Below are 461,373 nucleotides of genomic sequence, written 5' to 3' on the forward strand. Positions count from 1 at the left end.
AGAGATTGGGGGCAACTCTTGGTCCCTGTGTGGATTAATTTTCTGAAAAAAGCTTTGGAAAACCAGAAGTTACGCTGATTGTTTTTTGATCTAACGGCTACAGCCCCCTATTTCCCTGGGCTGCAGCAATGGGCAAACATGTTATCCACAGAAGCGCCAACAGGGATTGTGGGTAAACAGGGTCAAACCTTGTTAAAACACGACCGCCCCGCCTCGATATCTAGGTTTAACTCAAAGTCGTCGAATGCACGCCACCCGAGCAAGATCGATGGCACGTAGCGCCCAAGCAGCATGGACGCAGGAATGGTGAACCCCGGATAGTATTTGTAGGTGAGCGCCAAGGTGTTGCCCGGCAACTTCAACACGCCTTTGAAGGTCTGGTAATGCTGATCGGTAGCGTTGGCCGGTGAGTTGCCCGGGGTCATCGACGTGACGACATTGACCTGAGGCCCCGGAGCAGCCGAGGTCAGGTAATCGACATTGCCGGTATCGACAATCGCGAACGTCGCCCGGTTGTCCAGCCGCGCAGGGATGGTCAGCCGCTGATTGATATCCAGGCGGGTGTAGGTAATCGGCGAATCGCACCGCACGGCGCGCGCGGGGTTGAGCTCCAGGGTTTTCCTGCTGATTTTCAACGGCCCGAGCTTGCTGATCAGATCGAGCCCCAGCAAGTTGTCGCGATCACTGACAAACACCAGGACGTTCCTGAACTCACTGGCGCCGATGCTCAAGGCGTCAAGGACGCCAAGTTTGGCAGCCAGGTCGCTCTCGCCGTAAAACGTGCTGTAGGCGTAGTGGGAGTCGGTCAGTAACCTGATCCCCATCAGCTTGGCGGTGGCGTAGTTGATCCGGGTTTGCGGGGCGCCGGTATCGACAATGAATCGTACTGAGTGACCGTTTGCCGCTTTGACGTCGATGAACGGCAGTACCTCGTCGGAGACGAAATGTTCGCTGGAGTACGGGTGAATCGTCAGCACTTCACGCTGCCGGCTTCTTCTCACCGAGAAATCGCCGGTCGTTCTCAGCGTCGACAGCGATTCATCGCCGAACATGGAAAACAGCATTTTCAACTCGGCATTGGCTTCGATTGCTCGGGCGTGTTTGCGCTGGGTCGCCACGAAGTAGTCGGGAAGCTGATTGGCCGCTTTGAGCTCGAACATCCGGGCAACCACGGATACGGAGCAATTGAGGTTGTTGGCCGCATCCAGTACTTGCTCACAGCGCTGGCGTATCTGCGCCAGCGAGGCTTTCTGCCCCGCCTCTGACGCCAGCCACCGATCAAAATCCTGCTCAGGCGCTTCCGTCCGGGGAGCAGACATCAATCCCGAAGACGCGCACATGGCGCATGCAAAGAGCAGCAAAGACCGACAGACAGCCTTCATATTCAACCCATTCATAAACCTGAGTTTTATGAGCAAGCGCTGAATGTCTGAGATCCCGGAACCGTGCTGCACCCTTAAACAGCGCACAGAAAACTGTAGCTCACCGACAGGCGAGCCGAGAGATTGTGGATAACGTTGCCTGTGCAATGCCTGAAACGGGATCAGGGCCTGTGCATAAGATAGGCGTCACCCGTGACGCGGATCATTGGATGAGGTGCGACCTGGCAAGTCTTGATGATTGCAAAGCCGTGTCGCTCATAGAAGCGCCGGGCACCGGTATTGGCGGCATAGTCGATCAGGCTCAAGCCCTGGAGCCCGAGCTCGTTGGCGCGTTCCTGGGCATGGGCGAGAAATTGCACGCCAAGGCCCCGATTGCGCCAGCCTTCGTGCAGCGCGAGGCTGGAGATGTAGAGCGTGTCGGGCACTTCCATGTCGGCGTACGGCGCCAGCACCGGGTCGGTGGTTGGCACGGCCTCAGGATCGTGGCGCATGGCGTAGCTGTGCAGCATGCCGATGACTTGGCCGTCGGCCTCCGCAATCAGGCAGTTCTGGTAGGAGAAATCCACGTCGTCACGGGAGTAACGAATGGTACCTACGTCCAGCAAATCCTGGCCAGGCTCGGCCAACTGGCTCCAGATGTAGTCTGAAGCACCTTCTGATGAGATCTGGAACAGACGCGCAATCTCACGCGCATCAGTGCGGACCGCCGAACGAAATTCAACTGCCATTGTTTCCTCATGAATTCTGGTAACCGACGATCAAAACTGTAGGAGCGAGCCTGCTCGCGAAAAACCTGAGGCCCCCAAGGTCATTCAGGCATCCCGCGTCATCGTTGACGACCATCGCGAGCAGGCTCGCTCCTACAGGGGATTTGTGCTGAAACTGAGTTAGCGAACCACGCCTTCTTCAATCAGCAATTTGAGGATGGCTTCGGCACCGGCCTGGGGGGTTACGCCTTTGAGTACTTGTCCGCCACCACCACTGGCTTTTGCCGTTGCGGCTTTCATCCGATCGGCGCCGCTCTTGGCCTTGATCACCTTCAAGCGTTTTGGCCGTGGCTTGGCGGGTTGCAATGTCGCAACCGCCAGCAGTTCATCGTCGACGACTTCTACGTCATTGGCCTGCAGAAGGCCGCGCCGGGCCGGGCCGTAAGCACTCTGCCGAGGCTTCGGTGCGGCGTTATCCACAGTCGCCAGAAACGGCAGCCGCACTTTCAAACGACGACGCTGACCACGGGGCAAGGCTTGCAGCACCAGCGCCGAACCACCGTCGATGGACTCGACCTGCGCCAGCCCCACCACCAGCGGCCAACCGAGGCTTTCCGCCAGAAGAAACGGCAACATGCCCGAGCCTTCACCGGTTTCCGCCTGACTGCCGGTCAGCACCACTTGTGCCCCAGCGTCACGCAAATACGCGGTCAAAGCCGGCAGCGCGTCGGCGCCTTGCGGTTGCTCCAGCACGTGGAGTTGCTCAAGGCCCATGCCCAGATACGCGCGCAACGCAGGCTCGGCGACGTCGCCGGCATGCAGCACCTGCAAGTTATCCCCAGCCAGTTGCAGACCCAGTTCCACCGCCCGCGCATCCTGCTCCGCGCGACGTGGTCGACCGGAAGTCGGGTGGGCGCCGATGGACACCAGGCTGATGATTTTCGTGCTCATAACCCTTTCCTTCCCTTAAGCCGCATCGCGCTTGGCGTCGTTGCGGTAAGCCTCTACCGCCGCGATCAAGGCTCGAAGAATCTCGGCGCTCTCGCCGATCACCGACAGGTCGGCACGTTTGATCATGTCGCAGCCAGGATCGAGGTTGATCGCCACCACCTTGTCGCAGGCACCGATGCCTTGCAGGTGCTGGATCGCCCCGGAAATCCCCACCGCCACGTAGACCCGTGCGGTGACCCAGGTGCCCGACGCACCAACCTGACGGTCGCGGGCCATGAAGCCATCGTCCACCGCCACCCGGGATGCACCTTCGGTGGCGCCGAGGGCCGCGGCCGTCTGGTGGAACAAATCCCAATCCTTGACCCCGTTGCCACCGGAGAAGATGAACTCGGCTTCAGCCATCGGAATCGCCGCCGGATCCACCGCCACTGCGCCCAGATCCTCGATGCGCGAGAGACTGCGCGCCACGGCTGTGGATAACTCCACCGGCAATGCTTCGTGACGGGTTTCACTGACCGGCTCGGCACATTCCACGGCGGCCAGAATCAAGCGCGCAACTGGTCGAGCCAGGTCTTGCAGACCCGCACCGGCGCGGCCAATGCATTCCTGATCCTTGACCTGCCAGACCCGCGTGGCCGGGCGTTCGCCCAGTGCTGCAGCGAAGCGCCGGCCCAGTTCGCCGCCACCGCTGCGGCTGTCGGGCAGCAACCAATGACGCGGGCTGAACTGATTATCCACAGCCCGCAAGCCCTGAACACGCTGCTCCGGTGCATAACCGCTGAATTCTTCGCCTTCGAGCACCAGCAAGCGGTCGACGCCGGCCGTGGCGAATGCACTTTCCTTGTGTTCGCCGAAGACCACGGCCAGTACCGCACCGTCCTTGCCGGCCAGCTGATGAGCCAGGCCCAGCAGGTCGCGGTCGTGGCTGCCCAAGCGGCCACCGACCATGTCCGGCACCACGCAAATGTAAAACGCCGGTGCCGGCACTTGATGCAGCGGCAATTGCACTTCAACGGCGGCGGTACGCTTGGTGGCCCCGCCCTGTTGGGCGCCACTGCGGTCAATGCGCTTGATGCCGTTGGGGCCGATAAAACCGATGCCGTGCAGATTCTTGCGGATGACGCCGTTCGGCCCCATCCAGCTGTGTTGTGCCGGCTGCATGGCCGCGTGCAGCGGATGCAAGCGGTTACGGGCGATCCATTCGGCGCGGGGGTCGCGGCGGATAATGTCGCTCATCAATGCACCTCCGCAGGTTCACGTTTGGCCGGTGTAGACGGCTTGGGCATTTCGTCTTCAAGCAATGCGTCCGCCACCAGTTCAGCAATGTCCTTGATCAGCGGCCGAGGTTCGACCACGCCTTCAAGCATCGCGGTGCATTGCGGGCAACCCACGGCCACCAGTTCGGCGCCGGTCTCGCGGATGTCTTCCATGCGCATGTCGGGAATCCGCTGCTTGCCGGGAATGTCGGTGATCGGCGCGCCGCCACCACCGCCGCAGCAGCGCGATCGGAAACCGGAACGTTGCATCTCTTTGACTTCAATCCCCAGCGCGCGCAAGACCTGACGCGGCGCCTCGTATTCGCCGTTGTAGCGGCCGAGGTAGCACGGATCGTGATAGGTCACGCTGTCGCCTTTGTGCTGGCCGAGGTTCAGCGCACCGGCCTCGATAATTTCGGCCATGTAGGTGCTGTGGTGCTGCACGAGGTAGTTGCCGTCGAAGGCGCCATATTCGTTTTTCAGCACGTGGAAACTGTGTGGATCGCAAGTGACGATGCGGTTGAAGCTGTATTTGGCCAGGGTCTGGATGTTGCGTTTGGCCAACAGCTGGAAGGTCGCTTCGTCACCCAGGCGTCGGGCCACGTCACCGCTGTCGCGCTCTTCCAGGCCGAGTACGGCGAAGTCGATTTTCGCTGCTTTCAAAACTTTGACGAATGCGCGCAAGGTGCGCTGGTTGCGCATGTCGAAGGCGCCGTCGCCGACCCAGAACAATACGTCGGTGGATTTCTTTTCGCTCAACAGATTGAGGTTCAAATCCGCCGCCCAGTTCATCCGCCCGCCCGGCGCAAAGCCGCCCGGGTTGTCGGTGGCGATCAGGTTTTCCAGGACTTCGGCACCCTTGTTCGGGGTCGCGCCTTTTTCCAGGGTCAGATGGCGACGCATGTCGACGATGGCATCGACGTGTTCGATCATCATCGGGCATTCCTCGACGCAGGCGCGGCAAGTAGTGCATGACCACAGGGTTTCGGCATCGACCAGACCGTTGACGATCGGTTGATGCGGATTGCCGGCGTGTTCGCCGATGGCCTTGCCTGGATAGGGGCTGCCAGCGAACTTGGCATCGGTGCCGCCCGCGAGGCCAACGACCATGTCCTGAATCAGTTTTTTCGGGTTCAGCGGCTGGCCGGCGGCGAATGCCGGGCACGCGGCTTCGCATTTACCGCACTGCACGCAGGCGTCAAAACCGAGCAACTGGTTCCAGGTGAAATCCTTGGGTTTTTCCACGCCCAGCGGCGCGCTCGGGTCGTTGAGGTCCAGCGGTTTCAAACCGGTGGAGCGACCGCCGCCAAAGCGTTCGGCGCGACGGTGCCAGGCCAGGTGCAGCGCACCGGCGAAGGCGTGCTTCATCGGCCCGCCCCAGGTCATGCCGAAGAACAGTTCCGACACGCCCCACAACACGCCAACCCCAAGAATCGCAGCCAACAGCCAGCCACCGAAGTTTTCCGGCAGGATCCCGGCCACCGGCAGGGTCAGCAGGAAGAACGACGCCGAGAACGCCAGCAGGCTTTTCGGCAGGCGCATCCACGGTCCTTTCGACAGCCGTGAAGGTGGGTTACGTCGACGCAGGTAGACGAAGATCGCACCGACGAACATCACCGCCGACATCAACAACAGTGCATAACCGAGGATGCGGTTATGCAGGCCGAAACCATGCACCAGAATCGCCAGCACGATGGACGCCACCGCGCCGCCAGCCGTGGCGACGTGGGTGTTGGCGATGTATTTGTCCCGCGCCACCACGTGGTGCAGATCGACCATGTAACGCTTGGGCATGGCGAACAGGCCGCCGATCAGGTCGACTTTCGAAGCCCGGCCCTGGCGCCACATGGCTACCCGCCGCAACGCGCCCAGAACCGCAAGGCCCAGGGCAGCGAACAACAGGATTGGAAGAAGGGTGTTCAACATGGTGAAGCTCCCAAAGACCGCAGGGTCTTGCAGGTCGAGATGCCTTACTCGGTTCCTGTGGGAGCGGGCTTGCTCGCGAAAGCGGTGGGTCAGTCAATTCATGTGCGACTGACAGAATGCATTCGCGAGCAAGCCCGCTCCCACAGGGTCATGTGCAAACCTTTAGAAGTCTTTGCACAACCGCAGCGCGTCATAGATCGCCGCATGCACGTTGCGCTGCGCCACGCAGTCGCCGATGCGGAACAGCAGGTAGCCGTCGCCGCTCTGCTCCAGGCAAGGTTGCGGCTTGATCGCGAACAAGGCTTCGACGTCGATCTGGCCTTTGTTGCGCGAGCCTTCCTTCAGCGCGTAGTAGATTTCCTCATCCGGGCGCACGCCGTTTTCGATGACCACCTGGTCCACCACCCGCTCCTCTTTGGCGCCGGTGTATTCGTTCTCCAGCACCGCCACCAGCTTGTCGCCTTCGCGGTAGACCTTCTCCAGCATCATGTCGCCGGTCATGATCACTTCTTTCGGGTACATGCTGCGGTAGTAAGTCGGGAACGACGTACCACCGATGGCTACACCCGGCTTGATGTCGTCGGTGACGATCTCGACCTGGCTGCCCTTGTCCGCGATGAAGTCGGCGGTTGACATGCCGGTGAATTCGCAAATGGTGTCGTACACCAGCACGTTCTTGCCCGGCGCCACCTTGCCGTCGAGCACGTCCCAGCTGCTGACCACCAGGCCTTCAGCCGCGCCCCAGTGTTCGTTCTGCTCGATGAACGGATGACCACCGACGGCCAGCACCACCACATCCGGACGCAGGTCCATGATGGTCGGCGCATCCGCCGCGGTGCCCAGGCGCAGGTCGACTTTCAGCCGCGCCAGTTCCAGCTGATACCAGCGGGTGATACCGGCGATCTGGTCCCGTTGCGGCGCTTTCGAGGCCGTGGTGATTTGCCCGCCGATGAATTCTTTTTTCTCGAACAGGGTCACGTCGTGGCCACGTTCGGCGGCAACGCGGGCGGCTTCCATCCCCGCAGGACCGGCGCCGACAACCACAACCTTGCGTTTCACGCCGGTGGTTTTTTCGATGATGTGCGGCAGGCCCATGTATTCACGGGAAGTCGCCGCGTTCTGGATGCACAACACATCCAGGCCTTGATACTGACGGTCGATGCAATAGTTGGCGCCGACGCACTGCTTGATCTGGTCGATCTGGCCCATCTTGATCTTGGCGATCAGGTGCGGGTCGGCGATGTGTGCGCGGGTCATGCCGACCATGTCGACGTAACCGCCTTCCAGAATGCGGGTGGCCTGGTTCGGGTCCTTGATGTTCTGCGCGTGCAGCACAGGAACCTTCACCACTTCCTTGATCCCGGCCGCCAGGTGCAGGAACGGCTCCGGTGGATAACTCATGTTCGGGATCACGTTGGCCAGGGTGTTGTGGGTGTCGCAACCCGAACCCACGACGCCGAGGAAATCGAGCATGCCGGTGTCGTCGTAATACTTGGCGATCTGCTTCATGTCCTCGTGGGACAGACCGTCCGGGTGGAACTCGTCACCGCAGATGCGCATGCCCACGCAGAAATCGTCACCGACTTCGGCGCGCACGGCTTTCAAGACTTCCAGACCGAACTTCATGCGGCCTTCAAAAGTGCCGCCCCATTCGTCGGTACGCTTGTTGACCCGCGGGCTCCAGAACTGGTCGATCATGTGCTGGTGCACGGCCGACAGTTCCACACCGTCCAGGCCACCGGCCTTGGCGCGGCGCGCAGCTTGCGCGTAGTTGCCGATCACCCGCCAGATTTCTTCCGGCTCGATGGTCTTGCAGGTCGCACGGTGCACCGGCTCACGCACGCCGGACGGCGACATCAGCGTCGGCCAGTTGAAACCGTCCCAACGCGAGCGACGGCCCATGTGGGTAATCTGGATCATGATCTTGGCGCCGTGCTTGTGCATGGCGTCGGCCAGATTCTGGAAATGCGGAATGATGCGGTCGGTGGACAGGTTCACCGAACTCCACCATTCCTGCGGGCTGTCGATCGCCACGACGGACGAACCGCCGCAGATCGCCAGGCCGATCCCGCCCTTGGCCTTCTCTTCGTAATACTTGACGTACCGGTCGGTGGTCATGCCGCCGTCGGTCGCATAGACCTCGGCGTGCGCGGTGCTGAGCACGCGGTTGCGGATGGTCAGTTTGCCGATCTGGATCGGCTGGAACATTGCTTCGAAAGCCATGGCGGGTTCCTCGACTTACAACGGCTTGACGATGAACAAGCCGTCTTCGTGGCCCTCTTCGGAGCCACCGTAGACTTGCTCGGCCACGGTGCGGATCTTGCTGCCGCGAGCGGCGAGAATCTGATCCATTGCGCCGGCAAACCAACCAGTGAACATGTAGTCGACCTTGCGCCCGACCTTGCCGTACACGTAGACGAATGCCGAGTGTTCGAGCTTGACGCTGGCGGTGCCTTTGTCGAGGTCGATGTCCTGGATCTTGAACAGGCCCCAGCCGCGCTGCGACAGGCGCTTCATGTAGTGTTCAAACACCGCGACGCCTTCCAGGCCGTGGCATTCGGCTTCTTTTTCACACCAGTGCCAGGCAGATTTGTAGCCGGCCTTGTAGAGGATCTCGGCGTAGGCGTCGGCGCCCAGCACTTCCTCGATGCCCATGTGGTTGTTGACGAAGAAATGGCGCGGTACGTACAGCATCGGCAGGGCGTCGGAAGTCCAGACACCGGTTTCGCTGTCGACTTCGATAGGCAATTGCGGGGCGATCTTGGCCATGGAAACTTAACTCCAGAAAATTCGTTGTGTTGCCTGCGGCGCGGACGGCCGCAGGAAAGGATTCAGAAGTGCGGCGGCTTATTCGCCCCAGACATCTTTCAGGACGTTCACCCAGTTCTCGCCCATGATCTTGCGCACCACGCGCTCGGAGTGGCCGCGCTTGAGCAAGGTTTCAGTCAGGTTCGGGAACTCGCCGACGGTGCGGATGCCCAGCGGGTTGATGATCTTGCCGAAGCTGGTCAGGCGGCGGGCGTAGCCTTTGTCGTGGGTCAGGTATTCGAAGAAGTCCTGGCCGTGACCCTGGGTGAAGTCGGTACCGATGCCGATCGAGTCTTCGCCGACGATGTTCAGGGTGTATTCGATGGCTTCGGCGTAGTCGTCGATGGTCGAATCGATGCCCTTGGCCAGGAACGGCGCGAACATGGTCACACCGACGAAACCGCCGTGGTCGGCGATGAACTTCAGTTCTTCATCGGACTTGTTGCGCGGGTGCTCTTTGAGACCTGACGGCAGGCAGTGGGAGTAGCACACCGGTTTTTTCGATTCGAGGATGACTTCTTCGGAAGTCTTGGAGCCGACGTGGGACAGGTCGCACATCACGCCAACGCGGTTCATCTCGGCAACGATTTCGCGACCGAAGCCCGACAGGCCGCCGTCACGCTCGTAGCAACCGGTGCCGACCAGGTTCTGGGTGTTGTAGCACATCTGCACGATACCGACGCCGAGCTGCTTGAAGACTTCGACATAGCCGATCTGGTCTTCAAAGGCGTGGGCATTCTGGAAGCCGAAGAGGATGCCGGTCTTGCCCTGCTCCTTGGCTTTACGGATGTCGGCGGTGGTGCGCACCGGAATCACCAGGTCGCTGTTCTCGCGGATCAGCTTCTGGCTGGCAGCGATGTTGTTGACGGTGGCCTGAAAGCCCTCCCACACCGACACGGTGCAGTTGGCCGCGGTCAAACCGCCCTTGCGCATGTCTTCGAACAGCTCGCGGTTCCATTTGGCAATGATCAGACCGTCGATAACGATGCTGTCGGCGTGTAATTCGGCTGGGCTCATCAGGCGTCCCCTTATTGGCGATTCATGCGCCGAATCGTCTGCCGGCGCTTTGGGGCCAGCATATGCCTCGGTGCAGGGGCAGCCGGGTGCAAAAACGACAGGGGAATTGCCGAAAGCGTCAATCCGCGACAAAGGGTCGTCGCCAGGCACTATTGGCGACCTGTTCAAGGCCGTCCGCTTGGGCCAGAATTCGCCCCATCACTGGAATAGAGCGGCGACCTGAATGAAATCCATCCTTCTGGCTTTGGCACTGATTGCGACCGGCGTACACGCAGCGGAGGAGTCCGACGACAACCCCTGCGACAAAGTCGAAAACGACGTCCAGACCCTGGAATGCTCGGCCTTCAGCAAAACCACCGCCGAAGACCTGCTGAGCGAAAACCTCAAAAGCCTCAACGAGCGCATGCAGTCGCTCTACGGCAAGAACCCGACGCAATTGGCCGACATCAGCGCCAAAATCAAAACCGCCCAAGCCCAATGGCTGAAAACCCGCGACGCCGACTGCGCCGTGGAAGCCTTCCCGGCTACAACCGGCAGCAAGGCGTTCACCATGGCGCAAAACGATTGCGTGGCGCGGATGAGTGATGAGCGGTCGGAGTTTTTGGAGTCGATTGGGCAGGAGTAATGCAATGGTCAGTCAACTTGAGCTGTAAGCTGCACGCCATCAGCCAGTCAAGGGATTCAACATGAAAGTCTGCGGCATCGAAATCAAAGGCAGTGAAGCGATCATCGCCGTAGCGTCCCTCGACGGTACGGCCCTGAGTCACGTCGCCCTCAACACCAAGAAAATCGCCCTCGACGATGATGACGAGGCGGCCAACGTCAAGCTGTTTGCCGCGCAGGTGGCGTCGTTCGTGCGTGAAAACTCCATCGACCGCATAGCGATCAAGAAGCGTGGCAAGAAAGGTGAATTCGCCGGCGGGCCGACCACGTTCAAGATCGAGGGTGTGTTCCAGTTGCTGGAGAATTGCGAGGTGACGTTGTTGTCGCCGCAGACGATCACGGCGCAGTGCAAGAAATTCAGTGTCGAGCTGCCGGAGACGCTGAACAAGTATCAGCATGAGGCGTACAAGGCGGCGTGTTCGGCGTTGGTGAAGAAGTAATCGATCTTCCTGAAATACCAAATTAACTGTGGGAGCCAGCCTGCTGGCGATGGCGGTGCATCAGTCGACATTTATGTGTCTGACAGACCGCTATCGCCAGCAGGCTGGCTCCCACAGGGTTTTCGGGTGTTCATGCTTTTGCGGTACGCCGGTCCTCTCGCGGACAACGCTCATACTTCGCCCTATAACTGCGGGTGAAATACGACGGCGATTCAAACCCGCACGCGATGCTCACTTCCAGCACGCTCATATCCGTCTGCCTCAGCAATTGCCGAGCCTTTTCCAGCCTTAATCGCAGATAGAAATTGCTCGGTGTGTCGTTCAGGTGCAACCGGAACAGGCGCTCCAGTTGCCGACGCGTCACCTTGATCGATTCCGCCAGTTCCAGCGTGCTCAGCGGCGGCTCGCTGTGCTGCTCCATTTCCCCGATCACATGAACAAGCTTCTTGTTGCTGATGCCATAGCGCGTGGCAACTTCCATGCGTTGGTGGTCTTTGCGCGGGCGGATGCGGCCGAGCACGAATTGTTCGCTGACCTGGATCGCCAGCTCAGGACCGTGGGCCTGGGCGATCAGATCCAGCATCAAATCGATGGAAGCGGTGCCGCCGGCGGAGGTGATGCGCCGACGGTCGATCTCGAACAGTTCCTGGGTAACGCTGAGCTGCGGATAGGATTCCTTGAAGGCATCGATAGCCTCCCAATGCAGGGTCAGGCGATGACCGTCGAGCAGGCCTGCTTCGGCGAGGATGAAGCTGCCGGTGTCGATGGCGCCGAGGGTCACGCCTTCGTTGTCCAGTCGGCGCAGCCAGTGTTCCAGTGCCGGAGTGGCGAACTTCAGCGGCTCGAAGCCGGCGACCACCAACAGCGTCGCGCCTTTTTTCAGCGGCTCAAGCGCCGCATCGGCGTTGACCGACATACCATTGCTGGCCAGCACCGCCCCGCCATCCGCGCTCAATACATGCCAGCGATACAACTCGCCGCGAAAGCGATTGGCGACCCGCAACGGCTCGATGGCCGAGATAAATCCAATGGCCGAGAAACCCGGCATCAACAAGAAATAGAAATCCTGGGACATGGAGCGCACTCGCTTAGCAGGTAACAAGAGGCCGAGTAACGAGAGGACGGGTAGCGTGAGGATGTAGATACGCCACTTGCAACAGGCATTCAAGAGGTCAGGTCGCTGCAGTGCAAGAGCTGGTCGCCGCAGTGCGCTTTTACGGGGACACAGCTGCGTAACTTGGCATCACCGGCGCACAAAGATGTCCGGACCCACAATAATGAAACTGCCGAGGAACCTGAGAATGAAACGACTGATCAGCAGCTGTGTTCTTGCACTCAGTGGTACCGCTTTGCTGAGCGCCAGCGTCATGGCCGCCGAACCCGCCTCTTGCCAGAATGTGCGCATGGGCGTGGTGAACTGGACCGACGTAATCGCTACCAGCGCGATGACCCAGGTATTGCTCGACGGCCTCGGCTATAGCACCAAACAAACCAGCGCCTCCCAGCAAATCATCTTCGCCGGGATCCGCGATCAGCGCCTGGATCTGTTCCTGGGTTACTGGAACCCGCTGATGACCCAGACCATCACCCCGTTCGTCGACGCCAACCAGGTCAAGGTGCTTGAAGCGCCAAGCCTGAAAGATGCCCGCGCCACCCTGGCCGTGCCGACCTACCTCGCCGACAAAGGCCTGAAGACTTTCGCCGACATCGCCAAATTCGAAAAAGAACTGGGCGGCAAGATCTACGGCATCGAGCCTGGCTCGGGCGCCAACACTCAGATCAAGGCGATGATCGCCAAGAACCAGTTCGGCCTCGGCAAGTTCCAGCTGGTCGAATCCAGCGAAGCCGGCATGCTCGCCGCCGTCGATCGCGCCGTGCGCCGCAAGGAAGCCGTGGTGTTCTTCGGCTGGGCGCCGCACCCGATGAACGTCAACGTGCAGATGACCTACCTCACCGGCAGCGACGACGCCCTCGGCCCGAACGAAGGCATGGCGACTGTCTGGACCGTCACCGCACCGAAGTACGCCGATCAATGCCCGAACATCGGTCGCCTGCTGAGCAACCTGACGTTCACCGCCGAAGACGAGAGCCGGATGATGCAGCCGTTGCTGGATCACAAGGACGCTTTCGAATCGGCCAAGCAATGGCTCAAGGATCACCCGCAAGACAAGCAGCGCTGGCTTGAAGGTGTGACCACTTTCGACGGCAAACCGGCTGCTGAAAACCTGAAACTGACCAGTAAGTAATCCGCTCTTTTTTCTGAACCGAACCACCGATTCGCAGCCCGACAGGGCTGCGGACGGGACCACCACGCCTGAAGGAAACCGCCTCATGAACCACGACGTCATCATCACCTGCGCACTCACCGGTGCTGGCGACACGACCGCCAGGAGCCCACACGTTCCGGTCACCCCGAAACAAATCGCCGCTGCCGCCGTGGAAGCCGCCAAGGCCGGTGCCACCGTGGTTCACTGCCACGTTCGCGACCCGCAAACCGGCAAGTTCAGCCGTGACGTGGCGCTGTACCGCGAAGTGATGGAGCGCATCCGCGAAGCGGACGTCGACATCATCGTCAACCTCACCGCCGGCATGGGTGGCGATCTGGAAATCGGCGCCGGTGAGAACCCGATGGAGTTCGGCCCGAACACCGACCTGGTCGGCCCGCTGACCCGTCTGGCCCACGTCGAAGAGCTGCTGCCGGAAATCTGCACCCTCGATTGCGGCACCCTGAACTTCGGCGATGGCGACACCATTTACGTGTCCACCCCGGCCCAGCTGCGTGCTGGCGCCAAACGCATTCAAGAACTGGGCGTGAAGGCCGAGCTGGAAATTTTCGACACCGGTCACCTGTGGTTCGCCAAGCAGATGATCAAGGAAGGCCTGCTCGACAACCCGCTGTTCCAGCTGTGCCTGGGCATCCCGTGGGGCGCCCCGGCTGACACCACCACCATGAAAGCCATGGTCGACAACCTGCCGGCCGATGCTGTGTGGGCTGGCTTCGGCATCGGTCGCATGCAGATGCCGATGGCTGCGCAAGCGGTGCTGCTGGGCGGCAACGTGCGGGTCGGTCTGGAAGACAACCTGTGGCTGGACAAGGGCGTTCTGGCGACCAACGGCCAACTGGTCGAGCGCGCCAGCGAAATCCTCAGCCGCCTCGGTGCCCGCGTGCTGACCCCGGCGGAAGGTCGGGCAAAAATGGGCCTGACCAAGCGCGGTTAATCCAAACCTGCACCTCACCTGTAGGAGCCGAGCTTGCTCGCGATAGCGGTACTTCGACCGCAAAAGATGTGCCGGATGTACTGACGCCATCGCGAGCAAGCTCAGCTCCTACAGGGATCATCGAACTCTTTAGGAAGTCACCATGAGCTTTATCACCGAAATCAAAACCTTCGCCGCACTGGGCAGCGGTGTCATCGGCAGCGGCTGGGTGTCCCGTGCCCTCGCCCATGGCCTCGACGTGGTGGCCTGGGACCCGGCGCCCGGCGCCGAAGCCGCGCTGCGCAAACGCGTCGCCAATGCCTGGGGCGCACTGGAGAAACAAGGCCTGGCACCCGGTGCCTCGCAGGATCGTTTGCGCTTCGTCGCCACCATCGAAGAATGCGTTCGCGATGCTGACTTCATCCAGGAAAGTGCTCCGGAACGCCTTGAGCTGAAACTGGAACTGCACAGCAAAATCAGCGCGGCGGCCAAGCCCAATGCCCTGATCGGCTCCAGCACGTCCGGCCTGTTGCCGAGCGAGTTCTACGAGAGCTCGACCCACCCGGAACGCTGCGTGGTCGGTCACCCGTTCAACCCGGTTTACCTGCTGCCTTTGGTGGAAGTGGTTGGCGGTAAAAACACCGCGCCAGAAGCTGTGCAAGCAGCGATGAAAGTCTACGAATCCCTCGGCATGCGCCCGCTGCACGTGCGCAAGGAAGTACCGGGATTCATCGCTGACCGCTTGCTTGAAGCGCTGTGGCGTGAGGCGTTGCACCTGGTCAACGACGGCGTGGCAACCACTGGTGAAATCGACGACGCGATCCGTTTTGGCGCCGGTCTGCGCTGGTCGTTCATGGGCACATTCCTGACCTACACTCTGGCCGGCGGCGATGCCGGTATGCGCCACTTCATGGCGCAGTTTGGCCCGGCATTGCAGTTGCCGTGGACCTACCTGCCGGCGCCGGAACTGACCGAAAAACTGATCGACGATGTCGTGGACGGCACCAGCGATCAACTGGGCAAACACAGCATTTCGGCGCTGGAACGCTATCGTGATGACTGCCTGCTGGCGGTGCTTGAGGCAGTGAAGACCACCAAAGAGAAGCACGGGATGGCGTTCAGCGAGTAATCCGTCAACAGGGCCGGCCCCATTGCGAGCAGGCTCGCTCCTACATTGGAATGCGTTCCCCTGTAGGAGTGAGCCTGCTCGCGATAGCCGCAGTCCAGTCACCACTTTTGTTGGAACCAAAACCATGCCCACCCTCACCACCTACCAAACCAGAATCATCCCCGACTGGGTCGACTACAACGGCCACCTGCGCGACGCCTTCTACCTGCTGATTTTCAGCTACGCCACCGACGCCCTGATGGATCGCCTCGGCATGGACAGCAACAACCGCGAAGCCAGCGGCAATTCGCTGTTCACCCTCGAACTGCACCTGAATTACCTGCACGAAGTGAAGCTCGACGCCGACGTCGAGGTGCACACACAAATCATCGCCCACGACAGCAAGCGCCTGCACCTCTATCACAGCCTGCATCTGGTCGGTGACGACAAGGAGCTGGCAGGCAACGAACAAATGTTGCTGCACGTGGATCTGGCCGGTCCTCGTTCCGCACCGTTCAGTGAAGAAACCCTGGGCAAACTGCAAGCCATCGTCGCCGAACAAACCGACCTGCCAACCCCCGAATACATCGGCCGAGTGATCGCGTTACCACCAAAAAAATAACAAGGAGATCGCCATGAACACCGCCGCCGCTTTTGCCGACTTCCGTACTTATCCGTTGATCAGCGCGCTGACAGGCGTGCAGGCCTTGGCGGATCGTGTTCTGGTGAAGTGGGCCGATACCCGCGTCAGCCCTTTCCACCATCAATGGCTGCGGGACAACTGCCCGTGCCCGCAATGTGTCTACACGGTGACCCGCGAACAGGTGCTGGAAATCGTCGACGTGCCTGAAAACCTGCTGCCCGCCGAAACCAGTGTCGACGCTGAGGGTTGCCTGTGCGTTCAATGGCAGGACGGCCACCTCAGTCGCTTCGATCCAGGTTGGTTGAGGGCCCACGCCTATGACGACGAGTCCCGCGCCGAGCGCCTGGCAGGCAAACCCAAAGCCCGGCTTTGGCACAGTGATTTGCAGTTGCCGGTATTCGAATATCACGCACTGATGAACGACAACGACGCCTTGCTGCAATGGCTGCTGGCCGTGCGCGATACCGGTTTGACTCAGGTCCGTGGTGTGCCCACCGAGCCCGGCTCGTTGAAGCTGATCGCCCAGCGGATTTCCTTCATCCGCGAGAGCAATTTCGGTGTCCTGTTCAACGTGCAATCCAAGGCCGACGCCGACAGCAACGCCTACACCGCTTTTAACCTGCCATTGCACAGCGACCTGCCGACTCGGGAGTTGCAACCGGGGCTGCAATTCCTGCATTGCCTGGTGAACGACGCCGAGGGTGGCGAGAGTATTTTTGTCGACGGTTTCGCGATTGCCGATGCGTTGCGTCGGGAAGATCCGGAGTCGTTCAATAGCCTCTGCGAGATCCCCGTGGAGTTCCGCAACAAGGACCGCCACAGCGACTATCGCTGCCTCGCGCCGATCATCGCTCTGAACGCCTTGGGGCAAGTGTCAGAAATCCGCATGGCGAACTTTCTGCGCGGTCCGTTCGATGCGTCGGTGGAGCAGATGCCCAAGCTTTATCGCGCCTATCGCCGCTTTATAGCGATGACTCGCGAGCCTCGGTTCAGGCTGATGCAGCGGCTCAATCCCGGTGAGCTGTGGTGCTTCGACAACCGCCGCACCTTGCATGCGCGCAATGCGTTCGATCCCGCCACGGGGGCACGGCATTTCCAGGGTTGCTATGTCGACCGGGATGAGTTGCTGTCGCGGATTCTCGTGTTGCAGCGCTAAACCGCGTCATCGTTCATCGCTGGCAGGCCAGCTCCCACAGGGGTTTTGTGCACGACGCAGATCAAATGTGGGAGCGAGCCTGCTCGCGATGGCGTCAGTTCAAACACCCTCCTACCCCCTGAATCACAGACAAAAAAAACCCCGATCAAGCCGTGACAGGATCGAGGCAGAGGGTACTGTTGAGGAGCTGCCGTGCGAGGGTGACCAAACCTTCGTGAAGCGAGCTGGGTCCAGTGTGCCCACTCCTCTTCGCGGCAAGTTAGCCGAAAACGACCTGTTCATAGCCATTGCGGCCATTGCGACAAATCGCCCTTGCCGACACCCGACACCCCCACCAGAATCGAGTCACGACACCGTTCCCTGAAGAAGGATTGCGTCATGATGTACGCCGATTTGATAGACCAGGAAGACCTGTTGGGCCAGCTCAAGGCATTGGGGTTTCAAGTGCCCAGTGGCGCGACCGCCGAACAGGCGTGCGAGTGCGCCGTAAGGGGCCTGGACGATGCCCGGGCGTATGAACTGCGCAAGATGGTCAAGGAGATGTACACCAGCAGCGCGACGATCCTGCCGGCCGTGCGCCAGGCCATCGACAAACAGTTGCTGCCGGCGTTGGCGGAGTATCAACAGAGCCGTAGCGCCTGATCTGTGGCGAGGGAGCTTGCTCCCGCTGGGCTGCGAAGCGGTCCCAAAACCAGTAAATGCTTTCCTTCAGATAGATAGCATTCGCTGGTTTTGCGACCGCTTCGCGCTCGAACGGGAGCAAGCTCCCTCGCCACAACGGTTTAAAGCCTTACGCTGGCGAACGTCGACTCATTACGCGCCTGACTCAGCGCCGACAACGGCCCGGACAACGGCGACAGCACCAACGCTTGCGGCAGCGGCATCATCGCCACTTGCTGGGTGGTGTTGGAGCCAACGCGCTCGTCACGCGGCGGAATGCCGAAGTATTCGCGGTAGCACTTGGAGAAGTGCGGCGTGGACACGAAGCCACACACCGACGCCACTTCGATGATCGACATCGGCGTTTGCTTGAGCAACTGCCGCGCACGGATCAGGCGCAGCTTCAGGTAGTAACGCGACGGCGAACAATGCAGGTACTTCTGGAACAGCCGCTCGAGCTGACGACGGGACACGGCGACATACACCGCCAGCTCGTCGAGATCGATCGGCTCTTCCAGGTTGGCTTCCATCAGCGCAACGATTTCCTGCAGCTTCGGCTGGTTGGTACCAAGCATGTGCTTGAGCGGCACGCGCTGGTGATCCTGCTCGTTGCGGATGCGCTCGTAGACGAACATTTCCGAGATCGCGGCGGACAGTTCGCGACCGTGATCACGGCTGATCAAGTGCAGCATCATGTCCAGCGGCGCGGTGCCACCGGAGCTGGTGAACCGGTTACGGTCGAGGGTGAACAGGCGCGTGCTCATGGCCACACGCGGAAACGCTTCCTGCATCGCCGCCAGACATTCCCAGTGCACGCTGCAATCGAAACCGTCCAGCAGGCCGGCGCAGGCCAGGGCCCAGCTGCCGGTGCAGACCGCGCCGAGGCGTCGGGACTGACGCGCCTGGCTTTGCAGCCATGACACGTGTTCGCGGGTAACGGTGCGTTGAATACCGATACCGCCGCAGACAATCACGGTGTCCAGAGGCGGCGCTTTGTGCATGGAGGCGTCAGGGGTGATCTGCAGACCATCACTGGCCCAGACTTGACCGCCATCGACGGTGAGGGTGGTCCAGCGATACAGCTCACGACCGGACAACTGGTTGGCCATGCGCAGTGGTTCCACTGCGGACGCCAGGGAAATCAGCGTGAAATTGTCCAGCAGCAGAAAGCCGATGGATTGAGGCGCACGGTTCTGGGGTTGGGCCCCGGAGTTGAACGACGTCATCGCGGTATCTCCTCACACAAAGCGGGTGATGGCCTCAGGCGGAGGCTCTTGTTATTGCCATCGTTCTCGCGTGGGAGACGGGCTTTAGTAATGACAGAGCAATTGCCATGCCTAAATTTGAATGCGCGTTCAATAACTCCTAAAAACGACGTCGGAATGTGTCTGTATATGACACGCAGGGAGTAAGGATTTAAATGGCCATCAGGACTGGCAAGTGCCCGGCCCACAAGCGGTGAGCAAATCGGTAGCACTTGTGGGAACAGGGCTGCGAGCAGCCGGGGAAGAGTGTCACCGCAAGCACGGGTGACGGATGGTCGGACTCCGGTTGAGAGCCGACCACCGGGTGAGACGAGTTATCTGTTAGCGACGCGCCAAAAGGTGGCGCGGTTTAAACCGGGTGTTCACTTAGCGCGCAGTTTTGACTGGTCTTCGTCGCAAACAGGCCTGCGATAATCAGGACCGCCGCAACATACCTACTACCTGCTCTGAGGCAACCTCCAGCCGCTCTTTAAATGCTTGAACCTCCTTCATCCCGACTACCGCCGTATCGGGAAGATCAGTCATCGCTTTTCGAAAAGAAAGGTGAATATCCAACAAGTGCTGGGTGGTCAAAGAAGAAACCGAACTGCCACCTGAAATAGACTCAATTAATGCAAGATCATCACTCAGCCGGGTATTGCCGTTACCCAGACAGTCAGGCTCTGCAACGCGAAATTCGTTCATATGAGCACTCCGAAACACCTGGCCCGTGCTTACCTCTACATTTGCGCTACCCAGGGCAGTAAATGCACCAAACAACTCATCGCGAACCTGTGTTTTTGATGAGCCTGCACCGAGTTCACTTGGAATCAACTGGCGGACAGCTTTGATATCCATACGCAATGATGACTTCGCAGCATCGTTCGCTGGCATCTTGCCAAGAATCAGTTCGATATCTTCTGCTGAAATGATTTCGCTCCCGGCGATTACCGTTCCTAAATCATTGAGACTATTAAGTACATCAGCAACGGCTGCGGCAGTTAACCCACCCCGGAACTCAAGATGATAATGGGCCTGCATGCGACCATTTTCCGCAAAAGGAACTCCCAGCGTATGGTAACGATCATAATCGTCAGGGTTACCACTTCGGGGAATATTGCGATCCTCATGAACCAAACCATCACCGATCAAATGGTTTTCGTGAATTGTAATTAACGGTGGTCCGGCGTCGTTCCTTGCCATAACTTGATTCAGTGCGGCCACGGTAGAGGTCACTGCACGCTCAACCTCACGCTTGCTCTCTTGGCTGAGCGCACCGGTGGCAAAGTCCTTCGACGCATTCAAGTTCAACAGGCCACGCTTGGTATGAACTTCAACACTATGTAGCAACGTCGCTGGAGAACAATCGTGTTTCACCCATGCCGATTTGCTGCTACTGGCAAGATGAAGCGAGCCCGGATTGTTTGCTGCCGAAACCAATTGTTTGTGTACCAACGTTGTTTTCGCACGAAAGCCCGGATCCAGAAGCACTCCACCAAGATTGGGAACAGAACTGGATAGCGTTGTCGTTAACATAAGTCCTCGATGTCGGGAAATTGAGCGCCAGCATTCTAGAGAACACTACTCCTGCAAAGGATTTACACCTGTATCCAAGTGATTCTGACATTACACATCAACACTCAACCGCACTAACCGCCAACCCACCCCGCGATGTCTCTTTATATTTGTCATGCATATCGGCCCCCGTATCGCGCATCGTGCGAATCACCCGATCCAGCGAAATGAAGTGCTGCCCATCACCGCGCAAAGCCATCTGCGCCGCGTTGATCGCTTTCACTGCCGCAATGGCGTTGCGCTCGATGCACGGCACCTGCACCAGACCGCCCACCGGGTCGCACGTCAGGCCGAGGTTGTGTTCCAGACCGATTTCCGCCGCGTTGCATAACTGCTCCGGCGAAGCACCGAGGATTTCCGCCAGCCCCGCCGCTGCCATCGCGCAGGCCGAGCCGACTTCGCCTTGGCAACCGACTTCGGCACCGGAGATCGAAGCGTTCTTCTTGCACAAGATCCCGACTGAAGCAGCACCCAGGAAGTAGTCGACGACATTGGCGTCGGTTACGTCTTCGCTGAATTTCATAAAGTAGTGCAACACCGCCGGAATGATCCCCGCCGCACCATTGGTCGGTGCCGTGACCATGCGCCCGCCGGCCGCGTTTTCCTCGTTGACCGCCAGAGCGAACAGGTTGACCCACTCCATGGCGCTCAACGTTGAGCCGATCACGTTGGGCTTGTTCAGCTCCTGCAAACTGCGATGCAGCTTGGCCGCGCGCCGGCGCACATTCAGGCCACCGGGCAGGATGCCTTCGTGCTTGAGGCCTTGCTCGACGCAATCCTGCATGGCGCGCCAGAGCGTCATCAGACCGCTGCGGATTTCTTCTTCGCTGCGCCAGACCTTCTCGTTGGCCAGCATCAGTTCAGCAACGCGCAAGTTGTGCTTTTTACACAGCGCCAGCAGCTCCGCCGCGCTGGAGAAATCGTACGGCAACACCGTGCGATCAAGATCGACCACGCCGCTGGAGGCTTGCGACTCATCGACGACAAAACCGCCGCCGACCGAATAGTAGGTATCGCGATGAAGTTCGCCGTCATCGCCTTCGACAATCAGGGTCATGGCATTCGGATGGAACGGCAGGTTTTCGTCGATCAGACGCATGTCCCTGTTCCAAACGAACGGCACCGACAAGCGACCATCGAGCAGCAGCGTGTGGGTTTCGCGCAGGGTGGCGATGCGGATGCCGATTTGCGACGGATCGATCGCATCCGGCCACTCGCCCATCAGGCCCATGATCACCGCGTTGTCGCTGCCGTGACCGATGCCGGTGGCCGACAACGAACCATAGAGCTGTACTTCGACGCGCCGTACTTGCTCAAGCAATCCGCGATCACGCAGACCCTGCACGAACAGCGCCGCCGCCCGCATGGGCCCCACGGTGTGCGAACTGGAAGGGCCGATGCCGATTTTGAACAGGTCGAAAACACTGATAGCCATTACTGCCGAACTCCTGGATGAGCCAACTCCAGACGCAAAAGCGCCCGGTGGCGGAGCTGCTACGCTCAAGCTGCAATCCGCCGAGATGGCCGCATCATCAGCCTTTTGTCATGTCGTTCGACGTCTCACACCGACGCACTCATGCCCAGTAACGCCGTGTGCGTTTTGCGCCATGTTTTCGCCGTTTTTTTGCGGCGCAGAGGGGAAAAAGGGACTGAAAAAATCTGTAAACGACGTCACTGACACTGGATGCGACCATCCCTGTACTGGTTACGACGCCCCCTGTAGGCGTCAGATTTTCACTGGTACATGATCATATCGACTCGATTGCAAGGCGCCGTGGTAGAGCTGTCTCCAAAACGCCATCCAACCGCAACCTATAAGTGCGGTGGTCCAGTCGGAACACTGCCAAAAAAAACACCAAGGAGTCCATCCATGAAAGGTTCCCCGTCGTTGTTGTTGGCCGCCCTGCTTAGCCTGCCGGTTCTGGCGCAAGCCGCCGAACCGGCCCAATGCAACACCGTAAACTTCTCCGATGTCGGCTGGACCGATATCACCGCGACTACCGCGACCACCAGCGTTGTCCTCAACGCCCTCGGCTACAAGACCAAGACCACCATGATTTCCGTTCCCGTGACCTACAAGTCCCTGGCCGACGGCAAGAACATGGACGTGTTCCTGGGTAACTGGATGCCGACCATGGAAAACGACATCAAGGCGTATCGCGATGCCGGCACCGTGGAAACCGTACGCACCAATCTGAAGGGTGCCAAGTACACCCTCGCCGTGCCACAAGCGCTGTACGACAAGGGGCTGCATGACTTCGCCGACATCGCCAAATTCAAGAAAGAACTCGACGGCAAGATCTATGGCATCGAGCCTGGCAACGACGGTAATCGCCTGATCCAGAGTATGATCGACAAGAACGCCTTCGGCCTTAAAGACGCCGGTTTCAAAGTGGTCGAGTCCAGCGAAGCCGGCATGCTGTCGCAGGTCGACCGCGCCCAGAAACGCGACACCGCCGTGGTCTTCCTCGGCTGGGCCCCCCACCCGATGAACAAGCGCTTCAAGATTCAGTACTTGACCGGTGGTGACGATTTCTTCGGCCCGGACTTCGGTGCCGCCACCGTGGCGACCAACACCCGCAAGGGTTACGCCGAGGAGTGCAGCAACGTCGGCCAGTTGCTGAAGAACCTGGAGTTCACCGTCGACATGGAAAGTGAACTGATGGGCAACATCCTGGACGACAAAATGAAGCCTGACGCGGCCGCCAAGGCCTGGCTGAAAAAGAATCCACAGGTGCTCGATACCTGGCTCGCTGGCGTGACCACCATTGACGGTAAACCAGGCCTGGAGGCCGTGAAAGCCAAACTGACGCCTTGAATTAGGGAGCATCGCTTATGCCGGACGGCTCACGCCGTCCGGGCTGTTTATTTCCTTGCATGCGGACGTTCACTACCATGCTGATTGATCAGAAAATACCTTTAGGCCAGTACATCGCAGGCTTCGTTGAATGGTTGACGCAACACGGCGCCAACACCTTCGACGCAATTGCCGTGTCACTGGAAACGATGATCCACGGCGTGACGTTTGCGCTGACCTGGTTCAACCCGCTGGTCTTGATCGGCCTGATCGCAATACTGGCGCACTTCATCCAGCGCAAATGGGGCCTGACCGCCTTCGTCATCGCTTCCTTTCTGCTGATCCTCAACCTGGGGTACTGGCAGGAAACCATGGAAACCCTCGCCCAGGTGTTGTTCGCCACCCTGGTCTGCGTGGTCATCGGCGTACCGTTGGGTATCGTCGCCGCGCACAAACCGATGTTCTACACCATGATGCGTCCGGTGCTCGATCTGATGCAGACCGTACCGACCTTCGTGTACCTCATTCCTACCCTGACCCTCTTCGGTCTCGGTGTGGTCCCGGGTCTGATCTCGACGGTGGTGTTCGCGATTGCCGCGCCCATCCGCCTGACCTACCTGGGCATCCGCGATGTTCCGCAAGAACTGATGGACGCCGGCAAGGCCTTCGGCTGCTCGCGCCGTCAGCTGCTCTCACGCATCGAACTGCCCCACGCCATGCCAAGCATCGCGGCGGGCATCACCCAGTGCATCATGCTGTCGTTGTCGATGGTGGTGATCGCGGCACTGGTAGGCGCCGATGGACTTGGCAAACCGGTGGTCAACGCACTGAACACTGCTGATATCGCCCTGGGCTTCGAAGCGGGCCTGGCGATCGTACTGCTGGCGATCATGCTCGACCGTATCTGCAAACAACCCGACGCCAAAGTAGGGGGTGACGCATGAGCATAATTCGCTTTGAAGACGTCGACGTAATCTTCACCAAGGATCCGCGCGAAGCCCTGAAGCTTCTCGATCAAGGTTTGACCCGCAGCGAGATCCTGAAAAAGACCGGACAGATCGTTGGCGTGGAAAAGGCCAGCCTGGATGTCGAGAAAGGTGAAATCTGCGTACTGATGGGCTTGTCCGGCTCGGGCAAATCCAGCCTGCTGCGCTGCATCAACGGCCTCAACACCGTCAGCCGCGGCAAGCTGTTCGTCGAGCACGAAGGCAAGCAGATCAACATTGCTTCCTGTACCCCGGCCGAACTGAAAATGATGCGCACCAAGCGCATCGCCATGGTGTTCCAGAAGTTCGCCCTGATGCCTTGGCTGACGGTGCGCGAGAACATCAGTTTCGGTCTGGAAATGCAGGGTCGTCCGGAGAAGGAACGCAAGAAACTGGTCGATGAAAAACTCGAACTGGTGGGCCTGACCCAATGGCGCAACAAGAAACCCGATGAGCTGTCCGGTGGTATGCAACAGCGTGTGGGCCTGGCCCGAGCGCTGGCGATGGACGCCGACATTCTGCTGATGGACGAACCGTTCTCGGCGCTCGACCCGCTGATCCGCCAAGGACTGCAGGACGAACTGCTGGAGCTGCAACGCAAGCTGAGCAAAACCATCGTGTTCGTGAGCCACGACCTCGATGAAGCCCTGAAGCTCGGCAGTCGCATTGCGATCATGAAAGACGGTCGGATCATCCAGTACAGCAAGCCGGAAGAAATCGTGCTCAACCCGGCGGACGACTATGTGCGGACCTTCGTCGCTCACACCAACCCGCTGAACGTACTCTGCGGTCGCAGCCTGATGCGCACCCTGGACAACTGCAAACGCATCAACGGTTCGGTATGTCTCGATCCGGGTGGCGATTCGTGGCTGGACCTGGCGGAAGGCAACACCATCAAGGGCGCTCGTCAGAACGGCTCTGCCCTGGACTTGCAGAACTGGGTACCGGGTCAGGCCGTTGAAGGCCTGGGTCGCAAACCGACACTGGTGGATTCAAACATCGGCATGCGCGACGCGTTGCAGATTCGTTACCAGACCGGCAACAAGCTAGTGCTGCATGACAACAACCATGTGGTGGGGATTCTCGGCGACAGCGAGCTGTATCACGCGCTGCTCGGCAAGAACCTGGGGTAAAAGGCAACAGACACAAAAACGCCGCGAGAGGATCGCGGCGTTTTTGTTTATCGGGATATCGGGTAAAGCGGCTTCGATGCTTATGACCCCATCGCGAGCAAGCTCGGCTCCTACAGGATTTGCGAAGCTCTTGTAGGAGCAAGGCTTGCCCGCGATGAAGCCGACGCGGTGCTTCAGACTGAAACACCGCGCCACTCACACCTCAGCTATACACCCGGCCAAGGAGCTGCCGATGGCTTTCAAACTGATCGAGCACATCCCGCGTGATCTGATCCTGAGTGAAGCCCATCAGGTCGTAATCCTGGCTGCCGTTGTGCAGGTACACCTCGGCACGGTAGTAGCGCTGACGCGCTTCATCGGACTGCGCCGACTCGGTTGGCGTGGCCAGATAACCGTCCAGGCTGACTTCGTAGACAAACGGGTTGCCCTCTTCCATCTCGACCCGCACGCCCATGCAACGCTTGGACTTGCCCAGCAGCGTCTGCACTTCCAGGCCTTGAGCACGCATTTGCGTCGTCGCGTCCTGCAATGCCGGGCTCACATGCTTGTCCATGAAACGCTGGACCACAGACTGGCTCGGTTGCAGGTCCAGTTGCGTCAAACGCTCACTGAAACCACGACGACCGCGCGCCGCCAACTCCGCTTGCTCCTGTTCGATCTGCACGTCCTGGCGCATGGCCTTGTGCAAGCCGAACATGAAGAACACCAGCACCACCGAGAACGGCAGGCCGGCCAGCACCACCATGGTTTGCATGGCTTCGAAGTTACCGGCGAACAGCAGGCCGATGGTCACCAGGGTGATCACCGCCGACCAGAAAATCCGCAGCCAGTGCGGGGCGTCTTCGTCGACGTTGCCGCCCTTGCAGGAAAGATTGGCCATCATCACCGCGCCGGAATCCGCCGGGGTCAGGAACAGCACGAAACCAACGAAAATCGACACGCCGATCACAACCTTCGACGCCGGGTAATGCTCAAGCAACTGGTAGATCGCCATGGACGGCTGTTCCAGCGCCGTTTTCCCAAGCTCCACCGCCCCGTGGTTCATCACCAGGTCCAGGGCCGAGTTACCGAAGATCGACAGCCACGCCAGGGTGAAGCCCAGCGGGATCAGCAGCACGCCGGCCACCAGTTCACGCACCGTACGGCCACGGGAAATACGCGCGATGAACATGCCTACGAATGGCGCCCAGGAAATCCACCAGGCCCAGTAGAACAGCGTCCACAGGCCCAACCAGCGGTCAGACTTCTCACTGTCGCCTTCGTACACATAGAGGTCGAAAGTCTTCAGCACCACGCCGTTCAGGTAGTCACCGACGTTCTGCACGAAGCCGTTGAGCAAGTGCAGGGTCGGGCCGAACAGCAGCACGAAAATCAGCAGGCCGCTGAACAGCACGATGTTCAGGTTGGACAGACGGCGAATGCCGTTTTCCACGCCCGACACGGCAGCGATGGTCGCCACGGTGCTCATCACGATGATCACGATCAGCAGGTTGGTGTTGCTGTGTTCCATGCCGAACAGGTTTTCAAGGCCCGACGACACTTGCAGCGAACCAATCCCCAGGTTGGTCACCAGACCCAGCAGGGTCACGAACATGCCAAAGCCGTCTACCGCATGACCGGCCGCGCCTTTGACCCAGCGCTCGCCCACCAGCGGATACAGCGCCGAACGCAACGCCAGCGGCTGGTTATGACGGTAAGCAAAGTAGGCAACGGCCAGACCGACCAATGCGTAGATCGCCCAGCCGTGCAGGCCCCAGTGCAGGAATGTCAGCTGCACCGCCTGACGGGCGGCAAGATTGCTGCCGGCCACGCCTTCCGGCGGATTGAAGTAGTGGTCCAGCGGTTCAGAAGCACCGAAGTACAGCAACGAAATGCCGATACCCGACGAAAACAGCATCCCCGCCCAGGCGCCGTAGCTGAAGTCCGGGGTGTCGTCCTTGCTGCCCAGTTTCAGTTTGCCGTAAGACGAAAACGCCAGCCCGACCACGAAAATCAGATAGGCGGCAATCACCACCATGTAGTACCAGCCGAAGCTGCGGGACAACCAGGCCTGAGCCGTACCCAGCATTCTGCCGGCCTCTTGCGGGGCGATGATCAGAATGGCGGTCAACAACAGAATCAACGCGGTAGAGGTGTAGAACACCCAACCGTTGACCGTCACCTTCTCGGGTGGGGTCTTTATTAGCGAGGCAGAACTCATGGCACAGATGCTCCGGGCAGTGCGAGAGAAGAACGCAAGACAAACGTGTTACCCGACCAATCGGTTAGTGGGCAGCCGACCAGCGGGTGATATAAAGACACCCCGAAAAAAGCCCGAAAGCCTGAAGCGCCGTGGCGCGTAGGTTTCGAGCATTTTCGGAAGTCGATTTTTTCGCCGCAACCTGTAGGAAAAATCTGTTGATAGCGACGATTTGTCGCAGATCTTATTCTTTGTTGATTGAACGTTCAATCAAAACAAAATAGACTGGCCCACAAGCCGATAGACGTTCTACGTCTGCCGGAAGGCCTAAGGAGATGTGCAAGATGCCCAAGGTCGGTATGCAACCCATCCGCCGCCAGCAATTGATCGAAGCCACTTTGCAGGCCGTCGATCAGGTCGGAATGGGGGACGCCAGCATTGCGCTGATCGCCCGTTTGGCCGGTGTCTCGAACGGCATCATCAGTCACTATTTTCAGGACAAGAACGGCCTGATTGCCGCCACCATGGGGTACTTGATGACTGTGCTGAGCGAGAACGTCACCGCGCGCCGACTGGCGCTGACAGATGACAGCCCGCGGGCGCATCTGCAGGTGATCATCGAAGGCAACTTCGACGCCAGCCAGGTCAACGGCCCGGCAATGAAAACCTGGCTGGCCTTCTGGGCCACCAGCATGCACCAGCCGTCTTTGCACAGGTTGCAGCGGATCAACGATCACCGTCTGTATTCCAACCTGTGCTGCCAGTTCCGCCGTGTGCTGCCGCTCGATGATGCGCGCAGCGCCGCCCGGGGCCTGGCAGCGTTGATTGACGGTTTGTGGTTGCGCGGCGCGCTGTCGGGAGATGCTTTCGACACTGAGCAAGCGCAACAGATCGCTTACGAATACATGGATTTCCAACTGGCCAAGCGGGTGAGTTAGAGCACACACAGAACGCTCAACCACCGGACCGTGCCAACCACTTATGCTCTTGCGAGGACTTTATGGCCCGTTTCGAATTGCAAAAACTCTACATCGATGGTGCTTACAGCGACGCCAGCAGCGACGCCACTTTCGAAGCCATCAACCCGGCTAACGGTGAAGTCCTCGCAAAAGTACAACGCGCAACCTTCGACGACGTCGAGCGCGCCGTCGTCAGCGCCGAAAAGGGCCAGAAAATCTGGGCCGCCATGACCGCCATGGAGCGTTCGCGCATCCTGCGTCGCGCCGTGGAAATCCTGCGCGAGCGCAACGACGAACTGGCCGCCCTGGAAACCCTGGACACCGGTAAATCGTTCTCCGAAACCAAGTACGTCGACATCGTTACCGGCGCTGACGTGCTGGAATACTACGCAGGCCTGGTGCCGGCCATCGAAGGCGAGCAGATTCCGCTGCGCACCACGTCGTTCGTCTACACCCGTCGCGAGCCGCTGGGCGTCGTGGCCGGTATCGGCGCGTGGAACTATCCGATCCAGATCGCCCTGTGGAAATCCGCACCGGCCCTGGCGGCCGGTAACGCGATGATCTTCAAGCCAAGCGAAGTCACCTCGCTGACCACCCTGAAGCTGGCCGAGATCTACACCGAAGCCGGCCTGCCAAACGGCGTGTTCAACGTCCTGACCGGCAGCGGCCGCGAAGTCGGCACTTGGCTGACCGAGCACCCGCGCATCGAGAAGATCTCGTTCACCGGCGGCACCGACACCGGCAAGAAAGTCATGGCCAGCGCTTCGGCTTCGTCGCTCAAAGACGTGACCATGGAACTGGGCGGCAAATCCCCGCTGATCATCTGCGACGACGCCGACCTCGATCGCGCCGCCGACACCGCGATGATGGCCAACTTCTACAGCTCCGGCCAGGTCTGCACCAACGGCACTCGCGTGTTCGTACCGGCTCACCTGAAAGCCGCTTTCGAAGCAAAGATCGCTGAGCGCGTTGCTCGCATCCGCATCGGTAACCCGGAAGACGAAAACACCAACTTCGGTCCGCTGGTCAGCTTCGCACACATGGAAAGCGTGCTGGGCTACATCGCCAAGGGCAAGGAAGAAGGCGCACGCGTTCTGTGCGGCGGCGAGCGTCTGACCGACGGCGAATTCGGCAAAGGCGCCTTCGTCGCGCCGACCGTGTTCACCGATTGCACCGACGACATGACCATCGTCCGTGAAGAAATCTTTGGCCCGGTGATGGCAATCCTGTCGTACGAAACCGAGGAAGAAGTGATCCGCCGCGCCAACGACACCGACTTCGGCCTGGCCGCCGGTATCGTCACCAAGGATCTGAACCGCGCGCACCGCGTGATTCATCAGCTGGAAGCCGGTATCTGCTGGATCAACGCCTGGGGCGAGTCCGACGCCAAGATGCCGGTCGGCGGCTACAAGCAGTCGGGTGTCGGCCGTGAGAACGGCATCAGCTCGCTGAACAACTTCACCCGCATCAAATCGGTACAGGTCGAACTGGGCGATTACGTCTCGGTGTTCTGATCTGACGCAGAACCTGAGGTTTGGGGGCCTTTTGTGGCGAGGGAGCTTGCTCCCGCTGGGCTGCGAAGCGGCCCCAATCCCAGGTTCCGCTTTCATTCAGACAGAACTCGGTCGCTGATTTGCGACTGCTGCGCAGCCGAGCGGGAGCAAGCTCCCTCGCCACAGTGAGTGACAGCTCGGCGACCGCGACCTGAACCAACTTCAAAGAGGGTGCATTCAATGTCCCAAGTATTCGATTACATCATCATCGGTGCCGGCTCGGCCGGTAACACCCTGGCGACCCGTCTGACTGAAGACGCAGGCGTCACCGTCCTGCTGCTCGAAGCGGGCGGCCCGGACTACCGTTTCGACTTCCGCACGCAAATGCCTGCGGCGCTGGCATTCCCGCTGCAAGGCCGTCGCTACAATTGGGCCTACGAAACCGATGCCGAGCCACACATGGACGGTCGTCGCATGGAGTGCGGTCGCGGCAAGGGCCTCGGTGGTTCCTCGCTGATCAACGGCATGTGCTACATCCGCGGCAACGCCATGGACTACGACGGCTGGGCGAAACTGCCAGGCCTGGAAGACTGGTCGTACCTCGATTGCCTGCCGTATTTCCGCAAAGCGGAAACCCGCGACATCGGCCCGAACGATTACCACGGTGGCGAAGGCCCGGTCAGCGTAACCACGCCGAAAGCCGGCAACAATCCGCTGTTCCACGCCATGGTTGAAGCCGGCGTGCAGGCCGGTTACCCGCGCACCGAAGACTTGAACGGCTACCAGCAGGAAGGCTTCGGCCCGATGGACCGCACCGTAACGCCGAAAGGTCGTCGTGCCTCCACCGCCCGTGGTTACCTGGACGTCGCCAAGAAACGTTCGACCCTGACCATCGTCACCCACGCCCTGACCGACAAGATCCTGTTCGACGGCAAGCGTGCGGTCGGCGTGCGTTACCTGGTTGGCGACGCTGAAGAGCGTGTCGAAGTCAAAGCGCGCAAGGAAGTGCTGTTGTGCTCCGGCGCCATCGCTTCGCCGCAGATCCTGCAACGCTCCGGCGTCGGCCCGGCCGAATTGCTGAACAAGCTCGACATTCCGGTGGTCCACGACCTACCGGGCGTCGGTGAAAACCTGCAGGATCACCTTGAGCTGTACCTGCAATACGCGTGCACCCAACCGGTCTCGCTGTACCCGTCGCTGCTCTGGTACAACCAGCCGGCCATCGGCGCCGAGTGGCTGTTCAACGGCACCGGCATCGGCGCCAGCAACCAGTTCGAAGCCGGCGGCTTCATCCGTACCCGTCCGGAATTCGAATGGCCGAACATCCAGTACCACTTCCTGCCGGTAGCGATTAACTACAACGGCAGTAACGGTGTGAAAGAGCACGGCTTCCAGGCGCACATGGGTTCCATGCGTTCGCCAAGCCGCGGGCGCATCCAGGCCAAGTCGAAAGACCCGCGCCAGCACCCGAGCATCCTGTTCAACTACATGGCCACCGAGCAGGACTGGCAGGAATTCCGCGACGGCATCCGCCTGACCCGTGAAATCATGCAGCAACCTGCACTGGACGCCTTCCGTGGTCGCGAGATAAGCCCGGGCATCGACGTGCAATCCGATGAGCAGTTGGACAAGTTCATCCGCGAACACGCCGAAACCGCGTTCCACCCGTCCTGCTCGTGCAAGATGGGCACCGACGAGATGGCCGTGGTCGATGGCGAAGGTCGCGTGCACGGCATGCAAGGCCTGCGCGTGGTCGATGCCTCGATCATGCCGATCATCACCACCGGCAACCTGAATGCACCGACGATCATGATGGCCGAGAAAATCGCCGACAAGATCCGTGGCCGCCAGCCGTTGCCGCGCAGCAAGGCCGACTACTACGTAGCAGGCGATGCGCCGGTGAAGGGCAAGCCGATGCGGGAAGTGGGTCTGACTGCTCACTAATAATCAGCGCCCTTGCTTCAATCAAAACCGCCAACCTTTATGGGTTGGCGGTTTTTTTTGGCTAACACAAACTCCGCACACCGAACAACAATCCTCACACCCAGTAACTAAAATCAAACAATACACTTAAACAAAACTCGTAACACTTGTATCCCCACGAACTTGATGACCTCCATTAATATCCGCGCCGCGCTTCAGCCAGATAAAAATAATTTCAATGGAGACCCAAAATGCCTGACATGAACTTCACTAAGGAAGTGAGTCATTTCCGAGAAAAAATATCCCAAGAAAAATCCATCATTCTGGATTTTAGTTACTTGGCCGGCGTTATTGAGTCCTGGTGGAAAAAAAACAACCTTCAAGAAACGCATATCTTGAAAACGCAATTGGTTAATCTATTTCTAACGTACCTACGCACCGAAGACACCTTCTATTTTGACAAAGTCGGACTAGCAAATGGGTGCGCGGCAGTCTGCATCAAAAACATATTCAGCTTTGATTCACCAAAACTGGCGCTAACCGTGCACGAGGCTTTGGCTGACCTGTTTCATCTCACTGACATAAAATACGATTACGAAGAACACAAAGCGCTGTATCTAAAACCTTCTGCAGAGAAATATCGGGAATGGGGCAATGGTCACGGCGATATCACACCACACTCCGATGACTTGTATGAAAACCTGAGCGTTGACTACCTGGCGCTGACCGTTTGCCGCGACGTTACAAAAACTCCCACCGCCTATTATTTCCCAAGTGATTTACTGTGCGACTTAAGCGACGAGGAAGTGCACGAATTATTAACGATGCAAGCAACGTTTATTTCCGGCAAAAACGTCAGCGGCTTAAAAGAAAGGGTTCGTCACGTCGTTGAGTATTCCGAACTCTGCGGCTTTCAGTTTTCGCTGGATTTCCGAATTGATTCGGAGAACGGTGAGCGGATGCGCGCAAAAAATGGCGGCCAGCATGTGCTGGACAAAATCCGCGTTGGCCTGCCGAATGCAAGACACCATGTTTCAACAGCCGAAACCGGCACGTTCCTGATCGTAGCCAACCACAAGATACTGCATGCCCGTCCAATGCTGAACATCGATGCCAACGAGGCTCGCGATCAAGCGCACAACTCGACTTTCAACACAACGCCGCGACTACTGTTCCGGAGCAAGGGTCCTAGAAAACAATACTTCCCGCTGGATGAAACAACCTATACGCAGGACGCAAGTTGATGGCGATTCCAAATACCTCCACCCGATCCACGTCTGCCCAAGTTTTTAATGAAGGCGCGCGCGATTCAATAACGTTTGGCGCCGCGTTCATTTTTCTGTACTTATCCATAGGTATTTTAAGCGCAACACAATCCTTATCATTATCTCAATCGTTAGCAACGACTTTATTAATATTCTCCACCCCACTACAGTTTTTGCTAATACAAAGCCATAGCGACGGATGGATACTGCTCCCAATAATCGTGGCGCTCAATGCTCGCTTCGTATTAATGTCCGCGACACTTGCTCCCTACATAAGAAATACTTCCACCAGCAAAACCATGGCCTCCTTGATTCTGATCACACCCTCGATATTTACGGGCTGCCTCACTCGCTTCAAACGGAAAGCGGATCATCCGTTCACTTACATGATTGGCCTCGGCCTTCCAATATTTGGCGTATCGATAATCTGCACCTACATCGGCTTCATCGCCGGAGCAGCGCTCACCTCACCGGTCATCTATGCAGCAATGACACTTCTATTGCCCTTACAATTCACCGCTTTGGCCGGTAAGCATTGGCCCCACTATTCAGAAGTATCGAGTTATTGGCTAGGCTTTATCGGAGCGCCACTACTCGTCTACCTATTCAAGGACTACAGCTTGCTCTGCACGCCATTTATAATCGGTGGATTAATTGTGCTAATTGAAAATAATTACAAAAAACGACGTGGTGTAGCGCCATGACGATCTGGCTTCTTATTGCATTTTCCGCCATTACCGCCCTTGCATTTCGTGCTCTTCCATTTGCCTTCAAAAACAGCAACGCACTGACGCAAACCCAAGGTTCCTTTTATCGATTCATCAGCTACAGCGCACAAGCAATGTTGGGAGTCATCATTTACGACACTGCATTCAACAAAAGAGATGTTCTGACCCTGATTGAGCAATTTGACACGCTGGATGCACTGAAGCTGTTCTTGCTGGTCGGCACCTTCCTCGCGGTCGCAAAAACTAGAAAAATTCTGCCTGCTTTTTTTGCAAGCCTATTCATTTATGTTGCAGCTTTCATTTATTTGAACGGCTGAAAGCAGTCCTTTGCCAGACAGTGGGATTGTTCGCGAGCTAGCCGCAATGGCTATTCGCGAACTAAATCATCAGCCAAGTCGTCACGCGCCGGCTGCAGCTCTTAATCCTTCCCGAGTCCGATCCAAACTTGATCCTCCCCCCGCGCAGGCCTACTCTAGCGCCACGCAATCGTTTCACCCCTCCCCTCGCAACACCGCTTCACCGTCACTCCATACCAAGGAGGTTCCCGAATGTTCGATTTCCACCCCCAGCTCAAGCAGCGCTTTGCTGCGTTGCGCACGGGCGCTGAATTCTTTTCCCTGCGTTATGTGCGCGAGTCCGGCCAGTACCTGTCGGTGCGCAAGAACGTCGCCGAACCGCCAAGCCTGAGCCGTGATGAAGGGGCAATGCTGACCGTGCGGGTCAACGGCGTCGAAGCCTATGCCGCGACCAACGATCTGTCGCAACAAGGCCTGCAAGCGGCGCTGGAGCGAGCCGAGCAACAAGCCCGTCGACTCAAGCCCCACGCCCTGCTGGACCTGCGCGAACAAGCCGTTTCGAGTGACCGCGCCGATTATTTTTCGCCGAACCTCGACCAGCCATTCCCGTCCCTGAGCGATTGCTACCAATTGCTCGGTACGGAATCCGCCGCTGTTCCAAAGGACGAGCGCCTGGTGAACTGGCAGGTGAGCATCGGCATCACCCACGTCGAGCAGATTTACCTCAACAGCGCCGGTGCCGAACTGCGCCAAGCCCAGCATTTCGTCTATCCCGGGCTGGAGGTCACTGCCTACGACGGTAGCGACAGCCAGACCCGCACTCTCGGCCGGGAAAACTTCGGCCAACAGGGTGGCTTTGATGTCATCAGCCGCTGCGGATTGATCGGTGCCGGAGTAAAAATCGCCGATCAGGCGTTGCAATTGCTGCTTGCGCCGAATACACCGCAAGGTCCGCGCGACCTGCTGCTGATGCCCGACCAGATGATGCTGCAAATCCACGAGTCCATCGGCCACCCGCTGGAACTGGACCGCATCCTCGGCGACGAACGCAATTACGCCGGCACCAGTTTCGTCAAAGCCGAAGACTTCGGCCACCTGCAATACGGTTCGAAACTGCTGAACGTGACCTTCGATCCGGATATCCCCGAACAGCTCGCCAGCTACGGCCATGACGACGACGGCACAGCCGCCAGCAAACAATTCCTGATTCGCGAAGGCCTGTTGTTGCGGCCATTGGGCGGAGCGCTGTCGCAATTCCGCGCCGGCATGGATGGCGTCGCCAATAGCCGCGCGTGTGGCTGGAATCGTCCGCCGATCGACCGCATGGCCAACCTGAACATCGAGCCGGGCGATCAACCGCTGGAACAGCTGATCGGCAACATCGAGCACGGCATCCTGATGAGCACCAACCGTTCGTGGTCAATCGACGATGCGCGCAACAAGTTCCAGTTCGGCTGCGAATGGGGCCAGTTGATCGAAAACGGCGAACTCAAGGGCGTGGTGAAAAACCCGAACTACCGGGCGATTTCCGCGCAGTTCTGGAAGAGCCTCAGCGCCGTCGGCGATGCCAACACCTTCAAGGTTCTCGGCACGCCGAACTGCGGCAAGGGCGAGCCGAATCAGGTCATTCGTGTCGGCCACGCGTCGCCAGCGTGCGTGTTCAGCAACGTTGATGTATTTGGGGGAGACGCCTGATGAGCACTTCAAAATCTCAGGCCGAGTCGTTCAAGGCCTTGGTCGCCGGATTGCGCGCAGCACTGCACGAACCGGAGCAATTCACCCTCAGTTATGCCGCCGAATCGTCAGCCTTCGTGCGTTTCAATCACGCCAAGGTGCGGCAGGCCGGGCAGGTGCAGCAGGCGAGCATCGGCCTGAAACTGATCAACGATGGTCGCCACGCCGATCTGCAGATCACCTTGGCGGGCGACCCTGAAGTCGACCTTCAGCGTCTGGCCGAAGGTCTGCAACAGCTGCGCGAAACCTTGCCGTTGCTGCCAAAGGACCCGTACCTGCTGCTCAACCACAACGGCTGGAAAAGCAAGAACGTGCAGGAACACCCGCTGCCGGACACTGAGCAAGCAGTCGCCGAAATCACCCAGGCCGCTGAAGGGCTGGACATGGTCGGCTTTTATGCTGCCGGCCCGATCAGCCGTGGTTTCGCCAGTTCCGCCGGAGCGTTCGGCTGGCATCAGGCCAACAGCTTCAATTTCGACTTCAGCCTGTTCCACGAAAACGGTCAGGCGGTGAAAGCCAGCTATGCCGGACATGACTGGAGCAGCGAAGGCTTTGCCAAGCGCTTCCAACAGGCCCGTGAGCAGCTTGAGTTTCTGGGGCGGCCGCTACGCACCCTGCCGCCGGGCCAATACCGCGCCTACCTCGCGCCGGCCGCACTGGAAGAAATCATGGGCATGCTGTGCTGGGGCGGGTTTTCCGCGCAGTCGATTGCCAGCAAGAGCAGTCCGCTGCAGAAGCTCTACGCGGGCGATCAACACTTCAGCCCGCTGATCTCGCTGGATGAAAAAGTCAGTGGTTCGCTGAGCCCGGCATTCTCTGACGAAGGCTATCCACGCAGCGATCTGAAGTTGATTGCCGAGGGTCAGGCCGGTGCTCAACTGGTCGGCTCACGAAGCGCCGCCGAATACGGCTTGACCGCCAATGGTGCCAGCGGCGGCGAATCGCCGAGTGCGTTGAACTTGAAGGCCGGGGAATTGGCTGAGGCGGACATCCTCAAACAACTGGGCACCGGTTTGTACATCAGCAACCTGTGGTACCTGAACTTCTCGGATCAACCGGCGGCGCGCCTGACCGGCATGACACGGTTTGCGACTTTCTGGGTCGAGAACGGCGAGATACAAGCGCCGGTCAGCACCATGCGTTTCGATGACAGCGCGTTCAGCCTGCTGGGTTCGCAGTTGGAAGCGTTGACCGAGGAGCGCGAAATGTTGCTGTCGGCGAGTACCTACAGCCAGCGGGCGACGGCTTCTGCGTTGTTGCCTGGGGCGCTCGTTAGCCGATTGACTCTGACGCTGTAAACACAACACGCCTGTGGCGAGGGAGCTTGCTCCCGCTGGGCTGCGAAGCAGCCCCAAAACCCGCAAGTCCGGTTCACCTGGAAGACCACACAAACCGGATTTACGACTGCTGCGCAGCCGAGCGGGAGCAAGCTCCCTCGCCACAGGGGCCGAGCACTATTTGACTCAGAGGTCCCATGCCCAACCGCCCGCCTCTCGATCCTGTCACCGCCCGCTGGGTGCCGTGGGTCGTCGCCATCGCGTTTTTCATGCAGTCCCTCGACGGGACGATCCTCAACACCGCCCTGCCCGCCATGGCCAGCGACCTGGCCGAAGACCCACTGCGCATGCAAGGGGTGATCATCGCCTACATGCTCACCGTCGCCTTGCTGATCCCCGCCTCAGGCTGGATCGCGGATCGCTTCGGCACCAAGAAAATCTTCTTCAGCGCGATTCTGCTATTCAGCTTCGGCTCGTTGCTCTGCGCATTGTCGACCACCCTCACCCAGTTGATCGGCGCCAGGATAATCCAGGGCCTGGGCGGTGCGCTGATGCTACCGGTCGGGCGATTGGTGGTACTGCGTGCCTACCCGCGTTCGGAACTGGTGCGGATCATGGGCTTCATCACCATTCCCGGCCTGCTCGGCCCGCTGATCGGCCCGACCATGGGCGGCTGGATGGTGCAATACCTGACGTGGCACTGGATCTTCCTGATCAATCTGCCGGTCGGCGTGATTGGCTGTTACGCCGTGTGGAAATTCATCCCCGACCTGCGCGGCTCCGAACGCACTCGCTTCGATAGCCTGGGTTTCGTGCTGTTCGGCGCGGCGATGATCCTGATCACCGTCGCCATGGAAGGCCTCGGCGAACTGCACTTGCCGCACCTGCGGGTGATGCTGCTGTTGTTCGGCGGGATGGCGTGTCTGGCAGCGTACTGGCTGCGCGCCGGGCACATCGACAATCCGCTGTTCGCGCCGTCGCTGTTCAAGACCCGGACTTTTGCCGTGGGCATTCTCGGAAATCTGTTCGCCCGCCTCGGCAGCGGCGCCCTGCCGTTCCTGGTGCCATTGCTGCTGCAAGTGGCGCTGGGGTATTCGCCGTCTCAAGCGGGGATGAGCATGCTGCCGCTGGCGGCGGCGGCGATGATCGCCAAGTGGGTGGCGCGGCCGCTGATCGAACGCTTGGGCTACCGCATCGTGTTGACCGGCAACACCCTGGCGCTGGGGATCATGCTGGCGAGCATGGGCTTGGTCAGTGAGCAGACGCCGTACTGGCTGCTGTTGTGTCTGCTGGCGATCCTGGGCGCGATCAACTCCTTGCAGTTCACCGCGATGAACACCGTGACCCTGATCGACCTCGACGATGCCAGCGCCAGCAGCGGCAACAGTCTGCTGTCGGTGGTCGCACAACTGTCGTTGAGCCTTGGCGTTGCGTGCGCCGGTGCATTGCTGGGCGGGTTCACGGCGGAGATTGGAAACGACGGTGTAGACACGGTTCTGGGTGCCTTCCAGCTGACATTCGTGACGGTAGGCATCATGGCGATGCTGGCCGCGACGATCTTTTCCCAGCTCTCAAAGGAAGACGGACGGCGCGTCAAACGTCCGGAACAGCACATCGAACCTTAGGGCGAATGGCCATCGGACTGGTACACTGCGCGACATTTTGTTTTGCAGGCCAGTCCCGTGACCACCATCGCCACCGAATTTAATACTTTGCCGCTGTCCGCCGCCATGCTGGCTAACCTCGACTCCCTCGGTTATGCCCAGATGACGCCGATCCAGGCGCAAAGCTTGCCGGTGATCCTCAAGGGGATGGACCTGATCGCCCAGGCCAAGACCGGCAGCGGCAAGACCGCCGCGTTCGGCATCGGCCTGTTGAACCCGATCAATCCGCGCTACTTCGGTTGCCAGGCCCTCATCCTCTGCCCGACCCGCGAGCTGGCTGACCAGGTCGCCAAGGAAATCCGTCGTCTGGCCCGTGCCGAAGACAACATCAAGGTCCTGACCCTGTGCGGCGGCGTGTCCCTCGGCCCGCAGATTGCTTCGCTGGAACACGGTGCGCACATCATCGTCGGCACGCCGGGGCGCATTCAGCAGCACTTGCGCAAGGGCTCGCTGGTCCTTCACGGCCTGAACACGCTGATCCTCGACGAAGCCGACCGCATGCTCGACATGGGCTTCTACGATTCCATCGAAGAAATCATCATGCAGTCCCCGGAGCGTCGCCAGACGTTGCTGTTCTCGGCCACGTACCCGGTGGGCATCAAGCAACTGGCCTCGAAGTTCATGCGCAACCCGCAGCAAGTGAAGGCCGAAGCGTTCCACGACGACACGCAGATCGAGCAGCGCTTCTACGAGATTTCCCCGGAAGAGCGCATGAGCGCAGTAACCAAGATCCTCGGCCACTTCCGCCCGGCGTCCTGCGTGGCGTTCTGCTACACCAAGCAGCAGGTCCAGGAAACCGTCGACCACCTGACCGCCAAAGGCATCTCCGCCGTCGGCCTGCACGGCGATCTGGAACAGCGTGACCGCGACCAGGTGCTGGCGATGTTCGCCAACCGCAGCACTTCGGTACTGGTCGCCACCGACGTCGCCGCCCGTGGTCTGGACATCGATTCGCTGGACATGGTGATCAACGTCGAGCTGGCCCGTGACTCGGAAATCCACATCCACCGCGTCGGCCGTACCGGTCGTGCCGGTGAGAAAGGCCTGGCGATCAGCCTGGTCGCGCCGTCCGAAGCGCAGCGCGCTCAAGCCATCGAACAATTGCAGAAGTCGCCATTGACCTGGGATCAGGTGGACAATCTCGTCTCTCAGGGTGGCGGTCCGCTGCTGCCGCAGATGAGCACCCTGTGCATCGGCGCCGGCCGCAAAGACAAGGTTCGTCCGGGCGACATCCTTGGCGCTCTGACGGGTGATGCCGGCATTCCGGGCGCCCAGGTCGGCAAGATCGCAATTTTCGACTTCCAGGCCTACGTGGCAGTGGATCGCGGCGTTGCCAAGCAGGCCTTGCAGCGCTTGAACGACGGCAAGATCAAGGGCCGTTCGTTGCGCGTGCGTATTTTGTAAGCGATCTTCGACCCAACGAAGATCCCCTGTGGGAGCGGGCTTGCTCGCGAATGCAATCTGTCAGTTAGCCTATTGGTTGACTGACACACCGCTTTCGCGAGCAAGCCCGCTCCCACAGTTTGTTTTGTGGTGAAACACTGTGAGGACACCGTTTTGCGCTCTACCGAAGTCGTGATCATTGGCGCTGGCGCCGCAGGGTTGATGTGTGCGCTGACCGCCGCCGGGCGCGGGCGCAAGGTGCTGTTGCTCGACCATGCCAACAAGGCCGGCAAGAAAATCCTGATGTCGGGCGGCGGCCGCTGCAACTTCACCAACATGTATACCGAGCCGAGCAATTTCCTCTCGCAAAACGCGCACTTCTGCAAATCGGCCTTGGCCCGCTATACCCAGTGGGATTTCATCGGCATGGTCGCCAAGCACGATGTGCCCTACCACGAGAAAAAACTCGGCCAGTTGTTTTGCGATAACAAATCCAGCGACATCCTCGAAATGCTGTTGAACGAGTGCGATCAGGTCGGCGTCAGCCTGCACCTGGACACGTCGATCCAGACCATCGAGAAGCTTGAGAAAGGTTATTTGCTCGACACGACGCTCGGGCAGGTGACGTGCGAATCGCTGGTGATCGCCACCGGCGGCCTGTCGATCCCGACCCTCGGCGCCACCGGTTTCGGCTATCAGGTGGCCAAGCAATTCGGCCACGACCTGCTGCCGACCCGCGCCGGTCTGGTGCCGTTCACCATCACCGATCAGCTCAAGGAATTGTGCACCGAGCTGTCCGGCACCTCGGTGGATTGCCTGGTGAGCTGCAATGACCAAAGCTTCCGCGAGAACATCCTGTTCACCCACCGCGGCCTCAGCGGCCCGGCGATTTTGCAGATTTCTTCGTTCTGGGAATCCGGTGACACGGTCGAGATCAACCTGATGCCGGATCATGACGTACCGAGCTGGCTGCAACAGCAACAAGCCGAGCGTCCCAACAGCGAGCTGAAAACCCTGCTTGGGGAAATCTTCACCAAGAAGATGGCCAATCTGCTGGCGGACAACTGGTTTGTCTCCAAGCCGATGAAGCAATACACCCACGCAGAAATTGCCGAGATCGCCGAAAAACTGGCGAGCTGGAAAGTCGTGCCGGCGGGCACGGAAGGCTACCGGACTGCGGAAGTGACACTGGGCGGCGTGGACACCAACGAGGTGTCATCCAAGACCATGGAATCGCTGAAAAGCCCGGGGCTGTACTTCATCGGTGAAGTGCTGGACGTGACCGGGCATCTGGGTGGTTTCAACTTCCAGTGGGCATGGGCTTCGGGGTACGCGGCTGCGCAGTACGTCTGACCAACTGGCGTACACAAAACAACTGTGGGAGCGGGCTTGCTCGCGAAAGCGTCGGATCAGTCAACATTGATGTTGAATGACACACCGCCTTCGCGAGCAAGCCCGCTCCCACATTGGGTCTGTGATGATTTGCAGAGTGTATTCGCACAAGGAAGGAACAAATTTTGCTGCCCAATGTGATCGGCGCCATTGCGTCGGCGTCATTAGTGGCTCAATTTAGCGTCATCGCCTCGGAAGGCCTTCGCATTTCATGTCATCGACTTCGTTTCGTCAGTCTCTGCGTCGCCTTTGGGCGCTGGATAAGTTCAGCTACAGCGTGCGGGTATTCATCGCCCTGACCGGCACCATGGCGCTGTGTTGGTATCAGGATGAAATGGGGCTGCTGATCCCGTTGTTCCTCGGGATTATCGCCAGTGCCCTGGCCGAGACCGACGACAGTTGGCAGGGCCGCCTCAATGCGCTTGCAGTGACGCTGGTGTGTTTCGCCGTCGCCGCCCTGTCCGTCGAACTGCTGTTCCCCTATCCCATTCTTTTCATCATTGCCTTCGCCCTCGCCGCGTTCTGCCTGACCATGCTCGGCGCCCTCGGCGAACGCTATGGCGCGATTGCCTCGGCGACCCTGATCCTGTCGGTCTACACCATGATCGGCGTGGACCAGCGCGGTGGTGCGGTCACCGATTTCTGGCACGAACCGGTGCTGCTGGTGGCCGGTGCGGCCTGGTACGGCTTGCTCTCGGTGTTGTGGCAGGCGCTGTTTTCCAATCAACCGGTGCAGCAAAGCCTGGCACGGTTGTTCCGGGAGTTGGGTTTTTACCTGAAATTGAAATCGTCGCTGTTCGAGCCGATCCGGCAGATGGACGTGGAAGCACGCCGACTGGAACTGGCGCAACAGAACGGTCGCGTGGTCGCGGCACTGAACGCCGCCAAGGAAATCATCCTGCACCGAGTCGGCAACGGTCGGCCGGGATCGAAAGTCAGCCGTTACCTGAAGCTGTACTTCCTCGCCCAGGACATCCACGAGCGCGCCAGTTCTTCGCACTACCCTTACAACGCGCTGGCCGATGCGTTCTTCCACAGCGACGTGCTGTTCCGCTGTCAGCGCTTGCTGCGCCAGCAAGGCAAGGCCTGCCGGGCGCTGGCCGAGTCGATCCAGTTGCGCCAGCCGTTCATCTATGACGCCAGCTTCGCCGAAGCCCTGGGCGACCTGCACGCCTCCCTCGAACACCTGCGCATCCAGAGCAATCCAGCCTGGCGCGGTTTGCTGCGTTCGTTGCGAGCGCTGGCGGCGAACCTTGGCACCCTCGACCGTTTGCTCAGCGACGCCAGCAACCCCGACGCCCTCGCCGACGCCACCGACAGCAGCCTGCTCGACCGTTCGCCGCGCAACCTCAAGGACGTCTGGATACGCTTGCGTACGCAGCTGACGCCGACATCGCTGCTGTTCCGTCATGCCCTGCGCTTGCCCCTGGCCTTGAGCATCGGCTACGCGATGGTGCATTTGATCCACCCGTCCCAAGGTTACTGGATCATCCTCACCACGCTGTTTGTCTGCCAACCGAACTACGGCGCCACCCGGCGCAAGCTCGGTCAGCGGATCATCGGCACCGCCATCGGCCTGACCCTGGCGTGGGCGCTGTTCGATCTGTTCCCCAATCCGCTGATCCAGTCCTGCTTCGCCATCGCCGCCGGGATCGTATTCTTTACCAACCGCACCACCCGCTACACCCTGGCGACGGCGGCAATCACCTTGATGATTCTGTTCTGCTTCAACCAGGTCGGTGACGGCTACGGGCTGTTCCTGCCGCGGTTGTTCGATACCTTGCTCGGCAGCCTGATCGCGGGGCTCGCGGTGTTCCTGTTCCTGCCGGACTGGCAGGGTCGGCGCCTGAACAAAGTGCTGGCCAACACCCTGACCTGCAACAGCATTTACCTGCGTCAGATCATGCAGCAATACGCCGCCGGCAAAAGCGACGACCTGGCCTATCGCCTGGCCCGCCGCAACGCGCACAACGCCGACGCGGCGCTGTCGACCACTTTGGCCAACATGCTGATGGAGCCGGGGCATTTCCGTAAGGAAGCGGATGTAGGGTTCCGTTTTCTGGTGCTGTCGCACACCTTGCTCAGTTACTTGTCAGGCCTCGGCGCGCATCGGGAAACCCAGTTACCGCAGGATGTGCGCGAACACTTGATCGAAGGAGCCGGTGTGAAACTGGCCAGCAGCATCGACGAAATCGCCCAGGGGCTGGCGAGCAAATCCGTCATTGCCATTCAGAGTGATGAAGAGGAAGCGCTGGCCAATACGCTTGAGCAGATGCCTGACGAAATCGATGAAGGCCAACGATTGGTACAGACACAACTGGCCTTGATCTGCCGGCAGTTGGGGCCGCTGCGCACACTGGCGGCGCATTTGATCAAGGATACGAGTGAGGACTGATGGCTGCGGTGTGGTGGTGGACGTCATCGCTGGCAAGCCAGCTCCCACAGGGAGTTGTGTTAGACCCAAATCCTATGTAAACCACCAGACACTGTGGGAGCTGGCTTGCCAGCGATGAGGCCAGCCGCTCAACCTCACATCCCATGCTGCTTCATCAACCGCGCATAACTCCCATCCGCCTTCATCGCCGCAATCTCGCGGTCGAAACCGGCGACGATCTGCTCATGCTGGGGGTTCTTCAGGCTGACCAGAATGTGCAGGCTGTTCTCGCTCAACGGCTTGGGCAGAAACTCCACGGCATTGCGCACCTTGGCAGGCTCGCGGGCCAGGTAATAACGCGCGACGTATTCGTCCTCCAGCGTCAGCTTGACCCTGTCGGCAGCCACCATGCGCACAGCCATCGCAAAACTGTGCACCGGGATTTTCTGCAGTGATTCGTCCTCGTCAAAGGCCGGTGAATAGGCGTAGCCGCGCACCACGGCAATCGGGTACGTGTGCAGTTGCTGCAGATTGTTGAATTCGATCGGTGCGTCTTTGCGCTTGAGAAAGCGCACGCGATTGACCAGGTACTCACCGGAAAACTGCCCGAGCTTGGTGCGTTCATCGGTGTACCAGGCGTTCACCAATACGTCGTAGCGGCCCTCGCCCACTCCCAGCAAGGCCCGCGCCCAAGGCACCTGTTCAAAATCACTGGCAAAGCCGGCCCGCGCCAGCGCGGTGCTGACAATATCCGTGGCCAACCCGCCATTGACCAGCGTGGCGTCGGTAAAAGGCGGCCAGGCATCAGCCACCAGACGCAGCTTTTCTGCTGCAGCGTGTTGAGTCAGCAACAGCAATCCAATCAAAGCAAAGGCTTGATGCAATCGCGGCATGCTAGAAAATCCTTAGCGGGCGGGCTGCCCGACGTGTTTTCAGCCAAAACTCCAAGCCCCGTACCGGCACACCCAGGCACTAAACGTTAGCTCATTGAAGCCACTGCACATCGCTTGATTCCAGATTACACAAAGAAGGCAGCGGCGCGCGAAATGAATGATGGCATTTTGGTCTTTATCACAGATTTCTCCGCCATAAAGACATCCAGCGTCAGGACGCTTAGTATCGGAGGGACGTTTTCAGGGAATCAAAACATGACAATCGAATGGGTCTGCAAACACCACAGCGATCTGGGCAAAGAACAGCTGTACGCCATTTTGCAGTTGCGTGACGAGGTGTTCGTCGTCGAGCAGAAGTGCATTTATCAGGATATCGATGGCCAGGATCTGGCAGGTGATACCTGCCATTTGATGGGTTGGGACGGGGATCGACTGGTAGCGTACCTGCGCTTGCTTGATCCCGAGCTACAGGGCGGTGATGTGGTCATCGGCCGGGTTGTGACCGCGCCGCTGGGCCGGGGCAAAGGGTTGGGCCACATAATGATGGAGAAGGCGCTGGTGCAGGCTGAAAAACGCTGGCCTGAGACGCCGATCTATCTCTCGGCCCAGGCGCATTTGCAGGGGTATTACGGGCGATACGGGTTTGTGGTGGCGGGCGAGGAGTTTGTCGAGGATGGCATTCCGCATATCGGGATGCGTCGTTCCTGAGGGCCCCATCGCGGGCAAGCCCGCTCCCACAGGTTTTATAACTTACTCAAAATCTGTATTCACTGGAGATCCCTGTGGGAGTGAGCCTGCTCGCGATGACGTCAGCAGCCGCGCCACCAATCTCAGGGATACTCCAGCACTGCCTTGACCTGCCGCAGATTACGCTCGATCCACCCCCGATCAATCGCCCCCCACTCGCGAATCCGATAGCGTCCGGCATGGTTGCGTGCGCCTTCTTCCTGCTCGAACTCGCAGATGATATCCAGATCCGCAAGCGCAGCGATGGTGTCCTGGGCGGTGCGGCGCGGCATGCCGGTGACTTCGGTCAGCGCCGGGACGCTGCTGGCCAGACCGCTGTCGATCAGGTACGCCACGTACAAGCGGCGGTAGAAGCTGCTCTTGGTCTTGCTTACGTCAGTCACGTTCGCTCCTTTCTGGAAGATCAAATCGCAGTCTGCAAATCCCGCCACGTCAGGTACACCCGCACATCGAACTCCACCTGGTGATAGCCCGGCTGCATGTGTTCGCACAGCTTGTAGAACGCCTTGTTGTGATCCGACTCTTTGAAATGCGCCAGCTCGTGCACCACGATCATTTTCAGAAACTCCGACGGCGCTTCCTTGAACAACGAAGCAACGCGGATTTCTTTCTTCGCCTTGAGTTTGCCGCCCTGCACCCGAGAGATCGTGGTGTGCAGGCCGAGGGCGCGGTGGGTCAGGTCGAGGCGGTTATCGAACAGCACTTTGTCGATGGTCGGAGCGTTACGCAAATACGCCTGCTTGAGGTCCAGCGCGTAGGTGTACAGCGCCTTGTCGCTCTGCACGCTGTGCTGTTCTGGGTAACGCTTGCTCAAGTATTCGCCAAGCCGACCGTCAGCGATCAACTGACGCACCTGATCCTGCAACGAAGCGGGATAAGCCTGGAGGTATTTCAACGCGGTCATCGCAGCGGCAACACAAATAACGAAAAGGTCGCCAGTGTAGCGAATTCAGCGGGTGAGCGCGCTCCAGTCGAAGGGCTGCACAAAGTGCCCGGTGTCTTCGGCCATCATCGGCCGCGCCACCAGAAACCCCTGCACATACTCACAACCATTGGCTTGCAACCACTCGTATTGCGCCACGGTTTCCACGCCTTCGGCGATCACCAGCATGTCGTACTGTTTGCACAGCTCAATCACATTGCGCACCAGCGCTGCGTCCCGCGACGACTCGGGCAGTCGCGCGATCAAATGGCGGTCGAGTTTGAGCGTATCCAGTTCCAGGTCGCGCAAATGCGCCAGCGAGCATGGCCCGGTACCGAAATCATCCAGCGCCACCCTGACGCCCAATCCGCGCAGCAAACGCAGCTGCTTGCGGGTCTCTTCCGGGTTGTGCATCAAGGCGTCTTCCGTCACCTCGACTTCCAGATGACGCGGTTGCAAACCATGACGCTCCAGCACCTGACGCAACTCGGTGACCAGATTCGGCATGGCGAACTGACTGCCGCTCAAACTGACGCCCAGCACCAGGTCCTCGGCAAACAGCGCTTCCCAGGCTTTGCGTTGCCCGGCGCCGCGCTGGTAAATCCAGCTGCCCAGGCGACTGATCAACCGCGCTTCTTCCAGCAACGGTAAAAACAGCCCCGGCGGCACGTCGCCGACGCTCGGATGCTGCCAACGCAGCAGGGCTTCAAACCCGCGAATCTGCCCGCCGACAATGGCTACCTGCGGCTGATAAACGAGGTTGAAGTCACGGTTCTCGATAGCGTCGCGCACGCTTTCTTCGAGCATCAGCCGCGAGCGGGCCCGGCCGTTCATTTCGTGATCGTAGAAGCGATATTGCTGGCGACCGGCGCGTTTGGCTTCGTACATCGCGATGTCTGAAGCCCGCAGCAAACCGTCCAGATTCGCTCCGCAATCGGGGAACGTGGCAATGCCGATGCTCGCGCCCAAGGCGATATCCAGACCGTCGATCTGCTGACAGATCGACACGCGCTCAATCAGTTTCTCGGCAATCTTCGCCGCTTGTTCGGGGAACTCCAGATCCAGCAATGCGGTGAATTCGTCACCGCCCATGCGCGCCAGAATGTCGAAGGGCCGCAGGCAAGCTTTCAACTGCTCGGACACCCAGCGCAGCACCCGATCGCCGGCATCGTGACCGAGAGAATCATTGACCCGTTTGAAGCCATCGAGGTCCAGGTACATCAGGACCCAGGTGCTGTCGGTGCGTTCGCCACGCAGCAACAGGTTTTCCACGGTCTGGTAAAAGCCTCGGCGGTTGAGCAACCCGGTCAGCGGATCAGTGACGGCCTGGAATTCGAGTTGCTTGTGCAGGTGTCGCACCACCGACATGTCCAGCACCGTCACCACCATGGCGTGCTGCTCGGCGGGTAACGGCGCACACGACAGCGCCACCGGCACCTGCTGGCCGGGCGCGGTACGCAGCAACGCATCGTGCAAACGAAATGTCTCGCCGCGCTTGTACCCGGCCAGCAGGTCGGATTCGGCCCACACCGGGATATGCGGCTTTTGCAGGAAATCCAGAAACTCCTTGCCTTGCAGCTCCTGCACCGTGGCATTGAGCAGGCGCGACATCGCCGGATTGGCGAAGCGGATCAGACCGTCCTCGCTCACCACCAGGATGCCTTCGGCGGCGTTCTCCAGCACCGAGGCATTGAAGGCGCGAGCGACCTCCAGGTCATGGCTCAGGCGCTGCAAGGCCCGACGATTGCGCTGATGCTCCAGCAGCGCCTGGACCTTGGGCTTGAGAATCTGCGGATCGAACGGTTTGAACAGGTAATCCACCGCGCCACTGGCATAGCCCTTGATCACGGCGTCCTGGGATTGCTCGTTGGCGGTCAGGAAAATGATCGGCGTGAGGCGGGTCCGTTGGCTGCCGCGCATCAGGCGCGCCACTTCAAAACCGTCCATGCCCGGCATCTGCACGTCCAGCAGCACCAGGTCGACATCGTGTTCGAGCAACAGACTGAGGGCCTCGAAACCCGAGGCAGCCGTAATGACCTGCCAGTCCTGGCGCTGCAACAACGCGCGCATGCTGATCAGATTCTCAGGGTAATCATCGACTATTAATAACGTTGAGTTGCCGTCAGTTGGCCGGGGCTGCGCGCATTCCATGCTGCTTCTCTATGTTCGGGACAGGCCGGCTTCTCGTGAAAACCGGACAAATACTAACCACCACTCTAGACCTGGATCCACAAAAGCAGAAGCTATCAGTACGCCACCATCTAACTAAAGGGTTAATTCGCCGACTAACGGTCGTCCCCACAGCCCGCTAAAACCGGGAAAGATGGCCTTTTAACAGGATTTTGACGTCATCCATCTGTCAGTCCGTCATTAACAAAACGGCCGCCTACGCTTATAAAGACCGCCCTCCAAGGCGCGTGCTAGAGCTTCTGGCACGTGCGTGCAGCACAATTCGTGGAAGCTATTTTTATGATCGACCTCGCAACCTGGAACCTCAGTGTTCCCGTCGGCAGCCCGCCGTACACCGTTGAAACGTCAAAATTGGTGGACGGCTTCAAGGATCAATACTTCCACTCCGACACCGGCACGCTGTTTTTCTGGTCCCCGGTAACCGGCTCAAAGACTGAAAACGCCATCTATCCACGCACCGAACTGCGCGAAACCTACAGCAACGGCACGCTGCGCAACTGGTACTACCCGGATGCCGACAACCTGCTGCATGCCACGCTGGCGGTGAATCAGGTGCCGAGCTCGGGCAAAATCGTCATCGGGCAGATCCATGCCTATAACAGCCAGAAGCCGCTGGTGAAGGTCGAATACCAATACAAGACCAAAACAGAGACCGGCAACATTGTCGCCAAGGTGCGCATGCGCCCGGATGATGACGAAGGCCGGGTCATCACCATCGCCACCGGCGTGAAACTCGACCGCGAGTTTTCCTACCTTATTCACCTCAGCCCTGGCGGTGCGCTGGGCATCAGTGCCGCGGGCTATCAGTGGGACACCAACATCAGTGCGACCTGGCGCGACAAGCCGCTGTACTTCAAGGCTGGGGTGTATGTGCAAGACAACACCGGGTACACCAGTGAGGGCGGGAAAGTGACGTTCAGCAAGCTGGATATTGATCACGACAAGTAGCCGAAACGCGCCCACAAAAAACCCGCCTCTCGGCGGGTTTTTCATACGAATTAAACGCGGCGGGTCTTAGTTGACCTTGGCGTTCAACTCACCTTTCAGGTAACGCTGATACATCGCTTCCAGGGAGATCGGCTTGATCTTCGAAGCGTTGCCGGCGGTGCCGAAGGCTTCGTAACGGGCGATGCACACGTCGCGCATGGCGGTTACGGTGGCGCCGAAGAATTTACGCGGGTCGAACTCGCTCGGGTTGGTGGCCATCAGGCGACGCATCGCGCCGGTGGACGCCAGGCGCAGGTCGGTGTCGATGTTGACCTTGCGCACGCCGTACTTGATGCCTTCGACGATTTCTTCAACCGGTACGCCGTAGGTTTCTTTGATGTCGCCGCCGTACTGGTTGATGATCGCCAGCCACTCTTGCGGAACCGAAGACGAACCGTGCATCACCAGGTGAGTGTTCGGGATGCGCTTGTGGATCTCTTTGATACGGTCGATCGCCAACACGTCGCCGGTAGGTGGCTTGGTGAACTTGTAAGCGCCGTGGCTGGTGCCGATGGCGATGGCCAAGGCATCGACCTGAGTGCGTTTGACGAAGTCAGCGGCTTCTTCCGGGTCGGTCAGCATCTGGCTGTGATCCAGAACGCCTTCGGCGCCGATGCCGTCTTCTTCACCGGCCATGCCGGTTTCCAGCGAACCCAGGCAACCCAGCTCGCCCTCTACCGAAACGCCGCAGGCGTGAGCCATGGCTACGGTTTGCTGGGTAACGCGGACGTTGTAGTCGTAGTCGGTCGGGGTCTTGCCGTCTTCGCCCAGGGAACCGTCCATCATTACCGAGCTGAAGCCCAGTTGAATGGAGCGCTGGCAAACGTCAGGGCTGGTGCCGTGGTCCTGGTGCATGCACACCGGGATGTGCGGGAATTCTTCGATGGCTGCCAGGATCAGGTGACGCAGGAACGGTGCGCCGGCGTATTTGCGAGCACCGGCCGAAGCCTGGACGATCACCGGGGAGTCAGTCTTGTCAGCGGCTTCCATGATGGCGCGCATCTGCTCAAGGTTGTTGACGTTGAAGGCTGGAACGCCGTAGCCGAACTCGGCTGCGTGGTCCAGCATCTGGCGCATGCTGATAAGTGCCATTGTGTGTGTCTCTCCCGGTTGAGGGTCGTTAATCGTGCCAGCCTGCCGGAGCGGCGGCGGCTATTCAAGTTATTGCAGATCGGGGGTTAGGGCCGGGCTGCGAATTCGGTGTTGCAAAAGTCCTGAGAAACATCGATTTCCTGTAGGAGCCGAGCTTGCTCGCGATGGCGGTCTGACTGCTAGCACATACGTCGAATGTGCTGACGCTATCGCGAGCAAGCTCGGCTCCTACAGGATTACGCGTCGTCCCGTGTTATTCAGCCTTACAGCCACGGCCAATCAAATCATTGGTGGCGACCCAGTAAACCAGGCCTTCCTCACCTTTCATGTGAAACGCCAGCATGTTGTCGCTGTACAGCGAACCCGAAGCGCCCGGCTCTTCCTTCAGGCGATAGACCTGATCGGCGCCGCCCAGGCGTACGTCGACTTGCTTGCGGCTGTCGTCGGTGTAGCGCCACAGCACCTTGGCCTGACTGTCGCAGGTCCAGGTGGTCCAGTTGTCAGCCGGGGCCGACGATTGGAACGGGTTCAAATTGGCGCACCCTGCCAGCAGTGCCAGCGCCGTAATGGCGATAAAACCTTTCATCCGTGTTCCTCGACTGACGGCGCACGCCACCAGCCCTGAGTAAAGAGTCAGACCCGTCAAGGACAACCATGTTCCTTGGCGGGCGTCTGGGTCTCGTATTTGTCCAGGCCTTCAGGCCCGGAACGCTTGTTGAGCACCGGATTGGTTTCCGCCTGCCAGTCGGCCTGGTAGCAACCTTTTTCCGGCGCCGATGGCGCAGGCTCCGGAGTGGCTTTCGGGTTACTCCCGCAAGCCACCAGCGAACCGGCGACGATCAACAGCGCTAACGTCTTGACCATTTCAACACTCCCTCGCCTGGTCAAACGGGCGACTCTCAGGCCTTGGCCCGGCTTTCCAGGACTTCAACGGCTGGCAGTACTTTGCCTTCGACGAATTCGAGGAATGCGCCACCGCCGGTAGAAATGTAGGAGATTTGGTCGGCAACGCCATATTTGTCGATGGCCGCCAGCGTATCGCCACCGCCCGCGATCGAGAACGCCGAGCTTTCAGCAATGGCCTGGGCCAGCACTTTGGTGCCGTTACCGAACTGGTCGAATTCGAACACGCCGACCGGACCGTTCCACAGGATGGTTTTCGACGATTTCAGCAGCTCGGCGAAGTTGGCCGCGGTCTGCGGGCCGATGTCCAGAATCATGTCGTCGGCAGCAACGTCAGCGATCAGCTTGACGGTGGCCGCAGCGCTTTCAGCGAATTCCTTGGCAACCACAACATCAACCGGCAACGGCACGCTGACTTTGGCGGCGATGGCACGGGCGGTGTCCAGCAGGTCAGGCTCGTACAGCGACTTGCCGACCGGGTGACCGGCTGCGGCCAGGAACGTGTTGGCGATGCCGCCGCCGACGATCAGTTGATTGCAGATCTGGCTCAGGCTGTTCAGTACGTCGAGTTTGGTCGACACCTTGGAGCCGGCAACGATGGCTGCCATTGGCTGGGCTGGAGCGCCCAGGGCTTTGCCCAGTGCATCCAGTTCTGCGGCCAGCAACGGGCCGGCAGCAGCGATTTTGGCGAACTTGGCCACGCCGTGGGTCGAACCCTCAGCACGGTGCGCGGTGCCGAAAGCGTCCATCACGAACACGTCGCACAGGGCGGCGTATTGCTGGGCCAGTTCATCGGCGTTCTTTTTCTCGCCCTTGTTGAAGCGCACGTTTTCGAACAGCACGATGTCGCCCGCTTTCACGTCGACGCCGCCCAGGTAATCAGCCACCAGCGGCACTTCGCGGCCCAGGGCCTTGCTCAGGTAGTCGGCGACTGGCTTGAGGCTGTTCTCGGCCGAGAATTCACCTTCGGTCGGACGGCCAAGGTGCGAGCAAACCATTACGGCCGCGCCTTTTTCCAGGGCCAGCTTGATGGTCGGCAGCGAAGCCAGGATTCGCGCATCGCTGGTGACAACACCGTCCTTGACTGGGACGTTGAGGTCTTCGCGGATCAGTACGCGCTTACCTTGCAGATCGAGGTCGGACATCTTCAACACGGTCATGGGTCGCATTTCCTGGGTAGCTATTTAGAGAGCAGGTTTTTTGGATGAAGCTATTTGCAGATAGTGTTCCGCAACGTCGAGCATTCGGTTGGCAAAACCCCATTCGTTGTCGAACCAGGCCAGGATGTTCACCAGCCGTGGGCCGGAAACGCGGGTCTGACTGGCATCGACGATCGCCGAATGTGGGTCATGGTTGAAATCACAACTGGCGTGAGGCAACTCGGTGTAAGCCAGAAGGCCTTTGAGCGGGCCGCTGGTGGCAGCCTCGCGCAGGATCCGGTTGACCTCGGTGGCGTCGGTGTCGCTAACCGTTTGCATCGTAATGTCGAGGCAAGACACGTTCACCGTCGGCACACGTACGGCTTTGGCCTGAATTCGTCCGGCAAGTTCCGGCAACAGGCGCTCGATGCCGCGCGCCAGACCAGTGGACACCGGAATCACCGACTGGAACGCCGAACGGGTGCGGCGCAGGTCTTCGTGGTGATAGGCATCGATCACCGGCTGATCGTTCATCGCCGAGTGAATCGTGGTGATCGACACGTATTCCAGGCCAATGGCCTGGTCCAGCAGACGCAACAAAGGCACGCCGCAGTTGGTGGTGCAGGAGGCGTTGGACACCAGCAGTTCGTCGCCGGTCAGGCAATCCTGGTTCACGCCGTAGACGATGGTGGCGTCGACATCCGCCTCGCTGGCCATCGGCTGGGAAAACAGCACACGCGGCGCGCCGGCGTCGAGGAAACGCTGGCCGTCTTCACGGGTGTGGTAAGCGCCGGAGCACTCCAGCACCAGATCGACGCCCAACGACGCCCAATCGATGCCTTCAGGGGTGGCACTGCGCAGGACCTTCACGCAGTCGCCATTAATATGCAGACAATCGCCGTCGACCTTCACATCACCGGGAAAACGCCCGTGAGTGGAGTCGAAGCGTGTCAGGTATTCGATGCTGGCCATGTCGGCCAGATCGTTGATCGCGACAATTTCAAACCCGGCTTTCTCGCCTCGCTCGAACAACGCACGCAAGACGCAACGACCAATCCGGCCGTAGCCGTTGAGTGCAACTTTGTAGGGACGCGGTTGAGGCATGGGGTTCTCGATAGTATTCGCTAACAACACAATCCCGTGTAGGAGCTGTCGAGTGAAACGAGGCTGCGATCTTTTGATCTTGGTTTTGAAGATCAAGATCAAAAGATCGCAGCCTGCGGCAGCTCCTACAGGGAGCGGCGGTGGTCGTGAGACCACCGCACGGAGCTTAGTCTTCCAGCAGCTCTTCAGCCTGACCCAGAATGTTTTCCAGGGTGAAGCCGAACTCTTCGAACAAGGCAGGCGCAGGCGCCGACTCGCCGTAGGTGGTCATGCCGATCACGCGACCTTCCAGGCCCACGTACTTGTACCAGTAGTCCGCGTGAGCAGCTTCGATGGCGATACGGGCGCTGACCTGCAACGGCAGAACCGATTGCTTGTAACCGGCGTCCTGGGCATCGAACACGCTGGTGCAAGGCATGGAAACCACGCGCACCTTGCGGCCTTGCTCGGTCAGTTTGTCGTAGGCCTGAACGGTCAGACCCACTTCCGAACCGGTAGCGATCAGGATCAGCTCAGGCTCGCCTGCGCAGTCTTTCAGCACATAACCACCACGGCTGATGTCGGCGATCTGGCCATCATCACGGGTTTGATGCTGCAGGTTCTGACGCGAGAAGATCAGGGCCGAAGGACCGTCCTTGCGCTCCAGAGCGTTTTTCCAGGCCACAGCCGATTCAACGGCATCGGCCGGACGCCAGGTGTCGAGGTTCGGCGTGCAGCGCAGGCTGGCCAGTTGCTCGATTGGCTGGTGAGTCGGACCGTCTTCGCCCAGACCGATGGAGTCGTGGGTGTAGACGTGGATCACACGCTGCTTCATCAGGGCCGACATGCGCACGGCGTTGCGGGCGTATTCCATGAACATCAGGAAGGTCGCGCCGTAAGGCACCAGGCCGCCGTGCAGGGCAACGCCGTTCATGATCGCGGTCATGCCGAATTCGCGCACGCCGTAGTACATGTAGTTGCCGCTGGCGTCTTCGGCGGTAACGCCTTTGCAACCTTTCCACAGGGTCAGGTTGGAACCGGCCAGGTCAGCCGAACCGCCGAGGAACTCAGGCAGCAGCGGGCCGAACGCGTTCAAGGCGTTCTGGCTGGCTTTACGGCTGGCGATGGTTTCGCCTTTGGCAGCCACTTCAGCGATGTAGGCTTCGGCCTTCTCGGAGAAGTCCGCTGGCAACTCGCCGCTCAGGCGACGCACCAGTTCGTTGGCTTCGGTCGGGAACGCAGCGGAGTAAGCAGCGAAACGCTGATCCCACTCGGCTTCAACTGCACGACCGGCTTCCTTGGCATCCCACTCGGCATAGATGTCGGCCGGGATTTCGAACGGGCCGTGGTTCCACTTCAGCGCCGCGCGGGTCAGGGCGATTTCCGCGTCACCCAGTGGGGCGCCGTGGCAGTCTTCCTTGCCTTGCTTGTTCGGCGAACCGAAGCCGATGGTGGTCTTGCAGCAGATCAGGGTCGGCTGGGCGCTTTTGCGTGCAGTCTCGATCGCAGTCTTGATCTCTTCCGGGTCGTGACCGTCGACATTGCGGATCACTTGCCAGTTGTAGGCCTCGAAACGCTTCGGCGTGTCATCGGTGAACCAGCCTTCGACTTCGCCGTCGATGGAGATGCCGTTGTCATCGTAGAAAGCGATCAGCTTGCCCAGGCCCAAGGTGCCGGCCAGCGAAGCGACTTCGTGGGAAATGCCTTCCATCATGCAGCCATCACCCAGGAACACGTAGGTGTGGTGATCGACGATGTCGTGGCCAGGACGATTGAACTGCGCCGCCAGGACTTTTTCAGCCAGGGCAAAACCCACGGCATTGGCCAGACCCTGGCCCAGTGGACCGGTGGTGGTCTCGACGCCCGGGGTGTAGCCGAGCTCCGGGTGGCCCGGGGTGCGGCTGTGCAGTTGGCGGAACTGCTTGAGGTCTTCGATCGACAGGTCGTAGCCGGTCAGGTGCAGCAGCGAGTAGATCAACATCGAGCCGTGGCCGTTGGACAGCACGAAGCGGTCACGGTCGGCGAACGATGGATTGCTCGGGTTGTGCTTGAGGTAGTCGCGCCAAAGCACTTCGGCGATATCTGCCATACCCATAGGGGCACCGGGATGGCCGCTGTTGGCTTTTTGCACGGCATCCATGCTGAGGGCACGAATGGCGTTGGCACGCTCACGACGGCTAGGCATCGCTGATCTCCTGGGGTTCTGTAACAAGGGTGAATAATCGAAACGGAAAAAAGGCGAGCATTTTCCCTCACCCAGACGCCTCGGGGCAATGACAGATAGTCATCTGGAGGCGTTTTTCCAATGGATAACGGCGGTTTGGGCTGGTGAAACCTTTCCGCCATTCGTTTGTTGACTGAAGCTAACGTTAAGAAGTGCCATCTATCGAGCAATATCAAAACTTTTTGATATTGCTCTTGCGATGCTATCAGTGCGTGACTAGACTGCCGGCCTTATGAATTTACGCGTGCCTTCCATTCGCCATGACGATTGCGATGAGCTGGCGGCCCTGTGCAAGGCCGGCGGCGATCCTCTGCGGTTGAATGTTTTGCGCGCACTGGCCAACGACTCGTTCGGCGTACTGGAACTGGCGCAGATCTTCGGCATCGGCCAGTCCGGCATGAGCCATCACCTCAAGGTTCTGGCCCAGGCCGACCTGGTGGCGACCCGCCGTGAAGGCAACGCGATTTTCTATCGTCGCGCCCTGCCCCACACCGATCTGCTGGGCGGCAAGCTGCATGCGGCCCTGCTCGAAGAAGTGGACGACCTGACCTTGCCTGCCGATGTGCAGTCGCGGATCACTCAGGTCCATGCACAACGGGCGGCGGCCAGTCAGGACTTTTTCTCACGGGTCGCGGAGAAGTTTCGCGCCCAGCAAGATTTGATCGCCGGCCTGCCGCAGTACCGCGAAAGCGTGGTGGCCTTGCTCGACAAGCTGAGTTTCAGCGCAGACGCTACCGCCATTGAAGTCGGCCCCGGAGACGGTGCTTTTCTGCCGGAACTGGCGCGCCGCTTCACCCAGGTCACGGCGCTGGACAATAGCCAGGCGATGCTCGAACTGGCGCGCGAAGTGTGCGAACGGCAAATGCTGACTAACGTCAGCCTGCAATTGGCCGATGCCTTGAACGGCGTGAGCCTCAAGGCCGATTGCGTTGTACTGAACATGGTGCTGCATCATTTCGCCGCGCCGGCCGATGCACTCAAGCACATGGCAAATTTGCTGCAACCAGGCGGTAGCCTGTTAGTGACAGAGTTATGTAGCCACAACCAGAGTTGGGCCAGGGAAGCCTGCGGTGATCTCTGGTTGGGGTTTGAACAGGACGATCTGGCCCGTTGGGCCACCGCTGCGGGACTCGTTCCCGGGGAAAGCCTCTATGTAGGCTTACGTAATGGTTTCCAGATTCAGGTCCGCCACTTTCAGCGACCGACTGGCGACACTCACCATCGGTAATTTCAGGAAAACATCGAGATGAGCGAATACTCCCTTTTCACCTCCGAGTCCGTGTCTGAAGGGCATCCGGACAAAATCGCCGACCAGATTTCTGATGCGGTGCTGGACGCAATCATTGCTGAAGACAAGTTCGCCCGTGTGGCGTGCGAGACTCTGGTGAAAACGGGCGTGGCGATCATCGCCGGCGAAGTCACCACCTCGGCCTGGGTTGACCTGGAGCAGATCGTTCGTGACGTGATCACCGACATCGGCTACACCAGCTCCAACGTTGGTTTCGACGGTGCGACCTGCGGCGTGATGAACATCATCGGCAAGCAGTCCCCTGACATCAACCAGGGTGTCGACCGTGCCAAGCCTGAAGATCAGGGCGCCGGCGACCAGGGCCTGATGTTCGGCTACGCCAGCAACGAAACCGACGTGCTGATGCCGGCACCGATCACGTTCTCGCACCAACTGGTTCAGCGCCAGGCCGAAGCCCGTAAATCCGGTCTGCTGCCTTGGCTGCGTCCGGACGCCAAGTCGCAAGTGACCTGCCGCTACGAAAACGGCAAGGTTGTCGGTATCGACGCGGTTGTCCTGTCGACCCAGCACAACCCGGAAGTGTCGTACAACGACCTGCGCGAAGGCGTGATGGAGCTGATCGTCAAGCACGTGCTGCCTGCCGACCTGCTGACCAAGGACACCCAGTTCCACATCAACCCGACCGGCCAGTTCATCATCGGTGGCCCGGTAGGTGACTGCGGTCTGACCGGTCGCAAGATCATCGTCGACAGCTACGGCGGCATGGCCCGTCACGGCGGCGGCGCGTTCTCCGGCAAGGATCCATCGAAGGTTGACCGTTCCGCTGCCTACGCCGGTCGTTACGTGGCGAAGAACATCGTCGCTGCCGGCCTGGCCGAGCGTTGCGAGATCCAGGTTTCCTACGCAATCGGCGTCGCTCAACCGACTTCGATCTCGTTGAACACCTTCGGCACCGGCAAGATCAGCGATGACAAAATCGTCAAACTGGTCCGCGAAGTGTTCGACCTGCGTCCATACGCGATCACCAAGATGCTCGACCTGCTGCACCCGATGTACCAGGAAACCGCAGCGTACGGCCACTTCGGTCGTACCCCGGCGACCAAGACTGTTGGCGAAGACACCTTCACCACCTTCACCTGGGAAAAAACCGACCGCGCCGACGACCTTCGTTCCGCTGCCGGCCTGTAAGACTTCCCCGGTTGTACCAAAAGCCCCGCACGGTTCGCCGTGCGGGGCTTTTTGTTGTTTTGCGTGCAGCCGCGTCGCCACCGGTAATACCCGGCAAAACACCTTCTCTACTACCCACGCAATCCTGACTAGCCTTCAAGAGCCCTCAACGAGCAAGGAAGCTCACAATGCCCGTGCTGATCGCTTTTCTTCTGACATTCCTCTGTCTGGGAACCAACGCCGCCGAATGCCCCGGCTGGCCACCCGAACGCGCCTCGAATGAAATCACTGCACTGCAAAACCAAATCGATCTCTGGGACGATAACTATCACCGCCAGGGCCGTTCACTGGTCGCCGACGAACTCTACGATCAGTCCCGCGCGCGCCTGAGCGAATGGCGCCTTTGCTTCAACCTGAGTACATCCGCAGAACCGTTACGCACTGCACGCGGCACACTCGCGCACCCCGTCGCCCATACCGGTCTGGACAAATTGCGCGATGGGCAAGCGGTCGAAAACTGGCTGCGTGACCGTACAGATATCTGGGTCCAACCCAAGGTCGACGGTGTTGCCGTGACCCTGATTTATCGGCAAGGCTTGTTCATTCAAGCCATCAGTCGCGGTGACGGTACGCACGGCCAGGACTGGACAGCTTCGGCGCGCCAGATCGCCGCCATTCCCCAGCGACTGTCACAGCCGCTGGACCTGCTGGTGCAAGGCGAACTCTACTGGCGCCTGACCGATCATATTCAGGCCCAGGCCGGCAGCCTGAATGCCCGCTCCACGGTTGCAGGTTTAATGGCCCGCAAGAATTTGAGCGCCGAGCAGGCGACCGGGATTGGCCTGTTTATCTGGGACTGGCCCGAAGGTCCGGCTAGTGTGTCGGAGCGCATCGAAAGGCTGGAGGAACTGGGTTTTCCGCCAACCACGCCGTACAGCCACTCCATCAATAAATTTGCCGATGCCGAGCAGTGGCGCAATCACTGGTATCGCTCGCCCCTGCCATTCGCCAGCGACGGTATCGTTCTGCGGCAAAACCAGCGCCCACCCGCCGAACGCTGGCATGCCAAACCACCATTTTGGAGCGTTGCCTGGAAGTACCCCTTCGCCCAGGCACTGACTGAAGTGCGCAAGGTCCAGTTCAAGATCGGCAGGACCGGGCGAATCACCCCGGTACTGGAACTGACGCCGGTGATGCTCGATGACCGACTAATCAAACGCGTCAGTGTGAGTTCCCTGCAACGCTGGCAAACGCTGGACATTCGACCGGGCGACCAGGTCGCCATCAGTCTGGCCGGCCTGACCATTCCCAGACTGGACTCGGTGGTGGTGCGCAGCATCGAGCGTGCGGAATTGAGTGTGCCGCTGGCGACGGATTTTCATGCGCTGAGTTGTTGGCAGCCGACAGCGGGATGCGAAGGTCAGTTTCTCGCCCGCCTGACCTGGCTCAGTGGCAAGCAGGGTCTGGCCTTGCCCCACGTCGGCCCCGGCACTTGGGAAAAACTTTTTGTAACAGGCCGTCTGAACGGTCTGCTGGATTGGTTGACCCTCGATGCTCAAGAGCTTGCTACCATTGATGGTTTCGGCGAACGCAGTGCTGCGCGTCTTTTGAGCAGTTTCGAGAGTGCCCGGCAGCGCCCCTTCGCCCGCTGGCTCAAAGCGCTGGGCATGCCGCCGACCGGCCAGGCACGCCTCGCGGATTCCTGGCAGGCGCTCGCACAACGAAGCACCGAACACTGGCAGGCCGAACCTGGTATCGGCCCCGGACGCGCGACGCAACTGAGCGCATTTTTCCGCGACCCACAGGTCCTGGCCTTGAGTGAAACATTACGTGAGGCAGGGATTGACGGCTTTTAGCCACCGACAATGCCTTCCCACCCGGGAACCCAATAGTACTGATGGGCTCAAACAAGCCATCGCCGCTTCGACCCGATTGCCTTTTCAAATGGAGCTTTTATGAAATTTCTTTCACCGCTGGCCCTGTTGACCCTTTGCAGCGTAATGGCCGCTCCATTGATGGCCGCCGAAGACGCCCCGGGCCTGACCGGCTGCGCCGCCAAGAAGCAAGGCATCATCAACCAGATCGAACTGGCCAAATCCCATGGCAATGCCGACCAGCAGGCAGGCCTGGAAAAAGCCTTGAGCGAAGTCACCGCCAACTGCACCGACGCCTCGCTGAAGAAAGAACGGGAAAACAAGGTGCTCGACGCCAAGCACGAAGTCAGCAAGCGTCAGGCTGATCTCGACAAGGCCATGAAAAAAGGCGACCCCGAGAAGATCAACAAGCGCAAAGACAAACTCGCCGAATCCCGCAAGGAGTTGCAGGAAGCGGTGGATGAGCTGGATAAGTAAGACGCTCTGGTTTTATGGGGTGAAGCGCATTTCGTGGCGAGGGAGCTTGCTCCCGCTGGGTTGCGAAGCGACCCCAAGACCAGCCACTGCGGTTAGCCGGACAGACCGCGTTGACCGGTTTACGACTGCTTTGCAGCCGAGCGGGAGCAAGCTCCCTCGCCACAATTGTGCCAATCAATGATCCCGAAACTGCTTATGGCACGCACTACAGGCATCTTCGACCTTCTGCATCGCCGGCCCCAGGTTGCTGGCTTTGTAGGGTTGAACCTGACTGGCGATCACCAATTCACCGGTGGCGGCTTCAAGGGTGCGGGCCATTTCCTGGAAACGTGCCTGCTTGTCCCAGACATCGCTTGTGGCGCTGGTGTGGTCTTCTTCACGCACCTGAGGAAAATGCTTCCATGGCTCATGGGACAGCGCGTCGAGTTTCACCGCGCCGTCAGCGAACTTCGGACCATCGAACGGAATACGGCCACGCAACATGCCGCCCAGGTCTTCGCCGGTCTTGAGCATTTGCTTGAAAATGGCCTTGCGCTGACCGAGTGGAGAATTGGGATCGATAGCACCGCAAGCGGACAAGGTCAAACAGGCCAGCAATACAACAGAAAGTCTTTTGAGAGTCATGGTGGCTTCAGGTCACGGGAAACGGCGGCCAGTATCCCCGTGTCATCGGCAAACACCAATAGCCCTATTATCAATACGGGTTGCCTGAGCGCATGGAGCACCCAGGCAACCGGCAAAGGAATTACTCCATGAACAGCCGTTTCAAGGCGTGGCGTCACAGCCTGGCCTGGACCCTGCCGATGGTGGCCCTGCTCGCAGGCTGCACCGGTGGCGACAAGCAACAACCGAAAACCCATGCCTTGGCCACTTACTCCAGTGCTACATGGGAAGCGCTGCCGGCAGTATCGGACACCGATCTCGTCGCCGGTTTCGGTTCATGGCGCAGTGCATGTACCCGACTCAAGGCCGATCCGGTCTGGGGCGGCACCTGCGCAGCGGCCGCCAACGTGCCGCAGACCGCCAGCGACATTCGCGGCTTTCTCAAGCAGAACCTCGACGTCTACGGCCTGCGCGCCGCCAACGACAACCCCAACGGCCTGATCACCGGCTACTACGAACCGGTTTATCCCGGCAGCCTGACCCAGACCGCCACAGCGAACATCCCGGTGTACGGCGTCCCCGAAGACATGATCATCGTCTCCCTCGACAGCATTTATCCGGAACTCAAAGGCAAGCGCCTGCGCGGCCGGCTCGAAGGTCGAGTGCTCAAGCCTTACGACGATGCCGCGACCATCGAAACCAACGGAGTCAAGGCGCCGGTAGTGGCCTGGCTGACTGATCCAATGAACCTGCAATTCCTGCAAATCCAGGGATCGGGTCGTATCCAGCTCGACAGTGGTCGCCAACTGCGCATTGCCTATGCCGACCAGAATGGCCACCCGTATCGGCCAATCGGTCGCTGGCTGGTGGAACAAGGCGAGCTGAAAAAAGAAGACGTAACCATGGGCGCGATCAGTAATTGGGCGAAGGCCAATCCGTCGCGCATTCCAGAGCTGCTCGGCAGCAACCCGAGCTATGTGTTCTTCACTCGCAACCCGGACAGCAACGAAGGGCCGCGCGGCTCGCTCAATGTGCCGCTGACGGCGGGATACAGCGCTGCGGTAGATCGCAAGGTGATTCCGCTAGGCAGCCTGCTTTGGTTATCCACAACCAAACCGGATGGCACAGCATTGGTTCGGCCGGTCGCGGCGCAGGACACCGGTGGCGCGATTGCCGGTGAAGTGCGTGCTGACTTGTTCTGGGGCACCGGCGATGCGGCCGGGCAACTGGCCGGAGACATGAAGCAGCTGGGTCAAATCTGGATGCTCTGGCCCAAAGGTGCAGCGCTGCCGCAAGTGCCTCAAGTGGCCGACAAGCTTTAAAAACAAAAGATCGCAGGCTGCACGCTCGATGTAGGAGCTGGCGCAGCCTGCGATCTTTTGATCCTTCTTTTAAGCCGACACCACAAAGAAACTCACGATCAGCCCCATCCCCACAAACCACATCAACGACCGCAGCGTCGCCAGGTCCGTCAGATAGAAAATGATGTAGAGCAGACGACTGGTGATGAACAACACCGACAGCACATTGATCGTCACCAATTCGGCATTGCCCGCCAGATGCGCCACGATCACTGCAGCCGCAAACGCTGGCGTCACTTCAAAGCTGTTCAGCTGCGCCGCATTCGCCCGCTTGCCCAGACCTTCCAGGGAATCAAGAAACCCCCGAGGGTCATGATTGTGTCTCAAACCATATCCGCCGCTGATCTTGGCCACGCCCGTGCACACATACGGCAGGAAAATCGCGATCAAGATGCACCACAGAGCAACCGTCATAAAGCAGTCCCTTTTTCACGTTTCAGAGCAGTCAGAATTTCATCACCAGCATGCCGATCAACACCATTCCGCAGGCCAGAAGCCGGGGTCGGCCGAAAGGTTCTTTCAGGTAGCGCATGCCGAACAGCACCACCAGAATCACGCTGATTTCACGCAGGGCCGCCGCTTCTGCAATCGAGCCCAGCTGCATGGCCCACAGCACCAGAGCGTAGCTGAACAACACGCAGAAACCGACCGCCAATCCCAATCGCCACTGTTCACGCCAGAACAACTTGAAGGCCGGCCGCTTGCGCACCCACGCCAGCAACGGGAACGGCCAGGCACTGAGCAGCGTGACCCAGACCAGATAATCCAGTGGATGCGACCAACGCCGCAGCGCCTGCCCATCGATGAAGGTGTAGCAACCGATACACAGGCCGATCAGCGCCACCACCGGCAACATCGACCACGGCAGGCGCGCACCACCTCCGCCCTGCCAGAGCAGGCACAACATGCCGAGCGGAATCAGCAGGATCCCGAAGATCTGCTGGTTCGTCAGCACCTCGCCGGCAAAAATCAGCGTCAGCGCCAATACCACCAGCGGCGACAACCCGCGCATCAGCGGATAGACCAGCCCCAGATCGCCGACCCGATACGCCTGAATGAGCAAATAGCGGTAGAGCAACTCGAAGGCCGCCGAAGCCAGAATCCACGGCCATAGTTCCAGTGGCGGCAGGGACACGAACGGCAACATCATGGCGACAAACAGCAACGCCACGCTGTCCATGCAGGCCACGACCAGCAACCGTTCCGCACTGAATTTGATCAGGGTATTCCACGCCGCATGCAACAGCGCCGCCACCAACACCAACGCCGTCGCAAGCACGGCACACTCCTTATTGTTGCCCCAATTTCCACCTGTAGGAGCTGCCGAAGGCTGCGATCTTTTGATCGTGCTTTTTAAAAATCAAAAGATCGCAGCCTTCGGCAGCTCCTACATAAAGCGGATGGAGATTTGATTCGCCATATGTCAGCGGCTGTTTATACTGCAAACGACCACGCCGCACTCAGTTGCACACAGACTAATTCCAATAGAAAAATCTGCCCTGGCCCGCTCTCGTCGAGAACGGTCTTCGGCATGCGTATGCCTGATCAGAGCGTCAAGACTACCGACAGAGACCTTGCGCATGCCACTCGCTTTGCTTGCCCTCGCTGTTGCCGCGTTCGGCATCGGCACCACTGAATTCGTCATCATGGGCCTGCTTCCCGATGTCGCCCGCGACCTCGCGGTGAGCATTCCCCATGCTGGATTGTTGATCACCGGTTACGCCCTGGGCGTGGTGTTCGGCGCGCCGATCCTCGCAGTCGGCACCGCCAACATGCCACGTAAAGCCACGTTGCTGGGCATGACGCTGATGTTCATCCTCGGCAACATGCTCTGCGCTTTAGCGCCGAACTACGCCACGTTGATGGCCGCGCGAGTGGTCACGGCGCTGTGTCACGGTGCGTTTTTCGGGATCGGCTCAGTGGTTGCAGCCGGGTTGGTCGCACCGAACAAACGTGCCCAGGCGATTGCCATGATGTTTACCGGGCTGACCCTGGCCAACGTGCTCGGCGTGCCACTGGGCACTGCGCTCGGACAATACGCCGGCTGGCGCTCGACGTTCTGGGCCGTTTCGGTGATCGGCGTGATCGCGGTAATCGCGCAGTGGGTTTGGTTGCCGAAAGACATCGCCATGGACAAGGCCAACCTCGCCAGCGAGTTCAAAGTACTGGGCAAGATCAATGTGCTGCTGGCTCTGGGCATGAGCGTACTGGCCTCGACCAGTCTGTTCAGCGTATTCACCTACATCGCGCCGATTCTGCAGGACATCACCGGCGTCAGCCCCCACGGCGTGACGATCATGCTGCTGTTGTTCGGGGTCGGCCTGACCGCGGGCAGCATGCTCGGCGGCCGTCTCGCCGACAGCCGATTGCTGCCTTCACTGGTCGGTATGGCACTGTCCGTGGTGGTGGTATTGGCCGCTTTCAGCCAGACCAGCCACTCGGTTGTCCCGGCAGCGATCACGCTGGTGCTGTGGGGAATATTTGCCTTCGCCCTGTGTCCGATCCTGCAACTGCTGATCATCGATCAGGCCCACGAAGCCCCTAACCTCGGTTCAACCCTGAACCAGAGCGCGTTCAACCTCGGCAACGCGGCGGGTGCCTGGATTGGCGGTTTGGTAGTAGCCAGCGGAGCCGATCTGGCGGATCTGCCCTGGACCGGCGCACTGGTCAGCGGTCTGACCGTCCTGACCGCGCTCTTCTACATCTATCTGCAACGCCGCAGAGCAGAGGAAGAAAAAAACCTGGTCCAGATTGAGCCGTGACCCGATCAGAAATCGGCCGCGGACACCCACGCACCGGGGACAGACGTTGTGTGAATACTTTCCAAACCGTATAGCCGATTACTGACGCGCACCGGAATGGCCTATGCCAGAGCGTTTCAGGTATTTTTTTGCTGGCCTTCCCCGGCTTTATTGCCAATTGATGCGTGAGGTTTTGCTGCGCCGCATCGGGGCTAAAGTGTCGCTTCCGAACATTTATCAAGGAAGAGGCAAACATGACTGGTGCCATCAGCCAATCAATTTCGACACGTCTTTTGAGTGTCGCGAACACCACCGATCACAACTCACCCACAACCCCGATAGACAATGATTGCGCAGACTTTCAGAACGGTTCCATGCGTATCGGACAGGGTACGTGCGAAGTGTTGGTGCACTGCGTGACAGATCGAGCGCTGACTATCCGGCGCTACGAAGACGGCGTTGTCGAGATGGACCTGAAACTCCCCGACATCGAGCGCCTGGTACTCAGTGGTGGCGGTGCCAAGGGTGTCGCCTTCTCGGGGATGGTCAAGGCACTGGAGGCCGACCAGGTGCTGGACAAGATCCGCACTATCTCCGGCTCATCGGCCGGGGCCATTTCAGCGGCTTTTCTGGCCAGTGGCATGGGCCACTCAGACTTCGACAAGATGTCGGACGAGACTAACCTCGTCGCACTGCTCGACAGTCACAACAAGATTCTCGGGCCGATTCAGCACGTCAGCTCCGTCATCGGCAAGGGCATCGCAAAAGTCCCCGGCAAGGCGGGTAGCATTGGACGGCTGCTGCTCGATCTGATGCCTCGCCTCCAGTCCAAAGCCGCACCGCTGGAAGAACTGCTTCACGAGAAAATGGTTGAGTCTGTTCAGTCACGCTTCAAACACGCCCTTAACGATCCGCAGCGACAGCTTTCACAGGCCACCAAAGACTGCGTTGAGCAAATAAACACCAACGGCTATGTGACATTCGGCGATCTGGCGACACTCAGCAAAGAGCTGCCTGAAATCAAACAACTGAACATCACCGGAACGGCCATGCTCGACGGACGCCCGCAAATGGTGGTGTTCAATGCCAGTCTGACACCGGATATGGATGTAGCCCGCGCGGCCCATATATCAGGTTCGTTGCCCGTCGTTTTTCAGAAGCCTTCGGAACAGGGACTGCCCTTTCAAACTAAGGGAGAGCTAACGTCCTTCCAGGACGGCGGAATCATGCTCAACACACCGGTTCTGGACCTTTACGAACCTCAATTTCCAATGAGTCCGATTCCCGAAAGCGATCAGCTAATCCTCAAGTTCGAGAGCGGGAATAACGACACCAAAAAAGATCGTGGGACCGTGGGCTCGGCACTGGCCGATAAAATCGTCGGCGTTCGCTACGCGGCTCGGGACGCACAAGAAGCAAGCGGCCTCAAGGCCTTTGAAAAGCAAACAATCGTCGTTCCATTGAAGACTGAAAAAGGCGACTTTACGGGTACGTTCAATGGCACCGTCAACTTCAGCATGCCGTTGAAGCACAAAAACCACTTGCAGCAAAAACTGGAAGTTGAGGTGAGTGAATATCTGAAACGCCATGAAAGCAGCGAAACCTACACATTCAACTCCATCGGTGGCGCACTTCTGGCCCTCGATGACCAAATGTTCGAAGCTGCAGCGAATGAACTGCAAAATGATCCCGGCTGTGCAGAAGTCATCGACTTCCGCCAAAAATCTCAACAGACGATGACGGACTTAAGCCAAGCCTTGATCGAGGCGAAAGCCACAGGCTCCGACAAGCTGAACCTCACTGCTCCACTGAAAGATGCAATTCACGCTCTTGATCAACTCGGCGACACGCCGGGCAAGATTGAATGGCTGGCAAAAAAACTCAACCATGGAAACGTTCCGGATCACATGGAACTGCTTCAAGCGGTTAAACGCATTGATGCCGATACAGGGGGGCCGAAATCCGTCGTGCTGACTAAAGCGATCGAGGAAATGGGCGCCCGCGACATCGTAACCAAGAGCGAAAACTTCATTCGCGAAGTGATCTATCCTTCCTTGTATCGTCTTGACCAGCCTGATTCAAACGTCAGGCTGTTAAAGGCAGCAATCGTTGACCTGCGAGAGACTACCAGCACCGAGGGTTACAACGCTGTACTCAATCGGATTGCCGATCAGTACGTCTCGCGCAACTTCCCGAACTCGTCACGCCCGTTCAACTCGACAACAGTCGATCAAGCCCGGGCATGGGTGATTCCCGGCGGATAAAAACTACATGCCATTCGGTCGGGCGACCGTTGAGGCCTCGCCCGGCTAGTGTTCATCAGACTCCGGCTCGGCTTGGTTTCCCTTATCTTTTGGCGCGCCGGACTCACTGCGAATCTGCGCATGACTGATCAGCGCAAAGATAAAGCTGCCGCCGATGATATTCCCCGCCAGCGTCGGGCCTGCGAAGACCAGAAAAAAATCCTGCCATGGCAATTCACCGGCGAACACCAGGTATGAGACCTCCAGCGAACCCACCACGATGTGAGTGAAATCCCCCAGCGCCATGAAATAGGTGATGAGGATGATGATCCATATCTTGGCGCTCTCCATGGAGGGGATCATCCAGACCATGGTGGCGATCATCCAGCCAGAGATAATGCCCTTGGCGAACATCTGACTGGCATGGTTTTCCATGACCTTGCGGCCGATGTCGAGGAAGGCCACGTCGGTCTTGCTGTCGAAAATCGGCAATTCCAGCATGACGTAAGCCACCAGCAATGTGCCGCAGAGGTTCCCGAACAGCACCACACCCCACAGCCGCAGCAAACGACCGAAATTGCCCAGGGTGGGTTTGCTCATGATCGGCAGTACGGCGGTCAGGGTGTTTTCGGTGAAGAGTTGCTGACGGGAGAGGATCACTGCGAGAAAACCGGCGCAGTAGCCGAAACTGGCGATCACCTTGAAACCTTCGTCGTCCGGCAGGCGGGAATTGAGCAAGCCCATGGCCATCAGCGACAGGCCCATGGTCAACCCTGCCGCCAACGCCGACCACCACAGAGCGGCAATGCTGCGCTCAAGTTCCTTATCACCTTGAGTGCGGATGATTTCGTGCAGTACCGCCGCGCGCGGTGGCTGGTTTTTTTCGACCTCGTGCTGTTCTTTTGCCGAGAGATCGGGGGTCTTGCCGTCTTTTCGAGTGTCCATGGAACTCCTGAACCGCTGGCCTGCGATGTAGTTACGACCCGCGCGGTTCAGATTCCGTTCGTCATCCTCGAATTATTCGACGCTGCCGTCATCCTTGAACTGGTCCTTGACGTACTTGATCTCGGTCCGGCCATGGGGCGCGGGCAAGCCGTCCTCACCCAGGTTGACGAAAACCATCTTCTCCACCGTCAGGATGCTTTTGCGGGTGATCTTGTTGCGCACTTCGCAAGTCAGGGTGATCGAGGTGCGACCGAATTCGGTGGCGGTGATGCCCAGCTCGATGATGTCGCCCTGGCGCGACGCACTGACGAAGTTGATTTCAGAAATGTACTTGGTGACGACACGCTGGTTGCCTAACTGGACGATGGCGTAAATCGCCGCTTCTTCGTCGATCCAGCGCAGAAGACTGCCGCCGAACAGCGTGCCGTTGGGGTTGAGGTCTTCGGGTTTAACCCATTTGCGGGTGTGGAAATTCATATTCACTCCTGACCGTCTTGCCGATTGATGCCCGCAATCATGGCAGAGCCCGCGCCAGAGCTCTATCAAGCATCGACTATGGCCTCGATTACCGTTCGGACATTGACCAACAGAAACCCTTTGGAAGATCAGCATAGCCCGCTATAATCGCCCCCGTTTCAAAACGGTAACTTCCACTTGCTACCGTTTTCCCGCCACCTGTCCGAGGGGCGCTGCAGCAGGTTCAACCTGTCAGGCTCGGATGGGGCGTTGCCTGGCCTTGATTGGCTGGACACTAAACGCACAACGGCGCCCATTCGCATACATTACGAATGGAGGCTCTTCATGAGCGCTGTTATCACGCCTGCAGATTTTACCGATTACAAAGTCGCCGACATGTCCCTGGCTGCCTGGGGCCGTCGCGAAACCATCATCGCCGAATCCGAAATGCCGGCTCTGATGGGTCTGCGCAACAAGTATTCCGCTGAGCAACCGCTCAAGGGCGCGAAGATTCTCGGCTGCATCCACATGACCATTCAGACCGCCGTGCTGATCGAAACCCTGGTTGCCCTGGGTGCCGAAGTACGCTGGTCGTCCTGCAACATTTTCTCGACTCAGGATCAGGCCGCTGCTGCCATCGCCGCTGCCGGCATCCCGGTTTTCGCCTGGAAAGGTGAAACCGAACAAGAGTACGAGTGGTGCCTGGAGCAAACCATCCTCAAGGATGGCGCGCCTTGGGATGCCAACATGATCCTCGACGACGGCGGCGACCTGACCGAGCTGCTGCACAAGAAGTACCCACAGGTTCTGGATCGCGTCCACGGCGTGACCGAAGAAACCACCACCGGCGTACACCGCCTGCTGGACATGCTGGCCAAGGGCGAGCTGAAGATCCCGGCCATCAACGTCAACGACTCGGTGACCAAGTCCAAGAACGACAACAAGTACGGCTGCCGTCACAGCCTGAACGACGCGATCAAGCGCGGCACCGACCACCTGCTGTCCGGCAAGCAAGCGCTGGTCATCGGTTACGGCGACGTGGGCAAGGGCTCCGCTCAGTCCCTGCGTCAGGAAGGCATGATCGTTAAAGTCTCCGAAGTCGACCCGATCTGCGCCATGCAAGCCTGCATGGACGGTTTCGAACTGGTTTCGCCATTCATCGACGGTGTCAACACCGGTACCGAAGCAAGCATCGACAAAGCGCTGCTGGGCAAGATCGACCTGATCGTGACCACCACCGGTAACGTCAATGTTTGCGACGCGAACATGCTCAAAGCCCTGAAGAAGCGTGCTGTTGTCTGCAACATCGGCCACTTCGACAACGAAATCGATACCGCTTTCATGCGCAAGAACTGGGCATGGGAAGAAGTGAAGCCGCAGGTTCACAAGATCCACCGTACCGGCGCTGGCGATTTCGATCCGCAGAACGATGACTACCTGATCCTGCTGGCCGAAGGCCGACTGGTTAACCTGGGCAACGCTACTGGCCACCCAAGCCGCATCATGGACGGTTCGTTCGCCAACCAGGTTCTGGCGCAGATCTTCCTGTTCGGCCAGAAGTACGCCGACCTGTCGCCAGCCCAGAAAGCCGAGCGCCTGACCGTTGAAGTACTGCCGAAGAAACTCGACGAAGAAGTGGCCCTGGAAATGGTCCGTGGCTTCGGCGGCGTCGTGACGCAACTGACCAAGACCCAGGCCGACTACATCGGCGTGACCGTCGAAGGTCCGTTCAAGCCGCACGCTTACCGTTACTGATCGGTCCTACTGCCTGCTCTCCTTTGTGGGAGCGGGCTTGCTCGCGAAAGCGGTTTATCATTCAACATCCATGTCGTCTGACCCACCGCGTTCGCGAGCAAGCCCGCTCCCACATTGGGATGTGCAAGCCTCACAGGCTTTTGCGTTTCCAAGGATAAGACCATGTCCCAAGATCGTCGCTACAGTTTCGAGTTCTTCCCTACGAAGACCGATGCTGGGCATGAAAAGCTGCTCGCCACTGCTCGTCAGCTGGCCACTTACAATCCTGATTTCTTCTCCTGCACCTACGGCGCTGGCGGTTCGACCCGTGATCGCACGCTCAACACCGTGTTGCAGCTCGAAAGCGAAGTCAAAATCCCTGCCGCGCCGCACTTGTCTTGCGTGGGCGACAGTAAGGACGACTTGCGCGGCCTGCTGAGCCAGTACAAGGCCGCCGGCATCACCCGTATCGTCGCCCTGCGCGGTGACCTGCCGTCAGGCATGGGCATGGCCAGCGGGGAATTGCGCCACGCCAATGACCTGGTCGAATTCATTCGTGAAGAGACCGGCGATCATTTCCACATCGAAGTCGCCGCTTACCCGGAAATGCATCCGCAGGCGCGCAACTTCGAAGACGATATCGCCAACTTCGTGCGCAAGGCCAAGGCTGGCGCCGACAGTGCGATCACCCAGTACTTCTTCAACGCCGACAGCTATTTCTACTTCGTGGATCGCGTACGGGCGTTGGGCGTGAACATCCCGATCGTTCCGGGAATCATGCCGATCACCAACTACAGCAAACTGGCGCGCTTCTCCGATGCCTGCGGTGCGGAAATCCCGCGCTGGATCCGCAAGCAACTGGAAGCTTACGGCGATGACACTCCGAGCATTCAACGCTTCGGTGAGCAAGTCATCACCGAAATGTGTGAGCGTTTGTTGCAAGGTGGCGCACCCGGTTTGCATTTCTATACCCTGAACCAGGCAGAAGCCAGCCTGGCCGTGTGGAACAACCTGAAGCTACCGCGCTGATCGTCTCCACACAGGTACACGGGCCCTCTTCGGAGGGCTTTTTACATTTAAACGAACCCACGGAACGCTGTAGTTCAATGATGACCGCCCCTTCGACGGCACGCCCACAACTCGTCTACCTGGTTTTCGGTTCCGAGACATACCATCAGGAAGCCGTATTCAGTATCTCCAGTGCCCTGAGCTGGTTGCGTGAAACACCCGATGCGGCGCTCGACATCCAGGTCTTCAGCGACAACCCGCAGCCCTATGAACACCTGCCGGTGCGCGTGCGCGCCCTCGACGAGGAAACACGCCGACGCTGGAACGAACCCCACGGCTATCATTTCCGCGCCAAGCACGTCGCTTTGCGTACGGTGCTCGAAGAGGCCGAAACTGCGCTGCTGATCGACACCGACACGTTCTTCCACTGCTCGCCGCTTAAGCTGTTTGAACGCGTGCAACCCGGCACGCTGCTGTGTAACGACTACTACACCCACTACGGCAACAACAAAGAAAACGTGCTCTACAGCGCACTGTCGGCCACGCTCATGGAAAAAGGCCTGGCTGACGATCAAATGATGCTGCTCAACTCGGGCGTCATCGGTTTGCACCGCCAGGATATTCACGTGCTGGATCGCTCGATCGCGCTGATCGACGAGTTGTTCCCTTCCGCGCAAGGCGCCTACACCCTCGAAGAGTTCTGCCTGTCGGTGGCGGCCTATCGGACGCTGGAGGTCAAGAAGTGTCCGGACCTGATCCATCACTACTGGAGCCGCAAGCAATTGTTCAGGGCCAAGGTCAAGGCCTGGGTGGCCAAACATGCCGCACAACCAACCTGCCAGGCAGCCCTGAACGACACCCGTCGCGTATCGGCCCAGCTACCACGGCCTCCGCGATCCCAACGGATGCTTTACAAGATCATCACCCTGGCACTGCCCGCACATCTGCGTCAGTTCATTCGTGAAATTCTCTATGGCTGCTATGAGCATCCCAACGAATTCGACAAAGCCTGCGGGCCGGTCTGGTGGGAAAAGGCCCTGCAAAACCAGCAGGAACGCCTTGGCACCCCGGTTTGCCGGCATTTGCTCGAAGATTGGTTCACCAATGGCCTGGTCAAGCTGATTCTTGGGCAGCGGCGCGAGGCGATCCACGATCACTTGCTCAATTCCCCAAGCAAATAGAGAAGTCGCACGCAATCTGCCCAACACAGCGGTTAAACATGCACGCCAGAGCTTCTCATTAGGCGATAGGCATACTAACCTCAGGCCATGCCCGCCATTGCCCAGTTGCTCACCGTTGTGCTTTTTACTTGCTTGAGCTTCACCGCTTGGGGCGAGAAGCTGCGCATTGTCACGGAACCGTGGGCGCCTTACGTCTATGAGGAGAATGGCAAAGCCCTGGGCCTGGATTACGAAACCACGGCGATCGTCTTCAAGCGCCTGGGCATCGAAGTGGAATGGCAGTTCCTGCCGTGGAAACGCTGCTTGTCGATGCTCGAAACCGGTCAGGCCGATGGCGCGCTGGACATTTTTCACAGCGATGAGCGCGATGCGACACTGCTCTACCCCAGCGAGCCGCTCTCGGAAGTCCAGTTCGTGATGTTCTACGCCAACGAGCGCCCGCACCCGTTTCGCACCCTCGACGAACTGCGCGGCCTGACCATCGGCACCTCGCCAGGCTACCTGTACAGCCAGGATTTCAGGGACTCGACACTGTTCACCCGCGAACCGGCACCGAGCCATGAAGCCAACTTCGGCAAACTGGTGCGCGGACGAATCGACCTGCTGATCACCGACCGCCGGGTCGGCCAGCATTTGCTCGACGAGCTGAAGATCCGCGACAAGATCACTGAAAACCCGACCATCATCAGTCAGCAAAGCCAGTTTCTGGCGGTACGCCGCAATGCCGGCATGGATTTGCTGGTGCAACGCTTCGGTGCCGAACTCAAGCGTTTCAAGCGCGAACCAGCCTATGCGGAGCTGAGCGCCCGTTACGGCGCCGATCCCAGCGCTGCCGTAAGTCCCGCAAGCGCCACGGCTATACGTGCAAAAACCGTTGAGCAGCAGGAAAGCGGCGCGCAGTGATTGCTCTGTTATACTCCGGCCTTCCCGCCAGGCTCACGCCCGGACGCTCGGAATCGTTCAAGGCATCTCGACCCCGCTACAGCGCAGCTTTTCAGCCCGCGCGAGCGCTCCAGACGAGCCTTCGAGACCGAAGCAGGACCGGACGGGATTGCGTCCTCTTAAACGCTATTCGCGCCAGGCAAGACTCCCATTGGGCCAAGCCCTAACTAAAACAGGATTACTCATGTCCTTTGCTTCCCTCGGTCTCTCCGAGGCTTTAGTCCGCGCCATCGAGGCGGCGGGCTATACCGAGCCTACTCCGGTGCAACAGCGGGCCATTCCCGCCGTGTTGCAAGGTCGCGACCTGATGGTCGCGGCACAGACAGGTACTGGTAAAACCGGCGGTTTCGCCCTTCCGATTCTGGAGCGGTTGTTCCCTAACGGTCACCCGGACAAATCCCAGCGTCACGGTCCGCGCCAACCGCGCGTACTGGTCCTGACCCCCACTCGCGAACTCGCGGCGCAAGTGCACGAAAGCTTCAAGGTCTATGCCCGTGACCTGAAGTTCGTCAGTGCCTGCATCTTCGGCGGCGTCGGCATGAACCCGCAGGTTCAGGCCATGTCCCGTGGCGTAGACGTGCTGGTAGCCTGCCCTGGTCGCTTGCTCGATCTCGCCGGCCAAGGCAGCGTCGACCTGTCCCACGTGGAAATCCTCGTGCTGGACGAAGCCGACCGCATGCTCGACATGGGCTTCGTCCATGACGTGAAGAAGGTCCTGGCCCGTCTGCCGGCCAAACGGCAGAACCTGCTGTTCTCGGCGACGTTCTCCAAGGACATCACCGACCTCGCCGGCAAGCTGCTGCACAACCCGGAACGCATCGAAGTCACGCCGCCGAACACCACGGTCGAGCGTATCGAACAACGCGTATTCCGCCTGCATGCCAGCCACAAGCGTGCGCTGCTGGCGCACCTGATCACCGCGGGTGCCTGGGAACAGGTGCTGGTGTTCACCCGCACCAAACACGGCGCCAACCGCCTGGCCGAGTACCTGGACAAACACGGCCTGAGCGCCGTCGCGATCCACGGCAACAAGAGCCAGAACGCCCGCACCAAAGCCTTGGCCGACTTCAAGGCCGGTAGCGTGCGCATCCTCGTTGCCACCGACATCGCTGCGCGCGGTCTCGATATCGACCAGTTGCCACACGTGGTCAACTTCGAACTGCCGAACGTCGATGAAGACTATGTGCACCGTATCGGCCGTACCGGCCGTGCCGGTCGTTCGGGCGAGGCGATCTCGCTGGTGGCTCCGGACGAAGAAAAACTGCTGAAAAGCATCGAACGCATGACCAAGCAGAAAATCGCCGACGGCGACCTGATGGGCTTCGATGCCAGCACCATCGAAGCGGAAAAACCTGAAGTACGCGAGCGTCCGGACATGCGCAACCCGCGCAATCCACGTGGCCCGCGCGGCGACGGTCCGAATGGCGGTGGCGGCGGTAGCGGTCGTAAAGACAAAGGCAAGGACAAGGGCAAGGAAAAACCGGCGTCGGGCGAACGCGGCGAGCGTCCAGCCCGTCAGCAAAAGCCTCGCGAAGGCACTCCGGCCCGTGAACAGCGTCAGCCAAGCCAGCCGCCACGCGCCGCTGCTGATCGTGCGCCAGACGAGTTCCTCGACGACGATGTCGATAACTTCGGTAACCGCGTCGACTACGTGCCGCAGCAGAAACCGGCCCAGGGCCGTGGCCGTCGTCCGGGTGCTCCGGCACAAGGCACGGCTGCAGGTTCGGGCGCGCCACGTGGCGGCAAGCCACAGGGTCGCCAGAGCGGTCCACGCAACAGCGATGGCGCCACCACCGGTACGCCACCCGCCAAGCGCAGCGGTCCACGCAACGGTGCACCACGTAACGGCCAGGCCCGTCGCGAAGATTCGCGCAACCGCCGCCCGGCCCGTGACGATCAACCGAATTCGGAACCGGCCGTGCAGAACCCGCGCGGTCCTGCGCCGAAGATCATGCACAAGGAGTCGAAGGCTGACCGCTTCCCGACACCTGAGCAACTGGATCAACTGCCAAGCCGTCCTCGCGGTGAAAAACCGGCATTGCTGACCCGCAATCGCTGATTTATCGCTGCAATAAAAAAATGCCCCGGTTCGTGAGAATCGGGGCATTTTTGTATGTGCTGCAAAGTGCTTTTGTAGGAGCTGCCGCAGGCTGCGATCTTTTAAAAGATCAAAAGATCGCAGCCTGCGGCAGCTCCTACAGTCTCAGCATTACTTCGCTTTGACACCCTCAAAGCTCACGTACATTTCAACTGCATCGGACGATGGGCCCAGGTCTTTCTGCTTGCCGAAATCGGAACGCTTGAGGCTGAAGTTACCCTCGAAGCCTGCACGGTAGCCGCCCCATGGATCCTTGCCTTCACCCAGGAAAGTGGCCTTGACCACGATTGGCTTGGTGACGCCGAGGATAGTCAGGTCGCCAGCCACGTCAGCAGTGTCCTTGCCATCGGCGTTTTTGCCGGTAGGTTTGACGCTGGTGGAAACGAACGTGGCTTTGCTGGCGTTCAGGAAGTCTTTGCTGGCGATGTGCTTGTCACGTTCGGCGTTGTTGGTGAACACGCTGGCGGTGTTCACGTTGAACTCGATCTTGCTGGCTTCAGGCTTGGCAGCGTCGAAGCTGAACTTGCCGTCGATGTCCTTGAAGGTACCGGTGATGTAGCTGTAGCCCAGGTGGCTGATCTTGAAGTCAACGAAGGCGTGCTGGCCTTCTTTGTCGACCACGTAGTCAGCGGCCATTACGTTACCGGCGGACAACAGGGCGGAACCGATTGCCAGAGCGGCCAGAGTCTTTTTCAACATGCTTTGTTTTCCTTTGGAGTCGAGGTTGAACTTCAGGCTTTGCGACCCAGCATTCGCTTGAGGGTCACATCACGGTCGATAAAGTGGTGCTTCAATGCTGCCAACGCATGGAGGCCGGAAAAAATTACCAGCACCCACGCCAGGTAGAGGTGAATCACGCCAGCGGTATCTGCCTGGTCCGGTAGTCCGGACACCAGTGCAGGCACTTCAAACAAACCAAACACCGGGATACCGACACCTTCTGCGGTGGAAATCAGGTAACCGGCAATCATCACAGCGAACAGACTGAGATACAGAAAGCCATGGCCGAACTTGGCGCCGAGGCGCGTCATGCGGCTGTAGCTGGACAAGGTTGGCGGCGGTGGACTGACAAAACGCCACAACACCCGCAACAGCATCACACCCAGCAACACCAGGCCGATGCTCTTGTGCAGGTCCGGCGCGTCTTTGCGCCAGGTGCTGTAGTAGTCGAGACCGACCATCCACAACCCCAACGCGAACAGACCGACAACCGCCAGCGCCACGCCCCAGTGCATGAAAATGCTGACCCAGCCGTAGCGGGAAGTAGAGTTTCGTAGCTGCATTGCCTAGATCCCTGTAAGTGCTGGCCCAAGACTATCGAGTTATCTATCGAATTAAAGCCGAAAATTTCGCTTTGAAATATCGAGAAAACCGATCAAGAGTCTGAAGCAAGCGAGTTAAGGAAAGATTAAAGTCGAAATTGTGAAAAAAAGTGAATACAAACCAGAGAACACCTGTATCAAAAGGTTTATTCGATGGCTACTACTGATTTTTTCGCTACGGTCCTTGAGTCGTAATTCAACCTGTAGCAGCTGCCGCAGGCAGCGTTCGGCTGCGAAGCAGTCGCAGCCCTACACAAGGGCTCGACCTGACAGACCGCGAGCTCGGACTCCTCGACTGCCGCGCTGCCGAACGCTGCCTTCGGTAGCTGCTACGCGGAAAGCGTTGCGGTTTAATTAATTGGTTTGCAATACATATGTATCGCCATTTCCGCATTCGAACTTGTTTCAATGAGTGCTCAACAACTCATTGATTAAGGAATGAAACATGGCTATCAGATATACACCATTTCAAGCGAGTGGCTCGCCAGTACTACCGCCCAACCAAACGATGACGCCGGGGCAATATCTCATGTCCCCAAATGGACGATTTCGTTTGGCACTGCAAGTGGATGGCAATCTAGTAATCACCGATAACGGCGCCGTAGTCTGGATTGCAGATGGCAATCAAATTTACAGCAGAACTTTATATCCAAAAAAGATGCGTGAGCCTCTGATGTTTGTGATTAGCAACAATGGTTTTCTTTATGACCCGTCCAGAAGGCGTTTATGGATTGCTGACAGCACTCACAGTATTGATAAATCGCTCTGGTACAACACATGTATGGTCATTCAGGATGACGGGAATCTAGTCATCTACGACAAACGGACAGGGAGTATGTGCTGGGCCCGCTTTGGATTCACCCCTGGCCGCATTCCGAAGCCAAAGGAAAGGTGGGTAAAAGTGCTACCGGATGGTACTGAAATTCCTATATGGAAATTTCCATAACACCTCATGATTCATTAATCGAACACTTAAGAGCTTTTGAAGATTGGAGGCGGATCCAAACAATCTGGATCGTATGGATTAATATGGCACTTATGGGCCAATTCGGGAGCATGTCTTTTAAGAGTGAATTTCCCATCAACACATCCTGAGAATGTTATCAACACCACTAAAACCACTATTGTTTTCATACGCCCTCCAGATTTTCCGAAAGCATAGATTTTAATTCAAGGCGCCACCCATCATTTGCTTCTGATTAATTTGTGGGAAGAATCTGATATATGGTCTAAGCGTGTAGGACCTGGATCATGAATCGCGGCGCCTGATTACTGCGTTGGAAAAAAGTGATGTCTCCCACTTGATAGATAAGCAAAAAAAAGCGCGACCCTCGGGCCGCGCTTTTCTACATCTGACCGTTACTGAGCCTTGGTCTCTGTAGTCGCCGCCGGTTTGGCTGCTGGCTTCTTCGCCGGTTCAGCCTTCTTAACCGGAGCCTTGGCCGGGGCTTTTTTGGCCTCGGTTTTGGCTGCCGGTTTCGCCGGGGTCTTGGCTGGAGCCTTCTTCGCAGGCTCGGCTTTCACTGGCGTCGCAGGCTTCGGTGCTTCGACCGGCGTCGGTGCAGCGGCCGGGGCTGGCGTCGGTGCAGGGGTCGGTGCAACTGGCTCAGGCGTCTTGACTGGCTCTGGCTTCTTCTCGTCATCCGAGCCGCCAAAAAGGTTCGTGAAGAAGTTGCCCTTCTTCGCCGCCACCGCGCCGGCACCCGCCGCTGCAGCCGCCGCAACCGGAGCCACTTTCTCTGGCTCGAACGACTTGCCCGCCGCCAGATCTTCAACCTGACTGGCCGCACGCTGACCGGTACGCAATGCGCCTTCCAGAGTGCCCGGGTACAAGGTGTCAGTGTGTTCGCCGGCAAAGGCTACGCGCTGAATCGGACGTTCCCACAAGCGCCAGAACTTGCTGATCTGGCCCGGGCCGAAGGCCAGGTAGGCACCGCCCATCGATGGGTCGGTGCTGTAGCGACGGATTTCATAACCGGTGAACGAACCGCGTGCCTGTGGATAAAACGCATGCAGGCGAATCAACACCTGATCGACCATCTGCTTGTCGCCAAACGCCTGCATCACGCGCGCGTTGTCGCCCGACAGGTTGATCACCACGTTGGCGCCGCCCTTCAGGGCCGGCTCGATCCACAACATGCCAAGGCCGGCGTTGCTGAAGATCTCGCCGGACATGCGCGCCTTAGGCTCCCATACCGGGGTCTTGAACTTCAGCATGATCTGGTCGCGCCAACCGTAGTTGGTGCCCTTGATCGCAGCCAGGTGCTGGGCGTCCAGTGCCGGGGTCATCTGGATCTTGTTCAGGGCGCGCAATGGCACGGCCAGCACGACGTAGTCCGCCTGATAGCCGACGCTGCCGACTTTGACGGTAACGCCATCCTTGTCCTGAACAATCGCCGAGACAGGCGAGCTGGTCTTGATGGTTTTCAGCTGTTTGACGAAGGCCTGCGCCAGCACCGGGCTGCCACCGACCAGACGCGAAGCACGCAGGTCACGATCGGAAACACCACGGTACACGCGGCTCTGCTGAGCGAAGTACAGCAGCGAGATGCGCGAAGGTTCGTCATAACGGCTACGAATCTGCTGGTTCACCAACTGGCGGGCAGTGGCCGGCAGGTTCAGGCGATCCAACCAGTTGGACACATTGATCTGGTCCAGGGCATGCAGCGTGCTGTTGGCGGCCGGGTTCAGCGGGTCGTCGATCGAGCGTGCCAGGTCGTCCAGGGTCTTTTCGTAGCGCTTGAGCGCTTCTGCTGTGGCCGGTTGTTTGGTGGCCAGGTCGGCAGCGGTGAAATACTCACCGTCGATCAGATAGCTGGGCGTTCGCACGAACTCAGGGGCTGGCGTGGTGCTCAACTTGAAGGTCGATACGTACTTGTTCAGCACTGGTTGGGTCTTGTCGTTGCCGATCCACTCGCTGGTGGCCATGCCGGAGCGACCGCCCAGGCTCGGCTTGGCTTCCAGCAGCGTGACCTGCCAGCCCTTGTTCTGCAGCTCATACGCCGCCGTGAGGCCCGAGACCCCGCCGCCGATCACGATCGCGGTTTTATCCTTGGCCAGCGCAGATACGCTGAACAGCCCCAACATCACCAGCGCACAGGCGCGCAGCCAACCGACAGACATTCAGCGAACTCCGGAAATACACGAAAAAATAGCGGTTTTGCGAGCCAGGCGACTCAAGAACCGCGAAGGATACGTCAGCCTTCAGACGCCCGCCAGCAGCGTCTATCGGCCTATACAAAGTAGCTCAATCGACACAATGGGTTGTCCCCGCGCGATGCATTGCATAGGCTTGCGCGATTGTTTGTTCGCGCCTGCCGCGGACCGCCTCGAGGAGAGAGAAAATGGGCCTGAATAATCAGTGGATGCAACGCGACCTCGCGGTGCTGTGGCATCCCTGCACCCAGATGAAAGACCACGAACAACTGCCGCTGATCCCGATCAAGCGCGGTGAAGGCGTCTGGCTCGAAGATTTCGAAGGCAAACGCTACCTCGATGCGGTCAGCTCCTGGTGGGTCAACGTGTTCGGTCACGCCAACCCGCGGATCAACCAGCGCATCAAGGATCAGGTCGATCAGCTGGAACACGTGATCCTCGCCGGTTTCAGCCATCAGCCGGTGATCGAGCTGTCCGAGCGTCTGGTGAAGATGACGCCGGAAGGCCTGACCCGGTGCTTCTACGCCGATAACGGTTCGTCCTGCATCGAAGTCGCGCTGAAAATGAGCTTTCACTACTGGCTCAACCGCGGCCAGCCGAACAAAAAGCGTTTTGTCACCCTGACCAACAGCTACCACGGTGAAACCATGGCGGCGATGTCGGTGGGCGACGTGCCGCTGTTCACCGAAACCTACAAAGCGCTGTTGATGGACACCATCAAAGTGCCGAGCCCGGATTGCTACATGCGTCCCGAGGGCATGAGCTGGGAAGAACACTCGCGCAATATGTTCGCCGCAATGGAACAGGCGTTGGCCGAGAACCATGACAGTGTCGCCGCAGTCATCGTCGAGCCGCTGATCCAGGGCGCCGGCGGCATGCGCATGTATCACCCGGTGTACCTCAAGCTGCTCCGCGAAGCCTGCGACCGTTATGGCGTGCACCTGATCCACGACGAAATCGCCGTCGGCTTCGGCCGCACCGGCACGATGTTCGCCTGCGAACAGGCCGGCATCCGCCCGGACTTCCTCTGTCTGTCCAAGGCCCTGACCGGCGGCTACCTGCCGCTGGCGGCATGCATCACCACCGATGAGGTCTACAGCGCGTTCTACGACGACTACCCTACCCTGCGCGCCTTCCTGCATTCGCACAGTTACACCGGCAACCCGCTGGCCTGCGCGGCGGCGTTGGCGACGCTGGATATCTTCGAAGAAGACAACGTCATCGAGAACAACAAGGCCTTGGCCCAACGCATGGCCTCGTCGACGGCGCATCTGGTCGATCACCCGAACGTCAGCGAAGTCCGCCAGACCGGCATGGTGCTGGCCATCGAGATGGTCAAGGACAAGGCAACTAAAGAAGCGTATCCGTGGCAGGAACGCCGTGGCCTCAAGGTGTTCCAGCATGCGCTGGAGCGTGGTGCTTTACTGCGGCCATTGGGCAGCGTGGTGTATTTCCTGCCGCCGTATGTGATTACGCCGGAGCAGATCGACTTCCTGGCCGAAGTGGCGAGCGAAGGCATCGACATCGCCACGCGTGACAGCGTCAGCGTGGCGGTGCCGAAGGACTTCCATCCGGGGTTCCGTGATCCGGGTTGATCCTTGATGCTGTTCCCTGTGGCGAGGGAGCTTGCTCCCGTTGGACTGCGCAGCAGTCCCTCTTTTTGGGGCTGCTTCGCAGCCCAGCGGGAGCAAGCTCCCTCGCCACAAAAGCGACTTCGGCTCCACTTACAATTTCGAACATCAGATTCAGTAGAGACTTCGCATGAGACTGTCCCGCTTCTTCATCGACGCCCCCCTGAGCACCGGCGAGCACGAATTGCCCGAGGCCCAGGCCCATTACATCGGTCGTGTGCTGCGCATGGCCGAGGGCGATGCGTTGCAATTGTTCGACGGTTCCGGCCATGAATTTCGCGGCACGCTGGTGGAAGTTGGCAAAAAACGCGTGGTGGTGCAGATCGATGAGCAATTCGCCGGTCAGGTCGAATCGCCATTGCAGATCCACCTCGGCCAAGGCTTGTCCCGTGGCGAGCGTATGGACTGGGCGATTCAGAAAGCCACCGAGCTGGGTGTCAGCGAAATCACGCCGATTTTCACCGAGCGCTGCGAAGTGCGATTGAAAGACGAGCGCGCCGACAAACGCCTGCTGCACTGGCGTCAGGTGGCGATCAGCGCATGCGAGCAATGCGGGCGCTCGCGGGTGCCGGTGATTCATCCGCCGATGCTGTTGGCGGATTGGTTGAAACAGACTGAAGCTGAATTGAAGCTGGTACTGCATCCGGTGGCCGAGCCGTTGGTGAGCCATGCCAAGCCTGCGACGCTGGCGTTCCTCATTGGCCCGGAAGGCGGGTTGTCGGATGCCGAAGTCGAACAGGCCAAGGCCAACGGTTTTCATGCCGCCCGCCTCGGTCCGCGAGTGTTGCGTACCGAGACAGCGCCGGTGGTGGCATTGGCGGTGGCCCAGCAGCTTTGGGGGGACTTCTAGGCCGCCATCGCTAGCAGGCTAGCTCCCACATTGAATTTTGGGTGTTCACCCATTTCATGTTCACTGGAAATCTCCTGTGGGAGCTAGCCCTGCTAGCGATTGGCAGCGACTCGATCTACAGGACATAAAAGAATATCGCCACAAAGTGCAGCAAACTCCCGGCAATCACAAACAAATGCCAGATCCCATGGGCATGCCGCAACCGATGATCCAGGGCAAAAAAGATAATGCCCACGGTGTACAACACGCCGCCCGACGCCAGCCAGGCGAACCCGGCGCCACCCAGCGCCGCCAGCAATGGCTTGACCGCCACCAGCACGATCCAGCCCATCACCGCATAAATCACGATCGACAGGATGCGTGCTTCCGAACGCGGCTTGATCTCTTGCAGGATGCCGATCAGCGCCAGCCCCCATACAATCCCGAACAACGTCCAGCCCCACGGGCCGCGCAAGGTCACCAGGCAAAACGGCGTATAGCTGCCCGCGATCAACAGGTAGATCGAGAAGTGATCGACCTTCTGCATGATCGCTTTCTTGCGCCCGCGCACGCTGTGGTAAACGGTCGATGCGCTGTAGAGCGACATCAAGGTAAAACCGTAGATCGCCACGCTGACGATCTTCCACGGACTGCCGTCCATGCTGGCGATCACCAGCATCCACACCACACCGACCGTCGCCGCCACCGCCCCGACCAAATGCGTCCAGGCGTTCAATCTTTCCCCGTGATACATGTGTCGCTTACCTCAAGATGCTTTACCGCAATGCGCAAGGCTCAGGCCTCGAGCGTAAAAGCGCAATGTTTCCGAACGACGCGCCCGGCTGAATTGGGCACAATCGGATCATTCCAAAAAGAGTCCGCCCCCATGCTGATCGATGAAGAGTTGACCCTGAAAAAACTCGAGGTGTTCCTGGCCTTCATGCGCACCGGCAACCTGGCCCGGGCCGCCGCCGAGTTGCAGACCAGCAACGTCAGCGTACACCGGGCGATCCACTCTCTGGAAAGCGCCTTGCGTTGTCCGCTGTTCAAGCACGAGGGCCGTAACCTGACGCCTCTGGAAAGTGCTTTTGTGCTGGAAGAGCGGGCGCAGAAGCTGATTCAGGATGTCGTCGAAAGCGTGCGCCTGACCCGCGAGGCTGCCGGGTTCTCTGCCGAACGTTTCAAGTTGGGCTCGCTGTATTCGCTGACGGTGAAGACCGTGCCGCAGTTGATCATGGGCCTGAAGATCCGTCGCAGCGAACTCAACATCGATCTGATTCTGGGCTCGAATATCGACCTGCTCTACAAGCTCAAGAACATGGAAGTCGATGCGATCCTGGTGTCGCTGGACGACAGCGTCAACGACCCCGACTGCGAGCAGATTCCGCTGTTCTCCGATGACATTTTCCTCGCCACACCGGCCGACTCGAAGTTTGCGCAACGGACCGAAGTCGACCTGGCGGAAGTGCGCGATGAAACCTTCATCACCCTGACCCAGGGCTTCGCCACGCACCGGGACGGGAAACGGGTTTTCGAGCAGGCGGGGTTTGAGCCGAAGGTGGCGATGCAGGTCAACGACATCTTCACCTTGCTGAGCATGGTCAGTTCGGGCGTGGGGTATGCGTTGCTGCCGGGGAGGATTGCGGCGGTGTACGAGAACCGGGTGAAGCTGATTCCGTTGCAGGAAAAGTACCGGTTGCAGCAGCACATTGGCGTGGTGTTTTTGAAGGCCAAGGAGCGCGATCCGAATTTGCTGGCGTTGCTGGCGGAGTGTCGGATGTATGCCAATCGGCAGGCATGAAACCGTGTCGCTGCCAATCGCCAGCAGGCTGGCTCCCACAAGGGATTGCATTCCAATGTGGGAGCCAGCCTGCTGGCGATGGCGTCGGTACAGTCAACTCTTACCCCATTAACCCACGCATGATCAAAAACAGCAGCGAAGGCCCGAGCAGACAACCCAGCGCCGTGTAAAACGCCGCCGTCAGGCACCCATAAGGCACCAGCTTCGGATCAGTCGCCGCCAAGCCACCGGCCACGCCACTCGAGGTGCCCATCAAGCCGCCGAAAATCACTGCACTGCGCGGGTTGTTCAGGCCGATCATCGGCGCCACGAACGGTGTCATCACCATCACCAGAATCGCCTTGATCAACCCTGCCGCAATCGACAACGCCATGACTTCGGAACTGGCACCGATAGCCGCTCCGGTCACCGGGCCGACGATGTAGGTCACGGCGCCCGCGCCGATAGTCGTCAGGCTCACCGCATCGGTGTAACCGAACGCCATCGCCACCGCGACACCGGCGATGAACGAGGTACCCACGCCGACAAACAACGCCAGAACACCCACAAAACCGGCACGCTTGAGCTCATCGACACTCACGCCGAATGCCGTGGCAACGATGGCGAAATCCCGCAGCATCGCGCCGCCCAACAGACCGATCCCGGACAACAATGGAATGTCCACCACGCCCTTCTGACCACCGGTCAACGCGCCGCCAACATAGGACAGCACCAGCCCAAGCAGAATGGCAATGGCCGAACCGTGCAGGCGACCTTTGGTGAACGTATTGGAGATCCAGTAGGACACCCACATGGTCACGCCGACAACCAAAAAACCACTGATCAGGCCGTAGCCGGTAATCACCTTCATCATCGATTCGTACATGGCGATTACCCCACTGTCTTCGCAGGATTGATCGAAGTCGGCTGTTTGTTGCCGATACGCACCAGCACCGGCACCAGGGCAAAGGCAATCACCACCGCCACTGTCCCCGCCAGGATCGCCATCGGCCCGCCCTTGAGCGCACCGTATACGTTTTGCTGGGCCGCCATCGCCACGACAATCGGGATGTAGACCGCGCTCCAGAACTCCACGCCCTGTTCGGTCTTGCCCTTGAACCAACCGTTTTTATTGAGGTAGCTGCCCAGGCCGATCAGCAGCAGCATGGCAATGCCGACGCCGCCGACGTTGGCCGGAACGCCGATCAACTTGCCGAGCAGTTCACCGATGAATATGCCTACCAGGGTACAGAAGGCGAGAAACGCCACACCGTAAATAATCATTGTTGTTGTCCTCAAAGTGCATCGTCGAATGTTGTTTTTGTTGTTCGAAGCCTGAGTCGGTGATTTAGGAGTGGCGGGTTCCCTCCTCACGCATCAGCGCCTGCAGGGTATCGAGTCGCGCACCGTCAAAGGCAATCACGGTGCCTTGCTCGAACACCCGGCGCGCCAGCCCGGTCAGTACCGCTCCGGGTGGCAGTTCGATCTGTAGACGTACGCCACGCTCATAAGCGCTTTGCACAGTGCCGCGCCAATCCACCACGCGGCACATGTTGAAGGCGAGGTCGTCGCGCAGCGCATCGACCTTGATCACCGGCCGCGCGCGACTGCCGCTCAGGTAACCGATCTTCGGGGTTTGCAGTGACACCTTGGTGAAGGCTTCGGCGAGGGTTTTCGCCGGCGTTTCCAGCAGCGGACAATGCGACGGCACGCTCACTGCGAGACGTTTGGCCAGCCCTGCCCCACGACTTCTCGCCAACTCGGCCACGGCTTTCATCGCACCGTCACTGCCGGCGATTACTACCTGGTTATCGGCGTTGATGTTGGCCAGGTAAACCGGTGTGTCGACGCTGTGAATCTGCGTCAGCAAACCTTCCACGGTGGCCAGATCGAGACCGATGATCGCGGTCATGCCGTAGCCTTGCGGATACGCCCGTTGCATCAGTTCACCGCGCAGGCTGACCAGAAGCAGCGCATCGCTGAAACCCAGGGCACCGGCCACCACCGCTGCCGGATAGGCGCCGATGGAAAGCCCCGCGACGTAATCCGGCGACATCGACAACTGCCGTGAAGCCGCCACACCGGCGATCAGCAAGCAAAGCTGAACCGCCCTTGTCGACCGCAATGCCTCGGCAGAATCCAGTAGCAAAACGTCTTCACCGAGCACGTCGCTGGCTTCGACCAGCGTTTCCCGAGGCAAACGCTGGAGCATGCCCGGCTGCTGCGCGCCTTGCCCAGGGAACACCAGCAACCTGCTCACGCTGCTTGCTCCTGCGGGTTCCACGGATCAGTCACCAAACAGGCTTCGATCGCGTTTTTCAGCAACACGCGATTCGAAGCACCCGCCCATTCGCGCAAGGCAACGGCGCCCAACGGCGTCTGCAATTGCATGTCTACCACGCACACCGCCGTGTCGAGCAACGCCACCAACTCCCGAGCCCGGTCACGCGCCAGAGGTTGTGGCGTGCGCAGGATCAGATCCAGATCACTGCCCTGATGAAGAGCTGCAAACCCGCTGGCTAATTCAAAACCGGCGCTGCCGCTGACACCCCAGACCCAACCGCAGGCATCGAGTGCAGGACGCAAATGCGCCAAGGCTTCGACGGCCGGCAAGTCGCGGTCGATGTCGACGCGGCAAAGTTGTTCTGGGATCACTCGACGGGTAATCGAAGCCAGCGCCATCGATGCCGCATAGCGCTGCTCCCGCAAACGCCCACGCACGCCAACCGCGATCCGATCCGACGTCGACACCGCGCGCCGCACCACCACCGGTTGCCCGGCGTTGAGCGATTCGATCGCCCACGCAGGCGCCTCCGCAGGCAACTGCGCCGGGGTCATGCCCCAGAGCAGGTCGTGGGCCAGAAACGTGTTCACCACTGTTCTCTCAGCAATTGGCGGACCTTGCTTGATGCCCCGCGGTTGGTTGCGCCGAGGCGACCGCTGAGATCGACACCCTTCTCCGCAACATCGCCCATCGCTTGCATCAGGCACTCAGTCACCCGCGCCAGATCCACCGAAGTCGGCTGTTCGATCTGCTCCACCGACAAGGTTTCCCACAGCAAACCAAGGCTGGCATAGCTGTCGATGTCGTAGGCCATCGGCGGCACGCTGGCGGCCAGGGTTTCCAGTTCTTCGACGCTGCGCAAAGTCACCCGCGCCGCCGATGCCTTGCCCATGGCGTGCACCATCACGCCGGGATCACGCAGGGCGATCAGGCGGTTGGCCTGATAACCGTGAGCGAGAAACGCCCCGGACATTGCCTTGCCCACCAGCAGACCGATCACGGCATGCCCGGCCAGACGTGCGCGGGCATAACTGTCCGCCGCGCCGGCCAGCGCCTGATGAATGCCGAGCGCCTCTTCGCGTCGACCGTAGGCCTGGCTCGGCACATCAACGATGGCGATCAACGCACGCTTCTGCGGTTTGTCCTGATCCGCCGTGATCACTTCATCCACAGCCTTGGCCAGACCCCAACCTTCAAGCAAACCGACTTCGCCATTGCGGGCGCGGACGAAACGGTTGTCAGGGTCAGCCACCACGGCGATAAGCCGCACGGGTTGCCCGGCCAGGAATCCATCGGCGACTTTCAACGAGGCCGGCAAACCGTCGACCGGTTTGGCATCGGCACTCAAGGCGTTGAACCAGTTCAAGCCTCTGAGGGAATACGAGCTCATGAGCGCTCTCCTTGATACAGGTCGCGAACCACCGACGGTTCGATTTGCGGTTCGGCGTCCAGACGCGCCAACCGTTGCAGGAACAGATCGGCCTGGCGGCTGCGTTGCTGGGCCGGCAGACCTTGCTTGAGCAACTCACCGACCTGCTGGCGAATCTGCGCCAAGTCGTCTTCGGCGTAGCGATCCACCAACCCCGTGGCGAAACGCTGCTCGCCACCGGTCAGGCTCCAGATGAACGGACGGTCGCGGGAGTCGTATTCCTCAAGCCCGGCTTCCTGCTCGATCACCTGTGGACCGTTCAAGCCAAGGCGTGCTTCCTGGGTTACCACGAGGTAACTGCACAACCCGGCGGCAATCGACATGCCGCCGAAGCAACCAACGCTGCCCGCGACTACGCCAACCACCGGTTGGTACTGGCGCAGGTCGACAATCGCCGCGTGGATATCGGCAATCGCCGCCAAACCAAGATTGGCCTCCTGCAAACGCACGCCACCGGTTTCCAGCAGCAACACGGCGCGGGTCGGAATGCCTTTGCGGTTGTCTTCAGCGGCCAGTTCCAGCGCGCCGGAAATTTTCGCCCCGCCGACTTCACCGAGGCTGCCACCCTGAAAAGCCCCTTCGATGGCGGCGATTACCACCGGCAATCCGTCGATGTTGCCCTTGGCAATCACCACGCCGTCATCGGCTTGCGGCACGACGCCCTGACGCGACAACCATGGCGACATGACGCGCTGAAACGGATCGATCAATTCGCGAAAAGTACCTTCGTCGAGCAAGGCTTTCGCCCGTTGCCGGGCACCGAGTTCGACGAAGCTGTGTTTGTTGAGCAAGGCTGCACTGTCAGTCATGGCCGATCTCCTCGAAGCCTTGTTCCAGACGCAGGCGTACGACGCCGGGCGTGGCGCCGAAATCGTGGATATCGATGTCCATCGCCGCTGGCGTCTGACCGTCGAACATCCGCGCAAACAAGTGCTGCCAGCGCTGTTCGCTGCCATTGACCGAGGTCTGCACGGTGATTGTCAGCTTGCCGGCCTGACCCGGCTGGATCAGCACTTCCAGATCGCCCGAGCCGACACAACCCACCAGCGTGCGCCCGCGTGGCGGCTGTCCGGCGGGGAATTCAAAGGATAAGGTTTCCATCAAAACGCTCCCTGGATAAGGCTGTCGCCCGACTCGACACGGTCGATGAACAGGCAGGCTGCGAGCAGGTCGGCAGCACCGCCGGGCGAGGCATTCAATGCGATGAGTTGTTCGTCCAGCTCATGCAGCCGGCGACGACCGGCGAGGCTGGCACTGCCGCCTGCGTCGAGCACCGCCTGGGCGCCGAGTTGCATGGTCTGCAAGCCTTGTTCGCCGGCGCGGTACAGCACGCAGGTATCGGCCAGATTGGTCATGATCGCCAGCAGCGCATCGAGCCGGGCGTTCTGCTCGCCCTGCCCGTTGGCGCGGCTGCGCTTGAGTTGCGGCAGAGCGCGTTGAGTCACCGCCGGGAAACCCAGTTGCGCTTCTTCACGGGCACCGCGAGCGCCGTAGCGTAGGGAGACTTGCGCACCGTGGCTGAGCGGACGCGGGGCGTAACGGTCGTCGAGCAAGGCCAGCCGCGCAGCGCGCAAGGTGATTGCACCGGCGCTGGTGGATTCGGGCTGCAACGCGGCAGCGGCGACCAACAGGCCCAATGCCCAAATTGCCCCGCGATGAGTATTGACGCCATGGGTGGTCGCGAGCATCGCTTGCTCGCCTTCACGACCGATCAGGCCCACGGCTTCGCGCAGCGGCAAACCGATCTCGCCGATGTCGATAGCGGCTTCGGCCATTTCCTTGAAGGCTGGCCAAAGGGAAAGTGCAGAAGCGTGCATCAGCCCCAAGTGCAAATCGGTATGGGCGCCATTTCCGCGACGGTCGACCAGCGCTGGTTTCGGCGACAAGTCCGCTTCGTCGATCAGCGCGTCCACCGCCATATCCGCCAACCGTTCGGCCAGGCTCAGGGTTTTCGGTTGCAGGTTGAATGCGTGCATTACCAGCTCCTGAATTTGGCAGGCGGGTTGTAGAGGCCACCGGACCACTCGACCAGATCGGCCACGCTTTTGGCGGCGAGCAGTTCGCGGGTGGCGTCGGTGCGGCGGATGCCGAGGTCTTCCGGCAAGGCGATCAGGCCTTCACGGCGCATGCGTGCGGTGTCTTTCGGGTTGTGGCGCAGGCCGATGGCGGTCACGCCTGCAACTGCAGCGATCATTGCCTGCCGCTCTTCCAGCGAGCGCGCCTTGTACAGATAGGCAATGCCTTCTTCGGTCAGCAGGTGGGTGACGTCGTCGCCGTAGACCATGATCGGCGCCAGCGGCATGCCGCTTTTTTTCGCCACTTCGATGGCATCGAGGGTTTCGACGAAGGTCGGTTTGCCGCCTTCCTGGAAGGTCTCGACCATTTGCACCACAAGTTTCTTGCCGCGCTCGAGCATCGGTTCGGCGACGTCGGTGTGGCGCATGTCGAGCCAGGCCGGTGTGCCGTGGCGACGACCTCGTGGGTCATGGCCCATGTTCGGCGCCCCGCCGAAACCTGCCAGACGACCACGGGTCACGGTGGAAGAATGGCCATCGCCATCGACTTGCAGGGTGGCGCCGATGAACAGGTCCACCGCGTATTGCCCGGCCAATTGGCTGAACATTCGGTTGGAACGCAGGGAACCATCGCGCCCGGTAAAGAACACATCGGGGCGGGCGGCGATGTAGTTTTCCATGCCCAGTTCGGTGCCGAAACAATGCACGCTTTCGACCCAGCCGCTTTCAATCGCCGGGATCAGGGTCGGGTGCGGATTGAGCGTCCAGTTGCGGCAGATCTTGCCTTTGAGGCCGAGGGATTCGCCGTAGGTCGGCAGGATCAGTTCAATGGCGGCGGTGTTGAAACCGATGCCGTGATTGAGCGACTGCACGTTGTGTTTTTCGTAGATTCCGCGAATCGCCATCATCGCCATCAACACGTGCACTGGCTTGATGTGCCGTGGGTCGCGGGTAAACAGCGGTTCGATGTAGAAAGGCTTGTCGGCCACCACCACGAAATCGACCCAGGACGCCGGGATGTCTACACGCGGCAGGTCGCTTACATCGTCCACCAATTGGTTGACCTGAACGATGACGATGCCGTCGCTGAACGCCGCTGGTTCGATCAGCGCCGGGGTGTCTTCGGTGCTCGGTCCGGTGTAGATGTTGCCGGCGCGGTCGGCCATGAAACCGGCGGAGAGCACGACGTTGGGAATCAGGTCCACCACCAGCCGCGCATAGAGTTCGATGTAGGTGTGGATCGCGCCGATTTCCAGCAAACCGTCTTCAAGCAACTGACTGATGCGCAGGCTTTGAGTACCGGCAAAAGAGAAATCGAGCTTGCGGGCAATGCCGCGTTCGAACAGGTCCAGGTGCTCGGAGCGGCCGACGCTGGGCATGATCATGTGCAGATCGTGGAGCTTGCCCGGATCGGCTTTGGCCAGGGAGCGGGAAAGAAAATCCGCCTGCTTCTGGTTGTTGCCCTCCAGCACCACGCGGTCGCCAGGCAGGATCAAGGCCTCAAGCGCCGCGACGATTTTGTCGGTGGGCAACACCACACCGTCAGCCAGACTCGCCACTTGCGCCAGACGCCGCTGCTTTTCGCTGCGCCGCCGCGTCCATCGCGAGTCGGGGGAATTTGATGTTGTCATGACCACTCCACGGGTTTGCTGTCGTGGAGCTACCTTAGGAGTGTTGGGTGGAGGGCATCAATCAAGCAGAGTGGTGGATTGTTACGGTCAGAGTAATGGTTGATGGGAAGGACGCCATCGCGGGCAAGCCTTGCTCCTACAGGTCTCGTGTCGTTCGCAAAATTGCGTACTCCACAAATCCGTAGGAGCAAGGCTTGCCCGCGATGGGGCCAGTAAAATCACCTCAAACTCGGGATCAAATACCCAACCCTGCGTCCACCAACAACTCCTCCAGCGCCAACAAATCCGGCACCTTCGCCACTTGATCCGCCACCTGCACCGCCGCTCTCTCCAGCGAACACAACGGCACATCGACATAGCTCAACTGACTGTCGAGCTTGTACGAACGCGGAATTCCTTGCACCAGCATGGCGATGAACTTCAGTTCTGGCCGGCCGCCGAGCGCATTGAGAATGACGATCCGCGCGCGTTCGCCGATGACGATTTTCTGCCCGCACGCCGACTCGAAACTGAGCAACGGAATTTGCCGGTTGCGCCAGCTGACCCGCCCCAGATACCACGGCGGCGTATCCAGATCGAACGCCGCCGGCTGGTAATCGATCAGCTCGGCGATCGCCACGTTGGGCAGGATCAGGTTGCGGTCGGCCAGGGGCAGCACCAGGCCGGTGAGGTTGATGCCGCGCTGATTGATGCGCCGCTCAAGCATGGGTTTTGCTCCACAGGGCGATGCTTTCGAGCAGTACCGATTCCTGGTACGGCTTGCCGAGGTAGTCGTTGACGCCGATGGCCATGGCCCGGTCGCGGTGTTTCTGGCCGGTGCGGGAAGTGATCATGATGATCGGCAGGTGCTGCAAGCGCTCATCGTTGCGCACTTGGGTCGCCACTTCGAAGCCGTCCATGCGCGGCATTTCGATGTCCAGCAGCATCACGTCCGGCAGGTGTTCTTCGAGCAGCAGCATGGCGTCGACCCCGTCCTTGGCGGTCAGTACGTTCATGCCGTGGCGTTCGAGCAGACGACTGGTGACCTTGCGCACCGTGACCGAGTCGTCGACCACCATCACTAGCAATGGCCGTTGCGGCTCGGCCTCGACCTCGTGACTCGCCGGGCGTTGCGGCACATGGGCCTGCATTGCGCGGATCGGCGCCAGCAAATCGAGAATCAGCACCACCCGGCCATCCCCCAGAATCGTCGCCCCGGACACACCTTGCACCGCTGCGAACTGCGGGCCGAGGCTCTTGACCACGATCTCGCGGGTGCCTGCCATGGCATCGACTTGCACCGCGATGTGGCGCTCGTTGCATTGCACCAGCAGCACCGGCAGCGGCAGGCTCTGGCCCAACAGTTTTGGCCGGGGACTGGTCTTCAGCAACTCGCCCAGGTAGCACAGTTCGTAGCGCTGCCCGGCGTATTCGTAGGTCGGTGGATCGAGGCGGAAATGCCCTTCGAGTTCGTTGGGCAACACGCGGACGATGCCTTCGATGGTGTTCAGCGGAATCGCATACTGATCCTCAAAGCATTGCACCATCAGCGCCCGATTGACCGACACGGTGAACGGCAGGCGGATGCGGAAGTGCACGCCCTGCCCCGGCACCGAGTCGATGCTCATGCTGCCGCCCAGTTGCCGTACCTCTTCGTGCACCACGTCCATGCCGACGCCGCGACCGGAGATCTGGGTGATTTTCTCGGCGGTGGAAAAGCCCGGTTGCAGGATGAACTGCAACACGTCGCGATCGCTGACTTCACTGTTCGGATCGAGCAAACCACGCTTGATTGCCTTGCGCCGCACGGCGTCCAGCGGTACACCGGCACCGTCGTCGCGGATGTCGAAAATGATGTCGCCGCCCTCGCGCAACAGGTCGAGGGTGATCCGCCCTTGCGCCGACTTACCCGCCGCGACCCGCACCTCAGTGGACTCAAGGCCATGGTCCACGGCGTTGCGCAGCATGTGTTCCAGCGGCGCCGCCATGCGTTCGAGCACGTTGCGGTCCATCTCGCCTTCGGCGTTGCCGACGATGAATTCGACGTCCTTGCCCAACTCGCCGGCGACCTGACGGACGATGCGCCTCAAGCGCGGCAACATCCGCTCGAACGGCACCATGCGCGTACGCATCAAGCCTTCCTGCAACTCGGTGTTGATGCGGCCCTGCTGTTGCAGCAGGTTTTCCGCGTCCTGATTACGCCGGTCGAGGGTTTCCTTGAGGTCGAGCAAGTCGGAGGCGGATTCGAACAGCGCCCGCGAAAGTTGCTGCAACTGTGAGTGACGGTCCATTTCCAGCGGGTCGAATTCTTCGTAACCCAGGCGCTCGGCATCGACTTGCTGGCGGCTGAGAATCCGCCCCTGGGTTTCGGTATCGAGACGGCGCAACTGGTCGCGTATCCGCTCGATGGTGGTTTCCATCTCGTTCAGCGCCACTTGGGCATCGCTGACTTGCTGTTCGATCCGGCCACGGAAGATCGACGTTTCACCGGCCAGGTTGACCAGATCGTCGAGCAGTTCCGCCGAGACCTTGACCATGTCCGCGCCGGCATCAGGTTGCAGCTGCGGCGCCTCAGGTTTTGCCGCTGTGGGCAACACAATCGGTGGCGGGGCCTCAGGCACGGCCGGGTGACTGAAATTCTTGATCGTGTCGATCAATCGGTCCGCAGGCGGCAACGGCTCACCGGCACGGGTCGCGTCGAGCATTTGCGCCAGTCGGTCATGGCTGCGTTGCAGCAGTTCGAACAACGCGTCTGTGGGTTTCAGTACACCGGCCGACAAGCCTTCGTAGAGAAATTCCAGCTCATGGGCCAGATCGCCGATGGGGGCAATTTCCACCATCCGTGCACCGCCCTTGAGGGTGTGCAGGTCGCGTAGCAGGGTTTCCACTTCCTGGCGGTTCGACGGCTCGGCCTGCCAGCGCACCAGCGCCGCACCAGAGCTCTCGATGATGTCGAAACCTTCCTCGAGGAAGATGTCCAGCAGCTCGCTGTCGTGATGCGCTGAATCGTTGCTGGCCGCCGGCTCGATCACATCGGCGTGGCCCGCGTGGCCCTGACGGAACGCGCGAATCGCCTCGATCAGCTCGCTCGGGTCGCCCAGCGGCTGGTGGTTCTGCAACTGCTCAAGTAATTGCGCTAACCGGTCATGGCTGTGTTGCAGCAACTGCACGAGCACTTCGCTGTGGCTGTAGCGGCGGTCGACCAAACCTTCGTAAAGGCTTTCCAGTTCATGGGCCAGATCACCGACCGGCTCGACCTCGGCCATGCGCGCGCCACCCTTGAGGGTGTGCAGGTCGCGTTGCAAAGACGACAGCGGCGCGCCGTTTTGCGGTTCGTTCAACCAGCGCTGCAAGGCCTGGCCGGCGCTTTCGAGGATGTCCACCGCTTCTTCGAGGAAGATCGAGACGATCTCGTCGTCCAGCTCCACTTCAGTCGCGGTCTGCGCCAATTCGGCGGTGGCATCTGACAGTTCGTGAATGCTCAGGGTGCGGCTGCCGTCGCTGCGAATCAAGCCCATGGCCGACGGGTCGAGGCTCTGATCGAGCAATCCGTGCAAGGCCTGAATTCGCTCCGGGCGCGGCGTGACTTCCTGGCCGGCGGCCAGTTCGTCGAGCATGTTGATCAGCGCTTCGTGGGCACTTTGCGCCTCGTGGAAAAACGCCTCGCTGACGGCCAGGCTGCTTTCTTCCACGGCACCGTAGAGGTCAAGCAAGGCTTCGCAAAGCTCATCCACCGGATGCAGATCGGCCAGGTGCGCGCCTTCGCCGAGGGTGGTCAATTCGTCGAGCAGCGCACTGAGTTCCTGACGCTCGCCGGGGTGTTGCTGCCAACGCTGCAGCAGACTTTCGGCGTCGAGCAGGATGTCCATGCCTTCGGCCAGGAAGTTGTTGATCAGCTGCGGATCACGCTTGATGCGCAAGCCGCTGCTCGGAGCATCCAGAAGGTTTTGCAGACGCTCGGCCAGCATCGCCCGAGCCCGCTCGATCAACGATTGGGCGTGGGGGATTTCCGCCAGCGGATCGGTCCTGAGCTGACGCAAGCCGAGCCGGAACAAACCTTCGGCCTCCAGCAGTACTTCGACTTCATCCAGGTCCAGGGCGATCTGGTGAGCCTTGTATTCCCGGGCCAGTTGATCCAGCGGTGTGGCCAGTTCGACAATCGGCAAAACCCCGGCCATCGACGCACTGCCCTTGAGGGTGTGCAAGGCACGCAGCAATTCGTCACTGGCCTGCAACGGCACATGTTCGGCGGCTTGTTCGAGGAAGCGATTGAGGCTGCCCAAATGGGTTTCGGCTTCTTTGCGGAAGATCTCCAGCAACAGCGGATCGAGCGCCGTGACGTCTTGCGTGTCCTCGTCGCAGATCGGCTCTTCACCCTTGGCCAAGGCATGGGCGCGAGCCGCCAATTGGTCGACATCATTGCGCTGGCGCTGAGCATTGGCGGCGTATTCAGCCACCAACTCAGGCAACAGGTTCAGCACATCACCGAGCAGTTGCTGCACCGTAGCGCCCGGTTCCACGCTGTTTTCCAGTACGCGGTTGAGCAGGTTCTCCATGGCCCAGGCCAGCTCGCCTAGCACCAGCGCGCGGACCATGCGGCCACTGCCCTTGAGGGTATGGAAGGCGCGGCGCAATTCACTCAAGGCCGAGCGGTTGTCGGGATTGACCGACCAGCGCGGCAAATACTCGCGAAGAATTTCCAGGACTTCATCGGTTTCTTCGAGGAACACTTCGCGCAATTCATCGTCCACCGGTTCCTCGCCAACAGGCGGCGGCAACAGGCTGCCCGGTGTATTCAGGGCGGGCGGGTTCAGAGCCGAGACCGGGCTGGCGAGTACATCGGCCAGGGTCTGGACGATGGCGGGAGCGTCCAGTTCCTGGCGTTGCTGCATGATTTGCGCTTCGCTGGGGCTCAACACATCGTCAAGCACCGGCACATGCTGTTCGCTGGGCTTTTCATTCGGGAAGAAGCCGAGCGCGGCCAGGCTTTTTTCCGCCACGTCGAGCAGTTGTTCGCCGGGCGCCTCGGGGTCGTCGCTGAGGCGCTCAAGGTAATACTCGAGGCTGGTGATGACGTCGGCCAGACTGTCGAGTTCCTGCCAGTCGGGCTGGCCGGGGTCGAGCAGCAGATGTTCGCGGATGAAGTGATTGCAGGTTTCGATCAGGCTCGCGGCGCGGCTCAACGGAATCATCGCCAGCGCGCCACGCACTTGGGTCAGCAAGGCCGGCAGTGCCTGCAAATGCTGACGGTCCCAGTCGGCGTCGATGTAGTCGACGATCATGTCCTTGGCCTGTTGCAGGCAGATGCGTGCTTCCTTGATCACGATCTGATGGATCTGCGTCAGGTCGGTGGTCGGCAGGCGGCTGTCTTCCTGGCTCTCGGGCTCCACCGTGCCGACCATGCCGGCCAGCGTGGCTTCGACGTAGAGCAAGGCCCCGGCGACATCCATGAGGATCGCGTCATCAGGCGCGCGCTGGCCTTGGGCGAGGCTCAGCACCACCGCCAGTTGATCGATGATGACCTTGCGCGGCTGGCCGAAACCCAGCACCGCCAGGGTGTCGGCGATTTGCCGCAGCGGCGCCAGCAGGCTGTCGAGATCGGAGGTGTGTTGCCGGTCGCTGCGCACGAACAGGTCCAGTCGCTCCTTGACCCGCACCAGCTCTTCGCACAACGCGGCCAATACCGAACGCATGGCATCGCGGTCAGGACCGGCCAGCCGCGCGCGTTCTTCATCGACCATCGCGCTGTTGGGCAGCGCATCGTCCAGTCCGTAGCGATCTTTCATGGTCAGCATCTGCCCGGTGGGGTGTTCGGCCTTGGCAATGTAAAACAGCAAACTCTTGAGCAGCTCCGGCGGCGCCGGTTGATTGATGGCACCGATGCCCTGTTCGAGCAGGCGCTTGAGTTCTTTGTCGGCGTCCTTGAACAGGCTGCGCAAGGCCGGACTGTTGGCGATCGCGCCACCGCGCATGCCTTCGACCAGCGCCGAAGCGACCTGCCACAACGGGCTCAGCGGCGCGTTGCCGCACAGGCTTTCGAGACGGGTAAAGACCTTGGCCAGGTAACCGAGGTGGGTATCGTCATCCTGTTCGCGCAACAAACCAACCAACGCCATCTGCAACATCTGCCGCAACTTGCGCAGCACATTCGGCAGCTCCGCCGGCTCCAGCAACGCCAGGGATTCTGCGTCCAACGGCGGCAGGTCCGGCAATTGCGGGCTGAACAGGCTGGTTTCCGACAACAGGCTTTCGCCACGGGCGCTGCGCAGGTCGTTGATCAATGGCAGCACCACCAGCGGCAAGTCGCGGCGGGCACTTTGTACCCGGTCGAGGTAGATCGGCAGTTGCCCGAGGGCTTGCAGCATCAGGTGCAACGCTTCGTCACGATGGCTGACGCGCCCCTGTTGCAAGGCGCTGACCAGATGTTCCATTTCTTCGGCGAGCAAGGCCGCGCCGTAGAATTCGACCATCTGCAAACTGCCGTGAACCTGATGGATGCACGCCAGGCATTCGCTCAGGGCGTGCGTCGCCTGCGGGTCATCAAGCTGGGTTTCGATCGCGTGATGAGCCTGCTTCAGCGTTTCGGCAATCTCGCCTTTGACCCATTCGAGGGCCACATAGTCGTGCCGATCACCCATAACCACTCCAGTTCCCACTTCAGTCAATGTGCCTACGCCCGTGGGCGGTTCAAGCTTTGTCCGTCACTTGCGCCTTACTGGCCGGCAAGGTGAAACCGGACACCGAGCGACGCAGCTGACTGGCCATTTTCGCCAGGTTGCCGATGCTCTCGGCGGTGGCGGTAGAACCGGACGAGGTCTGCGTGGTGATCTGCTGGATCACGTTCATCGTCAGGGAAATCTGACCGGCAGACGACGTCTGTTGTTGTGCAGCGTTGGAAATGCTCTGGATCAGCGCCGCGAGGGTTTTGGACACCCCTTCGATTTCTTCCAGGGCCACGCCGGCATCCTGAGCCAGGCGGGCGCCGCGCACCACTTCGGTGGTGGTCTGTTCCATGGAGATGACCGCTTCGTTGGTGTCAGTCTGGATCGCCCGCACCAGCGTTTCAATCTGTCGCGTGGCCGCTGAAGAGCGTTCGGCCAAGCGTTGAACTTCGTCGGCTACCACCGCGAAACCGCGCCCGGCATCACCGGCCATCGATGCCTGGATCGCAGCGTTGAGGGCGAGGATGTTGGTCTGGTCGGCAATGTCATCGATCAGGCTGACGATGTCGCCGATTTCCTGGGAAGACTCGCCCAGGCGCTTGATGCGCTTGGCGGTGTCCTGAATCTGCTCGCGGATGTTGTCCATGCCATGGATGGTGTTGTGCACCACCTCGTTGCCCTTGTTGGCGATCTCCACCGAGCGCTCGGCCACCGCCGAGGATTCAGCGGCGTTGGCCGACACCTGATCAATGGACTCGGCCATGTCGTTGATCGCGGTGGAGGCTTCGGAAATCTGCTGCGCCTGATGCTCCGAGGCCTGTGCCAGGTGCATGGCGGTGGCCTGGGTTTCCTGCACGGCAGCGGCGACCTGCCCGGCGGTCAGGTTGATGGTGGCCACGAGGTCGCGCAGCTGGTCCACGGAATAATTGATCGAGTCGGCGATGGTGCCGGTAAAGTCTTCGGTCACCGAGGCGGTTACGGTCAGATCGCCGTCGGCCAGGTCCTCGATTTCATCGAGCAGACGCATGATCGCGTTCTGGTTGCGTTCGTTTTTCTCGGCGGTTTCGCGCAACTGCCGGTTGGTTTCGCGGACCATCACCAGACCGATGAGGATGATCGACATCAACGCCGCCAGGCCCAGTACATAACCACCGATGGTGTCGGTGTTGCGTCCGCCGGCAAGGTTTTCAAAACCACCGGCAAGGTGCGAGGCTTCGTCGAGCAGGGTTTGCGACAGGCTGAAGATATTGGTCGCAGACTCGCGCACCTTGAACAGCTCCGGCGAGGTTTCGAGGATTTCATCCACCGAGCCGGAAACGAATTCGAACAGCTCGGAAATTTCGCTCAACCGCGCCCGTGCATCCTGATCTTCGACCTGACTGATTTTCAGCGCCGCATTGCCCTGGAGCATGCCGTTGAGCACCTGACCGAATCGCGCCGCATCGCGACCGAAAGCGTCGGCGGCCTGTTGCGAGCTCTCGTCGCCGGACAACACCGTGTTCACCGCACCCAGAATGCGTTCGGCCAGCAGCGATTGACGCTGGGCCACCGCGACCTGAGCGGCCGGGGCGCCGCGTTGCAAGAGGATTTCCACAACCTTCTCGTACTCGACCTGCAACTGCGGCACGGTTTCGGCCAGAGTCGCGGCGACCTGATGCAGCGACAACACCGTCTGCTCACTGGAAAGAATGGCGTCGGTATTTTTCAGCAGGCGTTCCCAGTCCATCTGCACGGCACGCATTTCCGGGCGCACGGTGGCCGGTGCCGGTGGCAGACCGGTGGAAGGATCACCCTTTTTCAGATAGCTCCAGCGCTGGGCAAAATCGTTGCGCGCATCGCTGAGCAACTTGAATGCCGCAGCCTTGCCGGCGGCGGCTTCGGTGGCGTTCTTGGCAATGCGCTGCGACAGCACGCGCAGCTCGCCGGCGTGACCGATGTACTGTTTGTCGTAGGTGGCCTGGGTGTTGAGGTACGCGAAGTTGGCGAACAACAGCATGATGAAAATGATCAGCGCGATGAACAGCGCGATGATCTGCGAACGACTGCGCGACCCTTCCATTGGCTTGCCTGTTTTTGCTTTTATCATCGGTCTTCGCCTGTCCTGCCCAATTCCCCCCGCTCTTGTAGGAGCAAGGCTTGCCCGCGATGAACGATAACGCGGTGTACCTGATGAACTTCTGCGCCTGCATCGCGAGCAAGCTCGGCTCCTACAAGAGCCTATACCGCGATGTTCATGAACCCCTGCGACCGCGCCAGCGCGAACGGGCTGAACACCCGCCAGGTCTGTTCGCGTTCAAAGCAGCCTTCGACGAACGCCGCCATCGGCACCTGCACGTCATTTATCGGTACGGCTTCCAGACTGTCCTGGGCAAAGTGTTGAAGGCCGAACACTTCATCGACCATCAGCCCGGCGAACACCTCTTGATGCTCCACCACCAGCACTCGCCGTTGTCGACGCGCCACCGACAGTTCGTGCCCGAAGAACGCCCCCAGATCCATGATCGGCAGCAAGCGCCCACGCAGGTTGGCCAGGCCCTTGACCCAGGATTTGACGCCCGGCACCTGAGTAAAACGCGGTTCGTGCAGCACCTCGCTGACTTCGCTCATGGGCGCGACGTACCAGTGTTCGCCCAAGCGGAAGCCGATGCCGCTCCAGCTGTCCTGTCGGGTCGGCTGCGACGGCAAGTCCGCCGCCAGCAAGCGACAGCGCTGGTCGATCTGCAGCAGCAGCTCAAAAGCCGTCAGCGACTCGGTCATGGCCGGACGATCAACCGGCCAGCACGTTGTTCAGGGTTTTCAGCAGGGTTTCTTCATCGACCGGTTTGGTCAGGTAATCCTTGGCGCCCTGGCGCGTGCCCCAGACCTTGTCGGTTTCCTGATCCTTGGTCGTGATGATGATCACCGGGATGTGCCCGGTTTCCGGGTCTTTGGTCAGCTGGCGGGTCGCCTGGAAGCCGTTGAGGCCGGGCATGACGATATCCATCAGCACCGCATCGGGTTTTTCCAGGCGGGCCAGGGCCACGCCGTCGGCGCCGTTTTCGGCTTTCAAGACTTCATGACCGTGCTTTTCCAGCATGCCGGTCAGTTTGTACATTTCAGTCGGCGAATCATCGACGATCAGAATACGTGCCATGGTCTTCCCCATTCTTGTCGACGCAAGGCCCGCTGGCCGAGCGTCACTGTGCGTGTCTTACTGCGGCAAAACGGCGGCGAAGCCCGGAACATGGGCCTGGATCGCGTTCAGCAGTTCTTCCTTGCTGAAAGGCTTGGTCAAAAACTGGTCGGAGCCGACGATGCGTCCCTTGGCCTTGTCGAACAGCCCGTCCTTGGACGACAGCATAATCACCGGCGTGGACTTGAATGCACTGTTGTTCTTGATTAAAGCGCAGGTCTGATAGCCATCCAGACGCGGCATCATGATGTCGACGAAGATGATGCCGGGGTGATTGTCGGCAATCTTGGCCAGGGCATCGAAACCGTCGATGGCCGTGATGACCTCACAACCCACGTTCTTGAGCAGCGTTTCGGCGGTGCGGCGAATCGTCTTCGAATCGTCGATCACCATGACCTTCAAGGCGCTGGGCTGCTGTTCCATAAATGCTCTACCGTCGCCTTTGTGAATCAATTTGTCCGTTTGGCGGCTCGAAACCCTTGATACTCAAGGGCCACCACAACATGGCAGTCTTTTTAGCACAGTCTCAATAACCAATCTATCGGCCGACCGGCGCGGTGGTTTTTCCTTGACCGGGAACACACTCAGCGCCACTCTGACGCCACTTTTTTCGTACCGATCCGGTAGCCAATTTTCGAGGAAAACCCAATGAGCGTTCGCGTCGGGATTGTCATGGACCCTATCGCCAGCATCTCCTATAAAAAGGATAGCTCGCTGGCCATGCTGCTGGCCGCGCAGAAGCGTGGCTGGGAACTGTTCTATATGGAACAGCGCGACCTGTACCAGGGCGAAGGCCAGGCACGGGCGCGGATGCGGCCGCTGCAAGTGTTCGCCAACCCGGAAAAGTGGTTCGAACTGGGTGCCGAGCAGGATTCGCTGCTGAGCGATCTCGATGTGATCCTGATGCGCAAGGATCCGCCGTTCGACATGGAGTTCGTTTACTCCACCTATTTGCTCGAACAAGCCGAAAGCGCCGGCGTGCTGGTGGTCAACAAGCCGCAGAGCCTGCGCGATTGCAACGAGAAACTGTTCGCCACGCTGTTCCCGCAGTGCACGCCGCCGACCGTGGTCAGCCGCCGTGCCGACGTGCTGCGTGAATTCGCCGCCAAACACGGCGATGTGATCCTCAAGCCGCTGGACGGCATGGGCGGCACGTCGATCTTCCGTCACCGCGCTGGCGACCCGAACCTGTCGGTGATCCTCGAAACCCTGACCGCCCTGGGCGCCCAGCAGATCATGGGCCAGGCTTACCTGCCGGCGATCAAGGACGGCGACAAACGCATCCTGATGATTGACGGCGAACCTGTGGACTATTGCCTGGCGCGCATTCCTGCCGCCGGTGAAACCCGTGGCAACCTCGCAGCCGGTGGCCGTGGCGAAGCGCGTCCGCTGACCGAAAAGGATCGCTGGATCGCCGCACAAGTCGGCCCGACCCTGCGCGAAAAAGGCCTGCTGTTCGTCGGCCTCGACGTGATCGGCGAGCACCTGACGGAAATCAACGTCACCAGCCCGACCTGCATCCGCGAGATCGACAACGCCTTCGGCACTGATATCGGCAGCATGCTGATGGATGCCATCGATCAGAAGCTCAAGGCACGTTGATTAGCCAAACCAACATTGCGTTATCATGCGCGGCCTGTGAAAACGCGATGTTGGTTTCCTTGTCATGACCCTCCCGTCCGATCTGCCCGCCGAACTCGCCCACCGTGGCGTGCGCCCGGCCGATCGCCTCGGTTTTACCCTGTTTCTGGCGGCGCTGATTCACCTGGCCTTGCTGCTGGGCGTCGGGTTTGCCGTGGTCGAGCCCAAGCAGATCAGCCGGACCCTGGAAATCACCCTCGCCACGTTCAAGAGCGAAAAGAAGCCGGAAAAGGCCGATTTCCTCGCCCAGGAAAACCAGCAAGGCAGCGGCACCCTGGATAAAAAGGCGATCCCCAAGACCACCGAGATCGCGCCGTTCCAGGACAACAAGGTGCAAAAAGTCACGCCACCGCCAGCGGCCAAACCTGAACAACAGGAAGCCCCGCCCAAGGCTGCCGTGACCACCGTCGCGCCGAAACCGAAGAAAGCCGCCACCAAAACCGAAGAACCCAAGCCTGTCACCAAGCCTGCGGTGGCCGCGCCGACGTTCGACACTGAACAACTGTCCAGCGACATCGCCAGCCTGGAAGCCGAACTGGCCAACGAACAACAGCTGTACGCCAAGCGCCCGCGCATCCACCGCCTGAGCGCCGCCTCGACCATGCGCGACAAGGGCGCCTGGTACAAAGACGAATGGCGCAAGAAGGTCGAGCGCATCGGCAACCTCAATTACCCGGATGAAGCCCGGCGCAAACAGATTTACGGCAATTTGCGCCTGATGGTGTCGATCAACCGCGACGGCTCGCTGTATGAAGTGCTGGTGCTGGAATCCTCCGGGCAACCGCTGCTGGATCAGGCGGCGCAGCGCATCGTGCGGCTGGCGGCGCCGTTTGCGCCGTTTACCGGTGATTTGTCGGATATCGATCGCCTGGAAATTATCCGGACGTGGAAGTTTGCGCGCGGCGATCGGTTGTCCAGTAATTAAAAGATCGCAGCCTTCGGCAGCTCCTACAGATGTACTCATTCCCCTGTAGGAGCTGCCGAAGGCTGCGATCTTTTGCCTTGTTCAAGCTTGTCAGTTCGCCCCTCGAACGCCACACTAGCGGTCATGAAAAACGTCAGCCCCAGCTACCTCAAGCATCAATTCCTGATCGCCATGCCACACATGGCCGACCCGAACTTTGCGCACACCTTGACCTACATCGTCGAGCACACGGCCAATGGCGCCATGGGGCTGGTGGTCAACCGTCCACAAGAGCTGAGCCTGGCCGATATCCTTGAGCAATTGCGCCCGGATATCGAGCCGCCAGCGCTCTGCCAGCATGTGCCGATCTTCATCGGCGGCCCGGTGCAGACCGATCGCGGCTTCGTCCTTCACCCCAAAGGGCAGAGCTTCCAGGCGACCGTTGATCTGGAAGACGAGTTGTCCCTGTCGACCTCCCAGGACGTGCTGTTCTCCATCGCCGACGGCTTCGGCCCGCCCAAGAGCCTGATCGCCCTCGGCTACGCCGGTTGGGAAGCCGGGCAACTGGAAGCCGAGCTGGCGCAGAACGCCTGGCTGACCTGCCCGTTCGACGCCGACATCCTGTTCAACACCAGCAGCGAGCTGCGCCTGGAAGCGGCGGCCAAACACCTGGGCGTCAACCTCAGCCTGCTCACCAGCCAGGCGGGGCACGCCTGATGGCCCTGCGGTTGATTCTGGGCTTTGACTACGGCACCAAACAGATCGGCGTTGCGGTCGGCCAGGTGATTACCGGCCAGGCCCGCGAGCTGTGCACGTTGAAAGCGCAGAACGGCATTCCCGACTGGGGTCAGGTTGAAGCCCTCATCAAAGAGTGGAAGCCCGACGCCGTGGTGGTTGGCCTACCGTTGAACATGGACGGCACACCGAGCGACATGTGCCTGCGCGCCGAAAAATTTGCCCGCCGCCTCAACGGCCGCTTCAACCTGCCCTTCTATACCCACGATGAACGCCTGACGACCTTTGAAGCCAAAGGCGAGCGACGTGATCGCGGCGGACAAAAGGGCAGCTACCGAGACAACCCCGTCGACGCCATCGCCGCCGCCCTGCTGCTGCAAGGCTGGCTCGACGAAAACGGCGCACTGTTCGAATCCTGAAGAGCCGCTACGCGCCTCTATATAGCTACAACCCGAGCCACCCGCTACACGACCCGGCTCGGGCCCAAGAAGGAGCAACCATGAGCCTGCCCAATCCCGCCGAACTGATCAGCCAGATGGCCACTCGCCTGAAGGCCCACCTGGAACACCGCGGCATCAGTGACCCGCGCTTCATCGGCATTCGTACCGGCGGCGTCTGGGTCGCCCAGGCCTTGCTCAAGGAACTGGGCAGCGACGAGCCGCTCGGCACCCTGGACGTGTCCTTCTACCGCGATGACTTCAGCCAGAACGGCCTGCACCCGCAAGTGCGTCCGTCTGCGCTGCCGTTCGAAATCGAAGGCCAGCACCTGGTGCTGATCGATGACGTATTGATGAGCGGCCGTACCATCCGCGCCGCCATGAACGAACTGTTCGACTACGGCCGCCCGGCCAGCGTGACGCTGGTGTGCCTGCTGGACCTGGACGCCGGCGAGCTGCCGATCCGCCCGAACGTGGTCGGCGCGACCCTGTCGCTGTCCGCTCACGAGCGCGTGAAGCTGTCCGGCCCGGAGCTTGCGCTCGAACTGCAAGACCTCGCCCTTTAATCCGCCCTATTGAGAGTCCCCCTCGCGATGACGCCTCTAGATACCAAGCGCCCGCTGCAGCTCAATGATCAGGGCCAGCTGCGCCACTTCCTCTCGCTCGACGGTTTGCGCCGCGAGTTGCTGACGGAAATCCTCGACACTGCCGACTCCTTCCTCGAAGTCGGCGCCCGGGCGGTGAAGAAAGTCCCGTTGCTGCGCGGCAAGACCGTGTGCAACGTGTTTTTCGAGAACTCCACCCGCACCCGCACCACCTTCGAACTGGCGGCCCAGCGGTTGTCGGCCGACGTGATCACCCTCAACGTGTCGACATCGTCGGCGAGCAAGGGCGAAACCCTGCTCGACACGCTGCGCAACCTGGAAGCCATGGCCGCCGACATGTTCGTCGTGCGCCACGGTGACTCCGGCGCTGCACACTTCATCGCTGAACATGTTTGCCCGCAAGTGGCGATCATCAACGGTGGCGACGGCCGTCACGCGCACCCGACCCAGGGCATGCTCGACATGCTCACCATCCGCCGGCACAAGGGCGGCTTCGAAAATCTCTCGGTAGCCATCGTCGGCGACATCCTGCACTCGCGGGTGGCGCGTTCGAACATGCTGGCCCTGAAAACCCTGGGTTGCCCGGACATCCGCGTGATCGCGCCGAAAACCCTGCTGCCAATCGGCATCGAGCAATACGGCGTGAAGGTCTACACCGACATGACCGAAGGCCTGAAAGACGTCGACGTGGTGATCATGCTGCGTCTGCAACGCGAGCGCATGACCGGTGGCCTGCTGCCAAGCGAAGGCGAGTTCTACCGCCTGTTCGGCCTGACCACCGCGCGCCTGGCCGGCGCCAAACCCGATTGCATCGTCATGCACCCGGGGCCGATAAACCGCGGCGTGGAGATTGAGTCGGCGGTGGCCGACGGCCCGCACTCGGTGATCCTCAACCAGGTGACATACGGCATCGCAATTCGTATGGCGGTGCTGTCCATGGCCATGAGCGGGCAAACAGCCCAGCGCCAATTCGAGCAGGAGAACGTTCAGTGAAGCTCAGCATTCTCGGCGCCCGCGTCATCGATCCGGCCAGCGGCCTGGATCAAGTCACCGATATTCACATCGAAGCCTGCAAGATCGTCGCCCTGGGCGCCGCGCCGGCCGGTTTCGTCGCTGTCGACACCATTGACGCCAAAGGCCTTGTGGCCGCGCCTGGTTTGGTCGACCTCAACGTCGCCCTGCGCGAGCCGGGTTACAGCCGCAAAGGCTCGATCGTCAGCGAAACCCGTGCCGCAGCGGCCGGCGGTGTCACCAGCCTGTGCTGCCCGCCGAAGACCAAACCGGTTCTGGACACTTCGGCAGTGGCTGAACTGATCCTCGACCGCGCCCGCGAGGCCGGCAACACCAAAGTCTTCCCGATCGGCGCGCTGAGCAAAGGTCTGGACGGCGAACAGCTGGCCGAACTGGTTGCCTTGCGCGACGCCGGTTGCGTGGCCTTCGGCAACGGCCTGGAGAGCTTCCGCAATACCCGCACCCTGTGCCGGGCGTTGGACTACGCGGCAACCTTCGACCTGACGGTGATTTTCAACTCTCAGGATCACGACCTTGCCGAAGGTGGCCTGGCCCACGAAGGCCCGACCGCGAGCTTCCTCGGCTTGCCGGGCATTCCGGAAACCGCAGAAACCGTGGCCCTGGCCCGGGATCTGCTGTTGGTCGAGCAAACCGGCGTGCGTGCGCACTTCAGTCAGCTCACCAGCGCTCGTGGTGTGGCCCTGATCGCCCAGGCTCAGGCCCGTGGCTTGAAGGTCACCGCCGATGTCGCGCTGTATCAACTGATCCTGACCGACGAAGCACTGATCGATTTCAGCAGCCTGTATCACGTACAACCGCCGCTGCGCACCCGCGCCGACCGCGACGGCCTGCGTGAAGCAGTGAAATCGGGCGTGGTCTCGACCATTTCCAGCCATCACCAACCCCATGAGCGGGACGCCAAACTGGCGCCGTTCGGCGCCACGGAGCCGGGCATCAGCAGCGTTGAGCTGTTGCTGCCGCTGGCGATGACATTGGTGGAAGACGGTTTGCTGGACTTGCCTACATTGCTGGCGCGCTTGAGCGCTGGCCCGGCCGAGGCCTTGCGCCTGCCGGCCGGCAAACTGGCGGTGGGTGGCGCGGCGGACATCGTGCTGTTCGACCCTGCGGCTTCAACCGTGGCCGGTGAGACCTGGCTGTCCAAGGGCGAGAACTGCCCGTTCATTGGGCATAGCTTGCCGGGTGTTGTGCGTTACACACTGGTGGATGGGCGGATTAGCCACCAGGCTTAAGACTGTGGCGAGGGAGCTTGCTCCCGCTGGGCTGCGCAGCAGACCTGTTTTGGGGTCGCTTCGCGACCCAGCGGGAGCAAGCTCCCTCGCCACAACTTACTGGAAAGTGCCGCGATTCTGCGCGTTGCGCACGGAAACCTGATCGTTCAACGTCCAGAAGTCATACAGCACCCCCAGAAAGAACACCCCGCCCGTCACCAGATACAGCAACCCGCTGATCCACTTCCCCTGATACATCCGGTGCACGCCGAGCACGCCGAGAAACGTCAGCAGAATCCACGCCACGTTGTACTCGATGGGACCTGCGGTAAACCGCAAATCCGCTTCACGGTCCATGGCCGGGATCAGGAACAGGTCGATCAACCAGCCAATCCCCAATAATCCGAAGGTGAAGAACCAGATCGTCCCGGTCACCGGCTTGCCGTAATAGAAGCGGTGAGCACCGGTAAACCCGAAAATCCACAGCAGATAACCAATCACTTTACTGTGCGTGTCTTGATGCGGAACGGGCGATTGATAGGTGTTCATGGATGACCTCGATTCACACGATAGATAAATATTCTTTAAATCTTTGTGACTTTTTTACGAGCAGCCGACGTATGGCAAATGCTACCGTCACGTCCGTCAAAGCCTTGTAGCACTTGAGTTCTGTCCGACAATTGCGTCCTTTTTCCGCTTGTTTGGTTCCGTTAGAACCAAGTGGAATCGACAAACGGCCTCGGAATGCTAAAAAAAGCTGTTATAAAGTTTCGCGCTAACCCATACGAGCCTTGCCTAATGCGTCCATTTTTCAAGACATGGCTAACCATTTGCCTATTATTGCCACTGGCCGCCCACGCCACCAATCGTGAGCAACGTCTTCCGAACGTTAATGGTTACACCCCAAAATCCCATGCTTCTGCTCCTTCGAGCAAAAGCAAGAAATCGCTCAAGACTGCTCCACAACTGAGCAGCAGCAAAAGCAGCCTGGTGCCACCTATGGCGACCAAGGAAAGCAGCAACGTGCTGAGCCGCGCGGTGAACGTCCTCGGTACGCCGTACCGTTGGGGCGGCAGCAGCCCGAGCAAAGGCTTCGATTGCAGCGGCCTGGTGAAATACGCGTTCAACGACGCCACGTTCGACCTGCCACGTACGTCCAATGCCATGGCCAGCGGTCACGGCGAGAAAGTCGATCGCAACGATTTGAAACCGGGCGACCTGATTTTCTTCAATATCAAGAGCCGTCGAGTCAACCACGTTGCCATCTACCTGGGCAACGACCGCTTCATCCACGCGCCTCGCCGTGGCAAGTCGGTGACCATCGACACCTTGAAGAAACCGTACTGGGAACAACATTACGTGGTTGCCAAGCGGGTTCTGCCGAAAGAACAGAATGCGTTGCGGGTTGTTCAGCGCTGATCTGACGGCGAGCACTTGTGGCGAGGGAGCTTGCCCCGCTGGACCGGGCTGGCGCCCCAGTGCGTAGCGCTCCCGTTTTTTGGGGCTGCTTCGCAACCCAGCGGGAGCAAGCTCCCTCGCCACAGGTTGCATTTCAATCCTCAAAACCCATCCGGTGACCGCGCCTTCTCCCGCGCCTGCTCCCGACTGACCAACCCTCTGGTCACCAAGTCCTTCAAACCCATATCCAGTGTCTGCATCCCCAGCGACCCGCCCGACTGGATCGATGAGTACATCTGCGCCACCTTGTCTTCGCGAATCAGATTCCGGATCGCCGACGTTCCCAGCATGATTTCGTGCGCCGCAATGCGCCCACCGCCAATCTTCTTTACCAGCGTCTGCGACACCACTGCCAGCAACGACTCGGACAGCATCGACCGCACCATGGACTTCTCGTCCCCCGGAAACACGTCGACGATCCGGTCGATGGTTTTCGCCGCCGACGTGGTGTGTAGCGTGCCGAACACCAAATGACCGGTTTCCGCTGCGGTCAGTGCCAGGCGAATGGTCTCCAGGTCACGCATCTCACCCACCAGAATCACATCCGGGTCTTCACGCAAAGCCGAGCGCAGCGCCGTGGCGAAGCTGCGGGTATCGCGGTGGACTTCACGCTGATTGATCAGGCATTTGCGCGATTCGTGGACGAACTCGATGGGATCTTCGATGGTGAGGATGTGGTGATGGCGATGGTTGTTCAGGTAATCGATCATTGCCGCCAGCGTGGTGGACTTGCCGGAACCGGTCGGGCCGGTCACCAGCACCAGCCCGCGAGGTGCGTCGGTCATCTTGCGGAATACGTCGCCCATGCCCAATTCGTCCATGCTCAGGACTCTGGACGGGATCGTGCGGAACACCGCGCCAGCGCCACGGCTCTGGTTGAAGGCGTTGACCCGAAAGCGCGCCACGCCGGGCACTTCGAAGGAAAAGTCGGTTTCCAGGTGTTTTTCGAAGTCCACCCGCTGGGTGTCGTTCATGATGTCGTAGATCAGCGCCTGCACCTGCTTGTGGTCCAGAGCCGGCAGATTGATGCGTCGTATATCGCCATCCACCCGAATCATCGGCGGCAGACCGGCCGACAGGTGCAGGTCGGATGCACCCTGTTTGGCGCTGAAGGCCAGCAGTTCAGTGATATCCATAGCGTCTCTCAATTCCAGTAGAATGCCGCGAACCTTCAGACCGCTGGCGCCTCTTGATGTCCACCATAGCAGACAACATTCTCGAAGTTAGTTCGCGCATACATGCTGCAACACTCGCCGCCAGCCGCGCCGAAAATAGCGTCCAGCTGCTGGCCGTGAGCAAGACCAAACCCGCACAAGCCCTGCGTGAAGCCTATGCCGCCGGCCTGCGCGACTTTGGCGAGAACTACCTGCAAGAGGCCCTGGGCAAGCAGCTCGAATTGGCCGACCTGCCCTTGATCTGGCACTTCATCGGCCCCATTCAATCGAACAAGACTCGCGCCATCGCCGAGCACTTCGACTGGGTGCATTCCGTGGATCGCCTAAAAATTGCACAACGATTGTCCGAGCAACGCCCTGCCGATCTGCCGCCTCTGAACATCTGTATCCAGGTCAACGTCAGCGGTGAAGCCAGTAAATCCGGCTGCACTCCGGCGGACCTGCCGGCCCTGGCCAATGCCATCAGCGCCCTGCCGCGCCTGAAGTTGCGCGGATTGATGGCCATCCCCGAGCCGACTGAAGATCGCGCCGCCCAGGATGCCGCTTTCGCTGCCGTGCAAAGCCTGCAAGCCAGCCTGAACCTGCCGCTCGACACACTTTCCATGGGCATGAGCCACGACCTCGAGTCGGCCATTGCCCAGGGCGCCACTTGGGTCCGTATCGGTACGGCCCTGTTTGGCGCCCGCGACTACAGTCAGCCGTAATCATGGCTGACACACTTCTGAATAAGGACCTGACATGAGCAAGACACGTATTGCCTTTATCGGTGCCGGCAACATGGCCGCCAGCCTGATCGGCGGCCTGCGGGCCAAAGGTCTGGAAGCGGCGCAGATCCGCGCCAGCGACCCGGGCGAAGAAACCCGTGCCCGCGTAAGCGCCGAACATGGCATCGAGGTGTTCGCCGACAACGCCCAAGCTATTGAAGGCGCCGATGTGGTGGTACTGGCGGTCAAGCCACAGGCGATGAAAGCCGTGTGCGAAGCCATTCGCCCGAACCTGAAGCCCGGGCAACTGGTGGTGTCGATTGCCGCCGGTATCACCTGCGCCAGCATGAACAACTGGCTCGGCGCCCAGCCGATCGTGCGTTGCATGCCTAACACCCCGGCGCTGCTGCGCGAGGGCGTGAGCGGTTTGTTCGCTACCGCAGAAGTGACCGCCGAGCAGCGTCAGCAAGCTCAAGAACTGCTGTCTGCCGTTGGCATCGCGTTGTGGCTCAGCGAAGAACAGCAACTGGACGCGGTCACCGCCGTTTCTGGTTCGGGCCCGGCGTACTTCTTCCTGTTGATCGAAGCCATGACCGCCGCCGGCGTGAAGCTCGGCCTGCCAGCAGACATCGCTGCGCAGCTAACCTTGCAAACCGCCCTGGGCGCCGCGCACATGGCTGTGAGCAGTGATGTCGACGCCGCTGAACTGCGTCGTCGCGTCACTTCGCCCGCGGGCACTACGGAAGCGGCCATCAAGTCGTTCCAGGCCAACGGCTTCGAAGCCCTGGTCGAAAAAGCATTGGGCGCCGCCGCGCACCGCTCCGCCGAGATGGCTGAGCAACTCGGTCGCTAATCAGCTCTTAATAAGGAATCAATAATGCCCGGACTCAATGACGCTGCCATTTTTGTGATTCAAACCCTGGGCAGCCTGTACCTGCTGATCGTGCTGCTGCGCTTCATCCTGCAATTGGTGCGGGCCAACTTCTACAATCCGCTCTGCCAGTTCATCGTGAAGGCCACTCAACCGCTGCTCAAGCCACTGCGCCGGGTCATTCCGAGCATGTTCGGCCTGGATATGTCTTCGCTGGTGCTGGCGTTGCTGGTGCAGATGGCGTTGTTCGCGGTGATCTTGTTGCTCAGCGGCTACGGCGTCGACGCGCTGCTCCTTGTGCCTTGGGCGCTGATCGGCATCTTCGCGCTGTTTCTGAAGATTCTGTTCTGGGCGATGATCATCAGCGTGATCCTGTCCTGGGTCGCGCCGGGAAGCCACAACCCGGGCGCGGAACTGGTCCAGCAAATCACTGAGCCGGTGCTCGCGCCGTTCCGCCGGATCATTCCGAACCTGGGCGGCCTCGATATCTCGCCGATCTTCGCGTTCATTGCCCTGCAATTGCTGCAAAGCTGGCTGATCCCGCGCCTGGCGTACTACGCGCTGATGCCGAAGGAATTGTTCGGGCTGATCTGATGCGTTCGGCGCAATGACCGCATCATCGTTCATCGCGGGCAAGCCTTGCTCCTACAGGATCTACGCGACCTCTGCAGGAGCAAGGCTTGCCCGCGATGGGCGCACCTCGGTCTACCGGGAAAAATCAGGCCCGGCCTTTGCTTGCCGCTAACCCCAGCGGTCTTTAGACTTACGCCTCATTTCAATGAGAGCAGGGTCGATGCCAGCTGCCTTCCCCCCCGATTCTGTTGGTCTGGTGACGCCGCAAGTGGCGCACTTCAGCGAACCCCTGGCGTTGGCCTGCGGACGTTCGCTCCCAGCCTATGACCTGATTTACGAAACCTACGGCACGCTGAACGCCACGGCGAGCAACGCCGTGCTGATCTGCCACGCCTTGTCCGGTCACCACCACGCCGCCGGTTATCACAGCCCCGACGACCGCAAACCCGGTTGGTGGGACAGCTGCATCGGCCCCGGCAAGCCCATCGACACAAGCAAATTCTTCGTGGTCAGCCTGAACAACCTCGGCGGCTGCAACGGCTCTACCGGCCCGAGCAGCATCAACCCGGAGACCGGCAAGCCGTTTGGCGCCGATTTCCCGGTGCTGACTGTGGAAGACTGGGTGCACAGCCAGGCGCGTCTGGCCGATCGCCTCGGCATCGCTCAGTTTGCAGCGGTTATCGGCGGCAGCCTCGGCGGTATGCAGGCGATGCAATGGAGCATCACTTACCCTGACCGCATCCGCCATTGCCTGGCCATCGCCTCGGCGCCCAAGCTGTCGGCACAGAACATCGCGTTCAACGAAGTGGCGCGTCAGGCGATCCTTACCGACCCCGAATTCCACGGCGGCTCGTTCCAGGAACAAGGCGTGATCCCCAAGCGCGGGCTGATGCTGGCGCGGATGGTCGGGCACATCACTTACCTGTCCGACGACTCCATGGGCGAGAAATTCGGCCGTGGCCTGAAGAGCGAGAAGCTCAACTACGACTTCCACAGCGTCGAGTTCCAGGTCGAAAGCTACCTGCGTTATCAGGGTGAAGAGTTCTCGGGGCGTTTCGACGCCAATACCTACCTGCTGATGACCAAGGCCCTGGACTACTTCGACCCGGCGGCCAATTTCGACGATGACCTGGCGAAAACCTTCGCCGGCGCCACCGCAAAATTCTGCGTGATGTCGTTCACCACCGACTGGCGCTTCTCCCCGGCCCGTTCGCGGGAACTGGTGGACGCGTTGATGGCCGCGCGCAAGGACGTCTGCTACCTGGAGATCGACGCGCCGCAAGGCCACGACGCCTTCCTGATTCCGATCCCGCGCTACTTGCAGGCGTTCGGCAATTACATGAACCGCATTACGTTGTGAGAAAGCCATGAGAGCTGATCTGGAAATCATCCAGGAATGGATCCCCGCCGGCAGCCGCGTGCTCGACCTCGGCTGCGGCGACGGCGAGCTGCTGACCTGGCTGCGCGACAACAAGCAGGTCACCGGCTACGGCCTGGAAAACGACGCGGACAACATCGCCGAGTGCGTGGCCAAGGGCATCAACGTCATCGAACAAGACCTGGACAAAGGCTTGGGCAACTTTGCCAGCAACAGTTTCGATGTCGTGGTCATGACCCAGGCGCTGCAAGCGGTGCACTACCCGGACCGGATCCTCGAGGAAATGCTGCGGGTCGGCCGCCAGTGCATCATCACGTTCCCGAATTTCGGTCACTGGCGCTGCCGCTGGTACCTGGCGAGCAAGGGCCGCATGCCGGTTTCCGAATTTCTTCCTTACACTTGGTACAACACGCCGAACATCCACTTCTGTACATTCGCGGACTTTGAAGCGTTGTGTCGCGAACGTGAAGCGAAGGTCATTGATCGGCTGGCCGTGGATCAACAGCATCGGCACGGGTGGGCCAGCAAGCTTTGGCCTAATCTGTTAGGTGAGATCGGCATTTACCGCGTCAGCAGCCCGGGGCTTGCAGACCACAAGGTCGCGGTCTGAATCACCCAATTTCGAGGAGAACGATCATGGGTCGTCTAGCGCTGTTTCTACTCACCGCCTGCCTGAGCGTCACGGCCATGGCGGCAGATGCGATCAAAGGTGATCGCCAGGAAAAATTTGGCGACGTGACGGTGCACTACAACACCTTCAACTCCACGTTCCTGACACCGGACATCGCCAAAGCCGCGGAGCTCAACCGCAGCAAGAACCAGGGCGTGATCAACATTTCGGTGCTCAAGGATGGCAAACCGCTGACGGCGCAGGTCACCGGCACGGTGAAAGACCTGACCAGCCAAAGCGTACCGCTGGAGTTCAAACAGATTACCGAGCAGGGCGCGATCTACTACATAGCCCAATACCCGGTCCCGCAGCAGGAAACCCGCACCTTCGACATCAAGGTGCAGACCGGTGACAAAATCAACACCATCAACTTCAACCAAGAGCTCTTCCCCGGCGAATGATCAACTTCACGCAACTCGTATTGGCCAGCCACAACGCCGGCAAACTGAAAGAACTCCAGGCCATGCTCGGCGATTCGGTGCAACTGCGCTCGATCGGCGAGTTCAGCAGCATCGAGCCTGAAGAAACCGGTCTGTCGTTCGTTGAGAACGCCATCCTCAAGGCCCGCAATGCCGCGCGCATCTCCGGCCTGCCGGCGCTGGCCGACGACTCCGGGCTGGCGGTGGATTTCCTTGGCGGCGCACCGGGCATCTACTCCGCACGCTACGCCGACGGCAAGGGCGATGCGGCGAACAACGCCAAGCTGCTCGACGTGTTGAAAGACGTACCCGAAGCCGAACGTGGCGCGCAGTTCGTATGCGTGCTGGCACTGGTGCGTCACGCCGACGATCCGCTGCCGATCCTCTGTGAAGGTTTGTGGCACGGGCGAATCCTGACCCAGGCCAGCGGCGAACACGGCTTTGGCTACGACCCGCTGTTCTGGGTGCCGGAGCGCGAATGCTCCAGCGCCGAGCTGAGCCCGGGCGACAAAAACCAGATCAGTCACCGCGCTCGTGCAATGGATCTGCTGCGCCAGCGTCTGGGCTTGAAATGACCCGTGAATCAACCGCGTCGCCGCTGATCTTCGGCGGCGATGCACCATCGCCTCGTGCGGCCCTGCCTGTGCTGCCGCCCTTGGCGCTGTACATCCACATTCCGTGGTGTGTACGCAAATGCCCTTATTGCGACTTCAACTCCCACACCGCCAGCCCCGTGCTGCCGGAAGAAGAGTATGTCGACGCATTGCTGGCCGACCTCGATCAGGACCTGCACGCCGTTTACGGGCGTGAACTGAGCTCGATTTTCTTTGGTGGCGGCACACCAAGCCTGTTCAGCGCCACGGCGTTGGGTCGCTTGCTCAAAGGTGTGGAACAGCGCATCCCGTTTGCCAGCGACATCGAAATCACCCTGGAAGCGAATCCAGGGACGTTCGAGCAGGACAAGTTCGTGGCGTACCGCAAACTGGGGATCAATCGCCTGTCGATCGGCATCCAGAGCTTTCAGCAGGAAAAACTCGAGGCCTTGGGCCGTATCCACAACGGCGACGAAGCGGTGCGAGCCGCCGGCATGGCGCGTCAGGCCGGGTTCGATAACTTCAACCTGGACTTGATGCATGGCTTGCCGAATCAGTCCCTGGACGATGCCTTGGCGGACCTGCGCACCGCCATTGCCCTGAAACCCACGCACCTGTCGTGGTATCAGCTGACCCTGGAGCCGAACACCGTGTTCTGGAACCAGCCGCCGACGCTGCCGGAAGACGACACGCTGTGGGACATTCAAGAGGCCGGGCAAGCGCTGCTCGCCGAACACGGTTACGCACAATACGAAGTCTCGGCCTATGCCCTGCCCGGTCGGCCGGCACGCCATAACCTCAATTACTGGAGTTTTGGCGACTTCATCGGCATCGGCGCCGGCGCCCATGGCAAGCTCAGCCACCCGGACGGGCGCATTGTCCGCACCTGGAAAACCCGCTTGCCGAAGGATTACCTGAATCCGGCGAAACGCTTTCAGGCTGGCGAGAAAGCGCTGGGCAACGATGAAATGCCGTTCGAGTTCCTGATGAACGCGCTGCGCCTGACTGAAGGCGTCGAATCGCGGCTGTACCCGGAGCGCACCGGCATGACCCTGGAAAGCCTCGCCGAAGGCCGCCGTGAAGCCGAACAAAGCGGCCTGTTGCAGGTCGAACCGTCACGTCTGGTAGCCACCGAGCGCGGACAACTCTTCCTCAACGACTTGCTGCAGAAATTTCTGACATAAGGAAATCGAATGGATTTGGTACTCGACCTGCTTGCCACTGTGTCCCGCTGGAGCCGCAGCAACCTCTCGGAAATCGCCCTGGCCTTGGTAGGCTGTCTGCTGGTGCTGTTCGGTGCGGATTTCAAAGGCTGGGTCGAGCAACGCCTGGGCAGCATCGCCGGCGCCTTGCGCGTGCCGCTGATGGCCCTGCTGTGCATGATCGGCAGCGGCGCGGCACTGATCTACGCAACGCCGTGGATCGTTCGGGGTTTGAGCCAGTTCAACAACTACAGCCTGGCGCCGGTGTTGCTGGTGGTGTTGGTGTTGATTGGCGTGGTCGCCGACCGCCGCTGATCTCAGCCACACCCTAAAACAACTGTGGGAGCGGGCTTGCTCGCGAAAAGCAATGTATCAGACAACATTAATGTCGACTGACACGACGCCTTCGCGAGCAAGCCCGCTCCCACAGTTTGTATTGAGTGAAGTTTAAGACTGCTTCTCGAACTTCAAATCCCAAACCCCATGCCCAAGTCGTTCGCCGCGGCGTTCGAACTTGGTGATCGGGCGTTCGGCCGGGCGCGGTACGCACTTGCCGTCTTCGGCGAGGTTGCGATAACCCGGGGCGACGTTCATCACTTCCAGCATGTACTCAGCATACGGTTCCCAGTCGGTGGCCATGTGCAGAATGCCGCCGACCTTCAACTTGCTGCGTACCAACTCAGCGAACGACGCCTGAACGATACGGCGCTTGTGGTGACGGCTCTTGTGCCACGGGTCCGGGAAAAACAGCATCAAGCGATCAAGGCTGTTGTCAGCCACGCACCGGTTGAGCACTTCGATCGCATCGCAATCGTAGACTCGCAGGTTGGTCAGGCCTTGGGTCAGCACGCCATTGAGCAGCGCGCCGACACCCGGACGGTGCACTTCCACGCCGATGAAATCCTGCTCCGGCGAAGCGGCGGCCATTTCCAGCAGCGAATGGCCCATGCCGAAACCGATTTCCAGCGAGCGCGGTGCCGAGCGACCGAACACCTGGTCGAAATCCACCGGCGCGTCGGCCAACGGCAGCACAAACAGCGGCGTGCCCTGATCCAGGCCTTTTTGCTGGCCTTCGGTCATGCGCCCGGCACGCATCACAAAACTCTTGATGCGGCGGTGTTGGCGCTCGTCGCCTTCTTCCGTCTGGATAGGCGTGTCGTTCGATTCAGTCATCAATGGCTCTTACTTGATCAGACCATCCAGCGGCGAAGAGGCGCTGGCATAGAGTTTTTTCGGCATGCGGCCGGCGAGGTAAGCCAGGCGTCCGGCAACGATGGCGTGTTTCATGGCTTCGGCCATCATGACCGGTTGTTGGGCGTGGGCGATTGCTGAGTTCATCAGCACGGCATCACAGCCCAGTTCCATGGCGATGGTGGCGTCGGACGCAGTACCCACACCGGCATCCACCAACACGGGAATCTTGGCTTCTTCGAGGATGATTTGCAGGTTGTACGGGTTGCAGATCCCCAGTCCCGAACCAATCAGACCGGCCAGCGGCATCACCGCGATGCAGCCGATTTCCGCCAATTGACGGGCGATGATCGGGTCATCACTGGTGTAGACCATCACGTCGAAGCCTTCCTTGACCAATGTTTCGGCGGCCTTGAGGGTTTCGATCACGTTGGGGAACAGGGTTTTCTGATCCGCCAGCACTTCCAGCTTCACCAGATTGTGGCCGTCGAGCAGTTCACGGGCCAGGCGGCAGGTGCGCACGGCCTCGATAGCGTCGTAGCAACCGGCTGTGTTCGGCAGGAAGGTGTAGCGGTCCGGCGACAGCACTTCGAGCAGGTTCGGCTCGCCCTCGATCTGCCCGAGGTTGGTGCGGCGCACGGCGAAGGTGACGATCTCGGCGCCCGAGGCTTCGATGGCCGTGCGGGTTTCTTCCATGTCACGGTACTTGCCGGTACCGACCAGCAAACGCGACTGGTAAGTACGACCGGCCAGGACGAAAGGCTTGTCGCTACGAACGATGCTCATGGGAAATCCTCTGTAGGGGTGAGGTTCTTGCAGAATTGTGTCGGCCCTTGGGCCAGACGGCTAGCCGCCGCCGATGGCATGCACCACTTCGACGTTGTCGCCGTCATTCAATGTGGTGTCGGCATGCTGGCTGCGCGGGACGATATCCAGATTGAGTTCGACCGCCACCCGGCGTCCGGTCAGGTCCAGACGGGTGATCAGGGCCGCAACGGTTTCACCGTCGGGCAGTTCAAAGGATTCGCCGTTCAACTGAATGCGCATGCGCAAGGCCGCCATCATTTTTAGGGGCTGGCATTCTAGCCCGATCAGTCAGGCTGACCCAAGCCATTCGTCATGAAATGGACTGCACGGTCAGCTCAACCGCCAGGCGGCCAACCCCAGGCAGAACCAGCCCACCAGAAACGCCAGCCCACCGAACGGCGTGATGATGCCGAGCTTGCTGACACCGGTCAGCGTCAACACGTACAGGCTGCCAGAAAACAACAGGATGCCGATGGCAAACGATGCGCCAGCCCAAGTGACAAGGCGACCGGGAATCTGCGTGGCCAGCAATGCGACGCCCAGCAACGCCAAGGTATGCACCAGCTGATAGGTCACGCCGGTATGGAAAATCGCCAGGTACTCGGCGCTAAGACGGTTTTTCAGGCCATGGGCGGCAAAGGCGCCAAGGCCGACACCGGTGAAGCCGAAAAAAGCGGCCAGCATCAGAAAGCCACGCAGCATGCAGAACTCCAGTCAGACTCGATCAACAGGGTCTGTATAATGGCCCGCTCAACGGGTTCGGCCAAGCCATCTCTATGCTGCGTATCTATTTCCGTCGTTTCACCAAGGCCGTGCTCTGGTTCATGGGCGGCAGCGTCCTGCTGGTGCTGATTTTCCGCGTGGTACCGCCACCGGGAACGGCGCTGATGGTCGAGCGCAAGATCGAATCCTGGATCGATGGCGAGCCCATTGACCTGCAACGCACCTGGAAACCCTGGGAAGAGATCTCCGATGACCTGAAAGTCGCGGTGATTGCCGGCGAAGACCAGAAATTCCCGGAGCACTGGGGCTTCGACGTCAATGCGATCAAGGCCGCCTTGGCTCACAACGAACTCGGCGGCTCGATTCGCGGCGCCAGCACCCTCAGCCAGCAAGTGTCGAAAAACCTGTTCCTGTGGTCCGGCCGCAGCTGGCTGCGCAAGGGTCTGGAAGCCTGGTTCACTGGGCTGATCGAAGTGTTCTGGCCCAAGCAGCGGATTCTTGAGGTCTACCTCAACAGTGTCGAATGGGATGACGGCGTGTTTGGCGCCGAAGCGGCGGCCAGGCATCACTTTGGCGTAAGCGCCAAAGGTCTCAGCCGCCAGCAATCGAGCTTGTTGGCCGCCGTTCTACCCAACCCGCGTGTGTGGAGTGCCAGCCATCCGACCCCGTACGTGGCACGACGCGCGGGCTGGATTCGGCGGCAGATGAGTCAGTTGGGTGGCGATAGCTATCTGGTAGGCCTTAATGATTCGCGTCGGGCGCCTTGGTCCCAATAATTGAAAATCAAAAGATCCAAAAACAAAAACGCCCCGATCGATGATCGGGGCGTTTTTTTATGTCTGCTCGCCGGTTACGCGGCAATCGACACCTTGAGCTTGTTCATCGCGCTCTTTTCCAGCTGACGAATACGCTCGGCCGACACGTTGTACTTCTGCGCCAGGTCGTGCAGCGTGGCCTTTTCTTCTGCCAGCCAGCGCTGGTAGAGGATGTCACGGCTGCGGTCGTCCAGCACTTCCAGCGCTTCGTGCAGGTTGTGGTTGGAGTTATCGCTCCAGTCGGCATCTTCCAGTTGACGCGCCGGGTCGTACCGGTGGTCTTCCAGATAGTTGGCCGGCGACTGGAAAGCGCTGTCGTCGTCTGCTTCGGCAGCCGGGTCGAAGGCCATGTCATGGCCGGTCAGGCGACTTTCCATCTCGCGCACTTCCCGAGGCTCTACGCCGAGGCTTTCCGCCACGCGATGGACTTCCTCGTTGTTCAACCAGGCCAGACGTTTTTTCTGGCTGCGCAGGTTGAAGAACAGCTTGCGCTGGGCCTTGGTGGTCGCGACTTTCACAATGCGCCAGTTGCGCAGGATGAACTCGTGAATTTCCGCCTTGATCCAGTGCACAGCGAACGACACCAGGCGCACGCCCATTTCCGGGTTGAAGCGCTTCACGGCCTTCATCAGGCCAACGTTACCTTCCTGGATCAGGTCAGCCTGAGCCAGCCCGTAGCCGGAATAGCTACGGGCGATATGTACGACAAAACGCAGGTGGGCGAGCACCATCTGCCGAGCCGCCCCCAAATCCTGCTCATAGTAGAGACTCTCGGCCAGTTCACGCTCCTGCTCCGGCGTCAGCAATGGAATGCTGTTGACGGTGTGCACATAGGCTTCCAGGTTCGCACCCGGAACCAACGCATACGCAGGTTGCAAAGAATTGGTCATACGAAAAAACCTCCCACTTACATACTCGTGCCTCTCGGCACTGCGAAAAATTGACCGGGAAATCAAGTACAAGTTCCCAAAAAACCGCGAGGTCAATCACGCGCAAAAAAGATTCTACTTCGGCGCCAGCTCCCTGAGATGACGTGCGACTGCAATCCATGCACCGATATAACCCAACAGCACCGCGCCAAGCAAGAGAGACAGACCGTCGGCAACCGGCACGCCGGCCAGTGCGAAATCACTGCCATACAAACCGGCCAGCCCGACGACCGCGTCGTTCAGCCAGTCAAGGCCAAACGCCAGCACGCCCCAGGAAAGGATCCCCGCACCGAAACCATACAGCGCGCCCATATAAAGAAAGGGCCTGCGCACATAGCTGTCAGTGCCGCCCACGAGTTTAATCACTTCTATCTCTGTGCGGCGGTTTTCAATATGAAGACGAATGGTATTGCCTATCACCAAAAGTAATGCAGAAACCAAAAGCACGGTCAGACCAAAGACAAAACGGTCACCCAGCTTGAGGATGGCTGCCAGACGCTCGACCCAGACTAGATCAAGCTGCGCCTGTTGTACCTTCGGCAGTTCGGAAAGTTTTTGTCTTAATGCTTCGAGGGCCGGCTTGTCGACTTCGGTCGGCGTCACCAGGACCACGCCAGGCAGCGGGTTTTCCGGCAGTTCCTTGAGCGCCTCACCCAGGCCGGACTGTTGCTGGAACTCTTCCAGCGCCTGATCCCGTCCGACATATTCGGCATCGGCCACGCCGGGCATGCCCTTGATCTGCTCGCGCAGCGATTCGCCTTCAGCGGGGCTGGCTTCAATTTGCAGGTACAGGGAGATCTGCGCCGCACGCTGCCAGGAACCGCCCAGACGCTCGACGTTACTTAGCAGAAGTGACAGCCCCATGGGCAAACTCAGGGCTACCGCCATCACCATGCAGGTGAAGAAACTGCCGATCGGCTGCTTGCCGAGGCGGCGCAGGCTGTCCAGCAGGCTGGCACGATGGCTTTCGACCCAGGCACGGAACAGCGTGGCAAAGTCCGGACCGTCATCGTCGTCGTGTTTTTTCTTCTTCGGCTGCGGATCGGCGGCTTTCGGTGCCACGCGCTCGGAAACCTTCGGACTGCGTGTCGCGCTCATTCTGCCGCCTCCCCGTCGCCGATCAATCGACCGCGTTGCAGGGTCAGCATGCGATGGCGCATGCGCGCAATCAGCGCCAAATCGTGACTGGCGATCAGCACGCTGGTGCCCAGGCGGTTGATGTCTTCGAACACCCCCATGATTTCTGCCGCCAGACGCGGGTCGAGGTTACCGGTCGGTTCGTCCGCCAGCAGCAAGGCCGGGCGGTGAACGATGGCGCGGGCAATGCCGACACGCTGTTGCTGACCGGTGGACAGGTCGCCAGGGTACAAATCGGTCTTGTCCGACAGCGCCACGCGCTCCAGAGCCGAATCCACGCGTTTGGCGATTTCAGCCTTGGACAGGCCAAGAATCTGCAACGGCAGCGCAACGTTGTTGAAGACGGTGCGATCGAACAGCAACTGGTGGTTCTGGAACACCACGCCGATTTGCCGGCGCAGGAATGGAATCTGCGCGTTGCTGATGGTGCTCAGGTCTTGCCCGGCGAGCAGCAGCTTGCCGCTGGTCGGGCGCTCCATGGCCAGCAACAGGCGCAACAGCGTGGATTTCCCCGCGCCGGAATGGCCGGTCACAAACAGAAACTCGCCCCGACGGACTCGAAAGCTCAGCTCATGCAAGCCGACGTGACCGTTCGGGTAGCGTTTACCGACCTGTTCGAAACGAATCATGAACGCTCCCGCTCGGCAAACAGTGCCTGGACAAAGGGTTCAGCTTCAAAAGTGCGCAAATCGTCGATGCCTTCGCCGACGCCGATGTAACGGATCGGCAAGCCAAACTGCTTGGCCAGGGCAAAGATCACCCCGCCCTTGGCGGTGCCGTCGAGTTTGGTCAGCGCCAGGCCGGTCAGTTCGACGGTCTGGTTGAATTGCTTTGCCTGGTTGATGGCGTTCTGGCCGGTGCCGGCGTCGAGTACCAGCAACACTTCGTGCGGCGCGTCGGCGTCGAGCTTACTGATGACCCGTCGAACCTTTTTCAACTCTTCCATCAGGTTGTCTTTGGTGTGCAGGCGACCGGCGGTATCAGCGATCAGCACATCGATGCCACGGGCCTTGGCGGCCTGCACGGCGTCGAAGATCACCGACGCGGAGTCGGCGCCAGTGTGCTGGGCGATCACCGGGATCTTGTTGCGCTCACCCCAGACCTGCAATTGCTCAACGGCGGCGGCGCGGAAGGTGTCGCCGGCGGCGAGCATGACTTTCTTGCCTTCCAGTTGCAGCTTCTTCGCCAATTTGCCGATAGTGGTGGTCTTGCCGGCGCCGTTGACGCCGACCACCAGAATCACGAACGGCTTGTTCTGCGAGGTGATTTTCAGCGGTTGCTCGACAGGCTTGAGCATCGCTGCCAGCTCGGCTTGCAGGGATTTGTACAGCGCATCGGCATCGGCCAGTTCTTTGCGCGCGACTTTTTGGGTCAGGCGCTGAATGATCACCGAAGTGGCCTCGACGCCTACATCGGCGGTCAACAGGCGGGTTTCGAGGTCATCGAGCAATTCGTCATCGATGGCTTTCTTGCCCAGGAACAGGCTGGCCATGCCTTCGCCGATGCTGGCACTGGTCTTGGACAGGCCTTGCTTGAGACGGGCGAAGAAACCGGCTTTGGATTCTTCGGTGCGTACCGGCTCGACTGGAGTCTCGACTGGCGCTGCGGCGATGGGCTCAATTGCAGGTGCAGGTGCAGGTGCAGGTGCAGGCTCGGGCTCGGGCATTTGAACGGCTGGTGCTACCGGCGCTACGAATGCCGGAACGACAGGCTCGGGCGCAACCTCAACGACAGGCTCAACCTCCGGCACTTGAACCGGCTCAGCTGCCAACGCGGTCGGCGCTGGAATCGGCGGCGTCACATGCGGCGCCAACTCATCTTCGACCAGCGCCACCGGCTCTTCCGCCACCGGCAAGGTCAACCAAGGCTCGGCGACCGAAGCCAGCGGCAACTCGGCCACGACATCGTTTATAGGCTCGATGACCGGCTGCAGCACCGATTCGGCGATCGGCAACACCACCGGCGCAGGCTCAGCTTCTATTACCGGCGCCGGCGCGGTTGTTGGCTCAGGAAGTGGCTGTGGCTGTTCGACGACGGCTTCCTGCGGCTTTTTGCGCAGCCATCCGAACAGGCTTTTCTTCTCGCCAGCCGCAGCTGGGGTCTTCTTGTCGTCGTTGGAACCAAACATGGAGGACGGCTATCTCACGGTAGCGACGCGCCAATGGCGCCCCGGCAAATAAATATTCGATGCAGAACAGACTGCGATTGACCCAGCTTGTTCACGCGCAACATTTTGTCGAGGCGCTCATCGGCGCCTCAAAGAATCGATTTGTCATAGGACTAAAGCAGCAAAATCGGCGAAAAAGCGGAATTCTGTTGATAAATTCACACCTTCCGTCGTAAACCCATTCAACCTGATCAAGCATAAAGGCCTGATAGGCGTGGCCGCCGCTAAAACGGATCAGTATCCTAGGGCGTGTCATCAAGCATTACCAGTACCGCGTGGCCGCCTGAAAACGAGCCAGGCAAGGCGCAGGCCGTAGGGAATGTGCTTTCCTTCCCAAGGACTGCAACGCAGCATGGCCCGTTTTCAGGCACCACCCGGAGGGCCGGTCCTGAGAGTGCGCAGGGCTGCGTTGCTCGGAGTTTATTTGGAATGACCAAACTACACTCCTCGCGCCTTGCCCTGCGCACTCTCAGGACCGGCGCGGTACTGGTAATGCTTGATGACACGCCCTACCTCTCGCCCGCTGACGCTAAGACCTAGCGGGCAGCCCCAAAGGTTTAAACACGAATGAATGCTCTAGCCCGCCGCGCCGCAGGCCTGCTGCTCAGCACAGTTTGTCTGCCCCTCTCGGCCCTGGCTGCCGATCCACAACCGACCCACGAATTCACCCTCGACAACGGCTTGAAGGTCGTCGTGCGCGAAGACCATCGCGCGCCTGTGGTGGTTTCCCAGGTCTGGTACAAGGTTGGTTCCAGCTACGAGACACCGGGTCAGACCGGCCTGTCCCACGCCCTGGAACACATGATGTTCAAGGGCAGCGAGAAAGTCGGCCCCGGCGAAGCGTCGCTGATCCTGCGCGACCTCGGCGCCGAAGAGAACGCCTTCACCAGTGACGACTTCACCGCGTACTACCAGGTCCTGGCCCGCGACCGCCTGGGCGTGGCCTTCGAACTGGAAGCCGACCGCATGGCCAGCCTGCGCCTGCCACCGGACGAGTTCGCCCGGGAAATCGAAGTCATTAAAGAAGAGCGTCGCCTGCGTACCGACGACAAACCCATGTCCAAGGCCTACGAGCGCTTCAAGGCCATGGCGTACCCGGCCAGCGGCTATCACACGCCGACCATCGGCTGGATGGCGGACCTGGACCGCATGAAAGTCGAAGAGCTGCGCCACTGGTATGAATCCTGGTACGTCCCGAACAACGCCACGCTGGTGGTCGTCGGCGACGTGACGCCTGAGGAAGTCAAAACCCTGGCCCAGCGCTACTTCGGTCCGATCGCCAAACGTGATGTGCCTGCCGCGAAAAAACCGCTGGAACTGGCCGAACCCGGCGAACGCCAGATCACCCTGCACGTGAAGACCCAATTGCCGAGCCTGATGCTGGCTTTCAACGTGCCGAGCATCGCTACTGCTGAAGACAAGCGCTCGGTGAATGCCTTGCGTCTGATTTCCGCGTTGCTTGATGGCGGCTATAGCGCGCGCATTCCGACTCAACTGGAACGCGGAGAAGAGCTGGTGTCCGGCGGTTCGTCGAGCTACGACGCCTACACCCGCGGCGACAGTCTGTTCACCTTGTCGGCAACACCGAACAGCCAGAAAAAGAAAACCATCGCCCAGGCCGAAGCCGGTTTGTGGAAGCTGCTTGAACAGCTGAAAACCACCGCACCGACCACTGAAGAACTGGAGCGCGTGCGCGCGCAGGTTATCGCCGGGCTCGTCTACGAGCGCGATTCGATCACCAGCCAGGCCACCGCCATCGGTCAACTGGAAACCGTCGGCCTGTCCTGGAAACTGATGGACACCGAACTCGCCGACCTGGAAAGCGTGACCCCGGAAGACATCCAGAAAGCCGCCAAGCTGTATTTCACCCGCGAACGTCTCAGCGTCGCCCATGTACTGCCGGAGGAGACGACTCATGAGTGAACATAAAAAACCGCGCCTGGCCCTGCTTGGCCTGATCGCCGTCGCCCTGATCGGGTCCGCCGCGTTCTATTTCTCGAAGACCGACGAGTCCAATGCCAGCGAAGCACTGGACAAGGCCAAGGCCAGCCAGAAGCTGCAATCGCTGACCGAACTCAACGGCAAGGCACCAAGTCACCGCAAACTCGACGTGCAAACCTGGAGCACCGCCGAAGGCGCCAAAGTCTTGTTTGTCGAAGCCCGTGAGCTGCCAATGTTCGACATGCGCCTGATCTTTTCCGCCGGCAGCAGCCAGGACGGTGACGCACCTGGCCTGGCCCTGCTGACCAACGCCATGCTCAATGAAGGCGTGGCGGGTAAAGACGTCAGCGCCATCGCCCAAGGCTTCGAAGGCCTGGGTGCCGATTTCGGCAACGGTGCCTACAAAGACATGGCGGTTGCGTCGCTGCGTAGCCTCAGCGCCGCGGACAAACGTGAGCCAGCGTTGAAGCTGTTCGCAGAAGTCGTCGGCAAACCGACCTTCCCTGCTGACTCGTTCACCCGCATCAAGAACCAGATGCTCGCCGGCTTCGAATACCAGAAACAGAACCCCGGCAAACTGGCCAGCCTCGAGCTGATGAACCGCTTGTATGGCGACCATCCGTACGCGCACGCCAGCGATGGCACGGCGAAAACCGTTCCGACCGTGACCCTGGCGCAACTGCGTGCTTTCCACGAGAAAGCCTACGCGGCCGGCAACGTGGTGATCGCACTGGTTGGCGACTTGTCCCGCGCCGAAGCCGAAGCCATCGCCGCACAGGTTTCCGCCGCCCTTCCCAAAGGCCCGGCCCTGCCGAAAATCGCCCAACCCACCGAACCCAAGGCCAGCATCGGCCACATCGAGTTCCCGTCCAAGCAGACCAACCTGATGCTCGCGCAACTGGGTATCGACCGCGACGATCCGGACTACGCAGCATTGTCCATGGGCAACCAGATCCTCGGTGGTGGCGGTTTCGGCACTCGACTGATGAGCGAAGTGCGCGAGAAACGCGGCCTGGCCTATGGCGTATATTCGGGCTTCAGTCCGATGCAGGCGCGCGGCCCGTTCATGATCAACCTGCAAACCCGCGCCGAGATGAGCGAAGGCACACTGAAGCTGGTGCAGGACGTTCTGGCGGACTACCTTGAAACCGGTCCGACCGAAAAAGAACTCGACGACGCCAAGCGTGAACTGGCCGGCAGCTTCCCGCTGTCCACCGCCAGCAACGCCGATATCGTCGGTCAGTTGGGCGCCATTGGCTTCTATAATCTGCCGTTGAGCCATCTGGAAGACTTCATGCAGCAGTCCCAGAACCTGACCGTCGAGCAAGTCAAAGCGGCCATGAACAAACACCTGAGCACGGACAAAATGGCCATCGTCAGCGCTGGCCCGACCGTGCCGCAAAAGCCGTTACCGGCCCCTACTGATAAACCTGCCGAGCAACCGCTCGGGGTTCCGGAGCATTAATGGCTACTTCCCGTCCTAAAAAACCTGTTCACAACGTGCACAACGGCGTGAACCAACTGCGCATCATCGGCGGCGAATGGCGCAGCCGTAAGCTGAGCTTCCCCGATGCCCCGGGCCTGCGTCCGACGCCGGACCGGGTGCGTGAAACCCTGTTCAACTGGCTTGCGCCGTACGTTGCGGGTGCCAAGGTGCTCGACCCGTTCACCGGTAGCGGCGCGCTGTTCCTCGAAGCCTTGTCCCGTGGCGCGGCCATGGGTCAGGCGCTGGATGCCAGCAGTATCGCGGTGTCCAGCCTCAAGGAGCATCTGGGAACGTTGCGCTGCACCACCGGCCAGGTCCAGACCGCCGATGCCCTGCGCTATCTGGAAACCCAGACCGCCACGGCTTACGACCTGGTGTTCCTCGACCCGCCGTTCAACCAGAACCTGCTGCCCGCCGTGTGCAAATTGCTCGAAGAGCGCCAATGGCTGGCCGAGGACGCGTGGGTGTACACCGAAAGCGAATCCGCACCGTCGACGCTCGGCCTGCCGGGCAACTGGCGCCTGCACCGCGAGCAAAAATCCGGGCGGGTCTATTATTCGTTGTGGCAACGTATGGCAGAGATCGCCGGTTAATCGACCGGCCTGAACAAGGCGCGCACCGCACACAGGCGCGCGCCGCTGCATCGAGAACAATCGTGTCCCATCCGTCAGAACGCTTCACCCCCGCCTTCGGCCTCGGCAACCCGCACTTGCAGACCTTGTGGGGGCCGCTGTGGCGAAAAACCACGCACATCGAACGCCAACGTGAACGCTTGTGGCTCGAAGATGGCGACTTCCTCGACCTTGACTGGCACGGACCGCACAGCGTTGATGCGCCGTTGGTGCTGGTGCTGCACGGGCTGACCGGCTCGTCTAACTCGCCTTACGTGGCCGGGATGCAAAAAACCCTGGGTGACCGAGGATGGGCCAGTGTTGCGCTGAACTGGCGTGGCTGCTCCGGCGAACCCAATCTGCTGCCGCGCAGCTACCACTCCGGCGCCAGCGAAGATCTCGCCGAAGCCATCAAGCATCTGCGGGCCAAGCGGCCTCTGGCGCCGCTGTATGCAGTCGGTTATTCCCTGGGCGGCAATGTCCTGCTCAAACATTTGGGCGAATCCGGCAGTGACAGTGGTGTGATGGGTGCCGTAGCGGTGTCAGTGCCGTTTCGTCTGGACCAGTGCGCCGACCGGATCGGCCAAGGATTCTCAAAGGTCTATCAGGCGCATTTCATGCGCGAAATGCTGGCCTACATCAAGAATAAGCAGCGGCAGTTCCAGCATGATGGCCGCGAGGATGGCCTGGCGGCGTTAGCGGCGCTCGGCTCGCTGGAGAACATGCGCACCTTCTGGGATTTCGATGGCCGGGTCACCGCGCCGCTGAACGGTTTTGTCGATGCCGAGGATTATTATCGCCGCGCCTCGAGCCGCTACTTCCTCGGGGAAATTCGCACGCCGACCCTGATCATTCAGGCGGCCGACGATCCGTTCGTGTTTCCCCACAGCCTGCCGCACGCTGATGAATTGTCGGCCTGCACGCAACTCGAATTGCAGGCCAAGGGTGGGCATGTCGGGTTTGTCGACGGTTCGGTCAGGCAACCGGGTTACTACCTGGAGCGGCGCATCCCGCACTGGCTGGCCAACGCAGGTCGCGGGTAAGCCGTGGACGTCGATCAGGGCGAATCGATCCGTTTCTGGCAAACGGCGCCGTTGGCCGGGGTCGAGTTGTTGTCGGCGCGCTACATCGAACACCGCTTCGCCCCACACGTGCATGACGGCTATGTGATCGGCATGATCATGGCCGGCGCCCAGCGTTATCGCTATCGCGGCGCCGAGCACCTGGCGGGCAGCGGCACGCTGGTGTTGATCAACCCTGATGAACTGCACACCGGCCACAAGGGCACGGAAGACGGCTGGCTGTACCGGGCGTTTTATCCGGACAGCGGGCAGATCCTGTCACTGTTGGCCGAACTCGAACTGCCGAGCCACAACCCGCCGGCATTCGGCGCCACGCTGTATCGCGACCCGGATCTGGTGAACGGTTTCTGCCAGTTGCATCGCCTGTTGGAAAGTCCGTCGACGGCCCTGCAACAGCAGACTGCCTGGCGGGAATTGATGCTGTCGTTGTTGCAGCGTCATGCGGCGGTGGCAGAGGCTGGCAAACCCGGCAAGGAACATCGGGCGGTGAGGCTGGCCAAGGAGTTGCTGCATGCGCAGCTGGCGGCACCGCCCTCGCTGGAAGAACTGGCGGCAGCGGTGAATCTTTCACCCTTCCACTTCGCGCGGGTGTTCCGTCGCGCAACAGGCATGCCGCCGCACACCTGGCTGATGCAGCAGCGCATTGCCCGGGCGCGGGGGTTATTGCAGAGCGGTTGCTTGCCGTTGGAAGTGGCCACGCAGTTGGGATTTGCCGACCAGAGTCATCTGAGTCGGCAGTTCAAGCAGGTGTATGGGGTTGGGCCGGGGGCGTATCGGAGTTCTCGGCAAAAACCTACGACACATCTCTAATGTGGGAGCGGGCTTGCTCGCGAAGAGGGCGTGTCAGTCGATATTTTTTTGACTGACCTACCGCATTCGCGAGCAAGCCCGCTCCCACATTTTGATTGCGGGTTATTCGCCTTTGGCAACGCCCCGCGCAGGATCATTGATCCACTCGCTCCAAGACCCGGCATACAACGAGCCCAACGGATAACCCGCCAGACACAACGCAAACAGGTTGTGGCAAGCCGTCACGCCCGAGCCGCAATACGCCACCAGATCGTCCGGCGAGCGATTTCCGAGTTTCACGGCAAAGCGTTGCTTGAGCTGATCGGCCGGCAGGAAGCGCCCGTCACCGCCAAGGTTGTCGGTAAACGCCGCGCATTGCGCACCGGGGATGTGCCCGGCAATCGGGTCGATCGGCTCCACTTCACCTTTGAAACGCGGCAGTGCTCGCGCATCGAGCAAGGTCAGTTCCGGTTGAGCGAGACGCTTCTGCAGTTGTTCGGCACTGAGCAACAACGAAGCATCAGGCGTACCGGTGAATGTGCCGCGAATGATCGACGGCGAATCAAGGCTCAGAGGCAAACCCGCCGCGTGCCACGCCTTGAGCCCGCCATCGAGAATAAACACGCCATCACGCTTGCCGAGCCAGGCCAGCAACCACCAGGCCCGCGCCGCGTAGGCACCCGGACCGTCGTCGTACAAAACCACGTCACTATCGTTGTTGATGCCCCAGGCTTGCAGGTGCTCGATCAGCTCTGCCGGCTCGGGAAGCGGATGACGACCGGTCACACCCTTGACCACTTTGCCGCTGAGATCGCGTTCGAGATCGGCAAAACTCGACCCGGCGATGTGCCCTTCGGCGTAGCTGCGCTGACCGTAATCCGGGTCTTCGAGGGCAAAACGACAATCCAGAATCACCAACCCCGGCTGGTCCTTTTTCAGGTCCAGTGCTTGCGGGCTGATCAGTTGCGCAATGGGCATAACGGGCTCCTGTGATGGGCGATTTTCGGTCCTGCTGCATTCGTTGATTCAGATTTCTTCCAGCGCTTGGGCCAGTGGCACGTAAAACTCCTCGAATAAAGCGTTGACCGCCTCGCGCGCCTGATCCGTGACGAATCCGGCCTCCAGCACCAGCACTTGATAGACGCCGCGCTTGATCGCCTGTTCGCTGAGGTGGCTGGAGTTTTCCCGCGTGGTGCACAGAAAGCGCACCCAGGAAGTGAGGATGATCCAGGCATTGAGGGTCAGGGATTCTATCTGCACCCGGTCCATTTTCAGGATGCCGGCGGCAACGAAACCTTCGTAGATGGCCATGCCTTGAATGACGCAGCGCTGGGAAAAGCGCCGGTAACGGGCGGCCAGTTCCGGATCGCTATCGAGCAGATGCTCAAGGTCACGATGCAAAAACCGGTAGCCCCACATCGCCGAGAGCAACTCCTTCAGATAGAAGCGCTTGTCTTCCACCGTCGCAGCGCGCCCCTGTGGCGGGCGCAGGAAACTGTCCACCAGGCTTTCGTACTCGCTGAACAACACGGCGATGATCGCCTGCTTGTTCGGGAAGTGGTAGTACAGGTTGCCCGGGGAAATTTCCATGTGGGCAGCGATGTGGTTGGTGCTGATGCTGCGCTCACCCTGCTGATTGAACAGCTCCAGGCTGTTCTGCACGATGCGCTCGCTGGTTTTGATCCGTGGGGCCATGGCTTGAGCTTTAATTCAGAGTGCGTTGGCGGGCATCTTACGACCTATCCGCAAGCGGATGGAATATCGCCGCGCGGAGGAAGGCATTTGACTTTCTAGAGCATAGACTCTAAAAAGTGCGTCATTACAATAAATCCGGAGCCGACCATGACTGCTGATATTTCCTACCTGCAAAATCTCCAGCAGCCTCTGGAAGAGCTTCAGGCCCTGTTCGATGCGCAGCGCGCCGCTTATGCAGCCAATCCAATGCCTCCCGCGGCCCAGCGCCAGCAATGGCTCAAGGCGTTGAAGGATTTATTGAACACCGAACGTCAGGCCTTGATCGACGCGATCAGCCAGGATTTCAGCCATCGCAGCGCCGATGAAACGCTGCTCGCCGAGCTGATGCCGAGCCTGCACGGCATCCATTACGCCAGCCGCCATCTCAAGGGCTGGATGCGCGCCTCGCGGCGCAAAGTCGGCGCAGCTTTCCAGCCGGCCTCGGCCAAAGTGGTTTACCAGCCGCTGGGCGTAGTCGGGGTGATCGTCCCGTGGAACTACCCGCTGTACCTGGCCATCGGGCCTCTGGTCGGCGCGTTGTCGGCAGGTAATCGGGTCATGCTCAAACTCAGCGAATCGACCCCCGCCACCGGTTTGCTGATGAAAAAACTGCTGGGGCGCATCTTCCCCGAAGACCTGGTCTGCGTGGTGCTGGGCGAGGCCGATATCGGCGTGGCGTTTTCGCGGCTGCGTTTCGATCACTTGCTGTTCACCGGCGCCACCAGCATCGGCAAACACGTGATGCGCGCGGCGGCGGAGAACCTGACGCCGGTCACCCTGGAATTGGGCGGCAAGTCCCCGGCCATCGTGTCCCACGACGTGCCGCTCAAGGATGCCGCCGAACGCATCGCGTTCGGCAAGACGCTCAACGCTGGGCAGACCTGCGTGGCCCCTGACTACGTGCTGGTGCCGGAAGAACGCGTCGGGTCTTTTGTTGAAGCCTACCGTCAGGTGGTTCGCGGGTTTTATCCGACGCTTGCGGATAACCCGGACTACACCGCGATCATCAATGACCGACAACTGGCACGCCTCAACAGCTATGTCAGTGACGCCACCAGCAAAGGCGCGCTGCTGATTCCGCTGTTCGAGCAGGGCCAGGGCCGGCGCATGGGCCATAGCCTGCTGCTCAATGTCACTGACGACATGACGGTGATGCAGGACGAAATCTTCGGCCCGCTGCTGCCGATCGTGCCGTACAAGGATCTCGATCAGGCGTTTGCCTACATTAACCAGCGCCCTCGCCCACTGGCGCTGTACTACTTCGGCTACGACAAGCGCGAACAAAACCGCGTGCTGCACGAAACTCATTCCGGTGGCGTGTGCCTCAACGACACGCTGCTGCACGTCGCCCAGGACGACATGCCGTTCGGCGGCATCGGCGCTTCGGGCATGGGCCATTACCACGGCCACGAAGGCTTCCTGACCTTCAGCAAGGCCAAGGGTGTGCTGATCAAACAGCGCTTTAACGCGGCGAAGTTGATTTACCCGCCGTACGGCAAATCCATTCAGAAACTGATCCAGAAGCTGTTTATCCGCTAACGGTCGTCACACTCGGGTAATAACAAGAATGAACCCAAGCCTGTCCGATACTCCCGCGCTGTCACGGCGCGGCCTGCTCAAGTTCAGCCTCGGCGCCAGTGCCTTTCTCGCCACGGCCGGATTGGGCGCCAGTCTCAGTGGTTGTTCGTCAGGCACTGCGCAAAGCGGTTTCGCAGCATTGCGCAGCGGCGACCTGCTGTTTCTGCGGGCACTGCTGCCGGTGATGCTCAGTGGTGCCGTGTCCGCCGAACGAATGCCAGACGCCGTCGACGGCACGCTCAAAAGTCTGGATTACAACCTCGATCACCTGTCGCCGGAAATGCTCAAGCTGACCCGGCAACTGTTCGATGTGCTCGGCATGGCCGTCACCCGCGGCCCGCTGACCGGGATCTGGGGCAGTTGGGAAAACGCCAGCGCCGACGAAATCCGACACTTCCTCGATCGCTGGGAAAACAGCTCGTTGAGCCTGCTGCGCATGGGTCACAGCTCATTGCTGCAACTGGTGATGATGGCCTGGTACGGGCGCAAGGAATCGTGGGCGCATTGCGGGTATCCCGGACCGCCGACCGTTTGAAACCGAGTCGCTCCCACATTTGACCGCGCCCTCCAATAATAAAAAGAGAACCCGAAGATGCCCGTACCCGATCCGTTCCGCGAAGGCATGGCCCGTGGCTGGAAAACCTACAACGGCTCACAACTGAGCCAGGACCTGACCCTCGAAGCGGACGTGGCGATCATCGGCAGCGGTGCCGGCGGTGGAACCACGGCTGAAATCCTCAGCGCTGCCGGCTACAAAGTGCTGCTGATCGAAGAAGGCCCGCTCAAGACCAGCAGCGACTTCAAGCTGCTCGAAGACCAGGCCTACGCCAGCCTCTATCAGGAAGGCATCGGCCGCATGAGCAAGGACGGCGCAATCACCATCCTTCAGGGTCGCGCGGTGGGTGGCACCACGCTGATCAACTGGACCTCCAGTTTCCGCACGCCGGAACCGACCCTGGAACACTGGGCCAAGGAACACAACGTCAAGGGCCACAGCCCGGCGGAAATGGCGCCGTGGTTCGAAAAAATGGAACAGCGCCTGGGCGTCGCGCCGTGGATGGTGCCGCCCAACGCCAACAATGACGTGATCCGCAAAGGCTGCGAAAAACTCGGCTATAGCTGGCATGTCATCCCGCGCAATGTGCGCGGTTGCTGGAACCTCGGTTACTGCGGCATGGGCTGCCCGACCAACGCCAAGCAATCGATGATGGTCACGACCATTCCGGCGACCCTGGAAAAGGGCGGCGAGCTGCTCTACCTGGCCCGCGCCGAAAAACTCTTGATCAGCGGCGACAAGATCACCGGCCTGCAATGCTCGGCGATGGACGAGCGCTGCGTCGAGCCCACCGGTCGCCAGATTACGGTCAAGGCGCGGCATTACGTGCTGGCCGGCGGCGGGATCAACACACCGGGGTTGCTGATGCGCTCGGGGGCACCCGATCCGCACAAACGTTTGGGCAAGCGCACGTTCCTGCATCCGGTGAACATGTCTGCCGCGTTGTTCGACGAAGTGGTCAACCCGTTCTATGGCGCGCCGCAGTCGATCTATTCCGACCATTTCCAATGGCAGGACGGCACCACCGGCCCAATGGCGTACAAACTTGAGGTTCCGCCGCTGCACCCGGCCCTGGCGGCCACGCTGCTCGGCGGCTTCGGCCGGGAAAATGCGCAGCACATGGCCAATCTGCCGCATACCCACGCCATGCTCGCGCTGCTGCGCGACGGGTTTCACCCGGACAGCCAGGGTGGCAGCGTCGAATTGCGCGGCGACGACACGCCCGTGCTCGATTATCAGATGTCGCCTTACGCCTGGGACGGATTGCGCCGGGCCTTCCACACCATGGCCGAGATCCAGTTCGCCGGTGGCGCCAAGGCAGTGATGCCGATGCACGCCGATGCGCGTTATGTGAAAACCCTCGCTGAAGCACGCACCCTGATCGATAGCCTGAGCCTGGAGTTGTACCGCACGCGGCTGGGCAGCGCCCACGTGATGGGCGGTTGTGCGATGGGCGAAGACCCGAAAAACGCCGTGACCGACAGCCTCGGCCGGCATCATCAACTCGCCAATCTGTCGATTCACGACGGCTCGTTATTCCCCACCAGCATTGGCGCAAACCCGCAACTGTCGGTCTACGGCCTGACGGCACAACTGGCAACTTCCCTGGCAGAACGTTTGAAAAACCCATGAAAATGACGAATATTCCTATCGTCTATAGTGCTTTCTTACCCAACAGGCGACTTGGCCGACCGGGAAGGCTGCGATACCATCCGACTCCCCAACGCACTCCCGCCAGGACGACGCGATGAACCGAGTGTTGTACCCAGGTACATTCGACCCTATTACCAAGGGCCATGGCGACTTGGTCGAACGCGCCGCGCGCCTGTTCGATCACGTGATCATTGCCGTCGCCGCCAGCCCGAAGAAAAACCCGTTGTTTCCTCTGGAACAACGTGTGGAGCTGGCCCGCGAGGTCACTAAACATCTGCCGAACGTTGAAGTCGTCGGCTTCTCGACCCTGTTGGCGCATTTCGCCAAAGAGAAGAACGCCAACGTGTTCCTGCGAGGTTTGCGCGCAGTGTCGGACTTCGAATACGAGTTCCAGCTGGCCAACATGAACCGTCAGCTGGCCCCGGATGTAGAAAGTCTGTTTCTTACCCCATCCGAGCGTTATTCGTTCATTTCCTCGACGCTGGTCCGTGAAATTGCTGCCCTGGGCGGCGATATCACCAAGTTCGTCCACCCTGCGGTGGCGGATGCGCTGACCGAGCGGTTCAAGAAGTAATCACCGCTCAATCGGCGCCCGCGTGCAACGCAGGCGCCAATGCGGCACAATTACGCGCATTGATTTATTGCGCCCGGGCCTGCCGCCCCGGCTGGAGTTAGCATGTCCCTGATCATCACCGACGATTGCATCAACTGCGACGTCTGCGAACCCGAGTGCCCGAACGCCGCCATTTCCCAAGGCGAAGAGATCTACGTGATCGACCCGAACCTGTGCACCCAGTGCGTCGGCCACTACGACGAACCGCAGTGCCAACAGGTCTGCCCGGTCGATTGCATTCCGCTGGACGAAGCCCATCCGGAGACTGAAGAGCAGTTGATGGAGAAGTACCGGAAGATTACCGGTAAGGCTTGAATGCTCTAGCGCCTGTTCGGGCCCTATCGCCAGCAGGCTAGCTCCCACAGGGGGATGTGTGATCGACGCAGATTCACTGTGGGAGCCAGCCTGCTGGCGATGAGGCCATCAAGCCGCAGCCAATAATCCAGATCTGCTCACTCAGTCTGCTCAAACCCCTCCCCGATACACCCCAGACACCGCACGAACGCCGCTTTCGCCGGATCAACCACCAGCGCCTGTCCCGCATCACCCACGCCGCCACCCAGCGCGGTAAACGGCAACGACACCACAAACACCCCGGCACCAATCACCGTCGCCGCGACCAGTAAAGGCCGGGCAATCAGCAAGTCGCCAATCATGGCGTAAGCCGGTGGATTCTGGATGGTATACAGCGGATCACCGCTGCCGCCGCTGGCCACGGCTGATGCACCGAAGCTCAGCAGCAACGCGACGACAAGGGTTCGAAACAGGTTCATGGCGCGGTCCTTCGGCTAAACAGTCAGAACACTGACTATAGACCGTAGGCGTTTCAGCTCTGGCAGCGTGGGCAAAAGACGCTGGCGCGCTGCCCGAGTTTCACTTCCCGCAACTGCGTACCACAGACTTTGCAGTGCTCGGCGCCTCGGCCGTACACGAACAGTTCCTGCTGGAAGTAACCCGGCTGACCGTCACCGCCGATAAAGTCCCGCAACGTGGTGCCGCCGCGCTCAATGGCCGCGGCGAGGATGCGTTTGATCTCGATTGCCAGCTTCAGATAGCGCGCCCGGGAAATGCTCTTGGCTTCGCGGCGCGGGTCGATCCCGGCAGCGAACAGCGCTTCGGTCGCGTAGATATTGCCGACGCCGACCACCACCGCGTTATCCATGATGAACGGCTTGACCGCCATCGAACGCCCGCGAGACAACTGGAACAAACGCTCACCGTCAAACAGATCGGTCAACGGCTCCGGCCCCAGGCGAATCAACAATTCGTGGTTGAGCGGGTCGAGGCTCCAGAGCATCGCGCCAAACCGTCGCGGGTCGGTGTAGCGCAGGGCCAGGCCCGACTCCAGTTCGATATCGACGTGCTCATGTTTGGCCGCCGGCAGGCCGGCTTCCACCAAACGCAAATTCCCAGACATACCCAAGTGACTGATCAATGTGCCGACCTCGGCGTTGATCAGCAGATACTTGGCGCGCCGCTCCACCAGCACGATGCGCTGGCCGGACAAACGCACATCCAGGTCTTCGGGAATCGGCCAGCGCAGACGCCGGTCACGCACGATCACCCGGCTGACGCGCTGGCCTTCCAGGTGCGGCGCAATGCCACGACGGGTGGTTTCGACTTCTGGCAATTCAGGCATGGTGTTCTCGAATCAGGCTGGCAGGTGCAACTCAGCGGTGAGTGCCGAGGTCGCGAATCGTCTGCTTGAGGGTTTCGAAGTCGTAGTCCGAAAGCCCGACGTAATCGAGCACCAGAGGCCCGATGCTGTTCCATTCATGGTCTTCGGTCTGGTTGCCCAGCACCCGGTAGGACGCACAAATGTGCTCGGCCATTTTCAGGATCGCCAGCAGGTTTTTCAACGAACTGTTGCGCGACGACTCATCGCTGAAGATCGCCAGGGCATTGTGGTGATTGGCGATGGCGGTGCTCACATGCTCCGGCAGGCGCCAGGACTTGGCCGTGTAATAACCGACCACGGCGTGGTTGGTGTTGAAGACCTGGTTTTCAGTGTCCACCACCCGGCAATCGGGGCCGGCATTGGCGTAGGCCTGTTCGAGCACGGTCATGTACTCGGGGAAACGCTGGAGCATCAACGGCACGCCACAGTCGTGGAACAGACCCAGCGCATACGCTTCATCGCCAGCCTGCGCGCCGATGCGCTTGGCCAGGGTCAGACAGGTCATCGCTACGTCCTGCGCCGTGTCCCAGAAGCGGTTCAGGGTGACGATGGTTTCGTCGTTCATCTCGCCCTTGATCGACTGCGCGTTGATCAGGTTGATGATCGAGCGACTGCCCAGCAGATTCACCGCACGCTGAATCGAGGCGATCTTGTTGGTCAGCCCGTAATACGGCGAGTTGACGATTTTCAACAAGGCGCCGGACAGACCCGGGTCTTGGGAAATCAGCTTCGCGATCACTTCCAGATCCGGATCGGGCATGTATTGCTCCATCTGCAGATCCACCATGATCTGCGGTTGGGCAGGCACACTGATGCCTTGCAGGGACTGTTGGATCTGTTCGGAAGTCAGCTCTTGGGACATAAGTACACACTCTGGGCCAGGCGCAGATTCTAGCTTCTAAAACCTGGATCCGACACCTTGGGTGGTCCATCGATGGAAGTTTCATGTAACTCCGGGCCTGATCACCGCATGTCCATCCGCCGCGCCGAGGCCTTGCGCAACGCGCTATACTCCCGCTCTTTTTTCCGGAGCGACGTCATGTCCCTGCCTAGCCTGCGCCTCAAAGCCAACGCCGACCGTCGTCTGCGCAACGGTCATTTGTGGGTCTACAGCAACGAAATCGATGTAGCCGCTACACCTTTGCACGGTTTCAAGGCCGGCGACCAGGCGATCCTCGAAGCCGCCGGCGGCAAGCCGCTGGGCATCGTTGCCATGAGCCCGAACAACCTGATCTGCGCTCGCGTTTTGTCGCGTGACATCAAGTTGCCGCTGGACAAATCGCTGCTGGTGCATCGCCTGAACGTGGCCCTGTCGCTGCGCGATCGCCTGTTCGACAAGCCGTTCTATCGCTTGGTCTACGGCGATTCCGATCTGCTGCCAGGCCTGGTGGTCGACCGTTTTGGCGACATCCTGGTGGTGCAGATCGCCTCGGCGACCATGGAAGCCCACAAGGACGACGTGATCGCGGCGCTGACCCAAGTGCTCAAGCCAAGCGGCATTCTGTTCAAGAACGACTCCGCGGCCCGTGACGCTGAAGGCCTCAACCGCTACGTCGAAACCGTGTTCGGCCTGGTGCCGGAATGGGTTGCGCTGGAAGAGAACGGCGTGAAATTCGAAGCGCCGGTCATCCAGGGCCAGAAAACCGGCTGGTTCTACGACCACCGCATGAACCGCGCACGCCTGGCGCCATATGCCAAAGGCAAGCGCGTCCTGGACCTCTATAGCTACATCGGTGGCTGGGGCGTGCAAGCCGCCGCGTTCGGCGCCAGTGAAGTGTTCTGCGTCGACGCATCGGCCTTCGCCCTCGACGGCGTCGAGCGCAACGCCGCGCTGAACGGCTTCGCCGAAAAAATGACCTGCATCGAAGGCGACGTGTTCGAAGCCCTCAAAGAGCTGAAAGCCAGCGAAGAGCGTTTCGACGTGATCGTGGCCGACCCGCCCGCGTTCATCAAGCGCAAGAAAGACATGAAAAACGGCGAAGGCGCCTATCGCCGCCTGAACGAGCAAGCCATGCGCCTGCTCACCAAGGACGGCATCCTGGTCAGCGCATCGTGCTCGATGCACCTGCCGGAAGACGACCTGCAAAACATCCTGCTGACCAGCGCCCGCCACCTGGACCGCAACATCCAGATGCTGGAACGCGGCGGCCAGGGCCCGGATCATCCGGTTCACCCTGCCATCGCTGAAACCCGCTACATCAAGAGCATTACCTGCCGGTTGCTGCCGAACAGCTAACCGCTGCCAACCCCTGTAGGAGCGAGCTCGCTCGCGAAGAACGCATAGACACTGCGGGTAACCAGACACACCCGCGTTATCGTTGACGTTTTTCGCGAGTAAGCTCGCTCCTACAACAGATTCAGAATCGCCTCACGCGTACTGACATTGACTTGTTTCCTCATCGAATCAATTCTCATCCATCCCTCACGGAACGAGAGAATGGATTGATGCCCTCTGCCAAAAACGCCAACGAAAAGCCGTTGATCACCCTGTTGCTGATGACAATGACGCTGTTGGGTGTTTTTCCGTTGGACGTCGTTCTCCCCTCCTTTCCCGACCTGTCGGCCTACTTCCAGATCTCGCCACCTGAGGTTGCCCTTTCTGTCAGCCTGTTCGCCGTCAGCCTGGCGTTTTCCATAATGCTCGTAGGGCCGCTGTCGGACATGTGGGGCCGCAAGAAGCTGCTGTTGGGTGGTATGGCTGTCGCGATGATAGGTGCGACCGGATGCGCGCTTTCCAGCGAATACAGCTGGTTTCTGGGTTTTCGGGTGATCCAGGCCATCGGTTGCGGATCCTTTTCGCTGTCCCAGGCCTTGGTGCAGGATTTGTTCATCGGTCGGGAAAGGCAGCGACTGCGGATCTGGATGGTGACCGCCGGCGGCGTATTCATTTCAATATCGCCACTGCTGGGGACATGGCTGCAATTGCAGTTCGGCTGGCAGGGCAGCTTTTATGTGTTTGTCACGCTGGCAGCTTTTGTCTGGCTGAGCGCCTGCTGGCTGCTCAAGGAAACCCCGCCGGTGCGTACGACCGCACATGGCAGATTTTTCAGCGCTTATTGGCGGGTATGTTCGGATTCACGGTTCATGGGTTACTGGCTGATTTCGGCCCTGGCCTTCGCCTGCCATTTTTCCTTCATCGTCAGTTCACCCATTATTTTCATGGAGCACCTGGCACTCTCACCGTACGAATTCGCCTGGGCGTTGTTGCTGTATGGCGTCGCATATGTGCTGGGTGGAGTGATCGCCAGCATCTTGCATCGACACCTGCAAGCCAACACCCAAATCAATGCTGGCCTGTGGCTGATCGTGGCTTCGGGCCCGGTCATGCTGTGGTTGACTCATCAGTTCGGTCTCTCGGCCACTACGGTGTTGATATCCATGCTGGTGTGTACACTCGGAACCACCATTACCAGACCCATCGTCAACTCCATGGCCATGAGCATCCACCCGGAACATGCCGGCACTTCTACCTCGGTAGGCGGTGTGCTGATGTTCCTCACTGGTGGCGTGATCAGCGCGCTAATCAGTGCGGTGCCCGAGGACTTGATCACCACTTTGGCCCTTTGCTTCCTGACTTTGAGTCTCGCGGGCCTTGGACTGAATGCATTGATCATCCAAAGGAATAAACAGGTACTCGATATCGGCTGACACTGCCAGTCGTCATCCCACACGCGCCATCAACACCGTATCAACGCTTCCCGGCATTCCCTCCAGCCGCCAGCCGTGTAGAATCGCGACATTCATCGCCAGTCATCCCCGGCGGGTTTATGAGCTCAAGCTGAAGCGCGCGGCGATCCCGCAAAGTTATCGGCAACTTCCGGACACACGGCCATTTCTGAGTGTTCCAGACGTCACTAGAAGCTCACTTCCCTTTTGATACCTGATTAGCCGCCCGGAGTGCTTCATGCCTGATTACCGCTCGAAAACATCCACCCACGGCCGCAACATGGCCGGTGCCCGCGCATTGTGGCGCGCCACGGGGATGAAAGATGACGACTTCAAAAAGCCGATCATCGCCATTGCCAACTCGTTTACCCAGTTCGTACCGGGCCACGTCCACCTCAAGGACCTCGGCCAACTGGTCGCCCGCGAAATCGAACGTGCGGGCGGTGTGGCAAAAGAATTCAACACCATCGCTGTCGACGACGGCATCGCCATGGGCCACGACGGCATGCTCTATTCGCTGCCGAGCCGCGAGATCATCGCCGACTCCGTCGAGTACATGGTCAACGCCCACTGCGCCGACGCCATCGTCTGCATCTCCAACTGCGACAAGATCACCCCCGGCATGCTGATGGCGTCCCTGCGCCTGAACATCCCGGTGATCTTCGTGTCCGGCGGCCCGATGGAAGCCGGCAAGACCAAACTCGCTTCCCACGGCCTCGACCTGGTCGACGCCATGGTGATCGCCGCCGACTCCAGCGCTTCTGACGAGAAAGTCGCTGAGTACGAGCGCAGCGCCTGCCCGACTTGCGGTTCGTGCTCCGGTATGTTCACCGCCAACTCGATGAACTGCCTGGTTGAAGCACTGGGCCTGGCATTGCCGGGCAACGGTTCGACCCTGGCCACCCACAGCGACCGCGAGCAACTGTTCCTGCAAGCCGGCCGCACCATCGTCGAGCTGTGCAAGCGTTACTACGGCGAGAACGACGAGTCGGTATTGCCACGCAACATCGCCAACTTCCAGGCGTTCGAGAACGCCATGACGCTGGACATCGCCATGGGCGGTTCCACCAACACCATCCTGCATTTGCTGGCCGCTGCCCAGGAAGCCGAGATCGATTTCGACCTGCGCGACATCGACCGTCTGTCCCGTCACGTGCCGCAACTGTGCAAAGTCGCGCCGAACATCCAGAAGTACCACATGGAAGACGTGCACCGTGCCGGCGGGATCTTCAGCATCCTCGGCTCGCTGGCCCGTGGTGGTCTGCTGCACACTCAGCTGCCGACCGTGCACAGCCGCAGCATGGAAGAAGCCATCGCCAAGTGGGACATCACCCAGACCAACGACGAAGCCGTGCATCACTTCTTCAAGGCCGGTCCGGCGGGCATCCCGACGCAAACCGCGTTCAGCCAGTCGACCCGTTGGGACACCCTGGACGACGACCGTGAAAACGGCTGCATCCGCAGTGTCGAGCACGCTTACTCGCAAGAAGGCGGCCTGGCCGTGCTGTACGGCAACATCGCGCTGGACGGTTGCGTCGTGAAAACCGCAGGCGTCGATGAGTCGATCCACGTGTTCGAAGGCAACGCCAAAATCTTCGAAAGCCAGGACAGCGCCGTACGCGGCATCCTCGCGGACGAAGTGCAGGCCGGCGACATCGTGATCATCCGTTACGAAGGCCCGAAAGGCGGCCCGGGCATGCAGGAAATGCTGTACCCGACGTCGTACCTGAAATCCAAAGGCCTGGGCAAAGCCTGCGCCCTGCTCACCGACGGCCGTTTCTCCGGCGGTACTTCCGGTCTGTCCATCGGCCACGCTTCGCCTGAAGCCGCTGCCGGTGGCGCAATCGGCCTGGTACAGGACGGTGACAAGGTGTTGATCGACATTCCGAACCGCTCGATCAACCTGTTGGTCAGCGACGAAGAACTGGCCGCGCGCCGGGTCGAGCAGGACAAGAAAGGCTGGAAACCGGTGGAAGTGCGTCCACGCAAAGTGACCACCGCACTGAAAGCCTACGCCCTGCTGGCGACCAGCGCCGACAAGGGTGCTGTGCGTAACAAAGCGATGCTCGACGGGCTGTAAGCGTTAACCGTCGAACATGAAAATGCCCCGCCATGTGCGGGGCATTTTTTTGTCTGACCGATTAAATGGGTGAACATGAGGGCCCCATCGCGAGCAGGCTCACTCCTACAGGAGAATGCATTCCATTGTGGGAGCGAGCCTGCTCGCGATGGCAGCGCCTCGGTCTTACTGAATCTCCTCAGGCTTCACGATCACCCAGTTCTTGTCCGCCGTCACCGGCAACCCTTCCTTGGCCTGGGCCGCGGCATTCTTGGCCATCATGCCGTTAATCTGGGTCATGTATTTGTCCTTGCGGTTGACCCACAGGTGGATACCGCCCTTGGCCACGTCAACATCGTGGAACAACATGTAACCGTCGCTGGTTGGGGTGTCGCCGCCAACCAGTACCGGTTTTTTCCACTCGTCGATGTAGGTCAGGATCGCCGCGTGCTTGCCAGCCATCCAGGTCGCCGGGGTCCACAGGTATGGCGTCAGTTCGAGGCCGAGGTTGGCCTTCTCGTCATATTTGCCGGCGGTGATCTGTTTGCGCGCGGTGGTCAGTTCGCCGGTTTTTGGGTCCTTGAGCAGCAGCGACACACCGATCACGTTCTGCGGTTTGACGTTGTAGCCGTACTTCGGATCGGCCGCGACCATGCGCACCAGCTCTTCGGAGGCCGCGGTCATCACGTAGACCTCGATGCCGTTCTCCATCAGCTTGTTGTACAGCTCTTGCTGGCCGGTGAAGATTTTCGGCGGGTTGACGTCGAGCTTCTTGACCACGTCGCCTTCGTAATAAGTGGCCGGCACCGGTTTGCCAGATGCCATCATCTCGTCGACATAGCCCTTGAGTTCCTTGAGCGTGAAGCCGGAGAACACTTGCGCGACCCATGGATAGCAAACCATGTCGTCGACTTCGCAGAGGCGGTAGTAGTAGCTGAACAGGCTTTCCTTGTGGTCGGCGGTGTCCTTGAACGGCATCAGTTTCAGGGAGGGATCGAGCTTCTCGCGGGTGATCAGGCCCTTGTTCTCCATGAACGGCAGCAGCGACTCTTCGAGGTCGTAGCGGTAACTGGTGTTGTCCATGTCGAACACCGCGTAGTTACCTTTGTTGGCGTTGGCCGCGATCATAGCGTCCAGTGCCTTGGCCTGGTCGGCGGGCCAGTGTTTCAGATCCGTGGCGAGTACCTGACCGGCGAGGCCCAGGCAAAGTGCAGCGACCAGAAATTTCGGTGCGAACTTCATCGGCATGCTTCCCTTATTGAAAGACCCTGATTGAAAGACATCGACGCTAACAAATAACTGTGACAGTCCTCGTCTGTCAGCGACCGCCAACGTACCCTTCGCGCCACGTGCATCCCCGAGAGCGACGCCGGCTTATTCCAAAAACGACAGTTACCAGACGTTTTCGGTATTAAATCATTGGAAATCAAGCTGTTAGGCTTACCGGTTCGCAGCTGCCCCGGAAGGCAGTTGGCACATGTCTAATGGGAGTTCCAATGAATCTGCCGCTGATTCTCAATCTGCTGGTGTTCCTCGCCCTGCTTTTCGGCCTGGCGCAAACCCGTCACACCAACTGGAGCCTGGCGAAAAAAGTCCTGCTCGCGCTGGTGTTGGGCGTGGCGTTCGGTGTTTCGTTGCACACGGTTTACGGTGCCGGAAACCCGGTGCTGAAAGCCTCGATCGGCTGGTTCGATCTGGTGGGCAACGGTTACGTGCAATTGCTGCAAATGATCGTGATCCCGCTGGTGTTCGCCTCGATCCTCAGCGCCGTGGCCCGTCTGCACAACGCGTCGTCGTTGGGCAAGATCAGCTTCCTGACCATCGGCACGCTGCTGTTCACCACCGCCATCGCGGCGCTGATCGGCATCGGCCTGACCAACCTGTTCGGTCTGACCGCTGAAGGTCTGGTAGCCGGGACTCAGGAAATGGCGCGCCTGCAAACCATCCAGACCGATTACGCGGGCAAGGTCGCCGACCTGAATGTGCCACAGCTGCTGCTGTCGTTCATCCCGCAAAACCCGTTCGCCGATCTGGCGCGGGCCAAGCCGACGTCGATCATCAGCGTGGTGATTTTCGCCGCGTTCCTGGGTATCGCTGCGCTGCAACTGCTCAAGGATGACGTGGAAAAAGGTCAGAAAGTGATCAACGCCATCGACACCCTGCAAGCCTGGGTGATGCGTCTGGTGCGTCTGGTGATGAAGCTGACCCCGTACGGTGTATTGGCGCTGATGACCAAAGTGGTCGCGGGCTCCAACCTGCAAGACATCATCAAGCTCGGCAGTTTTGTGGTGGTGTCCTACCTCGGCCTCGGTCTGATGTTTGTGGTTCACGGCGTGCTGGTTTCGGCCGCCGGGATCAACCCGCTGCGCTTCTTCCGCAAGATCTGGCCGGTGCTGACGTTTGCCTTCACCAGCCGTTCGAGCGCTGCAACGATCCCGTTGAGCATCGAAGCGCAGACCAGCCGCTTGGGTATTCCGCAGTCCATCGCCAGTTTCGCCGCTTCGTTTGGCGCGACCATTGGCCAGAACGGTTGTGCGGGTCTGTACCCGGCGATGTTGGCGGTGATGGTCGCGCCGACCGTGGGCATCAATCCGCTCGACCCGTTGTGGATCGCGACGCTAGTGGCGATTGTGACGCTGAGTTCGGCCGGTGTGGCCGGGGTTGGCGGCGGTGCGACGTTTGCCGCGCTGATCGTGTTGCCGGCGATGGGCTTGCCGGTTTCGCTGGTGGCGTTGCTGATTTCCGTCGAGCCACTGATTGATATGGGGCGTACGGCGTTGAACGTCAGTGGGTCGATGACGGCGGGTGCGATTACCAGCCAGGTGATGCAGCAAACGGATAAAGCGTTGCTGGATGCGGATGAGCATTCGGAGTTGGCGCACGCTTAAATTCTTTAGCGTCTGATCTGGCCTCATCGCCAGCAGGCTGGCTCCCACAGGGATTTTGGGTGTTCACACAATCTGTGTTTCACCTCAAACCCACTGTGGGAGCCAGCCTGCTGGCGATGTTTTTAAGCTTTTTCCCAGACTTCGAAGTTGTACGCTGGCTTGTCATCAACCGCCGGATTTTCGATATTGGAAACCAGTTTCCATTCGTTCAAATCAAACTCCGGAAACCACGCATCCCCCTCCGGGCTCAGCGCCACGCGGGTCAAATACAAGCGATCAGCCTGCGCCAACCCTTGCGCATACAACTGCGCCCCGCCAATCAGCATCAGCTCATCGACGCCCTGCTCCTTCGCCCATTCCTCGGCGCGAACCACCGCAGCTTCCAGCGACGGATAAACCTCCGCGCCTTCGAGCAGCAGGTCCGCCTGACGGCTGACCACGATGTTCAAGCGGCCCGGCAGTGGACGACCGAGGGAATCCCAGGTCTTGCGACCCATGATGATCGGCTTTCCAAGCGTGGTGGCCTTGAAGTATTTGAAGTCCCCCGGCAGGTGCCAGGGCATGCTGTTGTCGACGCCGATCACACGGTTTTCACCGAGGGCTGCGATCAGGCTGAGGGGGAGTGATTTAGTCATGTCCGCGAGGATACCAGAGCCTCGCTTTCGCCGATAAGCGCCACAACGGTTATGCTCACAGCTCATTTAAGCGACGGGATGCCGCGTGACTGAACTGAATAACCTCTGGCTGACAGAAACCATCCGCCTGCGCGAAGAGCACGCCGGCCCTCTGGAAGATCTGGAAGCCAACCGACTGGCCCGCAGCGCGGGCGGTGATTTGCCGACGCGCATTCAGCGCCGTGCCCTGTGGCTGGCGGAACGCGATGGTTTGAGCGACGCACTCAAACACTGGCTGCAAGGCGCGCGACTGGCACTGATCGTAATGGCAGTGCTGGCCGTGGTCAGTGGCGCGGGCCTTGCCTTTGCCGCAATGGGCGACGGCCTGCACCCGGTGAATGTGTTTTGGGCCTTGGGCAGCCTGCTCGGGCTCAATCTGATTCTATTGTTGAGCTGGGCGCTGGGGCTGGTGTTTGCGGGTGAACACGGCGCCAGCCTCGGGCGCTTGTGGTTGTGGCTGAGTGAAAAATTCGCCCGGGATGCCAAAGCCGCGCAACTGGCGCCGGCCCTGCTGCTGTTGCTGCAACGGCAGAAGCTCAATCGCTGGGCCATCGGCGCGCTGGTCAACAGCCTGTGGTTGCTGGCGATGGTCAGCGCGCTGGTAATCCTGCTGACGCTGATGGCGACCCGGCGCTATGGCTTCGTCTGGGAAACCACGATCCTCAGCGCCGACACCTTTATTGCCGTGACCCAGGCACTCGGCGCACTGCCGGCCCTCCTCGGCTTCAGCGTGCCGACCGAGGAAATGATCCGCGCCAGTGGCGATGCCGCACTGAACATCGAAAGTGCCCGACAGGCCTGGGCCACATGGCTGGTGGGCGTGCTGCTGGTATACGGCGTGGTGCCGCGCTTGTTGCTCGCCATGTTTTGCCTATGGCGCTGGACATCCGGCAAAGCGGCCCTGCATCTGGATTTGAACCTGCCAGGCTATGCGCAACTGCGCGAACGGTTGATGCCTACCAGTGAGCGTCTCGGCGTCAGCGATGCCGCGCCGGAGCAACTTCATCGCGTGGAAAGCGGCGTCAGTGAACAGCAAAGCGATGGCGCGCTGTTGGTCGCCATCGAACTGGACGATGATCGCCCGTGGCCACCGCAACTGCCGAAAAACATCAGCAACGCCGGCATCCTCGACAGCCGTGAATCGCGGAACAAATTGCTCGAACAGCTGAGTCGTTTTCCTCCGGCGCGGCTGGCCATTGCGTGCGATCCACGGCGCTCGCCGGATCGCGGCAGCCTTGCATTGATCGCCGAACTGGCCCGCAGCGCCAGCGCCACCCGTGTGTGGTTGCTGCAAGCACCGCCCGGCGAAGCGCTGGACGCGGACCGTCTCGGCGATTGGCATGTGGCGTTGCAACAGCTGGAGCTGCCGTTCGCCGATTGCGCACCGATGAACTGGCTGGAGACGGGTCATGACTGACGCCAACAAGCAGCCTCTGAAACTCGCCGTCGTCGGCCACACCAACGTCGGCAAAACCTCACTCTTGCGCACCCTGACCCGCGATGTCGGCTTCGGCGAAGTGTCCCACCGTCCCAGCACCACGCGGCATGTCGAAGGCGCGCGGCTGTCGGTGGACGGCGAGCCGTTGCTCGACCTCTACGACACGCCCGGCCTGGAAGACGCCATCGCCCTGCTCGATTACCTCGAACGCCTGGAGCGTCCGGGCGAACGCCTCGACGGTCCGGCGCGGCTAGCTCGTTTCCTCGATGGCAGTGAAGCGCGACAGCGTTTCGAGCAGGAAGCCAAAGTCCTGCGCCAATTGCTGGCCTCGGATGCCGGGCTCTACGTGATCGACGCCCGGGAGCCGGTGCTGGCCAAGTATCGCGATGAGCTGGAAGTGTTGGCCAGTTGCGGTAAACCGCTGCTGCCGGTGCTGAATTTCGTCAGCAGCACCAACCATCGCGAACCGGCATGGCGTGAAGCGCTGGCGCGGCTGGGTCTGCATGCACTGGTGCGATTCGACAGCGTCGCGCCGCCAGAGGATGGCGAGCGCCGCCTCTATGAAAGCCTCGCCCTGCTTCTGGAAACCGCGCGACCGCAACTGGAACGCCTGATCGCCGATCAACAGGCACAACGCCTGGCCCGCCAAGAAAGCGCTGCGCGGTTGATCGCCGAATTGTTGATCGATTGCGCGGCCTGCCGACGCAGCGTGGTCAGCGATGCCGAACAGGAACAGCAAGCGATCAGCGAACTGCGCAAATCCGTACGTCAACGAGAGCAGCGCTGCGTGGAAGCGTTGCTCAAGCTCTACGCCTTCCGCCCACAGGATGCCGCAGCCAGCGATTTGCCGCTGCTTGATGGTCGTTGGGGCGATGACTTGTTCAACCCGGAAACCCTCAAGCAACTGGGCGTGCGGGTCGGCGGTGGTATCGCCGCAGGTGCCGCTGCCGGAGCCGGGGTGGATTTGCTGGTCGGTGGCATCACCCTCGGCGCCGCCGCACTGGCTGGAGCGATTGCCGGCGGCGCCCTGCAAACTGCGCGCAGTTATGGCAGCCGCTTGCTGGGCAAGATCAAGGGCCAGCGTGAACTGACCGTCGATGACAACGTGCTGCGACTGTTGGCGCTGCGCCAACGGCAATTGCTGCAAGCGCTGGAGGCCCGTGGGCATGCGGCGATGGACAGCATTCAGGTGGCCACGCCGCAAGACAAGGGCTGGCGCGAAGGCAAGTTGCCCGAAGCGCTAAGCAAGGCGCGGGCGCATCCGCAGTGGTCGTCGCTCAATCCGCATCCGAAGTTGAATCAGGCGGAGCGGCAGGAGCAGGTTGAGTCTTTGGCTACAGTTTTGTAGCGTCTGATTGGGCCCTATCGCTGGCAAGCCAGCTCCCACAGGGTTTTCTGGTGCACACGAGATCTGTGGCACCAAAAATCCTTGTGGGAGCTGGCTTGCCAGCGATGGCAGCGACTCGATTTAAAGGCTCACGCTGCCAACAACCGCACCGCTTTGTCCTTCAACACCGCCAGATCAATCACCGGCACGTGCATCTCTTTCGCCAATTCATCCCACTGGCGCATGCGCAAACTGACTTCACACAGCGGGTCTTTTTCGAACGCCTCGGCCTCTTCAGCTGTCATCACCCCACCCTGATACTCCAGGGTCCGGCGACTGGCTTCGCTCAACCGCTCGTAGTAACCAGGCTCCTTGAGCGTCAGATAACGCTTGGCTTGCACGTGGTATTCGACCAGCCGCGCCATGCGTTCGCTGAAGCCGGCGCGGCGCAGGTAATCCGCACCCAGGCGCTCATGACTAACCACACCGAAGCCGCCCATGTTCTCGGCGCTTTCGGCACAGATATGCCCGATGTCATGGAAGAACGCGGCCAGCACCACTTCATCATCGAAACCTTCGGCCATGGCCAGTTCGGCAGCCTGGGACATGTGCTCGATCTGCGACACCGGCTCGCCGATGTAATCGTCGGCGCCGAAGCGTTCGTATAGTCCGAATACTTCGGCGATCACTTGTTCGTTGCGGTCCATCAGAAGTCTCCCGATAAAATTCTGCCGGTTTTGGAATCGCTATCGCGGGCAAGCCTTGCTCCTACAAGTTATGCGTCGATCGCGAAATTTCATACGACGCAAATACTGTAGGAGCAAGGCTTGCCCGCGATGAGGCCCTGTCAGCCGATAAAGATCTTATTTGGCCGCCACTTTCTCCGACTTGCCGTCATAACGCTTGCGCCATTCGGTCAGGATCTCGTCGCGATTCTTCGAGGCCCACGCAAAGTCGTTCTTGATCAAACGCTGCTCGTAGTCGGCTGGTAGTTCGGTCTGCGGTTTGGCAATGCCCGGCTGCGCAAGCACAGCGAAGTTCTCTTTGTAGAGCTCCATCGCCTCTGGACTGGCCGAGAAGTCAGCCAGTTTCTTCGCCGCTTCTTCGTGGGCAGTGCCTTTGATCACGGCAGTCGCTTCGATCTCCCAGCCCAGGCCTTCCTTCGGCAGGATGATGTCCAGCGGCGCGCCTTGGCGCTTCAACTGAACGGCCGGGTATTCGAAGGAAATACCGATCGGGAATTCGCCAGCGGCCGCCAGTTTGCATGGCTTGGAACCGGAGTGAACGTACTGGCCGATGTTCTGGTGCAGGCCATCCATGTAGGCCCAACCCTGCTTCTCGCCGAAGGTTTGCAGCCAGGCGCTGACGTCGAGGAACCCGGTACCGGACGACGCCGGGTTCGGCATGACGATCTTGCCCTTGTACTCAGGCTTGGTCAGGTCTTGCCAGCTCACGGGTTTGGTCAGGCCCTGCTTCTCGGCTTCGACGGTGTTGAAGCAAATGGTTGCAGCCCAGACGTCCATGCCGACCCAGGCTGGCGGGTTGGCGGCGTCGCGGTAGTTAGCGCCGATTTTGCCCAGGTCTTTCGGTGCGTAGCTTTGCAGCATGCCTTGCTGATCGAGAATCGCCAGGCTGGAAGCGGCCAGGCCCCACACGGCGTCAGCCTGCGGACGGGCTTTTTCGGCCAGCAGTTTGGCGGTGATGATGCCGGTGGAATCGCGCACCCACTTGATTTCGACGTCCGGATTGGCCTTCTCGAAAGCTTCTTTATAGGTCTTCAGTTGCTCGGCTTCGAGGGCGGTGTACACCGTCAACTCGGTTTTCGCCGCAAAGGCGTTCAGGCTGAAAGCGGTGAGGACAGCAGCGGCCAGGGCCATAGGCTTGAACATGATCTTTTCCTGTTTTTTGAGTTGAGGGGTTGTGCAGATTCAATGACCGGGCGCGGTCTGCCGCCAGGCCTGTGAGCGGCGCAGCAAACCGCGCGAGGCCCAGGCCAGCAGCAGGGACACGCCCGCCGAGGTGAACAGAATCAGGGTCGACATCGCCGCCGCGCCGCCGACGTTGCCGGCATCGTCCATGTTCAGCACCGCCACCGCCGCGAGGATGGTGTCGGGGCTGTAGAGGAAGATCGCCGCCGAAACGGTGGTCATGGCCGAGACGAACAGGTAGCGCACGATGTCCAGCAGCGCCGGAAGGCAAATCGGCACGGTGACGCGCCAGTAGTGGCGGTACAGCGGCGCCTTGAGCGACAGCGCGGCGGCTTCGAACTCGGCGTCGAGTTGGCGCAGCGCAGTGGTGGCGGTCATTTGCGCGGTGGTCAAATAGTGAGCAATGGTGCAGACCACCAGCAGGGTCATGGTTCCGTAAAGCACGTGCAGCGGGTTGCCGGTGAGGTTGAAGAAGAAGACATAACCCAAACCCAGCACCAGACCCGGTACCGCCATCGGTACGAAACTGAGCATGCGCAGTGTCAGATTCAGCCCACGCTGGCCCTTGGTTTTTTCCATCAGGTAGGCGCCGGTGAAGATCAACACGCTGCCGATCAACGCCGTGCACAACGCCATCTTCACGCTGTTGCCGTAGGCCAGCCAGCCACCGCCGGCGGTATCGTTGAACTGGTAATGGTTGAGCGACAGCGACAGGTTGTACGGCCAGAACTTCACCAGGGACGAGAACACCGCCATGCCGAACACCAGCAGCAACGTGGCGCAGATCAGCAGCACGATGGTCAGGTAGCACCCGTCGCGCAGCTTCGATGGCAGCGGTTTGAACACTTGCGCACGACCGCTCATGGAGTCGCCGTGGCGCCGACGCAACCAGGCATCGACCCCGAAGCTGAACAGCGCCGGCAGCAACAACACCATGCCGATCAACGCGCCGCGACCGAATTGTTGCTGGCCGACCACCGCCTTGTAGGCTTCCAGCGCCAGCACTTGATAATCGCCCCCGACCACCACGGGCACGCCGAAGTCGGTGATGGTCAAGGTGAACACCAGACAGAACGCGGCGAAAACAGCCTGACGCGTCGCCGGCCAGGTGATGCTGCGGAAGGCTTTTGCAGGACTGGCGCCCATGCTCGAAGCGGCATCGAACAGTCGCGCATCCGCCAGGGACAGCGCCGACAGCAAAATCATCAAGGCGTGTGGAAAGGTGTAGATCACCTCGCCGAGCACAATGCCCCAGAAGCCATAGATGTTGTCCGAGACCAGCCCGCGCAACATGCCCTGATTGCCGAATAGGTAAACCAGTGCAATCCCCGGCAACATCGACGGCGCCATCAATGGCAGCAGCGAAATACCACGCCAGATACCTTTGCCCGGAATCAACGTGCGTTGCAGTGCGTAGGCAAACAGGTAAGCCAGCGGTACGACGATGGCCGCGACGCTGAGGGAAACCTTCAGGCTGTTACCCAGCAACCAGTGGAAATTGTCGCTGCTCACCAGTTCCTTCGCCGCGAGCCAGCCCCCACCCTGCCCGGCCTCGGAACTGAAGCCACGCCAGAAGATCGCCAACAACGGCATCAACACGGCGACACCGAGCAACACCAGCAAGAGGACTTTGCCGCCGACCACGAAGATCCGGTCACCGATCTCGGCGCGGGAAATCTGCCGAGCTTGCTTGTGCGGGATCGGCAGCGCGATGTTCGCGCTCATCAGGCAAACACCTGCAGGCTGCGCGGCGGCAAGGCGACCATGATCTGCTGCGCGCCGAGGCGCGGCATGGCTTCCGGTGCCAGTTCGGCCAACAAGGCGTGACCCGGCAGGTGATCGAGTTCGAAGCTCATGCGGCAGCGGTTGCCGAGGAAAGTGATTTCACGAACCTTGGCCGGGAACAGGTTTTCCTCGTGCACCACAGGATTGACGTTGATCGCTTCAGGGCGGCAGAACAGCCGGCCCGATGCGGTCTTGGCGCTGCCATCGGCGAGGCGCATGTTCATTCCGCCGACCTGGGCATGGCTGTCGCTGCTGCTGTGGAACGGCAGCCAGTTGCCCTGACCAACGAACTCCGCCACGAACGGCGTGGCCGGGCGGTTGTAGATTTCCTGCGGCGTAGCGTACTGCTCGACCTTGCCGTTGTTCATCACGGCGATGCGGTCGGCCATCAGCATGGCTTCGTCCTGGTTGTGGGTGACCATCAGGGTGGTGATGCCGAGGCTGCGTTGCAGTTGTCGCAGCTCAGTACACAGATGCTCGCGAACGCGGGCGTCGAGAGCCGACATCGGTTCGTCGAGCAGCAGCAGCGAAGGCGCCGGTGCCAACGCGCGGGCCAGTGCAACCCGCTGCTGCTGGCCGCCGGACAACTGGCCCGGGTACTTTTTCTCGCTGCCGCTCAGACCAACCAGTTCCAGCATCTGACCAACGCGCTGACGCACCTGATCACGACCGCTGCCGGCCAGGCCGTAGGCAATGTTCGCTTCGACGGTGAGATTGGGGAACAACGCGTAGGACTGGAACAGAATGCCGTAGTCCCGCGCCTGCGGTGCCAGATGGGAAACGTCGCGGTCACCCAGGAACAACTCGCCGCTGTCCTGCTTCTCCAGACCGGCGATGCAACGCAGCAAGGTGGTTTTGCCGCAGCCCGACGGGCCGAGCAAGCAGACCAGTTCACCGGCCGCCACGTCGAGGGACACGTTATCCAGCGCGGTAAAGGCGCCAAAGCGCTTCTGTACGCCGCGCACTTTCATCGGTGCGCCGGGGTTGGTCAGGGCAGTTGCGATCGAGCTGTTCATGGACGGACCTCATCTAGCAGATGGGGCCATCCTAGAGTTGTAATGAGTCCGTCATGTGGCAGTAAGGCAAAAACTGCCGATAGTGGTATTCGAGGATTTTGGTTGGCTAATAAAAGCAATGAGTACCTGTGGCGAGGGAGCTTGCTCCCGTTGGACTGCGCAGCAGTCCCTTTTTTGGGGCCGCTTCGCAGCCCAGCGGGAGCAAGCTCCCTCGCCACAAAGATCTAAGCCGGAGACATTTCCTGCGCCAACCCCAGAAACGCCGCCGGCAGCCGTGCGTTTTTTCGCTCCTTCAGGCAATACAGATACTCCGGCAGCAACGGCGCATTCTCGATGGTCAGCACCCGCAGTTGCGGATCGTGGGGCACTTCCTGTCGGGCAATCAGGCTGATGCCAATGTTGCGCAGCACCGCTTCGCGGATCGATTCGCGACTGCCAATCTCCAGCAACGGCCCGACACTCACGCCGGCACCGGCCAGTAACTCTTCGGTCATGCGGCGAGTGGTCGAACCCGGCTCGCGCATCAACAAGGTATGCCCGGCCAGTGCGCTGAGCGGCACATGGTCATGTGCCGCCAGTGGATGATTGCGATGTACCGCCAGCACCAGCGGATCGCTGCCGAGCACCCGGCGAATCAACCGCGCATCTTCCAGCAACTGCGAGGACGCCGCGACATCGACGCGGTAATCCTCCAGCGCTTCAAGCACCTGTTGGGAGTTGCCGATTTCCACCGACACCTCCACTTGCGGCAAGCGTTCGCGGAAGGTCTTCACCAGATCGAGGATGTAATACGGCGCCGTGGCGGCAATGCGCAACGTGCCCTGAACCTGACCGCAGTTGCGCAGGAAAAACTCGATGTCGGCTTCCTGCTGCATCAGCGTTTTCACCATCGGCAATAGCCGCGCGCCTTCATCGCTGACACTCAGGCGACGACCGCCACGGTAGAACAGTTCCACCGAATACTGACTTTCAAGGTTGCGGATCTGCGTCGTCACCGTGGGCTGGCTCAGGCCGAGCTTCTTCGCCGCCTGGGTGATGCTGCCCAGACGGGTAACCATGTAAAACGCCTTCAGCTCGGCACTCAGCACAATCGTCCCTCATCCTTTATTTGCGCAACAGGCGCAAACCATTGAACACCACCAACAGGCTCACGCCCATGTCGGCAAACACTGCCATCCACATGGTAGCGAGCCCGGCGAAGGTTACCCCAAGAAAGATCGCCTTGATGACCAATGCCAGGGCAATGTTCTGCTTGAGGATGCTGGAGGTCTGTCGCGACAGGCGAATGAATGCCGGAATCTTGCGCAGATCGTCGTCCATCAGGGCAACATCGGCGGTTTCGATGGCGGTATCGGTGCCGGCGGCGGCCATGGCGAAACCGATCTCGGAACGGGCCAGCGCCGGCGCATCGTTGATGCCATCGCCGACCATGCCGACGTTATGCCCTTTCGCATACAGTGCTTCGATCGCCTGCAATTTGTCGGTGGGCAACAGATCGCCCTTGGCCTCGTCGATGCCGACTTGCGCAGCAATCGCCTGCGCGGTGTGGACGTTATCGCCGGTGAGCATCAGGGTCTTGATGCCCAAGGCGTGCAATTGCCGGATCGCTTCGCGGCTGGATTCCTTCACCGTGTCAGCCACGGCGAACAGCGCCAGCGGGCCGGAGCGGTCGAGCAGCAACACCACGGACTTGCCCTGTTTTTCCAGCGCGAAGAGCTTTTCTTCCAATGCCGGCGAGCACAGGCCCAACTCTTCAACCAAGCGGTGGTTGCCCAAATGGTAGAGCTGGTCGTTGATCTCGCCGCGCACCCCGCGACCGCCCAGCGCTTCGAAGTTATCCACAATCAGCGGCGCGTATTGTTTATCCACAGCTGCGTTGGCGATGGCCAGCGAGACCGGGTGATCAGAACGTGCGGCCAGCGCGGCGGCAATGGCCGGGGCCGATTCGTCCGCCGTCGGGTCCAACGACAGGTAATCGGTCTGCACCGGTTTGCCGTGGGTGATCGTTCCGGTTTTATCCAGTGCCAGGTAATCGAGCTTGTGGCCACTCTCCAGATAGACGCCGCCCTTGACCAGAATGCCTTTGCGCGCCACCGCCGCGAGGCCGCTGACGATGGTCACTGGCGTCGAGATCACCAGTGCACAGGGGCAGGCGACGACCAACAACACCAAGGCGCGGTAGATCCAGTCGAACCACAACGCATCCATGAACAGCGGTGGAATCACCGCGACCGCCAGCGCCAGGATAAACACGGCCGGCGTGTAGATTTTCGAGAAGCTGTCGACGAAGCGCTGGGTTGGAGCCCGCGCGCCCTGGGCCTGCTCGACCGCGTGGATGATCCGCGCCAGGGTCGAGTTGTTCGCTGCCGCCGTTACGGCATATTCCAGCGAACCGGCCTGATTGATGGTGCCAGCGAACACCTTGTCGCCGATGGTTTTTTCCACGGGCAGGCTTTCACCGGTGATCGGTGCCTGATCGATGGTCGAGTTGCCCGCCAATACTTCACCATCCAGCGCAATGCGTTCGCCGGGACGCACCCGCACCCGCGCACCGAGCTCGATGGCTTTCACGTCTTGCGCCACCCAACTGCCATCGGGCTGCAATACGGTCGCTTGCTCCGGTGTCATCTGCATCAGGCCGCTGATGGCATTGCGCGCGCGGTCCAGGGATTTGGCTTCGATCAACTCGGCCACGGTGAACAGGAACATCACCATCGCCGCTTCCGGCCACTGACCGATCAGGATCGCACCGGTTACCGCAATGCTCATCAGCGCATTGATGTTCAGATTGAGATTCTTCAGGGCAATCCAGCCCTTTTTATAGGTGCCGAGGCCGCCGCTGAGGATCGAGGCCAGTGCGATGATCGCCACCACCCAGTTCGGCGCGGCACTGGTGAAGTGGATCACTTCAGCCACCAACGCACCAACGCCGGACAACGCCAATGGCCACCAGGCTTTTTTCTCGGGGGCCGGTGCCGGTGCCTCGACGCCCTGCTCCAGCGGCTCGGCCTGCATGCCCAGGGATTTGATGGCGTCGATGATTGGCGCGGTGCCCGGCAGGTTGTGAGTCACGCCGAGCACGCGGTTAATCAGATTGAACTCCAGCTGCTGCACCCCGGTCAGTTTGCTTAGTTTGTTCTGAATCAGCGTCTGCTCGGTCGGGCAGTCCATGGCCTCAATGCGGAAACGGCTCAGCCGCGCATCGGCGCTTGGCGCTTCGCTCAACTGGATCAGCGCGGGCGCTTCGGCTTTCGTCGAGCAACAGGAATCACCATGGCCGCCATGTACGTGTTTGGGCACGGGCTTGAGCTTGCTGCCGCAGCAAGCATCGTCAGGTTTGTGGCTGTGCAGGGAATCGCTCATTGGTTGCGTCCATAAGAGTACCTGTTGCCAAGTAAAGACCCTGTAGCCACTATAGGGTCAAGCACCCTTTTGGAGATTGTCGTCATGAAGATCGGAGAACTGGCGAAACTCACCGATTGCGCCGTGGAAACGATCCGCTATTACGAGCGCGAAAACCTGCTGCCGGAGCCGGCCCGCAGCGATGGCAACTATCGCGTCTACACCCAGGCCCACGCCGAGCGCCTGACCTTCATCCGCAATTGCCGCACCCTGGACATGACCCTCGAAGAAATCCGCAGCCTGCTGGCGCTTCGTGACAGTCCGCAGGATCAGTGCGAAAGCGTCAACGCGTTGATCGACGAGCATATCCATCATGTGAAAGCACGGATCGACGGTCTGCTGGCCTTGCAGGCACAACTGCTCGACCTGCGCCAACGCTGCGGCGAAGGGCCGGATGTCGATCAATGCGGGATTTTGCAGCGGTTGGAAGTGAGTGGCGGGGTTGTGGCGACGGAGGTTGAGCATTCACATGTGGGCCGAAGTCACGGCCATTGAACACTCACCATAACCCTGTAGGAGCCGAGCTTGCTCGCGATAGCGGTTTGTCAGTCACATTAATGTTGAATGTGCTACCGCCATCGCGAGCAAGCTCGGCTCCTACAGGATCTTGATCAGGCCTTCAGACCGCCATCGGCGCGGTCATTGGCGCGTGGTGTTCATAGCCTTCCAGCGAGAAGTCGCTCGGCTCTACCAGTTCCAGCCACTCCGGCTGATACACCCCAGTCTTGGCAAACTCCGGCACGCGGTCGGAAATCACCAATTTCGGCATCGGGAACGGCTCGCGCTTGAGCTGTTCGTTGAGCATGTCCAGGTGGTTTTCGTAGACGTGGGCATCACCGATGAAATAGGTGAACCAGCGTGGCGTGTAGCCGGTCAGGCGACCGATCAGGCTCAGCAGCGCAGCACCTTCGGTGAGGTTGAACGGCGTGCCCAGGCCCAGGTCGTTGGAGCGGATGTAGAGGGTCAGGGAAATTTCCTTGGTCTCGACATTCGGGTGGAACTGGTACAGCAGGTGGCACGGCGGCAGAGCCATTTCATCGAGCTGGGCGCAGTTCCAGCCGTGGAACAGGATGCGGCGGCTGCCCGGGTCCTTGATGATGGTGTCGATGCACTGGCGAACCTGGTCGATGGCTTTGTACAACACCACGTAGGCCTGGCCGTTTTCTTCGCCTTCAGCGATCTGGCGGTAGCCTTGCTTCAGGGTCTGCTCGATGGCAGCCGGGTTGCTGACCGGGATCTGCTTGTACGCCGGCCATTTGCGCCATTGCACGCCGTAGATCTCACCGAGGTCATCGTCGCCCTGGCGGAACGGGTTGGCCAGCCACTGGGCGTTTTCGTTGGCGTTCTGGTCCCAGACCTTGCAACCCAACGCGCGGAATTCGGCAGCGTTGTTCACGCCACGCAGAAAACCGCACATTTCGCCAATCGCCGATTTGAAGGCCATCTTGCGCGTAGTGATCGCCGGGAAACCTTCCTGCAGGTCATAACGCAGCATGGCGCCGGGAAAACTGATGGTGTTCACGCCGGTGCGGTTGGCCTGTTTGGTGCCGTTCTTGATGACGTGGGCGACCAGTTCGAGATATTGCTTCATGAATTACCTGTGTCCTTGAACCCGCAGCCGTCGCTGCGGGGTCCGAATTTTATACGGCTGCCGCTGGAGTCGCCGGGGCGCGGTGATACGCCAGCCAGATCAGGAACAGCCCGCCGAGGATCATCGGCACGCACAGCACCTGACCCATGGTCAGCCAGTTCCAGGCCAGATAGCCCAGTTGCGCGTCCGGCACGCGAACGAATTCGACGATGAAACGGAAAATGCCGTAGAACAGCGCGAACATCCCCGATACCGCCATGGTTGGCCGCGGTTTGCGCGAGAACAGCCACAGGATCAGGAACAGTGCCACGCCTTCCAGCGCAAACTGATACAGCTGCGACGGGTGACGCGCGAGCTGCGCCGGATCGCTGAACGGCGGGAAAACCATCGCCCACGGCACGTCGGTCGGCTTGCCCCACAACTCGGCGTTGATGAAGTTACCAATGCGCCCGGCGCCCAGGCCGATCGGCACCATCGGTGCAACGAAGTCCATGAGCTGGAAGAACGATTTGTTGTTCTTTTTCCCGAACCACAACGCCGCCAGCATCACGCCGATGAAGCCGCCATGGAATGACATGCCGCCCTTCCACACTTCGAAGATCAGCGTCGGGTTGGCGAGGTAGGCGCTCAGATCGTAGAACAGCACATAGCCCAGACGACCGCCGACAATCACCCCCATCGACATCCAGAACACCATGTCGGAGAGTTTCTCCTTGGTCCAGGTCGGGTCGAAGCGGTTCAACCGGCGGGACGCCAGCAGCCAGGCGCCGCCGATGCCGATCAGGTACATCAGACCGTACCAGTGGATTTTCAGCGGACCGATGGCCAGGGCCACCGGGTCGATCTGCGGGTAAGGCAGCATTGCGACTCCTCATGAGTTCAAATCAATTCCCGGGCGACGCTGCCACCTCAGGATTAAGCCAGGATTGTGCTGTGCGTCAGAGCAGGAAACTCAGGCCAACGCAGAACAGCAAAGCGGCAAACAGCCTTTTCAGCAACTTTGGCGACAATCTGTGGGCCAGTCGCGCACCGATGCGGGCGAAGACCATGCTGGTCAGCGCAATGCCCAGCAGCGCCGGCAAATAAATAAAACCGAGACTATGGGCCGGGAGCAACGGATCGTGCCAGCCCAGAATCATGAAACTTAATGCACTTGCCAAGGCGATCGGCAGGCCGCAGGCCGATGATGTCGCCACCGCTTGCTGCATCGGCACGCTGCGCCAGGTCAGGAACGGCACGGTCAGCGAGCCGCCGCCAATGCCGAAAATCGCCGAGGCCCAGCCGATCACGGTGCCGGCGACGGTCAGACCGACTTTACCCGGCACCGTTCGGCTGGCCTTGGGTTTGACCTCCAGCGCCAGTTGCACGGCGATCACCAGGGCGAACACACCGATGATTTTCTGCAGGTTCGGCCCGGAAATCGCTTCGGCGGTCAGCGCGCCAAAACCGGCACCGATCAGGATGCCCACGGTCATCCACACGAAGATCGGCCAGCGCACCGCGCCGCGACGGTGATGCTCGCGCACCGCGTTGACCGAGGTGAAGATGATCGTCGCCAGCGACGTGCCGACGGCCAGGTGGGTCAGGATCGATGCGTCGAAACCTTGCAAGGTGAAACTGAACACCAGCACCGGGACGATGATGATCCCGCCGCCGACGCCGAACAACCCGGCCAACACCCCGGCGCAGGCGCCGAGCGCCAGATAGAGCAGAAATTCCATGCTGTTTCCCCACCCAACCCCAAAACCGGAGCGGCATGGTAACGGATGCATGGCCTCGGGCTCCACTGGATGGCGATGGATACCCGCACGATGACTGCGTAGAGTGGGCAAAAAACACACAAGGACCACCTTATGTGCCTGATTGTTTTCGCCTGGCGACCGGGTCATGCCCAGCCGCTGATCGTGGCGGCCAACCGCGACGAATTCTACGCCCGCCCCAGCCTGCCGCTGGCGCAATGGTCTGACGCACCGCAGGTTTACGCCGGCCGCGACCTGGAGGCCGGTGGTACCTGGCTCGGGGTCGGTGCCAACGGGCGCTTTGCTGCGCTGACCAATATCCGTGATCCGCATCGGCCGCCGGGGCGCAAGTCCCGCGGTGAACTGGTGGCGCGCTTTCTTAACGGGAGTCTGCCGATTGACGACTATTTAACCGACGTTGTCGCACGATCGCCGGAATATGGCGGTTTTAATCTGCTGATTGGCAACAATAACGAGCTCTGGCACTTCAATGCCCGGGAATCGGAAGCGGTGATGCTGACACCGGGGGTTTATGGGTTGTCGAACGCAGGGCTGGATACGCCGTGGCCGAAACTGCTCAAGGCCAGGGCGGCGTTGAGCGAGGTGCTGGACGATCCTCAGCCTCAGGCGCTGTTGGCGTTATTGAGCGACGCGCAGACCGCACCATTTGCCGACTTGCCGGATACCGGCGTCGGATTGGCGACCGAGACGTTGCTGTCGAGCGTGTTTATTGCCAGCCAGAGTTATGGGACGCGGGCGAGTACGGCGTTGATCGTGCAGGCGGATGGGTCACGGCATTTGGTTGAACGGAGTTTTGGGCCGTATGGCGGGCATTTGGGGGAAGTGGAGATAAAGATTTGAATCCGGCAATGAACTGTGGCGAGGGAGCTTGCTCCCGCTCGGCTGCGAAGCAGTCGTAAACCAGCCACTGCGGTTTTCCTGATAAAACGCAGTAGCCGGATTAGGAGCGCTTCGCACTCCAGCGGGAGCAAGCTCCCTCGCCACAGAGGCCATCAGAGGGGCTTGATCGCCGCCGGGTTGATCATCCGCGCCAACCCAAGGTTCTTCAGCGCCAGTTGCAGCGAGCTGTGGATAACCTGCGGGTTGTCGATGGTCATCAGCTCGGCGAGCAATTCCTTGGCCTTGCTCAAATTGATCTGACGCAGCATCCACTTCACTTTCGGCAAGTTGGTGGCGTTCATCGACAGGCTGTCGAAACCCATCGCCATCAACAGCACCGCCGCCGCCGGATCACCGGCCATCTCGCCGCAGATGCTCACCGGCTTGCCTTCGGCATGGGCGTCACGCACCACGTTCTGCAAAGCCTGGAGCACCGCCGGGTGCAAGTAGTCGTAGAGGTCGGCGACGCGTGGGTTGTTGCGGTCCACGGCCAGCAGGTATTGCGTCAGGTCGTTGGAGCCGACCGACAGGAAGTCGACCTGTCGCGCCAGTTCCTTGGTCTGATAAACAGCAGCCGGAATCTCGATCATCACCCCAATCGGTGGCATCGGCACGTCGCAGCCTTCGTCGCGAACTTCGCCCCAAGCCCGGTGAATCAGGTGCAGGGCTTCTTCCAGCTCATGGATGCCGGAAATCATCGGCAGCAGAATCCGCAAGTTGTTCAAGCCTTCGCTGGCCTTGAGCATGGCGCGGGTCTGCACCAGGAAGATTTCCGGGTGGTCGAGGGTAACGCGAATGCCGCGCCAGCCGAGGAACGGGTTGTCTTCCTTGATCGGGAAGTACGACAGCGACTTGTCGCCGCCGATGTCCAGCGTCCGCATGGTCACCGGTTGCGGGTGGAACGCGGCCAGTTGCTCGCGGTAGATCGCCAGCTGTTCCTTTTCACTCGGGAAACGCTGGTTGATCATGAACGGCACTTCGGTGCGGTACAGGCCAACGCCTTCGGCGCCGCGTTTCTGCGCCCGCGCCACGTCCGCCAGCAGCCCGGTGTTCACCCACAGCGGCATGCGGTGGCCATCGACCGTGATACACGGCAGATCGCGCAAGGCGTCCAGCCCGAGGGCCAGTTGCTTCTCTTCTTCGACCACCTCGGCGAACTGCTTGCGCAGCACGTCGCTCGGGTTGGTGTAGACCTCGCCGTGATAGCCGTCGACGATCATCTGGATGCCGTCGACCTTGGAATACGGCAGGTCGACCAGGCCCATCACCGTCGGAATGCCCATGGCACGCGCCAGGATCGCCACGTGGGAGTTGCCGGAACCGAGCACAGAGACCAGACCCGCCAGCTTGCCTTCAGGCACCTCGCCGAGCATGGCCGGCGTCAGTTCTTCGCTGACCAGAATGGTGTTGTCGGGATAGACCAGGGTTTGCTGGCGCTCTTCCTGCAAGTACGCAAGCAAGCGACGACCAAGGTCTTTGACGTCGGATGCGCGCTCACGCAGGTAGGCGTCGTCCATCAATTCGAAACGGTTGACGTGATCGGTGACCACCTGGCGCAACGCGCCCTGGGCCCACTGGCCGGTCTTGATCACCGTGGTCACTTCGCTGCCCAGCGCCGCGTCGTCGAGCATCATCAGGTAAACGTCGAACAAGGCGCGCTCTTCCGGGCGCAACTGCGTGGCGAGCTTGGCGGACAAGGTGCGCATGTCGGCGCGTACGCCTTCGATGGCGGTCTTGAACAGGCCCAGTTCGGCGCTGATGTCGGTGATGGTCTTGTCGGGCACCACGTCCAGGTCGGCTGGAGGCAGCATGACCACCGCCGTACCGACCGCCGCACCCGGCGAACCCGGTACGCCGACGAACTTGGCTTCCTGGATACCTTTGCCCTGGCGGCCCAGGCCACGGATCGAACCGGTGGCCTCGGCGTGGGCGATAACGCCGGCAAGCTGCGCGCTCATGGTCACGAGGAAGGCTTCTTCACCTTCATCGAACTGGCGGCGTTCTTTTTGCTGGATGACCAACACGCCGACGACGCGACGGTGGTGAATGATCGGCGCCCCGAGGAACGAGGCGTAACGCTCTTCACCGGTCTCGGCGAAGTAGCGGTAGCGCGGGTGATCCGCGGCGTTTTCGAGGTTCAGGGGTTCTTCACGCGTGCCGACCAGGCCAACCAGACCTTCATTGGGCGCCATGCTGACCTTGCCGATCGAGCGCTTGTTCAAGCCCTCGGTGGCCATCAGCACGAAACGGTTGGTCTCGGGGTCAAGCAGGTAGACCGAGCAGACCTGGCTGCCCATGGCCTCTTTGACGCGCAACACAATAATCCCCAACGCCGCCTTGAGATCCTTGGCGGAGTTAACTTCCTGGACGATCTTGCGCAGCGTATTGAGCATGGCTCGGGGTCGAACTCCGTCGTCAGTCGCGCGCTAAAAGGCGCGGGGCAAGCTCTTTGAGAGCGCGTCGATACACCTCGCGCTTGAATGTCACCACCTGGCCCAACGGATACCAATAGCTGACCCAGCGCCAGCCATCGAACTCCGGTTTACCGGTCAAATCCATCCGCACCCGCTGCTCGTTGGAGATCAGGCGCAGGAGAAACCACTTCTGTTTCTGGCCGATGCACAGCGGTTGGCTGTGAGTCCTGACCAGACGTTGCGGCAAACGATAGCGCAACCAGCCCCGGGTGCAGGCGAGTATTTCAACATCTTCGCGCTCCAGGCCCACTTCTTCGTTCAGCTCGCGGTACAAGGCGTCTTCCGGCGTCTCCTGGGGGTTGATCCCACCTTGAGGAAACTGCCAGGCATCTTGATTGATTCGGCGAGCCCATAGCACCTGGCCGGCATCATTCGTGAGAATGATCCCGACATTAGGACGGAAACCATCGGGGTCGATCACGGCAACAACCTCGCAAACGCATGTCGCCGCATTGTTCCACAAAGGTTGTGAAGGCAGCAACGCGCCGGCCGACCTTATGTGCACTCTTGTGAAAAGTCCGTATTCTGGACGCCTTTCTACAGACTTTTCAGCGAGTAACTGCAATGCGGCTGGCTTTATTCGACTTGGACAACACGCTTCTGGGTGGCGACAGCGATCACGCCTGGGGCGATTACCTGTGTGAGCGCGGCTTCCTCGACGCCGTTGCCTACAAGACACGCAACGACGAGTTCTACCAGGACTACCTGGCCGGCAGGCTGGACAACGCCGCCTACCTGAATTTCTGCCTGGAAGTGCTCGGCCGCACCGAAATGGCCACGCTGGATCTGTGGCACAGCGATTACATGCGCGACTGCATCGAACCGATCATGCTGCCCAAGGCGATCGAACTGCTGAAAAAGCACCGCGACGCTGGTGACATGCTGGTGATCATCACCGCCACCAACCGCTTCGTCACAGGCCCGATTGCCGAACGCCTGGGCGTCGAAACCCTGATCGCCACCGAATGCGAAATGCTCGACGGCCGCTACACCGGGCGCAGCACCGACGTGCCGTGCTTCCGTGAAGGCAAGGTGACACGGTTGAATCGTTGGCTGGAAGAGACCGGGTACAACCTGGAAGACAGCTATTTCTACAGCGACTCGATGAATGATCTGCCGTTGCTGGAGCAGGTGGCGAATCCGGTGGCGGTTGATCCAGATCCGAATCTGCGGGCCGAGGCCGAGAAGCGTGGCTGGCCGGTGATTTCATTGCGCGACTGATTACGCCTTCGCGAGCAAGCCCGCTCCCACAGGAGGTTTGCGTCGTTCACAGAACCAATGTGGGAGCGGGCTTGCTCGCGAAGGAGTCAACTCGGTCTCAAGCATTAAACCGGCTTGGCACCCATCAACCCGGCAATCGCGATAAAGCAGACAAAACTGAACAACGCCAAGGCAAAGGTAAATTTACCCACGCCACCCGGCGCCTTGCGCAGTTTGTTGAGCCGCACCAGCAACCAGAACCACGCCAGCGCCGCCACGGTGTACAGCACGCTCGACGCCAACAACCAAGTCTGTCCCAACGGCCAGCCGACAAGATGCACCATCCCCCAGCCGGTAAACGGCATGCTCAGCAACGCCAGCCCCATCAACAACCAGATGAACACTCGCGGCCGTTGCAGGGTGCGGCTGCCCGCCGTCGCGTCGCCGTTATGTCGCGCGCGCCAGACCCAGATACCCAAGCCCAACGCACTCAGCAACAACACCACCGTTGCCACCATGTGCGCCATTTTCAGGGCCGTTAACGTTTCCATGATTCGATTTCCTTATGCCTTGCCCATCAGCGTAGCCGTTCAGCCAAGAAACAGCTGATAGGCCGGGTTGTCGCTTTCATCCCAGTACGGGTAGCCGATTTCTTCCAGCGCCGCCGGTACCAGATGACGTTCATCGTGAGGCACTTGAAGGCCCGCAACCACACGGCCATCTGCCGCACCGTGGTTGCGGTAGTGGAACATCGAAATGTTCCAGCGCCCGCCGAGCTTGTTGAGGAAGTTGAACAGCGCACCCGGCCGCTCCGGGAATTCGAAGCGCAGGATCACCTCGTCAACCACATGCGCCGCGCGGCCACCGACCATGTGACGGATGTGCAACTTGGCCAGTTCGTTGTCGGTCAGGTCCAGCACCGGGAAACCTTGTTCGCTCAGACTGGCGATCAACGCGCTGCGCGGGTCGTTTTCCGGGTGCGTCTGCACGCCAACGAAGATGTGCGCTTCGCTGCCGGTGTTGTAGCGGTAGTTGAATTCGGTGATCTGGCGCTTGCCGATAGCTTCGCAGAACGCCTTGAAGCTGCCCGGCTGCTCGGGGATGGTCACGGCGATGATCGCTTCGCGGCCTTCACCGAGTTCGGCGCGCTCGGCGACGTGGCGCAAACGGTCGAAGTTGACGTTGGCGCCGGAGTCGATGGCGACGAAGGTCTGGCCGCTGACGCCGCGCTGCTCGACGTATTTCTTGATCCCGGCCACGCCCAGGGCGCCGGCAGGTTCGGTGATCGAGCGGGTATCGTCGTAGATGTCCTTGATCGCCGCGCAGATTTCGTCAGTGCTGACGGTGATCACTTCATCGACATAGTCTTTGCAGATATCAAAAGTGTGCTGACCGATCTGCGCCACCGCTACGCCGTCGGCAAAGATGCCCACGGTCGGCAGCACCACGCGCTCGCCGGCCGCCATGGCGGCTTGCAGGCAGTTGGAATCATCCGGTTCGACGCCGATGACCTTGATGTCCGGACGCAGGTACTTCACGTATGCCGCGATACCGGCGATCAGACCGCCACCGCCGACCGGGACGAAAATCGCATCCAGAGGCGCCGGGTGCTGGCGCAAAATCTCCATGGCCACCGTGCCCTGCCCGGCAATGGTGTGGGGATCGTCGTAGGGGTGAATGTAGACGTAGCCTTTTTCGTCGACCAGTTTCAGCGAGTAGGCCAGGGCTTCCGGGAACGAATCACCGTGCAGCACCACTTTGCCGCCGCGCGAACGCACGCCTTCGACCTTGATCTCGGGGGTGGTCTTGGGCATGACGATGGTCGCTTTCACGCCCAACACCTTGGCCGCCAGGGCCAGGCCTTGCGCATGGTTGCCCGCCGAAGCGGTGACCACGCCGCGAGCGCGTTCTTCATCGCTCAGCTGGGTCAGCTTGTTGTACGCGCCGCGAATCTTGAACGAGTACACCGGCTGCAAGTCTTCACGCTTGAGCCAGATATCGTTGCCCAACCGCTCGGAGAGCTGGCGGGCAGTCTGCAACGGGGTTTCAACGGCAACGTCATAAACGCGCGAGTTGAGGATCATTTTGACGTACTGTTCAAGCATCGGAAAGCATCACTGAGCGGCTGGGCAGGACCAAGGAGTCTAACCCGGCTTTTGGGCGGACGACCACACGAATACAGAGGTTTTAGCCCGACATGGGGCTATAATGCCGGCCTTTCCGTTCTTACCTTGCCCGCTTCCGGAGCCCGCATGACCCAGGATCAACTCAAACAGGCAGTGGCTCAGGCCGCCGTCGACTTCATCCTTCCGAAACTTGACGACAAGAGCATCGTCGGGGTCGGCACCGGCTCCACCGCCAACTGCTTCATCGACGCCCTGGCCCAGCACAAGGGCGCGTTCGATGGCGCGGTCGCCAGTTCCGAGGCCACCGCCGCGCGCCTCAAGGGCCACGGAATTCCGGTGTACGAGCTGAACACTGTCAGCGACCTGGAGGTCTACGTCGACGGCGCCGATGAAAGCGACGAACACCTGAACCTGATCAAGGGCGGCGGCGCAGCCCTGACCCGCGAGAAGATCGTCGCGGCCGTGGCCAAGACCTTCATCTGCATCGCCGACGCCAGCAAACTGGTGCCGGTACTCGGCGCGTTCCCGCTGCCGGTCGAAGTGATCCCGATGGCCCGCAGCCACGTGGCCCGCCAATTGGTCAAACTCGGCGGCGACCCGGTTTACCGCGAAGGCGTGCTGACCGATAACGGCAACATCATCCTCGACGTGTTCAATCTGGAGATCACCAACCCGGTGGAGCTTGAGTCGCAAATCAATGCGATCGTCGGCGTGGTGACCAATGGCTTGTTCGCGGCGCGTCCGGCGGATCTGCTGTTGTTGGGGACCAGTGAAGGTGTGAAGACCCTCAAGGCCTGATGACCTGTAGGAGCAAAGCTTGCTCGCGATGAACGATAACGCGGTGTGTCAGATACGCCGCCATCGCGAGCAAGCTCAGCTCCTACAATGCTCTGAGGTGTTTGTCAGTTTGATGTTGGCTTTTTGAAGACGTAAAACAGATTCGGCTCGCTCACCAGGTACATCGTACCGTCGTCGTCCATGGCGATCCCTTCCGCTTGCGGCACCGTCTTTTGCAGCCCCTGCCGGCCCTTGTTCAGTGACATGGTGCTCAGTGGGCGCCCGTCCACATCCAGTTCCAGAATCAACCGTGACTCGTCGGACAGCGCCATCAAGTGGCCGCTGCGCTCGTCATATTGCAGGCTCGACAGATCGCGTACGAACATCCCGGCATCACGCTTGGGATTGTTGATGACGTGTACTGCGTAGGATTTTTCCGGATTGAAATGCGGAAACCCGTGCACTTCGTAGATCAGCATCGGGTCGCGCTCCTTGGCGACGAACAGGCGCTTGCCCACCGAATCGTAGGCCAGCCCTTCAAATCCCTTGTTGCCGCTCATGTGCACGCCGAGCGTCATCTGCTCGGCGTCCGCCGCATCGAGGAACGTGGTGTCGTACTCCAGATGAATCTTGATCAGCCGCTGCTGGCGTTCGTCGGTGATCACGTAGGTGTCGGCGCTGATGTACTCCACCGCCTCCGGATCGCCGAAGCCGACCAACGCGATGCGGCGCAGGATCTTGCCGTCGAGGGAAAGCTCGATCAGCTCGGAGTTTTGATTGGTAACGGTAAACAGGCTTTTGCGCACCGGGTCGTAGGTCAGCGCTGAAACATCGTCGTCCAACCCCTCGATAACCTGCGCCTCCAATACCACCTGATATTGATCCAGGCCAATGGACTGGGTGCTCAGCGGCTGCCAGAGCGTGTGCAGGTTGAACCAGGCACGCTCAAACAACCGCAGGTGCTGACCGAAAGCGATCAACACGATCAGCGCGATCACCGACAGGAGCAGGATCAAGGGTTTGGGGCGGGCAAATCGGCGCATTGGAGGCGGGCTCGGAATCAAAACAGGCGGATGAAATACCACGCGAGTCTGAATTAAAGCTTAATGGCCACTTGCCCGCTCCTACAACTTGGTAACGAAATTCCTACAGGAAGGGTTCAACGCTGCTTTTCAAAACGGTAGAACAGGTTCGGCTCGCTCACCATGTACAGCGTGCCCGCCTCGTCCATGGTCACGCCTTCGGCACGGGGAATGGTTTTCTTCAGGCCATTGAAGCCACCCAGCAAGGTCATGAAACTGACCTGTTCGCCTTTCTCGTCCAGCTCCAGCAACAGATGCGAATCGGCGGACAACACCAGGGTGTGACCGGTGCGCGGGTCGATGGCCAAGGCGGACAGATTGCGCACGTCCAGTTCATCGCTGGCCAATTTTTGCTTCTCGCCGATCAGTTTCTGGCCGTCACCCTTCCAGGTGAACAGCGCCGGTGGACGCTCCTCACCCAACAGCAGTTGCTGATTGCGCGAATCCCAGGTGATGGCTTCGAAGGCTTTGTTCTGGTCTTTCGACGGACCGAGATCATATTTCGCGAAATTGGCAATGTTCAGTTCGCGAGTGTCGGCATCGACCCTGACGATGGTAATCAGATGATCACGCTCATCGACGATGGCCAACAGGCCATTGCCCAGCACCGTCACGCCCTCTGGATTGCTCCAGCCCACCAGCGGCATCTTGCGTAGCACGTCACCCTGCAAACTCAACTCGACCAGGAACGGATTTTTGCCCATCACCGAAAACAGGGTTTTGCTTTGGGGGTCGTAGGCCAGGTCCGAGGCTTCGTCCTTTTCCAGGCCGGGCAGCGGCTTGGCGTCGATCACTGCCTGGTAGTCCGGCAGCCAGACACTTTCCTGGCGTGCGGCCGGGCTTTCGAAGCGCTCCTGCAACCAGAGCATGCCGCGATCATCCCAATGCATGGCAAACGCGACGCCGTAGGCGATGGCGGCCACCAGCAATAGCCAGGAATACCAACGCAGAGCAAAGCGCGAACGACGGACAGGTTTGAGCGTGGAGAGCGGTGGAGTGGCCATCAGGGAATGCGTTCCAGAAATTCAGGCTAGGGGTAATAGCACAAATGGGCCCGGCTCAGACGCCGAAAGCCCAGGAATTATCCAGACCTGATGTGAAAAAAACGGGAAATGGCGGGATAGCCCTGATTGGGGCGGCGCATCACTTGTAGGAGCAAAGCTTGCTCGCGATGAACGATGACTCGGTGTATCAGACACACCGTCATCGCGGGCAAGCCATGCTCCCACAAGGAAAGCAGCGGTTTAACGGACGCTGCTGTTGAAGCTGCTGGCGCCCGGCAGTTCCAGGACGATTTCGTCGCCGACGTTCAGCGGACCAACGCCCACCGGCGTGCCGGTGAGGATCACATCACCGGCCTGCAGCGAGAAGCAGCCGGCCATGTGCTGGATCATCGGCACGATCGGGTTGAGCATCGCGCTGCTGTTGCCATCCTGGCGCACTTCGCCGTTGATGGTCAGGCGGATGCCGATGTTGGTCAGGTCAGCGAAGGTGCTGCCGGACACGAACGGAGCGATCACCGCCGCGCCGTCGAAGGACTTGGCGATTTCCCAGGGCAGACCTTTGGATTTCAGCTCGGCCTGCTTGTCGCGCAGGGTCAGGTCCAGGGCCGGGGCGAAACCGGAAATGGCGTCGAGCACTTCTTCAACGCTCGGCTTGGTCGACAACGGCTTGCCGATCAATACCGCGATTTCCGCTTCGTAATGCACCGAACCGCGCTCGGTCGGAATGCTGAAACCGCCTTCCAGCGGCACTACGCAACTGCCCGGCTTGATGAACAGCAGCGGTTCGGTCGGCACCGGATTGTCCAGTTCCTTGGCGTGTTCGGCGTAGTTACGGCCGATGCACACCACTTTCCCCAGCGGGAAATGAATGCGCGTACCGTCGACATACTGGTGCTGATAGCTCATTACCGACTCCTGCTTCGTTGGCTCTTAAAGTTCGAAAATCAAACAGCGAAAATCTTGCCCGGGTTCATGATGCCGTTCGGGTCGAACACCGCTTTGACGGCTTTCATGTACTCGATCTCAACCGGCGAACGGCTGTAGGTCAAGTAATCACGCTTGGTCATGCCCACGCCGTGTTCGGCGGAGATCGAACCGTTGTACTTCTCGACGGTTTCGAACACCCACTTGTTGACGGTCGCGCACTTGGCGAAGAACTCGTCCTTGCTCAGGTTATCCGGCTTGAGGATGTTCAAGTGCAGGTTGCCGTCGCCGATGTGGCCGAACCAGACAATTTCGAAGTCCGGGTAATGTTCGCCGACGATCGCGTCGATTTCCTTCAGGAACGCCGGGACTTTCGATACGGTGACCGAAATGTCGTTCTTGTACGGCGTCCAGTGGGAAATGGTTTCGGAGATGTATTCGCGCAGCTTCCAAAGGTTGTGCAACTGGGTTTCGCTCTGGCTCATCACGCCGTCCAGCACCCAGCCCTGCTCGACGCAGTGCTCGAAGGTTTCCAGGGCGTGGTTGGCCACTTCTTCGGTGGTCGCTTCGAATTCCAGCAGCGCGTAGAACGGGCAATCGGTTTCGAATGGCGCCGGGACGTCACCGCGGCCCATGACTTTGGCCAGGGCTTTGTCGGAGAAGAATTCGAAGGCAGTCAGGTCGAGCTTGCTCTGGAACGCGTGCAGCACCGGCATGATCGAGTCGAAATCGGTAGTGCCAAGGACCATTGCGGTGAGGTTTTTCGGTGCGCGATCCAGACGCATGGTCGCTTCAACCACGAAACCGAGGGTGCCCTCGGCGCCGATGAACAGCTGACGCATGTCGTAGCCGGTGGCGTTCTTGATCAAATCGCGGTTCAGTTCCAGCACGTCGCCCTTGCCGGTGACGACTTTCATGCCGGCAACCCAGTTGCGGGTCATGCCGTAGCGAATCACCTTGATCCCGCCGGCATTGGTGCCGATATTGCCGCCAATCTGGCTCGAACCGGACGAGGCAAAATCCACCGGGTAGTACAGACCTTTTTCTTCAGCGACGTTCTGCAATTGCTTGGTGACCACGCCCGGCTGACAAACGGCAGTACGGTCGGTGAGGTTCACGTCGAGGATCTGGTTCATGTAATCGAACGACACGACCACTTCACCGTTGGCCGCCACGGCCGCGGCAGACAAACCGGTACGGCCGCCGGACGGCACCAGCGCCACCTTGTGTTTGTTGGCCCACAGGACAATGGCTTGGACCTGCTCGGTGGTCTTTGGGAACACGATGGCGGTCGGCGCCGGGGCGAAATGCTTGGTCCAATCCTTACCGTAAGCATTCAGGGAGTCGGCATCGGTCAGCACCTTGCCAGGCTCAACCAGGGTCTTCAGCTCATCAATCAGGGCAGGATTGGTCATCGACAGAACTCTCGAACAATTCATGGTCATCCTGAGAACGCTTCACGTCGCAGGAATGAGTGTTTAGCGGGGCGCCTATGCTAGCATATCGACCCCGCAGGATAGTGCCCAACGGCTGTTCTGCGGCGACGGCTTTCTTGCCGTCGGGGTCAGCGTCTGTTGACCATTTCCTGCCATTTTTCTCCGGGATACAGGTTTACGCAGATGAGCAAGACTTCTCTCGATAAGAGCAAGATCAAGTTCCTTCTTCTCGAAGGCGTCCACCAATCGGCTGTCGACGTCCTCAAGGCGGCGGGCTACACCAGCATCGAGTACCTCACAGGTTCTCTGCCGGAAGCCCAGCTCAAGGAAAAGATCGCTGATGCTCACTTCATCGGCATTCGCTCCCGCACTCAACTGACCGAAGAGATCTTCGATCACGCGAAGAAACTGGTCGCTGTCGGCTGTTTCTGCATCGGCACCAACCAGGTCGACCTGAGTGCTGCCCGCGAGCGCGGTATCGCCGTGTTCAACGCGCCGTACTCCAACACTCGTTCCGTTGCCGAGCTGGTGCTGGCCGAAGCGATCCTGTTGCTGCGCGGCATCCCTGAGAAGAACGCTTCCTGCCACCGTGGCGGCTGGATCAAGAGCGCGGCCAATTCCTTCGAAATCCGCGGCAAGAAGCTGGGCATCGTTGGTTATGGCTCGATCGGTACGCAACTGTCGGTCCTGGCTGAAGGCCTGGGCATGCAGGTGTACTTCTACGACACCATCACCAAGTTGCCACTGGGCAACGCCACTCAGGTAGGCAACCTGCACGAGCTGCTGGCGATGTCCGACATCGTTTCGCTGCACGTTCCGGAAACCGCCGCCACCCAGTGGATGATGGGCGAGAAGGAAATCCGCGCCATCAAGAAAGGCGGCATCCTGATCAACGCCGCACGCGGCACCGTGGTCGAACTGGACCACCTGGCCGCCGCCATCAAGGACAAACACCTGATCGGCGCAGCGATCGACGTATTCCCGGTGGAGCCTCGCTCCAACGAAGAAGAGTTCGAAAGCCCGCTGCGTGGCCTGGACAACGTGATCCTGACCCCGCACATCGGCGGTTCCACTGCCGAGGCGCAAGCCAACATCGGTCTTGAAGTGGCTGAGAAACTGGTCAAGTACAGCGACAACGGTACTTCGGTATCGTCCGTGAACTTCCCGGAAGTGGCCCTGCCGGCTCACCCTGGCAAGCACCGCCTGCTGCACATCCACGAAAACATTCCGGGCGTACTCAGCGAGATCAACAAGGTCTTCGCCGAAAACGGCATCAACATCTCCGGTCAGTTCCTGCAGACCAACGAGAAAGTCGGCTACGTGGTGATCGACGTCGACGCCGAGTACTCGGACCTGGCGCAAGAGAAGCTGCAACACGTCAACGGCACCATCCGTAGCCGCGTGTTGTTCTGATAGCGACTTGAGCGACAAAAAAAGGGAGCTTTCGAGCTCCCTTTTTTCATGCGCGCTGCCAGCTTATTTGACGTTGACGGTGATTTTTTCCGACACGATCGGTGGATCGAAGGCCATGTGGTTCTTGTCGCCCAACTCCAGTTGCAAGGTGTGCTCACCGGGTGTCAGCGTCACCTCGGTTTCGGTTTGTGCCTTGCCGAAATGCACGTGATTAGCGTCTACGGGAATCACCTGCCCCGCAGCCACTATCTCTGTGGCGTCGATCAGCAAATGGTGGTGACCGGTGTTCTTGGTGGCGTCGCCCGCTGGCGCCAGCGCAATGTTCTCGACAGCGAACTTGACCCTGAAGGTTTGCGGAACAGTCCCACCGTCTTTAGGAGACACGATGGACACTTCAGCGCCCTTGGGAGCTGGCGTCGCCGCACTGGCCAGCACCGAAACACCCATCAACAGGCCAGCCAAAGCAGCACGTGACATAAAGGTTTTCATTCTCTTCTCCAGTTTTTCCGTAAAATTCGCGTGACCATCACAACTTCATGGTCAATCGTTGTCGAAGGCACTCGACAACCATAGCAAAGCGAGCCTGAATCAGAGGGTCGCGATAAAAAATTCAAAGGAGTGACCATGCGCTTTCTGCCTGGCCTGATCTGCCTGCTACCCCTTTTGAGCCCTTTGGCTCATGCCGAACTGATTGACGACGTGAACGACCGTGGCGAGTTGCGCATTGCCCTGGAGGCTAATACACCTCCATTCAACTTCAAGGAAGACGACAAACTCGCGGGCTTTGAAGTCGAACTGGGTCAAATGCTCGCCAACGAACTCGATGTGCGCGCCGACTTCGTCGTCACCGACGCCAGCGATCTGCTCAATGGCGTCGAAAGCGGCAAGTACGACATCGCCATCAACCACATTACAGAGACCCCGGCGCTCACGGATCGTTTCGACTTCAGCGAGCCCTACATCAAGACCAATGCGCAATTGATCGCGCAGAAAGATGCGCCGCAATCCATCCTGCTGGTGCAGTCGCTGACGGAAGAAAAACCCAAAGCCAACCCAGCGGTGAGCCTGGCGATTCCGTTTCAGAAGGGTAACCCGGCGTTTCATGCCAGCCTGGAAAACGCGTTGCAGCGGATCAAGGCCGATGGCCGACTGGCGGCGCTGGAGGAGAAGTGGTTTGGGGCGGAATCGGGGGCGGTGCCCAAGCCTTAACGGCGACAAGAATCGAATGTGGGAGCGGGCTTGCTCGCGAAGGCATTGTGTCAGTCGACAAACCCGTTGCCTGATACGCCGCCTTCGCGAGCAAGCCCGCTCCCACAATGGTTTTGTATGAGGTTTTAATCGAGTGCTGCCAGCACCTGCGCCGCTTCCGCCAGCTCCAGCTCACTGAACACCAACACCCCATGGCGCTTGAGCAACGCTGCCGTCACCCCTTCGCCACTGACCTTCACCCCACTGAACGTACCGTCATACGTCAGCAGGTTGCCGCACGACGGGCTATTGGCCTTGAGGATGGCGATGCGGATGCCGTGTTGTTGTACCAACTCCAGCGCTTGATAAGCCCCGGACAGAAATTGCGCACTGACGTCCTCGCCCTCGGTGGTGATCACCGACGCATGACCTTCAAGCACTTCGCTGCCCTGCCCGCCAGGAATCTCCGCAGCCGCCCGTGGAGTCGGCAAGCCTCCGGCGACTTCCGGGCACAGCGGCACGACCCGACCTTCGTCGAGCCACGCCTGAAGCTGATCGAACGGCCCACTGGCACCACCGTCGTAACGAACGCGGTGACCCAACAGGCAGCGGCTTACCAATATCTTCTGCATGATCAGAACGGCTCGTTGCCCCGGCGCCGAAACCAGCCGGTCAACGACAGGCGTTCCCGGGTCGCGGGCAGGACTTCATGGGGAACCTCACCTGACAGGAACACCACCAGGCAGCCACCGGTTGGCACCACATCGTATTCCGCGTTTTCACCCAGGTACATGCGCAACTGGCCGCCATGCTCGGGAAGCCAGGCGTCGTTGAGATAGACCACCGCCGATACCATCCGCTTGTCGTCATCCCGGAAGCGATCGACGTGCTTGAGGTAGAACGCGCCGGGCGGGTACATCGCGAAATGGCTTTCGAAATCTTCCAGCCCCAGGAACAGACCGCGGTTCATCGCCTCGCGCAGGCTGTCCATCAACCGCAGATAACTGTCGCACGCCTCGGCCTGACCAGGTTCTATCCACTGGATGTGATCACCGCGAATCCCCTCGCGGATCTCCGAGGAAGGCCCACGCCCCACCGCTGCCGGGGCCAATTCACCCTTGGCGGCACGTTTACGGCACTCGGCCGCCAGTGCTCGGGTCAGATCCAGAGGCAGGAAAATATTCTGCTGCGACCAGCCGTTGGCAGCGAGGTCGTCGACGATTCGTAACAGCAGCGGGTGATCAGAAGGTATTTGCATGGCGCGCATAGTATTCCGGCGCCTGAAAATCCGACAGAGCCACGCAGCGGGTTGATACGAATTCTCGACAAGACCTTATGCCACACGGAGAATAGTCGCCTGCTGACAGGAGTCCCTATGCGCCGTTTGCTTTTCTCCCTGCTGATGTTCTGCGTTTTGCCCGCCTGGGCAGACGGCCACGACCAGTTGTACAAGGTCGCCGGCTGGCCGGAACAACGCGCGCATTTCAGCGACGCCCTCTCGGCTGCGCAGCAACGCTACCAAAGCAGCTTGCCGCCGGCGGTATTCCAGGCCCTGGTCAACAACAGCAACCAGCGGTTTGAACCCAAGGCTGTCGACCAGCGCGCCGAAGCGCAATTGCGCAAGAACCTCACCGATCCGAAGCCCGCACTGGCGTTCTTTCAATCCCCGCTGGGCAAGAAAGTCGTCGCCGCCGAACTGCTCGCCACCCGTCGCGATCAATTGGCGAAAAACGCCAAGGGCTTGCCGAAGACGCAGGCCAGCGACAGCCGCTTGCTGATCATCGGCCACCTGGCCCAGGCGCTGCCCGCGCGCGAGGCCGGGGCGGAAGTCAGTCTGGCGATTGCCGGTGTCGCGGCCGACAGCCTGAGCTCGATGATCCCCGGCCTGCTCGGCGCAGGTCAGGCGCAAGGCATGTTGAATGGGCAACGGCAGCGCTTGATGGACCAGATCGGCAGCGACCTGAACAACACGCTGCTGTATGTCTATCGCGACCTGTCGGATGAAGAGCTGGAAGAATTCGCCACGTTTGCCGAATCGACTGAAGGCAAGGCGTATTACCAGGCGGCGCTGGCGGCGATCAAGGCGGGGCTGGCGGTGGGGCAGAATCCTTCGAATCTCAGCCAGTGATCTCTGGCGCCTGAAAGTCCGCCTTCGCGAGCAAGCCCGCTCCCACATTAGACCGCGTTAGTCTGAGCAACTCGGTCCACTGTGGGAGCGGGCTTGCTCGCGAAGGGGCCAGTATTGTCACTGAGCATTCCTGCCCTTGATCCGCTTGCTCAAAAACCCGAAATACTCCCCCCGCAACACCAGCGCCTCATTCGCCAAATGATGCCGTGCCTCGGGCAGCATCAACACCTGCGGCCGATCGAACTTCGCCCGCAACACCTCAAGGTTGTGCTGCCAATCCACCGTCATGTCGGCCTGCCCCTGCACAATCAATGGTCGCCGGGTGCTGACCGGTGCGGCTTCGACACGCTTGATCCATTGCGCCAATGCCCCCACCCACGCCGTCGGCAGGCGCAGCGGCTGCAACGGATCGGCTTGCAGGAACGGCAGGAAGGCCGGGTCGTTGGAGTTCTCGCTGAAGCGCCGGGCAATCGCTTTGACGAACGGCTTGAGCAGGTAATAACTGAAATGCGACCAGCCCCAGGCCCGCGGCCGCACCAAAGGCGCCAGCAGAATCACCTGGCCCTGGGCCGGACTGCTCGCCCCCGCATTCAACACATGATCGATCACGATCGCCCCACCGGTGCTCTGCCCGCACAGATGCCACGGTTGCGGCAGGTCAAGGGACTGCGCTTCGGCAAACAGTCCCTGCAAGGTGTCCTGATACTCGGCGAAGTCCTTGATACTCGCCCGCTCGCCGCTGGACAGACCGTGCCCCGGCAGGTCGCAAGCAATCACCGCAAACCCCTGATCGAGCGCCCACTCGATCACATGCCGGTAGAGCCCGGTGTGATCGTAGAAACCGTGGAACACGAACAGCGTCGCCTTCGCTTGCACCGGCCACCAGACCTGGCTGACCAACTCGTAGCCATCAATCTGAAAACGCCCCAGCCCACTGCGGACATGGCGCGAGGAAAAATCCAGACCGTAGAACCGCTGATACGCCTGCGCCTCCGCTGACAACGGCTGTCCCTCGGCCAATGGCCGCAGGCTGGCGCGCAGATGATCAGGGTCGAAAGTCGCAGACATGGACGATTCCAGACACGAAACAGAGTTTATGGATCTGCGATATTCATCTGTCGCGGCAAGCATGGCAAGCTAGCCGACCTTCGAGGATTGACCCTATGCGCTCGCCCGTTCGTGCCACCGTGTTTATCAGCCTGCTCGCTCTGTTGTGCGCCGGCGTGTTGTGGGCGGCTTACGATTGGTTTCAGGGACGCTACCTGCGCGCATTCAGCGAGCACACGGCCGTGTTCTCCGGTGATCCACTGCGCCTGCCCGATACGCTTGCCGGCCCCGGCGCCATTCGCCTCGTGCACTTCTGGGACCCGGCCTGTCCGTGCAATGTCGGCAATCAGCAGCACCTCAGCGAACTGGTCGAGCAGTATGGTCCGCAAGGTGTCGAGTTCTACTCCGTGCAAAAGCCCGGCAGCCACGGTCAGTTGCCGAGCACCTTGAGCAACCTGAAAACCATCACGGTCCTGCCCGGTTCCGAGCAAATCCCCGCCAGCCCCGCCGTGGCGATCTGGGATCGCAGCGGCAAACTGGCGTACTTCGGCCCGTACAGCGAAGGTCTGACCTGCAATTCCAGTAACAGTTTTATCGAGCCGATCCTGCAAGCGCTGAACCAGGGCCGCCCGGTGAGTGCCACGCACACACTGGCGGTGGGTTGTTACTGCCCGTGGCCAGTCGATACGTCGAAGTAGGGAAAAACGCGGCAATACGAATCCCTCCTACGGGCGATGGGCCAATTGGGTGAGCCGTGTTAAACAGTGGCACCAGGGAACTGCTGCCACTCATAACAACAAGGAGTCACCATGAAACGAAGCCTGACCGCACTCGGTCTGCTGATTGTCGCGCTCACCGCAGCCGGCGGCTGGTACGTCTACAGCAAGCAACCGACACGCCAGGGCATGGTGGAACTGCAACACCTGCAAGGTTCGGTCACCGTGCGCTATGACGAGCGCGGCATCCCGCACATCCGCGCCGAAAACGAACCCGACCTGTACCGCGCGCTCGGCTATGTCCACGCCCAGGACCGGTTGTTCCAGATGGAAGTCCTGCGTCGCCTCGCCCGTGGCGAGTTGGCCGAAGTGCTCGGGCCGAAGCTGCTCGACACCGACAAGCTGATGCGCAGCCTGCGCATTCGCGAACGCGCTGAAACCTACCTGGCGAATCTTGATAAGCAATCACCGACCTTCATCGCCATGCAGGCGTATCTGGATGGCATCAACCAGTATCAGGACAGCCACGCCAAACCCGTGGAGTTCGATGTGCTGGGCATTCAGAAGCGCCCGTTCACCGCCCAGGACACCATCAGCATCGCCGGTTACATGGCCTACAGTTTTGCCGCGGCGTTTCGCACCGAACCCTTGCTGACTTTCGTGCGCGATCAACTGGGGCCGAACTACCTGAACGTATTCGATCTCGACTGGCAGCCCAAGGGCGTGCTGGCGAAGCAACACAGCGGCAGCGGGCCGGTTCTCGCCAGCGCCGACTGGAAGGACCTCAACGCCCTCGCCCGTCTCAGCGAGCAGGCCTTGGCCGACAACGGCCTGCCGCAGTTCGAGGGCAGCAATGCCTGGGTCGTGGCCGGCAATCGCACCAAAAGCGGCAAGCCGCTGCTGGCAGGTGACCCGCACATCCGCTTCTCTGCGCCGTCGGTGTGGTACGAGGCGCATCTCTCGGCACCGGGCTTCGAGCTCTACGGCCACTATCAAGCCTTGATGCCGTTCGCCTCGCTGGGTATGAACCGCGACTTCGGCTGGAGCATCACCATGTTCCAGAACGATGACCTCGACCTGATCGCCGAGAAGGTCAACCCGGCCAATCCCAATCAGGTCTGGTATCGCGGCAAATGGGTAGACATGGTGAGCAGCGAACAGCAGATCGCGGTCAAGGGCCAGGCGCCCGTCACCTTGGTGCTGCGTCAGTCGCCCCATGGTCCGATCGTCAACGATGCGCTGGGCAACAGCGTCGGCAAAACACCGATCGCCATGTGGTGGGGTTTTCTCGAAAGCCAGAACCCGATCCTTGAAGGCTTCTATCAACTCAACCGCGCCGACACCCTGGCCAAGGCCCGCAGTGCTGCGGCCAAGATTCAGGCGCCGGGGCTGAACGTGGTCTGGGCCAACGCCAAGGGCGACATCGGCTGGTGGGCGGCGGCGCAATTGCCCAAGCGGCCTGCCGGGGTGAAGCCGTGGTTCATCCTCGACGGCAGCACTGCCGAGGCGGACAAGGACGGTTTCTACCCGTTCAGCGCCAACCCGCAGGAAGAGAACCCGGCGCGGGGCTATATCGTCTCGGCCAACTTCCAGCCTGTGTCGGCGACGGGCATGGAAATCCCCGGCTATTACAACCTGGCCGACCGTGGCCAGCAGCTTAATCAGCAACTCAGCGACAAGGCGATCAAGTGGGATCTGGATGCCAGCCAGCAGCTGCAACTGGGCACCACCACCGGTTACGGCCCGCGCTTGTTGGCGCCACTGCTACCGGTGTTGCGTGAAGTGGTCAGCGATCCTGCAGAACTCAAACTGGTGGAGCAACTGGCGCAGTGGAAAGGCGATTACCCTCTCGAATCCACAAACGCCACCGTGTTCAACCAGTTCCTGTTCAACCTCGCCGACGCGGCGATGCACGATGAACTGGGCAACGACTTTTTCGAAACGCTGCTCTCGACCCGCGTGATCGACGCAGCGCTGCCACGCCTGGCGGCAAACGCCGATTCACCGTGGTGGGACAACCGCAACACCCTCGGCAAGGAAACCCGTGCCGATACAGTCAAGACTGCCTGGCAGGCGAGCATCGCCCACCTCAAGACCACCCTCGGTGCGGATTTCGCGCAATGGCAGTGGGGCAACGCGCACACCCTGACCCATGGTCATCCGCTGGGCCAGCAAAAGCCGCTGGATCGTCTGTTCAACGTCGGCCCGTTCGCCGCACCTGGCAGCCATGAAGTACCGAACAACCTGTCAGCCAAGATTGGCCCGGCACCGTGGCCGGTGACCTACGGCCCGTCGACCCGGCGCCTGATCGACTTCGCCGACCCGACCCACAGCCTGACCGTCAACCCGGTTGGCCAGAGCGGCGTGCCGTTTGACAGTCACTATGAGGATCAGGCCGAGGCGTATATCGAAGGGGTTTACTACCAGGTGCATATCAATGATGAAGAGGTGACGGCCAATACCCGCAGTACGTTGAAGCTGTTGCCGGCGCGGGGTGCTCAGTAAATTTGTATTGGCCGGGCTGACGCCTTCGCGAGCAAGCCCGCTCCCACATTAGATCGAGTTCCTCCAGGCAGAATACGGTCGAATGTGGGAGCGGGCTTGCTCGCGAAGAGGCCCTCTCATACAACATCAATATCAGCTCAAACCATCGCCGCAAAATTCAGCCTGAACTGCTGCGGCGTCACCCCCAACCTGCGGTTGAACACGCTGCGCATGTGCTGGGCATCGCGAAAGCCGCACTGATAGGCGACGGTCTTGAGCGGGGCGCTGGTGCTCTCCAGCATCACTCGCGCGGCATCCACCCGCGCCCGCTCGACGAATTCTGCCGGGGTGATTTTCGCTTCCTTGGCGAACACCCGGGAAAAATTGCGCGCACTCATGTTGGCCGCGTTGGCCAGGTCGGCGATGGCCAGGTCGCCCGTCAGGTTGGCCAACACGTAATGCTGGACCATCGCCACCGCCGAGGTCGGTTCCGCGTGGGGCGTCAGGAACGGACTGAACTGTGATTGCCCACCCGAGCGCTGGGTGAACACCACCAATCGCTTCGCCACATTCAACGCCACTTCCGGCCCGTGATCGCGGCCCAGCAGGTACAGCGACAAGTCGATCCCCGCTGTGACCCCGGCCGAGGTGTAAAGCTCAGCGTCCTGCACGTACAAGCGGTCGGCCTCGACTTGGGTCGACGGACATAACGTCGCCAGCGCCGCCGCATCGCTCCAATGCGTTGTCACTGTTCTACCTTCCAAGAGTCCGGCCCGGGCGAGCATGAACGCACCATTGCATATCGAACCAAAGCGTTGCGCCAACGCGCAGGCATCACGCAGCCAGGTATCGAACGCTGCGCCAAAATTCATGAACGGCAACTGGGGACCACCGGCCACCAGCAGCAAATCGTAAGCCTGCAACGCCTCGCTGAAATGCCGATGCGCGTTCAGCGCCAATCCGTTGGAGCACGCCATCACCCCACGCTCCACGCCGATGACTTCCAGCCGATAGTGATCCTCGGGCGCGAGGAAACGATTGGCCTCGGAAAACACATCCATGGGACCGGTGACGTCCAGCGACTGGACACCGGCGAAGACCACGATGGCAACGGTTTTACTCATGGTTCGAAACGCCTCTTTGGATCACGTTTACCTGTGCCGAGGGAGCTTGCTCCCGCTCGGCTGCGCAGCAGTCGTAAACCCACTGGGCACTGTGTGCCTGACGGGGCCAGGCTGCAGATTTCGGGGCCGCTTCGCAGCCCAGCGGGAGCAAGCTCCCTCGCCACAAAAGTACGGCCAGCGCGACCAACCCTAGCCAATCCAGGTCCAACAAGCGAGGCTGGCGCGATATGCATGTTCATTGGCAAGGATCGCAGCCATGGATCGATTGTCCGGTTTCAGGGGGGCGAACAGACTGGACACCTCAGCGCCGCCACGGCGCTCACCATGAGGAAACTCCCATGAGCACCACCATTGCCGGTATCAAAATCCCCGACAGCGCATTGGCTAAAGCCACCACCGAATACATCCGTGATGTCGAGTCCGACCTGCTTTATCACCACTCGCGTCGCGTCTTTCTGTTCGGTGCACTGAGCGGTGAACGCAAGCAACTGGCCTATAACCCTGAGTTGTTGTACGTCGGCGCGATGTTCCATGACCTGGGCCTGGTGGAAGGTCATCGCACTGACAACGAGCGTTTCGAAGTCGATAGCGCCAATGCCGCCAAAGCGTTCCTTCAGCCGTACGGTTTTTCGGATGACGATATCGAGCAAGTGTGGCTGTCGATTGCTCTGCACACTACACCGAATGTGGTGCACCACCTGCGCCCCAACGTTGCACTGGTGACCGCCGGCGTTGAAATGGATGTGCTGGGCATCGACTACGCAGCATTTCCCACCGAGCAGCGCGAAGCGGTGGTGCATGCACATCCACGGGGTGAGGGGTTCAAGGAGTGCATCCTCTGCGCGTTCGCCAACGGCTTCAAACACAAGCCGGACACCACGTTCGGTACGGTGAATGCTGACGTGCTGGTGGACAGCGAACCGGGCTTCAAGCCGATGAACTTCGTTGAGATCATCCGCAAGTCGCCTTGGATTGCATAGTCCTGAAAATCAAAAGATCGCAGCCTGCGGCAATTCCTACAGGAGTACACATTCCTCTGTAGGAGCTGCCGCAGGCTGCGATCTTTTTGCTGTTACGCCGCTTCCGGCGCCTGCTGCGCGCGGCGCACGTCCGGTTGTTTCCACGAGTCGGCAGCGCTTTCCTCGATGGCTTGCTGGATCGCACGCTTGCGGCTTTCTTCGGCGCGGCGGCTGAAGAACCACACCAGGAAGGTCATCAGCGAGACCGCCAGCAGAATCAGGCTGGCCACGGCGTTGATCTCAGGCTTCACGCCCAGACGCACCGCCGAGAACACTTCCATCGGCAAGGTCGTGGAACCCGGGCCCGACACGAAGCTCGCCAGCACCAGGTCATCCAGCGACAGAGCGAACGACATCATGCCGCCCGCACCCAACGATGGCGCGATCATCGGAATGGTGATCAGGAAGAACACCTTCCACGGCCGCGCACCGAGGTCCATGGCTGCCTCTTCGATGGACAGATCCAGCTCACGCAAGCGCGCCGAGACCACCACCGCCACATACGCCGCACAGAACGTGGTGTGAGCGATCCAGATCGTGACGATGCCGCGCTCCTGCGGCCAGCCGATCATCTGCGCCATCGCCACGAACAGCAGCAACAGCGACAGACCGGTGATCACTTCCGGCATTACCAACGGCGCCGTCACCAGGCCGCCAAACAGCGTGCGACCCTTGAAGTGCGTGATGCGGGTCAGGACGAATGCCGCCAATGTACCCAGCGCCACCGCTGCAACTGCCGTGTAGCAGGCGATTTCCAGCGAGCGCACCACCGAGCCCATCAGTTGGGTGTTGTCGAGCAGGCCGACGTACCACTTGATCGACCAGCCTCCCCACACCGTCACCAGTTTCGAGGCGTTGAACGAGTAGATCACCAGGATCAGCATCGGCGCGTAGATGAACAGCAGACCCAGTACCAGCATCAGGCTGGAGAAACGGAAGCGCTTCATTCTTTACCCTCCATTTCCTTGGCCTGACTGCGGTTGAACAGAATGATCGGCACAATCAGGATCGCCAGCATCACTACCGCCAGGGCGGACGCCACCGGCCAGTCACGGTTGTTGAAGAACTCTTGCCAGAGCACTTTACCGATCATCAGGGTTTCCGGACCGCCGAGCAGTTCCGGGATCACGAACTCACCCACCACCGGGATGAACACCAGCATGCAGCCGGCGACGATGCCGTTCTTGGACAGCGGGATGGTGATCTTCCAGAAGCTGTTGAAGGTGCTCGAACCGAGGTCGGAAGCGGCTTCCAGCAAACTGTTGTCGTGCTTCACGAGGTTGGCGTACAGCGGCAGGATCATGAACGGCAGGTACGAATAGACGACGCCGATGTACACCGCGAGGTTGGTGTTGAGGATCTGCAGCGGTTCGTTGATCCAGCCCATGCTCATCAGGAAACCGTTGAGCAGGCCGTTGTTGCTGAGAATGCCCATCCACGCGTAAACGCGGATCAGGATCGCGGTCCAGGTGGGCATCATGATCAGCAACACCAGCACCGTTTGCATTTCTTTGCGGGCGCTGGCGATGGCATAGGCCATCGGGTAGCCGATCACCAGACAGAGGATGGTGCTGATCAGCGCCATCTTCAACGAGCCGAGGTAAGCGGCGATGTACAACTCGTCGCCGGCCAGCATCGCGTAATTGCCAAGGTTCAGCAGCAGCTGCAATTTCTGTTCGGCGTAGCTGTAGATTTCGGTGTACGGCGGGATGGCCACGTCGGCTTCGGCGAAGCTGATCTTCAGGACGATGAAGAACGGCAACATGAAGAACAGGAACAGCCAGATGAAAGGAACCCCGATGACCAGTTGGCGGCCACCGGGAATTATTCGATTGAGGCGGCGTTTGAATTTGCGCATGTTCATGAGCGAAGTACCACGCCGCTATCGTCTTCCCAGTACACGTAGACCTGATCGCCCCAGGTCGGACGTGCGCCACGGCGTTCGGCGTTCGCCACGAACGACTGGACGATCTTGCCGCTCGGCAATTCCACGTAGAACACCGAGTGACCGCCGAGGTAGGCGATGTCGTGAACCTTGCCGCTGGACCAGTTGTACTGGCAGGTCGGCATGTCAGCGGTGACCAGCAGCTTCTCCGGACGGATCGCATAGGTGACCGACTTGTCCTGCACCGAAGTGCTGATGCCGTGGCCAACGTAGATCTGATGGTCCATATCTTTGCAGGTAATGATCGCGTGGCCTTCGGCGTCGTCGATCACTTCGCCTTCGAAGATGTTCACGTTACCGATAAATTCGCAGACCAGGCGGCTGGTCGGGGTTTCGTAGATGTCGATCGGGCTGCCGATCTGGGCGATCCAGCCCAGGTGCATGATCGCGATGCGCTCCGCCATGGTCATGGCCTCTTCCTGGTCGTGGGTCACCATGACGCAGGTTACGCCGACGCGCTCGATGATCTCGACCAGCTCCAGTTGCATTTGCGAGCGCAGTTTTTTATCCAGCGCACCCATCGGTTCATCGAGCAACAGCAGCTTCGGCCGCTTGGCCAACGAACGGGCCAGGGCCACACGCTGACGCTGGCCGCCGGACAATTGATGCGGCTTGCGCTTGGCGTACTGGCTCATCTGCACCAGCTTGAGCATGTCGGCCACGCGAGCATCGACTTCTGCGGCAGGCAGTTTGTCCTGCTTGAGGCCGAAGGCGATGTTCTGCGCCACGGTCATGTGCGGGAACAAGGCGTAGGACTGGAACATCATGTTGATCGGCCGCTCGTACGGCGGCATGTCGGTGATGTCTACACCATCGAGGAAAATGCGCCCCTCCGTGGGCCGTTCGAAACCTGCGAGCATGCGCAGCAAGGTGGATTTGCCCGATCCCGAACCGCCGAGCAGGGCGAAAATCTCGCCTTTCTTGATTTCCAGGGACACATCGTCCACGGCAATCGTCTCGTCGAACTTCTTCGTGACCCGGTCGATTTTGACCAGCACCTGCTTAGGTGACTGGTCGCCCTCGAGGGCTTTCTTATAGGCGCCGGAGGCAACTGCCATTTACGAAACTCCCAGAAAAAAGAGTGCAGTTCGCTCAAGGTGAGCCAACTTTGGATAGTTTGAGCCTTGAAGCTATTTACCCGACTTGACCTTGGTCCAGCTGCGGGTCATTAAACGTTGAATATTGGGTGGCAACTCGATGGACACGTAGGTCTTGTCGAGTACGGCCTGCGGTGGATAAACCGCTTCGTCGGTGCGTATGGACTGTTCCATCAGTTTGTCCGACCCAGGGTTAGGGTTGGCATAGCCGACATAATCACTGACCTGGGCAATCACCTCAGGTTTCAGCAAATAGTTGATGAACGCGTGCGCTTCTTTGACGTTGGCCGAGTCCTTCGGAATCGCCAGCATGTCGAACCAGAGTGCGCCGCCTTCCTTGGGAATCGAGTAAACAATGTCTACGCCTTTCTTGGCTTCAGCAGCGCGGTTGCGGGCCTGGAACATATCGCCGGAGAACCCGATCGCGACGCAGATATCGCCGTTGGCCAGGTCCGCGATGTATTTGGAAGAGTGGAAATACGTCACGTAAGGCCGCACCGCGAGCAACTTGGCTTCGGCCTTTTTGTAGTCTTCAGGGTTGGTGCTGTTGGCATCCAGGCCCATGTAGTTGAGGACCGTCGGCATCATCTCGTCGGCGGAGTCGAGGAACGCCACGCCGCATTTGCTCAGCTTCTTGATGTTTTCCGGCTCGAACACCGCAGCCCAGGAATCGATCTTGTCGACGCCCAGCGCAGCCTTGACCTTTTCAGGGTTGTAACCGATGCCGTTGGTGCCCCACAGGTACGGGACAGCGTACAGGTTGCCCGGATCGTTCTGCTCCAGACGCTTGAGCAATACAGGGTCGAGGTTGGAATAGTTCGGCAGCAGCGACTTGTCGAGTTTCTGGAACGCGCCAGCCTTGATCTGCTTGCCGAGGAAGTGGTTGGACGGCACGACCACGTCGTAACCGGTACGCCCGGCCAGCAACTTGCCTTCCAGGGTTTCGTTGGAGTCGAACACGTCATAGACCGGTTTGATGCCGGTCTCTTTCTGGAAGTCGGCCAGGGTGGTCTCGCCGATGTAATCCGACCAGTTATAAATATGCACGGTGCCGGCGGCCTGAACACTGGCGACAAGCGTCAGTCCGGCGCCGAACAGCATGGCATTGCGCAACAAAGAAAAAATAGGCAAGTGGAGGTCCTCTAAAAGTTAGTTGGGCCCAAGTTGCCCCGCGTTACATGACAACCGTGGTTGCCCAGCAACAAAACCGGCGCGCAACTTACCCTCGAAAAACCGTTCCAGCAAAACTTTCTGTCATTTAATTACACCTGCTGCCGCCATCGCACAGACGACGGCAACAGGTTGTTCCATCAAACCGGCTTATTTACCGGATTTGATCTTGGTCCAGCTGCGAGTCAGGATCCGCTGGGTCGCGGCCGGCAAGTCGGCAATCGCGTACAGCTTGGCCAGCACGTCCGCTGGCGGGTAGATGCCTGGATCGCTGGTGATGTCTTTATCAACCAACGCAGTGGCAGCGGCGTTACCGTTCGGGAAACGCACGGCGTTGGTGATTTCAGCCATGATTTCCGGCTTCTGCAGGAAGGTCATGAACTTGTAGGCGCCTTCGACGTTTTCGGCATCTTTAGGGATGGCGACCATGTCGTAGAAGCTGCCGGCACCTTCTTTCGGAATGTTGTAGCTGACTTTCACCTTGTCACCGGCTTCAGCCGCGCGGGACTTGGCCTGGTAAATGTCACCCGAGTAACCCACGGCCACGCAGATGTTGCCGTTGGCCAGGTCGGAGATGTACTTGGACGAGTGGAAGTAGGCGATCGAAGGACGGACCTTCATGATCAGCGCTTCAGCCTTGTCGATGTCTTCTTTCTTCTGGCTGTCGGTTGGCAGGCCCAGGTAGTGCAACGCCACCGGAATCATCTCGGTTGGCGAATCCAGCAGGCTGATGCCGCAGGACTTCAGCTTGGCGGCGTTTTCAGGCTTGAAAATCAGGTCCCAGGAATCGACCGGTGCGTCGGCACCTAGTGCAGCCTTGACCTTCTCGGCGTTGTAGCCAATGCCGATCGAGCCCCACATGTACGGGAAAGCGTGTTCGTTGCCCGGGTCACTGACCGATACCGCCTTGAGCAGGTCGGTGTTCAGGTTTTTCCAGTTTGGCAGTTTGGACTTGTCCAGCTTCTGGTAGACGCCGGCCTTGATCTGCTTGGCCAGGAAGTTGTTCGACGGTACGACGATGTCGTAGCCGGACTTGCCTGCCAGCAACTTGGCTTCCAGGGTTTCGTTACTGTCGAAAACGTCGTAGACCACTTTGATGCCCGACTCGTCTTCAAACTTCTTGATGGTGTCCGGAGCGATGTAATCGGACCAGTTATAGACGTGCAACACCTTGTCGTCCGCCTGAACCGCACCCGCCATAATGCCCATCAGGGACATGGCGAGAAGAGTCTTGCCAGCAAGCTTTTTGCCTAATGCCTTCATGCGTTAATGCTCCAAATTTTTCTTTTTTGAACCACTTTGTTCAGCGGCCGAACCCCGACAACTGGAACCGCGGCTAGTCTGGCAAGATCCGAGGCAGTCTTTCAAGAAAAGGCCAACCTTTCTGACGTCCCCAAGCGAAGGTGCCGCGGCGCCTTCGCTCAGAGCCTAGCACTTAGCCCTGCAATGCACTCAGGGTCAGGTCCAGGCACTTGCGTGCCTTGGCGACCAACTCATCGATTTCCGCAGGCGTGATCACCAGCGGCGGCGCGATGATCATGGTGTCGCCGACGGCGCGCATGATCAGGCCGTTATCGAAGCAGAACTGCCGGCAGATCATGCCGACGCCCTTGCCTTCGTAGCGCTTGCGTGTGGCCTTGTCCTGAACCAGTTCGATGGCCCCCAACAGACCCACCCCACGAACTTCCCCCACCAACGGGTGATCGTTCAGTTCCCGCAGACGTTTCTGCAAATACGGTGCCGTTTCTGTCTGCACACGCTCGACAATTTTTTCTTCGCGCAGGATGCGGATGTTTTCCAGCGCCACGGCAGCGGCCACCGGGTGCCCGGAGTAGGTGAAACCGTGGTTGAAGTCGCCGCCTTCGTTGAGCACGTCGACCACTTCGTCACGCACGATCAGGCCACCCATCGGGATGTAGCCGGAGGTCAGGCCTTTGGCGATGGTCATCATGTCGGGCTTGAGGCCGTAGAAATCGGTACCGAACCACTCACCGGTGCGACCGAAACCACAGATCACTTCGTCAGCCACGAACAGGATGTCGTACTTGGCGAGGATTTCCTTGACGCGCGGCCAGTAGCTGTCTGGCGGAATGATCACGCCGCCGGCGCCCTGGATCGGCTCGGCAATAAAGGCACCGACGTTGTCGACGCCGACTTCCAGAATCTTTTCTTCCAGCTGATTGGCAGCCCAGATCCCGAACTCGTCCGGAGTCATGTCGCCACCTTCGGCGAACCAGTACGGCTGGGCGATGTGGACGATGCCAGGGATCGGCAAGTCGCCCTGTTCGTGCATGTAGGTCATGCCACCCAGGCTCGCGCCGGCCACGGTGGAACCGTGATAGCCGTTCTTGCGGCTGATGATGACTTTCTTCTTCGGCTGGCCCTTGATCGCCCAGTAGTGGCGGACCATACGCAGCATGGTGTCGTTGCCTTCGGAACCGGAACCGGTGAAGAACACGTGGTTCATGCCTTCAGGCGCGATGTCGGAAATGGCCTTGGCCAGTTCCAGCACCGGTGGGTGAGCGGTCTGGAAGAACAGGTTGTAGTAAGGCAGTTCGCGCATTTGCTTGGCGGCGGCATCGGCCAACTCGTCACGACCGTAACCGATCGCCACGCACCACAGACCGGCCATGCCGTCGAGGATCTGGTTGCCCTCGCTGTCCCACAGGTACACGCCCTTGGCGTTGGTGATGATCCGCGGGCCTTTCTCTTTCAGCTGCTTGAAATCGCTGAAAGGGGCCAGGTGGTGTTCGTTGCTCAGGGTTTGCCATTCACGGGTTTGCGGGTTGTTGCTGGTCATACGAATCTCCTAAAAAAATCAGGTGAAGGCGCTGCCCGATAACAGCAGCGCCCGGCGCATCAGACGGCGAATAGCAGGAATTCCCGTTCCCACGAACTGATCACGCGCTTGAAGTTTTCATGCTCGGCCCGCTTGACCGCGACGTAGCCAGTAATGAAATTTTTGCCCAGGTATTTCTCGATGGTCTTGCTGTTTTCCATGCGTTCCAGCGCGTCTTCGATGGTCAGTGGCAGGCGCAGGTTGCGGCGCTCATAGCCACGGCCCACCACAGGCGCGCTCGGGTTCAGGCCTTCGACCATGCCGATGTAACCGCAGAGCAGGCTCGCGGCGATCGCCAGGTACGGGTTGGCGTCGGCACCCGGCAGGCGGTTTTCCACCCGACGGTTTTGCGGTCCGGCATCCGGCACCCGCAGGCCCACGGTGCGGTTCTCTTCACCCCACTCCACGTTCACCGGTGCCGAGGTGTCCGGCAGGAAGCGGCGGAACGAGTTGACGTTGGGTGCGAACAGCGGCAACAACTCGGGAATCAGTTTCTGCAAGCCACCGATGTGGTGCAGGAACAACTGGCTCATGGTCCCGTCTTCATTGGAGAAGATGTTCTTGCCGGTCTCGATGTCGATGATGCTCTGGTGCAAGTGCATGGCGCTGCCCGGCTCACCGGTCATGGGCTTGGCCATGAAGGTCGCGGCCACGTCGTGCTTGAGCGCGGCTTCGCGCATGGTGCGCTTGAACACCAGGATCTGGTCGGCCAGGGACAGGGCATCGCCATGACGGAAGTTGATTTCCATCTGCGCCGTGCCGTCCTCGTGGATCAGCGTGTCGAGGTCCAGCTCCTGCAATTCGCACCAGTCGTAGACATCTTCGAACAACGGATCGAATTCGTTCGCCGCTTCGATGGAGAACGACTGGCGACCGGTTTCCGGGCGACCGGAACGGCCGATTGGCGGTTGCAACGGGTAGTCCGGGTCGTCGCTGCGCTTGGTCAGGTAGAACTCCATTTCCGGCGCCACGATCGGCTGCCAGCCCTTGTCGGCATAGAGTTTCAGGACCTTCTTGAGCACGTTGCGCGGCGACAGCTCAATCGGGTTGCCCTGCTTGTCGTAGGTGTCGTGGATGACGATGGCTGTCGGCTCGATGGCCCAAGGCACCACGTACACCGCGCTCTGGTCGGGGCGGCAGATCATGTCGATGTCGGCCGGGTCGAGCAGTTCGTAATAGATGTCGTCTTCGACGTAATCGCCGGTCACGGTCTGCAACAGCACACTCTCTGGCAGACGCATGCCTTTTTCGGCGATAAATTTGTTGGTCGGCGAAATCTTGCCCCGGGTGATCCCGGTCAAGTCGGCGATCATGCATTCGACTTCTGTGATCTTGTGGTCTTTCAACCAATCGGTGAGCTGGTCGAGGTTGTGACTCATAAATGCCTCTAGGCTTTGAGTTTCCCGACTCTCGGGAGTCAGGCGATGTTTGACGCATCGGCGTCGCGTTGGAATGCGTGTCTACGACAGGCTATCGTGTTTTTCCAGGCAGCCCGATAAACACCGGGCGTGCAGAATCACGAGCGGTGCCCTGCGCAATGGCCGAGCCGCTATTGTGAATCGGTTCTATATTGAATGGAGTAACCGTAATGGGTGTGCCATCTCGAACGTCCAGAATATCGGACGGGGATGGTCGATTCGCCGGGGAAGCAAGGATCGCCGCCAGGCCAGAAGCCGCTGAGACCTTAGCACTGACGCAGATGTCGCCACTGATGTGGCAAGCATGCAGACCGTTCTGCACAGAGCAGTCGGTGAGGCCGATTAACGGCAGGCGAGACATGAAGCACCCCGGTATTATTGCTGTTATGGGTTTGATTCGAGCTTAGCCTTGTTCATTTTTTTACACAACACCCCCGTAAAAAATACAACACGGCCCGCTCAACTGTGCGGGTGCCCAGCCGTCCGATGGCAGAAAAATGCCCCAAAGTGCCCCATAAATGCCCTCGCGGCGCTTTTTCAGGGCATAAAAGGCCTCGCTTGACTTCGGCAGGCCGTTCGGGTTGACTGAAACCAGAAAAGATCAATGATTGATATTTTTAACAACAAAGGTGTTGCATCATGTCGGTACCCCCGCGTGCCGTTCAGCTTAACGAAGCGAACGCGTTCCTTAAGGAACATCCTGAGGTTCTGTACGTTGACCTTCTGATTGCGGATATGAATGGTGTGGTGCGCGGCAAGCGCATTGAACGCACCAGCCTCCACAAGGTTTACGAGAAAGGCATCAACCTGCCGGCCTCTCTATTTGCTCTGGATATCAACGGCTCGACGGTGGAAAGCACCGGCCTGGGCCTGGACATCGGTGATGCTGACCGAATCTGCTATCCAATTCCCGACACCCTGTGCAACGAGCCATGGCAGAAGCGCCCGACCGCGCAACTGTTGATGACCATGCACGAACTCGAAGGCGAGCCGTTCTTCGCCGACCCGCGTGAAGTGCTGGCCAATGTCGTGCGCAAGTTCGACGAAATGGGCCTGACCATCTGCGCCGCGTTCGAACTGGAGTTCTACCTGATCGACCAGGAGAACGTGAACGGTCGACCGCAACCTCCTCGCTCGCCGGTTTCCGGCAAACGTCCGCACTCGACACAGGTCTACCTGATCGACGACCTCGACGAATACGTCGACTGCCTCCAGGACATTCTGGAAGGTGCCAAAGAGCAAGGCATTCCGGCCGACGCCATCGTCAAGGAAAGTGCCCCGGCGCAGTTCGAAGTGAACCTGCACCACGTGGCCGACCCGATCAAGGCCTGCGACTATGCAGTCCTGCTCAAGCGCCTGATCAAGAACATCGCCTACGACCATGAAATGGACACCACCTTCATGGCCAAGCCTTATCCGGGCCAGGCGGGTAATGGTCTGCACGTCCACATCTCGATTCTCGACAAAGATGGCAAGAATATTTTTGCCAGTGAGGATCCCGAGCAGAACGCCGCACTGCGTCACGCGATCGGCGGTGTGCTCGAGACCCTACCGGCGCAGATGGCTTTCCTCTGCCCGAACGTCAACTCGTACCGTCGTTTCGGCGCACAGTTCTACGTGCCGAACTCGCCGTGCTGGGGCCTGGACAACCGTACCGTGGCGATCCGCGTACCGACCGGCTCTGCCGATGCCGTGCGCATCGAGCACCGTGTCGCCGGTGCCGACGCCAACCCGTACTTGCTGATGGCTTCGGTCCTGGCAGGCGTGCACCACGGCCTGACCAACAAGATCGAGCCGGGCGCTCCGGTGGAAGGCAACAGCTACGAGCAGAACGAGCAGAGCCTGCCGAACAACCTGCGCGATGCACTGCGCGAGCTGGACGACAGCGAAGTCATGGCCAAGTACATCGATCCGAAATACATCGATATCTTCGTCGCGTGCAAAGAGAGCGAGCTGGAGGAGTTCGAACACTCCATCTCCGACCTTGAGTACAACTGGTATCTGCATACCGTTTAAGCAGTTGCAGTAGAAAAAACGCCGCCGGCTGTTGAAGCCTGTGGCGTTTTTTTATGGCCAACATCAATCCCTGTGGCGAGGGAGCTTGCTCCCGCTGGAGGCCGAAGGACTCCCTCTAATCCGCGAGACGGTTCTATCAGGTGCACCGCATTGACCGGTCTTAGGGCCGCTTCGCGACCCAGCGGGAGCAAGCTCCCTCGCCACAGGAAATATGGCACATCTGTCCGCTCTGCGTACAATGCCCGCTGCCCCGCAGGAGACTCCAATGACACGCGTAGCCACTCCCCGCAAACCCCGCGCACGCAGCCAGGCGCGAATCGATTCGATCCTCGATGCCGCGCGCACATTGCTGGCCGCCGAGGGTGTGGCCAGCCTGTCGATCTACAGTGTCGCCGAGCGTGCGGAGATCCCGCCCTCCTCCGTCTACCACTTTTTCGCCAGCGTCCCGGCGCTGCTCGAAGCGCTGACCGCCGACGTCCACGCCGCCTTCCGCGCCTGCCTGCAAGCGCCCATCGACCACGATGCATTGAGCGGCTGGCGGGATCTGTCGCGGCTGGTGGAACAGCGCATGCTCGACATCTACGGTGAGGATGCCGCCGCGCGCCAACTGATCCTTGCCCAGCACGGCCTGACCGAAGTCACCCAGGCCGACCGCCAGCATGACATCGAACTGGGCGACTTGATGCACAAGCTGTTCGATCACCATTTCCAACTGCCGAAGCTGCCGGGGGATGTGGATGTGTTTGCGCTGGCCATGGAGCTGGGTGATCGGGTGTACGCGCGCTCGGTGCAACAGCACGGGCAGATCACGCCACGCATGGCCGAGGAAGGGATGCGGGTGTTTGATGCTTACCTTGGGCTTTATCTCCCGCCGTATCTGCCCAAGCGCGCTGCGCTTTAAAAGATCGCAGCCTTCGGCAGCTCCTACATTGGAATGATCTTAAGGAATCAAAAACCCCGAAGGGCTAAAACCCTTCGGGGTTGTCGTTTGCGCGCACGGTTTACAACTTGGCGATCGACACCTCGGTGGATTTCACAAACGCGATCACTTCGCTGCCAACCGCCAGCTCCAGCTCTTTCACCGAGCGGGTGGTGATCACTGAAGTGACGATGCCGGAGGCGGTCTGCACGTCGATTTCCGACAGCACGTCACCGAGGACGATTTCCTTGATGGAGCCTTTGAACTGGTTACGCACGTTGATGGCTTTGATAGTCATGATGTTGATTCCTGTCGTTGGATAAGACTTGAGTTATTGAGCCCAGCGCAATTGCGTTGGCAACGGTGAAACAGGTTCCGGTTCCGGCGGTTGGCCCGGCAGTGACAGCACACGATTGAGCACTTCGGTTTCCAGCGCCGCCAATCGATGGGAACCGCGGACCCGAGGGCGCGGCAGTTCCACCTGCAGGTCTAGGCCGACTTCGCCGTCTTCGATGAGGATCACCCGATCGGCAATCGCCACCGCTTCACTGACGTCGTGGGTCACCAGCAACACGGTAAAACCATGCTGTTGCCAAAGCCGTTCGATCAGTTGCTGCATCTCGATTCGGGTCAGTGCATCCAGCGCGCCCAAAGGCTCGTCGAGCAGCAGCAGGCGCGGTTGATGGATCAGCGCGCGGGCCAGTGCCACACGTTGCTTCTGCCCACCGGACAACGCCGCCGGCCACTCGTTGGCGCGATCCGCGAGACCCACCGCTTCCAGCGCTTCCAAAGCCTTGGGACGCCAGTTGCCCTTGAGCCCGAGGCCGACGTTGTCGATGATCTTTTTCCACGGCAGCAGACGCGCTTCCTGGAACATCAAGCGAGTGTCTTCCCGTGCCTCACTGAGCGGCGCCGAACCCGCCAGCAGTTCACCGCCGGTAGGCTGATCAAGCCCGGCCAGCAAACGCAGCAAAGTACTTTTGCCACAGCCGCTGCGACCGACCACGGCGACGAATTGCCCCGCCGGGATATGCAGATCGATCTCGCGCAGCACCTGCCGCGAGCCGAAGGTTTTTTGCAGTTTGCGCACCGCCAGCGGAATCCCGCGCAGCAGGCGTGGAGGTTGTTGAGCAGTCATGCGGCACCTCCTTTTACAACCTGATAGGCCGGATGCCAGCGCAGCCACACGCGTTCAAGTCCACGGGCCGCGAGGTCGGCCAGCTTGCCGAGCACCGCGTACATCAGGATCGCCAGCACCACCACGTCGGTCTGCAAGAACTCCCTGGCATTCATCGCCAGGTAGCCAATGCCGGAGCTGGCGGAAATGGTTTCCGCGACGATCAGCGTCAGCCACATGAACCCCAGGGCGAAACGCACACCGACCAGAATCGAAGGCAACGCACCCGGCAGGATCACCTGGCGAAACAGGCTGAAACCGGACAAGCCGTAGCTGCGTGACATTTCCACCAACGCCGGATCAACGTTGCGGATGCCGTGATAGGTATTGAGGTAGATCGGGAACAAGGTGCCCAACGCCACCAGGAAAATCTTGGCCGACTCGTCGATGCCGAACCACAGGATCACCAGCGGAATCAGCGCCAGGTGCGGCACGTTACGGATCATTTGCACCGAGCTGTCGAGCAGGCGCTCGCCCCATTTCGACAGACCCGTGATGAAGCCCAGAGTCAGGCCGATGCCGCCGCCGATGGCGAAGCCCAGCGCCGCGCGCCAGCCGCTGATTGCCAGGTGCGTCCAGATTTCGCCGCTGCGCACCAGACTCACGCCAGCTTCGATCACGGCAATCGGTGCCGGCAGAATCCGCGTCGACAACCAGCCCGCCGACACCGACAACTGCCACACCGCCAGCAGCAACACCGGCAACGCCCAGGGCGCGAGACTGTGGATGATTTTCTTCATGGCGCGCCTCAGCTCTGCGACGCGGCTTTGGGAAGAATGTCGTTGGCGACCATCTCACCGAACGGGCTGACATAACCGGCGCTTTTCGGCAACTCGGGACGTTCGATATCGAGGTGCGGAAACAGCAACTCGGCAACGCGATACGATTCTTCCAGGTGTGGATAACCGGAGAAGATGAAGGTGTCGATACCGAGGTCCGCGTATTCCTTCACGCGTGCGGCAACGGTCGGACCATCACCCACCAGCGCCGTACCGGCACCGCCACGCACCAGGCCGACACCGGCCCAAAGATTCGGGCTGACTTCCAGGTTGTCGCGGCTGCCGCCGTGCAGTGCCGCCATGCGTTGCTGACCCACGGAATCGAAACGTGCCAGCGATGCCTGGGCACGGGCGATGGTTTCGTCGTCCAGGTGCGAGATCAGTCGGTCCGCCGCTTGCCAGGCCTCGGCATTGGTTTCACGAACGATCACATGCAGGCGAATGCCGAAGCGCACGGTACGACCGAGCTTGGCGGCTTTCGCACGCACCTGTGCAATCTTCTCGGCCACGGCGGCCGGTGGCTCGCCCCAGGTCAGGACCATTTCCACCTGCTCTGCCGCGAGATCCTGCGCTGCTTCCGACGAGCCGCCGAAATACAACGGTGGACGCGGTTGCTGGATCGGCGGATAGAGCAACTTGGCGCCCTTCACGCTGATGTGCTGGCCGTCGTAATCAACGGTTTCGCCTTCCAGCACGCGTCGCCAGATGCGGGTGAATTCCACCGAAGCCTGATAGCGCTCTTCGTGAGTCAGGAACAGTCCGTCGCCGGCCAATTCTTCCGGATCACCACCCGTTACCAGGTTGAACAAGGCGCGGCCGCCGGACAGACGATCAAGTGTCGCGGCCTGACGCGCTGCCACCGTCGGGGAAATGATCCCGGGGCGCAGGGCGACCAGAAATTTCAAACGCTGGGTCACCGGGATCAGCGACGCCGCCACCAGCCACGAGTCTTCGCAGGAACGGCCGGTGGGAATCAGCACGCCGCCGAAACCCAGTCGATCCGCCGCTTGCGCGACTTGTTGCAGGTAACCGTGGTCAACGGCGCGAGCGCCTTCGGCGGTGCCAAGGTAATGGCCGTCGCCGTGGGTAGGCAGGAACCAGAAGATATTGAGGCTCATGGAGTGGTCTCCTTGGGGAATCGGCTTAAGTTTCTGAGCGTGAGTTACTGAGCTTTGGCAACGGCCGCCGGTGGCGTCCAGATCACGTCTTTGATGCTCAACGGCTTCGGAATCAGCTTGAGCTGGTAGAAGCTGTCAGCGATTTTCTGCTGCGCTGCGACCACTTCCGGGGTGAGGAACAACGCACCGTAGCCCTGGCGTTTCATCGAGGTCAGGGTGATGTCCGCCGGCAGGCCAAGCAGTGGCGAGACCTGTTTGGTCACGTCTTCCGGGTTGGCCTTGGACCACTCGCCGACCGCGCGCACTTCATCCACGAGGGTCTTGATCACCTCGGGATTTTTCTGTGCGTAAGGCTTGGTCGCCAGGTAGAACTGATGGTTGTCGACGATGCCTTGGCCATCACGCAGGGTGCGTGCTTGCAGTTGCTGTTCGGCGGCGGCCTGGTATGGGTCCCAGATGACCCAGGCATCGACGCTGCCACGCTCGAACGCGGCGCGGGCGTCGGCCGGCGGCAGGAATACGGTCTGGATGTCGGTGTATTTGAGGCCGGCGTCTTCCAGCGCACGCACCAGCAGGTAGTGCACGTTGGAGCCTTTGTTCAGCACGACTTTCTTGCCCTTGAGCTCGGCCACCGATTTGATCGGCGAGTCCTTCGGCACCAGGATCGCTTCGCTGTGAGGCGCTGGCGGTTCGTAGGCGACATAGAGCAAATCAGCACCGGCCGCTTGAGCGAACACTGGCGGTGTTTCGCCGGTGACGCCGAAGTCGATGGAGCCGACGTTCAGGCCTTCGAGCAGTTGCGGGCCGCCGGGGAATTCAGTCCATTGCACGTCCACGCCTTGGGCGGCGAGGCGCTTTTCCAGGGTGCCTTTGGCTTTGAGCAGCACCAGGGTGCCGTATTTCTGATAGCCGATTCGAAGTGTCTCGGCTTGAGCTTGAGTAATGGCGCCGAAGGTGACAGCCGCAGCAAACAGAGCGACCAGACCACGACGCAAAATGACAGGGCGCATGGCGCTCTCCTTTTTGCAGTAGGGTTTTTGGCTGCACCTGCTTGCCCGTTAGCGGGCGAGTAAGGCCAGTACATAAAATTTGGGTAAGGCTTAAATGCTCCAGCGAGCAGTCAACAAACGATCATTCAACAGGTTCGGATCGAGCGGCTTTGGCCGTCGCGCCATGGCGCTGAAAAACAACTCCAGCGACTCATTCAATCTTTGCTCCAGCTCCGGCGCCAACTGCGCCTGCGCACTGCCTTCGCCGTAGGCGATCTGGCTGTCGACGGCGAAAATCCCCTGCAGCAGTTCCTGGGCTTTCAACGCCGACAACACTGGCTTGAGCGCGTAATCCACCGCCAGCATGTGAGCGATGCTGCCCCCGGTCGCCATCGGCAGAACCACTTTGTGGCTCAGGGCGCGCTCGGGCAGCAAGTCCAGCACGGTTTTCAACGCACCGGAGAACGACGCTTTGTAGACCGGCGTGGCAATCAGCAAGCCATCGGCGTTTTCAATCTGTTGCAACAGGTCGATCACCTTCGGGCTGTCAAAACGCGCATGCAGCAAGTCTTCGGCCGGGAAGTCCCGCACCTGGTAACTCACCACTTCCACACCCTGCCCTTGCAACCAACGCTGGGAGCGCTCCAGCAACACCCCGGAACGGGAGCGTTGGCTGGGACTGCCACCGAGTGAGACGACCAGCATTCAGAGGATTCCTTGAACGGTGTTGGCGATTCGCGATTTGCGATCTCGCTTCGATGGAGTGACCTTAACAGGTGATTTATATATCCATAAATCATATTTATTCATTTGGTTATTCGTTTAGGAGATATACAAATTCAATTCTTCCAGGCAAAAAACAGGCCGTCGAAACGGCCTGAAATCCCCTGCTGATCGTTCCCACGCTCTGCGTGGGAATGCATCCATGGACGCTCCGCGTTCTCAGTGACGCAGAGCGTCACGGGCGGCGTTCCCACGCAGAGCGTGGGAACGACCACTCTTCAACGATTCGGCTGCGGCGTCAGCCGCAAGTAAGGTTTAACGGCGCGATAGCCCTTGGGAAAGCGCTGCTTGATTTCGTCTTCATCCTTGAGCGACGGCACGATCACCACCTCATCACCGTCCTGCCAGTTGGCCGGGGTAGCCACCTTGTAGTTGTCGGTGAGTTGCAGCGAATCGATCACCCGCAGGATTTCATTGAAGTTACGGCCGGTGCTGGCCGGATAAGTGATGGTCAACCGGACCTTTTTGTTCGGGTCGATCACGAACAGCGAACGCACCGTCAGGGTGTCGTTGGCATTGGGATGGATCAGGTCGTAGAGGTCCGAGACCTTGCGGTCGGCGTCGTCGAGGATCGGGAAGTTGACGACGGTGTTCTGGGTTTCGTTGATGTCTTCGATCCATTTGTGGTGCGAATCCACTGGGTCGACGGACAGCGCGATGGCCTTGACCCCACGCTTGGCGAATTCATCTTTCAATTTGGCGGTGAAGCCCAACTCGGTGGTGCACACCGGCGTGAAGTCCGCCGGGTGGGAAAACAGCACACCCCAGCTATCGCCCAGCCACTGGTGGAAACGGATGGTACCGGCGCTGGAATCCTGTTCGAAATCGGGGGCGATATCGCCGAGTCTGATACCCATGGTGTGCTGCTCCTTTTGAGTTCTGGTTGAGCCCACTGTGCCTGTGTTTTTTATCTATTAAAAAGAATAAATATCGATTTATTTAGATCCAAACGAAATATTAAAGATCTGTTCACTGGACGTGGTCACGCATCCCGCCGAACATCGGCCCCAAGGTTCGAGAAGGCCTTGAGTTGCTGCAAAAGAGGGGAATTTCGAGGCGGGATTACGGGGGTGACTCCGCCTTGAAAACGCAAAAGCCCCGCCCGGCGTGATGTCGGGCGGGGCTTTTTTTGCCTGGGTTACGCGAGCGCTATTACAACAGCGGGATCGAGTAGCTGACGATCAGGCGGTTTTCGTCCTGGGAACGGGTGTTCGGCAGGTCGGTGCGCCAGGTGGCGTTTTTCCACATCAGGCCGAGGTTCTTCAGTGCGCCGGACTGGACAACGTAACCCACGGTCAGGTCGCGTTCCCACTCGGAAGCACCGTTAGCGGCTTGGCGACCGGCAGCGTTCACCGTGTCGATGTCGTCGCCGTGCAGGTAAACCACACCTGCCGTGAGGCCAGGTACGCCGACCTTGGCAAAGTCAAAGGAGTAGCGTGCCTGCCAGGTTTTCTCGCCGGCACGACCGAACTTCTGGATTTGCGCGTCGGTGATGGTGTAGTTCGACGAACCGTCGCCCTGGTTCAGCCAAGGGAAGTCACTGCTGCCGTTGCTGACCTGATAACCGCCACCGAAGGTATGGCCGGCCACGGTGTACAGGAACAGGCCGCTGTACAGGTTGTTGTCGACTTTGCCTTTACCGTTAGGCGCGTTGTAGTTGCCGATGCTGTAGTACAGCGGATCGTGACCGTTGGCGCCGTCGTCGGAGCTGTTGAAGTAACGCAGATCGGACTTCAGTACGCCCGGGCCGATTGCCCAGTTATGAACCAGACCCAGGAAGTGCTGTTTGTAGAAGTCTTCCAGGTTGCCGTAGTAGTACTGGGCAGTCAGGTCCTTGGTGAGTTTGTAGTCACCACCGGCGTAGATGAACTTGTTGCTATTGATGGTGCGTGGGGAAGCACCGTTGATAGACATCTGTTCATTGTTGCTGGAGTTGCGGCCCTTGACGTGCTCGATCTGGCCACCCGTCAGAGTCAGGTCCTTGATCTCGCCGGAAGTGATCTGACCGCCTTCCCAGGTTTGCGGCAGCAGGCGACCGTCGTTGGTCACGATGACCGGCAGTTTCGGCTGCAAGGTACCCAGCTTCAGCTCAGTCTGGGAAATCTTGGCTTTGGCAGTCAGGCCCAGGCTGGAGAAGTTATCAACTGCTTCGCCATTGGATTTGCTTGGGAAAACAGTACCGCCGTAAGCAGCGGTGTTCGCTGCACCGTTGGTACCACCGCCCGAATCCAGTTTAACGCCCAACAGGCCGATCGCATCAATACCGAAGCCGACAGTGCCTTGGGTGTAACCGGAGATAAAACGCAGATCGAAGCCTTGGCCCCATTCTTCGTTCTTGTTCGGGACGTTGCCGGTGCCGTCACGATAGTCAGTGTTGATGTAGAAGTTGCGCAGCCCCAACGTTGCCTTGCTGTCTTCGATGAAACCGGCGGCGCTTGCTTGCTGCGCCAAAACCCCTACGGCCACAGCCAGGGCCAAGGTGGACTTGTTCATTTGTTTCGCTCCTATCGTTTTCTAATTCTTGTGCTGCTGGTCCTGGGTCGAATGCCCTGGATCCACAGACGCGCCGTTCGCGCCGGACCGTCTGAAGCGGTCATTTTTCGGGCGCGCAGAATACCTCTTCATAATCCTAAAAAGAATCATCAAGTCAGTTTTAATCGCATTGGGAAATAAGCCTCGACAGCACAGATCCGGGGTATCGGCGTGAAAGCCGATTCCTGAACTTTTTTGATCTTCGAGGGATTTGAAGCGGGGTCCGCGGCTTACGGTGCGTGTCGGACGGTCTTACTGTAATCGCTGGAGGAAAAAGCTAAAAAGAATAAAAAATACGCATCTACTATCATTATGGAATATTAAACACATCCCAAAAAAAACCTCACCAAGTGGTGAGGTTTTTTTGAAGGGGACGAACGCTATTACATGAAGCTGTAGGTGTAGTTGAAGATCAGACGGGTCTGGTCTTCATCGAGGGTGCTGGTGTTACCACGATACATACCGTGACGCAGTGTGGTGCCGAAACCTTTAAGTGGACCGGTTTGAATCACGTAGTCCACACGCAGGTCGGTCTCGCGCTCGTTCAGGTCATCACCCACGCCGTTGGTGGCCTTGATGTCCCGGCCGTACAGGTAAGCGGCCGAAGCTTTCAAGCCTGGCACACCCAACGAAGCGAAGTCATAGGAGTACTGACCGTACGTGGTGTTTTCACCAGCACGAATGAAGCTGCCCACGGTGGCATCGGTGAAGGAGTAGAAGCTTGCGCCGCCAGCACCTTCGTTGCGACCGTTGCCATCGACAACGTTACCCTGGTTCAGGAAAACAAAGCCGCCGTCATCGTTTACACGCTGGTGACCGAGCAGGAACGCGCTGCCGCCCAAGGTGTAAGTGAAGGTAGCGCTCCAGGTCTTGTTGTCGACCTCGCCCGCATTTTTGGCGTAACCGTTGTTGTTGTTGAACTGGTAGCCAGCAGTGCCGTTCTTGCCGTCAGAGCTGCTGTCGAAATAACGAATATCGGTCTTGAACGACTGGTTCGGCGCGATTGGGTAAACGTGCACCAGACCGAGGAAGTTCTGCTTGTAGTAGTCTTCCAGGTTCGCGAAGTAGTACTGCAGCATCAGGTCTTTGGTGATCTTCCAATCAGCACCGGCGTAGCGGAACTGGTTGCTGTCCTGAGTACCACCAGCCACGGCCAGGCCGGTGCTGTTGCTGGATGCGCGACCGGTCGCGTGCTCCAACTGACCCAGGTTGAAGGTCACGTTGTCGATTTCCTTCGAGGAGATGGTGCCACCCTCAAAGGTCTGTGGCAGCACGCGGCTGTCGTTCGCGATCAGGATCGGCATGTTTGGCTGAAGAGCGCCACCCACATGGGCCTCGGTCTTCGAGAAGCGTGCCTTGACGTTAGCCGCCGCACGGCTCCACGAGCTCTCTGCCGAACCATCGGAATCGCTAGGAGTGAAGGAGTTGTTATCCGGGTGATGGCCCTTGCCACCGTCCAGATGGATACCGACCAGCGCCTGGGCGTCGATACCGAAACCTACGACACCTTGGGTGAAGCCCGACTGGTAATCGAACTTCAGACCTTCAGCGGCCTCGCGCTGGCGGTTGGCAGGAGTGCTGGCGCCTTCACGCTTGTCGGAGTCGAAATAATAGGTACGCGAACTAACGGATGCCTTGCTGTCTTCGATGAAACCGGCGGCGCCTGCCTGCTGCGCCAACACCCCTACGGCCACGGCCAGAGCCAAGGTGGACTTGTTCATGGTGAAGCTCCTCTAGTCTCTAATTCTTGTAGTCCTGGTTCCGGGTCAAGTGCCTGGAATCCTAAGATGCGCGATTAGCGCCGGACGGTGACTCACAAGTCAATCGTAACTATGTGTGTCTACGACCATAGTCTAATCCCCAGTTTTTTGGTCCTTGCAGGTTCACGCGCTTGTCATAAACCTGAAAAGAATTGATTCATTCTTTTCTCATACCGTTTAGGAATTTCACTCACTGGTCCGGCTCAGAGCTGCCGACTCATAAGCTAATTCCTAAAGAGTATTTGTTAGCCTTTTTTTAGATCGATTAGTTTCTGAAGCAATTCGGAAACATATCCATCTCAAAAGGCCACTCCATGTCGACCAAACGCGCACTATCCAGATCAATTGTTACAGTTTGTGTGTCGCTGATTTATTCTCTATCGGCCCACGCGACGAGCCTCACGGTTGGCTACCAGACCGGTATCGACCCCAGCAAAGTCCCCCAGGCGGATGGCCTGTACGAAAAAACCATCGGCGAGAAAATCGACTGGCGACGCTTCAACAGCGGCCCGGAAGTGGTCACTGCCATTGCGTCCGGCGATGTGCAGATCGGCAACCTCGGCTCCAGCCCTTTGGCGGCAGCGGCTTCGCGTAACTTGCCGATTGTCGCGTTCATCGTCTCCGCCCAGATCAATGCGGCCGAAGCGCTGGTGGTGCGCAACGGCAGCGGCATCGAAAAACCGCAAGATCTGATCGGCAAGACCATCGCCACGCCGTTTGTATCAACTTCTCATTACAGTTTGCTGGGTGCGCTGAAGCATTGGGGCCTGGACGCGTCGAAAGTCAAAGTGGTGAACCTGCAACCGGCGGAAATCGCCGCCGCGTGGAAACGTGGCGACATTGATGGCGCGTTCGTCTGGTCCCCCGCGCTGGGGGAAATTCGCAAGACTGGCAAGACCTTGACCGACGCCGCGCAGGTCGGCCAATGGGGCGCGCCGACCTTCGAAGTCTGGGTGGCGCGCAAGGATTACGCCGAGAAGCATCCGGAGGTGATCGCCAAATTCGCCAAGGTCACCCTGGACTCATTCGCCGACTATGCGGCGCACAAGGACACTTGGACCGCCGATTCGGTACCTGTACAGAAAATCGCCAAATTGACCGGTGCCAACGCTGCCGATGTGCCGGAATTGCTGGCTGGTTCCGCGTTCCCGGATGCCAAGGCGCAACTGACCAGCGCACTGCTGGACGGCGGCACGGCCAAGGCGATTGGCGAGACGGCGAAGTTCTTGAAGGAACAGGGGAAGGTTGAGACGGTGCTGCCGGATTACTCGCCGTATGTCAGCGCGAAGTTTGTTTCTGAATAACCCCATATCCCTGTAGGAGCATGGCTTGCCCGCGATAGCGTCCTTGAGATCGCCATCGCGGGCAAGCCTTGCTCCTACAGAGGTCCGCCGTGATCAAAGGGCTTTTTCAAAGATCTTCGAATTACGCTGATAGTTGTACAGCGACGCCCGCGCCGACGGCAGGCGATCAACGCTGCTCGGCACGAAGCCACGCTCGCGAAACCAATGCGCCGTGCGGGTGGTGAGGACGAACAAGGTTTTCAGGCCCTGCGCCCGGGCACGGGTTTCGATACGCTCCAGCAACTCATCGCCACGACCTCCGTGGCGATACTCCGGGTTCACCGCCAGGCACGCCAGCTCCCCGGCATCCGAATCGGCAATCTGATACAGCGCCGCACAGGCGATGATCATGCCTTCGCGCTCGACTACGCTGAACTGCTCGATTTCACGCTCCAGCACTTCGCGGGAACGCCGTACCAGAATGCCCTGCTCTTCCAGCGGGCTGATCAAATCCAGCAATCCACCGACGTCTTCGATGGCCGCTTCGCGCACCACTTCGAACTGCTCTTGCGCTACCAACGTACCGCCACCGTCGCGGGTGAACAGTTCGGTCAGCAGTGCGCCGTCCTCGGCATAGCTGACGATATGGCTGCGCGCCACGCCGCCACGGCAAGCTTCGGCGGCGGCATCCAGCAGTTCTGCCTGATAGTTGCTGCCCAGACGCTGCAAATGCGCCGGCACCTGTTGCGGGCGCAACTCGCGCACCAGACGTCCGTTTTCGTCGATCAAGCCCAGGTCGGCGCCGAACAGCAGCAGCTTGTCCGCGCCCAGGTCGATGGCCGCGCGGGTGGCGACGTCTTCGCAGGCGAGGTTGAAGATTTCACCGGTCGGCGAGTAGCCCAATGGCGATAGCAGCACGATGGAGCGCTCGTCCAGCAAACGATTGATGCCTTTGCGGTCGACCCGGCGCACTTCGCCGGTGTGGTGGTAATCGACGCCTTCGAGCACGCCGATCGGCCGCGCCGTCACCAGATTGCCGCTGGCCACCCGCAGGCGCGAGCCCTGCATCGGCGAGGACGCCATGTCCATGGACAGACGCGCTTCAATGGCTATGCGCAACTGGCCGACCGCATCGATCACACACTCAAGCGTCGCGGCATCGGTGATGCGCATGCCGTGGTGGTAATGCGGGGTCAGGCCGCGCGCAGCGAGACGCGTTTCGATTTGCGGACGGGAGCCGTGAACCAGCACCAGCCGCACACCCAGGCTGTGCAACAGCACCAGGTCGTGGACGATATTGCCGAAGTTCGGATGTTCAACGCCGTCGCCGGGCAGCATGACGACAAAGGTGCAATCGCGGTGGGCGTTGATGTAAGGCGAAGCGTGACGAAGCCAATTGACGTATTCGGGCATGAACCTGGGCCTGTAATAAATAGCAGCCGAAAAAAGGGCGAAACAGAAAACGCACAGCGGGCTGATGGTTATCGTCGGAACAGGCTTGGCGACACGCGCGCTCTCCTCATGAATACGGGTTTGGACACTGGCAATTTAAACGGCTAGTCCGGCAAAGCACAAATCCTGTAGGAGCCGAGCTTGCTCGCGATGAGGCCGTCACAGGCACCATCGATGTCGCCTGGCCTGCCGCCATCGCGAGCAAGCTCAACTCCTACAAGGATTGCATTGCGGCCGGCGTCAGGCAGTAATGTTCAATCAACTGACGTAGTAGATGCACCGTAGGCTGCAAACGTGACATTTCAAGGTATTCCCCCGGCTGGTGGGCGCAGGCGATATCGCCCGGGCCGAGCACCAGTGTCTCGCAGCCAAGTTGCTGAAGATAAGGCGCTTCGGTGCCGAACGCCACCGCTTCGGCGCTATGGCCGGTCAGCTTTTCAGCGATGCGCACCAGTTCCGAGTCTGCTGCCTGCTCGAACGGCGGTACTTCGGGGAACAGCGGTGCGTAGTCGATCTTGACCTGATGCCGCTCGGCAACCGGCTTGAGTCTACCCAGGATCTCGGCACGCAGGGCTTTGGGGTCCATGCCCGGCAAAGGACGCAGATCAAACTCCAGCGAACACTGGCCGCAGATGCGGTTGGGGTTATCGCCGCCATGGATGCAGCCGAAATTCATCGTCGGCGTTGGCACACCGAACTGCATGTTGCGGAACTCACGTTGCCACAACAGGCGCAGGCCGCGCAGCTCGCCAATGGCGTCGTGCATGGCTTCGAGCGCGCTATGGCCCAGACGCGGGTCCGAGGAATGGCCGCTCTGCCCGAGGATGTCGATGCGCTCCATCATGATGCCTTTGTGCATGCGGATCGGCTTGAGCCCTGTCGGCTCGCCGATCACCGCCGCGCGTCCGAGCGGGCGACCCGCTGCGGCCAGTGCGCGGGCGCCGGACATTGAGCTTTCTTCATCACAAGTGGCAAGGATCAGCAGCGGTTGCTTGAACGGTTGGTCGAGCAGCGGTTTGACGGCTTCAATGGCCAGGGCGAAAAAACCCTTCATGTCGCAACTGCCCAACCCGACCCAACGACCATCGACTTCGGTCAGCTTCAAAGGATCGGTCTGCCACAGCGCACCATCGAACGGCACCGTGTCACTGTGCCCGGCCAGCACCAGACCACCGGGGCCGGAACCGAAAGTAGCCAGCAAGTTGAATTTGCCGGGGCTGACCTGCTGGATGTCGCAGGCGAAACCCAGATCGCCGAGCCAGGCCGCCAGCAGGTCGATCACCGGACGATTGGATTGATCGAGGCTTGCCTGGGTACAGCTGACGGACGGTGCAGCGATCAGTGCAGCGAACTGATCTTTCATGGACGGCAAAGGCATCGCTGGCTCCAACTCCCGAATTGAAGACCATCATAGAGCCATCCGGCGACAGGAATAAACCGTCGCGCGGCGGAGCAAGGTTGAGTCCTGTACACTGCACGACCTTGGCAGCCACACATTCCCCCGGCTGCGCTCCCGATCCTGGATTTTCCGGCCATGCAGAAAGAAACCGAAATCAAACTCCGCGTCAGCCGCGAAACCCTCGCCGCCCTGCGCGAGCACCCGTTACTGAAAAAACGCAACAAAAGTGGCTGGGAACGCCGTGAGTTGATGAACCAGTACTTCGACACCCCAGAGCGCGACCTGGCCCAAGCCAAAGTCGCCCTGCGCCTGCGCAAGGATGGCGAAGAAGTGATTCAGACCCTCAAGACCCGTGGTCAGAGTGTCGCCGGTCTGTCCGTGCGCAATGAGTACGACTGGAACCTGCCCAAAGCCAAGCTCGACCTGAAAAAACTCGACGGCGAATGCTGGCCCGAGGCACTGGCCGAGCTGGACAAGAAAACCCTGAAACCGATCTTCACCACCGATTTCGTCCGCGAGCGCGCCGAAATCGCCTGGGGCCGTGGCAAGACCAAAGTGGTCATCGAAGCCGCACTGGACCTGGGTCACGTCGTGGTCGGCAAGCAGAAAGAAGAAATCTGCGAGCTGGAACTGGAATTGCGCGAAGGCGAGCCCGCCGCGTTGCTGGAACTGGCCGCGGAACTGGCCGAGAAACTGGCCCTGATGCCGTGTGACATCAGCAAGGCCGAACGCGGCTATCGCCTGTATGACGCCAACAGCTACTCGTTGAGCCTGCCGGCGCCGCAACTCACCGCCGAAACCCCGCTGGACGACGCTTTCGCCGCACTATGCTGGCATCTGCTCGGCAGCAGCCAGCGTCTCGCCGAGCAGTATCGTTTCAATGGTCACTGGCGCCTGCTGCTGGACTGGGTGGAAAACCTCGCCGAACTGCGTGCCCTGGTCAGCAGCCTCGGTCAAGCCGCACCGCGTCAGTCGACCCACGATTTGCGTGTCGCCCTCGACGCCTTGCTGGAAGACTGGCGCCCGCTGGTCCAGGCCGGTCTGGACGATGAGGACGTGCGCAAAGCCGCGCCGGAACAGTTCCTCGAAGAACTCGAAGACCCGCGTTGGGGCCTGTTCTCGCTGAACACGTCGCGCTGGTTGCTGGCCCGCACCTGGACCGCCGAGCGCAACACCCGTGGCAATCGCCAGGGCGCTGCGCAACTGGGCAGCTGGTTGCCACGCCTGCTGGGCGAAGAAGCCACTTCGTTGCAACTGCAGCGTTACCAGCAACAGCCGGAAGACCTCGCTGAGCAATTGCCGCGCATCGAACGCATTCAGGCGTGGCTGCACCATGCGCGCAACGTGCTGGAGATCCCGGAAATGGATCGCCTGTATGGCGAACTGAACAAACTGGCGCAACTGGCCAACGAGCCGACGATCACTGATGAATTGCTGGATGCGCGTAAGCAGCAGGCGATTGCGGTTTATCAGAATCGTGCCTGGAAGATGCTGTTGCGCATGTAAGGACGCCTTCGCGAGCAAGCCCGCTCCCACAGTAGACCGGATTCCAATGTGGGAGCGGGCTTGCTCGCGAATAGGCCAGCACATTCACCGCAAGCATCAAACCGGCAAACTGGTAGTCGACTTGATCTCCGACAACGCCACAATCGAATTCACCTCCTGAATCCCCGGCACCATCGACAGCTTCTCGAAAAAGAAGCGCTCATAAGCCTCGATGTCCGCCGCGACGATCCGCAGCATGAAATCCACGGCCCCCATCAGCACATAACACTCCAGCACTTCGGGAAAACCGCGAATCGCTTCGGTGAATTCGGTGAAGTTCGAACGTCCGTGGGCGTTGAGTTTTACCTGCGCGAAGATCTGCGTGTTCAGGCCGATTTTCTTGCGGTCGAGCAACGTCACCTGGCCGCGAATGATTCCCTCCTCTTTCATCCGCTGAATCCGCCGCCAGCATGGCGACTGTGAAAGCCCCACCTGTTCGGCGATCTGCGCACTGGAGAGCGAAGCGTCCTCTTGCAGCAACGCCAGGATCTTGCGGTCGTAGCTGTCCAACTCGCTTTGCATAAGAAAACCTTAAATTGATGATCTGACGAATTGATCGATTCGAAGAAGCCGCAATACGGACCATCATAGATAAGAAATACCCCGTGCCGAATGTAAAAATTTCTCCAGTGATTTTGGAGAACGACCATGCCGCACCTGGAAGCCGTCAACACCCCACCCGCCCGCGCCGATGTCTGGCATGTCGGCAACGCCCATTGCTGCGTTCGCTACCAATTGTTGGCCGAAGCCGAACCGGATCTGCTGTGCCGTGCGCTCAATCTGTTCGCGTTGCAGTTTCTGACGCCGGAACAGGTGCAGGTGCAGCGCCAGGAAGACTTGCTGGCGATCGAGATTGTCATCGATGGTTTGAGCTGGCATCGCGCCCAGGTGATCGCGGAAAAACTTCGTAACCTGATCAGCGTCTGCTCGGTCGATCTGCAAACCGCTGACGCTGCCTGGGCTGAGGCCGCTCAGGCGGCGGGCTGAAAAAACTCGATACGGCTTCGTCGGGTAGTGGCCCAACGGTCTGTGGCGCCACGACTATCCTTTGCGCACTTGTTGTTCAAAAGGAGCCCGCATGTCCGTTCAATTCTCCATTCAGGACCGCTGGCTGGATCTCAATGATGTGCTGCGCGAGCTGGTTGCCCAAGGCTTTATCAGCCAGGATTCGGCCGAGCAGGCGCTCAATGCCCGCCGTCGCCACGCCGCTCATGGTCAGTTGCATCCACTGGAATTCATCGCCGGCCAGCAGCTGGACGACCTCAGCCGCCCCGGAAAACACCTCGACCTGGAAAACCTGACCCTGTGGCTGTCCCAACAGGCGGGCCAGCCTTACCTGCGTATCGACCCGTTGAAGATCAACGTCGCGGCCGTGACGCCGTTGATGTCCTACGCCTTCGCCCAGCGCCACAAGATCCTCGCCGTCTCCATCGACCGCGACGCCGTGACCGTCGCCAGCGCCCAGCCCTACGTCACCGGTTGGGAAGCCGACCTGACCCATGTGCTGAAGCTGCCGATCAAGCGCGTGGTGGCCAACCCGGTGGATATACAGCGCTTCAGCGTGGAATTCTTTCGTCTGGCCAAATCGGTCACCGGCGCGAACAACGCCGATCAGCAGGTCAACACCCTGGGCAACTTCGAACAGTTGCTCAACCTCGGCGCCAGCGACCAGGAACCGGACGCCAACGACGCGCACATCGTCAACATCGTCGACTGGCTGTTCCAGTACGCCTTTCAGCAACGCGCCAGCGATATCCACATCGAGCCCCGGCGCGAGCAAGGCACAGTGCGTTTTCGCATCGACGGCGTGCTGCACAACGTCTACCAATTCCCGCCGCAAGTGACCATGGCCATCGTCAGTCGCCTGAAAAGCCTAGGGCGGATGAACGTCGCGGAGAAGCGCAAACCCCAGGACGGTCGGGTGAAAACCAAGACCCCGGACGGCGGCGAAGTCGAGTTGCGCCTATCGACCTTGCCGACAGCCTTCGGCGAAAAAATGGTCATGCGGATTTTCGACCCCGAGGTGCTGCTCAAGGACTTCGATCAGCTGGGCTTCTCCGCCGACGACCTGCGACGCTGGCAGGACATGACCCGCCAGCCCAACGGCATCATTCTGGTCACTGGGCCCACCGGCTCCGGCAAGACCACCACGCTCTACACCACACTGAAGAAACTGGCGACGCCGGAGGTCAACCTCTGCACCATCGAAGATCCGATTGAAATGGTCGAACCGGCGTTCAACCAGATGCAGGTCCAGCACAACATCGACCTGACCTTCGCCGCCGGGGTACGCGCACTGATGCGGCAAGACCCGGACATCATCATGATCGGCGAGATCCGCGATCTGGAAACCGCCGAAATGGCGATTCAGGCCGCGCTCACCGGGCACCTGGTACTGTCGACGCTGCACACCAACGACGCACCCAGCGCCATCAGCCGTTTGCTGGAACTTGGCGTGCCGCATTACCTGATCAAGGCCACGGTACTCGGCGTCATGGCCCAGCGGTTGGTGCGTACCTTGTGCCCCCATTGCAAGGCGCCACAAACCTTGGGCGAAGAAGACTGGCAAACCCTGACCCGCCCCTGGCAAGCACCGCTGCCGGGCAACGCCCAACGCGCCATCGGTTGCGTGGAATGCCGCGATACCGGCTATCACGGCCGCGCAGGGGTCTACGAAATCATGCAATTGACCGACGGCCTCAAAGCCCTGATCAACCCCGACACCGATTTGCTGGCAGTGCGGCGGCAGGCGTTCAAGGAGGGCATGCGCAGCTTGCGATTGTCCGGGGCGCAGAAGGTCGCGGCCGGTTTGACCACTATCGAGGAGGTGTTGCGCGTTACGCCGCAGAGCGAGCAGAAGTAGCTGTGCGGTGATGGAACTCGATTGGGGAAATGGCGATCCAACGCCGTAGTTAAAACCCCCAGTGGAGTCACCCATCATGCGTTTCAAACTTGCTGTCGCTACCATCGCCTTGTTGTCCCTGCCTGTCGGTTCGGCGATGGCTGACAGCTTTTGGCGTAACGTCATCTCGTCCGGTGCAACCACCGGTTCGACCTACCTGACCTTCAAGGATCACAAGCTGATCGTCGCCGCCCAGGACGATGCCGGCAGTTTCGTCGCCAGTGACGGCGGCATCCGCGGCCCGTATCTGGAAGCCGCGATGCAGCAAGTCCGCGCCGACAACCCGGGCCTGCAGGCTACGGACATGGAACTGGCGAACGCGATTCTGGCGAAGAATGCCGTGGCTGCCGAGTAATCGATGCCGAAATGAAAATGCCGCTCATATGAGCGGCATTTTTTTTGCCCAACCTCCTTCTGTAGGAGCAAGGCTTGCCCGCGATGGCGATCTCAAGGGCGCTATCGCGGGCAAGCCTTGCTCCTACAAGAACGAGTACTGTCAGCGGTAATCATCCACCGGCACACACGCGCAAAACAGATTCCGGTCCCCGTAAACATTGTCCACCCGGTTCACCACCGGCCAATATTTGTGCGCCTTGGTGTGCGCATCCGGCGTCACCGCTTGCTCGATGCTGTAGGGCCGCTCCCAGATCCCAGTGATGTCGGCCAGCGTGTGCGGCGCACGTTTTAGCGGATTGTCCTCGGCCGACCAGTTGCCGTTCTGCACCTCGGTAATCTCCGCACGGATGCTCAGCATCGCGCCGATAAAACGGTCCAGCTCCGCCTTCGATTCACTTTCGGTGGGTTCGACCATCAACGTCCCCGGCACCGGAAACGACATGGTCGGCGCGTGGAAGCCGTAGTCCATCAGGCGCTTGGCAACGTCCTCTTCACTGATGCCGGTCAGCGCCTTCAATGGCCGCAGGTCGAGAATGCATTCATGGGCCACGCGTTCATTGCGCCCGGTGTAAAGCACCGGGAACGCCCCGGACAAATGGCGCGCCAGGTAATTCGCGGCGAGGATCGCCACTTCGCTGGCATCGGCCAACTGCGGCCCCATCATGGCGATGTACATCCAGCTGATGGGCAGAATACTCGCACTGCCCCACGGCGCCGCGCTGACCGCGCCGTTCTGCGCCAGCGGTCCGTCGATCGGCACCACCGGGTGATTGGCCACGAACGGCGCCAGATGCGCGCGCACGCCAATCGGCCCCATGCCCGGGCCGCCACCTCCATGGGGAATGCAGAAGGTTTTATGCAGGTTCATGTGCGACACGTCGGCGCCGATGTCCGCCGGCCGCGCCAGCCCGACCTGGGCATTGAGGTTCGCGCCGTCCATGTACACCTGGCCGCCGTGCTTGTGGATAACTTCGCAGATTTCGCTGATGCCTTCCTCGTACACGCCGTGGGTCGACGGATAAGTCGCCATGAGGCAGGAAAGTTTGTCCCCGGCGTCTGCAGCTTTTTCCTTCAAGTCATCCAGATCGACGTTGCCCGCTTCGTCGCACTCGACGATCACCACGCGCATCCCGGCCATCTGCGCCGAGGCCGGGTTGGTGCCGTGGGCCGACGACGGAATCAGGCAGACATCCCGCGCACCCTGCTGACGGCTCTCATGGTATTTGCGGATCGCCAGCAGCCCCGCGTATTCGCCTTGGGCGCCGGAGTTGGGCTGCATGCAGATCGCATCGAAACCGGTGATCGCGCAGAGCCAGCGCTCCAGCTCCTCGATCATCAATGAATAACCAACCGCCTGCTCCTTCGGCGCAAACGGATGCAGATTGGCGAATTGCGGCCAGGTAATCGGGATCATCTCGCTGGTGGCGTTGAGCTTCATGGTGCACGAGCCGAGCGGAATCATCGATTGATTGAGCGCCAGGTCCTTGTTTTCCAGTTGCTTGAGGTAGCGCAGCATCTCGGTTTCGCTGTGATGGGCGCTGAATACCGGATGGCGCAGATAAGGCGTGGTGCGTGCCAGCCCGGCGGGAATGCCGGGAGCCAGGGTTTCAGCGTCCAGTTCGTCAACGATGAGCCCATGATCGGCGCCGAGGAACACGTCGAACAGTTTCGCCACGGTGGATTCGTCGCAGCTCTCGTCGAGGCTGAGCCCCAAACGCCCACGGCCCAGGATGCGCAAGTTGATCTGCGCGGCCACGGCGCTTTCGATGATCGCGGTCTGGGTGCCGCCGACTTCCAGCGTCAGGGTGTCGAAGAAATGCTGGTTGAGACGGGTGATGCCCTTGCGCTCAAGGCCGGCGGCGAGGATGCAGGTCAGCCGATGCACGCGCTGGGCAATGCGCTTGAGCCCTTCGGGGCCATGGTAGACCGCGTAGAAACTGGCGATATTGGCCAGCAGCACCTGAGCCGTGCAAATGTTCGAGTTGGCCTTCTCGCGGCGAATATGTTGCTCGCGGGTTTGCAGCGCCATGCGCAGAGCGACATTGCCGCGGGCGTCTTTCGACACACCGATGATCCGCCCGGGAATCGCCCGCTTGTACTCGTCGCGACTGGCAAAAAACGCCGCGTGCGGCCCGCCGTAACCCATTGGCACGCCGAAACGCTGGGATGAACCGAATACCACGTCGGCACCCAACTCGCCGGGCGGCGTCAGCAATAGCAGGCTCAGCAAATCGGTGGCGACGCACGCCAGCGCCTGTTGGGCGTGCAGGTGATCAATCAGCGGACGCAGGTCGCGGATCTCGCCGTGGGTGTCGGGATATTGCAGCAACGCACCGAACACCTGGTGCTGCTTCAAGTTATCCACAGCGTCGATGATCAGCTCGAACCCGAAGCCTTCGGCGCGGGTCTGCACCACGGAAATGGTCTGCGGATGGCAGTTTTCATCGACGAAGAACAGATTGCTTTTCGACTTGGCGACCCGCTTGGCCAGTGCCATGGCTTCCGCCGCAGCGGTGGCTTCGTCCAGCAGCGAAGCGTTGGCCAGCTCCAGGCCGGTGAGGTCGATGGTCAATTGCTGAAAATTCAGCAGCGCTTCGAGCCGCCCTTGGGCGATTTCCGGTTGATAAGGTGTGTAGGCGGTGTACCAACCGGGATTCTCCAACACGTTGCGCAGGATCACGGCGGGCGTGAGGGTGCCGTGGTAGCCCATGCCGATCAGGCTGGTCCAGACCTGGTTCTGCTCGGCATAACCGCGCAACTTGGCCAGCGCCGCTTCTTCGTCCAATGCCGGCGGCAGATCGAGCGGCCGGTTCAGGCGAATGCCCGGTGGCACCGTCTGCTCGATCAGTTCAACCCGACTGCCCAGGCCCAGGCTGTCGAGCATCGCCTGTTGCTCGGCGGCATCCGGCCCGAGGTGGCGGCGAAGGAAGGCATTGGGGTCGCGTAACTGGCTCAGGGACGGCAACTGGGACATGACGGGCTCTCTCTTGACTGGCGCTCAACGTCGATGCAACACGGTCAAACCAGCATAGCAGCCGATGCCAACCGGAACCGGCGGGCACAAAAAAGCCCCGACGGGTCGGGGCTTTGGGGTGACGCTAATGGCTTATTCGCCGATGGCAGCCTTGTAACCGGCGGCATCGAGCAGCTTGTCCAGCTCAGCCTTGTCGCTTGGCTTGAGCTTGAAGATCCACGCGCCATAAGGGTCGGAGTTCAGCAGTTCCGGCGAGGCGCTCAGGTCTTCGTTGATCGCGATCACTTCACCGCTGATCGGAGCATAGATATCGGAAGCGGCTTTAACAGATTCCACCACACCGGATTGATCGCCGGCAGCGAAGGTTTTTCCAACTTCGGTCAGTTCGACAAACACCACATCACCCAGCGCTTCCTGCGCGTGATCGCTGATGCCCACGGTGACGGTGCCATCGGCTTCCAGACGTGCCCATTCGTGACTTTCGGCAAAACGCAGTTCGGCAGGGATATCGCTCATGTTCTGTGTCCTCAGGAAAATTGTCAGCGGTCCAAGCCCGCCGGAAAAGATTAGATCAAGGTTTTGCCATGGCGTACGAAGGTCGGTTTGACCACTCGGACCGGGTACCACTTGCCACGGATTTCCACTTCTGCGCGGTCGGCAGTTGCCATCGGCACGCGCGCCAGTGCAATCGACTTGCTAAGCGTAGGAGAGAAACTACCACTGGTGATCTCCCCTTCGCCAACATCGGCGATGCGGACCACCTGATGAGCGCGTAAAACACCGCGCTCCTCAAGGACCAGACCGACCAGTTTGTGCTGTACGCCACCGCTGCGTTCGGCTTCCAGCGCCTTGCGTCCGATGAACTGCCGGGTTGCCGGCTCCCAGGCGATGGTCCAGGCCATGTTGGAGGCCAGCGGTGAAACGTCTTGCTGGATGTCCTGACCGTAAAGGTTCATGCCGGCTTCGACGCGCAAGGTGTCCCGCGCGCCAAGGCCGATTGGGGAGATCCCGGCACCCACTAGATCGTTGAAGAAGCCGGGAGCCTGATCGGCCGGCAAGATGATTTCCAGCCCGTCTTCGCCGGTGTAACCGGTGCGTGCAATGAACCAGTCACCGTCAGGCTGGCCTTCAAAAGGTTTAAGCAGCTGAATCAGGTTGCCGCGAGACTGGTTGACCAGCTCGGCAATCTTGTGTCGGGCGTGGGGGCCCTGGATAGCCAGCATCGCCAACTCTGAACGTTCGCTGAGCTGCACGTCGAAACCGTCGAGATGGGCTTGCATCCAGGCCATGTCCTGGTCGCGGGTGGACGCGTTGACCACCAGGCGATAGCCCTCATCGAGTCGGTAGACGATCATGTCATCGACGATGCCGCCCTGCTCGTTGAGCATGGTGCTGTACAACGCACGGCCGGGGCTGTGCAGGCGTTCGACATCATTGGCCAGCAAATGCTGGAGCCAGGCCTTGGCCTGGGAGCCGCCGACGTCGATCACGGTCATGTGGGATACATCGAAAACACCGCAATCGCGGCGCACCTGGTGGTGTTCCTCGACCTGCGATCCGTAATGCAGAGGCATATCCCAACCGCCAAAATCGACCATCTTCGCGCCGAGGGCGAGATGAAGGTCATACAGAGGCGTACGCTGTCCCATGGGTTTCTCCTTCCGGGCGTGGCGAAGGTGCGGGCGAGTGCTTTATCGGGTGAAAGCGTTGAAACAAAAGGCTTTCAGCCGATTACTACTACCTTGTCTGTCAGACGGACCGCACCGAATGCCGCGCATTGTAGCCGCAAGGTGTAGGACTGACACCTAGCTGTTTCGATGCGCCGAACGTCGTATCAATCCGATGACTGGTAGCAGCCCAACCAAAACCAGGGTCAGCGCCGGCAAAGACGCCCTCGCCCACTCGCCTTCGCTGGTCATTTCGAAGATCCGCACGGCCAGCGTGTCCCAGCCAAACGGGCGCATCAGCAGGGTCGCGGGCATTTCCTTGAGCACATCGACGAACACCAGCAATGCCGCGCTCAACGATCCGGGCAGCAACAACGGCAGATACACTTTGAAAAACAGTCGCGGCCCACTGACACCCAAGCTACGTGCCGCTTCGGGCAAAGATGGCCGTATACGCGCCAGACTGCTTTCCAGTGGCCCATAGGCCACGGCGATGAAGCGCACCAGATAGGCCAACAACAACGCCGCCAGACTGCCGAGCAGCAGCGGCTTGCCGGCACCACCGAGCCAACCGGACAGCGGAATCACCAGTTCGCGGTCCAGATAACTGAACGCCAGCATGATCGACACCGCCAGCACCGAACCGGGCAAGGCGTAGCCAAGATTGGCCAGGCCGACACCGGCATTGATTCCCTGAGTCGGCGCCAAACGTCGGGCAAATGCGAGGATCAGGGCGACGCTGACGGTGATCAACGCCGCCATCGCGCCCAAGTACAAGGTGTGGACGATCAGGCCGGTGTAGCGCTCATCCAGATCCAGGCGCCCACGCTGCCAGAACCACACCACCAGTTGCAGCATCGGAATGACGAAGGCGCAGGCGAACACCAACCCGCACCATGCTGTGGCCAGAAGCGCTTTGAAGCCATGCAGGTGATACAACGCCTTGACCCGTGGCCGTTCGTTGCTTGCCCGGTTGGCGCCGCGGGCACGACACTCGCCGTACAGCACGACCATCACCACCAGCAGCAACAGGCTGGCCAGTTGTGCCGCGGTGGAGAGGCTGAAGAACCCGTACCAGGTCTTGTAGATCGCGGTGGTGAACGTGTCGAAGTTGAACACCGACACTGCGCCGAAATCCGCCAGGGTTTCCATCAACGCCAACGCCACGCCGGCGCCGATGGCGGGACGCGCCATCGGCATGGCCACCCGCCAGAACGCCTGCCATGGCGATTGCCCAAGCACCCGCGCGGCCTCCATCAGGCCTTTGCCCTGAGCCAGAAACGCCGTGCGCGCCAACAGATAAACGTAGGGATAGAACACCAGCACCAGAACCAGAATCACCCCGCCCGTGGAGCGCACCCGCGGCAAACGCAGCCCGGTGCCGAACCACTCGCGCAGCAGGGTTTGCACGGGACCTGCGAAATCCAGCAAACCGACAAAGACGAATGCCAACACGTAGGCCGGAATAGCGAAAGGCAGCATCAGCGCCCAGTCCAGCCAACGCCGTCCGGGGAATTCGCAGAGGCTGGTGAGCCAGGCCAGGCTGACACCAAGGACCGTCACGCCGAGGCCAACGCCGAGTACCAGTGTCAGGGTGTTGCCCAGCAGTCGCGGCATCTGCGTGTCCCAAAGGTGGGACCAGATCTGTTGATCGATGGTTTGCCAGGACAACAGCAAGACACTCAGGGGCAGCAGGACCAGCGCAGCGATGGCGAAGACCAGGGGATACCAGCGGCGTTGGGCGGGGTGGGCCAAGGAAAAGCTCTCGCGAAATCTTGAAGTGTAGAGAAACGCAAAAAAGATCGCAGCCTCCGGCAGCTCCTACATTGGCTTGGTGATCACCCTGTAGGCGCTGCCGAAGGCTGCGATCTTTTACTCTTTAACGCTGCCGACTCAGTTCCAGCCAGCACGGTCCATCATGCGAATCGCTTCAGCCTGACGTTTGCCTGCGACTTCCACCGGCAAGGTATCGGCAATGAATTTGCCCCACGCTGCGACTTCAGCGGATGGCTGGACGGCCGGGTTGGCCGGGAATTCCTGGTTCACATCAGCAAAGATTTTCTGCGCTTCAGGCGTGGTCATCCATTCCACCAAGGCCTTGGCGGCTTCCGGGTGCGGTGCATGCTTGGTCAGGCCAATGCCCGACAGATTGACGTGCACGCCGCGATCCGCCTGGTTCGGCCAGAACAGCTTCACCGGCAGATCCGGTTTCTGCTTGTGCAGGCGACCGTAGTAGTAGGTGTTGACGATACCGACGTCGCACTGACCGGCACTGATGGCTTCCAGTACCGCAACGTCGTCGGAGAACACGTCAGTGGACAGGTTGTTGACCCAACCCTTGAGGATCTTCTCGGTTTTCTCGGCGCCGTGCACTTCGATCATGGTGGCGGTCAGCGACTGGTTGTAGACCTTCTTCGCCGTGCGCAGGCACAGGCGACCTTCCCAGTTCTTGTCGGCCAGCGCTTCGTAAGTGGTCAGTTCGCCCGGTTTCACCCGATCGGTGGAATAGGCGATGGTCCGTGCCCGCAGGCTCAGGCCGGTCCAGGCATGGGACGCCGCGCGATATTGCAGCGGGATGTTGGCATCGATGGTTTTCGAGGTGAAGGGCTGGAGGATGCCCATCTGCTCGGCTTGCCAGAGGTTACCGGCATCGACGGTCAGCAGCAGGTCGGCGGTAGCGTTCTCGCCCTCGGCCTTGATGCGCTGCATCAGTGGCGCTTCCTTGTCGGTGATGAACTTCACCTTCACGCCAGTTTTCGCGGTGTAGGCATCGAAGACTGGCTTGATCAGCTCGTCGATACGCGAGGAGTAGACCACCACCTCGTCGGCGGCCTGGGCGGCGGTGCTGCCGATCAAGGTCAGGGCCAGTGCGGTCAGTAGACGCTTCGGTGCCAACATGGGAGCGGTCTCTCGATTGAAAAAGTGAGGCCAAATGATAAGGACTCACATTTGCCTTCTCAATCGAACAGTTTGCGGAGGAGTTACCAGATGTTGCACAGGCAGAAATAGATGGTGCATGTGCCGACGCCTTCGCGAGCAAGCCCGCTCCCACATTTGAAATGCATTCCTATGTGGGAGCGGGCTTGCTCGCGAAGGAGTTGTGCCCAGCAGCTATTTCAAGCCTTGGCGAGGTCGGGCAAATCCCCGATCAACCCCAACGCCTCACGCACAAACAACGCCTTGGCCTCGGGCATCTGGTCGACCATCTTCAACCCGGCATTTCGCAACCAGCGCACTGGCAACGGATCAGCCTGGAACAACCGCTCAAAACCTTCCATCGCCGCCATCAGCGCCAGGTTGTGCGGCATGCGGCGACGCTCGTAACGGCTAAGCACCTTCACATCCGCAAGACGCTCGCCTCGGGCGGCGGCTTGCAACAACACTTCGGCGAGCACGGCGGCATCGAGGAAGCCGAGGTTCACGCCCTGCCCGGCCAACGGGTGAATGGTGTGCGCCGCGTCACCGATCAGCGCGAGGCCTTCAGCCACGTAACGTTTGGCATGACGCTGGCGCAGCGGCACGCACAGACGCGGGTCGGCGCTCAGCACGCTGCCGAGTCGACCTTCAAAGGCGCGTTCCAGTTCGCGGCAGAAGGCATCGTCATCCAGCGCCATCAGGCGTTCGGCTTCGCTTGGCGTGGTCGACCAGACGATCGAACACCAGTCCTGCTGACCATCACGTTCCAGAGGCAAAAACGCTAACGGGCCGGTGTCGGTAAAGCGCTGCCAGGCTGTCGATTGATGATTTTTTGAGCTGCGCACACTGGTGACGATCGCGTGATGCAGGTAATCCCATTCGCGCGTCGCGACACCGGTCAGGCGTCGCACCGCCGAGTTGGCGCCATCCGCCGCGATCACCAACGGCGCACGCAGGGTGCGGCCATCGGCGAGGGTCAGCAGCCAGTCGTCGCCGGAGCGACGCATCTGCTCCAGCCGCGCGTTGGCCAGCATCCCCAGGTCACAGTCGTGCAAACGGTCAAGCAACGCGTCCTGAACCACGCGGTTCTCGACGATATGGCCCAGCACCTCGGCATGCACGCTGGCAGCCGAAAAGTGGATCTGTCCGGTGCCGCTGCCATCCCAGACCTGCATCTCGCCGTAAGGGCTGCTGCGTCGGTTGGCGATACCGTCCCAGACGCCGAGGCGTTCGAGAATTCGCTGACTGGCGATGGACAGCGCGCTCACCCGCGGTTCGAACGGGGCTTGGGCATCAAACGGTTTGACGCTCATCGGGCTGCCGTCCAGCAGCAGGACTTCCAGCCCGCTGTCCTGCAACGCCAGCGCCAGGGCACTGCCGACCATTCCGGCTCCGACAATCAGCAGATCTGCGCGCATTTCCATGCTTTAAGCCTGTCTCGCTTGCGGCTTGAGCCGCACGTAAAGGGTTTTTCCGACACGCGCCACGAGGTTGCCGGCACCGTCATGAATATCGACCTGCAATTGCGGCAGGTATTTTTCGCCGTTGGCCGTCTGCCGCCGGATCTCGTCGAGCAAGGTGTCGTCGATGTTGAAACGGGCAAACACCGGGCCTTTGCCCGGCGCGATGAAATCGATGTCGGCGGCCTTGTCCCAGACGATGTAGTTGCGCCCCAGGTTCTCCATCAGCATCAGCATGAAGAACGGGTCGACCATTGAATACAGGCTGCCGCCAAACTGGGTGCCGACGTGGTTACGGTTGTACCAGCCAAGGCCCATGGACACCTGTATGTCCCGGAAATCGTCACTGATGTGCCGTACCCGAACCCCGGCGCCGAGGTACGGCGGGTAGAGGCTCATGAACGTGCGCATCAAACGCGCTTTACCGAATTTGCGAATCAGACACTTAAGCATCCGGGCGAGTACCCAAACCCATCGCCTGCCGGGCGAACCAGCGTTTGGCCGGTGGCAACAGATCGAGGCCAAGCAGGCCGAGATTGCGGCCCAGCGAAACCAATGGCTGCGTGCTGCCGAACAGACGCGTGACCTGATCGGAGAAGCTGACGGTGAGGTTCTGATCCAGACGCTGGCGCTCGCGATAGGCCTGCAAGGTCGCGAAATCGCCCAATGGCTGCTCGCTGGCGAGCAACGCATCGGCCAGCGCCTGGGTATCGCGCAGCGACAGGTTGAAGCCTTGGCCGGCAATCGGATGCAGGCTGTGGGCAGCATTGCCAAGTATCGCCAAATGCGATCGCACCTGCTCTTCGGCTTCCACCAGCGACAGCGGGTACAGATGCCGCACGCCAACCTGCTTCAGCGTGCCGAGGCGATACCCGAAAACGCCCTGCAATTCGTTGAGAAAACTGCGCTCATCAAGGGCAGCCAAGCGTTGCGCGTCCATCCCCAGGCGAGTCCAGACCAGCGCGCAGCGGTTGTCCGGCAACGGCAGCAACGCCATCGGGCCATCGTCGGTGAACCGCTCGAACGCCATGCCGTTGTGGGCTTCGCTCGGGGTGATGTTGGCGATCAGGGCGCTCTGGTTGTACGGGCGTTTTCTGATGCCGATCCCCAGTTGCTCGCGCAAACCGGACCGGCCGCCATCCGCCAGAACCGCGAGGTCGCATTCCAGTGTGGTTTCGTCATTGAGGGTCAGGCGATAGCCGTCGGTGAGCGGCTCCATGCGCGTGACTTCCGCCGGGCAACGCCAACTGATCACGTCCTTGTCCAGGCCTTGCCACAGGCATTGACCGAGCCAGGCGTTTTCCACCACGTAGCCCAGCGCCGGAACGCCCTCTTCCATCGCCGACAATCGCGCCGTGGAAAAACGCCCGCGGTCGGAAACGTGAATCTGCTTGATCGGTTCGGCGCGACGGGAGATTTCCTGCCAGACGCCCAGGCGCTGATAAATCTGCCGGGCGCCAAACGACAATGCGGTGGAACGCGCGTCGTAGCTCGGTTGGTAGGTGTCACCCGGAGCGAAGGGCTCGATCAGCACGATCTTCCAGCCACGGGACTTGGCCCCGGCCTGCAACGCCAGCGCCAGACTGGCACCGACCAGCCCGCCTCCGATAATCGCCAGATTGACTCGACTCATGCCGCTTGTGTCCGTGCTTGCGCCATCAAGGCCTCGATTTCGGCGACCGTTTTCGGCACGCCTTTGGTAAGGATTTCACAGCCGGTCTTGGTAACCACCACGTCGTCCTCGATGCGCACGCCAATGCCGCGCCATTTCTTCGCCACGTTGCGGTTGTCCGGGGCAATGTAGATCCCCGGCTCCACGGTCAACGCCATGCCGACTTCCAGCACGCGCCATTCACCGCCGACCTTGTATTCACCGACGTCATGCACGTCCATGCCGAGCCAGTGCCCGGCGCGGTGCATGTAAAACGCCTTGTAGGCTTCGCTGGCGATCAATTCATCGACGTCGCCTTGCAACAAACCCAATTCGACCAGGCCTTTGGTAATCACCCGAACCGTGGCTTCGTGAGCCTGATTCCAGTGTTTATCCGGTGCGATCTCGGCGAACGCAGCTTCCTGCGCCGCCAGCACCAGTTCGTAGATTGCCTTCTGCTCCGCTGAGTACTTGCCGTTGACCGGCCAGGTGCGAGTGATGTCGCTGGCGTAGCAGTCGATCTCGCAACCGGCGTCGATCAGCACCAGATCGCCGTCCTTGAGCACCGCGTCATTCTGCTGGTAATGCAGGATGCAGCTGTTACGCCCCGCCGCGACGATCGAACCGTAGGCCGGCATCTTCGCCCCGCCCTTGCGGAATTCGTAGTCGAGTTCGGCTTCCAGGCTGAACTCATGCAACCCGGCACGGCTGGCCTGCATGGCGCGTACGTGCGCCTGAGCGGAAATCCGCGCGGCTTCGCGCATCACCTTCACTTCTGCCGCCGATTTATACAGGCGCATGTCGTGAAGCAAATGATCCAGGGCAACGAATTCGTTCGGTGGCTGAGCGCCGAGGTTGGCCTTGGAGCGGATCACGTTGATCCACTCCATCAAGTGGCGGTCGAATTCCGGGTTGCTGCCCATGGCCGAATACACCCGGTCGCGACCTTCGATCAGGCCCGGCAGGATGTCGTCGATGTCGGTGATCGGGAAGGCATCGTCGGCACCGAAGTCGCGGATCGCGCCTTCCTGCCCGGCGCGCAGGCCGTCCCACAACTCACGTTCGGCATTGCGCTCACGGCAGAACAGAATGTATTCGCCATGCAGACGCCCCGGCATCAGTACCAGAACGGCCTGAGGCTCGGGGAAACCGCTGAGGTATTGAAAGTCACTGTCCTGACGGTAGACGTGCTCGACATCGCGGTTGCGGATAGCCACCGCGGCGGCGGGCAGGATCGCGATGCTGTTGGGTTCCATCTGCGCCATCAACGCCTTGCGGCGACGGCTGTATTCCGATTTCGGGATATGGATCATGGGCAGATGGTTTTCCCTTTCTTGCGATTAATGCAAAGACGGTTTGGCAGCGGCCGGCACGTCTTTTTTGGTCTCGGAGAACAGCAGCAGCGGCGCGACGCGCAGGTATTCCATGACTTCCATATAGTCGCTTTCGCCGTCTTCGGATTCTTCCAGGGCGTCTTGCACTTGGGAAATGGCCGCCAGATCCTGAAGCACTTCGGTAGCCTCGGTGCTCAGCATGCTGCTGTCACGGCAGTTAAGGCCAAATCCGCTGAGGAAACCCTGGCACCACTGGCCCAGTGCGATGGCACGATCAGCCAGTGGCGCGTCGTCGGTTGGAAGCAGCAGAACGACGGTCACGTCGTCGCCGGTCAGCTCGCCTTTGACCATCTCTTGCAGGCCGATCAAGGCGTTGCGAACGTTGTCCTGCGGCTCGCTCTCAAGCAACTCGGCGGCGTCGATCAACCAGCCTTCGGCATCGAAACCGGCGCCGGCGCAGCTGCGGCCGAGCAACAGGCCATGCAGTTCGGCAGGCGAGACGTTGTGACCGCTGGAGGTCAGCAGGGTGGCGAAGGCTTGGTACGGGGAATTCTGAATGGTCATGGGCAGCTAGGCGCCAGACGGCGCTATGTCTAGAATGAAGGCCTTGTATCCTACATCGACAGACTCGCCAAGACTATTAAAGGCTGTCCGCCAGCTATAACCCATCAGACACGAACTCAGTGGACACAATGGAAGACACCGACCTGCAAGCGCTGATGGCCAGACTCGAGCTGCTGATTACCCGAGTCGAGCAACTAAAGAGCCAAAACGGACTCTTACTAGCTCAGGAAAAGACCTGGCGCGAGGAACGCGCTCACCTCATTGAAAAAAACGAAATCGCCCGGCGTAAGGTCGAATCGATGATTTCGCGCCTCAAGGCCCTGGAGCAAGACTCATGAGTTCAAGCAATAGCGTCACCGTGCAGATCCTCGACAAAGAGTATTCGATCATCTGCCCCCAGGAAGAACGCAGCAACCTGGTGAGCGCCGCCCGTTACCTGGACGGAAAAATGCGCGAGATCCGCAGCAGCGGCAAAGTCATCGGCGCCGATCGCATTGCCGTGATGGCCGCGCTGAACATCACCCACGACCTGCTGCACAAGGAAGAACGCCCGGATATCCAGGCCAGCGGCTCGACCCGCGAGCAGGTGCGCGACCTACTCGATCGCGTCGATCTGGTCCTCGCTACCGATCCGGACGTCACCAAAGGCTGATTCGCCTCACCGCTTGGGGTATACTCCGATCACTCCCTGGGGTGTTTGCCAGTTGGCGATGTCCCTGAGCCGATTTGCTATACCCTGGAGGTTGCACGTTGGGCTGGTGTGCATGTCCGCTAGACGGAAAGCCTTAAAGCCTACTGCATCTTCCACCTTGAACTTTCGGGTTCAAGGGCTAAGTCGACAGCGACACATTCGGGGAGCCTGATTCCAGTCCGATGCCGGTTTAAATACCGGCATCGGCTTTTTTACGGGTACGCTTTTACGTATCCGCCCTGCTGAAGCCCGAATCCATGACCGAACCTGCGCTGCTCCCCCGCCCGCAACTTCGACGCATGCTGCGCAAGGCCCGTCGCGCACTGACACCCAGTCAGCAGCGCCAGGCTGCTCGCGGGCTATATAAGCAATTGGCCCAGCAACCGCTGTTTCGCCGCGCAAAACACATCTCTCTTTATCTGCCTACCGACGGTGAAATCGATCCGCGCCTGCTGCTGCGCGCCGCCCAGCGTCGGGGCAAGGCTACCTATCTGCCGGTGCTCAGCGCCTGGCCTCGAACCAAGATGGTGTTCCAGCGCATCCGCCCCGGCGAAAAGCTGAAACCCAACCGTTTCCGTATTCTCGAACCCAGGCACAACCTCGCCCGACAACGCAAAGTCTGGGCGCTGGACCTGGTGCTGCTGCCTTTAGTGGGGTTTGACGATGTCGGTGGGCGCCTGGGAATGGGCGGTGGCTTCTATGACCGAAGCCTGGCCTATCTGGCGCGCCGCAATGACTGGCGCAAGCCGACGCTGCTGGGACTGGCCCATGAATGTCAGAAGGTCGAGCGATTGGCTCAGGCGAGCTGGGATGTGCCGCTGCAAGGAACGGTCACGGACAAGGCCTGGTATTACGCAGGTTAAACGCCACTGGACTCAGCGGCGTCGAAAGACAGGTTTAGCGTTTGAACGCTGTCGACTGCTGCTGCAACTGAGCCACTTCGACCGGCGCATCGGTCTTGTTGGCCCACAGGCTTTGGGCATAGCCAGTGGTCACGACGCCGAGGCCGAACAAAATGACCAAAATCCATAGTAAATCCGGTTTGCGTTTCATCGACTGCCCCCCAAAGGCATATCAACACGATGACAGCAGCGGTTTCCGTTTTGTAGGCCGTGCAGCAGCGTCAAGCTTTAAAGGCCGGCATTTTGCGGCAACGTGAACCGGCACGCAAATGCTGGCGTCAACCGACTGTCGGTTTGTCATAAAATTGCCGGACAACCTGCCCACTCACTTCGCAAGGAGCAAAAAACATGGCCTATTGGCTGATGAAATCCGAGCCCGACGAACTCTCGATCAAAGGCCTGGAGAAGCTGGGCAAAGCGCGCTGGGACGGGGTTCGCAACTATCAGGCGCGAAATTTCCTGCGAGCCATGGCGGTCGGGGACGAGTTTTTCTTCTATCACTCCAGCTGCCCGGAGCCGGGGATTGCCGGAATCGGCAAGATTGTCGAAGCTGCCTATCCAGACCCGACGGCGCTGGAACCTGAGAGTCATTACTACGACCCGAAGGCAACGGCCGACAAAAACGCCTGGAGCGCGATTGATGTCGCCCATGTCGAGACGTTTTCCAGGGTGTTGAAGCTGGACTATTTAAAGCAGCAGACGGCGCTGGCCGAGATGCCGTTGGTGCAGAAGGGCTCGCGGCTGTCGGTGATGCCGGTGACGGCGGAGCAGTGGGCGGCGGTGGTTGCGCTCCTGTAGGAGCACGGCTTGCCGGCGATGGCGATCTTGAGTGCGCTATCGCGAGCAAGCTTTGCTCCTACAGGATCCAGCATTACTGGATAATCAGGTTGTTGAACAACAAATCCTCAACCACCGGCTTGCCGGTTTCATCATTCAAAATCTGCTGGGTCTGCTTCAACGCTTCCTGACGCAGCTTCTCCTTGGCCTCGACGTTGTTCATCGTCTCGGTGGTCTGTTGGGCAAACAGCGCCACCAGCTGATTGCGAATCAGCGGTTCGTTGGCCTTGACCGCTTTGGTCGCCTCGTCACCGGTCACCCGCAATGCCACGTCGGCCTTGTAGACCTTTAGCTTCTGCGTACCGTCCAGCCCGTAGTTGCCCACGAACGGCGGGCTCAGGGTGATGTAATTGACCTTCGGCGCCGCATCTTCTTTGGCTTCTTCGGCCACCGCTGCCACAGGCAGAGACAGGGCCAGCATCAACATGATCCACGCTTTCACAATTCGCTCCTTATCCGGTTTGCGGCCTAGCATAACGACCCGCCGCTCAAGCACAAGCTTATGGCTGACTATCAGGGCCGGGCATGCTCGTTGACCCGTCGACTCACACACCTACACTTATCGGCCATCACTCCCAAAGGAATAGCCCTGATGAAAGCCGTGCTGTGCAAAGCCTTCGGCCCTGCCGAATCGTTGGTGCTGGAAGACGTCGCCAGTCCTGTCGCGACGAAGAACGAAATCCTGCTGGACGTGCACGCCGCCGGGGTCAACTTCCCCGACACGCTGATCATCGAGGGCAAGTACCAGTTCAAGCCGCCCTTCCCGTTTTCTCCGGGCGGCGAAGCGGCCGGTGTGGTCCGCGAAGTGGGTGAAAAGGTCAGCCACCTGAAAGTCGGCGACCGGGTCATGGCCCTCACAGGCTGGGGCAGCTTCGCTGAACAGGTCGCCGTGCCGGGTTACAACGTGCTGCCAATCCCGCCGTCCATGGACTTCAACACCGCGGCCGCATTCAGCATGACCTACGGCACCTCGATGCACGCCCTCAAGCAGCGCGGCAACCTGCAACCGGGCGAAACCTTGCTGGTGCTCGGCGCCTCCGGTGGCGTCGGCCTCGCCGCCGTGGAAATCGGCAAAGCCATGGGCGCCCGCGTAATCGCGGCCGCCAGCAGCGCCGAAAAGCTCGCCGTGGCCAAGGCCGCGGGCGCCGATGAGCTGATCAACTACAGCGAAACCAGCCTCAAGGACGAAATCAAACGCCTAACCGATGGCCAGGGCGCCGACGTGATCTACGACCCGGTGGGCGGCGACCTGTTCGACCAGGCCATCCGCGCCATCGCCTGGAACGGCCGCCTGCTGGTGGTCGGCTTCGCCAGCGGGCGCATCCCCGAACTGCCGGTGAACCTGGCACTGCTCAAAGGCGCAGCGGTACTCGGCGTGTTCTGGGGCTCCTTCGCCCAGCGCCAGCCGCAGGACAACGCCGCAAACTTCCAGCAACTGTTTGGCTGGTTTGCCGAAGGCAAGTTGAAGCCGCTGGTGTCTCAGGTTTATCCACTGAGCAATGCTGCGCAGGCGATCAATGATCTGGGCCAGCGCAAGGCGGTCGGGAAGGTGGTGGTTCAGGTTCGCTGAGCACTCCAAGAGGTCTGGACTTCAACCAACGTTGTCCAGACCCACCCACAACTAAAGCAGCTTACGAATATCCTCGGGCAAATACCTCACATACCGGGAAACCGGGTTGCTCAGGCATTGCCTGACAATAAACGGCACTTTCCTGTTCATCTTGGCTATCAGTTCAAGACGTCGCTCATTCGACAATACTGTCGTAGAGATCGAGTTCGACAGATAGGCACGGGTGTAATGGAACACCGCAGAATCAACCCACGATTGCTCGGCAGTGTGAACAAAGACTTCGTTGAGATCGCGACATCTCAACTCTTTCAGCCATTGATTGGTGTGGATCGGCAAGGTCGAGTCAAACCGAAACTGCATCGGGGCGATCACTTCCTGCTCGGCGGGCTTGTCGCCTTCAACCACCCACGGCTTGAACCGCCACTGCGCTACCGCATCCCTCGTCGCTTCAGCCAGGTCGGGGTGATCGCTTTGCAGGATGCTCACCTTGCTGACCGAACCATCGGCACTGACCGAAAACCTGACCCGTACATCCCCGATGACCCCAGCCCTTTGCAACGCCAATGGATAAATGGGCCGGGGATTGTGTTCCGGGATCAGCAAGAACTCCTCAGCCCGGACGCCGGCAACCACCAACATGAACATGAACGCAAACCACCGCATACCTCCTCCCTTTTGTAACTTCAATGCCAGACCTTGGCAGCAGCGCAAAGGCTACAGATTGACGCACTTGAGCTGTAGATCACGACTTCCGGTAAACGCGCAGGACATTTCCCAAAGACCTGCCCTACCTCGGACGGATCAGCGGCATAAAAAGGGAAACGGTTAACGTTTCCTACAACGCCCTTCATTTACATCTGAGCGACATGTTCATAAAGGAACGCTCGCTTTCCAACATTTCCGCTGTTTTGCTGATGAGAAGCGATGCTATTTTCGGTAATGAAACTGTAACATTCGCATCCGCAGTCAAAACAAGAAATCTGGAGCTCTTGAATGTTTGCTTTCTTTCGTCCTGCCGCACATCAGGCTCCACTGCCTGAAGAGAAAATAGACAGCACCTACCGCCGCCTGCGCTGGCAAATCTTCGCCGGTATCTTTATCGGCTATGCGGGTTACTACCTGCTGCGCAAAAACTTCTCCCTGGCCATGCCCTACCTGATCGAAGAGGGCTATACCCGCGGTGAGCTGGGCGTGGCGCTGTCGGCGATTGCCATTGCCTATGGCCTGTCCAAGTTCCTGATGGGTATCGTTTCCGACCGTTCCAACCCACGCTTCTTCCTGCCGTTCGGCCTGATGGTTTCGGCTGCCGTGATGTTCGTTTTCGGTTTCGCGCATTGGGCAACGTCCAGCGTGACCATCATGTTCATCCTGCTGTTCATCAATGGCTGGGCACAGGGCATGGGATGGCCGCCAAGTGGACGGACCATGGTTCACTGGTGGTCGCAGAAGGAACGCGGTGGCGTGGTGTCGCTGTGGAACGTGGCGCATAACGTCGGCGGTGGCCTGATCGGCCCGCTGTTCCTGATCGGCATGGGCCTGTTCAACGACTGGCACGCTGCGTTTTACGTGCCGGCGGCGGTGGCCATGGCGGTCGCGGTGTTTGCCTTCATCACCATGCGCGATACCCCGCAATCGGTTGGCCTGCCGCCGATCGAGAAGTACAAGGACGACTATCCGGAAGGCTACGACGCCAGCCACGAAGAAGAATTCAGCGCCAAGGAAATCTTCGTCAAATACGTGCTGCGCAACAAAATGCTCTGGTACATCGCCCTCGCCAACGTCTTTGTCTACCTGCTGCGCTATGGCGTTCTGGACTGGGCACCTACCTACCTGAAAGAAGCCAAGGGCTTCACCGTGGACAAGACGTCCTGGGCGTATTTCTTCTACGAGTGGGCGGGTATTCCGGGCACGCTGCTTTGCGGCTGGATGTCGGACAAGATCTTCCGTGGCAACCGTGGCCTGACCGGCATGGTGTTCATGGCGCTGGTGACTGTGGCGACGCTGGTGTACTGGCTCAACCCGGCCGGCAACCCGACCGTCGACATGATCGCGCTGGTGTCCATCGGCTTCCTGATCTACGGCCCGGTAATGCTGATCGGTTTGCAGGCGCTGGAGCTGGCACCGAAGAAAGCTGCCGGTACGGCTGCGGGCTTCACCGGTCTGTTCGGTTATCTGGGTGGTTCGGTCGCGGCCAGTGCAGCGATGGGCTACACCGTGGACCATTTCGGCTGGGACGGCGGTTTTGTCCTGCTGATCGGTGCGTGCCTGCTGGCGATGGCCTTCCTTGCGCCAACGCTGTGGCACAAGCAAGTCGCCAGTCAGAGTCGCGAAGCTATCGCTTGATCAGCCTTTGATTTGCAGCGCTTGAGCCGCGCCTCCAGATTTCGGTCTGGCATGGCGTGGCTACGCAGGGCGTGTGCGGTCTGCTCGACATAATCGCGAGTGGTGCCGTAACGCCCGCAAGCGTTTTCGAATACGTGGCTCAGCACGTGATCCGGCAAGTTGCCGGCATAGCTGGGCAAGTGCCGCTCCAGAACAAATCCCAATGCCTGAACCTGGGTGCCGTCTTCGAGCCGGCAATTGAGCCAGTGTGGGCGATAGGACGGGAACGGCATTTCCCGCTTCCAGAGCGCATACAACGAAGCGTCCAGTTGCTCTTCCGGCAAGCGGTAGGCAAAACCACTGCATGAACCGCCGCGATCCAGACCGAACACCAGCCCGGGCATTTCCGGGGTGCCGCGATGTTCGTGGGACCACAAATACAATCCGCGATGATAGCCGTGCACCCGTCCGCGAACGCGTTCAACTGCCGTGCACTCAGGGCGCCAGATCAGCGAACCGTACGCAAACAGCCATACCGGCCCACCCTTGTGGCGCGCCATGGTCGATTGCATCGAGCCGAGTAATTGTTCGTGAGTGAGCTGCGGCCCCAGATCGAGCTGCGGCGGGTAAGCCAGGTTCAAAAACGAAGATTCAATGGCGCTCATGGCGAATAGCGTTCAGCTCCCCGCGATCAAAGTATTACTTAATAGAACGCACCGTTGTAACAATAAGGCACATAAGTTTTAAGGCAATTTAAGTGCCATGGCACAGTTATTAATTAATTGCCTGAGTGCATATAACCTACCGACATTTATACGATTGTATAAATACCGATAGGCTATATAGAGAGGTATAAGGGTGCAAATCGAGCTGCCGCAGGCTGCGATCTTTTGATTTTCAAGACAAAGTCAAAAGATCGCAGCCTGCGGCAGCTCCTACAAGGGCAGACTCAAGATCGCGGATCAAGATCGCGGATCAAGATCGTGGCGCGTACGCAAACACGTCGGCGCGCATCTGATGGGCGTCCATCCCCGCCTCGACCAACGCATCGAGCGTGCCATAGACCATCGCCGGGGAGCCGCTGGCATACACGTGCAAGGTCTTGAGATCGGGAAAGTCTTCGCACACTGCTTCATGCAACATGCCGCAACGCCCCTGCCAGCCGCATTGATCGCTGACGACTTTATGCAGGAACAGGTTCGGTAACTTCAGCCATTCGTCCCAATGTTCGACTTCATAGAAGTCTTCCGGACGACGCACGCCCCAGTAAAGGTGCACAGGATGCTTGAAGCCTTCGGCGCGGCAATGTTCGATCAGGCCATGGACCTGGCCCATGCCGGTGCCTGCCGCGATCAGCACCAACGGGCCGTCGGGCAACTCGGCCAGATGCGCATCACCGAACGGCATGTCGATCCGCACCATCGTGTTGCCTTGCAGCTGCTTGATCAGGTTTATCGCACTGGCTTCGCGCGCCAGCACGTGAATTTCCAGATCACGCCCGCCTGAAGGCGCCGACGCCAGGGAGAAGGACGACTTCTCGCCGTTGTCCCGATGGATCATCAGGTACTGGCCAGCGTGATAACGCGGCGGCTTGCCGGCCGGCGCCCGCAGCCGCACTCGCCAGGTATCACCGCCGACGTCGGTGCAACTGGTGACCTGACACGACAGACTGCGCACCGGCAATTCTCCCAGCGCGAGCACGCCATCCCACAGCACGATGCAGTCTTCCAGCGGCTCTGCTATGCAAGTGTAGAACTCGCCATGGTCACGCACATGGCCGGCCTGCTCGACTCGCCCTTCCACCAGCAACGCGGCACAGACGTGGCAGTTGCCGTTGCGACAGCTTTGCGGGCATTCATAGCCCAGACGGCGTGCGCCATCGAGAATCCGCTCGCCGGGCAGAATCTCAAGCACTGCTCCGGAGGGCTGCAAGGTTACACGCATCAATCTATTCCTAACTGATTCCAGATGGCATCGATCCGCTGGGTCACGGCGTCGTCCTTGACGATCACCCGGCCCCACTCGCGCGTGGTTTCGCCAGGCCATTTATGCGTGGCATCGAGCCCCATCTTCGAACCCAGGCCGGACACCGGCGAGGCGAAGTCGAGGTAGTCGATCGGCGTGTTCTCGATCATCACCGTGTCGCGCTTGGGGTCCATGCGCGTGGTGATGGCCCAGATCACGTCGTTCCAGTCCCGGGCGTTGATATCGTCGTCAGTGACGATAACGAACTTGGTGTACATGAACTGTCGCAAAAACGACCAGACACCGAGCATTACCCGCTTGGCATGCCCCGGATACGACTTCTTCATGGTCACGATAGCCATGCGATACGAGCAGCCTTCGGGCGGCAAGTAGAAGTCAGTGATCTCCGGGAACTGCTTCTGCAGGATCGGCACGAACACTTCGTTCAGCGCCACACCGAGAATCGCCGGTTCATCCGGTGGACGGCCGGTGTAGGTGCTGTGATAGATCGGCTTGATCCGGTGAGTGATGCGTTCGACGGTGAACACCGGGAAGCTGTCGACTTCGTTGTAATAACCGGTGTGGTCGCCGTAAGGACCTTCATCGGCCATCTCTCCCGGATGGATCACGCCTTCGAGGATGATCTCGGCGGTGGCCGGCACTTGCAGGTCGTTGCCGCGGCATTTCACCAGTTCGGTACGGTTGCCGCGCAGCAAGCCGGCGAAGGCGTACTCGGAAAGGCTGTCGGGCACTGGCGTCACGGCACCGAGAATGGTCGCGGGGTCAGCGCCCAGCGCCACGGCCACCGGGAACGGTTGGCCCGGATGCTTCTCGCACCACTCGCGGTAATCCAGCGCACCACCACGGTGGCTGAGCCAGCGCATGATGACCTTGTTGCGGCCGATCACTTGCTGACGGTAGATACCGAGGTTCTGCCGGTCCTTGTTCGGACCTTTGGTGACGGTCAGGCCCCAAGTGATCAGTGGCGCAACGTCGCCCGGCCAGCAGGTCTGCACCGGCAGCGTCGAGAGATCGACGTCATCGCCTTCGATGACCACTTCCTGGCAGATCGCATCTTTGACGACCTTGGGCGCCATCGAGATGATCTTGCGGAAGATCGGCAGCTTGGACCAGGCGTCTTTCAGCCCCTTCGGCGGCTCGGGTTCCTTGAGGAACGCCAGCAGCTTGCCGATTTCGCGCAGTTCACTGACCGCTTCGGCGCCCATGCCCAACGCGACGCGCTCGGGGGTGCCGAACAGGTTGCCGAGCACGGGAATGTCGTAACCCGTTGGCTTTTCGAATAGCAGGGCCGGGCCTTTGGCGCGCAAAGTGCGGTCGCAGACCTCGGTCATTTCGAGCACTGGGGACACGGGAACCTGGATGCGCTTGAGTTCGCCGCGCTGTTCCAGCCCGCTGATAAAGTCGCGCAAGTCGCGATACTGCATGCGTGAGCCTCGTGTTGGCCGTGGCGTTCGGGGCAGGCAGTTTAGCGCCGAACCTTGCGGTTCAGAACCACGAACTGCCGCTTTGATCAAAAATCGGATAGCAAAAAGCCGGGTTTCCCCGGCTTTTTATGCCTGTTCGACTTACTTGCGTTTCATCGACAGGAAGAACTCATCGTTGGTCTTGGTCGTTTTCAGCTTGTCGACCAGGAACTCGATGGCAGCCACTTCGTCCATCGGGTGCAGCAGCTTGCGCAGGATCCACATGCGCTGCAACTCGTCGTCGGCGGTCAGCAACTCTTCGCGGCGAGTACCGGAACGGTTGATGTTGATGGCCGGGAACACGCGTTTTTCAGCGATACGGCGATCCAGAGGCAGTTCCATGTTGCCGGTGCCTTTGAATTCTTCGTAGATCACTTCGTCCATCTTCGAGCCGGTTTCAACCAGCGCGGTAGCGATGATGGTCAGCGAGCCGCCTTCTTCGATGTTCCGCGCGGCGCCGAAGAAACGCTTCGGTTTCTCCAGGGCGTGGGCGTCGACACCACCGGTCAATACCTTGCCGGAGCTCGGGATCACGGTGTTGTAGGCACGGGCCAGACGGGTGATGGAGTCGAGCAGGATCACCACGTCCTTTTTGTGCTCGACCAGGCGCTTGGCCTTCTCGATCACCATTTCGGCAACCTGCACGTGACGGGTTGGCGGCTCGTCGAACGTCGAGGCAACCACTTCGCCGCGCACGGTGCGCTGCATTTCGGTCACTTCTTCCGGACGTTCGTCGATCAGCAGCACGATCAGATGAACTTCAGGATTGTTACGCGCGATGTTCGCGGCAATGTTCTGCAGCATGATCGTCTTACCGGCTTTCGGCGGTGCAACGATCAGACCGCGCTGGCCTTTGCCGATCGGGGCGCACAGGTCGATCACACGACCGGTCAAGTCTTCGGTGGAACCGTTACCGGCTTCCATCTTCATGCGCACGGTCGGGAACAGCGGGGTCAGGTTCTCGAAGAGAATCTTGTTTTTCGCGTTTTCCGGACGGTCGTAGTTGATCGTGTCGACCTTGAGCAGCGCGAAATAACGCTCGCCTTCCTTTGGAGGGCGGATCTTGCCAACGATGGTGTCACCGGTGCGCAAGTTGAAGCGACGGATCTGGCTCGGCGAGACGTAGATATCGTCTGGGCCGGCGAGATAGGAGGCGTCTGCAGAGCGGAGGAAGCCGAAGCCGTCCTGGAGAATCTCCAGCACGCCATCACCGGAGATTTCCTCGCCGCTTTTCGCGTGCTTTTTCAGCAGGGAGAAAATCACGTCCTGCTTGCGCGAACGGGCCATATTTTCTATGCCCATCTGTTCGGCCAATTCGAGCAGTTCGGTAATCGGCTTTTGCTTGAGTTCAGTCAGATTCATATAGGAATGACGTAATCATTTATGGAGGGGGGAAATTAAGCTTTTGGCTTAATGAGGCCGCGCCGCGGAGAAGGCGACAGGATCGCGTACTTATTCGAAAAGGAGAGCGTCGGCGACGGCTAGCAGGGGGCAATGGAGAAACCAGTGCGGGGCCGAATGTATCACCTGAGTTTCGGAGCGTCTAGCCCTCAATAACGAAAAAGGCCCCGCTAATTGCGGGGCCTTTTTTTGACACGCTACAACGACGCTTAGATGTTGGCGTCGAGGAAAGCCGCCAGTTGCGACTTCGACAGTGCGCCGACCTTGGTCGCTTCAACGTTGCCGTTCTTGAACAGCATCAGGGTCGGGATACCACGCACGCCATGCTTGGCCGGGGTTTCCTGGTTTTCGTCGATGTTCAGTTTGGCAACGGTCAGCTTGCCTTTGTAGGTCTCGGCAATTTCGTCCAGGACAGGAGCGATCATTTTGCAAGGGCCGCACCACTCAGCCCAGTAGTCGACCAGTACAGCGCCTTCAGCCTTGAGTACGTCGGCCTCGAAGCTAGCGTCGCTAACGTGTTTGATAAGATCGCTGCTCATGGAATTCTCCAGGGTTGTAAGCAAAAAAACGTGGCCCATCATAGCTGCCCTTCCCTCGTTCAGGAAGGTGCAGATGATTGAGTCTCGCTATGGTGTTCCATGAGTTTGGGTATAGCCCAGGTCACGCCGTGGCGGGAGCGACGAAGGCAATTCCGGTGCGCAACGCGGCATTGCGCACATGTTCATGCATGGCTTTCTGCGCGGCCCCGGATGCCCTGCGCGCCAGTGCACGAAGGATTTTGCGGTGTTCCTGCCAGGTTTCCATCGCCCGTTCGGCCCGGATGAACGGTAGCTTCTGGCTCTCCAAAAAGATGTCGGCGCTGGCGGTCAGGATGCTCAGCATCGCCTGATTGCCGCTGGCCAGCAGGATTCGGCGGTGGAATTCGAAGTCCAGACGCGCCGCGGCTTCGAAGTCACCGGCCTTCAGTTCGTTGCGCATGGCCGCGACGTTGTCTTCCAGTGCATCGAGCTCATGGGTGCTCAACGTCACGGCTGCCAACCCCGCGGCGAACCCCTCCAGCGCATAGCGCAACTGGAAGATGTCCAGCGGCGAAGCCTGCGCCGCGAACGGCCAGCCCGGCGCCGCGTCGCCTCGCGGCAACTCCACCGGCGACTGCACGAACACGCCTTTGCCCGGCTGGATGCTGATCACGCCCAACGCACTCAGCGATGACAACGCCTCGCGCAACGATGCCCGACTCACGCCCAATTGCACCGCCAGGTCCCGTTGCGAGGGCAAGGCGTCCCCCGCCCCGAAGCCTTGTTCGGTGATCAATTTGCGGATGGCTTGTAGCGCCACTTCGGGTACGGCGCGGGAGATCGAGTTCATGGTTTTCCAGACGAACCAGGCCAATGTGCGCTCAGTTGTAAAGCTATTCGCGACGCCCGGCAAGTCGTGCCCCATGGGGGTTCGAAGATTTTCATGGCTGCGCCATCGGGGTGCGAAACACAACTTGACTGTTCAGACCAGTAAGACCGTGCGACGCCAGCAAAACCGCGCTCTGGCGCCCCCAAAACCCTATGTTGGCATGGCCCATGCTCTGTCGATCCGCAGAAATTACTTCTCGCCGATCCGGAGATTTGCCATGACCCAGCGTTACAGCGCCCTCCTCGCCGCCCTGTTTGCCAGCCTGATGCTGAGCCAGGCACCCGCCCACGCCGACGGTCTGGAGGATGTGGTCAAGCGCGGCGTACTCAAGGTTGCCGTGCCCCAGGACTTCCCGCCGTTCGGCTCGGTCGGCCCGGACATGAAGCCCCGTGGCCTGGACATCGACACCGCCAAACTGCTGGCCGACCAGCTCAAGGTCAAACTTGAACTGACCCCGGTCAACAGCACCAACCGCATCCCGTTCCTGACCACCGGCAAAGTCGACCTGGTGATTTCCAGCCTCGGCAAAAACCCGGAGCGCGAGAAAGTCATCGATTTCTCCCGCGCCTACGCACCGTTCTACCTCGCCGTGTTCGGTCCGCCAGACGCCGACATCAAAGGCCTGGACGACCTCAAGGGCAAGACCATCAGCGTCACCCGCGGCGCCATCGAAGACATCGAGCTGACCAAGGTCGCCCCCGAAGGCGTGACCATCAAGCGTTTCGAAGACAACAACTCGACCATCGCCGCGTACCTGGCCGGGCAAGTGGATCTGATCGCCAGCGGCAACGTGGTGATGGTCGCTATCAGCGAGAAGAACCCGAAACGCGTGCCGGCGCTGAAAGTGAAGCTCAAGGATTCGCCGGTCTACGTCGGCGTGAACAAGAACGAGCCGGCGCTGCTGGACAAGGTCAACCAGATCCTCGTCACCGCCAAGGGCGACGGCGCGCTGGAAAAGAACGCCCTGACCTGGCTGAAAGAACCGCTGCCGGCCGATCTCTGATCCGGCGCGCAGGAGACACGCTATGGCTTATCAGTTCGATTTCTTGCCGGTGGTACACAACACCGATCTGTTGCTGCGCGGTGCGTTGTTCACCCTTGAGCTGACGGCCATCGGCGCGGTGCTCGGCGTGGGTCTGGGCATCGTCGGGGCGCTGGTACGGGCGTGGAACATCCGCCCGTTCGCCGGGGTTTTCGCGGTCTACGTCGAGTTGATCCGCAACACGCCGTTTCTGGTGCAGTTGTTTTTCATCTTCTTCGGCTTGCCGTCGCTCGGGGTGCAGATTTCCGAATGGCAGGCGGCGGTGCTGGCGATGGTGATCAACCTCGGCGCCTATTCCACCGAGATTATCCGCGCCGGCATCCAGGCGATCCCCCGGGGTCAACTGGAAGCCGCGGCGGCATTGGCGATGACGCGCTTCGAAGCCTTCCGTCACGTGGTGCTGCTGCCGGCGCTGGGCAAGGTCTGGCCGGCCCTGAGTAGCCAGATCATCATCGTCATGCTCGGCTCGGCAGTCTGCTCGCAAATCGCCACTGAAGAGCTGAGCTTCGCCGCCAACTTCATTCAATCGCGCAACTTTCGCGCCTTTGAAACCTATGCGCTGACCACGCTGCTGTACTTGTGCATGGCTCTGTTGATCCGCCAGCTCCTGAACTGGATCGGAACACGCTACATCTCCAGGAGCAGCCGATGAGCGATTTCACTTTCTGGGACATCGTGCGCAACCTGCTCATGGGCCTGCAATGGACGCTGGCGCTGTCGCTGGTGGCGTTCATTGGCGGTGGCCTTATCGGTTTGCTGATCATGGTCATGCGCATCTCGAAAAAATCCCTGCCGCGCAGTTTTGCCCGCACCTACATCGAACTGTTCCAGGGCACGCCGCTGTTGATGCAGCTGTTTCTGGTGTTCTTCGGTGTGGCACTGGCCGGGATCGAGATTTCGCCGTGGATGGCGGCGGCGATCGCCCTGACGCTGTTCACCAGCGCTTACCTGGCGGAGATCTGGCGCGGCTGCGTCGACTCGATCCCCCACGGCCAGTGGGAAGCCTCGTCGAGCCTGGCGCTCAACCCGCTGGAGCAACTGCGCTACGTGATCCTGCCGCAAGCCCTGCGCATCGCCGTGGCGCCGACCGTGGGCTTCTCGGTGCAAGTGGTCAAAGGCACCGCCGTCACCTCGATCATCGGTTTCACCGAACTGACCAAGACCGGCGGCATGCTCGCCAACGCCACCTTCGAACCGTTCATGGTCTACGGCCTCGTCGCCCTCGGCTATTTCCTGCTCTGTTATCCCTTGTCCCTCAGTGCGCGCTACCTGGAAAGGAGACTGCATGCCTCTGCTTAGAATTTCCGCCTTGCATAAATACTACGGCGATCACCATGTGCTCAAAGGCATCGACCTGAGCGTCGAGGAAGGCCAGGTAGTGGCGATCATCGGCCGCAGCGGCTCGGGCAAATCCACCTTGTTACGCACGCTCAACGGCCTGGAGTCGATCAACGACGGCGTGATCGAAGTCGATGGCGAATACCTCGACGCCGCCCGCGCCGATCTGCGCAGCCTGCGGCAGAAGGTCGGGATGGTGTTTCAGCAGTTCAATCTGTTCCCGCACCTGACCGTGGGCGAAAACGTGATGCTTGCGCCGCAAGTGGTGCAAAAGGTCCCGAAAGCCAAGGCCGCCGAGCTGGCGCGAGAGATGCTGGAACGAGTCGGGCTGGGAGAAAAATTCGACGCGTTCCCCGATCGGCTGTCCGGTGGGCAGCAACAACGGGTGGCGATTGCCCGCGCTCTGGCGATGTCGCCGAAGGTATTGCTGTGCGATGAAATCACCTCGGCGCTGGACCCGGAGCTGGTCAACGAAGTGTTGAGCGTGGTCCGGCAACTGGCCAAGGAAGGCATGACGCTGATCATGGTCACCCACGAAATGCGCTTCGCCCGGGAGGTTGGGGATAAGTTGGTGTTCATGCACATGGGCAAGGTGCATGAAGTGGGTGATCCGAAGGTTTTGTTTGCCAATCCGCAGACGGCGGAGTTGGCGAACTTCATTGGCACCGTCGAAGCGACAGCCTGAAACAACCTCATTGTCTTTAATGCCCTCATCGCTAGCAGGCTAGCTCCCACAGGGGTACGCATTCCAATGTGGGAGCCAGCCTGCTGGCGATTGACCGCGTAGCGGGCACCGACTTTCCTGCACTGGATCAAGGCTTTGAACACTGCGCGTTGGCGGCAGCGTTTGATCGTGGCACGATGTCGAGGTTATCGACCGAGACCCCCAGACCATGCCGCAATCCCAAGCCAAGAATCTGTCCCTGATCGCCGCAATCGACCTGGGCTCCAACAGCTTTCACATGGTCGTGGCCAAGGCCCAGAACGGCGAAATCCGTATTCTCGAGCGTCTCGGGGAGAAGGTTCAGCTGGCCGCCGGCATCGACGAAGAGCGCCGTCTCAGCGAAGAATCCATGCAACGCGGGCTCGATTGCCTCAAGCGGTTTGCCCAACTGATCAACGGTATGCCGCTCGGCGCCGTGCGGATCGTCGGCACCAACGCCCTGCGCGAAGCCCGCAACCGCGCCGAATTCATCCACCGCGCCGAAGAAATCCTCGGCCATCCGGTGGAAGTCATCTCCGGCCGTGAAGAGGCGCGCCTGATCTACCTCGGCGTGTCCCACACCCTCGCCGACACGCCGGGCAAGCGCCTTGTGGCCGACATTGGCGGCGGCAGTACCGAATTCATCATAGGTCAGCGCTTCGAACCGTTGCTGCGCGAGAGCCTGCAAATGGGCTGCGTCAGCTACACCCAGCGTTATTTCAAGGACGGCAAGATCACTCCGGCCCGCTACGCCCAGGCGTACACCGCGGCGCGGCTGGAGATCATGAGCATCGAACACGCCCTGCACCGCCTGACCTGGGATGAAGCCATCGGCTCCTCGGGCACCATCCGCGCCATCGGTCTGGCGCTGAAGGCCGGCGGCCACGGCAGCGGTGAAGTCAACGCCGAAGGCCTGGCCTGGCTCAAGCGCAAGCTGATCAAACTCGGCGATGTCGACAAAATCGACTTCGAAGGCATCAAGCCTGATCGCCGGGCGATCTTCCCGGCGGGCCTGGCGATTCTCGAAGCGATCTTCGACTCCCTCGAACTGCAACGCATGGATCACTGCGAAGGTGCCCTGCGTGAAGGTGTGCTGTATGACCTGCTGGGCCGCCATCATCACGAAGACGTGCGCGAACGCACCCTGACTTCGCTGATGGAGCGTTATCACGTCGATCTGGAACAGGCCGTTCGCGTCGAGCGCAAAGCCCTGCATGCCTTCGATCAGGTGGCCAAGGATTGGGATCTGGAAGACGGCGTCTGGCGTGAACTGCTCGGCTGGGCGGCCAAGGTCCATGAAGTGGGCCTGGACATCGCTCACTATCAGTATCACAAGCACGGCGCCTACCTGATCGAGCATTCCGACCTGGCCGGCTTCTCCCGCGAAGACCAGTTGATGCTCGCGCTACTGGTGCGTGGCCACCGCCGCAACATCCCCAAGGACAAGTTCGCCGATTTCGACGATGACGGCATCAAGCTGATTCGCCTGTGCGTGCTGCTGCGCTTTGCGATCCTGTTCCACCACATCCGCGGCACCCAGCAAATGCCTCAGGTAGAACTCAACGCCAAGGGCAATCACCTGGAAGTGGTGTTCCCGAAAAACTGGCTGGATGAAAACCAGCTGACCCAGGCCGACTTCGAAATCGAAGCGCAATGGCTGACGCGGGTGGATGTCGTCCTCAGCGTTCGCTGAACTCGGTCCTGTAGGAGCACGGCTTGCCGGCGATGGCGATCTCGAGGGCGCCATCGCCAGCAAGCTGTGCTCCTACAGGGGATGACACAAACAAAAATGGCGATCCTTTTGGATCGCCATTTTTTTACAACTAGCCGGCGTTAACGCACAGCCAGAATCGGACTGCCCAACCGCTCCAGCAACGTAGCCTGAGCACTACGCGGATTCTGGTTGCCGGTCGGCGTGTTGCGGATGTAGCGGCCATCCGACTGCAGGCTCCAGCTGTGGGTGTTGTCGGTGAGATACAGCTCCAGCTCCTTCTTGACCCGCATGATCAGCTTCTTGCCTTCAACCGGGAAGCAAGTCTCGACGCGCTTGTCGAGGTTGCGCTCCATCCAGTCGGCACTGGACAGGAACATCTGCTCGTCGCCGCCATTGAGGAAGTAGAAAACCCGGGTGTGTTCCAGGAAACGCCCGATGATCGAACGCACGTGGATGTTGTGCGAGACCCCGGCGATGCCCGGTCGCAGGCAGCACATGCCACGCACGACGAGGTCGATGCGCACGCCCGACTGGCTGGCCTTGTACAGCGCGCGAATGATCTTCGGATCGGTCAGCGAGTTGAACTTGGCGATGATGTGCGCCGGTTTGCCGTCGAGGGCGAACTGGGTTTCGCGGGCAATCATGTCGAGCATGCCCTTTTTCAGGGTGAACGGCGCGTGCAGCAACTTCTTCATGCGCAGGGTTTTACCCATGCCGATCAACTGGCTGAACAGTTTGCCGACGTCTTCGCACAAAGCGTCGTCGGAGGTCAGCAGGCTGTAGTCGGTGTACAGGCGGGCGTTGCCGGCGTGGTAGTTGCCCGTGCCCAAGTGCGCGTAACGCACGATTTCGCCGGCCTCGCGACGCAGGATCAGCATCATCTTGGCGTGGGTCTTGAAGCCGACCACGCCATAGATCACCACCGCACCGGCCGCTTGCAGACGGCTGGCCAGTTGCAGGTTGGATTCTTCGTCGAACCGCGCACGCAATTCGATCACCGCGGTGACCTCCTTGCCGTTACGGGCCGCATCCACCAGCGCATCGACGATTTCCGAGTTGGCGCCGGAGCGGTACAGCGTCTGGCGCACCGCCAACACATGCGGGTCCTTGGCGGCCTGGCGCAGCAGGTCGACCACCGGGGTAAACGACTCGAACGGGTGCAGCAACAGGATGTCCTGCTTGCTGATCACGCTGAAAATGTTCTCGCTGTTTTGCAGCAGTTTCGGGATCTGCGGGGTGAACGGCAGGTATTGCAGTTCACGCTGACTGTCCAGACCGGTGATGCTGAACAGCCGCGTCAGGTTCACCGGACCGTTGACCTGATACAACTCGGTCTCGCCCAGGTTGAACTGCTTGAGCAGGTAGTCGGACAGGTGTTTCGGGCAAGTGTCAGCCACTTCCAGACGCACCGCATCGCCGTAGCGACGCGAGAACAGTTCGCCGCGCAAGGCACGGGCCAAGTCTTCGACGTCCTCGGAGTCCAGCGCCAGGTCGGCGTTACGGGTCAGGCGGAACTGGTAGCAGCCCTTCACTTTCATGCCCTGGAACAGGTCATCAGCGTGGGCGTGGATCATCGACGACAGGAACACGTAGTTGTCGCCCGCGCCGCCGACTTCTTCCGGCACCTTGATGATGCGCGGCAGCAGGCGCGGTGCCGGGATGATCGCCAAACCGGAATCGCGACCGAAGGCGTCGATACCTTCGAGTTCGACGATGAAGTTCAGGCTCTTGTTCACCAGCAACGGGAACGGGTGCGTCGGGTCGAGACCGATCGGAGTGATGATCGGCGCGATCTCGTCGCGGAAATAGCGGCGGACCCAGGTCTTGAGCTTGGTCGTCCAGTTGCGGCGACGGATGAAGCGGACCTGATGTTTTTCCAGTTCCGGCAACAGAATGTCGTTGAGGATCGCGTACTGACGGTCAACGTGACCGTGCACCAGTTCGCTGATGCGGGCCAACGCCTGATGCGGTTGCAGGCCATCGGCGCCCGCCTGTTCACGGGCGAAGGTGATCTGCTTCTTCAGGCCGGCGACACGAATCTCGAAGAACTCGTCCAGGTTGCTGGAGAAGATCAGCAGAAACTTCAGCCGCTCCAGCAATGGATAGGACTCGTCCAGCGCCTGTTCCAGCACGCGGATGTTGAACTGCAGTTGCGACAGCTCGCGGTGGATGTACAGGCTGCTGTCATCCAGACCGGGAATGGCAATCGCCGGTGCCGCCGCAGCGGCTTCGGCTACCACCGCGGGTGGAGCAGGCTCCAGCTCCGGCGGGGTTTCGGCGATTTGCTCGACCACGGGTTGAGCGTCTTGTACGGCAACTTCAGTGAGTCCTTCGGTATTCATCACATGTTCCTGGGAGGGCTATTTTTGCTCTCGTAACAATTGAGCGGCACGAACGGCAAAGTACGTCAGGATGCCATCAGCGCCTGCACGTTTAAAGGCGGTCAGGGATTCGAGGATAACCCCTTCGCTCAACCAGCCATTCTGGATCGCCGCCATGTGCATGGCGTATTCGCCGCTGACTTGATAAACAAAAGTCGGCACTTTGAATTCTTCTTTGACCCGGCAAAGGATGTCCAGATATGGCATGCCTGGCTTGACCATGACCATGTCTGCGCCTTCTGACAAGTCCGCCGCCACTTCGTGCAGGGCTTCGTTGCTGTTGGCCGGGTCCATCTGATAGGAGGCCTTGTTGGCCTTGCCCAGGTTCAGCGCCGAACCGACCGCATCGCGGAACGGCCCGTAATAGGCGCTGGCGTACTTCGCCGAGTAGGCCATGATCCGCACATTGACGTGACCGGCCACTTCGAGGGCTTCGCGGATCGCCTGGATGCGGCCGTCCATCATGTCCGACGGGGCCACCACCTGAGCGCCTGCTTCGGCATGGGACAACGCTTGCCTGACCAGAGCGTCGACGGTGATGTCGTTCTGCACATAGCCTTCTTCGTCGAGAATGCCGTCCTGACCGTGCGTGGTGAACGGGTCCAGCGCGACGTCGGTGATCACACCCAGCTCAGGGAACTGCGCGCGCAAGGCACGGGTGGCGCGTTGGGCGATGCCTTCAGGGTTCCAGGCTTCGGCGGCGTCCAGCGACTTCAGTTCCGACGGCGTGACCGGGAACAGTGCCAGCGCCGGAATCCCCAGCTCGACCCATTTGGCCGCTTCTTCGAGCAACAGGTCGATGGTCAGGCGTTCGACGCCCGGCATCGAGGCCACCGCTTCACGACGGTTTTCACCGTCCAGCACGAACACCGGCAGGATCAGGTCATCGACGGTCAGCACGTTTTCACGGACCAGTCGACGCGAGAAATCGTCACGACGGTTACGGCGCAGGCGGGTTGCAGGGAACAAACGGTTGGCGGGGGTAAAGCTCACGGCAGACTCCTGAGCCCGCGCAGACGGGCGAGCGTGACAGTTATAAGCGGCCATTATGACGAACAGATGACAGTTGTGCGCACACTGCGACGTGTAGCCGCATTCCATTGTCGTTGTAGGAAATGTTCACGTCGAGACACATTTGGACACTTTCCTGAATGTGTCCGAAGGGTTAGGCTGCGCGTTCATTTCGCCAGCACCCAGACAATGCTCCAACAATTTCTGCATGACTTCGGCTACTTTGCCTTGTTCCTCGGCACATTCTTCGAAGGCGAAACCATTCTGGTGCTCGCGGGCTTCCTCGCGTTCCGTGGTTACATGGACATCAACCTGGTGGTGGTCGTGGCGTTCTGCGGCAGTTATGCCGGTGATCAGCTGTGGTACTTCCTGGGACGCAAGCACGGGCGCAAGTTGCTGGCACGCAAGCCGCGTTGGCAGTTGATGGGTGACCGGGCGCTGGAACATATCCGCAAGCACCCGGACATCTGGGTCCTGAGCTTCCGCTTCGTCTACGGCCTGCGCACGGTGATGCCGGTGGCGATCGGCCTGTCGGGCTATCCACCGGGACGCTACCTGTTGCTCAACGGGATTGGCGCGGCGATCTGGGCCACCGCGCTGGCGGCCGCCGCCTATCACTTCGGCGCGGTGCTGGAAGGCATGCTGGGCAGCATCAAGAAATATGAGCTATGGGTCCTCGGCGCCCTTCTCCTGCTGGGCCTTGGCCTGTGGCTGCGCCGGCGCTTCAAGAACGCCCGCCTGGCCAAACAGATCTACGCCGATGAGCAAGCCCTGAAGGCCGAACAGGCCAAGTCTGGCGAAACTAAGCCAGTCGAGTGAATCGGTTTCTACAGCAATAGAGACCGATCCCGCTGAGCAGGCTGTAACTAAGCAGGCCGATCCAGCCCACCGCACTGGCCGGCCACAGCCCAACCAGCGGCGCCAGCCACACCAGCGGCACATTCGACGCCAGCCGCAGCAGCTCCAGCTTCAACGCCCACGGGCGATTCTCCAGGGCCACGCCCAAGACAAACAATCCCAGCGCCACTGCACTCCAGCCCAACACCAGGGCGGCGGTTGGCAGGCTCGGCTCCAGGTTCATCAGATAGCTGCCCAGCGCGATGTAGACGCAGAACTGCAACAGCACGTAGAGCTGCTGACGCCCGTCCAGCGGCACTTCGAATTTGCGGAACTGGCTCAAATCCGTCTTGTTCATCGGGTATTTCGCCGCCACGTCCGCCGGTCGCCAACCGGTGCGCATGAACCAGATCCGCAGCTTGTCCCAGGTGCTTTCCGTCCGTCGCGCATCCGCCCACAACTGCGCGTAGAACTGCACGTTCGCCCATATCGGATTCCAGCTCGCCAGCGGCGTGGTCACGCCGAAAATCACCGGTTCGTTGTCGTCTTCTTCCTGGAACGAGCCGAACAGACGGTCCCAAATAATGAACACCCCGCCGTAGTTGCGATCCATGTAGAGAGCGTTCTGTGCATGGTGAGCCCGATGATTGGATGGCGTGACGAAGAACCACTCGAACCAGCCGAGCTTGGGAATGTGCCGGGTATGCACCCAGAACTGGTACAGCAGGTTCAGCGCCGCGACGCTGACGAACACCAGCAACGGCACGCCGACGACCGCCATGGGCAGGTAGAAAATCCAGCTCAGCAGAAACCCGGTACTGGTCTGGCGCAGGGCGGTAGAGAGGTTGTAGTCCTCGCTCTGATGATGCACAGAATGCGCGGCCCAGAGGATGTTGCGCTCGTGGCCCATGCGATGCAGCCAGTAGTAGCAGAAGTCATAAAAGACGAAGGCAAACACCCAGACCCACACGCTGTCGGCCGAAAGTTCGAACAGCGCCAGATGCTTGAGGGCAAACGCGTAGGTCAGCAGGCCCACGCCCTTTGTCAGCAGTCCCGTGGTGGTCGAGAGCACGCCGGTGCTGATGCTGTTGATCGCGTCCGCCACCCGATAGTTGCTGACCCCGCGCCAACGGTCGGCCAGCAATTCGACGGCAATCAGCACAAAGAAAAACGGCACCGCATACAGAATGAAGTCCATGACGCGCCCTGATCGGAATCTTGAGGACAGATGCTATGTGTAGCCGCGAATTAACCCTATGGCAACGAGTGACAAATTAGTGGACATTTAACGCCATGAATCTGGAGAAAAGCCCATGAGCAAAAAAGTTGCAGTGATCCTTTCCGGTTGTGGCGTGTACGACGGCGCCGAGATCTATGAGAGCGTCATTACCCTGCTGCGCCTGGACCAGCGTGGTGCGCAGGTGCAGTGTTTCGCACCGAATATCGCGCAGTTGCACGTGATCAACCACCTGACCGGCGAAGAAATGCCCGAGTCGCGCAATGTGCTGGTGGAGTCGGCGCGCATCGCCCGTGGCGAGATCAAGGACATCCGCGAAGCAGACGCCGAAGACTTCGATGCGCTGATCATTCCCGGCGGTTTCGGCTCGGCCAAGAACCTCTCCAACTTCGCCATCGAAGGCACCGGCTGCACCGTACAACCGGATGTCCTGGCCCTGACCGAAGCGTTCGCCGAGGCCGGCAAACCGGTCGGCCTGATCTGCATTTCGCCGGCGCTGGCGGCAAAAATCTATGGCCCCGGCGTGACCTGCACCATCGGCAACGACGCCGACACCGCAGCGGCGCTGAACAAGATGGGCGCTACTCATAAAGAGTGCGCCGTCAGCGATATCGTCGAAGACAAGGCGCGCAAACTGGTGAGCACCCCGGCGTACATGCTGGCGCAAACGATCAGTGAAGCAGCGGGCGGGATCAACAAACTGGTCGACCGGGTACTCGAACTGACCCACGAAAACGACGCCTGACCCAATTTAAATGTGGGAGCGGGCTTGCTCGCGAAAGCGAACTGGCAGTCACTTTAAGGATGACTGACCTGACGCCTTCGCGAGCAAGCCCGCTCCCACATTGATCTCGGCAAGGCTCAGACTTTGCGGGTCAAGCGGGTCAAAATCCGGTCCAGCGCATTGGCAAACGCCTGCTTCTCGCGCTCCCCAAACGGCGCCGGGCCGCCGCTCATCTGCCCTTGCTCGCGCAAATCGGTGAACAGGTTGCGCACCGCCAACCGATCACCCATGTTCTGCGCATCGAATTCCTTGCCCCGTGGGTCCAGCGCCGCAACGCCCTTTTTCACCAGACGGTCAGCCAACGGCACATCGCTGCAAATCACCAGTTCACCGGAAACCGCGTGTTCCACCAGATAGTCATCGGCGGCATCCGGGCCACTGGGCACCACGATCAGCTTAACCAGCGCCAGCCCCGGCTTGATCTGCGGCTGCCCCGCCACAAGCACCACTTCAAACCGGCGCTTGAGGGCGAACTTCACCACCAGATCCTTGGCCGCCCGAGGGCAGGCGTCGGCATCGATCCAGACACGCATCGTGTTTTCCTCCGTTAAAAGCATCGCGGGCAAGCCTTGCTCCTACAGGTTAGCGCTGAACCTGTGGGAGCGGGCTTGCCCGCGAATGTGAGCGAAGCGAATGCTTTAAGAAACAGCCACCCGCCGCTTCTCAGCCACCCAGCTACGACCATACAACACAACAATCGCAGCAATCGCCACCGCCTGGGCCGTCAGCGAATACGCATCCGCATGAATCCCCAGCCAGTCGAACTCAAAGAACGGCACAGGCCGCGTGCCGAAGATCCCGGCTTCCTGCAACGCCTTCACGCCATGTCCGGCGAACACCACCGACAACGCGCAGAGCAGCGCGGCGTTGATGCTGAAGAACAGCGTCAGCGGCAGTTTTGCCGAACCGCGCAGGATCACCCACGCCAGACCCACCAGCAACACCAGCGCCGTGGCGCCACCGGCCAGCACTGCGTCATGGCCCGCCGGGCCTGCCTGCAACCACAGGGTTTCGTAGAACAGAATCACTTCGAACAGTTCGCGATACACCGAGAAGAACGCCAGGATCGCAAAGCCGAAACGCCCACCGCCGCCCACCAGACTGCTCTTGATGTAATCCTGCCAGGCCGCGGCATGGCGACGGTCGTGCATCCACACGCCGAGCCACAGCACCATGACGCTGGCGAACAGCGCTGTCGCACCTTCCAGCAATTCACGCTGTGAACCACTGACATCGATCACATACGCCGCCAGTGCCCAGGTGCCCAGACCGGCCAGCAGCGCCAGCCCCCAACCGAAGTTGACGCTGCGCACTGCCGACTGCTGGCCAGTGTTGCGCAGAAAAGCGAGGATCGCCGCCAGCACCAGAATCGCTTCCAGGCCTTCACGCAGCAAGATCAACAGACCGGAGATGTAGCTCAGCGACCAGCTCAAGCCATCGCTGCCCAGCAAACCGGCAGACGTCTTCAACTTCGCCTTGGCGGCTTCCAGACACTGCTCGACCTGATCGATCGGCAAGCCATCCTGCAGCGACTGACGATAAGCCATCAGCGACTTTTCAGTGTCCTTGCGCACGTTGGCGTCGACATTGTCCAGGGAGCTTTCGACCAGTTCGAAGCCTTCCAGGTACGCCGCTACCGACAGGTCATAGGCTTGATCGTGGTCACCGGCGCGGTAGGCCGCGACGCTCTTGTCCAGGGTTGCGGCGGTGTAGTCGAGTAACTGCGCCGGGCCACGCTTGACCTGCGGCGGCTGCGCCCGTTGCGCGCGGAACGTCGCGGCGGCTTGCGGGCCGTCAGCGGCCTGTACTTCTGCCGGGGTCTGACGGGCCAGATCGGCAATGTTGTAGACCTTGTCGCCATTGCCGGTAGCCGGATCGGCGCTGAAGCTGGCGATGTAGGTGGCCAGGTCCCAACGCTGACGATCATCCAGCTGATCGGCGAAGGCCGGCATATCCGTGCCCTCAACCCCGAGGCCCAGAGTGTTGTAGATCGCGTAGAGACTCAGGTGATCCAGACGTGCGTTATCACGCAGATTGGCCGGCGGTGGCGTCAGGCCGACGCCTGCCGGGCCGTCGCCCGCACCGGTGTCGCCATGGCACACCGAACAGTGCTGAGCGTACAGCGGCGCGCCACGGGTCGGGTCCGGGGTAATGATCGGCGCCTGGCTGACCTCATAGGCCACGGCCAGTTTCGCGCCGAGTTGCCGCGCCTGACGTGCGACGTCAGCGCCCTCCTGGTGCGCGGCGATCGCGCTGCGCAGCGTGCCGATGCCCTGTTCCAGCGCGGCCTTTTCCGGTTTGGCTGGCATTGCCGCCACCAATCCTTGCAAAGCCTGGGCGAACTCAAGTTGCTCGCGATATTCGGACTCGTTGACGACCTTGCCTGCCTGCACCGCTTCCGGGTAGTCCGCACCGATGTAGTCGAGTAAATGCAGGGCTTGCGGTGCGCCTTCCACCGTGTCCGCCAGCAGGTTGAAACTGCACAAGGCAAACACCGGCGCTAGCAGCCAGGCCAGGAAACGGGAGGGGGCAATCATGAATGAATCTCAATTGGAAACACGAAGTAACATATTGTTCCCTCCCAATGACTTTCACTCAAGCTTTGTTGGCATTTCCTGCGCAGCGGCGTGTACATTTGACCTCAAATTGCCACCATCCGCTGGACATGCTCAAGGAAGAATCATCGCTCATGAGATCACGCGTCTTTTTCTCTCTGCTGCTATGCACTGCGCTGCAACTGAGCGGTTGTGCTGCCTACCGCAACTACGATCTCGAGCTGGAGCAAACTACCGATCAGCTTAAAACCGGTAATCCTCAAGGCGCGCTCTCTTTGCTTGAAGTGCACAATCCTGGAGAAGAAAAAGACCTGCTTTATTACTTCGAGAAGGGCGCTGTGCTGAGTGCGGCAGGGGCTCTGCCGCAAAGTCAGGTGGCCTGGCGCAGCGCCGAACAAATGGTGATCCAGCGTCAGGACACGGTAGAGTCCACCGGCACCAAACTCCTGTCCGCGATGGGTGATCACTGGGGCAGTATCATCAACGACAAGTTGCGTCGCTACGATGGCTACGACTACGAAAAAGTCATGCTGACCACACAAATGGCGCTCAACCAGTTAGCGGTCAATGACTTCGACGGCGCCAGGGCCGACATCAAAAAAACCCACGAACGCGAGGCACTGATTGCCCGACAACGGGAACAGGAATACGGGCGGATAGAAGAGGAAGCCAAGGCCCGGGGCGTTCGCGTGCATTACAAGGATTTGCAGGGCTATCCGGTGATGACCCTTGACGCCCCCGCAGTGATGGCTCTGAAAAACGGCTATCAAAGTGCGTTCAGCCACTATCTCGCCGGGTTTACCTATGAAGCCCTGGGCGAACGCGATCTCGCCGCACCGGGTTATCGCCATGCCATTGAATTGCGACCCGACCTGCCCTTCTTCGAACAGGCATTGCGCGATCTCGACAAGCCCCGAGCCAAGGCTGATGAAAGCGATGTCCTGATCATCGTCCAAAGCGGACTGGCGCCGGCGCGCAGTTCGGTTCGCGTCCCGTACCCGGTGCGCCTGGAGGACAATCAGGTCATCGTCGCCAACGTATCTTTTCCGGTCATGGTGCCCGACACCTCGACCTCGGCCTTCACCCAGATGAGCATCGATGGCCGCAAACAGAAGCTGATCCCCGTAAACAGCATCACCGATATGTCACTGCGCACGTTGCGCGATGACATGCCGGGCATCATTCAGCGCACGGCCTATCGCGCCTATCTGGCCGCGTCAGTGCAGGGCACCGACAATCGACGCGACCCGAGCAAAGCGTCGTATGTGACTCACTATGACGGCTTCGAGCACGCAGACACCCGAACCTGGCGCACTTTGCCGAATCTCACGCTGGTGGCACGACTGCACCTGAAAAAAGGCGACCATCTGCTCAGCCTGCCAAATGCCCCCGGCGCAGCGCCGCTAAAAATCCGCATCGACCAGAACCATCAGGTCATCGGTCTACGGGCTTTGGGTGATCGGATTTACGTCAACGGCAGTGCCTTTCAGCCTGCCCTTTCCCCTGAAAGCCGCGTGTCCAGCCTGAAATAAGTAGTGGCACTAGACGATAAAATAAAAGCAAAAAGCCACTGCTTTGCCACCATCCATGTTTATAATGCCGCGCCCTCGCGACCGCGAGACGGCATTTAAGCTCCTCATGTTTGAGGAACTGGCAGGACGCCAACATCCCTGTCAGTGGGTCCCATCAGCCCGACCAGCACGCGTGGCTGCAAAAATTCAGGGAAGAAGTACCCGCCATGGCATCCCGCGCCCTTACCGCGATCGCGCTCAGCGCTGTCACGTTGCTCTCCGGCTGTTCCGCCTTCCGTAACTACGATTCCGAACTCGCACAGACCAACCAGCAATTGGCCACCGGCAACGTCGAGGCCGCCCTGACCCTGCTGGAAAAGAACAACACCGGCGAAGACAAGGATCTGCTCTATTACTTCGAGAAAGGCGAGCTGCTGCGCGCCAAGGGTGACCTGTCGGGTAGCCAGAATGCCTGGACCAGCGCCGATCAAGTGGTGGGCAAGTGGGAAGACTCGGTCAAGATTGATTCGGCCAAGTATCTGGCCCAGTTCGGCAGTTTCCTGGTGAACGACAAGGTTCGTCGCTACGAAGGCTACGACTACGAAAAAGTGATGTTGACCACGCAGATGGCCCTCAACCTTCTGGCGCTGAACGACTTCGACGGCGCGCGTACCGCGATCAAGAAAACCCATGAACGCGAAGCCGTGATCGCCGATCTGCGGGACAAGGAATACCTCAAGAGTGAAGAGGAAGCCGAGAAAGAAGGCATCACCACTCAGTACAAGGATTTGCAGGGTTACCCGGTCGCCAGCCTCGATGCGCCGGAAGTGGTCGGCCTGAAAAACAGCTACCAGAGTGCGTTCAGCCATTATCTGGCCGGTTTCGTCTATGAAGCCCTGGGTGAAAAAGACCTGGCCGCACCGGGTTATCGCAAAGCCGCCGAACTGCGCCCGAACACCCCATTGCTGGAACAGGCGTTGAAGGACCTCGACAAGAAAGGCACCAAGGATGAGGACAGCGACGTCCTGATCGTCGTGCAAAGCGGTCTGGCGCCAGCCCGGGACTCGATCCGCATTCCGCTGCCGCTGCCGATCAGCGGTAGCGTGGTGATCACCCCATTGTCGTTCCCGGTCATCAAGGCTGACACCTCCACCGCCACGTTTGCCCAGATCGGCGTGGACGGTCAGCAGCTCAACCTGACGCAACTCAACAGCACCACGGCCATGTCCCAACGCGCCCTGCGCGACGATATGCCGGGCATCATCGTGCGCACTACCGTTCGCGCGGTGACCCGTGGCGTGGCGCAGAAGAAGATCAACGAAACCAACCCGCTGGCGGGTCTGGCAGTCGGCCTCACTTCAGCCGTGCTCGAAGGCGCCGATACCCGTACGTGGCGCACGCTGCCCGACAACACCCAAGTGGTGCGTCTGCGTCTGAAAAAGGGCGAACACCACGTCACGCTACCGAACGTGGTGGGTGGCTCGACGGTGAAAGTCACGGTCGATCAGCGTTATCAGGTGATCAGCCTGCGTGCCGTAGGCAACCAGGTGTTCGCCAGCGGCATCGCCGCCCATGTGATCCCGAGCGCCAGCCCGACCGCCGTGGCCAGCCTCGCCAAACCTTAAGAACGGAGTCTTTGCATGCGCTTCAAATTCATCGCTGTCCTCGGCCTGGCCCTGCTGGCCGGCTGCGCCACCCCGCCACCGCCGGAGCCGGGCAGTGCCGCCAGCAAAGTCGTGGCCCAAGGCAAACTGAAGAACATCGTGGTCGGCGCCATGCGCGTGGCCCGGGAAAACGGCTTCATGACGGTCAATACGCAGCTGAGCAACACCAGCTACAACAACAAGACCTTCTACTACCGCTTCGCCTGGCTCGGCCCTGAAGGCTTCCCGGTCGCCGAAGAGGAAACCTGGAAGAGCCAGTTGATGTACGGCGAACAGACCAGCTTCATTCAGGCCATCGCCCCGACGGCCAAAGCCGTGGATTTCCGTCTGGAAATCAAGACGCCTTAAGCACGACACCCTATTCCTGTTTTAGAGAGCACTCCCATGTTTGCACGCTTTTCTTTCATCGCTGTCATCGCCCTGCTCGCCAGTGGTTGCGCCAACACTTCGCCAACCCTGGGCAGCAAGAACATCAACTACGGCGATACCAAAGCGGTTGAAACCGTCACCAACGAATTCGGTTCGACCGACCTGCAAATGATCGCCGAAACCATGACCCGCTCCCTGGCCCAGTCCGGCATTCTGCAGGGCCGTCCGGTGGTGCAGGTCTATGACGTGAAGAACAAGACCAGCGAGTACATCGACACCCGCGAAATCACCACCAGCATCAAGACTCAACTGATGAAGACCGGCACCGCCCGCTTCGCCAGCGACAACACCCAAATGCAGAGCCAGGTCGATCAGCTGAAGCTGCAAAACCAGAGCGGCCTGTACAAGAAGAGCACCGTGGCCAAGACCGGCAACATGGTCGCCGCCAAGTATCGCCTTGAAGGTTCGATCAGCTCGATCGTCAAGCGCAGCAGCGACTACAAGGACGTCTTCTACAAATTCAGCCTGCAACTGATCGACGTTGAAAGCGGTCTGGCCGAGTGGATGGACGAAAAAGAGATCCGCAAGACCACGGAGCGTTAATCAATGCGTGCATGGATTGGCTTGATGGCCCTGGCCTGTGCGTTCGGCGTGCAGGCAGCGCCGAAGGTCGCGGTCACGGACCTTGCGTATCAAGAGCGGGTGGAACAGTACATCCACATCGTCTCGGCCCAGAACAACTACAACCACAGTTACTACGGTGCCAGCGGGTCGTCGAACTACAACGAGATCGAAGCCACCACCAGCTACATCGAACAAGCCGAGCTGCGTAAATTCACCGGTGACATCAAGGGCGAGATCCTTCGTACCGGCATGTTCCAGTTGGTGCAGGGCACGCCATACACGGCCGCGTCCAAGGGTGACATCTACGATGTGATCAAGCGCATCAAGGCTGGTAACTTCAAAGGTGCCGATTACGTGCTGTTTGGCACGGTGTCGGACATCGACTTCACCCGCGACGTTACCGAACTGGCCAACACCGACAGTCATTCCGCGGTGCTGGGACTGACACTGGTGGCGGATTTCAGCCTGATCAATACCCGTACCTACGAAATCACCTCGGCCTTCACGGCGATGGGCGAAGGTCAGGACACCAAGCTGGTAAACGGTCGCGACATCAAGGTCTCCCTGAACCGCCCGCGCGTCGTGCGCGATGTGTCCAAGGCGCTGGGTGAGGACGTTGCGGCGCAATTGAGCCAACAGCTCGGCGGCGGTTACGAGCAACCTGGGCAGGCCCCATTGCGAAATAACCTGCCGGCGGATACCGCACCGATCATTTTGCGCTGATGCCCGAAATGAAAAAGGCGACCTGAAAAGGTCGCCTTTTTTGCGCCTGACGCTTTTACACCGCCGCTTTGCGCAACGTTGCCATGAACGCCGCCGCGCCGATGAACAGGCCGGCAAAAGTGCGGTTCATGCGCTTCTGCTGTTTGGGCGTGCGCAACAGGCGCAACACCTTGGACGCCAACCCGGTGTACCCGGCCATGACGATCAGATCGACGCAGACCATGGTCACACCGATGATCACGTACTGGATCAGCAGTGGCGCGTGCGGGTCGATGAACTGCGGCAACACTGCGAGCATGAATACCAGTGCCTTGGGGTTGCTGATGTTCACCAGGAAACCACGGAACACCAGGGCCATCGGCTTGCCGATCTGGCGCACGGCCGCGTCATCGCTCATGTCGCTGGGCAACGCGCGCCATTGCTTGATCGCGAGATAGACCAGGTACGCCACACCGAACCATTTGATCGCGTAGAAGGCAGAGGCCGAAGCCGTAAGAATCGCGCCCACACCGGCGCCGACAATGGCGATCTGCACCGCAAGGCCCAATTGCAGGCCCAGCGCGTTCCAGTAACCGCGCCAGAACCCGTATTGCAGACCACTGGACATCGACGCAATGGCGCCGGCACCGGGAGACAGGCTGATCACCCAGCAGGCGGCAAAAAACGCCAGCCATGTTTGAAGCTCCATTGCACACCTCGACTCGGACTCGTGACAGACGTCTAAGCTAATGCGGCTTTGGGCCGATGACTACCGATTTTTTGCAGGATATGACGAGTGCCGGGCAGCGATCGCGCCTACTTCTCAAAACCGCTCGACGGAAACACATCCGTCCCGCGCCAGCGCCGCACCGAACGCTGGAAGAATAAGCTATTGGGCACTTGCACCATGGCGCTGCCGGTGCCCAGCTCTTCAGCCTCGATCAATGTGGTGTAAAGCAGATTGATCGCCACCACCCGGCCTTTGACGCCGGGCTTGTCGGTGGTGTCCACCAACTCGACCACATCGCCGAGGCGAAACGGGCCGACGGTAAAAATCAGGATCGCGCACAGCAGATTGGAGAGCACGCTCCACATGGCGAAAAAGGCCACCGCCGCGACCGCGACAAACCCCGACAATGCCGTCCACAGCACCGTGGCCGAAACCCCGAGGCGCTCGAGCACGAAAATCAGCGCACTGCCCATGATCAGCCAGCGCAGCCCACCGCGCAGCGGCATCAGCAACTGTGGCGGAAACGGGTAGCGCTCACCGAGACGGGTCAGGCATTTGGCAACGAAACGCTGGGTGATGTAACCGGCCAGCAGAATCAGCAGGATTTGCACGCCGAGCCAGATCGGCTCTACCCACATGGCCGGCAGCGGCAGCTTGAAGGCGTCCATCAGGACAGCGCCTCCAGCTCCGCCTGCATGCTTTCCAGCAGTTCCAGCGCTTCCATCCAGGCTTCTTCCAGCTCAGCTTCACGCACCTTTAGCTTGGCCTGTTCGGCCAGCAGATCACGCAACTCGTTCTTGCGCGCTGGCTCGTAGATATCGCTGTCGCCGAGGCTGGTATCGATTTTCGCCAGTTTTTCGTGGAGCTTGCCGAGTTCGGCTTCAAGCTTGTCAGCTTCGCGCTTGTGCGGCGCCAGTTGCTGACGCAATGCAGCAGCGGCCTGACGCTGGGCTTTCTTGTCGGTCTTGTCCGGATTGACCGGGGTGTTGCTGACCGGCGCATTGCGCTGGCGATACTCCACCAGCCACCGGGTGTAGTCCTCCAGGTCGCCGTCGAATTCCTCGACTTTGCCGTCCGCCACCAGATAGAAATTGTCGGTGGTGCTCTTGAGCAGGTGACGGTCGTGGGAGACCACCAGTACCGCACCACTGAATTCCTGCAGGGCCATGGTCAGCGCCAGGCGCATTTCCAGGTCCAGGTGGTTGGTCGGTTCGTCGAGCAGCAACAGGTTCGGACGATCCCAGGCGATCAACGCCAAGGCCAGACGTGCTTTCTCGCCACCGGAGAAATTCAGTACCGGCTCATCGATCCGCGCACCACGGAAGTCGAAACCGCCGAGGAAGTCACGCAGGGTCTGTTCGCGTTCGGTCGGCGCCAGACGCTGCAAGTGCAGCAACGGGCTGGCCTTGGAGTCCAGCGAGTCGAGCTGATGCTGAGCGAAGTAGCCAACCACGGTGTTCTCGCCACGGGTCAACCGGCCGGCCAGCGGCGACAGTTCGCCAGCAAGGTTTTTGATCAGGGTCGATTTACCGGCGCCATTCGGACCGAGCAAGCCGATGCGCGCACCCGGGGTCAGTTGCAGCTTGACCTTCTCCAGTACGGCTTTGTCGCCGTAACCCAGACGCGCGTCGGACAGGTCGATCAGCGGGCTGGAGATTTTCTGCGATTCGCGGAAAACGAAGTCGAACGGCGAATCGACGTGGGCGGCGGTCAGCTCTTCCATCCGCTCCAGTGCCTTGATCCGGCTCTGGGCCTGCCGGGCCTTGGTCGCCTGGGCCTTGAAGCGGGCGATGTAGCTTTCCATGTGCGCACGTTGCACCTGCTGCTTCTCGTAAGCCTGCTGTTGCTGGGCCAGACGTTCGGCACGGGCACGCTCGAAGGCGCTGTAGCCACCGCGATAGAGGTTGATTTTGCGCTGATCAACGTGCGCGACATGATCGACCACGGCATCGAGGAAATCCCGGTCGTGGGAGATCAGCATCAAGGTGCCAGGATAGCTTTTGAGCCACTCTTCGAGCCAGATGATGGCGTCGAGGTCCAAGTGGTTGGTCGGTTCGTCGAGCAGCAACAGGTCCGAAGGACACATCAAGGCCTGCGCGAGGTTCAGACGCATCCGCCAGCCGCCGGAGAAATCTCCGACCTGACGATCCATCTGCTCGTTGGTGAAGCCCAGACCGGCCAGCAACTTGCGCGCCCGGGCGTCGGCGGTGTACCCGTCGGCGCTGTCGAGTTCGGAGTGCAGGCGGGCCTGAGCGGCACCGTCATGGGCCGCTTCGGCTGCCGCCAGGTCGTGTTGCACCTGGCGCAGGCGCAGGTCGCCATCGAGCACGTAGTCGACCGCCAGGCGTTCGAGCGTGTCGACCTCCTGGCGCATGTGGGCGATACGCCAGTCGGCCGGCAGGAAGCAATCACCCGAGTCCGGGTGCAGTTCACCCCGAAGCAAGGCGAACATGCTCGATTTGCCGGCGCCGTTGGCACCGATGAGGCCGGCTTTCTGGCCGGCGTGCAGCGTCAACTCGGCGTCTTCTAGCAGACGTTGCGGGCCACGCTGTAAAGTCAGGTTCTGAAGTCGAATCATAATGGCGGCGGAGTCTACCAGCTTCGCTCGCAACTGGCGCGAGTAGCACTATGTCCTCTGACCTGTGGAGCTTTTCCCTCAGCACTTACGCCAAACCGGGCGTTGAGCAGGCGTGCCTGCAATTACAGTCAATGGGGGTCAATGTGTGTCTGCTGCTGTGCGCGGCATGGCTTGGCCAACGAGGCATCGCCTGCAACGAACAACGTTTGCAGCAACTTCGCAGTGAGACCACGTCCTGGGACGCTGATGTCGTGCGACCGTTGCGGGCATTGCGCATGCAATGGAAAGAAGCCGCGACGAAGGACGTCGAGCTGAGCAAGTTGCGAGAGCAAGTGAAGTCGTTGGAGCTGGAAGCCGAGCGGCATCTGTTACAGCGACTGGAACGATCGGCGCAGAACTGGCCGCAAGAAGAGAAGACCGATCTATCGGCCTGGCTGGAAGGTGTGGCGGCGGACGCCGCCCACCTCGACCGCGACGCGCTGCATCAGCTGCGCGTCGCGGTAACCGGCACTTAGGAAGCGCTGGTTGGGGTGGAGGTTGTTGCGCTCGGAACAGCGGCCGGCGTTGGTGCTGGCGTAGCTGTCGAGGTGGAGGCTGTCGAAGCAGGTGCTGCGGCTGGAGCCGGGGTAGCCGGCTTGGCAACAGGGGCAGTCGCTGGCTTGGCAACAACCGGTTTTTTCACTGCCGGCTTGGCTGCTGGTTTAGCAGCAGGTTTGGCCGCTGGTTTTGCAGCAGGCTTGGCAGCAACTGGTTTGGCTGCGGGTTTGGCTGCGGCAGGTTTCGCGGCGCTGGCAGTTGCCGGTTTGGCGGCAGTGGCAGGTTTCGCGGCAGCGGTTTTAGCGGCCGGCTTGGCAGCTGGTTTAGCCGCTGTTTTCGCAGCAGGTTTTGCTGCTGGTTTTGCCGCTGGCTTGGCTGCGGTTTTGGCTGCAACAGGTTTGGCGGCTGGCTTGGCAGCAGGCTTCGCCGCAGCGGTTTTAGCAGCAGGTTTTGCAGCGGCTTTTACGGCAGGTTTTGCCGCTGGTTTGGCAGCAGTTTTTACAGCTGGTTTGGCAGCAGCTTTTACAGCTGGTTTTGCCGCTGGTTTTGCTGCAGCGGTTTTCGCCGCGGCAGGTTTGGCAGCCGCTGTTTTTGCAGCAGTCGGTTTGGCAGCAGCAGGCTTCGCAGCGGCAGTTCTAGCCGCAGGTTTTGCAGCGCTGGCCGCAGCTGGTTTTTTCGCTGCAGGTTTGGCTGCGGCTTTCACCGGTGCCTTGGCAACCGGTTTGGCGGCAGGCTTGGCCGGTGCTTTTGCAGCAGCCGGTTTGGCAGCGGCTTTCTTCGCAGGAGCCGCAGCAGGCTTGGCCGCACGCAGGGACAACGCCTTGCCGACAGCCTCTTGTACACGACCGATACCCTGGGCCAGTTTCAGGCTTTCTTGAGCGTCGCGCTTGAGTTGCAGGATGTAGCCGCGAGTGTCCGACTGACGCTCTTTGAGAGCATCCAGCAGGTCCTCAAGTTCTTTCACTCCGTCCTTGGCTTTGGCTTGTGCCTTGGCCTTGCCGGCCGCTGCAGCGTCCTGCAATTTGGTGCGGGATTTGTGCAATTTTTCCTGCGCTTTTCCGCGCTGCTTTTCCAGCTTGGCGAGCAGTTTTTCAGCATCAGCCAAGGCTTCGGAACAAGCGGTTTCCAGATGCTCGAGCAGGCTGCTCGAGAGTTGTTGGAGCAGGTGCAACGGAGTGTTTACTGGCTTCTTGGTGGCCGACATGGTTTACCTCCTGGCTGAAGTGAGTTGCGGCTCATACTAGACCTCTGCTGCAACCGCCGCTAGGGCATGTTGACACTATCGAAAGCGGTGCGTTGCAAACGAACGAAAATCTTCTTCGTCGACGCAAAAAGCAGTTCACCTTTGTGAGCATTCACACTGGCATAATCGCCCGCATCTCAGGCTGGAGAGTGCCCATGTCGCGCTACCTTTTTTTATCGCTGTGCGTAATTTTTTCGGCTGCTCAGGCCGCCGAAAAAACCCAGGAAAATGACGCCCACGATCTCGCTTACAGCTTGGGTGCGAGCCTGGGTGAACGCCTGCGCCAGGAGGTTCCCGACCTGCAACTCAAGGCGCTGGTCGAAGGTTTGCAGCAAGCCTATCAAGGCAAGCCACTGGCGTTGAAAGACGAGCAGATCGAGCAGATTCTCACCGAGCACGAAGCCCGGGTCGCCATGCAGACACCCGCACCACAAAGCGAGCGTGCGCTGGAAAACGAGCAACGTTTTCTCACCGAGGAAAAAGCCAAGCCCGGCGTTCGTGAACTGACTGATGGAATTCTGCTGACCGAGTTGGCACCCGGTACTGGCGCCAAGGCCGGACCGAATGGAAAAGTGCAGGTGCTTTACATCGGACGCCTTCCCGACGGCACCGTGTTCGACCAGAACAGTCAGCCACAGTGGTTCAGTCTCGACAGCGTGATCAGCGGCTGGCGCAGCGCATTGCAGAACATGCCGGTCGGCGCGAAATGGCGTCTGGTGATTCCATCGGCACAAGCCTATGGCGCAGATGGTGCCGGCGACCTGATCGCGCCGTTCACGCCTCTGGTATTCGAAGTCGAATTACGCGGCGCTACCAGCTGACAGCGCAAATGAAAAACGGCGTGCCTTGGCACGCCGTTTCGGGGTCTTGCGGGAAAGCGCTTCAGGCCTGGACCGAATCGGTTTCCTTGTGAGCGGTGTGCAGCACTTCGATCAGGCAATCTTCCAGTTCGAAGCGTTCGTGCAACAGGCCGCCGAGTTCCTTGAACTTCTCTGCGACACACTTTCCTTCATCGCACAGGTCGTTGAACGCGAGAAGCTTCTCGGTGATGACGTCAATGCGCGGGTAGATGGTCTCGGCGAGTTCCAGGCCTCGCTTGTCGTTGAAGGCCTTGGCCTCCCCCGTCAGCTGCTCATAGATCTCGAAGTGCCCGGCGGAGACGTAATCGACCAACACGCCGCAGAATTCCTGCAAAGGCTTTCGGTTCTCGCCCAGCGTTTCAGGTGTGGCGCCGAGCTTGTCGTATGCGTCGATCAGGTCCTTGCGTTCCTGCAACCAGCGATCGATCAGAAGGTGCACTCCACCCCAGCGTTCCTGAGCATTCTGACAACTTTCGAGCATGGTGATCTCTCTTCCCTTGTGGGTCAGCTGCTCTATGCCCGCTCGCCTCTTGTATGGGCGGTCGGACAGAGCGTCATCGAGCAACAGAATTCCAATGACACGTGCGGGCCAGATTATGCCCGCGCGACTGTGGCTTCAAGGTACGCACGCGATAAAGTTCATACAAGTGTTTAATCACGCACAAAGGCCCGGTGCGACGACTCGCCGCTGAGCGGTCGTTGCAAAGCGGTCCAGACAAGGCGCAGCAGCTGATAAACACACAGAATCATCATCGCGACGAAGAACAGCAGACTCCACTCCGGAATGCTCAGGTCGAACAGCGTCCAGGTGATCTGCACGCAGTCGACGGTGCCTTTGAACATCTGCTGCATGACACACGTCCACGGCGCGTTGGCGAGCGGCTCTGTCAGATGCGGCGCGCAGGCCGACAGCTGATGCACCGGGTCACTTTGCAACAATACCTGCCGCCACGCCGTGGCCGTACCTGCCAGGCTGCAGAGCAGACCCAACAACCAATACAGCAAGGCACCGAGTTGACCAGGCCCCTGCACGGCAGCCACCAGGCAGACACCCGTCAGCAACGCCAGGCAAACCCGTTGCAACAGGCACAAGCCACACGGCGTGAGGCCGACGGCATATTCCAGATAGTAAGACGCGCCCAGGACCAGGGCGCCCGTAACGAAAACCGTGAAGAACAAGGAGCGTGAGCAGGCCAACGACATGGCTTTTCCGTAACAATTAAGGACCGACGGCTACGGTAGAGGAAAGCGCGCCAGCCTTTCAAGGCGGGTCGCCAGCGACACTTCAGCGGGGATGTAGGGAAATCCCGACAGAAGCTACAGGATCAGATGTAGTCCTTTGTAGGACTTTGCTTAAGATGCGATAGGAAGACAAAAACAGGGCGAACTTCACCGCTCTGAACTGTCTTCCATGCAATGCCTTTGAATAGCTATCAAGCGTGAGCCGGCACCGGCAGCGGCGCCGACAACAAGCGCTCATCCAGCAGGCCCAGGCCTTCCTGGAACAGCTGGTTGCTGCGCTCGGTATCACCCATTTGCGCGAGCAGCCGCGCGAGTTCGGCGCAGGCTTCCGGATTGCGCTGCACGCGCAGACTGCTTTCCAGATAATCCCTGGCTTTACCCCAAAGGCTACTTTGCAAACACAGGCGACCCAAAGTCAGCAACAGGCTCGGATCGGCGGGATGATCCTTGAGCCAACCTTCGGCAAGCTGCAAATGACGAGTCGGATCACTGCCGCGAACCAATCCGTAGAGACGCGCCAGATGACTGTCGTAGTTGCGCTTCAGAGCCGTTCGCAAGACTTCTTCGGCCTCGACCTGCGCGCCCAGTTGCCGCAGCTGTTCAGCATAGGCGAGCACCAGTTGCGGCTCTTGACGCTGAGCCGACGTCAGTTGCTGCCAGGCGCGATTGAGCGATTGCAAGCCGACGGTGCCGTCCTCTTCCTGATGCGCCGCCAGGGACAGATTCTTGCCCCAGGCGCGACGCTCCAGCTCGGCCAGTTCCGCGGGTGGCAGCACTTTGTCCTTGCGCAGTTCCGGCAGCAGGCGAATGACCGCCGACCAGTCGCCCCGCTGCTGATGCAGGCGTTGCAACTGGCGCAGGGTCTGGGCGTTATGAGGGTGACGTTCGTGCATCGCTTGCAGGGTCGACAGGGCTCCGTCGGTATCGCCGCGATCGGTCTGCAATTGTGCGTGGTTCAAGGCAATCGCCAATTCCGCCTGAGGCTGACGCTCAAGCGCGCGCTCCAGCAGGTTGTCGCTCTCCTCGTAATGTCCTTGTTCGTTCGCCGCACGCGCTGCACCGAGGTAGTACAGCAACGGTTGACGTTCGGCTTCCGCAGCGCGATGTAAATGACGCTGCGCGCTGGCCCAGCGACCTTCGGCCAGGTCCAGTTGACCATGTTCGATCGCCACTTGAACCCGGCGACTGCGATTACGCCGCGACCAGGGATTGACCACACCTCCGGAGGTCGTCACCAGTTCGATCAATGCCTTGATGCCCCAGAACACCAGCCAGAGAACCGCCAGCAGCGCCAGAGTTGCCCACAGGCTCGATTCGAAGCGAAAGCTCTTGTAGGCGATCAGCACGTAACCGGAATGCTCGGCGATCGCCAAACCCAGCGCAGCGGCAATGGCGATGACCAGAAACACGATCACATAGAGGCGTTTCATGGCGTGGCCTCCTGGGTGGCAGGTTTAGCCAGCGGTTTGATCGAGTCTTCGGCATTGACGTTACGCCGTTCCAGATAACCCTGAACCGCGCTCAGCGTGCCGGTCAGATCCGGGGTAACCACAGTGACCGGTTGCGCGCTCAACTCGGCCACCTGCTCAAGCATCACTTTGCTCTGCGGGTTGTCCGGGTTGAAATTGCCCTTGAGCACATCTCGCGCCTCATCCAGCGACTGGCTGTAAACCGCGGCCTGACCGTTGAGCGCGGCCCATTGCGCCTGTTCCAGCGCCAGGCTCAGCGCCAGGCGCACCTGGCTCAGACTCTGCCCGGCCAACAATGGGCGGACATTTTTGTCGGCGTTGAAATCGATGCGTATGTAGCGCGAGATCTGATCCCACCATTGCGCCCAGCGGCTGGCGCCATCGCCATCGGCGGTCAGGCCCAGCAGCGATTCGCCGCGATCCTTGTACTCGGGTGCCAGCTCGGTGAGGCTGATGACTTGATCGCGCAGCGCGCCCAGTCGCAGGAACAAACCGGTGCGATCCGGCTGCTCGGTGCTGCGCAATGCCACCAGGGTCTTGGCCACTTGTTCGCGGGCGGCGAAAGAGCCGGGGTCATTCTGTTCGCGGAGAATTTCATCGGCGCCCTGCACCAGGGCCTGGGCGCTGCTGATGTCCTGCAACGCCGAAAGCCGCAGGCTGGCCAGACGCAACAGATGCTCGGCTTCAGCCAGACGCCAGTCCTTGCGGCTGGCGCCGAGGACGGTTTCCAGACGTTGATTGAGTCGCTGCTGATCACCCTGCAACTGGATCACCAGACGGCTGCGCTCTTCCAGCACATCGGCGCCGGGCAGTTGCTCAAGACGCGCGCTCAGGCGCTGTTCATTGAGCTTCAGGTTTTGCGCCTCGTCGCTCAACGCCTGCACCTGGCTCAGCTGCTGCTGGTTGGTCGCTTGCAGATGACGCACCTGCCAGACGCCCCAACCACCCACCGCCACACCGGCGGCGCCCAGCAGCAGCGCGACGATTGCCAGCCCATTGCCTCGGCTCGGCTGTGCAGCAGGGGGAGGCGGCATTTCATTAACAGGAGCATCAACCGGTGCATCAAGCACAGGCCGCGAGTCATCTTTAGGCAAGGCTGTTTCGCTCACGTATCCATCCTTTGCATTAGAGAACGGGTTCGGGATGCTCCCGTAACGCCGTCAGCAAAGCCGCGGCACTCGCGCCACGACAATCCACAACTGTCAGGGCACCGGCAGCTTGTGCCAGCTCGGCAACCCTGGGGCTTGGTACAAACAACGGCAACCGCGCCAACTGCGGCCAGGCATCGCCAGCCAGTTGATGCAGGTGCTCAAAACCCTGTCCACTGCTGACCACCAGTGCGTTCAGGTGTTCCGCTTCAATCAGGTCCGGCAGCGCTGCCGGCGGGTATTGCGGCAGCTCGCGACGATACAGTTCCAGATACTCGACACTAGCACCTCGCTCGCGCAAGCGCTCGGCCAGCAGCTCGCGCCCGCCCTCACCGCGCAGGATCAACACCCGCGGATCAGGCCGGGTGATAGCCTCGCGCAACGCTGCGAGTTCAAGCAAGGCTTCACTGTCATCGCCGCCCTCGGGGAAGCTTACGTCCAGGCCGTGACCCTCAAGGATCTGCGCCGTCGCCGCGCCGACACTGAACCACTTCACAAACGGTGCTGGCGAGCCAAACCGCTCGACCAGATCGACACAGATTCGCGCGGCGGGTTTGCTGACCACGATCGCTGCGCAGTAGCGATCCAGCGCCCGGATCACATCGCGCATTGTGTCAGAGGCAGGGATCGGCACGATGTCCAAAAGCGGCAGGGTGCTGCTGAAAATCCCCTGCCCGGCCAACAGATCGCTGAGCGCCGCCGACTCATCCGCGGGACGCGTCAGCAGCAGGCGCCAGCCTGTCACTCGTGACCTGCCTCGCCGTAAACCGCTTTGAGGATGTCGGCGGCGCCCTGACTCAAAAGGTCTTCGGCCACTTGCACACCCAAAGCTTCGGCATCGCCACGCGGCGCGCGGGCCTGGGCACTGAGCAGCAGGCCGCCGCTCGGATCGCCCACCAGGCCACGCAACCAGACCTGCTCGCCCTCAAGCACGGCGTAGCAGGCGATTGGCACCTGGCAACCGCCATTCAGATGTTTGTTGAGGGCACGTTCGGCGGTCACTCGAGTGGCGGTGTCTTGGTGATGCAACGGCGCCAGCAAAGCGTGAATTTCACTGTCGGCGGTGCGACATTCAATCCCCACTGCGCCCTGGCCACCGGCCGGCAGGCTGTCGTCGACGCTGATGGCCGAGGTGATGCGATCTTCAAAACCCAGCCGGATCAAACCGGCCGCGGCGAGAATAATGGCGTCGTATTCTCCGGCATCGAGCTTGGCCAGGCGCGTGTTCACATTACCGCGCAGGAAACGGATTTCCAGGTCCGGGCGACGGGTCAGCAACTGGGCCTGACGGCGCAGGCTCGACGTGCCGACGATGCTGCCTTGCGGCAACTCATCGAGGCTGGCGTAGGTATTGGAGACAAATGCGTCGCGCGGGTCTTCGCGCTCGCAGATGCAGTACAGACCGAGGCCTTCGGGGAAGTCCATCGGCACGTCTTTCATGGAGTGCACGGCGATGTCGGCTTCGTTTTCCAGCAGCGCGGTTTCCAGTTCCTTGACGAACAGGCCCTTACCGCCGATTTTCGACAGCGGTGAATCGAGCAGCTTGTCACCGCGACTGACCATGGGCACCAAGGTCACGAGCAGACCTGGGTGGGCCTCCTCCAGACGGGCTTTGACGTATTCGGCCTGCCACAGGGCGAGAGCACTTTTGCGGGTGGCGATGCGGATTTGGCGAGAGGACATGGATCAATCCGTACTGAATAGATACGGCGGATAATAACAGCTCAGCCAAATCCACTTTGACTTGTATCAGAAACTACTCGGCCTCCCTGGCCCCGGATGTCCGGCAATCGGGTGTGAAATTCGTCTGCGCCCAGCGAATTAAAGCTGTTGCATCATCTTCCGTACGCCGGCCACATGGCGCCGACTGACGATCAATGCATCGCCGTTCAAGCCTTTGAGGAACAGCTGAAAATGCCCCAGAGGCGTTCGTTGCAAACGTTCGATGCGCTCGCGAGCGACCAGTGCATTGCGGTGGATGCGCACGAAACGGTCACCGAATTCGTCTTCAAGGGCCTTGAGCGGTTCATCGAGCAACACTTCGCCGGCTTCGTGGCGCAAGGTCACGTATTTGTGGTCGGCAATGAAGTAGACCACTTGATCCAGCGGAATCAGCTCGATCCCTTTGCGGGTGCGGGCGCTGATATGGCTGCGTGGGCCACTGCCACTTTCGGCGGCCGGCCGGGTCAGGGCCGAGAGTTGAATACGATTGGGGCGCTCAGCTTTTTTTAACGCGTCATGTAAATGTTCAGTTCTCACAGGTTTCACCAGATAGCCTACGGCGCTGGCCTGTAAGGCTTCCACGGCAAATTCATCGGGCCCGGTGCAAAACACCACGGCGGGCGGGGTTTCGCGTTCGCACAATCGCGCGGCCACTTGCAGGCCATCGAGGCCTGGCATGCGGATATCGAGCAGCACGATATCCGGCTTGTGGCTGTCGATCAGTGCCAACGCTTCTTCGCCGTTCGTGGCGCTGGGCTCCAGGACACTGTATCCCTCGAGTTCGCCAACCATTCGGCTCAGGCGCTCGCGGGCAAGGGGGTCGTCATCAACGATCAGGACATTCATATTGCGCTGGATTCCTGCGTGAGTCTCGCACAAGGATAGCGTAGACAGGTGAAGTGACGTCCGTCACCGCGATCCACGCTAAGACTAGCGCGAGCGTCAAAAAGTGCCGCTGGTCGGGCAGCTAAATTTTCATCTGCCGGGCGATTAGCGGCCCAGGCCCGCTTTGGCGACACATCGCCACAGGGTTTGCTGATACGCAATATGAACACCCCCTCTTCTTATAGTCAGCGGCTGCACCGAGAAGTGCACTGTTCCTACTGACCAACTGTAGACGGTTGCCGGAGCGATATTGCTCAAATGGAAAATATCATTGTGCAAAATGTTGAGACGCCGCCCTGGGTATGACGCACGCTGGAAAAACCAGTCGACCAGTGTCAGCGACAGGATTGGCAACCCTGTTATTATCCGCGCCAGCTTTCAACGCCATTTTTCTTCAGCCGATACGAGCGAATTCATGAGCACTGACAAGACCAATCAGTCCTGGGGCGGCCGCTTCAGTGAACCCGTCGACGCCTTCGTCGCCCGCTTCACCGCCTCCGTCACTTTCGACCAGCGCCTGTATCGCCACGACATCATGGGCTCGATCGCCCACGCCACCATGCTGGCCAAGGTCGGCGTGCTGACCGATGCCGAGCGCGACAGCATCACCGATGGCCTGAAGACCATCCAGGGTGAAATCGAGGCCGGCCAGTTCGACTGGCGCATCGATCTCGAAGACGTGCACATGAACATCGAGGCGCGCCTGACCGACCGTATCGGCGTGACCGGTAAAAAGCTGCACACCGGCCGTAGCCGTAACGACCAGGTCGCCACCGATATTCGCCTTTGGCTGCGTGACGAGATCGACCTGATCCTGAGCGAAATCACCCGCCTGCAAAAAGGCTTGCTGGAACAGGCCGAGCGCGAAGCGGGCAGCATCATGCCCGGCTTCACTCACCTGCAAACCGCGCAGCCAGTGACCTTCGGGCACCACATGCTGGCCTGGTTCGAGATGCTCAGCCGTGACTACGAGCGTCTGGTCGACTGCCGCAAGCGCACCAACCGCATGCCATTGGGCAGCGCTGCTCTGGCGGGCACGACTTACCCGATCGACCGCGAATACACCGCCCAACTGCTGGGCTTCGACGCCGTCGGCGGCAACTCGCTGGACAACGTGTCCGATCGTGACTTCGCTATCGAATTCTGCTCGGCTGCCAGCATCGCGATGATGCACCTGTCGCGTTTCTCCGAAGAGCTGGTGCTGTGGACCAGCGCGCAGTTCCAGTTCATCGATCTGCCAGACCGCTTCTGCACCGGCAGCTCGATCATGCCGCAAAAGAAAAACCCGGACGTGCCGGAGCTGGTGCGTGGCAAGACCGGCCGGGTATTCGGTGCGCTGATGGGCCTGCTGACCCTGATGAAGGGCCAGCCGCTGGCCTACAACAAGGACAATCAGGAAGACAAAGAACCGCTGTTCGACGCTGCCGACACCCTGCGCGATTCGCTGCGCGCCTTCGCCGACATGATCCCGGCGATCAAGCCCAAGCACGCGATGATGCGCGAAGCGGCTCTGCGCGGTTTCTCCACCGCCACCGATCTGGCTGACTACCTGGTGCGTCGTGGCCTGCCGTTCCGTGACTGCCACGAAATCGTTGGCCATGCCGTGAAATACGGCGTGGAAAGCGGCAAGGACCTGGCGGAAATGAGCCTGGAAGAACTGAGCAAGTTCAGCGACCAGATCGACCAGGACGTGTTCGCCGTGCTGACCCTGGAAGGCTCGGTCAATGCCCGCGACCACATCGGCGGCACTGCGCCGGCGCAGGTGAAGGCAGCCGTGGTGCGCGGTCAGGCGCTGCTCGCCGGCCGCTAAAAGCATCGCGGGCAAGCCTTGCTCCTACAGATTTGTGTCGTGCCACAAGCACATGAACGACACAAAACCCGTAGGAGCATGGCTTGCCCGCGATGACATTCACAAGAACGCTACAAATCTACTTCTTGGACGCGACCATCGCCATGAACGCCGGCATCGCCGCTTCCTTGTCCGCCGCAATCCGCTGTACGTTCGGATTCTGCTCTAAGCGCTGCAATAGCGCCTTGGCGGCCGGTAGTTCTGCGAGCAAATCGATGTCGAACAACTTCTTGGCGACCCCACAAGCCAACGGCACGCTGTACAGGAAATACAAATCCGCCACGCTCAGGCTCTCGCCCGCCACGTAAGGGCTGAATTTGCCGTGCCTGGCCAGTGACGCAATCCCCAGCAGCAATTCGGTTTTGGTCTTTTCCTTGATCGCGTCAGGCAGCGTCATGCCGAAAAACGCTTCCGGGTAGCAAGCCCGGCCCGGCAGCTCGATGTACAACTCGATCTCCTTGGCCAGCGCCAGCACTTGTGCCCGCGCCAAAGGATCAACCGGCAGCAGCGGCGTACCTTTCTGGCTTTGCTCGATGTATTCGAGAATCACACTGGTTTCATTGATGAAACCCCGCTCAACGCCCAGCACCGGCACCTTGCCGCGCGGGCTGATGGCCAGCGCTTCCGGCGTTTGGCCGCCGTAGAACGGCACCTCTTCGAATGGCAGTCCCTTTTCGAGCAGCGCCAGTTTCACCATGTTGTAGTAGTTGCTGACAGAAAATCCGTAAAGCTTAAGCATCACAAAGCCTCCAGGCCGTGCGGGGTGGGCAGTGCCTGTTTATAGAACGCTCCCGGGTTTCTTGCCAGCAGCATCACGCGGCTGAATGCGGGTAAACTGGCCACCTTTCCTTGAGGAGCCTGCCATGAGCGAGCCAAACGATATCGACGCCGACGAAGAAGAGTTCGCCGAGAACACGCTGATCGAAGCCATCGAGAACCAGATAGAAAGCGACAATCCTCCAGCCGCCAAAGCCACCTTCAACAAGCTGACGCTGGTGGGTTACGAGCGCGATGAGATCCTCAATCTGATGGCCCACGTCCTGGCGGTAGAAATCGACGCAATCCTCGAAGAAGACCGCGCGTTCAATACCGAATGGTACGAAGCTGCTTTGCGCGCATTGCCAGAATTGCCGCCGGAAAAGAAGTAAATCGAGCACCCGTACTGTAGGAGCAAGGCTTGCCCGCGATTGCTGCACCGCGGTCTGTCAGATGAACCGCGTAATCGTTCATCGCGGGCAAGCCTTGCTCCTACAAGTAACGACTACACTTCAGACCGCCCCGCTACCGGGGGAATGCCGCCCCAATCGAAAAAACCCTGTCGCGAGCACTGGACATGCCGCACGAGTGGGATCACCTTAGGGGCGCTGTCGTCCAATTCCTAGAAAGTCTGGAGTCCTTATGTCGCTTACCCCTGAGTTGGTTGCCGAACTGGAAGTCCTCGCACTCTTCAACCTGGACAGTTCCCAGGAAGGTTTGAAAATTCATCAGACCGCTGCCCCGAAACACATTGCCGCTGCCAAACGCCTGCATGAAAAAGAACTGATCGACCAGCCCGATGGCGGTTACCTGACCAGCCTGGGTCGCGATGCCGCGCAAAATGTGCAAACTGTCCTGACCATTCTGAGCGTCCAGGAAACAGCCTGAATTCCATCACTTCGCCCACGGGAACCCCTGCCACGGGATTTCCGCGGGCAGACTCGGTATCTGCTGTTGCCATACGGTAGAAATCTGACGCCAAAAAAACAAAATCAGCTTAAATGTCCCGGGGTCGAGGCGCTAAACTGCCACCCATTCCGAGAGCCCCACATCCGAGCCCTGCGAGCCGGTTTGAGCTGACATGACCCGCACCCATGAAATCCGCCCCGATCTGGACGAAGGAATCGACCGCAAGGTTCTCAGTCAGCTGCGCGCGCGTTTCCTGAAGCTCAACGAGGGCCGCATGGCGCGTGCCATGGAAGGCTTGTCGACCCGTCAACAGGGAGTGTTGAGCCTTCTGCCGCTGTTTTTCCACGTCAATCATCCGCTGTTGCCGGGCTACGTCTCAGGCAGCACGCCCGCCGGGCTATCGAACTACGAGCCGGATGCCAACGTCCTCGCCGAAGCCCAGCGCCTGACTCGTTCGTTTTCCTACAAGCCACGTCACGGCAGCAATCCGCCACGACCGATTCACGGCCTGTTCCTGATGGGCAGCCTCGGCACCCTGGCCCAGGCTGACCAGAGCGATATGGACGTGTGGGTTTGTCACGGCTCAGACCTGAGCGAAACCGAACTGGCCGAGCTGCGCAAGAAATGTCAGTTGCTTGAAGCATGGGCCGCCAGCCAAGGCGCCGAGGCACACTTTTTCCTGATTGACCCGGTCCGCTTTGTGCGGGGCGAGCGCGATAACCAGTTGAGCTCGGAAGACTGCGGCACCACCCAGCACTATCTGTTGCTGGACGAGTTCTATCGCACCGCCATCTGGCTGGCCGGGCGCACCCCAATCTGGTGGCTGGTGCCGGTCTATGAAGAGGCAAGCTACGACCGCTATACCCACACGCTGCTATCCAAGCGCTTTATTCGCGCCGACGAAACACTCGACCTGGGGCATCTGGCCTTTATCCCGCCCGGCGAGTTCATTGGTGCCGGGCTCTGGCAGTTGTTCAAGGGCATCGAGTCACCCTACAAGTCTGTGCTCAAGCTGCTGTTGACCGAGGTTTACGCCAGCGAACATCCCAGGGTCCAGTGCCTGAGCCTGCGCTTCAAGCAGGCAGTGTTCGCCAACCGGCTCGACCTCGATGAACTGGACCCGTACGTCGTGGTGTACCGGCGCATCGAGGAATACCTGATTGGCCGCAACGAACCTGAGCGGTTGGAGTTGGTGCGGCGTGCGCTGTACCTGAAGGTCAATCGTAAGCTCACCGGCAACAGCGGTCGCACCCAGGGCTGGCAACGCGCGCTGCTCGAACGCCTGGCCCACGAATGGCAATGGGACCATCGCCAGTTGGCCCTGCTCGATAGTCGCAGCCAATGGAAAGTCCGCCAGGTCAGCTCCGAACGCCGAGCCTTGGTCAACGAGCTGAATTACAGCTACCGCTTCCTGACCCAGTTTGCCCGCAATGAACAAACCGTCAGCCTGATCAACAAGCGCGACCTCAGCGTGCTCGGTCGACGCCTGTATGCGGCCTTCGAACGCAAGGCGGACAAGGTCGAGTTCATCAACCCCGGCATCGCCCCGGACCTGGCCGAAGACACCCTGACGCTGGTGCACTCGGCCGACAAAAAAGAAGCGGGGCAAAGCCAATGGGGCCTGTACAACGGCAGCCTGACCGCGCTTGAGTGGGAGCACTTCGCGCCGATCAAGCGCAGCCGCCAATTGCTCGAACTGCTCACCTGGTGCCACCGCAACGGCGTGATCGACAGCAGCACCCGCCTGGCCTTGCACCCGGGCAGCAGCGACTTGAGCGAATTCGAGTTGTTCAACCTGCTCGGCAGCCTGCAACAGAGCATCCCCCTGCCTTTGCCGACCGTCGCCGAAGAACCGTTGCTGCGCGCCAGCGTGCCCAGCGAAGTGCTGATCCTGGTGAACGTCGGCGTCGACCCGCTCAAGCACCACCGCGACTTGAATATCCTGATGACCACCGAGCGCACCGACTCCCTGAGCTACGCCGGCGTTCGGGAAAACCTGGTGTTGACCCTGGATCAGGTCACGCTCAACAGCTGGAACGAAGTGCTGGTCAACCGCTACGACGGCCCTCACGCCCTGCTCGACTGCATGCGTGATTACCTCAACAACTTGCCGGACGGCCCGCGACAACCCCGGTTGCGCGTGCGCTGCTTCTGCCACAACCGTGCGCAATTCATTGCCCAGCGAGTCGAAGACATCCTCGACACGGCGCAGAACCTGCTGCTGAGCAAACTCAATCATCGCTACGTGATTCAGGTCCAGCAGCATTACCACGTGCTGGAATTGGTGCCCGGCAAGGTCGAACACGTCGCCGCCGCCACGCTGCCCGCGCTGTTCGATTACCTGGGTGAAGAATTGCCCCGTTACAGCCCGCTGCACCTGGACCCGATGGCGCTGGAAGATCACGACCTGGCGCTGCTCCTGCCCATGGGCCAGCCCGAGTGCATTCAGGTGTTCTACCGGATCAACGAAGATCAGGCCGACCTGTATGTACTCGATGAATTCAATGCCTTGTGGCACCAGCGTTTACCGTGGCATGACGAGCAAAGCCTGCTGGTGCCGCTGCAACGGTTCCTGCAATCGATTCAGTACCGACGCGACGCCTTGCAGCCCATGGACGCCGCCCGACCCCGCAGCCTGGACACCCTGTATTACCAGCTGCTGCCCTCAGGCACCGGCCGCGCGCGTCGGGTCGAAGCTCGTCCGGCACCGCAAACCCCGGTCAACAAACCGTTCTACGACGTACAGGCGATCGTCGGCAAAGCCGCACCGGGCAAGGTGCAGGTCACGCTGTATTGCAATCAGCGGGAGTTTTCAGAACTGGAGCATGGCGACCAGCTGTTCAGTGTGGTCGCCCGGGAAATCGTCGGGCAACGCCGCGAGACCGAACGCTACCGCTGCTACATCACCGACCTGGACCTGTCGGGTCTGCTCGGTGATGGTCAGGGTTCAAGCAATCTGTATCTGCGTTACAAGGCCGACCTGGAGCGCGCATTGAACGAGGCGCTCGAGCAGGTCTGACGGGGAGTCATTCCGGGAAGTGGCCGCCCTGGGCTGGCTGCGATTCGACTTCCAGCAGGGTCAGCTTCAAGGTCTTGCCACCCGGTGCCGGCCAGTCGATGTGTTGACCGACTTTCAAGCCCAGCAACGCGCTGCCGACCGGTGCCAGAATCGAGATTTTGCCTTCGTCGGCATTGGCATCCTTCGGGTACACCAACGTCAAGTGGTAGTCCTTGCCACTGCTCTCTTCACGGCAGTGAACGCGGGAATTCATGGTCACGACATCGGCGGGCACTTCATCGTGACCGACCAGTGTATCGGCGCGATCCAGTTCGGTTTGCAGCGCGATAACGCCCGGCAGCGTGTCATCCAGGCTGTCGATCAGACGCTCCAGACGCTGAACGTCCAGACGGGTAAGGGTGATGGAAGGTGCGGTCATGATCAGGGCAGACTCCTTTCTTCTGCACGAAAAAAGCAAAACCCCGCCAGAAAAAGGCGGGGTTTTCACAAGCCTCGATGGGTTGAGGCGTATCCGGACACTATCACAGCTCAAAAAATATACAAGTCATGGCCCGGAGCCCTGTTTTCGCTGTACAGCTTGCGCGCAAATCACCCGCCGACGCTCGTCATCCGCCGAGCGCCATTCGCGGATGTCTTCGACATGGCGGAAACATCCGAGGCAGACTTTCTGCTCATCCAGCCGACAGACCCCACTGCACGGCGATGGCACCGTCGGGCTGACATTGCTGTAGAGCGGCTTGGGCGGACGGACGGGAGCGGGCTGGGTCACGACGTTACAGGCCTTCGAAATCGAAATCGGCACCGGCCTGCTGCTTGACGATGCGCTCAAGCATTTCGCCCAGTTGCTCTTCGCTCTTGTCGCACATCCAGCGCTCGCTTTCTTCGTCGTAATCGAAGTGGAAACCGCCGGATACCGCTGCCAGCCACAGCTGGCGCAGTGGTTCCTGACGGCTGAAGATCAACTGGCTGCCGTTCTCGAACTTGACGGTGAGCACACCGGCCGAGCTCTCCAGATCGATATCCAGGTCGCTGTCGTCAAAGATGTCCTCCAGCGTTTGCTGGGTGGCATCGACCAGATCGTGGAAACGCGCTTCGGACAAACTCATTACGGCAACCTCAAAAAGTGTCTGATCAGGCTCAAGCGCCGCAAGATACGACCGAGTCCTGTCGATTGCAAAGGATAACGACCAAGCGCTAACAACACTGTACCTATGGGAGTAGACCTGTGTGGCGAGGGAGCTTGCTCCCGCTGGGTCGCGAAGCGGCCCCAAAAGCTTTGCGTCTGCTTCGCAGCCGAGCGGGAGCAAGCTCCCTCGCCACACAAGCCCGCTCCCACAGGGTTCGATGTGCTTGCGGCCAAGGCCCGCCGGACGGGTGCCCCATCGCATAGGCAAGCTGCCGGGTGGCCGGTATACTCCGGCGCAATTAATGCATTTTCAAGGATTTCGCCATGAAGCGCCTGATCTCTTCCCTTGCTGCGCTCCTTGCGGTTGCCTGTCTTGTGTCGGCCTGCGGCCAAAAAGGCCCGCTGTACCTGCCCGATGACGACCAGGACCCTGCAGAGCAGGCCCAGTCTTCACAAAAGCAGCCATCAAAAGCACACAAGCACGACGTCTTCCAATAAGGGATCGCCATGGACGCTTTTAACTACCGTGACGGTGAACTGTTCGCGGAAGGTGTTGCCCTGTCTGCTATCGCCGATCGCTTTGGTACACCGACCTACGTTTACTCGCGCGCGCACATCGAAGCCCAGTACCTGGCTTACGCCGATGCGCTGGCCGGCATGCCGCACCTGGTGTGCTTTGCGGTCAAGGCCAACTCCAACCTGGGTGTATTGAATGTCCTGGCGCGTCTCGGCGCCGGTTTTGACATCGTCTCCCGTGGCGAACTGGAACGTGTTCTGGCCGCTGGCGGCAGCGCCGACAAGATCGTGTTCTCCGGCGTCGGCAAGACCCGTGACGACATGCGTCGCGCCCTGGAAGTCGGCGTGCACTGCTTCAACGTCGAATCCACCGACGAGCTGGAACGCCTGCAAGTGGTGGCCGCCGAGCTGGGCGTTCGCGCGCCGATCTCGCTGCGCGTGAACCCGGACGTCGATGCTGGCACCCACCCGTACATTTCCACCGGTCTCAAAGAGAACAAGTTCGGCATCGCCATCGCCGACGCCGAAGACGTGTACGTGCGCGCCGCCCAACTGCCGAACCTGGAAGTGGTCGGCGTCGATTGCCACATCGGTTCGCAACTGACCACCCTGCCACCCTTCATCGACGCTCTCGATCGCCTGCTGGGCCTGGTCGACCGCCTCGGCGATTGCGGCATCTACCTGCGCCACATCGATCTCGGTGGCGGTCTGGGCGTGCGTTATCGCGATGAAGAGCCGCCACTGGCCGCTGACTACATCAAAGCCGTGCGCGAACGTCTCGACGGTCGCGATCTGGCGCTGGTGTTCGAGCCGGGCCGCTTCATCGTGGCCAACGCCGGCGTGCTGCTGACTCAGGTCGAATACCTCAAGCACACCGAACACAAAGATTTCGCCATTGTCGACGCGGCCATGAACGACCTGATCCGCCCGGCGCTATACCAAGCCTGGATGGACGTCACCGCCGTGCGCCCGCGCACCACCGCTGCCCGCGCCTACGACATCGTCGGCCCGATCTGCGAGACCGGCGACTTCCTGGCCAAGGATCGTCAGCTGGCACTGGAAGAAGGCGACCTGCTGGCCGTGCATTCGGCTGGCGCCTACGGGTTTGTCATGAGTTCCAACTACAACACCCGCGGCCGTGCCGCCGAAGTGTTGGTGGACGGTGATCAGGCATTTGAAGTGCGTCGCCGTGAGACGGTAGCCGAGTTGTTTGCTGGCGAAAGCCTGCTGCCGGAGTAAACCCATGCTGCTGCGTTTTACCAAGATGCACGGCCTGGGCAATGACTTCATGGTCCTCGACCTGGTCAGCCAGCACGCGCATATTCTGCCCAAGCACGCCAAGCTGTGGGGTGATCGGCATACGGGTATCGGTTTCGACCAGTTGTTGATCGTCGAAGCACCGAGCAACCCGGACGTGGATTTCCGCTATCGGATTTTCAACTCCGACGGCTCCGAGGTTGAACAGTGCGGCAACGGCGCACGTTGCTTCGCCCGTTTCGTGCTCGACAAGCGCCTGACCGCCAAGCGCCTGATCCGCGTCGAAACCAAGAGCGGCATCATCGAGCTGGATGTTCGCAACGATGGGCAAATCGGCGTCAACATGGGCGCCCCGCGCCTGGTGCCGGCGGATATTCCGTTCCAGGCACCGGAGCAGGCCCTGAGCTATCAGGTCGACGTCGATGGCACGCCGGTCGAGCTGGCCGCCGTGTCCATGGGCAACCCCCATGCCGTGCTGCGAGTGAGCGATATCAACAGCGCACCGGTGCATGAACTGGGGCCGAAAATCGAACATCACCCGCGTTTTCCAGCGCGGGTCAATGTCGGGTTTATCCAGGTCATCGACCGCAACCGCGCGCAGTTGCGCGTCTGGGAACGCGGGGCCGGGGAAACCCAGGCGTGCGGAACCGGCGCCTGTGCCGCCGCAGTGGCCGCGATCAGCCAGGGGTGGATGGATTCGCCGCTATTGATCGACCTGCCTGGCGGGCGCCTGTCCATTGAATGGGCGGGTCCTGGCCAACCGGTGATGATGACCGGCCCGGCAGTGCGCGTATACGAAGGACAAGTGCGTCTTTGAGTGAGCCAAAGCCATGACCGATAAGCCTCAGGTACCCGCACGACAAGCCGACGAATCAGCGTCCGAAAGCCTCGAGGCAGCGGCAATTGCCGCGTACCTGGAGGCTCATCCGGACTTTTTCGTCGAGCACGAAGAACTGCTGCCGGCCTTGCGCATTCCTCACCGGCGCGGCGACACCGTGTCCCTGGTCGAACGGCAGATGACCATCCTGCGCGACCGCAACATCGAGCTGCGTCATCGCCTTTCGCACTTGATGGATGTTGCCCGCGACAACGATCGCCTCTTCGACAAGACCCGCCGCCTGATTCTCGCGCTGATGGATGCCACCAGCCTGGAAGACGTGGTGATCTGCGTCGAAGACAGCCTGCGCCAGGACTTCCAGGTGCCCTTCGTCAGCCTCATCCTGCTGGGTGATAACCCGACGCTTGTTGGCCGTTGGGTCACTCACGCCGAAGCACAAGTGGCGATTGGCGGCCTCTTGCAGGAGGACAAAAGCGTCAGTGGCAGCCTGCGCGAGCATGAGCTGGACTTCCTGTTCGGCGAAGAGCAGCGCAAGCAGATCGGCTCCACCGCCGTGGTCGCCATCAGTCATCAGGGTATCCACGGCATCCTGGCCATCGCCAGCCGTGATCCGCAGCACTACAAAAGCTCGGTGGGCACGCTGTTCCTGAGCTACATCGCCGAAGTCATGGGCCGCGTGCTGCCTCGGGTCAACAGCTCCCTGCGCTCGGTACGCTGATCATGGAACGGCAACTGGACGCTTACTGCGAACACCTGCGCAGTGAGCGCCAGGTGTCGCCCCACACGCTCTCGGCCTATCGCCGCGACCTCGACAAAGTGCTGGGCTGGTGCGTCAAACAGAACATCAGCAGCTGGACCGCACTGGACATCCAGCGCCTGCGCAGCCTGATTGCCCGCCTGCATGCCCAAGGCCAATCCTCGCGCAGCCTGGCGCGACTGCTATCGGCGGTGCGCGGGCTCTATCATTACCTGAACCGCGAAGGCCTTTGCGATCACGACCCGGCCAACGGCCTGGCGCCACCCAAAGGTGAACGCCGCCTGCCGAAGACCCTCGACACCGACCGCGCGCTGCAACTGCTTGAAGGCGGGGTCGAAGATGACTTTCTGGCGCGTCGGGATCAGGCAATTCTCGAACTGTTCTATTCCTCCGGGTTGCGCCTGTCAGAGCTGACCGGACTCAATCTCGATCAACTGGACCTGGCGGACGGCATGGTCCAGGTGCTCGGCAAAGGCAGCAAGACCCGGCTGCTGCCGGTCGGCAAGAAGGCTCGCGAGGCATTGGAACAATGGCTGCCGCTGCGGGCCATGGCCAACCCGGCAGACGACGCGGTATTTATCAGCCAGCAAGGCCGACGTCTCGGCCCTCGGGCGATACAGGTGCGCGTCAAGGCTGCCGGTGAACGTGAACTGGGGCAAAACCTGCACCCGCACATGTTGCGCCATTCCTTCGCCAGTCATTTGCTGGAATCCTCGCAGGACCTGCGCGCCGTACAGGAACTGCTCGGCCACTCGGACATCAAGACCACGCAGATCTACACCCATCTGGACTTCCAGCACCTGGCCTCGGTCTACGACAGCGCCCATCCACGGGCCAAACGCATTAAGGGCGATGATTCATGAGTATTCAGTTGATCACCTTTGACCTCGACGACACCCTGTGGGACACCGCCCCGGTGATCGTCAGCGCCGAAGCCGTTTTGCGTGCATGGCTGACCGAGCATGCGCCCAACCTGGGAGCGGTGCCGGTAGAACATTTGTGGGCCATCCGCGAACGCATCCTGAGCATCGAGCCGAACCTCAAGCACCGCATCAGCGCCCTGCGCCGGCGCGTGTTGTTCCAGGCCCTGGAAGAAGCCGGTTACGCCCACGCGCAAGCGTCAGACCTGGCCGACAAGAGTTTCGAAGTGTTCCTGCATGCCCGGCATCAACTGGAAATCTTCCCCGAGGTGCAACCGACCCTGGAAGCGCTGGCCAATCACTACGCCCTTGGCGTGGTCACCAACGGCAACGCTGATGTGCGGCGGTTGGGGCTGGCGGACTACTTCAAGTTTGCGTTGTGCGCCGAAGACATTGGCATCGCCAAACCTGATGCACGCCTGTTTCATGAGGCGTTGCAGCGCGGTGGCGCGACGCCGGAGACGGCGGTGCATATCGGCGACCATCCTGGCGACGATATTGCCGGGGCGCAGCAGGCTGGATTGCGGGCGATCTGGTTCAACCCGGCGGGCAAGGTCTGGGAGGCTGAGCGCTTGCCGGATGCCGAAATCCGCAGTTTGACCGAGTTGCCAACGTTGTTGGCGGGATGGAATTCCCAACAGCGCCCCTGAGAACACCGCCGTCCTGTAGGAGCAAAGCTTGCTCGCGATAGCGGTGTGTCAGTCGATGCAAATTCAGAATGTTATGCCGTCATCGCGAGCAAGCTTTGCTCCTACAGGTATTCCAGGCATGAAAAAGCCCGCAGCGACGGCGGGCTTTTTCAGCAAGCGCGAAGCAGGCTCAGATAGGCCGGCTGCCGTACTTGTTGTCAGGCTTCTTGGGAGGATCGGCGACCACATTGGCCTCCACTTCCTGCACCTTGCCGCCCTTGGCCAAAAACTCTTCCATGGCCCGCGCGAGAGCATCGCGTTCCTTGTTCTTGGCTTCGACACTCGGCAGCTCATCGACCGATACCGCTGCCTTGGCTTTGCCTTTGGCAGTCGGAACGGGCGCTTCACCGCCGTCGTCTTCAGCAACGTCTTCCGCCGCTGCTTCCAGGCCTTCTTCGGCCTCGTCTTCGTCGCCTACTTCGAGGTCGTCGTTTTCCAGATCATCGTCGCTCATGTTCTACCTCATGACTTGCGAAAAGCAGATTAGTTATAGCCCAGCTTTGCCTCCTGTCGAAGGCTGCCGGAAAAAAATCAACAACCGCTGCTGACCAGCGGCTATGCCCCTTCACCGTGCACGGTGGCGAGGACTTTACGGGCACCGCCATGATCACGGTGCTCGCCCAGGTAAATGCCTTGCCAGGTCCCTAACGCCAGTCGGCCTGCCGAGATCGGCAAACTGAGCTGACAGCCAAGTACGCTGGCCTTAAAGTGCGCCGGGAGGTCGTCCAGGCCTTCGTCGTTATGCTCATAGCCGTCTGTTCCTTGTGGGATCAGACGATTGAAAAATCGTTCGAAGTCGCGACGTACCGCCGGATCGGCGTTCTCGTTGATGGTCAACGACGCCGAGGTATGTTGCAGCCACAAATGCAACAGACCAACCCGACACGCCTTGAGTTCAGGCAGGCCGGCGAGTAACTCGTCCGTTACCAGATGAAAGCCCCGGGGCCTCGCCCGCAGGGTTATCAGAGTCTGTTGCCACATACAGTTCTCCGCACGTTCGGGGCGCATTCTAGCGCGCTCTGGGAAAAAACAAAGGCCCTAATACTCCTTCTGTTTTGTAAGCCATCGGCGGCACAAAAACACCCGTCGTAAACGTTCATAAACCTGTAAGAAAAAACCTTTCAGCCAGCCTTTCAATGATAAATCGCGGACAAAAAAATGCCCGGCAAGCCGGGCAAATTTTTTCGTGCGCGTGCTTACAAGTTGTAGCCGCGTTCGTTGTGAAGCGCCAGATCGATGCCGACAGCCTCTTCTTCTTCGGTGATCCGCAGGCCCATGACAGCGTCCAGGACCTTGAGGATGATGTAAGTGACGATGGCGGTGTAAATCACGGTGAAGCCCACGCCTTTGCACTGAATCCACACTTGTGCGGCAATGTCGGTCACGGTGCCGAAGCCACCCAGCGACGGTGCAGCGAACACACCGGTCAGGATCGCGCCGAGGATACCGCCGATACCGTGCACGCCGAAGGCGTCCAGGGAATCGTCATAGCCGAGTTTGCGTTTCAGGGTGGTGGCGCAGAAGAAGCACACCACACCAGCGGCCAGGCCGATCACCAGTGCGCCCATCGGGCCAACGGTGCCGGCAGCCGGAGTGATGGCGACCAGACCGGCAACCACACCCGAAGCAATACCCAGTGCGCTTGGCTTACCGTGGGTGATCCACTCGGCGAACATCCAGCCCAGTGCCGCAGCGGCGGTTGCGATCTGGGTCACCAGCATCGCCATGCCGGCGGTGCCGTTGGCGGCTGCGGCGGAACCGGCGTTGAAACCGAACCAGCCGATCCACAGCATGGCCGCGCCCATCAGGGTGTAACCGAGGTTGTGCGGCGCCATCGGGGTAGTCGGGAAGCCTTTGCGCTTGCCCAGTACCAGGCAGGCAATCAGACCGGCCACACCGGCGTTGATGTGCACCACGGTGCCACCGGCGAAGTCCAGCACGCCCCAGTCCCACATCAGGCCGCCATTGCCGGACCAGACCATGTGTGCGATCGGCGCATATACCAGGGTGAACCAGATGCCCATGAAGATCAGCATCGCGGAGAACTTCATCCGCTCGGCGAAGGCGCCGACGATCAGCGCCGGGGTGATGATGGCGAAGGTCATCTGGAAGGTGATGAACACCGCTTCAGGGAACAGCGCCGCCGGGCCAGTAATGCTGGCTGGCGTGACACCGGCGAGGAAAGCCTTGCCCATGCCGCCGAAGAACGAGTTGAAGTTGACGACGCCCTGCTCCATGCCGGTGGTGTCGAACGCGATGCTGTAGCCATAAATGACCCACAGGATGCTGATCAGACCGGTAATGGCGAAGCACTGCATCATCACGGAAAGAATGTTTTTCGACCGAACCATGCCGCCGTAGAACAGCGCGAGGCCGGGAATGGTCATGAACAGCACGAGGGCTGTCGAGGTCAACATCCAGGCGGTATCGCCGGAGTTGAGGACTGGGGCCGCCACTTCGTCTGCCGCCAAAGCAAGGCTGGGCATTACGATGGACAACAGGGCTCCTAGCCCTGCGAATTTACGCAGAGTCATATTGTTTTCTCCTGGGGCGTTGGGTTTGTGGCGGCTTAGATTGCGTCGGTATCGGTTTCGCCGGTACGGATGCGAATCGCCTGTTCCAGATTGACCACGAAGATCTTGCCGTCACCGATCTTGCCGGTGTTGGCGGCCTTGGTTATCGCCTCGATAACCCGGTCGAGATCCTTGTCGTCAATGGCGACATCAATCTTCACCTTTGGCAGGAAATCGACCACGTACTCCGCGCCGCGATACAGCTCGGTGTGACCCTTCTGCCGACCGAAGCCTTTGACTTCAGTAACGGTAATGCCCTGCACGCCGATCTCGGACAACGACTCGCGCACGTCGTCCAACTTGAACGGCTTGATGATGGCAGTGACTAGCTTCATGAAAACTCTCTCCCGAATTGGTGGACTTGCCCCAGGAAAACAAACCCGTCTCAAGTCTAAGCGCAGTGCCTGGCTTTGTAACGCATCGTCGGCCCTAACCTGCCGGTCCGACGCCAGTTAACCGCTCCTTGCGAAACTCTCCCCCGTTTCGCTCGGCGCACTGCATTCGTCACAGCGACTGCATCAGTGCATGGGTCACTAGCGTCTAAGCAGAAAGCTTGCCATCTCCACAAAATCCTCTGTTTTCAAGCCTTTGCTTGCAGATGGCGACAACATCAGCACAACACCCGACGCGATACGCACAACAACGGTGCGATGCCGTCCGTCCGCATGCGCGAAAAGCGTGCATCCCTTGCCCGCGAAAATGACTATAGACACTGCGTGATACACTGCCCGCCATTGTTACCAGGACCTCTTCCCATGCTCGCGCCCAAAGACTTCCTCGACGCCCTCACCGGCACCGCCTCCCGCCTCTTCAGCGGCGACACCCCGCTGCCGAAAGCCGAAATCGAAAGTCAGTTCAAAATGTTGCTGCAAAGCGGCTTCAGCAAACTGGATCTGGTAAGCCGGGAAGAATTCGATAGCCAGATGGTTGTGTTGGCGCGCACACGGGCACGTCTGGAAGCGCTTGAGTCGAAAGTGGCTGAACTGGAAGCAAAGCTCACCCCTCCAGCCGAGTAACCCCGCAATCCCTGTAGGAGCGAGCCTGCTCGCGATTGAAGGCCGGAACGACCTTGCGCTTCACCTGTGAAGGAGTTGCCGCGGCTGCGATCTTTTGATCCCACAGCCCGCAAATAACCCGGCAACGTCCTACAAAGTTCTCATCCGCCGTCCGATTGCGCCGCAAAGCCACGGTTCCTAAGCTCACCTTCTGCTGAATGTTCAGCACTGGGTTTGGCGACTCGGAACCAAGCAATGCAGCTCACCTCGTTCGATATCAGGTATTTCTTCCCGATTCGAATTATGGCGGCTGTGTGTGGGAGACCTTAGGGTCTGCCGGTATTCGCTTGGCCGGTTCGCCAACCCGCACGCAGCTGCCACCCTTATTGTTTGGCGACGATATGCGGCAGTCATCTACCAAGCGAAATTCGGGTAATGCTCGATGGACGAAAACTATCTGATTCCTCACTTCACCCGCCACAAACTTCACCTCAACGCCCTACTCCAGTTTGCTGCACTGGAATAACCAGCCGTGGATTCGGTTACAGGATGTGCCGCAGATGCTGCCTGATCAGCAGAAGCCGAGACGTGCGATCAATGCGCCTTGGTGGAAAAGAGCAGCAAAGATGCTTCACGCATTCTGAATAAAAAACCCCACGCTTTTGGCGTGGGGTTCGATAGATCCCAGAAAACAATCAGGCACAGTGAGCAAGCCGCTCGACCTGAACCCGAATCGCGTCCCCTCGCTCAATCTCGGCTTTACGCAAATCGTAGGTCGATTGCAGGTTCAGCCAAAATTCCGGGGTCGTGTCCAAACAGATAGATAGCCGTAGAGCCATATCAGCACTGACACCCCGACGCTGGAGCACAATGTCGTTCACCGTAGGTGTCGACACGTTCAACGCTCTGGCAAGAGCGGCAGCCGTAAGGCTCAGAGGCTCCAGGTATTCCTCTTTGAGGATTTCGCCAGGATGCACCGGGCGCATACCATTCTTGGTCATTACTCACCTCAGTGATAATCGACGATTTCAACATTCTCTGGTCCGTTAAGACCCCAAAGAAAGCAAATTCGCCATTGAGCGTTGATGCGGATGCTGTGCTGACCTTTTCGATTTCCCTCCAACGCCTCCAGACGATTGCCCGGCGGAGATCGAAGGTCCTTCAGCACGACAGCATCATCAAGCATCGTCAGCTTCCGTTCCGCGACACTCAGAACGGCTGACCACAAACGGGTCTTACCGTTGCAAAACAGGTACTCGGTCTCAGAACACTTAAAGCTAACGATCTTAATTTAAAGCTTAACGTTATGCATTAAACTTGAGTGTATTAGCTGAATTCGCAAATGCAAACGCAGCATTTTGAGTATTGGCCTCCCTTTCAAAACTTTAGGAATCGGGCTACTTGCATCCTTCAGAAGACCTTCAAAATCCAGCCCCGTCCTACAAAAACAATCGGCATTTCTCATTGCATTAAAAGCCTGAAGAACCGTAGCCGATCCTGCAAAAATCGCCTGAATAGATTTTTGCTCCTCAGAACTTCCCTGCTTCATACCCGCAACATCCAGTGAAAGTTTGCCCTCTCACCCACGCCACCAAAATCTCCGCCCGCAACTACCCTTCAAAAACCCGCAGGAAGCGGCCCCCAAGTCAGCTCAAGGAACGACCATGTCCCTCTCCATCGTCCACAGCCGCGCCCAGGTGGGTGTGGAAGCGCCCGCCGTTACCGTTGAAGTCCATCTGGCCAACGGTTTACCGTCGCTAACCATGGTCGGCCTGCCCGAGGCGGCGGTTAAGGAGAGCAAGGATCGGGTGCGTAGTGCGATCATCAATTCGGGGCTGCAATTTCCGGCGCGGCGGATCACCTTGAATCTGGCGCCGGCGGATCTGCCCAAGGATGGTGGGCGGTTCGATCTGGCGATTGCGTTGGGGATTCTTTCCGCCAGTGTGCAGGTGCCGACACTGACGCTCGATGATGTGGAATGTTTGGGTGAGTTGGCACTGTCGGGTGCGGTTCGGGCAGTACGAGGCGTTTTGCCGGCAGCACTGGCGGCGCGCAAGGCCGGGCGTTCGCTGATGGTGCCGCGGGCGAATGCCGAGGAGGCATGCCTGGCGTCGGGCTTGAAGGTGATTGCGGTGGACCATCTGCTGGAAGCCGTTGCCCATTTCAATGGGCACACGCCGGTTGAGCCGTATGTTTCCGATGGTTTGATGCATGCCAGCAAACCTTATCCCGACCTGAGTGAAGTGCAGGGCCAGCAAGCCGCCAAACGCGCATTGCTGATTGCGGCGGCGGGTGCGCATAACCTGTTGTTCAGTGGGCCGCCCGGGACGGGCAAGACGCTGCTGGCGAGTCGTCTGCCAGGGCTGTTGCCTCCGCTTGCCGAATGCGAAGCGCTGGAAGTGGCGGCAATCCAGTCGGTCGCCAGTTGCGTACCGTTGACCCATTGGCCGCAACGTCCGTTTCGCCAGCCACATCACTCCGCCTCAGGCCCGGCCTTGGTGGGGGGCAGCTCCAAGCCACAACCCGGCGAAATTACCCTGGCCCATCACGGTGTGCTGTTCCTCGATGAGCTGCCGGAATTCGATCGAAAGGTGTTGGAGGTACTCAGGGAGCCACTGGAGTCTGGGCATATCGTGATTTCCCGGGCCAAGGACCGCGTTCGGTTTCCAGCGCGTTTTCAGTTGGTCGCAGCTATGAACCCGTGCCCCTGTGGATATCTTGGCGAGCCAAGCGGCAAGTGTTCTTGCACCCCGGACATGGTGCAGCGGTACCGTAACAAGCTGTCGGGACCGTTACTGGACCGGATTGATTTGCACCTGACGGTTGCTCGGGAAGCGACGGCGTTGAACCCGACGCCGAAACCGGGTGAAGACAGCGCCAGCGCGGCCGCGTTGGTGGCCGACGCTCGTGAACGCCAACAGAAGCGCCAGGGCTGCGCGAATGCCTTCCTGGATTTACCGGGGCTACGTCGGCACTGCAAGTTATCCACAGTGGATGAGCACTGGCTGGAAACGGCGTGTGAACGATTGACCCTGTCGTTGCGTTCGGCGCACCGGCTACTCAAGGTGGCGCGAACATTGGCGGATCTTGAGCAGGTAGACGGGATCACGCGGGAGCATCTGGCCGAGGCGTTGCAGTATCGGCCGGCGACGCAGTAAGCCCTGAAATCGAGTTGCCCCCAATCGCGAGCAGGCTCGCTCCTACAGTGGATCGGTGAACACCCGAGATCAACTGCTCGCGATGGCTATTTCAAAGGCGCCTCAACGAAAGCGGTCAACCTCGGAACGCAAATCCGCCGCCAGCTTCTCCAGCTCTTTAGCGGTAACCGCCAGATTGGAAACCACTTCACGCTGCTCGCTGTTTGCGAGGGCAATACTTTGCAGGTTGCTGCTGAGCAAGGTCGCGGTGCTGCTCTGTTCCTGGGTGGCGGTGGTGATTGCGGCGAATTGCTGACCGGCCGAACGGCTTTGCTCGTCGATCCGTGCCAGTGCCGATGCTACGTTGGCGTTACGCGAAAGGCCTTCCTGCATCAGCACATTGCCCTGTTCCATGGTGCTGATGGCGTTGCCGGTTTCCTGCTGAATGCTTTGGATCATGCCGGAGATTTCGTCAGTCGCCTGACGAGTCCGAGAGGCCAGGTTACGCACTTCGTCCGCCACCACCGCAAAACCACGACCCTGCTCACCGGCACGGGCGGCTTCGATCGCGGCGTTCAATGCCAGCAGGTTGGTCTGTTCGGCGATCGAGGTAATCACACCGACGATGCCACCGATTTCCTGGGAGCGCTGGCCGAGGGTATTGATCACCGTCGCGGTGCTGTTCAATGCGCCGGCGATTTGCTCCAGCGACGAGGACGCTTCATCCATCGACGTACGACCGATCTGCGTTTGCTGTGCGTTTTCCTGGGCCAGACGCTGAGTGCTGCCCATGTTGTCGGCGATGTTCAGGGACGTGGCGCTGAACTCTTCCACGGCGCCGGCCATGCTGGTGATTTCGCCCGACTGCTGTTCCATGCCTTCGTAAGCGCCGCCGGACAAACCGGACAAGGCCTGGGCGCGGCTGTTGACCTCCATCGAGGCGTTGCGGATGTGCTCGACCATGGTCGACAGCGCCTGGCTCATCTGGTTGAACGCGCGGGCCAGTTGGCCGATTTCGTCGTTGCTCGACACGCTCAGGCGCACGCTCAAATCCCCGGCGCCCAAGGCTTCAGCCTGACGTACCAGATCGCCCAGTGGCGCGAGTTTGCTGCGCAACAGCCATACCGCCGAACCCACCGCCAGCAGCATCGCCAACAGGCTGCCGATGGCCAACTGAATGCCGACGCTCCAGGTCACGGCGCTGATTTCAGTTTTCGGCATGCTCGCCACCACCGACCACGGCCCGTCCTGGAACGGCACGGCGATGCTGTAGAAATCTTCGGCCTTGTCGCTCCAGAACTCGCCCTTGCCCGGGGTTTTCGCCAGCGCGTTGATGGCCGGGACGGCCTGGTCCAGCGCCTCCACGCCAGCAATCGGCACGAGCCATTTGTTCTGCTCATCCAGCAGCGCGAGGGAACCGGTCTGGCCGATGCGGAAGCGCTTGAGGTTTTCGAACTGGGCCTTCTGCGCGTCGGTGTAATCGAAACCGACGTACAACACCGCAATGACCTTGCCACTGCTGTCGCGCACCGGGGTGTACTGGGACATGTAGAAGCGTTCAAACAGCAGCGATCGACCCACGAAGCTCTGCCCCGCCATCAGTCGGGCGTAGGCCGGGTTCGCGTGATCGAGCACAGTACCGATGGCGCGGCTGCCGTCTTGTTTGGTGACGTTTGTGCTGACTCGAATGAAGTCTTCACCGCTGCGCACGAACACCGTGGCCACACCTGCGGTCATCTGCTTGAATTCGTCCACTTCCTTGAAGTTGTTGTTGAGCACCACGTTGCCCAGGTGCAGCCCCGGCGTCTGCACGCCTGCCACGACCACCGGCTCGTCCGCGTGCACGCTCAGCCCACTGCTGAAGCGCGTCTCGAACAACCCTGCAAGGCGCTGGGTGCTTTCACGCAACGTGCTGTGAAAGGTACTCAGCTGATCGGCCAGCAGCCGTGCTTCACTCGCCAGATGCTCTTCGCGGGTGGCGAGGTTGGCCGAGTCCAGCGAACGCAGGGCGAACAGGGTACTGCCGGTAATGACAATCGCCAGAATCACGGCGAGCGCAAGACCAAGCTGTGAGGCGATCCGGGCACGAGGTTGAGACATGACAGCTCCTGGCCGAGCAATCGGATCATCCTGATCGCGACGCACACTCAGCAAATTTCTAATAATGGGGGTAGCGTCGAACCTGCACGAAGGTCCTACGTGAAGATTTTCGGCGGCGAACGGGAATACTTGAGCGGCGTGGCAGGATATGGCTCAAGGCCGCTATTGCAGCGGCTTCATCGATTCAGCTCAGGTGCACGACATCTGGCAATTCCATGGCGCGGACTTCGCCTTGCAGGAAGTCGCTGAGCCGACGCATGCGCTCGCCACCGGGACGGGTTTTCGGCCACACCAGGTAATACTTTTCGCCGCTGGCGACGGCGGTCGGCCATGGCAGGCTCAAGCGCCCTTGCGCCACATCCTCCGCCACCATCAGCAGATCGCCCATGGACACGCCATAGCCCCGTGCTGCAGCGATCATGCCCAGTTCCAGCGTATCGAACACCTGTCCGCCCTTAAGCGACACCTGATCGGCCAGTCCCATGCGCTCCAGCCAGTTGCGCCAATCGCGCCGGTCCGGGGTCGGGTGCAGCAGTTCGGTATTGGCCAGGCGCGTGACGTCCCATGGCTGATCGTCGCGCAAGTTGGGCGCGCCCACCGGAATCAGTTCCTCCGGAAACAGGTAGCTCGCCTCCCAGTCCGGCGGGAAATGGCCATTGCTCAACAACACAGCACAGTCGAACGGCTCGTCGTTGAAGTCCACTGAGTCGATATCCATCCAGGCGCTGGTCAATTGCACCTCGTTGCCCGGCTGCAAATGGCGGAAGCGGCTGAGGCGCGCCAGCAACCAGCGCATGGTCAGCGTCGACGGGGCTTTCATGCGCAGGATGTCATCTTCGGCGCGCAAGGTATTGCAGGCGCGTTCCAGAGCGGTGAAGCCTTCGCGAATGCCTGGTAACAGCAAGCGCGCCGACTCGGTTAGCTGCAAGTTGCGGCCACTGCGGTGAAACAAGCGGCAGGCAAAATGCTCCTCGAGGGTACGAATATGCCGACTGACCGCACTTTGGGTGATCGACAGTTCTTCGGCGGCACGGGTGAACGAACTGTGTCGCGCCGCCGCTTCGAATGCGCGCAGGGCATACAAGGGAGGAAGACGACGTGACATTCAGAAAGCTCCTATAGCGGGATCGAGTCACCCTAGCAGAAACTCCCCAGCATGAGTTTGAATCATGCCACCCATCCTTTTTATCCCTTTGTGCAAACGCACCAGAGCGCCGAGAATCGGTGCTTTCCTGTTCTCTTTGAAAATCGAGCGTGATGATCATGCAGCATCCAGCACGTATTGAACTCTGGGCCATCCTGCGGCTGTCGGGGCCGTTGATTGCCTCGCAGTTGGCGCACATGCTGATGGTCCTCACCGACACCTTGATGATGGCGCGCCTGAGTCCCGAAGCGCTGGCCGGTGGCGGACTTGGCGCGGCGACCTATTCGTTCGTGTCGATTTTCTGCATCGGCGTGATCGCGGCCGTCGGCACCCTGGTGGCGATCCGTCAGGGCGCGGGCGATATTCTTGGCGCGGCGCGGTTGACCCAGGCCGGGGTGTGGCTGGCATGGTTGATGGCGTTGGGTGGCGGGCTGCTGTTGTGGAACCTCAAACCGGTGCTGCTGTTGTTCGGCCAGACGGAAAGCAACGTCCAGGCCGCCGGGCAATTCCTGATCTTCCTGCCCTTCGCCCTGCCCGGCTACCTGAGCTTCATGGCCTTGCGCGGCTTCACCAGCGCCATTGGCCGTGCAACGCCGGTAATGGTCATCAGCCTGGGCGGCACGGTGGCTAACTTCCTGCTCAATTACGCGTTGATCACCGGCATGTTCGGCCTGCCGAAACTCGGCTTGATGGGCATCGGCCTGGTCACCGCGATCGTGGCCAACCTCATGGCGCTGGCACTGGCGTGGCACATTCGCCGGCACCCGGCCTATGACGCTTATCCGCTGCGCGCGGGGTTGCTGCGGCTCAACCGGCAGTACTTGAAAGAACTGTGGCGCCTGGGCCTGCCGATTGGTGGCACCTACGCGGTGGAAGTCGGGCTGTTTGCCTTCGCGGCGCTGTGCATGGGCACCATGGGCAGCACGCAACTGGCGGCGCACCAGATCGCCCTGCAAATCGTCTCGGTGGCGTTCATGGTCCCGGCGGGCATTTCCTACGCGATCACCATGCGCATCGGCCAGCATTACGGCGCCGGGCAACTGCTGGATGCGCGGCTGGCCGGACGGGTCGGCATCGCCTTCGGTGCGGTGGCGATGCTGTGCTTCGCGATGGTGTTCTGGTTGCTGCCGAATCAATTGATTGGCTTGTTCCTCGATCACAACGATCCGGCATTCCGCGAAGTCATCAACCTGGCCGTGAGCCTGCTGGCGGTGGCGGCATGGTTCGAGTTGTTCGACGGCACGCAAACCATCGCCATGGGCTGCATTCGCGGGCTTAAGGACGCCAAGACCACGTTCCTGGTTGGCCTGGCCTGCTATTGGCTGATCGGCGCACCGGCCGCGTGGTGGATGGCGTTCCACTTGAACTGGGGGCCGACGGGTGTCTGGTGGGGGTTGGCGCTGGGGCTGGCGTGCTCGGCGGTGAGCCTGACGCTGGCGTTTGAGTGGAAGATGAAGCGGATGATTCGGCGGGAGCCTTCGGCACAGCGATTCGAGGCGGTTCAGGCTGAGTGATATCCCCTGTGGGAGCGGGCTTGCTCGCGAATGCGGAGTGTCAGTCGACGTACTTTCTGACTGATGCACCGCTTTCGCGAGCAAGCCCGCTCCCACATTCGTCCGTGGTCAACTCACCACTTCCAGCGCCGGCTGCTGATTGCTGCCAAACATCAGGTAATCCACCAGCTCCGCCAGCGGCAGCGGTTTGCTGATCAGGTAGCCCTGCACCTGATCGCAATCAAATCCGCGCAACAGGTCCATCTGCTCCGGCGTTTCCACGCCTTCAGCGACGACCTCAAGATTGAGGTTGTGCGCCAGGTTGATCATCGCGTGGACCAGTTTGCGGTTCTCTTCGCGTTGCTCCATGCCGCCGACAAAGCTCTTGTCGATTTTCAGCAAGGTGATCGGCAGGCTGTTGAGGTGCACGAACGATGAGAACCCGGTACCGAAGTCGTCGAGCGAGAAACGCACACCCAGGCGCCCGAGGGCGTCCATGGTCTGCTTGACCAGATCGCTGCGGCGCATGACTGCGGTTTCGGTCAGTTCGAATTCCAGCCACTGTGCCTCGACGCCGCGTTCGGCAATCAACCGGCTCAGGGTCGACAACAATTGGCTGTCCTGGAATTGGCGGAATGACAGGTTGATCGCCATGTGCAGCGGCGGCAAGCCGAGCTCCAGCAACGCCTGCATATCGCGCAAGGCCCGGGAAATCACCCAGTAACCCAGCGGCACGATCAAACCGCTTTGCTCGGCCAGCGGGACGAATTCGCTCGGAGGCAGCAGGCCACGCTCGGCATGGCGCCAGCGCACCAAGGCTTCGAGGCCGACGATCTGCCCGTCTTCGAGGTTCAAGCGCGGCTGGTAATGCAGTTCCAGTTCGTCGCGACGCAACGCCCGGCGCAGCTCGGTTTCGAGGTCGGCGATGCTGCGGGCATTGCGGTTGATGCGTTCGTTGAAAATGTGAAAGGTGCAGCCCTGGGTGCTCTTGGCCTGCTGCATGGCGATGTGCGCGTGCCACATCAGCGGGTCGGCGCCGGCCTGGGCGCGGGCGTGAGCGATGCCCAGGCTGGAGCCGATCAGCAGGCTTTCGCCGTCGACCCAATAGGGCTCGGCCAGTGCTTCGGTGATGCGCTCGGCCATCCATTCGGCGCGCTGCGGGGCGCGACGGGTGTCGATGAGCAAGGCGAATTCGTCGCTGCCCAGCCGTGCCAGTTGATCACCGGCCTCCAGCTGACTCTTGAGCCGCGCGACCACTTGCAGGATCAGACGGTCACCGGCCTGGTGGCCGAGGGCATCGTTGGCGTAGCGGAAGTTGTCGAGGTCGAGATGACCGAGGGCCAGGCCGCGACCGTCGTTTTCCGCCAGTCGTGCCGTCAGCAAGGTCTGAAAACCCTGACGGTTGGCGATGCCCGTGAGCGGATCTTGCTCGGCCAGGCGTTGCAGGGTGGTTTCCAGGACGCCGCGCTCACGCACATGGCGCAGGCAACGGCGCAGCATGCCCGGGTCGAGATGATCGCGGACCAGCCAGTCGCTTACACCATCGGGCGGGGTCAGCGGCTCATGTTCGAGCAGCAACACCGTCGGCAGACAGCAACGGCCCGGCGCCGGCTGAAGGGCCGGGATCGTTAACAACACCGCGCTGCGGTTGTCATCGAACAGACTGCTGACCGACTCCCAACTCGGCGCGCTGATGAGCACGGCCGAGCTCCCCATCGGAGCCAGACACTCGCGCAACAACGCTGCCCACGCTGGCTCTTCGGCCAGTAGCAGCAAACGCAAGGGTTCGACAGGCGTAGACAAGCTAGCTCCCTAGACTCTGCAAAGATGTAGGCGACGGGCATTATGCCGTGCTGATAACCAATGACCAATGACATCAGTTATCAAACGAGACCTTTGTATCCGGAATTACGAACATTAGACGCAAATCCGTTGCGCATCCTGCGTGAAAGTAACAAAACCGGCAATTAGAGATCGCGTTGTACGTCACAAGTCGGAGAGAGCAGCACAAATTGCTGAGCCTGTTAAAATGCCGGCCCATTTCGTGACTGACTCCTGAATTTACCTATGTCCCGACTCAATCCCCGGCAGCAAGAAGCCGTGAGCTACGTCGGCGGCCCTCTTTTGGTGCTCGCCGGTGCAGGCTCCGGCAAGACCAGCGTGATCACGCGCAAGATTGCGCACCTGATCCAGAACTGCGGCATCCGCGCCCAGTACATCGTCGCCATGACCTTCACCAACAAGGCCGCGCGCGAGATGAAGGAACGGGTCGGCACCCTGCTGCGCGCCGGTGAAGGTCGCGGCTTGACGGTGTGCACCTTCCACAACCTGGGCCTCAACATCATCCGCAAGGAACACGTGCGGCTGGGCTACAAACCGGGCTTCTCGATCTTCGACGAGACCGACGTCAAGGCCCTGATGACCGACATCATGCAGAAGGAATACTCGGGCGACGACGGCGTCGACGAGATCAAGAACATGATCGGCGCCTGGAAAAACGACCTGATCCTGCCGGCCCAGGCCCTGGAAAACGCGCGCAATCCCAAGGAACAGACTGCGGCCATCGTCTACACCCACTACCAGCGCACGCTCAAGGCGTTCAACGCGGTGGACTTCGACGATCTGATTCTGCTGCCGGTGAAGCTGTTCGAAGAGCACGCCGACATTCTGGAAAAGTGGCAGAACAAGGTGCGCTACCTGCTGGTGGACGAATACCAGGACACCAACGCCAGCCAGTATCTGCTGGTGAAAATGCTCATCGGCAAACGCAACCAGTTCACCGTGGTAGGCGACGACGACCAATCGATCTACGCCTGGCGCGGCGCGCGGCCGGAAAACCTGATGCTGCTCAAGGACGACTACCCATCCTTGAAAGTGGTGATGCTGGAGCAGAACTACCGCTCCACCAGTCGCATCCTGCGCTGCGCCAACGTGCTGATCTCGAACAACCCGCACGAATTCGAAAAGCAGCTGTGGAGTGAAATGGGCCACGGTGATGAGATCCGCGTGATCCGTTGCCGCAATGAAGACGCCGAAGCCGAGCGCGTGGCGATGGAAATCCTCAGCCTGCACCTGCGCACCGACCGGCCTTACAGCGATTTCGCGATCCTCTATCGCGGTAACTACCAAGCCAAGCTGATCGAGCTGAAACTGCAGCACCATCAGGTGCCGTATCGCCTGTCCGGCGGCAACAGTTTCTTCGGCCGTCAGGAAGTGAAAGACCTGATGGCCTACTTCCGCCTGATCGTGAACCCGGACGACGACAACGCCTTCCTGCGGGTGATCAACGTGCCGCGCCGGGAAATCGGTTCGACCACGCTGGAAAAACTCGGCAACTATGCGACCGAGCGCAAGATCTCGATGTACGCCGCCACCGATGAAATCGGCCTTGGCGAGCATCTCGACAGCCGCTTCACCGATCGCCTGTCACGCTTCAAGCGCTTCATGGACCGGGTGCGCGAGCAGTGCGCCGGCGAAGACCCGATCTCGGCGCTGCGTAGCATGGTCATGGACATCGACTACGAGAACTGGCTGCGCACCAACAGCTCCAGCGACAAGGCCGCCGATTACCGCATGGGTAACGTCTGGTTCCTGATCGAGGCGTTGAAAAACACCCTTGAGAAAGACGAAGAAGGCGAGATGACCGTCGAGGATGCCATCGGCAAACTCGTTCTGCGCGACATGCTGGAGCGTCAGCAGGAAGAGGAAGACGGCGCAGAAGGCGTGCAGATGATGACCTTGCACGCCTCCAAGGGCCTGGAATTCCCCTACGTGTTCATCATGGGCATGGAAGAGGAAATCCTCCCGCACCGCTCCAGCATCGAAGCCGACACCATCGAAGAAGAACGCCGCCTGGCCTACGTGGGCATTACCCGCGCACGTCAGACCCTGGCCTTCACCTTCGCCGCCAAGCGCAAGCAATACGGCGAGATCATCGATTGCGCGCCGAGCCGCTTCCTCGATGAGCTGCCACCGGACGATCTGGCCTGGGAAGGCAACGACGACACGCCGCCCGAAGTCAAAGCCGTTCGCGGCAACACAGCATTGGCAGATATACGCGCGATGTTAAAGCGCTAGAATTGACCACTTTTTTAAAACCTTAGGGCGCACAAGGCGCCAACAGAGGACAGCTTCATGGAAGCCCTGCACCAGAAAATCCGCGAACAAGGCATCGTGCTTTCCGACCAGGTCCTGAAGGTCGACGCCTTCCTGAACCACCAGATCGACCCGGCCCTGATGAAGCTGATCGGCGACGAATTCGCCACGCTGTTCAAGGACTCAGGCATCACCAAGATCGTCACCATCGAAGCCTCGGGCATCGCCCCGGCGATCATGACCGGTCTGAACCTCGGCGTGCCGGTGATTTTCGCCCGCAAGCACCAGTCCCTGACCCTGACCGAAAACCTATTGTCGGCGACCGTTTACTCGTTCACCAAGCAGACCGAGAGCACCGTGGCGATCTCCCCGCGTCACCTGACCAGCAGCGACCGCGTGCTGATCATCGATGACTTTTTGGCCAACGGTAAGGCGTCCCAGGCACTGATTTCGATCATCAAACAGGCTGGCGCCACCGTTGCCGGTCTGGGCATCGTGATCGAGAAATCGTTCCAGGGTGGTCGTGCGGAACTGGATTCGCAGGGGTATCGCGTAGAGTCGCTGGCGCGCGTCAAATCGCTGGCCGGTGGGGTCGTGACCTTCATCGAGTAACCCGCCACACCGCAATACCAGTGTGGGAGCGGGCTTGCTCGCGAATGCGTAGTGTCAGTCGACATATTTTTTGACTGGTACACCGCTTTCGCGAGCAAGCCCGCTCCCACATTTGCCTTGTGTTGGCTGTTATTGCGAGGTGGCTTTGAGGCCTGTGAGCAGCAACCTCTGATACAAATCCTCCTTCAGACCCTCCGGACTGGCCAGCCGCATACGCTCCAGATGCTCGGGAAACGCCGCAGGTTCCGGCGCATCCAATGCAGCCTTACCCAACTCCAGCACCTCGCTGAGCTTGAACTTGCTCTTCAACCAGTTCAGCGCCCGCAACACATCCCGCTCCACCTCAGTGAAATCACAGCCCAGCGGATACTCCGGAAACAGCTGCGCATGCCGTGCCTGAATCGCCTGCAAACGCTGAGGACTGTTGTCCGTGAAACGCGGATCGAGACGGAAATCCTTCGGCAGCTTGCCGACCTTCTGCGCCTGCTCGATCAGCCCTGACTGAAAACGCGAGTCGCTGATATTGAGCAACGCTTCTATCACCGCCGCATCAGTCTTGCCGCGCAGATCGGCGATCCCGTACTCGGTGACCACGATGTCGCGCAGATGCCGGGGGATGGTGCAGTGGCCGTATTCCCAGACGATGTTCGAACTGACGTCGCCACCCGATTCGCGCCAGCTGCGCAGCAGCAACACCGAGCGCGCACCTTGCAGCGCATGCCCTTGAACCACGAAGTTGTACTGCCCGCCTACGCCGCTGAGCACGCGCCCGTCTTCCAGCTGATCCGCCACGGCGGCGCCCAGTAAAGTCATGGTGAACGCAGTGTTGATGAAGCGCGCATCGAGGCGCTGCAAACGCTTGAGTTCTTCCTGGCCGTACAGTTCGTTGATGTAGCTGATGCGCGTCATGTTGAATTCGAGGCGCTTGCTTTGCGGCAACTCACGCAAGCGTTCATAGAAACTGCGCGGCCCGAGAAAGAAACCACCGTGCACCGAGATGCCGTCGGTTTGCGCCGCTTCGTCGAGGGTGCCGGCATTCGCCTGCTGCTGGGTGGGCACGTCCGGGTACACCTTGCGTCGCACGATGCCCGCATCGGCCAGCACCAGCAGGCCGTTGACGAACATTTCGCTGCAACCGTACAGGCCCTTGGCGAACGGTTCGAGGCCGCCTTCGCGCTCGATCAGTTGAGCCCATTGGCTCAGGTTCACATCCGCCAGCAAGGCCTTGTAGCCGTCGTTATCGGCCTGGCGCGCCAGCAACGCTGCCGTCAGCGCATCGCCCATCGAACCGATGCCGATCTGCAGGGTGCCGCCATCGCGCACCAGCGTACTGGCGTGCAGGCCAATGAAATGATCCTGGAAACCCACCGGCATGTTCGGCGTGGAGAACAGCGTGGTGCGGTCCTTCTCGTCGATCAGCAGGTCGAAAGTATCGATGCCGACCTCTGCGTCACCGGGCATGTACGGCAAATCGTCGTGCGCCTGGCCGACCATCAGGATCGTCTCTCCGGCAGCGCGGCGCTTGGCAATCATTGGTAGCAGATCGAGGGTGATGTCCGGGTTGCAGCTGAGGCTCAAGCGATCGGGATGATCGGCGTGGCTGGCGACCAATTGAGCGACCAGGTTCAACCCGGCGGCGTTGATGTCCCGGGCCGCGTGGCTGTAGTTGCTGCTGACGTAATCCTGCTGCGCCGATGCACTGTTGAGCAGGCTGCCGGGCTGCATGAAAAACTGCTGGATATGGATGTTGCCCGGCAGATTGTCGCGGTGCAGATCGGCGAGAAAATCCAGCTCCGGATAATCGCCAAAGACTCGCTCAATGAAGGGCTCGAGGAAGCGTTTCTGCAAGCCGTCACCCAATGGAGGACGACCTAGGCACAACGCGGTATAGATCGTCAGCCGCCGCTCGGGCAACTGCGCGATGCGGTGATACAGCGCGTTGACGAAATGGTTGGGTTTGCCCAGGCCCAGAGGCAGCCCCATATGAATATGCGTCGGCAACCGCGCCAATACATCATCGACCGCCTGTTCGATAGAACACAGCTGAACCATCCGATCCTCCCTTGCATTCCATGGTTTGGGGTTGGACCGAGCTTGCCGGGTCTTTGCTGCAATGAACAGCCTCTGAAGATCACACTGACCTGTAGGAGCTGCCGAAGGCTGCGATCTTTTGATCTTGTTTTTAACAATCAACATCAAAAGATCGCAGCCTGCGGCAGCTCCTACAGGGAAATAACAGGCACAAAAAAGCCGCTCGAAAGCGGCTTTTTCGCGAAAGAGGCTGGCTGGTTACAGGCCGGACATCTCTTTGATGGCGCCCTTCAGCTCGTCGTCGGAGCAGTCGGCGCAGGTGCCTTTTGGTGGCATCGCATTGATACCGGTAATGGCTTTGGCCAGGATGCCGTCGAGGCCGCCCTGGTGGTCGGCACGTTCTTTCCAGGCTGCCTTGTCGCCGATTTTCGGCGCGCCCAACAGGCCGGTGCCGTGGCAAGCGTTGCAATGTTTGGCAATAACATCTTTAGGCGCCTTGGCCCCGCCACCGCCGCCGGAAGCTGCGGCAACTTCCATGCCCTTGCATTCTTGACCCGTTACACAAACCTGGCCGACTGGCTCAAGGCGTTTGGCAATTTCGTCGTTCGTCGCAGCTTGAGCGCTGACAGCCCAAAGGGCCAATACGGTTGCTGGTACGGCCAGCATTTTCATAATTAGGTTCACGCGTTCACCCTCAATGGTGGCTAGTCACGCCTACGGCCACGGTTCGCAGGCGGGCGCAAGTATAGCGGTAAGCCCGCGACACTGAAACAACCCCAAAGTCGAAGGGGTCTTGTTGCGCAACAGTCAAACGGCTCGGGTGCCTCGGCCATGCTGGCAGGGCGCCTCTTTTCTTAGAAGTTCGCCGGTGTAGCTGCGCTGATTAGTCGCGCCGGCGCATCGAACGGATTACGGAAACGATGCGGCTTGGTACTTTCAAAGTAGTAGCTATCTCCAGCTTCGAGCACAAAAGTTTCCAGCCCGACCACCAGTTCAAGTCGACCTTCCACCAGAATTCCGGTTTCCTCGCCCTCATGAGTGAGCATCTCGTCACCGGTGTCGGCGCCTGGCGGGTAGATTTCATTGAGGAACGCGATAGCCCGGCTCGGGTGCGCCCGGCCGACCAGTTTCATGGTCACTGCACCATCGGAAATATCGATCAGCTCGTTGGCCTTGTAGACGATCTGAGTCGGTTTTTCCTGCAGGATCTCTTCGGAAAAGAACTCGACCATGGACATGGGAATCCCGCCCAACACTTTCCTCAGCGAACTGATCGAGGGGCTGACGCTGTTCTTCTCGATCATCGAAATGGTGCTGTTGGTGACGCCCGCGCGTTTGGCGAGTTCACGCTGGGAAAGGCCTTTGAGCTTGCGGATCGATTGCAGTCGTTCACCGACGTCCAATGCTGGAGCCTCCAGGGTTCAGGTTTGTTGGAATATTGAGCGTTATCATGGCGACAGCGTTCAGTATTTACAACACTTTGACCTGAATCCTGTTCGGCGAAGCGACTTCCGGTTCGCACCGTCGAGTGTCAGCTCCCGGAATAGAGCAGTGGCACCCGGCGCAGGTTACAGAAGATCTGGTAAGGAATCGTTCCCGCCGCGATGGCCACGTCGCTGGCGAGGATGTTTTTGCCCCACAACTCGACGGTCGAGCCGAGGCCGGCTTGCGGAATGTCGGTCAGGTCGACGCAGAGCATGTCCATCGACACCCGGCCGATCAACTGGCTGCGTTGTCCGGCCACCAACACCGGCGTGCCGGTCGGCGCCAGACGCGGATAGCCATCGGCGTAACCCATGGCCACCACGCCAACGCGCATCGGTTTTGGGGTGATGAATTTCGCGCCGTAGCCGATCGGCTCGCCGGCCGGCAATTCACGCACGCTGATGACTTTCGATTCGAGGGTCATCACCGGTTGCAGTCGCGCGGCCACCGCGTTGGCTTCTTCAAACGGCGTGGCGCCGTAGAGCATGATGCCCGGACGCACCCAGTCACTAGGGATCTGCGGCCAACCCAGCACGGCCGGGGAATTGCGCAGGCTGACTTCGGCGGACAAACCCTGCCGCGCCGCTTCGAACACCGCGACCTGCTCGGCGCTGGCCTGACTGCTCAGTTCATCGGCCCGGGCGAAGTGGCTCATCAGCACGATCTTCGCCACTTTGCCGCTGGCCAGCAGCCGTTGATAAGCGCTCTGATAATCCTTCGGATGCAGCCCCACGCGGTGCATGCCCGAATCGAGCTTGAGCCAGACCGTGATCGGTTTGCTCAGCGCGGCTTTCTCGATTGCTTCGAGTTGCCACAGCGAATGCACCACGCACCAAAAATCATGCTCGACGATCAGCGACAGCTCATCGGCTTCGAAAAAGCCTTCCAGCAGCAGCACCGGCGCGCGAATGCCCGCGGCGCGCAACTCCAGAGCCTCTTCGATGCAGGCCACGGCAAAGCCGTCCGCTTCAGCTTCCAGCGCCTGAGCACAACGCACCGCGCCATGGCCGTAGGCATCGGCCTTGATCACCGCGAGGGCTTTGGCTCCCGTGACTTCACGGGCGACTTGGTAGTTGTGACGCAGGGCTTGAAGGTCGATCAGGGCACGGGCAGGACGCATGGCGGCAGACTTCTGGTCGGTCGTTTGGAAGAAAAACCGGCGCTGGCTGACGGCGTGAACCGCCAACAGCGCCGGAAGAGGGATCTTTATTACGGTTTACGGCAGCGCGGCGACGATGGAAATTTCGACCAGGATGCTTGGCTTGGCCATCTTCGCTTCGACGGTGGCGCGGGCCGGGGCGGCGCCCTTTGGCAGCCACTGGTCCCACACCGAGTTCATCCCGGCAAAGTGCGCTTCGATGTCATTCAGGTAAATCGTTGCCGAGAGCAGATGCTGCTTGTCAGTCCCGGCCAGATCGAGCAGACGCTCGATATTGGCCAGAACATCGTGGGTCTGCTGTTCAACCCCGGCGTTGAAGTCGTCACCGACCTGTCCGGCCAGATACACCGTGCCGTTATGGGTGACGATCTGACTCATGCGTTCATTGGTGAGCTGGCGCTGGACTGACATGTTTTGCAGACTCCTGTCGTTTGTTGCCATAGCGGGAAATATCGAGGCCTTCGGCGCTGATCTGCGGTTTTCTCTTCGCCATCAGGTCAGCCAGCAAGCGACCGGAGCCGCAGGCCATGGTCCAGCCGAGTGTGCCGTGACCGGTATTCAGGAACAGATTCTTGAACGGGGTGGCGCCAACGATTGGCGTACCGTCCGGGGTGGTCGGACGCAGGCCGGTCCAGAAATCGGCCTGGGCCAGATTGCCGCCCTGAGGATAAAGGTCGTTGACGATCATCTCCAGGGTTTCGCGTCGACGCGGGTTCAGCGACAGGTCAAAACCGGCGATCTCCGCCATGCCGCCGACGCGGATGCGGTTGTCGAAACGGGTGATCGCGACCTTGTAGGTCTCGTCGAGAATGGTCGACGTCGGGGCCATCGCCGGGTTGGTGATCGGCACGGTCAGCGAGTAACCCTTGAGCGGGTACACCGGTGCCTTGATCCCCAGCGGCTTGAGCAGTTGTGGCGAGTAGCTGCCGAGTGCCAATACGTAGCGGTCGGCAGTTTCCAGCTTGCCGTCGATCCACACACCGTTGATGCGATCACCGGCGAAGTCGAGGCGCTGAATGTCCTGGCCGAAACGGAACTCCACACCGAGGTTCGTGCACATCTCTGCGAGCTTGGTGGTGAACATCTGGCAGTCGCCAGTCTGGTCGTTCGGCAGGCGCAGGGCACCGGCGAGGATGTCGGTAACGCTGGCCAGGGCCGGCTCGACGCGGGCAATGCCTTCGCGGTCGAGCAGTTCGAACGGCACGCCGGACTCTTTCAGCACGGCGATGTCTTTCGCGGCGCCATCCAGTTGAGCCTGGGTGCGGAACAGTTGGGTCGTGCCGAGGCTTCGGCCTTCGTAGGCGATGCCGGTCTCCAAGCGCAGTTCGTCGAGGCAGTCACGGCTGTACTCGGACAGACGGACCATGCGCTCCTTGTTCACCGCGTAACGGCTGGCGGTGCAGTTGCGCAGCATCTGCGCCATCCACAGGTATTGATCGATGTCGGCGGTGGCCTTGATCGCCAGCGGCGCGTGGCGCTGCAACAGCCACTTGATGGCTTTGAGCGGCACGCCCGGCGCGGCCCACGGCGAGGCATAGCCCGGCGACACTTGGCCGGCGTTGGCAAAACTGGTCTCCATGGCAGCAGCTGGCTGCCGGTCGACCACCACCACTTCAAACCCGGCACGCGCCAGATAGTAAGCACTGGTGGTACCGATGACGCCGCTACCCAAGACCATGACGCGCATTTTCATATCCCTCATCGCGGCGAACCGCTGACGTTTGTTGTTCAGAGCTTCAGATGTGCGCAGTTTAAAAAAGAATGACCAGTGATTTTCACTATATAAGCGCCTATATTTGGCGACAATTCTCGGCAAAAACCCTTTTCACGGAGGCGCATCCCCTATGCGAACCAACACTCAAACCAAACGTGAGCTGGACAAGATCGACCGCAGCATCCTGCGGATCCTGCAAGCGGACGGGCGCATCTCTTTCACCGAGCTTGGGGAAAAGGTCGGGCTCTCGACCACGCCCTGCACCGAGCGGGTCCGGCGTCTTGAGCGCGAAGGGATCATCATGGGCTACAACGCGCGGCTCAACCCGCAGCACCTCAAGGGTAGTCTGCTGGTGTTCGTCGAGATCAGCCTCGATTACAAATCCGGCGATACCTTCGAAGAGTTCCGACGTGCGGTGCTGAAATTGCCCCATGTGCTGGAATGCCACTTGGTGTCAGGGGATTTCGACTACCTGGTGAAGGCGCGGATTTCCGAGATGGCCTCATATCGCAAGTTGCTGGGCGACATCCTGCTCAAGCTGCCGCACGTGCGCGAATCCAAGAGCTATATCGTGATGGAAGAAGTGAAAGAGAGCTTGAGCCTGCCGATTCCGGACTGACATTTGTGGTGCTGCTATCGCCAGCAGGCTGGCTCCCACAGGTTAGGTGGTGAACAAAAATCTGTGGTTCACCTGCATTCCCTGTGGGAGCTAGCCTGCTAGCGATGCGGAAAACTCGGTTCGAGGATCTAAACCAACACCTGCCGGTTGGAAGCCATGTATTCGAATATCTGCTTCTCGACTCTTGGATGAATCAACTCCACCGGCCCGCGCCCATTCGGGCATGGCAGCGTCTTGGTTGTGCCGAATAACCGGCAAATCAGTGGTCGCTCGTCGTACACGGTGCAGCCGTTCGGGCCGAGATGCACACAGTTGAGTTCGTCCATGGCCGCCTCTTGCTCGGCGCGGGTCTTGCGCGGCAGGCGCGACATTTCTTCCGGCGAGGTGGTCACCGGACCGCAGCAGTCATGGCAGCCGGGCACGCACTCGAACGAGGGAATCTGCTGGCGCAGCGTGCGGATTTTCTGACTGTTGCAGCTCATCGAAGCGGTGACCGAAAGCGAAATAGAGCGCAATTGTGAGGCAAAAGCCACGATCCAGACAGCGGCAACCGACCAATGTTGCCCGCCCGCGAAGGTCCGGCTTATGCTCCGTCAAATTTTCTAAACACAAGAATCAGGATGACGCGCATGAACGCCCGTGCCCAGCACACTGCCTCCTATTACGCTGACAGCAGCCTGCCGCAGCCGGATCATCCGGTGCTCACAGGGGATCTGGTGGCCGATGTGTGCGTGGTTGGTGGCGGTTTCTCGGGGTTGAACACGGCGCTGGAACTCGCCGAGCGCGGCCTCAGCGTGGTGCTGCTCGAAGCTCACAAGATCGGTTGGGGCGCCAGCGGACGCAACGGCGGGCAGTTGATTCGCGGCGTCGGCCACGGCCTCGATCAGTTCGCCAACGTAATCGGCGCGGACGGTGTGCGTCAGATGAAACTCATGGGGCTTGAAGCCGTGGAAATCGTCCGACAGCGGGTCGAGCGTTTTCAGATTCCCTGCGACTTGACCTGGGGCTACTGCGACCTGGCCAACAAGCCCCGAGACCTTGAAGGTTTTGCCGAAGATGCCGAAGAACTGCGCAGCCTCGGTTATCGCTATGAAACCCGACTGCTGCAAGCCAGCGAAATGCATACCGTCGTCGGTTCCAAGCGCTACGTCGGCGGTTTGATCGACATGGGCTCCGGACACCTGCATCCGCTGAACCTGGCGCTGGGTGAAGCGGCTGCCGCACAGCAACTGGGCGTGCAACTGTTCGAACAATCCACCGTCACGCGCATCGATTACGGCCCCGAGGTCAAAGTGCATACCGCTCAAGGCTCGGTTCGTGCGAATACGCTGGTACTGGGCTGCAATGCCTACCTCAACCACCTCAATCCCGAGCTGAGCGGCAAGGTTCTGCCCGCCGGCAGCTACATCATCGCCACCGAACCTTTGAGCGAAGAACTGGCGCACTGTCTTCTACCGCAGAACATGGCGGTGTGCGACCAACGGGTGGCGCTTGATTACTACCGACTCTCGGCGGACCGTCGCTTGCTGTTTGGTGGTGCCTGCCATTACTCGGGACGCGACCCGAAAGACATCGCGGCTTACATGCGGCCGAAGATGCTGGAGGTCTTTCCACAACTGGGCGACGTGAGGATCGACTATCAATGGGGTGGCATGATCGGCATCGGCGCCAATCGTTTGCCGCAGATCGGTCGACTCAAGGATCATCCGAATGTGTATTACGCCCAGGCTTATTCAGGGCATGGCGTGAATGCCACGCACCTGGCGGGCAAGTTGCTGGCCGAGGCCATCAGCGGTCAGCACAGCGGTGGTTTCGATTTGTTTGCCAAGGTGCCTCACATTACCTTCCCGGGTGGAAAGCATCTGCGTTCGCCGTTGTTGGCGTTGGGGATGCTTTGGCATCGGCTTAAAGAGCTGACCTGAAAGATTGCCGCTGTTTTGGCGGGCCCCATCGCGGGCAAGCCCGCTCCCACAGAATGTGGTTGTGAACACAAATACTGTGAACACCAGCAATTACTGTGGGAGCGGGCTTGCCCGCGATGAGGCCCTAAAGAACACCGCAAAACTCAGATCCGCCAGAAAGGCTTGAGCCCCTCATCCCTCGCCTGCTCCCGCGTCAACCCGATATCCTTCAGTTGGTCTGGCGTCAGTGCCAGCAACGCCTTGCGCGTGTGCAGGCGTTGCCAGAACAGATCCCAGCGACTCAGGCCGGACGGCGCGTTGCGCATGAGCGCATGGCGTGCATTGTCCTTTTGCCCTGTCTCCAGTTCCTGACTGTGTAACGTCAGCCGCACATCGCTCAAACCGTTCATTTTGAATGCTCCTGTTTACTTGGGTAGCCAGAGATTCCATGATGCGCAAACAGGGAAAAGCATTACAGATTCAAAGCACCTGTATTATTTCCATACAGATTTGCTGTTTTTTGCTCTGAATCTTGAATTTTTGCCTCATCTGTACTGGTTAACCGAATCACTCAATCCGAGACTGCGCCATGACCCTTTACGTCAACCTCGCCGAATTGCTCGGCACGCGTATCGAACAGGGCTTCTATCGCCCCGGTGACCGGCTACCGTCGGTGCGGGCGCTGAGCGTCGAGCATGGGGTCAGCCTGAGCACGGTGCAGCAGGCCTATCGGGTGCTGGAAGACAGCGGGCTGGCCATGCCAAGGCCCAAGTCCGGGTACTTCGTTCCGGTCAGTCGCGAACTGCCGGAGCTGCCGGCGGTTGGCCGCCCGGCGCAACGGCCTGTGGATATCTCGCAATGGGATCAAGTGCTGGAGTTGATTCGCGCCGTACCGCGCAAAGACGTGGTGCAACTGGGCCGCGGCATGCCCGACATCACCAGCCCGACCATGAAACCGCTGCTGCGCGACCTCGCCCGGATCAGCCGTCGGCAAGACATGCCCGGCCTGTATTACGACAACATCCACGGCAACCTCGAACTGCGCGAGCAAATCGCCCGCCTGATGCTCGATTCCGGCTGTCAATTGGGCCCCGGCGATCTGGTAGTGACCACCGGTTGCCACGAAGCGCTGTCCACCAGCATCCGCGCCATCTGCGAGCCGGGCGACATCGTGGCCGTGGATTCGCCGAGCTTTCACGGCGCCATGCAGACCCTCAAGGGGTTGGGCATGAAGGCGCTGGAAATCCCCACGGACCCGCTCACCGGAATCAGTCTCGAAGCACTGGAGTTGGCCCTGGAACAATGGCCGATCAGGGCCATACAGTTGACGCCAAACTGCAACAACCCGCTGGGCTACATCATGCCGGAGTCGCGCAAACGCTCGTTGTTGACGCTCGCACAGCGTTTCGACGTGGCTATCATCGAAGACGATGTGTATGGCGAACTGGCCTATACCTATCCGCGCCCGCGCACGATCAAATCTTTTGACGAAGACGGCCGCGTCCTGTTGTGCAGTTCCTTTTCCAAAACCCTGGCGCCGGGCCTGCGCATCGGCTGGGTCGCACCGGGGCGATATCTGGAACGGGTGCTGCACATGAAATACATCAGCACCGGCTCCACCGCGCCGCAACCGCAGATCGCCATCGCCGAATTCCTCAAGGGTGGTCACTTCGAACCGCATTTGCGGCGGATGCGCACGCAATACCAGCGCAATCGCGACGCAATGATCGATTGGGTCACGCGCTATTTCCCCGCCGGCACCCGCGCCAGCCGTCCGCAAGGCAGCTTCATGCTGTGGGTCGAACTGCCGGAAGGCTTCGACACCCTGAAACTGAATCGTGCCTTGCACGATCAGGGCGTACAGATTGCCGTCGGCAGCATCTTTTCCGCCTCGGGCAAATACCGCAATTGCCTGCGCATGAACTACGCTGCCAAACCAACGGCACAGATTGAAGAAGCCGTGCGCAAGGTCGGCGCCGCCGCCATCAAACTGCTGGCGGAAACCGACGGGCTGACCGACTGACTGACCTTTCTGCGGATACCAGCGTCCATATGCCAACGACCGCCGCCAAACGGAACGACCCCACGTGAGAGTCAGACAGCCGCTGCTTGCTCTTGTGTTACTTGCTTCGTTCCTCGGCGGCTGCGCCAGTCTCGACGTGCAGCGCGAACCGAGCCAGGCCTTGCCGGCAAGCGCCTCGGCATTCGGCCGTTCGGTCCAGGCACAGGCCGCGCCTTATGAAGGCAAATCGGGTTTCCGCCTGCTCTCAGACAGCACCGAAGCCTTCACGGCCCGCGCCGAGCTGATTCGCAACGCCCAGGCCAGCCTCGATTTGCAGTACTACATCGTGCACGACGGCATCAGCACGCGAATGCTGGTGGAAGAAATCCTCAAGGCCGCCGACCGTGGCGTGCGCGTACGCATTCTGCTCGACGACACCACCAGCGACGGTCTGGACCGCACCATCGCCACCCTCGCGGCGCATCCACAGATTCAGATTCGCGTGTTCAACCCGCTGCACCTTGGCCGCAGCACCGGCGTCACGCGCACCATAGGCCGCCTGTTCAACCTGTCGCAGCAACACCGACGCATGCACAACAAGCTGTGGCTGGCGGACAACAGCATGGCCATCGTCGGCGGGCGCAATCTGGGGGACGAGTATTTCGATGCCGAGGCCAACATGAACTTCACCGACATCGACATGCTCGGTGTCGGGCCGGTCGCCGAGCAGTTGGGACACAGTTTCGACCAGTACTGGAACAGCGCCCTGAGCAAACCGATCGATGCGTTTGTATCCAGCAAACCGACCGCCCAGGATCTGCAAAACACCCGAACCCGACTGGAAGAATCCCTGGAGGAATCGCGCAAACAGAATCACGCGCTCTACCAGCAGTTGATGGCTTTCAAAACCGAGCCGCGCCTGGATATCTGGCGCAAAGAACTGATCTGGGCCTGGAACCAGGCATTATGGGACGCGCCGAGCAAAGTGCTGGCCAAGGGCGAACCCAATCCCCAGTTGTTGCTGACCACCCAATTGGCGCCGGAGCTTGAGGGTGTCAGCAAAGAACTGGTGATGATCTCCGCCTACTTCGTGCCCGGCCAGCCGGGGCTGGTTTACCTGACCGGGCGCGCCGATGCCGGGGTGTCGGTACGACTGCTGACCAACTCACTGGAGGCCACTGACGTACCGGCCGTGCATGGCGGCTACGCGCCGTATCGCAAGGCGTTGCTGGAGCACGGCGTGCAGCTCTTTGAATTGCGCCGCCAGCCCGGCGATAAGAGTGGTAGCGGGCCTCGGCTGTTTTCAACCAAGTCCTATGGCGATTCCGATTCCAGCCTGCACAGTAAGGCGATCATCTTCGACCAGCAGAAATCCTTCATCGGTTCATTCAACTTCGACCCGCGCTCGGTGCTATGGAACACCGAAGTCGGGGTGCTGGTGGACAGCCCTGAGCTCGCGGCCCGCGTCCGCGAACTGGCGTTGCAGGGCATGGCGCCGACCCTGAGTTATCAGGCGAAACTGGAGAATGACCAAGTGGTATGGGTGACCGAAGACGACGGCAAAATGCACACCCTGACCAAGGAACCAGGCAGTTGGTGGCGACGCTTCAATGCCTGGCTGAGCAACACGGTTGGCTTGGAGCGGATGCTCTAGGCCGGTTCGGCCACCACGCCGAACGCTCCCTGCCGCGACACCAGAATCACCAGACCAAACGCCCCCGCTGCCATCAACAACGGCAACGCATGCCCGCTGATCCATTGGCTGCCGGCACCGGCGATCAACGGCCCGAGCAGGCAGCCGACGCCCCACAACTGCGCGATGTGCGCGTTGGCCCGAACCAGCGCATCGTCGCGATAACGCTCGCCAATCAGGATCAATGACAAGGTAAACAAACCGCCGGCACTGGCGCCGAACAACACCCACAACGGCCAGATCAGCAGAGTGTCGATCAGCAGCGGAATCGCCAGGCTCGACACCAGCAGGACGACCGCACAGCCTGTAAACAACGAGCGCCGCGATACGCGATCCGCCAGCGCGCCAATCGGCAATTGCAGCAAGGCATCGCCGACCACCACCGTGCTGACCATCGCCAAGGCGATTTCCGTGGTGAAGCCCTGGCGCAGGCAATACACCGGTAGCAGCGTCAGGATCATCGCTTCAAACGCCGCGAACAGCGACACCGCCCAGGCAATCGCCGGCAGGCCACGGCAGAACGTCAGCAGATCACCGAAGGTCACACTGCACGCTTCACTGCTGGGCGCACCGCTGCGACCCAGCAACAGGAACGGTGCCGCCACCAGCAAACCGACTCCGACCCAGAAACCGTAATCGTGCTCGGTGCCCAGAACGCCCAACAGGATCGGCCCGGCCAATTGGCTCAGCGCATAACTGCTGCCGTACAGCGCCACCAACCGACCACGCCACTCCTCGACCACCAGTTGGTTGATCCAGCTTTCGCCGAGGATGAACACCAGGGTCAGGATCACCCCGATCATCAAGCGCAGTACCAGCCAAATCGGATAGCTCGGCAACAGCGCCAGCAAACCAATGGACACGGCACCCGCCCACAGGCACAGGCGCATCAGATTGGCCGTACCCAGGCGCGCTGCCAGATGGCTGGAAATCTTTGCGCCCAGCAACACGCCAATGGCCGGCATCGCCGCCATGACGCCAATGGCAAACGAGCCGTAGCCCCAGCTTTCCAGACGAAACGACACCAGCGGCATGCTGACGCCCAGGGCCAGGCCAACACTCAAGACAGACGCCAACACGGCGAAATACGTCGCCCAACGCATGTTCCACGCTCCTGTGGATTGTTATTTTTTGGTTCACACAAACAAATGTGGGAGCGGGCTTGCTCGCGAAGAGGCCATCACATCCAACATTAACGTTGGCTGTTACGGCGCCTTCGCGAGCAAGCCCGCTCCCACATGGGATCTTCGTCGTTCAGGAGCCCGATTGACTATCGGGCTCCCTCATTGACTTACAACTTGATCCAGGTCGCCTTCAGCTCGGTGTACTTGTCGAACGCGTGCAGCGACTTGTCGCGACCGTTGCCGGACTGCTTGAAGCCACCGAACGGTGCCGTCATGTCGCCGCCGTCATACTGGTTGACCCACACGCTACCAGCACGCAATGCGCGGGCGGTGAGGTGGGCCTTGGAGATGTCGGCAGTCCAGACCGCAGCGGCCAGACCGTACGGCGTGTCGTTGGCGATTGCGACCGCTTCTTCAGCATTGTCGAAGGTAATCACCGACAGTACTGGGCCGAAGATTTCTTCCTGAGCGATTTTCATCGCGTTGCTCACACCGTCGAAAATCGTCGGCTCAACATACGTGCCGCCCGTTTCCTGCAGGATGCGCTTGCCGCCAGCGACCAGTTTGGCGCCGTCGGTGTGGCCCGACTCGATGTAAGACAGCACGGTGTTCATCTGCTGGGTATCCACCAGCGCACCGACGTTGGTCGCCGGGTCCAATGGGTTGCCCGGCTTCCAGGTTTTCAGCGCCTCGATCACCAGCGGCAGGAATTTGTCCTTGATCGAACGCTCCACCAACAGGCGCGAACCGGCGGTGCAGACTTCGCCCTGGTTGAAAGCGATGGCACCGGCAGCGGCTTCGGCAGCCTCTTGCAGGTTCGGCGCATCGGCGAACACGATGTTCGGGCTCTTGCCACCGGCTTCGAGCCAGACGCGCTTCATGTTCGATTCGCCGGAGTAGATCAGCAGTTGCTTGGCGATCTTGGTCGAACCGGTGAACACCAGGGTGTCGACATCGTTATGCAGGGCCAAAGCCTTGCCGACAGTGTGACCGTAACCTGGCAGTACGTTCAGCACGCCTTTCGGGATGCCGGCTTCAACGGCCAGCGCGGCGATGCGGATGGCGGTCAGCGGCGATTTTTCCGACGGCTTGAGGATCACCGAGTTACCGGTGGACAGCGCCGGGCCGAGTTTCCAGCACGCCATCATCAGCGGGAAGTTCCACGGCACGATGGCGCCCACCACGCCGACCGGCTCGCGGGTCACCAGACCCAGCTGATCGTGCGGAGTAGCGGCTACTTCGTCGTAGATCTTGTCGATGGCTTCGCCGCTCCAGCTCAGGGCTTGCGCCGCGCCGGGAACGTCGATGTACAGGGAGTCGCTGATCGGCTTGCCCATGTCCAGGGTTTCAAGCAGGGCCAACTCTTCGGCGTGCTGCTTGAGCAGGCCGGCGAAACGGATCATGGTGGATTTGCGTTTGGTCGGCGCCAGGCGCGACCAGACGCCGGAATTGAAGGTGGCGCGAGCGTTTTCCACAGCGCGCTGGGCATCGGCGGCGTCACAGCTGGCAATCTTGCCCAGCAGACGGCCATCGACCGGGCTGATGCACTCGAAGGTCTCGGCGGAGACAGCGTCGGTGTATTCGCCGTTGATGTAGGCACGGCCTTCGATCTTCAGATCGCGAGCACGTTGTTCCCAGTCGGCACGAGTCAGGGTGGTCATGCGAGTGTCCTCCTCTTATTGAATACGACACCCGCGATCTTCGCGGGCGCTGTCAGGAATTCTGCCCGGCCAGCCTGCTTTCGGCCCAAGGCAACCGTCACCCTAAACCAGCGGCAGGTGAAGTTTCAATATATTTGACATATCGCCGGCAAACGGCCTTGCGATGTTCATTTTAATAAACATAGACTTTGGGCTGACCAACCACTCGCGCCGTAAATACGGGAGATAAAAACAATGAGCATCCAGAACGTCGTCGACTTCAGCCAAGCCACCACCGCCGCCGAGCGCTACCGCCCGGACCCGGCCAAAGTGCTCAAGGGCGACCCGGAGCAAGCGGTCTACAACCACTACAACAGCCCGTGCGGCCAGTTGAACGCAGGTGTGTGGGAAGGCGCCGTCGGCCAGTGGACGGTGAATTTCACCGAGCATGAATATTGCGAGATCGTGCAGGGCGTTTCCGTGCTGCGTGACAGCGATGGCAACAGCAAGACCCTGCGCGCTGGCGATCGCTTCGTCATCCCGGCCGGTTTCAAAGGCACCTGGGAAGTGCTGGAGCCGTGCCGCAAGATCTATGTAGCGTTTGAGCAAAAGGCGTAAGCCGCCAATCGAAACAGGCGCTCATATTCTGCCGCTGGCCAATTCAAGCGGCACCGGATAAGACTACGCGCAGGCGCCACGCAGTTTATCGCCGGGATGGTTTGCACAGGACGTGCAGCCACCGGGCGAAGTGAGCGACCTGACCCATTAAAATTGCAAGGAGGCAAACATGCCCGTCTTACCTGATCAATGCGATCTCGCCATCGCCCAATACACCATCGGCCAGAAATGCACCCCGCAGCTGCTCGAAGAAGTTCGCGCCCTGGCCAATGGAGCTCCCGTGCGCGCCACAGGACCGACGTACCCTTCAAGCTGGGACCTGCGCCCGCGGCGCATCAACCTGCATACCAATGCCGAGAGAGTCATCGTCAGCATCAATTGCGGTTGACCCCTGGCGTCACTGACGAAATACCTTGATCCACGCGCAACAAAAAAGGCCCGTATCTCGCGATACGGGCCTTTTTCGTAAGAGGGAAAAATCAATTACTTGATTTTGCCTTCTTTGTAGATCACGTGCTTGCGAACAACCGGATCAAATTTCTTGATCTCGATTTTGTCCGGAGTAGTGCGCTTGTTCTTGTCGGTAGTGTAGAAGTGACCAGTACCGGCGCTCGAAATCAAACGAATCAATTCACGCATGATTAGCTCCCTTAGATCTTGCCAGCTTTGCGGATTTCGGCCAGCACGGCAGTGATGCCACGCTTGTCGATGATACGCATGCCTTTGGCAGATACGCGCAGACGCACGAAACGTTTCTCTTCTTCAACCCAGAAGCGGTGATGCTGCAGGTTCGGCAGGAAACGACGACGGGTTTTGTTGTTTGCGTGGGAAATGTTATTCCCAGTTACCGGACCCTTACCGGTAACTTGACATACTCTAGACATGCCTCAGCCCTCTAAAACCACATGCCCAACCCGGCATGGGTTGGCCGCTTAATCTCTCAGTCATTTGGCGCCAGGCGCCGCGTTTCTTTAGAGGTCTTACCGGCTACACCTACAGTGAAGGAACCGGGCCCCTAGAAAAGAGCGCTGCTTTATACCAGAAAGACTGGAGAGCAACAACATTCGCTGTGCCTTGAATGGATAAAAACCCCACTTTTCGCGCGTCAGACGCTTTGGATAAAGGCTGTCGTCGATTCCGACCGCTCGTCGCAGAGAAACGCTCGACATGCCAATCCGGAGGTTTTCCAATCGAGGCACACTCAAATCAGGCGCCTATAGTCCCCTCAAAATGAAAAAGGGGATAGTCATTTGCAAAGGAGCCCACTAGGGTAAGCCTTTTCCAGACTGCACTTGCAGATGGGCCTCGATCTGTAAAGGAATCCGACCATGCGCCTCGCTGCCTTACCGCTGTTGCTTGCCCCGCTTCTGCTGAGCCCACAGGCCTTCGCCGCCGCCCTGAGCGTCTGCACCGAGGCCAGCCCGGAAGGGTTCGACGTGGTGCAATACAACTCGCTGACCACCACCAACGCCTCGGCCGACGTGCTGATGAATCGCTTGGTGGACTTCGACACCGCCAGCGGCAAAGTGGTCGCCAGCCTCGCCGATAGCTGGGAAGTCAGCCCCGACGGCCTGGTCTACATCTTCAAACTGCATCCGCAGGTGAAATTTCACCGCACCGAGTATTTCAGCCCGACGCGCGAGTTGACCGCAGAAGATGTGAAATTCAGTTTCGACCGCATGCTCGACCCGGCGCACCCGTGGCACAAAGTCGCGCAGAGCGGCTTCCCGCACGCTCAGTCGATGCAGTTACCGGCGCTAATCAAGAAAATCGACGCACTGGATCCGCTGACTGTGCGCTTCACCCTGGATCACCCCGACTCGACGTTCCTGCCAACCCTGAGCATGGGCTTCGCCTCGATCTACTCGGCCGAATATGCCGACAAACTGCTCAAGGGCGGCACGCCGGAGAAGCTCAACAACCAGCCAATCGGCACCGGCCCGTTCGTCTTCACACGATTCCAGAAAGACGCGTCGATCCGCTACAAGGCCAATCCCGATTACTTCCGAGGCAAGCCCGAGGTCGATCCGCTGATCTTCGCCATCACCCCGGACGCCAACGTGCGTTTGCAGAAGTTGCGCCGCAATGAGTGCCAGATCGCCCTGTCGCCCAAACCACTGGACGTACAGGCCGCGCTGAAAGAACCGACCTTGAAAGTCGAAAAGACTGACGCCTTCATGACCGCGTTCGTCGCCCTCAACAGCCAGCACCCACCGCTGGACAAGCCAGAAGTGCGCCAGGCGATCAACCTCGCCTTCGACAAGGCCAATTACGTCAAAGCCGTGTTCGAAGACACCGCCGAACCCGCCAGCGGACCGTACCCGCCCAACACCTGGAGCTACGCCAAAGGCTTGCCGGGCTATCCCCATGACGTCGAGAAAGCCAAGGCATTGATGGCCAAAGCCGGGCTCAAGGACGGTTTCCAGACCACTATCTGGACCCGCCCGTCGGGCAGCTTGCTGAACCCCAACCCGAGCCTCGGCGCCCAACTGCTTCAGTCCGATCTCGCCGAAATTGGCATTCAGGCCGAAATCCGTGTGATCGAATGGGGCGAGCTGATCCGCCGCGCCAAGGCTGGCGAGCACGACATCCTGTTCATGGGTTGGGCCGGCGACAACGGCGACCCCGACAACTTCCTCACGCCGCAGTTTTCCTGCGCCGCAGTCAAGTCAGGCACCAACTTCGCCCGCTACTGCAACCAGGACCTGGACAAGCTGATCAGCGCCGGCAAGACCACCGGCGAGCAAGGTGTGCGGACCAAGCTCTACGAACAGGCACAGGCGCAGATCCAGCAACAGGCGCTGTGGTTGCCGCTGGCCCATCCGACGGCTTTCGCGTTGACGCGCAAGGATGTCGAAGGCTATTCGGTGAGCCCGTTCGGGCGGCAGGATTACTCGAAGGTCAACATCAAATAATCCACATCAACACGTAACCCTGTGGGAGCGGGCTTGCTCGCGAAGAGGGCGTTTCAGCCGCCATCAATGTCGCCTGACACGCCCTCTTCGCGAGCAAGCCTGCTCCCACAATGGTTTCGCAGGTGCCCTCACATCCACCCATACTCCGCCATCGACAACGGATCGCCGTCCCCGATGATGAAATGGTCGAGCACCCGCACATCGATCAACTCCAGCGCCTTTTGCAAACGCTTGGTCAGCACCCGATCAGCCTGACTCGGATCAGAATTGCCCGACGGGTGGTTGTGACAGAGGATCAACGCCGCGGCGTTGTTGGCCAAGGCACGCTTGACCACCTCTCGCGGATGAACACTGGTGTTGTCGATGGAACCGCGAAACAGCGTCTCAAACGTCAGCACCTGATGCTTGGAGTCGAGAAACAGACAACCAAACACCTCATGTGGCTCATGACGCAGCATCGACTTCAGGTACTCACGAACCGCGTGCGGATTTTCCAGTGCCGACTTTTGGCGCGCCCGCTCGGCCAAATGCCGCCTGCTCATTTCTTGAGCAGCCTGCAACTGGGCAAATTTTGCCGGTCCGAGCCCCAACTGCTTGCTGAACGTTTCCTGATCAGCCTCAAGCAGCGAGCGCAGGCTGCCAAATTCACTCAACAGATGTCGTGCCAGATCCACGGCGCTTTTACCCACTACGCCTGTTCGCAAGAAAATCGCCAGCAACTCCGCATCAGAAAGACTTCCCGAGCCCTGTTCAAGCAACCTCTCCCGCGGCCGCTCAGCCGCCGGCCAATCACGAATACTCATAGCACCTCCCTGTCTGTGGGCGCCGCTGTTCCGTAGCGGTCGCTGTGATATCGTAGCCCATCTTTTTTGCGGGCGAATTCACTCCTGGGGAGGGGGTTTCGCCACGCAGTCATCAACGAAATGAAAGGCAGGCCTATGCAGCGGCTGTATCGGAAACGCATTGTTCTGGGCGTCGGCGGCGGCATCGCTGCCTACAAGAGCGCCGACCTGGTTCGCCGCCTGATGGACCAGGGCGCCGAAGTGCGCGTGGTCATGACCCGTGGCGGTGCCGAGTTCATCACCCCGCTGACCATGCAGGCTTTGTCCGGGCACCCTGTGCACCTGGACTTGCTGGACCCGGCGGCCGAAGCCGCCATGGGCCACATCGAACTGGCGAAATGGGCCGATCTGGTATTGATCGCCCCGGCCACTGCGGACTTGATCGCGCGTCTGGCCCAAGGCATTGCCGATGATTTACTGGCCACGCTGGTGCTGGCCACCGACGCCGTGGTTGCCGTTGCACCGGCGATGAACCAGGCCATGTGGCGCGACCCGGCCACCCAGGCCAACCTGCAAACCCTTGAAAGCCGTGACCTGAAGGTCTTCGGCCCGGCCTCCGGCAGCCAGGCCTGCGGCGATGTCGGCCTGGGCCGCATGCTCGAAGCCACCGACCTCGCGCAACTCGCGGCGGACTGCTTCCAGCGTCAGGCGCTGACCGGCAAACACGTGGTGATTACCGCCGGCCCGACCCAGGAAAACATCGACCCGGTGCGCTACATCACCAACCACAGCTCCGGCAAAATGGGCTTCGCCCTGGCCGAAGCCGCGGTAGAAGCCGGCGCCCGAGTCACCCTGATCAGCGGCCCCGTGCACCTGCCGACCCCGGATCGCGTCACGCGCATCGACGTGGTCAGCGCCCGCGACATGCTCGCCGCGTGCGAGTCCGCGATCCCCTGCGATGTGTTCATCGCCTCGGCTGCGGTCGCGGACTACCGTCCGGAAGTCGTTGCCCCGCAAAAACTCAAGAAAGACCCTACAAGCGGCGACGGCTTCGTCCTGCAAATGGTGCGTAACCCGGACATCCTGGCCACCATCGCGACCCGTCCCGACCGTCCGTTCAGTGTCGGTTTCGCCGCTGAAACCGAACACCTCCTCGACTACGCTGCCCGCAAGTTGAAAGACAAGAACCTCGATTTGATCGTCGCCAACGACGTTGCCAACCCGAGCATTGGCTTCAACAGCGAAGAAAACGCCTGCAGCGTGATCGACCGTGAGCTTCACGCCACACTTTTCGCCCAGACCAGCAAGAGCAAGATTGCTCGCCAGCTGATCACTTTTATCGCCGAACGTCTGAACCAGGTTTAATTTACATGCACGCTTTGCAAGCCAAGATCCTCGACCCACGCATCGGTACCGAATTCCCGCTGCCGCAATACGCCACACCGGGCTCCGCCGGCCTCGACCTGCGCGCCATGCTGGAAAAAGACACCGTGATCAAACCGGGTGAAACCGTACTGATCCCTACCGGCCTGTCGGTGTACATCGGTGACCCGAATCTCGCCGCGCTGATCCTGCCGCGCTCGGGCATGGGTCATAAGCACGGCATCGTGCTGGGTAACCTGGTCGGGCTGATCGACTCCGATTACCAAGGCCCGCTGATGGTTTCCTGCTGGAACCGTGGCCAGACCGAATTCACCATGCCGGTTGGCGAGCGCCTGGCGCAGTTGGTGTTGGTGCCGGTGGTGCAGGCTCACTTCGAGATGGTTGAAGAGTTTGTTGAAACCGAGCGCGGCACTGGCGGTTTCGGCCATACCGGCACCCGCTGATCCGACACGCTGCATTCCTGCAGGAGCTGCCGCAGGCTGCGATCTTTTGATTTTGTTTTTTAAAGTTCAAGATCAAAAGATCGCAGCCTGCGGCAGCTCCTACAGGGGCCTTGCCCTGCCCTCTGGGCTGTCATGGCCCTTTCGCACCACGAACTCTCTGTGGAAAACGCCGTCATACCCTTCAGTTTGAACGTGTCGCCAAATATTTCGGCGACCTGTCCAGCCACTTTCAAGATGGAGCATTTCCACAGATGAGCACCCTCGCCCCCAAGTTCCCCGACAGCATTTTCCGCGCCTATGACATTCGCGGCACCGTCCCGGAGTTTCTGAACGCTGAAACGGCTTACTGGCTCGGTCGCGCCATCGGCGCCCAAACCCTGGCCCAGAATGAGCCGAATATTTCCGTTGGCCGTGACGGTCGCCTGTCCGGCCCGGAGCTGGTGGAGCAATTGATCCAGGGCCTGGCCGACAGCGGTTGCCACGTCAGCGACATTGGCCTGGTGCCGACCCCGGCGCTGTATTACGCCGCCAACGTGTTGGCCGGCAAATCCGGTGTGATGCTGACCGGCAGCCACAACCCGTCGAACTACAACGGCTTCAAGATCGTCATCGCCGGCGACACCTTGGCCAACGAACAGATCCAGGCCCTGCACGACCGCCTCAAGACCAACAACCTGAGCAGCGGCAAAGGCAGCATCACCAAAGTCGAAATCCTCGATCGCTACACCACCGAAATCGTCCAGGACATCAAACTGGCCCGACGCCTGAAAGTGGTTGTGGATTGCGGCAACGGCGCGGCCGGCGTGATCGCCCCGCAATTGATCGAAGCGCTGAATTGCGAAGTCATCCCGCTGTTCTGCGAAGTCGACGGCAATTTCCCGAACCACCACCCGGATCCGGGCAAGCCTGAAAACCTCGTCGACCTGATCGCCAAGGTCAAGGAAACCAACGCCGACATCGGTCTGGCCTTCGACGGCGACGGCGACCGCGTTGGCGTGGTGACCAACACCGGCAGCATCGTCTATCCGGACCGCCTGCTGATGCTGTTCGCCCGCGACGTCGTGGCGCGCAACCCTGGCGCGGAGATCATTTTCGACGTCAAATGCACCCGCCGCCTGACACCTTTGATCAAGGAATACGGTGGTCGGTCGTTAATGTGGAAGACCGGTCACTCGTTGATCAAAAAGAAAATGAAACAAACCGGCGCCCTGTTGGCCGGCGAAATGAGCGGGCACATCTTCTTCAAGGAGCGCTGGTTCGGTTTCGACGACGGCATCTACAGCGCCGCGCGGTTGCTGGAGATCCTCAGCAAGGAAAAATCCTCGGCCGAAGAGTTGTTCGCGACCTTCCCGAACGATATTTCTACGCCGGAAATCAATATCCATGTGACCGAAGAGAGCAAATTCAGCATCATTGATGCATTGCATGACGCGCAGTGGGGCGCAGGCGCCGACCTGACCACCATTGACGGCGTGCGAGTCGACTATGCCAAAGGCTGGGGCCTGGTGCGCGCGTCCAACACCACACCGGTGCTGGTGCTGCGTTTCGAGGCCGATGACGAGGCTGAATTGCAGCGCATCAAGGACGTATTCAAAGTCCAGTTGAAGCGTGTTGCACCTGATCTCCAACTACCGTTCTGATTCACCCGGAGCCCTGAATGACCCTCGAACGCGAAGCCGCCGCCAACACCGCCAAGGTCCTGTCCGAAGCGCTGCCTTACATTCGCCGCTATGTCGGCAAGACGCTGGTGATCAAATACGGCGGCAACGCGATGGAAAGCGAGGAGCTGAAAACCGGCTTCGCCCGCGACATCGTGCTGATGAAGGCCGTGGGCATCAACCCGGTGGTCGTTCACGGCGGCGGCCCGCAAATCGGTGATCTGCTCAAGCGTCTGTCGATCGAGAGCCATTTCGTCGACGGCATGCGCGTCACCGACGCCGCCACCATGGACGTGGTGGAAATGGTCCTCGGTGGCCAGGTCAACAAGGACATCGTCAACCTGATCAACCGTCATGGCGGCAGCGCCATCGGCCTGACCGGTAAAGACGCCGAGCTGATTCGTGCGAAGAAGCTCACCGTCACCCGCCAGACGCCGGAGATGACCACCCCGGAAATCATCGACATCGGCCATGTTGGCGAAGTGGTCGGGATCAACACCGACCTGCTGAACCTGCTGGTCAAAGGTGATTTCATCCCGGTGATCGCGCCTATCGGCGTCGGCGCCAATGGCGAGTCGTACAACATCAACGCTGACCTGGTGGCCGGTAAAGTCGCCGAAGCACTGAAGGCCGAGAAGTTGATGCTGTTGACCAACATCGCCGGCCTGATGGACAAGTCGGGGACGGTCCTGACCGGCCTGACGACCCAGCAGGTCGACGATCTGATCGCCGACGGCACCATCTACGGCGGCATGCTGCCGAAGATCCGCTGCGCACTGGAAGCGGTCCAGGGCGGCGTGGGCAGCTCGCTGATCATCGATGGTCGCGTGCCGAATGCGATCCTGCTGGAAATCTTCACCGACACCGGCGTGGGCACCCTGATCAGCAATCGCAAGCGTCACTGATTCAAAACCTCAAAAAAGATCGCAGCCTTCGGCGGCACCTACGGATGTACGAAAATCCTGTAGGAGCTGACGAAGCCTGCGATCTTTTTTATGCGCGCAGGAATCGTCCGACTTAAGTAAGCGAAACGTCCGACATCCAGAAGGTATCAATCTGCATAGGATCTTCCCTGAATCCACAGGAGATCTTCCCCATGCAAAAAGACCACGTTCCCTACGGCAGCGATGTTTCAGCAGGCACCTATGAGTGCGCAGACTGCGGACGCGAATACACCAATCAGTCAAAGACTTCGCTTCCGCCGTGCCCTGACTTCAAACCAGGCACACACGTGCTCAATGGCTGGAAGATCCTGACCGGCCAAGGCGACGCCGTGGCTGATCCATACCCAAACGAGTCTTCCAAGTGACCACGGGGGACTGAACCATGCAGATCTCGTTCACGATTGATGCCCAGGCCTTCGACCTCGAGCAAAAGGAGCCGGTCAAAAAGACGTTGCGGATTTCCGACGCCGAAATCACCCATGCCCTACAGCGAATAGCCAAGGCGAGCCTGACCGAATACCTGAAAATGCTGGTCGAAGGCGGCATGCCCAGCAGGGCCGATGAAGCTAAACAGGATCGCTTGCTGTACCTGATTCAAAGCTATTTCGGGCAGACCCTGCCGACCGAATCGCAGATATCGACGATTTTCCAGTTGACTCAGAGCCAAAGCAAAACCCTGCTGAAAAACACGGTTTCACGGTTTCGCAATCAATTGGACGAGATCCTTCAGCACAGCATGCGAGCCGTGATCGAGTCTGCGGAGCACGCTCAGACCGTGTATCTGGTGGTGATCAGCTCGGACGTTATCCGCGATGAACTGAACATGCTGATCACACAGAATGAGCCAACGTTCAAACCCATCGTCAAACGCAAAGGCAGCGCCGGGCAGTTCGAAATCAGCGAGGATTCCCACGCGCTGCTCTGCCAGACACTGGGCCTGAATGCCGTTCAGTGACATCGTCGCGGTCAGTGGCCTGCTGCTGACCCTGACCACGTTCATGTTCAATCTGGCCTGGCCCAAGCTGGATGAAGCGCTGGAACTGGATGAAAAACAGTCAGGTCCGCTGGCCAGGAAGCGCAGCCAAAGGAAAGTAATGAGCGTTTTGCTGGGCTGCGCGATGCCGCTGACTTGCGCCTTCATGGCGCTGTTTTACGTCAATCTTCCCGCCGCCGTGCGGATCATGAGCAACAGCACGCTGGAGCTGTGGAATTTCGACGTAGATCGCACGTTGTATGTGATGCTCGTCTGCGCACTACTGGTGTTTGTAGCGCTCAACGTTTGGCTGACCATTCGATTGATCGCAAAATGGCATCACCTGCGTTAAGCACCGCCCAAAGAAAAGGCCCTGTAAACAGGGCCTTTCTTATTGGACTAAATCAGACACCGAACTGTGCCCGATAGGCCTCAACCGCCGGCAAATGCTGCTTGAGCTGTGGATCATCGGCCAGGAATTCCAGCACCTGGTTCAACGACACAATGCTGATCACCGGGATGCCGAAGTCACGCTCGACTTCCTGGATCGCCGACAACTCGCCGTTGCCTCGCTCCTGACGGTTCAGGGCAATCAATACGCCTGCGGCTTTGGCGCCGTCCTGGGAAGCGATGATCTGCATCACTTCGCGGATCGCGGTGCCGGCGGTGATTACGTCGTCGATGATCAACACTTCACCCGTCAGCGGTGCGCCGACCAGGCTGCCGCCTTCACCGTGGGCCTTGGCTTCCTTGCGGTTGAAGCACCAAGGCAGGTCACGGTTGTGATGTTCGGCCAACGCCACGGCAGTGGTCGCCGCCAATGGGATGCCTTTGTAGGCAGGGCCAAACAGCACGTCGAAGGGAATGCCGCTCTCGACGATGGCTGCGGCGTAGAAACGACCGAGCTGCGCCAGGGCCGAACCCGAGTTGAACAGGCCCGCATTGAAGAAGTAAGGACTGGTGCGCCCGGACTTCAGGGTGAACTCACCGAAGCGCAAAACGCCGCGATCGATGGCAAAACGAATGAAATCGCGCTGATACGCTTGCATGAAAAAAACCCCAAATACCACGGATTTAGCTAATTAGCTTGACGCCGTGTATCATACACGCACGCGATTTTTGGGGCCATTTATGCGGATCATCAGTGTGAACGTCAATGGTATTCAGGCTGCAGTCGAGCGGGGTTTGCTCAGTTGGCTGCAAGCACAGAATGCCGACGTCATCTGCCTGCAGGACACCCGTGCCTCCGCCTTTGAACTGGACGATCCAGCCTTCCAACTGGATGGATACTTCCTTTATGCCTGCGACGCCGAAGTTCCCGCCCAAGGTGGTGTGGCTTTGTACTCGCGGTTGCAACCGAAGGCTGTCATCAGCGGTCTCGGTTTCGAGACGGCCGACCGCTACGGGCGCTACCTGCAAGCCGATTTCGACAAAGTCAGTATTGCAACCTTGTTGCTTCCGTCCGGCATGAACGGCGATGAAGACTTGAACCAGAAATTCAAGCTCATGGACGACTTCGCCAAGTACCTGGACAAGCAACGGCGCAAACGCCGCGAGTACATTTATTGTGGCTCGCTGTACGTGGCGCAACAGAAACTGGACATCAAGAACTGGCGCGACAGCCAGCAATCTCCTGGCTTCCTGGCGCCAGAACGCGCCTGGATGGACGAGATTGTCGGCAACATGGGTTATGTCGATGCCTTGCGCGAAGTCAGTCGTGAAGGCGACCAGTACAGCTGGTGGCCGGATAACGAACAAGCCGAAATGCTCAACCTCGGCTGGCGCTTCGACTACCAGATCCTGACGCCGGGCCTGCGCCGCTTTGTACGCAGCGCACGCCTGCCACGTCAGCCACGGTTCTCGCAGCATGCGCCGCTGATCGTGGACTACGACTGGACGCTGACGATCTAAACGTTGTCGCTCATAAAAAATGCCCGTATCGCAAGATACGGGCATTTTTTATGAGCTGTATTTCAGTGACCTGAACTTCAAGCAGCGGCAAAGAATGGTAGCGCGAGGTACAACTTGATCACGATGACATTGATGATGTCGATGAAGAAAGCGCCCACCATAGGTACCACCAGAAACGCTATCTGCGAAGGCCCGTAGCGCTGCGTCACGGCTTGCATGTTAGCGATGGCCGTCGGAGTGGCACCCAGCCCAAAGCCACAATGCCCTGCCGCCAGTACCGCCGCATCATAGTTACGGCCCATGACTCTAAACGTCACGAATATCGCAAACAGCGCCATGACCAGCGTTTGCGCCGCCAGAATAATGAAGAAAGGTAATGCCAGTGCAGCCAGATCCCACAACTTGAGTGACATCAGCGCAATTGCCAGGAACAGCGACAAGCTGACATTTCCCAGTACAGAAACTTCCCGTTCAAACACCTGATACAAGCCAAGTGCTGAAAGGCTGTTTCGCAAAAGCACACCCACGAACAATACGCAAACGAACGTCGGCAACTCAAATGCGGTTTCGCGGAGCGCGCCATTCATGAGGTTACCCACCATCAAGCTGACGGCGATCAACGCAAGTGTCTCGATAAACGAAAATGGCGTGATCGAACGCTCTTTATTCGGCTGTTCAAACCCCTTTGGCAGTCGCGGCTTATCATGATTAGAACAACCGGGAACCTGTGTGCGCTTGATAAGCAGCCGGGCGACCGGCCCACCAATCAAACCGCCCAGCACCAGACCAAACGTTGCAGAGGCCATTGCAAGCTCAGAGGCGGAAGCCAGGCCGTATTTTTCACTGAACGTCGCGCCCCAGGCAGCACCGGTTCCGTGACCACCTGCCAACGTCACCGAGCCTGTCAGCAGCCCCATCAAAGGGTCGAGCCCCAAAGCCGTTGCAAGCCCGATACCCATGGCATTCTGAACCACCAACAACCCGGTGACCGCTAACAGAAACACCCCCACTACGCGTCCGCCCTTCTTCAGGCTGGCGAAGTCTGCACTCAATCCAATAGTGGCGAAGAACGCCAGCATCAAGGGTGTTTGTAGCGAGGTGTCAAACCGCACTTCAATATTGAACAAGCGCAAAGCCAAAAGAACCAAGGCAACCATCAGGCCGCCCGCTACAGGTTCAGGGATATTGTAAGCGCGTAAAAAACCGACCCGTGTGACCAGCCCGCGCCCCAGTAAGAGTACTAAGGACGCGGCGACGAGTGTTCCATAAAAATCGAGCTGAAACATTGGGATATTCTTAAATTATTCATTCAGGGGCGAACTGTTTACCTGGACACGCCTCTTGAACAGGCTGATTGTTCTCAACGCTGATTGTTTTAATTTCAGGATCCGTCAATGGTCTGAATATATCGAAATATTTCTAATGAATATTACTTGGGGCAACTTTAACAACCGCCCAGCTTCATTGCCAAGGATATGGAGAGCAATGCGGATATACAGTTGTGACTAAAAGTGTAGGGAAGTAAGCGTAGTTGTCTGGAGAAATAACTTGATAACAAAAAAGCCCCGACGAGTCGGGGCTTCTTTCAATCTCATTGCCTGGCTTACTTAATCAACCGCCAAGTGAACGGATATCGATAAGGAAACCCTTCATTGGCCTTCACCCCGGCAATGATCGTCAGCACCAGCGCGCCAATGGCGATCAGGCCAAACAGGAAGAACCCGATAATCACCACCATCAGCAGGAAGCAAATGGCGGAGGCAATGGCGACGGTGATCTGAAAGTTCAGCGCCTCCTTGCCTTGTGCGTCGATGAACGGGTCCATCTCGCGCTTCATTTGCCACAGGATCAGCGGGCCGATCAGCGTACCGAACGGAATCCAGATCCCCAACAAGGCGGACAAGTGACAAAACATCGCCCACTGCCGAACTTCTTTGCTCGGGGTGGGAAGCAACTGTTGCTCGTCACTCATGGCGTCCTCCTTGTCTTTGGCAATCCGGTCAGTCCGCCAGTGCAGCCGTTTGCAGATCGAAGATTTCGTTCATGCCTTTCTTGGCCAGTTCCAGCATCGCGTTCAGCTCTTCTGGCTGGAACGGTGCGCCTTCGGCAGTGCCCTGAACTTCGATGAAGCCGCCAGTGCTGGTCATCACCACGTTCAGGTCGGTCTCGGCAGCCGAGTCTTCCAGGTAGTCGAGGTCGAGTACCGGCTCGCCTTGGTACATGCCTACCGAAACGGCACCGATCATTTGCTTGAGCGGGTCGCCGCCTTTCAGGCCGCCACGCTTCTTGATCACTTTCAACGCATCGACCAGGGCAACCATGGCGCCGGTGATGGACGCAGTGCGGGTGCCGCCGTCGGCCTGGATCACGTCGCAGTCGACGTACAGGGTCACGTCGCCCAGCTTGGACATGTCCAGCGCAGCGCGCAGGGAACGGCCAATCAGACGCTGGATTTCCAGGGTGCGGCCGCCTTGCTTGCCGCGGCTCGCTTCACGCTGGTTACGCTCGCCCGTGGCGCGCGGCAGCATGCCGTACTCGGCGGTCAACCAGCCTTGGCCCTGGCCCTTGAGAAAACGCGGCACACCGTTTTCGACGCTGACCGTGCAGATGACTTTGGTGTCACCGAACTCGACCAGTACAGATCCCTCGGCGTGTTTGGTGTAGTTGCGGGTAATGCGGATCGAGCGGAGCTGATCGGCAGCGCGACCACTTGGACGTTTCATAAGGGATACCTGTACGGGGACGGAAAACTGCGGAGCATTATAGAGCTGCCAGCCACGACTGGGCACTTCTAAAAAAATCCTCTGACGAGCGAAGGCTCTGAACAGCCCGTACCCGACGACCTGCAGCCGTTTGTCACACCGTGTGTTTGGGCGCATCCGCGCCACTGCGCTACAATCCTGCGCCTTTGCTGCCAGTCGGCTTTAATTCATTGATAGCGGATTGCCAGAACGTCAGTTCCGCGCCGATCCGCATTGCGAGGTACCCCCATGGTGCACAGCATGACCGCCTTCGCCCGCGTCGAGAAAGCAGGCGTCCAGGGCACCCTGAACTGGGAACTGCGCTCGGTCAACAGCCGCTACCTGGAACCCCACCTGCGCCTGCCGGACTCCTTTCGCGACCTCGAAGGCGCCGTCCGTGAAGCCCTGCGCCAGGGCGTGTCGCGGGGCAAGCTCGAATGCACCCTGCGGTTCACCGAAGAAAACGCCGGCAAAGCGCTGCAAGTGGATCAGGACCGCGCCGCACAACTGGTTGCCGCCGCCGAGAAAATCGCCAGCCTGATCAAGAATCCGGCCGCACTGAACCCGCTCGAAGTCCTGGCCTGGCCCGGCGTGCTGGTAGGTGATGCGACCGACCCGCAAGCCTTGAACGCCGAAGCACTGGCGCTGTTCAACGAAGGCCTTAAAGAACTCAAGGCCGGCCGCGAGCGCGAAGGCGCGGAGCTGGCACGGCTGATCAACGATCGCCTGACGTCCATTGAAGAAGACGTGGTGACCCTGCGCGAACTGGTTCCGCAGATGCTCGCCACCCAGCGCCAGAAAGTCCTCGACCGTTTCGCCGACATGAAGGCCGAGATGGACCCGCAGCGACTGGAGCAGGAAATGGTCATGCTCGCGCAAAAAAGCGACGTCGCCGAAGAACTGGATCGCCTGAGCACTCACATCATTGAAGTTCGTCGGGTACTCAAATCCGGCGGCGCTGCCGGGCGACGCCTGGACTTCCTGATGCAGGAACTCAACCGCGAGGCTAATACACTGGGCTCCAAAGCCTTCGACCCGCGCAGCACCCAAGCGGCGGTCAACCTCAAGGTGTTGATCGAGCAGATGCGCGAACAAGTGCAGAATATTGAGTAAGGCAACCCTGACATGACCCACAGCACCGGCACCCTGTACATCATCTCCGCCCCATCGGGCGCGGGCAAAAGCAGCCTGGTCAAGGCCTTGACCGACGCCAATCCGGAGATCCGCGTTTCGGTCTCGCACACCACCCGCGCCATGCGCCCGGGCGAAGTGGACGGCGTGAACTACAACTTCGTCGCGCGCGAACAGTTCGTGAAGATGATCGAACACGGGGATTTCCTCGAGCGCGCCGAAGTCTTCGGCAATCTCTACGGCACCTCGCAAAGTCACTTGCAGCAGACCCTGGATGAAGGCCACGACCTGATCCTGGAAATCGACTGGCAAGGCGCCGAGCAAGTACGCAAACTGATGCCGCAGGCCCGTTCGGTCTTCATTCTGCCGCCGTCATTGCAGGCCTTGCACCAGCGCCTGACCAATCGCGGCCAGGACAGCGACGAGATCATTGACGGCCGGATGCGCGAAGCCGTCAGTGAAATGAGCCACTATGTCGACTACGACTACCTGATCATCAACGACGATTTCGCCCACGCCTTGCACGATTTGAAGGCGATTTTCCGCGCCAATCAGCTGCAACAGAAGCGTCAGCAGCAGCGCCACGGCAAACTATTGGCTGAATTGCTTGGTTGATCCGCTCTTCCCAAAACAGCTGCAAGGGCTTTACATTGGCACTTGCAGCACGTTGAAGGGCTTGATCAAAAAATCAGCGCTTCCCTAATCGCTGGTGATTTTTTAAACTGTTGAGTCCGCTCGCCCATCCGGGCAGCGCGCATATTGCATTTGCTACGAGGAAGACCATGGCCCGCGTAACCGTTGAAGACTGCCTAGAACACGTGGATAACCGCTTTGAGCTGGTCATGCTCTCTACCAAGCGTGCCCGTCAACTGGCCACCGGCGGCAAAGAGCCGAAAGTAGCATGGGAAAACGACAAGCCTACCGTTGTCGCCCTGCGCGAAATCGCTGAAGGCCTGATCGACTACGCAGCTATTGCCGAAGCCGAAATCGTTGAAGATGAACCGCTTTTTGCTGCATTTGAGGACGAGTCCAACGAGGCCGTCTAAGCCTATGCCTGGTCGACGTAGCACGGCGCGGGATAAAAGCTTACGGCAGGAGACATCATGCCGAGCATAGACGCCCTCGCCGATCGCTTATCGACCTACCTCGGCAATGACCAGGTCAACCTGGTCCGCCGAGCGTATTTCTACGCCGAACAAGCGCACGACGGCCAACGCCGCCGTAGCGGTGAGGCGTACGTCACGCATCCTCTTGCCGTGGCCAATATTCTTGCCGACATGCATATGGACCATCAGAGCCTGATGGCGGCCATGCTGCATGACGTGATCGAAGACACCGGTATTGCCAAGGAAGCGCTGCAAGCGCAGTTCGGCGAAACCGTGGCCGAACTGGTCGACGGGGTCAGCAAACTGACCCAGATGAACTTCGAGACCAAGGCCGAAGCCCAAGCCGAAAACTTCCAGAAAATGGCCATGGCCATGGCGCGCGACATTCGCGTGATCCTGGTCAAACTGGCCGACCGCCTGCACAACATGCGCACGCTGGAAGTGCTGTCCGGCGAGAAACGCCGGCGCATCGCCAAGGAAACCCTGGAAATCTATGCGCCCATCGCCAACCGGCTGGGCATGCACGCCATCCGCATAGAGTTCGAAGACCTCGGCTTCAAGGCCATGCACCCGATGCGCTCCGCGCGGATCTACCAGGCCGTCAAACGCGCCCGGGGCAACCGCAAGGAAATCGTCAACAAGATCGAAGAATCCCTCAGTCACTGCCTGGCCATCGACGGCATTCAGGGCGAGGTCAGCGGTCGCCAGAAACACCTCTACGGCATCTACAAGAAAATGCGCGGCAAGCGTCGGGCCTTCAACGAGATCATGGACGTCTACGCGTTCCGGATCATCGTCGACAAGGTCGATACCTGCTACCGCGTGCTGGGTGCTGTGCATAATTTGTACAAGCCGTTGCCGGGGCGCTTCAAGGATTACATCGCGATCCCCAAGGCCAACGGCTATCAGTCGCTGCACACCACGCTGTTCGGCATGCACGGTGTGCCCATCGAGATCCAGATCCGCACCCGCGAAATGGAAGAGATGGCCAACAACGGCATCGCCGCCCATTGGCTGTACAAATCCAGCGGCGACGAACAGCCGAAAGGCACTCACGCCCGCGCGCGCCAGTGGGTCAAAGGCGTGCTGGAAATGCAGCAACGCGCCGGCAACTCGCTGGAATTCATCGAAAGCGTGAAGATCGACCTGTTCCCGGACGAGGTCTACGTGTTCACGCCCAAAGGCCGGATCATGGAGCTGCCCAAGGGCTCCACGGCGGTCGACTTCGCTTACGCGGTGCACACCGACGTGGGCAACAGCTGTATTGCCTGTCGGATCAATCGTCGTCTCGCGCCGCTGTCCGAACCGCTGCAAAGCGGCTCCACGGTCGAGATCGTCAGCGCCCCCGGCGCGCGGCCGAACCCGGCGTGGCTCAACTTCGTGGTCACCGGTAAGGCCCGTACGCACATCCGCCATGCGTTGAAGCTGCAACGCCGCTCCGAGTCCATCAGCCTCGGCGAACGCCTGCTGAACAAAGTCCTCAACGGTTTCGACAGCGCGCTGGAGAAGATCCCGTCCGAACGCGTCAAGGCGATGCTCGTCGAGTATCGCCTCGAACTGATCGAAGATTTGCTCGAAGACATCGGCCTGGGCAATCGCATGGCCTACGTGGTGGCACGCCGACTGCTCGGCGAAGGCGAACAGTTGCCGAGCCCTGAAGGCCCGCTGGCGATTCGCGGCACCGAAGGCCTGGTGCTCAGCTACGCCAAGTGCTGCACACCGATTCCGGGCGACCCGATTGTTGGTCACCTGTCTGCGGGCAAAGGCATGGTCGTGCACCTGGACAACTGCCGCAACATCAGCGAAATCCGCCACAACCCGGAAAAATGCATCCAGCTCTCGTGGGCCAAGGATGTCACCGGCGAATTCAACGTCGAGCTGCGCGTCGAGCTGGAACACCAGCGCGGCCTGATCGCCCTGCTTGCCAGCAGCGTCAACGCGGCCGACGGCAATATCGAAAAAATCAGCATGGATGAACGCGATGGTCGCATCAGCGTGGTCCAACTGGTGGTCAGCGTGCACGACCGTGTGCACCTGGCCCGCGTGATCAAGAAACTGCGCGCCCTGACCGGGGTGATCCGCATCACCCGCATGCGTGCTTAAGCCCACTTACAAGGAGTCATTCATGACCAAGACTGTTATCACCAGCGACAAGGCCCCGGCCGCCATCGGTACTTACTCCCAGGCGATCAAGGCTGGCAACACCGTTTACATGTCGGGTCAGATTCCTCTGGACCCAAAAACCATGGAACTGGTTGAAGGCTTCGAAGCCCAGACCGTCCAGGTGTTCGAGAACCTCAAAGCCGTGGCTGAAGCTGCTGGCGGTTCGTTCAAGGACATCGTCAAACTGAACATCTTCCTCACCGACCTGAGCCACTTCGCCAAGGTCAACGAGATCATGGGCAAGTACTTCGACCAGCCTTACCCAGCCCGCGCCGCCATCGGCGTAGCAGCCCTGCCAAAGGGTTCGCAGGTTGAAATGGATGCCATCCTGGTCATCGAGTAATGTGTCCGGCGCAGCCTCGCGCTGCGCCGACTGCTCTGCAGCAAAGTAAGTTTGAAAGGATTCCACCATGCGCAAAGCGCTTGCTCTCTCGCTGCTCGCCCTGTTTTTGGGCGGTTGTGCCAGCAACCCTGCCGACCGTGATATCAGCGGTACCTGGATCAACCAGGTAGCAATCGATGCCGCATCCAAAGGCGTTCCTCTGCGCGAAGCGCTCCAGGCCTACGGCCCGAACCTGGAATGGGACGTCAACACCAAGGCCGGTCAGGCCCGCTACACCAATGGTTTTGAAAATGTCGACGGCAAGCTGCTGGGCGAAGAGTCCGACGCCTGGAAAGTCGACTTTTATGGCAGTTCCGGTAGTGAACTGAAGCGCGACGGCGAACAGTTGAGCCAGGCCGCGACCGAAAACGAACCGGCTCAAGTCTTCGACCGCGCCTTGATCCCCGTGCCGGATGGCGCACCGATTGGCGCCAGCTTCGAACGCGCACTGTATTCGGCGTACATGGGCGGCAGCTGGAAAGTCGTCAGCGGCCCCGGCGAAGGCAGTAACGTGCAGTTCCAGGCCGACGGCCAGGTGACCGGCCTGCCGGGCGCTGATCGCTATGCGCTGTGCCTGGCCGGCGACTGCGCGTCGATGAGTGGCGGCAACGACAACATGTGGCTGCAACTCAACGGGCAAGGAACTGCCTGGATCTTTGCACGCAAAGGCAAAGAGCTGGAAATCTTCCAGGCCGTGAACACGGCACAGGCGGACGAAATGCCGCAGTTCACCCCGGGTGATCGCAAGTGGTTGCTGGAAAAGCAGTAAGCAACGCATAACCCCTGTGGGAGCGAGCTTGCTCGCGATGGGTCCGTAACATCCAACATCATCGTTGACTGTTATGCCGCCATCGCGAGCAAGCTCGCTCCCACAGGTGCGTGCAGTGACTGAAAGTCAGCAGCGCCCTTCAAGGATCGCCGCATACCCTTCGCGAAAACTCGGATACTTCGGCGTCCAGCCCAACGCTTTCGCCCGTGCATTACTGCAACGCTTGCTGCCTGTGCGGCGCACGCTGGCGTCATCGGCCCATTCGGTCACGCCCAGATACTCGCGCAACCAGCCCACCACATCCGCCAACGCTGCCGGCGCGTCATCGACGCCGATATAGATATCATCCAGCTTCACCCCGCGCCGATCCGCCTCAAGCAGGCATGCCATCAACCCTGCGGCGTCGTCGGCATGAATCCGGTTGGCATATAGCGGTGGATCGACCGCCACGCGATAACCCCGGCGGACCTGAGTCAGCAGCCATTCGCGGCCGGGACCGTAAATACCGGTCAATCGCACAATGCTGGCGGGGATGCCGCTGTTGAGGGCAATTTGCTCGGCTTCGAGCATCACCTGCCCGGAATAGCCAGCCGCTACGGCAGGCGACATCTCATCAACCCACTCGCCCTCCTGCTGGCCGTGAACGCTGCTGCTGGAAACGAACAGCAAGCGATTGGGCGCCTGCCCATAGTCGCCCAACCACTCCAGCACATGCTGCAAACCCTGGACATAAGCGGCGCGATAGCCGGCTTCGTCGTGATCGGTGGCAGCCGCGCAATAGACCAGGTAATCCACCGCACCGACCGGCCAGGTCTCCGGGCAGTCTTTATTGAACAAATCGCCGGCAACGCCGATCACGCCCTCGGGCAGGCGCGAGACGTCACGCCGCAGGCCATGAACTTCCCATCCCGCAGTCAACAATTGCGTGGCCAGACGGCTGCCGACATCACCGCAACCGGCGATCAAAACAGAAGGCGCGGACATCAGCAAACTCCCCTTGGAAACGGACAGACTAGCGCTGGCAATGGACGAGCGGCTAGCAATGCAGGAAAAAAAGATACTCTATTACTTCTGTTAACAAGAATTACTTGCAATAATACGCGCCACTTTTGTTCTCGGCCTTTCGAGGCCTGGAAGAACATCACCCGTTTTTTTCTCTCAGGTCCGGCCAGCATGACACGCAATCAATTCCCCGCTTCGCCAACCAAACGACCTCGCGCCTGGAGCGCGGTGGCCGCCCTGCTGCTCAGCTTGATGCTGGCGCCTGTCGCCGCTTTCGCTGATGCACAAGCGCCAGCTACTCCGGCCGCTGCTGCTGCACCCGCCGACCACGCCGCCCCGGCCGTGACGCCTGCCGCGACCGACCCGGCTCATGCAACACCTGCTGACGAAGCCATCGGCGAAGACGTCCCTGAAGTCCTCGAAGCCGACAACACCTTGGGCATGGCCCATGACCTGTCGCCGTGGGGCATGTACCAGAACGCCGACATCATTGTGAAAATCGTGATGATCGGCCTGGCCATCGCTTCGATCATCACCTGGACCATCTGGATTGCCAAAGGCTTTGAGCTGATGGGCGCCAAGCGTCGTCTGCGTACCGAAATCGTCCACCTGAAGAAAGCCGCCACGCTCAAAGAGGCCAGCGCCTCGGCGACCAAACCAGGCACCCTGGCCAATCTGCTGGTCCATGATGCTCTGGAAGAAATGCATTTGTCGGCCAGCGCCCGCGAAAAAGAAGGCATCAAGGAACGCGTCGCTTTCCGTCTTGAGCGCCTGGTAGCAGCCTGCGGCCGCAACATGAGCAGCGGCACCGGCGTACTCGCCACCATCGGTTCCACTGCGCCGTTCGTCGGCCTGTTCGGTACCGTATGGGGCATCATGAACAGCTTCATCGGCATCGCCAAGACCCAGACCACCAACCTCGCCGTCGTGGCTCCCGGCATTGCCGAAGCCCTGCTGGCGACAGCATTGGGTCTGGTCGCGGCGATTCCTGCGGTAGTGATCTACAACGTGTTCGCCCGCTCAATCACCGGATACAAGGCGCAGGTAGCCGACGCGTCGGCAGAAGTCCTGCTGCTGGTCAGCCGCGACCTCGATCACCAGCCTGAGCGCAGCTCGCAACCGCACATGGTGAAAGTGGGGTAATCGGCCATGGGCCTGCATTTGAAAGAAGGGGCAGACGACGATCTGTCCGAGAACCACGCAATCAACGTCACGCCGTTCATCGACGTGATGCTGGTGCTCTTGATCATCTTCATGGTGGCAGCCCCGCTGGCCACCGTGGACATCAAGGTCGACCTGCCCGCGTCCACCGCCAAACCGGCGCCGCGGCCAGAGAAACCAGTGTTCCTGAGCGTCAAGGCTGACCAACGCCTGTTCCTCGGCGAAGACGAAGTGAAGGCCGAAGCACTCGGCGCCACGCTCGACGCCAGGACCCAGGGCAAGAAAGACACGACGATCTTCTTCCAGGCCGATAAAGGCGTGGATTACGGCGACCTGATGAGCGTGATGGACAACCTGCGCTCGGCCGGTTACTTGAAGGTCGGTCTGGTCGGACTCGAGACGGCAGTCAAAAAATGATCACGACGCGCCATAAGCTGACGCGTTACAGCGGTAGCCTGGCCGTGGTGCTGGGCGTTCACGCGCTGGCCATCGCGCTGGCCGTGAACTGGACCGCCCACCCGCCCATCGAATTGCCGCCCCAGGCAATGATGGTCGAGCTGGCGCCGGTTCCGGCCCCGCCACCGCCTGCACCGCCGAAGGTCATAACGCCGCCACAGCCACCGGCACCGGTGGAAGAACTGCCGATACCGAAGCTCGCCGAAGCACCGAAGGCCGAGATCGCGGTGCCCAAACCGGTCAAGCCCAAGCCGAAGCCTCAGCCGCCCAAGCCTGTGGAGAAAAAACCGGAGCCGCCGAAGGAAAAGCCGTCCGAGGCAAAACCGAGCGAAGCGCCACCGACTCCGTCACAAACTGAGAAATCCGCTCAGCCTGTACCGGGTCCATCGGCTGCTCAGGTCGCGGCCAAGGCCAGTTGGCAAGGCACCCTGCTCGCGCATTTGGCCAAGTACAAAAAGTACCCGGCCAGCGCGCAGGCGCGGGGCAAGCAAGGCACGAACCGTCTGCGTTTCGTAGTGGATGCCGAAGGCAACGTGCTGTCGTACGAACTGGTAGGCGCGTCCGGCACTGCGGATCTGGATCGGGCCACGCTCGATATGATCCGCCGCGCCCAGCCGTTGCCAAAACCACCGGCCGACATGCTGAACAACGGCTCCATCGAAATCGTTGCACCGTTTGTTTACTCGCTGGAAAACCGCCGGCGCTGATACAAGCCGCAACACTGCAAAGGCACCGAAAGGTGCCTTTTGCTTATCTACCAGCGGCAAACACGCATTGCCCGGTGTCACTCGACACACACAGTCTGATAACGTGCGTCTATCGATTGCAGCCGGTATGCTTGGCGCGCAACTTCATGGACGCTTGCTATGACTCTCACAGAATTACGCTACATCGTTACCCTCGCCCAAGAGCAGCATTTCGGCCACGCGGCCGAGCGTTGCCACGTCAGCCAGCCGACCCTGTCGGTGGGTGTGAAAAAGCTTGAAGACGAACTCGGTGTGCTGATTTTCGAGCGCAGCAAAAGCGCCGTGCGCCTGACCCCGGTCGGCGAAGGCATTGTGGCCCAGGCACAAAAAGTCCTGGAACAAGCCCAAGGCATTCGCGAACTGGCCCAGGCCGGCAAGAACCAACTGACCGCACCGCTGAAAGTCGGCGCGATCTACACCGTCGGCCCCTACCTGTTCCCGCACCTGATCCCGCAACTGCACCGGGTCGCTCCGCAGATGCCGTTGTACATCGAAGAAAACTTCACCCACGTGCTGCGCGACAAACTGCGCAACGGCGAACTCGACGCGATCATCATCGCCCTGCCGTTCAGCGAAGCCGACGTCCTGACCCTCCAACTCTACGACGAGCCGTTCTACGTCCTGATGCCGGCCCAGCACCCTTGGACGCAAAAAGAATCCATCGACGCCAGCCTGCTCAACGACAAGAGCCTGCTGCTGCTCGGCGAAGGCCACTGCTTCCGCGATCAAGTGCTGGAAGCCTGCCCGACGCTGACCAAAGGCAACGACGGCGCCAAGCACACCACGGTCGAGTCCAGCTCGCTGGAAACCATTCGGCATATGGTCGCATCCGGCCTGGGCATTTCGATCCTGCCGCTGTCGGCGGTCGACAGCCATCACTACGCTCCTGGCGTGATCGAAGTCCGGCCATTGTCGGCGCCAGTGCCGTACCGCACCGTGGCCATCGCCTGGCGTGCGAGTTTCCCGCGTCCGAAAGCCATTGAAATCCTCGCTGACTCCATTCGCCTGTGCTCGGTGGCCAAGCCGTCCGCGCAGGTGGTGGCGGGCTAAGCAAGCGTCATGACCGAGTTGTCGCAAGTGTCGGTGACGGCACTCAAGGGTGTCGGCGATGCCATGGCCGAGAAACTGGCCAAGGTCGGCCTGGAAAATCTCCAGGACGTACTGTTTCACCTGCCGCTGCGCTATCAGGACCGCACGCGTGTGGTGCCGATCGGTGCGCTGCGTCCAGGGCAAGATGCCGTGGTCGAAGGCACCGTCAGCGGCGCCGACGTGGTCATGGGCCGTCGCCGCAGTTTGGTCGTCCGCCTGCAGGACGGCACCGGCGGGCTCAGCCTGCGCTTCTACCACTTCAGCAACGCACAGAAAGAAGGTCTTAAACGCGGCACGCGAGTCCGCTGCTACGGTGAAGCGCGGCCCGGCGCTTCGGGGCTGGAAATCTACCACCCGGAATACCGCGCCATCACCGGTGACGAACCACCGCCCGTGGATGAAACTCTGACGCCGGTGTATCCGCTCACCGAAGGCCTGACGCAGCAGCGCTTGCGCCAACTGTGCATGCAAACCCTGACGTTGCTCGGCCCGAGCAGCCTGCCCGACTGGCTGCCGACCGAACTGGCCCGCGACTATCAACTCGCGCCGCTGGCCGATGCGATCCGCTACCTGCACAACCCGCCGGCCGATGCCGATGTCGACGAACTCGCCCTCGGTCATCACTGGGCCCAGCATCGCCTGGCCTTCGAAGAACTGCTGACCCATCAACTGTCGCAACAACGCCTGCGCGAAAGCATGCGTTCGTTGCGCGCGCCAGCCATGCCCAAAGCTACACAGCTGCCGGCCAAATACCTGGCCAATCTCGGCTTCAACCCGACTGGTGCCCAGCAGCGGGTCGGCAATGAAATCGCCTACGACCTCAGTCAGCGCGAGCCCATGTTGCGGCTGATTCAGGGCGACGTCGGCGCGGGCAAAACCGTGGTCGCCGCACTCGCCGCGCTCCAGGCCTTGGAAGCCGGTTATCAGGTCGCGTTGATGGCGCCCACCGAGATTCTCGCCGAGCAGCACTTCATCACCTTCAAGCGCTGGCTTGAACCGCTGGGCATTGAAGTCGCGTGGCTGGCCGGCAAGCTCAAGGGCAAGAATCGCGTGGCCGCGCTGGAACAAATCGCCAGCGGCACACCGATGGTGGTCGGCACTCACGCGCTGTTCCAGGACGAAGTGCAATTCAAGAATCTGGCGTTGGTGATCATCGACGAACAGCACCGCTTCGGCGTGCAACAGCGGCTGGCGTTGCGGCAGAAAGGCGTCGGCGGACGCATGTGCCCGCACCAATTGATCATGACCGCCACGCCGATCCCGCGCACGCTGGCCATGAGCGCCTACGCCGATCTCGACACCTCGATCCTCGACGAATTGCCGCCCGGCCGAACCCCGGTCAACACCGTGCTGATCACCGACACCCGGCGCGTCGAAGTCATCGAACGGGTGCGCAGCGCCTGTGCAGAAGGGCGTCAGGCGTATTGGGTGTGCACGCTGATTGAAGAGTCGGAAGAGCTGACCTGCCAGGCAGCGGAAACCACCTATGAAGACCTCACCGCCGCCCTTGGCGAGTTGAAGGTCGGGCTGATCCATGGCCGCATGAAGCCCGTCGAAAAAGCTGCGGTGATGGCCGAGTTCAAGGCCGGCAACCTGCAACTGCTAGTCGCCACCACGGTGATTGAAGTGGGCGTGGACGTGCCCAACGCCAGCCTGATGATCATCGAAAACCCCGAACGCCTGGGCCTGGCGCAACTGCACCAGTTGCGCGGCCGAGTCGGCCGGGGCAGCGCGGCCAGCCATTGCGTGCTGCTCTACCATCCGCCGCTGTCGCAGATCGGCCGTCAGCGCCTGGGCATCATGCGCGAAACCAACGACGGCTTCGTCATCGCCGAAAAGGATCTCGAACTGCGCGGCCCCGGCGAAATGCTCGGCACGCGGCAAACGGGTCTGCTTCAATTCAAGGTCGCCGACCTGATGCGCGACGCCGACCTGCTACCCGCCGTGCGTGACGCTGCTCAAGCTTTGCTGGAACGTTGGCCGGACCACGTCAGCCCATTACTCGACCGCTGGCTGCGCCACGGGCAGCAATACGGCCAAGTGTGAGCACCGTCGCAGTTTCTGGACACTCGGCTTGAGCAAGCTGGTTATACTCCTGCAATTGTTTTAGAACGGATACAGAACCATGACCGAAGTTGCCCTCGCACCCGCCTCCCCGCACGCTCCGTCGGTTATTCGGCTGCTGCTGGGCAAACTGGGCATCGCCTACGAAGAGGTCCTGGATCATCACGGCTTGAACCCGGCGCGCAAGGTCCAGGCCGTCCTGCTCGATGACGCCGTCGGCGCGCTCATGGTGCTGTTCCCGCAGAGCCAGTTGCTCGACCTCAACCGCCTTACCGAACTCACTGGCCGCCGCCTCACCGCGGTGCCAACCGAGCGTCTGGAAAAGATGCTTGGCAAGCACAACCTGAGCTTGCTGCCCGGTCTACCATCGCTGACCAGCTCGCCGTGCCTGTATGAAGAAAGCCTGCTGCGCGAGCCCAAAGTGCTAGTCAACTCGGGCGAGCCGGGCGTGCTGCTGGAAATCACCAGCGAAGCCTTCAAGTCCATGCTGAACAAGGCCAGTGCCGCCAACTTCGGTGAAAACCTGAGCAGCATCCGCCCGAACCTCGACCGCCCCGACGATGACCGCGAGGAAATCACCCAGGCCGTTCAAGCGTTCACCGCGCGGCGCATCCAGCAACGCCTGGAAGCGACCATCGAAATTCCGCCATTGGCCGAAACCGCGCAGAAGATCATCAAGCTGCGCGTGGACCCCAACGCCACCATCGACGACATCACCGGCGTGGTCGAAACCGACCCGGCGCTGGCCGCGCAAGTAGTGAGCTGGGCGGCATCGCCGTACTACGCTTCGCCGGGCAAGATTCGTTCGGTGGAAGACGCCATCGTGCGGGTGCTGGGCTTCGACCTGGTGATCAACCTGGCGCTGGGCCTGGCCCTGGGCAAAACCCTCAGCCTGCCCAAAGACCACCCGCAGCACAGCACGCCGTACTGGCAGCAATCGATCTACACCGCTGCCGTCATCGAAGGCCTGACCCGCGCCATGCCGCGCACCCAGCGCCCGGAAGCCGGCCTGACTTACCTCGCCGGCCTGCTGCACAACTTTGGCTACCTGCTGCTGGCTCACGTGTTCCCGCCGCACTTCTCGCTGATCTGCCGTCACCTGGAGGTCAACCCGCACCTGTGCCACAGCTACATCGAGCAACACCTGCTGGGCATCAGCCGCGAACAGATCGGCTCGTGGCTGATGCGCTACTGGGACATGCCCGATGAACTGGCCACCGCGCTGCGCTTCCAGCACGACCCGGCCTACGACGGCCCTTCCGCCGAATACCCGAACCTGGTGTGCCTGTCAGTGCGCCTGCTGCGCAGCCGTGGCATCGGCTCCGGCCCCGACGAAGACATCCCCGACGCGCTGCTCGAACGCCTGGGCCTGACCCGCGACAAAGCCAACGACGTGGTCAGCAAAGTCCTCGAAGCCGAAGTGCTGCTGCGCGAACTGGCCTCGCAATTCTCCCAAGGCTAAAACGTATCGCGGGCTTGCCCGCGATACAGCCTTCTTGGTCTGATTTATATCAGGCTACGCAAAACAAAGGGATAGCCCGCCGCGTATCCGATAAGAACCATCTTTTTGTCCTCTGTCAGCGCCATGTGGTGATAGCTGCTTTTATAGTCGAACCAGCCCTTACCGTTGAACGAAGTAACAAGCAAGCCAGTACTCAGATAGCGCGCTGCCACTGATCTTGCAACCAGGATTTTATCCTCTTGCCACGCACAGTTTTGCCATAGCCCCCCGCCCTCCAATATGCTGGAGAACAAGGGCCTGCCATTATTAAACAAGAGATTTGGAGACCCGTTGGGGTTTAGAACTGCAATCCAAGGTGTATATGGCAGATAAGGCTCATAAGTCTTGGAAGCGGAGCCAACCACTAAAATCGCACCATCACTTTCTCTAATCGAAATGGTCCCAGCCAAAATATTGTTTAAATCGCCATGATTGATGACGGCCGGCTTGCCGCCATTGAAACCACTGTCTTCCTCCCCATTGGCCATATAACGAATGACGAATGCATTAAAGTCATCAGAGTCGTTCGGATAATAACTACCGAACACCAAAATTTTTCCGTCGCTCTGAAGCGCAATACTAATGGTTTCGTTATCAAGGCCACCCAGTTTGACAAACAAACTACCTGTATTATTAAAGGACTTGTCAAAAGTGCCGTCTGGCATAAGTCGAATCAATAACCCACGCCACCAGTAGCCATTGCCGTCCTGACCTGAAACTCCACTGTGCGAGACAAGAATTTTGCCGTCTGGCTGCACACAGACAGAACCGCCAATATAATTTTCAGCCGTGGAAAAATTTCTAGCTTTGATTTTATCGTTGGGATCTTTCGAAAATGTTGCTGACACCCCGGTAATTGACAGTTCGTAGGGGTCGATTCTTACAAAGCCTTTGTCTCCAAAAGCCGTATCCAGCTGACCATCCTGATTCAGCAGAGCAAAAACCATATCTCTCTGCCCTGTTGAATCAATGTATGTACCTTTCACAAGGAAATTTCCATTCAAGTATGGAAACAGTCCAAATCTAGGGGCTGTGCTCCAGTCAATTGGCAAGACCGTCGATCCATTGTCACCAAATGAACTTTCGAAGATACCTTGCGAATTCATACGCCTCAGTCTCATCGACATACGACCAGCAGAGAAGTACTGGTCGGCGTAGATCAGCTTTCCGTTCAACGGTAGAACTGAATATAAGACAGCCCCCTGCTCTCTGACTTCCACTACACCATCTACGCCAAATGTCGGATCAAGTGTTCCTGCCGTCGCGGTATCACTTTGCATCTGAATCATGATCGCACTCCAGTGTGTGTACGTAAGGGTGAACAACCCAACGTTCAGCACAGTGGAGCACGCAACAGCCGCAGCTGTGACCTGTCATGAATGACAGTCATTTAGTTTCGTTTGAACTCAAAGCGATGTCGATAAGTCCGAAACAACAACTGCCTATGGCGTCATTTAGCAGCAGGCTTTTTCTTCGGCTTCAAATACTTGGCCAACCCCTGGAACCAGATCACCAGCGCCGGGTTGCCCTTGATCTGAATCGACTTGTCCTGAATCCCCGTCATGAACGCCAACTGCTTGTTCTTCGCCTGCATCGTGGCAAAGCCGTACGCGGCATCTTTAAAGGCAATGGCAAACGCAGGCTCGGCAATCACCCCGGCCTTGCTGGTGATGCGCTGATCCTTCACGCGGAAATGCCGCGCCACTTTCCCGTCCAGGGTTTGCAGCTGAAACACCAACTCCTTGTCACCCAATTGCTGCTGGAACGCAGGATTGGTCCGGCTGGCCTTGCCCATCAACAAACCCAGCATCCACAACAGAAAACGAAATTTCATGCGCAAGCCTCAAGAGAAAAATGAACGGCTGGCGCAGTGTAGCGACTTAAGGACATAACGCCACTATCGAGTTAAGTTAGAGGAAGATAAGACATATGTCCTGCATGATGACTGCCAAGTCACACTTGTTATTGTCCTACAGCTTCCTTCCCACACGAGCAGACCAGCATCGCAACAAGAGCGGTTGCCAGTTGAAGGAGTCATACAGCTCCGGGACTGTAATGGTGCGTTGCGAAGCATCGAAACTCAGCGCCGCACGTAGCGCAGGCCAGCAGTGTTTCGGCAGAGTCCGCGGGGCAAGCAGCTCACGGTCCAGACGTTCATCTCGCGCACGGGTTGAAGGCAAGCGATTGTACGGGTGTTTGCCTCCCGCCAATTCATACAACACGCAGGCCACGGCGTAGATGTCCGTACCGGTGGACAGCGGCTGGCCTTCGAGCAGTTCCGGGGCAGCGTAGCCTGGGGTCCAGGCATTGATGCGATTGCGGCTCAACTGTGCCAGCCCCGGCATGACACCCTCCATTGACTGGCCCAGACCAAAATCAAACAGCCGCAGACCGTCTTCGCTAACCATCACATTGCTCGGCTTCAAGTCGCCGTGCAGCACACCACGGCTGAGCCATTACAGCGTGAACCTGGTGCCGGCCCTGCACAATTTGCAGTTCAGGCACGATCACCGGATTTTTCAAGACCAGACGGTGCCGCAAATCATCACCCAGGTACTCAAGCGGCACGGCATCCTGGCCGACGCTTTTGCCTTCCACGTCAAGACCGGAGCCCCTCGTAACTATTGCACTCAGTACGGGGAAACGGATTTCGAGTTTGTCCAACGCCTGTGTGCCGAGGACGGTATCGCATGGCATCACCAACATTCCCGCGAAGGTCATCTGCTGGTATTTACCGATGACCAGACTTACTTCCCAAAACTGGGAGAAACGCCGTATCTGGATGGCTCTGGAATGGTGGCGGAGCATCCGGTCGTCAGCCGGTTCTCCAGACGTTTCAGCATGCGCACCAGCGGTACCACACAGCGGCACTATGACCGGAAACGTCCGAACCGTTTGCTGGAAAGTCGTGTGTCCACCGAACTCTGGCCGGCGCTGGAGGACTATCGTTACCCGCTGTTCAGCGAAAACGAAAACCACGGCAAACAACTGGCCCGGCAGACGCTTGAGCGACACCGTGTTGACTATCAATTGGCGGAGGGCACAAGCGATCAACCGTACTTGCGCAGCGGTCATTTTTTCAACCTGACGGACCATCCGCGCGAAACCTGCAACGATCTATGGCTACTGCTCAGCGTAAGCCACCACGGCAAACAGCCTCAGGTCCTGGAAGAATCGATCACCAGCATTCGCGAATCTGAAGATGACTTTACCCAGGGTTATCGCAACAGCTTCAGCGCTATTCCCTGGGATGTGTTCTATCGCCCGCCGCTGCCCTCGCAAAGAACGCCGCTGGTTTGCCAGACCGCCCGCGTCACCGGGCCTCCCGGCCAGGAGATTTATTGCGATGACTATGGTCGCGTCAAAGTCGAATTTCATTGGGATCGCGCCGAGCGCAACAACGAGCACAGCAGTTGCTGGTTAAGGGTTTCAACCGGCTGGGCGGGGGAAGGTTTTGGTGCGGTCACCGTTCCGCGTGTCGGCATGGAAGTGATCGTCACCTATCTGGACGGAAACCCCGACTACCCGCTCATCACCGGTTGCTTGCCTAACAGGGTCATGTCGCAGCCCTACCCTTTGCCCGAAAACAAAACCAGAACCGTACTGCGCAGCCGCAGCTCACCGCATAACGGCGGCTACAACGAACTGTCGATCGAAGATCGCGCCGGGCAAGAGTTGGTCTACCTGCGCGCCCAGCGGGATATGGAACAGAAGGTCGGCAACGACAGCCGACTGGAAGTGGGCAACGAACGCCGGGAAACCATCAAGGGCAACAGCATTTCGGTACTGGAGGCGGAAGAACATCACACCGTCAACGGCGATCGCAAGGTCCGGGTGAACACCGATGACTACCTGCACGCCTCCAACCATTACACCAACGTTGATCAAACGCTCGTCGTCGAAGCCGGGCAGCACGTGCACATCAAGGCAGGCTCAAACCTTGTAGTGGACGGTGGCGAAAGCATTACTTTGAAGGCGGGTGGTCACCATATCGTGATGAACGCCAACGGCATATTCAGCAGCAGCGAGATCAAGGTCGGCGGTTCACCCAGAACGGGTAAACCCGCTCAGGCGCTATTGGTGGTGCCCGCTGCCGGCTTGCTGGCGTCCGTCATGCCTGCGCCATCGGCAGAGCAAGATTGGGCTGAGCTGGAGGAAGAGGAAGAAGAGGTCGAGCTGCAAGGGATTACCCTGCGGATCGGCGTTTTCTTCGATGGCACGGGCAACAACAAGGCCAACAGCGAAACCGTCGCGGCCTGCTATGCCCCTGATGTGGATTTGGCCGAGGTTGCGGAAGACATCCGGCAGCATTGCGCAAGGTATGGGTACGACGGGGATGGGAGCTCGCCGGATAATAGTTATGGGAATGATGTGAGTAATATTGCCCGGCTGTATGAACTCTACACCGATCACTCATACAGCTTGGTGCCGGAAACCTCGAAAACCGCATCGATCGCGGTTTACATCGACGGAATTGGTACCAGGCACAATAAAACAGACTCCATACATTCACAAATGATGGGTATAGGCGAAACAGGTGTAGTTGCTCGCGTAGAACAAAGTCCGGAAAAAATCGTGAAGCAGCTGCGTTTGCTGCAAAAGCAAAACCCCAACGTAATCATCGAAAAAATAGAATTCGATATCTTTGGTTTCAGCCGGGGCGCCGCAGCGGCGCGACATTTTGCTAATGAAGTACTCAAGGGCGAGCACAGCATTTTGGCGAACGCACTGCCGCCCGGCTCCCCCGCTTTATCCGGCAGCTTCAACTGGCGCCTTAACGCTGAAGTCACCATCAACTTTATCGGCCTGTTCGATACCGTCGCTGCGATCGCCAACCCTTTGCGTTTCGATTTCACACTCAGCAACAACAATAATCCCGGCGTCAATTTGATGCTTCCCGATGGCTGCGCCAATAAAGTGGTGCATCTGGTTGCCCGTGACGAAATCCGTGAAAACTTTGCCCTCAATAGTCTCGGTAGTCTGGATATCGTCCTGCCCGGCGTGCACTCGGACCTCGGCGGCGGCTACCTGCCGAGAGCCAGAGAAAAGCTCCTGTTGAGTAAACCGGCAACGAGCGAGATCAGTCGAGGCATGGAAGAGACCCGCAGTTTTGCCTACCTATCCGCCGAGAAGGAAATGCGCGCGTGGTATGACAAAGGCGTGATCGATTTCGATGGTTCCCGCAAAGAACTAAGAGTGGTGCTCTGGGATAGACCGATAGAGCCTTCTAGGGAACATCCCTACCCGCGGAAAAAGCTTTTTGCGGCTGCCGGCATCGAACGCCAGGTGCATGGCGAACTGTCGTTGGTGTACTTGCGCATCATGCGTGAACTGGCGATCAAGCATGATGTGCCCTTCAAGGTTATCCCCGATATTCCAACTTTAGTGTTACCCGAAGAGTTGGTGCCTATCCATAAAAAACTCCAGGCGTACGCGTTGGGGGAATCACCAGCTCCCGGCTTGATGATCAGTGAAGTGGAACTGTTACGCCGTCGCTATATCCACCTTTCCGCTCACTGGAACGCAGCCAAAGGCCTAAACAGCAGCGACATGAGTGTAATTTTTATCAATCGGCCTACAGAAAAACTCCAGCGCGTGGTGCACCCCAATGAATAACGCTGCCCGACTCATCAAAAAAGTCACAGTTCTGCTTTTCGGGTTGGTGTTATCGGGTTGCACGCAATGCTTTGCGCAATCATCTAATCATGAGGGATGGTTCTTGGGCTTTGGAGCCCCGGATTACATGGAGGTTTGGATTGAAACGGCGGACGTCGTAGATATTCAGGAGCGTGTTTTTCGTCGAGCAGGCGCCGGAATTGCTTCGATACAAACACCACCGGATAACAAAGGGAAGCCCGCTGGCTGGCCCGAGAATCCAGGTGGTGGCAAAGGCCGAGACGTCACTGGCGCCGACTTACCCCGCCTGATTTACGTGCGCTGGCAATCCCTGGCCGAACCGCAAACCTATGAGGCCTACATCGTCATTCCCGAATCCGCTCGGGAAATCATGCGCAAACCTGAAAAGGCTTTTTGCAGAGCGGATGCCAAGTGGATTACCGACTACCGCAACGATATCGGTATTGGCCTGGCACCCGGAGGCATCGCCAAGGTCTGGCTGGGTGGGCCCTGCCTGAAGTCGATTGAAATAGCTCGGGTAGTCGGCACCATCAGCAAAAAAGGACCGTCTCAGGGAAAAAATGAAGGCCGATATGCATTGCCTTTATCACCGGAGTCGCAAGCCTACATCGAAAAATTCGGGATCCCTTATGACTCTTGGTAATGCAAGAGCATCCCGATGTCTGTACCACCATCGCGAGCAAGCTCGCTCCTATATTTGGTTTTGCCTACACCCGAAGAAACACAATCTTGTAGGAGCTGCCGAAGGCTGCGATCTTTTGATCCTGTGCCCCGTAAATCTCTCGGACATTTCCTTCAACACGCCGGGCTGTGCGTGAACTAGTCGACTTGGGCCGGCACCGATACCCTCTTTCCGTCACCGCAAAATCAGTGACTCGGACGTGCAAGTCCGGATCAGGTGCAGCTTGTAGCGTCCCCTTTTTTCGTAAACGAACGCGAACTCACTCCGATCAAACCAGCAACATCATGAAATGAGGGAGGTTTCCGACTAGAGCAAAAGAGCTTTCCTACATCAACCCTTTCAATACGTTGTTAGCGTATTTCAGCAATGGACGCTGGGATGAGTCGTTCATGAACGGGCGGATTGTCAGGGAGACACTCGGATGTTTGTATGGCAAATCGTGCCCACATGGCACGAGATTGAAAATCGTATAACCCATGATATGGGCTACCAGGGAGGTGCCAGCTATCGCACGCATTTCAACGAGCCTGCCCCCTCTCGCGCTCTCAATATCCGTCGTATCAGCAGCGTCAGGTCTGCATTCACTCAGGCCGAGTGGGAAGCTAGCCGCTTACTGAGGCAACGTTTCGCTGACCTCGATATCGCCAGCATCCTCAACGAACTGATCGGCGTCGTTACTCAAATGGCAATGATCGTCGCGGGCAGTGTGCTGGCCGGTGGAGCAATCGGCGCGGGTGCAGGCTCATTTCTCGCAGGGGCAGGTGCCATTCCCATGGGCGCTGCGGGTGCCGCAATGGGGTTGCAGGTCAGCACGTGGATTTTGGGAATCCTCGGCCTCACGTCCATTGCCGAGTTTTTCGTCGAGGGCTTACCTCGCATTGGCGAGTATTACTTGCGCGGCATCAAAATCGCGTGGAACGGCACGCGCGGCGAGAGAGGATTAGAGCCATTCAGGCAGGACGATTCTTCTGCCCTTCACAGTGCCGCCCATGAAATTGCACTTGGCCATGTGGAGGTTGTCGTCCTGCTGCTGGGCGCCATCGTTGCGTACATCACACGCGGTCGAGGTAATGCGGGCGTCCTTGCTCAGGAAATGCGAGCCAGCCGTAAAGGTGCGCGGTTAGGCGAATGGATGCTCAAGCATGAGGACGCCCTGAAAAAACGACCCGACCTGCAAACTTCAGCACCACGCAGGGGCGCACTGAGCTCGCTGGAGCCAATGCCGCCAACAAGTCGACCACCTGGAAAAGACAAAAACGCACCCCGTGACAAACCGAACGCCATGCCGCTTCATAAAGTCGAATGCTTCAAAGCAGATAAGCTGCCGACGTCTAAAATCGGTGAATTCGAACGGCAGTTGAAGGGGCAAGAAGACGGATTGAATCGGCTGACGGTTGATGAGTATCTGGAGAATATTGCTAATCCGGTGAAGCGAAGCAGAGCTACCGCGACTCAAGCCCGAGAGGCTTTGGAAGCTCAATTGCAAAAGCGCTTTCAAGGTGAGTTTTCGCAAACTATGGACGTATTCGACGCCGAAGATGCTGCCATCAGAAAAGCCAAGGAAACAATGTCAAATCTTGCAGGACTGCATAATCCCGATCTGAGCGCCGGTGGGAAAGATGTCATCGCCGATTTTGGTGATCGACAAGTCAACTCCAGTATCGGTCCGCAGTGGAGACCGAAAAACGCAAATTTGAAGGCTGCAGCTGAAGGCGTTCCTCCATCAATGCGCGAGTCAACTTTCCTGAATGTAAAACTGCATAAATGCTAAGTAATAAGGGGACTGGTGTGGACAGAGTATTTGCACGATTTATAGAAAAATTTGGCGAACCCTTTGATCGGCAGGAAGTACCGACATCTACTATCGAGCGTTATAGAGACAAGCTCCCCAATCAGCTGCTGGAATACTGGATCGAACATGGCTGGTGCGGCTATGGCGAAGGGATTTTCTGGATCGTGAATCCTCAGGAGTATGAGGGGGTTGTAGCGTCCTGGATTGAAGGGACAAAATTTGAAGCACTTGATAACTACCACCTCATCGCTCGCAGCGCCTTTGGTCATTTGCATCTATGGGGCGAAAAATCCGGCGCTTCGCTGACAATCACGAGCTGCCTTTCTCGTTATACAACCCATACTTCGATATTTGCAGGGGAGCAATTGAATAAAGAACTGCAAAATTTTCTTCTTTCCACGGAAATTAGATACAACAATTACGGCGACCTGTTCAAACCAGCAAAGAAAAAGCTCGGCACCCTGCGTCACGACGAGATGTACGGCTTCGTTCCAGCGTTGATGTTCGGCGGCCCGGATACCCTTGATCATTTAGAGAAAGTGAAGGCGGTGGAACACCTGACACTGCTGTCCCAGATCACCGAGCTTAAGCCCTATAGTTTTTCAGACCTTTAAAGCAGGTATAAGAGCGGACCAGCGTCGCAACCACGGCAATCGCGTATTGAAGGGCGTCGTACAGTGCCGGGGCAGTGGTGACGAAGACGCCGACGGTAATGTGTGTCTACTTCAAAGCTGTGCAGACGCAGCACATTCGGATGGTGCAAGCGTCGGGCCAAGGAGGCAGAGCGAACTCTGGAGGAGGTCACGAGTATGTAGGGCGTATCGGTGCCTATGTGCGACTGATCTTACGGCGGTGTAGGACGAACAAGAGTCAACGGATGTCATCGAATGCACTACAACTGTGCAGACGGACCGTGCCGTCATCGGTATAGTGCCGCCCCTCTTCGCATGAGCGGTCGTCGGTAGCGAGACCTCACCCATGCGAAACCCGAACTAATAACAAACCCGCGATATGAAACCGGGACGAACTCTTCGCCTCGCCTGTTGTGCCGTACGCCAACGGGTGTAACGCGATGTGTCTGTTCCGGCGAGCATTTGCCTACACAAAAAACAGCGAGGAATAATCCATGCTCGAAGTCATTAACGACTTCCTCTCAGGGAAAGTACTGATCGTGCTCATTGTCGGGCTCGGTAGCTACTTCACGATCCGCTCGCGTTTCGTTCAATTGCGTCACTTCTTCCACATGTTCGCGGTGTTCCGCGACAGCCTCAAAAGCAGCGCCGGGCAACTCAGTTCGTTCCAGGCGTTGATGCTCAGCCTCGCCGGCCGCGTCGGTGCGGGCAACATTGCCGGTGTCGGCATTGCCGTGACCCTCGGCGGGCCCGGTGCGGTGTTCTGGATGTGGGTGACCGCGCTGGTCGGCATGTCCAGCAGCTTCTTCGAATGCTCCCTCGGCCAGCTATACAAGCGCTGCGATTCCGAAGGTCAGTTCCGTGGCGGCCCGTCCTATTACATCCAGCACGGTTTGCAAAAACGCTGGTTGGGGATGCTCATGGCGTTCCTGTTGCTGGTGACTTTCGGGTTCGCCTTCAACGGCCTGCAAGCCCACGCCGTGACCCACTCGTTGAACAACGCGTTCGGTCTGGACACGACCTACACCGGCATCGGCCTGGCCGTGCTGTTGGGCCTGGTGTTCGTCGGCGGGATCAAGCGCATCGCCAAGGTCGCAGACCTGTTGGTGCCGGTGAAAACCCTGGTGTACATCGGCGTGACGATCTACGTGATCGTGCTGCAATTCGACCAAGTGCCGGGCATGCTGATGACCATCGTCAAGAGCGCCTTCGGTCTCGACCAGGCCTTCGGCGGGCTGATCGGCAGCGCCATTGTCATGGGCGTGAAGCGTGGCGTGTTCGCCAACGAAGCAGGCCTGGGCAGTGCGCCGAACGTGGCAGCGGTGGCGGCGGTCGAGCACCCGGTGGCGCAAGGCGTGGTGCAGGCGTTCAGCGTGTTCCTCGATACCTTCGTGATCTGCACCTGCACCGCGTTGCTGATTCTGCTTTCGGGTTTCTACACCCCGGGCTTCGAAGGCGATGGCATTGCCCTGACCCAGAACTCGCTGGCCGCCGTGGTCGGTGACTGGGGCCGGATGTTCATCTCCGTGGCGCTGGCGTTGTTCGTGTTCACCTCGATCCTCTACAACTACTACCTGGGCGAGAGCAACCTGCGCTTTTTGATCGGTGAAAACCGCAAGGCGTTGATGGGCTACCGCGCGCTGGTGCTGGTGTTGATTTTCTGGGGCGCCATCGAGAACCTCGGCACCGTGTTTGCCTTCGCCGACATCACCATGACCCTGCTCGCGTTCGTCAACCTGATCGCGCTGTTCCTGCTGTTCAAGGTCGGCATGCGCATCCTGCGTGACTACGATGACCAGCGTGCCGCCGGGATCAAGACGCCGGTGTTCGACTCCGCCAAGTTCCCGGACCTGGATCTGGACCGTCAGGCCTGGCCGGCGAACCCGCCAGCCGCTCCTCAGGCGCAAGCTGAGTTGCACGGTGTGACCGCAGCGCAACGCTGATCGGTAAACGACAGGCGCATCCTCCGCGCCTGTCAGTTAAAGTTCGAAAAACTGTGGGAGCGAGCTTGCTCGCGATAGCGCACTGTCAGGCAACATAGCGATGTCTGTCCTACCGCTATCGCGAGCAAGCTCGCTCCCACAGGAACTCATAGTTCCGGAGACCCTCCATGAATTCCTCGACCTACCCTGCCGCCCAGCACGTCATGGTGCTCTACACCGGTGGCACCATCGGCATGCAGGCCAGCGCCAACGGCCTGGCCCCGGCGTCCGGTTTTGAAGCGCGGATGCGCGAATACCTGCACAGCCAGCCTGAGCTGGTGGTGCCGCAATGGCGTTTTCGTGAGATGTCGCCGCTGATCGACAGCGCCAACATGACGCCGACGTACTGGCAGCAACTGCGCGAGGCGGTGGTCGATGCGGTGGACGTTCAGGGCTGCGATAGCGTGCTGATCCTGCACGGCACCGACACCCTCGCCTACAGCGCGGCGGCGATGAGTTTTCAGCTATTGGGGCTGCATGCCCGCGTGTGTTTTACCGGTTCGATGTTGCCGGCCGGCGTGACCGACAGCGACGCCTGGGAGAACCTCGGTGGTGCGCTGGTTGCCTTGGGCCAAGGCCTGGCGCCGGGCGTGCATTTGTACTTCCACGGCGAACTGCTGGACCCGACCCGTTGCGCGAAAGTACGCAGCTTCGGTCGGCATCCGTTCAAGCGCCTGGAGCGTCAGGGCGGTGGCGTGAAGGCGACTTCGATTCCAACGCAACTGAATTACAACCAACCTAAACAATTGGCGAATGTTGCTGTGTTGCCGTTGTTTCCAGGTATCAGCGCCGCAATCGTTGATGGCCTGCTCGACGGTGGCATTCAGGGTCTGGTGCTGGAGTGCTACGGCAGTGGCACCGGCCCGAGCGATAACCCCGAGTTTCTCGCCAGCCTCAGTCGTGCGCGAGACAACGGTGTGGTGGTGGTCGCTGTCACGCAATGCCACGAAGGCGGCGTGGAGCTGGATGTCTACGAGGCCGGCAGTCGCCTGCGTGGCGTCGGCGTGCTGTCAGGCGGCGGCATGACCCGCGAAGCGGCGTTCGGTAAGTTGCAGGCGCTGCTGGGTGCAGGGCTGGCAACCGCCGAGGTACGGCGCCTGGTCGAACTGGACCTGTGCGGCGAATTGAGCTGAGTCGCCAGCTCAAAAAACTGCTGGCGTATAAATAACTACCACCTCTGCTGATTGATGCCTCCCTAGCATGGAGTGACCCGAGCTTTGTTCTCGGGTCACTCCATTTTTTGTAATGCAGGGATGCACCATGAGCACACCAGTCTTAACCTCAACACCGCGAATTCCGGCCCCGACCGAGGCCTTGATCACACAACTCAGCGTCGGTCCCGACCTGAGAGAGGTCGCGGCCGTCCTTTTACGCCAGCATTTGCAAACGCTGTATCCGGCACTGGATATCGACCCCGCCATTACCATGCTCGGCACGCCGACGTGGAAAATCGTCGACGATGAAATCGTGGCCGGTCCCACCCGGTATCAGGCGTTGACAGAAATCCTCGCCGATCAAACGGTGTCCGCCATTCCAGCCCTTTACATCGAGGGCGAACACTTTCTGGTTCAACAGCCCATCACTGAACCCGCCATCCATTTGCCGGTGCGGATCGACGAAATCGCCAAACTCATCAATCTGCTCGCCCCGGTGATGCTTTCGGCTTTTCAGGAGCAACAGTTGGCATTCTGGAACACGACCAATGGCAGCGCCGGTCCGCGCTGGCATGAACTCTCAAGCACCCTGCGCAATTTCTGGAATGTCGACAAGGTCGAGGGTTGGAATGACGATGATTGCAGCATGGCGCGCAACCTGTTCCGCTCCCCGGACCTGGCGAGCCGCAAGCTGGACGATGTTTATCAAAGCAAAGCCTATCTGGTGGGCATCGACCTGGTCGACGGGGAGAAAGTGACACACCTGAGCGAGGTGTCGATAGCGATGCTGGTGGGCACGCATAAGGAGCGCACCATCGTCCTTACCCATTCGCTGCTCAAGGGGTATGAAAAATTCGATTCCCTGGAAAAATTTGGCCAAACGCTCCCGGATCACCTGAGCACATCCGTGTCCCATCAGGAAATACAGTGGCGGCAGATAGAGCCCAGCGACAACTTCTTTGATTACCAGGCCTGCGCATTGATCTCGATCCAGATCAATGTCATCGGCTCCCTTGATTTCTCCGATCCCGGGCATGCCAATCCGGGTAAGCCGCTGACCGCGCAGCCGCCCGCACCCGAAACCGTCGAGACCACTTCGAAGCCAGGCCCTGATATTGAATGGTTCAAAGACGCACTGCCCGACTGGCTGAGTTCGGCACCGCTGCCGGACCTGAACAACTTTTCACGGCACTTGAAAGACCTGGCGGCGCTGCACAGCCAGAATGCCGGCAAGTCTTATCTGGACGGCATACTGCCGATCAAGCAATACGCACTGAACGAGCTCAACGCACTGCATATGCAAAAGACCGTAGAGCATGCCGTCACGGCACAGCAGAAGGCGGACTTCGAGCTTGATCTGGCCATGATTCAGATACGCGTCCAGAGCCCTGTCATCTGGGGCACCTTTGCCGTTCCGGGCAAGATCGACAGCTACACATTCAGCATTGCCGATCTCGCCTTGCAGAACCTGATTGCGTTGCCCAATGGAAACAAGACCCTTCACTCCACCAGGGGCAAAACCCTGCCAGAGTGGTTGACCGTGAAGTATGTCGAAGGCCTTATCACCGAGGCCGATATCGGCAAGGCCTACCCGGCTTTGATAAAAAGCACACTGCTCGACGATCCAAAAGAATCCTCGCGCCGGCAAACCCTGTTTACCCAACACCTGCGAATTCAGTTACCGCTGCTTGCCTTGCAATGTCAGATCCGCGAACAGGCCGGCATCGACGCACGCGGCTACCGCTACGTTGTGGCTGCGATGGAGCCCGATGTGGATAACCGTGTCGTTGAAGGGCAAACCATCGTCATTCGCCCGCTGGCCTTTGTTCCCAAGCGTCGAAAGCATGGCTCCGAGGATGTGGTCGCCAACATGTTCGTGATCGGCCCGCGGGACCCGACAGCCGGCCCATGCCTGTTGTATCGACCGATGCTTGACGAACCATTGACGCAATACCCCTCGCCCACCAATTTGTTGTATGCCATCCAGCAATCCGCCAGTCTGCGTGAATCCGTGTTGGCCTGGTTGCCGGACAGCGCGCGCAGCGACTACGCCAATTACGTTTTTCAGGGTGCATTGCCTTCACCGTGGGCCATTGCCGAATTTCTGGTCGACCCGGAGAAACTCACGACAATGACCGGGCCGATGATGCTGGGCAAACAGGCATTGGAGGGTGATGTGTTCGCCGCCCTGTTCAAGTCCAACACGGACGCATTGGTTGAGCTTGCAGATCGCGAGTCAGTGTCGAACGCCGAAAACCGCTGGGCCAGCTTCAGGCAGTCTGGTTGGACACTGTTCAACACGGTGCTGCCTTTTTTGGGGCGTACGGTCGCAATCTCGGCCTGGATCTGGCAGATCATGGACCAGCTTCAACAGCTGCATGATGCGCAGGAAAAAAACGACAAGCCTGAACAATGGGCGGCGCTGACCGACCTGTTGCTCAACCTCGGCATGGCGATCACGCTCCATATCGCCACCCAAAGCACATCGGGCAAGCGCCTGACAAAACTCGCCCCCACGTCTGAACCTCCCCTCACAACAGAGCCGGCAGCGAAAACAGTCAGCATCAAACAACTCGCCAAAACCACTGACAGTGCAGCGCCCAACATCCAGCAAACCCTGAACATCAGTGGCGCTGTAAATCGAACGCCCGGCAGTCTGGCAACCACTCTGGAACGCTTCAAAATCACTCGGCCCGAAAAACTTGGCAGCGCCAATACCAAGGAAGGTATTCATCGGCACCTCTATGGCCTCGAGAAAAAATGGTACGCGCCGGTAGGTGCGAATTGGTTCGAAGTTTCGGTGGATGACGAAGGCACGGTCATGATCATCGACCCCAAACAGGCTGATCGCACCGGCCCGGCCTTGACCCACAACCTCAAGGGCCAATGGTTCATCGACACGCGCCTGCGTCTGCGAGGCGGCGGACCAAAGAGCCTGACGAAAATGGCCAAGGCTCAAGCCGCGCTCAAAGCCAAGGAACTGCGTACCAAACTGACGGCGTTTGAAAAACGCAAGAAAGCTGCGCAAAACGAACTGCAACAGGCCCATCAAGCGATCACCAGCGCGAGCGCAGAGACCGTTCAAGCCAAGCGCCAGCTCTACCTTCAAAAACTGGAATCTCAACAAACCGAGTACGCAGTCGCTCTTCGAGACCTCATAACGTTGCATGTGTTTTCGCCCACCGCGGACTTCCAGCAGAAGGCGCTGGGGTACCTGAGCGCCCAACTGGAACTTATCCGTGCGGGCATTGGGGAAAAGCTCATCACCTTCAGTCCCAAATTGCGCGCTGTGCTAAGCCATATCGAACGCCAAGCCGAAGCGCCACAGGAGCGCCAAATCGAAGATGCCCGGCAAATGAGCGAAATGACCCAGGACATGATCACCCGCCTGGAAAGCATTCAATCGCGATTTGCCGAGCTCAGGCCGCTGGAAAGAGAAGGCCTGCGGCTGATCCAGCAGACTCGCGAACGATTACCCGCCTACTCGCTCGATGACCTCAAGACCCTCCAGGTGACGATCGCGCGCAATCTGTGCCTTCCCGAAAGTACCGTTGCGACGCAAGCGCAAGCCTGGTCGACCATTGACCGGATTGTCGACACCGCCGACATCGCCGTGCGGGCGCTGCGCGACACGCTGGATGAGCGCAGCGTGTCGCGTCTGGACGAGCGCGTCGACAGCCTCAACGACCTGGTTGAACAGTTCAACGTCATCGACGAGCGCTTGCTGGATTTCAAGAATACGTACGCTGCACACGTCCTTGAGTCGCCGCTGGAACGGCTGCGCCAACAGCTTGAGGCGTTCAAAAACCGTGCGGTCCACGAACTGGTGCTGCTGGTTGAAGAAAGGGATGCTTTACGCGCCAGGCCCACGCTGCCCGTGCAACCGCCGAGGCCCAGGAGGAAGTTCATCAGGACGCGCTACAACGGTGTTCTCATTGGCCAGCCACGTCTCACTGCGCAGGGCCTGGAGACTGATCTGGTGGATATCACGTCACCGCTCACCGACAAGGTCATTGCCACCTTCCACGAGAAAACTCCGGGCGTCTGGGTGGAACGTTTGACGAGCCCAACAACCGAACCCGCAAAGCCGGATTTGCAGATCAGCATCAACAAAGGCCAAGCGTTACTCGACGGACTAGAAGCGTTCAATACGCGCATGGCCGAACAACTGAAGCAGCCAGGACGCTCGCCTGGCGGGATCGAATACCTCTTTCATCAGCATGCGATGGAGCTTGAGCACGCCAGTAGCGCAATTGATCAAGCATTGACCGACCGCAATGTCACCGAGAGCACCACAAACTCCGCCGCGCAGGTCAATAAAGCCCTCAGTGATGCGGTGGATAGTCTCTATGAGCAGGCCACCACCAACATGCTGAGGATGACCAAGGAACAACCACCCACCCCGGCGGGGATTAAATGGCTGGTGGGCGAAAACGCACTGAGCATTGCAAAAACCATTACCCGGCGCCGCGTGAAAACCGGCAGGACGCTGTACCTGGATGAATACAAGCTCACCGATCCGAAAACCCGTGAGGTGCTCTGGTATGCGCATTTCCTGTATTCCACCTCTTGGGTTCCCGCCAAATCCTTCCTCTACGGGCGCCTGAAAACCCCGCAAGAGCAACAAATGGGACCGGCCGCCGACACCGCCACAGGTCTATATGGAGCGCAACAGCTCGCGTACTACCGCAGCATGATCGGGCTGGAGCAGGCCAGGCAGATCTTCTTCGGGACCGAATGAGTCACCCATAGTTGTTACGTCAGTGCGCCCTCGCCAACGCGAGGGCGCCTCGATCACGGCACGTTACTTGCTCCGTCCCGTTCAAACAAAGACCGGTGCTTCCCATGCTTCACTCCCACCTCACCACGCTCAATGCTGTCTCTCTGGTGCTCAACGCTTTCAAGGACGAAGGCTTGTCCAGCGAGGCGCTGCTGGCCGGCAGCGGCATCAGTGCGGCGGATCTGAACCGCGCCGACACGCGCATCACCACCAATCAAGAGATGCAGGTTTGCGCCAACGCCGTCGCGCTCAAACGCGATATCGGCCTGGAACTGGGCCGACGGATGCACGTCTCCTGCTACGGCATTCTCGGTTACGCGCTGCTCACCAGTGCCACCTTCGGTGACGCTTTGCGGTTGGCGATGCGTTATCCGGCGTTGCTGGGAACACTTTTCGAACTGAGCCTGGAGGACGACGGCGAGCGTGTCTGGTTCGCTGCCGCCGACTACCGCGAGAGCCCGTCCATGGCGACGTTCAATGCCGAGTTCTGCCTGGTATCGCTGAAAGTCACTTGTGACGATCTGCTCGGCCATCCCCTGCCCTTGCTCGGCGCACGCTTCGAGCATGCCGCGCCCGACTACGAAGCGAGCTACGCGCAACACTTCGACTGCCCGCTGCACTTCGACGCACCAAACAATGCCTTCGCCTTCGACAGGCGCTGGCTCGATCAACCGTTGCCGCTCGCTGACGCGATTACCCATCAAACCATGGCCGAGCGATGCCGCAAGCAGAACCTCGAGTTCACCGGGCGCCAGGCGTGGCTGGGGCGTATTCGGCAGTTGCTCAGTGCGCAACTGAACGCCGCGCCAGGGCTGGAAGGCCTGGCCGAGCAGATGAATTGCTCGGCGCGCACGTTACGTCGGCACCTCAAGGATATGGGTTGCAGCTACCAAGAGTTGCTCGATGAACTGCGCTTCGAGCAGGCCAAGCAAATGCTCTGCGAAGATCAGCTGCCGATCTATCAGATTGCCGAGGCGTTGGGTTTCAGTGAGACCGCGAGTTTTCGGCATGCGTTTGTGCGGTGGAGTGGTGTGGCGCCCAGCCAATTCCGGCCACACGGATAACCCTGTGGGAGCGGGCTTGCCCGCGAAGAGGCCTGTACATCCGGCACATCTATATTGGTTGTAATGCCGCCTTCGCGGGCAAGCCCGCTCCCACAGGGTCCGCATTCCACGCGCCATGCCGGGGCCTGGCGCAATAAAAAGGGGCGAATTTCGGTCAGACTTATTGGCCATATCGATCCCCTTTTGGCCTTTCCTGCCGTTCTCCAAATCCGTCTGCGCCGCAAGACTGTGTTCAACCGAATCAGCCTGCGGAGAACAAGAAATGCTGACCATCTACTCGGACGATCACCACCTGCACCACGGCCGTTGCGAATTGATAGACGGGCAACTCAAGCCCTGCTTCGAAATGCCTTCGCGTGCCGACCACGTGCTTTCGCGGGTGCAAAAACAAAACCTCGGCCCGGTCGAAGCGCCGAAGGATTTCGGCCTCGGGCCGATCGAGCGTATTCACAGCCGCGACTATCTCGACTTCTTCAAAGGCGCCTGGGCCCGTTGGACCGAGTTCAACACCGACGGTGACTTGCTGCCTTACACCTGGCCCGCGCGAACGTTGCGCCGCATCAAACCCACCAGCCTGCACGGCGAGCTCGGCTATTACAGCTTCGACGGCGGCGCGCCGATTACCGCCGGCACGTGGCAAGCGGCCTACAGCGCGGCGCAAGTTGCGCTCACCGCCCAAGCAGAAATTCAGCGCGGCGCCCGCGCGGCCTTCGCCCTGTGCCGTCCACCGGGACACCACGCTGCCGGCGACTTGATGGGCGGTTATTGCTACCTCAACAACGCCGCCATCGCCGCGCAGGCGTTCCTCGATCAGGGTCACAAGAAGGTCGCGATCCTCGACGTCGACTACCACCACGGCAACGGCACCCAATCGATTTTCTACGAGCGCAGCGACGTGCTGTTCACCTCGATTCACGGTCATCCGGAAGCCGAGTTTCCGTTCTTCCTCGGCTACGAAGATGAGCTGGGTGAAGGCGCTGGCGAAGGCTTCAACTTCAACTATCCGTTGGCTGCCGGTTCAGGTTGGGAGACCTGGAGCGCCGCGCTGGAACAGGCCTGCAAAGAGATCGAAAACTACGGTGCCGACATCGTTGTCGTGTCCCTGGGCGTCGACACGTTCAAGGACGACCCGATCTCGCAATTCAAACTCGACAGCCCGGATTACCTGGCCATGGGCAAACGCATCGCCGGTCTCGGCGTGCCGACGCTGTTCGTGATGGAAGGCGGTTACGCGGTCGAAGAAATCGGCATCAATGCCGTGAACGTTCTCGAAGGTTTCGAAAGCGCTTGATGAGGAAGTAGAAGCATGAAAAGTCTTAAGCGTTTTATGGTTCCAGCCCTGTGCGCCACGGTGCTCAGCGGCGCGGCGCACGCCGAAGAACGAACGTTGCGCGTCTACAACTGGTTCGACTACATCACCCCCAAAGCCCTGGAAGACTTCAAGGCGCAGAACACCCAGACCAAACTGATCTACGACATCTTCGACACCAACGAAGCGCTGGAGGCCAAGTTGTTGACCGGCAACTCCGGCTACGACGTGGTGGTGCCGTCCAACGTGTTCCTCGCCAAACAGATCGAAGCCGGGGTGTTCCAGCCCCTGGACCGCAGCAAGTTGCCGAACTGGAACCACCTCGATCCCAAGCTGATGAAGCTGATCGAGGCCAACGATCCGGGCAACAAATTCGCCGTGCCCTACATGTACGGCACCATCCTCATTGGCTTCAACCCGGACAAGGTCAAGGCCGCCCTCGGTGCCGATGCGCCGGTGGACAGTTGGGACCTGATCTTCAAGGAAGAGAACATCAGCAAGCTCAAGCAGTGCGGCGTCGCCCTGCTCGACTCGCCGTCGGAGATCCTGCCACTGGCCCTGCAACACCTCGGTCTGGACCCCAACAGCAAGAAGCCGGCGGACTACGCCAAGGCTGAAGCATTGTTGATGAAGATCCGCCCGTACGTGACCTACTTCCATTCGTCGAAGTACATGGCCGACATCGCCAACGGTGACATCTGCGTCGCGGTCGGTTATTCCGGCAGTTTCTCGCAAGCCGCCAACCGCGCCAAGGAAGCCAAGAACGGTGTGACCGTCGACATGCGTTTGCCAAAGGAAGGCGCGCCGATCTGGTTCGACATGCTGGCGATTCCGAAGGGTGCGAAAAACACCGAAGACGCCTACACCTTCATCAACTACCTGCTGCAACCGCAGGTGATTGCGCCGGTCAGCGACTTCGTCGGTTACCCGAACCCGAACAAGGACGCCACGGAACTGGTCGACCCGGCGATCCGCAACAACCCGAACCTGTACCCGACCGACACGGCGATGAGCACGCTCTACACCCTGCAACCGTTGCCGCGCGATGCCGAACGTGCACGGACCCGCGCCTGGACCAAGATCAAGTCCGGCACCTGACACCCGTTCCGCTCTCGTCGTCATCAAGACCTGCGTTTACGCAGGTCTTTTTTTTGCTCGCGATATTTATATACCGCCAATGCCGTCCCGCCGGTCAATACCTTGCAGTGATACGCGCGCCGTACGTTCAACGGTGCCGCCTCACAAAGGATGTGACCATGACCGAAGTATCCAGCCCTCCCGTCGTACCCGAACTCCCCGCCGATCAAGACGCCCTGCTCACCCAATTGGTGGCGGGGCCATCGATCAGGGAAGTCGCCACCCATGCGCTGCAACCGGCGCTGAAAACGCTGTATCCGCAGCTGTCTATCGACCCCCGCCTGGCGATGGTGGTCACACCGACCTGGGCACTACGCGAACAGCGCGTCGTAGCCGGACCACGACACTTCGAATCGCTGACGGATGCCTTGGTACGCCACGGCATCGCGCAAACACCGATGATTTACCTGGAGGGCGAGCACTACCTCACCCTGCAGCCACTGGAGCCGACACCGGCGCAGTTGCCCGTCAGCATCGAAGCCATCGGGCGTTTGCTCAATGAGTTGGCGCCGCTGCTGTTCGATGCATTTCAAGAGCAGCAGGTCGACTACTGGAACCGGCTCACCAGTCCCTCGACCCCGCGCTGGAAGGAGTTGTCCCACTCGCTGCGTGAACTGTGGAACATCGAAACCAACCCGAACTGGGAGAACGAGCAATGCGAGATGGCCCGCAATCTGTTCACCTACCCGGACAAAAACACACGCATGACGCACGACCGCTTTCGGTCTCGCGCTTGCCTGATCGACCTGGACTACAAGAACGAGAGTGTCTCGACCCACCTCAACACCCTGGATATGGCTGTCCTGATCGGAACTGTGGGCAGCCGCACGTTGATCGTCAGCCACACCATTACCCATGGTTTCCAGACCTTCGAGTCGTTGCAGAAATTGGGCGAATCCTTGCAGGCGTACACCAGCGGGCAAATACCCGGGAACACCCTGCAATGGCGCCTGATTGAACCCGAGGGTAATTTTTTCGACCATTTGGCGTGCACCTTGATCGCCCTGCAAGCGGACTCGATTGCCGCGCTGGCAAACAATCGCGAAGAAGCAAATCCCGATCTCGCCCCCCACATCAGTCGCACCACGAACGAGCTCGATCCATCGGACAATCAGGCGCCCTCGCGCTTCAACCTGGTCGAGCAGGCACTGCCAGACTGGATGGCCAGCGCTTCATCAGGCGATCTCACCGCCTACAGCCGTCATCTGATGGATCTGGCGAGCGTACAGAATAAAAACGCCGGGCAGTCCTTCCAGGAAGGTATCAAACCGATCCGCGAATTCGCACTGGAGCAACTGCGCGATGCCATGCTTTCCGAGCATCCCGAGGCGAAAAATTTACAGCTCGAAAACATCGAGATCGTGATCGACAGCGTCGTGGTCTGGGGCAGTTTTGCGCCGCCCGTGGGGCCGGAGCGCACCACCTTGAACCTGGTCGATCTGGCGCTGCAAAACCTGATCGCCCTGCCGTTGGGCAATAAATCCATACGCAGCACCAGCGCTACGGTGCTGCCGGCGTGGTTGACGGTCAGCTACCTGGAAACGTTGATCGTCAAGGTCGATATCGGGCAAACCTATCCGAAGCTGATCAAAAGCAAACTGCTCGACGATCCCCTTGAAAGCCTGCGCCGTCAGAATTTGTTTACCAGTCGCTTACGCGTCGAGCTGCCACTGCTGGCCTTGCAGCAAAAGATCCGCACTCAGGGTGGGATTGACGAACTGGGCTATCGCTATGTCGCTGCCGTGGTGCAGATCCTCGACGCCAAACGCTGGGTCGACGGACAGGAAATCGTCATTCGTCCGCTGGCATTCACTCCTGCCTGGCGTACAGGGGCATCCACGGATGAAGTGAACAACATGTTCGTGATCGGCCCCCGGCAGATGGACAAAGGACCGTGCCTGCTCTATCGGCCTCTGCTCGACCAGCCCTTGAGCCAATACCCGACGCCGGCCAACCTGATCTATGCCATCCGGCATTCTCCAAAGCTGCGCGAATCCGTACTCGCCTGGCTGCCCGACGAAGTTCGCGCGAATTACGCCGACTACGTGTTCACCGCAGACCTGCCTTCGGTCTGGAGTGTTTCGCAACTGCTGGCCGACCCACTGACCTCGCTGCAAATGAGCGGTCCGCTGACCTTGGGCACTCGAGTCCTCGCTACGGATTACCTCGCCAACCTGTACAAGGCCGACGTCAACGCGCTGGTCGAACTGGCACAACGGCAATCGGTGTCCAACGCGGAAAATCGCTGGGCGACTTTCAAGCAGGCAGCCTGGAAGATCCTCAATGCGGCATTGCCCTTTCTGGGCCGAACTGTCGGAACGGCGGCCTGGATCTGGCAGGTACTCGATGATCTGCAGCAGACCCTCGACACGAGCGAGGAAGGCAACGCCGAACAACGCAAAACAGCCATGACCGACCTGTTGCTGACCCTGGCCATGGTGCTCGCCCATCGCGCCAGCACACGCCGTCCGACATCCCGGGCAATTCGGGAAGAGAGACCGGCAACGCCAACGGTAGAGGTTGCGGAAAAACCGGTAGCGACACCGTTGACCCTGGTTCAACTGCCCGACATCGTCGGCGAGCCCACGGCCACACAGCACCACATTTCAGTCGCCACCGATACCGTCCTGAACCTGAGCAAAACCCTGGATCGCTTCGCAATCACCAAACCCGAAAATCTCACGTCTCCCGATAGCGCAGCGGGTATCCACCAACACCTTTATCGGCACGAAAAAAGCTACTACGCGCCCGTCGGCGAGCGCTGGTTCGAAGTAGCCGTCGAAGAAACCGGTGAAGTGTCGATCATCGATTCAGGGCCCGAGCCCCAAGGTCCTGGCCCCGCACTGATCCGCAATCAGCGCGGCGAGTGGTTCGTCGACACTCGCCTGCGTTTGCGTGGCGGAGGTTTGTCGACCCGGCGCAAAGCGTTGAAACAGCAAAACCGTCAGCGCATCGCCGAACTCAAGAAACAGTTGAAGGACTTCAACGACCAAAGCGAAAGCGCACGCAAAGAGCTGACGGATGCTTTCAACCAGTTGAAAGCGGCCACCGACCAAACGAAGGCCGGGCTACAGCAGACATTTCTCGAAAAACTCGACCAGCGCACCAGTGACTACGCCGCCCCAATCGAGCAGCTGAATTCGTTGAACCTGCTCGATACGGTTTCCAGTTACCGCAAAGACATGGCCGAAATGCTGGGCACTCAGCTGTTTTTCAACCAGGTATGGCTCGAAGAAAAAACCCCGGCGTTCACTCAAACCCTGCGAGAGACCCTGGCCCTGCTTGAGGCTGAAGAAACGGCTGGTGCCGCCGGTGACCGTGTGACTTATCAAAAAATGGTCGACCTGACCGAAGGTGTAATCGGCAAAATCGAGTTTGCGCAATCACGTTTCCTGTCGCTGAGTCGACTGGGCAGAAGTGCCACCGAAATAGCCAGCACCTACAAGGCAAAACTGCCTGCTTTCACCCTTAACGATCTCAAAGCGCTGCAGATCTCGCTGGCCCGCGAGGTGTGCCTCAAAGAAGGTGACACTGTCTCGCTGACCGAAGCCCGAAACGATTTAACACGCCTGCTCGACACGACCAACCTGGTAATCCAGACCTCCCAGGAACTGATGCTGGAAGGCAGCACGTGGATCGCGAAAGAACGAATCGAGGCGCTCAATGGCATGCTCGAACAGTTTGCCGCGATCGACCAGTCCTTCGAGGACTTCACTGTCAGCCACAACGACGCGGTGCTGGAGCAACCGTTCAAGCACCTGCGCTCGCGAGTCAGCGAGTTCCAGCAGGACGCCGAGGCCTATCTGGTGCAGTTGTTGCGCGAGCAACAGGCTCTGGAGCCGCGTCCCGGGCCTTCGAGGCCGACACCGGTCTCACGCAAACGGGTAGTCAAAACGCGCTTCAACGGCACGGTCGTTGGTGAAGTTCGTCCTTCGGCGCCAGGAGAACCGGTGCTGTTGGAGGTACGTGCGCCCATGACTGGCAAGGTGATCGCCACCTTTCACGAAAAAACACCTGGCGTGTGGCTTGAACGGGTGTCGGCCAGACGTCGCCGGCCGCAAGCGCAACCGCCGGCGCTCGAGGAGCAAATCATCCATGGCCGGACGATGCTCGATGATCTGGAAAACTTCATCCGCCAAACCGAAACGAGCGCAAAAAAACCAGGCCGTATCCCGGTGGAAATCGAAGAGTTGTTCCAGCACAAAGCCGATCAACTTGGCCAGGCGGCTCGATCCCTGGAACAAGCCGTATTGCGCTCGAACTTGACCGACGGCCCGGCGGATACCGCGTCAACCTTGACCAAGGAATTGACCGAGGCATGCGAGCGACTGTACGCCGAAGGTAACCGGATACGCATAGAGATGACCAAGGACCAACCGCCCACCGCGGCTCGTGTCCAATGGCTGTTGAGCAAAGAGGAAATCGATATTGCGCGCACCGGCGAGCGACGTCGCCTGAAGGGCCCGCGCAAGGACTATCTGCAAGAGTATGAAATTCGTGAGCGCCGCACGCAGAAAACACTGTGGTACGCCCACTTCCACTACACCAGCCTGGATGCGCCGGCCGACGCATTCACCGCCGCGCATTTGAAACTGCGTGAACAACGGCTGCTGGCAGGTGCATTAGACCTGCGCTCGGCCACGACCAACCCGCAGGTGATCGCAATCTATCGCAGCGAAATCAGCCCGCAACTGGCGCGCACGCTGTTCTTCGCCCAAGCCTGAACCGTCAAAAAGGAAAATGACGATGATTGAACATCCCCACACTACCGAGCCACCGGTCCTATTGAAAAAAAGCCTGGTCGTCCATCAGACGAGCCAGGGGCCTACCGTCGATGAAGTCGCTTCTCAAATGCTGCGCCAGGGCCTCAAAGCGCTGTATCCCGAACGCGATATCGACCCCGAACACACGATGCTCGCCACACCTCAATGGCAATGGCTGGATGGTTCGCTCGTGGCCAAGTCCACGCGATTTGAATCGCTGACCCAAGTGCTGGTGCGTCAGTTCTTCACCTCCACCCACGCCAACTATCTGGAGGGCGAACACTTCCTGACGCTGCACCCGAAAACCACGCCGGTTGTACATCTGGACATCGACATCGAGGCCATTGCCAGATTGCTCAACGATTGCACACCTTTGCTCTTCGTTGCCTTTAGAGAACGCCAACTGGCCTTCTGGAACGATACCGGACACCAGACCCCTCGCTGGCAAGAACTGTCGCAAGCGCTGCGCAAAACCCTCGATGTTCAACACGTCGACGGCTGGGATGGCGACCAGTGCCATGTGGCCCGGGCGGTTTCACTCCACTCGGACAAACTGGAACGGCAAAAAAATGCACCGACGATGTCAGGCATCAAGGCCAGCCTGATTGATATCGACACTGTCGACGCTGAAGGGACAAAACAACACCTGGTCCTCGGTGGCGCCGCGGTACTCACCGGGCGCTACAAACAACGCGATCTGGTGATGATGTACACCGTGGAAAGTGGCTATGAATCGTTCGATTCGCTGGAGTCATTGGGTAAGTCGTTACCGGAGCGCATCGAGGAACAACTGGCCGGTCGAAAATTGCAGTGGCAGTTATTCGAGCCCGACGGTGATTTTTTCGACCATATGGCCTGGGCCCTGATTACCACCCAACTGGACGCGATCGCGGCGATCACCCGCGAAAGCCTCGCTGCTGATGCGGATGACAGTACCGGGCTTCCCGCTCTCCCTGAACACACTACCGTTCAAGAGAAAAACACCCGCAACGATCTGGAGAACTCAATACCCGACTGGCTGCTCGACGCGTCGGCCGCTGATCTGGATCAGTACAGCCGGTCCGTCAACGCATTGGGCAAACTGTACAAGCAGGCCAACAAAGATCTTTTCCAGATTCCTTCGATCGATGCCTTCGCCGGGCAGCGCATGCGCGAAGCGATTTTTACTGACAAGAAATCTGCCGCCGGGCTTCCTCTGGATAACCTTGAGATCACGATCACCAACAGTTTTGAATCCGGCGGACTGACGCTGCCCAACCCTCTCGACATTCATACCGAAACCCTGGGCGAGTACGCCTTGCAAAACGTCGCGCCGTACCAGGCAACCATCCGATTCAATCCGCCGCAACCTGTCCCCGATTGGCTAGACGTGGCCTATCTGACGAAAACCGCGAGCGAGGTCAATGTTGGCCAGAAGTATCCCCAACTGATCAAGGACAAGCTGATCGATGATTCGGTGCAGGCCCGCCTGCAAGAGCAGTTCTACATCAGCCAGTTGCACGCGCTGCTGCCGCTGATTGCCCTGGAGTGCAAGGTCCGCCACATCGGCGGCGTGGATGAGTTGGGTTGTCGCTACATTCGCGAGTGGCTCAAACCGACACCCGGCCACCCGCAACCGGTGGTCATCCGCCCCTTGTGCTTCGTCCACGCCGGGAACACTGAGGGCGACATCGTGGCCAACATGTTCATCATCAGCCCGCGCCACCCTGACGCCGGGCCTTGCCTGCTCTATCGTCCGCTGCTCGAACAGCCGTTGCTGCAATTTCCCTCACCGCAAAACCTGCTGTACGCCCTGCATCAACCGGGCGAGTTGAGGGACTCGGTGCTGGCATGGCTGCCTGACTCGAGCACCAGCTTCAAATACGCCCAATACATATTCCCCGTCGGCCTTCCCAGCCCATGGCTGGGGGCACAGTTACTCGCCGAACCCTGGACTGGGGTGGACTGGGCCGGGCCGGTCGAGTTGTCATCAACGGAGCTGACTGGCGATGTTTTCGCCGCCCTGTTCCAGACCCATGCCAAGACCATGGCCGAACTCGCCGATCGCCAATCACAATCCAATGCGGAACGACGCTGGGCATTGCTGCGCGACAGCGGCTGGGCACTGTTCAACGTCGCTGCGAATTTTCTCAGCGGACCGGCGGGCGCCGCAGTCTGGGTCTGGCAAAGCATCAATGAAGTCGAGCAAGCCGTGGATGCCCAACAGCACGGCGACAAGTTCACGGAATGGAGCGCGGTCGGGGATTTGCTGCTGACCCTGGGCATCCTCCTCGCCCACCACGCCGCCGTACGGCGCAAGACCGGCCGGCGTCAGGTTGCACCAATAACCGACAGCGTGCCGACCCTGACAGACAGCGCTCCGGTCAAACCTGCAACGCCCACAGTGACACTGCTCCCGATACCATTGACCGGTGAGCTGCCGTCGAGTCATTACTCCTCACTTGAGGCCAATGGCTCCGTACCCCATCGATCCGCCACTGCACTGGCCGAGTATCTGCAGAACCTGACAGTACCCGCACTCAATCTCAAGGCCCCAACCCTGGAAACCTTCCTGCGCGATAGCGCGCCTCTTTATCGCCTGGAAGGCAAGACCTACGCTCACGTCGGCGAGCGCTGGTTCCGGGTGGAGGAAAACGACGATCAACAGATCCAGATCGTGTACCCGGATACGCCCTCGAAAACCGGCCCACTGCTGATCCACAACAAACAAGGCCAATGGTTTGTGGACACGCGGCTGCGTCTGCGTGGCGGCGCAGGTGGCCAGAGCCTGCAAAGCCAACTCAAAGCGCAACGCAAGGAAAAGGCGCAACAGCTAAAACAGCTGACCATGGTTCTGCAAACCTTCAAGCGTCAGGAAGCGGCCGGTGCGGCCAAACTGAAGCAGACCCTGGAAGCCATGACGGGCATCACCGGGCCGGCACTCGAGGAAGCGAACCAGCGTTACCTCATTCAGGTGGAAACGCTGGTTGGTGAGTACGACCAGGCGTTGAAAAATCTGCAGCAATGGCGTCTCAAGGGTGGGAGCGCAGGCTATTTCGATGATCTGCGAGCCATGACCACCCAGTTGCAGAAAAATCTCAGTCTGTGGTTCTTGCTCAAACGCAACACCTACGCAAAGCTCACCCGGCAGCTCGCCGGCAATACCATCATTCAATCCAACGCCGAACTGCAGCAACACAGACAGGGTGTCAGAGAGGTATTGGCGCTGAGCCAGGAAATGATTACTCGGCTGCAACTGTCCCAGACTTCGCTGATACCGCTGGAAGTCCTCGGGGGTGCCGGCATGGCCAGCGCGCAACGTATGCGCCAACTGCTCCCGGCGTTCAACGAGTGGGACTTGAAATCCAACGAGATCGGCATGTCCCATGAAATGTGCCTGCGCAGCACTGACAACGCGCAAGCGAATCCGGCGCGTGACCCGGTGGGTACGTTGATCATCGAGGCGGCGACCGCTACCCACCATCAGGCCGCGATGATCAGAAGCCCAAACAGCAATGAATCTGTAGCACTTCGCATCGAAAGCCTGAGCAGGCTGATCGATGTCTATGCTGACACCGATCAGCGTCTCGCAGATCTTCCCGGCGAGTATCCCGAGCACGTAGAGCCAACGGAACTGGAGCGGGTGCGCGGCTTGATCGGTGAGTTCCGGCAACTGGCTCAGGAACAACTGAGTCTGCTGTTGCCCGAGAGCGCGAGCATCGCCCCGCCTGAGACGCCAAAACCCGCTATTGCCGGCCCTTCACGCCCAACAGGTAAAGTCACCAAGAGTCGCCCCCGTGATCCGGCGCCTGCCAAGGCGTCGACATCCGAGGAACCGGCCCTCGACCAGATGCGCCCTGTCGCGCCGCACACCATCCCCGTGCGAGCGCTGGACGACATCGACACGATTGCCAGTGCTTTGACACTGAATGAGGACGTCGATGGTTTCATTACGCGCACGCGCAAAGACGCCTTCAAACCCAATCGTATTCCTGCGGACATGCAAGACTTGTTCGATCAACAAGCCCGGCGTCTGGAGCAAGTCGCGATCAATGTCGACCAGGCCACGACGCGTATGCGTGCGGCCGGCGGAACGCCGCTTCCGGTGGGCAACCTGAGTGCGGAACTCAATGAGGCCGCCACTCGGTTACGCGCCCAGGGAGTCATGATTAGAGCGAGTCTGCTCAAGGAGCGCCAACCCCGGCAGGCCTATTTGCAATGGTTGCTGGACAACGGCCAGGTCCGTATCGACAGGAACGAACAGGGTCGGATCAGAACCAAACAGCGCAGGGATTACTTTCAGGAGTATCGGATTCTCGACAGTGGCAACAAAGATCAGCCGCTGTGGCTGGCGCACTTTCACTACGATTCGCTGGACGCACCGCCGGAGCGGTTTACCGCCGCGCACCTGAAAATTGCCGACGCTCATCTGCAGACTTTCACCGCCGAACGTCGCCAGGCACTGACTACCCTGGCACCCATCGACTATGTGCTGCGGCGCATCAGCGATTCGGCGTTGTTCTTGAATCTCGAACCTAAGCGCTAATGCCTGGACGGGCGGACTGACAACCCGCCCGCTTCATCGGTCCCGCCACACCGCACGTAACCGTTGCAGCGCTGCCTCGATGGCTTGTTCGGGCACCGCTGCAAACCCCAGTACCAACCCCGCTCGTTGATCCATCGGCGTCGTGGAATCGGGCAGCCAATAGCTGCTCAAGCCGTTGATTTCGACATCGACGCTGCTCGCCAGGTCGATCAGTTCACGTTCACGTGCCACGTTGTCGACCGGCACGGTCATGTGCAGTCCGGCGGCGACGGTGGGTAACGAACCGACACCCGGAACATCGGCAGGCCAACCATTGAGCAACGTATTGCGCCGGCTCAACGCCGCACGCCGCATGCGCCGGATGTGCCGCTGAAAATGCCCGGCGGCCATGAACTCCGCCATCACCGCTTGAGTGCTGACCTCGGAATGCCGCACATCCACCGCGCGCCGTTGCGCAAACGCCTGCACCAACCCCGGTGGCAACACCAGGTAACCGAGGCGCAACGCCGGAAACGCCACTTTGCCGAACGTGCCGACATAGAGCACCCGACCCTGCCGATCCAGCGCTGCCAAAGGCGCCAGTGGCGCACCGCTGTAGCGGTATTCACCGTCGTAATCGTCCTCGACGATCCAGCCTTGAGTGCGCTCGGCCCAGGCAAGCAACTCCAGGCGTCGCGCCAGACTCATCACCACGCCGGTGGGATACTGGTGTGACGGCGTCACGTAGGTCAGCCGACAATTACCGAGCCTTGCAAGCTCACCGCAGTTGATTCCCTCACTGTCCACCGCCACGCCATGCAATCTCGCACCCGCCACCGCGAACGCATGACCGGCCGCCCGATACCCCGGATTTTCAATTGCCACCCCATCGCCGGGCTCGACCAGCAACTGTGCACAAAGGCTTATTCCCTGCTGTGCGCCACTGGTGATCACAATTTGTTCAGCGGTGCACTGCATGCCCCTCGAACTGCGCAGATACGCAGCAATCATCCCGCGCAAGCGCGCATCGCCGGCAGGGTCGCCGTAACACAGCTGCTGCAAATCCGGTTTGCGCCAGAAAGCCGCATTCAGCTTGGCCCAGACCTCGAACGGAAACAGATCAAACGCCGGAACACCGACCCGAAAAGCCCGCGGCGGGCCACTTGGCGGACTAGGTAAATGATTGTTTTTGACCCGTGCCAAAGGATCACTGTGGATAACTTTGCTGGATGGATCCACAGGTAAATCGAGCCAATTTGTGGATAAGGCTGTGGGTAACCCTGTTGAAAAGCCTGTGGATACTTTTGTGGATAGTTTTTTCGCCGGCAACGCGGCTTGAGGCAATTGCGCTACGTAAGTGCCATCGCCAACCCGCCCCTCAATGAAGCCTTCGGCGTATAGCTGATCGTAGGCCCGCACTACGCTGTTACGGGAAATCGCCAGTGCTGCGGCCAGGTCACGACTGGCCGGTAATCGCGTGCCGCTGGCCAGTCGTCCGTCGAGGACACGAAGCCGTAATGCCTGATACAGCTGGCGACTCAGACCCTGACGACGATCGAGTTCGATACCGGCCGGATTGAACGACAGGGAAAGCGGCGTATCCGTCATGGCAATGGACCTATGAAATTGGTCGTTAATGGCTCTTACAACAGACCAATAGCCTGCCTAGGATGCATACATTCGCCAAGGGAAATATTTCCATGTACACGCCACGCGCTTTTGCCATCGACGAGTTGTCCCAACTGCATGAACTGATCCTCGCCACACGTCTCGCCATATTGGTGACCCACGGCGAAAGCGGCCTGCAAGCCAGTCATGTGCCGGTGCTGCTGCATTGCGAACAAGGCTCGAACGGCACGTTGTACGGACATCTGGCCAAAGCCAATCCACAGTGGAAAGACCTGCGCGACGGCGCCGAAGCCCTGCTGATTTTTGCCGGTGCCGACGCGTACGTCAGCCCTGGTTTCTACCCGAGCAAGGCCGAACACGGCAAAGTCGTGCCCACCTGGAACTACGTCGCCGTACACGCCTATGGCCGCGCCGAAACCTTCAGCGATGGCGGGCGGCTGCTCGACATCGTCAGCACCCTCACCGACCGTCATGAAGCGGGCCGCGCGCAACCGTGGTCAGTGGCCGATGCACCCGCCGATTACATCGACGGCATGCTCAAGGCCATCGTCGGCTTCGCCATTCCCATCGACCGTCTGGAAGGCAAGCGCAAGCTCAGCCAGAACCGCAGCGCCGCCGACATCGCCGGCGTGCGCGAAGGCCTGGCCGCCAGCCCCGACCTCAACGACCAAACCCTCGCCCAATTGATGCGCTAAGGAATGAACATGAGTCAGATCGAGATCCGCCAGGTCAACGCCGACGACCACGCCGCGTGGCTGCCGCTATGGCAGGCCTACCTGCGCTTCTACAACACCGAACTGCCTGACACCGTCAGCCAAAGCACCTGGCAGCGCATCCTCGCCCCGAGCGAGCCAACCCACGCCGCCCTCGCCTGGGCTCATGGTAAAGCGGTAGGCATGGTGCATTTCATCTACCATCGTTCGAACTGGGCCATCGAAAACTCCTGCTACCTGCAGGACTTGCTGGTAGTGCCGGAAACTCGCGGCACCGGCGTCGGCCGCAAACTGATCGAATTCGTCTACAGCACCGCCAAGGCCGACGGTTGCAACAAAGTCCACTGGTTGACCCACGAAACCAACGCCACTGCGATCCAGCTCTACGAGCGCATCGCCGAGCGCCCAGGTTTCATCCAGTTTCGCAAAGCCATTTAAGGTTCAAGGAGAACAACATGTCGACTTCACTCGCAGACTGGAAAGGCGTCCCGGCCCCCACGACACAACTGATCGAAGGGCGTTTCATCCGCCTGGAAAGACTCGACCCGGCACGCCATGGCGACGACTTGTTCAACGCCCTGCAAGGCCCCGGCGCCGACCCGAAACTCTGGGACTATTTGCCCTACGGCCCCTTCCCCGAGCGCAGCGCCTTCAATGACTGGCTGAACAACCACGCCGCCGCCAGCGATCCGTACTTCTTCAGCGTGATCGACCGCGCCAGCGGCGAGGTGCAGGGCATCCTCAGCCTGATGTCGATCGTCCCGGCCCAGGGCCGCATCGAAATCGGCCACGTGACCTTCGGCGCGCCGATGCAACGCTCACCGAAAAGCACCGAGGCGGTTTACCTGCTGGCCAAGGAATCCTTCGCCCTCGGCTATCGTCGCCTGGAGTGGAAGTGCAACAACGGCAACGCCCGCTCCAAATACGCAGCCGAGCGCCTGGGCTTCAGCTTTGAAGGCGTATTCCGCCAGCACATGGTGGTCAAGGGCCAGAACCGGGATACAGCGTGGTACTCGATTCTCGACTCGGAGTGGCCGGCGATTGGCGCAGGGTTTGAGAAGTGGTTGAGCGATGAGAACCAGACGGGTTCGGGGCAGGTGAAGTCGCTGGTGGAGTGTCGAGGGTAATCTCGGAAAATAAAACTGTGGGAGCGAGCCTGCTCGCGAAGAGGCCGCCCCATTCAACATCTATGTCGCCTGACACTCCGCCATCGTCGGAACGCCGCCCGGAGCAAGCGCCCTCCCACAATTTGATCTCTATCGAATGCAGATTCTGCGACGACATCAATCTGTAAAAACCATCCGCTATACAGGACGCCCCGCTTATAACAAAAAGGCCGTCCACCCATGCCCTTCTCGCCCCAGCGCCTGGCGCTCGCCATTGCCCTGTTGATCAGTACAGGGGCCAATGCCGCTCCGTATAAAACGGTGCAAATCGATACCGCCACCACCACCGCGCAAACCTTGGGTGGTGCCGATACGTTGACGATCTCGGCGCCGGGCAGCATTACCAATGCCGGCAAGACTGTCAGCCTCAAGGACGGCACGGCCGGTGCCGGTGTGGTGATTGATAACGCGGGACAAATCGTTTCGACCGGCGGCCGGGCGATCGACAGCAGCGGCGACCTGACCCAGGCGCGCAACTACAGCATTTACAACCGCGCTGGCGGGCAGATTCTGGGGTTCAACGACGCGTTGCGTATCGACAGCAACTTCGTCAGCGGCAGCCTGTTGATCGATAACAGCGGCATCATCCGCTCCACCACTGGGCAAGGTCTGGACCTCGATGCACTGCGCAGCGCCGGTGTCACGACCACGATCATCAACCGCGCGGGCGGATTGATTCGTGGCGACGCCAGCGACGGCATGAAAACCGGCGCCAACGCGACCATCACCAACTATGGCGAGATTTCCACCGGCGATTCGCACAACGCCGACGAGAAATTCGACGGCGTCGATATCGACTCGGCCAGCGGCGTGACGGTGACCAACTACGGCACCATCTCCGGTGGACGTCACGGCATCACCACGGACCTGGGTGCGACGCTAATCAACTATGGGCAAATCACCGGGCGCAACGGCTCCGGTTTCGGCTCCGACGGCGACGGTACGGTGATCAACCACGGCACCATCACTGGCGCCTATTCCGGATTGCAACCCAACGGCGACGGCGATGGTGTGGACATCGACAAAATCGCGCACATCGAAAACTACGGCACCATCCAGGGCGTCGGTGCCGGTGGCGTGGATAAAAACGGCTTTGCCAACGGCAGTGAAGGTATCGCGCTGGGCGGAGGCTATGTGTTGAACGCCCGAGGCGCGATGATCAGCGGTGCCAACAGCGCCATATTGGTCGACGACGGCAGCGGCGGCTCGGGCCTCGCGGCAACCACGCTGGAGAACTTTGGCACCATTCAGGGCCTCGATGGTTTTGGCGTGAAGTTCGTCGGCGAGTTCGGTGACAGCGTCATCAACGGCGGCACCATCAGTGGCAGCAACGGCCTGGCGCTGGACCTCGGCGGTGGCAACGACAATCTGACCCTGCGCGATGGCAGCCGCTTCATCGGCGCCGTCGATGGCGGCAGCGGCTACGACCGCGTGGTGATGGACGACGCGGCGGGCGGCAGCTTCGGCAGCAGTCGCAACTTCGAGTGGCTGGAGGTCAAGCAAGGCGCCTGGACCCTGACCGGCAACGGTGATTTCAGTGATGGCGGCGCGGTGCGCAACGGCGCGACGCTGATCAATCAGGGCGGCATTGCCGGCAGCATGACCGTCGACGCGGGTGGTGTGTACGCCGGCGGTGGTTCGGTGGGCAACTTGCTGGTCAATGGCACCTTGCAGACCAATACCCGCCTCGGCACCGCGATCATCACCCACGACCTGACCATGGGCAGCGGTTCGACACTGGCCTATGGCGTCAACGCCGATGGCAGCAGCGCTCCGGTCAAGGTCGGCGGCACCGCCAACCTCAATGGCGCGACGCTGGCGGTGAATCCCGGCAGCGGCACTTATCCTTGGCAAAGCCAATACACCGTGTTGCAAGCAGCGAGCGTCAACGGCACCTTCAGCAAGGTCACCAGCGACTACGCGTTTCTCACGCCAACCCTGGCCTACACCCCGACTCAGGTCGACCTGACTTACACCCGCAACGATGTCGCCTTCAATGAATTCGCCACCACCGGCAACGGTGGCCGCGCCGCCAACAGCCTGGCGACCCTCGGCAAAAACAACGCGCTGTACAACGCGTTGCTCAACACCACCAATGCCACGGCCGGCGGCGCGATCGAACAACTGAGCGGCGCCAGCAACGCCAACCTGACCAGCGCAACACTTGGCGCCAGCAGTCAGGTCGGCGGCAGCATGCTCTCGGCGATGCAGCAGATGGGCGGCGGCTCAGGCTTGCTGGTAGGCCTCGACCAGCGCGACACACCGGTCCTCGCCGCCAACGGTGTACCCAATGAAGCCCGCAACCTCAACGATCCGAACGCCCAAGGCCGGCTCTGGCTGCAAGCCATCGGCGGCTACGGCAAGCTCGATGGCGAACACGGCAGCAGCGGTCTTGAACAGCGCAGCAAAGGCACGGTGCTTGGCGCCGATTGGGCACTCGATGGGCAATGGCGCCTCGGTGTGCTTGGCGGCTATTCGAAAACCGACCTAGACGCCACCGGTGTCGATGGCAACGTCGAGAGCTGGCACGCCGGTGTCTACGCCTTGCGCCAAAGCGGCCCGTTGGCTCTGCGCCTCGGCGCGGCGTACAGCGGCCACCAAGGGGAAAGCAAGCGGACTATCTCCTTCAACGGCTTCAGCGACCGGCCCGAAGGCGACTACGACGCCGACAGCCAACAGGCTTTCGCCGAACTCGGTTACGCCATGGGCAGCGGCCGCCTCAGTGCCGAGCCGTTCGCCAACCTCGGCTACCAGCGCTACCACCGCGACAGCTATCAGGAAAAAGGTGGCGCCGCGGCGCTGCAAGTCGACGGGCAAACCGAAGACAATTTCAGCACTACCTTCGGCCTGCGCCTGGCACACCTGAGCAGCCTGGATAACGGCATGAGCCTGACACCACGCATGACCGCCGGCTGGAAACACACCTACGGCAGTGTCAGCAACTCGACACGGCAAGCATTCGTGGTGGGCGGCACCGCGTTCAGTGTCGATGGCAGTTCGCTGGATCGCGACAGCCTGGTACTGGAAGCCGGTCTGGATGTGGGCATCGCCGCCCGTCATACGCTGGGCATCGGCTACAGCGGCGAGCTTGGCAACAACAGCCGAAATCACGGGTTGATCGGACAGTGGCAGATGAGTTTCTGATCGTGGCTAGCCGCAATCGTCCGGTTCTGGTGTAAGAAAAAGCGTCTGTCCGAAACCGATAAATACAGCCGTTTTCCTACGGCTGTCCTTTATTCCTCACGACCTGGCGACACCCCCTGCAACGCCGCCAGATGCGCCTGACATCGCGTTTGCGGCCTCCATTTTAGAGTTTGGTCTCCTGTCAAAAGAGGCCAAAATCGATGCCCGTTCAACACAAATTCCGACCACAACATCTTGCCTTGGCGATTGCACTTGCCTTGGGTTTTACTGAGTTTGCACAGGCTCAAGAGCCCGTGACGGAACCAGCCCCTCCCACCAGCAAATCGGCGCAGACGCTGATCAAAGAGCTCGACGCTTTCGCTAAAACCGCCACGTCCCACTCCATCAAAAACACAGAAGACTGGGGCAAGCTTGAACTCGGCGATGCCGATGAAGTGGTCAGGGTACTGACCCCGCAAGCGTTCAATGGGGTTTTGGAGGGTGGTGCGGGTGAAAACCTCCTGCAACTCGAGGCCGCCAAAGGGGGAACGCTTGGCGAAAGTCGTCAATTCCAGCGACTGGATGTAAAGAAGGGCACATGGACGCTGACCGGTTCCGGTGACTTCAGTACGGGTGCTCTGGTTCGTGCAAAAGCGGCGCTGAACAATGAAGGACATATCGCCGGCGATGCATGGGTCCAGGGTAGCCTGAGCAATTCGGGGAGCATCGACGGTCGTGTCGACATCTACGAACAAGCAACCTTCAGTGGTCGCGGAAGCGTGGGCGCCCTCAACGTAATGGGCCACATGCTCGTCAACCGGGCGCAAGGCGCACCCACGGTCAAAGGCGACATGGACCTCGCCGAAACGGCGGTATTGTCCTATGAAGTCCACCCGGATGGTTCGAGCGAAACTATCAAGGTCGACGGCACTGCCAGACTCGGAAATGCGACTTTGAAAGTGGTCGGTGTGGGCGATGATTTTCCGCAGACCAGCGAGTACACGATCATTGAAGCCAGCAAGGTTGAGGGCAAGTTCGGTCATGTCGAAAGCAACCTGGCATTCATGGACGCTCATGCGAATTACGAAAAGAGCCGGGTCGGCCTGACTTATGCCCGCAACGAAGTCCCCTTTGAAGAGGTTGCAACTGATAAAAACGCCAAGGAGTTCGGGCGCAGTATTGTGACCACGGAAGCGGTTCCCACAGAACTGAATTCATCCAAAACCCCAAATGCTGCAATCAAGGCCCTGCTCGGGACCACCACAACCACCGCACCGTTGGCCATGGAGCTTCTTACTGGCGACAGCAACGCCAACCTCGCCAAAACCACGTTGAACAGCATCACCCCTGTGAGCGCCAGCATGCTCTCGGCCATGCGCCAATTGGACAGCGCAGGAAACTCCGACAATCAAAAAAACGCTCCCCGTCTGGCCGCTGGCAGTAAAGACAACGGTCGGGTCTGGCTTCAGGCATTGGGTCATGGCGGGAAGCTTGATCGCGACTTTCAGGACCTGAAATATTCCACTGAAGGCTTGGTATTGGGCGCTGACTGGGGCGTCGGTGAGCACTGGCATCTGGGTATGATCGGCGGTAAATCCTCGACTCGCATGGACAGCCGACAGCTCGACGGCGACCTCGACAGCTGGCACCTGGGCGCCTACGCCCTGCGTCAGAGTGGCCCGGTAGCGCTGCGGCTGGGTGCGACGTTCAGCAACCACGACGGCAGCACCAAACGCGAAGTCAGCTTCTATAGGTTCAGCGACCGCCCGAAAGGTCGTTACGATGCCAATACACAGCAAGCCTTCGCCGAGGTCGGCTACAACCTGGGACGCGGCAACGTCAGCTTCGAGCCATTCGCAAGCGTTGGCTACCAACGCTACCAGCGCGACAGCTTCACGGAAAAGGGCGGCGCGGCGGCACTGAAAGTCCACGGGCAAAGTAACGAGAATCTGAACAGCACGTTCGGGCTGCGCCTGGCGCAAATCAATGGGCTGGATAACGGCATGCAACTGACACCGCGTTTCAGCGCAGGCTGGAAACACACCTACGGCGAACTCGACAGCTACACCCGTCAACGCTTGATAACGGGCGGCCGTGACTACACCGTTTACGGGGCGCCGCTGGATCGTGACAGTTTGTTGATCGATGCGGGACTCGACCTTCGGGTATCGACCAATAACACCCTGGGCGTCAGCCTCAATGGTGAAACCGGCAGTGACGGCCGCAGCTATGGCGTGACGGGGCAATGGCGGATGGCGTTCTGATCATCAACTGACTCAACATAAAACCTGTAGGAGCCGAGCTTGCTCGCGATGGCGGAGTTTCAGGCAACATTTACATCAAGTGACACTCCGCCATCGCGAGCAAGCTCGGCTCCTACAAGTTCTGCGTCACTCACAAAAACGCAAAAAAAAGGGGAGCACATGCCCCCCCGAGGTTTAAAGCGTTGTATCGAGGCTGTTAACTCAGCCTTCGATCTCGATCAGGATTTCGCCCGGGTTCACCCGGTCGCCCTTGGCCACGTGAATAGCGGTGACTTTACCGGCGATGGCTGCCTGGACTTCGGTTTCCATCTTCATCGCTTCAGTGATCAACACAGCCTGGCCCGCCTTGACGGTGTCGCCTTCCTTGACCAGTACATCGACGATGTTGCCCGGCATGGTGGTGCTGACGTGGCCCGGCGCGGTGGCTTGCTTGCGCTTGCTGCTGCCGCCGCTGACGAATTCGTTGAGCGGTTCGAACACCACTTCTTCCGGCATGCCGTCGATGGACAGGTAGAAGTGACGCTTGCCTTCGGCCTTGACGCCGACACCGGTGATGTCGACGCGGTAGGTTTCGCCGTGAACGTCGATGACGAACTCGGTCGGTACGCCTTCGCCGCCAGCCGAGGCCACTTTGCCGGCTTCCGGAATCGGCAACAGCACTTCAGGTGTCAGGGTGCCGGCAGCGCGTTCTTCGAGGAACTTGCGGCCGATGTCCGGGAACATGGCGAACGTCAGCACGTCTTCTTCAGACTTGGCCAGTGCACCGATGTCGGCACGCAGCTTGGTCATTTCCGGCTTTAGCAGATCAGCCGGACGCACGTCGATCACTTCTTCGCTGCCGATGGCCTGGCGACGCAGTTTCTCGTTCACGGTGCCCGGCGCCTTGCCGTAGCCGCCTTGCAGGTACAGCTTCACTTCGTTGGTGATGGTCTTGTAGCGCTCGCCGGCCAGCACGTTGAAGAACGCCTGGGTGCCAACGATCTGCGAGGTCGGGGTCACCAGCGGCGGGAAGCCGAGGTCTTCACGAACACGCGGGATCTCTGCCAGCACTTCGCTCATGCGATTCAGTGCGCCCTGCTCTTTGAGCTGGTTGGCGAGGTTGGAAATCATCCCGCCCGGCACCTGATTGACCTGCACGCGGGTGTCGACAGCGGTAAATTCGCTTTCGAACTGGTGGTACTTCTTGCGCACGGCGTAGAAGTACAGGCCGATTTCCTGCAGCAGTTCCAGGTTCAGGCCGGTGTCGAACTCAGTGCCCTTGAGCGCAGCAACCATCGATTCGGTGCCCGGGTGGCTAGTGCCCGATGCGAAGCTGGAGATCGCGGTGTCGATGTGGTCGGCACCGTTTTCGATCGCCTTGAGCTGGCACATCGTCGCCAGGCCTGCGGTGTCATGCGAGTGAATGAACACTGGCAGCGACTGTTCGGCTTTCAACGCCCGAACCAGTTCACCGGTGGCGTACGGGGTCAGCAGGCCGGCCATGTCTTTGATCGCCACCGAGTCGCAACCCATGGCTTCCATCTGCTTGGCTTGCGCCACGAACGCGTCGATGGTGTGCACCGGGCTGGTGGTGTACGCGATGGTGCCTTGGGCGTGTTTGCCGGCAGCTTTCACTGCTTCGATGGCCACGCGCAGGTTACGCACGTCGTTCATGGCGTCGAAGATGCGGAACACGTCAATGCCGTTGACTGCGGCCTTGGCAACGAAGGCTTTGACCACGTCGTCGCTGTAGTGGCGGTAGCCCAGCAGGTTCTGACCACGCAACAGCATTTGCAGACGGGTGTTAGGCAGCGCCGCGCGCAGTTGGCGCAGACGCTCCCACGGGTCTTCTTTCAGGAAACGTACGCAGGCGTCGAAGGTCGCGCCGCCCCAGCATTCCAGCGACCAGTAGCCGACTTTGTCGAGCTTGTCGCAGATCGGCAGCATGTCTTCGGTGCGCATGCGAGTCGCCAGCAGCGATTGGTGAGCGTCGCGCAGGATGGTGTCGGTTACATGAATCTTCTTGCTCATTGTTCTATTCCTCACAGGCCTGCGTGGGCGGCGATGGCGGCGGCGATGGCCAGGGCCAGCTCTTCGGGTTTGCGCTTGATCGAGTAGTTGGTCAGTTCAGGATGGCTTTCAACGAAGCTGGTGTTGAACTGGCCGCTACGGAATTCCGGATTGCGCAGGATTTCCTGGTAGTACGCGGCGGTGGTCTTGACCCCTTGCAGACGCATGTCGTCGAGGGCACGCAGGCCACGGTCCATTGCCTCTTCCCAGGTCAGCGCCCACACCACCAGTTTCAGGCACATCGAATCGTAGAACGGCGGAATGGTGTATCCGGTGTAGATCGCCGTGTCGGTACGTACGCCGGGGCCGCCGGGTGCGTAGTAACGGGTGATCTTGCCAAAGCTCGGCAGGAAGTTGTTTTTCGGGTCTTCGGCGTTGATCCGGAATTGCAGGGCGAAACCACGGTGGTGGATATCTTCCTGTTTCACCGAAAGCGGCAGACCGGAAGCGATGCGGATCTGCTCGCGAACGATGTCGATGCCAGTGATTTCTTCGGTGATGGTGTGTTCCACCTGCACCCGGGTGTTCATCTCCATGAAGTACACCTCGCCCTCGGCGAGCAGGAACTCCACTGTACCGGCGTTTTCGTAACCCACAGCCTTGGCCGCACGCACCGACAGGTCGCCAATGTAGGCGCGCTGTTCAGGGGTCAATTGCGGGCTCGGGGCAATCTCGATCAGCTTCTGGTTACGACGCTGGATCGAGCAGTCACGCTCGAACAGGTGCACCACGTTGCCAAAGCTGTCACCGAGGATCTGCGCTTCGATGTGTTTCGGATTGACGATGCACTTTTCCAGAAACACTTCCGCGGAACCGAATGCCTTGGTGGCTTCGGAAATTACCCGTGGGAAGGCTTGTTCAAGTTCTTCTCGGCTGTCACAGCGACGGATACCCCGGCCACCACCACCGGAGGTGGCCTTGAGCATGACCGGATAACCGATGCGGTCGCCTTCAATCAAGGCTTCGGCGATGTCCGCTACGTTGCCTTCGGTTCCCGGGGTGACTGGCACACCCGCCTTGATCATGCTGCGACGGGCTTCAGTCTTGTCGCCCATGCGGCGAATTACTTCAGCCGATGGACCGATGAACTTGATGCCGCGCTCGGCGCAAATGTCCGCCAGTTCAGCGTTTTCCGACAGGAAGCCATAGCCGGGATGCAATGCATCACAACCGGTTTCCACCGCCAGATTCACCAGTTTTCGCGCGTTCAGGTAACCCGCCAGCGGCTCGGCACCAATACTGTGGGCCTCGTCCGCACGCTTCACATGCAAGGCATGACGGTCGGCGTCGGAATAGATCGCGACCGAGCGAATGCCCATCTCGGCGCAGGCACGCACGATTCGTACGGCAATCTCACCACGGTTGGCGATCAGGATCTTTGTTATCACTTGGAGTTTCCCTTGAGCCGGTGGTACCCACGACCTGCTAGACCAGGTCGACGCGTGACCAAATGTTTCAATTTGGTCGCAGGTCCACACTAGCGCTCACAAGGGATTAACAAAAATGAATAATTATTGGGTCATGCATAAGTAAAGACTTATAGTTGAGGCATCAGCCTACGGCGAGAGCGTCCATAAAATGCGTAAGTCATTGATGCGTATGACATTGCGTCAATTGCAAATCTTCAATGAGGTCTGTGATTTGAGGTCCTACAGCCGCGCGGCCGACGAAATGTCGCTCACACAACCGGCCGTCAGCCTACAGATTCGTCAATTGGAAGAGCTGATTGGTCAGCCTCTGTTCGATTATGTCGGCAAAAAACTCTACATGACAGAAGCGGCCGAAGCTTTGCAACGCGCCAGCCGGGACATTTTCGGGCGCCTGGAAAACCTCGATATGCAGCTGTCGGACATGCAGGGCTCTTTGCAGGGTCAGCTGAAACTGGCGGTGGAATCCAGCGCCAAGTACTTCGTCCCTCACCTATTTGCCGCGTTCAAGCGCCAGCATCCTGAGGTCAATCTGCAACTGACGGTGGTCAACCGAGGCCAGGTGATTCGGCGTCTCTCCGACAACCGGGATGACTTGGTGATCATGTCGATGGTGCCGCAGGATATGGGGTTGGAGTTTTTGCCGTTCCTCAATAACCCGATCGTCGCCGTGGCTCCGCCGGATCATCCGCTGTGCCATATGGGACCGCTGCGCTTGCAGGATCTTGAGCCGTACACCTTGCTGTTACGCGAACCCGGCTCCGGAACGCGCATGGCGTGCGAAGAATACTTCAAAGAGAAACGCGTGCACTTCAACCAGACCCAGGAAGTCTCGTCAGCCGAAGCCCAGCGTGAATGCGTGTTAGCAGGTCTGGGCGTCGCGCTGTTGACGCGCCACGCCCTGAACCTGGAACTGGCGACCGGCGGGTTGATCGAGTTACCGGTCGAAGAACTGCCGCTATACCGCAGTTGGTGCCTGGTGCAAGCCAAGGCTAAACGCTTGTCACCGGTGGCCCACGCATTCCTTGCGTTCGTGCGCAGCGAGCGGGTACAGATCAGCGGCCTGGTTGAGCGCTTCGACGGGAAGCTGTCGGTGCGGCCTGCCAGTAATTGAGTTCGAGATCCTCAGGAAAATCGCCAATCTCGGCCAGAAGCTGACGGCGCTCGCAGCGATCTTCGATAGCGCGGCGAAATTCCATGCGGCGCTGATCTTCTTGCTGACGACGGGTTTTGACAGCGCTGTTGCGTTCTTCGTAAGGCAGGGCCATTTCGAGTCTCCCAAGACGATTACGGGAGTTTCACGATAGGCGCGGGGGATGACGGTTTGGCGGCCGAAGAGTTACAGAGAGATGAAAATTCAAAAATCAAAAAGATCGCAGCCTTCGGCAGCTCCTACAGGGAACGTGAATACCTGTAGGAGCTGCCGAAGGCTGCGATCTTTTGATCTTAGTCGTCGAGCGCTTTCACCGACTTCGGCGACAACCGCAAGCTGCGCAGGCTGCGCTTGACGCTCTTGAGGTGGTTGACCAGGCTCGGTCCGCGCGCCATGGCCACGCCCATCGCCAGCACATCGATCACCACCAGGTGAGCGATCCGCGAGGTCAGCGGCGTGTAGATTTCGGTGTCTTCATGCACATCAATCGCCAGGTTGACGGTCGACAGCTCGGCCAATGGCGTCTGGCTCGGGCACAGGGTGATCAACGAAGCGCCGCTTTCGCGCACCAGGTTGGCGGTGATCAGCAGATCCTTGGAACGCCCGGACTGGGAAATGCAGATCGCCACATCGGTCGGCTTCAGGGTCACCGCCGACATCGCCTGCATGTGCGGGTCCGAATAGGCCGCCGCGGTCAGCAGCAAGCGGAAAAATTTGTGCTGCGCATCCGCCGCTACCGCACCCGAGGCGCCGAAGCCATAGAACTCGACGCGCTGGGCCTGGGACATCAGCGTGACCGCCCGTTGCAACTCCACCGGATCGAGTTTCTCGCGAACCTCCATCAACGTGTGCAGGGTGGTGTCGAAAATTTTCAGGCTGTAGTCGGCGACCGAATCATCTTCGTGGATCGCGAACTGTCCAAAACTCGCGCCCGCCGCCAGGCTCTGGGCCAGCTTGAGCTTCAGGTCCTGGAACCCGGAGCAACCGATGGCACGGCAAAAACGCACGATGGTCGGCTCACTGATGCCGACGCTATGGGCCAGGTCGGCCATGGAACTGTGCATCACGGCCGCGGGGTCAAGCAGCACGTGATCGGCGACCTTGAGCTCCGACTTGCGTAACAGGTGGCGAGACTGGGCGATGTGTTGCAGCAGATTCAAGGGGCTGGACTCTTTGTTATTGGCAGGTGCCGGGGATGTAGCACGCTTGTAGTTATACTACATGAATCGGCATTTTGCCCGCTCAATGCGTTACCGAATCCCTCGATTTCAGGTGCCCGCGCTTCATGTAGCACTCATGACGGAGACCTGATCACCCCTCAACATCTGTCTTGAAGGGTAAAAATCAAACTGGCAGCTTTCAGAAAGTTCAAAGCATAGTTATGTCTGCAATCCGCAACACAACATACAGACTTACAAATACAACTAACAAAAAATCACCCAATCACAAGTTGATCTGGATATATTGATTGCGCAGGAAGCAAAAACTTAATTAAAGGAGCTACATATTATGAGCATTAAAACAAAAGACTGGACCGCACAAAACGATCGCATGCCCGGCGCTGCGTCTTTCCGTACCTTTGGCACCGTAACCGTTGCCCATACTGGCATTACACCTACGCTGGAAAAAACCGCAATCCAGGACAAATCCTTCGATCTGCGCCTGGAACTCAAATTGGTAAAATCCAACGAGGTTTCCTTGCAGGTAGAAACCGACAAGTTTGTAGAATATAAAGTAATGGGCGATTCCAATGTCACTGGCGTCAGCATTTTCTACGAAGGAAAGTTGCTGCACCATATCGACAAAGTTCTAATTACCAACTAAAAACCCATCAGCTTCCTGGCTTCCCGTCGGCACCAAACGTGTCCGGCGGGAAGTTGAGCCGTTCACACGGCACACTGCTCTCGTAGCAGACTCGCCAATCCATCCGCTTCGATGGGTCGACTGATCAGATACCCTTGCACCTCGTCGCAGCGCTCGGTTTTCAAAAACTCAAGCTGCTCAAGCCGCTCGACCCCTTCCGCCACGACCTTCAACGACAGGCCGTGCGCCATGGCGATGATCGCCCGAGTGATTGCCGCATCCTCGCTGCCCTCCCCCAAACCGCGAATGAACGCCTGATCGATCTTCACGTAATCCACCGGAATCCGCTTGAGATAGCTCAGGGATGAATAGCCGGTGCCGAAATCATCGATTGCCAGTTTCACGCCCAGATCTCGTAGCTGCTGGAAGGTCGCGATGATGTGCTCGACGCTGTCCAGCAACTGGCTTTCGGTGAGTTCCAGTTCCAGAAAGCGTGGCTCCAGCCCGGTTTCTTCCAGCACTTGACGCACCAGACTGACCAGTTTGCCTTGACGCAACTGATGCACCGACAGATTCACCGACACCCGAATCGCTTCAAGCCCCTGGCGCTGCCACTCACAGGCTTGCCAGCAAGCCTGACGCAATACGAACTCACCGATCGGGCCAATCAACCCGGTTTCCTCGGCCAGACCGATGAAATCCCCCGGAGGCACGCGGCCCATGGTCGGATGATCCCAACGCACCAGCGCCTCAGCGGCGTTCAACTTGCCCGTGGCAAGGCACAGTTTCGGTTGGTAGAACACCTTCAACTGCTTCTCTTCAACCGCTTTACGCAACTGGTTTTCCAGCTGCAACCGTTCCAGCGTGCTGGCCTGCAGGCTATCGGTGTAGAACTGGAAGTTGTTTCCGCCCAAATGCTTGGCGTGTTGCATGGCCATGTTCGACTGACTGACCAACGCGGAAATCTCTCGGGCACTGTCCGGCAACAAACTGATGCCCATCGACGCACTGACCACCAGTTCATGGCCCTCGACCGTCACCGGAATGCGCAACTTGTTCGATAACCGTGTCGCCACCCGCGCGAGACTCGAAAGGTTGCCGTAGGAGTTGAACAACACGGCAAACTCGTCACCGGACAGGCGCGCGATCGTGTCTGCCTCCGGCAAGGCATTGACCAGTCGCCGTGCCATTTTCTGCAATAATTGGTCGGCGACTTCATGACCCAGGCTGTCATTGAGTTGTTTGAACCGGTCGAGATTGATGTGCAGCAACGCCAAGCTGCGATAACCGCCCTGTCGCACCCGTTGGTGCGCCTCGCTGAGCCGCTCACGGAACATCGAGCGGTTGGCCAGACCGGTGAGCTCGTCGTAATGGGTCAGGTAGCGCATGCGCTCTTCGGATTCACGCCGGGCGGAGAGATCCGCGAAGAAGCCCACAATATGACTCACCTTTCCCCGAGGATCGCGCACCGTACTTAGTTGAAGCCACTGCGGATACATCTCGCCATTCTTGCGGGTTTCCACCAATTCGCCTTGCCAACTGCCGTGCTGCTCCAGCGCCTGATGAATCGCGGTGTAATGCCGGCGTGCATCGCGGCTGCACGGCAACTCGATCACGTTTCGACCCAGAATTTCCTCGATGTCATAGCCCGTCACACGGCTGAAGGCCTGATTGACCGCGAGCAACGCGTAATTGGGGTCAAAAATCACGATGCCTTCACTGGCGGCCTCGAACACCGTCGCCGCCAATTGCTGCTGTTCTTCAAGTGCCTTGCTCGCGCTGATGTCGCGGCGAGTGCCGACCATGCGGATCACCCGGCCGTTTTCGGCACGCTCGACTGCCCGCCCACGGTCCTCGATCCAGACCCAGTGGCCGTCGCCATGCCGCACGCGGTACTCGATCTGGTAGTCCTCGGTGCGCCCCTTCAAGTGCTCGACCAGCGCCCTTTTCAGCGCGGGAAGATCCTCGGGGTGGAGGCGCGGCTTGAGGTGGCGCAGGATTGCCGTCACCTGCTCCGGCTCCAGGCCAAACAACTCCTGAATCTGCGTGTGATGCACTTCGTCGGTTTGCAGATTCCAGTCCCACAACCCCAGTTCACTGGCTTTCAATGCCAGCGCCAGGCGCGCCTCACTCTTGCTCAGCGCCTGGTTGGCGGCATCCAGTTCCAGGCTGCGCTGGGCGACGCGGCTTTCCAGGTCGATCTGGATTTCGCGCAACTCGTCTTCAGCTCGCCGGCGCTGCTCGATTTCCTTTGCCAGTTTCTGATTAAGCTGGTCACCGCAATTTTGCGCTTGTTGCAGATGCTCGATCAGCGCCTGATTCTGGAAGCGTCGCAACAGGCCGCGATCGATAAGGCGATTGACCTGCCAGGCAACCACACTCAATGCGCCCAGCAGAATCAGGCCAAACCAGCCCCAGCCGTGCTGTTGTTCGTCACCACCCCAGAACATGAAGGCGATGGCCGGCAACAGGCAGGGCAAAGTGAAAGACAGGAAGGCCGGCAAACTGACCGCGTAGGCCACGCTGGCCGAGAGGGCCGCCGCACCGATCAGGCCGAAGACCCAGGCTTGCTGAATGAAGTTATCGGCGGGAACCAAGGCGATACCGGCACCGGCCAGGGTCAGGCCGGTGAGGCCGGAACCCAGCAAAAACATCCGTCGCCAGATGGGGTGGGCCTGCCGATTGGGAATGGCCGAATCGAAAGCCGCTACCTGAATCACCCGCAGCGCCACCAATGACAACAACCACACCAGCCAGACGCTGACCAGGAAGTAGCGCTGCGGACTCCAGAGCAACCCGGCGCAGACCAGACCATTGATCAACATGAACAGTGTGGGCAGCAAAGAGCCCTGATAGAGCAGACGCGTGCGTTCGACCGCCATTTCCATGGCGTACTGTTTTCGGATAACCCGGGGCTCCACGGTGGGGCCCGACAGGTCGGAGCTGAAGGTCATAGGCAATGTTCTTGTTCTTATAATGACGAGCATGGGGCCCGAAACGTCGACGGAGCATACACAAGCCAGTGCCCGGACCAAACTGCCCCCGGTCAAAAAACAGACAAAAGTATTAGCCCGCCGATCCGCTGCAAATGCCGCCGGACGAGTGCAGCCAACGCTTGCGGCCGATGACTGACCGGTCGTCCTGCGCGCCTCTTTCATCGGCTAATGCAAAGCGGGGTTTGCCCGGTGTGACGCCGCCCCCTAGAATGCCCCGATGCGCGATGATCTCTCCCTTCTGCTGAACTCCCTCAACGATGCCCAACGGCAGGCCGTAGCAGCCCCCGTGGGTCGTCAGTTGGTCCTGGCCGGTGCTGGTTCCGGTAAAACCCGAGTGCTGGTGCACCGTATCGCCTGGTTGATCCAGGTCGAAAACGCGTCGCCCCACTCCATTCTGTCGGTGACCTTCACCAACAAGGCCGCTGCCGAGATGCGCCATCGCATCGAGCAGCTGATGGGTATCAACCCGGCCGGCATGTGGGTCGGTACCTTCCACGGCCTGGCGCACCGCTTGCTGCGAGCGCACTGGCAGGAAGCAGGCTTGAGCCAGACCTTCCAGATTCTCGACAGCGACGACCAGCAGCGGCTGGTCAAGCGGGTGATCCGCGAGCTCGGCCTGGACGAGCAACGCTGGCCGGCCCGTCAGGCCCAATGGTTCATCAACGGGCAGAAAGACGAAGGTCTGCGCCCGCAACACATTCAAGCCAGCGGCGACCTGTTCCTGGCGACCATGCGCGGCATCTATGAAGCCTATGAGGCGGCGTGCTTGCGCGCAGGGGTCATCGACTTCTCCGAATTGCTGCTGCGTGCACTCGACCTGTGGCGTGATCATCCGGGCCTGTTGGCGCACTATCAAAAGCGCTTCCGGCACATACTGGTGGACGAGTTCCAGGACACCAACGCCGTGCAGTACGCCTGGTTGCGCCTGTTGGCCAAGGGTGGCGACAGCCTGATGGTGGTGGGCGATGACGACCAGTCGATCTACGGCTGGCGCGGCGCGAAAATCGAAAACATCTATCAGTACTCCGAAGACTTCCCGGACGCCGAAACCATTCGTCTGGAGCAAAACTACCGCTCCACCGCCGGCATCCTGAAGGCCGCCAACGCCTTGATCGCCAACAACACCGGGCGTCTGGGCAAAGAACTGTGGACCGATGGCGGCGATGGCGAAGCCATTAATCTGTACGCTGCGTTCAACGAACACGATGAAGCTCGCTACGTTGTCGAAACCATCGAAAGTGCGCTGAAAACCGGCCTGTCTCGCAGCGATATCGCGATTCTGTATCGCTCCAACGCCCAATCGCGCGTTTTGGAAGAAGCCTTGTTGCGTGAGCGCATTCCGTACCGCATTTATGGCGGTCAGCGCTTCTTCGAACGGGCTGAAATCAAGAACGCCATGGCCTACATGCGTTTGCTGGAAGGCCGTGGCAACGATGCCGCACTGGAACGGGTGATTAACGTCCCGGCCCGTGGCATTGGCGAAAAAACCGTCGAAGCGATCCGCGACCACGCACGCCACAGCGATGTGTCGATGTGGGAAGCGATGCGCCAACTGGTGGCCAATAAAGGCCTGACCGGTCGCGCAGCCGGCGCGCTCGGCGCATTCATCGAGTTGATCGAGAACCTCGCCGCCAAGTGCATGGAGATGCCGCTGCACCTGATGACCCAGACGGTCATCGAGCAGTCAGGCTTGATCGCCTACCACGAAGCGGAAAAAGGCGAGAAAGGCCAGGCCCGGGTAGAAAACCTTGAGGAACTGGTCAGCGCTGCACGCAACTTCGAAAACAGCGAAGAAGACGAAGACCTGACGCCGCTGGCGGCGTTCCTCGGTCACGCATCGCTGGAGGCTGGCGATACGCAGGCCGACGAGCACGAAGACAGCATTCAACTGATGACGCTGCACAGCGCCAAAGGCCTGGAGTTCCCTTACGTGTTCCTGGTGGGCATGGAAGAAGGCCTGTTCCCGCACAAGATGAGCCTGGAAGAGCCCGGCCGTCTTGAGGAAGAGCGCCGTCTGGCCTATGTCGGCATCACCCGCGCAATGCAGAACCTGGTGATGACCTATGCCGAAACCCGACGCCTATATGGCAGCGAGACCTACAACAAGGTGTCGCGCTTCGTACGCGAAGTGCCGAAAGGCCTGATCCAGGAAGTGCGGCTTTCCAACAGCGTCAGTCGTCCGTTTGGCGGCAATCAGTCGATGAGCGGTGGCAGCCTGTTCAGCGGCAGCGAGATTCCGCAGACCGGTTTCAGCCTCGGCCAGACAGTACGGCATTCGGTGTTTGGCGACGGCGTGATCCTGAACTTCGAAGGCGCCGGCGCACAGGCGCGGGTCCAGGTGAACTTCGGCGAAGGCAGCAAGTGGTTGATGCTGGGCTACGCCAAGCTCGAAGCAATCTAGCTTTCTGTAGGAGCGAGCCTGCTCGCGATAGCGGTAGATCAGTCGATAAATTTTTTGGCTGTGAGTCCGTCATCCCGAGCAGGCTCGCCCCCACAGGGTTCAACGACAAACCCTTCCTACAGAACTTATCCACTCATCCTACAGACCAAAGTTAACAGGACTTATTGCGCTGACTGAAGCTGAACCCGACCTGTCAGGCAAAAGCCCGAAACACTCTGCCGCTAGCCAGTAACACTTCAGCTGTGCAACATGGCGCGCGTGCCTTCCACAAATGGGAATTCCCTTTATGAAACGTTTTCTTAGCATCGCCATGGCGTTGTGCATCGGCCTGACGATGAGTCTCGACGTCAATGCCGCCAAGCGCTTCGGTGGTGGCAAAAGCGCAGGCGCTGCGCCGACTCACCAAACCAGCCAGATGGCTCCTTCTTCTCCAGGCATGGGCGGCGCTGCGGCGACCGCTGGTGCTGCCGGTGCCGCTGGCGCTGCTGCCAAGGCTGGCGGTGCTTCGCGCTGGCTCGGCCCTCTGGCCGGTATCGCGGCCGGTGGCTTGCTGGCGTCCATGTTCATGGGCGACGGCTTCCAGGGCATGCAGATCTTCGACATCCTGATCATGGCGGTCATCGCGTTCCTGGTCTTCCGTTTCATCGCCGCTCGTCGTCGCAAGCAGCAGGAGCAGTTCGCTCCGGCCGGCCACGCGCCGATGCAGCGTGAAGCGTTCGAGCAGAAGCCAGCCATGGGTTCGATCTTCGGTGGTTCGGCCGCACCCGTTGCCGCCCGTCCGGTGATCAACGCTCCGGCCTGGTTCAACGAACAGAGCTTCATAGAAGCCGCGCGCAGCCACTTCCAGTCGCTGCAACAGCACTGGGACGCGAACGAAATGGACAAGATCTCCGAGTTCGTGACCCCGCAGATGCTGGAGTTCCTCAAGCGCGAACGCGCTGACCTGGGTGACGCCTTCCAGTCCACTTACATTGATAACCTCAATGTGCAGCTGGACGGCGTGGATGACCGCGCCGACAAGACCATCGCCACCCTGACCTTCAGCGGCGTGTCGAAATCCTCGCGTTTCGACCAGGGCGAAGTGTTCAGCGAAAGCTGGAACATGGAACGTGCACAGGGTGAAAACCAGCCTTGGCTGGTCGCAGGTATCCGCCAGAACGGCTGATCATCCTCCGCGCTTCACTTGCTGTAATAAAAACCCCAGCCTCGGCTGGGGTTTTCTATTTCGCGGTTGCATCTATAGCAAGCTACTGTATAAACCGCCCCATATAAACCGCGCCATACAAGCAAGAGGATCCCGGACGTGGAAGAAATCATCGAACAACTGCGTGAAGCCAACGAACCGGTACCGGTCCCCTTGGAGTTACCCGACGAAGATCTGCTGGTGGAAATCGAAGAACAACTGTTCATCGATATTCCGTTCGTCTTCAGAGAGTTTTTGCTGACCGTCAGCGACGTTGTCTACGGCAGCCTGGAGCCGGTGACCGTCACCGACCCGCAATCCCACACCTACCTGCCGGATGTTGCTGCCAACGCCTGGGACGCCGGTATCGATCGTAGCCTGATCCCGATCTGCCAGGACGGTGATGACTACTACTGCGTCGAAGAAGACGGCACTGTGGTGTTGTGGCAGGCCGAAGAAGAGCTGATCGCCGAAGAAACCTGGGAGTCGGTATGGCACTGGGCGCGGGACGTCTGGCTGGAAAGCTGAGTCAGCCGACGCCCCACTGGATCAGTGCCCTGGCGAATCCTTGTGATTGTCCAGGGTATCCAGCAACGCCACCTGCATGCGCGTGTGGACGCGGATAAACCAGCGCCACAGCACCGCTGCTACGGCGGCTGCGACCACAGCGATCAGCACCAGCAACTTGTTGGTCGGCAGAATACTGGCCGACAAGGCTGCCAATAGCAGGAAAATCACCAGCAGCGAGAGAATCGGGATCACTTCGGCGATCACCCGGCGCACTCGCTCTGTGTGGCGCCCCGCCATTTCAGGCTTCACGCCCATTTCCGCGAGCAACATCGATAGCGCCTTGAGCTTGCGATAAGCGGCAATCAGGAATGGTAGCGACAACAGCAGCGCACCACCCCAGATCAATGCCTTCTGCCAGCTCGGATCGCTGACCCAGTCTTGCAGGTAGGTGGAGATGCGTTCGGCGAAGTAAGCGCCCGCGAAAAAGATCGCAATCACCAACGCCAGATTGACCCCGACCTGAAGCAGGATCCGTCGAATCATCGACGCCAGCAGCGCACCCTGGCCCTGCGGCTGGATGCTGCGCAGCCATTCGCCATACATCCCCAACACTCGACCCAGACGCTGCGGCATCACTGCGGCCAACTTGATCGACAACGGGTCTGCCGCTCGAATTAGATAAGGCGTCAGCAGCGTGGTGATCACCGAAACCGCCACGGCTACCGGATAAAGGAAGTTGCTGGTGACCTGCAGGGTCATGCCCAGCGAAGCGATGATGAAAGAAAATTCGCCAATCTGTGAAAGACCCATCCCGACGCGTAGTGAGGTGCGTCCGTCGTTGCCGGCGATAAAGGCACCGAGTCCGCAGGACAACATCTTGCCCAGAACTACCGCCACCGTGATCACCGCGATTGGCCAGGCGTATTGCAGCAGGATCATCGGGTCGAGCATCAGGCCGATGGCGACGAAGAAAATCGCACTGAACAGGTCGCGAACCGGTTCGATCAGGCGTTCGATCTTCAGCAACTGCCGGGATTCGGCCATGATCGCGCCAATCAGGAACGCGCCCAGGACCATGCTGTATTCAAGCTTGACCACCAGCAGGCAGAAGCCGAAACACAGGCCCAGCACGGTGATCAGCAGCATTTCATTGCTTTCGAATTTGGCCACGTAAGCCAGCAATCGCGGCACCAGCAAAATGCCGATCACCAATGCGACGATCATGAACAACGAGAGCTTGCCGACCGTCGAGAACACTTCGCCGGAGCTGACCGTGCCGCTGACCGCGATGCTCGACAGCAAGGCGATGATGCCGATACCGAGGATGTCTTCGACGATCAGCACACCGAAAATCAGCTGTGCAAAACGCTGATTCTTCATCTTCAGGTCGTTGAGCGCCTTGACGATGATGGTGGTCGAGGAGATCGCCAGAATCGCGCCGAGGAACAGTGAATCCATGGTGTTCCAGTCGAACCAGCGGCCGATTTCGTAGCCGATCCAGATCATCAGCACGATTTCCAGGAACGCCGCGATAAACGCCGTGGCGCCGACCTTGAACAACTTGCGCAGGCTGAATTCCAGGCCCAGGCAGAACATCAGGAAAATCACCCCGAGTTCCGCCAGGGTCTTGATGGTCTCTTCGTCGTGGATCAGCCCGAACGGTGGGGTGTGCGGGCCAATGATGAAGCCCGCAACAATGTAGCCCAGAACCACCGGTTGTTTGAGGCGATGAAAAACCACGGTCACCACACCCGCGATCAACATGATCACTGCCAGATCCTGAATAAAACTGATGGCATGCATGGCGTGTGGCTCCTTGGGTGACATGGCTCAACCAGCAGACGCAGGAAACGTCCGATTGAACGGGATACAAATCTGCTTTTCGCGTAGGAATTTGCCCTTTGGAGTGGGCTTTTGCAGGGTAACACCGCGACTTCCAGCAGAAAGGCGGTGCAATATATGGAAACAGATCGATCCGGCGTGACGGCGGCTTCCCGCCCGGCGTCCCGATAACTGTTGGTTTGAAAAAACCACGCAGGCACCCGCAGAGGTGCGTCCCTCAAACCTTGCCTTGATCCGTGAGAACGCTATGGAACCCGGAAACGCCCAGCTGTCGATGACGGTACTGATGACCCCCGACATGGCCAACTTCTCTGGCAATGTTCACGGCGGAACCCTGCTCAAGTATCTCGACGAAGTCGCCTACGCCTGCGCCAGCCGTTATGCCGGCCGTTACGTGGTGACCCTGTCGGTGGACCAGGTGATTTTCCGTGAGCCGATCCATGTCGGCGAACTGGTGACCTTCCTCGCTTCGGTCAACTACACCGGCAACACCTCGATGGAGGTGGGTATCAAGGTAGTGACCGAAAACATCCGTGAGCGCTCGGTGCGCCACACCAACAGCTGCTTCTTCACCATGGTCGCGGTGGATGACCAGCGCAAACCCGCCCCGGTGCCGCCGCTGCAACCGGAAAACAGCGAGGACAAGCGCCGATACATTCAGGCCCAGCAACGCCGCCAGATTCGTCAGGAGCTGGAAAAGCGCTATCAGGAAATCAAGGGCGACGCCTGAAGCAAAAGATCGCAGCCTGCGGTAGTTCCTACAGAGAAATGCGAATTCCTGTAGGGGCTGCCGCAGGCTGCGATCTTTTTGTTCTGATCCGGTTACAAGCTGATCGAAGTCGCCTCAAACCGCACCCGCGGATGGGCAATCCGGTCCTGCGCCCGCACCAGTTCCAGCTCGTAGCTCGCGCAGGCCTGGGTTTCCAGCAGCACTTCATGCACCGCCGATGCGGCGAATTCGAACGCGGCCACCAGGCTGTCGCCCAACAACACGCGCGCCAGGAACAACCCGGAAGTCAAATCACCAACGCCCACCGGCTGACGCGGAAACGCCAGCAGCGGACGTTGCAGATGCCAACTGCCTTCGGCTGTCACCAGCAACATCTCGAACACGTCCGAAGTTTTGCCTGGGTAGTCCAGATGCTTGACCAGCACCGCTTTCGGCCCGCGCGCCAGCAGCGCCCGCGCCATGGCTAGACAATCGAACAACGACTGCGGCTTGCGCCCCGAAAAGCTGTCGAGCTCCAGTTGGTTTGGGCAAATGAAATCAGCCACGGCGGCGGCTTCCTCCAGCAGGAAATCGCTGACTTCCGCCGGCACGCTGCAACCCTTCTCCGGATGGCCCATCACCGGGTCGCACAAATACAGCGCCTTGGGATTCATCGCCTTGATCCGCGCCACACCCGTAAGGATTGCCCGACCCTGTGCCGCGCTACCGAGGTAACCCGACAGCACCGCGTCGCAATTGCCGAGCTCGCCAATGGCTGCGATGCCTTCGACCAGATCAGGGATCTGGTGCGGCGCCAGCACGTCGCCGGTCCACTGGCCGTACTGCGTGTGGTTGGAGAACTGCACGGTGTTGAGCGGCCAGACATTCACCCCGACCCGCTGCATCGGGAAAACCGCGGCACTGTTGCCTGCGTGACCGAACACCACGTGGGACTGGATAGCGAGCAGATGGGGCGTACGTTTCATGCGGTGAGTTTCCGTAAAACGATTGAAATTCGAGCGGCGCAGTATGCGACTAAACGCAGCCTGTACGACAGACCGGCGACGCAGTTAAGCTGACACTATCTTGTTGGAGCGCCCAGTTGATGTTGACCCTTGGAAATATTTTCGTGCTGATGCTGCTCGCTACCGCCGGCGCCTGGCTGTGGCACAACCACGGCCTGCGCGAGCGCGCGCTGGAGCGGGTCAAGCAGCATTGCAGCAACGTCGGCATCGAATTGCTGGATGGAAACGTGGCGCTGAAAAAAATCGCGTTCCTCAAGGATGCCCGCGGTCGGCGGCGCCTGGCCCGAGTGTATAACTTCGAATTCACCGTGACCGGCGAAAGTCGGCATAACGGCACCATCACCCAATTCGGCGCCCACAGCGCGCAGATAGAATTGGCGCCTTATCCGATGCCGTTTGACGAAACGCCGCCGGTCGTCGATGTGGTCAAGCCGAGCGCCGAGGTGATCCAGCTGAGCCATTGGCGGCAGGAGCACAACAAATGGCGGCCGTAATACTCAGATCGACCGGCAGTCGGCCAGGCCTCTTTGCAACACTTCCACATCCTGCGGCTCACTGAAAATCAACTCGACTCGCGAGTCCTGCCGCCATTCGCTGGGCTGCCACGCCAACACCGAGTTATCCAGCGCATTGGCCGATACCCAGCCACCGCTACTGTGGATAACCAGCTTCGCCCGCCGCCACACAAGGCCTTCCAGCCACCGGCCGACAAATGCCGCATCGAAGGTCTGGTTCGGATGCCAGCGCCATCCGATACTCCAACCGCCCTCCTGCGCCTGACTTAAGCAAATAGGCAGCGTCGGGTCAGTCCAGATCGCCGGGAGCTGCGCCAGTCTCTTGGGCATCACAAAGTTATCCACACCCGCCACCGCCCGCGCCTCAAGACCGGGCAACTCGCTCAATGGCAACGCGGATTCTTGCGTCCAGTACAAAGGACGCACCGGCAACGATGCGGCGATCTGCTGGCGATCACCTTCTTCGATACCTTCGGATTTGTTCATCAGCAACAGACCCGCGCTGTTCAATGCCTCCCGTTGCGCCGCAGGCAGCGGCTTGCCGGCGAGGAGCGCCTGCGCATCGAGCACCAGCACGCTGGGTTGCACATTCAGAACGCCTTGCCATGGCGCCTCGCTCAACTGTTGCAACAGCTGCATCGGATGGCCCAGCCCCGAAGGCTCGATGAACAGTCGATCCGGCCGCGCCTTGCGCAGCAAACGACCGAGACCAATCTGAAACGGCGCACCATTGACGCAACACAAACAGCCCCCGGCCACTTCGCCCAGTGCGATACCATCGGCGTCACGGGTCAGCAACGCGGCATCGAGGCCGATCTGGCCGAACTCGTTGATCAATACCGCCCAGCGCTCACCCGCTGGACGCTGCGCCAGCAGGTGCTTGATCAGGCTGGTTTTACCGGCACCCAATGGCCCGGCGATGACGTGGGTGGGTATGTTCTGCAACATGATCGAAGGTGTCTTGGGAGGTAAGCATGCGGTGGATGGGATTTTCGTTGCTACTGATTCTGCCCTGCGGCGAGGCGCTGGCCCAGGCCTGCGTCGTCCACAGCCAGGCGGAACGGCTTGACGTGAAAGTCTGCCAACAGAACCGTACCATCCCGGAAAAACTCTTCGCCGACGGTTTTTGCCAGCCGAAACTGGCCGGGCAGAAGGTCGAGGTGCAGTACGTCGACCAATGCCCAAGCGGGGCGTTCGGCGTGTGCAGCAACGCCCAAGTCGCCAATATGCCTTACCGGCAGGATATTCACTATTACGGCGTAGCCACGGATGCAGCGTATCTGAAGCCGTTTTGCGAAGCCCAGAGCCAGGGAACCTGGCTCAAGCCTTGAGGTGTCACGCGGCGTCTTCGTACCAAGGGCCGAACGGGTCCGGCAGCAATCGCCAGCCTTCGACACCCAGTGCCATTTCTTCATCCGTCAGCAGACAATCATCGAGTTCGGTAGTGAGCTGCGCGAAGTCGATGTTCTGGCCGATGAACACCAGTTCCTGTCGGCAATCACCGGTGGCAGCGGTCCAGTTATCCATGATCGCGGCGGTACTCTCCTCATCCTGCGGCCATTGATTCTTCGGCACGAAACGCCACCAGCGTCCGGCGAAACCATGGCGCATCAAACCACCGGCCTGTGACCAGCTCCCAGCATCCATGTGCTTGCTCGCCAACCAGAAAAACCCTTTGGAGCGCAGCAGCTTTCCGTTGACCCATGGGCGGTCTATGAAGCTGAAAAAGCGTTGCGGATGGAATGGACGGCGCGCACGGTAAGCGCTGGAGGCGATACCGTACTCCTCGGTTTCCGGTACATGTGCGCCGCGCAGTTCGCGCAGCCAGCCTGGGGCCTGAGCGGCTTTTTCGAAGTCGAAATAACCGGTGTTGAGGATCTTCTCCAGCGGCACTTCACCCATGACCATCGGGATGATTTCCGCCTGGGCGTTGAGCCGTTCGAGTATCGCAATCAGCTCCTGACGCTCGCCGCTGCTGATCAGGTCGATCTTGCTGATCAAGATGACGTCGGCGAACTCGACCTGCTCGATCAACAGGTCAGTAATCGAGCGCTCGTCGTCTTCACCCAGTGTTTCGCCACGGGAAGCGAGGCTCTCGGCGGCCTGGTAGTCGAGCAGGAAATTCATGCCATCGACTACGGTCACCATGGTGTCGAGCCGGGCGATGTCGGTGAGGCTCTGGCCGTTTTCGTCGCGAAACGTAAACGTCTCCGCCACTGGCAGCGGTTCGGCAATACCGGTTGATTCGATCAGCAGGTAATCAAAACGACCTTCCCGAGCGAGCTTGCTCACTTCCTCCAGCAAGTCTTCGCGCAAGGTGCAGCAGATGCAGCCGTTGCTCATTTCCACGAGTTTTTCTTCGGCGCGATTGAGGCTGACGTCACGCTGAACTTCACTGCCGTCGATGTTGATTTCACTCATGTCGTTGACGATGACAGCGACCCGCAGATTTTCTCTATTACGTAGTACGTAATTGAGAAGTGTACTTTTTCCGGCACCAAGAAAGCCCGACAGGACGGTAACGGGTAGACGATTGGGCATCAGATGTTCCTCACAGGGTACCCGGTCAAATCGTCGGGCTTGGTTTTATGTTATAGTATAACGATACAATCAAGCCACTCTCCCTTGCTCACAACGTTAAAGGGCACGACGCTGGAGACCTTCCCATTGGTGAGAAACGCTATGCGTAATGCCCTGAAACTGGCGCTGTTGAGCATTTCAATGTTGGGTACGGCCGATGCATTGGCGCAAATTCCAACGCTGGCCAATTGCACCCGCAGCGCCAACTTGCTGGCCTGCGTGGATGGCGAGGGTAATGCCTACAGCGTCAACACTGTCGGGAGCACGATTTACTTGCGGGGCTTCGAAGTGGCTGGAAAACGCTACTGGGCGCAGACCAACAGCCGCTATGGCCAGCTGACCTTTTTCACCGGCATCGCCTCTGACGGTGAGGCCTGGGTCGGCTACAACCGACGCGTTGGCTGGACCACGATCAACCGATTTTCCAGTTCCGGTGGCAGCAGCGCCAAGTTCACATGTAGCCGAATTGCCGGTTGTTAGGCCTGGGACATCTCTGTTTCTGCGGCCCCCGCGAGAAATGAAAAACCGTTCATGAAAAAGCCGTCGTCGATTTCATTGTTATAATATAACATACCAAATCAACTCCCACGATGGACCTGCTCATGAATGCGCTGACGCTGCCGGATATCGCCGCGCAGGCCTCACGCCAAGCCCTGCCACTTGAGTGGGTGGGCATGTGTGGCATTGCTCTTCCTGTTTTGCTCGATGGCCAAAGACTGCCCGCAACAGCCGATGCCGGCGTAAGTCTCGATAACGGCGAGGCGCGCGGCATTCATATGTCGCGGCTCTACCTGGCGCTGGAAATGCTGGAGCAGGAAACCCTTTCGCCCGCTCTGCTTCGACGGGTATTGCAGAGCTTCCTGAACAGTCATGCAGGACTTTCAAACAACGCTTATCTGAACATTCACACCGATTTACTGCTGAAAAGACCGGCGTTGATCAGTCCGTTGGCTGGCTGGAAGAGCTATCCCGTCAGCATCGAAGCACATCTGAAAAACGCGATGTTCCACGTGGAACTAAAAATTGACGTCCCTTATTCCTCAACGTGCCCTTGCTCAGCAGCGCTTTCCCGACAACTGATTCAGCAGCAATTCGTCGATGATTTTTCCAATCGCGCTTTGCATCACGCTGAGGTATTGGCCTGGCTCGGTTCCCCCAAGGGCATCGTCGCCACACCGCACAGTCAACGCAGCTCCGCGCAATTACGTCTGCACCTGGATGACTATCTGGATGAGTTACCGCTGATCGCGCTGATCAACGATGCCGAAGCAGCCCTCGGCACCGCCGTACAAACCGCCGTGAAGCGCGCCGATGAACAAGCCTTCGCCCTCGCCAACGGACAGAACCTGATGTTCTGCGAGGACGCTGCCAGACGCTTGAACCTGGCCCTGAAACGCTCACCCGGTATCGACGGATTTCACATACGAGTGATCCACGCTGAAAGCCTTCACGCCCACGACGCAGTCGCCGAGAGTCGATGGAACCGGGAGGTCGCATGATCCGTTGTCAGAGTTTGCGTTGGGGCGCTCCCGGTCAGTCACTGACACCGCCCCTCGATATTGAGTTACCGAAGGGAAGCCTGACCGCCGTAATCGGCGCCAACGGCAGCGGGAAAAGCAGTCTGTTAAAAGTCATCGCCGGCCTGCAAAAGCCACTCGCGGGAAAAATCCTGGTGGACGCGCCACGCAAGGGCGGACTGTCGTTCCTGCCACAGCAGCAACATCTGGACCGCCAATTCCCTATCAGCCTCCAAGAGTTGGTCGCCGCCGGATTCTGGGGCAGCAAGCAATCGCCGGAACAACGTCGCCAACGCCTCGAATCGGTCCTCGACGATTGGTGTCTGAGTGGCCTGGAACAACGCCCGTTGATGGCCCTCTCCGGCGGCGAATTGCAACGCGCCCTGCTCGCTCGCTTGAGTCTCGCTGAAGCACCTCTGCTGCTACTCGACGAACCGCATGCCGCGCTGGATGAGCTCGGTCAGGTGCTGCTGTGGAAACACCTCCACGCTTGGCATGCAGAAGGCAGAACCCTGGTTGTCGTGTGCCACGATCTAGCCGCCGTTCGCCAGCACATTCCACACACACTGCTGATCAAAAGCAGTGGCTGCATCTTTGGGGCGAGCAGCGATCTGATCCACCAGCAGCCGCAAGCGCAGGTAGCCTGATGCTCGCCGCCGCTCAACTCTGGCAACCGTTCCACGAGTTCGTGTTCATGCGTCGGGCGCTGCTCGGCGGCTTGGTACTGGCCTGCAGTACAGCACCGCTGGGTGTGTTTCTGATCCTGCGACGGATGAGCCTGATCGGCGATGCGGTGGCACACGGCATTTTGCCTGGCGCGGCATTGGGGTTCTGGTTTGCCGGTTTGAGCCTACCCGCACTCACCCTCGGCGGCCTCGGTGCCGGCCTGAGCATGGCCGGACTCGCTGCCTGGATCACCCGTCGCACCGGCCTGCGAGAGGACGCCAGCCTCGCGGCGATCTACCCGATTTCCCTGGCCAGCGGTGTGCTGATTCTCGGCATCGCCGGCAAACGTCTGGACTTGTTGCACCTGCTGTTCGGCTCGGCATTGGCAGTCGATGGCCCGACCCTCACGGGCATGCTTTGGGTCTGCGGAGTGAGCCTGATCGCCGTGCTGCTGATTTACCGCCCCCTGTTGCTCGACACCCTCGACCCACTCTTTCTGCGAACCGTGAGCCGCCTCGGCCCCCTGGCCCATGGCGTCTTCCTGACGCTGGTGGTGCTGAATCTGGTGATCGGTTTCCAGGCCATCGGTGCCTTGATGGTGGTCGGCCTGATGATGCTGCCCGCGGCCGCGTCGCGCTTCTGGAGTCGCCGCTTGCCAGTATTGATAGCCATTGCCGCGCTGCTCGGCAGCCTCTCGGTGTGGCTCGGTTTGTTGCTGTCGTTCCATTACTCGCTACCCAGCGGCCCGGCCATCGTGCTGGTCGCTGGCGGTTGGTATCTGCTGTCCGTGGTGTTCGGGCCGGTGCACGGTTTGCTGCGTCGGCCACCTTTGCTCACATCCCAATGAGGTGTTTCCCGATGCGCGCTTTACTCGTGCTGTTCAGTTTGATGCTGTCGATGTCGTTGTCTGCCGCTGAAAAACTTCAGGTGGTCACCAGTTTCAGCATCCTCGCCGACATGACGCATCAGGTCGGTGGTGATCACATTCAGATCACCAACATGGTCGGCCCCGACGCCGATGCCCACACATACGAGCCGACACCAGACGACGCGCAAGCCCTGTTGAAGGCAAAACTGATCATCAAGAACGGCCTGGGATTCGAACCATGGCTGGATCGCCTGGTGACCAGTACCGAAACGAAAGCGCCAGTGATCAGCGCAAGCCACGGCGTCATTCCGCGCGATCTGGAGGAAGACGGCGAAACCGTTCCCGATCCGCACGCCTGGCACAATCTGGCGAACTCCGAGTTGTACGTCAGCAACATCACCAAGGCATTGATCGCTGCCGATCCGGCCAACAAGGACGACTACCAGCGCAACAGTCAGGCTTACCTGAAACAGATCCATGCCCTGCTCGCGGAGGCCAAGGCCAAACTCGGTTCGTTGCCACCGGGCAACCGCAAGATCGTAACCTCCCATGATGCCTTCGGTTACCTCGGTCAGGCCTATGGCATCGACTTCATGGCTCCGCAGGGGCTGTCCACCGAACGCGAACCTTCGGCTAGCGAAGTCGCTGCGTTGATCACTCAGATCCGTCAGGCCAAGGTCAAAGCGGTGTTCATGGAAAACATCAAGGACGCGCGTCTACTCAAGCAGATCGCCGACGAAAGCAGCGCCCGGATTGGCGGCACCCTGTACTCGGATGCGCTCGCGGCGAGTGGTCCGGCGAGTACCTTTACCGGGTTGTTCGAATACAACCTCAATACCCTGTACAACGCGTTGAGCAAGCCATGATCCGTAAATTGTCGATCTGGTGCGCGGCTACAAAGCCTGCAGAACGAGTTTTAAACGGGCACGACAAATGTCTACATGACAGCGGCCCGGGTTTGGTTCTAAGGTTTATCCGCTAGTGCGTGTGATCGAAGCATTCGAGAACAACAATCATGATCCAGATCACCCTGCCCGATGGTTCATTGCGAGAGTACGATCAACCGCTGTCCGTACATGAAGTTGCCGCGAGTATTGGCCCCGGGCTGGCCAACGCTGCGGTAGCGGGTCGGGTGGACGGCGTGTTGGTGGACTGTGAATTCATGATCCGGGCCAGTGCTCGGGTCAGCATCGTGACGCCACAAGAGCCCGACGGATTGGAGATCCTGCGACGCTCCTGTTCGCTGATGCTGGCGATGGCGGTCAAGCAACTGCACGCCCATGCGCAATTGCGCACGGGCTCGGTACTGGGTGACGGGTTCTATTGCGAGTTTGATGTCGAGCGCCCGTTATCGTCGACTGATCTGCCGCTGATCGAAGCACGCATGCAATCACTGGCGGCGACCAATCATTCGATCCGTCGACGCCAGACGCCCTCTGCGTCGACGCATTCCGAGAACCTGTCGTTGTATCGCCTCGGCGACACCGAGTATTTGACGACAGGACCGCATGTGCCCACCACCAAGGTGTTGCAGGCATTTGCCCTTGATCACATCAACGGCACCTTGCAACAACGCATCTATGGCACTTGCTGGTCCAGCCACCAGGAACTGCAGCAGTGGCGCCTGCCGCCCCACGTGATGGTCGTCAGCATGGATGACCGGCAGACAACTTACGCCCATGAGGTCACCGAGCGTCTGCGCCGCAGCGGTGTGCGCGCCCTCGCAGATCTGCGCAACGAAAAGGTCCGCTACAAGATTCGACATCACAGTCAGACGGTGCCGTACCTGGTGGTGGTCGGCGAGAAGGAAAAGGCTGGCGAATTTGTCAGTGTGCGCAGTCGCAGCGGGGAGGATTTCGGCAGGATGAAGGTTGATGCGGTGTGTGAGTGGTTGAGCTCAATAGGCGCGCTCCCACGGGGATAATCTGACCCGTGGGAGCGCAGCTTGCTTGCGATGCTTTAAGCGCGTGGCTTGACTGTGCCGCAATCCTGCCCCAACCACACGGCACGACTCTCGAGGCTACCCTTCTGGTTGATGCCGGTGGCATTGAACGTGCCGTTGACCTTGGTGGTGAACTCTCGGTCACTGAGGAACGTGGCGACACCCGCACCTTGCGCTTTCGGACAGCTGAAGCGGAATTTCCACTGGTTGCCGGTGCGATCGGTGATTTCCTGCTTGCAGCCCGATTGCGGGTCGGTCAGCGGGATGTTGTCGCTCTTGACCTGCTCCGGCGTCAGGCACGCGCGAATCCCTTTGCCGCCCATGGTGATGCCCTGTTTCTCCAGTTGCGCGCGCTGTTCAGGGGTCATCTGGCTTTGTATTTGACCGAGGATCAGTTGCAGATCCGGCAGGTTCTGGTCATCGACCTTCATGTTGCTGGTGGTCAATTCCCACAAACCCGGCTGCAGCATCTGCGCCTGAGCGGCCACAGGAAGTGCCAAACCCAGCGTAATGGCCAAACCCAGCAGACGAACGTTCATCGTGTAACTCCTGATCAGTAGTGGCCGTTAGACGTCAGCCGCGGGCTTCGGTTCATGGGCCAATTAAATAGCGACATTCTGCCCGGAACATGGTCTGTTAAGCATTGAATCTTCAGGAGCAAGGCTGCCCCCCATGGATTATTTCGGACCGCATATCTTCGGCTACACCATCGCACTGCTGCACTCCCTGGGCACGATCGCCGCGATCCATGCCGTGTTGACCGTTCGGACCGCCCAAGGCTCGATCGCATGGGCCTTGTCCCTGGTGTTCATGCCTTACCTGACACTCATCCCCTATCTGGTGTTCGGCCGCAGTACCTTCGACGGCTACATCAAGGCGCGCCGCCAAGCCAACGAAGAAATGCGCAAGGCCATCTCCGAGCTCAACTGGCGGCCGTGGGTCGAAGAAGCGCTCACGGCTCGTGCATCCAACGCTTATGCGTCCCTGAGGGCGATGCCGAAGCTCGGACGCATGCCCTGCCTGGCAAACAACGAAGTGCGACTGCTGATCAATGGCCGGGCGACTTTCGATGCGATTTTTGATGCCATCCGCCAAGCCAAAGAAGCGGTGCTGATCCAGTTCTTCATCATTCACGATGATCGCCTCGGCCAACGGCTGCATAAGCTGCTGCTGGAAAAAGCCGCTGAAGGCGTGGCGATCTATCTGCTTTACGACCGCATCGGCAGCCATTCCCTGCCCCACAGTTATGTGCAAGCGCTGCGCGATGGTGGCGTCGAGGTCAAAGCCTTCGCGACCCGCAGCGGCTGGCTCAACCGTTTCCAGGTCAACTTCCGCAATCACCGCAAGATCGTCGTGGTCGACGGCATTCTCGGCTTCGTTGGCGGACACAACGTCGGCGACGAATACATGGGCGAGAAGCCGCCCCTCGCACCTTGGCGCGATACCCATGTGCAAGTACGCGGTCCGGTGGTCGCCTGTATGCAGGAGTCCTTCGCCGAAGATTGGTTCTGGGCGGCCCGCTCGGTGCCACCGTTGATCCTGCCGGAGGTCTATCCGGACGACGGCGTATTGTGCCAATTGCTCGCCAGTGGACCGGCCGATTCCTACGAGACCTGTTCACTGTTCTTCGTCGAAGCCATCCACGCAGCAACTGAACGGGTATGGATCACCAGCCCGTATTTCATCCCCGACGAAGCGGTATTTGCGGCATTGCGCCTAGCGGTACTGCGCGGTGTCGATGTGCGGATTTTGTTGCCGTCACGGCCCGATCACCGGATCGTTTACGCAGCCTCCAGCCTGTATGCCTTTGAAGCGGTGCGCGCGGGCGTGCGCGTATTCCGCTACGAACCCGGCTTCCTGCATCAGAAAGTGGTGTTGATCGACAACGAAATCAGCGCTATTGGCAGCGCCAACATGGACAACCGTTCGTTCCGGCTCAATTTCGAAGTGATGTTGCTGACCGTCGACAGCGTGTTTGCCGCCAAGGTGGAACAGATGCTCAACGATGACTTCGCCCAGGCTCACGAAATTGCCAAGGACGAAGGCCGGGAGACCCACCGCCTGCAAAAGGTCGGCATGCGAGTCGCCCGGCTCATTTCGCCGATTCTTTAAGGCGTGTAGATATCGTCGCGAGTCCATGGCAGTTCGTGGCTGCCATCGGGATGAGCCTTCACCGCAAGGATTTGGTGCAAGTTGATCCAGCCCTTGGCAAACGCATAGGCGCAACCCGCCAGGTACAGGCGCCAGATGCGCAACGCTTGTTCCGGCACCAGTTTCCCGGCGGCCTCAAGGTTGTCTTCAAGGCGCTCGCTCCAGTGGTCCAGCGTGCGTGCATAGTGCAGGCGCAGGCTCTCGACATCGACGATCTCAAGCCCCGCTTCGCTGATCTCTGCAGAGATCATCGACAGGTGCGGCAGCTCGCCGTTGGGGAACACATACTTCTCGATGAAGTCACCGGCACCGCGTCCCACCGGACGGCCATCGGTGTGTTTGGCGGTGATCCCGTGGTTCATCACCAGGCCGCCCTCTTTCACCGCGCCGAACAGGGTTTTGCAGTACTCGGCCAGGTTCGCATGACCGACGTGTTCGAACATACCGACGCTCACCACTTTGTCGAAGCGCCCGTCCTGCGGCAGATCGCGGTAGTCGAGCAGTTGCAGCTCGACCATGTCCTCCAGCCCTTCCGCTTTTACGCGCTCGCGGGCCAGGGCCAATTGTTCCTTGCTGAGGGTAATGCCGAACACCTTTGCGCCGAACTCACGGGCCGCATACCGCGCAAGCCCGCCCCAACCACAACCGACATCCAGCAAATACTCGCCAGGTTGCAGGCGCAACTTGCGGCACAAATGGCGGAATTTTGCCTGCTGAGCCTGTTCAAGGGTTTCACTGCCGGTCTCGAAGTAAGCGCAGGAATACGCCATGTCGCTATCGAGCCACAGCTGATAGAAAGCGTTGGAAAGGTCGTAGTGATAGGAAATCGCCTTGGCGTCAGTCTCCTTGTCGTGGAGGGTGCGCACAGGCTGGCTGTCATCAGCCTCATCCAGCAGCGCCTGACTCCATTCATCGCAGACGCGGATCACGTCGCTGATGGAACCTTCAAGCTCCAGTTTGCCCTCGACGAATGCCGCTCCGAGCGCATCCAGGCTGGGATGGGTGAACTGGGTGACCATTTGTGGGTCCTTGACCACAATCGTGACGCTGGGCGTCGGCCCCAGATTGAATTCATGGCCGTCCCAGAGTCGCAAGCGAAGCGGCAATTGCAGATTCTGTAAGGCCGGTGGAAGTTGCGCGAGCATGGATAATCCCCCTTGTTTCAGACGTCTGATGAGAGGGTAGACCATCCTTGAAAAATAGCAGGCTATCGATTTGATAGCCGTTTTCTATGATCCCCAAGGCTGCAAACACCCTCACGAACCCACAAAAAACTGCTGTGTCCTCACCCTTAATGACTGCGAACACAGCAAACAGTTCTAAAAACTCACTTCACTCAGGCCTCGTCTTTTAGCTTGAGCAATGGCTCCTGAAACCGCAGCAGGCGCCCGGCATTCCCCAGGACCAACAAAGTGCTGAGGTTATGCAGCAACGCGGCAATCATCGCCCCCGCCGCGCCGAGCCAGCCGAAGGCTGCGAAGGCAACGATTGCCAGCGTCCAGCCCAGACCGATAATCACGTTGACCTGCAAGGTTTGCCGGCACTGGCGACTCAAGCGCACGCAGGTGCCGAGGCGGCGCAAGTCACTGCCGATCAATACGATGTCGGCCGAGGCCAACGCGATATCCGCACCACCCGCGCCCATGGCAACGCCGACCACGCCGGCCTTGAGGGCAAGCGAATCATTGATCCCGTCGCCCACCACCATAGGCCTGAATCCGTTACCGATTTCTTTCAGCACGCGATTGAGCTTGTCCTCGGGCAAAGCCTGCGCCTCGACATCGCTGATGCCGACATCCCGCGCCAGCGTGTGCGCCACACTTTGCCGGTCACCGGTGAGCAACAGTTGCCGACCCAAGCCGAGATCGCGCAATTCGTTCAGGGCAAACCTGGCTTCGGGTTTGACGCTGTCGGCCAGTAACAGCCAGGCGAGGAATTCTCTATTGAGCGCCAGCCCGGCAATCGGGCCGTCGTGTTCGGGAACGGCTGAGGTGGGAATCTGCAACTGAGCGAACAGTTCTGGTCGTCCGAGTGCGGCCTCGCCCTGCTCCGTCATCGCCACCACGCCCAGCCCCTGACGCTCATGAATATCTGTGAGTAGCAGAAAATGTTCCTGCGTCACCAGCCCGGCCAACGCGCGGCTGACCGGATGGCTGCTGGCGGAACCGAGACTGGCGGCCAGTTTCAGCACGTGGCTACGATCCTCCAGCGGACTGTCAATCGATTGCAGGCGCAACGTGCCGAAGGTCAGGGTCCCGGTCTTGTCGACCACCAGCGAGGTCAGGTCCGCCAGCTCTTCGAGAAACGCCGAACTGCGGATCAGAATCCCGTGCCGCGCCGCCACCGCCACTCCAGCGATCGCGGTCGCCGGGGCCGACAACACCAGCGCACACGGACACGCCGCCACCAATACCGCGAGCATCGCCTGGGCATCGTTGGTGATGAACCAGGTCACCGCCGCCAACAGCAACACCAGCACCATGTAACTTCCGGCGTAGCGTTCGAGCAATCGCGTGATCGGTGGCTTGGAGCGCTCGGCGTTTTGCATCAATGCGATGACTTTACCGAGGGTCGATTCGTGGCCGGTACGGGTCACTTCGATGCGCAGCAAGCCATCGAGATTGATCGCACCACCGAACACCGACATGCCGACACCGGCCTCCATCGGTACCGATTCGCCGGTAATTGAAGCCGTGTCGAGACTCGCCTGCCCGGACAAAACCCGGCCATCCGCCGGTACACGATCACCGGCGCGCACTTCCACATGGTCACCCGCCTTGAGCGTGCCGTTGTCGACTTCGATGATGGAACCGTCGGCCTGGAGCTTTCGTGCGTGGCTGCGCGTCAGTTTGCCGAGGGCATGAATGGCCTCCTGCGAACCGATCACGCTGCGCTCTTCCAGCACATGGCCGAAGATCATGATGATCGGCAGCAAGGCCGCCGTGAGCAGATCGCCAGTGGCCCAGGCACCGAGCATGGCCAACGCGATCAACTGGTCCGTGATGCCGTGCAAACTCGGATAGCGCAGGCTGTACCAGGCCGAACGCATAACCGGCACGGCCACCAACAATGAAGCAAAACCCAGCAGCAATTGGCTGACGCCGGTCTGCTCCGGCGACAACCAGCGCCAGGCCAGACCGAGCGCCAACAAGCCAAGTGCGAGCATGGCCAAGGTCAGTTGGCGGGCGGCGCTGCGTTGTTCGGCCGAGGACAACAGGCTCGGTGCAGCGGCGGTTTGCGCAGTCATTGTGCAGCTCCCTGAATGATCAGGCGGGAATCGTCTTTCGGGTTGACAGTGGTCACCGAGCCAGCCTGATTCAGAATTTTCGGCATCCGCTCACGGTAGATTCGCAGCAGCATTTGCGGATCGGTGCCTTGTTGTTGAGCTTTGGCCAAACTCAATACCGTGGCCGTGTCAGCCGACGCTTTGGCCAACCGTTCACTCGCCTGGGCATGGGCGACTTGCAACGTGCGGTCGGCTTGCTCGTTGGCGGTCTGGGTCAGTTTCTCGGCTTCGGTGCGTGCATTGGCCACGGCTTTGTCAGCCTGCTGGCTGGCCGTCAGTACCGCGTTGAACGCGTTCACCGCCGGGCCGGGCAAACTCGATTGCACGTCGACCCGCGCCACTTCGATCCCCAGCCCTTGTCCGGTTGCGGCCAACTCCGCGAGCCGTTGATTGATGCCTTGCACAAGATCACCGCGCAGGCGTTCGCGTCTTTCAGCCGATTTATTATCGGCGCCGATCAGCTCCGGACGTGCAACCAGAATGGTGTCCAGATCACGCGCCGCCGTCAGTGCCACAGCGCTGCGGGTGACGAGGCGATCCAGTGCCGGCAGAACATGTTCACTTTGCAGCACGAAGGCGTAGGGATCGGTCACCTTGTAGAAAACCCGCACATCGAGTTGCACTACCCCGGCATCACCGGTCAACAGGTAACCGGACCCCGCCAGGGCATCGCTGATCGGAGTGGCAAAACTGGCCACGCGATCGGCCTGCAACGCCACATCACTGCGCAGAAGATTTTCCACCCGGCGCTCGATCACCCGGTCCCCTGCCGGCAACAAAATCACTTGTTCAAACGGTCGCGGCCAGGCCAACAACAACCCGGCATTCTGGATGCGATCCAGCGCACCGAAGTGCAAAACCACTGCGCGATTCTGCGGATCGATTTGCCGAACATTGGAGAATGCCCACCCCAACGCAGCCAATACCGTGACCGCGTACAAGGCGAGAAAGGCCAGGCGCCCGGCTTGAATCCAGGGGCTGCTCAGCTCATTTGTTCCACGTGGAACCAAACTCATGGCTGCGATCCGGACTTGTTATCGAGGCTCGGCGGACCGTCAACCAACACCCGGAACGGCGCGGCATCGGTGCGCAGAATCAGTTTTGTCCCCGGTGTAACGACCGTGCCCAAGGTGTCGAGCGAACGCAGCAAGTTGTAAAGCTGCGGCGAGCCCGCATAAGCACGACCATAAATCTGTGCAGCTTCAACGCGGGACTGCGCCTCGATGTCAGCCGCTTTGACGGTGGCGTCGGCTTGCACGATTCTCGCATCACGCTCGGCGGCGGAACGTATTTGTGCGGCTTCACGTTTGCCGATGGCGGTGCGTTCGGTGGCGATGGTTTCGCGCTCGGCACGCATGCGATCGACCGTGGCGGTGAGCGTGACTGATGGCAACGTCAGCCGCTCGATGCCGACTTGCAGCACACGCACGCCGTAAGTGGTAAGTAGCTGCTGATCGATTTGCTGACGCAGCTGCGCTTCAAAATCGGCGATACGCACCTGACTGGCGTCGGTGTTCACCAAGTTGGCCAGATCGAAACTGCTGGCCGTGGTTTCCAGTGCCGAACCGATAAAGGTGCGAATCTGCCGCGCGGCTTCGTCCGGCTGATTCTGCACGGCGCGCATGAAGCGCTGCACATTGTCCGGATCGCCTTGCACCTGCCACGCCACATAAGCCTGAACGATGATGCGCAGACCATCCCGCGTGCCCACGTCCTGCAAACCGCTGGACGTGGTGCGCAATCGCAGGTCCACCGGGATCGCCGCTTCGAACGGCGCTGGCCAACGCCAGCCAAGACCCGGCTCCAGAAGCACCCGCGACGGGTTACCAAATCGGGTAATCACCGTGGCCTCCCCCGACCTCACTTGCACCAGGCTCGCGGCTGCAACGGCGAAGGCCACCAGCAACGCTGCCCAACCCATGCGCCGCCAGGGAAACGGACCGGCTTCTTGCGGATCACCGTGATGGTGATGATGGTGACCGTGGTGATGCCCGCCATGGCCATGATCGTGGCCGGCGTGATCATCGTGATCATGAGTGTGCGACTGGCTCAATGGGCAGCTCCTGGCTGGGCGGTTTGACGCGACGGCGCAGGGTCAACCGGCAGCGTGAAGGTACGGAGGTCGATGGTCGGCGCATTGCTGCTGCCGCCCAGACGATGATCAAGGATCAGCAGTTTGGCGTTGGCCAAGCCTTGGGAAAGTTGACTGAGGTACTGCTCCAGCACAAAGGCCTGACCGGCACTGGCGTAAGCCTTTTGCTCGGCGCTGAATTTCAGGTCAGTCGCTTGTGCACTGGCGCTGATTTCACGGGCACTGGCCGTTGCCTGATCGCGAGCGATGCTGGCCTGCAACTGCGCCTGGTTGGTGGCTTCGGCCGCCGCTCCGCGCTCACGGGAGATCAACGCCTGGGCACCAATCTGCGCCGCTTGCACACCGTGATAGGCATTGGCTGCCCCGGCCGGTGGATGAATCGCTTCGACCACCGTGGCGAGAATCTCCACGCCGCTGTCGAGCTTCTGCAGATCCGCCTGCACGGCCCTGCCAATTTCTTCAGCGAGCCCGACCCTGTCCTCACCGAGCAAACCATCGAGGGTGCGCGAAGCGAAATCGTGAACGAGAATTCGGCTGGCGGTGCTGCGAATCAGTGTCGGCACATCCGCACTGTTGTAAGTCGCCGCCAACGCTGCCTGATCGCTCAGGCCAATGCGGTAGACGAAGCGCACGTCCATGTTGACGATCTGAAAACTCTGCTTGTCGGCACGGCTGCTGGCGATGACCTGGGATTTGTCGTTCACATGACTGGCGTCCCACAAGCGATTGGCCGTGATCGGCGCCGGGCCTTCTGCGGGGGCAACCTGTATCGGTGCGGAAGCATCGCCGACACTGGTGGCCAATTCGTGGACCACGCCATTCTCGACGCTCAGTACCCGGCCCAATGGCCAGGGTAAACCCGCATGCAAACCGGGGCCGAACACCGCCAGCGGTTTGCCGAAACGCTCGTAGATACCGCGCCCTTGCAACGGTATTTCGTGGATGCCGGTCAGGGACCAACCAACGATTGCTACCACCGCCAGCACCGGCAAAAACGCCCGGCGCATGTAAGTGAATGCCCAGATCTGCCGCAGATCGATGCCGAAGCGGTTGTGCAGTTCGTGCTGCAATGCCAGCAATGGCTGCGGTGGCCAACGCAGCATGTCCGCGACAAAGCTGCGCGCCAGCAACGTCGGTTCGATCTGTTCACGGCGAGGACTGAATAGTGACAACACGGCGCGCAACAGCAACTCCACTGCAACCAGTCCCGGCAGCAGACCGATCAGTACCGCCAGCCGCACCGGCCAGACTGAAGCTTCGCTGCCGAACAACAGGCACAACGCACCAAGCACGAGGCTGATGATCGATACGCGAGACAGCTGCGCCAATGCTCCGGCTTCGGGCCACGCGGCCGTGTTTTCCTGAGCCAGTTGGCGCTCCAGCACCAGCAAACCGAAAGCCAGCAACAACGCCAGGGCCGCGCCGACAGTGGCCGACAAGCCCAGCGCTGCGGGTGGCAAACCAAGGTTCCAGACCTGTTTGACGCTGAGCAAAGCCACTAAAGCCCAACCGCCCAGCCACAGCGTCGGCGCACCGATTTGTTTGATCAGGTTCAGCCAGCGCTGGCCCATGCGATCCAACAGCCGTTCATACCAACCCGGCGGCGCCTCGACTGCTTGCTCGACGACCACCGACAGCACGGGATTCATCGCCCGCGCTCGCCATTGCGTCACCCACCAGGCAGATTGCAGACCAGCCACCAACACCAGCAACGCGGCGCTTTGGTTGAACAACAGCGCCGGCCAAAGTGACTGCGGCGCAAACAGCCCGACAAAGAACCCTAGCACCAGCCCCACTGCCGCCAGCGCACCGAAGCCAATGGCGAACAGACGCAAACGCCGCCCTTGAAAAACCGCCTGCTGGAAGCGCGGCAGCTCCGCTACCTGCGCCCCCTCTACATCGAGATCGACTTGCATACCACCCCAGTGCTCAGCGTTGCTCACATGGCAATTCGTTACGATATAACGAAAACGGTGAAATTTTCGTACTTTATTGCGCTATCTAAAGATGCCCAACCTGTCGCTTCGCTGAAGCCTTGACCGAAACGCGTGAAAACGCACATATTACGTTCGTAATTTTATCCAGGAACTACTTTTACCCCTCCCGATCCCCAATCCAGGAGTAGATCCATGAGCACTTATGACGTCGTGATTCTGGGCGGTGGCCCCGGCGGTTACAACGCGGCGATTCGCGCCGGCCAACTGGGCTTGAAAGCGGCTTGCGTAGAAGGACGCGCGACCCTGGGCGGTACCTGCCTGAACGTCGGCTGCATGCCTTCCAAGGCGTTGCTGCACGCCTCCGAACTCTACGACGCGGCCATGGGCTCGGAATTCGCCAACCTGGGCATCGAAGTCAAACCGACGCTCAACCTTCTCCAGATGATGAAACAGAAAGATGAAAGCGTGACCGGGTTGACCAAGGGCATCGAGTTTCTCTTTCGCAAAAACAAGGTCGACTGGATCAAGGGCTGGGGTCACATCGACGGACCGGGCAAAGTGACGGTGACGGACAGCACGGGCGGCAAGACCGAACTGAGCGCCAAGGACATCATCATCGCCACCGGCTCCGAGCCCACTCCCCTGCCCGGCGTGGACATCGATAACAAACGCATCCTTGATTCCACCGGCGCCCTGTCGCTGACAGAAGTGCCAAAGCATCTGGTAGTGATCGGCGCTGGCGTGATCGGGCTGGAGCTGGGCTCAGTGTGGCGGCGTTTGGGTGCGCAGGTGACGGTGGTCGAATTCCTCGACCGGATCTGTCCTGGCGTCGACGGCGAAGCAGGCAAAACCCTGCAACGTTCCTTGAGCAAGCAAGGCATCAGCTTCAAGTTGAGTTCGAAAGTGACCAGCGCCACCACCTCGGCTACCGGCGTTCAGCTCAGCGTCGAACCCGCCGCTGGTGGCACCGCTGAAATGCTGGAGGCCGATTATGTGCTGGTGGCCATCGGACGCCGACCTTATACACAGGGCCTGGGGTTGGAGAACGTTGGCCTCGCCACGGATAAACGCGGCATGCTCGCCAACAAGGGCCATCGCACCGAAGCCGCCGGTGTCTGGGTAATTGGCGACGTGACGTCCGGGCCGATGCTCGCGCACAAGGCCGAGGATGAAGCCATGGCCTGCGTCGAGCAGATCGTTGGCAAGGCCGGCGAGGTCAACTACGAGCTGATTCCCAACGTGATCTACACCAAACCGGAACTGGCCAGCGTCGGCAAAACCGAGGAGCAATTGAAGGCCGAGGGCCGCGCCTATAAGGTCGGCAAGTTCCCCTTCACCGCCAATAGCCGGGCGAAGATCAACCACGAAACCGAAGGCTTCGCCAAAGTGCTGGCCGATGAACGCACTGACGAAATCCTCGGCGTGCATCTGGTCGGCCCGAGCGTCAGTGAAATGATCGGCGAGTATTGCGTGGCCATGGAATTCAGCGCTTCCGCCGAAGACATCGCCCTGACCTGTCACCCACACCCGACCCGCTCCGAGGCGTTGCGCCAGGCGGCGATGAATGTGGAGGGGATGGCGACGCAGATGTAACAACATCAAAAGATCGCAGCCTGGCAGCTCCTACAAAGTTTTGTGAAACCCTGTAGGAGCTGCCGCAGGCTGCGATCTTTTCGCTTTAGGCAGGCAAATGTTCCAATGGCAACGCGCCCGGCGACTTCACCGTGTGAATCGCAAAGTTGCTGCGGATATCGCTCACGCCCGGCAGCTTCAACAAGCGTCCGGTGAGAAACCGGTCATAGGCACGCAGGTCCGGCACCACCACTTGCAACAGAAAATCCGATTCCCCTGACACCAGAAACGCCGAAATCACCTCCGGCAATGCCGTCACCGCCAGGCGAAAAGCTTCGGCCTGTTCGTCGTTGTGGCGCTCGACTTTCACACCGACGAATACCGTCAAACCGAGCCCGACTTCATCGCGATCCAGATTGGCCTGATAACCGCGAATCACCCCGGCCTCTTCAAGCATCCGCACCCGCCGCAAACAGGGCGACGCGGACAGGCCGATCTCGTCCGCCAGTTGCACATTGCTCAAACGGCCATCCCGTTGCAGCGCGGCGAGAATCTTGCGATCAAAAGCATCGAGTTTCATGGTTTGGCAGATCCTGATGGTTTACCCCTTATGTAGCGGCAGATTATGCCAATCCATGGTGCATTAGAAGCAAACTACGCAAGCACCTGCCCTACCTCAGCCCCATAGACTGGCCGTACCGAATCGACAACGAATGGGGTGCAACATGGCGGAACTCTGGCTATTTTTCATGGCGCTGGCGGTGGTGTACCTGTTGCCCGGACCCGACATGATCCTGCTGCTGCAAACCGGTGCTCGTCAGGGCAAAGGCGCGGCGTTGGCCACTGCCGTGGGTTTGGCCATCGCCCGAGGCTGCCACGTGGCATTGGCAGCTTTGGGATTGGCGGCACTGTTCAAGGCAGCGCCCTGGACCTTCGATGTAGTGCGACTGGCCGGTGCCGCCTACCTGCTGTGGATCGGCATTCAGTGCCTGCGCTCGACCTTGCTGCCGAACCTGAACGATGCACATCCAATCGGCGAAAAACCGCGTTATCGGGAAGCCATTCAGCGCGGTTTGCTCACCAATCTACTCAACCCCAAAGCGCTGCTGTTCTGCTCGGTGCTGCTGCCGCAGTTCATCAATCCGCAGGCGGGGCCGGTGCTCGCGCAATTCGCCACCCTGGGCGTGGTGTTGGTCGCCGTGGGTTTGCTGTTCGACAGCGCCTACGCCCTGGCCGGTGCCGCGCTCGGTCGATGGTTGCAACGCAGCCCATCGGCCCAACGCCTGCAACAATGGCTGTTCGGCAGCCTGTTGATCGGTTTCGCCGTGCGGCTGACCTTCGTTCAACAGGCTTGAACTTCACTCAACCTTGCGGCGGCGACGAACGATCAGCAACAACGCCGCCGCCATAACGGCCAGCACACTGCCCACCTGCAGCGCTGTTTTATACGGGCGCAGCGCCGAACGAGCTGAGTCGGTCACTTGGGTGACATAGCGCTTGTCGGCGTTCTCGAAGTCGGGATACGGGCACTGATGACCGAAATCTGCCGCCCACTCCACAAACGGGCCTTCCTTGACGTAACGCTGATACAGCGCACTTTGATCTTCAAGGCTGCTGTTCCACCCGGCCGCTTCACACAACACTGCGGCAAACGCTTGGCTGGTATGCGGCAAATTGTCGGCCGCGCGACTGGCCAATGTCGTGGCGACAAATCGGTAGTGGTAACGCTGATCGGGTTGGGCGGCGCTGGCCTGCTGACGCCTCACTTCGTCCTCGGCCACCAGCGGACCGACTTTCAACTCGGTGTTTTCAAGGCTGTAGTTACCGCCGAACGTGGCGTAGTCCGGGGCCATTTCATAGCCAAGGATATCCATGCCCCATTCGCGGGCCGTCCACGCGGCATTAAACAAGGCGGCAGCGCGACGGGTCGGCCACCACGCTGCATCGGCGGCCAGACGTTGCTCGCCATACAGCCTGGCCTTGTGGCGCAAACCGTCGTTATCGAAATAGGCTGGCGCCTCTTGATAGTGCCCTTCGCGCAACAAACGCCGCCCGAGCAAATTGCGCAGGCTGGCCGCCACTGGCAACGGCACGTAGTTATCGCGTTCCTGCTGGGTAAGTGGTGGCGGTGCCGGGACTTGGGTGTCGACGTAGTGCTTGAGTTCTTCGAGGGTCAGTACACGCTCGGCAACCGTCGCCGCGTCGAACCAATAGATACTTTGGCGGCGATAGAGCTGATCGAACGCTTGCAGGTAATCCCCGCGTTGCAGGGCCAGAATCGCACTTTCGCCCTCGACCCGGCATTTGGGTTGAAGGGTTTCGTAATCGAAGTCCGGCGTTCGCCGATCGCCCCAGGATTCATTCTGCGGGAAGGCCTGAGCTGCTTTTGCATAAGCCGCCGCTGCGGCGATTTTGTCACCCTCACGCACCGCCAATTTGGCCCGCAACCACCAGGCCAGCCCACCATCGCCGGCGTGTTCAAGGAGCCCCTTGGCGCTGGCGTAATCGCCCTGTTGATAATTTACCGCTGCCAGGCGATCGGCGTTATCGAGGCTGCCGCGGGTGCTGCTTTGCAGCAGTTTGATCAATTTCAGTTCGTTCGGCGGTTGCTCGCCGAATGACCAACCCACTCGACTGATCAGCGACGCGGTCACCAATTGCTGCACCGGTTTGTTCTTGAGCAACTCAGCCAGCTCTGTATCGGGCATCGCCGCCAGATCGGCCATCAGCACTTTCAACGAGGTGTAGCCCACCGCCGAACCGTGAAGGTTTTGCGTGGCGTAGAGTTCGATGGCGCTGTTCCAGTCGCCCGCAGTCCGAGCCACGCGCGCCTCTTCACCGAGGCTGGCGACGCCCAATTCCAGCGGGTCACTGAAGCCGTCGATACTCAGTTGCCGGGTTTGCTCGAACGCCTTTCGTGACTGCGCCAGCAGGTCCGGCCCCGCGCCCGCTTCCGAGCTCATGGCGAACAATGCACGGCCCAAGGAATAGGCCGCCCAGGTGCTGCGCAACGCCCGTTGATCCGCCGGCAGCGCGAGCACCTCCTGAAAATACTCCGCCGCCAATCCCTGATCATCGGCTGCAAACGCCACGGCACCCGCCAGATACAGTCTGATCTCGGCCGGCAGGCTCGCGCCTTGCGCTTCGACCTGACGGGCATCGGTCAGGCCACGCAGCTGTTTCACCAACGCTTGCTGCTCCGCGCTCAAACCGTTTTGCTCGACCTCGCTGCGCTGTTCGGCATAGTCGGGCTCTTCCATGCTGTAGGCCGTTACGCTGACATTTTTTAGCCCGGAGATGGCATGACCCAATCGACTGACTTCGAAATTGAAGTTGCCTTTCGGCAGCTCCGCCAGTGACTGGCCACGGTTGTCCAGCAGGCGCATGGGAAAGTCCGGCCCGCACGCCAGCGCCGACCCCAGCGGCAGGCTGAGACTGAGGCAGAGCAGATGGCGTGGCCAGTTACGGGTGAACATTCGAAGCTCCTTGATCAATTTTTGCGCAGCGCGCCCAACCGATGGCGCGCTGACCGCCGGCCGCTATCCGACCTTCACGCAGGCGGGTGAAGGTAAGCAGATCCGGGCTTTGTTGCAACGCATAACCGGCCAGCGCATCAGCCCCCTCGCAGTCCTGCACCGCCAGCGTCAGTCGCTCAGGCCAGGCACTGTCGAGGTTGCCCTCATTCGTGATCGCGATGTCATAGAGGCCTTCGTCAGCCGAGAGTTTCAATGCCAATCGACTATCGAGGGCATCACCACGCGACACGGCGCGAAGAGTTGTCAGACTCCAGGCCCGACGGTCATTGGCCAATGGCAGGCGAAACCAGATCAGGCCGACCAGATGCGCCGGTGGATCATCGCGTAATTGGGTCGCGAGCTTACTTAGCTGCTGCGGATCGGCCAGTAACTCCCGACGCTCGCCATCACGTTCGATGCGTATTTCGCTCTCAACGACGGGTGCACCGCTGGCGCCGGGCAACAGCGCCACACCATAGGCCGGTAACGCCAGATAGAAGGATTTGTCGGTGATGCGGCTCCAGGCCTTTGCCCATTGCCGGGCCTGATCGGGATCAAACAGGCCACGACGCGGATCACTCACCGCATGCACCTGCAATACGCTGCTGTCGACTGTGGATAACAGCGCCGGCAACTCCGGGCTATCGAGCCAGGCCGGCAATGCGGTAATGCTCAACGGCAAAGACGCCGGCAGCACCGCGCGCAAGTGCGTCAGAAATTCACGGTAGGCCGGTAGCCGGGCGTTGCCCGCGTCGTGGTCGATTTCCACGCCGGTAAGGTTCAGGCCTCGTGCCTGCCAATCAATGACCAGCTGTTGAATCTGCAGCGTGACTTCATCCTGATTCAACGACTTGAGCTGGCCATCAAGACGTATCACCGCGATCAGCGGTCGGCCATCGCGCTTGAGCAGCAGCGGATCGATGTGTGCCCGAGTCCAACCCGCCCGAGGAAAAGCCTGCAACGCCAGCACGCGCAAGGTTGAGAAATCTGCGCGACTGTCTCGCAGGGCCGAGTCGTGGGCCGGGGTCCATTGCCGCTGCCAGATGTAGAGCTGTTGGTCGAGTGGTGCTGAGTCTTGGCGTTCGCAACCCGTAAGAAGCGTCCACGCAGTAAGAAAAACCGCCAGACGAACGAAAAAACACATAAAGCTCCCAGAGTTGAATCAGACCCTTTGTAGCAGCCGCCGAAGGCTGTGTTCGGCTGCGAAGCAGTCGTCAATGCTGACGGATCGCGGTGTCTGATTCTACGTCTGCTTCGCAGCCGAACACAGCCTTCGGCGGCTGCTACAAATCCAGGACCAAAGGCTGCGAGCCCTGAGCCGGAATAGCGCAACAAATCAGCACATGACCTTCATCCGGTACTTCTGCCGGTGGTTGTGGATAATTCACCTGACCGCTGATCAAGCGTGTTTTGCAGGTGCCGCACGAGCCGCCACGGCAACTGAACTCCGGATGCAAGCCACGGCTTTCCGCCAGCTCCAGCAGACTGCCGCCATCGGGTTGCCAGCGCGCTTCCTTGGCCGAGCGCTCGAACACCACCGGCACTGAAGTGGTCGCGGCGGGCGGTTGCTCAATCACTACCGCATCAGGGTCAGGCAGTCGGCGCAGCGTTGAAGGGCCAAAGGTTTCGGCATGAATTCGAGCGTCGCGAATATCCAGTTCCCGCAAGCCGTCGTACAGCGCCTGGGTAAAACTGCCGGGGCCGCAGAGGACAAAATCCAGTTGATCGTAGTCCTCGACTTCAAGCATTTCCGAGAGTCGTGCGACATCGATCCGCCCGGTCAAATCGAAATCTTCACCTTCCCGAGCGTCAGGCTCCGGTTGACTGAGCAGGCGAACCACCTTAACCGCATCACCGGCGTCCTCAAGCAAGCGATCAACCTCAGAACGAAACGGCTGGTCCGCCAGGGTGCGCGAACTCTGCAAAAACAATGTCGGGCGAATTCGACGGGTGCGCAAACCTTGATAGACCACCTCACGCAGCATCGACAGCAACGGCGTGATACCCACACCGGCAGCGAGCAACACCAGTGGCCGACGTTCATGGGGCGCGACCGTGAAATGCCCTTGGGGTGCGCGCGCCTCCAGCAAATCACCAACGCTAATGTGATCATGCAGGTGCGAAGACACTCGGCCGTCACGCTTCACACTGATACGGAAAAAGTCATCGGACGGCGCACTCGACAGGCTGTAGGTACGGATATGCACCTCACCGTCAATGTTGAAGCGCAGTGGTAAATGCTGCCCAGCCTGGAACAATGGCAACCCGGCTCCATCAGCGGGCTCCATATAGATCGAGCGGATGTGGTGGCTCTCCGCTTCGATCCGCACAACCCTCAGTGGCCGCCATTGATCACCCAGCGCCTTGGCTTGCAGACGGGCGGCGGCTTGCTCCCAAGTGCCGGTTAGCAAACTGGTGGGCGAGACACCGTCGAAACGCCAGCGCAAGGCTAGCGCGGCAGGACGACGCACAACATGTTCCACGTGGAACGTCCACAAACGTTCGGCACCTTGAAAGGCCTCGACCTGCGGACCTTCAAGGATGATTTCGGTGCGCCCACTGAGGTGCAGCAGATCGCCAGTGTTGAAATCGATAAACAGCAATCCGGCCCGGGGATTGACCAGCAGATTGCCCAAGGTGTTGAAAAACAGGTTGCCGGCAAAGTCCGGGATGGTCAGGCGATTGCCTTCCACTTGTACGAAACCCGACTGGCCACCACGGTGTGAAACATCCACCGAACGTACGCCATCGACATCCACATAGCTGGCGACGAAGAAGGTGTCTGCCTCAGCGATCGTTGCCTTGGCCGCATCATCCAGTTCGTTGAAGTGCTGCGCGGGACGTGTTTCCGGATCCGCCAACGGCACCGAACGAAATTGCCTCAACTGGATGTACTGCGGGCAATTGCCGTAGGACTGATCCACCGTCACGGCAAAACCGTTCTCCGTCATTGCACCAACATGGCCATTGATGCGGTTGCGACGGCGTGTATGCAGTTCGATACCCAAAAGGCCAATGGCCGCGCCATCGCCCAATTGCGCAGGATCGTCTGCCACAGGCTTGCTGCTGAACTGCAGCAGCCGAGGCTCAGATGATTGAACAAAACCCGCGTTCCCTTCAAGCACGCTGGCCCACGGGTTTCCGTCCGCATCCACGGCGCCGTACAACATGAACGGCAGTTGCGCATAGAACGTGCGGTGCTGGTCCGGCATGTGATCGCGAATCACCCTGCGACCGAGCACCTCCATTCGCTCGCTGACTCCGACATGAGCCTGCAATTGGATCTCGCCTGCATGCCACGGTGAACGTTCCATTACCGCTTCTCCCCTGCGCCAACGGCACAGCGTGAAGGGCCCGACAAAGTCGGGCCACAAACGTCAGGCAGTTTTTTGCAAGCCGGCGACAGTGCGCGGCATGCCGACAAAACCGGGCAAGGCTTCGACGCGTGCCAACCAGGCGCGGATGTTGGCGTAGTCGTCGAGCGACACGTTGCCTTCCGGTGCATGGGCGATATAGCTGTAGGCAGCCACGTCGGCAATGGTCGGCTCGCTGCCGGCCAAGAACAGCGTGCTGGCCAATTTCTTATCGATCACTTTGAGCACGGTGTGGGCGTAAGGGATCACTTCGTCAGCGTTGTAAGGCGCACCGAACACCGTGATCAACCTTGCCCGGGCAGGGCCAAAAGCGATGGGCCCCGCGGCGGCGGACAACCAGCGTTGCACCTTTGCAGCGCCAACCGGATCGGCAGGCAACCAGCGCCCGTTGCCATATTTTTGTGCCAGATAAACCAGGATCGCATTGGAATCAGCCAACACTACACCCTGATCGTCCAGCACCGGCACTTGACCAAACGCATTGAGCGCCAGGAATTCAGGCTGCTTGTGTTCGCCCTTGGCGAGGTCAACGAAGATCAACTGGGTCGGCAGTTGCAGCAGCGACAGCATCAGTTCCACACGGTGAGCGTGGCCGGATTTTGGGAAGTTGTAGAGCTTGATGGCTTGCATGGACGACTCCGCGAGTGAGTGGCGCTGTTCAGGAGAGATCAGCACCGATGGCAGACATCTTCTACCAGTCACGGAAACAACAGAATAACCAGCAAACGCAATCCATTATTTCATCCAGTGAAACAGCCCATCAGCCCTGCAAGGCCGGATGCTCCCGGAGCGCCTTCACCGTAAAGTCGACAAAACTGCGGACCCTCGCCGGTGCCTTGCGCCCGCCCTGGTAAACCACGTGGATTGGCAGGGGCGGAACTTCGAATTCAGCCAGAACGATTTCCAGCGCCCCGGTCGCAATCTTGCTCGCAACCTGATAGGACAAGACTCGGGTGTAACCCAGACCAAGCGCCGCTGCGGTAATCGCGGCTTGATTCGCCGTCACCACCAGACGCGGCTCAGTGCGCACACTCAGTGGCTCGTCACCTTCGAGGAACAGCCAACTTCTTTGCTGACCGATCGACGACGTCGCAATGATCGGTGCCTGAGCCAGGTCTTGCGGATGTGTCGGTCGACCATTGGCAGCCAGAAACTGCGGTGACGCAACGATGACTCGCCGCACTTCACCCACACGGATCGCATGCTGGTTACTATCGGGCAGATCGCCAATGCGTACCGCCACATCAACGCCCTCCTCCACCACGCTCACCACCCGGTCAACCAGCAGCGCATTGATCATGACGTCCGGAAACTGAGTCAGAAAATCCACCATCAGCGGTGTGACAAACAACTCACCGAACAAAACTGGCGCGGTGATCGTCAGTTGCCCACGAGGCTGCGCGTGACTACCCGCCGCCGAATCCTCGGCTTCCTGCACCTCGGCAAGAATCCTCCGACAATCTTCAAGATAACGCTGACCCGCCTCACTCAAATGCACACTGCGTGTCGTGCGGGTGAGCAATTGCGTGCCGATGCGCTTCTCCAACGCCGCCACCGCCCGTGTGACGCTGGCCGCCGACAAACCCAACCGCCGCGCCGCAGCAGAAAAACCCTGGTCTTGGGCGACGGCAGCGAAGACCTGCATTTCCTGGAAGCGGTCCATGGCTTTGTCCTCATTAAAATCTAAACATCGCAGCCTACGGCCGCGCCTTGTATGTTGGGTCCGGCGCTTGGTTGTCTACAGCACAAACGGCGTCAGTAGCTAACAATTCGAAGCGTCAGCCAAGAAGGGAACTCTATAGCCTTGAAGGTGGCATTGAGCGATATCTAGCGATCTAACTCGATCAAAGTCACCTGTGGTTTCTTGAATGTCCTTGCTTCCGCATTCGCCCTATCAGGATGAAAGGTACATCAATGAGTGCAAACTCAGGTTACGCGTGGGGAGCCGGTTTCGACCGGCGTTTGCTGAAAGTACAATTCAGCTTTTTGCTGATGGTTCTGGGAGGACGGTGCAACCAATTGGCGGTGGCATGGTGGGCGTTGCAGGAAACAGGCTCTGCGCTCTATTTTGCCAACATGATTGCCTGTTCCATTGCGACGGAGGTGTTAGCCAAACCTCTGTTGGGATGGCTGGGGGACAAATACAACAAAATACTGATCATTAAGCTGGCCTCAGGGATCAGTTTGCTGACAGCGCTGTTGATGGTGGGGCTGTCCGCTACAGGGTCGTTCAACCCTTGGGCGGTGGGCGCTCTAATGATGATCAGCAGTGCGATTGTCGGAGTGCGCGACCCTCTTCAAGCGTCGATCATTCCTTTATTTGCAGATGACGAAAAAGTCTCCTTGGCCTTTCGGACCAAAAGCGTGATGTCATCCTTTTCCATTCTGCTTGGGCCCGCACTGGCCAGCGGCTTGATATACGGATTTGGTACCACGTTTGCCTTTGCCGCCGATTTCTTTGCGATTTTGATCGCCGGGGTGTTGATCGCGACAATTCCGAATCACATCGGTGCCACGGTGCAAGACGAAAAAGCCTCGGGGGCTAGCGGCTTCAGCATGATCTATTCCGGCTTCAAAGTAATTTACGGAGTGAAGGTCGAATTCTATCTGGCCATCATTGCAATGCTGATCAACTTTGCCCTGTTTCCGTTCTTCACCATACTGATTCCACTGTACGTAAAGGATGTCATCGAGTACCCGGTCACTTACATCGGTCTTCTGGATTCTTGCTTCGGGCTGGGCATTTTGGCGGGCAGTTACAAAATCATCGGCTGGTTATCCGATCGGATTCCCCGTGACATGTGTGTTTCTGCGGGGTTTGCATTATTGGGATGCAATCTGGTGGTAGTTGGCACCGTTTCATCTTCAATCATCGTACCTGCTGCCTTTTTCTGCGGCGGTGTAGGCTTGATGTTGATCAACATTCCAACCTCCGCCGTGAGATTACTGGCGACTCCAAAGCTCCATCGCAACCGGATTTTCGCCACGGTTTCATTTCTGTCTGCGGCGGCCAGCCCCTTGGGCAGCTTCACGATGAACACCCTGATCGCCAGTCTGGGAGTCGCAATGACAATCACGGTTTTGGGTTTGATGGTGCTGCTGCTGTCTCTGCTGGTTTTTCTGGTGCCTGATTTCAAAACTTTCATGCGTTCCCAAGATACGCATCTCAACGACGCCTACCTCGAAAGATACCCTGAAGCGTTTGCGCACTAAAGCGCCTCGCCACTCCGCCTCTTACAACGGAGTTGCATTTCACAATGCCCGACCTCAGCGCGATTATCACCTAATGCTTCATACACACTCACTGCAACAGGTAAGCCTACCTATCAGGTGTGAAAACATTAAGCTGTCGAGGTGACGCCAGCCGCCACGAGTCATTGAGCTGACGGTTTCGAAATACTTTCGAAGCATCAACTCAACGACCTGTGGATAACTTATTCCACAGTCACCGATTTCGCCAGGTTGCGCGGCTGGTCGACGTCAGTGCCTTTCAACACAGCCACGTAATATGAGAGCAACTGCAGCGGGATGGTGTAGAGGATCGGCGACAGGATGTCGTGGATGTGCGGCATTTGCACAACATGCGTGCCTTCACCGTTGGTCATGCCGGCCTTCTCGTCGGCGAAGACGACTAGCTGACCACCACGGGCGCGGACTTCCTGAAGGTTGGACTTCAGCTTCTCCAGCAGCTCGTTGTTTGGCGCCACAGTGACCACAGGCATGTCGTTATCCACAAGCGCCAGCGGGCCGTGTTTCAGTTCGCCGGCCGGATAGGCTTCGGCGTGGATGTAGGAGATTTCCTTGAGCTTGAGCGCTCCTTCCATCGCCACCGGGAATTGCGCGCCACGACCGAGGAACAGCGTGTGGTTCTTCTCGGCAAACAGCTCGGCGATTTTTTCCACCGTGCTATCCATCGCCAGCGCCTCACCCAGGCGAGTCGGCAGGCGACGAAGTTCTTCGACCAATGTAGCTTCGACTCCAGCGGCCAACGTCCCGCGAACCTGACCCAGGGACAGAGTCAGCAACAGCAGGCCAACCAGTTGCGTGGTGAACGCTTTGGTCGAAGCCACGCCGATTTCACGACCGGCCTGGGTCAGCAGGGTCAGGTCGGATTCACGCACCAGCGAACTGATGCCAACGTTGCAGATCGCCAGGCTGGCGAGGAAGCCCAGCTCCTTGGCGTTACGCAGCGCGGCCAACGTGTCGGCGGTTTCGCCGGACTGGGAAATGGTGACGAACAGCGTGTCAGGCTGCACCACGACTTTGCGATAGCGGAACTCGCTGGCGACTTCGACCTGGCACGGGATGCCGGCCAGTTCTTCAAGCCAGTAACGGGCGACCATACCGGCGTGATAGCTGGTGCCGCACGCGACGATTTGCACGTTGCGCACCTTGGCAAACAACTCGGAAGCCTGTGGACCGAAGGCTTGCACCAGCACCTGGTTCTCGCTCAAGCGACCTTCCAGGGTGCGTTGCACCACAGACGGTTGCTCGTGGATTTCCTTGAGCATGTAGTGGCGGAATTCGCCTTTGTCGGCTGCTTCGGCGCCGTCGCTGTACTGCACTGTCTGGCGCTCAACCGCTTGGCCGCTCACGTCCCAGATCTGCACGTTGTCGCGACGGATCTCGGCGATATCGCCTTCTTCCAGGTAAATGAAGCGGTCGGTGACCTGACGCAGGGCCAGTTGGTCGGACGCGAGGAAGTTTTCCCCCAGGCCCAGGCCGATCACCAGCGGACTACCGCTGCGGGCTGCAACCAGGCGATCAGGTTGTTGCGCACTGATCACTGCCAAACCGTAAGCACCGTGCAGTTCTTTAACGGTTGCCTTGAGGGCCACGGTCAGGTCACGCAGGTCTTTGAGTTTGTGGTTGAGCAAGTGGGCGATGACTTCGGTGTCGGTATCCGAGGTGAATACGTAACCCAAAGCCTTGAGCTGTTCGCGCAGAGCTTCGTGGTTTTCGATGATGCCGTTGTGCACCACCGCCAGGTCACCGGAAAAATGCGGGTGCGCGTTGCGCTCGCACGGTGCACCGTGAGTCGCCCAGCGGGTGTGGGCGATGCCCAGACGACCGGCCAGCGCCTCTTCGGCCAGTGCTTGCTCCAATTCGCTGACCTTGCCCGGGCGACGCAGGCGCTCGAGCTTCTCGTCGTTGGTGTAGACCGCCACGCCGGCGCTGTCATACCCACGGTATTCCAGACGCTTCAGGCCTTCGACCAGGATGGCAGTGATATTACGTTCTGCAACTGCGCCGACAATTCCACACATGCTATTTCTCCTGACTGACGGCCGCGCAAATCAGCGTGATGCCGCGGGCCTGAATCTGATCGCGAGCCTCAAGCGGTAGGCGATCATCGGTAATAAGGGTATGGACACTGCTCCAGGGCAGTTCCAGGTTGGGAATCTTGCGGCCAATCTTGTCGGCCTCCACCATCACGACCACTTCACGGGCGACTTCAGCCATGACGCGGCTCAGCCCGAGCAATTCATTGAAAGTGGTTGTACCGCGAACCAGATCGATGCCATCGGCACCGATGAACAATTGATCAAAGTCGTAAGAGCGTAGTACCTGCTCGGCAACCTGCCCCTGAAAGGACTCGGAATGCGGGTCCCACGTGCCACCGGTCATCAACAGCACCGGCTCGTGTTCCAGTTCGCTGAGGGCGTTGGCGACATGCAGCGAGTTGGTCATCACCACCAGACCCGGTTGTTGACCGAGTTCCGGGATCATCGAGGCGGTGGTACTGCCACTGTCGATGATGATGCGCGCATGTTCGCGGATACGCGTCACTGCAGCACGGGCGATGGCTTGCTTGTACTTGGAGACCGGTTGACCGAGGTCGGCCACCAGTTCTTGAGGCATGGTGATCGCGCCACCATAACGACGCAGCAACAGACCGTTGCTTTCAAGTGCCGCGAGATCCTTGCGAATCGTAACTTCCGACGTTTCGAAGCGCTTTGCCAACTCATCCACACTGACTTCACCCTGCTCGTTGAGCAAGGCAAGGATATTGTGGCGACGTTGAGGTGTGTTGCGCTTCGACATGATCTGATAAGTTTCGATTCGAAAGATAACGGAAGCAATCAAAACCTATTGGCGAAACTTCGTCAAGCGCGGGCGATAAAAAATATCTGTGGATAAACCGAAAAAGATCGCAGCCTCCGGCAGCTCCTACATGGGATTTGTGATCACTCTGTAGGAGCTGCCGAAGGCTGCGATCTTTTGATTTTATGAACTGTGGATAACTCAGCCCTTTTTAATCTTCTCCGGCCGCTTCCAGCCGTCGATGTTCTTCTGACGAGCACGTCCTACTGCTAACTGAGCTTTATCCACAGTCGAAGTAATTGTCGAGCCGGCCGCGGTCGTCGCACCGTCCAGGATATCCACAGGTGCCACCAACGAGTTGTTGGAGCCGATGAACACGTCCTCACCCAACACGGTTTTCCACTTGTTGGCGCCATCGTAGTTGCAGGTGATGGTGCCGGCGCCGATGTTGGTGCGTGCGCCAACTTCGGCATCGCCTAGATAAGTCAGGTGACCTGCCTTGGCGCCTTCACCCAGGTGAGCATTTTTTAGCTCGACGAAGTTACCCACATGCGCTCGTGCTTCAAGCACCGTGCCTGGACGCAAACGTGCGAACGGACCGGCATCGCTGCCCTCACCGAGAATCGCGCCTTCGATATGGCTGTTCGCCTTGATCACCACGCCTTTGCGCAAGGTGCTGTCCTTGATCACACAGTTCGGGCCGATCACCACGTCGTCTTCAATGACGACTTTGCCTTCGAGGATCACGTTGATATCGATCAGCACGTCGCGGCCAACGGAGACTTCACCGCGCACATCGAAACGCGCCGGGTCGCGCAGTGTTACGCCTTGAGCCATCAAGCGGCGACCGGCACGCAATTGGTAGTGACGCTCAAGCTCGGAAAGCTGCTTGCGGTCGTTGGCGCCCTGCACTTCCATCGCATCGTGGGGTTGTTCGGTGGCCACCACCAGACCATCGTTGACCGCCATTTCGATCACGTCGGTCAGGTAGTACTCGCCCTGCACGTTGTTGTTCGACAGACGCCCCGTCCAGTCGGCCAGGCGATCGGCCGGGACCGCGAGGATACCGGTGTTGCCTTCGTTTATGGCGCGTTGAGCTTCGGTCGCGTCCTTGTGCTCGACGATGGCGGCGACCTTGCCGTCAGTGTCGCGAACGATACGGCCATAACCGGTTGCGTCGTCCAGCTCCACGGTAAGCAGACCCATCTGCCCGGGCACGACCAGCTTGAGCAAGCGCTGCAGGGTTTCAACTTCGATCAACGGCACGTCACCGTAAAGAACCAGCACGGTGTCGGCTTTGATGAACGGTACAGCCTGGGCCACGGCATGGCCGGTCCCCAGTTGTTTGTCCTGAAGGACGAAATTCAGATCGTCAGCGGCCAGACGCTCACGCACAGCATCGGCACCATGGCCGATCACCACGTGGATGCGCTGTGGATCAAGTTGTCGGGCGCTGTGGATAACATGGCCGAGCATCGAATTGCCGGCAATCGGGTGCAGTACTTTCGGCAAAGCGGAACGCATGCGCGTGCCTTGGCCAGCAGCGAGAATAACGATTTCAAGAGACATGACTGGCTACCAATCCTGGGTGGTCAGCGGCTGCGACCATCGTGTTGAATATCGGAAAAGAAAAAAGGGTAGCCGAGGCTACCCTTTTTAATCAATCACACAACAAGCTCAACCTTAGTGGCCGAACTTCTTGCGGATCTGCTGGACGGTGCGCAGCTGAGCTGCGGCCTCGGCCAGACGTGCGGCAGCAGAACCGTAATCGAATTCCGCGCCCCGCTCATGCAAGGCCTTCTCGGCAGCCTTAACGGCTTCCTGAGCGGAGGCTTCGTCCAGGTCGGCAGCACGTTGCACGGTGTCGGCAAGAACCTTGACCATGTTCGGCTGAACCTCGAGGAAACCACCGGAGATGTAATACACCTCCTCTTCCCCGCCCTGCTTGACCAGGCGGATCGGGCCCGGCTTGAGATTAGTGATCAGCGGCGCGTGACCCAGAGCGATACCAAGATCACCCAGTGCACCGTGCGCAATCACCATCTCTACCAGACCGGAAAAGATTTCCCCTTCCGCGCTGACGATATCGCAATGGACTGTCATAGCCATCTGATTGCCTCAACCTAAATTAGCGCCCGTTTCCGGGCGCCGGGATTACAGTTTCTTGGCTTTCTCGATCGCTTCTTCGATGCCGCCAACCATGTAGAACGCTTGTTCTGGCAGGTGGTCGTAGTCACCGTTGAGGATGCCTTTGAAGCCAGCAATGGTGTCTTTCAGGGAAACGTATTTACCCGAAGCACCGGTGAAGACTTCAGCCACGAAGAACGGCTGCGACAAGAAACGCTGGATCTTACGAGCACGGTTTACCAACTGCTTGTCGGCTTCCGACAGCTCGTCCATACCCAGGATCGCAATGATGTCCTTCAGTTCTTTGTAACGCTGCAGAACGTACTGAACGCCGCGAGCGGTGTCGTAGTGGTCCTGGCCGATTACGTTCGGGTCCAGCTGGCGCGAAGTCGAGTCGAGTGGATCGACCGCTGGGTAGATACCCAGGGAAGCGATGTCACGGGACAGAACGACGGTGGCGTCCAAGTGGGCGAAGGTGGTCGCTGGCGACGGGTCGGTCAAGTCATCCGCAGGTACGTATACCGCTTGGATCGAAGTGATCGAACCTTCCTTGGTCGAAGTGATACGTTCTTGCAGAACGCCCATCTCTTCAGCCAGGGTCGGCTGGTAACCTACTGCGGAAGGCATACGGCCCAGCAGTGCGGATACTTCAGTACCGGCCAGGGTGTAACGATAGATGTTGTCGACGAACAGCAGAACGTCGTTACCTTCGTCACGGAACTTCTCGGCCATGGTCAGGCCGGTCAGTGCTACGCGCAGACGGTTACCCGGCGGCTCGTTCATCTGACCGTAAACCAGTGCCACTTTGTCCAGAACGTTGGAATCCTTCATCTCGTGGTAGAAGTCGTTACCCTCACGAGTACGCTCACCCACACCGGCGAACACGGAATAACCGCTGTGCTCGATGGCGATGTTACGGATCAGTTCCATCATGTTTACGGTTTTGCCTACACCGGCACCACCGAACAGACCGACCTTACCGCCTTTGGCGAACGGGCAAACCAGGTCGATAACCTTGATGCCGGTTTCCAGCAGGTCGTTGCCGCCTGCCTGTTCAGCGAACGAAGGCGCTGGACGGTGAATGCCCCAACGCTCGTCGGTATCGATTGGACCTGCTTCGTCGATCGGGTTGCCCAGAACGTCCATGATCCGGCCCAGAGTTGCTTTACCAACCGGTACGGAGATGGCTGCGCCAGAGTCGACAACGTCCAGACCGCGCTTCAAGCCTTCGGTGGAACCCATCGCAATGGTACGAACCACGCCGTCGCCCAGCTGCTGCTGAACTTCCAGGGTGGTCCCGGCCGCGCTTTGTACAGTCAGCGCGTTGTAGATGCTCGGTACGCTGTCGCGTGGAAATTCCACGTCGATAACGGCGCCGATGATTTGAACGATACGTCCGCTACTCATAGCTGGATCCTCTGAATATTTGAACCGTTAAACCGCGGCAGCGCCGCCGACGATTTCCGAGATCTCTTGGGTGATCGCAGCCTGACGCGCCTTGTTGTAGACCAGCTGCAAATCGCTGATCAAATCACCGGCGTTGTCGGTAGCGTTCTTCATCGCGATCATCCGCGCAGCTTGTTCAGCCGCGTTGTTCTCGACCACCGCCTGGTAGACCTGCGACTCCACGTAACGGACCATCAAGCCGTCCAGCAGCTCCTTGGCATCCGGTTCGTAGAGATAGTCCCAGTGGTGCTTGAGGTCTTGATCCGGGGTTGCCACCAGTGGAATCAATTGCTCCACGGTAGGCTGTTGCGTCATGGTGTTGATGAACTTGTTGGACACCACGGACAGGCGGTCAATACGGCCGTCCAGGTAGGCATCCAGCATCACCTTGACGCTGCCGATCAGATCATTGATCGACGGCTCTTCACCCAGGTGGCTGATAGCTGCAACGACGTTACCGCCGAAGTTGCGGAAAAAGGCCGCACCCTTGCTACCAACGACACACAGATCGATCTCGACGCCGTTTTCGCGGTTTACCGCCATGTCCTTGACCAGGGCCTTGAACAGGTTGGTGTTCAAGCCGCCGCACAGACCACGGTCACTGCTCACTACGACATAACCGACGCGCTTGATTTCACGGTCGATCATGAACGGGTGGCGGTATTCCGGGTTGGCGTTGGCCAGATGCCCAATTACCTGGCGGATACGCTCCGCATAAGGACGGCTAGCAGCCATGCGCATTTGTGCCTTGCGCATTTTGCTGACCGCCACTTTTTCCATGGCGCTGGTAATCTTTTGCGTGCTTTTGATGCTCGCAATCTTACTGCGAATCTCTTTTGCGCCTGCCATGTAACACCTATCAGGTTAGCAAGCGGGAGCCTTGCGGCTCCCGCTGCGGCTTACCAGGTTTGGGTGGCCTTGAACTTCTCGATACCGGCTTTCATGCCAGCGTCGATTTCGTCATTGAAGTCACCTTTCACGTTGATCTTCGCCATCAAATCGGCGTGATCGCGGTTGAAGAAAGCAATCAGCGCTTGCTCGAAGCTGCCGATCTTGGCGATTTCAACGTCAGTCAGGAACCCACGCTCAGCGGCATACAGCGACAGCGCCATGTCAGCGATCGACATTGGTGCGTATTGCTTCTGCTTCATCAGCTCGGTAACGCGCTGACCATGCTCAAGTTGCTTACGGGTCGCTTCGTCCAGGTCAGAAGCGAACTGGGCGAATGCCGCCAGTTCACGGTACTGAGCCAGAGCGGTACGGATACCACCGGACAGCTTCTTGATGATCTTGGTCTGAGCGGCACCACCCACACGGGATACCGAAACGCCGGCGTTCACTGCAGGGCGGATGCCCGAGTTGAACATGGCCGATTCCAGGAAGATCTGACCGTCGGTGATGGAAATCACGTTGGTCGGAACGAACGCGGAAACGTCGCCAGCCTGGGTTTCGATGATCGGCAGTGCGGTCAGGGAACCGGTTTTGCCGGTCACTGCGCCGTTGGTGAACTTCTCTACGTATTCTTCCGAAACGCGGGATGCGCGCTCCAGCAGACGGGAGTGGAGATAGAACACGTCGCCTGGGTAAGCTTCACGGCCCGGTGGACGGCGCAGCAGCAGGGAAATCTGGCGGTAAGCCACTGCTTGCTTGGACAGATCGTCATAAACGATCAGCGCGTCTTCACCGCGGTCGCGGAAGAATTCACCCATGGTGCAACCGGAGTACGGTGCCAGGAATTGCAGCGCAGGAGATTCCGAAGCACTGGCAGCCACGATGATCGTGTTGGCCAGGGCGCCGTTTTCTTCCAGCTTGCGAACCACGTTGGCGATGGTCGATTGTTTCTGACCGATTGCTACGTAGACGCAGAAAATGCCGCTGTTCTTCTGGTTGATGATCGCGTCGATCGCCAGAGCGGTTTTACCGATCTGACGGTCACCGATGATCAGCTCACGCTGGCCACGGCCGACAGGAATCATGGCATCGACAGCCTTGTAGCCAGTCTGTACAGGCTGGTCTACCGACTTACGCCAGATCACGCCTGGAGCAACTTTCTCGACCGCGTCGGTCTCGGTGTTGCCCAGTGGACCTTTGCCGTCAACAGGGTTACCCAGTGCGTCGACTACGCGACCCAGCAGTTCCTTACCAACCGGAACTTCGAGGATGCGGCCGGTGCACTTGGCGCTCATGCCTTCAGCCAGAGACTGGTATGCGCCCAATACAACGGCACCTACGGAGTCTTGCTCCAGGTTGAGGGCCATACCGAAGACGCCGCCCGGAAACTCGATCATCTCGCCGTACATTACGTCGGCCAGACCGTGAATCCGCACGATACCGTCAGATACGCTGACGACAGTGCCTTCGTTACGGGCTTGGGAGGTCACATCGAGCTTGTCGATGCGGCCCTTGATAATTTCACTTATTTCGGAAGGATTGAGTTGCTGCATTGCTCTGCTGCCCCTTCAAACTCAAGATTTCAATGCTTCGGCAAGTTTCGCGATTTTGCCGCGAATCGAGCCATCGATAACCAGGTCGCCGGCGCGGATGACGACACCACCAATAAGGGCAGCGTCCTCCGCAACTTGCAGGCGCACTTCCCGGTTGAGTCGTGCACTGAGAACCTTGGCGAGTTTGTCTTGCTGTTCTTGGTTCAATGCGAAAGCACTGGTCACTTCTACGTCTACCGACTTCTCTTGTTCGGCCTTGTACAGGTCAAACAGAGCGGCGATCTCCGGCAACAGCGGGAGACGGTCGTTTTCGGCAACGACGTTAATGAAGTTCTGTGCCTTGGCATCAAACTTGTCGCCGCACACGTCAATGAACGTGGCGGCCTTTTCTGCGCTCGTCAGTCGCGGGGCCTTGAGCACGCGCTGCATGGTGTCGTCTTCCGACACCGCTGCAGCCAGGCCGAGCATGGCTGACCAATTGGCCAGTTGCTGGTGGGCCTGAGCGTGCTCGAAGGCCGCCTTAGCGTAAGGTCGGGCCAACGTGGTCAGTTCTGCCATGATCGCCCTCGCTTAGATTTCAGCAGCCAGTTGGTTAACCAGCTCTGCGTGCGCGTTTTGATCGATTGTGGCACCCAGGATCTTCTCGGCGCCGCCGACTGCCAGCAAGCCCACTTGGGCACGCAGCGCGTCTTTGACACTGTTCAGTTCCTGTTCGATCTCGGCTTGAGCCTGAACCTTCACACGGTCAGCGTCGATACGGGCTTTTTCAACAGCCTCTTCAACAATCTGATTACCGCGTTTCTTGGCTTGCTCGATGATTTCAGCTGCCTGAGCTTTCGCTTCGCGCAGTTGCTGACCCGCTTTCTCTTGGGCCAACTCCAGGTCGCGAGCTGCACGGCTGGCAGCGTCCAGACCATCAGCGATCTTCTTTTGACGTTCGTGCAGTGCCGCGATGACCGGAGGCCATACGAACTTCATGCAGAACAGTACAAAAATCAGGAACGCAACGGACTGGCCAATCAGGGTCGCATTAATGTTCACGCCAACACCTCGCAGTTACGTTGTCCATCACACCAAATTACCCGGAAGATCCGAGTAATTAGCCAGCGATCTGACCAACGAACGGGTTCGCAAAGGTGAAGAACAGAGCGATACCAACACCGATCATGGTTACGGCGTCGAGCAGACCGGCAACGATGAACATTTTAACTTGCAGCATTGGAACCATTTCTGGCTGACGCGCTGCGCCTTCCAGGAACTTGCCGCCCAGCAGGCCGAAACCAATTGCGGTACCCAGTGCGCCCAGGCCGATCAACAGTGCAACAGCGATAGCGGTTAGACCAACTACAGTTTCCATCTTTCCTCCCGACTTTTACGTCGTATGGTTTAGGTTTTTTTAATTTAAAGCGGTAAAACAAATCGTTTCAGATGCCCCGTCAGGAGCCCCTTCCCGTTTTACCGGGAAGGACATCAGACTAGTCGAGACTGGTCTTAATGGTTTTCTTCGTGCGCCATCGACAGGTAAACGATGGTCAGCATCATGAAGATGAACGCCTGCAGGGTGATGATCAGGATGTGGAACACAGCCCACGCCCACTGCAGAACTACGCCCAGGCCGCTCAGCCAGAGCAGACCGCTGCCGAACATCACAGCAATCAGAATGAAGACCAGCTCGCCGGCATACATGTTGCCGAACAGACGCAGAGCTAGGGAGATCGGCTTGGCGATCAGGGTCACGAATTCCAGCAGGAAGTTCACCGGGATCAGCAGGGCCTGAACGAAGATGTTCTTGCTGCCGAACGGGTGCAGGGTCAGTTCGCCGATGAAGCCGCCGATGCCCTTGACCTTGATGCTATAGAAAATGATCAGCGCGAATACCGACAGGGCCATGCCCAGGGTAGCGTTCGGGTCGGTAGTCGACACGGCGCGGAACGGAATGTGTGCATCGCCGGAGATCAGGATGGCCAGCTGAGGAATCCAGTCGACCGGTACCAGGTCGACGGCGTTCATCAGGAACACCCAGACGAAGATGGTCAGTGCCAGCGGTGCAATCACCGGGCTACGGCCATGGAAGCTGTCTTTCACGCTGCCATCGACGAATTCGACCAAAACTTCAACGAAGTTCTGCAAAGCACCTGGCTGACCGGAAGTCGCCTTCTTTGCCGCCATGCGGAAAAGAAGAACGAAGATCAGACCCAATGCGACCGACCAGCCGAGGGTATCGACGTGGAAAGCCCAGAAGCCCATTTCCTTGGCTTCTGCTGCGGTGTGGGCAAAGCCCCAGCCGCCGGTAGGGTGCTGACCGAAGGTCAGGTTCTGCAAGTGGTGCTGGATATAGCCCGAAGCGGTTGTTTCTGCCATGGTTGCCTCAAACGCCCTAAGGTCTCGAAAGTCTTGTTCTCATCAGCAGGGGAGCGAACCAGCTGACCGACTGAGTCAGCACGAAGGCACCGAATACTGCAATCGGCGCCAATGGCTTCACACCTGCGAACACCAGTGCAAACAGCACTGCCGTCAAAATCAGTTTCCCCGCCTCGCCGGCATAAAATGACCGGACGATGGACTGGGCTGCTCGGGCGCCGGAAAACCGAAATGCCCTGTGAGCGAAATACACATTGGGCAGCAAGGCTATCAGGCCTCCGCAAAGTCCCGAGTATCCGGCAACGACTCCGTGCCATTGCCAAAGCGCCAAAGCGGCAATGAGCAAGACCACGAATTGAGCCATCAACACCGGAAAAACTGCCAGGCGATGGAACGGCAAGCGGTTTGGCGTGCGGGTTTCCATCACTATTGCTCTCCAATGGTCGGCTGCCAGAATTCAATAACTTGGCATAATTTGTGCCGACAAAATGCGCGCAGAGTATAGGGGCGGTTCTGCCCCTATTCAACTGTCAGGTAGTGATTTCCGACTGCGCGCTACATGAGGAAATGTTTCAGCGAATATGTGCGAGTACGCCTTGAAGCTCATCCAGGGAGTTGTAGCCAATCACCAACTGCCCTTTTCCCTTCTTACCGTGGCGGATCTGCACCGCAGAGCCTAGGCGCTCGGCCAGGCGCTGTTCCAGGCGGGCGATATCCGGGTCTGGTTTTGCGGGTTCGACAGGCTCCGGTTTGCCACTCAACCACTGGCGAACCAGTGCCTCAGTTTGGCGCACGGTCAGCCCGCGTGCGACAACATGTCGCGCCCCTTCAACCTGTTGATTGTCCGGCAAACCGAGCAAAGCACGGGCATGACCCATTTCCAGGTCGCCGTGGGACAACATGGTCTTGATGACTTCCGGCAAGGAGATCAGGCGCAGCAGGTTGGCCACGGTCACCCGGGATTTGCCCACCGCTTCGGCCACTTGTTGCTGGGTCAGCTGGAATTCCTGCTGCAGACGCTGCAAGGCCACCGCTTCTTCGATCGGGTTGAGGTCTTCGCGCTGGATGTTCTCGATCAGCGCAATGGCAATGGCCGTTTCATCCGGCACATCGCGCACCATCGCAGGAATGGTTTCCTGCCCGGCCTGCTGACTGGCGCGCCAGCGGCGTTCACCGGCAATGATTTCAAAGCGGCCACCGCCAATCGGGCGTACCACGATCGGTTGCATCACGCCTTGCGCCTTGATCGACAGTGCCAGCTCTTCGAGGGCCTGAGGATCCATATCGCGACGTGGCTGGTATTTGCCGCGCTGGAGCAAGTCCAGGGGCAAGTGTTGCAGCTCACGGTGATCGGCTTGCGCCGCCTGTTCTTCCAGCGAGCTGACGGTCGGACCACTCAGCAGTGCATCCAGTCCACGTCCGAGACCTCGTTTCTTGACGGCCATGGGGATTCCTTAAGTTGTCTGAGCAGCGGCGATGCGTGAGTTTTTGCGCTGACGACGAACCATTTCGCCCGCCAGAGCCAGATAGGCAACGGCGCCGCGCGATGCTTTGTCGTACGCCAGTGCCGGCATGCCGTAGCTAGGCGCTTCGGCCAGGCGGATATTGCGTGGAATGACGGTGTCGTAGAGTTGCTCGCCGAAGTGTTCCTTGAGCTGGGCCGAGACATCGTTCATCAGGCTCAGGCGCGGATCGTACATCGTACGCAGCAAGCCTTCGATCTTGAGGTTCGGGTTCAGCAATTCAGCGATACGCTTGATGTTATCCACAAGGTCGCTCAAGCCTTCGAGCGCGAAGTACTCGCACTGCATGGGGATAATTACCCCGTCGGCGGCAACCAGTGCGTTCAACGTCAGCATCGACAGCGACGGTGGGCAGTCGATCAAAATGTAATCGTAGTTTTCACGAATCGGCGCCAGCGCACTGCGCAGGCGGCTTTCCTTCATCTGCATTTCCAGCAGAACCACTTCCGCAGCCGTCAGGTCACGGTTGGCCGGCAACAACTGGTAACCACCATGCTCGGAGTAGTGCATGGCCTGGGCCAGGTCGCATTCACCGATCAACAGGTCGTAGACCGAGTTTTCCAGGCCGTGTTTATCCACACCGCTACCCATGGTGGCGTTGCCCTGTGGATCGAGATCGATCAACAACACCCGACGCTTGGTGGCGACGAGGGATGCTGCGAGGTTGATGCAGGTGGTGGTCTTGCCCACACCACCCTTTTGGTTCGCAATCGCGAATACCTTAGCCATTCTTGCTTGTGTTCCCAATCATGCCGTGCGGCGCAGTATCAGCAGATGGCGTTGGCCTTGGCAACCGGGTACGGCCAGGGCGTGTTCGCTATCGAGGTGGAAGTCTGCCGGCAATGCTACCAGCTCATCGGCGGGATGAACGCCCTTCATTGCCAGCCAACGTGTATCGGTGTCGCCGAGGTGGCGAGTCCAGTTCGTGAAGTTTTCCATGCTGCTGAATGCCCGGGAGATAATCCCGTTGAACGGCTGCGCAGGCTGGAACGCTTCGACGCGACTGTGGATAACTTGCAGGTTATCCAGTTTGAGTTCGAGTTTGACCTGAGTCAGGAAGCGGGTTTTCTTGCCATTGCTGTCCAGACAGGTCACTTGCGACTCAGGAAACAGGATGGCCAGCGGGATGCCAGGCATGCCGCCGCCGCTGCCGACATCCAGCCAACGACCATTTTCGATGAAAGACATCACGCTCAGACTATCGAGCAAATGACGCGAGACCATTTCATCCGGATCACGAACCGCAGTCAGGTTGTAAGCCTTGTTCCATTTGATCAACAGGGCCAGATAGCCCAGCAGCTGCGCGTGCTGGGTTTCAGTCAGCGTGACACCAAGCTGGCGGGCACCTGTGGATAACTCTTCTGCGTGTTGCGAAGTGACCAACGAACTCAAGCGCTTTGCTCCAACTGACGGCCCGCGCCGCGTTTTTTCAAATGAATCATCAACAGCGAAATGGCTGCCGGAGTAACACCCGGGATCCGTGACGCCTGGCCCAATGTCTCTGGACGGGTCGCACCGAGCTTGCTCTGGATCTCTTTGGAGAGTCCGGAAATGTTTGTGTAATCGATATCCACAGGCAGCTTCGTGTCTTCACTTGCGCGCAGACGAGCGATTTCATCCTGTTGACGATCGATGTAGCCGGCGTACTTGGTCTTGATTTCGACCTGTTCGGCGACCTGTGGATCTTCTGCGCCCCCACCAGTCACGGCGATCAGACCAGCGTAGTCGATTTCCGGACGGCTCAAGAGGTTGAGCAGGTTGTATTCGTGGGTCAGCGGCGTGCCAAATTTTTCTGAAATCGCATCGCCTTGCTCAGTACCCGGGCGGACCCAGGTGCTTTTCAGGCGCTGTTCTTCCAGCTCGATGCTTTCGCGTTTTTTGCAGAAAGCCTCCCAGCGCGCATCATCCACCAGCCCCAGTTCGCGACCTTTCTCGGTCAAGCGCAGGTCGGCGTTGTCTTCGCGCAGGATCAAACGGTATTCAGCGCGGGAGGTGAACATCCGGTACGGCTCTTGGGTACCGAGAGTAATCAGGTCGTCGACCAACACCCCGATATACGCTTCATCGCGGCGCGGACACCAGGCGTCTTTGCCTTGTGCACGCAGTGCAGCGTTGGTTCCGGCCAGCAAACCCTGGGCGCCGGCCTCTTCGTAACCGGTGGTGCCGTTGATTTGCCCGGCGAAGAACAGACCGCCGATGACTTTGGTTTCCAGGCTGTATTTCAGGTCGCGCGGATCGAAATAGTCGTACTCGATCGCATAACCCGGACGCACGATGTGCGCGTTCTCCATGCCGCGGATCGATTGCACGATCTGCAATTGCACGTCGAACGGCAAGCTTGTGGATATCCCGTTCGGGTACAGCTCGTTAGTCGTCAAACCTTCCGGTTCGATGAAGACCTGGTGGCTTTCCTTGTCGGCAAAGCGATGAATCTTGTCTTCGATCGACGGGCAGTAACGCGGGCCGATGCCTTCGATCTCACCGGCAGCGGAATACATCGGCGAACGGTCGAGGTTGGCGGCAATGATTTCGTGGGTGCGCGCATTCGTGTGGGTAATCCAGCAGCTGACTTGCTTCGGATGCTGCTCCTTGGAGCCCATGAACGACATGACCGGAATCGGCGTATCGCCCGCTTGCTCGGTCATCACCGAGAAATCCACAGACCGGGCGTCAATACGCGGCGGCGTACCGGTTTTCAGACGACCAACGCGCAGCGGCAGTTCACGCAGGCGGTGAGCCAGGGCGATCGACGGTGGATCACCGGCGCGACCGCCGGAAAAATTCTGCAAACCAATGTGGATAAGTCCACCGAGGAACGTGCCGGTGGTCAACACCACGGAATCGGCGAGGAAACGCAGACCCATTTGCGTGACAACACCACGGACTTGTTCCTGCTCAACGATCAGATCGTCAGCGGCTTGTTGAAATATCCACAGGTTCGGCTGGTTTTCCAGGATTTCGCGGACAGCGGCCTTGTACAGAACCCGGTCTGCCTGTGCGCGAGTTGCTCGCACGGCCGGGCCTTTGCGGCTGTTCAATACTCGAAACTGGATACCACCTTTATCGGTAGCGATGGCGATCGCACCGCCAAGGGCATCGATTTCCTTGACCAAGTGGCTTTTGCCGATCCCGCCAATGGCAGGGTTGCAACTCATGGCACCGAGGGTTTCCACGTTATGCGTCAGCAACAGGGTTTTGACCCCCATACGTGCTGAGGCCAGTGCTGCCTCGGTACCGGCATGACCGCCGCCGATGACGATCACTTCAAAACGGGAAGGGAAATCCACCACGCACCTCGTGCCTGCTTAAGTAGGTAATTCAGGAATAGTTTGAGCTCAGGTTTTTGGACCTGGTCGACAAGTATAGGGACTTCGCCCTTCCTAAAGAACCCTTTGCACAAAATTTAACCAGCTGTGGAGAAGTCGGGGTTATAGAAATTAAAAAGAAAGAAATTTATTAAATCTTTGTTTTTATGTTTATTTCTACTGAGGCACCTTTCTGTGGATAGAACGCTGAAGGCCTTTATTTACAATATGTACAGAGATTCAAAACCCTGTGACCATGTGCCAATGAGGCCCTTGGATAACCGGTTTAAGCCTGTGGATGAAAGAGGTGGTTATCCACAGAGGCAGTTATGTTCAGTTTTAAGACCCTGTTATCAACTGCCCTTAGCCACAGTTATTCACAGGGCTTAATCCACAGAAAAGCGCTACGGGAACAAAATCCGGACACAAAAAAACGCCAGGCAGACAGAATCCGCATGGCGTTCGAGTGCTGGTTTCAGAAAGAAAGAGGCAGACAGGCACGAACGGCCTGTCTGTGGAACTGCGGAAGGACTATTTACCGATGCAGAAACTGGAGAAGATTCGCCCCAAAAGGTCATCGGAGCTGAACGCACCGGTGATTTCCCCCAGCGATTGCTGTGCCTGTCGCAGATCCTCGGCCAACAGTTCGCCGGCTCCGGCCAGGGTCAGTTGGGCACGGCCGTGTTCCAGGGAGTCGCTGGCATGGCGCAAGGCTTCCAGGTGACGCCTGCGTGCGCTGAAGCTGCTTTCGGACGTCTGTTCATAACCCATGCAGGCTTTCAGATGTTCGCGTAGTAGCTCAAGACCAACGCCGCCAGACTTCGCGCTCAGGCTGATGGTGACATGACTATCCTCGCTGACTTCCAGAGCAATGGCTTCACCCGTAAGGTCTGCCTTGTTGCGGATGAGCGTGACTTTGGCAGGATCTGGACGGGTTTCGAGGAATTCCGGCCACAAAGCAAACGGGTCAGCCGCTTCAGGAGCGGTGGCATCCACAACCAACAGTACGCGATCCGCTTCGCCGATGGCTTTCAACGCCCGCTCGACTCCGATTTTTTCCACATGATCATCGGTGTTACGCAAGCCAGCGGTGTCGACGACGTGCAGTGGCATGCCGTCAATGTGGATATGTTCGCGCAGGACATCACGAGTTGTGCCGGCAATCTCGGTCACAATCGCCGCTTCCCGTCCGGCCAGCGTATTGAGCAAACTGGATTTGCCGGCATTCGGACGGCCGGCAATCACCACCGTCATGCCATCGCGCAACAAAGCGCCCTGCCCGGCTTCGCGCATGACAGTGGATAACTCATCACGAACCTTGTCGAGCATGCTGAGCACGTGGCCATCAGCGAGGAAGTCGATTTCTTCTTCCGGAAAGTCGATTGCGGCTTCGACATAAATCCGCAGACCGATCAGTTGCTCCGTGAGGTTATGCACACGTGTGGAAAATGCGCCTTGCAAGGAACGCAGTGCATTTCGGGCCGCCTGTGCAGAACTGGCTTCGATCAGGTCGGCGATGGCTTCGGCCTGGGCGAGGTCGAGCTTGTCATTGAGGAATGCACGTTCACTGAATTCACCCGGTCGGGCGAGACGGCAACCCAGTCCAAGGCAACGTTGCAGCAACATATCCAGGACGATCGGGCCGCCATGACCCTGTAATTCCAATACATCTTCGCCGGTAAAGGAGTTCGGTCCGGGAAAATACAATGCGATGCCCTGATCGAGCACCTCGTCGTTTTCACCGAGGAACGGACCGTAGTGAGCGAAACGCGGCTTGAGTTCGCGACCACTGAAGGCCTTGGCCGCAACGCTGGCCAACGGCCCGGAAATACGAACGATGCCGACACCGCCGCGACCTTGAGCGGTGGCGACGGCGGCGATGGTTTCACGAGGAGCGCTCATAAACCGGTATCCATACAAAAGTGACAGATAGCAAAACGCCCCACTAGGGGGCGTTTTGAGTGGTTATCCACAGTGTAAATCAGGCAGCTGCTTTGGTAGCCGCTTCGATCTTACGAGTGATGTACCACTGTTGTGCGATCGACAGGCAGTTGTTCACTACCCAGTACAGCACCAGACCGGCCGGGAACCACAGGAAGAAGAAGGTGAAGATGATTGGCATCATTTTCATGACCTTCGCTTGCATCGGATCCGGAGGAGTCGGGTTCAGCTGCTGCTGGATGAACATGGTTGCGCCCATGATGATCGGCAGAATGAAGAACGGATCCTTGATCGACAGGTCAGTGATCCACAGCATGAACGGCGCTTGACGCATTTCAACGCTTTCCAGCAGAACCCAGTACAAGGACAGGAAAACCGGCATCTGCACGAGGATTGGCAAGCAACCACCCAGCGGATTGATCTTCTCTTTCTTGTACAGCTCCATCATGGCTTGCGACATTTTCTGCCGGTCGTCGCCATGTTGCTCTTTCAGCGCGGCCAGTTTCGGTGCCACTGCACGCATGCGCGCCATGGATTTGTAGCTGGCAGCCGACAGCGGGAAGAAGATCCCTTTGATCAGCATGGTCAGGAAGATGATCGACCAGCCCCAGTTACCCACAAGGGCGTGGATATGTTGCAACAACCAGAAGATCGGTTGAGCGATGAACCACAGAATGCCGTAGTCGACAGTCAGTTCCAGACCTGGGGACAACTCTTTCAGCACAGCTTGGCTTTTCGGACCGGCGTACAGAATCGCGCTGGTTTCAGCCTTGGCACCCGGTGCAACGGTCAACGAAGGACCGGTGTAACCGATGATGTAATTGCCTTTGCTGTCTTTACGGGTCTGGACGACATTGTTTTCGCCCTTTTCCGGAATCCATGCGGTCACGAAGTAGTGTTGCAGCCAGGCAACCCAACCACCGGTGACGGTTTCTTTCAGCGCGGCCTTGTCCATGTCCTTCATGGACACTTTCTTGTACGGCTCCGAACTTGTCCACAAGGCGGCGCCCAGGTAAGTCGCGGTGCCGGTCGCCGTGCTGGAAGAAGGATCGGAGCTGGCGTCACGCTTCAATTGCGCGAACATCGCACCGGACCAGGGCTGAGCGCTCTGGTTGTCGATCAAGTAGGAAACGGTTACATCATACAAACCACGTTTCAGAGTGAAACGCTTGATGTAGTTGACGCCGTCCTTGCTGAACTTCAGGTCCACGACCAATTGGTCCTGACCGTCAGCCAGTTGATAAATCTTCTTCTCCGAGGAGTAAACCGGACGACCGGCAGGACTTGCGTCCGGGCCGTTGGTGCCGATCAAGCCACTCTGAGCCAGATAAGTGCGCTCGTTGCCATTGTCGAACAACTGGAACGGAATTTCCGGATGGTCTTGGCGACGTGGATACAGCGGCAGTTTCAGCTGTGCGACATCACCACCTTGTGGATCGATGGCCAGATCGAGCACATCCGTTTTGATCTGGATGAGGTCGGTGCTCGCCGCTACCGGAGTTTCGGCAGGTGCGCTGGTATCGTTTGCGGCGTGTGGAATGTCGTCACTGACGGACGCTTTATTGCCAGTTGCCGTATCCGGGAGGCCCGGGGCGGTCGTACTGGAAGCAACATTCTGAGTCGGCAAGGCAGCCTGGCCATAGTCCTGGTTCCATTTAAGAACCATAACGTAGGACACGATTGCCAGGGCGACGATCAGGATCGTGCGTTTGATATCCATGATTACTCGGCCATCGAAGAAGAACGGGAGGTAGGGATAGGTGGAACCGGGTCATAACCACCGGGATTCCACGGATGACAGCGACCTAAACGACGAAAGGTCAGCCAGCCACCGCGTAGAAGGCCATGATTTTCGATGGCTTCCAACGCGTAGCAGGAACAACTGGGGTAGAAACGACAGTGACTGGCCATCAGGGGACTAATGGCATAGCGGTAAAACTGGATCGGAACGAGTGCCAGTTTACGCATCAGGACTGTCTACCCCTACAGTTTCGGTTTTGACTGCTGGTACCGGCGTGCTGCGTGCCAGACGCTTCCAGAGTTTGCCGAAATGCTGAATCAATTCGGGGTTTTCTACGTCCCCCAAACCTTTGCGCGCGACGATAACAATGTCCCAGCCGACCAGTAAATCCTGGTTCAGGCGAAACGATTCGCGCATCAGACGTTTGAGGCGATTGCGCTCGACGGAGAGCTTTACGCTCTTTTTCCCGATAACCAACCCGAGACGGGGGTGATCAAGATCGTTGTTGCGCGCAAGGAGCAGGAGATTTTTCCCCGGAACCTTGCCGGTAGGGGAGTCAAAGACTGCCTTGAAATGCCGGGGGGTAAGCAGACGCTTTTCCCGACTGAAGTCCTGACTCACCTCCAGTGCCGGCTTATCAAACTGCCAGACGCGCACGACCTTTGGCGCGACGACGCGACAGAACGGCACGACCGTTCTTGGTAGCCATGCGAGCACGGAAACCGTGGGTACGAGCGCGTTTGATAGTGCTTGGTTGGAAAGTACGTTTCATTGTCGTGTTACCTGGTTCGTCCACAACGGGCCGGAATGGCCCCCGTTTTAAGAGACCGGGGATTCTAGAGAAAGCAAGCCTCTAGGTCAATTTCCAACCAACGTTTCCTTATAAATAGATCTCGGGACGGTTTGGCCGGGCACCGGTCATTCGCTAAATATAAAAATAAAGAAGGAAAGTATTTAAAGCTTTTCTGTAAAGCTTATAAAAGCTAGGGACGCGCTCCTCTGTGGATAAGTAGATCTAGGCCTTTGATTACGTGATGTACAGAGAATGACAACTACAGTGGAAAACCGTGTTAAGCCTGTGCTGCGCTGTCGGAAAACCTGTGTGTGAAAGGTCGGTTTATCCACAGGCAGGTTATCCACCGAGTTTCACCCCCAGTTGTGCAATGAGCTTAGCCACGGTTATCCACAGAGCTTATGCACAGACCATTGGTCGTCTTTTTTGCGTATAAAACGTTGATTCTTCTTGGCCGATGAACCACCTACGTGTGGATAAGTCAGCGTCTGGTCGCTACAATGGCCGCTTGTTTTTGCCTCACCGGCTTTCAACTTAGGGGATATCCGTGTCAGTGGAACTTTGGCAGCAGTGCGTAGAGCTTTTGCGCGATGAGCTGCCTGCCCAACAATTCAACACTTGGATCCGTCCACTACAGGTCGAAGCCGAAGGCGACGAGTTGCGTGTCTACGCGCCCAATCGTTTTGTCCTGGACTGGGTCAACGAGAAGTACCTGGGCCGCGTCCTGGAATTGCTTGATGAACATGGCAATGGGGTGCCGCCAGCGCTTTCCTTATTAATAGGCAGCAAACGCAGCTCAGCGCCGCGTGCTGCGCCGAATGCTCCGTTGGCCGCTGCTGCGGCTGCGTCCCAGATTCAGGCAACTTCGGCACCGGTCAGTGCACCGGCGCAAGCATCGGTCGCCGCACCCGGCAAGCGCGCAACGCAAAAAGTCGCAGAGGTCATTGAAGAAGAGCCGTCGCGAGACAGTTTCGACCCTATGGCTGGCGCCAGCTCGCAACAGGCTCCGGTTCGCTCCGAACAACGCACCGTGCAGGTAGAAGGCGCGCTCAAGCACACCAGCTATCTGAACCGCACCTTTACGTTCGAAAACTTCGTCGAGGGCAAGTCCAACCAACTGGCCCGGGCGGCGGCCTGGCAAGTGGCGGACAACCCGAAGCACGGTTACAACCCGCTCTTCCTTTATGGTGGCGTGGGTCTGGGTAAAACCCACTTGATGCATGCTGTGGGTAACCACCTATTAAAGAAGAACCCGAACGCCAAGGTTGTGTACCTGCATTCCGAGCGCTTTGTGGCCGACATGGTCAAGGCCTTGCAGCTGAACGCGATCAACGAGTTCAAGCGTTTCTACCGTTCGGTAGACGCCTTGCTCATCGATGACATTCAGTTCTTCGCCCGCAAGGAACGTTCCCAGGAGGAGTTTTTCCACACCTTCAACGCCCTGCTTGAAGGTGGCCAGCAAGTCATTCTCACCAGTGACCGCTATCCGAAAGAAATCGAAGGCCTCGAAGAGCGCCTGAAATCCCGCTTCGGTTGGGGCCTGACGGTAGCCGTCGAGCCGCCGGAGCTGGAGACCCGTGTCGCGATCCTGATGAAGAAGGCCGACCAGGCCAAAGTCGACCTGCCCCATGACGCGGCGTTCTTCATTGCCCAGCGCATTCGCTCCAACGTCCGTGAACTGGAAGGCGCGCTCAAACGCGTGATCGCCCACTCGCACTTCATGGGCCGCGACATCACCATCGAATTGATTCGCGAATCCCTGAAAGATCTGTTGGCGCTGCAAGATAAACTGGTCTCTGTGGATAACATTCAGCGCACCGTCGCCGAGTACTACAAGATCAAGATCTCCGATTTGCTGTCCAAACGCCGTTCGCGTTCGGTCGCCCGTCCGCGTCAGGTCGCCATGGCATTGTCCAAGGAATTGACCAACCACAGCTTGCCGGAAATCGGCGACGTGTTTGGCGGACGAGACCACACGACGGTTTTGCACGCCTGCCGCAAGATCAATGAACTTAAGGAATCCGACGCGGACATCCGCGAGGACTACAAGAACCTGCTGCGTACACTGACCACTTGATGCACACCAGCGCAGCTTATTAAGGCAAGGGACTAGACCATGCATTTCACCATTCAACGCGAAGCCCTGTTGAAACCCCTGCAACTGGTCGCAGGCGTCGTCGAGCGCCGACAGACCTTGCCGGTGCTCTCCAACGTGCTGCTGGTTGTCGAAGGCCAGCAATTGTCGCTGACCGGTACCGACCTGGAAGTCGAGCTGGTCGGTCGTGTTCAGCTCGAAGAGCCTGCCGAGCCGGGTTCCATCACTGTGCCTGCGCGCAAACTGATGGACATCTGCAAAAGCTTGCCGGGCGATGCGCTGATCGACATCAAGGTCGATGAGCAAAAGCTCGTCGTGAAGGCTGGCCGTAGCCGCTTCACCCTGTCGACCCTGCCGGCCAATGATTTCCCGACGGTAGAAGAAGGCCCAGGCTCGCTGACTTGCAGCCTCGAGCAAAGCAAGTTGCGCCGTTTGATCGAGCGCACCAGCTTCGCCATGGCTCAGCAGGACGTGCGTTACTACCTCAACGGCATGTTGCTGGAAGTCTCTGCCGGGATCATCCGTGCCGTGGCCACCGACGGTCACCGCTTGGCGATGTGTTCCATGCAGGCCGATATCGGTCAGCCGGATCGCCACCAGGTCATCGTGCCGCGCAAAGGCATTCTCGAGCTGGCACGTCTGCTGACCGAACCGGATGGCAACGTCAGCATCGTGCTGGGTCAGCACCATATCCGCGCCACCACCGGCGAATTCACCTTCACTTCGAAACTGGTAGACGGCAAATTCCCGGACTACGAGCGCGTTCTGCCGAAGGGCGGTGACAAGCTGGTACTCGGCGACCGTCAGGCGTTGCGCGAAGCCTTCAGCCGTACTGCGATTCTATCCAACGAGAAGTACCGTGGTATCCGCCTGCAACTGGCCAATGGTCAGCTGAAGATCCAGGCGAACAACCCGGAGCAGGAAGAAGCGGAAGAAGAAGTGGGTGTTGAATACAACGGCGGCTCCCTGGAAATCGGCTTCAACGTGAGCTACCTGCTCGACGTGCTGGGCGTGATGACCACCGAGCAGGTTCGCCTGATCCTGTCCGACTCCAACAGCAGTGCGCTGGTGCAAGAGTCCGACAACGACGATTCGGCTTACGTTGTCATGCCGATGCGTCTGTAATCATGCTCAGCAGAAGCTAGATGTCCTTAAGTCGCGTCTCGGTCACCGCGGTGCGCAATCTGCACCCGGTGACCTTCTCCCCTTCCCCCCGAATTAACATTCTTTACGGCGCCAACGGCAGCGGCAAAACCAGTGTTCTGGAAGCCATCCATCTGCTGGGGCTTGCCCGTTCGTTTCGCAGCACCCGCCTGTTGCCGGTCATTCAGTACGAGCAATTGGCATGCACGGTGTTTGGCCAGGTTGAGTTGGCGGAGGGTGGGCACAGCGCACTCGGTATTTCGCGAGACCGTCAAGGGGAGTTCCAAATCCGCATTGACGGGCAAAACGCCCGTAGCGCCGCGCAGTTAGCGGAAATCCTGCCACTGCAGCTTATCAACCCCGACAGCTTTCGCTTGCTGGAGGGCGCGCCGAAAATTCGCCGGCAGTTCCTCGACTGGGGTGTGTTCCACGTGGAACCACGCTTCATGTCGACATGGCAGCGCTTGCAGAAGGCCCTGCGCCAGAGAAACTCTTGGCTGCGGCATGGTACACTTGACGCCGTTTCGCAAGCGGTTTGGGACAGGGAACTGTGCCAGGCCAGCGCTGAAATCGATGAATACCGCCGCGCTTATATCAAAGCCTTGAAGCCAGTCTTTGAACAGACCTTGAGCGAACTGGTTGAGCTTGAGGGCTTAACGCTCAGCTATTACCGAGGTTGGGACAAAGACCGTGAGTTGAGCGCTGTGCTCGCCGGGTCCCTTCAGCGGGATCAGCAAATGGGTCATACCCAGGCCGGGCCACAACGTGCTGATTTGCGCCTCAGATTGGGCGCACACAATGCCGCGGATATCTTGTCTCGTGGGCAGCAGAAGTTAGTGGTCTGCGCATTGAGGATTGCCCAGGGGCACTTGGTAAGCCAGGCCCGACGCGGTCAGTGTATTTATCTGGTGGATGACTTGCCGTCCGAACTGGACGAGCAACATCGCCGTGCGCTTTGCCGCTTGCTGGAAGACTTACGCTGCCAGGTGTTTATCACCTGTGTAGATCACGAATTATTGAGGGAAGGCTGGCAGACGGAAACGCCAGTCGCTCTGTTCCACGTGGAACAGGGCCGTATCACCCAGACCCACGACCATCGGGAGTGAAGGCATTGAGCGAAGAAAATACGTACGACTCAACGAGCATTAAAGTGCTGAAAGGCCTGGATGCCGTACGCAAACGTCCCGGTATGTACATTGGTGACACCGACGATGGCAGCGGTCTGCACCACATGGTGTTCGAAGTGGTCGATAACTCGATCGACGAAGCTCTCGCCGGCCACTGCGACGACATCAGCATCATCATTCACCCGGATGAATCCATCACCGTTCGCGACAACGGCCGTGGCATCCCGGTAGACGTGCACAAAGAAGAAGGCGTTTCGGCAGCCGAGGTCATCATGACCGTGCTGCACGCCGGCGGTAAGTTCGACGATAACTCCTACAAAGTATCCGGCGGTCTGCACGGTGTAGGTGTGTCGGTGGTGAACGCACTGTCAAAAGAACTGGTCCTGACCGTTCGCCGTAGCGGCAAAATCTGGGAACAGACCTACGTCCACGGTGTTCCACAAGAACCGATGAAAATCGTTGGTGAGAGTGAAACCACCGGCACCCAGATTCACTTCAAGCCATCGGCCGAGACGTTCAAGAACATCCACTTCAGCTGGGACATCCTGGCCAAGCGGATTCGTGAACTGTCCTTCCTCAACTCCGGTGTTGGCATCGTCCTTAAGGATGAGCGCAGCGGTAAGGAAGAGTTGTTCAAATACGAAGGCGGCCTGCGTGCGTTCGTTGAATACCTGAATACCAACAAGACTGCGGTCAACCAGGTGTTCCACTTCAACATTCAGCGTGAAGACGGCATCGGCGTGGAAATCGCCCTGCAGTGGAACGACAGCTTCAACGAGAACCTGTTGTGCTTCACCAACAACATTCCGCAGCGCGATGGTGGTACTCACCTGGTGGGTTTCCGTTCCGCCCTGACGCGTAACTTGAACACCTACATTGAAGCTGAAGGCCTGGCGAAGAAACACAAGGTCGCGACCACCGGTGACGACGCCCGTGAAGGCCTGACCGCGATCATTTCGGTAAAAGTGCCGGATCCCAAGTTCAGCTCCCAGACGAAAGACAAGCTGGTTTCTTCCGAAGTGAAGACCGCGGTCGAACAGGAAATGGGTAAGTACTTCTCGGACTTCCTGCTGGAAAACCCGAACGAAGCCAAGCTGGTTGTCGGCAAGATGATCGACGCGGCCCGTGCCCGTGAAGCGGCGCGCAAGGCCCGTGAGATGACTCGCCGTAAAGGCGCGCTGGATATCGCTGGCCTGCCGGGCAAACTGGCTGACTGCCAGGAAAAAGACCCTGCCCTGTCCGAACTGTACCTCGTGGAAGGTGACTCTGCTGGCGGCTCCGCCAAGCAGGGACGCAACCGCCGGACCCAGGCTATCCTGCCGTTGAAGGGCAAGATTCTGAACGTCGAGAAGGCGCGCTTCGACAAGATGATCTCTTCGCAAGAAGTGGGCACTTTGATCACCGCGCTGGGCTGTGGCATCGGCCGCGACGAGTACAACATCGACAAGCTGCGTTACCACAACATCATCATCATGACCGATGCTGACGTCGACGGTTCACACATCCGTACCCTGCTGCTGACCTTCTTTTTCCGCCAGTTACCGGAGCTGATCGAGCGCGGCTACATCTACATCGCCCAGCCGCCGCTGTACAAAGTGAAGAAGGGCAAGCAAGAGCAATACATTAAAGACGACGACGCGATGGAAGAGTACATGACGCAGTCGGCCCTGGAAGATGCGAGTCTGCACCTGAACGAAGAGGCTCCGGGCATCTCCGGTGAAGCGCTTGAGCGTCTGGTGAATGACTTCCGTCTGGTGATGAAGACCCTCAAGCGTCTGTCACGCCTGTACCCACAGGAACTGACCGAGCACTTCATCTACCTGCCAGCGGTGAGCATGGAGCAACTGTCCGACCATGCAGCGATGCAGGATTGGATGGCTCAGTTCGAAGTACGTCTACGCACCGTTGAGAAGTCCGGTCTGGTTTACAAGGCCAGCCTGCGCGAAGACCGTGAGCGTAACGTCTGGCTGCCAGAAGTCGAGCTGATCTCTCACGGCCTGTCGAACTACATCACCTTCAACCGTGACTTCTTCGGCAGCAACGATTACAAGACTGTTGTGTCGTTGGGCGCTCAATTGAGCACTTTGCTGGATGAGGGCGCGTACATCCAGCGTGGCGAACGCAAGAAGCCGGTGACCGAGTTCAAGGAAGCCCTTGAATGGCTGATGGCTGAAAGCACCAAGCGTCACACCATCCAGCGATACAAAGGTCTGGGTGAGATGAATCCGGACCAGCTGTGGGAAACCACCATGGACCCAAGCCAGCGCCGGATGCTCAAAGTGACTATCGAAGACGCCATTGGCGCAGACCAGATCTTCAACACCCTGATGGGTGATGCGGTCGAACCTCGCCGTGACTTCATCGAAAGCAACGCCCTGGCGGTTTCCAACCTGGATTTCTGATTCAGGCCTCCCGCCAAAATGAAAAGGCCAACGTCATGCGTTGGCCTTTTTTATGGTTCTTCACGGAATCCCGGGAAACACAGAAACAAGAACGCCGATTTGGTTGATGATGTTCGTGCGAGCAAACACATCTAACAAACCGGCGTTCTTATGCGCGATATTAATACTTTCCTTCCTTTTTGGGAGGGCTTTTCTGTCGTCACGATCAAGCCTGATGGCGACGCACTACAAATCGATCTGATCCCCCATGCCACCCGATTCCCTTCCTGCGGCGGCTGCCTAAAACCCTGTTCAACTACGCATGAGTATTGCGAGCGCGTCGTTCGTGATTTACCCATCCTTGGCCGGGCCGTGCGCCTCAACGTTTTGCTCAGGCGGGTTGGCTGTCGTGACTGTGGCAAACGCATGGAGGCCGTCAGTTGGCTGGATCGCTATGCTCGCATGACGCGCCGCTTGGCCGAGGCGGTCATTCAGGCCTGCGAACGCCTTCCAACCCTGCACGTGGCTCAGATGTTCGGCCTACATTGGGACACTGTTAGGTTGCTGGAGCGTCGAGCCTTGCAAACGATGTTGAACGCTCTGCCTAAGGCGCAACCGCGACGTTTGGTGATGGATGAGTTTGCGTTGTTCAAAGGACATCGTTACGCCAGCGTGGTGCTGGACGCCGATACCCGACGCGTGCTGTGGATTGGTGAAGGCCGCAGCCGTGCGGCGGTCAGGCCATTCTTCGAAGAGCTGGGGGCCGAGGGTTGCGCCCGAATCGAAGCGGTCGCGATGGACATGAACACCGCTTTTGACCTGGAGGTTCGCCAGCACTGTCCAAAAGCGCGAGTGGTCTATGACCTCTTCCATGTCGTGGCCAAGTATGGCCGAGAAGTGATCGATCGGGTTCGCGTCGATGAAGCCAATCGGCTGCGTCATGACAGGCCGGCTCGCAAGATCATCAAGCAATCGCGATGGCTGTTGCTGCGCAATCCGCAGAACCTGAAAACGCCGGAGCAACAGGTCCATTTACAGGAACTGTTGGCGGCCAACCAATCGCTGATGACGGTCTATTTGATGAAGGCTGAACTCAAAACGCTCTGGACGCCGAGCACCGCCTGGGACTGGAGATCAGCCTGGAAACAATGGCTGCGCCACGCACATGAAAGCGAAATACCTGCTTTGATCCAGTTCGCTAAACGGCTAAAGATTTACTGGCGGGGCATCGTGAGCCGGGTTCGCTGGCCGATGCATACGGGCCAACTGGAAGGAATAAACAATCGAATAAAGGTCATCAAGCGGATGGCGTACGGTTACCGGGATAGCGAATTCTTTTTCATGAAGATCAAGAGCGTCTTTCCCGGTAATCCGTGAAGAACCTTTTTTATTGCCGATAGATTAACAATCTACAGCCCTATTCAATTGTTGCAGCGACACTCTCCAACCGATACCCATATCCATAGATGGTCAGCAACTGCCAGCCACGGTCGGCGGTCAAACCCAGCTTATTGCGTAACCGGTAGATGTGGGTATCCAGAGGACGGGAAGAGACCATCTCTTCATGAGTCCAGAACCGTTGATAAAGATATTCGCGGGACAACGGCCGGCCCAGATTGGTGAACAGGCAGCGAGCAAGACGGTATTCCCGTTCTGTCATCACGATGGGGCTGCCGGCGCGATTGACGGTGAGCTCGGCATCGTCGAACACCAGGTCGTTGAAACTCAGCACTTCGGTTGCTGCGCTGCGTTGTTGACTGTGTCGGCGCAACACCGCAGCGACACGCGCTTTCAACTCATTGGGACGGAAGGGTTTGCTGACATAGTCATCGGCTCCGGCATTCAAGGCCTGAACGATGTCGTTTTCGCCATCGCGGCTGGTGAGCATGATGGCTGGGGGTGGGACCTCCATGTGTTCGCGGGTCCAGCGCAAGAGTTCCATCCCGGTGAGGTCCGGCAGCTGCCAGTCGAGGATCAACAGGTCGAAGGTGTTCCGGCGCAGCTCCCGCAACAGGTCCTCTCCCCTCTCAAAGCTGTGCAGGGACCAGTCATCTTCCTCAGGCTGGCTCATCTGATGAAGAGTCTGTTCCACCCGGCGCAATTCAGCCGGTTCGTCGTCCAGTATCGCAACACGCATGTGCAGTGATTCCTTGGGTTCAGGGAGCATTCCACTATGACTAGACAATAGCGACTCGCAGGGGAGAGTCAAAGCAAGCGGCTCGCCGTTGGTCACGTCCGCTATGATTCTTCTCATCCATGTCCTCCTCAGACCAGTGGCCTATGAAACCATTCACCCTTCTCAGCCCTTTCCATGAATAGCCCGCGTTCCCACGAAAGTCGCGAACCGAGTCAGGTTCAGGGATTGTTTCGGCAATTGGTGCGCGAATGGCTGTGGATAAGCCTGGTGCTGCTGCCATTGACCGCGCTGTTGTCCTATCGCACGCAAATTAACCTGCGCGACGCAACGCCAAGCCTGAGCGCAGCGCTTTCGGTGCTGATGGTGATTTTCGTACTTGGGTTATTGCTATGGCGTCCGCGTCTGGCGCTTTGGGTGACCTTGCTGGGCATGGCTGCGGCGTTACTGACCAGCTTCGGGCTGGCAGAGACGCGAAGGTGGTGGTCACCCACACCCGCTGTGCTGGGCATACTGTTTGGATACTTGATCTGGAACTGGCGACGACTGAGCGTAGTTTTGACCTATTTCGGATGGGAACTGGCGCGCCTGGACAGCGAGCCGAAAGTATTTCCCGAGCGTCGCCGTGCACAGTTTTCCGGCGCCGACCACTTGCAGGGACAAATCATGGCCCTTGAGCAAGCCTTGAGTCGCACCCGTGACACCCGACGTTTTATCGCCGATGGTCTGGAATACCTACCGGTCGCTACTCTGATCAGTGATCCACGGGGCCGTATTCTGTTGGGCAACCGCAACGCACGGGAGCTGTTCGGCAGCGATCTGGTCGGTGCCGATGTGCTTGATCAGTTGGCGCAACTCGGTTATCCACATTTTTCCGGCGATTCAGCCCCACAGTTATCCACCCTGCCACTGCTGGAGTTTCGCGATCAGAAGGAGCGCAGCCTGCGTTTGGAGCGCGCGGCATTGCTGCCAGTGGATGGCGAGATGCCGATTGGTTGGCTGTTTAGCCTGACTGATCTGAGTGCCGAACGCGTCGCCGAAGAACAACGTGGTGTTTTACTGCGCTTTCTTTCCCATGACCTGCGGGCGCCGCATTCGGCGATTCTGGCCTTGCTCGATGTGCATCGCCATCAAGTGGGGGGCGATACGCAACTGTTCGACCAGATAGAACGACAAGTACGTCGCGCGCTGGACCTGACCGATGGCTTCGTCCAACTGGCGAAAGCCGAGTCCGAGGCATATGAGTTCCAGCCGAGTTTGTTTGCGATGTTGGTGCTGGACGTATTGGATCAGGCATTGCCGATTGCCCAGCAGAAGCAGATCGAATTGCTTCAGCAGATTGATGAGCAAGCGCAGGAAAGCATGATCCTGGCAGATCAGGCCTTACTGACCCGGGCATTGTTCAATCTGCTGGAGAACGCGATCAAGTACAGCGCCAGGGGCACTCGAGTCCGTTTGCAGATCAAGTGCAGCGAGGGATGGCTGATCTGCGAACTGAACGATGAGGGCAAGGGCATCGCCGCAGAGGAATTACCCGCGCTGTTCACTCAGTACCGGCGCTTTTCCTCGGCCCAAGGCATTGATGGCGTGGGTCTGGGGCTGTCGATGGTCAAGGCCGTGATGGATCGCCATGGCGCAAGAATCGAGTGCCGGAGCGTGGTGGGAAAAGGCACGTGTTTCAGTTTGTACTTCCCGTTGTTACTAGAGTGAAACAGCGTGATCACGGGCATAAAAAAACCGGCTATATCCACCGGTTTTTTTGCGCCCGAAAAAAACTTATGCACGTTTTCAGGGTTTTTATCAGTTTAAGAAATATCTATGTAAATCATAATGTTAAGAAATAATTACGCCGTTTTTACACTAAACGGTACACAGGTTATCCACAGAATCTCAGACAGCCACCTGATCGTTGGAAACCGGCGATTGCGGCGCTGGTGGCAGCGAGCCCATTTCCCGTTGCATCTGCTCGTTCCAGGCCTGGACCCGATCGTTCAGATCGGCGATTGCGCGCGGTCCGCTACCTTCGGCATACATCGGTGCACCGATGATTACGGTGATGACGCCCTGCTTTTTCGCCCAACCGGTTTTCGGCCAGAACTTGCCGGCATTGTGTGCAACCGGCAGGACCGGTAGCTCGGCATTGACCGCCAATGCGGTTCCGCCTCGGGAAAACTTGCCGATAGTGCCATAAGGAACACGCGTGCCTTCAGGAAAAATCAGCACCCAAACGTTGTCTTTAAGCAGTTCATCGCCCTTCTTTGCCACATGTTTGAGTGCCGCTTTCGGGTTGTCGCGGTCGATGGCGATCGGTCGCAGCATGGCCATGGCCCAGCCAAAGAACGGTACAAACAGCAATGAGCGCTTGAGCACCTGGCTCAAAGGCTCGAAGTACGCCGAGAGGAAGAACGTTTCCCAGGTGCTTTGGTGGTTCGACTGAATCACGCAAGGCCGATCCGGTACATTCTCGGCGCCCTTCACTTCGTAGCGGATACCGAGGAACACCTTGCTCAGCCACAAGGCGCAACGGCACCAGTAGACGTTGATGAAGCGATAACGCGCCTTGAACGGCAGAAAGGGCGCGATAAAAAAACTCAGGCTGCACCACAGCAGGGAGCTGGTGCCCAGCAGCAGGTAAAAAAGAAAGGTCCTGATGGCCTGCAGTATCGACATGGCGACGTTTACCGTTACGGTTCAAGCGCACTCCCGAACATTCCTTGGTCAGGATTTCGAAAGAGCTCTAATTGTGGATAAGTTCTGCGGCAATCGCCGCCAGATCGTCGAAAATCAATGTGCCTACCGGAAGGGTCTTGCCCAAAGTCTTTTCGCCTTTCCCGGTCTTTACCAAAACTGGCTGAGAATCGACGGCTTTGGCGGCTTCCAGGTCACCGAGACTGTCGCCGACGAACCATAGATTAGTCAGCGACACGTTGTAATGAGCGGCGATGTTTTTCAACATCCCGGGTTTTGGCTTGCGGCAATCGCAGTCATCGTCCGGCCCGTGCGGGCAGTAGACGATCAGGCCGACTGCACCACCCTGCTCTGCCACCAGTGAGCGCAGGCGCTCGTGCATGGCGTCCAGAGTGGCGATGTCGTAATAACCGCGAGCGATGCCCGACTGGTTGGTAGCGACCGCTACCGTCCAGCCGGCCTTGCTCAACTGCGCGATGGCTTCGATCGAACCGGGAAGTGGAATCCACTCCTCCACCGACTTGATGTAAGCGTCGGAGTCGTAATTGATCACTCCGTCCCGATCGAGAATCAGCAGTTTCAAACAGTCTTACCCCAGCAACGAAATATCGGCGACGCCGAGGAACAGCCCACGCAGACGCGCCAGCAAGGCGTAACGGTTGGCGCGGACCTTGGCATCTTCCGCATTGACCATCACGGCTTCGAAGAACGCATCCACCGGCTCGCGCAGGGCGGCCAGGCGCGCCAGCGATTCGCTGTACTGACGTGCTGCAGCCATCGGCTGGACGGCCTGGTCTGCCTGCTGGATCGCCGAGTACAGGGAGAACTCGTTGGCATTGTCGAAGTACTTGGCTTCCACGACCGTAGGCACCGAGCCT

The 461,373-nt window shown here is 59.6% G+C and carries 415 protein-coding genes, 1 other RNA gene, 4 pseudogenes and 1 riboswitch (1 of these 421 cut by a window edge); of the genes and pseudogenes, 197 read left to right on the forward strand and 223 right to left on the reverse strand.

Annotated features, from left to right (window positions below):
* Window positions 1-182 precede the first annotated feature (182 nt).
* From V6Z53_RS00250 to V6Z53_RS00290, 9 genes and pseudogenes are all read right to left on the reverse strand, one after another.
* Window positions 183-1,340 (reverse strand): retropepsin-like aspartic protease, encoded by a 1,158-nt coding sequence (locus V6Z53_RS00250; RefSeq protein ID WP_338583590.1) that lies wholly within the window; start codon window positions 1,338-1,340, stop codon window positions 183-185.
* 203 nt (window positions 1,341-1,543) lie between these two features.
* Window positions 1,544-2,110: a GNAT family N-acetyltransferase gene (locus V6Z53_RS00255; RefSeq protein WP_338583591.1), complete on the reverse strand. Its 567-nt coding sequence runs from the start codon at window positions 2,108-2,110 to the stop codon at window positions 1,544-1,546.
* Window positions 2,111-2,144: 34 nt separating this feature from the next.
* Window positions 2,145-2,225, reverse strand: a pseudogene (locus V6Z53_RS00260) (outer membrane lipoprotein carrier protein LolA); the annotation flags it as partial.
* Between the two features lie 44 nt (window positions 2,226-2,269).
* Window positions 2,270-3,040 carry an electron transfer flavoprotein subunit beta gene (locus tag V6Z53_RS00265; protein WP_338583592.1) on the reverse strand — a complete coding sequence of 257 codons (771 nt, stop codon included), beginning with the start codon at window positions 3,038-3,040 and terminating at the stop codon, window positions 2,270-2,272.
* Window positions 3,041-3,055: 15 nt separating this feature from the next.
* Window positions 3,056-4,276: an electron transfer flavoprotein subunit alpha/FixB family protein gene (locus tag V6Z53_RS00270; protein ID WP_338583593.1), complete on the reverse strand. Its 1,221-nt coding sequence runs from the start codon at window positions 4,274-4,276 to the stop codon at window positions 3,056-3,058.
* Window positions 4,276-6,222: a dimethylglycine demethylation protein DgcB gene (dgcB, locus tag V6Z53_RS00275; RefSeq protein ID WP_338583594.1), complete on the reverse strand. Its 1,947-nt coding sequence runs from the start codon at window positions 6,220-6,222 to the stop codon at window positions 4,276-4,278. Before dgcB ends, V6Z53_RS00270 begins: the two co-directional genes overlap by 1 nt.
* A gap of 162 nt (window positions 6,223-6,384) precedes the next feature.
* The gene (gene dgcA / locus V6Z53_RS00280) at window positions 6,385-8,445 is read right to left on the reverse strand and encodes a dimethylglycine demethylation protein DgcA (protein ID WP_095057479.1); all 2,061 of its coding nucleotides are present in this window, start codon (window positions 8,443-8,445) and stop codon (window positions 6,385-6,387) included.
* Between the two features lie 15 nt (window positions 8,446-8,460).
* Window positions 8,461-8,991, reverse strand: a complete 531-nt coding sequence (locus tag V6Z53_RS00285) for a 4-vinyl reductase (RefSeq protein WP_046818255.1) — start codon at window positions 8,989-8,991, stop codon at window positions 8,461-8,463.
* 78 nt (window positions 8,992-9,069) lie between these two features.
* Window positions 9,070-10,047: a dipeptidase gene (locus V6Z53_RS00290; RefSeq protein WP_008019494.1), complete on the reverse strand. Its 978-nt coding sequence runs from the start codon at window positions 10,045-10,047 to the stop codon at window positions 9,070-9,072.
* 223 nt (window positions 10,048-10,270) lie between these two features.
* Between V6Z53_RS00290 and V6Z53_RS00295 the strand changes: the two genes are divergently transcribed.
* Together V6Z53_RS00295 and V6Z53_RS00300 are read left to right on the forward strand one after the other, a co-directional pair.
* On the forward strand, window positions 10,271-10,672 hold the full coding sequence (locus tag V6Z53_RS00295) for a lysozyme inhibitor LprI family protein (RefSeq protein ID WP_338583595.1): 402 nt from the start codon (window positions 10,271-10,273) through the stop codon (window positions 10,670-10,672).
* A gap of 61 nt (window positions 10,673-10,733) precedes the next feature.
* On the forward strand, window positions 10,734-11,150 hold the full coding sequence (locus V6Z53_RS00300; RefSeq protein ID WP_338583596.1) for a DUF3010 family protein: 417 nt from the start codon (window positions 10,734-10,736) through the stop codon (window positions 11,148-11,150).
* Between the two features lie 130 nt (window positions 11,151-11,280).
* On the opposite strand, the gene V6Z53_RS00305 is transcribed toward V6Z53_RS00300, so the two are convergent.
* Window positions 11,281-12,225, reverse strand: a complete 945-nt coding sequence (locus V6Z53_RS00305) for a GlxA family transcriptional regulator (RefSeq protein WP_085716447.1) — start codon at window positions 12,223-12,225, stop codon at window positions 11,281-11,283.
* A 226-nt stretch (window positions 12,226-12,451) separates the two neighbouring features.
* On the opposite strand from V6Z53_RS00305, the gene V6Z53_RS00310 reads away from it, so the two are divergent.
* The 6 genes from V6Z53_RS00310 (at window position 12,452) to V6Z53_RS00335 (ending at window position 17,897) form a co-directional block, all read left to right on the forward strand.
* Window positions 12,452-13,396: a choline ABC transporter substrate-binding protein gene (locus V6Z53_RS00310; protein WP_338583597.1), complete on the forward strand. Its 945-nt coding sequence runs from the start codon at window positions 12,452-12,454 to the stop codon at window positions 13,394-13,396.
* 85 nt (window positions 13,397-13,481) lie between these two features.
* Window positions 13,482-14,369, forward strand: coding sequence for a 3-keto-5-aminohexanoate cleavage protein (locus V6Z53_RS00315; RefSeq protein ID WP_008008106.1), 888 nt, complete (start codon window positions 13,482-13,484; stop codon window positions 14,367-14,369).
* A 142-nt stretch (window positions 14,370-14,511) separates the two neighbouring features.
* On the forward strand, window positions 14,512-15,477 hold the full coding sequence (locus tag V6Z53_RS00320; RefSeq protein WP_338583598.1) for an L-carnitine dehydrogenase: 966 nt from the start codon (window positions 14,512-14,514) through the stop codon (window positions 15,475-15,477).
* A gap of 124 nt (window positions 15,478-15,601) precedes the next feature.
* On the forward strand, window positions 15,602-16,078 hold the full coding sequence (locus V6Z53_RS00325; protein ID WP_338583600.1) for a thioesterase family protein: 477 nt from the start codon (window positions 15,602-15,604) through the stop codon (window positions 16,076-16,078).
* A gap of 13 nt (window positions 16,079-16,091) precedes the next feature.
* A complete protein-coding gene (locus V6Z53_RS00330) occupies window positions 16,092-17,255 on the forward strand; it encodes a gamma-butyrobetaine dioxygenase (RefSeq protein WP_338583602.1) in 1,164 nt (387 codons plus the stop codon).
* Between the two features lie 378 nt (window positions 17,256-17,633).
* Window positions 17,634-17,897: a hypothetical protein gene (locus V6Z53_RS00335; RefSeq protein ID WP_273918844.1), complete on the forward strand. Its 264-nt coding sequence runs from the start codon at window positions 17,634-17,636 to the stop codon at window positions 17,895-17,897.
* 140 nt (window positions 17,898-18,037) lie between these two features.
* On the opposite strand, the gene V6Z53_RS00340 is transcribed toward V6Z53_RS00335, so the two are convergent.
* From V6Z53_RS00340 to V6Z53_RS00350, 3 genes are all read right to left on the reverse strand, one after another.
* Complete coding sequence (locus V6Z53_RS00340) at window positions 18,038-19,141, reverse strand: GlxA family transcriptional regulator (protein WP_047534337.1); 1,104 nt, start codon at window positions 19,139-19,141, stop codon at window positions 18,038-18,040.
* Between the two features lie 453 nt (window positions 19,142-19,594).
* The gene (locus V6Z53_RS00345; protein WP_338583603.1) at window positions 19,595-20,695 is read right to left on the reverse strand and encodes a hypothetical protein; all 1,101 of its coding nucleotides are present in this window, start codon (window positions 20,693-20,695) and stop codon (window positions 19,595-19,597) included.
* 97 nt (window positions 20,696-20,792) lie between these two features.
* On the reverse strand, window positions 20,793-22,169 hold the full coding sequence (locus tag V6Z53_RS00350; RefSeq protein WP_338583604.1) for an L-serine ammonia-lyase: 1,377 nt from the start codon (window positions 22,167-22,169) through the stop codon (window positions 20,793-20,795).
* Between the two features lie 435 nt (window positions 22,170-22,604).
* Here V6Z53_RS00350 and V6Z53_RS00355 point away from each other — a divergent pair, with 435 nt between their 5' ends.
* From V6Z53_RS00355 to choV, 3 genes are all read left to right on the forward strand, one after another.
* A complete protein-coding gene (locus V6Z53_RS00355) occupies window positions 22,605-23,552 on the forward strand; it encodes a choline ABC transporter substrate-binding protein (RefSeq protein WP_338583605.1) in 948 nt (315 codons plus the stop codon).
* A gap of 77 nt (window positions 23,553-23,629) precedes the next feature.
* Window positions 23,630-24,475 carry a choline ABC transporter permease subunit gene (choW, locus tag V6Z53_RS00360; protein ID WP_338583606.1) on the forward strand — a complete coding sequence of 282 codons (846 nt, stop codon included), beginning with the start codon at window positions 23,630-23,632 and terminating at the stop codon, window positions 24,473-24,475.
* Complete coding sequence (gene choV / locus V6Z53_RS00365; protein WP_338583607.1) at window positions 24,472-25,650, forward strand: choline ABC transporter ATP-binding protein; 1,179 nt, start codon at window positions 24,472-24,474, stop codon at window positions 25,648-25,650. Before choW ends, choV begins: the two co-directional genes overlap by 4 nt.
* Before the next feature lie 202 nt (window positions 25,651-25,852).
* On the opposite strand, the gene V6Z53_RS00370 is transcribed toward choV, so the two are convergent.
* Complete coding sequence (locus tag V6Z53_RS00370; RefSeq protein ID WP_338586593.1) at window positions 25,853-27,793, reverse strand: BCCT family transporter; 1,941 nt, start codon at window positions 27,791-27,793, stop codon at window positions 25,853-25,855.
* A 380-nt stretch (window positions 27,794-28,173) separates the two neighbouring features.
* Between V6Z53_RS00370 and betI the strand changes: the two genes are divergently transcribed.
* From betI to yccS, 12 genes are all read left to right on the forward strand, one after another.
* Window positions 28,174-28,767 carry a transcriptional regulator BetI gene (gene betI / locus V6Z53_RS00375; RefSeq protein WP_338583609.1) on the forward strand — a complete coding sequence of 198 codons (594 nt, stop codon included), beginning with the start codon at window positions 28,174-28,176 and terminating at the stop codon, window positions 28,765-28,767.
* Between the two features lie 62 nt (window positions 28,768-28,829).
* Window positions 28,830-30,302, forward strand: coding sequence for a betaine-aldehyde dehydrogenase (betB, locus tag V6Z53_RS00380; RefSeq protein WP_338583610.1), 1,473 nt, complete (start codon window positions 28,830-28,832; stop codon window positions 30,300-30,302).
* Between the two features lie 219 nt (window positions 30,303-30,521).
* Window positions 30,522-32,225 carry a choline dehydrogenase gene (betA, locus tag V6Z53_RS00385; protein ID WP_338583611.1) on the forward strand — a complete coding sequence of 568 codons (1,704 nt, stop codon included), beginning with the start codon at window positions 30,522-30,524 and terminating at the stop codon, window positions 32,223-32,225.
* Window positions 32,226-32,455: 230 nt separating this feature from the next.
* A complete protein-coding gene (locus tag V6Z53_RS00390; RefSeq protein ID WP_338583612.1) occupies window positions 32,456-33,448 on the forward strand; it encodes a hypothetical protein in 993 nt (330 codons plus the stop codon).
* Window positions 33,448-34,173, forward strand: coding sequence for an AzlC family ABC transporter permease (locus tag V6Z53_RS00395; RefSeq protein ID WP_338583613.1), 726 nt, complete (start codon window positions 33,448-33,450; stop codon window positions 34,171-34,173). Before V6Z53_RS00390 ends, V6Z53_RS00395 begins: the two co-directional genes overlap by 1 nt.
* The gene (locus V6Z53_RS00400) at window positions 34,170-34,514 is read left to right on the forward strand and encodes an AzlD domain-containing protein (protein ID WP_338583614.1); all 345 of its coding nucleotides are present in this window, start codon (window positions 34,170-34,172) and stop codon (window positions 34,512-34,514) included. The genes V6Z53_RS00395 and V6Z53_RS00400 overlap by 4 nt, the downstream gene beginning before the upstream one ends.
* 231 nt (window positions 34,515-34,745) lie before the next feature.
* Complete coding sequence (locus V6Z53_RS00405; protein ID WP_338583615.1) at window positions 34,746-36,188, forward strand: TldD/PmbA family protein; 1,443 nt, start codon at window positions 34,746-34,748, stop codon at window positions 36,186-36,188.
* Window positions 36,188-37,525, forward strand: a complete 1,338-nt coding sequence (locus tag V6Z53_RS00410; protein WP_338583616.1) for a TldD/PmbA family protein — start codon at window positions 36,188-36,190, stop codon at window positions 37,523-37,525. Before V6Z53_RS00405 ends, V6Z53_RS00410 begins: the two co-directional genes overlap by 1 nt.
* 176 nt (window positions 37,526-37,701) lie before the next feature.
* Entirely contained in the window at window positions 37,702-39,129 is a 1,428-nt protein-coding gene (gene mdtD / locus V6Z53_RS00415) for a multidrug transporter subunit MdtD (RefSeq protein ID WP_338583617.1), read from the forward strand.
* Between the two features lie 105 nt (window positions 39,130-39,234).
* Window positions 39,235-40,572 carry an ATP-dependent RNA helicase DbpA gene (gene dbpA, locus V6Z53_RS00420; RefSeq protein ID WP_338586594.1) on the forward strand — a complete coding sequence of 446 codons (1,338 nt, stop codon included), beginning with the start codon at window positions 39,235-39,237 and terminating at the stop codon, window positions 40,570-40,572.
* Between the two features lie 153 nt (window positions 40,573-40,725).
* Complete coding sequence (locus tag V6Z53_RS00425) at window positions 40,726-41,904, forward strand: NAD(P)/FAD-dependent oxidoreductase (protein ID WP_338583618.1); 1,179 nt, start codon at window positions 40,726-40,728, stop codon at window positions 41,902-41,904.
* A gap of 250 nt (window positions 41,905-42,154) precedes the next feature.
* Complete coding sequence (gene yccS / locus V6Z53_RS00430) at window positions 42,155-44,338, forward strand: YccS family putative transporter (RefSeq protein WP_338583619.1); 2,184 nt, start codon at window positions 42,155-42,157, stop codon at window positions 44,336-44,338.
* Window positions 44,339-44,472: 134 nt separating this feature from the next.
* Here yccS and V6Z53_RS00435 read toward each other — a convergent pair whose 3' ends face one another.
* Complete coding sequence (locus tag V6Z53_RS00435; protein ID WP_338583620.1) at window positions 44,473-45,210, reverse strand: transporter substrate-binding domain-containing protein; 738 nt, start codon at window positions 45,208-45,210, stop codon at window positions 44,473-44,475.
* Window positions 45,211-45,465: 255 nt separating this feature from the next.
* Here V6Z53_RS00435 and V6Z53_RS00440 point away from each other — a divergent pair, with 255 nt between their 5' ends.
* Window positions 45,466-45,918: a GNAT family N-acetyltransferase gene (locus V6Z53_RS00440; RefSeq protein ID WP_338583621.1), complete on the forward strand. Its 453-nt coding sequence runs from the start codon at window positions 45,466-45,468 to the stop codon at window positions 45,916-45,918.
* A 122-nt stretch (window positions 45,919-46,040) separates the two neighbouring features.
* Here V6Z53_RS00440 and V6Z53_RS00445 read toward each other — a convergent pair whose 3' ends face one another.
* The 3 genes from V6Z53_RS00445 to V6Z53_RS00455 are packed head-to-tail and all read right to left on the reverse strand — an operon-like array spanning window position 46,041 to window position 49,030.
* The gene (locus tag V6Z53_RS00445) at window positions 46,041-46,340 is read right to left on the reverse strand and encodes a winged helix-turn-helix domain-containing protein (RefSeq protein WP_338583622.1); all 300 of its coding nucleotides are present in this window, start codon (window positions 46,338-46,340) and stop codon (window positions 46,041-46,043) included.
* Window positions 46,341-46,360: 20 nt separating this feature from the next.
* A complete protein-coding gene (locus V6Z53_RS00450) occupies window positions 46,361-46,861 on the reverse strand; it encodes a M48 family metallopeptidase (protein ID WP_338583623.1) in 501 nt (166 codons plus the stop codon).
* A 45-nt stretch (window positions 46,862-46,906) separates the two neighbouring features.
* Window positions 46,907-49,030: an EAL domain-containing protein gene (locus V6Z53_RS00455; RefSeq protein ID WP_338583624.1), complete on the reverse strand. Its 2,124-nt coding sequence runs from the start codon at window positions 49,028-49,030 to the stop codon at window positions 46,907-46,909.
* 318 nt (window positions 49,031-49,348) lie between these two features.
* Between V6Z53_RS00455 and V6Z53_RS00460 the strand changes: the two genes are divergently transcribed.
* On the forward strand, window positions 49,349-50,017 hold the full coding sequence (locus V6Z53_RS00460; RefSeq protein ID WP_338583625.1) for a polysaccharide lyase family 7 protein: 669 nt from the start codon (window positions 49,349-49,351) through the stop codon (window positions 50,015-50,017).
* Between the two features lie 66 nt (window positions 50,018-50,083).
* On the opposite strand, the gene fba is transcribed toward V6Z53_RS00460, so the two are convergent.
* The 6 genes from fba to tkt form a co-directional block, all read right to left on the reverse strand.
* On the reverse strand, window positions 50,084-51,148 hold the full coding sequence (fba, locus tag V6Z53_RS00465; RefSeq protein ID WP_007913760.1) for a class II fructose-bisphosphate aldolase: 1,065 nt from the start codon (window positions 51,146-51,148) through the stop codon (window positions 50,084-50,086).
* Between the two features lie 253 nt (window positions 51,149-51,401).
* A complete protein-coding gene (locus V6Z53_RS00470; RefSeq protein ID WP_338583626.1) occupies window positions 51,402-51,734 on the reverse strand; it encodes an MliC family protein in 333 nt (110 codons plus the stop codon).
* 56 nt (window positions 51,735-51,790) lie between these two features.
* Window positions 51,791-52,012: a hypothetical protein gene (locus tag V6Z53_RS00475; RefSeq protein ID WP_338583627.1), complete on the reverse strand. Its 222-nt coding sequence runs from the start codon at window positions 52,010-52,012 to the stop codon at window positions 51,791-51,793.
* Between the two features lie 35 nt (window positions 52,013-52,047).
* Window positions 52,048-53,211, reverse strand: coding sequence for a phosphoglycerate kinase (locus V6Z53_RS00480; protein WP_338583628.1), 1,164 nt, complete (start codon window positions 53,209-53,211; stop codon window positions 52,048-52,050).
* Window positions 53,212-53,235: 24 nt separating this feature from the next.
* The gene (epd, locus tag V6Z53_RS00485; protein WP_338583629.1) at window positions 53,236-54,294 is read right to left on the reverse strand and encodes an erythrose-4-phosphate dehydrogenase; all 1,059 of its coding nucleotides are present in this window, start codon (window positions 54,292-54,294) and stop codon (window positions 53,236-53,238) included.
* A gap of 166 nt (window positions 54,295-54,460) precedes the next feature.
* Window positions 54,461-56,458, reverse strand: coding sequence for a transketolase (gene tkt / locus V6Z53_RS00490; protein WP_338583630.1), 1,998 nt, complete (start codon window positions 56,456-56,458; stop codon window positions 54,461-54,463).
* 271 nt (window positions 56,459-56,729) lie between these two features.
* On the opposite strand from tkt, the gene V6Z53_RS00495 reads away from it, so the two are divergent.
* From V6Z53_RS00495 to V6Z53_RS00510, 4 genes are all read left to right on the forward strand, one after another.
* Window positions 56,730-57,725, forward strand: coding sequence for a metalloregulator ArsR/SmtB family transcription factor (locus V6Z53_RS00495; protein WP_338583631.1), 996 nt, complete (start codon window positions 56,730-56,732; stop codon window positions 57,723-57,725).
* A gap of 18 nt (window positions 57,726-57,743) precedes the next feature.
* Entirely contained in the window at window positions 57,744-58,934 is a 1,191-nt protein-coding gene (gene metK, locus V6Z53_RS00500) for a methionine adenosyltransferase (protein ID WP_338583632.1), read from the forward strand.
* 167 nt (window positions 58,935-59,101) lie between these two features.
* Window positions 59,102-60,769, forward strand: a complete 1,668-nt coding sequence (ligB, locus tag V6Z53_RS00505) for an NAD-dependent DNA ligase LigB (protein WP_338583633.1) — start codon at window positions 59,102-59,104, stop codon at window positions 60,767-60,769.
* A 99-nt stretch (window positions 60,770-60,868) separates the two neighbouring features.
* The gene (locus V6Z53_RS00510; protein WP_338583634.1) at window positions 60,869-61,264 is read left to right on the forward strand and encodes a DUF1090 domain-containing protein; all 396 of its coding nucleotides are present in this window, start codon (window positions 60,869-60,871) and stop codon (window positions 61,262-61,264) included.
* 174 nt (window positions 61,265-61,438) lie between these two features.
* Here V6Z53_RS00510 and V6Z53_RS00515 read toward each other — a convergent pair whose 3' ends face one another.
* Window positions 61,439-61,888, reverse strand: coding sequence for a cytochrome c (locus V6Z53_RS00515; RefSeq protein WP_338583635.1), 450 nt, complete (start codon window positions 61,886-61,888; stop codon window positions 61,439-61,441).
* Between the two features lie 128 nt (window positions 61,889-62,016).
* Here V6Z53_RS00515 and V6Z53_RS00520 point away from each other — a divergent pair, with 128 nt between their 5' ends.
* Window positions 62,017-63,189 (forward strand): MltA domain-containing protein, encoded by a 1,173-nt coding sequence (locus V6Z53_RS00520; protein ID WP_338583636.1) that lies wholly within the window; start codon window positions 62,017-62,019, stop codon window positions 63,187-63,189.
* Between the two features lie 69 nt (window positions 63,190-63,258).
* On the opposite strand, the gene V6Z53_RS00525 is transcribed toward V6Z53_RS00520, so the two are convergent.
* Together V6Z53_RS00525 and V6Z53_RS00530 are read right to left on the reverse strand one after the other, a co-directional pair.
* A complete protein-coding gene (locus tag V6Z53_RS00525; RefSeq protein WP_338583637.1) occupies window positions 63,259-63,642 on the reverse strand; it encodes an MAPEG family protein in 384 nt (127 codons plus the stop codon).
* Window positions 63,643-63,673: 31 nt separating this feature from the next.
* Window positions 63,674-64,507, reverse strand: coding sequence for an EamA family transporter (locus V6Z53_RS00530; RefSeq protein ID WP_338583638.1), 834 nt, complete (start codon window positions 64,505-64,507; stop codon window positions 63,674-63,676).
* 301 nt (window positions 64,508-64,808) lie between these two features.
* Between V6Z53_RS00530 and V6Z53_RS00535 the strand changes: the two genes are divergently transcribed.
* Both V6Z53_RS00535 and V6Z53_RS00540 read left to right on the forward strand, forming a co-directional pair.
* Entirely contained in the window at window positions 64,809-65,990 is a 1,182-nt protein-coding gene (locus V6Z53_RS00535) for an MFS transporter (protein WP_338583639.1), read from the forward strand.
* Window positions 65,991-66,223: 233 nt separating this feature from the next.
* Complete coding sequence (locus V6Z53_RS00540; protein WP_338583640.1) at window positions 66,224-68,233, forward strand: patatin-like phospholipase family protein; 2,010 nt, start codon at window positions 66,224-66,226, stop codon at window positions 68,231-68,233.
* A gap of 45 nt (window positions 68,234-68,278) precedes the next feature.
* Here the strand turns inward: V6Z53_RS00540 and V6Z53_RS00545 are convergent, their stop codons facing one another.
* Together V6Z53_RS00545 and V6Z53_RS00550 are read right to left on the reverse strand one after the other, a co-directional pair.
* A complete protein-coding gene (locus tag V6Z53_RS00545) occupies window positions 68,279-69,157 on the reverse strand; it encodes a formate/nitrite transporter family protein (RefSeq protein ID WP_338583641.1) in 879 nt (292 codons plus the stop codon).
* Window positions 69,158-69,229: 72 nt separating this feature from the next.
* The gene (locus V6Z53_RS00550; RefSeq protein ID WP_338583642.1) at window positions 69,230-69,634 is read right to left on the reverse strand and encodes a hotdog domain-containing protein; all 405 of its coding nucleotides are present in this window, start codon (window positions 69,632-69,634) and stop codon (window positions 69,230-69,232) included.
* 198 nt (window positions 69,635-69,832) lie between these two features.
* A riboswitch (S-adenosyl-L-homocysteine riboswitch) is annotated at window positions 69,833-69,935 on the forward strand.
* 23 nt (window positions 69,936-69,958) lie between these two features.
* On the opposite strand from V6Z53_RS00550, the gene ahcY reads away from it, so the two are divergent.
* The 5 genes from ahcY to V6Z53_RS00575 all read left to right on the forward strand — a co-directional run bounded on the left by ahcY (window position 69,959) and on the right by V6Z53_RS00575 (window position 76,537).
* Window positions 69,959-71,368, forward strand: coding sequence for an adenosylhomocysteinase (gene ahcY / locus V6Z53_RS00555; protein WP_338583644.1), 1,410 nt, complete (start codon window positions 69,959-69,961; stop codon window positions 71,366-71,368).
* Window positions 71,369-71,530: 162 nt separating this feature from the next.
* On the forward strand, window positions 71,531-72,376 hold the full coding sequence (gene metF, locus V6Z53_RS00560) for a methylenetetrahydrofolate reductase [NAD(P)H] (protein WP_338583645.1): 846 nt from the start codon (window positions 71,531-71,533) through the stop codon (window positions 72,374-72,376).
* Window positions 72,377-72,453: 77 nt separating this feature from the next.
* A complete protein-coding gene (locus V6Z53_RS00565; RefSeq protein ID WP_338583647.1) occupies window positions 72,454-73,536 on the forward strand; it encodes a hypothetical protein in 1,083 nt (360 codons plus the stop codon).
* Window positions 73,537-73,623: 87 nt separating this feature from the next.
* Window positions 73,624-74,439, forward strand: coding sequence for a transporter substrate-binding domain-containing protein (locus tag V6Z53_RS00570; RefSeq protein WP_338583648.1), 816 nt, complete (start codon window positions 73,624-73,626; stop codon window positions 74,437-74,439).
* 223 nt (window positions 74,440-74,662) lie between these two features.
* A complete protein-coding gene (locus V6Z53_RS00575) occupies window positions 74,663-76,537 on the forward strand; it encodes a DEAD/DEAH box helicase (RefSeq protein WP_338583649.1) in 1,875 nt (624 codons plus the stop codon).
* A gap of 150 nt (window positions 76,538-76,687) precedes the next feature.
* Here V6Z53_RS00575 and V6Z53_RS00580 read toward each other — a convergent pair whose 3' ends face one another.
* Both V6Z53_RS00580 and V6Z53_RS00585 read right to left on the reverse strand, forming a co-directional pair.
* A complete protein-coding gene (locus V6Z53_RS00580) occupies window positions 76,688-77,275 on the reverse strand; it encodes a YceI family protein (protein WP_338583650.1) in 588 nt (195 codons plus the stop codon).
* Between the two features lie 32 nt (window positions 77,276-77,307).
* Window positions 77,308-77,859 carry a cytochrome b gene (locus V6Z53_RS00585; RefSeq protein WP_338583651.1) on the reverse strand — a complete coding sequence of 184 codons (552 nt, stop codon included), beginning with the start codon at window positions 77,857-77,859 and terminating at the stop codon, window positions 77,308-77,310.
* Between the two features lie 484 nt (window positions 77,860-78,343).
* On the opposite strand from V6Z53_RS00585, the gene V6Z53_RS00590 reads away from it, so the two are divergent.
* Window positions 78,344-78,844 carry a hypothetical protein gene (locus tag V6Z53_RS00590; RefSeq protein ID WP_338583652.1) on the forward strand — a complete coding sequence of 167 codons (501 nt, stop codon included), beginning with the start codon at window positions 78,344-78,346 and terminating at the stop codon, window positions 78,842-78,844.
* A gap of 413 nt (window positions 78,845-79,257) precedes the next feature.
* On the opposite strand, the gene V6Z53_RS00595 is transcribed toward V6Z53_RS00590, so the two are convergent.
* Complete coding sequence (locus V6Z53_RS00595; RefSeq protein WP_338583653.1) at window positions 79,258-81,021, reverse strand: flavin monoamine oxidase family protein; 1,764 nt, start codon at window positions 81,019-81,021, stop codon at window positions 79,258-79,260.
* 221 nt (window positions 81,022-81,242) lie between these two features.
* On the opposite strand from V6Z53_RS00595, the gene V6Z53_RS00600 reads away from it, so the two are divergent.
* Together V6Z53_RS00600 and V6Z53_RS00605 are read left to right on the forward strand one after the other, a co-directional pair.
* Entirely contained in the window at window positions 81,243-82,649 is a 1,407-nt protein-coding gene (locus tag V6Z53_RS00600) for an adenosylmethionine--8-amino-7-oxononanoate transaminase (protein ID WP_338583654.1), read from the forward strand.
* Between the two features lie 166 nt (window positions 82,650-82,815).
* Window positions 82,816-83,535 (forward strand): 16S rRNA (uracil(1498)-N(3))-methyltransferase, encoded by a 720-nt coding sequence (locus V6Z53_RS00605; protein WP_338583655.1) that lies wholly within the window; start codon window positions 82,816-82,818, stop codon window positions 83,533-83,535.
* A gap of 115 nt (window positions 83,536-83,650) precedes the next feature.
* Here V6Z53_RS00605 and V6Z53_RS00610 read toward each other — a convergent pair whose 3' ends face one another.
* Entirely contained in the window at window positions 83,651-84,268 is a 618-nt protein-coding gene (locus tag V6Z53_RS00610; protein ID WP_338583656.1) for a hemolysin III family protein, read from the reverse strand.
* Window positions 84,269-84,400: 132 nt separating this feature from the next.
* On the opposite strand from V6Z53_RS00610, the gene V6Z53_RS00615 reads away from it, so the two are divergent.
* Window positions 84,401-85,315: a LysR substrate-binding domain-containing protein gene (locus V6Z53_RS00615; protein WP_338583657.1), complete on the forward strand. Its 915-nt coding sequence runs from the start codon at window positions 84,401-84,403 to the stop codon at window positions 85,313-85,315.
* 100 nt (window positions 85,316-85,415) lie between these two features.
* Here V6Z53_RS00615 and madM read toward each other — a convergent pair whose 3' ends face one another.
* The 15 genes from madM to pilG form a co-directional block, all read right to left on the reverse strand.
* On the reverse strand, window positions 85,416-86,180 hold the full coding sequence (gene madM, locus V6Z53_RS00620; protein ID WP_338583658.1) for a malonate transporter subunit MadM: 765 nt from the start codon (window positions 86,178-86,180) through the stop codon (window positions 85,416-85,418).
* A 5-nt stretch (window positions 86,181-86,185) separates the two neighbouring features.
* Window positions 86,186-86,578, reverse strand: a complete 393-nt coding sequence (gene madL, locus V6Z53_RS00625; RefSeq protein ID WP_338583659.1) for a malonate transporter subunit MadL — start codon at window positions 86,576-86,578, stop codon at window positions 86,186-86,188.
* A 64-nt stretch (window positions 86,579-86,642) separates the two neighbouring features.
* Window positions 86,643-87,554 carry a malonate decarboxylase subunit epsilon gene (gene mdcH, locus V6Z53_RS00630; protein WP_338583660.1) on the reverse strand — a complete coding sequence of 304 codons (912 nt, stop codon included), beginning with the start codon at window positions 87,552-87,554 and terminating at the stop codon, window positions 86,643-86,645.
* Window positions 87,551-88,171 (reverse strand): malonate decarboxylase holo-ACP synthase, encoded by a 621-nt coding sequence (locus V6Z53_RS00635; protein WP_338583661.1) that lies wholly within the window; start codon window positions 88,169-88,171, stop codon window positions 87,551-87,553. Before V6Z53_RS00635 ends, mdcH begins: the two co-directional genes overlap by 4 nt.
* Complete coding sequence (mdcE, locus tag V6Z53_RS00640) at window positions 88,165-88,968, reverse strand: biotin-independent malonate decarboxylase subunit gamma (protein ID WP_338583662.1); 804 nt, start codon at window positions 88,966-88,968, stop codon at window positions 88,165-88,167. Before mdcE ends, V6Z53_RS00635 begins: the two co-directional genes overlap by 7 nt.
* The gene (locus V6Z53_RS00645; protein WP_338583663.1) at window positions 88,965-89,816 is read right to left on the reverse strand and encodes a biotin-independent malonate decarboxylase subunit beta; all 852 of its coding nucleotides are present in this window, start codon (window positions 89,814-89,816) and stop codon (window positions 88,965-88,967) included. Before V6Z53_RS00645 ends, mdcE begins: the two co-directional genes overlap by 4 nt.
* A complete protein-coding gene (locus V6Z53_RS00650; protein ID WP_338583664.1) occupies window positions 89,809-90,108 on the reverse strand; it encodes a malonate decarboxylase subunit delta in 300 nt (99 codons plus the stop codon). Before V6Z53_RS00650 ends, V6Z53_RS00645 begins: the two co-directional genes overlap by 8 nt.
* On the reverse strand, window positions 90,108-90,983 hold the full coding sequence (locus V6Z53_RS00655) for a triphosphoribosyl-dephospho-CoA synthase (RefSeq protein WP_338583665.1): 876 nt from the start codon (window positions 90,981-90,983) through the stop codon (window positions 90,108-90,110). Before V6Z53_RS00655 ends, V6Z53_RS00650 begins: the two co-directional genes overlap by 1 nt.
* Complete coding sequence (mdcA, locus tag V6Z53_RS00660; RefSeq protein WP_338583666.1) at window positions 90,983-92,653, reverse strand: malonate decarboxylase subunit alpha; 1,671 nt, start codon at window positions 92,651-92,653, stop codon at window positions 90,983-90,985. The genes V6Z53_RS00655 and mdcA overlap by 1 nt, the downstream gene beginning before the upstream one ends.
* Before the next feature lie 235 nt (window positions 92,654-92,888).
* Complete coding sequence (locus V6Z53_RS00665) at window positions 92,889-93,359, reverse strand: chemotaxis protein CheW (protein WP_338583667.1); 471 nt, start codon at window positions 93,357-93,359, stop codon at window positions 92,889-92,891.
* The gene (locus tag V6Z53_RS00670) at window positions 93,352-99,270 is read right to left on the reverse strand and encodes an Hpt domain-containing protein (RefSeq protein ID WP_338583668.1); all 5,919 of its coding nucleotides are present in this window, start codon (window positions 99,268-99,270) and stop codon (window positions 93,352-93,354) included. Before V6Z53_RS00670 ends, V6Z53_RS00665 begins: the two co-directional genes overlap by 8 nt.
* Before the next feature lie 49 nt (window positions 99,271-99,319).
* Window positions 99,320-101,353, reverse strand: a complete 2,034-nt coding sequence (locus tag V6Z53_RS00675; RefSeq protein WP_338586426.1) for a methyl-accepting chemotaxis protein — start codon at window positions 101,351-101,353, stop codon at window positions 99,320-99,322.
* Window positions 101,354-101,511: 158 nt separating this feature from the next.
* On the reverse strand, window positions 101,512-102,051 hold the full coding sequence (locus V6Z53_RS00680) for a chemotaxis protein CheW (protein ID WP_338583669.1): 540 nt from the start codon (window positions 102,049-102,051) through the stop codon (window positions 101,512-101,514).
* A 10-nt stretch (window positions 102,052-102,061) separates the two neighbouring features.
* On the reverse strand, window positions 102,062-102,427 hold the full coding sequence (gene pilH / locus V6Z53_RS00685; protein WP_338583670.1) for a twitching motility response regulator PilH: 366 nt from the start codon (window positions 102,425-102,427) through the stop codon (window positions 102,062-102,064).
* 57 nt (window positions 102,428-102,484) lie between these two features.
* The gene (pilG, locus tag V6Z53_RS00690) at window positions 102,485-102,889 is read right to left on the reverse strand and encodes a twitching motility response regulator PilG (protein ID WP_046053663.1); all 405 of its coding nucleotides are present in this window, start codon (window positions 102,887-102,889) and stop codon (window positions 102,485-102,487) included.
* Between the two features lie 225 nt (window positions 102,890-103,114).
* Here pilG and gshB point away from each other — a divergent pair, with 225 nt between their 5' ends.
* The 7 genes from gshB (at window position 103,115) to V6Z53_RS00725 (ending at window position 109,049) form a co-directional block, all read left to right on the forward strand.
* Window positions 103,115-104,068, forward strand: a complete 954-nt coding sequence (gene gshB, locus V6Z53_RS00695) for a glutathione synthase (RefSeq protein WP_338583671.1) — start codon at window positions 103,115-103,117, stop codon at window positions 104,066-104,068.
* A gap of 64 nt (window positions 104,069-104,132) precedes the next feature.
* Window positions 104,133-105,032 carry an energy transducer TonB gene (locus V6Z53_RS00700; RefSeq protein WP_338583672.1) on the forward strand — a complete coding sequence of 300 codons (900 nt, stop codon included), beginning with the start codon at window positions 104,133-104,135 and terminating at the stop codon, window positions 105,030-105,032.
* Between the two features lie 123 nt (window positions 105,033-105,155).
* Window positions 105,156-105,728, forward strand: a complete 573-nt coding sequence (locus V6Z53_RS00705) for a YqgE/AlgH family protein (protein ID WP_338583673.1) — start codon at window positions 105,156-105,158, stop codon at window positions 105,726-105,728.
* Window positions 105,728-106,165, forward strand: a complete 438-nt coding sequence (gene ruvX, locus V6Z53_RS00710; protein WP_338583674.1) for a Holliday junction resolvase RuvX — start codon at window positions 105,728-105,730, stop codon at window positions 106,163-106,165. The genes V6Z53_RS00705 and ruvX overlap by 1 nt, the downstream gene beginning before the upstream one ends.
* A gap of 80 nt (window positions 106,166-106,245) precedes the next feature.
* On the forward strand, window positions 106,246-106,749 hold the full coding sequence (pyrR, locus tag V6Z53_RS00715) for a bifunctional pyr operon transcriptional regulator/uracil phosphoribosyltransferase PyrR (RefSeq protein WP_338583675.1): 504 nt from the start codon (window positions 106,246-106,248) through the stop codon (window positions 106,747-106,749).
* A gap of 27 nt (window positions 106,750-106,776) precedes the next feature.
* Window positions 106,777-107,781, forward strand: a complete 1,005-nt coding sequence (locus V6Z53_RS00720; protein ID WP_338583676.1) for an aspartate carbamoyltransferase catalytic subunit — start codon at window positions 106,777-106,779, stop codon at window positions 107,779-107,781.
* Entirely contained in the window at window positions 107,778-109,049 is a 1,272-nt protein-coding gene (locus tag V6Z53_RS00725; protein WP_338583677.1) for a dihydroorotase, read from the forward strand. Before V6Z53_RS00720 ends, V6Z53_RS00725 begins: the two co-directional genes overlap by 4 nt.
* 96 nt (window positions 109,050-109,145) lie before the next feature.
* Here the strand turns inward: V6Z53_RS00725 and V6Z53_RS00730 are convergent, their stop codons facing one another.
* Window positions 109,146-109,577: a TM2 domain-containing protein gene (locus tag V6Z53_RS00730; RefSeq protein ID WP_338583678.1), complete on the reverse strand. Its 432-nt coding sequence runs from the start codon at window positions 109,575-109,577 to the stop codon at window positions 109,146-109,148.
* A gap of 249 nt (window positions 109,578-109,826) precedes the next feature.
* Between V6Z53_RS00730 and V6Z53_RS00735 the strand changes: the two genes are divergently transcribed.
* The gene (locus V6Z53_RS00735; protein ID WP_338583679.1) at window positions 109,827-110,447 is read left to right on the forward strand and encodes a C40 family peptidase; all 621 of its coding nucleotides are present in this window, start codon (window positions 109,827-109,829) and stop codon (window positions 110,445-110,447) included.
* A 140-nt stretch (window positions 110,448-110,587) separates the two neighbouring features.
* Here V6Z53_RS00735 and V6Z53_RS00740 read toward each other — a convergent pair whose 3' ends face one another.
* The gene (locus V6Z53_RS00740; RefSeq protein WP_338583680.1) at window positions 110,588-111,622 is read right to left on the reverse strand and encodes a type IV pilus twitching motility protein PilT; all 1,035 of its coding nucleotides are present in this window, start codon (window positions 111,620-111,622) and stop codon (window positions 110,588-110,590) included.
* 56 nt (window positions 111,623-111,678) lie between these two features.
* On the opposite strand from V6Z53_RS00740, the gene V6Z53_RS00745 reads away from it, so the two are divergent.
* The 9 genes from V6Z53_RS00745 (at window position 111,679) to V6Z53_RS00785 (ending at window position 118,386) form a co-directional block, all read left to right on the forward strand.
* Entirely contained in the window at window positions 111,679-112,365 is a 687-nt protein-coding gene (locus V6Z53_RS00745) for a YggS family pyridoxal phosphate-dependent enzyme (RefSeq protein ID WP_338583681.1), read from the forward strand.
* Window positions 112,366-112,399: 34 nt separating this feature from the next.
* Window positions 112,400-113,218 (forward strand): pyrroline-5-carboxylate reductase, encoded by an 819-nt coding sequence (gene proC, locus V6Z53_RS00750; RefSeq protein ID WP_338583682.1) that lies wholly within the window; start codon window positions 112,400-112,402, stop codon window positions 113,216-113,218.
* 24 nt (window positions 113,219-113,242) lie between these two features.
* Window positions 113,243-113,830 (forward strand): YggT family protein, encoded by a 588-nt coding sequence (locus tag V6Z53_RS00755; protein WP_338583683.1) that lies wholly within the window; start codon window positions 113,243-113,245, stop codon window positions 113,828-113,830.
* A gap of 199 nt (window positions 113,831-114,029) precedes the next feature.
* On the forward strand, window positions 114,030-115,169 hold the full coding sequence (locus V6Z53_RS00760; protein ID WP_338583684.1) for a homoserine O-acetyltransferase: 1,140 nt from the start codon (window positions 114,030-114,032) through the stop codon (window positions 115,167-115,169).
* Between the two features lie 7 nt (window positions 115,170-115,176).
* A complete protein-coding gene (gene metW / locus V6Z53_RS00765; RefSeq protein WP_338583685.1) occupies window positions 115,177-115,797 on the forward strand; it encodes a methionine biosynthesis protein MetW in 621 nt (206 codons plus the stop codon).
* Between the two features lie 26 nt (window positions 115,798-115,823).
* Window positions 115,824-116,258 (forward strand): DUF4426 domain-containing protein, encoded by a 435-nt coding sequence (locus tag V6Z53_RS00770; RefSeq protein WP_338583686.1) that lies wholly within the window; start codon window positions 115,824-115,826, stop codon window positions 116,256-116,258.
* Entirely contained in the window at window positions 116,255-116,851 is a 597-nt protein-coding gene (gene rdgB / locus V6Z53_RS00775) for an RdgB/HAM1 family non-canonical purine NTP pyrophosphatase (protein WP_338583687.1), read from the forward strand. Before V6Z53_RS00770 ends, rdgB begins: the two co-directional genes overlap by 4 nt.
* Window positions 116,848-118,053, forward strand: a complete 1,206-nt coding sequence (gene hemW, locus V6Z53_RS00780; RefSeq protein WP_338583688.1) for a radical SAM family heme chaperone HemW — start codon at window positions 116,848-116,850, stop codon at window positions 118,051-118,053. The genes rdgB and hemW overlap by 4 nt, the downstream gene beginning before the upstream one ends.
* 9 nt (window positions 118,054-118,062) lie before the next feature.
* Window positions 118,063-118,386, forward strand: a complete 324-nt coding sequence (locus V6Z53_RS00785; RefSeq protein WP_175387412.1) for a DUF3392 domain-containing protein — start codon at window positions 118,063-118,065, stop codon at window positions 118,384-118,386.
* Window positions 118,387-118,518: 132 nt separating this feature from the next.
* Here V6Z53_RS00785 and trmB read toward each other — a convergent pair whose 3' ends face one another.
* The 4 genes from trmB to V6Z53_RS00805 form a co-directional block, all read right to left on the reverse strand.
* Window positions 118,519-119,244, reverse strand: a complete 726-nt coding sequence (gene trmB / locus V6Z53_RS00790) for a tRNA (guanosine(46)-N7)-methyltransferase TrmB (RefSeq protein ID WP_338583689.1) — start codon at window positions 119,242-119,244, stop codon at window positions 118,519-118,521.
* 9 nt (window positions 119,245-119,253) lie between these two features.
* A complete protein-coding gene (locus V6Z53_RS00795; protein WP_150701761.1) occupies window positions 119,254-120,048 on the reverse strand; it encodes a thiazole synthase in 795 nt (264 codons plus the stop codon).
* Between the two features lie 60 nt (window positions 120,049-120,108).
* Window positions 120,109-120,309 carry a sulfur carrier protein ThiS gene (gene thiS, locus V6Z53_RS00800; protein ID WP_160386128.1) on the reverse strand — a complete coding sequence of 67 codons (201 nt, stop codon included), beginning with the start codon at window positions 120,307-120,309 and terminating at the stop codon, window positions 120,109-120,111.
* A gap of 90 nt (window positions 120,310-120,399) precedes the next feature.
* The gene (locus V6Z53_RS00805) at window positions 120,400-120,771 is read right to left on the reverse strand and encodes a DUF423 domain-containing protein (RefSeq protein ID WP_056853989.1); all 372 of its coding nucleotides are present in this window, start codon (window positions 120,769-120,771) and stop codon (window positions 120,400-120,402) included.
* A 74-nt stretch (window positions 120,772-120,845) separates the two neighbouring features.
* On the opposite strand from V6Z53_RS00805, the gene mtgA reads away from it, so the two are divergent.
* The gene (gene mtgA, locus V6Z53_RS00810; RefSeq protein ID WP_338583691.1) at window positions 120,846-121,568 is read left to right on the forward strand and encodes a monofunctional biosynthetic peptidoglycan transglycosylase; all 723 of its coding nucleotides are present in this window, start codon (window positions 120,846-120,848) and stop codon (window positions 121,566-121,568) included.
* A gap of 74 nt (window positions 121,569-121,642) precedes the next feature.
* Here mtgA and rpoH read toward each other — a convergent pair whose 3' ends face one another.
* The 4 genes from rpoH to ftsY form a co-directional block, all read right to left on the reverse strand.
* Window positions 121,643-122,497 carry an RNA polymerase sigma factor RpoH gene (rpoH, locus tag V6Z53_RS00815; RefSeq protein WP_150746650.1) on the reverse strand — a complete coding sequence of 285 codons (855 nt, stop codon included), beginning with the start codon at window positions 122,495-122,497 and terminating at the stop codon, window positions 121,643-121,645.
* A gap of 114 nt (window positions 122,498-122,611) precedes the next feature.
* The gene (gene ftsX / locus V6Z53_RS00820) at window positions 122,612-123,634 is read right to left on the reverse strand and encodes a permease-like cell division protein FtsX (RefSeq protein ID WP_338583693.1); all 1,023 of its coding nucleotides are present in this window, start codon (window positions 123,632-123,634) and stop codon (window positions 122,612-122,614) included.
* Window positions 123,631-124,302 carry a cell division ATP-binding protein FtsE gene (gene ftsE / locus V6Z53_RS00825; RefSeq protein ID WP_095057385.1) on the reverse strand — a complete coding sequence of 224 codons (672 nt, stop codon included), beginning with the start codon at window positions 124,300-124,302 and terminating at the stop codon, window positions 123,631-123,633. Before ftsE ends, ftsX begins: the two co-directional genes overlap by 4 nt.
* Window positions 124,299-125,801: a signal recognition particle-docking protein FtsY gene (gene ftsY / locus V6Z53_RS00830; protein ID WP_338583694.1), complete on the reverse strand. Its 1,503-nt coding sequence runs from the start codon at window positions 125,799-125,801 to the stop codon at window positions 124,299-124,301. The genes ftsE and ftsY overlap by 4 nt, the downstream gene beginning before the upstream one ends.
* 606 nt (window positions 125,802-126,407) lie before the next feature.
* Here ftsY and V6Z53_RS00835 point away from each other — a divergent pair.
* From V6Z53_RS00835 to V6Z53_RS00855, 5 genes are all read left to right on the forward strand, one after another.
* Window positions 126,408-127,763: a pitrilysin family protein gene (locus tag V6Z53_RS00835; RefSeq protein ID WP_338583695.1), complete on the forward strand. Its 1,356-nt coding sequence runs from the start codon at window positions 126,408-126,410 to the stop codon at window positions 127,761-127,763.
* Window positions 127,756-129,246, forward strand: coding sequence for a pitrilysin family protein (locus tag V6Z53_RS00840; RefSeq protein WP_338583697.1), 1,491 nt, complete (start codon window positions 127,756-127,758; stop codon window positions 129,244-129,246). Before V6Z53_RS00835 ends, V6Z53_RS00840 begins: the two co-directional genes overlap by 8 nt.
* Window positions 129,246-129,860 carry a 16S rRNA (guanine(966)-N(2))-methyltransferase RsmD gene (rsmD, locus tag V6Z53_RS00845; RefSeq protein ID WP_338583700.1) on the forward strand — a complete coding sequence of 205 codons (615 nt, stop codon included), beginning with the start codon at window positions 129,246-129,248 and terminating at the stop codon, window positions 129,858-129,860. Before V6Z53_RS00840 ends, rsmD begins: the two co-directional genes overlap by 1 nt.
* Before the next feature lie 62 nt (window positions 129,861-129,922).
* On the forward strand, window positions 129,923-130,921 hold the full coding sequence (locus tag V6Z53_RS00850; RefSeq protein ID WP_338583701.1) for a hydrolase: 999 nt from the start codon (window positions 129,923-129,925) through the stop codon (window positions 130,919-130,921).
* A 3-nt stretch (window positions 130,922-130,924) separates the two neighbouring features.
* Window positions 130,925-131,770, forward strand: a complete 846-nt coding sequence (locus tag V6Z53_RS00855; protein ID WP_338583702.1) for an AraC family transcriptional regulator — start codon at window positions 130,925-130,927, stop codon at window positions 131,768-131,770.
* Between the two features lie 102 nt (window positions 131,771-131,872).
* Here V6Z53_RS00855 and V6Z53_RS00860 read toward each other — a convergent pair whose 3' ends face one another.
* Together V6Z53_RS00860 and V6Z53_RS00865 are read right to left on the reverse strand one after the other, a co-directional pair.
* Window positions 131,873-132,727, reverse strand: coding sequence for a sulfurtransferase (locus tag V6Z53_RS00860; protein WP_338583703.1), 855 nt, complete (start codon window positions 132,725-132,727; stop codon window positions 131,873-131,875).
* A 48-nt stretch (window positions 132,728-132,775) separates the two neighbouring features.
* On the reverse strand, window positions 132,776-133,444 hold the full coding sequence (locus tag V6Z53_RS00865) for a TetR/AcrR family transcriptional regulator (protein ID WP_338583704.1): 669 nt from the start codon (window positions 133,442-133,444) through the stop codon (window positions 132,776-132,778).
* 147 nt (window positions 133,445-133,591) lie between these two features.
* Here V6Z53_RS00865 and V6Z53_RS00870 point away from each other — a divergent pair, with 147 nt between their 5' ends.
* The 5 genes from V6Z53_RS00870 to V6Z53_RS00890 all read left to right on the forward strand — a co-directional run bounded on the left by V6Z53_RS00870 (window position 133,592) and on the right by V6Z53_RS00890 (window position 138,198).
* Window positions 133,592-135,022, forward strand: coding sequence for a coniferyl aldehyde dehydrogenase (locus V6Z53_RS00870; RefSeq protein ID WP_338583705.1), 1,431 nt, complete (start codon window positions 133,592-133,594; stop codon window positions 135,020-135,022).
* 28 nt (window positions 135,023-135,050) lie between these two features.
* Window positions 135,051-135,596 carry a twin-arginine translocation pathway signal protein gene (locus tag V6Z53_RS00875; protein ID WP_338583706.1) on the forward strand — a complete coding sequence of 182 codons (546 nt, stop codon included), beginning with the start codon at window positions 135,051-135,053 and terminating at the stop codon, window positions 135,594-135,596.
* Window positions 135,597-135,653: 57 nt separating this feature from the next.
* Window positions 135,654-137,249: a GMC family oxidoreductase gene (locus tag V6Z53_RS00880; protein WP_338583707.1), complete on the forward strand. Its 1,596-nt coding sequence runs from the start codon at window positions 135,654-135,656 to the stop codon at window positions 137,247-137,249.
* 115 nt (window positions 137,250-137,364) lie between these two features.
* Window positions 137,365-137,844, forward strand: a complete 480-nt coding sequence (gene coaD / locus V6Z53_RS00885; protein WP_007945531.1) for a pantetheine-phosphate adenylyltransferase — start codon at window positions 137,365-137,367, stop codon at window positions 137,842-137,844.
* A 102-nt stretch (window positions 137,845-137,946) separates the two neighbouring features.
* Window positions 137,947-138,198, forward strand: coding sequence for a YfhL family 4Fe-4S dicluster ferredoxin (locus tag V6Z53_RS00890; protein WP_003195146.1), 252 nt, complete (start codon window positions 137,947-137,949; stop codon window positions 138,196-138,198).
* Window positions 138,199-138,335: 137 nt separating this feature from the next.
* Here V6Z53_RS00890 and V6Z53_RS00895 read toward each other — a convergent pair whose 3' ends face one another.
* The 3 genes from V6Z53_RS00895 to V6Z53_RS00905 are packed head-to-tail and all read right to left on the reverse strand — an operon-like array spanning window position 138,336 to window position 140,369.
* Entirely contained in the window at window positions 138,336-138,656 is a 321-nt protein-coding gene (locus tag V6Z53_RS00895; protein ID WP_338583708.1) for a multidrug transporter, read from the reverse strand.
* Between the two features lie 53 nt (window positions 138,657-138,709).
* Complete coding sequence (gene mutM / locus V6Z53_RS00900) at window positions 138,710-139,522, reverse strand: bifunctional DNA-formamidopyrimidine glycosylase/DNA-(apurinic or apyrimidinic site) lyase (protein WP_338583709.1); 813 nt, start codon at window positions 139,520-139,522, stop codon at window positions 138,710-138,712.
* A gap of 31 nt (window positions 139,523-139,553) precedes the next feature.
* Complete coding sequence (locus tag V6Z53_RS00905) at window positions 139,554-140,369, reverse strand: HDOD domain-containing protein (RefSeq protein ID WP_338586427.1); 816 nt, start codon at window positions 140,367-140,369, stop codon at window positions 139,554-139,556.
* Between the two features lie 231 nt (window positions 140,370-140,600).
* Here V6Z53_RS00905 and V6Z53_RS00910 point away from each other — a divergent pair, with 231 nt between their 5' ends.
* The 3 genes from V6Z53_RS00910 (at window position 140,601) to ilvD (ending at window position 145,307) form a co-directional block, all read left to right on the forward strand.
* On the forward strand, window positions 140,601-141,797 hold the full coding sequence (locus V6Z53_RS00910) for a class I SAM-dependent rRNA methyltransferase (RefSeq protein WP_007995488.1): 1,197 nt from the start codon (window positions 140,601-140,603) through the stop codon (window positions 141,795-141,797).
* Window positions 141,798-142,006: 209 nt separating this feature from the next.
* On the forward strand, window positions 142,007-143,209 hold the full coding sequence (locus tag V6Z53_RS00915) for a multidrug effflux MFS transporter (RefSeq protein ID WP_338583711.1): 1,203 nt from the start codon (window positions 142,007-142,009) through the stop codon (window positions 143,207-143,209).
* Between the two features lie 256 nt (window positions 143,210-143,465).
* Complete coding sequence (gene ilvD / locus V6Z53_RS00920; protein ID WP_338583712.1) at window positions 143,466-145,307, forward strand: dihydroxy-acid dehydratase; 1,842 nt, start codon at window positions 143,466-143,468, stop codon at window positions 145,305-145,307.
* 165 nt (window positions 145,308-145,472) lie between these two features.
* On the opposite strand, the gene V6Z53_RS00925 is transcribed toward ilvD, so the two are convergent.
* Window positions 145,473-146,528, reverse strand: a complete 1,056-nt coding sequence (locus V6Z53_RS00925; protein WP_338583713.1) for a haloacid dehalogenase-like hydrolase — start codon at window positions 146,526-146,528, stop codon at window positions 145,473-145,475.
* Window positions 146,529-146,782: 254 nt separating this feature from the next.
* Here V6Z53_RS00925 and V6Z53_RS00930 point away from each other — a divergent pair, with 254 nt between their 5' ends.
* Entirely contained in the window at window positions 146,783-148,174 is a 1,392-nt protein-coding gene (locus V6Z53_RS00930; RefSeq protein WP_338583714.1) for an L-cystine transporter, read from the forward strand.
* Window positions 148,175-148,296: 122 nt separating this feature from the next.
* Here the strand turns inward: V6Z53_RS00930 and V6Z53_RS00935 are convergent, their stop codons facing one another.
* Entirely contained in the window at window positions 148,297-148,809 is a 513-nt protein-coding gene (locus V6Z53_RS00935; protein WP_338583715.1) for a dihydrofolate reductase, read from the reverse strand.
* 85 nt (window positions 148,810-148,894) lie between these two features.
* On the opposite strand from V6Z53_RS00935, the gene V6Z53_RS00940 reads away from it, so the two are divergent.
* Window positions 148,895-150,265 carry a DUF2868 domain-containing protein gene (locus V6Z53_RS00940; RefSeq protein WP_338583716.1) on the forward strand — a complete coding sequence of 457 codons (1,371 nt, stop codon included), beginning with the start codon at window positions 148,895-148,897 and terminating at the stop codon, window positions 150,263-150,265.
* Window positions 150,258-151,634 (forward strand): GTPase/DUF3482 domain-containing protein, encoded by a 1,377-nt coding sequence (locus V6Z53_RS00945; protein ID WP_338583717.1) that lies wholly within the window; start codon window positions 150,258-150,260, stop codon window positions 151,632-151,634. Before V6Z53_RS00940 ends, V6Z53_RS00945 begins: the two co-directional genes overlap by 8 nt.
* Before the next feature lie 128 nt (window positions 151,635-151,762).
* Here V6Z53_RS00945 and V6Z53_RS00950 read toward each other — a convergent pair whose 3' ends face one another.
* The 6 genes from V6Z53_RS00950 to V6Z53_RS00975 form a co-directional block, all read right to left on the reverse strand.
* Window positions 151,763-152,320 carry a phosphonate degradation HD-domain oxygenase gene (locus V6Z53_RS00950; RefSeq protein WP_338583718.1) on the reverse strand — a complete coding sequence of 186 codons (558 nt, stop codon included), beginning with the start codon at window positions 152,318-152,320 and terminating at the stop codon, window positions 151,763-151,765.
* Between the two features lie 156 nt (window positions 152,321-152,476).
* Window positions 152,477-153,502 (reverse strand): putative 2-aminoethylphosphonate ABC transporter substrate-binding protein, encoded by a 1,026-nt coding sequence (locus V6Z53_RS00955; protein WP_015097240.1) that lies wholly within the window; start codon window positions 153,500-153,502, stop codon window positions 152,477-152,479.
* Between the two features lie 39 nt (window positions 153,503-153,541).
* A complete protein-coding gene (locus tag V6Z53_RS00960; RefSeq protein ID WP_338583719.1) occupies window positions 153,542-155,266 on the reverse strand; it encodes a putative 2-aminoethylphosphonate ABC transporter permease subunit in 1,725 nt (574 codons plus the stop codon).
* Window positions 155,266-156,342: a putative 2-aminoethylphosphonate ABC transporter ATP-binding protein gene (locus V6Z53_RS00965; protein ID WP_338583721.1), complete on the reverse strand. Its 1,077-nt coding sequence runs from the start codon at window positions 156,340-156,342 to the stop codon at window positions 155,266-155,268. Before V6Z53_RS00965 ends, V6Z53_RS00960 begins: the two co-directional genes overlap by 1 nt.
* A 224-nt stretch (window positions 156,343-156,566) precedes the next feature.
* Window positions 156,567-157,430 carry a LysR family transcriptional regulator gene (locus V6Z53_RS00970; protein WP_338583722.1) on the reverse strand — a complete coding sequence of 288 codons (864 nt, stop codon included), beginning with the start codon at window positions 157,428-157,430 and terminating at the stop codon, window positions 156,567-156,569.
* Between the two features lie 16 nt (window positions 157,431-157,446).
* The gene (locus tag V6Z53_RS00975; protein WP_338583723.1) at window positions 157,447-159,705 is read right to left on the reverse strand and encodes a heavy metal translocating P-type ATPase; all 2,259 of its coding nucleotides are present in this window, start codon (window positions 159,703-159,705) and stop codon (window positions 157,447-157,449) included.
* Between the two features lie 84 nt (window positions 159,706-159,789).
* Here V6Z53_RS00975 and cadR point away from each other — a divergent pair, with 84 nt between their 5' ends.
* Window positions 159,790-160,239 (forward strand): Cd(II)/Pb(II)-responsive transcriptional regulator, encoded by a 450-nt coding sequence (gene cadR, locus V6Z53_RS00980; protein WP_075946353.1) that lies wholly within the window; start codon window positions 159,790-159,792, stop codon window positions 160,237-160,239.
* A gap of 124 nt (window positions 160,240-160,363) precedes the next feature.
* Here the strand turns inward: cadR and V6Z53_RS00985 are convergent, their stop codons facing one another.
* From V6Z53_RS00985 to V6Z53_RS00995, 3 genes are all read right to left on the reverse strand, one after another.
* Entirely contained in the window at window positions 160,364-161,335 is a 972-nt protein-coding gene (locus V6Z53_RS00985) for a thymidylate synthase (protein WP_338583724.1), read from the reverse strand.
* Between the two features lie 49 nt (window positions 161,336-161,384).
* Window positions 161,385-162,197 carry a prolipoprotein diacylglyceryl transferase gene (lgt, locus tag V6Z53_RS00990; RefSeq protein ID WP_338583725.1) on the reverse strand — a complete coding sequence of 271 codons (813 nt, stop codon included), beginning with the start codon at window positions 162,195-162,197 and terminating at the stop codon, window positions 161,385-161,387.
* Between the two features lie 76 nt (window positions 162,198-162,273).
* Entirely contained in the window at window positions 162,274-163,056 is a 783-nt protein-coding gene (locus tag V6Z53_RS00995; protein WP_338583726.1) for a sulfite exporter TauE/SafE family protein, read from the reverse strand.
* 132 nt (window positions 163,057-163,188) lie between these two features.
* Here V6Z53_RS00995 and V6Z53_RS01000 point away from each other — a divergent pair, with 132 nt between their 5' ends.
* Entirely contained in the window at window positions 163,189-163,935 is a 747-nt protein-coding gene (locus tag V6Z53_RS01000; RefSeq protein ID WP_338583728.1) for an NRDE family protein, read from the forward strand.
* A 152-nt stretch (window positions 163,936-164,087) separates the two neighbouring features.
* On the opposite strand, the gene ptsP is transcribed toward V6Z53_RS01000, so the two are convergent.
* Together ptsP and V6Z53_RS01010 are read right to left on the reverse strand one after the other, a co-directional pair.
* Window positions 164,088-166,367 (reverse strand): phosphoenolpyruvate--protein phosphotransferase, encoded by a 2,280-nt coding sequence (gene ptsP / locus V6Z53_RS01005; protein WP_338583729.1) that lies wholly within the window; start codon window positions 166,365-166,367, stop codon window positions 164,088-164,090.
* Between the two features lie 22 nt (window positions 166,368-166,389).
* Window positions 166,390-166,869, reverse strand: coding sequence for an RNA pyrophosphohydrolase (locus V6Z53_RS01010; protein ID WP_007897732.1), 480 nt, complete (start codon window positions 166,867-166,869; stop codon window positions 166,390-166,392).
* Window positions 166,870-167,012: 143 nt separating this feature from the next.
* Between V6Z53_RS01010 and V6Z53_RS01015 the strand changes: the two genes are divergently transcribed.
* On the forward strand, window positions 167,013-167,669 hold the full coding sequence (locus V6Z53_RS01015) for an HAD family hydrolase (protein ID WP_338583730.1): 657 nt from the start codon (window positions 167,013-167,015) through the stop codon (window positions 167,667-167,669).
* 104 nt (window positions 167,670-167,773) lie between these two features.
* On the opposite strand, the gene V6Z53_RS01020 is transcribed toward V6Z53_RS01015, so the two are convergent.
* Together V6Z53_RS01020 and ilvA are read right to left on the reverse strand one after the other, a co-directional pair.
* A complete protein-coding gene (locus V6Z53_RS01020; protein WP_338583731.1) occupies window positions 167,774-168,199 on the reverse strand; it encodes a DUF2269 domain-containing protein in 426 nt (141 codons plus the stop codon).
* 39 nt (window positions 168,200-168,238) lie between these two features.
* A complete protein-coding gene (gene ilvA, locus V6Z53_RS01025) occupies window positions 168,239-169,753 on the reverse strand; it encodes a threonine ammonia-lyase, biosynthetic (protein WP_338583732.1) in 1,515 nt (504 codons plus the stop codon).
* Window positions 169,754-169,900: 147 nt separating this feature from the next.
* On the opposite strand from ilvA, the gene rpiA reads away from it, so the two are divergent.
* Window positions 169,901-170,572 (forward strand): ribose-5-phosphate isomerase RpiA, encoded by a 672-nt coding sequence (gene rpiA / locus V6Z53_RS01030; RefSeq protein WP_338583734.1) that lies wholly within the window; start codon window positions 169,901-169,903, stop codon window positions 170,570-170,572.
* A gap of 104 nt (window positions 170,573-170,676) precedes the next feature.
* On the opposite strand, the gene V6Z53_RS01035 is transcribed toward rpiA, so the two are convergent.
* The 4 genes from V6Z53_RS01035 to V6Z53_RS01050 form a co-directional block, all read right to left on the reverse strand.
* Window positions 170,677-171,594, reverse strand: coding sequence for an SdiA-regulated domain-containing protein (locus tag V6Z53_RS01035; RefSeq protein ID WP_338583735.1), 918 nt, complete (start codon window positions 171,592-171,594; stop codon window positions 170,677-170,679).
* 116 nt (window positions 171,595-171,710) lie between these two features.
* On the reverse strand, window positions 171,711-172,637 hold the full coding sequence (locus V6Z53_RS01040; protein WP_338583736.1) for an SdiA-regulated domain-containing protein: 927 nt from the start codon (window positions 172,635-172,637) through the stop codon (window positions 171,711-171,713).
* A 240-nt stretch (window positions 172,638-172,877) separates the two neighbouring features.
* Window positions 172,878-173,543 carry a fumarylacetoacetate hydrolase family protein gene (locus V6Z53_RS01045; protein WP_338583737.1) on the reverse strand — a complete coding sequence of 222 codons (666 nt, stop codon included), beginning with the start codon at window positions 173,541-173,543 and terminating at the stop codon, window positions 172,878-172,880.
* Window positions 173,544-173,581: 38 nt separating this feature from the next.
* Complete coding sequence (locus V6Z53_RS01050) at window positions 173,582-174,976, reverse strand: FAD-binding oxidoreductase (RefSeq protein WP_338583738.1); 1,395 nt, start codon at window positions 174,974-174,976, stop codon at window positions 173,582-173,584.
* A gap of 204 nt (window positions 174,977-175,180) precedes the next feature.
* Between V6Z53_RS01050 and serA the strand changes: the two genes are divergently transcribed.
* Window positions 175,181-176,410 (forward strand): phosphoglycerate dehydrogenase, encoded by a 1,230-nt coding sequence (gene serA, locus V6Z53_RS01055; RefSeq protein ID WP_338583739.1) that lies wholly within the window; start codon window positions 175,181-175,183, stop codon window positions 176,408-176,410.
* Window positions 176,411-176,473: 63 nt separating this feature from the next.
* On the opposite strand, the gene V6Z53_RS01060 is transcribed toward serA, so the two are convergent.
* Window positions 176,474-176,899, reverse strand: coding sequence for a DUF4399 domain-containing protein (locus V6Z53_RS01060; protein ID WP_338583740.1), 426 nt, complete (start codon window positions 176,897-176,899; stop codon window positions 176,474-176,476).
* Between the two features lie 135 nt (window positions 176,900-177,034).
* Between V6Z53_RS01060 and V6Z53_RS01065 the strand changes: the two genes are divergently transcribed.
* The gene (locus V6Z53_RS01065) at window positions 177,035-177,619 is read left to right on the forward strand and encodes a transporter substrate-binding domain-containing protein (protein ID WP_338583741.1); all 585 of its coding nucleotides are present in this window, start codon (window positions 177,035-177,037) and stop codon (window positions 177,617-177,619) included.
* A gap of 125 nt (window positions 177,620-177,744) precedes the next feature.
* Here the strand turns inward: V6Z53_RS01065 and V6Z53_RS01070 are convergent, their stop codons facing one another.
* The gene (locus tag V6Z53_RS01070; RefSeq protein ID WP_338583742.1) at window positions 177,745-178,230 is read right to left on the reverse strand and encodes a DUF523 domain-containing protein; all 486 of its coding nucleotides are present in this window, start codon (window positions 178,228-178,230) and stop codon (window positions 177,745-177,747) included.
* 2 nt (window positions 178,231-178,232) lie between these two features.
* Window positions 178,233-178,865, reverse strand: a complete 633-nt coding sequence (locus V6Z53_RS01075; protein WP_338583743.1) for a 2OG-Fe(II) oxygenase — start codon at window positions 178,863-178,865, stop codon at window positions 178,233-178,235.
* Window positions 178,866-178,973: 108 nt separating this feature from the next.
* On the opposite strand from V6Z53_RS01075, the gene V6Z53_RS01080 reads away from it, so the two are divergent.
* Window positions 178,974-179,726: a DUF2059 domain-containing protein gene (locus V6Z53_RS01080; RefSeq protein WP_338583744.1), complete on the forward strand. Its 753-nt coding sequence runs from the start codon at window positions 178,974-178,976 to the stop codon at window positions 179,724-179,726.
* A gap of 117 nt (window positions 179,727-179,843) precedes the next feature.
* On the opposite strand, the gene V6Z53_RS01085 is transcribed toward V6Z53_RS01080, so the two are convergent.
* Complete coding sequence (locus tag V6Z53_RS01085) at window positions 179,844-180,794, reverse strand: alpha/beta hydrolase (protein WP_338583745.1); 951 nt, start codon at window positions 180,792-180,794, stop codon at window positions 179,844-179,846.
* A gap of 95 nt (window positions 180,795-180,889) precedes the next feature.
* Between V6Z53_RS01085 and V6Z53_RS01090 the strand changes: the two genes are divergently transcribed.
* Window positions 180,890-181,471, forward strand: coding sequence for a DUF6436 domain-containing protein (locus V6Z53_RS01090; protein ID WP_338583746.1), 582 nt, complete (start codon window positions 180,890-180,892; stop codon window positions 181,469-181,471).
* Between the two features lie 111 nt (window positions 181,472-181,582).
* The gene (locus V6Z53_RS01095; RefSeq protein ID WP_338583747.1) at window positions 181,583-183,994 is read left to right on the forward strand and encodes a penicillin acylase family protein; all 2,412 of its coding nucleotides are present in this window, start codon (window positions 181,583-181,585) and stop codon (window positions 183,992-183,994) included.
* Between the two features lie 137 nt (window positions 183,995-184,131).
* Here the strand turns inward: V6Z53_RS01095 and V6Z53_RS01100 are convergent, their stop codons facing one another.
* Window positions 184,132-185,097, reverse strand: a complete 966-nt coding sequence (locus V6Z53_RS01100; RefSeq protein WP_338583748.1) for a DJ-1/PfpI family protein — start codon at window positions 185,095-185,097, stop codon at window positions 184,132-184,134.
* Window positions 185,098-185,435: 338 nt separating this feature from the next.
* Between V6Z53_RS01100 and V6Z53_RS01105 the strand changes: the two genes are divergently transcribed.
* Window positions 185,436-186,077, forward strand: a complete 642-nt coding sequence (locus tag V6Z53_RS01105) for an HD domain-containing protein (protein WP_338583750.1) — start codon at window positions 185,436-185,438, stop codon at window positions 186,075-186,077.
* A 92-nt stretch (window positions 186,078-186,169) separates the two neighbouring features.
* Here the strand turns inward: V6Z53_RS01105 and V6Z53_RS01110 are convergent, their stop codons facing one another.
* From V6Z53_RS01110 to V6Z53_RS01140, 7 genes are all read right to left on the reverse strand, one after another.
* Complete coding sequence (locus V6Z53_RS01110; protein WP_338583751.1) at window positions 186,170-187,063, reverse strand: ABC transporter permease subunit; 894 nt, start codon at window positions 187,061-187,063, stop codon at window positions 186,170-186,172.
* Window positions 187,060-187,941: an ABC transporter permease subunit gene (locus V6Z53_RS01115; RefSeq protein WP_338586428.1), complete on the reverse strand. Its 882-nt coding sequence runs from the start codon at window positions 187,939-187,941 to the stop codon at window positions 187,060-187,062. The genes V6Z53_RS01110 and V6Z53_RS01115 overlap by 4 nt, the downstream gene beginning before the upstream one ends.
* Before the next feature lie 35 nt (window positions 187,942-187,976).
* Entirely contained in the window at window positions 187,977-189,119 is a 1,143-nt protein-coding gene (gene potA / locus V6Z53_RS01120) for a polyamine ABC transporter ATP-binding protein (RefSeq protein WP_338583752.1), read from the reverse strand.
* A 72-nt stretch (window positions 189,120-189,191) separates the two neighbouring features.
* Complete coding sequence (locus tag V6Z53_RS01125; protein WP_338583753.1) at window positions 189,192-190,289, reverse strand: polyamine ABC transporter substrate-binding protein; 1,098 nt, start codon at window positions 190,287-190,289, stop codon at window positions 189,192-189,194.
* 189 nt (window positions 190,290-190,478) lie between these two features.
* Complete coding sequence (locus V6Z53_RS01130) at window positions 190,479-191,591, reverse strand: polyamine ABC transporter substrate-binding protein (RefSeq protein WP_338583754.1); 1,113 nt, start codon at window positions 191,589-191,591, stop codon at window positions 190,479-190,481.
* A gap of 172 nt (window positions 191,592-191,763) precedes the next feature.
* Window positions 191,764-193,128 (reverse strand): aspartate aminotransferase family protein, encoded by a 1,365-nt coding sequence (locus tag V6Z53_RS01135; protein ID WP_338583755.1) that lies wholly within the window; start codon window positions 193,126-193,128, stop codon window positions 191,764-191,766.
* Window positions 193,129-193,187: 59 nt separating this feature from the next.
* Entirely contained in the window at window positions 193,188-194,546 is a 1,359-nt protein-coding gene (locus tag V6Z53_RS01140; RefSeq protein WP_338583756.1) for a glutamine synthetase family protein, read from the reverse strand.
* Between the two features lie 678 nt (window positions 194,547-195,224).
* On the opposite strand from V6Z53_RS01140, the gene V6Z53_RS01145 reads away from it, so the two are divergent.
* Both V6Z53_RS01145 and V6Z53_RS01150 read left to right on the forward strand, forming a co-directional pair.
* On the forward strand, window positions 195,225-196,601 hold the full coding sequence (locus V6Z53_RS01145; RefSeq protein WP_053163627.1) for a glutamine synthetase family protein: 1,377 nt from the start codon (window positions 195,225-195,227) through the stop codon (window positions 196,599-196,601).
* A 265-nt stretch (window positions 196,602-196,866) separates the two neighbouring features.
* Entirely contained in the window at window positions 196,867-197,502 is a 636-nt protein-coding gene (locus V6Z53_RS01150; protein WP_338583757.1) for a TetR/AcrR family transcriptional regulator, read from the forward strand.
* Window positions 197,503-197,602: 100 nt separating this feature from the next.
* On the opposite strand, the gene V6Z53_RS01155 is transcribed toward V6Z53_RS01150, so the two are convergent.
* The 9 genes from V6Z53_RS01155 to V6Z53_RS01195 all read right to left on the reverse strand — a co-directional run bounded on the left by V6Z53_RS01155 (window position 197,603) and on the right by V6Z53_RS01195 (window position 206,619).
* Window positions 197,603-197,818 carry a TOBE domain-containing protein gene (locus V6Z53_RS01155; protein WP_007967989.1) on the reverse strand — a complete coding sequence of 72 codons (216 nt, stop codon included), beginning with the start codon at window positions 197,816-197,818 and terminating at the stop codon, window positions 197,603-197,605.
* Between the two features lie 33 nt (window positions 197,819-197,851).
* Window positions 197,852-198,658, reverse strand: coding sequence for an aliphatic sulfonates ABC transporter ATP-binding protein (gene ssuB, locus V6Z53_RS01160; protein WP_338583758.1), 807 nt, complete (start codon window positions 198,656-198,658; stop codon window positions 197,852-197,854).
* Complete coding sequence (gene ssuC, locus V6Z53_RS01165) at window positions 198,655-199,437, reverse strand: aliphatic sulfonate ABC transporter permease SsuC (RefSeq protein WP_056854057.1); 783 nt, start codon at window positions 199,435-199,437, stop codon at window positions 198,655-198,657. The genes ssuB and ssuC overlap by 4 nt, the downstream gene beginning before the upstream one ends.
* 8 nt (window positions 199,438-199,445) lie before the next feature.
* Window positions 199,446-200,594 (reverse strand): FMNH2-dependent alkanesulfonate monooxygenase, encoded by a 1,149-nt coding sequence (ssuD, locus tag V6Z53_RS01170; RefSeq protein ID WP_150701828.1) that lies wholly within the window; start codon window positions 200,592-200,594, stop codon window positions 199,446-199,448.
* A 44-nt stretch (window positions 200,595-200,638) separates the two neighbouring features.
* Window positions 200,639-201,604: a sulfonate ABC transporter substrate-binding protein gene (locus V6Z53_RS01175; RefSeq protein ID WP_338583759.1), complete on the reverse strand. Its 966-nt coding sequence runs from the start codon at window positions 201,602-201,604 to the stop codon at window positions 200,639-200,641.
* Between the two features lie 90 nt (window positions 201,605-201,694).
* Window positions 201,695-202,288: an NADPH-dependent FMN reductase gene (ssuE, locus tag V6Z53_RS01180; RefSeq protein WP_338583761.1), complete on the reverse strand. Its 594-nt coding sequence runs from the start codon at window positions 202,286-202,288 to the stop codon at window positions 201,695-201,697.
* 296 nt (window positions 202,289-202,584) lie between these two features.
* The gene (locus tag V6Z53_RS01185; protein WP_338583762.1) at window positions 202,585-203,223 is read right to left on the reverse strand and encodes a peroxiredoxin; all 639 of its coding nucleotides are present in this window, start codon (window positions 203,221-203,223) and stop codon (window positions 202,585-202,587) included.
* Between the two features lie 295 nt (window positions 203,224-203,518).
* A complete protein-coding gene (locus V6Z53_RS01190; RefSeq protein WP_338583763.1) occupies window positions 203,519-204,859 on the reverse strand; it encodes an OprD family porin in 1,341 nt (446 codons plus the stop codon).
* Between the two features lie 422 nt (window positions 204,860-205,281).
* Window positions 205,282-206,619: an OprD family outer membrane porin gene (locus V6Z53_RS01195; RefSeq protein WP_338583764.1), complete on the reverse strand. Its 1,338-nt coding sequence runs from the start codon at window positions 206,617-206,619 to the stop codon at window positions 205,282-205,284.
* 353 nt (window positions 206,620-206,972) lie between these two features.
* Here V6Z53_RS01195 and tauA point away from each other — a divergent pair, with 353 nt between their 5' ends.
* Window positions 206,973-207,962, forward strand: coding sequence for a taurine ABC transporter substrate-binding protein (tauA, locus tag V6Z53_RS01200; RefSeq protein ID WP_338583765.1), 990 nt, complete (start codon window positions 206,973-206,975; stop codon window positions 207,960-207,962).
* 93 nt (window positions 207,963-208,055) lie between these two features.
* Here the strand turns inward: tauA and argA are convergent, their stop codons facing one another.
* Both argA and argE read right to left on the reverse strand, forming a co-directional pair.
* Complete coding sequence (argA, locus tag V6Z53_RS01205; protein WP_075946396.1) at window positions 208,056-209,354, reverse strand: amino-acid N-acetyltransferase; 1,299 nt, start codon at window positions 209,352-209,354, stop codon at window positions 208,056-208,058.
* 253 nt (window positions 209,355-209,607) lie between these two features.
* Complete coding sequence (gene argE, locus V6Z53_RS01210; RefSeq protein ID WP_338583766.1) at window positions 209,608-210,771, reverse strand: acetylornithine deacetylase; 1,164 nt, start codon at window positions 210,769-210,771, stop codon at window positions 209,608-209,610.
* A 156-nt stretch (window positions 210,772-210,927) separates the two neighbouring features.
* Here argE and V6Z53_RS01215 point away from each other — a divergent pair, with 156 nt between their 5' ends.
* Window positions 210,928-212,298, forward strand: coding sequence for a CYTH domain-containing protein (locus V6Z53_RS01215; protein ID WP_338583767.1), 1,371 nt, complete (start codon window positions 210,928-210,930; stop codon window positions 212,296-212,298).
* Between the two features lie 96 nt (window positions 212,299-212,394).
* Here the strand turns inward: V6Z53_RS01215 and V6Z53_RS01220 are convergent, their stop codons facing one another.
* A complete protein-coding gene (locus V6Z53_RS01220) occupies window positions 212,395-212,859 on the reverse strand; it encodes an Lrp/AsnC family transcriptional regulator (protein ID WP_338583768.1) in 465 nt (154 codons plus the stop codon).
* Window positions 212,860-212,985: 126 nt separating this feature from the next.
* Between V6Z53_RS01220 and V6Z53_RS01225 the strand changes: the two genes are divergently transcribed.
* The 3 genes from V6Z53_RS01225 to V6Z53_RS01235 all read left to right on the forward strand — a co-directional run bounded on the left by V6Z53_RS01225 (window position 212,986) and on the right by V6Z53_RS01235 (window position 215,594).
* Window positions 212,986-213,324 carry a hypothetical protein gene (locus V6Z53_RS01225; RefSeq protein ID WP_338583769.1) on the forward strand — a complete coding sequence of 113 codons (339 nt, stop codon included), beginning with the start codon at window positions 212,986-212,988 and terminating at the stop codon, window positions 213,322-213,324.
* 91 nt (window positions 213,325-213,415) lie between these two features.
* Window positions 213,416-215,200, forward strand: a complete 1,785-nt coding sequence (locus V6Z53_RS01230) for an ATPase, T2SS/T4P/T4SS family (protein WP_338583771.1) — start codon at window positions 213,416-213,418, stop codon at window positions 215,198-215,200.
* A gap of 73 nt (window positions 215,201-215,273) precedes the next feature.
* Window positions 215,274-215,594 carry a DUF2388 domain-containing protein gene (locus tag V6Z53_RS01235; protein ID WP_338586429.1) on the forward strand — a complete coding sequence of 107 codons (321 nt, stop codon included), beginning with the start codon at window positions 215,274-215,276 and terminating at the stop codon, window positions 215,592-215,594.
* A 141-nt stretch (window positions 215,595-215,735) separates the two neighbouring features.
* Here V6Z53_RS01235 and gcvP read toward each other — a convergent pair whose 3' ends face one another.
* The 10 genes from gcvP to V6Z53_RS01285 form a co-directional block, all read right to left on the reverse strand.
* Window positions 215,736-218,609, reverse strand: a complete 2,874-nt coding sequence (gene gcvP / locus V6Z53_RS01240) for an aminomethyl-transferring glycine dehydrogenase (protein ID WP_338583772.1) — start codon at window positions 218,607-218,609, stop codon at window positions 215,736-215,738.
* 132 nt (window positions 218,610-218,741) lie between these two features.
* Complete coding sequence (gene gcvH / locus V6Z53_RS01245; protein ID WP_338583773.1) at window positions 218,742-219,125, reverse strand: glycine cleavage system protein GcvH; 384 nt, start codon at window positions 219,123-219,125, stop codon at window positions 218,742-218,744.
* A gap of 50 nt (window positions 219,126-219,175) precedes the next feature.
* Window positions 219,176-220,258: a glycine cleavage system aminomethyltransferase GcvT gene (gcvT, locus tag V6Z53_RS01250; protein ID WP_338583774.1), complete on the reverse strand. Its 1,083-nt coding sequence runs from the start codon at window positions 220,256-220,258 to the stop codon at window positions 219,176-219,178.
* A gap of 156 nt (window positions 220,259-220,414) precedes the next feature.
* Entirely contained in the window at window positions 220,415-222,031 is a 1,617-nt protein-coding gene (locus tag V6Z53_RS01255; protein ID WP_338583775.1) for an iron ABC transporter permease, read from the reverse strand.
* Between the two features lie 138 nt (window positions 222,032-222,169).
* The gene (locus tag V6Z53_RS01260) at window positions 222,170-223,174 is read right to left on the reverse strand and encodes an extracellular solute-binding protein (RefSeq protein WP_338583776.1); all 1,005 of its coding nucleotides are present in this window, start codon (window positions 223,172-223,174) and stop codon (window positions 222,170-222,172) included.
* A gap of 218 nt (window positions 223,175-223,392) precedes the next feature.
* On the reverse strand, window positions 223,393-224,610 hold the full coding sequence (locus V6Z53_RS01265) for a 2-octaprenyl-3-methyl-6-methoxy-1,4-benzoquinol hydroxylase (protein ID WP_338586431.1): 1,218 nt from the start codon (window positions 224,608-224,610) through the stop codon (window positions 223,393-223,395).
* A gap of 9 nt (window positions 224,611-224,619) precedes the next feature.
* On the reverse strand, window positions 224,620-225,105 hold the full coding sequence (locus tag V6Z53_RS01270; protein WP_338583777.1) for a DUF4442 domain-containing protein: 486 nt from the start codon (window positions 225,103-225,105) through the stop codon (window positions 224,620-224,622).
* A complete protein-coding gene (gene ubiH / locus V6Z53_RS01275; RefSeq protein WP_338583778.1) occupies window positions 225,098-226,285 on the reverse strand; it encodes a 2-octaprenyl-6-methoxyphenyl hydroxylase in 1,188 nt (395 codons plus the stop codon). The genes V6Z53_RS01270 and ubiH overlap by 8 nt, the downstream gene beginning before the upstream one ends.
* Window positions 226,282-227,616, reverse strand: a complete 1,335-nt coding sequence (gene pepP / locus V6Z53_RS01280; RefSeq protein WP_338583779.1) for a Xaa-Pro aminopeptidase — start codon at window positions 227,614-227,616, stop codon at window positions 226,282-226,284. Before pepP ends, ubiH begins: the two co-directional genes overlap by 4 nt.
* A 27-nt stretch (window positions 227,617-227,643) precedes the next feature.
* Window positions 227,644-228,201, reverse strand: coding sequence for a YecA family protein (locus V6Z53_RS01285; protein WP_338583780.1), 558 nt, complete (start codon window positions 228,199-228,201; stop codon window positions 227,644-227,646).
* 128 nt (window positions 228,202-228,329) lie between these two features.
* On the opposite strand from V6Z53_RS01285, the gene V6Z53_RS01290 reads away from it, so the two are divergent.
* From V6Z53_RS01290 to V6Z53_RS01305, 4 genes are all read left to right on the forward strand, one after another.
* Window positions 228,330-228,539 carry a TIGR02449 family protein gene (locus V6Z53_RS01290; RefSeq protein ID WP_007982902.1) on the forward strand — a complete coding sequence of 70 codons (210 nt, stop codon included), beginning with the start codon at window positions 228,330-228,332 and terminating at the stop codon, window positions 228,537-228,539.
* Window positions 228,536-228,853: a cell division protein ZapA gene (locus V6Z53_RS01295; protein ID WP_008055229.1), complete on the forward strand. Its 318-nt coding sequence runs from the start codon at window positions 228,536-228,538 to the stop codon at window positions 228,851-228,853. Before V6Z53_RS01290 ends, V6Z53_RS01295 begins: the two co-directional genes overlap by 4 nt.
* Before the next feature lie 30 nt (window positions 228,854-228,883).
* Window positions 228,884-229,062, forward strand: a non-coding RNA gene (gene ssrS / locus V6Z53_RS01300) — 6S RNA.
* An 87-nt stretch (window positions 229,063-229,149) separates the two neighbouring features.
* Window positions 229,150-229,755: a 5-formyltetrahydrofolate cyclo-ligase gene (locus V6Z53_RS01305; RefSeq protein ID WP_032831317.1), complete on the forward strand. Its 606-nt coding sequence runs from the start codon at window positions 229,150-229,152 to the stop codon at window positions 229,753-229,755.
* A 34-nt stretch (window positions 229,756-229,789) separates the two neighbouring features.
* Here V6Z53_RS01305 and V6Z53_RS01310 read toward each other — a convergent pair whose 3' ends face one another.
* Window positions 229,790-229,945 (reverse strand): hypothetical protein, encoded by a 156-nt coding sequence (locus tag V6Z53_RS01310; RefSeq protein WP_008048702.1) that lies wholly within the window; start codon window positions 229,943-229,945, stop codon window positions 229,790-229,792.
* 197 nt (window positions 229,946-230,142) lie between these two features.
* Here V6Z53_RS01310 and V6Z53_RS01315 point away from each other — a divergent pair, with 197 nt between their 5' ends.
* Window positions 230,143-230,592 (forward strand): EVE domain-containing protein, encoded by a 450-nt coding sequence (locus V6Z53_RS01315; RefSeq protein WP_338583781.1) that lies wholly within the window; start codon window positions 230,143-230,145, stop codon window positions 230,590-230,592.
* A gap of 73 nt (window positions 230,593-230,665) precedes the next feature.
* On the opposite strand, the gene V6Z53_RS01320 is transcribed toward V6Z53_RS01315, so the two are convergent.
* Window positions 230,666-231,073 (reverse strand): flagellar basal body-associated protein FliL, encoded by a 408-nt coding sequence (locus V6Z53_RS01320; RefSeq protein ID WP_338583782.1) that lies wholly within the window; start codon window positions 231,071-231,073, stop codon window positions 230,666-230,668.
* 150 nt (window positions 231,074-231,223) lie between these two features.
* Between V6Z53_RS01320 and V6Z53_RS01325 the strand changes: the two genes are divergently transcribed.
* Window positions 231,224-232,201 carry an NADPH:quinone oxidoreductase family protein gene (locus tag V6Z53_RS01325; protein ID WP_338583783.1) on the forward strand — a complete coding sequence of 326 codons (978 nt, stop codon included), beginning with the start codon at window positions 231,224-231,226 and terminating at the stop codon, window positions 232,199-232,201.
* A 51-nt stretch (window positions 232,202-232,252) separates the two neighbouring features.
* Here the strand turns inward: V6Z53_RS01325 and V6Z53_RS01330 are convergent, their stop codons facing one another.
* Window positions 232,253-232,864 (reverse strand): energy transducer TonB, encoded by a 612-nt coding sequence (locus tag V6Z53_RS01330; RefSeq protein WP_338586432.1) that lies wholly within the window; start codon window positions 232,862-232,864, stop codon window positions 232,253-232,255.
* Window positions 232,865-233,194: 330 nt separating this feature from the next.
* Between V6Z53_RS01330 and glpT the strand changes: the two genes are divergently transcribed.
* Window positions 233,195-234,544 carry a glycerol-3-phosphate transporter gene (gene glpT, locus V6Z53_RS01335; RefSeq protein WP_338583784.1) on the forward strand — a complete coding sequence of 450 codons (1,350 nt, stop codon included), beginning with the start codon at window positions 233,195-233,197 and terminating at the stop codon, window positions 234,542-234,544.
* On the opposite strand, the gene V6Z53_RS01340 is transcribed toward glpT, so the two are convergent.
* The 6 genes from V6Z53_RS01340 to V6Z53_RS01365 form a co-directional block, all read right to left on the reverse strand.
* A complete protein-coding gene (locus V6Z53_RS01340) occupies window positions 234,520-235,188 on the reverse strand; it encodes a gamma-glutamylcyclotransferase (RefSeq protein ID WP_338583785.1) in 669 nt (222 codons plus the stop codon). The two genes, glpT and V6Z53_RS01340, sit on opposite strands and share 25 nt — an antisense overlap.
* 310 nt (window positions 235,189-235,498) lie before the next feature.
* Window positions 235,499-236,467, reverse strand: coding sequence for a CDP-6-deoxy-delta-3,4-glucoseen reductase (locus tag V6Z53_RS01345; protein WP_338583786.1), 969 nt, complete (start codon window positions 236,465-236,467; stop codon window positions 235,499-235,501).
* Window positions 236,467-237,933, reverse strand: a complete 1,467-nt coding sequence (gene ubiD / locus V6Z53_RS01350; protein ID WP_338583787.1) for a 4-hydroxy-3-polyprenylbenzoate decarboxylase — start codon at window positions 237,931-237,933, stop codon at window positions 236,467-236,469. The genes V6Z53_RS01345 and ubiD overlap by 1 nt, the downstream gene beginning before the upstream one ends.
* A gap of 141 nt (window positions 237,934-238,074) precedes the next feature.
* A complete protein-coding gene (gene rho / locus V6Z53_RS01355) occupies window positions 238,075-239,334 on the reverse strand; it encodes a transcription termination factor Rho (protein WP_046039047.1) in 1,260 nt (419 codons plus the stop codon).
* Window positions 239,335-239,582: 248 nt separating this feature from the next.
* On the reverse strand, window positions 239,583-239,912 hold the full coding sequence (gene trxA / locus V6Z53_RS01360) for a thioredoxin TrxA (RefSeq protein ID WP_003206727.1): 330 nt from the start codon (window positions 239,910-239,912) through the stop codon (window positions 239,583-239,585).
* Between the two features lie 121 nt (window positions 239,913-240,033).
* Window positions 240,034-240,741, reverse strand: coding sequence for a FadR/GntR family transcriptional regulator (locus tag V6Z53_RS01365; RefSeq protein ID WP_338583788.1), 708 nt, complete (start codon window positions 240,739-240,741; stop codon window positions 240,034-240,036).
* Window positions 240,742-240,997: 256 nt separating this feature from the next.
* Between V6Z53_RS01365 and V6Z53_RS01370 the strand changes: the two genes are divergently transcribed.
* The 5 genes from V6Z53_RS01370 (at window position 240,998) to ppx (ending at window position 245,556) form a co-directional block, all read left to right on the forward strand.
* A complete protein-coding gene (locus tag V6Z53_RS01370; protein ID WP_338583789.1) occupies window positions 240,998-241,783 on the forward strand; it encodes a transporter substrate-binding domain-containing protein in 786 nt (261 codons plus the stop codon).
* Between the two features lie 22 nt (window positions 241,784-241,805).
* A complete protein-coding gene (locus tag V6Z53_RS01375; RefSeq protein ID WP_338583790.1) occupies window positions 241,806-242,474 on the forward strand; it encodes an amino acid ABC transporter permease in 669 nt (222 codons plus the stop codon).
* Complete coding sequence (locus V6Z53_RS01380) at window positions 242,471-243,121, forward strand: amino acid ABC transporter permease (RefSeq protein WP_338583793.1); 651 nt, start codon at window positions 242,471-242,473, stop codon at window positions 243,119-243,121. The genes V6Z53_RS01375 and V6Z53_RS01380 overlap by 4 nt, the downstream gene beginning before the upstream one ends.
* Entirely contained in the window at window positions 243,108-243,845 is a 738-nt protein-coding gene (locus tag V6Z53_RS01385; protein ID WP_338583795.1) for an amino acid ABC transporter ATP-binding protein, read from the forward strand. Before V6Z53_RS01380 ends, V6Z53_RS01385 begins: the two co-directional genes overlap by 14 nt.
* A gap of 208 nt (window positions 243,846-244,053) precedes the next feature.
* Window positions 244,054-245,556 (forward strand): exopolyphosphatase, encoded by a 1,503-nt coding sequence (gene ppx, locus V6Z53_RS01390; RefSeq protein WP_338583796.1) that lies wholly within the window; start codon window positions 244,054-244,056, stop codon window positions 245,554-245,556.
* Between the two features lie 140 nt (window positions 245,557-245,696).
* Here the strand turns inward: ppx and ppk1 are convergent, their stop codons facing one another.
* Window positions 245,697-247,919 carry a polyphosphate kinase 1 gene (gene ppk1, locus V6Z53_RS01395; protein WP_338583797.1) on the reverse strand — a complete coding sequence of 741 codons (2,223 nt, stop codon included), beginning with the start codon at window positions 247,917-247,919 and terminating at the stop codon, window positions 245,697-245,699.
* 18 nt (window positions 247,920-247,937) lie between these two features.
* Entirely contained in the window at window positions 247,938-248,951 is a 1,014-nt protein-coding gene (hemB, locus tag V6Z53_RS01400; RefSeq protein WP_108229735.1) for a porphobilinogen synthase, read from the reverse strand.
* A gap of 207 nt (window positions 248,952-249,158) precedes the next feature.
* On the opposite strand from hemB, the gene V6Z53_RS01405 reads away from it, so the two are divergent.
* Window positions 249,159-249,788, forward strand: a complete 630-nt coding sequence (locus V6Z53_RS01405) for a DedA family protein (protein ID WP_338583799.1) — start codon at window positions 249,159-249,161, stop codon at window positions 249,786-249,788.
* Here V6Z53_RS01405 and V6Z53_RS01410 read toward each other — a convergent pair.
* On the reverse strand, window positions 249,772-251,004 hold the full coding sequence (locus V6Z53_RS01410; RefSeq protein ID WP_338583801.1) for a sterol desaturase family protein: 1,233 nt from the start codon (window positions 251,002-251,004) through the stop codon (window positions 249,772-249,774). The genes V6Z53_RS01405 and V6Z53_RS01410 overlap by 17 nt on opposite strands.
* Window positions 251,005-251,119: 115 nt before the next feature.
* Between V6Z53_RS01410 and elbB the strand changes: the two genes are divergently transcribed.
* Entirely contained in the window at window positions 251,120-251,788 is a 669-nt protein-coding gene (gene elbB, locus V6Z53_RS01415; protein WP_338583803.1) for an isoprenoid biosynthesis glyoxalase ElbB, read from the forward strand.
* Between the two features lie 116 nt (window positions 251,789-251,904).
* Here elbB and V6Z53_RS01420 read toward each other — a convergent pair whose 3' ends face one another.
* Window positions 251,905-252,360 carry a YaiI/YqxD family protein gene (locus tag V6Z53_RS01420; protein ID WP_338583804.1) on the reverse strand — a complete coding sequence of 152 codons (456 nt, stop codon included), beginning with the start codon at window positions 252,358-252,360 and terminating at the stop codon, window positions 251,905-251,907.
* 105 nt (window positions 252,361-252,465) lie between these two features.
* Window positions 252,466-254,364: a cytochrome c/FTR1 family iron permease gene (locus V6Z53_RS01425; RefSeq protein ID WP_338583805.1), complete on the reverse strand. Its 1,899-nt coding sequence runs from the start codon at window positions 254,362-254,364 to the stop codon at window positions 252,466-252,468.
* A gap of 152 nt (window positions 254,365-254,516) precedes the next feature.
* Here V6Z53_RS01425 and V6Z53_RS01430 point away from each other — a divergent pair, with 152 nt between their 5' ends.
* The 5 genes from V6Z53_RS01430 to V6Z53_RS01450 all read left to right on the forward strand — a co-directional run bounded on the left by V6Z53_RS01430 (window position 254,517) and on the right by V6Z53_RS01450 (window position 259,273).
* Window positions 254,517-255,914, forward strand: coding sequence for a hypothetical protein (locus tag V6Z53_RS01430; protein WP_338583806.1), 1,398 nt, complete (start codon window positions 254,517-254,519; stop codon window positions 255,912-255,914).
* Window positions 255,915-256,120: 206 nt separating this feature from the next.
* On the forward strand, window positions 256,121-257,518 hold the full coding sequence (locus tag V6Z53_RS01435) for a hypothetical protein (RefSeq protein ID WP_338583807.1): 1,398 nt from the start codon (window positions 256,121-256,123) through the stop codon (window positions 257,516-257,518).
* A 15-nt stretch (window positions 257,519-257,533) separates the two neighbouring features.
* On the forward strand, window positions 257,534-257,905 hold the full coding sequence (locus tag V6Z53_RS01440; RefSeq protein WP_338583808.1) for a YcfL family protein: 372 nt from the start codon (window positions 257,534-257,536) through the stop codon (window positions 257,903-257,905).
* A 36-nt stretch (window positions 257,906-257,941) separates the two neighbouring features.
* A complete protein-coding gene (gene lpoB / locus V6Z53_RS01445) occupies window positions 257,942-258,529 on the forward strand; it encodes a penicillin-binding protein activator LpoB (RefSeq protein ID WP_338583809.1) in 588 nt (195 codons plus the stop codon).
* Between the two features lie 3 nt (window positions 258,530-258,532).
* Window positions 258,533-259,273, forward strand: a complete 741-nt coding sequence (locus V6Z53_RS01450; protein WP_338583810.1) for a penicillin-binding protein activator LpoB — start codon at window positions 258,533-258,535, stop codon at window positions 259,271-259,273.
* A 55-nt stretch (window positions 259,274-259,328) separates the two neighbouring features.
* On the opposite strand, the gene V6Z53_RS01455 is transcribed toward V6Z53_RS01450, so the two are convergent.
* The 3 genes from V6Z53_RS01455 to V6Z53_RS01465 all read right to left on the reverse strand — a co-directional run bounded on the left by V6Z53_RS01455 (window position 259,329) and on the right by V6Z53_RS01465 (window position 262,560).
* Window positions 259,329-259,961 carry a LysE family transporter gene (locus V6Z53_RS01455; protein ID WP_338583811.1) on the reverse strand — a complete coding sequence of 211 codons (633 nt, stop codon included), beginning with the start codon at window positions 259,959-259,961 and terminating at the stop codon, window positions 259,329-259,331.
* Window positions 259,962-260,068: 107 nt separating this feature from the next.
* The gene (locus tag V6Z53_RS01460; RefSeq protein WP_338583813.1) at window positions 260,069-260,650 is read right to left on the reverse strand and encodes a mechanosensitive ion channel family protein; all 582 of its coding nucleotides are present in this window, start codon (window positions 260,648-260,650) and stop codon (window positions 260,069-260,071) included.
* The gene (locus tag V6Z53_RS01465) at window positions 260,650-262,560 is read right to left on the reverse strand and encodes an ATP-binding cassette domain-containing protein (protein WP_338583814.1); all 1,911 of its coding nucleotides are present in this window, start codon (window positions 262,558-262,560) and stop codon (window positions 260,650-260,652) included. The genes V6Z53_RS01460 and V6Z53_RS01465 overlap by 1 nt, the downstream gene beginning before the upstream one ends.
* Window positions 262,561-262,610: 50 nt before the next feature.
* Between V6Z53_RS01465 and V6Z53_RS01470 the strand changes: the two genes are divergently transcribed.
* Complete coding sequence (locus tag V6Z53_RS01470; protein ID WP_338583815.1) at window positions 262,611-263,075, forward strand: TIGR02444 family protein; 465 nt, start codon at window positions 262,611-262,613, stop codon at window positions 263,073-263,075.
* Here V6Z53_RS01470 and V6Z53_RS01475 read toward each other — a convergent pair.
* On the reverse strand, window positions 263,072-264,301 hold the full coding sequence (locus V6Z53_RS01475) for an AlgP family protein (RefSeq protein WP_338583816.1): 1,230 nt from the start codon (window positions 264,299-264,301) through the stop codon (window positions 263,072-263,074). The two genes, V6Z53_RS01470 and V6Z53_RS01475, sit on opposite strands and share 4 nt — an antisense overlap.
* 194 nt (window positions 264,302-264,495) lie before the next feature.
* Between V6Z53_RS01475 and V6Z53_RS01480 the strand changes: the two genes are divergently transcribed.
* Window positions 264,496-265,161, forward strand: coding sequence for an FKBP-type peptidyl-prolyl cis-trans isomerase (locus V6Z53_RS01480; protein WP_338583817.1), 666 nt, complete (start codon window positions 264,496-264,498; stop codon window positions 265,159-265,161).
* Window positions 265,162-265,222: 61 nt separating this feature from the next.
* On the opposite strand, the gene rsd is transcribed toward V6Z53_RS01480, so the two are convergent.
* The 7 genes from rsd to V6Z53_RS01515 form a co-directional block, all read right to left on the reverse strand.
* On the reverse strand, window positions 265,223-265,681 hold the full coding sequence (gene rsd, locus V6Z53_RS01485) for a sigma D regulator (protein ID WP_338583818.1): 459 nt from the start codon (window positions 265,679-265,681) through the stop codon (window positions 265,223-265,225).
* 170 nt (window positions 265,682-265,851) lie between these two features.
* Window positions 265,852-266,403 carry a disulfide bond formation protein B gene (locus V6Z53_RS01490; protein WP_338583819.1) on the reverse strand — a complete coding sequence of 184 codons (552 nt, stop codon included), beginning with the start codon at window positions 266,401-266,403 and terminating at the stop codon, window positions 265,852-265,854.
* A 230-nt stretch (window positions 266,404-266,633) separates the two neighbouring features.
* Entirely contained in the window at window positions 266,634-267,872 is a 1,239-nt protein-coding gene (locus V6Z53_RS01495) for a heme biosynthesis protein HemY (protein ID WP_338583821.1), read from the reverse strand.
* Window positions 267,869-269,020 carry a uroporphyrinogen-III C-methyltransferase gene (locus V6Z53_RS01500; protein WP_338583822.1) on the reverse strand — a complete coding sequence of 384 codons (1,152 nt, stop codon included), beginning with the start codon at window positions 269,018-269,020 and terminating at the stop codon, window positions 267,869-267,871. Before V6Z53_RS01500 ends, V6Z53_RS01495 begins: the two co-directional genes overlap by 4 nt.
* Window positions 269,021-269,036: 16 nt before the next feature.
* A complete protein-coding gene (locus V6Z53_RS01505) occupies window positions 269,037-269,804 on the reverse strand; it encodes a uroporphyrinogen-III synthase (protein WP_338583823.1) in 768 nt (255 codons plus the stop codon).
* Window positions 269,801-270,742, reverse strand: coding sequence for a hydroxymethylbilane synthase (gene hemC / locus V6Z53_RS01510; protein ID WP_338583824.1), 942 nt, complete (start codon window positions 270,740-270,742; stop codon window positions 269,801-269,803). Before hemC ends, V6Z53_RS01505 begins: the two co-directional genes overlap by 4 nt.
* Before the next feature lie 138 nt (window positions 270,743-270,880).
* Window positions 270,881-271,627, reverse strand: coding sequence for a LytTR family DNA-binding domain-containing protein (locus V6Z53_RS01515; protein ID WP_338583825.1), 747 nt, complete (start codon window positions 271,625-271,627; stop codon window positions 270,881-270,883).
* A 454-nt stretch (window positions 271,628-272,081) separates the two neighbouring features.
* Between V6Z53_RS01515 and argH the strand changes: the two genes are divergently transcribed.
* On the forward strand, window positions 272,082-273,476 hold the full coding sequence (gene argH, locus V6Z53_RS01520) for an argininosuccinate lyase (protein ID WP_338583826.1): 1,395 nt from the start codon (window positions 272,082-272,084) through the stop codon (window positions 273,474-273,476).
* Between the two features lie 118 nt (window positions 273,477-273,594).
* On the opposite strand, the gene V6Z53_RS01525 is transcribed toward argH, so the two are convergent.
* Window positions 273,595-274,254, reverse strand: a complete 660-nt coding sequence (locus V6Z53_RS01525) for a glutathione S-transferase (RefSeq protein WP_338583827.1) — start codon at window positions 274,252-274,254, stop codon at window positions 273,595-273,597.
* A gap of 124 nt (window positions 274,255-274,378) precedes the next feature.
* Between V6Z53_RS01525 and V6Z53_RS01530 the strand changes: the two genes are divergently transcribed.
* From V6Z53_RS01530 to V6Z53_RS01540, 3 genes are all read left to right on the forward strand, one after another.
* The gene (locus V6Z53_RS01530) at window positions 274,379-274,663 is read left to right on the forward strand and encodes a hypothetical protein (RefSeq protein ID WP_338583829.1); all 285 of its coding nucleotides are present in this window, start codon (window positions 274,379-274,381) and stop codon (window positions 274,661-274,663) included.
* Between the two features lie 250 nt (window positions 274,664-274,913).
* Window positions 274,914-275,159, forward strand: a complete 246-nt coding sequence (locus V6Z53_RS01535; RefSeq protein WP_034147682.1) for a TIGR02647 family protein — start codon at window positions 274,914-274,916, stop codon at window positions 275,157-275,159.
* A 193-nt stretch (window positions 275,160-275,352) separates the two neighbouring features.
* Window positions 275,353-278,199 (forward strand): class I adenylate cyclase, encoded by a 2,847-nt coding sequence (locus V6Z53_RS01540; protein ID WP_338583830.1) that lies wholly within the window; start codon window positions 275,353-275,355, stop codon window positions 278,197-278,199.
* A 7-nt stretch (window positions 278,200-278,206) separates the two neighbouring features.
* Here the strand turns inward: V6Z53_RS01540 and rnk are convergent, their stop codons facing one another.
* From rnk to cyaY, 3 genes are all read right to left on the reverse strand, one after another.
* Window positions 278,207-278,617, reverse strand: coding sequence for a nucleoside diphosphate kinase regulator (gene rnk, locus V6Z53_RS01545; protein WP_075946457.1), 411 nt, complete (start codon window positions 278,615-278,617; stop codon window positions 278,207-278,209).
* A 126-nt stretch (window positions 278,618-278,743) separates the two neighbouring features.
* Window positions 278,744-278,968: a DUF1289 domain-containing protein gene (locus V6Z53_RS01550; RefSeq protein ID WP_338583831.1), complete on the reverse strand. Its 225-nt coding sequence runs from the start codon at window positions 278,966-278,968 to the stop codon at window positions 278,744-278,746.
* Between the two features lie 4 nt (window positions 278,969-278,972).
* Window positions 278,973-279,305: an iron donor protein CyaY gene (gene cyaY / locus V6Z53_RS01555; RefSeq protein WP_338583832.1), complete on the reverse strand. Its 333-nt coding sequence runs from the start codon at window positions 279,303-279,305 to the stop codon at window positions 278,973-278,975.
* Between the two features lie 344 nt (window positions 279,306-279,649).
* Between cyaY and V6Z53_RS01560 the strand changes: the two genes are divergently transcribed.
* The 6 genes from V6Z53_RS01560 to V6Z53_RS01585 are packed head-to-tail and all read left to right on the forward strand — an operon-like array spanning window position 279,650 to window position 284,263.
* The gene (locus V6Z53_RS01560) at window positions 279,650-279,823 is read left to right on the forward strand and encodes a lipoprotein (protein ID WP_338583833.1); all 174 of its coding nucleotides are present in this window, start codon (window positions 279,650-279,652) and stop codon (window positions 279,821-279,823) included.
* Between the two features lie 9 nt (window positions 279,824-279,832).
* Window positions 279,833-281,080 (forward strand): diaminopimelate decarboxylase, encoded by a 1,248-nt coding sequence (lysA, locus tag V6Z53_RS01565; protein ID WP_338583834.1) that lies wholly within the window; start codon window positions 279,833-279,835, stop codon window positions 281,078-281,080.
* Window positions 281,081-281,084: 4 nt separating this feature from the next.
* A complete protein-coding gene (dapF, locus tag V6Z53_RS01570; protein ID WP_338583835.1) occupies window positions 281,085-281,915 on the forward strand; it encodes a diaminopimelate epimerase in 831 nt (276 codons plus the stop codon).
* Between the two features lie 13 nt (window positions 281,916-281,928).
* Entirely contained in the window at window positions 281,929-282,654 is a 726-nt protein-coding gene (locus tag V6Z53_RS01575) for a DUF484 family protein (RefSeq protein WP_338583836.1), read from the forward strand.
* A 2-nt stretch (window positions 282,655-282,656) separates the two neighbouring features.
* A complete protein-coding gene (gene xerC, locus V6Z53_RS01580) occupies window positions 282,657-283,556 on the forward strand; it encodes a tyrosine recombinase XerC (protein ID WP_338583837.1) in 900 nt (299 codons plus the stop codon).
* The gene (locus V6Z53_RS01585; RefSeq protein ID WP_338583839.1) at window positions 283,553-284,263 is read left to right on the forward strand and encodes an HAD-IA family hydrolase; all 711 of its coding nucleotides are present in this window, start codon (window positions 283,553-283,555) and stop codon (window positions 284,261-284,263) included. Before xerC ends, V6Z53_RS01585 begins: the two co-directional genes overlap by 4 nt.
* Before the next feature lie 169 nt (window positions 284,264-284,432).
* Here V6Z53_RS01585 and sutA read toward each other — a convergent pair whose 3' ends face one another.
* From sutA to glnK, 4 genes are all read right to left on the reverse strand, one after another.
* On the reverse strand, window positions 284,433-284,756 hold the full coding sequence (sutA, locus tag V6Z53_RS01590; protein ID WP_338583841.1) for a transcriptional regulator SutA: 324 nt from the start codon (window positions 284,754-284,756) through the stop codon (window positions 284,433-284,435).
* A 101-nt stretch (window positions 284,757-284,857) separates the two neighbouring features.
* Window positions 284,858-285,283 carry a secondary thiamine-phosphate synthase enzyme YjbQ gene (locus V6Z53_RS01595; protein ID WP_338583843.1) on the reverse strand — a complete coding sequence of 142 codons (426 nt, stop codon included), beginning with the start codon at window positions 285,281-285,283 and terminating at the stop codon, window positions 284,858-284,860.
* Window positions 285,284-285,498: 215 nt separating this feature from the next.
* Entirely contained in the window at window positions 285,499-286,836 is a 1,338-nt protein-coding gene (locus tag V6Z53_RS01600) for an ammonium transporter (RefSeq protein ID WP_338583844.1), read from the reverse strand.
* Window positions 286,837-286,871: 35 nt separating this feature from the next.
* Window positions 286,872-287,210, reverse strand: coding sequence for a P-II family nitrogen regulator (gene glnK / locus V6Z53_RS01605; protein ID WP_002555808.1), 339 nt, complete (start codon window positions 287,208-287,210; stop codon window positions 286,872-286,874).
* A 420-nt stretch (window positions 287,211-287,630) separates the two neighbouring features.
* On the opposite strand from glnK, the gene V6Z53_RS01610 reads away from it, so the two are divergent.
* The gene (locus V6Z53_RS01610) at window positions 287,631-287,891 is read left to right on the forward strand and encodes an accessory factor UbiK family protein (protein ID WP_338583845.1); all 261 of its coding nucleotides are present in this window, start codon (window positions 287,631-287,633) and stop codon (window positions 287,889-287,891) included.
* A 485-nt stretch (window positions 287,892-288,376) separates the two neighbouring features.
* A pseudogene (locus tag V6Z53_RS01615) lies at window positions 288,377-288,514 on the forward strand (phage antirepressor protein); the annotation flags it as partial.
* 51 nt (window positions 288,515-288,565) lie between these two features.
* Here V6Z53_RS01615 and V6Z53_RS01620 read toward each other — a convergent pair.
* From V6Z53_RS01620 to V6Z53_RS01630, 3 genes are read right to left on the reverse strand one after another with little or no spacing between them, the layout of a single operon-like run.
* On the reverse strand, window positions 288,566-288,871 hold the full coding sequence (locus V6Z53_RS01620; protein ID WP_338583846.1) for a HigA family addiction module antitoxin: 306 nt from the start codon (window positions 288,869-288,871) through the stop codon (window positions 288,566-288,568).
* An 8-nt stretch (window positions 288,872-288,879) separates the two neighbouring features.
* Window positions 288,880-289,155: a type II toxin-antitoxin system RelE/ParE family toxin gene (locus V6Z53_RS01625; protein WP_338586433.1), complete on the reverse strand. Its 276-nt coding sequence runs from the start codon at window positions 289,153-289,155 to the stop codon at window positions 288,880-288,882.
* 6 nt (window positions 289,156-289,161) lie between these two features.
* Window positions 289,162-289,419: a hypothetical protein gene (locus V6Z53_RS01630; protein ID WP_338583848.1), complete on the reverse strand. Its 258-nt coding sequence runs from the start codon at window positions 289,417-289,419 to the stop codon at window positions 289,162-289,164.
* Between the two features lie 115 nt (window positions 289,420-289,534).
* On the opposite strand from V6Z53_RS01630, the gene V6Z53_RS01635 reads away from it, so the two are divergent.
* Window positions 289,535-291,028 (forward strand): YifB family Mg chelatase-like AAA ATPase, encoded by a 1,494-nt coding sequence (locus V6Z53_RS01635; RefSeq protein ID WP_338583850.1) that lies wholly within the window; start codon window positions 289,535-289,537, stop codon window positions 291,026-291,028.
* Window positions 291,029-291,130: 102 nt separating this feature from the next.
* Here the strand turns inward: V6Z53_RS01635 and V6Z53_RS01640 are convergent, their stop codons facing one another.
* Both V6Z53_RS01640 and V6Z53_RS01645 read right to left on the reverse strand, forming a co-directional pair.
* Window positions 291,131-293,107, reverse strand: a complete 1,977-nt coding sequence (locus V6Z53_RS01640; protein ID WP_338583851.1) for a methyl-accepting chemotaxis protein — start codon at window positions 293,105-293,107, stop codon at window positions 291,131-291,133.
* 184 nt (window positions 293,108-293,291) lie between these two features.
* Complete coding sequence (locus tag V6Z53_RS01645; RefSeq protein WP_338583853.1) at window positions 293,292-294,212, reverse strand: LysR substrate-binding domain-containing protein; 921 nt, start codon at window positions 294,210-294,212, stop codon at window positions 293,292-293,294.
* 158 nt (window positions 294,213-294,370) lie between these two features.
* On the opposite strand from V6Z53_RS01645, the gene V6Z53_RS01650 reads away from it, so the two are divergent.
* Window positions 294,371-295,765 (forward strand): NorM family multidrug efflux MATE transporter, encoded by a 1,395-nt coding sequence (locus V6Z53_RS01650; RefSeq protein ID WP_338583854.1) that lies wholly within the window; start codon window positions 294,371-294,373, stop codon window positions 295,763-295,765.
* Between the two features lie 108 nt (window positions 295,766-295,873).
* Here V6Z53_RS01650 and V6Z53_RS01655 read toward each other — a convergent pair whose 3' ends face one another.
* Window positions 295,874-297,547, reverse strand: a complete 1,674-nt coding sequence (locus V6Z53_RS01655) for a bifunctional diguanylate cyclase/phosphodiesterase (protein WP_338583855.1) — start codon at window positions 297,545-297,547, stop codon at window positions 295,874-295,876.
* Between the two features lie 264 nt (window positions 297,548-297,811).
* Here V6Z53_RS01655 and rep point away from each other — a divergent pair, with 264 nt between their 5' ends.
* Together rep and V6Z53_RS01665 are read left to right on the forward strand one after the other, a co-directional pair.
* Window positions 297,812-299,821, forward strand: coding sequence for a DNA helicase Rep (rep, locus tag V6Z53_RS01660; RefSeq protein ID WP_338583856.1), 2,010 nt, complete (start codon window positions 297,812-297,814; stop codon window positions 299,819-299,821).
* A gap of 57 nt (window positions 299,822-299,878) precedes the next feature.
* Window positions 299,879-300,451 (forward strand): xanthine phosphoribosyltransferase, encoded by a 573-nt coding sequence (locus tag V6Z53_RS01665; protein WP_008022089.1) that lies wholly within the window; start codon window positions 299,879-299,881, stop codon window positions 300,449-300,451.
* Between the two features lie 129 nt (window positions 300,452-300,580).
* Here V6Z53_RS01665 and V6Z53_RS01670 read toward each other — a convergent pair whose 3' ends face one another.
* The 6 genes from V6Z53_RS01670 to dadA all read right to left on the reverse strand — a co-directional run bounded on the left by V6Z53_RS01670 (window position 300,581) and on the right by dadA (window position 306,813).
* A complete protein-coding gene (locus V6Z53_RS01670) occupies window positions 300,581-302,503 on the reverse strand; it encodes an acetyl-CoA hydrolase/transferase C-terminal domain-containing protein (protein ID WP_338583858.1) in 1,923 nt (640 codons plus the stop codon).
* Window positions 302,504-302,740: 237 nt separating this feature from the next.
* A complete protein-coding gene (locus tag V6Z53_RS01675; RefSeq protein WP_338586434.1) occupies window positions 302,741-303,154 on the reverse strand; it encodes a c-type cytochrome in 414 nt (137 codons plus the stop codon).
* 182 nt (window positions 303,155-303,336) lie between these two features.
* Window positions 303,337-303,885, reverse strand: coding sequence for a cupin domain-containing protein (locus tag V6Z53_RS01680; protein ID WP_007947433.1), 549 nt, complete (start codon window positions 303,883-303,885; stop codon window positions 303,337-303,339).
* A 128-nt stretch (window positions 303,886-304,013) separates the two neighbouring features.
* Window positions 304,014-305,087, reverse strand: coding sequence for an alanine racemase (alr, locus tag V6Z53_RS01685; RefSeq protein WP_338583859.1), 1,074 nt, complete (start codon window positions 305,085-305,087; stop codon window positions 304,014-304,016).
* Between the two features lie 96 nt (window positions 305,088-305,183).
* The gene (locus V6Z53_RS01690; RefSeq protein WP_338583860.1) at window positions 305,184-305,537 is read right to left on the reverse strand and encodes a RidA family protein; all 354 of its coding nucleotides are present in this window, start codon (window positions 305,535-305,537) and stop codon (window positions 305,184-305,186) included.
* Entirely contained in the window at window positions 305,509-306,813 is a 1,305-nt protein-coding gene (gene dadA / locus V6Z53_RS01695) for a D-amino acid dehydrogenase (RefSeq protein WP_338583862.1), read from the reverse strand. The genes V6Z53_RS01690 and dadA overlap by 29 nt, the downstream gene beginning before the upstream one ends.
* Before the next feature lie 157 nt (window positions 306,814-306,970).
* Here dadA and V6Z53_RS01700 point away from each other — a divergent pair, with 157 nt between their 5' ends.
* The gene (locus tag V6Z53_RS01700; RefSeq protein ID WP_095194410.1) at window positions 306,971-307,459 is read left to right on the forward strand and encodes an Lrp/AsnC ligand binding domain-containing protein; all 489 of its coding nucleotides are present in this window, start codon (window positions 306,971-306,973) and stop codon (window positions 307,457-307,459) included.
* A gap of 128 nt (window positions 307,460-307,587) precedes the next feature.
* Here V6Z53_RS01700 and V6Z53_RS01705 read toward each other — a convergent pair whose 3' ends face one another.
* Window positions 307,588-307,941, reverse strand: coding sequence for a YkgJ family cysteine cluster protein (locus V6Z53_RS01705; RefSeq protein WP_338583864.1), 354 nt, complete (start codon window positions 307,939-307,941; stop codon window positions 307,588-307,590).
* Window positions 307,942-308,088: 147 nt separating this feature from the next.
* On the opposite strand from V6Z53_RS01705, the gene V6Z53_RS01710 reads away from it, so the two are divergent.
* The gene (locus V6Z53_RS01710; protein WP_338583865.1) at window positions 308,089-309,381 is read left to right on the forward strand and encodes an FAD-binding oxidoreductase; all 1,293 of its coding nucleotides are present in this window, start codon (window positions 308,089-308,091) and stop codon (window positions 309,379-309,381) included.
* A 143-nt stretch (window positions 309,382-309,524) separates the two neighbouring features.
* Here V6Z53_RS01710 and V6Z53_RS01715 read toward each other — a convergent pair whose 3' ends face one another.
* Window positions 309,525-309,770, reverse strand: coding sequence for a DUF1127 domain-containing protein (locus V6Z53_RS01715; protein ID WP_338583866.1), 246 nt, complete (start codon window positions 309,768-309,770; stop codon window positions 309,525-309,527).
* Between the two features lie 179 nt (window positions 309,771-309,949).
* Here V6Z53_RS01715 and V6Z53_RS01720 point away from each other — a divergent pair, with 179 nt between their 5' ends.
* The gene (locus tag V6Z53_RS01720; RefSeq protein ID WP_338583867.1) at window positions 309,950-311,383 is read left to right on the forward strand and encodes a PLP-dependent aminotransferase family protein; all 1,434 of its coding nucleotides are present in this window, start codon (window positions 309,950-309,952) and stop codon (window positions 311,381-311,383) included.
* Window positions 311,384-311,447: 64 nt separating this feature from the next.
* Window positions 311,448-313,016, forward strand: coding sequence for a phospholipase D family protein (locus V6Z53_RS01725; RefSeq protein ID WP_338583869.1), 1,569 nt, complete (start codon window positions 311,448-311,450; stop codon window positions 313,014-313,016).
* Here the strand turns inward: V6Z53_RS01725 and V6Z53_RS01730 are convergent.
* Both V6Z53_RS01730 and V6Z53_RS01735 read right to left on the reverse strand, forming a co-directional pair.
* Window positions 313,013-314,158 carry an MFS transporter gene (locus tag V6Z53_RS01730; protein WP_338583870.1) on the reverse strand — a complete coding sequence of 382 codons (1,146 nt, stop codon included), beginning with the start codon at window positions 314,156-314,158 and terminating at the stop codon, window positions 313,013-313,015. The two genes, V6Z53_RS01725 and V6Z53_RS01730, sit on opposite strands and share 4 nt — an antisense overlap.
* A gap of 188 nt (window positions 314,159-314,346) precedes the next feature.
* Window positions 314,347-315,840, reverse strand: coding sequence for an aldehyde dehydrogenase (locus V6Z53_RS01735; RefSeq protein WP_338583871.1), 1,494 nt, complete (start codon window positions 315,838-315,840; stop codon window positions 314,347-314,349).
* A gap of 234 nt (window positions 315,841-316,074) precedes the next feature.
* Between V6Z53_RS01735 and V6Z53_RS01740 the strand changes: the two genes are divergently transcribed.
* Window positions 316,075-316,437 carry a cupin domain-containing protein gene (locus tag V6Z53_RS01740; RefSeq protein WP_150702384.1) on the forward strand — a complete coding sequence of 121 codons (363 nt, stop codon included), beginning with the start codon at window positions 316,075-316,077 and terminating at the stop codon, window positions 316,435-316,437.
* 169 nt (window positions 316,438-316,606) lie between these two features.
* Window positions 316,607-316,825: a peptidase inhibitor gene (locus V6Z53_RS01745; RefSeq protein WP_338583873.1), complete on the forward strand. Its 219-nt coding sequence runs from the start codon at window positions 316,607-316,609 to the stop codon at window positions 316,823-316,825.
* Between the two features lie 95 nt (window positions 316,826-316,920).
* On the opposite strand, the gene rpmG is transcribed toward V6Z53_RS01745, so the two are convergent.
* Together rpmG and rpmB are read right to left on the reverse strand one after the other, a co-directional pair.
* Window positions 316,921-317,076, reverse strand: a complete 156-nt coding sequence (rpmG, locus tag V6Z53_RS01750; protein ID WP_007894709.1) for a 50S ribosomal protein L33 — start codon at window positions 317,074-317,076, stop codon at window positions 316,921-316,923.
* 11 nt (window positions 317,077-317,087) lie between these two features.
* Entirely contained in the window at window positions 317,088-317,321 is a 234-nt protein-coding gene (rpmB, locus tag V6Z53_RS01755; protein WP_034147715.1) for a 50S ribosomal protein L28, read from the reverse strand.
* A gap of 444 nt (window positions 317,322-317,765) precedes the next feature.
* On the opposite strand from rpmB, the gene V6Z53_RS01760 reads away from it, so the two are divergent.
* A complete protein-coding gene (locus V6Z53_RS01760; RefSeq protein WP_338583874.1) occupies window positions 317,766-319,352 on the forward strand; it encodes an ABC transporter substrate-binding protein in 1,587 nt (528 codons plus the stop codon).
* Between the two features lie 128 nt (window positions 319,353-319,480).
* Here V6Z53_RS01760 and radC read toward each other — a convergent pair whose 3' ends face one another.
* The gene (gene radC, locus V6Z53_RS01765) at window positions 319,481-320,155 is read right to left on the reverse strand and encodes a DNA repair protein RadC (protein ID WP_150702380.1); all 675 of its coding nucleotides are present in this window, start codon (window positions 320,153-320,155) and stop codon (window positions 319,481-319,483) included.
* A 135-nt stretch (window positions 320,156-320,290) separates the two neighbouring features.
* Here radC and coaBC point away from each other — a divergent pair, with 135 nt between their 5' ends.
* From coaBC to V6Z53_RS01800, 7 genes and pseudogenes are all read left to right on the forward strand, one after another.
* On the forward strand, window positions 320,291-321,499 hold the full coding sequence (gene coaBC, locus V6Z53_RS01770; RefSeq protein ID WP_338583875.1) for a bifunctional phosphopantothenoylcysteine decarboxylase/phosphopantothenate--cysteine ligase CoaBC: 1,209 nt from the start codon (window positions 320,291-320,293) through the stop codon (window positions 321,497-321,499).
* A gap of 5 nt (window positions 321,500-321,504) precedes the next feature.
* On the forward strand, window positions 321,505-321,960 hold the full coding sequence (gene dut, locus V6Z53_RS01775) for a dUTP diphosphatase (protein WP_338583876.1): 456 nt from the start codon (window positions 321,505-321,507) through the stop codon (window positions 321,958-321,960).
* A 245-nt stretch (window positions 321,961-322,205) separates the two neighbouring features.
* A pseudogene (locus V6Z53_RS01780) lies at window positions 322,206-323,600 on the forward strand (phosphomannomutase/phosphoglucomutase); the annotation flags it as partial.
* 17 nt (window positions 323,601-323,617) lie between these two features.
* The gene (gene argB, locus V6Z53_RS01785) at window positions 323,618-324,523 is read left to right on the forward strand and encodes an acetylglutamate kinase (protein ID WP_053163877.1); all 906 of its coding nucleotides are present in this window, start codon (window positions 323,618-323,620) and stop codon (window positions 324,521-324,523) included.
* A 191-nt stretch (window positions 324,524-324,714) separates the two neighbouring features.
* Window positions 324,715-324,927 carry a hypothetical protein gene (locus V6Z53_RS01790; protein ID WP_338583877.1) on the forward strand — a complete coding sequence of 71 codons (213 nt, stop codon included), beginning with the start codon at window positions 324,715-324,717 and terminating at the stop codon, window positions 324,925-324,927.
* A 17-nt stretch (window positions 324,928-324,944) separates the two neighbouring features.
* Window positions 324,945-325,517: a hypothetical protein gene (locus V6Z53_RS01795; RefSeq protein ID WP_338583879.1), complete on the forward strand. Its 573-nt coding sequence runs from the start codon at window positions 324,945-324,947 to the stop codon at window positions 325,515-325,517.
* Entirely contained in the window at window positions 325,504-325,887 is a 384-nt protein-coding gene (locus tag V6Z53_RS01800) for a hypothetical protein (RefSeq protein ID WP_338583880.1), read from the forward strand. Before V6Z53_RS01795 ends, V6Z53_RS01800 begins: the two co-directional genes overlap by 14 nt.
* A 52-nt stretch (window positions 325,888-325,939) precedes the next feature.
* Here the strand turns inward: V6Z53_RS01800 and pyrE are convergent, their stop codons facing one another.
* The gene (gene pyrE, locus V6Z53_RS01805; RefSeq protein WP_338583881.1) at window positions 325,940-326,584 is read right to left on the reverse strand and encodes an orotate phosphoribosyltransferase; all 645 of its coding nucleotides are present in this window, start codon (window positions 326,582-326,584) and stop codon (window positions 325,940-325,942) included.
* 82 nt (window positions 326,585-326,666) lie between these two features.
* On the opposite strand from pyrE, the gene V6Z53_RS01810 reads away from it, so the two are divergent.
* Window positions 326,667-327,446, forward strand: coding sequence for an exodeoxyribonuclease III (locus V6Z53_RS01810; protein ID WP_008062840.1), 780 nt, complete (start codon window positions 326,667-326,669; stop codon window positions 327,444-327,446).
* A 77-nt stretch (window positions 327,447-327,523) separates the two neighbouring features.
* Here the strand turns inward: V6Z53_RS01810 and gltS are convergent, their stop codons facing one another.
* The 3 genes from gltS to rph all read right to left on the reverse strand — a co-directional run bounded on the left by gltS (window position 327,524) and on the right by rph (window position 330,169).
* Window positions 327,524-328,732 carry a sodium/glutamate symporter gene (gltS, locus tag V6Z53_RS01815; RefSeq protein WP_338583882.1) on the reverse strand — a complete coding sequence of 403 codons (1,209 nt, stop codon included), beginning with the start codon at window positions 328,730-328,732 and terminating at the stop codon, window positions 327,524-327,526.
* A gap of 317 nt (window positions 328,733-329,049) precedes the next feature.
* Window positions 329,050-329,418, reverse strand: a complete 369-nt coding sequence (locus V6Z53_RS01820; protein WP_338583883.1) for a DUF4870 domain-containing protein — start codon at window positions 329,416-329,418, stop codon at window positions 329,050-329,052.
* A 28-nt stretch (window positions 329,419-329,446) separates the two neighbouring features.
* A complete protein-coding gene (gene rph, locus V6Z53_RS01825) occupies window positions 329,447-330,169 on the reverse strand; it encodes a ribonuclease PH (protein ID WP_338583884.1) in 723 nt (240 codons plus the stop codon).
* Between the two features lie 267 nt (window positions 330,170-330,436).
* On the opposite strand from rph, the gene V6Z53_RS01830 reads away from it, so the two are divergent.
* From V6Z53_RS01830 to V6Z53_RS01855, 6 genes are all read left to right on the forward strand, one after another.
* Complete coding sequence (locus V6Z53_RS01830; RefSeq protein ID WP_338583885.1) at window positions 330,437-331,300, forward strand: YicC/YloC family endoribonuclease; 864 nt, start codon at window positions 330,437-330,439, stop codon at window positions 331,298-331,300.
* Between the two features lie 12 nt (window positions 331,301-331,312).
* Entirely contained in the window at window positions 331,313-331,933 is a 621-nt protein-coding gene (gene gmk, locus V6Z53_RS01835; protein WP_338583886.1) for a guanylate kinase, read from the forward strand.
* 167 nt (window positions 331,934-332,100) lie between these two features.
* On the forward strand, window positions 332,101-332,364 hold the full coding sequence (gene rpoZ / locus V6Z53_RS01840; protein ID WP_007921129.1) for a DNA-directed RNA polymerase subunit omega: 264 nt from the start codon (window positions 332,101-332,103) through the stop codon (window positions 332,362-332,364).
* Window positions 332,365-332,421: 57 nt separating this feature from the next.
* Window positions 332,422-334,527: a bifunctional GTP diphosphokinase/guanosine-3',5'-bis pyrophosphate 3'-pyrophosphohydrolase gene (gene spoT / locus V6Z53_RS01845; RefSeq protein ID WP_338583887.1), complete on the forward strand. Its 2,106-nt coding sequence runs from the start codon at window positions 332,422-332,424 to the stop codon at window positions 334,525-334,527.
* 22 nt (window positions 334,528-334,549) lie between these two features.
* Window positions 334,550-334,930 (forward strand): RidA family protein, encoded by a 381-nt coding sequence (locus V6Z53_RS01850; RefSeq protein ID WP_003229509.1) that lies wholly within the window; start codon window positions 334,550-334,552, stop codon window positions 334,928-334,930.
* Between the two features lie 67 nt (window positions 334,931-334,997).
* Window positions 334,998-335,738 (forward strand): hypothetical protein, encoded by a 741-nt coding sequence (locus V6Z53_RS01855; protein ID WP_338583889.1) that lies wholly within the window; start codon window positions 334,998-335,000, stop codon window positions 335,736-335,738.
* A gap of 126 nt (window positions 335,739-335,864) precedes the next feature.
* On the opposite strand, the gene V6Z53_RS01860 is transcribed toward V6Z53_RS01855, so the two are convergent.
* A complete protein-coding gene (locus tag V6Z53_RS01860; protein WP_338583890.1) occupies window positions 335,865-336,722 on the reverse strand; it encodes an NAD-dependent epimerase/dehydratase family protein in 858 nt (285 codons plus the stop codon).
* Between the two features lie 189 nt (window positions 336,723-336,911).
* On the opposite strand from V6Z53_RS01860, the gene exbB reads away from it, so the two are divergent.
* The 6 genes from exbB to V6Z53_RS01890 all read left to right on the forward strand — a co-directional run bounded on the left by exbB (window position 336,912) and on the right by V6Z53_RS01890 (window position 343,718).
* On the forward strand, window positions 336,912-337,883 hold the full coding sequence (exbB, locus tag V6Z53_RS01865) for a tonB-system energizer ExbB (protein WP_338583891.1): 972 nt from the start codon (window positions 336,912-336,914) through the stop codon (window positions 337,881-337,883).
* A gap of 6 nt (window positions 337,884-337,889) precedes the next feature.
* The gene (gene exbD, locus V6Z53_RS01870; protein ID WP_338583892.1) at window positions 337,890-338,318 is read left to right on the forward strand and encodes a TonB system transport protein ExbD; all 429 of its coding nucleotides are present in this window, start codon (window positions 337,890-337,892) and stop codon (window positions 338,316-338,318) included.
* Entirely contained in the window at window positions 338,315-339,064 is a 750-nt protein-coding gene (locus V6Z53_RS01875; RefSeq protein WP_338583893.1) for an energy transducer TonB, read from the forward strand. The genes exbD and V6Z53_RS01875 overlap by 4 nt, the downstream gene beginning before the upstream one ends.
* 159 nt (window positions 339,065-339,223) lie before the next feature.
* Entirely contained in the window at window positions 339,224-340,153 is a 930-nt protein-coding gene (locus tag V6Z53_RS01880) for a LysR substrate-binding domain-containing protein (RefSeq protein ID WP_338583894.1), read from the forward strand.
* A gap of 9 nt (window positions 340,154-340,162) precedes the next feature.
* Complete coding sequence (gene recG, locus V6Z53_RS01885) at window positions 340,163-342,238, forward strand: ATP-dependent DNA helicase RecG (protein WP_338583895.1); 2,076 nt, start codon at window positions 340,163-340,165, stop codon at window positions 342,236-342,238.
* Window positions 342,239-342,317: 79 nt separating this feature from the next.
* Complete coding sequence (locus V6Z53_RS01890) at window positions 342,318-343,718, forward strand: HDOD domain-containing protein (protein ID WP_338583896.1); 1,401 nt, start codon at window positions 342,318-342,320, stop codon at window positions 343,716-343,718.
* A 44-nt stretch (window positions 343,719-343,762) separates the two neighbouring features.
* Here the strand turns inward: V6Z53_RS01890 and V6Z53_RS01895 are convergent, their stop codons facing one another.
* The 3 genes and pseudogenes from V6Z53_RS01895 to V6Z53_RS01905 all read right to left on the reverse strand — a co-directional run.
* Window positions 343,763-345,046 carry a hypothetical protein gene (locus V6Z53_RS01895; RefSeq protein ID WP_338583897.1) on the reverse strand — a complete coding sequence of 428 codons (1,284 nt, stop codon included), beginning with the start codon at window positions 345,044-345,046 and terminating at the stop codon, window positions 343,763-343,765.
* 161 nt (window positions 345,047-345,207) lie between these two features.
* Window positions 345,208-345,591, reverse strand: a complete 384-nt coding sequence (locus V6Z53_RS01900; RefSeq protein WP_338583898.1) for a helicase — start codon at window positions 345,589-345,591, stop codon at window positions 345,208-345,210.
* Between the two features lie 136 nt (window positions 345,592-345,727).
* Window positions 345,728-346,207: pseudogene (locus V6Z53_RS01905) on the reverse strand (protein kinase); the annotation flags it as partial.
* A 13-nt stretch (window positions 346,208-346,220) separates the two neighbouring features.
* Here V6Z53_RS01905 and tssI point away from each other — a divergent pair.
* The 12 genes from tssI (at window position 346,221) to V6Z53_RS01965 (ending at window position 373,214) form a co-directional block, all read left to right on the forward strand.
* Window positions 346,221-349,373: a type VI secretion system tip protein TssI/VgrG gene (gene tssI / locus V6Z53_RS01910; RefSeq protein ID WP_338583899.1), complete on the forward strand. Its 3,153-nt coding sequence runs from the start codon at window positions 346,221-346,223 to the stop codon at window positions 349,371-349,373.
* The gene (locus V6Z53_RS01915) at window positions 349,366-350,037 is read left to right on the forward strand and encodes a DUF2931 family protein (RefSeq protein ID WP_338583900.1); all 672 of its coding nucleotides are present in this window, start codon (window positions 349,366-349,368) and stop codon (window positions 350,035-350,037) included. Before tssI ends, V6Z53_RS01915 begins: the two co-directional genes overlap by 8 nt.
* A 460-nt stretch (window positions 350,038-350,497) precedes the next feature.
* Window positions 350,498-351,847 (forward strand): DUF6861 domain-containing protein, encoded by a 1,350-nt coding sequence (locus V6Z53_RS01920; RefSeq protein ID WP_338583901.1) that lies wholly within the window; start codon window positions 350,498-350,500, stop codon window positions 351,845-351,847.
* Window positions 351,848-351,864: 17 nt separating this feature from the next.
* Entirely contained in the window at window positions 351,865-352,482 is a 618-nt protein-coding gene (locus V6Z53_RS01925; protein WP_338583902.1) for a GAD-like domain-containing protein, read from the forward strand.
* A 512-nt stretch (window positions 352,483-352,994) separates the two neighbouring features.
* A complete protein-coding gene (locus tag V6Z53_RS01930; protein WP_338583903.1) occupies window positions 352,995-354,443 on the forward strand; it encodes an alanine/glycine:cation symporter family protein in 1,449 nt (482 codons plus the stop codon).
* Window positions 354,444-354,610: 167 nt separating this feature from the next.
* Entirely contained in the window at window positions 354,611-355,615 is a 1,005-nt protein-coding gene (locus V6Z53_RS01935) for an asparaginase (protein ID WP_338583904.1), read from the forward strand.
* A gap of 127 nt (window positions 355,616-355,742) precedes the next feature.
* Window positions 355,743-360,377 (forward strand): DUF6543 domain-containing protein, encoded by a 4,635-nt coding sequence (locus V6Z53_RS01940; RefSeq protein ID WP_338583905.1) that lies wholly within the window; start codon window positions 355,743-355,745, stop codon window positions 360,375-360,377.
* A gap of 104 nt (window positions 360,378-360,481) precedes the next feature.
* Complete coding sequence (locus tag V6Z53_RS01945) at window positions 360,482-361,480, forward strand: AraC family transcriptional regulator (protein ID WP_338583906.1); 999 nt, start codon at window positions 360,482-360,484, stop codon at window positions 361,478-361,480.
* 262 nt (window positions 361,481-361,742) lie between these two features.
* Entirely contained in the window at window positions 361,743-362,771 is a 1,029-nt protein-coding gene (locus V6Z53_RS01950; protein ID WP_338583907.1) for a histone deacetylase family protein, read from the forward strand.
* A gap of 15 nt (window positions 362,772-362,786) precedes the next feature.
* The gene (locus V6Z53_RS01955; RefSeq protein ID WP_338583908.1) at window positions 362,787-363,887 is read left to right on the forward strand and encodes a polyamine ABC transporter substrate-binding protein; all 1,101 of its coding nucleotides are present in this window, start codon (window positions 362,787-362,789) and stop codon (window positions 363,885-363,887) included.
* A gap of 158 nt (window positions 363,888-364,045) precedes the next feature.
* Window positions 364,046-368,650 carry a DUF6543 domain-containing protein gene (locus V6Z53_RS01960; RefSeq protein WP_338583909.1) on the forward strand — a complete coding sequence of 1,535 codons (4,605 nt, stop codon included), beginning with the start codon at window positions 364,046-364,048 and terminating at the stop codon, window positions 368,648-368,650.
* Window positions 368,651-368,672: 22 nt separating this feature from the next.
* The gene (locus tag V6Z53_RS01965; RefSeq protein ID WP_338583910.1) at window positions 368,673-373,214 is read left to right on the forward strand and encodes a DUF6543 domain-containing protein; all 4,542 of its coding nucleotides are present in this window, start codon (window positions 368,673-368,675) and stop codon (window positions 373,212-373,214) included.
* A gap of 33 nt (window positions 373,215-373,247) precedes the next feature.
* Here V6Z53_RS01965 and V6Z53_RS01970 read toward each other — a convergent pair whose 3' ends face one another.
* Window positions 373,248-374,801: a PLP-dependent aminotransferase family protein gene (locus tag V6Z53_RS01970; RefSeq protein ID WP_338583911.1), complete on the reverse strand. Its 1,554-nt coding sequence runs from the start codon at window positions 374,799-374,801 to the stop codon at window positions 373,248-373,250.
* A gap of 92 nt (window positions 374,802-374,893) precedes the next feature.
* On the opposite strand from V6Z53_RS01970, the gene V6Z53_RS01975 reads away from it, so the two are divergent.
* The 5 genes from V6Z53_RS01975 to V6Z53_RS01995 all read left to right on the forward strand — a co-directional run bounded on the left by V6Z53_RS01975 (window position 374,894) and on the right by V6Z53_RS01995 (window position 382,088).
* Window positions 374,894-375,517, forward strand: coding sequence for an FMN-binding negative transcriptional regulator (locus V6Z53_RS01975; RefSeq protein ID WP_338583912.1), 624 nt, complete (start codon window positions 374,894-374,896; stop codon window positions 375,515-375,517).
* A 9-nt stretch (window positions 375,518-375,526) separates the two neighbouring features.
* A complete protein-coding gene (locus V6Z53_RS01980) occupies window positions 375,527-375,973 on the forward strand; it encodes a GNAT family N-acetyltransferase (RefSeq protein WP_338583913.1) in 447 nt (148 codons plus the stop codon).
* 17 nt (window positions 375,974-375,990) lie between these two features.
* Window positions 375,991-376,662: a GNAT family protein gene (locus V6Z53_RS01985; protein WP_338583915.1), complete on the forward strand. Its 672-nt coding sequence runs from the start codon at window positions 375,991-375,993 to the stop codon at window positions 376,660-376,662.
* A gap of 219 nt (window positions 376,663-376,881) precedes the next feature.
* The gene (locus V6Z53_RS01990; RefSeq protein WP_338583916.1) at window positions 376,882-379,845 is read left to right on the forward strand and encodes an autotransporter domain-containing protein; all 2,964 of its coding nucleotides are present in this window, start codon (window positions 376,882-376,884) and stop codon (window positions 379,843-379,845) included.
* A gap of 200 nt (window positions 379,846-380,045) precedes the next feature.
* Window positions 380,046-382,088, forward strand: coding sequence for an autotransporter outer membrane beta-barrel domain-containing protein (locus V6Z53_RS01995; RefSeq protein WP_338583917.1), 2,043 nt, complete (start codon window positions 380,046-380,048; stop codon window positions 382,086-382,088).
* A 201-nt stretch (window positions 382,089-382,289) separates the two neighbouring features.
* On the opposite strand, the gene oadA is transcribed toward V6Z53_RS01995, so the two are convergent.
* Both oadA and V6Z53_RS02005 read right to left on the reverse strand, forming a co-directional pair.
* A complete protein-coding gene (gene oadA / locus V6Z53_RS02000; RefSeq protein WP_338583918.1) occupies window positions 382,290-384,098 on the reverse strand; it encodes a sodium-extruding oxaloacetate decarboxylase subunit alpha in 1,809 nt (602 codons plus the stop codon).
* An 11-nt stretch (window positions 384,099-384,109) separates the two neighbouring features.
* Window positions 384,110-385,525, reverse strand: a complete 1,416-nt coding sequence (locus V6Z53_RS02005; protein ID WP_338583919.1) for an acetyl-CoA carboxylase biotin carboxylase subunit — start codon at window positions 385,523-385,525, stop codon at window positions 384,110-384,112.
* A gap of 190 nt (window positions 385,526-385,715) precedes the next feature.
* Here V6Z53_RS02005 and V6Z53_RS02010 point away from each other — a divergent pair, with 190 nt between their 5' ends.
* The gene (locus V6Z53_RS02010) at window positions 385,716-386,678 is read left to right on the forward strand and encodes a LysR family transcriptional regulator (protein ID WP_338583920.1); all 963 of its coding nucleotides are present in this window, start codon (window positions 385,716-385,718) and stop codon (window positions 386,676-386,678) included.
* On the opposite strand, the gene V6Z53_RS02015 is transcribed toward V6Z53_RS02010, so the two are convergent.
* The gene (locus V6Z53_RS02015; RefSeq protein WP_338583921.1) at window positions 386,620-386,832 is read right to left on the reverse strand and encodes a hypothetical protein; all 213 of its coding nucleotides are present in this window, start codon (window positions 386,830-386,832) and stop codon (window positions 386,620-386,622) included. The genes V6Z53_RS02010 and V6Z53_RS02015 overlap by 59 nt on opposite strands.
* A gap of 178 nt (window positions 386,833-387,010) precedes the next feature.
* Complete coding sequence (hexR, locus tag V6Z53_RS02020) at window positions 387,011-387,877, reverse strand: transcriptional regulator HexR (RefSeq protein ID WP_007927594.1); 867 nt, start codon at window positions 387,875-387,877, stop codon at window positions 387,011-387,013.
* Between the two features lie 349 nt (window positions 387,878-388,226).
* Between hexR and V6Z53_RS02025 the strand changes: the two genes are divergently transcribed.
* Window positions 388,227-388,541: a hypothetical protein gene (locus tag V6Z53_RS02025; RefSeq protein WP_338583922.1), complete on the forward strand. Its 315-nt coding sequence runs from the start codon at window positions 388,227-388,229 to the stop codon at window positions 388,539-388,541.
* A gap of 62 nt (window positions 388,542-388,603) precedes the next feature.
* Here V6Z53_RS02025 and V6Z53_RS02030 read toward each other — a convergent pair whose 3' ends face one another.
* Complete coding sequence (locus V6Z53_RS02030) at window positions 388,604-391,474, reverse strand: EAL domain-containing protein (protein ID WP_338583923.1); 2,871 nt, start codon at window positions 391,472-391,474, stop codon at window positions 388,604-388,606.
* A gap of 259 nt (window positions 391,475-391,733) precedes the next feature.
* Between V6Z53_RS02030 and uvrD the strand changes: the two genes are divergently transcribed.
* The 3 genes from uvrD to V6Z53_RS02045 all read left to right on the forward strand — a co-directional run bounded on the left by uvrD (window position 391,734) and on the right by V6Z53_RS02045 (window position 395,628).
* Window positions 391,734-393,917: a DNA helicase II gene (gene uvrD, locus V6Z53_RS02035; protein WP_338583924.1), complete on the forward strand. Its 2,184-nt coding sequence runs from the start codon at window positions 391,734-391,736 to the stop codon at window positions 393,915-393,917.
* A 286-nt stretch (window positions 393,918-394,203) separates the two neighbouring features.
* A complete protein-coding gene (locus V6Z53_RS02040) occupies window positions 394,204-395,082 on the forward strand; it encodes a Tim44 domain-containing protein (protein WP_338583925.1) in 879 nt (292 codons plus the stop codon).
* A 138-nt stretch (window positions 395,083-395,220) separates the two neighbouring features.
* The gene (locus tag V6Z53_RS02045) at window positions 395,221-395,628 is read left to right on the forward strand and encodes an SMI1/KNR4 family protein (RefSeq protein WP_338583926.1); all 408 of its coding nucleotides are present in this window, start codon (window positions 395,221-395,223) and stop codon (window positions 395,626-395,628) included.
* 21 nt (window positions 395,629-395,649) lie between these two features.
* Here the strand turns inward: V6Z53_RS02045 and V6Z53_RS02050 are convergent, their stop codons facing one another.
* A complete protein-coding gene (locus V6Z53_RS02050) occupies window positions 395,650-397,413 on the reverse strand; it encodes a cation:proton antiporter (RefSeq protein WP_338583927.1) in 1,764 nt (587 codons plus the stop codon).
* A gap of 286 nt (window positions 397,414-397,699) precedes the next feature.
* Here V6Z53_RS02050 and V6Z53_RS02055 point away from each other — a divergent pair, with 286 nt between their 5' ends.
* Window positions 397,700-398,182, forward strand: a complete 483-nt coding sequence (locus V6Z53_RS02055) for an acyl-CoA thioesterase (protein ID WP_095194575.1) — start codon at window positions 397,700-397,702, stop codon at window positions 398,180-398,182.
* A 92-nt stretch (window positions 398,183-398,274) separates the two neighbouring features.
* Here the strand turns inward: V6Z53_RS02055 and pdxY are convergent, their stop codons facing one another.
* Window positions 398,275-399,147, reverse strand: coding sequence for a pyridoxal kinase PdxY (gene pdxY / locus V6Z53_RS02060; RefSeq protein ID WP_338583928.1), 873 nt, complete (start codon window positions 399,145-399,147; stop codon window positions 398,275-398,277).
* 119 nt (window positions 399,148-399,266) lie between these two features.
* Between pdxY and V6Z53_RS02065 the strand changes: the two genes are divergently transcribed.
* Window positions 399,267-399,680, forward strand: coding sequence for a DUF3301 domain-containing protein (locus tag V6Z53_RS02065; protein ID WP_338583929.1), 414 nt, complete (start codon window positions 399,267-399,269; stop codon window positions 399,678-399,680).
* Window positions 399,681-399,683: 3 nt separating this feature from the next.
* Here the strand turns inward: V6Z53_RS02065 and V6Z53_RS02070 are convergent, their stop codons facing one another.
* Window positions 399,684-400,649, reverse strand: a complete 966-nt coding sequence (locus tag V6Z53_RS02070) for a CobW-like GTP-binding protein (RefSeq protein ID WP_338583930.1) — start codon at window positions 400,647-400,649, stop codon at window positions 399,684-399,686.
* Window positions 400,650-400,675: 26 nt separating this feature from the next.
* On the opposite strand from V6Z53_RS02070, the gene V6Z53_RS02075 reads away from it, so the two are divergent.
* Complete coding sequence (locus V6Z53_RS02075) at window positions 400,676-401,032, forward strand: NADH:ubiquinone oxidoreductase (protein WP_338583931.1); 357 nt, start codon at window positions 400,676-400,678, stop codon at window positions 401,030-401,032.
* Between the two features lie 4 nt (window positions 401,033-401,036).
* On the opposite strand, the gene zigA is transcribed toward V6Z53_RS02075, so the two are convergent.
* A complete protein-coding gene (gene zigA / locus V6Z53_RS02080; RefSeq protein ID WP_338583932.1) occupies window positions 401,037-402,242 on the reverse strand; it encodes a zinc metallochaperone GTPase ZigA in 1,206 nt (401 codons plus the stop codon).
* A 141-nt stretch (window positions 402,243-402,383) separates the two neighbouring features.
* Here zigA and V6Z53_RS02085 point away from each other — a divergent pair, with 141 nt between their 5' ends.
* The 6 genes from V6Z53_RS02085 to V6Z53_RS02110 all read left to right on the forward strand — a co-directional run bounded on the left by V6Z53_RS02085 (window position 402,384) and on the right by V6Z53_RS02110 (window position 407,256).
* Window positions 402,384-402,761, forward strand: coding sequence for a glutamine synthetase (locus V6Z53_RS02085; protein ID WP_338583933.1), 378 nt, complete (start codon window positions 402,384-402,386; stop codon window positions 402,759-402,761).
* A gap of 122 nt (window positions 402,762-402,883) precedes the next feature.
* Window positions 402,884-403,780 (forward strand): GTP cyclohydrolase FolE2, encoded by an 897-nt coding sequence (gene folE2, locus V6Z53_RS02090; protein WP_338583934.1) that lies wholly within the window; start codon window positions 402,884-402,886, stop codon window positions 403,778-403,780.
* Window positions 403,777-404,445 (forward strand): ATP-binding cassette domain-containing protein, encoded by a 669-nt coding sequence (locus V6Z53_RS02095; RefSeq protein WP_338583935.1) that lies wholly within the window; start codon window positions 403,777-403,779, stop codon window positions 404,443-404,445. The genes folE2 and V6Z53_RS02095 overlap by 4 nt, the downstream gene beginning before the upstream one ends.
* Window positions 404,445-405,311 carry a metal ABC transporter permease gene (locus V6Z53_RS02100; RefSeq protein ID WP_338583936.1) on the forward strand — a complete coding sequence of 289 codons (867 nt, stop codon included), beginning with the start codon at window positions 404,445-404,447 and terminating at the stop codon, window positions 405,309-405,311. Before V6Z53_RS02095 ends, V6Z53_RS02100 begins: the two co-directional genes overlap by 1 nt.
* Window positions 405,312-405,322: 11 nt before the next feature.
* On the forward strand, window positions 405,323-406,198 hold the full coding sequence (locus tag V6Z53_RS02105) for a metal ABC transporter substrate-binding protein (RefSeq protein ID WP_338583937.1): 876 nt from the start codon (window positions 405,323-405,325) through the stop codon (window positions 406,196-406,198).
* Between the two features lie 149 nt (window positions 406,199-406,347).
* Complete coding sequence (locus V6Z53_RS02110; protein WP_338583938.1) at window positions 406,348-407,256, forward strand: His/Gly/Thr/Pro-type tRNA ligase C-terminal domain-containing protein; 909 nt, start codon at window positions 406,348-406,350, stop codon at window positions 407,254-407,256.
* Window positions 407,257-407,291: 35 nt separating this feature from the next.
* Here V6Z53_RS02110 and V6Z53_RS02115 read toward each other — a convergent pair whose 3' ends face one another.
* A complete protein-coding gene (locus tag V6Z53_RS02115) occupies window positions 407,292-407,813 on the reverse strand; it encodes a DUF3617 domain-containing protein (RefSeq protein ID WP_338583939.1) in 522 nt (173 codons plus the stop codon).
* Window positions 407,814-407,946: 133 nt separating this feature from the next.
* Here V6Z53_RS02115 and cls point away from each other — a divergent pair, with 133 nt between their 5' ends.
* Window positions 407,947-409,386, forward strand: a complete 1,440-nt coding sequence (cls, locus tag V6Z53_RS02120; RefSeq protein WP_338583940.1) for a cardiolipin synthase — start codon at window positions 407,947-407,949, stop codon at window positions 409,384-409,386.
* Here cls and cfaB read toward each other — a convergent pair.
* The 5 genes from cfaB to V6Z53_RS02145 form a co-directional block, all read right to left on the reverse strand.
* Complete coding sequence (gene cfaB / locus V6Z53_RS02125; RefSeq protein ID WP_338583941.1) at window positions 409,383-410,570, reverse strand: C17 cyclopropane fatty acid synthase CfaB; 1,188 nt, start codon at window positions 410,568-410,570, stop codon at window positions 409,383-409,385. The two genes, cls and cfaB, sit on opposite strands and share 4 nt — an antisense overlap.
* A 191-nt stretch (window positions 410,571-410,761) precedes the next feature.
* Window positions 410,762-412,672, reverse strand: coding sequence for a heavy metal translocating P-type ATPase (locus V6Z53_RS02130; protein ID WP_338583942.1), 1,911 nt, complete (start codon window positions 412,670-412,672; stop codon window positions 410,762-410,764).
* The gene (locus V6Z53_RS02135; protein ID WP_338583943.1) at window positions 412,669-413,727 is read right to left on the reverse strand and encodes a protease modulator HflK; all 1,059 of its coding nucleotides are present in this window, start codon (window positions 413,725-413,727) and stop codon (window positions 412,669-412,671) included. Before V6Z53_RS02135 ends, V6Z53_RS02130 begins: the two co-directional genes overlap by 4 nt.
* Window positions 413,724-414,764 (reverse strand): protease modulator HflC, encoded by a 1,041-nt coding sequence (locus V6Z53_RS02140; RefSeq protein ID WP_338583944.1) that lies wholly within the window; start codon window positions 414,762-414,764, stop codon window positions 413,724-413,726. The genes V6Z53_RS02135 and V6Z53_RS02140 overlap by 4 nt, the downstream gene beginning before the upstream one ends.
* The gene (locus V6Z53_RS02145) at window positions 414,761-416,719 is read right to left on the reverse strand and encodes a protease modulator HflK (protein ID WP_338586435.1); all 1,959 of its coding nucleotides are present in this window, start codon (window positions 416,717-416,719) and stop codon (window positions 414,761-414,763) included. The genes V6Z53_RS02140 and V6Z53_RS02145 overlap by 4 nt, the downstream gene beginning before the upstream one ends.
* 213 nt (window positions 416,720-416,932) lie before the next feature.
* On the opposite strand from V6Z53_RS02145, the gene lpdA reads away from it, so the two are divergent.
* Window positions 416,933-418,333, forward strand: coding sequence for a dihydrolipoyl dehydrogenase (lpdA, locus tag V6Z53_RS02150; protein WP_338583945.1), 1,401 nt, complete (start codon window positions 416,933-416,935; stop codon window positions 418,331-418,333).
* An 85-nt stretch (window positions 418,334-418,418) separates the two neighbouring features.
* Here lpdA and V6Z53_RS02155 read toward each other — a convergent pair whose 3' ends face one another.
* Window positions 418,419-418,892, reverse strand: a complete 474-nt coding sequence (locus V6Z53_RS02155; RefSeq protein WP_338583946.1) for an Lrp/AsnC family transcriptional regulator — start codon at window positions 418,890-418,892, stop codon at window positions 418,419-418,421.
* 145 nt (window positions 418,893-419,037) lie between these two features.
* Here V6Z53_RS02155 and V6Z53_RS02160 point away from each other — a divergent pair, with 145 nt between their 5' ends.
* A complete protein-coding gene (locus V6Z53_RS02160; protein WP_338583947.1) occupies window positions 419,038-419,667 on the forward strand; it encodes a LysE family translocator in 630 nt (209 codons plus the stop codon).
* Between the two features lie 3 nt (window positions 419,668-419,670).
* Here the strand turns inward: V6Z53_RS02160 and V6Z53_RS02165 are convergent, their stop codons facing one another.
* From V6Z53_RS02165 to V6Z53_RS02185, 5 genes are all read right to left on the reverse strand, one after another.
* Window positions 419,671-421,788 carry a hypothetical protein gene (locus tag V6Z53_RS02165; protein WP_338583948.1) on the reverse strand — a complete coding sequence of 706 codons (2,118 nt, stop codon included), beginning with the start codon at window positions 421,786-421,788 and terminating at the stop codon, window positions 419,671-419,673.
* Window positions 421,775-422,971, reverse strand: a complete 1,197-nt coding sequence (locus tag V6Z53_RS02170; protein WP_338583949.1) for a DUF3142 domain-containing protein — start codon at window positions 422,969-422,971, stop codon at window positions 421,775-421,777. The genes V6Z53_RS02165 and V6Z53_RS02170 overlap by 14 nt, the downstream gene beginning before the upstream one ends.
* A 139-nt stretch (window positions 422,972-423,110) precedes the next feature.
* Window positions 423,111-425,141, reverse strand: coding sequence for a pyridoxamine 5'-phosphate oxidase family protein (locus V6Z53_RS02175; protein ID WP_338583950.1), 2,031 nt, complete (start codon window positions 425,139-425,141; stop codon window positions 423,111-423,113).
* A gap of 63 nt (window positions 425,142-425,204) precedes the next feature.
* Window positions 425,205-425,831, reverse strand: a complete 627-nt coding sequence (locus V6Z53_RS02180; protein WP_338583951.1) for a glutathione S-transferase — start codon at window positions 425,829-425,831, stop codon at window positions 425,205-425,207.
* A 130-nt stretch (window positions 425,832-425,961) separates the two neighbouring features.
* Entirely contained in the window at window positions 425,962-426,864 is a 903-nt protein-coding gene (locus V6Z53_RS02185) for a LysR family transcriptional regulator (protein WP_338583952.1), read from the reverse strand.
* Window positions 426,865-427,115: 251 nt separating this feature from the next.
* Between V6Z53_RS02185 and V6Z53_RS02190 the strand changes: the two genes are divergently transcribed.
* On the forward strand, window positions 427,116-428,414 hold the full coding sequence (locus V6Z53_RS02190) for an MFS transporter (protein ID WP_338583953.1): 1,299 nt from the start codon (window positions 427,116-427,118) through the stop codon (window positions 428,412-428,414).
* A gap of 221 nt (window positions 428,415-428,635) precedes the next feature.
* Here the strand turns inward: V6Z53_RS02190 and glmS are convergent, their stop codons facing one another.
* The 21 genes from glmS to rpmH all read right to left on the reverse strand — a co-directional run bounded on the left by glmS (window position 428,636) and on the right by rpmH (window position 448,906).
* The gene (gene glmS / locus V6Z53_RS02195; RefSeq protein ID WP_338583954.1) at window positions 428,636-430,468 is read right to left on the reverse strand and encodes a glutamine--fructose-6-phosphate transaminase (isomerizing); all 1,833 of its coding nucleotides are present in this window, start codon (window positions 430,466-430,468) and stop codon (window positions 428,636-428,638) included.
* 1 nt (window position 430,469) lies between these two features.
* On the reverse strand, window positions 430,470-431,249 hold the full coding sequence (locus tag V6Z53_RS02200; RefSeq protein ID WP_338586436.1) for a DeoR family transcriptional regulator: 780 nt from the start codon (window positions 431,247-431,249) through the stop codon (window positions 430,470-430,472).
* Between the two features lie 198 nt (window positions 431,250-431,447).
* Window positions 431,448-432,815, reverse strand: coding sequence for a bifunctional UDP-N-acetylglucosamine diphosphorylase/glucosamine-1-phosphate N-acetyltransferase GlmU (gene glmU, locus V6Z53_RS02205; protein ID WP_338583955.1), 1,368 nt, complete (start codon window positions 432,813-432,815; stop codon window positions 431,448-431,450).
* Between the two features lie 114 nt (window positions 432,816-432,929).
* Window positions 432,930-433,355 carry a F0F1 ATP synthase subunit epsilon gene (locus V6Z53_RS02210; RefSeq protein WP_007969909.1) on the reverse strand — a complete coding sequence of 142 codons (426 nt, stop codon included), beginning with the start codon at window positions 433,353-433,355 and terminating at the stop codon, window positions 432,930-432,932.
* A gap of 45 nt (window positions 433,356-433,400) precedes the next feature.
* Window positions 433,401-434,780: a F0F1 ATP synthase subunit beta gene (gene atpD, locus V6Z53_RS02215; RefSeq protein ID WP_060540274.1), complete on the reverse strand. Its 1,380-nt coding sequence runs from the start codon at window positions 434,778-434,780 to the stop codon at window positions 433,401-433,403.
* Window positions 434,781-434,807: 27 nt separating this feature from the next.
* Window positions 434,808-435,668 carry a F0F1 ATP synthase subunit gamma gene (atpG, locus tag V6Z53_RS02220; protein WP_008045673.1) on the reverse strand — a complete coding sequence of 287 codons (861 nt, stop codon included), beginning with the start codon at window positions 435,666-435,668 and terminating at the stop codon, window positions 434,808-434,810.
* A 50-nt stretch (window positions 435,669-435,718) separates the two neighbouring features.
* On the reverse strand, window positions 435,719-437,263 hold the full coding sequence (gene atpA, locus V6Z53_RS02225; protein WP_030132553.1) for a F0F1 ATP synthase subunit alpha: 1,545 nt from the start codon (window positions 437,261-437,263) through the stop codon (window positions 435,719-435,721).
* Window positions 437,264-437,284: 21 nt separating this feature from the next.
* Entirely contained in the window at window positions 437,285-437,821 is a 537-nt protein-coding gene (locus V6Z53_RS02230; protein WP_007934341.1) for a F0F1 ATP synthase subunit delta, read from the reverse strand.
* 12 nt (window positions 437,822-437,833) lie between these two features.
* Window positions 437,834-438,304: a F0F1 ATP synthase subunit B gene (locus V6Z53_RS02235; protein ID WP_008064601.1), complete on the reverse strand. Its 471-nt coding sequence runs from the start codon at window positions 438,302-438,304 to the stop codon at window positions 437,834-437,836.
* A 58-nt stretch (window positions 438,305-438,362) separates the two neighbouring features.
* Entirely contained in the window at window positions 438,363-438,620 is a 258-nt protein-coding gene (gene atpE / locus V6Z53_RS02240; RefSeq protein ID WP_003097235.1) for a F0F1 ATP synthase subunit C, read from the reverse strand.
* A 134-nt stretch (window positions 438,621-438,754) separates the two neighbouring features.
* The gene (gene atpB, locus V6Z53_RS02245; RefSeq protein WP_150702274.1) at window positions 438,755-439,624 is read right to left on the reverse strand and encodes a F0F1 ATP synthase subunit A; all 870 of its coding nucleotides are present in this window, start codon (window positions 439,622-439,624) and stop codon (window positions 438,755-438,757) included.
* Window positions 439,625-439,640: 16 nt separating this feature from the next.
* Window positions 439,641-440,048, reverse strand: coding sequence for a F0F1 ATP synthase subunit I (locus V6Z53_RS02250; protein WP_056854266.1), 408 nt, complete (start codon window positions 440,046-440,048; stop codon window positions 439,641-439,643).
* 148 nt (window positions 440,049-440,196) lie between these two features.
* Window positions 440,197-441,069 (reverse strand): ParB/RepB/Spo0J family partition protein, encoded by an 873-nt coding sequence (locus V6Z53_RS02255; RefSeq protein WP_075946952.1) that lies wholly within the window; start codon window positions 441,067-441,069, stop codon window positions 440,197-440,199.
* Window positions 441,070-441,078: 9 nt separating this feature from the next.
* Entirely contained in the window at window positions 441,079-441,876 is a 798-nt protein-coding gene (locus V6Z53_RS02260; protein WP_338583956.1) for a ParA family protein, read from the reverse strand.
* Between the two features lie 18 nt (window positions 441,877-441,894).
* Window positions 441,895-442,539: a 16S rRNA (guanine(527)-N(7))-methyltransferase RsmG gene (gene rsmG, locus V6Z53_RS02265; RefSeq protein WP_338583957.1), complete on the reverse strand. Its 645-nt coding sequence runs from the start codon at window positions 442,537-442,539 to the stop codon at window positions 441,895-441,897.
* The gene (mnmG, locus tag V6Z53_RS02270; protein WP_338583958.1) at window positions 442,536-444,434 is read right to left on the reverse strand and encodes a tRNA uridine-5-carboxymethylaminomethyl(34) synthesis enzyme MnmG; all 1,899 of its coding nucleotides are present in this window, start codon (window positions 444,432-444,434) and stop codon (window positions 442,536-442,538) included. Before mnmG ends, rsmG begins: the two co-directional genes overlap by 4 nt.
* 549 nt (window positions 444,435-444,983) lie before the next feature.
* Window positions 444,984-446,354 (reverse strand): tRNA uridine-5-carboxymethylaminomethyl(34) synthesis GTPase MnmE, encoded by a 1,371-nt coding sequence (gene mnmE, locus V6Z53_RS02275; RefSeq protein WP_338583960.1) that lies wholly within the window; start codon window positions 446,352-446,354, stop codon window positions 444,984-444,986.
* 79 nt (window positions 446,355-446,433) lie between these two features.
* Window positions 446,434-448,113 (reverse strand): membrane protein insertase YidC, encoded by a 1,680-nt coding sequence (gene yidC, locus V6Z53_RS02280; RefSeq protein ID WP_338583961.1) that lies wholly within the window; start codon window positions 448,111-448,113, stop codon window positions 446,434-446,436.
* A 2-nt stretch (window positions 448,114-448,115) separates the two neighbouring features.
* Window positions 448,116-448,361 (reverse strand): membrane protein insertion efficiency factor YidD, encoded by a 246-nt coding sequence (gene yidD, locus V6Z53_RS02285; protein ID WP_010207715.1) that lies wholly within the window; start codon window positions 448,359-448,361, stop codon window positions 448,116-448,118.
* Window positions 448,354-448,755 (reverse strand): ribonuclease P protein component, encoded by a 402-nt coding sequence (gene rnpA, locus V6Z53_RS02290; protein WP_197677877.1) that lies wholly within the window; start codon window positions 448,753-448,755, stop codon window positions 448,354-448,356. Before rnpA ends, yidD begins: the two co-directional genes overlap by 8 nt.
* 16 nt (window positions 448,756-448,771) lie before the next feature.
* A complete protein-coding gene (gene rpmH / locus V6Z53_RS02295; RefSeq protein WP_003213577.1) occupies window positions 448,772-448,906 on the reverse strand; it encodes a 50S ribosomal protein L34 in 135 nt (44 codons plus the stop codon).
* A gap of 568 nt (window positions 448,907-449,474) precedes the next feature.
* Here rpmH and dnaA point away from each other — a divergent pair.
* From dnaA to V6Z53_RS02320, 5 genes are all read left to right on the forward strand, one after another.
* Entirely contained in the window at window positions 449,475-451,004 is a 1,530-nt protein-coding gene (gene dnaA / locus V6Z53_RS02300) for a chromosomal replication initiator protein DnaA (RefSeq protein ID WP_338583962.1), read from the forward strand.
* Window positions 451,005-451,043: 39 nt separating this feature from the next.
* Window positions 451,044-452,147 carry a DNA polymerase III subunit beta gene (dnaN, locus tag V6Z53_RS02305; protein WP_338583963.1) on the forward strand — a complete coding sequence of 368 codons (1,104 nt, stop codon included), beginning with the start codon at window positions 451,044-451,046 and terminating at the stop codon, window positions 452,145-452,147.
* A 20-nt stretch (window positions 452,148-452,167) separates the two neighbouring features.
* Window positions 452,168-453,271, forward strand: a complete 1,104-nt coding sequence (gene recF / locus V6Z53_RS02310) for a DNA replication/repair protein RecF (RefSeq protein WP_008064628.1) — start codon at window positions 452,168-452,170, stop codon at window positions 453,269-453,271.
* Between the two features lie 5 nt (window positions 453,272-453,276).
* Window positions 453,277-455,694 (forward strand): DNA topoisomerase (ATP-hydrolyzing) subunit B, encoded by a 2,418-nt coding sequence (gene gyrB / locus V6Z53_RS02315; protein ID WP_223489412.1) that lies wholly within the window; start codon window positions 453,277-453,279, stop codon window positions 455,692-455,694.
* 150 nt (window positions 455,695-455,844) lie between these two features.
* On the forward strand, window positions 455,845-457,050 hold the full coding sequence (locus V6Z53_RS02320) for an ISL3 family transposase (protein WP_338583964.1): 1,206 nt from the start codon (window positions 455,845-455,847) through the stop codon (window positions 457,048-457,050).
* 40 nt (window positions 457,051-457,090) lie between these two features.
* Here V6Z53_RS02320 and V6Z53_RS02325 read toward each other — a convergent pair whose 3' ends face one another.
* Entirely contained in the window at window positions 457,091-457,810 is a 720-nt protein-coding gene (locus tag V6Z53_RS02325; protein ID WP_338583965.1) for a response regulator transcription factor, read from the reverse strand.
* A gap of 174 nt (window positions 457,811-457,984) precedes the next feature.
* Here V6Z53_RS02325 and V6Z53_RS02330 point away from each other — a divergent pair, with 174 nt between their 5' ends.
* On the forward strand, window positions 457,985-459,517 hold the full coding sequence (locus V6Z53_RS02330; protein ID WP_338583966.1) for a HAMP domain-containing sensor histidine kinase: 1,533 nt from the start codon (window positions 457,985-457,987) through the stop codon (window positions 459,515-459,517).
* Between the two features lie 180 nt (window positions 459,518-459,697).
* Here the strand turns inward: V6Z53_RS02330 and V6Z53_RS02335 are convergent, their stop codons facing one another.
* The 3 genes from V6Z53_RS02335 to glyS form a co-directional block, all read right to left on the reverse strand.
* Window positions 459,698-460,477 (reverse strand): lysophospholipid acyltransferase family protein, encoded by a 780-nt coding sequence (locus tag V6Z53_RS02335; RefSeq protein WP_338583967.1) that lies wholly within the window; start codon window positions 460,475-460,477, stop codon window positions 459,698-459,700.
* A gap of 67 nt (window positions 460,478-460,544) precedes the next feature.
* A complete protein-coding gene (gene gmhB, locus V6Z53_RS02340) occupies window positions 460,545-461,078 on the reverse strand; it encodes a D-glycero-beta-D-manno-heptose 1,7-bisphosphate 7-phosphatase (RefSeq protein WP_338583968.1) in 534 nt (177 codons plus the stop codon).
* A gap of 6 nt (window positions 461,079-461,084) precedes the next feature.
* Window positions 461,085-461,373, reverse strand: partial view of a glycine--tRNA ligase subunit beta gene (glyS, locus tag V6Z53_RS02345; protein WP_338583969.1) — the end only. 1,766 nt of this gene lie beyond the right edge of the window; the window shows 289 of its 2,055 coding nt (coding positions 1,767-2,055); its start codon lies beyond the right edge, outside the window; the stop codon is at window positions 461,085-461,087.

The sequence above is a fragment of the Pseudomonas sp. MAG733B genome (genome assembly GCF_036884845.1).
Classification (GTDB): Bacteria; Pseudomonadota; Gammaproteobacteria; order Pseudomonadales; family Pseudomonadaceae; genus Aquipseudomonas.

Bases quoted from the DNA above. Each gene is read 5' to 3' on its own strand.
- cyaY (WP_338583832.1), bottom strand. From the start codon at position 279,305: ATGAGTTTGTCCGAAGCGCGTTTCCACGATCTGGTCGATGCCACCCAG.
- V6Z53_RS00455 (WP_338583624.1), bottom strand. From the start codon at position 49,030: ATGGAATGCGCGCAGCCCCGGCCAACTGACGGCAACTCAACGTTATTA.
- V6Z53_RS01000 (WP_338583728.1), top strand. From the start codon at position 163,189: ATGTGCCTGATTGTTTTCGCCTGGCGACCGGGTCATGCCCAGCCGCTG.
- ssuD (WP_150701828.1), bottom strand. From the start codon at position 200,594: ATGAGCCTCAATATCTTCTGGTTCCTGCCTACCCACGGCGACGGCCAT.
- V6Z53_RS01880 (WP_338583894.1), top strand. From the start codon at position 339,224: ATGACTCTCACAGAATTACGCTACATCGTTACCCTCGCCCAAGAGCAG.
- V6Z53_RS01325 (WP_338583783.1), top strand. From the start codon at position 231,224: ATGAAAGCCGTGCTGTGCAAAGCCTTCGGCCCTGCCGAATCGTTGGTG.
- V6Z53_RS02050 (WP_338583927.1), bottom strand. From the start codon at position 397,413: ATGCATGCCATCAGTTTTATTCAGGATCTGGCAGTGATCATGTTGATC.
- betA (WP_338583611.1), top strand. From the start codon at position 30,522: ATGTCCCAAGTATTCGATTACATCATCATCGGTGCCGGCTCGGCCGGT.
- ahcY (WP_338583644.1), top strand. From the start codon at position 69,959: ATGAGCGCTGTTATCACGCCTGCAGATTTTACCGATTACAAAGTCGCC.
- rpiA (WP_338583734.1), top strand. From the start codon at position 169,901: ATGACCCAGGATCAACTCAAACAGGCAGTGGCTCAGGCCGCCGTCGAC.
- V6Z53_RS01560 (WP_338583833.1), top strand. From the start codon at position 279,650: ATGAAGCGCCTGATCTCTTCCCTTGCTGCGCTCCTTGCGGTTGCCTGT.
- V6Z53_RS01145 (WP_053163627.1), top strand. From the start codon at position 195,225: ATGTCGGTACCCCCGCGTGCCGTTCAGCTTAACGAAGCGAACGCGTTC.
- V6Z53_RS01215 (WP_338583767.1), top strand. From the start codon at position 210,928: ATGCAGAAAGAAACCGAAATCAAACTCCGCGTCAGCCGCGAAACCCTC.
- V6Z53_RS01585 (WP_338583839.1), top strand. From the start codon at position 283,553: ATGAGTATTCAGTTGATCACCTTTGACCTCGACGACACCCTGTGGGAC.
- lpdA (WP_338583945.1), top strand. From the start codon at position 416,933: ATGAGCACTTATGACGTCGTGATTCTGGGCGGTGGCCCCGGCGGTTAC.
- V6Z53_RS00870 (WP_338583705.1), top strand. From the start codon at position 133,592: ATGACTGCTGATATTTCCTACCTGCAAAATCTCCAGCAGCCTCTGGAA.
- V6Z53_RS00740 (WP_338583680.1), bottom strand. From the start codon at position 111,622: ATGGATATCACTGAACTGCTGGCCTTCAGCGCCAAACAGGGTGCATCC.
- V6Z53_RS00335 (WP_273918844.1), top strand. From the start codon at position 17,634: ATGATGTACGCCGATTTGATAGACCAGGAAGACCTGTTGGGCCAGCTC.
- V6Z53_RS01940 (WP_338583905.1), top strand. From the start codon at position 355,743: ATGAGCACACCAGTCTTAACCTCAACACCGCGAATTCCGGCCCCGACC.
- ilvD (WP_338583712.1), top strand. From the start codon at position 143,466: ATGCCTGATTACCGCTCGAAAACATCCACCCACGGCCGCAACATGGCC.
- V6Z53_RS01430 (WP_338583806.1), top strand. From the start codon at position 254,517: ATGAGATCACGCGTCTTTTTCTCTCTGCTGCTATGCACTGCGCTGCAA.
- V6Z53_RS01830 (WP_338583885.1), top strand. From the start codon at position 330,437: ATGGTGCACAGCATGACCGCCTTCGCCCGCGTCGAGAAAGCAGGCGTC.
- V6Z53_RS01645 (WP_338583853.1), bottom strand. From the start codon at position 294,212: ATGTCACGTCGTCTTCCTCCCTTGTATGCCCTGCGCGCATTCGAAGCG.
- V6Z53_RS00605 (WP_338583655.1), top strand. From the start codon at position 82,816: ATGAGACTGTCCCGCTTCTTCATCGACGCCCCCCTGAGCACCGGCGAG.
- V6Z53_RS00615 (WP_338583657.1), top strand. From the start codon at position 84,401: ATGCTGATCGATGAAGAGTTGACCCTGAAAAAACTCGAGGTGTTCCTG.
- V6Z53_RS01295 (WP_008055229.1), top strand. From the start codon at position 228,536: ATGAGTTCAAGCAATAGCGTCACCGTGCAGATCCTCGACAAAGAGTAT.
- madL (WP_338583659.1), bottom strand. From the start codon at position 86,578: ATGATTATTTACGGTGTGGCGTTTCTCGCCTTCTGTACCCTGGTAGGC.
- V6Z53_RS01365 (WP_338583788.1), bottom strand. From the start codon at position 240,741: ATGAACTCGATCTCCCGCGCCGTACCCGAAGTGGCGCTACAAGCCATC.
- madM (WP_338583658.1), bottom strand. From the start codon at position 86,180: ATGTACGAATCGATGATGAAGGTGATTACCGGCTACGGCCTGATCAGT.
- gmk (WP_338583886.1), top strand. From the start codon at position 331,313: ATGACCCACAGCACCGGCACCCTGTACATCATCTCCGCCCCATCGGGC.
- V6Z53_RS01380 (WP_338583793.1), top strand. From the start codon at position 242,471: ATGAGCGATTTCACTTTCTGGGACATCGTGCGCAACCTGCTCATGGGC.
- V6Z53_RS01950 (WP_338583907.1), top strand. From the start codon at position 361,743: ATGCTGACCATCTACTCGGACGATCACCACCTGCACCACGGCCGTTGC.
- V6Z53_RS01110 (WP_338583751.1), bottom strand. From the start codon at position 187,063: ATGAAGCGCTTCCGTTTCTCCAGCCTGATGCTGGTACTGGGTCTGCTG.
- pilG (WP_046053663.1), bottom strand. From the start codon at position 102,889: ATGGAACAGCAGCCCAGCGCCTTGAAGGTCATGGTGATCGACGATTCG.
- V6Z53_RS00910 (WP_007995488.1), top strand. From the start codon at position 140,601: ATGTCCCTGCCTAGCCTGCGCCTCAAAGCCAACGCCGACCGTCGTCTG.
- V6Z53_RS00450 (WP_338583623.1), bottom strand. From the start codon at position 46,861: ATGACCGCGTTGAAATACCTCCAGGCTTATCCCGCTTCGTTGCAGGAT.
- xerC (WP_338583837.1), top strand. From the start codon at position 282,657: ATGGAACGGCAACTGGACGCTTACTGCGAACACCTGCGCAGTGAGCGC.
- V6Z53_RS01515 (WP_338583825.1), bottom strand. From the start codon at position 271,627: ATGAATGTCCTGATCGTTGATGACGACCCCCTTGCCCGCGAGCGCCTG.
- V6Z53_RS00480 (WP_338583628.1), bottom strand. From the start codon at position 53,211: ATGACCGTGTTGAAGATGTCCGACCTCGATCTGCAAGGTAAGCGCGTA.
- V6Z53_RS00965 (WP_338583721.1), bottom strand. From the start codon at position 156,342: ATGAACAGCTCGATCGCAACTGCCCTGACCAACCCCGGCGCACCGATG.
- V6Z53_RS01720 (WP_338583867.1), top strand. From the start codon at position 309,950: ATGACCCTTTACGTCAACCTCGCCGAATTGCTCGGCACGCGTATCGAA.
- V6Z53_RS00760 (WP_338583684.1), top strand. From the start codon at position 114,030: ATGCCAGCTGCCTTCCCCCCCGATTCTGTTGGTCTGGTGACGCCGCAA.
- V6Z53_RS00945 (WP_338583717.1), top strand. From the start codon at position 150,258: ATGACTGACGCCAACAAGCAGCCTCTGAAACTCGCCGTCGTCGGCCAC.
- V6Z53_RS02065 (WP_338583929.1), top strand. From the start codon at position 399,267: ATGTTGACCCTTGGAAATATTTTCGTGCTGATGCTGCTCGCTACCGCC.
- V6Z53_RS01650 (WP_338583854.1), top strand. From the start codon at position 294,371: ATGCAGCATCCAGCACGTATTGAACTCTGGGCCATCCTGCGGCTGTCG.
- V6Z53_RS01135 (WP_338583755.1), bottom strand. From the start codon at position 193,128: ATGACCAGCAACAACCCGCAAACCCGTGAATGGCAAACCCTGAGCAAC.
- V6Z53_RS00600 (WP_338583654.1), top strand. From the start codon at position 81,243: ATGGGCCTGAATAATCAGTGGATGCAACGCGACCTCGCGGTGCTGTGG.
- V6Z53_RS01260 (WP_338583776.1), bottom strand. From the start codon at position 223,174: ATGTTGGCACCGAAGCGTCTACTGACCGCACTGGCCCTGACCTTGATC.
- V6Z53_RS01435 (WP_338583807.1), top strand. From the start codon at position 256,121: ATGGCATCCCGCGCCCTTACCGCGATCGCGCTCAGCGCTGTCACGTTG.
- V6Z53_RS02330 (WP_338583966.1), top strand. From the start codon at position 457,985: ATGAATAGCCCGCGTTCCCACGAAAGTCGCGAACCGAGTCAGGTTCAG.
- ftsE (WP_095057385.1), bottom strand. From the start codon at position 124,302: ATGATTCGTTTCGAACAGGTCGGTAAACGCTACCCGAACGGTCACGTC.
- V6Z53_RS01810 (WP_008062840.1), top strand. From the start codon at position 326,667: ATGCGGATCATCAGTGTGAACGTCAATGGTATTCAGGCTGCAGTCGAG.
- gcvH (WP_338583773.1), bottom strand. From the start codon at position 219,125: ATGAGCGATATCCCTGCCGAACTGCGTTTTGCCGAAAGTCACGAATGG.
- V6Z53_RS01715 (WP_338583866.1), bottom strand. From the start codon at position 309,770: ATGAACGGTTTGAGCGATGTGCGGCTGACGTTACACAGTCAGGAACTG.
- dnaN (WP_338583963.1), top strand. From the start codon at position 451,044: ATGCATTTCACCATTCAACGCGAAGCCCTGTTGAAACCCCTGCAACTG.
- V6Z53_RS01610 (WP_338583845.1), top strand. From the start codon at position 287,631: ATGCTCGCGCCCAAAGACTTCCTCGACGCCCTCACCGGCACCGCCTCC.
- V6Z53_RS02040 (WP_338583925.1), top strand. From the start codon at position 394,204: ATGAAACGTTTTCTTAGCATCGCCATGGCGTTGTGCATCGGCCTGACG.
- oadA (WP_338583918.1), bottom strand. From the start codon at position 384,098: ATGAGCAAGAAGATTCATGTAACCGACACCATCCTGCGCGACGCTCAC.
- tauA (WP_338583765.1), top strand. From the start codon at position 206,973: ATGTCGACCAAACGCGCACTATCCAGATCAATTGTTACAGTTTGTGTG.
- pepP (WP_338583779.1), bottom strand. From the start codon at position 227,616: ATGATCCATATCCCGAAATCGGAATACAGCCGTCGCCGCAAGGCGTTG.
- V6Z53_RS00550 (WP_338583642.1), bottom strand. From the start codon at position 69,634: ATGAATTTCCACACCCGCAAATGGGTTAAACCCGAAGACCTCAACCCC.
- rpmG (WP_007894709.1), bottom strand. From the start codon at position 317,076: ATGCGTGAATTGATTCGTTTGATTTCGAGCGCCGGTACTGGTCACTTC.
- V6Z53_RS01305 (WP_032831317.1), top strand. From the start codon at position 229,150: ATGACCGAACCTGCGCTGCTCCCCCGCCCGCAACTTCGACGCATGCTG.
- V6Z53_RS00655 (WP_338583665.1), bottom strand. From the start codon at position 90,983: ATGCACGCATTCAACCTGCAACCGAAAACCCTGAGCCTGGCCGAACGG.
- V6Z53_RS01990 (WP_338583916.1), top strand. From the start codon at position 376,882: ATGCCCTTCTCGCCCCAGCGCCTGGCGCTCGCCATTGCCCTGTTGATC.
- V6Z53_RS00585 (WP_338583651.1), bottom strand. From the start codon at position 77,859: ATGCAGCTACGAAACTCTACTTCCCGCTACGGCTGGGTCAGCATTTTC.
- exbB (WP_338583891.1), top strand. From the start codon at position 336,912: ATGACACGCAATCAATTCCCCGCTTCGCCAACCAAACGACCTCGCGCC.
- V6Z53_RS02325 (WP_338583965.1), bottom strand. From the start codon at position 457,810: ATGCGTGTTGCGATACTGGACGACGAACCGGCTGAATTGCGCCGGGTG.
- V6Z53_RS00525 (WP_338583637.1), bottom strand. From the start codon at position 63,642: ATGACGGTTGCTCTGTGGTGCATCTTGATCGCGATTTTCCTGCCGTAT.
- V6Z53_RS01075 (WP_338583743.1), bottom strand. From the start codon at position 178,865: ATGCGCGCCATGCAAATACCTTCTGATCACCCGCTGCTGTTACGAATC.
- exbD (WP_338583892.1), top strand. From the start codon at position 337,890: ATGGGCCTGCATTTGAAAGAAGGGGCAGACGACGATCTGTCCGAGAAC.
- trmB (WP_338583689.1), bottom strand. From the start codon at position 119,244: ATGACTGAATCGAACGACACGCCTATCCAGACGGAAGAAGGCGACGAG.
- ptsP (WP_338583729.1), bottom strand. From the start codon at position 166,367: ATGCTCAATACGCTGCGCAAGATCGTCCAGGAAGTTAACTCCGCCAAG.
- ruvX (WP_338583674.1), top strand. From the start codon at position 105,728: ATGGCCCTGCGGTTGATTCTGGGCTTTGACTACGGCACCAAACAGATC.
- V6Z53_RS01015 (WP_338583730.1), top strand. From the start codon at position 167,013: ATGCGGCTGGCTTTATTCGACTTGGACAACACGCTTCTGGGTGGCGAC.
- rdgB (WP_338583687.1), top strand. From the start codon at position 116,255: ATGATCAACTTCACGCAACTCGTATTGGCCAGCCACAACGCCGGCAAA.
- V6Z53_RS00460 (WP_338583625.1), top strand. From the start codon at position 49,349: ATGATCGACCTCGCAACCTGGAACCTCAGTGTTCCCGTCGGCAGCCCG.
- rsd (WP_338583818.1), bottom strand. From the start codon at position 265,681: ATGCTCGAAAGTTGTCAGAATGCTCAGGAACGCTGGGGTGGAGTGCAC.
- V6Z53_RS00785 (WP_175387412.1), top strand. From the start codon at position 118,063: ATGGATTTGGTACTCGACCTGCTTGCCACTGTGTCCCGCTGGAGCCGC.
- V6Z53_RS02075 (WP_338583931.1), top strand. From the start codon at position 400,676: ATGCGGTGGATGGGATTTTCGTTGCTACTGATTCTGCCCTGCGGCGAG.
- V6Z53_RS00700 (WP_338583672.1), top strand. From the start codon at position 104,133: ATGACCCTCCCGTCCGATCTGCCCGCCGAACTCGCCCACCGTGGCGTG.
- rnk (WP_075946457.1), bottom strand. From the start codon at position 278,617: ATGACCGCACCTTCCATCACCCTTACCCGTCTGGACGTTCAGCGTCTG.
- V6Z53_RS01635 (WP_338583850.1), top strand. From the start codon at position 289,535: ATGTCCCTCTCCATCGTCCACAGCCGCGCCCAGGTGGGTGTGGAAGCG.
- spoT (WP_338583887.1), top strand. From the start codon at position 332,422: ATGCCGAGCATAGACGCCCTCGCCGATCGCTTATCGACCTACCTCGGC.
- V6Z53_RS00535 (WP_338583639.1), top strand. From the start codon at position 64,809: ATGCCACTCGCTTTGCTTGCCCTCGCTGTTGCCGCGTTCGGCATCGGC.
- V6Z53_RS01060 (WP_338583740.1), bottom strand. From the start codon at position 176,899: ATGAAAACCTTTATGTCACGTGCTGCTTTGGCTGGCCTGTTGATGGGT.
- V6Z53_RS00355 (WP_338583605.1), top strand. From the start codon at position 22,605: ATGAAAGGTTCCCCGTCGTTGTTGTTGGCCGCCCTGCTTAGCCTGCCG.
- recG (WP_338583895.1), top strand. From the start codon at position 340,163: ATGACCGAGTTGTCGCAAGTGTCGGTGACGGCACTCAAGGGTGTCGGC.
- rpmH (WP_003213577.1), bottom strand. From the start codon at position 448,906: ATGAAACGTACTTTCCAACCAAGCACTATCAAACGCGCTCGTACCCAC.
- V6Z53_RS00520 (WP_338583636.1), top strand. From the start codon at position 62,017: ATGAACAGCCGTTTCAAGGCGTGGCGTCACAGCCTGGCCTGGACCCTG.
- V6Z53_RS01630 (WP_338583848.1), bottom strand. From the start codon at position 289,419: ATGAAGCAGGGAAGTTCTGAGGAGCAAAAATCTATTCAGGCGATTTTT.
- tkt (WP_338583630.1), bottom strand. From the start codon at position 56,458: ATGCCTAGCCGTCGTGAGCGTGCCAACGCCATTCGTGCCCTCAGCATG.
- V6Z53_RS01970 (WP_338583911.1), bottom strand. From the start codon at position 374,801: ATGACGGATACGCCGCTTTCCCTGTCGTTCAATCCGGCCGGTATCGAA.
- mtgA (WP_338583691.1), top strand. From the start codon at position 120,846: ATGCTGCGTATCTATTTCCGTCGTTTCACCAAGGCCGTGCTCTGGTTC.
- V6Z53_RS02170 (WP_338583949.1), bottom strand. From the start codon at position 422,971: ATGTGTTTTTTCGTTCGTCTGGCGGTTTTTCTTACTGCGTGGACGCTT.
- V6Z53_RS01070 (WP_338583742.1), bottom strand. From the start codon at position 178,230: ATGCAGAAGATATTGGTAAGCCGCTGCCTGTTGGGTCACCGCGTTCGT.
- V6Z53_RS00390 (WP_338583612.1), top strand. From the start codon at position 32,456: ATGCCTGACATGAACTTCACTAAGGAAGTGAGTCATTTCCGAGAAAAA.
- V6Z53_RS00320 (WP_338583598.1), top strand. From the start codon at position 14,512: ATGAGCTTTATCACCGAAATCAAAACCTTCGCCGCACTGGGCAGCGGT.
- V6Z53_RS01740 (WP_150702384.1), top strand. From the start codon at position 316,075: ATGAGCATCCAGAACGTCGTCGACTTCAGCCAAGCCACCACCGCCGCC.
- V6Z53_RS00665 (WP_338583667.1), bottom strand. From the start codon at position 93,359: ATGCTTGAGCGGCGCATCAATCAGCGCGGCATCAACCTCACCGGCCTG.
- gcvT (WP_338583774.1), bottom strand. From the start codon at position 220,258: ATGGGACAGCGTACGCCTCTGTATGACCTTCATCTCGCCCTCGGCGCG.
- metK (WP_338583632.1), top strand. From the start codon at position 57,744: ATGAGCGAATACTCCCTTTTCACCTCCGAGTCCGTGTCTGAAGGGCAT.
- V6Z53_RS01955 (WP_338583908.1), top strand. From the start codon at position 362,787: ATGAAAAGTCTTAAGCGTTTTATGGTTCCAGCCCTGTGCGCCACGGTG.
- V6Z53_RS01045 (WP_338583737.1), bottom strand. From the start codon at position 173,543: ATGAGCTATCAGCACCAGTATGTCGACGGTACGCGCATTCATTTCCCG.
- V6Z53_RS00840 (WP_338583697.1), top strand. From the start codon at position 127,756: ATGAGTGAACATAAAAAACCGCGCCTGGCCCTGCTTGGCCTGATCGCC.
- rsmD (WP_338583700.1), top strand. From the start codon at position 129,246: ATGGCTACTTCCCGTCCTAAAAAACCTGTTCACAACGTGCACAACGGC.
- V6Z53_RS01800 (WP_338583880.1), top strand. From the start codon at position 325,504: ATGCCGTTCAGTGACATCGTCGCGGTCAGTGGCCTGCTGCTGACCCTG.
- V6Z53_RS01315 (WP_338583781.1), top strand. From the start codon at position 230,143: ATGGCCTATTGGCTGATGAAATCCGAGCCCGACGAACTCTCGATCAAA.
- V6Z53_RS00395 (WP_338583613.1), top strand. From the start codon at position 33,448: ATGGCGATTCCAAATACCTCCACCCGATCCACGTCTGCCCAAGTTTTT.
- atpE (WP_003097235.1), bottom strand. From the start codon at position 438,620: ATGGAAACTGTAGTTGGTCTAACCGCTATCGCTGTTGCACTGTTGATC.
- V6Z53_RS01035 (WP_338583735.1), bottom strand. From the start codon at position 171,594: ATGCGCCGATTTGCCCGCCCCAAACCCTTGATCCTGCTCCTGTCGGTG.
- V6Z53_RS00510 (WP_338583634.1), top strand. From the start codon at position 60,869: ATGAAATTTCTTTCACCGCTGGCCCTGTTGACCCTTTGCAGCGTAATG.
- ubiD (WP_338583787.1), bottom strand. From the start codon at position 237,933: ATGCAGTATCGCGACTTGCGCGACTTTATCAGCGGGCTGGAACAGCGC.
- V6Z53_RS01105 (WP_338583750.1), top strand. From the start codon at position 185,436: ATGAGCACCACCATTGCCGGTATCAAAATCCCCGACAGCGCATTGGCT.
- V6Z53_RS02165 (WP_338583948.1), bottom strand. From the start codon at position 421,788: ATGTTCACCCGTAACTGGCCACGCCATCTGCTCTGCCTCAGTCTCAGC.
- V6Z53_RS01895 (WP_338583897.1), bottom strand. From the start codon at position 345,046: ATGATTCAGATGCAAAGTGATACCGCGACGGCAGGAACACTTGATCCG.
- mnmE (WP_338583960.1), bottom strand. From the start codon at position 446,354: ATGAGCGCTCCTCGTGAAACCATCGCCGCCGTCGCCACCGCTCAAGGT.
- mdtD (WP_338583617.1), top strand. From the start codon at position 37,702: ATGCCCAACCGCCCGCCTCTCGATCCTGTCACCGCCCGCTGGGTGCCG.
- V6Z53_RS01980 (WP_338583913.1), top strand. From the start codon at position 375,527: ATGAGTCAGATCGAGATCCGCCAGGTCAACGCCGACGACCACGCCGCG.
- V6Z53_RS02320 (WP_338583964.1), top strand. From the start codon at position 455,845: ATGCGCGATATTAATACTTTCCTTCCTTTTTGGGAGGGCTTTTCTGTC.
- V6Z53_RS00475 (WP_338583627.1), bottom strand. From the start codon at position 52,012: ATGGTCAAGACGTTAGCGCTGTTGATCGTCGCCGGTTCGCTGGTGGCT.
- V6Z53_RS01450 (WP_338583810.1), top strand. From the start codon at position 258,533: ATGCGTGCATGGATTGGCTTGATGGCCCTGGCCTGTGCGTTCGGCGTG.
- V6Z53_RS01640 (WP_338583851.1), bottom strand. From the start codon at position 293,107: ATGTCTCAACCTCGTGCCCGGATCGCCTCACAGCTTGGTCTTGCGCTC.
- yccS (WP_338583619.1), top strand. From the start codon at position 42,155: ATGTCATCGACTTCGTTTCGTCAGTCTCTGCGTCGCCTTTGGGCGCTG.
- mdcE (WP_338583662.1), bottom strand. From the start codon at position 88,968: ATGAGCTCGTATTCCCTCAGAGGCTTGAACTGGTTCAACGCCTTGAGT.
- V6Z53_RS01790 (WP_338583877.1), top strand. From the start codon at position 324,715: ATGCAAAAAGACCACGTTCCCTACGGCAGCGATGTTTCAGCAGGCACC.
- hemC (WP_338583824.1), bottom strand. From the start codon at position 270,742: ATGTCCTCTCGCCAAATCCGCATCGCCACCCGCAAAAGTGCTCTCGCC.
- uvrD (WP_338583924.1), top strand. From the start codon at position 391,734: ATGCGCGATGATCTCTCCCTTCTGCTGAACTCCCTCAACGATGCCCAA.
- V6Z53_RS01345 (WP_338583786.1), bottom strand. From the start codon at position 236,467: ATGCGTGTAACCTTGCAGCCCTCCGGAGCAGTGCTTGAGATTCTGCCC.
- dadA (WP_338583862.1), bottom strand. From the start codon at position 306,813: ATGCGCGTCATGGTCTTGGGTAGCGGCGTCATCGGTACCACCAGTGCT.
- V6Z53_RS00995 (WP_338583726.1), bottom strand. From the start codon at position 163,056: ATGGAATTTCTGCTCTATCTGGCGCTCGGCGCCTGCGCCGGGGTGTTG.
- V6Z53_RS00925 (WP_338583713.1), bottom strand. From the start codon at position 146,528: ATGAAGTTCGCACCGAAATTTCTGGTCGCTGCACTTTGCCTGGGCCTC.
- lysA (WP_338583834.1), top strand. From the start codon at position 279,833: ATGGACGCTTTTAACTACCGTGACGGTGAACTGTTCGCGGAAGGTGTT.
- V6Z53_RS01705 (WP_338583864.1), bottom strand. From the start codon at position 307,941: ATGAGCTGCAACAGTCAGAAAATCCGCACGCTGCGCCAGCAGATTCCC.
- fba (WP_007913760.1), bottom strand. From the start codon at position 51,148: ATGGCACTTATCAGCATGCGCCAGATGCTGGACCACGCAGCCGAGTTC.
- V6Z53_RS00755 (WP_338583683.1), top strand. From the start codon at position 113,243: ATGCCCGGACTCAATGACGCTGCCATTTTTGTGATTCAAACCCTGGGC.
- V6Z53_RS01960 (WP_338583909.1), top strand. From the start codon at position 364,046: ATGACCGAAGTATCCAGCCCTCCCGTCGTACCCGAACTCCCCGCCGAT.
- V6Z53_RS00290 (WP_008019494.1), bottom strand. From the start codon at position 10,047: ATGAGCCCAGCCGAATTACACGCCGACAGCATCGTTATCGACGGTCTG.
- V6Z53_RS01225 (WP_338583769.1), top strand. From the start codon at position 212,986: ATGCCGCACCTGGAAGCCGTCAACACCCCACCCGCCCGCGCCGATGTC.
- V6Z53_RS01480 (WP_338583817.1), top strand. From the start codon at position 264,496: ATGTCGCGCTACCTTTTTTTATCGCTGTGCGTAATTTTTTCGGCTGCT.
- V6Z53_RS01735 (WP_338583871.1), bottom strand. From the start codon at position 315,840: ATGACCACCCTGACTCGTGCCGACTGGGAACAACGTGCTCGCGATCTG.
- ssuC (WP_056854057.1), bottom strand. From the start codon at position 199,437: ATGAAGAAAATCATCCACAGTCTCGCGCCCTGGGCGTTGCCGGTGTTG.
- V6Z53_RS01150 (WP_338583757.1), top strand. From the start codon at position 196,867: ATGACACGCGTAGCCACTCCCCGCAAACCCCGCGCACGCAGCCAGGCG.
- pyrR (WP_338583675.1), top strand. From the start codon at position 106,246: ATGAGCCTGCCCAATCCCGCCGAACTGATCAGCCAGATGGCCACTCGC.
- V6Z53_RS01665 (WP_008022089.1), top strand. From the start codon at position 299,879: ATGGAAGCCCTGCACCAGAAAATCCGCGAACAAGGCATCGTGCTTTCC.
- recF (WP_008064628.1), top strand. From the start codon at position 452,168: ATGTCCTTAAGTCGCGTCTCGGTCACCGCGGTGCGCAATCTGCACCCG.
- pilH (WP_338583670.1), bottom strand. From the start codon at position 102,427: ATGGCACGTATTCTGATCGTCGATGATTCGCCGACTGAAATGTACAAA.
- elbB (WP_338583803.1), top strand. From the start codon at position 251,120: ATGAGCAAAAAAGTTGCAGTGATCCTTTCCGGTTGTGGCGTGTACGAC.
- V6Z53_RS01795 (WP_338583879.1), top strand. From the start codon at position 324,945: ATGCAGATCTCGTTCACGATTGATGCCCAGGCCTTCGACCTCGAGCAA.
- rpoZ (WP_007921129.1), top strand. From the start codon at position 332,101: ATGGCCCGCGTAACCGTTGAAGACTGCCTAGAACACGTGGATAACCGC.
- argA (WP_075946396.1), bottom strand. From the start codon at position 209,354: ATGCCCGAATACGTCAATTGGCTTCGTCACGCTTCGCCTTACATCAAC.
- V6Z53_RS00730 (WP_338583678.1), bottom strand. From the start codon at position 109,577: ATGAACACCTATCAATCGCCCGTTCCGCATCAAGACACGCACAGTAAA.
- V6Z53_RS01090 (WP_338583746.1), top strand. From the start codon at position 180,890: ATGCGCTCGCCCGTTCGTGCCACCGTGTTTATCAGCCTGCTCGCTCTG.
- V6Z53_RS00265 (WP_338583592.1), bottom strand. From the start codon at position 3,040: ATGAGCACGAAAATCATCAGCCTGGTGTCCATCGGCGCCCACCCGACT.
- V6Z53_RS00570 (WP_338583648.1), top strand. From the start codon at position 73,624: ATGCCCGCCATTGCCCAGTTGCTCACCGTTGTGCTTTTTACTTGCTTG.
- epd (WP_338583629.1), bottom strand. From the start codon at position 54,294: ATGCCTCAACCGCGTCCCTACAAAGTTGCACTCAACGGCTACGGCCGG.
- yidD (WP_010207715.1), bottom strand. From the start codon at position 448,361: ATGCGTAAACTGGCACTCGTTCCGATCCAGTTTTACCGCTATGCCATT.
- V6Z53_RS02255 (WP_075946952.1), bottom strand. From the start codon at position 441,069: ATGGCCGTCAAGAAACGAGGTCTCGGACGTGGACTGGATGCACTGCTG.
- V6Z53_RS01690 (WP_338583860.1), bottom strand. From the start codon at position 305,537: ATGTCAGTCCAGCGCCAGCTCACCAATGAACGCATGAGTCAGATCGTC.
- alr (WP_338583859.1), bottom strand. From the start codon at position 305,087: ATGCGTCCTGCCCGTGCCCTGATCGACCTTCAAGCCCTGCGTCACAAC.
- V6Z53_RS00985 (WP_338583724.1), bottom strand. From the start codon at position 161,335: ATGAAGCAATATCTCGAACTGGTCGCCCACGTCATCAAGAACGGCACC.
- V6Z53_RS00680 (WP_338583669.1), bottom strand. From the start codon at position 102,051: ATGACCGAGTCGCTGACGGCTTTTGAGCTGCTGCTGCAGATCGACCAG.
- V6Z53_RS02155 (WP_338583946.1), bottom strand. From the start codon at position 418,892: ATGAAACTCGATGCTTTTGATCGCAAGATTCTCGCCGCGCTGCAACGG.
- V6Z53_RS00650 (WP_338583664.1), bottom strand. From the start codon at position 90,108: ATGGAAACCTTATCCTTTGAATTCCCCGCCGGACAGCCGCCACGCGGG.
- metF (WP_338583645.1), top strand. From the start codon at position 71,531: ATGTCCCAAGATCGTCGCTACAGTTTCGAGTTCTTCCCTACGAAGACC.
- V6Z53_RS01935 (WP_338583904.1), top strand. From the start codon at position 354,611: ATGAATTCCTCGACCTACCCTGCCGCCCAGCACGTCATGGTGCTCTAC.
- V6Z53_RS00935 (WP_338583715.1), bottom strand. From the start codon at position 148,809: ATGACTAAATCACTCCCCCTCAGCCTGATCGCAGCCCTCGGTGAAAAC.
- V6Z53_RS01095 (WP_338583747.1), top strand. From the start codon at position 181,583: ATGAAACGAAGCCTGACCGCACTCGGTCTGCTGATTGTCGCGCTCACC.
- argH (WP_338583826.1), top strand. From the start codon at position 272,082: ATGAGCACTGACAAGACCAATCAGTCCTGGGGCGGCCGCTTCAGTGAA.
- V6Z53_RS00440 (WP_338583621.1), top strand. From the start codon at position 45,466: ATGACAATCGAATGGGTCTGCAAACACCACAGCGATCTGGGCAAAGAA.
- choV (WP_338583607.1), top strand. From the start codon at position 24,472: ATGAGCATAATTCGCTTTGAAGACGTCGACGTAATCTTCACCAAGGAT.
- V6Z53_RS00865 (WP_338583704.1), bottom strand. From the start codon at position 133,444: ATGGCCCCACGGATCAAAACCAGCGAGCGCATCGTGCAGAACAGCCTG.
- V6Z53_RS01140 (WP_338583756.1), bottom strand. From the start codon at position 194,546: ATGAGTCACAACCTCGACCAGCTCACCGATTGGTTGAAAGACCACAAG.
- rep (WP_338583856.1), top strand. From the start codon at position 297,812: ATGTCCCGACTCAATCCCCGGCAGCAAGAAGCCGTGAGCTACGTCGGC.
- V6Z53_RS01375 (WP_338583790.1), top strand. From the start codon at position 241,806: ATGGCTTATCAGTTCGATTTCTTGCCGGTGGTACACAACACCGATCTG.
- V6Z53_RS01620 (WP_338583846.1), bottom strand. From the start codon at position 288,871: ATGACCAAGAATGGTATGCGCCCGGTGCATCCTGGCGAAATCCTCAAA.
- V6Z53_RS02025 (WP_338583922.1), top strand. From the start codon at position 388,227: ATGAGCATTAAAACAAAAGACTGGACCGCACAAAACGATCGCATGCCC.
- V6Z53_RS01130 (WP_338583754.1), bottom strand. From the start codon at position 191,591: ATGAAGGCATTAGGCAAAAAGCTTGCTGGCAAGACTCTTCTCGCCATG.
- V6Z53_RS01155 (WP_007967989.1), bottom strand. From the start codon at position 197,818: ATGACTATCAAAGCCATCAACGTGCGTAACCAGTTCAAAGGCTCCATC.
- V6Z53_RS00950 (WP_338583718.1), bottom strand. From the start codon at position 152,320: ATGGACCGCAACGAACAAGTGATCGCCGAAGTATTCGGACTATACGAA.
- V6Z53_RS00315 (WP_008008106.1), top strand. From the start codon at position 13,482: ATGAACCACGACGTCATCATCACCTGCGCACTCACCGGTGCTGGCGAC.
- V6Z53_RS00610 (WP_338583656.1), bottom strand. From the start codon at position 84,268: ATGTATCACGGGGAAAGATTGAACGCCTGGACGCATTTGGTCGGGGCG.
- V6Z53_RS00770 (WP_338583686.1), top strand. From the start codon at position 115,824: ATGGGTCGTCTAGCGCTGTTTCTACTCACCGCCTGCCTGAGCGTCACG.
- argB (WP_053163877.1), top strand. From the start codon at position 323,618: ATGACCCTCGAACGCGAAGCCGCCGCCAACACCGCCAAGGTCCTGTCC.
- rho (WP_046039047.1), bottom strand. From the start codon at position 239,334: ATGAATCTGACTGAACTCAAGCAAAAGCCGATTACCGAACTGCTCGAA.
- V6Z53_RS01470 (WP_338583815.1), top strand. From the start codon at position 262,611: ATGTCCTCTGACCTGTGGAGCTTTTCCCTCAGCACTTACGCCAAACCG.
- V6Z53_RS01760 (WP_338583874.1), top strand. From the start codon at position 317,766: ATGCGCCTCGCTGCCTTACCGCTGTTGCTTGCCCCGCTTCTGCTGAGC.
- gcvP (WP_338583772.1), bottom strand. From the start codon at position 218,609: ATGTCCCAGTTGCCGTCCCTGAGCCAGTTACGCGACCCCAATGCCTTC.
- metW (WP_338583685.1), top strand. From the start codon at position 115,177: ATGAGAGCTGATCTGGAAATCATCCAGGAATGGATCCCCGCCGGCAGC.
- V6Z53_RS00300 (WP_338583596.1), top strand. From the start codon at position 10,734: ATGAAAGTCTGCGGCATCGAAATCAAAGGCAGTGAAGCGATCATCGCC.
- pyrE (WP_338583881.1), bottom strand. From the start codon at position 326,584: ATGCAAGCGTATCAGCGCGATTTCATTCGTTTTGCCATCGATCGCGGC.
- V6Z53_RS02250 (WP_056854266.1), bottom strand. From the start codon at position 440,048: ATGGAAACCCGCACGCCAAACCGCTTGCCGTTCCATCGCCTGGCAGTT.
- V6Z53_RS00960 (WP_338583719.1), bottom strand. From the start codon at position 155,266: ATGAGCGCGAACATCGCGCTGCCGATCCCGCACAAGCAAGCTCGGCAG.
- ftsY (WP_338583694.1), bottom strand. From the start codon at position 125,801: ATGTTTGGTTCCAACGACGACAAGAAGACCCCAGCTGCGGCTGGCGAG.
- V6Z53_RS00405 (WP_338583615.1), top strand. From the start codon at position 34,746: ATGTTCGATTTCCACCCCCAGCTCAAGCAGCGCTTTGCTGCGTTGCGC.
- V6Z53_RS01020 (WP_338583731.1), bottom strand. From the start codon at position 168,199: ATGGAAACGTTAACGGCCCTGAAAATGGCGCACATGGTGGCAACGGTG.
- V6Z53_RS01195 (WP_338583764.1), bottom strand. From the start codon at position 206,619: ATGAACAAGTCCACCTTGGCTCTGGCCGTGGCCGTAGGGGTGTTGGCG.
- V6Z53_RS02175 (WP_338583950.1), bottom strand. From the start codon at position 425,141: ATGGAACGTTCACCGTGGCATGCAGGCGAGATCCAATTGCAGGCTCAT.
- V6Z53_RS01370 (WP_338583789.1), top strand. From the start codon at position 240,998: ATGACCCAGCGTTACAGCGCCCTCCTCGCCGCCCTGTTTGCCAGCCTG.
- V6Z53_RS00270 (WP_338583593.1), bottom strand. From the start codon at position 4,276: ATGAGCGACATTATCCGCCGCGACCCCCGCGCCGAATGGATCGCCCGT.
- V6Z53_RS00795 (WP_150701761.1), bottom strand. From the start codon at position 120,048: ATGAGCATCGTTCGTAGCGACAAGCCTTTCGTCCTGGCCGGTCGTACT.
- thiS (WP_160386128.1), bottom strand. From the start codon at position 120,309: ATGCGCATTCAGTTGAACGGCGAATCCTTTGAACTGCCCGACGGTGAA.
- V6Z53_RS00915 (WP_338583711.1), top strand. From the start codon at position 142,007: ATGCCCTCTGCCAAAAACGCCAACGAAAAGCCGTTGATCACCCTGTTG.
- folE2 (WP_338583934.1), top strand. From the start codon at position 402,884: ATGAATGCGCTGACGCTGCCGGATATCGCCGCGCAGGCCTCACGCCAA.
- V6Z53_RS01855 (WP_338583889.1), top strand. From the start codon at position 334,998: ATGCGCAAAGCGCTTGCTCTCTCGCTGCTCGCCCTGTTTTTGGGCGGT.
- atpB (WP_150702274.1), bottom strand. From the start codon at position 439,624: ATGGCAGAAACAACCGCTTCGGGCTATATCCAGCACCACTTGCAGAAC.
- V6Z53_RS00675 (WP_338586426.1), bottom strand. From the start codon at position 101,353: ATGGAAGGGTCGCGCAGTCGTTCGCAGATCATCGCGCTGTTCATCGCG.
- V6Z53_RS00860 (WP_338583703.1), bottom strand. From the start codon at position 132,727: ATGCCCATTGCGCAACTGATCAGCCCGCAAGCACTGGACCTGAAAAAG.
- V6Z53_RS00595 (WP_338583653.1), bottom strand. From the start codon at position 81,021: ATGTCTGTCGGTTGGCTGCGCGCCTGTGCGCTGGTGATGTTGGGGCTG.
- V6Z53_RS01465 (WP_338583814.1), bottom strand. From the start codon at position 262,560: ATGATTCGACTTCAGAACCTGACTTTACAGCGTGGCCCGCAACGTCTG.
- V6Z53_RS01310 (WP_008048702.1), bottom strand. From the start codon at position 229,945: ATGAAACGCAAACCGGATTTACTATGGATTTTGGTCATTTTGTTCGGC.
- dgcA (WP_095057479.1), bottom strand. From the start codon at position 8,445: ATGGCTTTCGAAGCAATGTTCCAGCCGATCCAGATCGGCAAACTGACC.
- V6Z53_RS01385 (WP_338583795.1), top strand. From the start codon at position 243,108: ATGCCTCTGCTTAGAATTTCCGCCTTGCATAAATACTACGGCGATCAC.
- glnK (WP_002555808.1), bottom strand. From the start codon at position 287,210: ATGAAGCTAGTCACTGCCATCATCAAGCCGTTCAAGTTGGACGACGTG.
- V6Z53_RS00705 (WP_338583673.1), top strand. From the start codon at position 105,156: ATGAAAAACGTCAGCCCCAGCTACCTCAAGCATCAATTCCTGATCGCC.
- V6Z53_RS00435 (WP_338583620.1), bottom strand. From the start codon at position 45,210: ATGCCGCGATTGCATCAAGCCTTTGCTTTGATTGGATTGCTGTTGCTG.
- V6Z53_RS01490 (WP_338583819.1), bottom strand. From the start codon at position 266,403: ATGTCGTTGGCCTGCTCACGCTCCTTGTTCTTCACGGTTTTCGTTACG.
- ssuB (WP_338583758.1), bottom strand. From the start codon at position 198,658: ATGACTGCTCAACAACCTCCACGCCTGCTGCGCGGGATTCCGCTGGCG.
- V6Z53_RS01595 (WP_338583843.1), bottom strand. From the start codon at position 285,283: ATGTGGCAACAGACTCTGATAACCCTGCGGGCGAGGCCCCGGGGCTTT.
- V6Z53_RS01975 (WP_338583912.1), top strand. From the start codon at position 374,894: ATGTACACGCCACGCGCTTTTGCCATCGACGAGTTGTCCCAACTGCAT.
- V6Z53_RS00515 (WP_338583635.1), bottom strand. From the start codon at position 61,888: ATGACTCTCAAAAGACTTTCTGTTGTATTGCTGGCCTGTTTGACCTTG.
- ligB (WP_338583633.1), top strand. From the start codon at position 59,102: ATGCCCGTGCTGATCGCTTTTCTTCTGACATTCCTCTGTCTGGGAACC.
- V6Z53_RS01440 (WP_338583808.1), top strand. From the start codon at position 257,534: ATGCGCTTCAAATTCATCGCTGTCCTCGGCCTGGCCCTGCTGGCCGGC.
- V6Z53_RS02160 (WP_338583947.1), top strand. From the start codon at position 419,038: ATGGCGGAACTCTGGCTATTTTTCATGGCGCTGGCGGTGGTGTACCTG.
- proC (WP_338583682.1), top strand. From the start codon at position 112,400: ATGAGCAAGACACGTATTGCCTTTATCGGTGCCGGCAACATGGCCGCC.
- V6Z53_RS00735 (WP_338583679.1), top strand. From the start codon at position 109,827: ATGCGTCCATTTTTCAAGACATGGCTAACCATTTGCCTATTATTGCCA.
- V6Z53_RS00745 (WP_338583681.1), top strand. From the start codon at position 111,679: ATGTCCACCATAGCAGACAACATTCTCGAAGTTAGTTCGCGCATACAT.
- V6Z53_RS02055 (WP_095194575.1), top strand. From the start codon at position 397,700: ATGGAACCCGGAAACGCCCAGCTGTCGATGACGGTACTGATGACCCCC.
- mutM (WP_338583709.1), bottom strand. From the start codon at position 139,522: ATGCCTGAATTGCCAGAAGTCGAAACCACCCGTCGTGGCATTGCGCCG.
- V6Z53_RS00875 (WP_338583706.1), top strand. From the start codon at position 135,051: ATGAACCCAAGCCTGTCCGATACTCCCGCGCTGTCACGGCGCGGCCTG.
- serA (WP_338583739.1), top strand. From the start codon at position 175,181: ATGAGCAAGACTTCTCTCGATAAGAGCAAGATCAAGTTCCTTCTTCTC.
- glmS (WP_338583954.1), bottom strand. From the start codon at position 430,468: ATGTGTGGAATTGTCGGCGCAGTTGCAGAACGTAATATCACTGCCATC.
- V6Z53_RS01850 (WP_003229509.1), top strand. From the start codon at position 334,550: ATGACCAAGACTGTTATCACCAGCGACAAGGCCCCGGCCGCCATCGGT.
- cfaB (WP_338583941.1), bottom strand. From the start codon at position 410,570: ATGCTCGCGCAACTTCCACCGGCCTTACAGAATCTGCAATTGCCGCTT.
- V6Z53_RS00340 (WP_047534337.1), bottom strand. From the start codon at position 19,141: ATGACGTCGTTCAACTCCGGGGCCCAACCCCAGAACCGTGCGCCTCAA.
- V6Z53_RS02015 (WP_338583921.1), bottom strand. From the start codon at position 386,832: ATGGCCCTGCCTTACGAAGAACGCAACAGCGCTGTCAAAACCCGTCGT.
- V6Z53_RS01575 (WP_338583836.1), top strand. From the start codon at position 281,929: ATGACCGATAAGCCTCAGGTACCCGCACGACAAGCCGACGAATCAGCG.
- yidC (WP_338583961.1), bottom strand. From the start codon at position 448,113: ATGGATATCAAACGCACGATCCTGATCGTCGCCCTGGCAATCGTGTCC.
- lpoB (WP_338583809.1), top strand. From the start codon at position 257,942: ATGTTTGCACGCTTTTCTTTCATCGCTGTCATCGCCCTGCTCGCCAGT.
- V6Z53_RS01080 (WP_338583744.1), top strand. From the start codon at position 178,974: ATGCGCCGTTTGCTTTTCTCCCTGCTGATGTTCTGCGTTTTGCCCGCC.
- V6Z53_RS00345 (WP_338583603.1), bottom strand. From the start codon at position 20,695: ATGTTAACGACAACGCTATCCAGTTCTGTTCCCAATCTTGGTGGAGTG.
- coaBC (WP_338583875.1), top strand. From the start codon at position 320,291: ATGCAGCGGCTGTATCGGAAACGCATTGTTCTGGGCGTCGGCGGCGGC.
- V6Z53_RS01900 (WP_338583898.1), bottom strand. From the start codon at position 345,591: ATGAAATTTCGTTTTCTGTTGTGGATGCTGGGTTTGTTGATGGGCAAG.
- rpoH (WP_150746650.1), bottom strand. From the start codon at position 122,497: ATGACCAATTCTTTGCAACCTGCGTATGCGTTGGTTCCGGGTGCGAAC.
- coaD (WP_007945531.1), top strand. From the start codon at position 137,365: ATGAACCGAGTGTTGTACCCAGGTACATTCGACCCTATTACCAAGGGC.
- V6Z53_RS01965 (WP_338583910.1), top strand. From the start codon at position 368,673: ATGATTGAACATCCCCACACTACCGAGCCACCGGTCCTATTGAAAAAA.
- V6Z53_RS00250 (WP_338583590.1), bottom strand. From the start codon at position 1,340: ATGTGCGCGTCTTCGGGATTGATGTCTGCTCCCCGGACGGAAGCGCCT.
- cls (WP_338583940.1), top strand. From the start codon at position 407,947: ATGGATTATTTCGGACCGCATATCTTCGGCTACACCATCGCACTGCTG.
- V6Z53_RS01040 (WP_338583736.1), bottom strand. From the start codon at position 172,637: ATGGCCACTCCACCGCTCTCCACGCTCAAACCTGTCCGTCGTTCGCGC.
- dgcB (WP_338583594.1), bottom strand. From the start codon at position 6,222: ATGTTGAACACCCTTCTTCCAATCCTGTTGTTCGCTGCCCTGGGCCTT.
- V6Z53_RS01730 (WP_338583870.1), bottom strand. From the start codon at position 314,158: ATGCGTTGGGCGACGTATTTCGCCGTGTTGGCGTCTGTCTTGAGTGTT.
- V6Z53_RS02185 (WP_338583952.1), bottom strand. From the start codon at position 426,864: ATGGACCGCTTCCAGGAAATGCAGGTCTTCGCTGCCGTCGCCCAAGAC.
- V6Z53_RS01220 (WP_338583768.1), bottom strand. From the start codon at position 212,859: ATGCAAAGCGAGTTGGACAGCTACGACCGCAAGATCCTGGCGTTGCTG.
- pdxY (WP_338583928.1), bottom strand. From the start codon at position 399,147: ATGAAACGTACGCCCCATCTGCTCGCTATCCAGTCCCACGTGGTGTTC.
- betI (WP_338583609.1), top strand. From the start codon at position 28,174: ATGCCCAAGGTCGGTATGCAACCCATCCGCCGCCAGCAATTGATCGAA.
- V6Z53_RS00890 (WP_003195146.1), top strand. From the start codon at position 137,947: ATGTCCCTGATCATCACCGACGATTGCATCAACTGCGACGTCTGCGAA.
- V6Z53_RS00285 (WP_046818255.1), bottom strand. From the start codon at position 8,991: ATGGCCAAGATCGCCCCGCAATTGCCTATCGAAGTCGACAGCGAAACC.
- V6Z53_RS01860 (WP_338583890.1), bottom strand. From the start codon at position 336,722: ATGTCCGCGCCTTCTGTTTTGATCGCCGGTTGCGGTGATGTCGGCAGC.
- V6Z53_RS01535 (WP_034147682.1), top strand. From the start codon at position 274,914: ATGTCGCTTACCCCTGAGTTGGTTGCCGAACTGGAAGTCCTCGCACTC.
- V6Z53_RS01945 (WP_338583906.1), top strand. From the start codon at position 360,482: ATGCTTCACTCCCACCTCACCACGCTCAATGCTGTCTCTCTGGTGCTC.
- rph (WP_338583884.1), bottom strand. From the start codon at position 330,169: ATGAAACGTCCAAGTGGTCGCGCTGCCGATCAGCTCCGCTCGATCCGC.
- atpA (WP_030132553.1), bottom strand. From the start codon at position 437,263: ATGCAGCAACTCAATCCTTCCGAAATAAGTGAAATTATCAAGGGCCGC.
- V6Z53_RS01405 (WP_338583799.1), top strand. From the start codon at position 249,159: ATGCTCCAACAATTTCTGCATGACTTCGGCTACTTTGCCTTGTTCCTC.
- V6Z53_RS02115 (WP_338583939.1), bottom strand. From the start codon at position 407,813: ATGAACGTTCGTCTGCTGGGTTTGGCCATTACGCTGGGTTTGGCACTT.
- V6Z53_RS01330 (WP_338586432.1), bottom strand. From the start codon at position 232,864: ATGCGGTGGTTTGCGTTCATGTTCATGTTGGTGGTTGCCGGCGTCCGG.
- V6Z53_RS01460 (WP_338583813.1), bottom strand. From the start codon at position 260,650: ATGGACGCCTTCAAGCTGCCGCTGCCGGCCATGTGGGTAGAGCCGATC.
- ppk1 (WP_338583797.1), bottom strand. From the start codon at position 247,919: ATGAATACCGAAGGACTCACTGAAGTTGCCGTACAAGACGCTCAACCC.
- V6Z53_RS01185 (WP_338583762.1), bottom strand. From the start codon at position 203,223: ATGGGTATCAGACTCGGCGATATCGCCCCCGATTTCGAACAGGATTCC.
- argE (WP_338583766.1), bottom strand. From the start codon at position 210,771: ATGCCTTTGCCGTCCATGAAAGATCAGTTCGCTGCACTGATCGCTGCA.
- V6Z53_RS00955 (WP_015097240.1), bottom strand. From the start codon at position 153,502: ATGTTCAAGCCTATGGCCCTGGCCGCTGCTGTCCTCACCGCTTTCAGC.
- V6Z53_RS01050 (WP_338583738.1), bottom strand. From the start codon at position 174,976: ATGACCAATCCTGCCCTGATTGATGAGCTGAAGACCCTGGTTGAGCCT.
- hemW (WP_338583688.1), top strand. From the start codon at position 116,848: ATGACCCGTGAATCAACCGCGTCGCCGCTGATCTTCGGCGGCGATGCA.
- dapF (WP_338583835.1), top strand. From the start codon at position 281,085: ATGCTGCTGCGTTTTACCAAGATGCACGGCCTGGGCAATGACTTCATG.
- V6Z53_RS02180 (WP_338583951.1), bottom strand. From the start codon at position 425,831: ATGCAAGCCATCAAGCTCTACAACTTCCCAAAATCCGGCCACGCTCAC.
- V6Z53_RS01270 (WP_338583777.1), bottom strand. From the start codon at position 225,105: ATGCTTAAGTGTCTGATTCGCAAATTCGGTAAAGCGCGTTTGATGCGC.
- V6Z53_RS00575 (WP_338583649.1), top strand. From the start codon at position 74,663: ATGTCCTTTGCTTCCCTCGGTCTCTCCGAGGCTTTAGTCCGCGCCATC.
- V6Z53_RS00470 (WP_338583626.1), bottom strand. From the start codon at position 51,734: ATGAAAGGTTTTATCGCCATTACGGCGCTGGCACTGCTGGCAGGGTGC.
- V6Z53_RS00880 (WP_338583707.1), top strand. From the start codon at position 135,654: ATGCCCGTACCCGATCCGTTCCGCGAAGGCATGGCCCGTGGCTGGAAA.
- V6Z53_RS01890 (WP_338583896.1), top strand. From the start codon at position 342,318: ATGACCGAAGTTGCCCTCGCACCCGCCTCCCCGCACGCTCCGTCGGTT.
- V6Z53_RS00350 (WP_338583604.1), bottom strand. From the start codon at position 22,169: ATGGCTATCAGTGTTTTCGACCTGTTCAAAATCGGCATCGGCCCTTCC.
- V6Z53_RS01915 (WP_338583900.1), top strand. From the start codon at position 349,366: ATGAATAACGCTGCCCGACTCATCAAAAAAGTCACAGTTCTGCTTTTC.
- V6Z53_RS02070 (WP_338583930.1), bottom strand. From the start codon at position 400,649: ATGTTGCAGAACATACCCACCCACGTCATCGCCGGGCCATTGGGTGCC.
- V6Z53_RS01285 (WP_338583780.1), bottom strand. From the start codon at position 228,201: ATGACCATTCAGAATTCCCCGTACCAAGCCTTCGCCACCCTGCTGACC.
- dbpA (WP_338586594.1), top strand. From the start codon at position 39,235: ATGCTGGCTAACCTCGACTCCCTCGGTTATGCCCAGATGACGCCGATC.
- V6Z53_RS01995 (WP_338583917.1), top strand. From the start codon at position 380,046: ATGCCCGTTCAACACAAATTCCGACCACAACATCTTGCCTTGGCGATT.
- atpD (WP_060540274.1), bottom strand. From the start codon at position 434,780: ATGAGTAGCGGACGTATCGTTCAAATCATCGGCGCCGTTATCGACGTG.
- V6Z53_RS00295 (WP_338583595.1), top strand. From the start codon at position 10,271: ATGAAATCCATCCTTCTGGCTTTGGCACTGATTGCGACCGGCGTACAC.
- V6Z53_RS01175 (WP_338583759.1), bottom strand. From the start codon at position 201,604: ATGCGCCCTGTCATTTTGCGTCGTGGTCTGGTCGCTCTGTTTGCTGCG.
- V6Z53_RS02100 (WP_338583936.1), top strand. From the start codon at position 404,445: ATGCTCGCCGCCGCTCAACTCTGGCAACCGTTCCACGAGTTCGTGTTC.
- V6Z53_RS01540 (WP_338583830.1), top strand. From the start codon at position 275,353: ATGACCCGCACCCATGAAATCCGCCCCGATCTGGACGAAGGAATCGAC.
- V6Z53_RS01290 (WP_007982902.1), top strand. From the start codon at position 228,330: ATGGAAGACACCGACCTGCAAGCGCTGATGGCCAGACTCGAGCTGCTG.
- V6Z53_RS02210 (WP_007969909.1), bottom strand. From the start codon at position 433,355: ATGGCTATGACAGTCCATTGCGATATCGTCAGCGCGGAAGGGGAAATC.
- glpT (WP_338583784.1), top strand. From the start codon at position 233,195: ATGTTTGCTTTCTTTCGTCCTGCCGCACATCAGGCTCCACTGCCTGAA.
- V6Z53_RS00305 (WP_085716447.1), bottom strand. From the start codon at position 12,225: ATGTCCCAGGATTTCTATTTCTTGTTGATGCCGGGTTTCTCGGCCATT.
- rpmB (WP_034147715.1), bottom strand. From the start codon at position 317,321: ATGTCTAGAGTATGTCAAGTTACCGGTAAGGGTCCGGTAACTGGGAAT.
- V6Z53_RS01190 (WP_338583763.1), bottom strand. From the start codon at position 204,859: ATGAACAAGTCCACCTTGGCCCTGGCTGTGGCCGTAGGGGTTTTGGCG.
- V6Z53_RS00645 (WP_338583663.1), bottom strand. From the start codon at position 89,816: ATGACTGACAGTGCAGCCTTGCTCAACAAACACAGCTTCGTCGAACTC.
- V6Z53_RS00330 (WP_338583602.1), top strand. From the start codon at position 16,092: ATGAACACCGCCGCCGCTTTTGCCGACTTCCGTACTTATCCGTTGATC.
- V6Z53_RS02110 (WP_338583938.1), top strand. From the start codon at position 406,348: ATGATCCAGATCACCCTGCCCGATGGTTCATTGCGAGAGTACGATCAA.
- V6Z53_RS00720 (WP_338583676.1), top strand. From the start codon at position 106,777: ATGACGCCTCTAGATACCAAGCGCCCGCTGCAGCTCAATGATCAGGGC.
- V6Z53_RS01710 (WP_338583865.1), top strand. From the start codon at position 308,089: ATGAACGCCCGTGCCCAGCACACTGCCTCCTATTACGCTGACAGCAGC.
- V6Z53_RS00410 (WP_338583616.1), top strand. From the start codon at position 36,188: ATGAGCACTTCAAAATCTCAGGCCGAGTCGTTCAAGGCCTTGGTCGCC.
- cadR (WP_075946353.1), top strand. From the start codon at position 159,790: ATGAAGATCGGAGAACTGGCGAAACTCACCGATTGCGCCGTGGAAACG.
- V6Z53_RS01875 (WP_338583893.1), top strand. From the start codon at position 338,315: ATGATCACGACGCGCCATAAGCTGACGCGTTACAGCGGTAGCCTGGCC.
- potA (WP_338583752.1), bottom strand. From the start codon at position 189,119: ATGGCAGTTGCCTCCGGCGCCTATAAGAAAGCCCTCGAGGGCGACCAG.
- V6Z53_RS02095 (WP_338583935.1), top strand. From the start codon at position 403,777: ATGATCCGTTGTCAGAGTTTGCGTTGGGGCGCTCCCGGTCAGTCACTG.
- dut (WP_338583876.1), top strand. From the start codon at position 321,505: ATGCACGCTTTGCAAGCCAAGATCCTCGACCCACGCATCGGTACCGAA.
- V6Z53_RS02135 (WP_338583943.1), bottom strand. From the start codon at position 413,727: ATGAGTTTGGTTCCACGTGGAACAAATGAGCTGAGCAGCCCCTGGATT.
- V6Z53_RS02085 (WP_338583933.1), top strand. From the start codon at position 402,384: ATGCGTAATGCCCTGAAACTGGCGCTGTTGAGCATTTCAATGTTGGGT.
- V6Z53_RS00835 (WP_338583695.1), top strand. From the start codon at position 126,408: ATGAATGCTCTAGCCCGCCGCGCCGCAGGCCTGCTGCTCAGCACAGTT.
- V6Z53_RS01920 (WP_338583901.1), top strand. From the start codon at position 350,498: ATGTTTGTATGGCAAATCGTGCCCACATGGCACGAGATTGAAAATCGT.
- atpG (WP_008045673.1), bottom strand. From the start codon at position 435,668: ATGGCAGGCGCAAAAGAGATTCGCAGTAAGATTGCGAGCATCAAAAGC.
- lgt (WP_338583725.1), bottom strand. From the start codon at position 162,197: ATGCTGCCTTACCCGCAGATCGACCCGGTGGCCCTGGCCATCGGTCCG.
- V6Z53_RS00930 (WP_338583714.1), top strand. From the start codon at position 146,783: ATGAATCTGCCGCTGATTCTCAATCTGCTGGTGTTCCTCGCCCTGCTT.
- ppx (WP_338583796.1), top strand. From the start codon at position 244,054: ATGCCGCAATCCCAAGCCAAGAATCTGTCCCTGATCGCCGCAATCGAC.
- V6Z53_RS00975 (WP_338583723.1), bottom strand. From the start codon at position 159,705: ATGAGCGATTCCCTGCACAGCCACAAACCTGACGATGCTTGCTGCGGC.
- V6Z53_RS02105 (WP_338583937.1), top strand. From the start codon at position 405,323: ATGCGCGCTTTACTCGTGCTGTTCAGTTTGATGCTGTCGATGTCGTTG.
- choW (WP_338583606.1), top strand. From the start codon at position 23,630: ATGCTGATTGATCAGAAAATACCTTTAGGCCAGTACATCGCAGGCTTC.
- V6Z53_RS01525 (WP_338583827.1), bottom strand. From the start codon at position 274,254: ATGCTTAAGCTTTACGGATTTTCTGTCAGCAACTACTACAACATGGTG.
- V6Z53_RS01340 (WP_338583785.1), bottom strand. From the start codon at position 235,188: ATGAGCGCCATTGAATCTTCGTTTTTGAACCTGGCTTACCCGCCGCAG.
- trxA (WP_003206727.1), bottom strand. From the start codon at position 239,912: ATGAGCAGCGATCTTATCAAACACGTTAGCGACGCTAGCTTCGAGGCC.
- glmU (WP_338583955.1), bottom strand. From the start codon at position 432,815: ATGTCTCTTGAAATCGTTATTCTCGCTGCTGGCCAAGGCACGCGCATG.
- zigA (WP_338583932.1), bottom strand. From the start codon at position 402,242: ATGCCCAATCGTCTACCCGTTACCGTCCTGTCGGGCTTTCTTGGTGCC.
- V6Z53_RS01410 (WP_338583801.1), bottom strand. From the start codon at position 251,004: ATGGACTTCATTCTGTATGCGGTGCCGTTTTTCTTTGTGCTGATTGCC.
- V6Z53_RS02030 (WP_338583923.1), bottom strand. From the start codon at position 391,474: ATGACCTTCAGCTCCGACCTGTCGGGCCCCACCGTGGAGCCCCGGGTT.
- ubiH (WP_338583778.1), bottom strand. From the start codon at position 226,285: ATGAGTCGAGTCAATCTGGCGATTATCGGAGGCGGGCTGGTCGGTGCC.
- V6Z53_RS01100 (WP_338583748.1), bottom strand. From the start codon at position 185,097: ATGAGTAAAACCGTTGCCATCGTGGTCTTCGCCGGTGTCCAGTCGCTG.
- V6Z53_RS01985 (WP_338583915.1), top strand. From the start codon at position 375,991: ATGTCGACTTCACTCGCAGACTGGAAAGGCGTCCCGGCCCCCACGACA.
- betB (WP_338583610.1), top strand. From the start codon at position 28,830: ATGGCCCGTTTCGAATTGCAAAAACTCTACATCGATGGTGCTTACAGC.
- radC (WP_150702380.1), bottom strand. From the start codon at position 320,155: ATGAGTATTCGTGATTGGCCGGCGGCTGAGCGGCCGCGGGAGAGGTTG.
- V6Z53_RS00895 (WP_338583708.1), bottom strand. From the start codon at position 138,656: ATGAACCTGTTTCGAACCCTTGTCGTCGCGTTGCTGCTGAGCTTCGGT.
- V6Z53_RS01700 (WP_095194410.1), top strand. From the start codon at position 306,971: ATGCGAACCAACACTCAAACCAAACGTGAGCTGGACAAGATCGACCGC.
- V6Z53_RS00565 (WP_338583647.1), top strand. From the start codon at position 72,454: ATGATGACCGCCCCTTCGACGGCACGCCCACAACTCGTCTACCTGGTT.
- gshB (WP_338583671.1), top strand. From the start codon at position 103,115: ATGAGCGTTCGCGTCGGGATTGTCATGGACCCTATCGCCAGCATCTCC.
- V6Z53_RS01455 (WP_338583811.1), bottom strand. From the start codon at position 259,961: ATGGAGCTTCAAACATGGCTGGCGTTTTTTGCCGCCTGCTGGGTGATC.
- V6Z53_RS01600 (WP_338583844.1), bottom strand. From the start codon at position 286,836: ATGACTCTGCGTAAATTCGCAGGGCTAGGAGCCCTGTTGTCCATCGTA.
- V6Z53_RS02230 (WP_007934341.1), bottom strand. From the start codon at position 437,821: ATGGCAGAACTGACCACGTTGGCCCGACCTTACGCTAAGGCGGCCTTC.
- V6Z53_RS01425 (WP_338583805.1), bottom strand. From the start codon at position 254,364: ATGATTGCCCCCTCCCGTTTCCTGGCCTGGCTGCTAGCGCCGGTGTTT.
- V6Z53_RS01745 (WP_338583873.1), top strand. From the start codon at position 316,607: ATGCCCGTCTTACCTGATCAATGCGATCTCGCCATCGCCCAATACACC.
- ilvA (WP_338583732.1), bottom strand. From the start codon at position 169,753: ATGCTTGAACAGTACGTCAAAATGATCCTCAACTCGCGCGTTTATGAC.
- V6Z53_RS00805 (WP_056853989.1), bottom strand. From the start codon at position 120,771: ATGCTGCGTGGCTTTCTGATGCTGGCCGCTTTTTTCGGCTTCACCGGT.
- V6Z53_RS01265 (WP_338586431.1), bottom strand. From the start codon at position 224,610: ATGCGCGCAGATCTGCTGATTGTCGGAGCCGGAATGGTCGGCAGTGCC.
- gltS (WP_338583882.1), bottom strand. From the start codon at position 328,732: ATGTTTCAGCTCGATTTTTATGGAACACTCGTCGCCGCGTCCTTAGTA.
- V6Z53_RS00545 (WP_338583641.1), bottom strand. From the start codon at position 69,157: ATGGACACTCGAAAAGACGGCAAGACCCCCGATCTCTCGGCAAAAGAA.
- mdcA (WP_338583666.1), bottom strand. From the start codon at position 92,653: ATGACAACATCAAATTCCCCCGACTCGCGATGGACGCGGCGGCGCAGC.
- V6Z53_RS01495 (WP_338583821.1), bottom strand. From the start codon at position 267,872: ATGAAACGCCTCTATGTGATCGTGTTTCTGGTCATCGCCATTGCCGCT.
- sutA (WP_338583841.1), bottom strand. From the start codon at position 284,756: ATGAGCGACGATGATCTGGAAAACGACGACCTCGAAGTAGGCGACGAA.
- V6Z53_RS01530 (WP_338583829.1), top strand. From the start codon at position 274,379: ATGAGCGAGCCAAACGATATCGACGCCGACGAAGAAGAGTTCGCCGAG.
- V6Z53_RS00580 (WP_338583650.1), bottom strand. From the start codon at position 77,275: ATGTTGAAAAAGACTCTGGCCGCTCTGGCAATCGGTTCCGCCCTGTTG.
- V6Z53_RS01085 (WP_338583745.1), bottom strand. From the start codon at position 180,794: ATGTCTGCGACTTTCGACCCTGATCATCTGCGCGCCAGCCTGCGGCCA.
- V6Z53_RS02130 (WP_338583942.1), bottom strand. From the start codon at position 412,672: ATGACTGCGCAAACCGCCGCTGCACCGAGCCTGTTGTCCTCGGCCGAA.
- V6Z53_RS01820 (WP_338583883.1), bottom strand. From the start codon at position 329,418: ATGAGTGACGAGCAACAGTTGCTTCCCACCCCGAGCAAAGAAGTTCGG.
- V6Z53_RS00255 (WP_338583591.1), bottom strand. From the start codon at position 2,110: ATGGCAGTTGAATTTCGTTCGGCGGTCCGCACTGATGCGCGTGAGATT.
- V6Z53_RS02335 (WP_338583967.1), bottom strand. From the start codon at position 460,477: ATGTCGATACTGCAGGCCATCAGGACCTTTCTTTTTTACCTGCTGCTG.
- V6Z53_RS01065 (WP_338583741.1), top strand. From the start codon at position 177,035: ATGCGCTTTCTGCCTGGCCTGATCTGCCTGCTACCCCTTTTGAGCCCT.
- V6Z53_RS01930 (WP_338583903.1), top strand. From the start codon at position 352,995: ATGCTCGAAGTCATTAACGACTTCCTCTCAGGGAAAGTACTGATCGTG.
- V6Z53_RS01675 (WP_338586434.1), bottom strand. From the start codon at position 303,154: ATGAAAATGCTGGCCGTACCAGCAACCGTATTGGCCCTTTGGGCTGTC.
- V6Z53_RS00310 (WP_338583597.1), top strand. From the start codon at position 12,452: ATGAAACGACTGATCAGCAGCTGTGTTCTTGCACTCAGTGGTACCGCT.
- V6Z53_RS00540 (WP_338583640.1), top strand. From the start codon at position 66,224: ATGACTGGTGCCATCAGCCAATCAATTTCGACACGTCTTTTGAGTGTC.
- V6Z53_RS00590 (WP_338583652.1), top strand. From the start codon at position 78,344: ATGGCTATCAGATATACACCATTTCAAGCGAGTGGCTCGCCAGTACTA.
- V6Z53_RS02260 (WP_338583956.1), bottom strand. From the start codon at position 441,876: ATGGCTAAGGTATTCGCGATTGCGAACCAAAAGGGTGGTGTGGGCAAG.
- V6Z53_RS01670 (WP_338583858.1), bottom strand. From the start codon at position 302,503: ATGGTTCAGCTGTGTTCTATCGAACAGGCGGTCGATGATGTATTGGCG.
- V6Z53_RS00400 (WP_338583614.1), top strand. From the start codon at position 34,170: ATGACGATCTGGCTTCTTATTGCATTTTCCGCCATTACCGCCCTTGCA.
- ssuE (WP_338583761.1), bottom strand. From the start codon at position 202,288: ATGCTGGTCGTCTCACTCGGTGGCAGTCCCAGCCAACGCTCCCGTTCC.
- V6Z53_RS02145 (WP_338586435.1), bottom strand. From the start codon at position 416,719: ATGCAAGTCGATCTCGATGTAGAGGGGGCGCAGGTAGCGGAGCTGCCG.
- V6Z53_RS00325 (WP_338583600.1), top strand. From the start codon at position 15,602: ATGCCCACCCTCACCACCTACCAAACCAGAATCATCCCCGACTGGGTC.
- V6Z53_RS02010 (WP_338583920.1), top strand. From the start codon at position 385,716: ATGCGTAAGTCATTGATGCGTATGACATTGCGTCAATTGCAAATCTTC.
- V6Z53_RS01230 (WP_338583771.1), top strand. From the start codon at position 213,416: ATGTCCGTTCAATTCTCCATTCAGGACCGCTGGCTGGATCTCAATGAT.
- V6Z53_RS01475 (WP_338583816.1), bottom strand. From the start codon at position 264,301: ATGTCGGCCACCAAGAAGCCAGTAAACACTCCGTTGCACCTGCTCCAA.
- V6Z53_RS00495 (WP_338583631.1), top strand. From the start codon at position 56,730: ATGAATTTACGCGTGCCTTCCATTCGCCATGACGATTGCGATGAGCTG.
- V6Z53_RS02190 (WP_338583953.1), top strand. From the start codon at position 427,116: ATGAGTGCAAACTCAGGTTACGCGTGGGGAGCCGGTTTCGACCGGCGT.
- ftsX (WP_338583693.1), bottom strand. From the start codon at position 123,634: ATGAGCGCGACACGCAGTCCGAAGGTTTCCGAGCGCGTGGCACCGAAA.
- V6Z53_RS01420 (WP_338583804.1), bottom strand. From the start codon at position 252,360: ATGCGTGTCTGGATCGATGCCGACGCCTGCCCTCGGGCGGCCAAGGAT.
- V6Z53_RS00670 (WP_338583668.1), bottom strand. From the start codon at position 99,270: ATGGGTGATCGGCACGACTATGTGGCCCTCGAATGGGTCAAAGGCGAG.